413 protein-coding genes, 5 tRNA genes and 3 pseudogenes are annotated in these 458,405 nt (G+C 63.6%); 209 read left to right on the forward strand and 212 right to left on the reverse strand.

The features are described 5' to 3' along the window. Positions 1-293 precede the first annotated feature (293 nt). Together A0J57_RS00005 and A0J57_RS00010 are read left to right on the forward strand one after the other, a co-directional pair. Positions 294-752, forward strand: coding sequence for a response regulator (locus tag A0J57_RS00005; protein ID WP_061934609.1), 459 nt, complete (start codon positions 294-296; stop codon positions 750-752). A gap of 162 nt (positions 753-914) precedes the next feature. Beyond that, positions 915-2,249: an MFS transporter gene (locus A0J57_RS00010; protein WP_235600720.1), complete on the forward strand. Its 1,335-nt coding sequence runs from the start codon at positions 915-917 to the stop codon at positions 2,247-2,249. An 18-nt stretch (positions 2,250-2,267) separates the two neighbouring features. Here A0J57_RS00010 and A0J57_RS00015 read toward each other — a convergent pair whose 3' ends face one another. From A0J57_RS00015 to A0J57_RS00045, 7 genes are all read right to left on the reverse strand, one after another. Continuing rightward, the gene (locus tag A0J57_RS00015) at positions 2,268-2,708 is read right to left on the reverse strand and encodes a DUF6628 family protein (protein WP_061934605.1); all 441 of its coding nucleotides are present in this window, start codon (positions 2,706-2,708) and stop codon (positions 2,268-2,270) included. Between the two features lie 68 nt (positions 2,709-2,776). Further along, the gene (locus A0J57_RS00020; RefSeq protein WP_061934603.1) at positions 2,777-4,099 is read right to left on the reverse strand and encodes a folylpolyglutamate synthase/dihydrofolate synthase family protein; all 1,323 of its coding nucleotides are present in this window, start codon (positions 4,097-4,099) and stop codon (positions 2,777-2,779) included. 23 nt (positions 4,100-4,122) lie between these two features. Beyond that, positions 4,123-4,974, reverse strand: coding sequence for an acetyl-CoA carboxylase, carboxyltransferase subunit beta (accD, locus tag A0J57_RS00025; RefSeq protein WP_061934601.1), 852 nt, complete (start codon positions 4,972-4,974; stop codon positions 4,123-4,125). After that, positions 4,971-5,801 carry a tryptophan synthase subunit alpha gene (gene trpA, locus A0J57_RS00030; protein ID WP_044662103.1) on the reverse strand — a complete coding sequence of 277 codons (831 nt, stop codon included), beginning with the start codon at positions 5,799-5,801 and terminating at the stop codon, positions 4,971-4,973. The genes accD and trpA overlap by 4 nt, the downstream gene beginning before the upstream one ends. Positions 5,802-5,930: 129 nt before the next feature. Continuing rightward, positions 5,931-7,172, reverse strand: coding sequence for a tryptophan synthase subunit beta (gene trpB / locus A0J57_RS00035; protein WP_061934599.1), 1,242 nt, complete (start codon positions 7,170-7,172; stop codon positions 5,931-5,933). Between the two features lie 90 nt (positions 7,173-7,262). Then, a complete protein-coding gene (locus A0J57_RS00040; protein ID WP_061934597.1) occupies positions 7,263-7,907 on the reverse strand; it encodes a phosphoribosylanthranilate isomerase in 645 nt (214 codons plus the stop codon). Positions 7,908-7,948: 41 nt separating this feature from the next. After that, positions 7,949-8,842, reverse strand: coding sequence for a lysophospholipid acyltransferase family protein (locus tag A0J57_RS00045; protein ID WP_061934616.1), 894 nt, complete (start codon positions 8,840-8,842; stop codon positions 7,949-7,951). Positions 8,843-8,895: 53 nt separating this feature from the next. Here A0J57_RS00045 and A0J57_RS00050 point away from each other — a divergent pair, with 53 nt between their 5' ends. The 3 genes from A0J57_RS00050 to A0J57_RS00060 all read left to right on the forward strand — a co-directional run bounded on the left by A0J57_RS00050 (position 8,896) and on the right by A0J57_RS00060 (position 11,985). Further along, positions 8,896-10,014 carry a glycosyltransferase gene (locus tag A0J57_RS00050; RefSeq protein WP_061934595.1) on the forward strand — a complete coding sequence of 373 codons (1,119 nt, stop codon included), beginning with the start codon at positions 8,896-8,898 and terminating at the stop codon, positions 10,012-10,014. A 5-nt stretch (positions 10,015-10,019) separates the two neighbouring features. After that, positions 10,020-10,538 carry a YgcG family protein gene (locus A0J57_RS00055; protein ID WP_061934593.1) on the forward strand — a complete coding sequence of 173 codons (519 nt, stop codon included), beginning with the start codon at positions 10,020-10,022 and terminating at the stop codon, positions 10,536-10,538. A gap of 328 nt (positions 10,539-10,866) precedes the next feature. Continuing rightward, positions 10,867-11,985, forward strand: a complete 1,119-nt coding sequence (locus A0J57_RS00060; protein ID WP_061934591.1) for an acyltransferase family protein — start codon at positions 10,867-10,869, stop codon at positions 11,983-11,985. On the opposite strand, the gene A0J57_RS00065 is transcribed toward A0J57_RS00060, so the two are convergent. Further along, positions 11,986-12,333, reverse strand: a complete 348-nt coding sequence (locus tag A0J57_RS00065; protein ID WP_025552078.1) for a DUF952 domain-containing protein — start codon at positions 12,331-12,333, stop codon at positions 11,986-11,988. After that, positions 12,330-15,065 carry a DNA gyrase subunit A gene (gyrA, locus tag A0J57_RS00070; protein ID WP_025552080.1) on the reverse strand — a complete coding sequence of 912 codons (2,736 nt, stop codon included), beginning with the start codon at positions 15,063-15,065 and terminating at the stop codon, positions 12,330-12,332. The genes A0J57_RS00065 and gyrA overlap by 4 nt, the downstream gene beginning before the upstream one ends. Positions 15,066-15,339: 274 nt before the next feature. Here gyrA and A0J57_RS00075 point away from each other — a divergent pair, with 274 nt between their 5' ends. Together A0J57_RS00075 and A0J57_RS00080 are read left to right on the forward strand one after the other, a co-directional pair. Beyond that, positions 15,340-16,620: a hypothetical protein gene (locus A0J57_RS00075; protein WP_025552082.1), complete on the forward strand. Its 1,281-nt coding sequence runs from the start codon at positions 15,340-15,342 to the stop codon at positions 16,618-16,620. Between the two features lie 106 nt (positions 16,621-16,726). After that, positions 16,727-17,995 (forward strand): tetratricopeptide repeat protein, encoded by a 1,269-nt coding sequence (locus A0J57_RS00080; RefSeq protein WP_061934615.1) that lies wholly within the window; start codon positions 16,727-16,729, stop codon positions 17,993-17,995. Between the two features lie 208 nt (positions 17,996-18,203). On the opposite strand, the gene A0J57_RS00085 is transcribed toward A0J57_RS00080, so the two are convergent. Continuing rightward, positions 18,204-18,677 (reverse strand): Lrp/AsnC family transcriptional regulator, encoded by a 474-nt coding sequence (locus A0J57_RS00085; protein WP_025551551.1) that lies wholly within the window; start codon positions 18,675-18,677, stop codon positions 18,204-18,206. Between the two features lie 222 nt (positions 18,678-18,899). Here A0J57_RS00085 and A0J57_RS00090 point away from each other — a divergent pair, with 222 nt between their 5' ends. From A0J57_RS00090 to A0J57_RS00105, 4 genes are all read left to right on the forward strand, one after another. Continuing rightward, positions 18,900-20,591: a HAMP domain-containing sensor histidine kinase gene (locus A0J57_RS00090; RefSeq protein WP_082718621.1), complete on the forward strand. Its 1,692-nt coding sequence runs from the start codon at positions 18,900-18,902 to the stop codon at positions 20,589-20,591. 51 nt (positions 20,592-20,642) lie between these two features. Then, positions 20,643-21,680, forward strand: coding sequence for a polysaccharide deacetylase family protein (locus A0J57_RS00095; RefSeq protein WP_061934587.1), 1,038 nt, complete (start codon positions 20,643-20,645; stop codon positions 21,678-21,680). 25 nt (positions 21,681-21,705) lie between these two features. Further along, positions 21,706-21,781, forward strand: a tRNA-Ile gene (locus A0J57_RS00100). 155 nt (positions 21,782-21,936) lie between these two features. Continuing rightward, entirely contained in the window at positions 21,937-23,322 is a 1,386-nt protein-coding gene (locus A0J57_RS00105; protein WP_076605735.1) for an integrase arm-type DNA-binding domain-containing protein, read from the forward strand. A gap of 40 nt (positions 23,323-23,362) precedes the next feature. On the opposite strand, the gene A0J57_RS00110 is transcribed toward A0J57_RS00105, so the two are convergent. The 4 genes from A0J57_RS00110 to A0J57_RS00125 form a co-directional block, all read right to left on the reverse strand. Then, positions 23,363-24,067, reverse strand: a complete 705-nt coding sequence (locus tag A0J57_RS00110) for a nucleotidyl transferase AbiEii/AbiGii toxin family protein (RefSeq protein ID WP_044662110.1) — start codon at positions 24,065-24,067, stop codon at positions 23,363-23,365. Positions 24,068-24,071: 4 nt separating this feature from the next. After that, on the reverse strand, positions 24,072-24,377 hold the full coding sequence (locus A0J57_RS00115; protein ID WP_235600721.1) for a hypothetical protein: 306 nt from the start codon (positions 24,375-24,377) through the stop codon (positions 24,072-24,074). 177 nt (positions 24,378-24,554) lie between these two features. Then, entirely contained in the window at positions 24,555-24,863 is a 309-nt protein-coding gene (locus tag A0J57_RS00120) for a DUF1778 domain-containing protein (protein WP_044662111.1), read from the reverse strand. Positions 24,864-25,037: 174 nt separating this feature from the next. Further along, the gene (locus A0J57_RS00125) at positions 25,038-25,319 is read right to left on the reverse strand and encodes an AlpA family transcriptional regulator (protein WP_082718616.1); all 282 of its coding nucleotides are present in this window, start codon (positions 25,317-25,319) and stop codon (positions 25,038-25,040) included. Between the two features lie 11 nt (positions 25,320-25,330). Here A0J57_RS00125 and A0J57_RS26295 point away from each other — a divergent pair, with 11 nt between their 5' ends. Together A0J57_RS26295 and A0J57_RS25085 are read left to right on the forward strand one after the other, a co-directional pair. Next, a complete protein-coding gene (locus A0J57_RS26295; protein ID WP_157009830.1) occupies positions 25,331-25,507 on the forward strand; it encodes a hypothetical protein in 177 nt (58 codons plus the stop codon). A 106-nt stretch (positions 25,508-25,613) separates the two neighbouring features. After that, on the forward strand, positions 25,614-26,054 hold the full coding sequence (locus A0J57_RS25085; protein ID WP_235600722.1) for a hypothetical protein: 441 nt from the start codon (positions 25,614-25,616) through the stop codon (positions 26,052-26,054). Here the strand turns inward: A0J57_RS25085 and A0J57_RS00130 are convergent. Together A0J57_RS00130 and A0J57_RS00135 are read right to left on the reverse strand one after the other, a co-directional pair. Then, the gene (locus A0J57_RS00130; protein WP_044663125.1) at positions 26,038-29,766 is read right to left on the reverse strand and encodes a conjugal transfer protein TraG N-terminal domain-containing protein; all 3,729 of its coding nucleotides are present in this window, start codon (positions 29,764-29,766) and stop codon (positions 26,038-26,040) included. The two genes, A0J57_RS25085 and A0J57_RS00130, sit on opposite strands and share 17 nt — an antisense overlap. 13 nt (positions 29,767-29,779) lie before the next feature. Continuing rightward, the gene (locus A0J57_RS00135) at positions 29,780-31,201 is read right to left on the reverse strand and encodes a conjugal transfer protein TraH (RefSeq protein WP_044662112.1); all 1,422 of its coding nucleotides are present in this window, start codon (positions 31,199-31,201) and stop codon (positions 29,780-29,782) included. A gap of 127 nt (positions 31,202-31,328) precedes the next feature. Here A0J57_RS00135 and A0J57_RS00140 point away from each other — a divergent pair, with 127 nt between their 5' ends. Beyond that, positions 31,329-32,495 (forward strand): ATP-binding protein, encoded by a 1,167-nt coding sequence (locus A0J57_RS00140; RefSeq protein WP_044662113.1) that lies wholly within the window; start codon positions 31,329-31,331, stop codon positions 32,493-32,495. A 32-nt stretch (positions 32,496-32,527) separates the two neighbouring features. Here A0J57_RS00140 and A0J57_RS00145 read toward each other — a convergent pair whose 3' ends face one another. The 7 genes from A0J57_RS00145 to A0J57_RS00175 form a co-directional block, all read right to left on the reverse strand. Beyond that, positions 32,528-33,124: a hypothetical protein gene (locus tag A0J57_RS00145; RefSeq protein WP_044662114.1), complete on the reverse strand. Its 597-nt coding sequence runs from the start codon at positions 33,122-33,124 to the stop codon at positions 32,528-32,530. Beyond that, positions 33,121-33,969 (reverse strand): conjugal transfer protein TraF, encoded by an 849-nt coding sequence (locus A0J57_RS00150; RefSeq protein ID WP_044662115.1) that lies wholly within the window; start codon positions 33,967-33,969, stop codon positions 33,121-33,123. Before A0J57_RS00150 ends, A0J57_RS00145 begins: the two co-directional genes overlap by 4 nt. After that, a complete protein-coding gene (locus A0J57_RS00155) occupies positions 33,966-34,565 on the reverse strand; it encodes a S26 family signal peptidase (RefSeq protein WP_044662116.1) in 600 nt (199 codons plus the stop codon). The genes A0J57_RS00150 and A0J57_RS00155 overlap by 4 nt, the downstream gene beginning before the upstream one ends. Continuing rightward, positions 34,537-35,385, reverse strand: coding sequence for a type-F conjugative transfer system pilin assembly protein TrbC (locus A0J57_RS00160; RefSeq protein WP_235600723.1), 849 nt, complete (start codon positions 35,383-35,385; stop codon positions 34,537-34,539). The genes A0J57_RS00155 and A0J57_RS00160 overlap by 29 nt, the downstream gene beginning before the upstream one ends. Then, the gene (gene traN, locus A0J57_RS00165) at positions 35,357-36,391 is read right to left on the reverse strand and encodes a conjugal transfer protein TraN (RefSeq protein WP_044663127.1); all 1,035 of its coding nucleotides are present in this window, start codon (positions 36,389-36,391) and stop codon (positions 35,357-35,359) included. The genes A0J57_RS00160 and traN overlap by 29 nt, the downstream gene beginning before the upstream one ends. A 59-nt stretch (positions 36,392-36,450) precedes the next feature. After that, entirely contained in the window at positions 36,451-38,382 is a 1,932-nt protein-coding gene (locus tag A0J57_RS00170) for a hypothetical protein (protein ID WP_044662117.1), read from the reverse strand. 367 nt (positions 38,383-38,749) lie between these two features. Continuing rightward, positions 38,750-39,724, reverse strand: a complete 975-nt coding sequence (locus A0J57_RS00175) for a TraU family protein (protein WP_235600764.1) — start codon at positions 39,722-39,724, stop codon at positions 38,750-38,752. 129 nt (positions 39,725-39,853) lie between these two features. Here A0J57_RS00175 and A0J57_RS00180 point away from each other — a divergent pair, with 129 nt between their 5' ends. Then, positions 39,854-40,162 carry a DUF1778 domain-containing protein gene (locus A0J57_RS00180; protein ID WP_044663129.1) on the forward strand — a complete coding sequence of 103 codons (309 nt, stop codon included), beginning with the start codon at positions 39,854-39,856 and terminating at the stop codon, positions 40,160-40,162. 27 nt (positions 40,163-40,189) lie between these two features. Further along, complete coding sequence (locus tag A0J57_RS00185; protein ID WP_044662118.1) at positions 40,190-40,714, forward strand: GNAT family N-acetyltransferase; 525 nt, start codon at positions 40,190-40,192, stop codon at positions 40,712-40,714. Positions 40,715-40,743: 29 nt separating this feature from the next. Here A0J57_RS00185 and A0J57_RS00190 read toward each other — a convergent pair whose 3' ends face one another. The 11 genes from A0J57_RS00190 to A0J57_RS00240 all read right to left on the reverse strand — a co-directional run bounded on the left by A0J57_RS00190 (position 40,744) and on the right by A0J57_RS00240 (position 49,594). After that, positions 40,744-41,379, reverse strand: a complete 636-nt coding sequence (locus tag A0J57_RS00190; RefSeq protein WP_044662119.1) for a conjugal transfer protein TraW — start codon at positions 41,377-41,379, stop codon at positions 40,744-40,746. After that, complete coding sequence (locus tag A0J57_RS00195; protein WP_044662120.1) at positions 41,369-41,605, reverse strand: hypothetical protein; 237 nt, start codon at positions 41,603-41,605, stop codon at positions 41,369-41,371. The genes A0J57_RS00190 and A0J57_RS00195 overlap by 11 nt, the downstream gene beginning before the upstream one ends. Beyond that, positions 41,602-41,931, reverse strand: coding sequence for a hypothetical protein (locus tag A0J57_RS00200; protein WP_044662121.1), 330 nt, complete (start codon positions 41,929-41,931; stop codon positions 41,602-41,604). Before A0J57_RS00200 ends, A0J57_RS00195 begins: the two co-directional genes overlap by 4 nt. Beyond that, positions 41,931-44,450 (reverse strand): TraC family protein, encoded by a 2,520-nt coding sequence (locus A0J57_RS00205; RefSeq protein WP_061934585.1) that lies wholly within the window; start codon positions 44,448-44,450, stop codon positions 41,931-41,933. The genes A0J57_RS00200 and A0J57_RS00205 overlap by 1 nt, the downstream gene beginning before the upstream one ends. Beyond that, positions 44,447-45,082, reverse strand: coding sequence for a TraV family lipoprotein (locus tag A0J57_RS00210; protein WP_044662123.1), 636 nt, complete (start codon positions 45,080-45,082; stop codon positions 44,447-44,449). The genes A0J57_RS00205 and A0J57_RS00210 overlap by 4 nt, the downstream gene beginning before the upstream one ends. 32 nt (positions 45,083-45,114) lie before the next feature. Further along, positions 45,115-46,404, reverse strand: coding sequence for a TraB/VirB10 family protein (locus A0J57_RS00215; RefSeq protein WP_044662124.1), 1,290 nt, complete (start codon positions 46,402-46,404; stop codon positions 45,115-45,117). 89 nt (positions 46,405-46,493) lie between these two features. Then, positions 46,494-47,261: a type-F conjugative transfer system secretin TraK gene (locus A0J57_RS00220; protein ID WP_044662125.1), complete on the reverse strand. Its 768-nt coding sequence runs from the start codon at positions 47,259-47,261 to the stop codon at positions 46,494-46,496. After that, the gene (locus A0J57_RS00225) at positions 47,245-47,880 is read right to left on the reverse strand and encodes a TraE/TraK family type IV conjugative transfer system protein (protein WP_044662126.1); all 636 of its coding nucleotides are present in this window, start codon (positions 47,878-47,880) and stop codon (positions 47,245-47,247) included. Before A0J57_RS00225 ends, A0J57_RS00220 begins: the two co-directional genes overlap by 17 nt. A gap of 8 nt (positions 47,881-47,888) precedes the next feature. Further along, positions 47,889-48,155: a type IV conjugative transfer system protein TraL gene (locus A0J57_RS00230; RefSeq protein WP_044662127.1), complete on the reverse strand. Its 267-nt coding sequence runs from the start codon at positions 48,153-48,155 to the stop codon at positions 47,889-47,891. Positions 48,156-48,281: 126 nt separating this feature from the next. Then, positions 48,282-48,626, reverse strand: coding sequence for a hypothetical protein (locus A0J57_RS00235; protein ID WP_044662128.1), 345 nt, complete (start codon positions 48,624-48,626; stop codon positions 48,282-48,284). A 185-nt stretch (positions 48,627-48,811) separates the two neighbouring features. Next, on the reverse strand, positions 48,812-49,594 hold the full coding sequence (locus A0J57_RS00240; protein WP_044662129.1) for a DsbC family protein: 783 nt from the start codon (positions 49,592-49,594) through the stop codon (positions 48,812-48,814). Positions 49,595-50,182: 588 nt separating this feature from the next. Here A0J57_RS00240 and A0J57_RS00250 point away from each other — a divergent pair. The 6 genes from A0J57_RS00250 (at position 50,183) to A0J57_RS00270 (ending at position 54,638) form a co-directional block, all read left to right on the forward strand. Then, positions 50,183-50,602, forward strand: coding sequence for a hypothetical protein (locus A0J57_RS00250; RefSeq protein WP_044662131.1), 420 nt, complete (start codon positions 50,183-50,185; stop codon positions 50,600-50,602). Between the two features lie 237 nt (positions 50,603-50,839). Then, a complete protein-coding gene (locus A0J57_RS00255; RefSeq protein WP_044662132.1) occupies positions 50,840-51,259 on the forward strand; it encodes a helix-turn-helix domain-containing protein in 420 nt (139 codons plus the stop codon). 9 nt (positions 51,260-51,268) lie between these two features. Then, positions 51,269-51,901 carry a GntR family transcriptional regulator gene (locus A0J57_RS00260; RefSeq protein WP_044662133.1) on the forward strand — a complete coding sequence of 211 codons (633 nt, stop codon included), beginning with the start codon at positions 51,269-51,271 and terminating at the stop codon, positions 51,899-51,901. A gap of 123 nt (positions 51,902-52,024) precedes the next feature. Beyond that, positions 52,025-52,159 (forward strand): benenodin family lasso peptide, encoded by a 135-nt coding sequence (locus A0J57_RS25815; protein WP_137709742.1) that lies wholly within the window; start codon positions 52,025-52,027, stop codon positions 52,157-52,159. A gap of 65 nt (positions 52,160-52,224) precedes the next feature. Next, on the forward strand, positions 52,225-52,881 hold the full coding sequence (locus tag A0J57_RS00265; protein WP_082718614.1) for a lasso peptide biosynthesis B2 protein: 657 nt from the start codon (positions 52,225-52,227) through the stop codon (positions 52,879-52,881). Then, a complete protein-coding gene (locus tag A0J57_RS00270; RefSeq protein WP_044662135.1) occupies positions 52,881-54,638 on the forward strand; it encodes an asparagine synthase C-terminal domain-containing protein in 1,758 nt (585 codons plus the stop codon). Before A0J57_RS00265 ends, A0J57_RS00270 begins: the two co-directional genes overlap by 1 nt. Before the next feature lie 76 nt (positions 54,639-54,714). Here the strand turns inward: A0J57_RS00270 and parT are convergent, their stop codons facing one another. The 6 genes from parT to A0J57_RS00300 all read right to left on the reverse strand — a co-directional run bounded on the left by parT (position 54,715) and on the right by A0J57_RS00300 (position 62,058). Continuing rightward, entirely contained in the window at positions 54,715-55,200 is a 486-nt protein-coding gene (gene parT, locus A0J57_RS00275; RefSeq protein ID WP_044662136.1) for a type II toxin-antitoxin system Prs ADP-ribosylating toxin ParT, read from the reverse strand. Then, a complete protein-coding gene (gene parS, locus A0J57_RS00280; RefSeq protein WP_044662137.1) occupies positions 55,197-55,676 on the reverse strand; it encodes a type II toxin-antitoxin system Prs ADP-ribosylating antitoxin ParS in 480 nt (159 codons plus the stop codon). The genes parT and parS overlap by 4 nt, the downstream gene beginning before the upstream one ends. A gap of 87 nt (positions 55,677-55,763) precedes the next feature. Further along, on the reverse strand, positions 55,764-57,845 hold the full coding sequence (locus A0J57_RS00285; RefSeq protein ID WP_044662138.1) for an Atxe2 family lasso peptide isopeptidase: 2,082 nt from the start codon (positions 57,843-57,845) through the stop codon (positions 55,764-55,766). Next, positions 57,845-60,415: a TonB-dependent receptor gene (locus A0J57_RS00290; protein WP_044662139.1), complete on the reverse strand. Its 2,571-nt coding sequence runs from the start codon at positions 60,413-60,415 to the stop codon at positions 57,845-57,847. Before A0J57_RS00290 ends, A0J57_RS00285 begins: the two co-directional genes overlap by 1 nt. Positions 60,416-60,500: 85 nt before the next feature. Next, positions 60,501-61,499, reverse strand: coding sequence for a FecR family protein (locus tag A0J57_RS00295; protein WP_052628226.1), 999 nt, complete (start codon positions 61,497-61,499; stop codon positions 60,501-60,503). Continuing rightward, complete coding sequence (locus tag A0J57_RS00300) at positions 61,492-62,058, reverse strand: RNA polymerase sigma factor (protein WP_044662140.1); 567 nt, start codon at positions 62,056-62,058, stop codon at positions 61,492-61,494. Before A0J57_RS00300 ends, A0J57_RS00295 begins: the two co-directional genes overlap by 8 nt. 431 nt (positions 62,059-62,489) lie before the next feature. Between A0J57_RS00300 and A0J57_RS27120 the strand changes: the two genes are divergently transcribed. Then, positions 62,490-62,612, forward strand: a complete 123-nt coding sequence (locus tag A0J57_RS27120) for a hypothetical protein (RefSeq protein ID WP_262857254.1) — start codon at positions 62,490-62,492, stop codon at positions 62,610-62,612. On the opposite strand, the gene A0J57_RS00305 is transcribed toward A0J57_RS27120, so the two are convergent. From A0J57_RS00305 to A0J57_RS00315, 3 genes are read right to left on the reverse strand one after another with little or no spacing between them, the layout of a single operon-like run. Then, positions 62,602-64,821 (reverse strand): DEAD/DEAH box helicase, encoded by a 2,220-nt coding sequence (locus tag A0J57_RS00305; RefSeq protein ID WP_044662141.1) that lies wholly within the window; start codon positions 64,819-64,821, stop codon positions 62,602-62,604. The two genes, A0J57_RS27120 and A0J57_RS00305, sit on opposite strands and share 11 nt — an antisense overlap. Further along, entirely contained in the window at positions 64,802-66,085 is a 1,284-nt protein-coding gene (locus A0J57_RS00310) for an ATP-binding protein (RefSeq protein WP_044662142.1), read from the reverse strand. Before A0J57_RS00310 ends, A0J57_RS00305 begins: the two co-directional genes overlap by 20 nt. Then, on the reverse strand, positions 66,082-68,463 hold the full coding sequence (locus A0J57_RS00315; RefSeq protein WP_082718613.1) for a TerB N-terminal domain-containing protein: 2,382 nt from the start codon (positions 68,461-68,463) through the stop codon (positions 66,082-66,084). The genes A0J57_RS00310 and A0J57_RS00315 overlap by 4 nt, the downstream gene beginning before the upstream one ends. A gap of 201 nt (positions 68,464-68,664) precedes the next feature. Here A0J57_RS00315 and zorA point away from each other — a divergent pair, with 201 nt between their 5' ends. From zorA to A0J57_RS00345, 6 genes are all read left to right on the forward strand, one after another. Further along, positions 68,665-70,638, forward strand: coding sequence for an anti-phage ZorAB system protein ZorA (gene zorA, locus A0J57_RS00320; RefSeq protein ID WP_044662143.1), 1,974 nt, complete (start codon positions 68,665-68,667; stop codon positions 70,636-70,638). A 5-nt stretch (positions 70,639-70,643) separates the two neighbouring features. After that, positions 70,644-71,354, forward strand: a complete 711-nt coding sequence (locus A0J57_RS00325) for an OmpA family protein (RefSeq protein ID WP_044662144.1) — start codon at positions 70,644-70,646, stop codon at positions 71,352-71,354. A gap of 8 nt (positions 71,355-71,362) precedes the next feature. After that, positions 71,363-73,015: an EH signature domain-containing protein gene (locus tag A0J57_RS00330; protein WP_061934581.1), complete on the forward strand. Its 1,653-nt coding sequence runs from the start codon at positions 71,363-71,365 to the stop codon at positions 73,013-73,015. After that, a complete protein-coding gene (locus A0J57_RS00335) occupies positions 73,012-76,233 on the forward strand; it encodes a DEAD/DEAH box helicase (RefSeq protein ID WP_044662146.1) in 3,222 nt (1,073 codons plus the stop codon). Before A0J57_RS00330 ends, A0J57_RS00335 begins: the two co-directional genes overlap by 4 nt. A 64-nt stretch (positions 76,234-76,297) precedes the next feature. Beyond that, the gene (locus A0J57_RS00340) at positions 76,298-77,551 is read left to right on the forward strand and encodes a DNA repair exonuclease (protein ID WP_171010024.1); all 1,254 of its coding nucleotides are present in this window, start codon (positions 76,298-76,300) and stop codon (positions 77,549-77,551) included. Further along, a complete protein-coding gene (locus tag A0J57_RS00345; protein WP_044662148.1) occupies positions 77,551-80,994 on the forward strand; it encodes a YhaN family protein in 3,444 nt (1,147 codons plus the stop codon). Before A0J57_RS00340 ends, A0J57_RS00345 begins: the two co-directional genes overlap by 1 nt. On the opposite strand, the gene A0J57_RS00350 is transcribed toward A0J57_RS00345, so the two are convergent. After that, positions 80,991-83,651 carry an AAA family ATPase gene (locus tag A0J57_RS00350; RefSeq protein WP_044662149.1) on the reverse strand — a complete coding sequence of 887 codons (2,661 nt, stop codon included), beginning with the start codon at positions 83,649-83,651 and terminating at the stop codon, positions 80,991-80,993. The genes A0J57_RS00345 and A0J57_RS00350 overlap by 4 nt on opposite strands. A gap of 309 nt (positions 83,652-83,960) precedes the next feature. On the opposite strand from A0J57_RS00350, the pseudogene A0J57_RS00355 reads away from it, so the two are divergent. Continuing rightward, a pseudogene (locus A0J57_RS00355) lies at positions 83,961-84,590 on the forward strand (tyrosine-type recombinase/integrase). A 98-nt stretch (positions 84,591-84,688) separates the two neighbouring features. Here the strand turns inward: A0J57_RS00355 and A0J57_RS00360 are convergent. Next, positions 84,689-85,348, reverse strand: a complete 660-nt coding sequence (locus A0J57_RS00360; RefSeq protein WP_044662151.1) for a cation transporter — start codon at positions 85,346-85,348, stop codon at positions 84,689-84,691. 77 nt (positions 85,349-85,425) lie between these two features. On the opposite strand from A0J57_RS00360, the gene A0J57_RS00365 reads away from it, so the two are divergent. Further along, positions 85,426-85,824: a helix-turn-helix domain-containing protein gene (locus A0J57_RS00365; RefSeq protein WP_044662152.1), complete on the forward strand. Its 399-nt coding sequence runs from the start codon at positions 85,426-85,428 to the stop codon at positions 85,822-85,824. Between the two features lie 36 nt (positions 85,825-85,860). On the opposite strand, the gene A0J57_RS00370 is transcribed toward A0J57_RS00365, so the two are convergent. The 10 genes from A0J57_RS00370 to A0J57_RS00415 form a co-directional block, all read right to left on the reverse strand. Next, positions 85,861-86,250: a copper-binding protein gene (locus tag A0J57_RS00370; protein WP_171010023.1), complete on the reverse strand. Its 390-nt coding sequence runs from the start codon at positions 86,248-86,250 to the stop codon at positions 85,861-85,863. 11 nt (positions 86,251-86,261) lie between these two features. Next, positions 86,262-89,405 (reverse strand): efflux RND transporter permease subunit, encoded by a 3,144-nt coding sequence (locus A0J57_RS00375; protein ID WP_044662154.1) that lies wholly within the window; start codon positions 89,403-89,405, stop codon positions 86,262-86,264. Next, complete coding sequence (locus tag A0J57_RS00380; RefSeq protein WP_044662155.1) at positions 89,402-90,889, reverse strand: efflux RND transporter periplasmic adaptor subunit; 1,488 nt, start codon at positions 90,887-90,889, stop codon at positions 89,402-89,404. Before A0J57_RS00380 ends, A0J57_RS00375 begins: the two co-directional genes overlap by 4 nt. Beyond that, positions 90,886-92,118 carry a TolC family protein gene (locus A0J57_RS00385; RefSeq protein WP_044662156.1) on the reverse strand — a complete coding sequence of 411 codons (1,233 nt, stop codon included), beginning with the start codon at positions 92,116-92,118 and terminating at the stop codon, positions 90,886-90,888. Before A0J57_RS00385 ends, A0J57_RS00380 begins: the two co-directional genes overlap by 4 nt. Positions 92,119-92,250: 132 nt before the next feature. Beyond that, positions 92,251-92,523, reverse strand: a complete 273-nt coding sequence (locus A0J57_RS26775; RefSeq protein WP_052628228.1) for a hypothetical protein — start codon at positions 92,521-92,523, stop codon at positions 92,251-92,253. An 81-nt stretch (positions 92,524-92,604) separates the two neighbouring features. Beyond that, the gene (locus tag A0J57_RS00395) at positions 92,605-92,967 is read right to left on the reverse strand and encodes a hypothetical protein (RefSeq protein WP_044662157.1); all 363 of its coding nucleotides are present in this window, start codon (positions 92,965-92,967) and stop codon (positions 92,605-92,607) included. 265 nt (positions 92,968-93,232) lie between these two features. Beyond that, complete coding sequence (arsH, locus tag A0J57_RS00400; RefSeq protein WP_044662158.1) at positions 93,233-93,970, reverse strand: arsenical resistance protein ArsH; 738 nt, start codon at positions 93,968-93,970, stop codon at positions 93,233-93,235. Further along, positions 93,945-94,655, reverse strand: a complete 711-nt coding sequence (locus A0J57_RS00405; RefSeq protein ID WP_328587028.1) for an MIP/aquaporin family protein — start codon at positions 94,653-94,655, stop codon at positions 93,945-93,947. Before A0J57_RS00405 ends, arsH begins: the two co-directional genes overlap by 26 nt. A gap of 14 nt (positions 94,656-94,669) precedes the next feature. Continuing rightward, a complete protein-coding gene (arsC, locus tag A0J57_RS00410) occupies positions 94,670-95,101 on the reverse strand; it encodes an arsenate reductase (glutaredoxin) (protein ID WP_044662160.1) in 432 nt (143 codons plus the stop codon). Positions 95,102-95,175: 74 nt separating this feature from the next. Beyond that, entirely contained in the window at positions 95,176-95,505 is a 330-nt protein-coding gene (locus tag A0J57_RS00415) for a helix-turn-helix transcriptional regulator (protein WP_044662161.1), read from the reverse strand. 231 nt (positions 95,506-95,736) lie between these two features. Here A0J57_RS00415 and A0J57_RS00420 point away from each other — a divergent pair, with 231 nt between their 5' ends. Next, positions 95,737-95,997, forward strand: a complete 261-nt coding sequence (locus A0J57_RS00420; protein ID WP_044662162.1) for a hypothetical protein — start codon at positions 95,737-95,739, stop codon at positions 95,995-95,997. Between the two features lie 127 nt (positions 95,998-96,124). Here the strand turns inward: A0J57_RS00420 and A0J57_RS00425 are convergent, their stop codons facing one another. Beyond that, positions 96,125-96,835, reverse strand: coding sequence for a hypothetical protein (locus tag A0J57_RS00425; protein WP_044662163.1), 711 nt, complete (start codon positions 96,833-96,835; stop codon positions 96,125-96,127). A gap of 224 nt (positions 96,836-97,059) precedes the next feature. Between A0J57_RS00425 and A0J57_RS25090 the strand changes: the two genes are divergently transcribed. Continuing rightward, the gene (locus A0J57_RS25090; protein ID WP_076605733.1) at positions 97,060-97,260 is read left to right on the forward strand and encodes a hypothetical protein; all 201 of its coding nucleotides are present in this window, start codon (positions 97,060-97,062) and stop codon (positions 97,258-97,260) included. A 35-nt stretch (positions 97,261-97,295) separates the two neighbouring features. On the opposite strand, the gene A0J57_RS00430 is transcribed toward A0J57_RS25090, so the two are convergent. Continuing rightward, on the reverse strand, positions 97,296-97,964 hold the full coding sequence (locus A0J57_RS00430; protein ID WP_044662164.1) for an alpha/beta family hydrolase: 669 nt from the start codon (positions 97,962-97,964) through the stop codon (positions 97,296-97,298). A gap of 154 nt (positions 97,965-98,118) precedes the next feature. Then, positions 98,119-98,943: a MucR family transcriptional regulator gene (locus A0J57_RS00435; RefSeq protein ID WP_044662165.1), complete on the reverse strand. Its 825-nt coding sequence runs from the start codon at positions 98,941-98,943 to the stop codon at positions 98,119-98,121. A gap of 226 nt (positions 98,944-99,169) precedes the next feature. Here A0J57_RS00435 and A0J57_RS25820 point away from each other — a divergent pair, with 226 nt between their 5' ends. Next, positions 99,170-99,646, forward strand: a complete 477-nt coding sequence (locus tag A0J57_RS25820; protein ID WP_137709741.1) for a hypothetical protein — start codon at positions 99,170-99,172, stop codon at positions 99,644-99,646. A 652-nt stretch (positions 99,647-100,298) separates the two neighbouring features. Here the strand turns inward: A0J57_RS25820 and A0J57_RS00445 are convergent. The 3 genes from A0J57_RS00445 to A0J57_RS00455 form a co-directional block, all read right to left on the reverse strand. Continuing rightward, positions 100,299-100,733 carry a hypothetical protein gene (locus tag A0J57_RS00445; RefSeq protein ID WP_235600725.1) on the reverse strand — a complete coding sequence of 145 codons (435 nt, stop codon included), beginning with the start codon at positions 100,731-100,733 and terminating at the stop codon, positions 100,299-100,301. A gap of 65 nt (positions 100,734-100,798) precedes the next feature. Continuing rightward, complete coding sequence (locus A0J57_RS00450; RefSeq protein WP_044662167.1) at positions 100,799-101,143, reverse strand: hypothetical protein; 345 nt, start codon at positions 101,141-101,143, stop codon at positions 100,799-100,801. Positions 101,144-101,206: 63 nt separating this feature from the next. Then, entirely contained in the window at positions 101,207-101,785 is a 579-nt protein-coding gene (locus A0J57_RS00455) for a helix-turn-helix transcriptional regulator (RefSeq protein ID WP_137709740.1), read from the reverse strand. 409 nt (positions 101,786-102,194) lie between these two features. Between A0J57_RS00455 and A0J57_RS27340 the strand changes: the two genes are divergently transcribed. The 14 genes from A0J57_RS27340 to A0J57_RS00520 all read left to right on the forward strand — a co-directional run bounded on the left by A0J57_RS27340 (position 102,195) and on the right by A0J57_RS00520 (position 116,407). After that, entirely contained in the window at positions 102,195-102,512 is a 318-nt protein-coding gene (locus A0J57_RS27340) for a sigma factor-like helix-turn-helix DNA-binding protein (protein WP_369118707.1), read from the forward strand. Continuing rightward, the gene (locus A0J57_RS00460; protein ID WP_235600726.1) at positions 102,509-103,393 is read left to right on the forward strand and encodes a toprim domain-containing protein; all 885 of its coding nucleotides are present in this window, start codon (positions 102,509-102,511) and stop codon (positions 103,391-103,393) included. The genes A0J57_RS27340 and A0J57_RS00460 overlap by 4 nt, the downstream gene beginning before the upstream one ends. A 33-nt stretch (positions 103,394-103,426) precedes the next feature. Further along, positions 103,427-105,442, forward strand: coding sequence for a ParB/RepB/Spo0J family partition protein (locus tag A0J57_RS00465; protein WP_044662170.1), 2,016 nt, complete (start codon positions 103,427-103,429; stop codon positions 105,440-105,442). 133 nt (positions 105,443-105,575) lie between these two features. Beyond that, positions 105,576-109,913 carry a strawberry notch-like NTP hydrolase domain-containing protein gene (locus A0J57_RS00470; RefSeq protein ID WP_061934577.1) on the forward strand — a complete coding sequence of 1,446 codons (4,338 nt, stop codon included), beginning with the start codon at positions 105,576-105,578 and terminating at the stop codon, positions 109,911-109,913. A 73-nt stretch (positions 109,914-109,986) separates the two neighbouring features. Then, positions 109,987-110,301, forward strand: a complete 315-nt coding sequence (locus tag A0J57_RS26475; protein WP_197565229.1) for a hypothetical protein — start codon at positions 109,987-109,989, stop codon at positions 110,299-110,301. A 64-nt stretch (positions 110,302-110,365) separates the two neighbouring features. Beyond that, positions 110,366-110,830 carry a hypothetical protein gene (locus A0J57_RS00480; RefSeq protein ID WP_044662172.1) on the forward strand — a complete coding sequence of 155 codons (465 nt, stop codon included), beginning with the start codon at positions 110,366-110,368 and terminating at the stop codon, positions 110,828-110,830. Positions 110,831-110,953: 123 nt separating this feature from the next. Continuing rightward, complete coding sequence (locus A0J57_RS25100; RefSeq protein WP_052628230.1) at positions 110,954-111,670, forward strand: ATP-binding protein; 717 nt, start codon at positions 110,954-110,956, stop codon at positions 111,668-111,670. After that, a complete protein-coding gene (locus A0J57_RS25105; RefSeq protein ID WP_052628231.1) occupies positions 111,651-112,613 on the forward strand; it encodes a hypothetical protein in 963 nt (320 codons plus the stop codon). Before A0J57_RS25100 ends, A0J57_RS25105 begins: the two co-directional genes overlap by 20 nt. 108 nt (positions 112,614-112,721) lie before the next feature. Continuing rightward, positions 112,722-113,912: a hypothetical protein gene (locus A0J57_RS00495; protein WP_044662173.1), complete on the forward strand. Its 1,191-nt coding sequence runs from the start codon at positions 112,722-112,724 to the stop codon at positions 113,910-113,912. A gap of 58 nt (positions 113,913-113,970) precedes the next feature. Beyond that, positions 113,971-114,555 (forward strand): hypothetical protein, encoded by a 585-nt coding sequence (locus tag A0J57_RS00500; RefSeq protein ID WP_044662174.1) that lies wholly within the window; start codon positions 113,971-113,973, stop codon positions 114,553-114,555. A 62-nt stretch (positions 114,556-114,617) separates the two neighbouring features. After that, a complete protein-coding gene (locus A0J57_RS00505; RefSeq protein WP_235600727.1) occupies positions 114,618-114,920 on the forward strand; it encodes a hypothetical protein in 303 nt (100 codons plus the stop codon). 21 nt (positions 114,921-114,941) lie between these two features. Further along, a complete protein-coding gene (locus A0J57_RS00510) occupies positions 114,942-115,784 on the forward strand; it encodes a hypothetical protein (protein WP_044662175.1) in 843 nt (280 codons plus the stop codon). A gap of 60 nt (positions 115,785-115,844) precedes the next feature. Beyond that, complete coding sequence (locus tag A0J57_RS00515) at positions 115,845-116,099, forward strand: antitoxin (protein WP_044662176.1); 255 nt, start codon at positions 115,845-115,847, stop codon at positions 116,097-116,099. Next, positions 116,096-116,407 carry a type II toxin-antitoxin system RelE/ParE family toxin gene (locus A0J57_RS00520; RefSeq protein ID WP_044662177.1) on the forward strand — a complete coding sequence of 104 codons (312 nt, stop codon included), beginning with the start codon at positions 116,096-116,098 and terminating at the stop codon, positions 116,405-116,407. The genes A0J57_RS00515 and A0J57_RS00520 overlap by 4 nt, the downstream gene beginning before the upstream one ends. Positions 116,408-116,581: 174 nt before the next feature. Here the strand turns inward: A0J57_RS00520 and A0J57_RS00525 are convergent, their stop codons facing one another. From A0J57_RS00525 to A0J57_RS00535, 3 genes are all read right to left on the reverse strand, one after another. After that, positions 116,582-116,971 (reverse strand): DUF4186 domain-containing protein, encoded by a 390-nt coding sequence (locus A0J57_RS00525; protein WP_235600729.1) that lies wholly within the window; start codon positions 116,969-116,971, stop codon positions 116,582-116,584. Between the two features lie 120 nt (positions 116,972-117,091). Then, the gene (locus A0J57_RS00530) at positions 117,092-117,367 is read right to left on the reverse strand and encodes an HU family DNA-binding protein (protein WP_044662178.1); all 276 of its coding nucleotides are present in this window, start codon (positions 117,365-117,367) and stop codon (positions 117,092-117,094) included. Positions 117,368-117,458: 91 nt separating this feature from the next. Beyond that, entirely contained in the window at positions 117,459-117,851 is a 393-nt protein-coding gene (locus tag A0J57_RS00535; protein WP_101756454.1) for an HIRAN domain-containing protein, read from the reverse strand. 115 nt (positions 117,852-117,966) lie between these two features. Between A0J57_RS00535 and A0J57_RS00540 the strand changes: the two genes are divergently transcribed. From A0J57_RS00540 to A0J57_RS00565, 6 genes are all read left to right on the forward strand, one after another. Beyond that, positions 117,967-119,130, forward strand: coding sequence for a winged helix-turn-helix domain-containing protein (locus A0J57_RS00540; RefSeq protein WP_044662180.1), 1,164 nt, complete (start codon positions 117,967-117,969; stop codon positions 119,128-119,130). Positions 119,131-119,250: 120 nt separating this feature from the next. Then, positions 119,251-119,463 carry a hypothetical protein gene (locus A0J57_RS00545; RefSeq protein WP_044663138.1) on the forward strand — a complete coding sequence of 71 codons (213 nt, stop codon included), beginning with the start codon at positions 119,251-119,253 and terminating at the stop codon, positions 119,461-119,463. 321 nt (positions 119,464-119,784) lie between these two features. Next, complete coding sequence (locus tag A0J57_RS00550) at positions 119,785-120,246, forward strand: DUF736 domain-containing protein (RefSeq protein WP_037544061.1); 462 nt, start codon at positions 119,785-119,787, stop codon at positions 120,244-120,246. 95 nt (positions 120,247-120,341) lie between these two features. Continuing rightward, positions 120,342-121,394, forward strand: a complete 1,053-nt coding sequence (locus A0J57_RS00555; protein WP_044662181.1) for a DUF2493 domain-containing protein — start codon at positions 120,342-120,344, stop codon at positions 121,392-121,394. Further along, complete coding sequence (locus A0J57_RS00560) at positions 121,366-121,581, forward strand: DUF6117 family protein (RefSeq protein ID WP_037543859.1); 216 nt, start codon at positions 121,366-121,368, stop codon at positions 121,579-121,581. The genes A0J57_RS00555 and A0J57_RS00560 overlap by 29 nt, the downstream gene beginning before the upstream one ends. Before the next feature lie 425 nt (positions 121,582-122,006). Beyond that, positions 122,007-122,936: a DUF2493 domain-containing protein gene (locus A0J57_RS00565; protein ID WP_044663139.1), complete on the forward strand. Its 930-nt coding sequence runs from the start codon at positions 122,007-122,009 to the stop codon at positions 122,934-122,936. A gap of 149 nt (positions 122,937-123,085) precedes the next feature. Here the strand turns inward: A0J57_RS00565 and A0J57_RS00570 are convergent, their stop codons facing one another. Further along, positions 123,086-123,415 (reverse strand): hypothetical protein, encoded by a 330-nt coding sequence (locus A0J57_RS00570; RefSeq protein ID WP_061934575.1) that lies wholly within the window; start codon positions 123,413-123,415, stop codon positions 123,086-123,088. 382 nt (positions 123,416-123,797) lie between these two features. Here A0J57_RS00570 and A0J57_RS00575 point away from each other — a divergent pair, with 382 nt between their 5' ends. The 5 genes from A0J57_RS00575 to A0J57_RS00595 all read left to right on the forward strand — a co-directional run bounded on the left by A0J57_RS00575 (position 123,798) and on the right by A0J57_RS00595 (position 130,219). Beyond that, positions 123,798-124,028 (forward strand): hypothetical protein, encoded by a 231-nt coding sequence (locus A0J57_RS00575; RefSeq protein WP_044662182.1) that lies wholly within the window; start codon positions 123,798-123,800, stop codon positions 124,026-124,028. A 423-nt stretch (positions 124,029-124,451) separates the two neighbouring features. Further along, the gene (locus tag A0J57_RS00580) at positions 124,452-124,754 is read left to right on the forward strand and encodes a hypothetical protein (RefSeq protein ID WP_044662183.1); all 303 of its coding nucleotides are present in this window, start codon (positions 124,452-124,454) and stop codon (positions 124,752-124,754) included. After that, positions 124,751-126,757, forward strand: coding sequence for a type IV secretion system DNA-binding domain-containing protein (locus A0J57_RS00585; protein WP_044662184.1), 2,007 nt, complete (start codon positions 124,751-124,753; stop codon positions 126,755-126,757). The genes A0J57_RS00580 and A0J57_RS00585 overlap by 4 nt, the downstream gene beginning before the upstream one ends. Beyond that, positions 126,754-129,699 (forward strand): MobF family relaxase, encoded by a 2,946-nt coding sequence (gene mobF / locus A0J57_RS00590; protein WP_044662185.1) that lies wholly within the window; start codon positions 126,754-126,756, stop codon positions 129,697-129,699. Before A0J57_RS00585 ends, mobF begins: the two co-directional genes overlap by 4 nt. Continuing rightward, a complete protein-coding gene (locus tag A0J57_RS00595; RefSeq protein ID WP_082718609.1) occupies positions 129,677-130,219 on the forward strand; it encodes a lytic transglycosylase domain-containing protein in 543 nt (180 codons plus the stop codon). The genes mobF and A0J57_RS00595 overlap by 23 nt, the downstream gene beginning before the upstream one ends. 130 nt (positions 130,220-130,349) lie before the next feature. On the opposite strand, the gene A0J57_RS26480 is transcribed toward A0J57_RS00595, so the two are convergent. Then, positions 130,350-130,523 (reverse strand): hypothetical protein, encoded by a 174-nt coding sequence (locus tag A0J57_RS26480; RefSeq protein WP_171010022.1) that lies wholly within the window; start codon positions 130,521-130,523, stop codon positions 130,350-130,352. 708 nt (positions 130,524-131,231) lie between these two features. Between A0J57_RS26480 and A0J57_RS26780 the strand changes: the two genes are divergently transcribed. The 4 genes from A0J57_RS26780 (at position 131,232) to A0J57_RS00615 (ending at position 135,434) form a co-directional block, all read left to right on the forward strand. Further along, complete coding sequence (locus A0J57_RS26780) at positions 131,232-132,125, forward strand: AraC family transcriptional regulator (protein WP_235600730.1); 894 nt, start codon at positions 131,232-131,234, stop codon at positions 132,123-132,125. A gap of 136 nt (positions 132,126-132,261) precedes the next feature. After that, positions 132,262-133,407 carry a sulfotransferase gene (locus A0J57_RS00605; protein ID WP_235600731.1) on the forward strand — a complete coding sequence of 382 codons (1,146 nt, stop codon included), beginning with the start codon at positions 132,262-132,264 and terminating at the stop codon, positions 133,405-133,407. Beyond that, entirely contained in the window at positions 133,394-134,572 is a 1,179-nt protein-coding gene (locus A0J57_RS00610) for a hypothetical protein (RefSeq protein WP_235600732.1), read from the forward strand. Before A0J57_RS00605 ends, A0J57_RS00610 begins: the two co-directional genes overlap by 14 nt. A 112-nt stretch (positions 134,573-134,684) precedes the next feature. Then, complete coding sequence (locus tag A0J57_RS00615) at positions 134,685-135,434, forward strand: SDR family NAD(P)-dependent oxidoreductase (RefSeq protein WP_044662189.1); 750 nt, start codon at positions 134,685-134,687, stop codon at positions 135,432-135,434. A gap of 9 nt (positions 135,435-135,443) precedes the next feature. Here A0J57_RS00615 and A0J57_RS00620 read toward each other — a convergent pair whose 3' ends face one another. From A0J57_RS00620 to A0J57_RS00630, 3 genes are all read right to left on the reverse strand, one after another. Further along, on the reverse strand, positions 135,444-136,934 hold the full coding sequence (locus A0J57_RS00620) for an aldehyde dehydrogenase family protein (protein WP_044662190.1): 1,491 nt from the start codon (positions 136,932-136,934) through the stop codon (positions 135,444-135,446). Next, a complete protein-coding gene (locus A0J57_RS00625; protein WP_061934572.1) occupies positions 136,931-138,553 on the reverse strand; it encodes a GMC family oxidoreductase in 1,623 nt (540 codons plus the stop codon). The genes A0J57_RS00620 and A0J57_RS00625 overlap by 4 nt, the downstream gene beginning before the upstream one ends. Positions 138,554-138,647: 94 nt before the next feature. Continuing rightward, positions 138,648-139,559 (reverse strand): SMP-30/gluconolactonase/LRE family protein, encoded by a 912-nt coding sequence (locus A0J57_RS00630; protein WP_044662191.1) that lies wholly within the window; start codon positions 139,557-139,559, stop codon positions 138,648-138,650. Positions 139,560-139,907: 348 nt separating this feature from the next. Between A0J57_RS00630 and A0J57_RS00635 the strand changes: the two genes are divergently transcribed. From A0J57_RS00635 to A0J57_RS00675, 9 genes are all read left to right on the forward strand, one after another. Further along, positions 139,908-142,280, forward strand: a complete 2,373-nt coding sequence (locus tag A0J57_RS00635; protein ID WP_061934570.1) for a TonB-dependent receptor — start codon at positions 139,908-139,910, stop codon at positions 142,278-142,280. A gap of 117 nt (positions 142,281-142,397) precedes the next feature. After that, positions 142,398-143,792, forward strand: coding sequence for a phosphotransferase (locus A0J57_RS00640; protein WP_044662192.1), 1,395 nt, complete (start codon positions 142,398-142,400; stop codon positions 143,790-143,792). A 296-nt stretch (positions 143,793-144,088) separates the two neighbouring features. Beyond that, the gene (locus A0J57_RS00645) at positions 144,089-146,521 is read left to right on the forward strand and encodes a TonB-dependent receptor (RefSeq protein ID WP_044662193.1); all 2,433 of its coding nucleotides are present in this window, start codon (positions 144,089-144,091) and stop codon (positions 146,519-146,521) included. A 164-nt stretch (positions 146,522-146,685) separates the two neighbouring features. After that, the gene (locus A0J57_RS00650) at positions 146,686-146,934 is read left to right on the forward strand and encodes a hypothetical protein (protein ID WP_044662194.1); all 249 of its coding nucleotides are present in this window, start codon (positions 146,686-146,688) and stop codon (positions 146,932-146,934) included. A 281-nt stretch (positions 146,935-147,215) separates the two neighbouring features. Then, entirely contained in the window at positions 147,216-148,595 is a 1,380-nt protein-coding gene (locus tag A0J57_RS00655) for an MFS transporter (protein ID WP_235600733.1), read from the forward strand. Positions 148,596-148,679: 84 nt separating this feature from the next. Beyond that, positions 148,680-149,567 carry an AraC family transcriptional regulator gene (locus A0J57_RS00660; protein ID WP_044662195.1) on the forward strand — a complete coding sequence of 296 codons (888 nt, stop codon included), beginning with the start codon at positions 148,680-148,682 and terminating at the stop codon, positions 149,565-149,567. A 157-nt stretch (positions 149,568-149,724) separates the two neighbouring features. Next, on the forward strand, positions 149,725-151,140 hold the full coding sequence (locus tag A0J57_RS00665) for a hypothetical protein (protein ID WP_044662196.1): 1,416 nt from the start codon (positions 149,725-149,727) through the stop codon (positions 151,138-151,140). 8 nt (positions 151,141-151,148) lie between these two features. Further along, complete coding sequence (locus tag A0J57_RS00670; RefSeq protein ID WP_044662197.1) at positions 151,149-152,606, forward strand: acyl-CoA reductase; 1,458 nt, start codon at positions 151,149-151,151, stop codon at positions 152,604-152,606. A gap of 14 nt (positions 152,607-152,620) precedes the next feature. After that, positions 152,621-154,333 carry an amidohydrolase family protein gene (locus A0J57_RS00675; protein ID WP_044663144.1) on the forward strand — a complete coding sequence of 571 codons (1,713 nt, stop codon included), beginning with the start codon at positions 152,621-152,623 and terminating at the stop codon, positions 154,331-154,333. On the opposite strand, the gene A0J57_RS00680 is transcribed toward A0J57_RS00675, so the two are convergent. From A0J57_RS00680 to A0J57_RS00690, 3 genes are read right to left on the reverse strand one after another with little or no spacing between them, the layout of a single operon-like run. After that, positions 154,334-155,401, reverse strand: a complete 1,068-nt coding sequence (locus tag A0J57_RS00680) for an aldo/keto reductase (RefSeq protein WP_235600734.1) — start codon at positions 155,399-155,401, stop codon at positions 154,334-154,336. 8 nt (positions 155,402-155,409) lie between these two features. Further along, a complete protein-coding gene (locus A0J57_RS00685; protein ID WP_044662199.1) occupies positions 155,410-156,822 on the reverse strand; it encodes an acyl-CoA reductase in 1,413 nt (470 codons plus the stop codon). A gap of 16 nt (positions 156,823-156,838) precedes the next feature. Further along, positions 156,839-158,215, reverse strand: a complete 1,377-nt coding sequence (locus A0J57_RS00690; RefSeq protein WP_044662200.1) for a hypothetical protein — start codon at positions 158,213-158,215, stop codon at positions 156,839-156,841. A 219-nt stretch (positions 158,216-158,434) separates the two neighbouring features. Here A0J57_RS00690 and A0J57_RS00695 point away from each other — a divergent pair, with 219 nt between their 5' ends. The 5 genes from A0J57_RS00695 to A0J57_RS00715 are packed head-to-tail and all read left to right on the forward strand — an operon-like array spanning position 158,435 to position 162,235. Then, complete coding sequence (locus A0J57_RS00695) at positions 158,435-158,809, forward strand: limonene-1,2-epoxide hydrolase family protein (protein ID WP_044662201.1); 375 nt, start codon at positions 158,435-158,437, stop codon at positions 158,807-158,809. A gap of 12 nt (positions 158,810-158,821) precedes the next feature. After that, entirely contained in the window at positions 158,822-159,844 is a 1,023-nt protein-coding gene (locus A0J57_RS00700) for an LLM class flavin-dependent oxidoreductase (protein WP_044662202.1), read from the forward strand. Continuing rightward, complete coding sequence (locus A0J57_RS00705) at positions 159,837-160,895, forward strand: hypothetical protein (RefSeq protein WP_044662203.1); 1,059 nt, start codon at positions 159,837-159,839, stop codon at positions 160,893-160,895. The genes A0J57_RS00700 and A0J57_RS00705 overlap by 8 nt, the downstream gene beginning before the upstream one ends. Positions 160,896-160,947: 52 nt before the next feature. Then, the gene (locus A0J57_RS00710) at positions 160,948-161,754 is read left to right on the forward strand and encodes an SDR family NAD(P)-dependent oxidoreductase (RefSeq protein WP_044662204.1); all 807 of its coding nucleotides are present in this window, start codon (positions 160,948-160,950) and stop codon (positions 161,752-161,754) included. 43 nt (positions 161,755-161,797) lie between these two features. Beyond that, a complete protein-coding gene (locus A0J57_RS00715) occupies positions 161,798-162,235 on the forward strand; it encodes a nuclear transport factor 2 family protein (protein WP_044662205.1) in 438 nt (145 codons plus the stop codon). Between the two features lie 5 nt (positions 162,236-162,240). Here A0J57_RS00715 and A0J57_RS00720 read toward each other — a convergent pair whose 3' ends face one another. Genes A0J57_RS00720 through A0J57_RS00730 form a run of 3 tightly spaced genes read right to left on the reverse strand, consistent with a single transcriptional unit; the run spans position 162,241 to position 163,793 of the window. After that, positions 162,241-162,498, reverse strand: a complete 258-nt coding sequence (locus tag A0J57_RS00720; protein ID WP_017183047.1) for a cytochrome C oxidase subunit IV family protein — start codon at positions 162,496-162,498, stop codon at positions 162,241-162,243. 12 nt (positions 162,499-162,510) lie between these two features. Beyond that, complete coding sequence (locus A0J57_RS00725) at positions 162,511-163,092, reverse strand: cytochrome c oxidase subunit 3 (RefSeq protein ID WP_044662206.1); 582 nt, start codon at positions 163,090-163,092, stop codon at positions 162,511-162,513. Continuing rightward, the gene (locus tag A0J57_RS00730) at positions 163,092-163,793 is read right to left on the reverse strand and encodes a hypothetical protein (RefSeq protein WP_044662207.1); all 702 of its coding nucleotides are present in this window, start codon (positions 163,791-163,793) and stop codon (positions 163,092-163,094) included. The genes A0J57_RS00725 and A0J57_RS00730 overlap by 1 nt, the downstream gene beginning before the upstream one ends. Positions 163,794-163,958: 165 nt before the next feature. Here A0J57_RS00730 and A0J57_RS00735 point away from each other — a divergent pair, with 165 nt between their 5' ends. The 4 genes from A0J57_RS00735 to A0J57_RS00750 all read left to right on the forward strand — a co-directional run bounded on the left by A0J57_RS00735 (position 163,959) and on the right by A0J57_RS00750 (position 167,461). Beyond that, a complete protein-coding gene (locus tag A0J57_RS00735) occupies positions 163,959-164,351 on the forward strand; it encodes a nuclear transport factor 2 family protein (protein ID WP_044662208.1) in 393 nt (130 codons plus the stop codon). Continuing rightward, a complete protein-coding gene (locus A0J57_RS00740; RefSeq protein ID WP_044662209.1) occupies positions 164,348-165,721 on the forward strand; it encodes a phosphotransferase in 1,374 nt (457 codons plus the stop codon). The genes A0J57_RS00735 and A0J57_RS00740 overlap by 4 nt, the downstream gene beginning before the upstream one ends. A gap of 80 nt (positions 165,722-165,801) precedes the next feature. Next, positions 165,802-166,644 (forward strand): dehydrogenase/reductase SDR family member 1, encoded by an 843-nt coding sequence (locus tag A0J57_RS00745; protein WP_044662210.1) that lies wholly within the window; start codon positions 165,802-165,804, stop codon positions 166,642-166,644. 34 nt (positions 166,645-166,678) lie between these two features. Next, entirely contained in the window at positions 166,679-167,461 is a 783-nt protein-coding gene (locus A0J57_RS00750; RefSeq protein WP_044662211.1) for a hypothetical protein, read from the forward strand. A gap of 4 nt (positions 167,462-167,465) precedes the next feature. Here the strand turns inward: A0J57_RS00750 and A0J57_RS00755 are convergent, their stop codons facing one another. Continuing rightward, positions 167,466-168,098: a glutathione S-transferase family protein gene (locus A0J57_RS00755; RefSeq protein ID WP_044662212.1), complete on the reverse strand. Its 633-nt coding sequence runs from the start codon at positions 168,096-168,098 to the stop codon at positions 167,466-167,468. 159 nt (positions 168,099-168,257) lie between these two features. Between A0J57_RS00755 and A0J57_RS00760 the strand changes: the two genes are divergently transcribed. From A0J57_RS00760 to A0J57_RS00770, 3 genes are read left to right on the forward strand one after another with little or no spacing between them, the layout of a single operon-like run. Further along, a complete protein-coding gene (locus A0J57_RS00760) occupies positions 168,258-169,070 on the forward strand; it encodes an SDR family NAD(P)-dependent oxidoreductase (protein ID WP_235600735.1) in 813 nt (270 codons plus the stop codon). 16 nt (positions 169,071-169,086) lie between these two features. Continuing rightward, on the forward strand, positions 169,087-169,467 hold the full coding sequence (locus A0J57_RS00765; RefSeq protein ID WP_044662214.1) for a VOC family protein: 381 nt from the start codon (positions 169,087-169,089) through the stop codon (positions 169,465-169,467). 58 nt (positions 169,468-169,525) lie between these two features. Continuing rightward, on the forward strand, positions 169,526-170,353 hold the full coding sequence (locus A0J57_RS00770; RefSeq protein ID WP_044662215.1) for an SDR family NAD(P)-dependent oxidoreductase: 828 nt from the start codon (positions 169,526-169,528) through the stop codon (positions 170,351-170,353). A gap of 15 nt (positions 170,354-170,368) precedes the next feature. Here A0J57_RS00770 and A0J57_RS00775 read toward each other — a convergent pair whose 3' ends face one another. After that, positions 170,369-171,463: a phosphotransferase gene (locus tag A0J57_RS00775; RefSeq protein WP_044662216.1), complete on the reverse strand. Its 1,095-nt coding sequence runs from the start codon at positions 171,461-171,463 to the stop codon at positions 170,369-170,371. 139 nt (positions 171,464-171,602) lie between these two features. Here A0J57_RS00775 and A0J57_RS00780 point away from each other — a divergent pair, with 139 nt between their 5' ends. Next, a complete protein-coding gene (locus tag A0J57_RS00780) occupies positions 171,603-172,817 on the forward strand; it encodes an aromatic ring-hydroxylating dioxygenase subunit alpha (protein ID WP_044662217.1) in 1,215 nt (404 codons plus the stop codon). Positions 172,818-172,884: 67 nt separating this feature from the next. On the opposite strand, the gene A0J57_RS00785 is transcribed toward A0J57_RS00780, so the two are convergent. From A0J57_RS00785 to A0J57_RS00805, 5 genes are all read right to left on the reverse strand, one after another. Continuing rightward, positions 172,885-174,033, reverse strand: coding sequence for a phosphotransferase (locus A0J57_RS00785; protein WP_044662218.1), 1,149 nt, complete (start codon positions 174,031-174,033; stop codon positions 172,885-172,887). 139 nt (positions 174,034-174,172) lie between these two features. Further along, on the reverse strand, positions 174,173-175,315 hold the full coding sequence (locus A0J57_RS00790; protein ID WP_044662219.1) for an epoxide hydrolase family protein: 1,143 nt from the start codon (positions 175,313-175,315) through the stop codon (positions 174,173-174,175). 15 nt (positions 175,316-175,330) lie between these two features. After that, a complete protein-coding gene (locus tag A0J57_RS00795; RefSeq protein WP_044662220.1) occupies positions 175,331-176,425 on the reverse strand; it encodes a phosphotransferase in 1,095 nt (364 codons plus the stop codon). Between the two features lie 3 nt (positions 176,426-176,428). Then, the gene (locus tag A0J57_RS00800; RefSeq protein ID WP_044662221.1) at positions 176,429-178,006 is read right to left on the reverse strand and encodes an NAD(P)/FAD-dependent oxidoreductase; all 1,578 of its coding nucleotides are present in this window, start codon (positions 178,004-178,006) and stop codon (positions 176,429-176,431) included. Between the two features lie 26 nt (positions 178,007-178,032). Beyond that, the gene (locus A0J57_RS00805) at positions 178,033-178,869 is read right to left on the reverse strand and encodes an SDR family oxidoreductase (protein WP_044662222.1); all 837 of its coding nucleotides are present in this window, start codon (positions 178,867-178,869) and stop codon (positions 178,033-178,035) included. Positions 178,870-179,092: 223 nt separating this feature from the next. Between A0J57_RS00805 and A0J57_RS00810 the strand changes: the two genes are divergently transcribed. Genes A0J57_RS00810 through A0J57_RS00820 form a run of 3 tightly spaced genes read left to right on the forward strand, consistent with a single transcriptional unit; the run spans position 179,093 to position 181,441 of the window. Further along, a complete protein-coding gene (locus A0J57_RS00810) occupies positions 179,093-180,343 on the forward strand; it encodes an acyl-CoA dehydrogenase family protein (RefSeq protein ID WP_235600736.1) in 1,251 nt (416 codons plus the stop codon). Between the two features lie 17 nt (positions 180,344-180,360). Then, positions 180,361-180,726 (forward strand): hypothetical protein, encoded by a 366-nt coding sequence (locus A0J57_RS00815; protein WP_009823784.1) that lies wholly within the window; start codon positions 180,361-180,363, stop codon positions 180,724-180,726. 7 nt (positions 180,727-180,733) lie between these two features. Further along, complete coding sequence (locus A0J57_RS00820) at positions 180,734-181,441, forward strand: TetR/AcrR family transcriptional regulator (protein WP_044662224.1); 708 nt, start codon at positions 180,734-180,736, stop codon at positions 181,439-181,441. Between the two features lie 54 nt (positions 181,442-181,495). On the opposite strand, the gene A0J57_RS00825 is transcribed toward A0J57_RS00820, so the two are convergent. Next, entirely contained in the window at positions 181,496-181,942 is a 447-nt protein-coding gene (locus A0J57_RS00825) for a hypothetical protein (RefSeq protein ID WP_235600737.1), read from the reverse strand. Positions 181,943-182,048: 106 nt separating this feature from the next. Between A0J57_RS00825 and A0J57_RS00830 the strand changes: the two genes are divergently transcribed. The 3 genes from A0J57_RS00830 to A0J57_RS00840 all read left to right on the forward strand — a co-directional run bounded on the left by A0J57_RS00830 (position 182,049) and on the right by A0J57_RS00840 (position 185,238). After that, positions 182,049-182,768: a GntR family transcriptional regulator gene (locus tag A0J57_RS00830; protein WP_235600738.1), complete on the forward strand. Its 720-nt coding sequence runs from the start codon at positions 182,049-182,051 to the stop codon at positions 182,766-182,768. A 2-nt stretch (positions 182,769-182,770) separates the two neighbouring features. Then, positions 182,771-183,934 (forward strand): acyl-CoA dehydrogenase family protein, encoded by a 1,164-nt coding sequence (locus A0J57_RS00835; protein ID WP_044662226.1) that lies wholly within the window; start codon positions 182,771-182,773, stop codon positions 183,932-183,934. 80 nt (positions 183,935-184,014) lie between these two features. Then, positions 184,015-185,238 carry a cytochrome P450 gene (locus A0J57_RS00840; protein ID WP_044662227.1) on the forward strand — a complete coding sequence of 408 codons (1,224 nt, stop codon included), beginning with the start codon at positions 184,015-184,017 and terminating at the stop codon, positions 185,236-185,238. 43 nt (positions 185,239-185,281) lie between these two features. Here the strand turns inward: A0J57_RS00840 and A0J57_RS00845 are convergent, their stop codons facing one another. The 9 genes from A0J57_RS00845 to A0J57_RS00885 all read right to left on the reverse strand — a co-directional run bounded on the left by A0J57_RS00845 (position 185,282) and on the right by A0J57_RS00885 (position 193,329). After that, positions 185,282-185,881, reverse strand: a complete 600-nt coding sequence (locus A0J57_RS00845) for a malonic semialdehyde reductase (protein ID WP_044662228.1) — start codon at positions 185,879-185,881, stop codon at positions 185,282-185,284. A 10-nt stretch (positions 185,882-185,891) separates the two neighbouring features. Further along, complete coding sequence (locus A0J57_RS00850) at positions 185,892-186,473, reverse strand: gamma carbonic anhydrase family protein (protein ID WP_044662229.1); 582 nt, start codon at positions 186,471-186,473, stop codon at positions 185,892-185,894. 4 nt (positions 186,474-186,477) lie between these two features. Next, positions 186,478-187,398, reverse strand: coding sequence for a zinc-binding alcohol dehydrogenase family protein (locus tag A0J57_RS00855; RefSeq protein WP_044662230.1), 921 nt, complete (start codon positions 187,396-187,398; stop codon positions 186,478-186,480). 88 nt (positions 187,399-187,486) lie between these two features. Next, positions 187,487-188,713, reverse strand: coding sequence for an acyl-CoA dehydrogenase family protein (locus tag A0J57_RS00860; RefSeq protein ID WP_235600739.1), 1,227 nt, complete (start codon positions 188,711-188,713; stop codon positions 187,487-187,489). Between the two features lie 4 nt (positions 188,714-188,717). Then, the gene (locus A0J57_RS00865) at positions 188,718-189,350 is read right to left on the reverse strand and encodes a TetR/AcrR family transcriptional regulator (RefSeq protein ID WP_044662232.1); all 633 of its coding nucleotides are present in this window, start codon (positions 189,348-189,350) and stop codon (positions 188,718-188,720) included. Further along, positions 189,347-190,159 (reverse strand): SDR family NAD(P)-dependent oxidoreductase, encoded by an 813-nt coding sequence (locus tag A0J57_RS00870; RefSeq protein ID WP_044662233.1) that lies wholly within the window; start codon positions 190,157-190,159, stop codon positions 189,347-189,349. The genes A0J57_RS00865 and A0J57_RS00870 overlap by 4 nt, the downstream gene beginning before the upstream one ends. Continuing rightward, complete coding sequence (locus A0J57_RS00875) at positions 190,156-191,325, reverse strand: NAD(P)/FAD-dependent oxidoreductase (protein WP_044662234.1); 1,170 nt, start codon at positions 191,323-191,325, stop codon at positions 190,156-190,158. The genes A0J57_RS00870 and A0J57_RS00875 overlap by 4 nt, the downstream gene beginning before the upstream one ends. A 14-nt stretch (positions 191,326-191,339) precedes the next feature. After that, a complete protein-coding gene (locus A0J57_RS00880) occupies positions 191,340-191,915 on the reverse strand; it encodes a 3-phenylpropionate/cinnamic acid dioxygenase subunit beta (RefSeq protein ID WP_044662235.1) in 576 nt (191 codons plus the stop codon). 28 nt (positions 191,916-191,943) lie between these two features. Next, positions 191,944-193,329 (reverse strand): aromatic ring-hydroxylating dioxygenase subunit alpha, encoded by a 1,386-nt coding sequence (locus A0J57_RS00885; protein ID WP_044662236.1) that lies wholly within the window; start codon positions 193,327-193,329, stop codon positions 191,944-191,946. Positions 193,330-193,427: 98 nt separating this feature from the next. Between A0J57_RS00885 and A0J57_RS00890 the strand changes: the two genes are divergently transcribed. After that, the gene (locus A0J57_RS00890) at positions 193,428-193,634 is read left to right on the forward strand and encodes a ferredoxin (RefSeq protein ID WP_044662237.1); all 207 of its coding nucleotides are present in this window, start codon (positions 193,428-193,430) and stop codon (positions 193,632-193,634) included. Between the two features lie 113 nt (positions 193,635-193,747). Beyond that, a complete protein-coding gene (locus A0J57_RS00895) occupies positions 193,748-194,896 on the forward strand; it encodes an NADH:flavin oxidoreductase (protein WP_076605696.1) in 1,149 nt (382 codons plus the stop codon). Between the two features lie 30 nt (positions 194,897-194,926). Here the strand turns inward: A0J57_RS00895 and A0J57_RS00900 are convergent, their stop codons facing one another. The 5 genes from A0J57_RS00900 to A0J57_RS00920 form a co-directional block, all read right to left on the reverse strand. Beyond that, positions 194,927-195,652 carry an SDR family oxidoreductase gene (locus tag A0J57_RS00900; protein ID WP_044662239.1) on the reverse strand — a complete coding sequence of 242 codons (726 nt, stop codon included), beginning with the start codon at positions 195,650-195,652 and terminating at the stop codon, positions 194,927-194,929. A 22-nt stretch (positions 195,653-195,674) separates the two neighbouring features. Next, a complete protein-coding gene (locus tag A0J57_RS00905) occupies positions 195,675-196,676 on the reverse strand; it encodes an NADP-dependent oxidoreductase (RefSeq protein WP_044662240.1) in 1,002 nt (333 codons plus the stop codon). Beyond that, on the reverse strand, positions 196,669-197,112 hold the full coding sequence (locus A0J57_RS00910) for a nuclear transport factor 2 family protein (protein WP_044662241.1): 444 nt from the start codon (positions 197,110-197,112) through the stop codon (positions 196,669-196,671). The genes A0J57_RS00905 and A0J57_RS00910 overlap by 8 nt, the downstream gene beginning before the upstream one ends. Positions 197,113-197,253: 141 nt before the next feature. Next, positions 197,254-199,590: a membrane-bound PQQ-dependent dehydrogenase, glucose/quinate/shikimate family gene (locus A0J57_RS00915; RefSeq protein ID WP_044662242.1), complete on the reverse strand. Its 2,337-nt coding sequence runs from the start codon at positions 199,588-199,590 to the stop codon at positions 197,254-197,256. Between the two features lie 37 nt (positions 199,591-199,627). Then, positions 199,628-200,083, reverse strand: coding sequence for a nuclear transport factor 2 family protein (locus tag A0J57_RS00920; RefSeq protein WP_044662243.1), 456 nt, complete (start codon positions 200,081-200,083; stop codon positions 199,628-199,630). Between the two features lie 160 nt (positions 200,084-200,243). On the opposite strand from A0J57_RS00920, the gene A0J57_RS00925 reads away from it, so the two are divergent. Together A0J57_RS00925 and A0J57_RS00930 are read left to right on the forward strand one after the other, a co-directional pair. Beyond that, positions 200,244-200,768: an ester cyclase gene (locus A0J57_RS00925; RefSeq protein ID WP_017180908.1), complete on the forward strand. Its 525-nt coding sequence runs from the start codon at positions 200,244-200,246 to the stop codon at positions 200,766-200,768. A gap of 85 nt (positions 200,769-200,853) precedes the next feature. Further along, positions 200,854-201,912 (forward strand): hypothetical protein, encoded by a 1,059-nt coding sequence (locus A0J57_RS00930; RefSeq protein WP_235600740.1) that lies wholly within the window; start codon positions 200,854-200,856, stop codon positions 201,910-201,912. A gap of 15 nt (positions 201,913-201,927) precedes the next feature. Here A0J57_RS00930 and A0J57_RS00935 read toward each other — a convergent pair whose 3' ends face one another. The 11 genes from A0J57_RS00935 to A0J57_RS00985 form a co-directional block, all read right to left on the reverse strand. Beyond that, positions 201,928-202,683, reverse strand: coding sequence for an SDR family NAD(P)-dependent oxidoreductase (locus tag A0J57_RS00935; protein WP_044662245.1), 756 nt, complete (start codon positions 202,681-202,683; stop codon positions 201,928-201,930). Beyond that, positions 202,680-203,519: an alpha/beta fold hydrolase gene (locus A0J57_RS00940; RefSeq protein ID WP_235600741.1), complete on the reverse strand. Its 840-nt coding sequence runs from the start codon at positions 203,517-203,519 to the stop codon at positions 202,680-202,682. Before A0J57_RS00940 ends, A0J57_RS00935 begins: the two co-directional genes overlap by 4 nt. Positions 203,520-203,533: 14 nt before the next feature. Then, positions 203,534-204,088 carry a VOC family protein gene (locus A0J57_RS00945; protein ID WP_235600742.1) on the reverse strand — a complete coding sequence of 185 codons (555 nt, stop codon included), beginning with the start codon at positions 204,086-204,088 and terminating at the stop codon, positions 203,534-203,536. 20 nt (positions 204,089-204,108) lie between these two features. Continuing rightward, positions 204,109-204,498 (reverse strand): MaoC family dehydratase, encoded by a 390-nt coding sequence (locus tag A0J57_RS00950; RefSeq protein ID WP_044662248.1) that lies wholly within the window; start codon positions 204,496-204,498, stop codon positions 204,109-204,111. Then, the gene (locus tag A0J57_RS00955; protein ID WP_044662249.1) at positions 204,495-204,953 is read right to left on the reverse strand and encodes a hypothetical protein; all 459 of its coding nucleotides are present in this window, start codon (positions 204,951-204,953) and stop codon (positions 204,495-204,497) included. The genes A0J57_RS00950 and A0J57_RS00955 overlap by 4 nt, the downstream gene beginning before the upstream one ends. A gap of 9 nt (positions 204,954-204,962) precedes the next feature. Then, positions 204,963-206,126, reverse strand: coding sequence for an acyl-CoA dehydrogenase family protein (locus A0J57_RS00960; protein WP_044662250.1), 1,164 nt, complete (start codon positions 206,124-206,126; stop codon positions 204,963-204,965). Positions 206,127-206,188: 62 nt separating this feature from the next. Then, a complete protein-coding gene (locus A0J57_RS00965; RefSeq protein WP_044662251.1) occupies positions 206,189-206,743 on the reverse strand; it encodes an NADPH-dependent FMN reductase in 555 nt (184 codons plus the stop codon). Between the two features lies 1 nt (position 206,744). Then, positions 206,745-207,521: an SDR family oxidoreductase gene (locus tag A0J57_RS00970; protein WP_044662252.1), complete on the reverse strand. Its 777-nt coding sequence runs from the start codon at positions 207,519-207,521 to the stop codon at positions 206,745-206,747. Further along, positions 207,518-208,258, reverse strand: coding sequence for an alpha/beta fold hydrolase (locus A0J57_RS00975; protein WP_076605697.1), 741 nt, complete (start codon positions 208,256-208,258; stop codon positions 207,518-207,520). The genes A0J57_RS00970 and A0J57_RS00975 overlap by 4 nt, the downstream gene beginning before the upstream one ends. A 5-nt stretch (positions 208,259-208,263) precedes the next feature. Next, positions 208,264-209,220, reverse strand: coding sequence for a VOC family protein (locus A0J57_RS00980; RefSeq protein ID WP_044662254.1), 957 nt, complete (start codon positions 209,218-209,220; stop codon positions 208,264-208,266). A gap of 52 nt (positions 209,221-209,272) precedes the next feature. Beyond that, complete coding sequence (locus tag A0J57_RS00985) at positions 209,273-210,124, reverse strand: fumarylacetoacetate hydrolase family protein (RefSeq protein WP_044662255.1); 852 nt, start codon at positions 210,122-210,124, stop codon at positions 209,273-209,275. A gap of 128 nt (positions 210,125-210,252) precedes the next feature. On the opposite strand from A0J57_RS00985, the gene A0J57_RS00990 reads away from it, so the two are divergent. After that, a complete protein-coding gene (locus A0J57_RS00990; RefSeq protein WP_235600743.1) occupies positions 210,253-210,963 on the forward strand; it encodes a GntR family transcriptional regulator in 711 nt (236 codons plus the stop codon). A 7-nt stretch (positions 210,964-210,970) separates the two neighbouring features. On the opposite strand, the gene A0J57_RS00995 is transcribed toward A0J57_RS00990, so the two are convergent. Then, positions 210,971-211,753: an SDR family NAD(P)-dependent oxidoreductase gene (locus A0J57_RS00995; protein WP_044662257.1), complete on the reverse strand. Its 783-nt coding sequence runs from the start codon at positions 211,751-211,753 to the stop codon at positions 210,971-210,973. A 41-nt stretch (positions 211,754-211,794) separates the two neighbouring features. After that, the gene (locus A0J57_RS01000) at positions 211,795-213,465 is read right to left on the reverse strand and encodes a class I adenylate-forming enzyme family protein (protein WP_044662258.1); all 1,671 of its coding nucleotides are present in this window, start codon (positions 213,463-213,465) and stop codon (positions 211,795-211,797) included. Between the two features lie 152 nt (positions 213,466-213,617). Here A0J57_RS01000 and A0J57_RS01005 point away from each other — a divergent pair, with 152 nt between their 5' ends. Genes A0J57_RS01005 through A0J57_RS01025 form a run of 5 tightly spaced genes read left to right on the forward strand, consistent with a single transcriptional unit; the run spans position 213,618 to position 219,902 of the window. Then, on the forward strand, positions 213,618-214,820 hold the full coding sequence (locus A0J57_RS01005) for an acetyl-CoA C-acetyltransferase (protein WP_044662259.1): 1,203 nt from the start codon (positions 213,618-213,620) through the stop codon (positions 214,818-214,820). Positions 214,821-214,853: 33 nt separating this feature from the next. Continuing rightward, positions 214,854-217,022: a 3-hydroxyacyl-CoA dehydrogenase NAD-binding domain-containing protein gene (locus A0J57_RS01010; protein WP_044662260.1), complete on the forward strand. Its 2,169-nt coding sequence runs from the start codon at positions 214,854-214,856 to the stop codon at positions 217,020-217,022. Continuing rightward, entirely contained in the window at positions 217,019-218,176 is a 1,158-nt protein-coding gene (locus tag A0J57_RS01015; protein WP_044662261.1) for an acyl-CoA dehydrogenase family protein, read from the forward strand. Before A0J57_RS01010 ends, A0J57_RS01015 begins: the two co-directional genes overlap by 4 nt. A gap of 23 nt (positions 218,177-218,199) precedes the next feature. Then, positions 218,200-219,078 (forward strand): MaoC/PaaZ C-terminal domain-containing protein, encoded by an 879-nt coding sequence (locus A0J57_RS01020; RefSeq protein WP_044662262.1) that lies wholly within the window; start codon positions 218,200-218,202, stop codon positions 219,076-219,078. After that, entirely contained in the window at positions 219,075-219,902 is an 828-nt protein-coding gene (locus A0J57_RS01025) for an SDR family NAD(P)-dependent oxidoreductase (protein WP_044662263.1), read from the forward strand. The genes A0J57_RS01020 and A0J57_RS01025 overlap by 4 nt, the downstream gene beginning before the upstream one ends. Positions 219,903-219,937: 35 nt before the next feature. Here A0J57_RS01025 and A0J57_RS01030 read toward each other — a convergent pair whose 3' ends face one another. The 3 genes from A0J57_RS01030 to A0J57_RS01040 are packed head-to-tail and all read right to left on the reverse strand — an operon-like array spanning position 219,938 to position 222,262. Continuing rightward, a complete protein-coding gene (locus A0J57_RS01030; RefSeq protein WP_044662264.1) occupies positions 219,938-220,444 on the reverse strand; it encodes a nuclear transport factor 2 family protein in 507 nt (168 codons plus the stop codon). A gap of 43 nt (positions 220,445-220,487) precedes the next feature. Further along, entirely contained in the window at positions 220,488-221,264 is a 777-nt protein-coding gene (locus tag A0J57_RS01035) for an SDR family oxidoreductase (RefSeq protein WP_044662265.1), read from the reverse strand. Continuing rightward, positions 221,261-222,262 carry a zinc-binding dehydrogenase gene (locus A0J57_RS01040; protein WP_061934142.1) on the reverse strand — a complete coding sequence of 334 codons (1,002 nt, stop codon included), beginning with the start codon at positions 222,260-222,262 and terminating at the stop codon, positions 221,261-221,263. Before A0J57_RS01040 ends, A0J57_RS01035 begins: the two co-directional genes overlap by 4 nt. 215 nt (positions 222,263-222,477) lie before the next feature. Here A0J57_RS01040 and A0J57_RS01045 point away from each other — a divergent pair, with 215 nt between their 5' ends. The 11 genes from A0J57_RS01045 (at position 222,478) to A0J57_RS01090 (ending at position 237,960) form a co-directional block, all read left to right on the forward strand. Further along, the gene (locus A0J57_RS01045; RefSeq protein WP_235600745.1) at positions 222,478-225,159 is read left to right on the forward strand and encodes a LuxR C-terminal-related transcriptional regulator; all 2,682 of its coding nucleotides are present in this window, start codon (positions 222,478-222,480) and stop codon (positions 225,157-225,159) included. An 83-nt stretch (positions 225,160-225,242) separates the two neighbouring features. After that, positions 225,243-226,172, forward strand: coding sequence for a 3-keto-5-aminohexanoate cleavage protein (locus A0J57_RS01050; RefSeq protein ID WP_044662268.1), 930 nt, complete (start codon positions 225,243-225,245; stop codon positions 226,170-226,172). Then, positions 226,172-227,266 (forward strand): CaiB/BaiF CoA-transferase family protein, encoded by a 1,095-nt coding sequence (locus A0J57_RS01055; protein WP_044662269.1) that lies wholly within the window; start codon positions 226,172-226,174, stop codon positions 227,264-227,266. Before A0J57_RS01050 ends, A0J57_RS01055 begins: the two co-directional genes overlap by 1 nt. 288 nt (positions 227,267-227,554) lie before the next feature. Beyond that, positions 227,555-229,936: a TonB-dependent receptor gene (locus A0J57_RS01060; protein ID WP_061934144.1), complete on the forward strand. Its 2,382-nt coding sequence runs from the start codon at positions 227,555-227,557 to the stop codon at positions 229,934-229,936. A gap of 100 nt (positions 229,937-230,036) precedes the next feature. Next, complete coding sequence (locus A0J57_RS01065) at positions 230,037-231,044, forward strand: LLM class flavin-dependent oxidoreductase (protein ID WP_044662271.1); 1,008 nt, start codon at positions 230,037-230,039, stop codon at positions 231,042-231,044. Beyond that, complete coding sequence (gene cofH / locus A0J57_RS01070) at positions 231,041-233,380, forward strand: 5-amino-6-(D-ribitylamino)uracil--L-tyrosine 4-hydroxyphenyl transferase CofH (protein WP_044662272.1); 2,340 nt, start codon at positions 231,041-231,043, stop codon at positions 233,378-233,380. Before A0J57_RS01065 ends, cofH begins: the two co-directional genes overlap by 4 nt. A 43-nt stretch (positions 233,381-233,423) precedes the next feature. Further along, positions 233,424-234,080: an NADPH-dependent F420 reductase gene (npdG, locus tag A0J57_RS01075; RefSeq protein WP_044662273.1), complete on the forward strand. Its 657-nt coding sequence runs from the start codon at positions 233,424-233,426 to the stop codon at positions 234,078-234,080. 10 nt (positions 234,081-234,090) lie between these two features. Further along, positions 234,091-234,243 carry a coenzyme F420-0:L-glutamate ligase gene (locus tag A0J57_RS26785; protein ID WP_235600746.1) on the forward strand — a complete coding sequence of 51 codons (153 nt, stop codon included), beginning with the start codon at positions 234,091-234,093 and terminating at the stop codon, positions 234,241-234,243. Positions 234,244-234,529: 286 nt separating this feature from the next. Next, the gene (locus A0J57_RS26790) at positions 234,530-234,916 is read left to right on the forward strand and encodes a 2-phospho-L-lactate transferase CofD family protein (protein ID WP_235600747.1); all 387 of its coding nucleotides are present in this window, start codon (positions 234,530-234,532) and stop codon (positions 234,914-234,916) included. A 393-nt stretch (positions 234,917-235,309) separates the two neighbouring features. Then, positions 235,310-236,230, forward strand: coding sequence for a TIGR03619 family F420-dependent LLM class oxidoreductase (locus A0J57_RS01085; protein WP_044662274.1), 921 nt, complete (start codon positions 235,310-235,312; stop codon positions 236,228-236,230). Between the two features lie 74 nt (positions 236,231-236,304). After that, complete coding sequence (locus A0J57_RS01090) at positions 236,305-237,960, forward strand: FAD-dependent oxidoreductase (protein WP_044662275.1); 1,656 nt, start codon at positions 236,305-236,307, stop codon at positions 237,958-237,960. Positions 237,961-238,054: 94 nt separating this feature from the next. Here the strand turns inward: A0J57_RS01090 and A0J57_RS01095 are convergent, their stop codons facing one another. The 3 genes from A0J57_RS01095 to A0J57_RS01105 are packed head-to-tail and all read right to left on the reverse strand — an operon-like array spanning position 238,055 to position 241,217. Next, positions 238,055-239,131 carry an LLM class flavin-dependent oxidoreductase gene (locus A0J57_RS01095; protein ID WP_044663146.1) on the reverse strand — a complete coding sequence of 359 codons (1,077 nt, stop codon included), beginning with the start codon at positions 239,129-239,131 and terminating at the stop codon, positions 238,055-238,057. 59 nt (positions 239,132-239,190) lie between these two features. Continuing rightward, on the reverse strand, positions 239,191-240,264 hold the full coding sequence (locus A0J57_RS01100) for an aromatic ring-hydroxylating dioxygenase subunit alpha (RefSeq protein WP_044662276.1): 1,074 nt from the start codon (positions 240,262-240,264) through the stop codon (positions 239,191-239,193). Positions 240,265-240,278: 14 nt separating this feature from the next. Further along, on the reverse strand, positions 240,279-241,217 hold the full coding sequence (locus A0J57_RS01105) for a Rieske (2Fe-2S) protein (RefSeq protein ID WP_044662277.1): 939 nt from the start codon (positions 241,215-241,217) through the stop codon (positions 240,279-240,281). 78 nt (positions 241,218-241,295) lie between these two features. Between A0J57_RS01105 and A0J57_RS01110 the strand changes: the two genes are divergently transcribed. Further along, a complete protein-coding gene (locus tag A0J57_RS01110) occupies positions 241,296-241,949 on the forward strand; it encodes a TetR/AcrR family transcriptional regulator (RefSeq protein WP_235600748.1) in 654 nt (217 codons plus the stop codon). A gap of 32 nt (positions 241,950-241,981) precedes the next feature. On the opposite strand, the gene A0J57_RS01115 is transcribed toward A0J57_RS01110, so the two are convergent. From A0J57_RS01115 to A0J57_RS01125, 3 genes are all read right to left on the reverse strand, one after another. After that, positions 241,982-242,485, reverse strand: coding sequence for an ester cyclase (locus A0J57_RS01115; protein WP_009823722.1), 504 nt, complete (start codon positions 242,483-242,485; stop codon positions 241,982-241,984). A gap of 38 nt (positions 242,486-242,523) precedes the next feature. Next, the gene (locus A0J57_RS01120; RefSeq protein ID WP_044662279.1) at positions 242,524-242,841 is read right to left on the reverse strand and encodes a 2Fe-2S iron-sulfur cluster-binding protein; all 318 of its coding nucleotides are present in this window, start codon (positions 242,839-242,841) and stop codon (positions 242,524-242,526) included. Positions 242,842-242,930: 89 nt separating this feature from the next. Then, positions 242,931-244,247 (reverse strand): sulfotransferase, encoded by a 1,317-nt coding sequence (locus A0J57_RS01125; protein WP_235600749.1) that lies wholly within the window; start codon positions 244,245-244,247, stop codon positions 242,931-242,933. A 124-nt stretch (positions 244,248-244,371) separates the two neighbouring features. Between A0J57_RS01125 and A0J57_RS01130 the strand changes: the two genes are divergently transcribed. The 12 genes from A0J57_RS01130 to A0J57_RS01185 all read left to right on the forward strand — a co-directional run bounded on the left by A0J57_RS01130 (position 244,372) and on the right by A0J57_RS01185 (position 255,460). Next, positions 244,372-245,250: an AraC family transcriptional regulator gene (locus A0J57_RS01130; RefSeq protein WP_044662281.1), complete on the forward strand. Its 879-nt coding sequence runs from the start codon at positions 244,372-244,374 to the stop codon at positions 245,248-245,250. 121 nt (positions 245,251-245,371) lie between these two features. Next, the gene (locus A0J57_RS01135; protein ID WP_044662282.1) at positions 245,372-246,163 is read left to right on the forward strand and encodes an SDR family NAD(P)-dependent oxidoreductase; all 792 of its coding nucleotides are present in this window, start codon (positions 245,372-245,374) and stop codon (positions 246,161-246,163) included. Between the two features lie 63 nt (positions 246,164-246,226). Then, entirely contained in the window at positions 246,227-246,748 is a 522-nt protein-coding gene (locus A0J57_RS01140) for a VOC family protein (protein ID WP_044662283.1), read from the forward strand. Then, on the forward strand, positions 246,745-247,509 hold the full coding sequence (locus A0J57_RS01145; RefSeq protein ID WP_044662284.1) for a tyrosine-protein phosphatase: 765 nt from the start codon (positions 246,745-246,747) through the stop codon (positions 247,507-247,509). Before A0J57_RS01140 ends, A0J57_RS01145 begins: the two co-directional genes overlap by 4 nt. Further along, entirely contained in the window at positions 247,496-248,809 is a 1,314-nt protein-coding gene (locus A0J57_RS01150; RefSeq protein ID WP_235600750.1) for a DUF1214 domain-containing protein, read from the forward strand. The genes A0J57_RS01145 and A0J57_RS01150 overlap by 14 nt, the downstream gene beginning before the upstream one ends. A gap of 11 nt (positions 248,810-248,820) precedes the next feature. Continuing rightward, positions 248,821-249,276 carry a nuclear transport factor 2 family protein gene (locus tag A0J57_RS01155; RefSeq protein ID WP_044662285.1) on the forward strand — a complete coding sequence of 152 codons (456 nt, stop codon included), beginning with the start codon at positions 248,821-248,823 and terminating at the stop codon, positions 249,274-249,276. Positions 249,277-249,336: 60 nt separating this feature from the next. Then, a complete protein-coding gene (locus tag A0J57_RS01160) occupies positions 249,337-250,419 on the forward strand; it encodes a TIGR03857 family LLM class F420-dependent oxidoreductase (RefSeq protein ID WP_044662286.1) in 1,083 nt (360 codons plus the stop codon). A 2-nt stretch (positions 250,420-250,421) separates the two neighbouring features. Continuing rightward, positions 250,422-251,552 carry a phosphotransferase family protein gene (locus tag A0J57_RS01165; protein ID WP_044662287.1) on the forward strand — a complete coding sequence of 377 codons (1,131 nt, stop codon included), beginning with the start codon at positions 250,422-250,424 and terminating at the stop codon, positions 251,550-251,552. Between the two features lie 124 nt (positions 251,553-251,676). After that, positions 251,677-252,864: a sulfotransferase gene (locus A0J57_RS01170; RefSeq protein ID WP_044662288.1), complete on the forward strand. Its 1,188-nt coding sequence runs from the start codon at positions 251,677-251,679 to the stop codon at positions 252,862-252,864. A 24-nt stretch (positions 252,865-252,888) separates the two neighbouring features. After that, on the forward strand, positions 252,889-253,665 hold the full coding sequence (locus A0J57_RS01175; RefSeq protein WP_044662289.1) for an SDR family NAD(P)-dependent oxidoreductase: 777 nt from the start codon (positions 252,889-252,891) through the stop codon (positions 253,663-253,665). Continuing rightward, the gene (locus A0J57_RS01180) at positions 253,662-254,930 is read left to right on the forward strand and encodes a hypothetical protein (protein ID WP_044662290.1); all 1,269 of its coding nucleotides are present in this window, start codon (positions 253,662-253,664) and stop codon (positions 254,928-254,930) included. Before A0J57_RS01175 ends, A0J57_RS01180 begins: the two co-directional genes overlap by 4 nt. Next, on the forward strand, positions 254,927-255,460 hold the full coding sequence (locus A0J57_RS01185) for a VOC family protein (protein ID WP_044662291.1): 534 nt from the start codon (positions 254,927-254,929) through the stop codon (positions 255,458-255,460). The genes A0J57_RS01180 and A0J57_RS01185 overlap by 4 nt, the downstream gene beginning before the upstream one ends. Before the next feature lie 15 nt (positions 255,461-255,475). Here the strand turns inward: A0J57_RS01185 and A0J57_RS01190 are convergent, their stop codons facing one another. Next, a complete protein-coding gene (locus A0J57_RS01190) occupies positions 255,476-256,105 on the reverse strand; it encodes a TetR family transcriptional regulator (RefSeq protein ID WP_044662292.1) in 630 nt (209 codons plus the stop codon). Positions 256,106-256,175: 70 nt separating this feature from the next. Next, positions 256,176-256,448, reverse strand: a complete 273-nt coding sequence (locus tag A0J57_RS01195; protein ID WP_044662293.1) for a PRC-barrel domain-containing protein — start codon at positions 256,446-256,448, stop codon at positions 256,176-256,178. Between the two features lie 145 nt (positions 256,449-256,593). Between A0J57_RS01195 and A0J57_RS01200 the strand changes: the two genes are divergently transcribed. The 4 genes and pseudogenes from A0J57_RS01200 to A0J57_RS01210 all read left to right on the forward strand — a co-directional run bounded on the left by A0J57_RS01200 (position 256,594) and on the right by A0J57_RS01210 (position 259,287). Continuing rightward, the gene (locus A0J57_RS01200; protein ID WP_044663148.1) at positions 256,594-257,922 is read left to right on the forward strand and encodes an MFS transporter; all 1,329 of its coding nucleotides are present in this window, start codon (positions 256,594-256,596) and stop codon (positions 257,920-257,922) included. Positions 257,923-258,037: 115 nt separating this feature from the next. Beyond that, positions 258,038-258,517, forward strand: a pseudogene (locus A0J57_RS27245) (NAD(P)-binding domain-containing protein); the annotation flags it as partial. A 27-nt stretch (positions 258,518-258,544) separates the two neighbouring features. Continuing rightward, on the forward strand, positions 258,545-258,898 hold the full coding sequence (locus A0J57_RS27250; protein WP_306812574.1) for an NAD-binding protein: 354 nt from the start codon (positions 258,545-258,547) through the stop codon (positions 258,896-258,898). Then, the gene (locus tag A0J57_RS01210; RefSeq protein ID WP_009823703.1) at positions 258,895-259,287 is read left to right on the forward strand and encodes a carboxymuconolactone decarboxylase family protein; all 393 of its coding nucleotides are present in this window, start codon (positions 258,895-258,897) and stop codon (positions 259,285-259,287) included. The genes A0J57_RS27250 and A0J57_RS01210 overlap by 4 nt, the downstream gene beginning before the upstream one ends. 53 nt (positions 259,288-259,340) lie before the next feature. Here A0J57_RS01210 and A0J57_RS01215 read toward each other — a convergent pair whose 3' ends face one another. After that, positions 259,341-260,627 carry an MFS transporter gene (locus A0J57_RS01215; RefSeq protein WP_044663149.1) on the reverse strand — a complete coding sequence of 429 codons (1,287 nt, stop codon included), beginning with the start codon at positions 260,625-260,627 and terminating at the stop codon, positions 259,341-259,343. 234 nt (positions 260,628-260,861) lie between these two features. Here A0J57_RS01215 and A0J57_RS01220 point away from each other — a divergent pair, with 234 nt between their 5' ends. From A0J57_RS01220 to A0J57_RS01230, 3 genes are all read left to right on the forward strand, one after another. Continuing rightward, positions 260,862-261,740, forward strand: coding sequence for an AraC family transcriptional regulator (locus tag A0J57_RS01220; protein ID WP_044662295.1), 879 nt, complete (start codon positions 260,862-260,864; stop codon positions 261,738-261,740). A 147-nt stretch (positions 261,741-261,887) separates the two neighbouring features. Next, on the forward strand, positions 261,888-264,284 hold the full coding sequence (locus A0J57_RS01225) for a TonB-dependent receptor (RefSeq protein ID WP_044662296.1): 2,397 nt from the start codon (positions 261,888-261,890) through the stop codon (positions 264,282-264,284). Between the two features lie 73 nt (positions 264,285-264,357). Beyond that, on the forward strand, positions 264,358-265,161 hold the full coding sequence (locus A0J57_RS01230; RefSeq protein WP_082718591.1) for an SDR family NAD(P)-dependent oxidoreductase: 804 nt from the start codon (positions 264,358-264,360) through the stop codon (positions 265,159-265,161). A gap of 36 nt (positions 265,162-265,197) precedes the next feature. On the opposite strand, the gene A0J57_RS01235 is transcribed toward A0J57_RS01230, so the two are convergent. After that, positions 265,198-265,563, reverse strand: a complete 366-nt coding sequence (locus A0J57_RS01235; protein ID WP_044662297.1) for a nuclear transport factor 2 family protein — start codon at positions 265,561-265,563, stop codon at positions 265,198-265,200. Positions 265,564-265,679: 116 nt separating this feature from the next. Between A0J57_RS01235 and A0J57_RS01240 the strand changes: the two genes are divergently transcribed. Beyond that, a complete protein-coding gene (locus A0J57_RS01240; RefSeq protein ID WP_044662298.1) occupies positions 265,680-266,903 on the forward strand; it encodes a cytochrome P450 in 1,224 nt (407 codons plus the stop codon). 99 nt (positions 266,904-267,002) lie between these two features. Here A0J57_RS01240 and A0J57_RS01245 read toward each other — a convergent pair whose 3' ends face one another. Next, entirely contained in the window at positions 267,003-267,911 is a 909-nt protein-coding gene (locus A0J57_RS01245) for a helix-turn-helix domain-containing protein (protein ID WP_061934146.1), read from the reverse strand. Positions 267,912-268,221: 310 nt separating this feature from the next. Here A0J57_RS01245 and A0J57_RS01250 point away from each other — a divergent pair, with 310 nt between their 5' ends. The 7 genes from A0J57_RS01250 to A0J57_RS01280 all read left to right on the forward strand — a co-directional run bounded on the left by A0J57_RS01250 (position 268,222) and on the right by A0J57_RS01280 (position 277,508). After that, positions 268,222-270,684: a TonB-dependent receptor gene (locus A0J57_RS01250; RefSeq protein ID WP_158298495.1), complete on the forward strand. Its 2,463-nt coding sequence runs from the start codon at positions 268,222-268,224 to the stop codon at positions 270,682-270,684. 128 nt (positions 270,685-270,812) lie between these two features. Next, a complete protein-coding gene (locus A0J57_RS01255; protein WP_044662299.1) occupies positions 270,813-271,655 on the forward strand; it encodes an NAD(P)-dependent oxidoreductase in 843 nt (280 codons plus the stop codon). Between the two features lie 146 nt (positions 271,656-271,801). Continuing rightward, the gene (locus A0J57_RS25110; RefSeq protein ID WP_235600751.1) at positions 271,802-272,419 is read left to right on the forward strand and encodes a TetR/AcrR family transcriptional regulator; all 618 of its coding nucleotides are present in this window, start codon (positions 271,802-271,804) and stop codon (positions 272,417-272,419) included. 664 nt (positions 272,420-273,083) lie between these two features. After that, positions 273,084-274,364 carry a CmpA/NrtA family ABC transporter substrate-binding protein gene (locus A0J57_RS01265; protein WP_061934148.1) on the forward strand — a complete coding sequence of 427 codons (1,281 nt, stop codon included), beginning with the start codon at positions 273,084-273,086 and terminating at the stop codon, positions 274,362-274,364. Positions 274,365-274,378: 14 nt separating this feature from the next. After that, a complete protein-coding gene (ntrB, locus tag A0J57_RS01270) occupies positions 274,379-275,335 on the forward strand; it encodes a nitrate ABC transporter permease (protein ID WP_235600752.1) in 957 nt (318 codons plus the stop codon). Positions 275,336-275,352: 17 nt separating this feature from the next. Beyond that, entirely contained in the window at positions 275,353-276,156 is an 804-nt protein-coding gene (locus A0J57_RS01275; RefSeq protein WP_061934152.1) for an ABC transporter ATP-binding protein, read from the forward strand. A 68-nt stretch (positions 276,157-276,224) separates the two neighbouring features. Next, entirely contained in the window at positions 276,225-277,508 is a 1,284-nt protein-coding gene (locus A0J57_RS01280) for an alginate export family protein (protein ID WP_061934154.1), read from the forward strand. 341 nt (positions 277,509-277,849) lie between these two features. Here A0J57_RS01280 and A0J57_RS01285 read toward each other — a convergent pair. The 3 genes from A0J57_RS01285 to A0J57_RS01295 all read right to left on the reverse strand — a co-directional run bounded on the left by A0J57_RS01285 (position 277,850) and on the right by A0J57_RS01295 (position 279,802). Next, positions 277,850-277,926, reverse strand: a tRNA-Pro gene (locus A0J57_RS01285). A gap of 131 nt (positions 277,927-278,057) precedes the next feature. Further along, positions 278,058-278,270 carry a hypothetical protein gene (locus tag A0J57_RS01290; protein WP_007689093.1) on the reverse strand — a complete coding sequence of 71 codons (213 nt, stop codon included), beginning with the start codon at positions 278,268-278,270 and terminating at the stop codon, positions 278,058-278,060. A gap of 155 nt (positions 278,271-278,425) precedes the next feature. Next, positions 278,426-279,802, reverse strand: coding sequence for a M28 family peptidase (locus tag A0J57_RS01295; RefSeq protein WP_061934156.1), 1,377 nt, complete (start codon positions 279,800-279,802; stop codon positions 278,426-278,428). A 102-nt stretch (positions 279,803-279,904) separates the two neighbouring features. Between A0J57_RS01295 and ettA the strand changes: the two genes are divergently transcribed. The 8 genes from ettA to trxA all read left to right on the forward strand — a co-directional run bounded on the left by ettA (position 279,905) and on the right by trxA (position 293,193). Then, positions 279,905-281,590, forward strand: coding sequence for an energy-dependent translational throttle protein EttA (gene ettA / locus A0J57_RS01300; protein WP_025551543.1), 1,686 nt, complete (start codon positions 279,905-279,907; stop codon positions 281,588-281,590). Positions 281,591-281,964: 374 nt separating this feature from the next. Continuing rightward, the gene (locus A0J57_RS01305) at positions 281,965-284,310 is read left to right on the forward strand and encodes a PAS domain-containing sensor histidine kinase (protein WP_048578217.1); all 2,346 of its coding nucleotides are present in this window, start codon (positions 281,965-281,967) and stop codon (positions 284,308-284,310) included. Next, positions 284,303-284,761 carry a tRNA (adenosine(37)-N6)-threonylcarbamoyltransferase complex ATPase subunit type 1 TsaE gene (tsaE, locus tag A0J57_RS01310; protein WP_044662309.1) on the forward strand — a complete coding sequence of 153 codons (459 nt, stop codon included), beginning with the start codon at positions 284,303-284,305 and terminating at the stop codon, positions 284,759-284,761. Before A0J57_RS01305 ends, tsaE begins: the two co-directional genes overlap by 8 nt. Next, positions 284,758-285,744: an aminoglycoside phosphotransferase family protein gene (locus tag A0J57_RS01315; RefSeq protein WP_061934158.1), complete on the forward strand. Its 987-nt coding sequence runs from the start codon at positions 284,758-284,760 to the stop codon at positions 285,742-285,744. Before tsaE ends, A0J57_RS01315 begins: the two co-directional genes overlap by 4 nt. Then, a complete protein-coding gene (locus tag A0J57_RS01320; protein WP_061934160.1) occupies positions 285,741-286,451 on the forward strand; it encodes a nucleotidyltransferase family protein in 711 nt (236 codons plus the stop codon). The genes A0J57_RS01315 and A0J57_RS01320 overlap by 4 nt, the downstream gene beginning before the upstream one ends. Continuing rightward, a complete protein-coding gene (addB, locus tag A0J57_RS01325) occupies positions 286,444-289,419 on the forward strand; it encodes a double-strand break repair protein AddB (RefSeq protein ID WP_061934162.1) in 2,976 nt (991 codons plus the stop codon). Before A0J57_RS01320 ends, addB begins: the two co-directional genes overlap by 8 nt. After that, the gene (gene addA, locus A0J57_RS01330) at positions 289,400-292,843 is read left to right on the forward strand and encodes a double-strand break repair helicase AddA (protein ID WP_061934164.1); all 3,444 of its coding nucleotides are present in this window, start codon (positions 289,400-289,402) and stop codon (positions 292,841-292,843) included. The genes addB and addA overlap by 20 nt, the downstream gene beginning before the upstream one ends. Before the next feature lie 29 nt (positions 292,844-292,872). Beyond that, a complete protein-coding gene (gene trxA / locus A0J57_RS01335) occupies positions 292,873-293,193 on the forward strand; it encodes a thioredoxin TrxA (RefSeq protein ID WP_044662313.1) in 321 nt (106 codons plus the stop codon). A gap of 45 nt (positions 293,194-293,238) precedes the next feature. On the opposite strand, the gene A0J57_RS01340 is transcribed toward trxA, so the two are convergent. Genes A0J57_RS01340 through A0J57_RS01355 form a run of 4 tightly spaced genes read right to left on the reverse strand, consistent with a single transcriptional unit; the run spans position 293,239 to position 297,450 of the window. Further along, positions 293,239-293,850, reverse strand: coding sequence for a glutathione S-transferase family protein (locus tag A0J57_RS01340; RefSeq protein ID WP_061934235.1), 612 nt, complete (start codon positions 293,848-293,850; stop codon positions 293,239-293,241). A 17-nt stretch (positions 293,851-293,867) separates the two neighbouring features. Continuing rightward, complete coding sequence (locus A0J57_RS01345; RefSeq protein ID WP_061934166.1) at positions 293,868-294,665, reverse strand: inositol monophosphatase family protein; 798 nt, start codon at positions 294,663-294,665, stop codon at positions 293,868-293,870. A gap of 16 nt (positions 294,666-294,681) precedes the next feature. Beyond that, on the reverse strand, positions 294,682-295,908 hold the full coding sequence (argJ, locus tag A0J57_RS01350) for a bifunctional glutamate N-acetyltransferase/amino-acid acetyltransferase ArgJ (protein ID WP_061934168.1): 1,227 nt from the start codon (positions 295,906-295,908) through the stop codon (positions 294,682-294,684). 30 nt (positions 295,909-295,938) lie between these two features. Next, positions 295,939-297,450, reverse strand: coding sequence for a glycosyltransferase family 39 protein (locus A0J57_RS01355; RefSeq protein WP_061934170.1), 1,512 nt, complete (start codon positions 297,448-297,450; stop codon positions 295,939-295,941). Between the two features lie 238 nt (positions 297,451-297,688). On the opposite strand from A0J57_RS01355, the gene secA reads away from it, so the two are divergent. Further along, on the forward strand, positions 297,689-300,418 hold the full coding sequence (gene secA, locus A0J57_RS01360) for a preprotein translocase subunit SecA (protein WP_061934172.1): 2,730 nt from the start codon (positions 297,689-297,691) through the stop codon (positions 300,416-300,418). A gap of 219 nt (positions 300,419-300,637) precedes the next feature. Here the strand turns inward: secA and A0J57_RS01365 are convergent, their stop codons facing one another. The 3 genes from A0J57_RS01365 to A0J57_RS01375 form a co-directional block, all read right to left on the reverse strand. Beyond that, positions 300,638-301,063, reverse strand: coding sequence for a DUF983 domain-containing protein (locus A0J57_RS01365; RefSeq protein ID WP_061934238.1), 426 nt, complete (start codon positions 301,061-301,063; stop codon positions 300,638-300,640). Positions 301,064-301,401: 338 nt separating this feature from the next. Further along, positions 301,402-301,602 carry a hypothetical protein gene (locus A0J57_RS01370; RefSeq protein ID WP_048577854.1) on the reverse strand — a complete coding sequence of 67 codons (201 nt, stop codon included), beginning with the start codon at positions 301,600-301,602 and terminating at the stop codon, positions 301,402-301,404. Between the two features lie 73 nt (positions 301,603-301,675). After that, positions 301,676-301,765, reverse strand: a tRNA-Ser gene (locus tag A0J57_RS01375). Positions 301,766-302,004: 239 nt separating this feature from the next. Between A0J57_RS01375 and A0J57_RS01380 the strand changes: the two genes are divergently transcribed. The 10 genes from A0J57_RS01380 (at position 302,005) to mazG (ending at position 311,922) form a co-directional block, all read left to right on the forward strand. Then, positions 302,005-303,042 carry a lytic transglycosylase domain-containing protein gene (locus A0J57_RS01380; protein ID WP_061934173.1) on the forward strand — a complete coding sequence of 346 codons (1,038 nt, stop codon included), beginning with the start codon at positions 302,005-302,007 and terminating at the stop codon, positions 303,040-303,042. 80 nt (positions 303,043-303,122) lie between these two features. Further along, complete coding sequence (locus tag A0J57_RS01385; RefSeq protein ID WP_044662322.1) at positions 303,123-304,286, forward strand: D-alanyl-D-alanine carboxypeptidase family protein; 1,164 nt, start codon at positions 303,123-303,125, stop codon at positions 304,284-304,286. After that, positions 304,283-304,924 (forward strand): dTMP kinase, encoded by a 642-nt coding sequence (gene tmk, locus A0J57_RS01390; protein ID WP_061934175.1) that lies wholly within the window; start codon positions 304,283-304,285, stop codon positions 304,922-304,924. The genes A0J57_RS01385 and tmk overlap by 4 nt, the downstream gene beginning before the upstream one ends. Continuing rightward, positions 304,921-305,883, forward strand: a complete 963-nt coding sequence (locus tag A0J57_RS01395) for an AAA family ATPase (RefSeq protein WP_025548936.1) — start codon at positions 304,921-304,923, stop codon at positions 305,881-305,883. The genes tmk and A0J57_RS01395 overlap by 4 nt, the downstream gene beginning before the upstream one ends. Before the next feature lie 43 nt (positions 305,884-305,926). Further along, positions 305,927-307,489, forward strand: coding sequence for a methionine--tRNA ligase (gene metG, locus A0J57_RS01400; RefSeq protein ID WP_061934177.1), 1,563 nt, complete (start codon positions 305,927-305,929; stop codon positions 307,487-307,489). 4 nt (positions 307,490-307,493) lie between these two features. Further along, positions 307,494-308,267, forward strand: a complete 774-nt coding sequence (locus tag A0J57_RS01405) for a TatD family hydrolase (RefSeq protein ID WP_061934179.1) — start codon at positions 307,494-307,496, stop codon at positions 308,265-308,267. Continuing rightward, positions 308,264-309,043 (forward strand): MBL fold metallo-hydrolase, encoded by a 780-nt coding sequence (locus A0J57_RS01410; RefSeq protein WP_061934181.1) that lies wholly within the window; start codon positions 308,264-308,266, stop codon positions 309,041-309,043. Before A0J57_RS01405 ends, A0J57_RS01410 begins: the two co-directional genes overlap by 4 nt. A 15-nt stretch (positions 309,044-309,058) precedes the next feature. Beyond that, positions 309,059-309,709: a TIGR02281 family clan AA aspartic protease gene (locus A0J57_RS01415; protein ID WP_061934183.1), complete on the forward strand. Its 651-nt coding sequence runs from the start codon at positions 309,059-309,061 to the stop codon at positions 309,707-309,709. Next, positions 309,706-311,001 (forward strand): MFS transporter, encoded by a 1,296-nt coding sequence (locus A0J57_RS01420; protein ID WP_061934185.1) that lies wholly within the window; start codon positions 309,706-309,708, stop codon positions 310,999-311,001. The genes A0J57_RS01415 and A0J57_RS01420 overlap by 4 nt, the downstream gene beginning before the upstream one ends. Positions 311,002-311,133: 132 nt before the next feature. Beyond that, positions 311,134-311,922 (forward strand): nucleoside triphosphate pyrophosphohydrolase, encoded by a 789-nt coding sequence (gene mazG / locus A0J57_RS01425; protein WP_061934187.1) that lies wholly within the window; start codon positions 311,134-311,136, stop codon positions 311,920-311,922. 58 nt (positions 311,923-311,980) lie between these two features. Here the strand turns inward: mazG and hflX are convergent, their stop codons facing one another. From hflX to dusB, 7 genes are all read right to left on the reverse strand, one after another. Then, complete coding sequence (gene hflX / locus A0J57_RS01430; protein WP_061934189.1) at positions 311,981-313,312, reverse strand: GTPase HflX; 1,332 nt, start codon at positions 313,310-313,312, stop codon at positions 311,981-311,983. 65 nt (positions 313,313-313,377) lie between these two features. Further along, the gene (gene hfq / locus A0J57_RS01435; RefSeq protein WP_025548924.1) at positions 313,378-313,860 is read right to left on the reverse strand and encodes an RNA chaperone Hfq; all 483 of its coding nucleotides are present in this window, start codon (positions 313,858-313,860) and stop codon (positions 313,378-313,380) included. 155 nt (positions 313,861-314,015) lie between these two features. Continuing rightward, the gene (locus A0J57_RS01440; RefSeq protein WP_044662332.1) at positions 314,016-315,389 is read right to left on the reverse strand and encodes a sigma-54 dependent transcriptional regulator; all 1,374 of its coding nucleotides are present in this window, start codon (positions 315,387-315,389) and stop codon (positions 314,016-314,018) included. Then, positions 315,379-317,643, reverse strand: coding sequence for a HAMP domain-containing histidine kinase (locus A0J57_RS01445; protein WP_025548923.1), 2,265 nt, complete (start codon positions 317,641-317,643; stop codon positions 315,379-315,381). The genes A0J57_RS01440 and A0J57_RS01445 overlap by 11 nt, the downstream gene beginning before the upstream one ends. A gap of 151 nt (positions 317,644-317,794) precedes the next feature. Then, positions 317,795-319,240, reverse strand: a complete 1,446-nt coding sequence (gene ntrC, locus A0J57_RS01450) for a nitrogen regulation protein NR(I) (protein ID WP_044663153.1) — start codon at positions 319,238-319,240, stop codon at positions 317,795-317,797. A 13-nt stretch (positions 319,241-319,253) separates the two neighbouring features. Beyond that, on the reverse strand, positions 319,254-320,363 hold the full coding sequence (locus A0J57_RS01455; protein WP_061934191.1) for a nitrogen regulation protein NR(II): 1,110 nt from the start codon (positions 320,361-320,363) through the stop codon (positions 319,254-319,256). After that, a complete protein-coding gene (dusB, locus tag A0J57_RS01460; protein ID WP_061934239.1) occupies positions 320,360-321,379 on the reverse strand; it encodes a tRNA dihydrouridine synthase DusB in 1,020 nt (339 codons plus the stop codon). Before dusB ends, A0J57_RS01455 begins: the two co-directional genes overlap by 4 nt. A 106-nt stretch (positions 321,380-321,485) precedes the next feature. On the opposite strand from dusB, the gene A0J57_RS01465 reads away from it, so the two are divergent. Together A0J57_RS01465 and A0J57_RS01470 are read left to right on the forward strand one after the other, a co-directional pair. Next, the gene (locus tag A0J57_RS01465; protein ID WP_061934193.1) at positions 321,486-322,667 is read left to right on the forward strand and encodes a bifunctional 2-C-methyl-D-erythritol 4-phosphate cytidylyltransferase/2-C-methyl-D-erythritol 2,4-cyclodiphosphate synthase; all 1,182 of its coding nucleotides are present in this window, start codon (positions 321,486-321,488) and stop codon (positions 322,665-322,667) included. A gap of 5 nt (positions 322,668-322,672) precedes the next feature. Then, positions 322,673-323,191, forward strand: coding sequence for a CinA family protein (locus A0J57_RS01470; RefSeq protein WP_025548915.1), 519 nt, complete (start codon positions 322,673-322,675; stop codon positions 323,189-323,191). On the opposite strand, the gene A0J57_RS01475 is transcribed toward A0J57_RS01470, so the two are convergent. Together A0J57_RS01475 and lipA are read right to left on the reverse strand one after the other, a co-directional pair. Continuing rightward, positions 323,137-323,613 carry a type II toxin-antitoxin system RatA family toxin gene (locus tag A0J57_RS01475; RefSeq protein ID WP_025548914.1) on the reverse strand — a complete coding sequence of 159 codons (477 nt, stop codon included), beginning with the start codon at positions 323,611-323,613 and terminating at the stop codon, positions 323,137-323,139. The two genes, A0J57_RS01470 and A0J57_RS01475, sit on opposite strands and share 55 nt — an antisense overlap. 4 nt (positions 323,614-323,617) lie before the next feature. Continuing rightward, on the reverse strand, positions 323,618-324,601 hold the full coding sequence (lipA, locus tag A0J57_RS01480; protein ID WP_061934195.1) for a lipoyl synthase: 984 nt from the start codon (positions 324,599-324,601) through the stop codon (positions 323,618-323,620). Between the two features lie 20 nt (positions 324,602-324,621). On the opposite strand from lipA, the gene A0J57_RS01485 reads away from it, so the two are divergent. The 4 genes from A0J57_RS01485 to alaS all read left to right on the forward strand — a co-directional run bounded on the left by A0J57_RS01485 (position 324,622) and on the right by alaS (position 329,117). Next, a complete protein-coding gene (locus A0J57_RS01485) occupies positions 324,622-325,272 on the forward strand; it encodes a carbonic anhydrase (RefSeq protein ID WP_061934197.1) in 651 nt (216 codons plus the stop codon). Then, positions 325,272-326,006 carry an NYN domain-containing protein gene (locus tag A0J57_RS01490; protein ID WP_048577738.1) on the forward strand — a complete coding sequence of 245 codons (735 nt, stop codon included), beginning with the start codon at positions 325,272-325,274 and terminating at the stop codon, positions 326,004-326,006. The genes A0J57_RS01485 and A0J57_RS01490 overlap by 1 nt, the downstream gene beginning before the upstream one ends. Then, on the forward strand, positions 326,006-326,287 hold the full coding sequence (locus tag A0J57_RS01495) for an acylphosphatase (protein ID WP_025548909.1): 282 nt from the start codon (positions 326,006-326,008) through the stop codon (positions 326,285-326,287). Before A0J57_RS01490 ends, A0J57_RS01495 begins: the two co-directional genes overlap by 1 nt. Before the next feature lie 175 nt (positions 326,288-326,462). Next, entirely contained in the window at positions 326,463-329,117 is a 2,655-nt protein-coding gene (gene alaS, locus A0J57_RS01500; RefSeq protein WP_061934199.1) for an alanine--tRNA ligase, read from the forward strand. 339 nt (positions 329,118-329,456) lie between these two features. Here alaS and ahcY read toward each other — a convergent pair whose 3' ends face one another. The 3 genes from ahcY to A0J57_RS01515 all read right to left on the reverse strand — a co-directional run bounded on the left by ahcY (position 329,457) and on the right by A0J57_RS01515 (position 332,263). Next, positions 329,457-330,866 (reverse strand): adenosylhomocysteinase, encoded by a 1,410-nt coding sequence (gene ahcY, locus A0J57_RS01505; RefSeq protein ID WP_044662340.1) that lies wholly within the window; start codon positions 330,864-330,866, stop codon positions 329,457-329,459. A gap of 121 nt (positions 330,867-330,987) precedes the next feature. After that, positions 330,988-331,539, reverse strand: a complete 552-nt coding sequence (locus tag A0J57_RS01510; protein WP_173664327.1) for a hypothetical protein — start codon at positions 331,537-331,539, stop codon at positions 330,988-330,990. Positions 331,540-331,702: 163 nt separating this feature from the next. Further along, positions 331,703-332,263, reverse strand: coding sequence for a YqgE/AlgH family protein (locus A0J57_RS01515; RefSeq protein ID WP_025550882.1), 561 nt, complete (start codon positions 332,261-332,263; stop codon positions 331,703-331,705). Positions 332,264-332,409: 146 nt separating this feature from the next. Between A0J57_RS01515 and A0J57_RS01520 the strand changes: the two genes are divergently transcribed. Beyond that, positions 332,410-332,892, forward strand: coding sequence for a peroxiredoxin (locus tag A0J57_RS01520; RefSeq protein WP_025550880.1), 483 nt, complete (start codon positions 332,410-332,412; stop codon positions 332,890-332,892). Positions 332,893-332,965: 73 nt separating this feature from the next. Continuing rightward, the gene (locus tag A0J57_RS01525; RefSeq protein WP_025550878.1) at positions 332,966-334,420 is read left to right on the forward strand and encodes an AMP nucleosidase; all 1,455 of its coding nucleotides are present in this window, start codon (positions 332,966-332,968) and stop codon (positions 334,418-334,420) included. A 41-nt stretch (positions 334,421-334,461) separates the two neighbouring features. Here the strand turns inward: A0J57_RS01525 and A0J57_RS01530 are convergent, their stop codons facing one another. The 5 genes from A0J57_RS01530 to A0J57_RS01550 all read right to left on the reverse strand — a co-directional run bounded on the left by A0J57_RS01530 (position 334,462) and on the right by A0J57_RS01550 (position 339,607). Beyond that, a complete protein-coding gene (locus tag A0J57_RS01530; RefSeq protein ID WP_048577741.1) occupies positions 334,462-335,235 on the reverse strand; it encodes an alpha/beta fold hydrolase in 774 nt (257 codons plus the stop codon). A 7-nt stretch (positions 335,236-335,242) separates the two neighbouring features. After that, on the reverse strand, positions 335,243-335,923 hold the full coding sequence (locus A0J57_RS01535) for a DUF2238 domain-containing protein (RefSeq protein WP_061934203.1): 681 nt from the start codon (positions 335,921-335,923) through the stop codon (positions 335,243-335,245). Between the two features lie 10 nt (positions 335,924-335,933). Further along, entirely contained in the window at positions 335,934-336,959 is a 1,026-nt protein-coding gene (locus A0J57_RS01540; protein WP_025550873.1) for an aspartate-semialdehyde dehydrogenase, read from the reverse strand. Positions 336,960-337,194: 235 nt separating this feature from the next. Then, positions 337,195-339,414, reverse strand: a complete 2,220-nt coding sequence (locus A0J57_RS01545) for a S9 family peptidase (protein ID WP_061934205.1) — start codon at positions 339,412-339,414, stop codon at positions 337,195-337,197. A 118-nt stretch (positions 339,415-339,532) separates the two neighbouring features. Next, positions 339,533-339,607, reverse strand: a tRNA-Val gene (locus tag A0J57_RS01550). Positions 339,608-339,741: 134 nt separating this feature from the next. Between A0J57_RS01550 and A0J57_RS01555 the strand changes: the two genes are divergently transcribed. Further along, complete coding sequence (locus tag A0J57_RS01555) at positions 339,742-339,870, forward strand: entericidin A/B family lipoprotein (RefSeq protein WP_007685859.1); 129 nt, start codon at positions 339,742-339,744, stop codon at positions 339,868-339,870. A 17-nt stretch (positions 339,871-339,887) separates the two neighbouring features. Here A0J57_RS01555 and A0J57_RS01560 read toward each other — a convergent pair whose 3' ends face one another. After that, entirely contained in the window at positions 339,888-340,076 is a 189-nt protein-coding gene (locus tag A0J57_RS01560; RefSeq protein WP_025550870.1) for a hypothetical protein, read from the reverse strand. Between the two features lie 195 nt (positions 340,077-340,271). On the opposite strand from A0J57_RS01560, the gene hslV reads away from it, so the two are divergent. Then, on the forward strand, positions 340,272-340,814 hold the full coding sequence (hslV, locus tag A0J57_RS01565; RefSeq protein ID WP_099185983.1) for an ATP-dependent protease subunit HslV: 543 nt from the start codon (positions 340,272-340,274) through the stop codon (positions 340,812-340,814). A gap of 117 nt (positions 340,815-340,931) precedes the next feature. Next, the gene (gene hslU, locus A0J57_RS01570; protein WP_044662345.1) at positions 340,932-342,233 is read left to right on the forward strand and encodes an ATP-dependent protease ATPase subunit HslU; all 1,302 of its coding nucleotides are present in this window, start codon (positions 340,932-340,934) and stop codon (positions 342,231-342,233) included. A 337-nt stretch (positions 342,234-342,570) separates the two neighbouring features. Here the strand turns inward: hslU and A0J57_RS01575 are convergent, their stop codons facing one another. Continuing rightward, complete coding sequence (locus A0J57_RS01575) at positions 342,571-344,097, reverse strand: aminoacyl--tRNA ligase-related protein (protein WP_061934241.1); 1,527 nt, start codon at positions 344,095-344,097, stop codon at positions 342,571-342,573. Positions 344,098-344,306: 209 nt separating this feature from the next. Next, positions 344,307-344,903: a polyhydroxyalkanoate synthesis repressor PhaR gene (gene phaR, locus A0J57_RS01580; RefSeq protein WP_061934207.1), complete on the reverse strand. Its 597-nt coding sequence runs from the start codon at positions 344,901-344,903 to the stop codon at positions 344,307-344,309. Here phaR and A0J57_RS01585 point away from each other — a divergent pair. Both A0J57_RS01585 and A0J57_RS01590 read left to right on the forward strand, forming a co-directional pair. Further along, a complete protein-coding gene (locus A0J57_RS01585; RefSeq protein WP_082718593.1) occupies positions 344,902-345,990 on the forward strand; it encodes an alpha/beta hydrolase in 1,089 nt (362 codons plus the stop codon). The genes phaR and A0J57_RS01585 overlap by 2 nt on opposite strands. 50 nt (positions 345,991-346,040) lie before the next feature. Then, the gene (locus tag A0J57_RS01590; RefSeq protein ID WP_061934244.1) at positions 346,041-347,213 is read left to right on the forward strand and encodes an acetyl-CoA C-acetyltransferase; all 1,173 of its coding nucleotides are present in this window, start codon (positions 346,041-346,043) and stop codon (positions 347,211-347,213) included. Positions 347,214-347,273: 60 nt separating this feature from the next. On the opposite strand, the gene alr is transcribed toward A0J57_RS01590, so the two are convergent. The 8 genes from alr to A0J57_RS01630 form a co-directional block, all read right to left on the reverse strand. Then, on the reverse strand, positions 347,274-348,320 hold the full coding sequence (alr, locus tag A0J57_RS01595) for an alanine racemase (RefSeq protein WP_061934209.1): 1,047 nt from the start codon (positions 348,318-348,320) through the stop codon (positions 347,274-347,276). Positions 348,321-348,360: 40 nt separating this feature from the next. Further along, positions 348,361-349,953 carry an MFS transporter gene (locus A0J57_RS01600; RefSeq protein ID WP_061934211.1) on the reverse strand — a complete coding sequence of 531 codons (1,593 nt, stop codon included), beginning with the start codon at positions 349,951-349,953 and terminating at the stop codon, positions 348,361-348,363. Between the two features lie 247 nt (positions 349,954-350,200). Continuing rightward, on the reverse strand, positions 350,201-350,572 hold the full coding sequence (locus A0J57_RS01605; protein ID WP_048578024.1) for a tRNA-binding protein: 372 nt from the start codon (positions 350,570-350,572) through the stop codon (positions 350,201-350,203). Between the two features lie 276 nt (positions 350,573-350,848). Further along, on the reverse strand, positions 350,849-352,849 hold the full coding sequence (locus A0J57_RS01610; RefSeq protein ID WP_061934213.1) for an acetyl/propionyl/methylcrotonyl-CoA carboxylase subunit alpha: 2,001 nt from the start codon (positions 352,847-352,849) through the stop codon (positions 350,849-350,851). 228 nt (positions 352,850-353,077) lie between these two features. Continuing rightward, positions 353,078-354,076, reverse strand: a complete 999-nt coding sequence (gene bioB, locus A0J57_RS01615) for a biotin synthase BioB (protein WP_025547353.1) — start codon at positions 354,074-354,076, stop codon at positions 353,078-353,080. After that, the gene (gene scpA / locus A0J57_RS01620; RefSeq protein ID WP_061934215.1) at positions 354,076-356,241 is read right to left on the reverse strand and encodes a methylmalonyl-CoA mutase; all 2,166 of its coding nucleotides are present in this window, start codon (positions 356,239-356,241) and stop codon (positions 354,076-354,078) included. The genes bioB and scpA overlap by 1 nt, the downstream gene beginning before the upstream one ends. Before the next feature lies 1 nt (position 356,242). Next, positions 356,243-356,683, reverse strand: a complete 441-nt coding sequence (mce, locus tag A0J57_RS01625; protein WP_025547355.1) for a methylmalonyl-CoA epimerase — start codon at positions 356,681-356,683, stop codon at positions 356,243-356,245. Positions 356,684-356,797: 114 nt separating this feature from the next. After that, positions 356,798-358,330 (reverse strand): acyl-CoA carboxylase subunit beta, encoded by a 1,533-nt coding sequence (locus tag A0J57_RS01630; protein ID WP_025547356.1) that lies wholly within the window; start codon positions 358,328-358,330, stop codon positions 356,798-356,800. 121 nt (positions 358,331-358,451) lie between these two features. On the opposite strand from A0J57_RS01630, the gene A0J57_RS01635 reads away from it, so the two are divergent. Further along, positions 358,452-359,867, forward strand: coding sequence for a short-chain fatty acyl-CoA regulator family protein (locus tag A0J57_RS01635; RefSeq protein WP_025547357.1), 1,416 nt, complete (start codon positions 358,452-358,454; stop codon positions 359,865-359,867). Between the two features lie 36 nt (positions 359,868-359,903). On the opposite strand, the gene A0J57_RS01640 is transcribed toward A0J57_RS01635, so the two are convergent. Then, positions 359,904-360,800, reverse strand: coding sequence for a LysR family transcriptional regulator (locus tag A0J57_RS01640; protein ID WP_048578027.1), 897 nt, complete (start codon positions 360,798-360,800; stop codon positions 359,904-359,906). Positions 360,801-360,908: 108 nt separating this feature from the next. Between A0J57_RS01640 and A0J57_RS01645 the strand changes: the two genes are divergently transcribed. Then, on the forward strand, positions 360,909-361,694 hold the full coding sequence (locus A0J57_RS01645; protein ID WP_061934217.1) for an SDR family NAD(P)-dependent oxidoreductase: 786 nt from the start codon (positions 360,909-360,911) through the stop codon (positions 361,692-361,694). A gap of 89 nt (positions 361,695-361,783) precedes the next feature. Next, positions 361,784-362,491, forward strand: a complete 708-nt coding sequence (locus A0J57_RS01650; RefSeq protein ID WP_061934219.1) for a 2OG-Fe dioxygenase family protein — start codon at positions 361,784-361,786, stop codon at positions 362,489-362,491. 3 nt (positions 362,492-362,494) lie between these two features. On the opposite strand, the gene gor is transcribed toward A0J57_RS01650, so the two are convergent. Both gor and pgi read right to left on the reverse strand, forming a co-directional pair. After that, positions 362,495-363,841, reverse strand: coding sequence for a glutathione-disulfide reductase (gene gor, locus A0J57_RS01655; RefSeq protein ID WP_025547364.1), 1,347 nt, complete (start codon positions 363,839-363,841; stop codon positions 362,495-362,497). 163 nt (positions 363,842-364,004) lie between these two features. Continuing rightward, positions 364,005-365,510 carry a glucose-6-phosphate isomerase gene (gene pgi, locus A0J57_RS01660; RefSeq protein WP_061934221.1) on the reverse strand — a complete coding sequence of 502 codons (1,506 nt, stop codon included), beginning with the start codon at positions 365,508-365,510 and terminating at the stop codon, positions 364,005-364,007. 234 nt (positions 365,511-365,744) lie between these two features. On the opposite strand from pgi, the gene lepB reads away from it, so the two are divergent. The 4 genes from lepB (at position 365,745) to era (ending at position 368,551) form a co-directional block, all read left to right on the forward strand. Continuing rightward, positions 365,745-366,566, forward strand: a complete 822-nt coding sequence (lepB, locus tag A0J57_RS01665; RefSeq protein ID WP_025547367.1) for a signal peptidase I — start codon at positions 365,745-365,747, stop codon at positions 366,564-366,566. Further along, on the forward strand, positions 366,521-367,234 hold the full coding sequence (gene rnc, locus A0J57_RS01670; RefSeq protein WP_061934223.1) for a ribonuclease III: 714 nt from the start codon (positions 366,521-366,523) through the stop codon (positions 367,232-367,234). The genes lepB and rnc overlap by 46 nt, the downstream gene beginning before the upstream one ends. 84 nt (positions 367,235-367,318) lie before the next feature. Beyond that, on the forward strand, positions 367,319-367,606 hold the full coding sequence (locus tag A0J57_RS01675) for a GIY-YIG nuclease family protein (protein WP_061934225.1): 288 nt from the start codon (positions 367,319-367,321) through the stop codon (positions 367,604-367,606). Between the two features lie 36 nt (positions 367,607-367,642). Next, entirely contained in the window at positions 367,643-368,551 is a 909-nt protein-coding gene (era, locus tag A0J57_RS01680) for a GTPase Era (protein WP_061934228.1), read from the forward strand. A gap of 125 nt (positions 368,552-368,676) precedes the next feature. Here the strand turns inward: era and topA are convergent, their stop codons facing one another. From topA to plsY, 3 genes are all read right to left on the reverse strand, one after another. Next, a complete protein-coding gene (gene topA, locus A0J57_RS01685; protein ID WP_061934230.1) occupies positions 368,677-371,232 on the reverse strand; it encodes a type I DNA topoisomerase in 2,556 nt (851 codons plus the stop codon). 113 nt (positions 371,233-371,345) lie between these two features. Beyond that, entirely contained in the window at positions 371,346-372,428 is a 1,083-nt protein-coding gene (gene dprA / locus A0J57_RS01690) for a DNA-processing protein DprA (protein WP_062017004.1), read from the reverse strand. Continuing rightward, positions 372,425-373,039, reverse strand: a complete 615-nt coding sequence (gene plsY / locus A0J57_RS01695) for a glycerol-3-phosphate 1-O-acyltransferase PlsY (RefSeq protein ID WP_037481602.1) — start codon at positions 373,037-373,039, stop codon at positions 372,425-372,427. The genes dprA and plsY overlap by 4 nt, the downstream gene beginning before the upstream one ends. A gap of 183 nt (positions 373,040-373,222) precedes the next feature. Here plsY and murI point away from each other — a divergent pair, with 183 nt between their 5' ends. Together murI and hemA are read left to right on the forward strand one after the other, a co-directional pair. Next, positions 373,223-374,026 carry a glutamate racemase gene (gene murI / locus A0J57_RS01700; RefSeq protein WP_061938423.1) on the forward strand — a complete coding sequence of 268 codons (804 nt, stop codon included), beginning with the start codon at positions 373,223-373,225 and terminating at the stop codon, positions 374,024-374,026. Between the two features lie 152 nt (positions 374,027-374,178). Beyond that, positions 374,179-375,399, forward strand: a complete 1,221-nt coding sequence (gene hemA, locus A0J57_RS01705) for a 5-aminolevulinate synthase (protein ID WP_044662361.1) — start codon at positions 374,179-374,181, stop codon at positions 375,397-375,399. A gap of 146 nt (positions 375,400-375,545) precedes the next feature. Here hemA and A0J57_RS01710 read toward each other — a convergent pair whose 3' ends face one another. Both A0J57_RS01710 and A0J57_RS01715 read right to left on the reverse strand, forming a co-directional pair. Further along, complete coding sequence (locus A0J57_RS01710; protein ID WP_061938426.1) at positions 375,546-376,193, reverse strand: class I SAM-dependent methyltransferase; 648 nt, start codon at positions 376,191-376,193, stop codon at positions 375,546-375,548. Then, positions 376,193-377,410, reverse strand: coding sequence for a DUF3419 family protein (locus tag A0J57_RS01715; protein WP_061938525.1), 1,218 nt, complete (start codon positions 377,408-377,410; stop codon positions 376,193-376,195). Before A0J57_RS01715 ends, A0J57_RS01710 begins: the two co-directional genes overlap by 1 nt. A 133-nt stretch (positions 377,411-377,543) precedes the next feature. On the opposite strand from A0J57_RS01715, the gene A0J57_RS01720 reads away from it, so the two are divergent. From A0J57_RS01720 to A0J57_RS01745, 6 genes are all read left to right on the forward strand, one after another. Beyond that, positions 377,544-378,536, forward strand: coding sequence for a ligase-associated DNA damage response exonuclease (locus tag A0J57_RS01720; protein WP_061938429.1), 993 nt, complete (start codon positions 377,544-377,546; stop codon positions 378,534-378,536). Next, entirely contained in the window at positions 378,536-380,119 is a 1,584-nt protein-coding gene (locus tag A0J57_RS01725) for a cisplatin damage response ATP-dependent DNA ligase (protein ID WP_061938432.1), read from the forward strand. Before A0J57_RS01720 ends, A0J57_RS01725 begins: the two co-directional genes overlap by 1 nt. A gap of 112 nt (positions 380,120-380,231) precedes the next feature. Continuing rightward, the gene (locus A0J57_RS01730) at positions 380,232-380,582 is read left to right on the forward strand and encodes a GFA family protein (protein WP_025547387.1); all 351 of its coding nucleotides are present in this window, start codon (positions 380,232-380,234) and stop codon (positions 380,580-380,582) included. 142 nt (positions 380,583-380,724) lie between these two features. Continuing rightward, positions 380,725-381,930, forward strand: coding sequence for a saccharopine dehydrogenase family protein (locus tag A0J57_RS01735; RefSeq protein WP_025547389.1), 1,206 nt, complete (start codon positions 380,725-380,727; stop codon positions 381,928-381,930). Between the two features lie 118 nt (positions 381,931-382,048). Continuing rightward, positions 382,049-383,221 (forward strand): carboxynorspermidine decarboxylase, encoded by a 1,173-nt coding sequence (locus A0J57_RS01740; protein WP_061938435.1) that lies wholly within the window; start codon positions 382,049-382,051, stop codon positions 383,219-383,221. A gap of 148 nt (positions 383,222-383,369) precedes the next feature. Beyond that, positions 383,370-384,563 (forward strand): type III PLP-dependent enzyme, encoded by a 1,194-nt coding sequence (locus A0J57_RS01745; RefSeq protein WP_061938437.1) that lies wholly within the window; start codon positions 383,370-383,372, stop codon positions 384,561-384,563. 74 nt (positions 384,564-384,637) lie between these two features. On the opposite strand, the gene A0J57_RS01750 is transcribed toward A0J57_RS01745, so the two are convergent. From A0J57_RS01750 to A0J57_RS01780, 7 genes are read right to left on the reverse strand one after another with little or no spacing between them, the layout of a single operon-like run. Beyond that, positions 384,638-385,843, reverse strand: a complete 1,206-nt coding sequence (locus A0J57_RS01750; RefSeq protein ID WP_061938439.1) for a class I SAM-dependent RNA methyltransferase — start codon at positions 385,841-385,843, stop codon at positions 384,638-384,640. Then, on the reverse strand, positions 385,840-387,234 hold the full coding sequence (locus A0J57_RS01755; protein WP_082718737.1) for an NAD(P)H-hydrate dehydratase: 1,395 nt from the start codon (positions 387,232-387,234) through the stop codon (positions 385,840-385,842). Before A0J57_RS01755 ends, A0J57_RS01750 begins: the two co-directional genes overlap by 4 nt. Further along, entirely contained in the window at positions 387,234-387,575 is a 342-nt protein-coding gene (locus A0J57_RS01760) for a hypothetical protein (protein WP_235600754.1), read from the reverse strand. The genes A0J57_RS01755 and A0J57_RS01760 overlap by 1 nt, the downstream gene beginning before the upstream one ends. Before the next feature lie 37 nt (positions 387,576-387,612). Next, on the reverse strand, positions 387,613-388,329 hold the full coding sequence (locus tag A0J57_RS01765; RefSeq protein WP_048577100.1) for an N-formylglutamate amidohydrolase: 717 nt from the start codon (positions 388,327-388,329) through the stop codon (positions 387,613-387,615). After that, on the reverse strand, positions 388,326-389,225 hold the full coding sequence (locus A0J57_RS01770) for a 4-(cytidine 5'-diphospho)-2-C-methyl-D-erythritol kinase (RefSeq protein ID WP_048577099.1): 900 nt from the start codon (positions 389,223-389,225) through the stop codon (positions 388,326-388,328). The genes A0J57_RS01765 and A0J57_RS01770 overlap by 4 nt, the downstream gene beginning before the upstream one ends. After that, positions 389,212-390,834 (reverse strand): tetratricopeptide repeat protein, encoded by a 1,623-nt coding sequence (locus A0J57_RS01775; RefSeq protein WP_061938442.1) that lies wholly within the window; start codon positions 390,832-390,834, stop codon positions 389,212-389,214. The genes A0J57_RS01770 and A0J57_RS01775 overlap by 14 nt, the downstream gene beginning before the upstream one ends. A 31-nt stretch (positions 390,835-390,865) precedes the next feature. After that, the gene (locus A0J57_RS01780; RefSeq protein ID WP_061938445.1) at positions 390,866-392,518 is read right to left on the reverse strand and encodes an electron transfer flavoprotein-ubiquinone oxidoreductase; all 1,653 of its coding nucleotides are present in this window, start codon (positions 392,516-392,518) and stop codon (positions 390,866-390,868) included. Between the two features lie 128 nt (positions 392,519-392,646). Here A0J57_RS01780 and A0J57_RS01785 point away from each other — a divergent pair, with 128 nt between their 5' ends. The 3 genes from A0J57_RS01785 to moaB are packed head-to-tail and all read left to right on the forward strand — an operon-like array spanning position 392,647 to position 395,686. Continuing rightward, a complete protein-coding gene (locus A0J57_RS01785; protein ID WP_061938448.1) occupies positions 392,647-393,363 on the forward strand; it encodes a uracil-DNA glycosylase family protein in 717 nt (238 codons plus the stop codon). Beyond that, a complete protein-coding gene (locus A0J57_RS01790) occupies positions 393,360-395,159 on the forward strand; it encodes a lytic transglycosylase domain-containing protein (RefSeq protein ID WP_061938451.1) in 1,800 nt (599 codons plus the stop codon). The genes A0J57_RS01785 and A0J57_RS01790 overlap by 4 nt, the downstream gene beginning before the upstream one ends. Beyond that, positions 395,159-395,686, forward strand: coding sequence for a molybdenum cofactor biosynthesis protein B (gene moaB, locus A0J57_RS01795; RefSeq protein WP_061938454.1), 528 nt, complete (start codon positions 395,159-395,161; stop codon positions 395,684-395,686). The genes A0J57_RS01790 and moaB overlap by 1 nt, the downstream gene beginning before the upstream one ends. Positions 395,687-395,708: 22 nt before the next feature. Here moaB and A0J57_RS01800 read toward each other — a convergent pair whose 3' ends face one another. After that, positions 395,709-396,218, reverse strand: coding sequence for a YbjN domain-containing protein (locus A0J57_RS01800; RefSeq protein WP_235600755.1), 510 nt, complete (start codon positions 396,216-396,218; stop codon positions 395,709-395,711). Positions 396,219-396,298: 80 nt separating this feature from the next. On the opposite strand from A0J57_RS01800, the gene A0J57_RS01805 reads away from it, so the two are divergent. After that, positions 396,299-397,366, forward strand: a complete 1,068-nt coding sequence (locus A0J57_RS01805) for a PA0069 family radical SAM protein (protein ID WP_061938457.1) — start codon at positions 396,299-396,301, stop codon at positions 397,364-397,366. A gap of 85 nt (positions 397,367-397,451) precedes the next feature. On the opposite strand, the gene dnaE is transcribed toward A0J57_RS01805, so the two are convergent. After that, positions 397,452-400,988, reverse strand: coding sequence for a DNA polymerase III subunit alpha (dnaE, locus tag A0J57_RS01810; RefSeq protein WP_061938460.1), 3,537 nt, complete (start codon positions 400,986-400,988; stop codon positions 397,452-397,454). A gap of 128 nt (positions 400,989-401,116) precedes the next feature. On the opposite strand from dnaE, the gene A0J57_RS01815 reads away from it, so the two are divergent. Then, positions 401,117-402,925 carry a diguanylate cyclase gene (locus A0J57_RS01815; RefSeq protein ID WP_061938463.1) on the forward strand — a complete coding sequence of 603 codons (1,809 nt, stop codon included), beginning with the start codon at positions 401,117-401,119 and terminating at the stop codon, positions 402,923-402,925. On the opposite strand, the gene A0J57_RS01820 is transcribed toward A0J57_RS01815, so the two are convergent. Together A0J57_RS01820 and A0J57_RS01825 are read right to left on the reverse strand one after the other, a co-directional pair. Then, positions 402,911-403,600: an ABC transporter ATP-binding protein gene (locus A0J57_RS01820; protein WP_048577091.1), complete on the reverse strand. Its 690-nt coding sequence runs from the start codon at positions 403,598-403,600 to the stop codon at positions 402,911-402,913. The two genes, A0J57_RS01815 and A0J57_RS01820, sit on opposite strands and share 15 nt — an antisense overlap. Continuing rightward, positions 403,593-404,843: a lipoprotein-releasing ABC transporter permease subunit gene (locus tag A0J57_RS01825; RefSeq protein WP_061938466.1), complete on the reverse strand. Its 1,251-nt coding sequence runs from the start codon at positions 404,841-404,843 to the stop codon at positions 403,593-403,595. The genes A0J57_RS01820 and A0J57_RS01825 overlap by 8 nt, the downstream gene beginning before the upstream one ends. A gap of 538 nt (positions 404,844-405,381) precedes the next feature. Here A0J57_RS01825 and A0J57_RS01830 point away from each other — a divergent pair. After that, positions 405,382-405,846, forward strand: coding sequence for an Hsp20 family protein (locus A0J57_RS01830; RefSeq protein ID WP_007685769.1), 465 nt, complete (start codon positions 405,382-405,384; stop codon positions 405,844-405,846). 54 nt (positions 405,847-405,900) lie between these two features. Here the strand turns inward: A0J57_RS01830 and A0J57_RS01835 are convergent, their stop codons facing one another. From A0J57_RS01835 to ccmC, 8 genes are all read right to left on the reverse strand, one after another. Beyond that, positions 405,901-407,829, reverse strand: coding sequence for a potassium transporter Kup (locus A0J57_RS01835; protein ID WP_061938469.1), 1,929 nt, complete (start codon positions 407,827-407,829; stop codon positions 405,901-405,903). A 142-nt stretch (positions 407,830-407,971) separates the two neighbouring features. Further along, the gene (locus tag A0J57_RS01840; RefSeq protein ID WP_048577088.1) at positions 407,972-408,607 is read right to left on the reverse strand and encodes a cytochrome c biosynthesis protein; all 636 of its coding nucleotides are present in this window, start codon (positions 408,605-408,607) and stop codon (positions 407,972-407,974) included. Continuing rightward, complete coding sequence (locus A0J57_RS01845) at positions 408,604-409,014, reverse strand: cytochrome c-type biogenesis protein (protein WP_061938472.1); 411 nt, start codon at positions 409,012-409,014, stop codon at positions 408,604-408,606. Before A0J57_RS01845 ends, A0J57_RS01840 begins: the two co-directional genes overlap by 4 nt. Then, entirely contained in the window at positions 409,011-409,538 is a 528-nt protein-coding gene (locus A0J57_RS01850; protein ID WP_082166194.1) for a redoxin family protein, read from the reverse strand. Before A0J57_RS01850 ends, A0J57_RS01845 begins: the two co-directional genes overlap by 4 nt. Then, a complete protein-coding gene (locus A0J57_RS01855) occupies positions 409,535-411,475 on the reverse strand; it encodes a heme lyase CcmF/NrfE family subunit (protein ID WP_061938478.1) in 1,941 nt (646 codons plus the stop codon). The genes A0J57_RS01850 and A0J57_RS01855 overlap by 4 nt, the downstream gene beginning before the upstream one ends. A gap of 139 nt (positions 411,476-411,614) precedes the next feature. Continuing rightward, the gene (ccmE, locus tag A0J57_RS01860) at positions 411,615-412,061 is read right to left on the reverse strand and encodes a cytochrome c maturation protein CcmE (RefSeq protein ID WP_061938482.1); all 447 of its coding nucleotides are present in this window, start codon (positions 412,059-412,061) and stop codon (positions 411,615-411,617) included. Beyond that, complete coding sequence (locus A0J57_RS27125; RefSeq protein ID WP_268873862.1) at positions 412,058-412,183, reverse strand: hypothetical protein; 126 nt, start codon at positions 412,181-412,183, stop codon at positions 412,058-412,060. Before A0J57_RS27125 ends, ccmE begins: the two co-directional genes overlap by 4 nt. Before the next feature lie 4 nt (positions 412,184-412,187). Further along, positions 412,188-412,910, reverse strand: coding sequence for a heme ABC transporter permease CcmC (gene ccmC / locus A0J57_RS01865; protein WP_048577085.1), 723 nt, complete (start codon positions 412,908-412,910; stop codon positions 412,188-412,190). Positions 412,911-413,110: 200 nt separating this feature from the next. Between ccmC and purF the strand changes: the two genes are divergently transcribed. After that, the gene (purF, locus tag A0J57_RS01870) at positions 413,111-414,571 is read left to right on the forward strand and encodes an amidophosphoribosyltransferase (protein ID WP_044662385.1); all 1,461 of its coding nucleotides are present in this window, start codon (positions 413,111-413,113) and stop codon (positions 414,569-414,571) included. An 81-nt stretch (positions 414,572-414,652) separates the two neighbouring features. After that, entirely contained in the window at positions 414,653-415,378 is a 726-nt protein-coding gene (locus A0J57_RS01875) for an SDR family NAD(P)-dependent oxidoreductase (RefSeq protein WP_061938485.1), read from the forward strand. A gap of 141 nt (positions 415,379-415,519) precedes the next feature. Here the strand turns inward: A0J57_RS01875 and A0J57_RS01880 are convergent, their stop codons facing one another. Next, a complete protein-coding gene (locus tag A0J57_RS01880) occupies positions 415,520-416,650 on the reverse strand; it encodes a cyclopropane-fatty-acyl-phospholipid synthase family protein (protein WP_235600756.1) in 1,131 nt (376 codons plus the stop codon). Positions 416,651-416,685: 35 nt separating this feature from the next. Continuing rightward, positions 416,686-418,062: a deoxyribodipyrimidine photo-lyase gene (locus A0J57_RS01885; RefSeq protein WP_061938539.1), complete on the reverse strand. Its 1,377-nt coding sequence runs from the start codon at positions 418,060-418,062 to the stop codon at positions 416,686-416,688. Positions 418,063-418,257: 195 nt separating this feature from the next. On the opposite strand from A0J57_RS01885, the gene A0J57_RS01890 reads away from it, so the two are divergent. The 9 genes from A0J57_RS01890 to A0J57_RS01930 all read left to right on the forward strand — a co-directional run bounded on the left by A0J57_RS01890 (position 418,258) and on the right by A0J57_RS01930 (position 428,292). Next, the gene (locus tag A0J57_RS01890; protein WP_044663162.1) at positions 418,258-418,743 is read left to right on the forward strand and encodes an RNA pyrophosphohydrolase; all 486 of its coding nucleotides are present in this window, start codon (positions 418,258-418,260) and stop codon (positions 418,741-418,743) included. Between the two features lie 44 nt (positions 418,744-418,787). After that, positions 418,788-419,687 carry a YdiY family protein gene (locus tag A0J57_RS01895; RefSeq protein WP_048577082.1) on the forward strand — a complete coding sequence of 300 codons (900 nt, stop codon included), beginning with the start codon at positions 418,788-418,790 and terminating at the stop codon, positions 419,685-419,687. A gap of 63 nt (positions 419,688-419,750) precedes the next feature. Further along, positions 419,751-420,974, forward strand: coding sequence for a hydrolase (locus A0J57_RS01900; RefSeq protein ID WP_061938488.1), 1,224 nt, complete (start codon positions 419,751-419,753; stop codon positions 420,972-420,974). Next, positions 420,971-421,990 carry an arginine N-succinyltransferase gene (locus A0J57_RS01905; RefSeq protein WP_061938491.1) on the forward strand — a complete coding sequence of 340 codons (1,020 nt, stop codon included), beginning with the start codon at positions 420,971-420,973 and terminating at the stop codon, positions 421,988-421,990. The genes A0J57_RS01900 and A0J57_RS01905 overlap by 4 nt, the downstream gene beginning before the upstream one ends. Continuing rightward, positions 421,987-423,270 (forward strand): N-succinylarginine dihydrolase, encoded by a 1,284-nt coding sequence (locus A0J57_RS01910; RefSeq protein ID WP_061938494.1) that lies wholly within the window; start codon positions 421,987-421,989, stop codon positions 423,268-423,270. Before A0J57_RS01905 ends, A0J57_RS01910 begins: the two co-directional genes overlap by 4 nt. 25 nt (positions 423,271-423,295) lie before the next feature. Then, the gene (locus A0J57_RS01915) at positions 423,296-423,514 is read left to right on the forward strand and encodes a hypothetical protein (protein ID WP_025550071.1); all 219 of its coding nucleotides are present in this window, start codon (positions 423,296-423,298) and stop codon (positions 423,512-423,514) included. Positions 423,515-423,551: 37 nt separating this feature from the next. Then, positions 423,552-425,003 (forward strand): cobyric acid synthase, encoded by a 1,452-nt coding sequence (locus A0J57_RS01920; protein WP_061938497.1) that lies wholly within the window; start codon positions 423,552-423,554, stop codon positions 425,001-425,003. A gap of 187 nt (positions 425,004-425,190) precedes the next feature. Then, a complete protein-coding gene (locus A0J57_RS01925; RefSeq protein WP_076605700.1) occupies positions 425,191-426,903 on the forward strand; it encodes a type I secretion system permease/ATPase in 1,713 nt (570 codons plus the stop codon). Between the two features lie 6 nt (positions 426,904-426,909). Further along, positions 426,910-428,292 (forward strand): HlyD family type I secretion periplasmic adaptor subunit, encoded by a 1,383-nt coding sequence (locus A0J57_RS01930; protein WP_061938503.1) that lies wholly within the window; start codon positions 426,910-426,912, stop codon positions 428,290-428,292. A gap of 9 nt (positions 428,293-428,301) precedes the next feature. Here A0J57_RS01930 and pelF read toward each other — a convergent pair whose 3' ends face one another. The 8 genes from pelF to A0J57_RS01970 are packed head-to-tail and all read right to left on the reverse strand — an operon-like array spanning position 428,302 to position 441,439. Continuing rightward, positions 428,302-429,795 (reverse strand): GT4 family glycosyltransferase PelF, encoded by a 1,494-nt coding sequence (gene pelF / locus A0J57_RS01935; RefSeq protein ID WP_025550067.1) that lies wholly within the window; start codon positions 429,793-429,795, stop codon positions 428,302-428,304. Beyond that, entirely contained in the window at positions 429,792-430,661 is an 870-nt protein-coding gene (locus A0J57_RS01940; protein WP_061938506.1) for a hypothetical protein, read from the reverse strand. The genes pelF and A0J57_RS01940 overlap by 4 nt, the downstream gene beginning before the upstream one ends. Further along, on the reverse strand, positions 430,658-431,605 hold the full coding sequence (locus tag A0J57_RS01945) for a hypothetical protein (RefSeq protein WP_061938509.1): 948 nt from the start codon (positions 431,603-431,605) through the stop codon (positions 430,658-430,660). Before A0J57_RS01945 ends, A0J57_RS01940 begins: the two co-directional genes overlap by 4 nt. Continuing rightward, the gene (locus A0J57_RS01950; RefSeq protein WP_061938512.1) at positions 431,605-433,125 is read right to left on the reverse strand and encodes a hypothetical protein; all 1,521 of its coding nucleotides are present in this window, start codon (positions 433,123-433,125) and stop codon (positions 431,605-431,607) included. Before A0J57_RS01950 ends, A0J57_RS01945 begins: the two co-directional genes overlap by 1 nt. Beyond that, positions 433,122-434,861 (reverse strand): hypothetical protein, encoded by a 1,740-nt coding sequence (locus A0J57_RS01955; protein ID WP_061938515.1) that lies wholly within the window; start codon positions 434,859-434,861, stop codon positions 433,122-433,124. Before A0J57_RS01955 ends, A0J57_RS01950 begins: the two co-directional genes overlap by 4 nt. Then, positions 434,858-435,721 (reverse strand): endo alpha-1,4 polygalactosaminidase, encoded by an 864-nt coding sequence (locus A0J57_RS01960; RefSeq protein WP_173664328.1) that lies wholly within the window; start codon positions 435,719-435,721, stop codon positions 434,858-434,860. Before A0J57_RS01960 ends, A0J57_RS01955 begins: the two co-directional genes overlap by 4 nt. After that, the gene (gene pelG / locus A0J57_RS01965) at positions 435,718-437,127 is read right to left on the reverse strand and encodes an exopolysaccharide Pel transporter PelG (protein WP_025550062.1); all 1,410 of its coding nucleotides are present in this window, start codon (positions 437,125-437,127) and stop codon (positions 435,718-435,720) included. The genes A0J57_RS01960 and pelG overlap by 4 nt, the downstream gene beginning before the upstream one ends. Positions 437,128-437,143: 16 nt before the next feature. After that, positions 437,144-441,439: a cadherin domain-containing protein gene (locus A0J57_RS01970; protein ID WP_061938521.1), complete on the reverse strand. Its 4,296-nt coding sequence runs from the start codon at positions 441,437-441,439 to the stop codon at positions 437,144-437,146. 561 nt (positions 441,440-442,000) lie between these two features. On the opposite strand from A0J57_RS01970, the gene A0J57_RS01975 reads away from it, so the two are divergent. Continuing rightward, a complete protein-coding gene (locus A0J57_RS01975; protein WP_235600758.1) occupies positions 442,001-442,918 on the forward strand; it encodes an endo alpha-1,4 polygalactosaminidase in 918 nt (305 codons plus the stop codon). Between the two features lie 28 nt (positions 442,919-442,946). On the opposite strand, the gene A0J57_RS01980 is transcribed toward A0J57_RS01975, so the two are convergent. From A0J57_RS01980 to A0J57_RS02015, 8 genes and pseudogenes are all read right to left on the reverse strand, one after another. Further along, a tRNA-Arg gene (locus A0J57_RS01980) sits at positions 442,947-443,023 on the reverse strand. Between the two features lie 395 nt (positions 443,024-443,418). Next, positions 443,419-444,258 (reverse strand): prolipoprotein diacylglyceryl transferase, encoded by an 840-nt coding sequence (lgt, locus tag A0J57_RS01985; RefSeq protein WP_082395462.1) that lies wholly within the window; start codon positions 444,256-444,258, stop codon positions 443,419-443,421. A 47-nt stretch (positions 444,259-444,305) separates the two neighbouring features. Next, positions 444,306-444,692 (reverse strand): rhodanese-like domain-containing protein, encoded by a 387-nt coding sequence (locus A0J57_RS01990; protein WP_054725933.1) that lies wholly within the window; start codon positions 444,690-444,692, stop codon positions 444,306-444,308. A gap of 36 nt (positions 444,693-444,728) precedes the next feature. Beyond that, a complete protein-coding gene (locus A0J57_RS01995) occupies positions 444,729-445,478 on the reverse strand; it encodes an MBL fold metallo-hydrolase (RefSeq protein WP_054725930.1) in 750 nt (249 codons plus the stop codon). 19 nt (positions 445,479-445,497) lie between these two features. Continuing rightward, positions 445,498-446,276 (reverse strand): annotated as a pseudogene (locus A0J57_RS02000) (sulfite exporter TauE/SafE family protein). Next, positions 446,273-446,716, reverse strand: coding sequence for a DUF6691 family protein (locus tag A0J57_RS02005; protein WP_054725928.1), 444 nt, complete (start codon positions 446,714-446,716; stop codon positions 446,273-446,275). The pseudogene A0J57_RS02000 and the gene A0J57_RS02005 overlap by 4 nt, the downstream one beginning before the upstream one ends. Positions 446,717-446,720: 4 nt before the next feature. Beyond that, positions 446,721-447,146, reverse strand: coding sequence for a YeeE/YedE family protein (locus A0J57_RS02010; protein WP_054725925.1), 426 nt, complete (start codon positions 447,144-447,146; stop codon positions 446,721-446,723). 2 nt (positions 447,147-447,148) lie between these two features. Beyond that, a complete protein-coding gene (locus tag A0J57_RS02015; protein WP_235600759.1) occupies positions 447,149-447,490 on the reverse strand; it encodes a helix-turn-helix transcriptional regulator in 342 nt (113 codons plus the stop codon). A gap of 224 nt (positions 447,491-447,714) precedes the next feature. Between A0J57_RS02015 and A0J57_RS02020 the strand changes: the two genes are divergently transcribed. Further along, on the forward strand, positions 447,715-449,187 hold the full coding sequence (locus tag A0J57_RS02020; protein WP_054725922.1) for a multicopper oxidase family protein: 1,473 nt from the start codon (positions 447,715-447,717) through the stop codon (positions 449,185-449,187). Positions 449,188-449,379: 192 nt separating this feature from the next. On the opposite strand, the gene A0J57_RS02025 is transcribed toward A0J57_RS02020, so the two are convergent. After that, positions 449,380-449,577 (reverse strand): hypothetical protein, encoded by a 198-nt coding sequence (locus A0J57_RS02025; protein WP_061937980.1) that lies wholly within the window; start codon positions 449,575-449,577, stop codon positions 449,380-449,382. 207 nt (positions 449,578-449,784) lie between these two features. Between A0J57_RS02025 and A0J57_RS27345 the strand changes: the two genes are divergently transcribed. From A0J57_RS27345 to A0J57_RS02035, 3 genes are all read left to right on the forward strand, one after another. Continuing rightward, positions 449,785-450,033, forward strand: coding sequence for an integrase core domain-containing protein (locus A0J57_RS27345; RefSeq protein WP_369118708.1), 249 nt, complete (start codon positions 449,785-449,787; stop codon positions 450,031-450,033). Between the two features lie 108 nt (positions 450,034-450,141). Continuing rightward, entirely contained in the window at positions 450,142-451,455 is a 1,314-nt protein-coding gene (locus tag A0J57_RS02030; protein WP_058818196.1) for a hypothetical protein, read from the forward strand. A 69-nt stretch (positions 451,456-451,524) separates the two neighbouring features. Next, complete coding sequence (locus A0J57_RS02035; RefSeq protein ID WP_234716101.1) at positions 451,525-451,860, forward strand: four-helix bundle copper-binding protein; 336 nt, start codon at positions 451,525-451,527, stop codon at positions 451,858-451,860. Positions 451,861-451,976: 116 nt separating this feature from the next. On the opposite strand, the gene A0J57_RS02040 is transcribed toward A0J57_RS02035, so the two are convergent. The 4 genes from A0J57_RS02040 to copC all read right to left on the reverse strand — a co-directional run bounded on the left by A0J57_RS02040 (position 451,977) and on the right by copC (position 458,323). Continuing rightward, the gene (locus tag A0J57_RS02040; RefSeq protein ID WP_054725917.1) at positions 451,977-453,911 is read right to left on the reverse strand and encodes a cytochrome c/FTR1 family iron permease; all 1,935 of its coding nucleotides are present in this window, start codon (positions 453,909-453,911) and stop codon (positions 451,977-451,979) included. 189 nt (positions 453,912-454,100) lie between these two features. After that, positions 454,101-456,791 (reverse strand): vitamin K epoxide reductase family protein, encoded by a 2,691-nt coding sequence (locus A0J57_RS02045; protein WP_054733108.1) that lies wholly within the window; start codon positions 456,789-456,791, stop codon positions 454,101-454,103. Between the two features lie 232 nt (positions 456,792-457,023). Continuing rightward, on the reverse strand, positions 457,024-457,950 hold the full coding sequence (gene copD / locus A0J57_RS02050; protein WP_054725914.1) for a copper homeostasis membrane protein CopD: 927 nt from the start codon (positions 457,948-457,950) through the stop codon (positions 457,024-457,026). Positions 457,951-457,954: 4 nt separating this feature from the next. Next, a complete protein-coding gene (copC, locus tag A0J57_RS02055; RefSeq protein WP_054733105.1) occupies positions 457,955-458,323 on the reverse strand; it encodes a copper homeostasis periplasmic binding protein CopC in 369 nt (122 codons plus the stop codon). Between the last annotated feature and the right edge of the window lie 82 nt (positions 458,324-458,405).

The raw sequence follows: 458,405 nt of genomic DNA on the forward strand, positions 1-458,405 counted from the left end.
TGGGAAGGCCACCCTGTTTTGAAAAGGAACTCTTCCGTGGAACCGCCGAAAAAATCTGGGCCGCCCCGTCGGACGCCTGGGACCACCGGAGCCCGGCCGACGGGGCGGCCCAGATTTTTTCGGCGGTTCCACGGAAGAGTTCCTTTTCAAAACAGGGTGGCCTTCCCATATCCGGAAGGCCGGGAAATTGACGAATGGTGCTGTCCTTGCGCCCACGCGCCGGGACGACGGGAAACCCCTTCGGGGCCTTGCACGTTGGTCGGGTGAATGGCGCAAATGGGGCGGATCGGCAAATGTTTTTCGGGCTGGTAAAAGGGGAAGCCGAAGCGCGGGGGCGGCGCAAGGCCATACGCAGCGTGCTGGTGGTCGAGGATGAGCCGCTGGTCGCCTTCGACAATGAGCATGTGCTGGAAATGGCCGGCTATCGCGTGGCCGCTACCGTCGACGAATATGCCCATGCAGTCACCATCATGCAGGAGGAAAGCGTCGATCTGGTGATCGCGGATGTGACCCTGCATGGGGAGAAGACAGGCATCGATCTTGCGCGCTTTGCGGCGGGCAGAGGCGTGGCGGTATTGTTCGTGACGGGGGCCTGTCCGATGAATGCGCGGGAAGTCGCCTTGGGATGTTTGGCTAAGCCTTACTCGCCGCGTGATTTGCTGGCGGCGATCGATGTCGTGGATGCGTTGTTGCGTGGGAAGGCGTTGCCGCGCTTTCCGGAGGGGTTACATCTGTTTGGGGATTGTGAGTGAGGGTTGCGTGTAGCCGCAGCCACCTCTTCTAAATTCTTCTAACCGGCGGAGCCGGTAAAGCTGCGTATCCTTCTCACCCAAAGGAGAAGGTTTTTTGGGTGGTTGTTTGAGCGGGCTTTGGTCATATGGTGGTGTTGGATGAGCGCTGATCGGGGGCCATAAGTGACGGATATTGCCGAAGGAACGAAAAATTGGTGGGATGTTATGCGTCCTTATTTCCGGCCAATGCCCTTCGTTTCGTTGCTGATCGGTATATCAAGCGGCTTTCCGCTCATGCTGTTGCTTGGAACGATGGGCTATTGGTTGTCGAAGGTCGGCATTCAGAAATCGACCATCGGTTTTGCCATCGGTCTGACGACGCCCTATACGCTGAAATGGCTCTGGGCACCGATCGTCGACAAGCTGCCGCTGCCGCTGTTGACGAGCTTGTTCGGTCAGCGCCGCGCATGGTTATTCTTCATTCAGGCATTGCTATTTTGCGCGATATGGATGCTTGGCAGCAGTGATCCCGCCCATCACCTGGGATATTTCGCCTTTTGCGCGATCCTTGTCTCGTTTCTAGGCGCGACGCAGGACATCGTCATCGATGCGTATCGCATTGAGATATTGAGTGATGAGGAGATGCCCTATGGTACGGCGACCAATCAGTTTGGTTATCGTCTGGGTGCTTTCTTTTCAGGCGTGGGCACCATCTTTCTTTATTCGCCCGAAACTGGCCTGGGGATGGGCTGGGCATTGGCTTATGGACTGACAGGGTTGCTCGTCCTGCCAGGTACGATCGGGGCGCTGATTGCTGGCGCCGGTATTTATGTCGATCGCCATGCCGAAATGGCGGATAAGAGTATGTCGGTATGGCTCAAGGAAACGGTGCTTAACCCATTTATCGAATTTCTTAGACGGCGTGGATCGGTGCTGATTCTGCTGTTCGTGCTGCTTTACAAGATTGGCGACGCAATGGGACAGAGCATGCTCAATCCCATGATTGTTGATCTGGGTTTTACTGACGCCGAATTCATTGCGATTAATAAGGTGGTTGGCTTCTGGGGCTTGATCGTGGGAACGGCCCTGGCAGCGCCGTTCATTACATGGCTTGGCATGGGGCGCGCCTTGCTTTGGTCCGGTCTGATGATGATGCTGAGCAATCTTACTTTTGTCGGGGTCGCGATGCATGGCCATTCCACCTTGTGGCTCACCATCGCGGTGGCGACCGAACAGGTGACGAGCGGCATTGGATTGACGGTTTTTGTGACATATTTATCCGGGCTATCTAGCTTGGCCTACACAGCGACGCAATTCGCGCTGCTTTCGTCTTTTGCCGCAGTAGGACGAACTTGGCTGGCAGCACCGGCCGGTATTATTGCGGAACGGGCCGGATGGGTGGGATTCTGGCTGACCACCGTGGTCGCCGCCGTGCCTGGGATGCTCCTGTTATGGCTCATTTGGCGAAAGGGTTTCGTCGTCGATAGTGTCAGGCAGCCAAGTACAGACGACGATTGAGGACGCGGTCTAGCCGGTTCAACCTGCCGCGTAGAGATCGAGGGGACGTCCCAGGTCGCGATGTGCCTGGGCGACCGCTTGCAGGCAGGTGAGCGCGCCCAAGGCATGGTCATTGCCCAGTAGCGCGGCGACATCGTCATAAGCCGAGCGGGGCCTGCGCAGCGCGCTGCCGATCGCCTGAATCATCAGCGCCTCGTCGCTCGTCATGCGCGAACAACAGCAGGGTGCGATCAATATCCTGCGGCTGGATGTCCGCGCCAGTTCCAGCATCATCGCCCGCATCAGCACGAGCGGGCGGCGATAGCTGCGGCCGAAGGCGCCCAGCATCGCATTGGCGGCATGGGCATCGTTGACCCCCGCCGTCGCCATGCGGCGCATCACATAGAGGAACAGCCGGTTGCCATAGCCGCCGGGAAGCGGACGGGGCTGATCGAGGGAGGGGGACTCTCCATGAGCCATGCGTTCGTACCTTCTGCCTTGTCGTCGGAAGGCAAGAGTACGCTATTGCGAGTCAATCGCAAGTAAATTCAGTCGGGATATTGACCGTTCAGTCGCAAAATTTCTCCGGCCAAATAGAGCGAGCCGGAAATCAGCAGCTTGGGTTCACGGCCCGGCTGAGCGGCGACGGCGGCAATGGCGTCTTCGGGGCCCGCATGCGCGGTGCAGGCAATGCCCCACCGATCGGCAACGGCGGCGAAGCGTTCCGGCGGATGATGATCGTGACCTGGCACCGGCAGGGCGTGGATATGCGCGATCCGGCCGGCAAAGGGATGGAGATAGGCGTCCAGTTCCTTGTTCGACAGCATGCCGATCATCAGTTCGAGCTTATGCCCCTCAAGCCGCTCGCTGCTGAAAAAGGCGCTGATCGCCTCGCCCGCGCCGGCATTGTGGCCGCCGTCCAGCCAAGCCTCGGTCCCTTCGGGAAGAGGCGCGAGCAAGGGACCATGGTCCAGCCTTTGCAGGCGGGCCGGCCAATGCGCCCAGAGCGGAGCGGCCTTCAACGCGGCTTCGCTGACGGGCACGACATTCTGGTGCCGCAGCATGGCGAAGGCGAGGGCGGCATTATGGATCTGGTGTGCGCCGGGCAGGCGCGGCAAGGGCGTGTCGAGCCGTCCCTGATCGTCGCGATAGTGGAGGCGGTCCCGGTAGGCCGCCGCATCCCAGCTCTCGCCCATGGCGAACCAATGGGTCCGGTTGCGGGCGGCGGCCTCCAGCATCACGGGGAAAAGCGCGTCGGCATAGCGCTGCGTCACCAGCGGCGCCCCGGGTTTGGCGATGCCGGCCTTTTCGGCGGCGATTTCCCTGAGCGTGGTGCCGAGGAAGCTTTGATGGTCGAGGCCAAGCTGCGCGATACCGCAGATCACAGGTTTTTCGATGATGTTGGTGGCGTCAAGGCGGCCGCCAAGGCCCACTTCCACGACGCAGGCATCGGCTGGATGTTCGGAAAAGGCAAGGAAAGCGGCGGCTGTGGTGACTTCGAAGAAGCTGGCGCCGATCCCTTCCGCAACGTCGAGCACGCGCGAGAGGTAATGAGCCAGCGCCTCGTCGGAGATCAGCTTGCCGCTGATGCGGATGCGCTCGTTGAAGCGGACCAGATGGGGAGAGGTGAAGACATGAACCGTCTTCCCGTCCGCCTCCAGCGCGGCGCGCAGGAAGGCGCAGGTCGAGCCCTTGCCATTGGTGCCCGCAACGTGGAAGACGGGCGGCAGGGCGCGATGGGGGTTGCCGATGCGGTCAAGCAGGCGGGCGATGCGGTCCAAACCCAATATGTCGGCGCCCGGCGACAGCGTTGCGAGGCGGTCGAGCTGGGCCTGGACGGCCGGATCGTCGGAGACGGCGTGGTCGGCCATCGGCGCTGGTCTCCCCGATGACCTCAGGCCGCGGCGCGAGGGGCGAGGTAGCCGATCACCCGGGCCAGCGTGTCGCGCAGTTCGCTGCGATGGACGACCATGTCCAGCATGCCGTGCTCCAGCAGATATTCCGCGCGTTGGAAGCCGTCGGGCAGCTTTTCGCGGATCGTGCTTTCGATGACGCGCTGGCCCGCAAATCCGATGAGCGCATTGGGCTCCGCGATCTGGATGTCGCCCAGCATGGCGTAGCTGGCCGTGACGCCGCCGGTCGTCGGATCGGTCAGCACCACGATATAGGGCAGGCCCGCCGCGTGAAGCTTCTGGATGGCCACGGTGGAGCGCGGCATCTGCATGAGGGAAAGTATGCCTTCCTGCATGCGCGCGCCGCCCGCTGCGGTGAAGATCACATAGGGGCATTTATGGGCAATGGCTTCGTTGACGCCCTGGATGAAGGCGGCGCCGACGCCCATGCCCATGGAACCGCCCATATAGGCGAAATTCTGCACGCCCATGACAACCGGCACGTCATCGATGGCGCCCCGCGCGTTGATCAGCGCGTCCTGGTCGCCCGTCGCGGCGCGTGCGGCCCTGATGCGGTCCGGATAGCGCTTGGAATCACGGAATTTCAGCGGGTCTTCCTGCACCTGCGGGGTCGGCAGCAGGATGAAACCGGCATCGAGTATCTGTTCGAACCGCTCCGCAGGTCCGATGCGGCCATGATGGTCGCAGCGCGGGCAGACGGAAAGATTGTCCTCCCACTCCTTGATGAAGATCATCTCGGCGCAGGAGGGGCATTTGTGCCACAGCGTTTCGGCGGTGGTTTCCTTCTTCGTCATGAAGGGCAGGGCGTTGCGGACGCGGTTGATCCAGCTCATGCGGCGGTCTCCCGGAAATGAGGGCTGTTGGCGTTCAGCGCGCCGCGAAGGGCAGCGACGAACTCCTTGACGAAGGGGGCGGCGGCGTCGCCGTGCGAGCCGATGATGTCGACGATGGCGGACCCCACCACCACGCCGTCGGCCACGCGGCCAATGGCGGCAGCCTGTTCGGCGGAACGCACGCCGAATCCCACCGCGATGGGAAGGTCGGTGGCGGTCTTCAGCCGGGCCACCGCCTGTTCGACGGCAGCCTGGGCGGCCTGCTGCTTGCCGGTGATGCCTGCGACGGCGACATGATAGAGGAAGCCGCTGGCGCCGTTTAGCACGGCTGGCAGGCGGGCCGCGTCGGTCGTCGGCGTGGCGAGGCGGATCAGGTGGATGCCGGCCGCGCGCAGGGCGGGACCGATTTCGGCGTCTTCCTCCGGCGGCACGTCGACGCAGACCACGCCGTCGACGCCTGCGGCGCTGCACTGGTCGGCGAACCATTGGGGGCCGCGCACGAGCATCGGATTGGCATAGCCCATCAGGACCAGCGGGGTTTCAGGGTGCCTGGCGCGGAAGGCGCTGGCGAGGGCGAAAATATCCTTCGTCTTCGTTCCGGAGCCGAGGCTGCGCAGGTTCGCCAGTTCGATGGCGGGGCCGTCGGCCATCGGATCGGTGAAGGGCATTCCGAGTTCGATGATGTCGGCGCCGCCCTCTACCAGTGCATCGAGGATCGCGGGGGTGTCGGCCACGCTGGGGTCGCCCGCCGTCACAAAGGTGACGAGCGCGGCGCGGCCCTGCGATTTGCAGGCGGCAAAGCGGGCGGAGAGGCGGTCAACGGTCATATCGAATTCCCAAACCCGACACGCAACGCGCTCCCGCGAAGGTGGCGGCCCGGTCCACGGGTCGCGTGAACAGGTGACGGTTGAACGGGGTTGCTGCCTTCGCAGGAGCAAGACATATGGCGGGCGAGGTCATATCTCCACCCCCAGGGCGCTCGCCACGGTGAAGATGTCCTTGTCGCCGCGGCCGGACAGGTTGACGACGATGATCTGGTCGGCGTCGAGCGTAGGCGCGACCTTTTCCGCGCTGGCGATCGCATGGGCGGATTCGAGCGCGGGGATGATGCCTTCCAGCGCGGAGAGCTTCTGGAAGCTGGCGAGCGCTTCGTCGTCTGTGATGGGCATATATTCGACACGGCCGATTTCATGCAGCCAGCTATGTTCAGGCCCGATGCCGGGATAGTCGAGACCGGCGGAGATGCTGTGCGCTTCGGTGATCTGCCCGTCTTCGTCCTGGAGCAGATAGGTGCGGTTGCCGTGCAATATGCCCGACTTGCCGCCGGCCAGGCTCGCCGCATGCTTGCCGGCCAGGCCTTCGCCCGCCGCTTCGACGCCGATCATCTTGACCTCCGCATCGTCGAGGAAGGGATGGAACAGGCCGATGGCGTTGGAACCGCCGCCGACCGGCGCGATCAGCATGTCGGGCAGGCGGCCTTCCAGTTCCAGTATCTGTTCGCGCGCTTCCCGGCCGATGACGGACTGGAAGTCGCGCACCAGCTCCGGATAGGGGTGCGGGCCGGCCGCCGTGCCGATGATGTAGAAAGTGTCGTGCACGTTCGACACCCAATGGCGCAGCGCATCGTTCATCGCGTCCTTCAGCGTCTGCGATCCCGAAACCACGGGGATAACCTCCGCGCCCAGCAGCTTCATGCGGAAGACGTTGGGCTTCTGCCGCTCCACATCCTTCGCGCCCATGAAGATCTTGCATTCCATGCCGAACAGGGCGGCGACGGTTGCCGTGGCGACACCGTGCTGGCCCGCGCCGGTTTCGGCAATGACCTTCTTCTTGCCCATGCGCCGGGCGAGCAGCGCCTGGCCGATGCAATTGTTGATCTTGTGCGCGCCGGTGTGGTTCAGTTCCTCGCGCTTCAGATAGATTTTCGCGCCCTTGCCGGGTGCGGCTTCGGCGCGCAGCGCTTCGGTCAGACGCCCGGCATAGTAAAGCGGGTTCGGGCGGCCGACATAGCTGCGCAGCAATTCGGTGAATTCGGCATCGAACGCCGGGTCCTGCCTGGCGTCCCTGTAGACCTTCTCCAGCTCCAGAATGAGCGGCATGAGGGTTTCGGCCACATAACGGCCGCCAAAGGAACCGAAATGGCCGGAGGCGTCGGGCTGTGAACGCAGGCTGTTGGGCAGGGTAATGCTGTCGGTCATCGCTTCTATCTCTTCAGTCATGGGGTTGGATCACCTGGGCAAGTGATCAACGCCATCGAAGGCCGATGCGTTCTAAAAGGATGCTCTGCGTCAACATGCCGACGCCGCATTGCAGAAGGCCATGATCTTGTCCACACTCTTGATGCCGGGCGCGCTTTCGACGCCGGACGAAACATCGACCAGCGGCGCGCCTGTGATGCGGACGGCTTCGGCCACATTGTCGATGCCAAGGCCTCCGGAAAGACCCCAGGGCAACGACAGGGAAGCGCCGCGCAGCAGCGTCCAGTCGAAGCGCAGGCCCATTCCGCCGGGGAGAGCCGCGCCCTCGGGCGTCTTGGCGTCGAACAGGATGAAATCGGCAGCGCCCGCATAGGCGCCCGCGGCGTCGATGTCGGCGCGGGTCTTCACCGGAATGGCTTTCCAGACGGGAATGCCGAAGCGCTGACGGATGGCCGCCACGCGTTCGGGAATTTCCTTCCCATGTAGCTGAAGGGCGGTGAGGGCGTCCGTGGCGCTGAGATCGGCCAGTGTCTCGTCGGTTGGATCGACCAGCACGGCGACGCGCCCGACATGGGACGGGACGGGCGCTGCCAGGGCGCGCAACCGGTCCGCTTCTACATGACGGGGACTTTTAGGGAAATGGATGAATCCTAGATGCGTGGCGCCCGCGCGCATGGCGGCGCCGACCGTGTCAGGCGTCGAAAGGCCGCAGATCTTGATGGCGAGTCGGGACATGGGGGCGCTTTAGCGGGTGCGGCAGGGCGTGAGAACCGCTTTCATCCCGCCACCTGTTCGCTCCGGGAAGCCACAAGGGCGGGGGAAGCAGTCGCCAGGTCCATATCGTGCAACGCCAGCCATTGGTCCGCATGGTCGATGCATGCCTTGCCCAGATAGGCGTCGATGGCGTCGAGCAGTTCCGCCTCCTCCATGGCCTTGGGGTCGAGCGGCGGGTGCCAGTCGAGATGGAAGTGCGCGCCCTTCGTCCGGGCAAGGGTGAAGGGCAGGAAGCGGGCATTGCTGCGCCGGGCGAGGCGCAGGGCGATGGAAAGGTTGCCCGACGGTTCGAGGTCGCGGCCGAAACGGGGAAACCAGACCTGCCGGTCGCGCCGTTCGTCCACGAGGATATAGAGCATCGGGCGCTCCTTTTCCGAAAGGTGCCGCAGGATGGCGCGGGCCGCGCCGCTGCTGCCCGTAATCGCTTCCCCCATATAGCTTTCCCGCGCCCGCTTCAGCATCGCGGCCTGCGCCGCATTGTCCGGCGGATCGTAGACGCCCAGGCCGGGGCGGTCGGTCGACGCCTTCAGATGAGCGGCGAGCAGGTCCCAATTGCCGATATGGGTCGTCAGGAAAATCATCGGCCGTGGCGAAGCCAGCGCTTCCCGATAGGCTGCCTCGTCAGCGATGGTCACGTGCCGGTCGTTCACCAGCCGGTCCACATTGGCGAGTTCGGCCATGGTGCGGCCCAGATTGAACCAGCGGCGGGTGAGCATCCTCTCCCGGGTTGCCTGGTCCAGTTCGGGGCGCAGGACGGCAAGGTTCCTGCGGGCTCGTTCATCCCGCAATTTCATGGACCTGCGCGCGACATTGGCCGACAGCCAGCCTCCCAGCCAGGAGGCGAGGGATGCCGGAAGGATACGGAGGAGGGTGAAGAGAAAGGGGTTGGAGAGCATCGCGCCTGCCGTCATACAGCAGCGGTCGGGGCGGTAAAGGGCTTGGATTTGCGATGAGTTGGGCCTTGGGGCTTTGGGTGATCCTGCAGGGGCTGAGCGTGATCGGCGTGCTCAACTATTGGCGGCATCTGCCGACGGACCGGCAGGAGGAGGCGCCGGAGGGCGTCGTCATGCTGCTGTCGGTGCGGGACGATTGGGATGGGAGCCCCGGTCTCATCGCGCGGCTGAAGGCGCAGACGGCCCGGTTCCGGCTGGTGGTCGCCACCTCCGGCGCATGCGCGGCGGCGGAGGCGATGGCTGCGCGCGAGGGGGATTGGGTGCAGCTCGTTCGTGCCGGCATCGCCGGGGACGAGGGGCAGAAGGTTCACAAGCTGCGCGCGGCCCTGCGCTCCCTGCGGGAGGCCGATCGCTATCTGGTTTTCGTGGATGCGGACATCATGCCGCCGCCGCGGCTGGTGGGTCGGCTGCTCTTTCCCCTGGTGCGGGGAAAGGCCGACATCGTGACGGGATACCGGCTGTTGTTGCCCGAAGCGGGCGTGGCGGCTGCGCTGGTGGGCGCGGTTGAAATGCAACTGGCGACTCTGCCCAGAGCCGCGAGCGCGACCATGCCCTGGGGCGGGGCCATGGCGCTGACGCGGGAGACGGCGGAGCGGCTGGAACTGGATGCCGCGCTGGCGGGGCGGCTGTCCGACGACATGGCGATCGGGCTGGCCGGATGGCGGGCGAAGCTGCGGTTGCGGCCGGTGCGCGATCTGCTGGTCGCCAGTCCGCTGGCGCGGCAAGGGGCGCTGGCTTTTGCCGTGCGGCAGTATCGCCATGTCCTGACCAACAGTCCGGGCATGTGGGGGATCGCCTGCGCCGTAGCGGGCGTGCAGGCGCTGGGCTGGGTCTGGGCGGTGGGATGGGGCGGCTGGAGCGCCGTGGCGGTGGGTTATGCAGCGGCTCTCGGCCGGGCGCTGGCGCGGCGGCGGATCGTCGCGGGCGTGCTGGAACCCGGCCAGGCGCGGACGGCGCGGCGGTCGCTCCGGTGGGACGTGCTGGCGCCATTTGTCGTGTGCTGGGCGCATTGGGGAATTCAGTTGGCGGCGGCCTGCTCCAACCGGATCAGATGGGGCGGCTATGATTATTGGATGAGGAATGGAAAGGTCGCGCGGATGGAGAAGGTGGGATGAGGGCCATGCCGGTCCGCCTTCTGCTGCTCTGCGCCGCTGCGCTGGCGATCCCCGGCCTGAAAGCGCAAACGGCGCCTCAGGAAACGGCGTCTCAGGAAACAGCCGGGCGGGCCGAACCGGCCGTGGCGCTGGCCGGGCGGGTGACCGATGCAGCCGGTATTTTCAGTGTCGGGCAGGAGGAAGCGCTGTCCCTGAAGCTCGAAAAGCTGGAGCGATCGACCAGGCACCAGATGGTTGTCGCCACCGTGGCGTCCCTTGACGGGGCGGAGATCGGATCGTTCACCACCGATCTGGCGAACCAGTGGGGCATCGGGCGCAAGGGCCATGACGATGGCGTGGTCCTGCTGGTCGCCCCGAACGAGCAACTGGTCCGCATCGCCGTGGGCTTCGGGCTGGAAAGCGTGCTGACGGACGCCTATTGCCAGGGCGTCATCGACAAAAAGATGATCCCCCATTTCCGGAAGGGCGATCTTTACAGCGGCGTGAACGCCGGTGTCGACGCACTGATCGAGCGGCTGGATTGAGCGCCCTCCATTCCGCCAGGGACAGCCGCTCTGTTCCCGTATTTCTCCGCTCTTTCCGGGCCAGTGGCTATTCCGTCGCTTGCGAATTGTCCTAGAGCCGATCGACATTCAGCCCTGACGGCCTGCAAATGACGCTTTTCCGTGCTTCCGGTGCTCACGTACCTTGAGTAGGCTGCGCTCCGGGTCACGGAAAACCACCATTTTCGGCTCGTCATCTTCTGAATGTCGATTGGCTCTAGGCGATCGCCCTTAATGGCTTTCGACGCCGGAAACGCCTATCCAACAAAGAAAAATCGGGCGCACGATGAGCGAGCGAAAGGCGTCATCGATGCAATGCGCGACACAACGTTGGGAGTGGCTGGACTGTGCCAAGGGAATTGGCATCGTCACCGTCGTGGTGGGCCATGCGGTCACGGGGCGGCTGCATGACTGGATCTACCTGTTCCACATGCCGCTGTTCTTCATCCTGTCGGGCATAGCCTATCATTCCGAACCGTCCGCGCAGTTGATCTACAAGCGCGTCTTTTCCCTGCTGCTGCCTTATGGCTGCTTCCTCACATTGCTGACGGGCATGCAGGACGCCGGCATGATGCTGGATGGGAAAAGCTGGTCCGCGATCTTCCATTCCGACCTGCTGCTGGCCCGGCGCATGCTGTTCGGCGGGCGGCAGCTTACCGGCTGGTTCGGAACGGCCTGGTTCATCACCGTCCTTTTCGGGGCGCAGGTCGCCTTCAACGCCATGGCCCGGCGCATGGGGGAGGGGTGCGGGGTGCGGTTGATCCCGCTGCTCCTGCTGATGCTGGTCATCGCCTATCCGCTGGGCGGCTATTCGCTGGCGTGGAATATGGCGGTGCTGCCCATGGCGATATTCTTCCTCGGCATCGGCAGCCTTTGGGCATCGACCTTCCTGCTGGGAGGCGAGCCGGTGTTCGAAGGCCCGGTGCACCTGCTGATCGCCATCGTGACGCTGCTGCTGACGCCCTTCATCCTGCCGATGGACATGAAGTTCGGCCATTATGGCTCGGCCCTGACCAGCGTCGCAGGGGCGATCGGATGGTCGCACATGATCGTGTGGCTGAGCCGGTGGCTGGCATCGGGGCCGCTGACGCCGCTTGGCATCGGCCGCAAATTCGCCCTGCTGGGACGGGCGTCCCTCGTGATCCTCTTCATGCACAGGATGGTGCTGATCGAGACGCAGCCATGGTGGCCCGCCTCCGTGCGCATCGTGGTGGCGCTGGCGGGCCCGGTCCTGTTCTATCTGCTGCTCGAAAGAAGCTCGCCAATCATTCGGCTCGGCCTGCTGGGACTGCGCCGGCCGGTCCCGCCACCGGCATGGGTGCGCAGGATCGACGGACTATTGCATCATCCTGCCATGGCTGTCAGGGCGCAGGGGGTCATGACGGCGCCGCCACCTGCCGCGCGGGCGCGCCGCGCCAGAGGCCGGTGATCAGAAACCCGCCGGAAAGAGATGCCTGCCCTGCTCGTCCAGGCGCAGGACCACCTTGCCTGCAACGGCGCTGAGCGGCAGGTCGCCATAGAGGTGCGGGAAGAGGGCGCCGCCGCGCGACTCTTCCCATTTCAGTGCGTCCCCGAAAGGCGCCAGGTCGACCATCAGCATCACCAGATGGTCCTGCCCCGCAAAATGCCTGGCGGCGGTTTCGGCAGCCTGTTCGCGGGTGGACATGTGGATATAGCCATCCGCAAGATCGACCGGCGCGCCCTTGAACACGCCGTCCGCCTTCAACTGGTCATACTGATCCCCGGTCAGGATCTTGTAGGCGAAGAGGTCTGTCACTCTTCGGCCAGGTCCGGATCGGCTTCGGGGCTGACGTCCGGGCTGACTTCCAGGCCGGCGGGGGTGCTCACCTCCGTCTCCTCGTCGCTTTCCTCGATCTTCGCCGCGCTGACGACATGCTCGTCGTCGGACACGTTGAAGAGGCGCACGCCCGCCGAGCTGCGACCGATGACGCGGAGGGATTCAAGGCCCATGCGGATCAGCTTGGCCTGGTCGGTGACGAGCATCAGATGGTCGCCGTGCCGCGCCGGGAAGCTGGCGACGACAGGACCGTTGCGGCCGATATTGTCGATATTGGTGATGCCCTGCCCACCGCGTCCGGTGCGGCGATAGTCATAGGCCGAGGACAGCTTGCCATAGCCGTTCGCGCAGACGGTGAGGATGAACTGTTCCTTGGCCGCCAGTTCGGCAAAGCGTTCCGCGCTCATCTGCGGCGAGCCTTCCTTCTCCGCCTTCCAGGGGGCGAAGCGGAGATAGTCGTCGCGTTCTTCCTGATCCTTGATGCCGGCGCGATGAAGGATGGAGAGCGAGATGACCTCATCGTCCTTCTTCAGCGTCATGCCGCGCACGCCGGTGGAGGTGCGGCTCTGGAATTCGCGCACGTCCGTCGCCTGGAAACGGATCGCCTTGCCCTGGCGGGTGGCGAGCAGCACGTCATCCTCTTCGGTGAGCAGCGCCACGCCGATCAGGCGGTCGCTGCTTTCATCGTCGAAGCGCATCGCGATCTTGCCATTCGACGGGATGTTGGCGAAGGCGTCCATGCTGTTGCGGCGCACCGTGCCGTTCGCGGTGGCGAACATGACGTGCAGATCCTTCCAGCTCTCCTCATCCTCGGGCAGCGGCAGCACGGTCTGGATCGTCTCGCCGGGGCCGAGCGGCAGCAGGTTCACCATCGGCCGCCCGCGCGTCGCCGGCCCGCCTTCGGGCAGGCGCCAGACCTTGAGGCGATAGACCTTGCCCGCCGTCGAGAAGAACAGGACCGGCGTATGGGTGGAGGTCACGAACAATTCGGTGATCGCGTCCTCATCCTTCGTCGCCATGCCGGAGCGGCCCTTGCCGCCGCGCGCCTGGGCGCGGAAGCTCTCCAGCGGGGTGCGCTTGATATAGCCCTGCACGGTGACGGTGACGACCATCTCCTCCCGCTCGATCAGGTCTTCGTCGTCTATGCCGTCGGCGGCGGCGGTGATCTCCGACAGGCGCGGGGTGGCGAAGTCGCGCTCGATCGCCTCGAACTCCTCACGCATCACGGCGTAGAGCTTCACGCGGTCGCCGAGGATGGCGAGATATTCGGCAATGGCGGCGGCGAGTTCCGCCAGTTCATTGCCGATCTCATCCCGGCCGAGCGCGGTCAGGCGATGCAGGCGCAGGTCGAGGATCGCGCGGACCTGCGTGTCCGACAGGCGATAGCTGTCGCCGCTGACTTCCGTTTCGATCGCTTCCACCAGACGCAGATAGGGCGCGATCTCCGCCACCGGCCAGTCGCGGGCGAGCAGGGTTTCACGCGCTTCGGCAGGGCTGGCCGAGCCCCGGATGATGCGGACGACTTCGTCGAGGTTCGTGACCGCGATGACGAGGCCCAGCAAGATATGCGCGCGGTCGCGGGCCTTGTTGAGCTCATATTTGGTGCGGCGGGTGATGACCTCTTCGCGGAAGCGGACGAACGCCTCTATGATGTCGCGGATGTTGAGCAGTTCCGGGCGGCCGCCGCGAATGGCGAGCATGTTGGCCGGGAAGCTCGACTGGGCGGGGGTGTTGCGCCACAGCTGGTTCAGCACGACTTCGGGCGTGGCGTCGCGCTTCAGGTCCATGACGATCCGCACGCCTTCGCGGCTCGATTCGTCGCGAATGTCGCTGATCCCCTCGATCCGCTTGTCCTTGGCGGCTTCGGCGATCTTTTCGACCAGGCCGTTCTTGCCGACCTGATAGGGAATGGCGGTGAGGACGATGGAACGGCGGTCGCCGCGCCCTTCCTCGATTTCGTGCCGGGCGCGCATCATGATCGAGCCGCGGCCGGTATGATAGGCGCTGCGGGCGCCGGACTGGCCGAGGATGAGCGGCGCGGTCGGGAAGTCGGGGCCGGGGACGATCTGGATCAGTTCGTCCACGGTGATGCCGGTGTTGTCGATATAGGCCAGGCAGGCGCGGATCACTTCGCCAAGGTTATGCGGCGGGATGTTGGTCGCCATGCCGACCGCGATGCCGCCCGCGCCGTTGACCAGCAGGTTGGGGAAGCGCGCGGGCAGCACCTGCGGCTCGCTTTCCGAAGCGTCGTAGTTCGGCTGGAAATCGACGGTGTCCTTGTCGAGATCGTCCAGCAGGGCGTTCGTCACCTTGGCGAGCCGCGCTTCGGTATAGCGCATGGCCGCCGGCGGGTCCGGGTCCATGGAGCCGAAATTGCCCTGCCCGTCGATCAGCGGCACGCGCATCGACCAGTCCTGGGTCATGCGCGCCAATGCGTCGTAGATCGCCGTGTCGCCATGGGGGTGATATTTACCGATCACGTCGCCGACGATGCGGGCCGACTTGCGATAGGGCTTGTTGTAGGTGAAGCCCGATTCATGGGCGGAAAAGAGAATGCGGCGATGCACCGGCTTCAGACCGTCGCGCACGTCCGGCAGGGCGCGGGCGACGATCACCGACATGGCATAGTCGAGATAGCTCGCCTTCATCTCCTCCACGATGGAGATGGGGCTGATGTCCGAAGGGTCGGCGAGGGCAGTCTCGTCGGTCAATGCGATTCTCTTTTTGGATGGATATGGTTCGTTGCTGCTGCACTAGCGGAGCGAAACAATATTGTCACCCCTCGCGCGCACGCGCGCACGCGACGGGAATGAGCGGTATGGACCATGAGCCGCGCGATCGGCGCGCCAGATTGTTTCGCGCGATCCGTTCCTTGGGGCTGACAGGCGGTTAACTGGTGCATATAGGTCGTTCAAACGTTATTCACGCGCCGACCCCTAATCGGCGTAAACAAAGGCCGCCTGTCCCCCGGGCGCAGAGGAGAAGATGAACATGCGTTTTGTTACCCCCGTGGCGCTCGCGCTGACTCTCGCGCTGGCTGGCGGCGCCGTTTCGGTTCCGGCATTCGCGGCCAAGAAGGAAGAGAAGAAGGGCGGCGCGCCCAAGCTGAACGTCTCGCCCGACGTGGTGAAGGCGCTGCAGACCGCGCAGCAAGCCGCCGAGAAGCAGGATTTCGCAGCGGCAAAGGCCGCGCTGGCCGACGCCGACAGCAAGGCCAAGTCGAACGACGACAAATATCAGATCGGCGCCATCAAGCTGAATACCTCCATCGCCGGCAAGGATGCGGCGATGCAGAGCGAAGCGCTGACCCAGATGCTGGACAGCGGCCTCACCCCGCCGGAACAGGCCGGCCAGTTCAACGCCGTCGCCGCCGACCAGGCGCTGCAGGCGAAGAATTACGATCTTGCCATCACCCGCGCCCAGGCCGCGGCGCAGGCCGGTTACAAGCCCGAAGCGGTGAACGTGACGCTGGCGCAGGCCTATTTCGGCAAGGCCGGCACCGCCAACGCTTCGGTCGAGCCGCAGCGTGGCCTGAACCAGCAGGGTCTGGCCGCGCTCAAGGCCGCGGCGGACGCCACCAGGGCCTCGGGCGGCCAGGTGCCGGCGCAATGGTACCAGATCGGCGTCAGCCGCGCGGCGACGGCGAAGCTGCCTGAAGTCACCGAATGGGCCAAGATGGCCTATCAGGCAGCGCCCAGCGGCGAAAATCTGCGCACGCTGATCCGTCTGTTCCAGCAGGCCAATCCCAATATCTCGAACCGCGAGAATCTGGACGTGCTGCGCCTGATGGCGACCTCCGGCGGCCTGGTCGTGGCGCAGGATTATCTGGAATATGCCGAAATGGCGTCGAAGACCGGCATCTATGGCGAAGTGAAGTCCGCGATCGACGCGGGCCGCGGCAAGGGCGTGCTGAACGCCAGCCAGGGCGGTGACCTGTACCAGCCTGCCGTGTCCAAGATCGCGGGCGACAAGGGCTCGCTGGGCACGGCAGAGGCCGATGCGCGCAAGGCGGCCAATGGCAAGATCGCGGCGGCCACGGCCGATGCCTATCTGGGCTATGGCGACTATGCCAAGGCGGCGGCGATGTTCGAACTCGCCAAGCAGAAGGGCGGCGTCGACGCGGACGAGATCAACACCCGCATGGGCATCGCCAAGGCTCTGGGTGGCGACAATGCTTCGGCCAAGGCGGCTTTCCAGTCGGTGCAGGCCGGTTCGCGCAAGCAGATCGCCGATCTGTGGCTGGCCTATCTGGCCACCAAGGCCTGATCTTTGCCTGATGGAGGCGCGCTGCCCGGTCCGGGCGGTGCGCCTTTTTCATCTTCGAACATGATGACGGTCTGGCCGGAGCCAGGCGACAAGGGGGATGGCTGACATGGCCATGATGAGACATTCGAATCTGACCTGCGGGCTGCTGGCCGGCGCCGCCCTGATGGCGGCCGCGCCCGCCGTTGCGAAGAAGCCGGCCGTCGGCCCCGCGATCCAGATGTCGGACAGTTTCCGCGCCGCGACGCAGGCGGCGGACAGCGCGATCAAGGCCGGGGATGTCTCGACCGCGCAGGCCCAGATTTCGGGCCTGATGCCGGTCAGCGATTTCGAGGCCTATGTGGCGGCGGGCCTGCGGTTCCAGCTGGCGGTGCTGAAGGTCGACCGGCAGGCGCAGCGGGTGGCATTGAACGACATGTTCAAGACCTCCTCGGTGCCCAAGGGCGATATGCCGCGCCTGCGCTATATCGCGGGCTATCTGTCCTATATCGTCGGCAATTACGACGATGCGACGGCGCAGCTCGATTACGCCCGGACGCTCGGTTACGATCCGATCGACGCCACCATGCTGCGCGCGGACATCGCCATCCGGCGCAACAAGCCCAAGGATGCGCGAGGTTTCGTGCAGGAGGCGCTGGCGCGGCAGCGGACGGCCGGGCAGCCGATACCGGCCGCCTGGTACGACCGGGCGATCTCCATGGCCTATCAGGCAGGGGACTGGACGGAGTTGGGGGCGTTGTATCGGGAGCGCCTTGCCCATTATGATTCGGCAGGGGAATGGCGGTCCGCTCTCGCCAATTACCTGACGGCGCCCGGCATGGATGCGCAGGTGCAGCTCGACCTCTATCGCCTGCAGGCGGCCAATGGCGCCATGGCGAGCGAGCGCGACTACCAGGCTTATGCGCAACTGGCCGACAAGACGGGCTATAGCGCGGAGACCAAGGCGATCATCGAGGCCGGTCGCTCGGCCGGCAAGCTGACGCCGACACAGGCGGCGACGGCGCAATTGCTGAAGAGCGCCACGCCCAAGGCTGCGAAGGAAATCGCGGGCCTGCCCGCTGCGGCGAAGAAGGCGTCGGCGGCAAAGGACGGGTCGGCAGCCATGGCCGTGGGCGACACCTATTTCTCGCTCGGCCAGTTCCCGCAGGCGGTCGAGCAATATCGCCTTGCCCTGAGCAAGGGAGGCGTCGATGCCGGCAGGGCCAATGCACGGCTTGGCGTGGCGCTGGCGCGGTCGGGCGATCTGGCCGGGGCGAAGGCCTCACTGGGACAGGTGACGACGGGCAACTGGGCGAATGTCGCTGGCTTCTGGTCCGTCTGGGTGGATCAGCAGAGCAGGAAGACGGCCTCCATGCCGACGGTGGCGCCTGCGAGCTGAGGGAGAAGCCGGGCTGCTTGTTGCCCGGAATTGGCCAATACAGGACATTCCCCTCCCGTAAACGGCAGGGGTTAGGGGTGGGCGCGAGCGTAGCGAGCTTCTGACTTAGCCGTTGCAAATTCCCGCTGATGTCGCGCTAGCCCACCCCCTAGCCCCTTCCCGCCTGCGGGAGGGGGAATGGCAGGAAACCAAGCCTGACCGTCACCCTTCAAACGGGAAGCGGCACGCCCGGCAGGTTCTTGGATGTCCTTATGGTGAGCGAGGTCTTCACGCTGACCACATTGGGGGCGGGCGTCAGTTTCGACGTCAGGAATTGCTGGAAGCTTTGCAGGTCCTTCGCCACCACCTTCAGGATGAAGTCGATTTCGCCGTTCAGCATATAGCATTCGCGCACCTCGGGTAGGGTGGCGATGTGGTCCTCAAACGCCTTCAGGTCGGCTTCGGCCTGACTCTTCAGGCTGACCATCGCGAAGACCGTGATGGTGTAACCCAGCATCGATGGGTTGACCACGGCATGGTAGGAACTGATGGCCCCGCTTTCCTCCAGCGCGCGGACGCGGCGCAGGCACGGGGGAGCCGTTAGGCCCACCTTGCGGGCCAGCTCCACATTGGTCATCCTGCCGTCGCCCTGCAATTCGCCAAGGATCTGGAGGTCGATGTCGTCAATATTGGGGCCGGCCATTATTCCGCTTATTTCCTTGCCAGTTAATAAGGCGTTACCATAATAATATTTCAGGACAATGCAATTGTCCCACTATGCGACGTTCGCATAAGAACCCGTCCGCGGCCCTTCCCCTTTGCGGCGCGAAGCATTATTCCTGTGTAACGATCTCTCCGGCGGAAGGTTTTTCAGCGCTGCGCCGGGGCTGGAATTTGGGGAATTCGGGTGCGCTTCAACGATCTCATGCAGACGGTTCTCGCCGCGGAAGGACGCAGCGGCATCGGGGCCGTCACGCTTTGGCGGCAATGCGTGGATCTGCTGGCGCAAAACGACCGGCACGACCGATCGATCATGTCCGATGCGGAGCGGGCGGCGCTGCTGGAACGGTTGACCGGACTGCTGCCGAAACTGTCGGAAACGCAGCGGATCGCGACCGTCGTGGAATTGGGCGGTCGGTTGCGGTCGCCCACGCTGGTCGAATTCTTCGCCAATGACCGCCCGGCGATTGTCGCCGCCGCCATGTCCCGTGCGCGCCTTTCCGACGCGGCCTGGGTCGAGATGTTGCCGCGCCTGACGCCGACGGCGCGTGGCGTGCTGCGGTCGCGGCGCGACCTTGGCCCGGCGACGCTGCAGGGGCTGGAGGCGTTCGGTGCGACCGACCTGGTGCTGACCAGCGATGTCGCGGTCGAGCAGGAAGACATGCTGCTGACCGAGGCGATGATCGTTCCCGCCGATCCGAAAATCGACCGGCCGCAGGCCGAGCCGGTCGAGGAGGCGGAGGAGGATCGCAGCCAGATCCGCAATCTGGTTGACCGGATCGCACGCTTCACCAGCGCCCGGCGCGCAGGCGACGCGGACGAAGCGCCGCAGCGCCCCGCCATCACCGGGCCCCGCGCCTTCGCCTTCGAAACGGATGCGTCCGGAACGATCGTCTGGATCGACCAGGGACCGCGGGCGGCGCTGATCGGCCTTGCGCTCAACGAGACGGCGCTGGAAGGCGGCAGCGGCCCGGATGGCCATGTCGCGGGCGCCTTCATGCGGCGCAGCGGTTTTCAGAACGGCCGCTATACGATCGTCGGCGGCACGATGGCGGGCGAGTGGCGGCTGTCGGCCACACCCTTTTTCGATCCGCGCTCCGGCCGTTTCCAGGGCTATCGCGGGCAGGCCCGGCGACCCTATCTCCACGAAGTCGCCGTCGAACCCCGCGCCGAGCCTGTGTCCATCGCCGGTCTGTCCGCCGATTCGATCCGGCAACTGGTGCATGAACTCCGCACGCCGCTGAATGCGATATTGGGCTTTGCCGAGATCATCGAACAGGAACTGTTCGGTCCGGCAGGTCCCGAATATCGCGACATGGCGGGCAAGATCGCCGTGGATGCGCGGCATCTGCTGACGGCCTTCGACGATCTGGACCTTGCGGCGCGCGTGTCGCGGGGCGAGGGCGGGAACGAGGCGCCGCGCGCCGTCGACCCCGCGCTGCTGGTGACGCAGGTTTCGGCGCGCTTCCGCGAGCAGGGGGACAGCGCGCAGATCGACATCGCCATGGCGCGGGGCCTGCCGATGGTGCGGATCGATCCGGTGCAGGGCGAGCGCATGATCCAGCATCTGCTGCGTACGCTCATATCCGTTGCACCGGCCGGGGAAGCGCTGACCGGCGCCTGCTGGTATCAGCCGGACGGGGCGGAAGGGCGCGTCATACTGGCCATCGACCGGCCATCGACGCTGGCGGGGATGGAAGAGGACCGGCTGCTCGATCCGGGCTATATGCCGGACGGCAATTGGGCGGATGGCCCGCTGCTGGGCCTTGGCTTTTCCCTGCGCCTGATCCGCAGCCTGGCGACGGGGTGCGGCGGGGCGCTGGACGTCGAACCCGGCCGTTTCCTGCTCGCCGTGCCGGCCATGGCGGAGACGGAGGATGCCGTCGGCAGCGCCTGACCTGCGCCGAGGGAAACCCTATCGCAACCAAATCCGGGTAGCGGTGGCGGGATGACGACGCTTTTCCATGACGGCAACCTGCTCCGCGCGCCGGCGGCGGAGGACAGGGTCACGCTCGATCCGGACTTCGGCACGCGCTTCATGCTGTTCGTGGATACGGAGGAGGAGTTCGACTGGAACGCCCCCTTCCGCCGGACGGGGCATGGCGTGACGGCGCTCGACGGAATGGCGCGTGGCCAGGCCTATTTCTCGGCGGCCGGGGTGAAACCCGTCTATGTGACCGACTATCCCGTGGTCGACAGCGACGCAGCGGCGGAGTTGATGGGACGCTGGCTGGCCGATGGCGCGGCCGACATCGGCGCGCATCTGCATCCCTGGGTTAATCCGCCGCATGTCGAGGAGGTGACGGCCGCCAACAGCTATGTCGGCTTTCTGCCGGAGGCGGTGGAGCGGGCGAAGCTGGAAGCGCTATGCCAGCGGATTGCGGAACGGTTCGGCGCTCGCCCCATCGCTTACCGGGCCGGCCGCTACGGTGTCGGGCCAAATAGCGCCCGCTTGCTGGAGGAGGCGGGCTTCCGGCTGGACAGTTCGGTGCGCAGCCGATTCGATTATGGCTGGCAACATGGTCCGGACTTCCGGGGCTTGCCGCAATATCCATATTGGGCCGGACCCGGGCGGCGCCTGGTGGAGCTGCCGCTGTCCACGGCCTTTGCCGGTCTGCTGCGCGGCGGTGGCGAGCGTCTGTACCGCGCGGCGCAACTCATGGGACCGATGGCTGGCGCATTGGCGCGTACCGGGATGTTGAGCCGCATACCGCTGACGCCCGAAGGGATCGACGCGCGGGAGGCGATCGCCGCAATCGACGCCCTGTTGGGGGAGGGCGTGCCGGTGCTGAATTTCAGCTTCCACTCCCCGACGCTGGAGCCGGGGCATACGCCCTATGTTCGCGACGAGGCGGACAGGACCGCCTTCTATGGCTGGTGGGACGCAGTGCTTGATCATCTGGACAGGCGAAATGTTCGCCCCGCGACGCTGGATGCGTTCCTTAACGCAGTCCAGCCGCGAGGACAGGCTTGCCAAGCGGCCTGATGCTGCCTATCCGGGCAACAAGGTGGGGCCTGTAGCTCAATGGTTAGAGCTGGCCGCTCATAACGGCTAGGTTGCGGGTTCGAGTCCTGCCGGGCCCACCAACACTCGATTTCATGAGCATTATGTGATATCATAAATCCCTATAAATCAGGGGTTTGTGAGCCGTTGTTCATCCATAATGTCTCAGGATGTCTCGGGGTATCTCACGAATCGTGGGGTATCGGTGGGGGTATCGAAACCAATTTTTGGGGTATCGATGACTCTTACATACGCTGAAGCGAAAAACGCCGCCGCCACCGGGCGGAATTACAAGATGACCGATTCTGCCGGTCTCTATCTCTATGTCACAAAGGCCGGCGCGAAGTCGTGGCGGTTCAGATATCATTTTGCCGAGCGCGAGAAGCTTGTCACTTTCGGGCTGTTCCCCGAGGTCGGGCTTGCCGAAGCGCGGGAAAGGCAAAAAGAGGCGCGCGAACTGCTCCGGCAGGGCATCGACCCTGCGGTGGAGTTTGTCCGACGGAAGGCGCAGGCCGTAGTTCAGGCGGACGCCAGTTTTCGTACCAAAGCCGAAGAATGGCTTACGGAAAACGAGCCTTGGTGGTCTGCCGCCAACGCCTTCAGGGTTCGATCGAGGATCGAGAAGGACATCTATCCTGAGTTCGGGAAGCTCCCGGTCAGTCAGGTCACCAGCGAAATGGTCCTCATCGCCCTTCGCAAGATCGAACGGAGAGGCGCGATCGAGACTGCGAAGCGGGTCCGCGGCTACATCCTGGGTGTTCTCAAGCGCGCTCGCGGCGAAGGGCTGGTGACCACTGAAACGATCGTCAGCGTCGAGATCGTCGCGGATGCGCTGAAACGCTCGCCTCCGGGGATCAAGCAACCAGCGCTCACGCGCGTGTCCCAGCTTATCGAATTTCAGAGACGCGTCGATCTCTCTACCGGTGGCCCGTTGAGCAAGCTGGCCTCCCGGCTGCTCGCTCTGACCGCCGTCCGCGTTGGCGTCCTTCGAACCGCGTTGTGGGACGAGTTTGAGGGCATCGACTGGGAAGATCCCGACAAGCCTGCGCCGGGGGCGATCTGGCGGATACCCGCCGGGCGGATGAAGCTGGCCGTCGAGGACAAGAGCAATGCCGCTTTCGGCCACGACGTCCCGCTTTCCTGGCAGGCTGTCGAAACGCTGCGCGCCATACGGGTACTCACCGGAAAGTTCAGCCTCGTCTTCCCGAGTAGCCGGTCCTGGCGTTTGCCGATGAGCGACGCGGCTGTCAGCACCTTGTACAAGCGGATCGGGGATGGTGCCTATAAGGGGAAGATGGTGCCGCACGGCTGGCGTTCGGCATTCTCTACGGTGATGAACGAGCGGGCTGCGGAACTCGAGCGTGACGGCGATCGCATGATCATCGATCTTGTTCTGTCGCATGTGCCCAAAGGCATATCGGCGTCGGAATGGGCCTATAACCGCGCGCGCTACTTCAAGCCGCGGCGGGAGATGCTGCAGGCCTGGGCTGATCTGATCGGGGACGGGCTCGAAAGCCCGTTCGCTCTGGTGAATGTTCGGATGGCCAAGGGCAGGCTGCTTTCACGCTGGGAAAGCGCGCCGACGGGTCCGAACGTCATCCAGTTCAGGCCGGCCAGGCGTTAGGCCAGCCAGTTTGATCTTGCGAGATCGAAGGGCGCTGGGTTCAGGGATTGCGTGCCGCGCTAGCGGCACGCAGACTTGAAATCGTTTCGGTGAGATATTCGCGGCTCATAGCCTGCGCCGTATCAACGAGATAGGCCGTCCCTGGCCTGAACATCAATTGGCCAATGATCGACCGAACGAATTCTGGCTTGGCGTTCTTGATGATTTCCAGCGCCTTTTCGCAGTGGCCCAGGCCACATTGTCGCAGTGCCGAGACGACGTAATCGATACCGTGCTGATCGCCCACGGCTGCGAGATCAAACATGTCACGCGGCTGGAAATTCCATCCACGGTAATACACCTTCTTCGCGATGATCTCGGCAGGAGTTTCAAGATTAACATCGCGATTCCTGATGACAGCTCTCTGAGTAGGGTCATCGGTTATGCTTTCGCAGCAAATAAAATCGATCTCGCCTATATCCTTATAGGCAAGCTTCAAAACCCCATTTCCGTCCGCGACGTAGCTATCAGGCCGTCTGTTGAGAGAAATTCCCTGTGTTTCAGGATTGAGATAGGGTATGATTTGCGGATCATCCAAAAACAGATCGATGTCATGGCTTTCGCGATGATCGATTTGCAGCATGAGTGCCGTGCCGCCGCCGAAGGTCCAATCTGGAATGAAGCCGTTGGTCGACTGAAAATGATCGAAGATGTTGCCCGCCAGATCGAACAGGATTGGCCACTGGCTCGCTTGGTTGTTCGGCACCCGTTTAAGCCGCCAGAGGCAACGCGTAGCCGGAAAGCTCCGAAAACTGGCATGCTACCTTGCTGGCCGCTGCGGCACTCACGCCCATCTCCTTGAGAAAATCCTGTTGAATGTCAGCAGGAACCTCGGAGAAGAAAGAAAAGGCCATAGCGTTGAAGGTGACCGCACTTTCCAGATCGGTGAGAAGCTCGGCCAGTTGATGCGCAGAAAGGTCCGCCCCGTAGGGAGCGTTCACTGTCGTCAGAACCTGTACCGTTACGCTACTCATCGAACTACCTCGAACGATCTCCGTCGGATCGATCACTACCATATATCGATCTTATGTTATCAAAACAAGAATGGCAGAAATTACCATTAACTTTCAAACATCTATGCGAAAAATTGGCCTGATCGACCATTCCGTCATTCAGGAGCGACATGGCGGCTTCGATAGGTAGCAGCATAATCAGTTCGCCCAATTCGGCATCGGTCTGCAGTCGACCGGACTTCAGCATTCCCAAGCCGGTTTGCGCCGAAATAGCTCCTGCAACGGCTCTGAAGGTGCGGGCGGAGAATCGAGCATTGCCAGGAACCGCTCATGCTGCTCAGCGTCGAGCAAGAAGGTGCGTTGGTCGAGAATGGCATCCTCGGCTTCACGGCGCGCGCAATCGAGCATGAACTCGGAGAGTTTCTGGCCGCGCAAAGCGGCTGCACGGGTGAGGACGGCCTTCATGCTTGCCGATGCCCTAATCTGGATGACATCATCCTTGGGCGCTGATGAGCGCCGGTTCGAATTCGGTTGTACCGTCCGCGCCATTTTTGCGAGCCTTCCCTTAGATTCCCGGCATGCCTTTCTTCTAATGACGATGCCAATATATTTTTGGTGGCGGTCGATGCGCGGTGCTCAGAAGGGGCCGCTGGCGAAAACCGTCGGGGTGCCGCACTGGTTCGTCTGGCTTAAGACGGTAGATTGTTGGGCCCCCGCCTGACCTTATCGCCGCGCGGATCGCCTTTTCACCGTCTGAATGAAGGCCTTTGGATTTGCGATGAAATCCTCAATGTCGCTTCCGTACCATCCAACGCATCGTGGGCTGATCTGCTGTCGGTTGGGGAAGTGGCCCGCAGCCTCAAGCCTGTAGATGGTCGCGCGGGAGAGACCCGTCCGCTGAGCAACCATGGCAATGCGCCACAAGGAGTCGGTACGACGATCCTTCGCAGCAGGTATGACGAACTGCTTTGCCGCATCCGGCGGCGCCGAAACATTTTTAGGCATCAATCAACCTCATGAATGAGGTCTGCCCGGCCAAACAAAATGATGCCGCCGAATCGCAGGAAAATCAATGGATTTGCTCGATTTATCTGGTGGCGACGGCATTTTGTGAGAGCGAAAACTGGACCCGAAATGGGGGCATCGACGAAGGGAAGGGGGAGGGCGCGATGGGTAGCAGGGGGCTGGAGTGATCGGATCTTGGTAAACCAGGTGACAGGAGGACGAAACTTCCTGATTTCGGAGGGTTAGCTATTTTCCGCGCGGCTCCAAGATGGTAGGTTCGGCGAAGAGGAATTGATGATGGCTGCAACCATTGAACCCAATGACGCGGATCGGAACCCCGACGAACTTCGTCTCAGGGATTGGCTTTCGCGACCCTGGTACGCGAAGCTCTGGTGGAGTGGCGTGCCAGTCTATTGGCTGGGCATGCTTGCTGCCCTCAAGCTGGATGCTTTGACAGAAGTTTATCATTCGGCTGCCGGTGGATATCTGAATATCTTCTTCTTTCCGCCCATTGTGGCGCTAGTTCTCTCTTTCGGATTCATTCGACGCTGGTTGGGATCATTGCCAGCTGCGACAGACGGTGAGTTTGATGAGGACTATTTTAGGGATCGCAGGAAATACGGCCCATCGGGGATGCCGTGGCAGTTTGATCCTCTAGATCCGCGATCTGGCGCATTCTGGATTGGCAATCCTTTAAACCCGCTCAATCCCAGCAATATCAATCGCGTTTCTTGAAATGAGGATCGCCATCAAATGGTCCATTGGCAAGATCTGTGGAGAAGCGCCCCCCGCTTAGCAGGGATGACTGCTCCCAGGATGTCACCGGAGCATTTACATCGACTGTACCTCGGCCACTATCGGCATCTTCGAGATATCGATTTCGCAGTCCATCGCGTCCAAGAATTTCAGCCGAAAGGTGGTTGGCGAATGAAGATGCCGGATTGAGCGATTTGGACGCCGCACGCTCAGAGTTTGCGATTGCCTGGCGTACTTCGAAATTGACTATGTTGAGCTGGGCATTGGCCGCTTCGCTGGTTGTTCCGCTTTCCTGCGAGGACGCACCGAGTGACCCGGCAAACTGACCAAACCCAGCCGCCGCTCCTGCGCGGCTGCCTTTGCTTCCACGACTCGTTGATCCACCACTGATCTCCGCTTGGACAGAAGTGCTAAAGGCAGACTGGTCTTGCGCTGCTCTCGTAATCGACCGTTCCCAACCGGTCTGAGCCATGATCGCCTGCACATCCCGTTGGAGCGTGTCAGCGATCTGCGGCTTGAGACGCCAATTGCCCTTTCGGTCCATTTCGAATCCGCCCTTGAGCCAGTTGGCCATGGCGGCGCGACCTTCGGCACCGCCGCCCATGAAATGCTCGATCGTGTCGGGACCGGCCTGCTTGCCGGCCTCGAACCGCGTGCTGGTGTCATTGCGCGCCGATTTCTCGAACCCTGCGCTACTAGAGACGAGCAGGTCATTATGAGCGAGGCTGAAGCGGGCATGGCCGCCATTGGCGACCGCACCGAGCTGGCTCTCGTTAAGGAGGCCAGCCTGCCACATCTGGGCGGCCGTCGCCGGGGTGAGGTTCATCCTGAAATCGCCATTCTGGTCCATGGCGATCTGGCGCTTGCTCATCTCGATGCCGTTGGCCCGCAGCAGCCCCTGCATGCGGGACAGACGCTCGCGCTCTACGATACTGGTCATCCGCGCGTTTCGCGCCCGATCAGCGATGCGGTCGGCACCGCCTTCCGACATGTCGAGCTGGTTGCCACTCGCATCCGCCAGCGTCCGAATGAAGCTGTCGAGACGAGCTGCCTCGCGCGTGGACATGCTGGCGGCCTCGGCGCCTTGCGCAAAACCAAAATTATCCGACTGTCGGCGTTGCTCACCGATCCGGGCGGCGCTGCGTGTTCCATCGTGTCCGACCTCCTTCTGCGCGTCGAGTTTCCCCGACCGCTCGGCGAAGTCGTAACCGGCAGCTTCGCGGGTCCGGCCATAGACGCTGGTTCCTTCGCGCGCCGCTTCGGCTGTCGCCCCGTCCGCCGTCCCAAGATCGGTCGCCGCCCGATAGGTTTCGAGAGCCTTGGTTACCTGGGCCTCATTCCGGCCAGTGGCGCGGGAGAGTTGCGTGATGGCGGAGGAGCGCGCTTCACCGGAGAGGGCATTGATGAAGGCGATGCGGCGGCTCATCTCATCAACGGGGAGGCCGAGCATGGTGGCGGCGTTGCGGTGGCCCTGGTTCCCGCCGGTGCGATAGGCCTGCTCGGTCGCAACATTGCCTCGTTCCACCTGAGACACCCGGTCACCGGCGTAATCCCGGCGTCCCTCCATGGTGCCGACCTGCACCTGGGCGGAGGTCAGATCGTTGCGCAGCATTTCCTCCTGCGCGTAGCTGTTGGCGATGAGCTTGGCGAAGGTCGGATCGGCGCTCGCCTCGGCGATGACCCCGCTCGCCTTCAGCGCCGCGTCCTGCGGTGAATAACCCCCGCGCTCAAAATGCCGCGTCGCCGCCTGCATCATCATGCCATAAGCGCGAGTGTCGCCGAACGCCCGCCATTGGACCAAGCCTTGGGTGAAGGCCCCGAATGCCTTCTCGCCCGCTTCGCCCGACCCGAAATAGCTGGTGCCAAGGCTTCGCAGTGCGTCCTTTTCGGCAAAGTTGTGGATCGCGCCGGTTGCCGCCGCCGCGCGCACAGCGCTCGCCGTCGCCGGATCATTGAGGTCTCGGCCGTGGAGTGCAGGCGCAAGGCCGCCCAGTTCTCGTGCGGCGTCCGTGCTTCCGAGGGCCATGGCCGCGCTGCCGGGCGCCCCGCCGCCATGGGCCGCACCAACAGCGCCTGCTGCACCGAAACTCCGGTTGGTGCCGAAGGTTGAGCGCTCCCCGAAGTCACCGAAGCCGGAAGCGGCCGACCGGCGTGAGCCCGTGCCCATGGCCGAGGCCTGCGCTTCAAGGGCCGTAGCAAAGCCTTCGGAGGTCGAGACCCCGGCAGCCGCGGCCGATCCCTGGGCCTGGACGCCAAGCGAACCGCCGGTGAAGGATGAGAAGACGTTGCCCGAGAAGCGGAACACCGTGAACACGAACGCTCCAGCTAGGCCCGCCGCTGCTGTGCGGAAACTGCCGAAGATGGCGAGCGCCTTCATCGCCGAGGAGGGGGCAAGCATCCAGGTCGTGGCGGCCACATGATTGGAGCGCATCTCGGCCAGCACCGCCATCGCGCGGCCAAGGGTCAACTGATAGATGCCGGCGTCGATCACGCCCCACAGCGCCACGAAGACGAAGAGCCCCAGCGCGAAGCTCGCGACCCGCAGGTTGATCGGCGTGAGGATGAACAGCAGCGCAATCGGCATCATGAACAGCATGATCCCGAACACTGTCGCCCGGATCGTCGGCATCCATTCATTGGCGGTCGACATGGTGGCAAGGCCTCCCGCCACCACCGCGCGATTGGCCATGACGCGGGCGGCTGTCGCCGGGCTGTCTTCGAAGAGAACATCGCCCACGCTGTTTCCAAGCAGGATGTTGGTGAAGAAGGCCTGGGCGGTGAGCGGCGTTCCCAGCATCATGTCGCTCATTTCGGAGAGATTGCTGCGGCAGCGCGCGAGCTGGTCGGCCTTGGCGATGTCATAGCCGGTGCGCTGGCAGACCTGGGAGGAATAATCCTCGAAGATCGCCGGGTCGGAGAGCCGATCCGCGATATGGGTCCAGGCCTCGTTGCAGCTGACCGTCGTGCCGCCCTTGTCCGAGGCTGTGAAGATGGTGCTGAAGGTCGAAGGCCCCGCCATGGCGGCGAAGGACGCAGGAAGGTCGGTGCTGGTGCGAAAGAGCTGGTCGTCGTCGATCCCATAGGCCGGCGAGACGCGGGCGACCGGATAGCATTGGCGGACATAATCCTTGATCGTCGCGTCGAGAAAGGCATCGGTCATCGGCCCTCGCGGACTGACGGCATTGAGGAACAGGTCGAAGGCATGGCCGCCCGCACCGAATTCGAGCTTGGCATGCGGGTCGAGTGTATTGTCGTCGATCGTTTCGGCCAGCGCCCGCTCCATCATGTTGGTGACGCCCGCCACCAGAACGATGAGATTGGGGACGTCGCCGACCGGCTGATATGCGTTCCTGACCCGATCATAGACATGGACGGTGCCGGTCGTTGCGACAAGGCCGACGAACAGGCCGATGCCGACCAGCATCTGAAGACCGAAGGCGACAAGGCCCATGCCGGTGCCGCGGATCATGGCGAGCACGGCGCCGAGCGCCATCCCGACGACCGCGACGATCAGCACCAGCGTTTCGTAACGCGGATCGGCGAAGATCATCGAGACGAGCCGGAACGCATCCACCGTCTCGGCAAAGCCGTCATAGGTGTGAAAGCTCGTCTCCAGAGCGAGGGCAGGGGAGGCGATGAACAGGCTGGCGAGACCGCACAGCAGCGCGGGCAAGCGGGAGATGAGGCGCATGGTGTCCGATCCTTCAGCGGTTGCGGCTGGCGGCGGTGCCGGCGGCGTCGCGCGCGTCCCGATCGCGCTGGCGGATGAGGCCGGCATAGCCCGTCGAGAGGTTCGCCTGGGAGAGCGCCGCCATATAGGATTGCCGCATCTGCGCGCGCTGGCGCAGCACCTCTTCGCGCAGGTCGCGCAGCTGTTCGATGCCCTTGGTGAGGATGCGGGTCTGGCAGATATTGGCGCTGGTTCTATCGGCGGCGCCCGCCGCGCTGGTCCCGCGCTCGGCATTGGAGATGGCAAAATCGATGCTGCGGGTGAGGTCGTTCAACATCTGATAGGCGAGCGTCAGGGCGACCAGCTCGTCGGTATCGCCAATCACCGAGTCGACCACATCCTGTCGCACGCCCCATTCAAGCATCCGGTAGACCGGCAGGGTCCGCACATTGGCGACGAACTGACGCTCCTCGGCCGTCAGCGCTGCGCGCGTCCTGATCTTCTCGGCGATCGAGGTCATGCGCTCACGGGTGAGCGCCAGCGCGCCCTTGGTCCCGTCCTGCGTGCAATCGGCGGCGGTGGCGGGCATGTTGAGCGCGCGGCGCATGACCCGGCCGCTCAGGAAATCATCGGACGACTCGGTATCCTGCCCAGCGCAGGCGGGGATGGCCGAGAAGAGCGGCACCTTGTCGTTGGCGTCCCAGCGCATATAGACGTCGCCCACCCGGGCGCGCATGACGCCCGCCCAATCGGCGGCGCCGACGCGGGCCGCCGCATGAGCCAGCAGCGAGCCGGTGCGGAAGATGTCGGTGACCTCGGCCGGGCAATTGGCGAGCGCGTCCTTCAGATCCTCGGTGGGGCTATTCCCGTTTGCCTGGATTTTCTCTCGGCTTTGCTGATAGCTTTTGGCGTAACCTTCCTTCACCGACTTGTAGCCGGTCATCTCCTCAATGATCCCCGACATGTTATCATCGCCCTTGGCGATCTGGACCATCCGGTTAGCAAGGCGGCAGTCATTCACCTGGATGGAGTTGAGGAAATTGGTGGCCGCCTCCATCTTTGAAATGATGTTCCCCATCTTCTCGTCGAGGGTTTCGAGCAGATATTGGAAAGCGACGGCGGGCGCGGCCTGGAGGATGCTCTCGAGCTTCTGGACGAGATAGTCCGGGTCAAGGAAGGACATACCGCCCAGAAACATGTCGATGCCGCCGCAGCCCGCCTTCACCTTGGGCATGGTGAGCGACATGAGATAATCGCTATGGACATCGATCCGGCCCGACATGCCGCCCGCCGTTACATAGCCGCGAGTCTGGTCCTCGAAGCTGCCGGGGCTGGTATAGGTCACATTGTCGAACCAATGTTCGGCCCAGCTCTGGGCGTGCGCGGGCATAGCTGTTCCGCAGGTTGCAAGCAGAGCCAGAACAGCTAGGGTCGCGCTATATTTGAGATGGGGCATGGCGGCTTCCTTGTCTTGAGGAGTAAGGAAAGGGCCCACCCGCCATATGCGCGCCCTTTGGTATTGCTTGCAAAATCTCTAGACAATTAACCTTGCAAATTCGTAATATCGATCCAAATATGCAAGGATGATTGAACGCCGTATCAAAAGCGAACTTGTCGCCCGACTGGATGAAAGCCCCGCAGTCGCCTTGCTCGGGCCACGCCAGGTCGGCAAGACGACACTCGCGCATGAGATGGCCGATGAGCGGCCATCCATCTACCTCGATCTTGAATCGGATCGGGATCGAGCAAAGCTTACGGATCCCGAACTCTATCTCGAAAACCATGAAGACAAGCTGGTCATACTCGATGAGGTTCATCGGCTGCCGGACCTGTTCCAGCTTTTGCGGGGCCTGATCGATCGGGGTCGTCGGAAGGGATTGCGGACGGGCCGATTTTTGCTGCTGGGCTCGGCTTCGATCGACTTGCTGGCTCAATCGGGCGAAAGTCTTGCCGGGCGCATCGCCTATCTGGAAATGCGTCCGCTCGACGCCCTGGAGGTGGGCGACGGTGATGTTGATCGGCTTTGGATTCGCGGCGGCTTTCCCGACAGCTATCTCGCCACCAGCGATGCCGCGAGCCGGCGTTGGAGGCAGGACTTCATCCGAACCTATCTCGAACGTGACATTCCCATGCTGGGTCCGCGTATTCCTGCCGAAACGCTGAGGCGTTTCTGGACGATGCTCGCCCACCATCAATCGGGCCTGTTGAATGCCTCGGAACTGGGGCGCAGTCTTGGCGTCGATTCCAAGACCATCGCCTCCTATCTCGATCTTCTGGTCGACCTGCTTCTCGTCCGCCGTTTGGAACCCTGGCACAGCAATAGCGGCAAGCGGCTCGTCAAATCCCCGCGAGTCTATGTGCGCGATAGCGGCATCGTTCACACATTGCTGGGTCTGGGCTCCCGCGAAGATGTGCTGGGACATCCCGTCGCTGGTGCGAGCTGGGAGGGGTTTGCGATCGAAACGCTGATCTCGGCAGCGCCTGAGGGCACGCAGGCAAATTTCTACAGAACATCGGCTGGCGCCGAGATCGATCTTCTTCTCACCATCCCCGGCCACGGTCTGTGGGCGTTCGAGATCAAGCGCAGTCTTTCGCCCAAGGTCGAGCGGGGCTTCCACCACGCCTGCGCTGATCTCGATCCGGTGCGCCGGATCGTCATCTATCCTGGAGAAGAGACCTACAAGCTCGCCGAGAATATCGAGGTTTGCGCGATAGCCGAGGCGGGCCGATGGCTCCTGTCTCTGCATTGACGGAATGTCGATGATTGAGGCTCCCTGCATGATCAGTTCCGATTCCGCTCTTTTGAGGCGGTACCGGCTGCGACAATGCCGGTGAACTTCGCCATGGCGCGCACGCCGACCGCGGCCCGCACGCCGGTCTGCATCTTGAGTCCGAGATAGATGTTGCGGGCGAGATTGGCTGGATGATCCGTCCCGATCGCGATCGGCAGGATGCGCGCCTCGTCGGAGGCGGGGCGGAGCCAGGCAACGGGATGGCCGATCCAGGGGAGGCCAAGCCGTCCCGAGCGGAGCATCGCCTCCTCCCTGCCGATCGGGCGGACCGCCAGGCCATAACGTGTCTTGAGGGCGAGGAGCTTGGTCCAGAGATCGCCACAGGGGAGGCAACCGGGCGCCGTGCTCATCTCAATGACGAACGCGGGTCCCTGGCCCTTCAAAGCCGCCTCGAAATCCGGCGGATAATCGACCGTTCGAGGAACGCGGGCGAGCCAGCTCTGCATTTCGCTGGCGGTGGACACCGGATGGATCGCGGCGCGGGCCGCCTGGGTTCGGTCAGGCGCGCGTCGTTCCGCCTGCGCCTGAACCGGGAGCGGCAGCGCGCCCAGCAGCGCGATCGATGCTCGAAGGTGGAGGGCTCTCATGGGCGGACACCGCCTGGGTTTGCCATCGGATCGGCGGCCGCAACCGGACCATTGGCGAGCGCGTCGAAAAATCCATTCTCTTCGCCCGCGCCCGTCAGGAATTGTTCGGGCCTGATGTCGCCTGATAGCAATTTCACCGCCTGATAGGCGGTCTGGATGAGCGTCGGGAATGTCTCGACGCCATTGGCGATAACCATGCGCTGCGCGGAGTTGCGGCGAATGACCATGGTGGTGGGCGTCACCTCGACGCCGAAGCGGGCGCTAAGCTCGGGCCGCCGGTCAAGGTCCTCGCGGATGATCTGCCAGCCCGTTTCCTCCTGAAAGCGCTGGAGGATCGGCCATTGCACCCGGCAATAGCCGCAGGAGGTGCGCGAGAACATGACGAGCGCGAATTCTGGGCCGCGAGAGCGCAGATAGGCGCGGCGCACCGCATCCTTCTGCGCGCCCAGCGCGTCGCGCGCATCGCCGATCATCGGATTGGCCGACTTGGCGCTGAGTTCGGGATGGGTGAGCATCGCCAGCTGTGTGACGCCCGCAAAGGCGCGGGCCTTGCGCCGCGCAAAATCCTCCAGCCGCCAGAAATCGGATACGGCTTCGACGGTAAGAACGGTCGCCGCATAATCACGCTGGTCTGCGATCAGCTTGGCGATCCTGGGCGGGCTCCATCGCGCGAGTTCGGCCATGGGCGGGATGACCGGGGCTGGTGGCACATCATCGTGCGGCGTCTCGGTGGGATCGGGCTTGGCGCGATACCACCAGTAACCTTGGCGGATCGTGTCCTCTCCTTGGGCTGCCGCCGGGAGCAGCAGGCCAGCCACTGCCAGCAGGGCAAGCGCGCGCCTCACAGGATGCGCTCCATGCGGGTGAGGCGGTCGAGCCGGACCGGCCCGAAATAGCGGCTGTCAAAGCCCCCGGCATGATCGGAGCCGACATAGACAAAGCCCTGCGGGATCGGTCGATCACCCCAGCGCAGATGGGGAAGGGGCCGACCGTCACGGCCGAAGGGCCGGCTCGCGCCAAGGAAGGTGCGGTCGCAATAATACCAGCTGCGGGTGCCCTCGCGGCCATCGACCGAGAGCCGCTCGATTTCGCGGAGGCGCTCGCCCGGAAGGCAGAGCGCCCGCTTCGTGACGCTCACCGGCTTCGGGCCGGCGATGGGGTGGAAGAGCATGAACTCGACGAGATCGCCCTTTTGGATCAGACCCGGCGCGCGCCGTACGGCCCAGGCATCGATCGACGGGCTCATGACCAGGGTGATGCCCGGCAATCCAAGCCAGGTGAGGGTCGCGACGGGCAGGATGACGGCGAGGTTCAGGGCCAATCGCCTGTTGTCGGCAGGCTGGTCACCGACCGCACCGCCGAGCGCGCGGGCCGCCTGCGCGGGCAGGGCCTCGAGGGCGGGCCAGAGCCGTCTAGCGGCGAGACAGGCGAGACGCAGCATCGCGGACCTCCTGTTTGCCGCCAAGGCGGGCATATTCTTCGAGAAGCCCCGACAGCGCGGCGTCGCCATAGACGATATGGCTGGCGCTTGGGCCGACCTCGTCGTCGCGCTCGCAATAGGGAAGGGTGGGATCGCCCGGCACCATGGCGAAGGCAGGGACCTGATTGACGCCATGCTGGCGGAAGAGGATCGGGTCGACGATGAGCTGGACGTTGCGCATCGTGCAGGCCGGACCTCCGCAGCCAGGATCGACGCGCAGAATCTGCGCCGTCAGTTTCGCCAAAGGGCCGATTTTGCTCATGCCCCCGGGAACGCCACGAAAGGCGATAACCCCGCCCACGGACTCAAGCTGTGCGGCGTAATTGCGCAGGGTCTGGAGCGGCATGGAGGAGGAGGCGAACAGCATCGGCACCCAGCTCTTTGCTGAAGCCGCTCCGCGCACGTCCTTTGGCTTCGCAGAATCGATCGGCGCAGCCAGCCCCAGGGCCTCGTAAAGGCGCCTTTGCAGGGCGTCATGCTCGGCCGCCATGCGCTGCGCGGCGTCCTCTCGATCCTTGCGCGCCCGCGCTTCGATGTCGGGAAAGCGCCCCTTCTGTCGCATCGCCTCGAACGCCCGGCGGCGCATCGCCTGCGATGGTTCGGGAATGCCGGTCGGGCCAGATATAGCGGGCTTGCCTGGGGCGGGCTTGTCTGGTTCGGCCGGCTGGGGCTCTCCCACGGTCTGCCCGCCTTGCGCCAGCGCGGGGGCGGCGGCGCAGAGCGCGACCATGGCGCCGGCGCGCAGCAAAAGGTCAGGGATGGATGATGCTGAGCGTCGCATCGATCTTCTCCTTCATGTCGATCTGGATGTCGGATTGGGCGCGGGCCTCGATGTCCGAATAATATTCGCTGAGATCCATCCGGCTGAAATCGAGCGCCTGGAACTCTTCGGCGGAAAAGCCGCGGCAATAGGGATGCTCGGGCGTGCCCCAGCCAAGACTGTTGAAGGCGGCGAGTTGCGGCCGGCCCTGCTCCTGGATGATGCGACCCAACTTGGTGTTGAAGCAGCAATGGCCCCGCGCCTTCTGGATGCAGATTCCCAAGATACTGGACGAGCAATAGGTGCCGACCTCATGGCACATGCCCGAACCGCGCAGCATGCCGGTCTCCATATCCTGTTGGTCGCAGCTCTGGAGCAGCACCTCAATCATGTAATTGATGGCAAGGCTGATCGCGATCGAGGTGGGATCGATGCCGACGATGATCGCATGGGCGCCGGCCGAGGCCGCCTCGCTCGCGGTCGCGCCCGCCTTGAACGCGGTATAGGCCGCTTTCATGCCGGTAAAGACGCCCTTGGCGATCGCGATCTTGGTCGTGATGGAGCTCAGCGAGCCGCCCATCCCGTCTTTCACGATCTTGCCCTTGTCCTTGCAGCAATTCTGGAAGGTGACGCTGGCGCCAGGCGGCCGGCAGCGCAGCGCCCGTCCGCCAAATATCTCGATGGTGCCAAGGCAATTGCCGTCGGCATCGACCGGGCCGTCACCCGGCGCGCCCGGATCATCGACGACCGCTTCATTCTCGATCGGCGTGGCAGCGGTATCGATGCAGCTGTTGGGCGAGCAGGCCGGCACGCCCCCTGCCGTCGGAGTCTTGCAGGCATAGCTTGCCCCCAGCGGACAGGCATAGCCGCCCTGCACGTCGGCCACGCAGTCGACCTTGCCGATGGGGCAAAGCGATCCACCGTCCGCAGTCGTGAGGCACTGCGCCATCTCTCCCTCATCGGCGGCATCGCCATTGCCATTGAGGTCGGCGGCGCAAATCTGTGCTGCCTGGGCAGGCGGGCTCATGGCAGTGCCAAACGGCGCCAGCGCGCAAGCGAGCGCCAGGCTGAAGGCGAGCCGGCGGGTCATCGCGCCACCGCCGTGCAGGCAAGGTCCGAGCCTGCTAGCCGGACCGTCTGCATCATCACCACCGCCTCGGGAAAATCATCGAGGCAGCCGCAGGGTGAGACGATCTCTTCGCCGTCGCCCAGCGGGCAGACATTGTCGGCCGAACAGACATGATAAAGGCTGTCCCAGCCAACGGGCAGATTCTGCTTTTCCGCCACGAGCCCCGCCGGGGCGACGCCGCTATTGGCGCTGGCCGCGCGGGTCTTGCAGATGGACTCGCAGGCCGCGACCGCCGGACGGTCGGGGAGCGCGAACGCGCGGGTCGACTGGACGAGGGCGCCATCGCTGCTCCGGGTCTGGTCGGCGAGCATCGTCTCGGTCGAATGGTCGATGATATAGGTTGCCCGGCTGAGATCGGGCTGCGCTGTTCCCGTTGTGTCGACGACGCAGGCATAGCGGCGCGTGCGCAGGAAGAAGTCGCGGCCATATTGAAAGGTGCAGCTGCCGGTGCCGAATAACCGGGTGAGGGGCAGGGGTTTAAGGCCCGTGACGACGCCATTGCGGACCGTTTGCACGCCGTCGATATCTTCCTGGGTCAGGCGGCAGGCGGGATCGCTGGCATAGCCCGCGCAGAGATCCACCAGCCGCTCGCTCACCTCGCAGCTCGTGTCGACCTGGATCTCGACGGTGACGTAGCCCCAATTGCCGCCACCCCCGCCGCGCACCCGCGCGCTGACGGACGTCGCGCCGGACTTGAGCCTGTCGGTAAAATCGATGGGCGTGCGATTATACCAGGGATCATCGCTGATCCGGCAGTCGCCAGACGGCAGGCCATCGCCCGTCCAGAGGCGCTTGCCCGCCGAGCCCACGACCTGACCATTGATCCGGCCCTGAACCCAGTCGTCCGCGCCCATCTCGATGATCCGCGCCGAGACGATCCGGCTGGGCAGCAACGGACTAAAGGTGACGGTATAGACGGGCGGATTGCTGCCGCAGCTCCCCGCACCCCGGATCTGGAAGCGGAGGCATCCCGTGCCGCAACTGCTGGTCGAGGTGATCGAGCCACTGGCCGAGACGATGTCGGTGAAATCCCAGGCCTTGACGTTGATCTCGCGCTCGATCGTGCAGGACCGCGTTTCCTCCGCCTTGCCGTTCCCCGCCGGCGAGGCCGCCAGTGCGGTGAAGACCGAATTTGCCTGCGAGGCGGCATAGGCGTCGCCGCTGATCGCGGTTGGATTGGCGCGATAGCTCGTCGCGGACACCGCAGGCGAAGAGGTGCAGGCGGTCGTCTGCGCGCCGACATAGCGGATGGCCGGGCCGTCGATACTGGCCTGCGCCACCGCGATCCGGGGATCGGCGGTCGTCAGCGCCCCGATGACCCCGCCACCCAGATCCTTCAGGACCGAGGGGAGATTGCCTGCGACCAGGTTCGCGCCGCAGCTTGCATTGATGCAATAGCAACCCGACAGATCGGGCATGTCGACCTGGCTGAGCTTGAGGTCGCCGCTACCGCCGACATCCCATTTGAAACTCTGGCACTGGTTCCAGCTTCCGGGCGAACAGGAGATGACGCCGTTGGCGCAGATTCCCGACACTGGGACCGGGAGGGTCAGGACCTGGTCGAACGCGCCGTCGAGATCCTTGTCGCGGGAAATGGAGAGATGGGTGATGTCGCCGGTGGTGCCGGGCTGAACCAGCATTTCAAGCATGGTGGCGCTCTGCTGACAGGCGAGATTGGGTGTGAAACTGCGGCTATTGTCGACCGTGCTGACAGGTTGATTGGCGAGACCTGGCGTCAGATAATTGTTGCTGATCGCATCGCTGTCGCCGGATTTGGCCCGCGAGGCCGCCGCCGCTGCCCGCGCTCTCGCGTCCATGTCCTGCGCGAAGGCCGATTGGACGCTCAGCGCTGCCAGTATCGCGAGCGAGGGGGAGAAGGGCCACCTCATGCTTCTTCCTCACGTGGGCGAGAGCGATTCACGGCGCGGAGCCGGAAAAGGGGGCAAAGCCCGACCATGTCGGGTGGTGCCGACAGGCATTGGAAGGCGGCCTTTCCGTCGTTGATGGTCAGCACGGCCAAAGCGGGCGAGGATTCAGGCAGAGGGGGGTATCCTCGCTCGCCGGGGGTACATCTGGCCGTGCTGACCTTCTCCCCGTGCGTTTCCAAAGCCGCACGGGAAGAATCGGATGATGGAGCGGCGCCGGATGGCGACGGTGCCGCTCCGCCCACGTAGCGGCCGACCGGGCCAACATGGCCTTGGCGGGCAGACCGGGCAGGAAGGCGGGCCGCTGTGGGACAGGGGGGAAGGGTCTGGCTCATGGGGTGGACACCCCCGCGCAGCAGATCACCTTTTCAAAGGACATGAACTGGGCATTGTCCTTACCTGGCGCATGTTTGGCCGAGGACCAGAGCGCGCCGGGACGTCCGATATTGACGCACTTGCCGCCCTTGACCGGTTCCATGATCTGGAGCTTGTAGCGGCTCTTGGTCCAGATCGGCTGGGCCTTGAAGGAGCAGCCGTCGGCAGAACTGATGGTGAGCGCACCCAGGCGCCCCATCATGAACGTGCCTCTGGCAGCAAGACCCGCCCAGGCCTCGACGCTGTCGCCAAAATGGATGTCGCCCGCGACCGGATAGGTGGCGCCCCAGCTCCCCATGCACCAGAAGAGCGGGTCGATGACCTTTCCCGCGGCGGCCGCGGCGCTGTCGGCCATGCAGGCAAGACCCGCGGCGGGATTGCCGAAGAGAATGCCTTCGGGCTGGATGATCGCGCCCAGCGTTCCCGATTGCCAGGTCGGCAGCACTTCGGTGATCATGGCGACGTCGAACCCGTCATCCTCGATACAGGGGAGGTCGGTGAACATGTCGAGCATCTTCCAGACCGGCGAGATGTAATAGTGCATCTGCGCGAACATCTTCTGGCTGTTGGTGCCGTCGGCGATCGAGGACTGGCTGCCCTGAAGCCTGCCGCCGGTGGGGAGGAGATCGGCGCCGATCGCCATCATGCATCCCGGCTCGGTCACGACGTCGATCATCCGGTTGGGCGACCAGAAGCTCACCTTCACGCCGAACCAGAAGGTCGCGCCCTTGCGGCAGGCGCAAAGCGGCTTGGACGCGGACTGGGCATCTAGCTCCTTGTCGAGCTTGTCGAAACTGCCCACCCGCACGCCGCCGATGGTGATCGGGAAGATACAGTTCCACCGTACCTTGGTGATCGGATTGAAGATGGTGCCGGCTTCGCATTTGGAGGCGTGGGCGGGCGCGGAGGTGCCGCCGGCGGCCAGCGCCAGTGCGAGCGGAGCGATGCGCGTGAAGAGGATCAGCCTCGCCCGGCGTCGAGAAAGTCCTTTGATCAAACTTGAAATGTGCGCCTTAAAGGCGTACATATTGCGATAGACAGGAATGACGAGGTTTTGGCGATGCAAGCGTTTGAGGACGTGGCGGCTGCGGTCAACGAACGCAGCACGGTCCGCATGAATTTTCGGACCAAGCCTCATATCAAGCAGGCGATCCAGCAGGCCGCCGCCTGGTGCGGCGTGGATGACTCCGCCTTCGTGATGAACGCGGCCTATAAGGCGGCGCTGGAAACCATCCAGACCCATGAGCGGACGATCGTGAGCCGAAAGGATTATGATGCGATCCTCAACGCGCTTGAAAATCCTGTCCCGCCCTCGGAGGCTTTGCGGGATGCCTTCGCGCGTCACGACCAGATGATCGAAAGCCGGTAAGAGCGCACTTTCGTGATTGAAAAGGGAATGGTGATCGAGCCGCTCGATCCTGCGCGGCATGATCGCGCTATTTTTGCGTCCGGCATCGAACAGGTCGACAATTATCTGCGCAAGACGGCTGGCAAACTGGCCCGGGCGGATAATGTCCGGGCCTTTGTGCTGTTGTCGCCGGACGGGGAACTGATCGGCTTCTACACCCTCAATGCACACAGCGTCGATTATGGGCATCTGCCCGCATCCTTCACGCGCAGCAGGCCGGGCCATGGTCAGATACCGGCAGCTTTCATATCGATGATCGCTATCGACGCCCGGCATCAGGGAAAGGGCCTTGGAAGCCTTCTCCTCGCCGATGCACTCAAAAGAATTGGCCGTGCCTCCAGGGACGTCGGCATCGCGGTCGTGCTGCTTGATATTCTTGACTGTGGTGACCCGGCGAAGGTCGAGAAGCGCAAGCAACTCTACATGCGGTACGGGTTCCAGCCCTTGCCCGACATTCCGCTGCGGCTTCACCTTCCTGTCGCGAGAATTCACGCCTTGTTGGACATCCCGTAGCCTATCGCTGAGCGCTTCGTTCATGGGGGTCATCTCGCCGCTCCTTCAGGCGCGAGGCGGCTGTTGAGAGCATATTCGGAAAGCACGAGCTTTTTGCCCTGCTGGGCGACGATCACCGGCGCGACAGTAAGGCCGAGCCGTTCCTTGACCCGTTCCTCCAAAATGAAGAGCGGCCGCCCGCTGCGCTCGGACAGGTCGAGCGCATCGCCCGCGGTAAGCAGGATGAAATCGGTAAAGCGCGCCTGCTTCAGCGCCCAGCCGAGATCACGGGGATGGACGATGACGAGGCGCTGGGGCAACGACACATAGTCGAGCGGGTTGAAGGTGAAGCCCTTGGGGTAAAGCAATCGGCCATCGGGCAGGCGGATATCCTCCTCCACAGTATAGAAAGGGACGAGGCTGCGGACGCGGTCGACCCTGGCCTGCCTCAATGGCGCCGCCTGGAGCGCCGACCAGTTCGAGCGTGGGCCGAGCCGGGAAGCAAGGCTAGGCGCCCTGGCAGCGCGGGCCTCGATCTCCGCCATGGCGTCGGGCTCGGCGATCGGCCAGGTTCGGCCGATCGTGGAGGTCGCGGCCATCGCCGGCTCATGGCAGGCAAGGGCGAGCATCAGCGCGCCGATCAGCGCATGGCGGGCGCGATGGGGATAGCGCGGCTCAATGTCCATGGCGCCGCCTCCACCAGGGTTCGCCTTGTCCGTTCTCGCCGCGGATGGCGCAGATGAGGGCGGTGGCGCCAAGGACGCCGCACGCGAGCAGATAGGCCTTGAGGCTGGCCGGAAGGCCGTCCGCCGCGTCGAACACCAGCATCGTCTGGACGAGCAGCATGAGCTGCGTTCCCACCAGCAGGCGGATCGGTCCGGGCGCAGGTGCGGGGTCAAGGATGCCTCTCATCTTGCCCGCCACCAGGCACGCAAGCGCATGATCCCCTTGTCGATCGCGCCGGTGAGGCCAATGAGAAGGATGCCGCTCGCAAAGCAGCCGGCGGCGACCATGACGGCGGCGCGAAAGACGAGGAGGGGCGGCTGATGGAGCGCGAGACCCGCGGCGCCGACGAGCAGCCCCAGCATCATCGTCTCGATCGTGATCAGGCGGAAGCGCCAGTAGAGCGCCTGCGCTTCGGCCTTGGCGGCGGCGCGCCGCTCGATGAAAGCTTCGAGCGCCGGATCGGGTTCAAACTCGAACCGGGGATGGCTCCTGTCGGTGGAGGGCTTGCTCATCACAGCGCCTCCCCGTTGAGGGTAGACCCAAGGATCTCGGTCGCTTCGACGCCTGCCAGGTCGCAAATCGCTTCGAGCGGCGATCTTCCGCTACGCAGCCGCGCCTCGAACGCCGCCACCTCCTGCGGCGCGCTGGTGTTGATCCAATAGGAGAAGGGATCGACCACGAGCCGGGCGATGCCCAGACCCAGCGGCGAGTCGATGAAGACTTCGGAGTAATTGGGCTTGTTGTTGCGGACCGATTTCAGGAGATCGAGGACGAAGCCCGAATAATCGAGGATCTTGTTCTCGACGGCCCGGTCATAGGTCGACCCCTGGAGGAGGAAGCGGGTGGCGGCATTTTCGAGGATCACCTGTCCCGTGCCGCCGAACAGCAGCAGGTCGTTCATCGACTGGAGGACGACGCCAAAACTCCCCTGATATTTGCGCGCGCGCCTGTAGCCCTGACCGAAGACCTCGGCGAGGCGGGAAAGATCCTGCCCGTCGGTGCGGGTCATGAACTGGGCAGCTTCATCGCACAGGACAAAGCGGGGCCGGTCGCGTGCGGAAAGATAAAGCTCCTGGGTGACCGCGTTCACCACCACCATCACGATCACGTTGAAGAGATCGGGCATGGCCTTGAGGCGCTCAAGCTCAAGCACGACGAACTCGTCGGCGGAAATGTCGAAGGTCGAGGGGCCGTTGAAATAATGGCCATAGGCGCCCGAACTGGCAAAATCGCGCAGGTTGAAGGCGAGTTCGCGGGCGGTAGGGATGAGGTGATCGACTTTGTCGAGATCGCTTGTTGCATAAGCGGGATAGGCGCCCAGCCAGTCACGGACCGCATCGATGCCAGCCTCGGCCCGTCCGCTGTCGATCGTCCACTGGACCGCGGACTTGAGCAGGTTCCATTCCGACGTGCTGACGCCCTTGCGAGTTGCGGCATTGGCCATTTCCGCGACGATCGCGACCGCCATGGAGATGGCCGACTGGCGATCGTCGCCGTCGAGCGCGAATCCCATGTCGAAGGGATTGAGGACGAGATGCTCCTCGCCAATGTCGATATATCGCCCGGAGCAAAGGGTGCAGAGCTTGGCGTAGCTTCCGCCGATATCGATGATGCGGATGAGCGCGCCTTGCGCATAATATTGCTGGCAGAGGTTATTGAGCAGGAAGCTCTTCCCTGCGCCGCTCTCGGCCGAGACGATGAAATTATAATTGTTGATGCGCGGGTCGAAGAGATCGAGCGTGATAAGCTGGCCCTTGCGCCCGGCATAGAGGAGGGCGGGGCGGCCCCCGCCGCGAAAGTCGGTCTGCACCGGAGCCAGCAGCGTCGCCGCCTTGGCGGGCATGGGCAGATCGCGCTCCAGCATCTTGACCGTGCGCCGGTCGGGATAGAAGCCGAAGGGCAGGGCCATCGGCAGCAGCACGGGATTGAGATAGCTCTCCTCCTGCATCATCCAGGGGAGCGGTTCGCTTTCCCAGAGGCGCTTGGCGCGCGCCGCCATCTCGCGGGCCTGCGCGCTGTCCCGACCGAAGACCCAGATGACCGGGATCACCGAGACGAAGCGGCTGTTGCCCGCCTCGTCGAGTACCCAGCCAATTTCCTCGATCTGCTTGCCCACCTCGACCGCGAAACTGCCGGCGGCCTTTTGCGCGGAGAGGATCTGCGCGCGCTTGTGGATCTCGAAGCTCGAATGATCGAAGAGGATGTTGAGTGTGTAGAGGAAGGGGCCGCCTATCTGGTCACTGTCCTCGGATGCGCCACGCATTCCGCCCAGGAGGCGGTTGCAGCGCTCGGCGGTGACGCGCCGGGCCGGCGACTTGGGTGTCAGGCAGCGCGCGACCTGGTCGCCGAGGAACAGTTCGGGGCCATCGAAGACGAGATCGGGGCCGGCATCGATCAGTTGTTTGCGCACCGGGCGCGCGGGCATATCCTCGCTGCCGCGGGCGAAAACACCCGGAGCCGCCGAGAACACGCCGTTGAAGATGCGGCGATAGAAGGTGACCAGCGCTTCGGGCGCGAGGCGGGCGATGCCGAGCTTGGAGAGCTGCTCTTCGATTTGACGGCGCAGGTCGGCCCCGAGCGGCTTCCTCGTCTTGATCGAGAGGAGCAGGCGGAAATTGCGCAGCGGAATGCCGTGGAGGGCATCAAGCCCCTGCGTCCCTTCGCGGAGATAATCGCGGGTCCGGCGCGCCGAGGCCTGGATCAACGGATCGGGCCGGGATTTGAGATCCAGGAAGGCGTCGAGCGCGTCGTCGATCAGCGGATCGGCAAAACAGTGAAGCTGGACGACGGTGCCCGGCGCGAAGTGGATATTGAGGAGGCCGAGCAGCGCCTGATGGACATGGGCGAAAAGATAGGCCGACGGGATGAGTTCCCAGGCCTGGCCCCAGCCATCGTCGATGCAGAGAAATGCCTCTTCTTCCTCGACCCAGGCGACCATCGGCAGAAAGTCGGAATAGGCATCGCGCGAGACGCTCTGGCGCAGCCGCTCGAAGGTCATGCCGCCGCCATGGCGGGTGCCGGGCGCCCTCATCGGCCCGACTCCTGTGGCTGTTCCTGTGGCGACGCGGGAAGGTCGCTCGTCTCCATGGGCGCGGGCTTGGCTTTCACCTGTTCGAGAACGGGTACGCGGGCCGCGGGATTGACGGGGGTCACCAGATAATCGCCGACCACCCATTGGGGCTTGTCGAGGATCGAATAGACATAGCGCGGCATATAGAGACGGTCGGGCCGCTCCCGGTCGGCATAGGGGAGGATGAGCGTGCGGATCGTGCGGCCGGGGCGCAGCATCGGCGTCACCGGCGCCTCGACCAGGCCCTGAAGCTCGCGATAGACGCTGTCGCGATAGCCAAGATAGGGCGTGGCGGCCTTGCCCCGGGCGCGTCCCGTCGATCCGTGGGACGCGGCAGCAGCGCTGCCTTTCAGGATCTTCTTGTCGTTCGTGACATTGGGATCGGACCGCGACACCGCGCCGGCGACCGCATCCTCATAGGCGCGCTCGGGGTGGATGCACTGGCCATGGTCGCTATTCTTGCAGCTGAATTTTTCCGGGTAGGGCGACATGACCGATCCGATGGCGGTGCAGGCCGGCAGGGATGCAAGGATCAGCAGCGGGGCGCCGGCGCGGCGCAGGGGTGAAGCTGACGAGAAAGAGAGTAGCGGCATGGGCGTGTCTCCTTGTGTGAGGCGCGGGCGCATCAGAATTTGCTCCCCGCTGTCGGTTTGATCTCGAGGGCGACGCCTTCCTGGATCACCACGACCACATCCTTGGCGGCGCCCACCTCGACGATGGGACCGGCCTGGCGCGCGAGATCGAGATAGAAGTCGGTGAGCTTGTCGGAGGACTTGGAAAGGCCGCCGGCGATGCCGGACTTGGCCGCATCGCTGGCGTCGAGCGACCGGACGGTGCCGAGCGCGGAGACCGAGGTATCGCCAAAGGTGTTTTCGACGCTCTGGCTCATGCCTGAGATCGTGCCGGCAATGAAGCTGCGGGCGAGCGCGGCCCCGGCGCGGGTGACGACCCGGCCCGACAGCCCCTTCTTCCCGTCGGTGTCGACGAAGAAGCCCTTGATCGGCTGATCGACCACCGAGCGTTCGTCGAAATCGACGCAGGAGAGGGAGACGAGCTGGACCTCGACCCGCTCCTTGGCGAGGCTGCCGGTCGCATTGCCGATGACGAAGCAGCCAGAAAGGTTCGCCTTGACATCATTGGGCAGCACGGCGGGCGCCTGGACACGGGCGATCAGCGGTTCCGGGTTCGAGGTCGCGTCCCGGCTCGCCAGCGCGTCGATCCCGGTCAGCAGCCGCGCCTTCATGAAACCAGGCGGCAAATAGATCGTCCGGGTCTTTTTTTTAACGCTTGTTGCCCCCTTGTCGCCCGCGTCGGCGGTGAGCGCGGCGGTTGCCGTTCCGATCGAGCCGACCTGGCGCTCGACCGGCGGGGCGGGCGGCGCGGGACGGGCAGACGGCACGGGTGGCGGTGGCAGGCTGCCGTCGGCGCTTTCCAGCTCATGCGCGCTGGGGCTTGGCGGGAAGGCCGGGATGTCGCCGGGCATGGCGCTCGGCAGGTCGCCTTCCGCCGCGTCCGTCGAGGAGCGCGCGCCCGGGGCGATCTTGCCCTCCTCGATCGCGGTGACCCGGTCGCCCAGCAGCGCCTGGCCATCGAGGATTTTCTTGAGATCGCCCCGCACCTTGGTCTCGAGGCTGTCACCGCGAAGGCCCGCGCCCATGTCGAGACGGGAGGCGGCTGGTGCTGTCGGCGCTTCGTCCTTCGATCCCGTCGAGGCCGTGTAGAGGCCGTAGCCGAACATCGCGATCACCACGCCGACGCCGGCCTGCCGGGCGCGCAGCTGCTGCTTGGCGCTCAGACTCGCCCAGCGGGCTTTCAGGTCGAGGAGCGCGGGGCCGCGACCTCCATTCTGCGCGCCGCCGTCCTTTGCGTTGTCACCAAGGCCTTCCTTCTTGGGCGGGCGGGAATAGCCCTGCATCCCGGCATGTCTCCGCTGGGGGGGCGCAGGCGAAGCGGGATCACCGCTACCGGCACCTGTGTTGCCGGGGGTTTTGTCGTCGGCGCCACTCACAGCGCTTCTCCCCGGCGCAGCAGGATGAGCCGTGCGCTCTCGCCGGCGCGGAGAGACAGGCGATCGAGGGTGACGCTGAAGATGCGTGCGCCCATCGCAGTGCCAAGGAACAGCCGCTCGTCAATCTCGGTATCGGCGCTCGCCTCGATCCAATATTCCGAAGCCGAAAGCCCCGTGCCCTCGATTGCGATGCGGCGGCGCTCGGTAATGCGGATCGCGGGCGCGGCGCTGAGCGCAAGCAGCCTTGGCGAAACGGCAACCTCGGTGAAGCTGGCCGGCACTTGGTCCTGGAGCATCGAGAGGGTGATGGAGACGGCGCGCTCTTCCTCGACCAGCGGCCCCAGCAATTCGCCATTGGCGCGGGCGCGCTGGCTGGCGCCGGGCGCAAGCGTCACGGTCTGGGCAGGAATGTCCGAGGGCTCGGCATAGAGCGGATAGCTCGCGCCGTTGCAGGTCACGAAGAATTCCGAAGGGGCCGTCACATAGCTGCGGGTCACCTGGCCCGCATCATCGCTTTCCTTGACGAGGAATTTGACCCAGGCGTCGGCCCCGGCCTTCTCGACCGCGATCGCTTTTTCGGCGGAGAATTTGACGTCCTCAATCTCGCCGCCCTGGCAGACGAGATGATTGATGTCCCGGTTGGAGAGGCGGATGCTGCTGGTCTGGTCGGGCAGAGCCATGATGGTTTGCGCGAATGTCGGGACAGGAAGACAGGCGGTGATGAGCGCCGCGGGCGCGCAAAGGCGCTTACCGAAGTTCGGCATCGAAATTTTCCTCGGCTAGAGACAGGAGCCAGAATCGGCCGGCATCGATTGTGTAACGGATGCGCAGATTGCCCCGGAACTTGCGGATGACGCCGCCGATGACGCGCACCTTTTCGACCGGCACCAGGATCTGGCGGTCGGTCCAGGTGACAGGCTGGTCGGGCCGGATATAGGTCGCGATCGAGAGCGTCGGATTGTTGGCGAGCTCGTCGAGGATCGCGTTCAGGCTGTCGCGGATGCCATTATAGGCGGTGGGGTGGACGATACTGAGCAGTTCCTGAAATTGCCGGTCGGCCGACAGCGCGGAATAGGTGCCCGAAAGCGCCACGATATTGCGCGTCATGGTGCGTAGATAGGCGGGCGAGGGCTTGCCACCCGTCACATAGAGATCGCCGCCGGCGCCGAAGGGGACCACGATCGTGCGCTGGTTCTGGCTCGTCGTATAGAGGGCGATCCCCAGGACCGCGGTGATGCCGAACAGGCCCGCGATCGAGAATTTGAGGAGGCGGTTCTCCTCGAAGAGGTTGGATGAGCCCTGGAGATAGCGATGGATGCCGAAGCTGGAGGGCTTATCCAGCAAGGGGTCGCTGGGCTCTCGGGCGGATGATCTGCCGAACATGGGATACCTCACTCGCAAAAGCGGGTCTGGGTCGGGCCGGGGTAGCGGGGGAGCTTGAGCAGCCCCCAGCGCCAGGCGAGATGGGGCATGAAGCCGCGCGGCTTGGTCCGCTTCCAGGGAATGAAGAGGAGAAGGACGCCGAGGAGCGACCAGCCCACATATCCGCCGACGATGACGGCGACGAAGATGGTGGACACCACGACGATGAACTCCTGCGCGTCGAACCAGAGTATCTGGACCGGCTTGTGCAGAAATTGGGGAAGTCTCTCGTCCACGTCCTTCTCCCTTGCTTCATCACGCCTCGACCAGGCGTGATTGTTACAAGGAGCGACCATCCGCTCCCCGTATCCGGCGTGGACCCGGAACATGAGATCCACGCCAGTCCCTGTTTCAGGCGGCTCTCAGACCATCATGCCGAAGGTCTGGAGGATGGAATCCGCCCGGATCAGGCAGACGGCGGCGACGATCGTCGGGATGCCGATCATGATGTTGGAAAAGAGACGGCTGACCCCGAACAGAAAGGCGGCCACCCCGCCCACGAAGCCGAGCGGCCCTTTCACCCCCTGGTTCACCACGATGTCGTAGATATCGTAGCCAAGGTCGCCGGCGGCCGGCGCCTGGAAGGCGTGGGCGGCCGATGCCAGGGTCATCGCGATAAGCAGGGTTCCCACGGCATCGGCCAACGCAAACGAGAGGCTGCGCATCCGGTTCCGGGATTGGGCAGGCAGTGAGGCAAGTTTGAGCATGGCTTTTCTCCAGGCAATAAGGAGCCTCCCCATGAAAATGCCTGCCGGCACCGACATGAGAATCGTTGACGGCCAGCGAAGGGATGGGTGGCTCCTTGGAAACGGGGCCCTGTCGCCGGCATCTGTTGCTCAGGGAACGGGCGCTTGTTCGTCCGTCGCCGTGAGCCCGCCAAATTTGGGGGAAATCAGCTGGGTGGCTTTTTTGGCGCCCGCTTCTCATCGAGCCAGGCCTCGATCTCGGCCTGCTGGAAGCCGGAGATGGCGCGGCCATCAAGGATGAGGGTCGGCGTCCCCGATATGCCCATGGCTTTGACGGCCTGCGCATTGGCGGCGACGCGTGCCGCGCCCTCCTTGCAGGTGGCGAGCGGTTTTGGCGCCTCTCCGGCATAAGTGGCGCGGAAGGCGCCAGCCTGATCCTTCGAGCAGAGGATATGCTCGGCCTTGGACGCGGCTTGCGGGTGGATGCCGCTCACGAAATAGATTTGCCGACGTACCGGCTTTCCTTCGGCGGCCTTCGCCGCCCAGAAGCGATCGAGCGCGCGGCAATAGGGGCAGTCGGGATCAGTGAACTCGATGACGGTCGGCGCGCCCGGCGGTCCGATGGTGAGCGCCTGGGAAGGCTCGAGCGCGCCCAACTTTTTTTGCGCGCTCGCATCCTGGGCGAGGGCGGTCAGATTGACGCCGTTCTTGTCGTAAATGGTGGCGAACAGCAGATGGTCGCTCTGCGGCGCATAATAGAGGATGCGGCCGCCGGCGCTCGCCTGGAACAGCGGGCCCTTGACCGGCGCCGGCCCGAAATCCTCGAACTGAAGATTGGCAAAGCTCTGATGAAGGCTCTGTTCGGCGGCGCGGGCTGCCGCGGCAAGGTCCGCCGGTTCGCCCGGTTGCGGCTGTGCCATCGCAGCACCGGGAAGGAGGAAGGTGGCGCAGGTGAGGACTGCGGAAAGATTGCGGGAAGGCCTCTTCATCGGGCTATCTCCTTCAGGGGCAAAGCGGGGGAGTTCAGCAGGTCCGCATCAATCCTGACCCTGGAGCCCAGCTGCAACGAACGACGCGGTTCGACTGGGGAAGTGGCGTCTGCGCGAATGAAGAAATCTCCGTTCGCCTGCGCTATGTCGAGATGCCCCAACGGGAGCGCTGCCGCAGTTCCGGCGCTTGGGTGCGCCGCTCCGCATGGGTTCGCGATCAGGCCGGACAGGAACAGTCCAGCCACGATCGCCGGTTGATTGGCCGACATCATCATCGTCTCCAATGCATGACGAAGCATTGCGCCTCGTGTGGGTCTCCATGGGTTGGCGGTGGACGCTCAAACTGGAAATCGGATCTGTGCCTCGTCGCCCCATGTCGGGATGAGCCGGTGGTGCGCCAACCTTGCGGGCATCCGCAATGGGCAGGGCACTGAGATGCCGAAACCGGCACTGAAGTACCGGAATCGGCATCTCAATGCCGATTTCGGCATTTCAGTGCCGATTTTTTGATCAGGAAACGCCTTCAAATTCGCGGATGCCCGTCAGTAGCATGGGGGTGGTCGCGCGAATCACAAAAGGGGTTGAGCCATGGTCGGCAACCGATCGAGGACCTACAGATTGTACCTGTCGAGCGAGGGCACCGACCTGTTCCTCGCGTGCCACTATCGATTGGCGCGGATCGCCAGGAGCTTCATTCCCTATGGCGCGACGCTATCGGTCGCGCTTCTGCTGATGGGGTCCGTGGATACGGACGAGCTCGTCGCGGAACTTACCATGCCCTCGCTCAAGAAGTTGGTGGGGAATGAAGAACATTATGTCGGGGCATCGGCGCAGCTGAAGCCCTTTGCCGGCGCCATTCTCGAACGCGTCGCCGCCTCGGACCATATCGATGCGCGCCCGACGGTCGCGAAACTCCATGTCGCCGCCATTGCGATCATGGCGGCGAGCGAGGATCGGGCTCTGGCGCGGGCCTTTCGACGGCTTCCCGACACTTTTCGGCAAGGCTGACCGGGCGTCGAACAGCGCGTCAGGCCGCTTTTGTAGGGCGGGCCTCCACCATGAGTTAGGGTGGCGACGCGGCATCTCTTCTTCAATTCGGGTAATTTGACCGTCTGTCTGCGGACCCAAGCGGCTCGCCAACTGTCAAAATGGTACCGATAAAATTTGACCGACGGCATATTTCACCCAAATCTTGGGTCATCGGAATGTGCATGGATGCTTTGAGACGCGATCAGGGAGGACCTGATGACCTCATCTCAAAGCGGCGCCTTTGAAGAAGGGGCGTCGATACTGGCCGAGGTCAAGTCGATCTCAGGTCGCCGCATTGAAGAACGGCGCAGGCGCCATCGCATTACGCAAGAGCAACTTGCCGCCGATGTCGGGATCGGTGTGCGGTGGCTCAGGGAAATCGAATCGGGCAACCCGAAGTCCCGTTTCGATGACCATATCGCCTGCGCCCATGCCCTCGGACTGTCGGCGGCGCATCTCCTCATCCCCATGATGTTTCTGGAGCATCACATGCACTTTCCCCGCCATTTCTTTCTCGATGACATGCGCGACCTCGAACAGCTCTGTATCGAATTCATCTCCGGTCTGAACCTGCGGACTTTCCTCAAGCCGGCCGACGGCGGGCGCGGTCCGACCGGCACCGGCTCATCGGCATAGGCAGTCCGCATGGCGCCGGAAACCGTCATCGCCGATCGCGTCTATCGCGAACTCAAGCTGCTGATTCTGCGCGGTGACCAGCCACCGGCAGCGCCGCTTGTGGTGCTGGCCCTCGCGGAGCGCTTCGGGACCAGCATCGCGCCGGTTCGCGACGCGCTCCATCGTCTCGTCGGTGAGCGACTGGTCGCGATGCAGGGCGGAGGCGGCTTCGCCATGCCGCCCCTGACCCGGCAGCGAGCCTATAATCTCTACAGTTGGCACCGAGACATTGTCGAAGCGGCGCTCAAGGTCATGGTGAAATTCGAACGAATCGAACAGCCGCCAGCCTTTCTTGACGATGAGATAGCCGATCCCGTACGCATTGCCGCTGCCAGCGCCGATCTTTTCACGCAGATATGCGCCTGTTCGCCCAATGACGAACATCTTGATGCGGTCAGCATCGTTGGCGAACGTCTTCACACATTGAGGCTGTGCGAAAGCGTGGTGAACAGGCAGGCTCAGGAATTGCGGGAATTATGGACCATCGTCTGCGAAGGAAACAGACGCGCGATCCGAAATGCAATCTCCCACTATCATAAACGTCGCCTGGCGCGTGTAGACCAAATCGTGAGCGCTGTGCTTCTGGCGTCAATTGCGGACTGAAATTCTCCATCCATTTGCAAGCTTATAAGCTGTCAAAATGGCACCTTATAAGATCGGATATATGGCTTTCCTTCAATAGCATCAGTCCTGCCGCAAGACTGCGGTGAACTGATGGAGATGAAGATGAACAACATCAACGAGCATGAAGACAGCGTCGTCGATCTCGGCGTCGCATCGGTCGAAACGAAGGGCGCAGCGCTCGACGATTCCGACAATATCGGCGGCCAGGTCCGCCAGCTCGGTATCGCCGACGACTGACCAAGGGGCGCGCGCCGGAGGGCGCGCGTCTTTTTCATGATGGCCGCAAGCGTCGGAGAGCCGAAATGGGATACAGGTTGAGAAATGGCCTGTCCTTCTGCGTGACAGGGCAGCGCGCGATCTTCCTCGATGTCGCGGCCGACCGCTATTTTGGCCTGCAGCCGCAATGGGATCTGGCGTTCCGGCGGCTTGTCATGGGCGAGGCGCCGGGGTCCGACCTCGGCCATCTGGTCGCTTCTGCCATTCTCGTTGAAGACGAGGAAATCGACTGGCCGCCGCAGCCGGTTTCCATTCCCTGCGCGTCGCGCGAAGTGCCGCTTGATCCCGCGACGGGATCGATGGGGCAGCGGCTCGCTTTCATCCGAGCGCAGATCAGCGCGATCATTCGCCTTCGCGTCCGGGAGTTCGGCGTCATCATCGCGCAGATCGAGCGGCGCGCGCGTTGCGTCGAGATCGACCATGCCGGTCGCGCGGACCTGGAATGGACAGGCTGGGCTTCAGCGTTTGCCGCCAGTAACTGGTTGCTGCCGCAAAGGGGCCAGTGCCTGCCCCGCTCGATCGCCTTTCTCGAGGTCCTGCTCGCCGCGGGCCTCAGCGCAAAGCTGGTCATTGGCGTCAGCGCATCGCCCTTTTCCGCCCATTGCTGGGTGCAGGCCGATGACATGGTCCTCAACGATCGGCTGGAGAATATCCGGCCCTTCGAGCCGATCCTGGCGATCTGATGCTGGGGCGCTACCTGATCCTGATCGACTGGAATGAAGAGGCTCTGCCGCGCAGGCAGGCGTTCGTTCAGGAGCGCACGGGTCTTCGATATTGCACGCGCATTGGGCAGGCCATCATCTGGACAAGCGCGCCCGACCTTGTTTTGCTGCTGCCTGACGGTTCGGGCGGGGTGATTGGAACGCTGTTCCCGCGCCATGGCCCGGCCTTCCCGATCACCATGGAGGACAAGCAGTGGCAGGAGGAGATGCGCACCGGCGCCGTCCTGCCGACACTGCGCGACCGATATTGGGGCGGCTACATCCTCTCTGCGGAAGGCGAGGGAATGATGGAACTCGCGCGAGATCCCGGCGGTGCGATGCCTAGCTATTTTCTCCAGATGCCGACGGGCTGGGCCGCGTCGTCGGATGTCGATCTTCTGGTCGAAGCCGGCCTTTTGAAGCGCGCCATCGCCTGGGATCAGATCCCGCGATATTTGATCGCGAAGGACTTGCCGAATAGCGCGACGGCGATCGAAGGCCTCCACGAATTGCTGCCCGGCACCTCCGTCCTGTTGAAGCCTGGAGAGCAGGAAGTGACGCGCTTCTGGTCACCCTGGGATCATGTCAGGGAAGCCGAACAATGGGACAGCGAGGCGGCGGCTGAACGCCTCCGCAGGACCATTGATCATTGCATCGCTTCCTGGGCCTCGACCTCCAGCGCGATCCTTTCGACCCTTTCGGGCGGGCTTGACTCCTCGATCGTCACGGCTGGCCTGTCGAGGGCCGGGACGCCGTTCCAGTGCGTCACCCTCGTCACCGAAAATCGCAACGGCGACGAGCGGGATTATGCGCGCGCCATGGCCGCGTCGGTCGGTGCGCCATTGCTCGAAGGCTTCTACGATCATGGCGATATCGACCTCTCCCGTTCGGTCGCGAGACATTTTCCCAAGCCCATCGGGCAGATCCATGAGGTGGCCTATCATGCCCTCGTCATGCGCCTGGCGCGCGGTTGCGGGGCGGATGCCGTCCATACCGGAAATGGCGGCGACAATATCTTCTACAACAGCAGTTCGGTCCGCCCATTTTTCGATTGCATCCATGCGCGGGGCATCGGTGGCGAGGCTTTCGCCACGCTGCGCAATATCGCGAAGGTGACCGAGACGTCGTTTTCGACAGCGGCCTGGGAAGTGCTGCGCGCAATCCCCCATATGCGTCGGCCCTACAAATGGGTCCGCAATGGCGAGGCCATCGCCGATGATGTGATGGCGGATTTGCAAGCCAAGCCGTTGCGGCACCCTTGGCTCGATGAGCAACTGCGCTCGCGTCCCGGTAAATCCGGGCAAATCGCCTTCCTCCTGCGGGTCCAGAACCATCTTGAAGGCTATCTGCGCGAACATGGGATGCCGATGGTCAACCCCCTCATGTCGCAACCGGTGGTCGAAGCGGCATTGGCCATTCCGACCTGGAAAATGCTTGAGGGCGGGCGGGATCGTGCCATCGCGCGAAGGGCCTATCATGATCGCCTCCCGCCGCTGGTTCGGGACCGGCGGCGTAAGGGAAGTCCGAGTGGCTTTGCGATGGAGGTGATCGAGCGCAACCACCATGAAGTGCATGAGCGGCTGCTGGACGGCGAACTCATGCGTCGGAAACTTCTGAACGGCGCTGCGATCGACGCAGCGCTGGCGCGGGGACCGGCCATGGGATTGAGTTATGTCCGGCTGCTGACCCTGCTCGATATGGAGGCCTGGATCGCGCGCTGGAACGGGGCTGGCGGTTGAACCGCCAATGACGAGGAGTCCGGGCATCGAGTGTCAAGTGCGCAAGCGGACTGATCGGTAACGCTGCCAGAGAAGATCACGCCTTGCGGATCATCCTTGGATCATAGAGCCATTTGCGCACCTTCCGGGCCTTGATCCCCTTGGCATCGGGGTGCGCGGGATTGATGAGGAGATTAGTCTCCTCTGGCACAATGACGGAAGGGACGAGCAGCAGCGCTGTCCTTTGGCTCTGCGCCCATTGCGATCCGAATGAGATGCTGACCCGTCCCGCCGGTTCGGCATCCCAGCCGACCGGGAGATTGCCGGGTGTCGCGACCTCCGCTGATGCCAGCACCTCGTCCGGCACCTCGATTTCGACGAGGTAGCGATTGAGCGGCAACCCACCCGAGTTCAGATGAACGACCGTCTCCAGGCAGGCGAGTGCCCGGCTGCTCGCCGCATAGACGATGGCGACGCCGACCTCATTCCACCGGCCCCCGGTGATCTTGGCGCCGGCGCCTGACAGGTCGTCCGCTTCATAGGTCCTGGCGTCGGTTGCGATTCTCCAAAAGCTTGTCGTCACGCAAAGGCGCCGCTCTGGATTTGCGCAAGGGCGCGGGACACGACGGCCTGTCCCTCCATCGTGTCGAGAAGATCGATCGGATTGACGCCTCCCAGCGCCGGGAGAGGCTGACGCAGCCAGGACGAGAGCCATTCGGGCGCATCGAACCCATCCGTCTCGCCCGATTCCTCGACCATGTCTTCGAGCTGGCCGACCAGTTTTGCAAGGCCCAGAACCCGTTCACTGTCTTCCGTCGAGAGCGGCTGGTTGTTCGCCGCCTTCTTGTTCACCGTGGCCGTCTTGAGATTGAGCGCGTCGAACATGACCTTCTGGTCCACATGCAAGGCGGCGATGAAGCGCTTCAGGTCGCTGGCCGCCACGCCCTTCTTGATGACGCCGATTCGATCGACCGGCGAGGCACGGTACAGCGCCTTATAGGCAAAGGGGGGCGTGCCTTTCCCCTGCGCCTTGCGCGCGCCAGTTTCGAGTTCGGACATGGCAATGCTCCTTTGAGCATTTATATAGCTCCTTTGAGCGTCATTCGCAAGGAAGGCGGTGGAGGCAGCCATGCCATCGGTCGCCCATCAGCTGCCGACCGGCCGGTTTTCGCCGACGGCGGCTTGATCCTGTGCCGCCCGCCGCATCTCGGCCCAGCGATCGACTTCGGGCGCATCGTCATCCGAAGGGTCGGGACGCTTACCCCTCAGCCAGAAATCGAACCATCGCAGGTTCCGCTTGTAGATGCCCGCCCGATGAGCGGGGTGACGCTTGATGTGGACCTCATCGGGGAAGACGTAGAGATCGATCGGGTGTTTCGCGGCCCGCAGAGCCCTGACTGTTTCCAAGGCCACGAGATATTCGCCGTCGGCGGCCTGCATGAGGATCGGAAAGGCGACCCGCGAGGCGTTGCGGGCGAGCGAAATGTCTCCCCACATTTGCGGCTTGTCCTCAGGGGAGGCAGGCCAACCGAGGCTTTCATAGTGACGCTGGAGGGAAGGCCCCAACACCCAGGTTTGAGAGGGCTCCCAGCAGCAGCCGCTCACCACCGCGGCCTTGAACAGACTGCTATGCAGCGCCGCATATTGGACGGTCGTCGATCCATCGCTGAGCCCGGTGATGCCGATCTGTTCCGGGTCGGCGACCCCGGCGTCAATGAGCTGCCTGACCTTCGTTTCGATGGCGGACAATATGCTTCGCCGCTCCATGAAGCCGTCATTCTGCCGCCGCTGTCGCTCTATCGATGGGAGGCCCAGCCCGTAAAGCGGGGAGCGCGGCCGCTGGACGTTTAGAACCAGATATCCGGCGCGGGCGAAGAGCTGGACGGGATATTCATCGCCCGTACCGCCTCGAAGGAACCCGCGGCTCTCATATTGCACGACGATGAGCGGGTAGCGGCGTCCGGGTTGATAGTCGGGCGGATAGACGAGATCTCCGAAGCATTCGATGCCCTGATCGTTCTTCCAGAGCAATCGTTCGACCTTGCCAAGCTTCAGCGTCCCAAAGGCCGGGTTCGGGTCAAACAGAGGGACGGATTTCCCGGTGCGCAGGTCGATACGACTGAGATAGCGTGGGTGGGTCGAGCCTTCCCGCCCACATAGGACATCATCGTCGATCGGCTTGCAGTCGATGAGCAGATCTGATGTCGCATAGAGCCTGTGGGGTTCGGCCGAACCGACCTTCCATTCATAAATCGCCATCTCATTCTTCGCCCAACCCTCGCGCCGGACGTAGCGCACGGCGCCTTTGGAAGAGAACCAGGGCGCACCTTCCACCTCGGTACAGGCGCTGCTTTCGCAGCGGCTTTCCTTCCCTGCCGGACCAGCGGCGATATGATCGAACCCTTTGTCATCCCGCACCGTTGTCGCGTGAACGCCCTTTGCGGCTTGCGATTCCGCGATCGGTGCCGTCAGCAACGCTTTCTCTTCATCACTGGCCGCGCGGATGTCACCGTCACTGATGCGTACCGCCTTGTAGACATAGGCGGGGCGGCCTCCTGGAAAGGGCCAGGCCGAGGCGAACGGAAAATAGCGATCATCATAGCGCAGCCCCGAACGGGATTCCCGGCGCAGAGCCGTTGCCTGCGCGGAACCGTCGCGGACCTTGTAGATGATCATGCTTCCATCGCGACTGAAGCGGAAATCGACGATATCCTGCGGATCGGCGCCGATGGTCCGGGCTTTCAGCTTCTCATCCCACAGGCGGAGCTGCAGCCGCCCGTCGATGAATTTGAGATAGGCGAGACGCTTTCCGTCGCCTGACCATCTCGGCGTGATCAGTTGGGTGATGCCCGATGGGAAGCCATTTGTTCCGTAGAAATCTTCGAAGCGAAAGAAGGCGACGCCCGGCCCGGAATCGATCAACGTCGAGTTTCCGTCGCGATCCACAAGGGTGATGCCGGTACAATAACTGTCCCCTGCCACGCTTGCGCGTCGGACACCGACCGCGACCCTTCGATTGTCCGGTGACAGCGTGAAGAAGGAACCGGCTTCCATCGCGGCATTGGGTCCAAGATCCAACGTCTCGATGAGGTCGCGATCCGCGATGGGACGAGGGCTGCCGGCTTGTGCGTCGGGCTGCAGGATGCGGGCGCAATCTTGTGATGCAGGTGCGGCCGGGACTGCGGCCGCACCTGCCCCGGATATGCTCAGAACAAGGGAAATGAGCATTACCAAGCCTTTGAGACGGTGAAGCTCAGGAGGCGCCCGATGCTGGAATAGTTGGTGGCGTCATAGGTCGGGTTGGTTGCCGTCGCGCGGATGGCCGAGGGCTTCTCATTGAGGATATTTTGCCCGGAAAGCAGGAAGGACCATCCGCCCAACAAGCCGCTCCCCTCGGGTCCCCAGCTGATCGTGGCGTCGATCGAGTGGAAGCCCGAGACCTTGTAGGTCGTCGTGGTTCGCGTGTCGTCCGTACCGCCGATATAATTATAAGCGAGGTTTGTCCCGATCGGCCCACGCTTCCAGCCGCCGCCGGCGCGACCGCGCCAGCGCGGCGGGTTGAAGATCCTGCCGGCCTTCACGATCGTCGGCTGACTCGCGCTCAATTTCTGATCGCTCTTGAGATAGCTGCCGCTCGCTTCGAGGTGGAACTGATTTTCTCCTGCCGAAAATTCATAGGAGGCGGAGGCATCGACGCCTCGGATATGCTGCCTGGCGGCGTTCTGAAGCTGGTTGAAGATGATAGCCGCCAGATTGGCAGGGTCGTAAGCGCCGCCTGTCTGGTTCTGGACGCCCAAAGGGAGATTGGCCGTCGCCGCCAGAACCTGTTCCAGGGTTGGGTTGAGGAGGATGAGGTCGGCATAATCAGCTTTGAAGGCCTGGGAGCTGTCGGCGATCGGGCGAACCACGCGGTTTTTGTAACGGACATCGAAGTAGCTGGCTTCAAGCCGCAGGCCGGGGATGCTTTGAGGCTTTGCCTCCGCCGTCAGGGTCAGGGTCGTCGCCTTTTCGGGTTCGAGATCCTTGCTGCCGCCGCTGATCTGGAGGACATTCCGGCTGGTTGGCGGGGAGGGGAGATAATAGGCCGGGAACAGGAGCACACCCTGCCGGACCGTGTTCTGTTGGCTCAGCGTCGGCGCCTTGAACGATTTTCCCCAGGCGCCCTTGAGCATCAGGTCGCTGATCGGCTGGTAGCTGATGCCGATCTTGGGGGTCGCAAGCCCACCAATATCGTCATAGCGCTCATAGCGAACGGCACCCGAGAACTGGAGCGATCGGATCAGGGGAACCGCGTTGCGATCGGCGACCAATGGCAGGAAAAGCTCGCCATAGGCGAAGGTTGCCGTCTGGCCATCATGATAGTTGAGGAGGGACGTGGTTGCCGTTGCGGTGACGCGCCTGATCGATGCGTCGAGGCCGTTGGAGCGAAGGCCCGCGCCGACCGCGAGCCGCGCATCGCCTCCCGGCAGAGCGAAAAGCGGGCCTTCGCCGCTGAATTCGGCCGACCATAGATCATTCTTGTACCGGACATGGTTCACGGCCGAGGCGGTGCCTCCCGAATAGATTTCCGCGATGATCTTGCTGTCGCTGATGGCGCGGGTGGCGCGAGCCGTGACTTCCCAACCCGCGGGTAGCCGAAACTTGACCGAAGGGCTGATGGAATAGCTCTCGATATCGGGGCGGCTGATAATGCCGCTTTGCTTCACATCGCCCGTGTTTGTGAAGGGAAGGGCGGCCACAGACTTGTGCCGGTTGTAATGAGCGTCGATCTCAAACTCGATAATGTCGGCCAGCGACTGGTGACCGGCCAGGACCGCGCTGACTTGCCGTTGCGAGGGGAGCAGGGTGTTGCTGGCCTGGCGTGACCGCATATAGGAGCGCTGCGATGCCGTGATGTCCGTCGCTTTGTTGAAGTCGCCCGCGATCATGAATCCGCCACTGTCCCAGCGGCGGCCGGTCACGGCGCTATATTGCTGCTGGACGTCGCCGCCGTCAGTGGCGGCGCCGAACCGAGCAGTCGTCAGCAAGCCGTCATAGTCCCGGCGGAGCAGGATGTTGGCGACGCCGCCCACCGCGTCGGACCCATAAAGAGCCGATGAACCGTCCGCGACGATCTCCACTCGCTCGATGGCTGCCAGGGGGATCGCGGAAATGTCAATCCCCTGGCTTACTGCATCATATGCGACACGATGGCCGTTCAATAGTGTGAGCGTGGCATCGGCGCCGAGGCCCCGCAGGTTGAGGGTGGAGGAGGATGTGGTGTTTTCCGAACCGGTCTGCACGCTGGAGATGACACCCGGGTTCTGCCCGCCGCTGAAATTCTGCGGAATGCTGCGGACAAAGGAGCCAAGGTCCGTATAGCCGAGTTCCCCGATCTTCTCTCGGGAAGCAGCGATGACCGGAGACATGGGCTTTGCGCCGCGAATGCGTGAGCCAGTAACGAAGAGCTGGTTGTCCGCCGCGCCTTCTACCTCCTCGCGCGACGGCGTTGCTCGCCCCCGGAGGTAAATGGTTCGCCCCCTGATGTCCGCATTGAGGCCGGATTGTGCAAGCAGGGCGGTGACGGCTTCCTCGACCGTGAATTCGCCGGTCAGCGCGGGCGAGCGGCGTCCCTGGAGCGACTTGGGATCAGCCACGAGCTGATAGTCATTTGCCCTGGCGATGGCGCGCAAACCCGCGCCGAGTTCCTGGGCCGGCAAATCATAGCTTTTCTTCGCTTCCTGCGCCGCAGCCTGCGGCGCAACCATGCTGACGCAGATCGCGGCGCTGCCCAGAAGCGCAAACTTTCCCATACCCATTTTCTGCCCCCTTGATTGGTCCGCCTCTTTGCGAGGCTCAAAACCAGAAGACGGGGCGAGACAGGTTTGAAGCTGGGCGCTTGAATTATTTTCTGGGGCTGAGGATCAATCTGCCCTTTTCGGTGCGATCGATGTCGAGGTCCAGAAACCCGCTGATCGCTTCCGCCACGCGCTCAATGTCGCGAATGTGGATGTCCGCGAATATCTCCCGGTCGCCCAGGCTCGCGGGCATCAACTCGATCCTGGTATCGCTGTAGCTGTTTGCTTCGGCGATGACTTCCCTGATCGGCACATTGTCGAAACTCTTCACGCCGTTCACCCATTGCTCGTCAGACCTGCGTGCAGGAATGACAAGGGTTTGCGGCTCATGTCCATGGCTGAAGGCCAAAATCTGGCCGGGCCGGAGCCGAATTTTTCTGGCAGGCTGTGTGTGCTGAGAGGTCAACTCCACCTCTACGCCGCCTTCGATCAGATGCACCGCCACATTGTTTCGGAATAGCACATCGAAGACAGTTCCGGTCGCACGCACCTCCATGCCGCCGGCCCTGACGAAGAACGGACGCTCGGCATCATGGGCAACGATGAACCGGGCGCGACCGCGCTTCAGCACGAGGTCACGGCGGTCCGCCGTCATCGTAACGGCGATCGCGGTGTCGGTATCAAGGACGACTTGGCTTCCATCGGCGAGCTTGACGGTCCGCACTTCCCCCACTTTCGTAACAAAGGGGGCTGGGGTCACTCCGCCCGCCATCTGCGGTGATTGAGTGCGGATGGTCTGGAACAGGATGCTCGCGGCTATGAGCAGGCCCAGGATAGACGCAGCCGCCAGGATCGGGACTGATTTGATCCCCAAGGGCTTTTGCACCGGAAGCCGGGGAGGGGGCAAATCGAGCACCCCGCCGGCATGGCCGGCGGCCTGCACATCGTTCATCAGGTCAAGATAGAGCTGCCGCCGAGCCGGCTTTTCCTCGATCCAATCGGCGAGCGACTGCGCGTGACGCTCCGGTTCATCGAGCATCTGCAACACCCATTTTTGAGCGGCCCGGCGATCCTGCGCCGTAGTCGCGCTGTGGTCCTCAGTCATTGTCCGCCTCCCGCTGACGGTCGATGAGCCGAATGGCCTTGAGCATATGCTTCTGTACGACCCAAAGTGGCTCTCCGAGATCCGATGCGATCTGCCGGTAGCTACAGCCTTCCACCCGATTGAGAAGGAAAATTTCGAGTGTGCGGGGGGCCAGTTGCTGGAGGATCGCCGTCCAGCGAGCCAATTCCTGGCGCGATTGAACGTCACGATGAGGGTCTAGGCTGGAGATCGCATTTACGCCGTCCTCGAGCAGGGTCAGTTGCCTTGAGAGGCGTGTGGAGCCGCGTTCCGCATGGTCGCGTAGCAGGTTGGTCGCAATCCGTGTCAGATAGGCACGGGGGCTTCCGAGTGAGGGATGCGGGGCGGCGCACACGAAGCGGGTCAGCGTTTCCTGGCTGAATTCGTCGGCATCGGCGGGGTTGCCGAGCTTGCGGGTGAAGAAACGCAATAGGCGAGGCTTCTCCCGTCGATAGAAATCGGAGAAGCTGAACCGCTCGCCGGTATCATTGCTCACAATCTGAAGGTCGATCCGGCGACCTTCACTTTCGCCCTGGCCCATTCGTCGCACCTATGTCCACTCGGGGCGACGGCCAAAGCCGGATGTTAGTAACCTGGCCATAAGATCAGGCGCGTGCGCCTTTACCGGCAAGCCGGCTGGACATGCGCGCACGCCACCCGGCCCAGAAGTCTGGTGCCGAGTTCTTATGGCTGGGGTTACTATGCCCCACTTCCGCTCTTTCTACGGAAGCAATGGCTACCTTGCCGGAACGACGAAGTTCTGCAACCTAAATAATGGGTTTGTGACGTTTTTGCTTCTCAGCGAGGATGACACCTCGGGCGATGAGGGGGGCGGTTCGCAGTGCGCCGCGTCGCCTTCGCCGGACAAAAATTTACCTATGAGATGGGTATCCGTCGGACGGCTTTTCCGCGGCCCTGGGGACATTCGCGACTGTCCGGTTCCGGGTAATGATCCGAGGAATGCGGACATTCATGGTGGAAGCGGTCATGACAGCTGCCGGCGATTATGCGCGCGCCGGACGTCTTTTCGGCATTCTGGTGACGTCCATCGGTTCCTTCCGAAAAGCAGGCTCAGTATTCGGCGTCAAAGCGTAGTTGTGGTTGATCTGAGACTTTCCAGAACATGGGATACGTCGTCACGATACCTTTCGTGTCGTGACGCCCACATCCGCCGGAGGAGCGCTTCATCGACGAAGTCGTCGAGCTTCGCCGTTCGTAGGCCCGCGACGAAGTTGGACAGATCCTCCATCGGCGGACAGTCGCTTGCCTGATGTACAACAGTCGCGAGCTGCTCGGGCGTCACATCGACTGCAGTAACGCCGATGTCGTGGACCGCCACCTCGAGTCCGGCGCTCATGAGGACGATCGACAGAACGGAGTTTACCGCCGTGCCACGCCAGGTGATGACGTGGGTGTCGCGCGCGGCTGGGATGAGAGCGCGCCGGTCAAGGCCGAGTTCGCGGAAGGCGTTCCTCCCCTGCAGGAGGAACTGCTTTCCGCCCGCGTCTAGATATGCCGGAACTTCGTGGTCGGACAGCACCTCCAGCATCGTCGCAGTGACCCGATCATGCAGCTGCTCGTTCGCAGGCCGGTCGAAACGAGGCAGTTTGCCGGAACGGTGCGGAATGACGTCGAGCACCTTGGCGCGATCGTCGACAGTCTCCACTCGCCACCTCCGGCCCGCGAAGCCGACGAGTGATCCAATGCCGAGAACGTTGGTGAGTGGGACGGTTCCAAGTGTCCGACCGCTCGAAACCAGCCGCCACTCCTCGTCGGTCTTGAAGACGGCATAGAAGTCACGCGCTTGGACCAATTCCTCCCCGGCCTTACCAAGCATGAGGATGCCGTCTGGCGATTGCTCAAGAAGGTCAGAGCCCTGGGGGCCGGCCCCGCGCAGGAGATCGGCGTAGTCTGTCGGCGCGAAGGCAAGGTAGCTGTCCTGCCCGAACAGGAGCTTGTGCGCCGCAGGCGCTCGGACTCCGCCCTGCGATGCGATGAGCGATAGGGTCTGATGCAGCGCCACGGTGGCTAGCGAGGAGTCCTCGGTTGAGGGTTCTACCCAGTTCGCCTGCAGCAGCCGGACGCAGGCGACAGCTCTCACCGTTTCGAGACGTAGCTTGTCCAGAGGATCGGAATCCGGATCGAGATGATCTTCGCGGACATAAATCCGAAGCACTGCCGGGGTCCCGCGGCGACCGCTTCGGCCAAGACGTTGCTTCAGACCTGACAGCGATCTGGGCGCCCCGACCTGTGCGACTGACTGGACGCTGCCAAGATCGATGCCGAGTTCGAGCGTCGTCGTTGCTACGGCAGTGGTTGGCTGGTCGCCGGCCTTCAAGCGCGTCTCCAGCGTTTCTCGCAGCTCCTTCGACAGGCTGCCGTGATGGGGGAAGAACTCCTCCGGCACGCTGTCGCGCTCCGACCGTTCGCGCAGACGGTCGGCAAGAGCTTCGACCGTGCGGCGCGATGCAGCGAACGCGAGGTTGTTCGATCCCCGCAGGTTCGAGAAGATATGGTCTGCGATCTGACTGAGCGCATCGCTCGCACCATTCTCAGCGATCTCGTCTATGCCTGCTCCCTCGGGCGGTTCCTCATAGCCACGGATCTGCAACCTGACCCCTGGTCCGCTCGGCGGCGCGCGAAGCACGTCGACGCTTTGTGGGTTCACTGCGTTCATCCAACGGCAGGCGGCGTCGGCGTCGCCCAGCGTAGCGGAAAGTCCAACCCGTCGCGGACGCCCGGCCGTTATCCTATCGACGCGACGGAGAAGGGACGCAAGGTGGAGCCCCCGCGGTCCCTGGAGGAAGGCATGGAGCTCGTCGACGACGATCCCATGCACGCCTCGAAACAGCTTGGCGGCGTCTGCGGGGCGACGCAGAAGCAGCGCCTCGATGGACTCAGGCGTGATCAGGGCAACACCGGCTGGCGTCTTGAGTAGCCGCGTCTTGGGGCCTTGCGGCGCGTCCCCGTGCCAGCGGGTGATCGGAAGGCCAAGACGTTCGCATAGCGGTTCCAAGCGCCTGAACTGGTCGTTGACGAGTGCCTTGAGGGGACTGATGTAGAGGATGCGAAGGCCGGCCCCCGTCATGTCTGCCGCTTCGGTGAGCAATGGCAGGAACGCGGCCTCGGTCTTGCCCGACGCCGTGCCCGCCATGATGATCACGTCGCTGTCCGACCCCAGGATCGAACGGATCGCGGTGTCCTGTATCTCACGCAGGCCGGTCCATCCCTCGTCGCGCACCCAGCGGCGGATTTCAGGATGAAGCCGGTCATAGGAAGGGATATCAGATGCGGAGGTCGACAAGCTCGTCGTCCGCCTCTGGTTCGTCGGGCTCTTCCTTGTCCGGCGATACAGCCCCGATCAGTTCATGCCACTGCGTGTCGGGGTTCTGCTCCAGAACGGAAAGGAACTGGACGAAGGCCTTGATCGTGTTGCGGGGGGTGCGGAAGTAGGCTTCTCCGATCCGCTTGTTACAATGCTCCATGAAGGCGGTCTTCGCCTCGTCGGGCACAAGGAAGGCCGACGCGTCGCCGAGCGCGAAGACCGACCTGATGTTCCCGAGAAGCACGAGGAGATCCTCGGGCGAGAGGCTTTGGAGCCGTATCACGGGTCCACTGAGGTCGATCCGCCCCTCAGTTGCGAAGCTGTTCTCTTCCAGCCGCGACTGGAGCGCCTTGTAGCTGTAGAGGCCGCGTCGGCTGTCGAGAAGAAATTCCGGCGTTCCGCCGAACACGAAGCCGAGCCCCTCGACGTTACCCTGAAGCACGTCGTTGAGCATCCTGAGAAGCTGTTCGTAGTTCTGGTTGCGCGCCTGTGAGCTCTGCAGCTTGTAGAGGTTGACCATCTCGTCAAAGACCACGAGGAGGCCGGCATAGCCCGCAATGCGGACGAACGCGGAGAGCAGTTTGAACGTGTCGTATACGTCGGCGTCGTCGATGATGCTGCGGACCGGAAGGGCCTGCCGCGCCTCCGTCTTGGTCGGATACTCCGCCCTGAGCCAGCGCAAGGCCGCCGCCTTGAGGCTGTCATCGCCATCCTCATGAGCGCGCCAGTAGGTCTTGAGCACGGTGGAGAAGTCGTGTCCGCCCAGCATTTCAAGCAGGGGTGTAAGGCGGCGGTCGATGACGCGCTCGACGGGCGAACCGCCGTCCTCGGCCTCGCGGACGCATTCCGTGACGAAGCGTTCGACGATGCTGGGAAGCGCGCCCCCCTCTGGCTTGGTGCGTGTGGCCATGTTCCGGACGGCTTCAGCATAGAGGCCGCGAGCTTGGCCTCCGGTCGCGTGCAGCCTGCGATCCGGAGCCAGGTCTGCATGGATCGTCACGCATTTCCGTTCGAGCGCGATGAGGCGAACCAGGTTCAGGAAGAAGGTCTTGCCCGCTCCATATTCTCCGATGACGAAGCGGACGGCCGATCCGGCGTCCGCGACGCGGTCGATGTCGCGCACCAGCGCACCGACCTCCTGCGAGCGCCCGACCTGGATATGCTGGAGACCCACCCGCGGAACGACGCCAGCCGATAGGGCCTGAATGATAAGATCCCGGTCCTTGCGTCGGATTGTGCTCAAGCGGTAACTCCCATCGGTTCAATTTGGTCAATGACTTCGGAGGACACGCGAACGTCGTCGTCGTCCTCGACTATGGGCTCGCCCAGGGTGTCGAAGCCCCATTCGTTGAGCGTCTCGATGGCTCCGTCCGGCATCAGGCGCAGCTCGGTCGCGAGCGCGTCGAATGCGATCCTTGACATAGGTCCGGTCAGCAGACGGACGAGAAGGTCGGAATGAGGAACGTCGAGGCCTGCAAAGGCCGATGCGGTGACGCTCGACTTGGGCGGCGGGGCGGGGGCGGGTTCAGGCTCGTCCTCGACGAAGATGGATGCGAGCATGGCGGACACCTGGGTCGTCTCGCCCCTGATCCTCTCAAGCCGCGCGGCGTCGATGGACACGCCAGATCGCTTCGGCTCATCCGGCAGTGGCACCGTGCGCTCGTCGATGGCTGATACCACTTCCACCGGTCCGACATCCTCGCCGCTACGATGCAGCGCCGAATAGAGCGCGCTCGCGGGAAGTCCGAGGGCGGCGTGGAGCGCCTCGAGAAATCTCACCTCGTCCGGCAGCACACGACCATCCGCCAGCACCGCCTCGACCGCTGAGGCTGCAAGCGCCGCCCGGCTCTCCGGCGCGACGTCCGTTAGCTTCTTCAGCGCTGCGCGGACCTTTGGTGGATCCGCCGCAAGCGCGCTTCCGCAAGCGAGGAGCCGGGTGATCTCCTCGTCCTTGAGTTCGGGTGTCGAGCGAAGCCGGCGCTCGATGGCGTCCATCTCCGATGAGGCGACTGTTCCGTCGGACACTGCGGCCAGCATGGCGACCTCGACCATTCCGCGGGCAGCGGCATATGCTCCTCGGTCGGGATCGACCGCCCCACCGAGACTTGCCGGGAACAGGGCAATGCGCCCGTCCATCCTCAGAGCGGCAGCTGGCCCATAGCGACGATCGGGCTCGAACCCGAGGTCGAGCGCATCGAGGGCGACGCCGATCTGTCGGACGCTTGCCGCCGGGAGCTTCTCGGAGCCGGCTTCCAGTTCCAGGCCGAGCGCGCGAGCCACATCGAGGACTGCCGCGAGACCGTCAACCGTCGAAAGGTCAAGAGCGCTTCGGCATTCGGCGAAGGACGCCCGTCCCCGGCGCAATTCGAGAGGTAGCAGAAGGTCGCCGCGGAGCTTTCCGCGAGCCTCCGGATCGCGACCGAGGAGCCGACTGTAGGTCGATAGATCCTCCATGCAGCCGTCGAGGATCGTGCGCAGGCCAGTGAGCGGAGCCTGCGTCCCAGAAATGTCAGGAAGATCCAACTCAATCGAGCGGAAGAACGTGTTGCTGGCAGCCTGATACTGGGAGCGGATCTTGGTCTTGGGACGTCGAACGCGCAGGCCCTCAGGGTTGCGGACGGCGAAGCGCACGCGCCAGAGGTCGAGCAACTCCTCAAAACACCGTTGCCCTGGGGTGCGGAGATAGACATCAGGCAGCGAAAGCACCCACAGCAGACAGTCATCTGCATCGAACGGCTCGTTTCGCCCGATGCGGTTGCCGAGCCGCACGCGCACATTGAGCGGCAGCTCCATTTCGTAATTGTGGGGCGGCGCTTGCCTCACTGGCTCGTCGCTGCTCTCGCCGTAGAGGCACGAGAGCGCCAGCAGCTTCGAGGCATAGGCGGCGAAGGAGTAGTTCTCTCCGTGAATGGAGAGGAGCCGACGGAGTTCCGCGAAGATTGCAGGTGCCTCTTCCTTGGCGTCATCTACCAGCAGGCACTGCTCGAGGCCGTAGAAGAATACGAATACGTAGCCGATCGGGATGGCGGGATCTTTCCGACCTCCCTCCAGCCAGTCGAGGTAGGTCCAGCGCGCCCGAGGGTCTAGTCGGTCGTAGCTCTGCCAGTATGTGAGTGTGTCGCCCGAGCGATCGCCTCGGGGATCGATCGGAAGAGTGGGGTCGATCCGGGTCTTGTCATGGGCGGGGTCATGCCGGGCAGGAGTGCCATAGTAGACCATGTCGACGGTTACGTTCCGCGTGCCCACCAGGACCGAAGTCGCCTCTTTGACCCAGCAAGAGGGAGCGCGTTGTCCCTTCGGTGTCGAGGCTGCTGGCTGCTGAGGCCGAGATGGAGGAACAGCCGGCGCTGCCGGCTTGGTCATCCGTCTCGCATAGCCCGACGCCTGCTCGAGGGTCGAGAACGAGTATCCGCCGAAGAGGTATCGGCCGTTTGTGCTGAGGCTTATGCCTTGGGGGACAGCATCGAAATTTGACGATTGAGAAGTGGACGATGTGGGGGATGCTCCCAGCGCGGGGCGCTGGGGGGCAACCTGCGGATCTATGTCTGGCGCAGGGGCGCCAGACATTATTTCGCCGAATCGGCGCGCGACTCTAGAGAGCCAACCTTCTGACTGGGCCATCACTCTTTCCCCCAACCCAGCGATACTGTCGCAAAGTCATGCGGATTGCCAGAGGCTTACGCTTCCCAAAAAGTGGCAGACTGATGTGAATCAGTCGATGTTAGCCGTAGAATAATAGATGCAGATATAGCAGCATGACGCGTCGAGCCGCCCGTGCGTGGGAATCACGGGAGGTCCTCGGCGGTTGGGGGAATGAGTGAAATGACGTTGTTCGGAATTCCGGTGATACCGGTGCTTGTGTTTGTGGTTCTCGTTGCTCTGGCGATCGCATTCTTCCGGTATTTCTTCATCCCTGCGAATCGGCTCGATGCGAACCTCAAGCAGATCATCGCGAACGTGGAGGCGGCGCGGGCAAAGGGCCTGAACGACCTCTCCAAGTGCTTTGAACCTGACCGCGCGATCGCGGCGATCTTCAACGAGTATCGAGAAACGCTCCATGTCCAGAAGGACTTGGACGTCCAGACGGGCGAGATGGTCGAGCGCGCCATTCGCTCGACGGTCCCCGCGGAGATGTTCCTCTCTCCCCACGCCGTGGTGGACAATCGCGTCCACGCCGAGTTCTTCAAGCATCTCCCCGGCATTTTCACCGGCATCGGCATCATCGGGACCTTCACCGGCCTTCTGACCGGCTTGAGCTCCTTCCAGATCTCGGACGACTCCGGCGTGGTCCGGAACAGCCTGACCGCCCTGCTGCATGGCGTCAGCGAGGCCTTCATCGTCTCGGCCTTCGCGATCATCCTCGCGATGTTCACCACCGGCCTCGAGAAGTTTCGTCTGAACAGCCTCTATCGGAAGGTCACCCAGCTCGCCCACGAGATCGACGCGACCTACGAGGCCGGCGCCGGCGAGGAGTATCTGGCTCGGCTGGTGACCTCCTCGGAGGACTCGGCCAGTCAGACCAAGATCCTGAAGGACGCGCTCGTCGCCGACCTGAGGGAAATCCTTACCGAACTCTCGGACCGGCAGATCAACGCGACCGTCCAGCGCTCCAACGAACTCGGGACGACCATCGCGGGTGCCCTGACCGATGCGCTCAAGGGGCCGCTCGACCAGATCGCCGGCGCGGTCGGCCAAGTCAGCCAGGATCAGTCGTCCGCGGTGACGAAGCTCCTCACGGACGTGCTCGCCAGCTTCAGCGATCGCCTCGAGAACATGTTCGGCACCCAGCTGTCGGGCATCGGTGACATGCAGCAGCGCACGATCGACGCCATGCAGACCGCGGTTTCGAAGCTGCAGGACCTCACCGACAACGTGGAGGCGGCCGGGACGCGCGCCTCCGATGCGATGTCCACCAAGCTGCTCGAGGTCGTGCAGGCGGTGGAGGCGAAGCAGGCCGCGATGTCGGAGGAGCTCCGCACCGTGATCGACGAGATCCGATCATCGACTGGCGAGATGCAGGAGGCTACCCAAACCCGCGTCCAGGGCATGCTGACCGCCCTCGGCGAAGGCATGGCGCAGGCAATCTCGGCGATCGAGAGGCAGGCTGCCGAACGCTCCAGGCTTCAGGCGGAGGAGGACGGCAAGCGGGCCGAGGCTGCGGCTGGCCATGTCGGACAGATGCGTGAATCCGTAGGCGCGATCTCCTCGAACGTCGATGGCCTCGTCGAGGCTATCCGGGAGATGACGGCTGGCGTCCAAACCGCGACCCGAGATGCATTCGTGCGGCTCAACGGCGGGGCCGACACACTCCTTGCGGCCGCCAACAAGCTGGAGAACTCGGGTCGAGAGGTTGTCGGGGGCTTCGACCGGATCGCCAACGTTACGACGGGTCTTTCGGAGGCAGCGGGCAGCGTCGCCGGAGCTGCGAGGGGTCTAGATTCCGTCATTTCGGACTACCGCTCGGCGCGGGACGCCGTCGCCACGATGGTCCAGGATCTCCGCGGTACGGTGGAGAATGCGTCCCGAGAGGCGAGCCTCACGGCGGATGTCCTCGGTCGGATAGAAGGCGCCACGCAGAAGCTGGTCGCGGCGCAGTCGGAAGCGGACGGCTTCCTCGACGAGGTCGCCGATGTCATCGGCCAGTCGCACGAGAAGTTCTCGGAAGGTATGCGCGGCGTCGTGGTCGAGGCGAACCGCGAGTTCCACACCCAGCTCTCGCGCGCCACCGGCATGCTCAAGGAGGCGATCCAGGAGCTGGAGGCCTCCCTCCCGTCCACCGGTCGGCAGGCGGCGTGATCTGAATGTTCCAGCGCGTTACTATGGGGCATCGAGGTCGCGAGGAGGGCGAGAAGCCCTTCTGGATCTCGTTCGCCGATCTCATGACCGCCCTGATGGTGCTGTTCCTGCTGGTGATGAGCGTGGCGCTCCTCGCGGTCACCCGCACGATCTCGGAGCGCGAGCAGCTCGAGGCCGAAAGGCAGGCGGAGATCGTCAAGCTCCTCGACCGCATCGACAGGGCTGCGAAGAAGCAGGGCATCCGCGTCGATAGGAACAGGGCCGTCATCGACTTTGGTGACCGGGCCCGCTTTGACTCGGCAAGCAACGCACTCAGCCTTGAGCAGGAACAGCTCCTGCGGTCCTTCGTCCCCGAGGTCCTCGCGATCGCCCGGGACAAGGGTGGGCAGCGTTGGCTGAAGAGGATCGTCGTCGAGGGCTTCACCGACCGGAGAGGTAGCTATCTCTACAACCTGAACCTCAGCCTTCAGCGCAGCCAGCGGGTCCTTTGCGCCCTTATGGCCCGGCCGCAGGCAGGCGAGCGGCCCATGGATCGTCGTGAGCTAGAGGAGATACGGCGGCTATTCCTCGTCGGCGGCTATTCATCAAACTCCGCGAAGGCGTCACTGGACGCAAGTCGACGCATCGAGCTTCGTTTGGAGTTCTTCGGGGTTGATGAGCCCGCAGCTACTCCGGTGGACGCGTTCGAAGGCGAGTTCGGCACATGCGCCCTCTGAGCCCTAGGATGGCGAGGCTGCAGCAGCGGCTGACCGATGTCGGCGCTGCGGCTTTCAGGGACATGCCAGAACCGGACCTCCGTGCTTTGAAGGGGCATGTTCAGTCGCTTCAGGCGATGCTCAGCGGAGCAGGGGCGGGCGCTGGCGCGTCGAACGACCGTATCCAGACGGAGCTCGTCAGATTTCGCGAGACGGGGAAGCTCCATGATGTTCGGTCTGCACGCCTGGTGAGCTGGGGCACCCGCCTCCGGTCGGTGGGTCAACCCGCCCTGATCGAGGACGGTGAGCGGTTCGATCCGCTCCTGAGCGAGATAGACTCATTCCGATCGATGCCCCGTCCATACAGGCGATGCTGGCGCGGGCTTCTGGACGGCTATGTGAACTACGACCCCGGCAGTGCGCGTGGGGCAGGCGATCGGAACTGGCGTGTCCTGCGGGAATATCTGAACGACAACCTTCCGCAGCTGGAGCGCTCCGGGCAGGCGCCTGACTGGCTCGCAGCGATAGACGACCATGCGAACCTTCTGACGGAAGACCCGTGCACCCGCTACGGCGCCGAGATCCTGACTGGTGAGGGGGATCCTCTCGAGATCCTTCGCCGCGATCTTTCAGCCGGCGACACGTCTTGGATCGGACAGCGGATATTCGAGGCGCAGATCGAGGCTGCGGTGAGGTTCGACGACCGTAGATTCCGTGATGTTCTCCCACGCGTCATCGGACTGATCGAGGAGCACGACGTGCTCGCCGACGAGGGCCTGTCCCGCGTGCTCGACCGCTACGCGGAATGCGCGTCGATCGAGGTCGATCCGGCGCTGTGTGAGACCTCCGTCACCCGGTGGGGCAATCCGTGGCTAGAGCGGAACGACACGCTCTGGACGCTGGTCCGTCCGGACACGCGAAGGATGGTGTCGTCCTGGCACAAGCTCCGTCTGATCGAGGACTTCTTCAACCTGCTTTCTGCCGACGGAATAAACGACCAGCGTCGCATCAAGTTCTGGAAGCGCCATGTCGATCAGATCAGCGACATGCACTTCGCGCTCGGCGACGCCGCGTATCGGGATCCGCGACCGAGCTTCAAGGCCCTTCGCCAGATGATGAAGGGACGTATGATGAGTCTGACGAGCGGAGGCGTCTCGAGCAACAACGCCTTCATTATGCGCATCGCGGGCCACGTCTATGTGGAGTTCGGGGAGGAGGGCAACGCCATGTTCGCGTTCGACGCCGCGAAGCTACCGTTCGACCTTACGAAAATGCAGGTTGCCGGCAACAAGACGGCTTTGAAACACCCGAGCCATGTCGCCCGCATCGTCCACAATAACGGTGCGGGAGAGCGATGGGAGCGTAGGGCCGACCGTCTCATCGCTTCCCTCTCAACCGCAAGAGGGGGCCCCCAGGTCAGTCATACGACGCCGTCTTACGGCGCACGTCCGTCCGCATCACCGCCGCCTAGTGCAAGGTCATCATCGACCGGTTCAAGCGTTGGCAAAGATGCTGAGCTCTTCGCGTTTCTCGCCAAGCATGGGATCAAGACCGCGGATTCGCGTGATAAGGGAGGTTCGCTCTGGGCTTACGCACCGCGTTCCGGTCCAGCGGCGAACGAACTCACCCGTAGGAACTTCGCCTGGGCGGAGCGCCGCGGCGCCTGGTATCTTCGCTCATGATCTGGGGTAGGAAGAAGGCCAAGCCGGAAGTCCGTCAAGCGACCACGCCATCGCTAGTCGTCGAGGAGGGAGGCATTCTCCTGCCTGCCGGCAGCGAGCCGACCCCCCGGTCAAAGGCCGCGGCGGCGCTTCTCGACCAGCTGGCCGACGAGGGGCTCGCGGAGCGGGTCGACGGTGGCCACCTTTTGCAGTGGACGCAGCTATTCGTTCTCCTTGAGGACGAGGAGGCAGCGGCGGAGCTTGAAATACTCCAACTCCCACCGTCCACAATGGCGGTTCCGAAGATCGTGAGCCGAAATTCGCTGACGGATCGCGACTTCTCGGTCGCGATCGACGGTTGGTTCAACGCTGACCGCGGCCCCGTATCCGGGGCGAGGCTTAGGGGCGGCGCGCTCGAAGCGGACGCCGGCCTCCAGCTTGTTTCTCCGCGCGTTTGGAGCTTGCTGGAACGCGTCCGGAGATTTGCACGTCGTCCAGAGGAAGAGCGCAACGAAGCCGACCAGCGTCGCGCCTGGGGAGAGATCCGTCAGTTGGCGGTTGCGGCTGGCGCCTCGCTTGATGACTTCCTCTACCGGACGGTGGTGCTCACGCCGGAGCGATTGCAGATGGCACTGCGTCGTTCGGAAGGATTGGGGCTGGTTGAGGTCGAGCCATGGTTTGAGGGCGCGCCAGCCGACTGGCTTGAAGCGTTCGACAGGTCGGGTCAGGTGCGTGACCGATACGATCTGCCGACGCCGGACGGAATCATTCAGGTGATGATCTCGCCCGAGGTGAGCACAGTGCTGCGCGAGGTCAAGCGCATGCCTGGTCGTCGTGTCGCCGGCGAGCGTGCCGAGGCTTTTCTCCTCAATCCGATCGCAGCGCTGGGACCGGACGCGGCTGCGGTCGTCGACGAAGAGCAGTTCGAGGAAGCGAAGCAGCAGGCGGGCATCGTGTTCGAACGGTTTGCCGCCGTGACGCCGGAAACTCATGGTGAAGGTGCCCTCGGCCTGCTCATCACCAGTGGGGCAGGCGAGGCCATCGAGACACGTGAGGTCATGCTCGAGGAGGCCGACGTCATCGAGTTCGTCGCCGGCGTCGAGCGCAATCTTGATCGCGGCCTTCAGCTGTTCGCCTGGGACGAATATGAGTTCGAACTAGATGGCGACAGCCGGCTGCACTGCGAAGCACTTCGTCGGGCGCTTGGCCATAGTGAGGACGGCGTCATCACGCACGGTCAGGTCTACGACCTCTCAGGCTACTCGGAACGCGTGGAGGGCATCGGCCAGGAGAAGTCCTTCTATTCCCCCCACATCGCCAAGCGCGACGACGGGGAGGGCTGGTTCCCTGAAAATCTCGTCCCGATGATCGGATGGACGGATCCGGAAACCGACCAACCCTGTATCCTGCCGCTAACAGACGAGTTGTCGGCCGAGCTGCGTGAGGGGCTGGAGACCGCGAAAGCGACCGGAGCAACGTCAGTCCCTCTGACAGGGTGCCCGACGCCCATCCCGGTCCGTGAGGCCGAGGCGATCGTATCCACCTTCGGACAGGTCAGGGATCAAGCCGCGAAGGGAACGTTCAAGCCCGAAACTCCTGCGCGTCGCGGGAAGAAGCCCACACTGATCCTCAAGAGCAACATAGGACAGGTGGACTACAGGGAGGAGCGGCTTGCGGCGCTCGCGGAGAAGCCGGCTCCTGCCAGGCTTCCCTCCAATCTCCGTCCTGGCGTCGCGCTGAAGCACCACCAGCTCGAAGGACTTGCCTGGATGCAGCATCTTCTAGCGCTGGCGCCCGACAAGTGCCGGGGCGCTCTGCTGGCCGACGACATGGGTCTTGGGAAGACGCTTCAGATACTCAGCCTCGTAGCGCGGGCGCGGGAGGAGAATCCCGAAACCCCGCCGGCGTTGGTTGTTGCCCCGCTCTCACTTCTGGAGAACTGGAAGGAGGAGTCGGAGAAGTTCCTCGAGCCCGGGACGCTGAAGATCCTGACGGCTTATGGCGAAGGCCTCACTGGTCTGCGCGTCGATCGGGCCTCGGTCGATGAGCAGCTCCGCAGGGAAGGGCTGGTGCGGTTTCTTCGCCCGGACTGGCGCGGCGATGCAGACCTCGTCCTCACGACCTATGAGACGCTCCGCGATCTTGAGTTCTCGTTCGCGCGCGAGAAGTGGTCTGTGATGGTCTGCGACGAAGCGCAGAAGATCAAGAACCCGAACGCCGCGATGACCCGGGCCGCCAAGAAGCAGCAGGCGCAGTTCCGTATTGCCTGCACGGGGACCCCGGTCGAGAACAGCCTGGTCGATCTTTGGTGTCTGTTTGACTTCGTGCAGCCTGGTCTGCTCGGTGCGCTCAACGAGTTCGGTGCGACATACCGTCGCCCGATTGAGGCAAAGAGCGACGACGACAGAGCGAAGGTCGAGGAGCTGCGGGGTGTCATCACGCCCCAGCTGCTCCGACGCATGAAGGCAGAAGTCGCTACCGACCTGAAGGCGAAGGTCGTGGACGAGTCCAGCCGCAGTCTTGATATGAGCCCGTTCCAGCGCGGCCTTTACGTCGGCGCGATCGACGCCTTCAGGCGGGCCGGGGCGGCGCCGGGAAGCCATCTGGCACTCCTCCACAAGCTCAGGCTGCTGTGTTCGGACCCGGATGAGAGCGCTGGCAGCGCCTATGATCCAGTGGATAGCTATCGGGCACGGTCTCCGAAGCTCGACTGGCTGATCGAGGTTCTCAAGGCGATCCGTGATCGAGGAGAGAAGGCGATCGTCTTCTGCGAGTTCAAGGCGATCCAGCGCCTGATCAAGCATTACGTGCAGGAGGAGTTCGGCGTTCCCGTCAAGATCATCAATGGCGACACGACCGCATTGGCGAGCGCCATCGATAGCCGGCAAAAGATGATACGATCCTTCCAGGAACAGCCGGGATTCGGTGTAATTGTGCTGTCGCCCGTAGCTGTTGGATTCGGCGTCAACATGCAGGCGGCGAACCATGTCATCCACTTCACAAGGACCTGGAATCCAGCGAAAGAGGATCAGGCGACCGACCGGGCATACCGCATCGGCCAGACGAAGGATGTGTTCGTTTACTATCCCTCCGTGTCTGCAGGAGACTTCAAGACGTTCGACGTGAAGCTGGACGAGCTTCTCGAACGGAAACGCTCGTTGGCGAGCGACATGCTCAACGGCAGCGGTGAGATCGGCCTCGGCGACTTCGACGTCGACGAGCTACGCCCAGTTGAATAATGTGAGCCAAGCATTGGGGATCGTGGCGTACGTTCGTCAGAGAAATGAAGGACTTGGGGGGTAAATGGGCAGCTTCCGATTTCTGCACGCGGCGGACGTGCATTTGGACAGTCCGCTTCACGGCCTCGCGCGCTACGAGGGCATTCCGCTTGAAGACGTCCGCGGCGCAACCCGTGCGGCCTTCGACAACCTGATCGACCTGGCGCTCCGGGAGCATGTCGACTTTCTGGTGATCGCCGGAGACCTATACGACGGCGACTGGAAGCACATGGGGACGGGGCTCTACTTCGCCCACGCCATGGGCCGACTGGACCGAGAAGGCATCCCGGTCTTTCTGCTCGCAGGCAATCACGACGCGGCCTCGGTGATGACCCGCCAGATACCGTGGCCCGCCAACGTGCGGCTTTTCAGCAGCCGCCAGCCTCAGACCCACCTGCTGGAAGATTTCGGCGTGGCGGTGCATGGCCAGAGTTTCGCCACGCCTGCGGTCACGGACAACCTCGTGCCGAAATACCCCGATGCCGTCCCGCACGCCTTCAACGTCGGCGTGCTCCACACCGCTCTTTCCGGAGCTCTTGGGCACGCGCCCTACGCCCCCTGCGACGTTCCCGACCTGAGAGCGAAGGGCTACGACTATTGGGCCCTGGGACACGTCCACGCCCAGCAGATCGTCTCCACCGAACCGCACGTCGTCTACCCCGGCAACCTTCAGGGGCGGAACATACGCGAGACTGGTCCGAAGGGCGCGGTGCTCGTGGAGGTGGCCGACAGGCAGGTGGCTTCCGTTGTACCCGTTGAGCTGGACGTGCTTCGCTGGAGCAAGATCGAGGTGGACTGCACAGAAGCCCGGATGAACTCCGTTACCGACCTGATCCGTTCCGCTCTGGGGTCCGCCTTGCCAACCGAAGGCGCAGGCCGACCGCTGATCGTCCGTGTGGCGCTTCACGGAACTTCGGAGATCGCGGGTACGCTGAAGGACCGCGGGGCAGAACTCCGCGATGAGGTTCGCGCGATCGCGACATCCATCTCGCCCGATCTCTGGATCGAGAAGGTGGTCAGCGAGGTGACCCCGCCGCATGCCGCCCAAGAGCCGGAAGCTGGTCTCGACTTCGCCGAGATCATCGATGAGGCGCATTCGGATCTCGAACTCATGGCGGAGCTGAGGACTGAACTCGAACCGTTCCTCGTGTCGGCCAGGTCTTCTCTCGGAGCACCCGACGAGGACGAACTGCGTGCGCTTGCCGAAGCCGGCAGCTGGGACCGCATCCTCGAAGCGAGCGCGACCGCACTGCGGGCTCGCCTGGTGGGAGACGCCTGATGCGGTTCGCCAAGCTCAGTCTGGAGAAGTATGGCCACTTCGAGGATCGCGTGCTCGAGTTTCGATCGGGCGCCTCCGACCTCCATCTCATCTACGGCGCAAACGAGGCCGGCAAGAGCACGTCGATGGCCGCGGTGACGGATCTTCTGTTCGGCATTCCCATGCGGTCGCCCTACAACTTCCGCTTCGACTACCCGCTGCTTCGAATTGGCGCCCTGTTGGAGGAGGATGACCGACAGACCGCCGTCCGCAGACGGAAGGGCGGCAGCGGGACGCTGGTCGACGCCGACGACAAGCCGATGGACGAGGCGCCACTCCTCGGCATGCTGCGCGGTCAGACGAGAGAGACCTTCGGCCGGTCTTTCAGCCTTGATCAGAGCGCACTGCGCGAAGGCGGCGAAGCGATGGTGAAGGCGAAGGACGACGCCGGGCAGGCGCTCTTCGCCGCGGGATCAAACCTGACGGCTGTCGCCTCGGTGCTGGCCACGCTCGAGGACGATGCTGACGCCATCTGGGGCAAGCGCGCCAAGGCCAGCCGCACCTACACCGCCGCCGAGCGCAACCTAGAAGCCAGCCTCCGCACGGTTCGAGACGCGAGCCTTAAGCCGAAGGCGTGGTCGGATGCGCGCGCAGTCTCAGAAGAGGCTAACGCGGCACTGAAGAAGCTCGAGGGTGAGCGGCTGGCACTGAAGCAGGAGCTGCGCTCTCTCGATCGCCTCCGAGGCGTCGCCAGTCTGGTCGAAGCCCGCGCCCGGACGCTGCTGGAGCTTGGTGAACTCGCGGACGTTGTCGTCGTCGGCGAGCAGATCGAGGCTCAAGCACGGGAGTGCCTTGACGCACTCGAACGGGCGGAACGCGACCGCACAACGGCGAAGCGGCTCCTGTCGGAGGCCGAAGAGCGAATAGGCGTCGTCGATCTCGACGACGCGGTCATCGACGCCTCGGAACAGATCGAACGGCTCCTCGAACGGCGCGGAGCCGAGACCAAGGCCGCCGAAGATCTGCCGAGACTTGCCGCGAGGCGTGAGCAGCTCGAACTTCAGGTGAGCAACCTTCACAAGGAATTCGGATCCGCGATTGCGGTCGTGCCAACACGCACTCAGGTGACCGAGCTCCGGCAGGTTCTCAATGGCATCGTATCCGCGCGCGCAGCTGCCGACCAAGCGGAATCGGATCTTGGGGACGTCCGCTCCAGGCTCGCGCGCCTGGAGCAAAGGCTCACCGAGCTACCCGCGGACGCGGCACTGACCACGCTCGTCTCCGCGGTCGATGCGGCCCGGCAGCTTGGCGCCGATTTTGACGAGCGCTGCGACGCGGCAGCCGAAACCTTGAACCGGACCGCTGCCCGACGGGATGCTCTGCTCGCCCAACTGAAGCCTTGGAGCGGTTCGGCCGGCGAGCTGTTCGGGCTACCGTCTCTGTCGGAAGCAGAACTGCAGCAGGCGCGGGATCGCCTCGCGGAACTGGAGGCCGAGCTTAAGAAGGCGTCCACCGCTGCCACACGGCTTCGGAACGAGGCCGAGACCCTATCGCATCAGATCGAGCGCGGAAGCGCCTCGGATGGAGCGGTGACGATGGAGGCGCTCGCAGCTGCCAGGCAGGTCCGGGACGCGGATTGGGATTTCATCCGAGAGGGACTGACGGCCGGAACTGTCATTGAGGACGGTCAACGGCGTGCAGCCGCATACGGCGATCTCGTCGAGAAAGCGGACACGCTCGCCGATAGGCGCTACTCGTCGGCCGAGGCATCCGGCCGCCTTGCGGAGATGGTCGACCTGCGCGATCGGCTCTCCTTAGAGTCAGAACAAGCCGGCCGCGCCGTGACACTTGCTGAGGCAGCTCTGAGCGACTTCAGACGCGGGTGGGACGACCGTCTCGCGCGCGTAGGACTTCCGCTTCTCGCGCCGCTCGCGATGGCAGCGTGGCAAGCGGCTCGCACCGAAGCGATCGAGGTATTCGAAGCCGTAGCCGGCGCCGAAGGCGAACTTGCACGTGCTCAATCCCGCCGGCGGGACGCGTTGGCGGCTCTGTGTCGGGCTCTGGACATCGAAGCTCCGACGAATTCGATAATCTTGCCGATCCTAACAGCAGCGGAAGCCGCGCGGACGACACGCGAGGAACAGGCGCTCGCGAGGAGGGAACTCGAACAGGAGATCGCGAGGCTCGTCAACGAGGCAGACGCCCTGACCAAGTCGATGACCTCCCGCAAGGGGGAGGAGCAGAGAGGCCGAGAGGCCTGGAAGGCCGTGTCGGAGCGCGCCGGGGTCGATCTGCCGGTTGAAGGCGCCGACCTGCGCTTCGAGATCATCGACGAGCTTCGCAGCGCCTCCGAGGAACTGGCCACCCTTCGAATCCGTGTCGCCGGGATCGAGCGCGACGCGAACGGCTTCAAGTCCGCCGTGGCGGAGCTCGCGGCCAAGCTCGACTGCGCCCCAGGGGGCAGCGACCCGCTCGACGTCCTAAAAAGTCGTCTTGCGAAGGCCCGCGCTTCCGAGGCTCAGGCCTGGGAGCTCAAGGGCGAGGTGTCGCGTCGATCGGCCGAGGAGGGCGAGGCCGACGCAAAGTCACAAGCGGCCAGAAGCGGCCTCGGGGAAGTCGTGAAACAACTCGCGATCGAGGACACCGACCTCCTCCCGGATCGCCTCGACGCATCATCGCAGGTGCGCGCTTTGCGCGCCAAGGTTCGTGAACTGGAGACGGAGATCGTCGCCAAGGGTGACGGATACGGGCTTGAACAGCTGATCGAAGCACTCGCCAAGACCACGCCCGACGAGATCGCGTCGCGCAGGGAGCAGGCCAGCAGCGAGGTCGACGCGCTCGACGACACGATCTCCAATGCAGCCAGAACCTACGGCGACACGCGCCGTAGGTTCGAGGACCTCGACGTCGACGGCCACTCAGCCGCAGACGCGCAGGCGGACGCCGAGGCGGCGCGTGCCGAGATGGCGGTGCAGGCGGAGGCCTATCTGATGAAGCGCACCCAGGCCGTCATGCTGCGGTGGGCGATCGAAAAGTATCGCAAGAGGCACCAGGACCCGCTGCTCGCCCGTGCGAGCACGATCTTCGAGACGCTAACGCTGGGCCGCTACAAAGGCTTGGATGCCGACATGCAGGACTCGACACCCAGACTGATCGGCCTTTGCGAAGATCGCAAGACGGTCGTGGAAGTGGGACAGATGAGCGAAGGAACGACTGATCAGCTGTTCCTGGCGCTGCGCATCGCGGCGCTTGAACAGTCTGTGGATGCCGGCGTGCGGCTCCCCTTCCTCGCCGACGACCTCTTCGTCAACTTCGACGACGATCGCTCTCGCGCCGGATTTCGCGTGCTAGCGGACTTGTCGCGATCAACGCAGGTCCTGTTCTTCACGCACCACGAGCACTTGGCGGCAATCGCCAAGGAGGTGCTTGGCAAGGAGCGATGTTCGGAAATCAGGCTCGCCTAGAGGAGCGTCGCGCCGACCGGATTCTCGAGGGCGGAACGCGCCACGGACGTCGCCTTCCGCCGCTTGCCGAGCTCTATCCTGAAGTCGTCGAGCACCTTCAGGTCGGCTTCCATCTCGTTAGGGGACGGCTGCGGGATGTCCCGGCCGGCCGACATGTCGTGGCCTGAGCGTTCCGAGGCTCGCTTCATTGCAAAGAAGATTGTCCGATAGTCATCGTCAGTGACGGTCACCTCCTTGAGCCTGCCTGTCATGACATCCGGCACGAACCTTACGACCGTCTTCGCGAAGACGACCTCCTCGACCGCCCGTTCCCAGGATTCGCGCAGGTCCGAGTAGAAGTCCTTCGTCTGCCGCCGATATTGGTCCGTGTCAAAGTCGGTTACGCCCTTAAGCTCCTTCGCGCGCGTCCGCAGCGTCTCGATCCGCGCGTTGAGGTCGGCGACCCAGGGCTCGCAATTCTCGCGGATCACGCCGAAGCCCTCAAATTGCGTCTTGGCGACGAGTGACTTGATCAGCGGCGCGGCGTCTCCTGCCCTGGCGGCCTCCGACACAACTTCGTTGAAGAATACAAGGTTGTGCGTGAAGATGATCACCTGCCGTCCCTTCTTCGCCTCGGCGACAAGACGGTGCGCGACCTTGCGGATGCGCAGGTGGTCAAGCGAGGAGACGGGGTCGTCGACGATGATTCCGTAGCGCGCGTCGTCGCCTCCGATCTCGGCGAGGAAGCATGCGAGCGCGAGCGCCCGCTGCTCGCCCTCCGAGAGCACCTGGTTGTTCTTCACAGCGCCAGCGCCGTGCAGGCCGACCGAGAACAGGCTCTTGCCGCCTGAGCTGGAGTCGCTGACCTTGAAAGGAAGATGGGTGAGGTCGAGCGCGCCGATCTCCTCTGCGATCCTCCGTTCAAGCTCCTCGGTGACGAGCTGCTTGCGCAGGGCGGTGATCTGCGTCGAGATCGAACGTGTCGCCACCTGGGCCTGGCACCCCGTCAGCGACCGTTGCTCCGTGACGTCCCGCAGGCGCTGCAAGACCGTCTCCAGGTCATTGGCGAGCTTCGCCCGGTCCTTGAGTTCGGCAAGCCGCGTCCGCTTGGCGTCCAGCGCCTCGGTATGCGAGGCGCTTCGCTGAAGCGAAGCGGCCTCGCCCTCGAGGCGCTTGAGTTCCGCCGCGACCGTCTCGGCGAGCGCGCTTACGTCCGGCGTCGGTGCAGACGTCGCTGTGTCGTCCAGCAGTGCGGCGCGCCTCGCCTCGAACCCGGCCAGCGCCTTGAGGATGTCGGCAACGGTCATGGCCCGGGTCTCATCGAGCTGTCCGTATCCGGCCAAGGTCTCCTCGACCAAGGATGCTTCCGGCACCTTCACCTGCTCGACCTGCGTCAGGAGCGCCTTGAGGGCGTCGCGCGCACCGTCGGCGCGCTTCGTGGCCTCGCCACTGACGAAGTCGTTGAACCGGGCCAGCCGGGCGGAGCCCGTCGGGGTGAGCGGCTCGAGGCAAAGGACGCACAGGTCGCCGGTTGCCTCAGGCAGACGCGCGGGCGGGGGTTCCACTCCGGCGGCGACGAAACGGCGCGCCGCCTCGAACAGGATCCGCCAGGCCTCGCCGCCGACCTCCGCGACGGGCTCGCCTGCGAAACTGGCGGCGGCCGCGATCCTCTCCGCCTCCACCGCCTGGGCCAGCTCGCGCCGAGCCGACGCGATCGTCTCACCGACCCTGTCCGAGAGTCCGTCTCGGAGGGTGGCCAGCACCTCGCCCACGCGCTTCAACACGGTGATGGCGCGGCGGCGGGTAGCCGCAAGCGCCACCGGATCGGCGGCGAGCTCGGCTTCGAGCCGGGCGAGTTCTGCGAGCTCCGTCTCGCTCAGGTCGGACAGCCTGCGGATTTCGTCCTCGGAAGGCAGCGAGGGCGCCTTGGGATCCAGTTTGGCAAGGGTCAGCGCGACCGTGCAACCTGGGGTGTATCCGGCCGGCAGCGCGACCCGCAGCCGCGGCGCGAGGGCCTTCTCGTCCGCCGAGAACCTCGTGGCCATCCGTTGACACAACTCGCCGTGGTGCTCGAGGATCGCGAGCTCGCGCGGCAGGTAGGCGATCCGGTTACCGCTATCGACGTAGAGCCGGGCGTTGTGGCTGTCGAACACCGATATCTGACGGAGCTGCGAGGGAGGTGGCGTTGCGGGATCCCAATCGATCTCGGTCACCGCGTCGTCGCCGACTTGGTAGCGCACCTGCACCCGCATCGGCCCGCCGCCGGCGTCGAACACGTTCCCCCGCAGCTGGTCCGAGGTCAGGCTTCGGCAAAGTCGCTTGGCGATGCGGGTGTATCCGCTCTTCCCGCTCCCGTTTTCGCCGTAAACCAACGTGATGCCCACACCGGCCATGCGCAGCTTCTGGCTACCGGCGAGGCGGTCAATGTTCTGCACGGGACCGAGCTGCGCGAGCACGGTTCGCCGCGCATCGCCTGAGCCGCCACCAAGATGCGAAGCGTCAATCGCGGTTATGGGGTGGGGTGAAGAGCCGGCGCCGGCCGCGGCACGCACGTTGTCGAGGATGCAGTCGGCGTCCTCCGGCTCCAGGGAGTGATCCGGTGCGACGGCGATCCGCCGCAGGCTGTCCTTCACCCAGTTAGGCTGCTCGGCAGCCCAATCCAATAGATTCTTGACCATTTCCCATCCCCCGTCGGTCCAGAATGATTAACTCTCGTGACGGACGCAAGCGGGGTTTCGCCCGTTGCGCCGGAAAGCGCTCTCGCGTCCAGCTAAGCGCGGCCCGTCTATTGAGCGGCAGCTCGCGGAAGCGCTCCGCGTCCTCTGGAACGGCCGCTTTGGGTCGAGGACAGAGGCGATTTATAGGGAGGCTAGATGAGTTTATCGAAATAAGCTAACTTTTGCCCCTGACAGAACGGCTCGCGATCTGCTGCCTCCAGCTTGTCTGAACGTTTCTGCCGTGGCCATGATGGCCACTGGAGAAGTGTCATGGGATTATCAGAATTTGATCCCGCTGCACGCGAACGAGTGTCGTGGAATTCGGGACGCAAAGTCGGCGCGAAGCGCGCATTGAAGCCCCGCCAGATTTGGGCAATCCGGTTCTTCCTTGATCAGCATGGACGGATCCGCGACCGGGCGCTGTTCGACCTCGCCATCGACAGCAAACTGCGCGGTTGTGATCTGGTAAAGATCAAGATTGGCGACATCGTGTGTGATCGGAAGATTCGAACGCGGGCGATCGTTGTTCAGCAAAAGACGGGGCGGCCTGTCCAGTTCGAGTTGGACGACGCTCGCGCCAGCCTGCTCCGATGGCTGGAACTGCGCGGCGGTTCCCTGGAGGATTATGCCTCCCCGAGCCGCACCGATCATTCGGCCCACATGAGCACCAGGCAATATGCCCGCCTTGTGGATGAATGAGTCACAGGGATCGGCCTGCCAAGCGAGGATTACGGCACGCACTCCCTACGGAGAACGAAGGCATCAATCATCTACAAGGCGACCGGAAACCTTCGCGCGGTGCAGATCCTGCTTGGCCATACGAAAATCGAAAGTACGGTCAGATATCTCGGCGTTGATGTGGAGGACGCTCTGACTTTGGCAGAAGGGACAGAAATCTGAAATCGGCTGGCTCCTCACACTGCGGGGAGCCAGCACCCAAATCACATCTGCAAGTCGCAACCGTCATTGGTGGCAATAGGAAAGCCGACGGAAAGCGGTCAGTCGCGGTCTCCGCTGAAACGAAAATGTTGCCGAACTTCTCCGTTGAGAGACCGCCATTCGCCGACCGCCTGCCGAATTATCTCCTCGCCGCCCCACAAGCTGAGCCCGGCCATGATGACCGCGACGATAATGTCTGGGAGGCCGGAGCCGGTGCCGAAAACCCCCAGTGCCGCGAAAAGGACTGCGAGGTTTCCGATGGCATCATTACGTGAGCAGATCCAGACCGAGCGCATGTTCGCATCGCCGGTCCGGGAGCGATAGAGCATGAGAGCCACCCCGCCGTTGGCGACGAGCGCTGCAAAGCCGACAATGCCCATTACCTCGGCTTGCGGATGCGTGCCGCGCGAGAGCGCCCAGAGCGCGCTCAGCAGCACATAGAGGCCGAAGCTGAAGATCGTGACGCCCTTCACCATCGCGGCGCGCGCGCGCCAGGCAAGCGCCAAGCCTGCAACACCGAGGCTGATCGCATAATTGGCGGCATCGCCCATAAAATCGAGCGCGTCCGCCTGCAGGGCCTTCGAGCCGCCGAGAAGGCCGGCGGTCAGCTCGACCGCGAACATCAGCAAGTTCACCGCCAGCGCGATCCACAAGGCGCGGCGCCACGCAGGGCTGTTGATATGGTCGGCTTTATCGGCCGCGCAGCTGGAACAGGCCATGAGGGCGGAGCTTTCTTTTCTGCGAGTCGATATCCTATATGCACCCTGTAGCAAGTACAGGGTCAAGAGGCAGGCAGATGATCACGCGAGGCAAGCTGGCCAAGGCGACAGGCACGAAGATCGAGACCATCCGCTTCTATGAAAAGATCGGACTTCTGGCGCCGCCCGAGCGCACGGCGGGCAACTATCGCGCCTATGGCCAGGACGATGTCGACCGGCTGAGCTTTGTGCGTCGCGCGCGCGATCTTGGTTTTTCGCTGGACCAGGTCCGCACGTTGCTCGATCTCGCCGATGATCGCAGCCGGTCATGCTGCGCGGTCGACGAGATTGCGCGCGCGCAGCTCAAGGCGGTCGAAGAGAAGATCGCTGACCTGCTGGCGCTGAAGCGGGAGCTCTCGAACCTGATCGAGCAGTGCGACCAGGGTACGATCGCGGACTGCCGGATCATCGGCGCCCTCGCGCCCGCCGAGGTTTGAGCGGGCACGGGCTCAAGAGGCCCGTGCCCGGGACACTCATTTCTTGCTGATCGCGGTGACTTCGCCGCCGCGGCCTTCCAGCTTCAGGTCGAAACTGACCTCGTCTCCAACCTTCACGCTGTCGATGAGCGCGGGCGCGGCCTTGAAGGCCATTGTCATGGCCGGCCAGTTTGCCTCTGCGATGGGGCCATGATCGAGCGTGATCGTGCCCGCGGCCTTGTCGAGAGCCGTTACCTTGCCTGTTCCCTTCGCCATCTTGGCGCCAGGCGCCATCGCCATGTTGCCCATGTCGCCATCCATCGTGTTCGTGGCCGCGGCGGGTGCTGCGCTATTGGTCTCGGCGGTGACGGGCGTCTCCGCCTTCTTACCACACGCGGCGGTGAGGGCGACGAGGCCGAGGGCTATGGTCAGTCTTGCATGCTTCATGGTTTTCTCCTTCAGGGTAAAACGGTGTGTGGGGTGGACGAGACTTGTCGCCGCCGCATGAGCAGATAGGCGGCAGGAATAACGAACATCGACAGGAGCGGCGCGGTCAGCATGCCGCCGACCATGGGCGCGGCGATCCGGCTCATCACTTCCGAGCCCGCGCCCGACCCAACCAGGATCGGGAGCAGGCCGGCGATGATCACCGCCACCGTCATCGCCTTGGGCCGGACGCGCAGTAGCGCGCCCTCGCGCACGGCCTTAGCGACGACATCGGGTGGCGGATCGGCTCCTCGTTGTTCGAGCGCGTCTTTCAGGTAGATCAGCATCACGACGCCGAACTCGGCGGCGACGCCGGCAAGCGCGATGAACCCGACCCCGGTCGCCACCGACTGGTGGTAGCCGAGCAGGTAGAGGATCCAGAATCCGCCGGTGAGCGCGAAGGGTAGCGTGCCCATGATCAGCAGCGCTTCGTCGAAGCGCCCGAAGATGAGGAACAACAGCACGAAGATGATGACCAGCGTCGCTGGGATGACGATCTTCAACCGGTCGACCGCGCGCTGGAGATATTCGAACTGCCCCGAATAGGCGATGCTGACGCCGGGCGAGAGCCTAACCTTGCTCGCCACGGCGTGGCGTAGGTCGCCGACCACCGAAGCAAGATCGCGCCCGCGCACATCGACATAGACCCAGGTCGAGGGGCGGCCATTCTCGGTCTTGAGCATCGGCGGGCCGTCCGCAACGGCGATGCGCGCGACCGTGCCGAGCGTGATCTGCTGGCCCGACGGTGTCAGCACCGGCAGCGCCCGCTGGGCGTCGATGCTGTCGCGGATTTCGCGCGGATAGCGCACATTGATCGGATAGCGGGCCAGCCCCTCGACGGTCTGCCCGACATTTTCGCCACCGACTGCCCCCGAGACGATCGCGTGCACGTCGGCGATGTTCAGTCCGTAGCGGGCAGCCGTAGCGCGATCGATGTCGACATCGACATAGCGCCCGCCGGTCAGGCGTTCGGCCAGCGCCGAGCTGACGCCGGGCACGGTCTTGGCCACGCCCTCAACCGCACGTGCGATGCGGTCGAGCTCGGCAAGAGCGCTGCCAGAAACCTTGACCCCGATCGGGCTCTTGATGCCGGTCGCCAGCATGTCGAACCGGTTGCGGATCGGCGGCACCCAGATATTGGCGAGGCCCGGCACCTTCACTGCCCGGTCCAAGTCATCGACCAGCTTGTCGGGTGTCATGCCGGGTCGCCACTGATCGCGGGGCTTGAAGCGGATCGTCGTCTCGAACATCTCAAGCGGCGCCGGATCGGTGGCGGTCTCGGCGCGCCCGGCCTTGCCGAACACGCTCTGCACCTCGGGCACGGTCTTGATCATCCGGTCGGTCTGTTGGAGCAGTTCCGACGCCTTGGCGGCCGAGAGGCCCGGCAGGGCCGAAGGCATGTAGAGCAGGTCGCCCTCGTTCATCGCCGGCAGGAACTCGCCGCCGAGGCGCGAGAGCGGCCAGGCGGTGGTCGCGAAGACCAGCGCGGCGATGACGAGCGTGGTCTTCGGCTGTTCGAGCACCCAGTCGATCGCGGGGCGATAGGCGCTGGTGAGCGCCCGGTTGATCGGATTGGCCTGTTCGGAAGGGATCCTGCCCCGGATCAGCCAGCCCATCAGTACCGGCACTAGCGTCACCGACAGGATCGCAGCGGCCGCCATCGTATAGGTCTTGGTGAAAGCGAGCGGCGCGAACAGGCGGCCTTCCTGCGCCTGGAGCGTGAACACCGGAACGAAGGAGAGGGTGATGATGAGGAGGCTGAAGAACAGCGCCGGGCCGACCTCCATCGCCGCCTCGGTCACGACGATCCAGTGCTGCGCCCCATGAAGATGTTCGCCGGGATGCTCGCGTTCCCAATGCTCGGTCTTCTTGTGCGCGTTCTCGATCATGACGATCGCGGCATCGACCATCGCACCGATGGCGATCGCGATACCGCCCAGTGACATGATATTCGCATTCACCCCCTGCGCGTGCATGACGATGAAGGCGGCGAGCACGCCCAGCGGCAGAGTGACGATTGCGACCAGCGCCGAGCGGACGTGCCAGAGGAACAGGGCGCAGACGATAGCAACGACGACGAACTCCTCGATCAGCTTGTGGGTGAGGTTCTCCACCGCCTGATCGATGAGCTGTGAGCGGTCATAGGTCGGCACCACAGCAACGCCGGGCGGCAGGCTCTTCTTCAGCTCCTCCAGCTTGGTCTCGACCGCCTCGATCGTGCTGCGCGCGTCCGCGCCCTGGCGCAGGATGACGACGCCGCCCGCCACCTCGCCGTCCCCGTCGAGTTCGGCAATGCCGCGCCGCATTTCGGGGCCAATCTGGACGGTGGCGACATCGCCCAGTGTCACCGGAACGCCGCCGGCCGCGGTCCGCAGCGGGATCGCGCGGAAATCATCGAGCGTCTTTAGATAGCCCGATGCGCGGACCATATATTCGGCCTCGCCCATCTCCAGCACCGAGCCGCCAGCCTCCTGATTGGCTTGGCTGATGGCCGACACCGCCTGTTGATGCGTGATGCCGAAGGCGGCGAGCTTCACCGGGTCGAGGACAACCTGATACTGCTTGACCATGCCGCCAATACTGGCGACCTCGGCGACGCCAGGCAGGCTTTTGAGCTCATAGCGGAGGAACCAGTCCTGAAGCCCGCGAAGCTGAGCGAGATCGTGTCCGCCGGTGCGGTCGACCAGCGCATATTCATAGACCCAGCCAACCCCTGTCGCGTCGGGACCGATGGCGCTTTTCGCCTGATCGGGAAGCCGGCCCTGGACCTGATTGAGATATTCGAGCACGCGGCTGCGCGCCCAATAGAGATCGGTGCCGTCCTCAAAGATCACGTAGACGAAGCTGTCGCCGAAGAAGCTGTAGGCGCGCACTGTCTTCGCGCCGGGCACCGACAGCATGGTGGTGGCGAGCGGATAGGTGACCTGGTTCTCGACGATCTGCGGCGCCTGGCCGGGGAGCGAGGTGCGGATAATGACCTGCGTGTCGGACAGATCGGGCAAGGCATCGATCGGTGTCGAACGAACCGCCCAGAGCCCAGCGAGCACCAGCGCAAGCGCGCCGAGAACGACGAAGAAGCGGTTCTGGACCGACCAGTGGATCAGCCGCCCGATCACTGGCCAGCCTCGCGCGCCATGGTCCTGACTGTCGGGCCGGATGGCAACTGGTCGAAGCTGAACCGGACCCGATCGCCGACCTCGTAACCACGGGCTAGGGTCGGAGTCGCCAGCCGGAAGGTCATGGTCATCGCCGGCCATTGCAGCGCCGGCACCGGCTGATGGCTGAAGGTGATGCTGGCCGCCTCGATCTTGTCGATCCGGCCGACCGTTGCATAAGCGCCGGCTTTTGCCGCCGCCGCTCGAGGAGGTGAGGCAGAGGATGTCGCGATCGGCCGCGCCTGAACGCCCGACAGGCTCGCTTCGGAATCGATCAGGAACTGGCCCGAGGCGACGACTTTTTCTCCTTGAGCGAGGCCCGCGAGGATCTCGGTCTGGCCGCCGCTCGTCTGGCCCGTCTGGACCTCGGCAGGCTGATAGCGGCCCTTGTTAAGTGCGAGCATGACCAGCGTCCGCTTGCCGGTCTGGATCACCGCCTCTGAGGGCACGAGCAGCGCCGACCGCGCACTACCGCCCAAATCGACAGTGGCAAACATGCCAGGCTTCAAGCGCCCCCCGCGATTAGGAAGCTCGATCCGCACGGTCAGCGTTCGGCTGTCGGCCTGGACGGCGGGCAGGATCGCGGCGACCCTACCGGCGAAGTGCTCACCCGGATAGGCGGCGAGCGTCGCGGTCGCGCTCTGGCCCGGGCGCAATTGCCCGGCGATCGCCTCGGGCACGGCCGCATTGAGCCAGACCGTCCCTAGCCCATTCACTTCAGCGAGCGTCTCGCCGGCGGAGACGGTCATGCCCTGGCGGACGCCGAGGTTCTTGATGGTGCCCCCAATTGGCGAGGAGATGGTGACGACATTATGCGGCCTGCCGCTGCGCTCGACGGCCGCAATTGTGCCCGCTGGCATGCCCAGCAGCGCCAGGCGCTGGCGCGCGGCGCGGGTCAGGCTGGCATCACCCGTCCGCCTGACCGCAAGATATTCGGCCTGGGCGCCGGCCCATTCGGGAACGAGCAGATCGGCGAGTAGCGCACCTGCGCCGATGACGTCACCTGGCGCGCGAGCATAGACGCGTTGGACAAAGCCTGCCGCACGGCTCTGGACCACGGCCACGTCACGCTGGTTGAAATCGATGCTGCCGGTCGCGGTCAGCGCCGAACCCATCGTGCCGGTTTGCGCCGCGACCACCCGCAGCCCCAGATTCTGGGTCCGTGCGGGATCGATGGCGATGCCTGCTTCCGCCGGTCCCTCGCCGGCATATTTGGGGACGAGCTGCATATCCATGAACGGCGACTTGCCGGGCTTGTCGAAATGCTGGCTCGGCACCATCGGATCGTACCAGTAGAGGACCTTGCGGCCGGAATCGGCTCCCTTGGGAGCGGCCCCTTCGCCGTGTCCGAGGGTGGCGATGCCATAGCCGGCCCCTCCCGCGACGACCGCTATAACCGTGGCGGCAAGACCGAGCCGCATTCGTGCTGAAATCCTGTCGCTCATTTGTCGTCATCCCCATAGGTCAGCACCAGGCGCGCCGCGTCGCGCGCCACTTCCGCCTCGCGATCCAGCGTCTGCAACTTGGTATCGGCCAGCATCGACCGGGACTGGATCACATCGACGAGGCCCGCGCGCCCAGCGCCATAGCTGGCCGTCTCGAGATCGGTCTTTCGCTGCGCGAGTGGCAGCAATGTGTCTCGCGCGCGCATCCACTGCTCATGGTGCATGACATGATCGGCAAGCCCGCTTTCGAGGTCGGCGGTAAGGCTGCGCCGCATGTCCTCCTGCTCGGCCATCGCCGCGCCAGCGGTCGCGACGCTGGCGGCGATCATCGGATCCTGGCGTTTCCTGGCAAAGAGCGGCAGGCTGACGGACACACCTGCCGACACCATATCGCCATAGCGGTCGGCGCGACGCTGATAGGCAACATCGAACCCCCAGTCGGGGCGCTTTTCCGCGCGGGCGACGGTGATGTCCGCTTCCGCCTGGCGTGTGCGGGTGATGGAAACGGCGAGATCGGGATGGCGGTCGATCGCAGCGCGCAGCGCGGCGGGATCGACCGTGAATTGGGGTATATCGCCCGCGAGCTCAACACTGCTGTCACCGGTCCAGCGCGTCAGCGTCGCTCTCGCCCGTCCCAGATCGGCGGCGACCTCGCTTCTCTTGTCTTCGAGCGCCGCCAGGGCCTGTTGGATGTCCAGCGCCTGCGCCAGACGCACCGTGCCCGAGGCGACCCCTGAGCGTGTTGCCCCTACCATTGGTTGCAAGTCGGCCTTGACCCCGTCGACCGCCGCAAGTCGGCGCTCGGCATAGGCGAGGCTGATCCAGGCGAGCGCGGTTGCCACCCTGACCCGTCGTGCCTCGGAGAGATTGCTCGCCTGCGCTGCCGCGACATCGGCCTCGGCACGGCCGGTACGGGCATGGCGCTTGGCGAGGTTGGGCACGTCCTGGCTGATGCCGACGCGCCCCATCGTCATGCTGTCTCCCGCGAAGGTGCCTGCGGGCGGACCGGAGACGGGGAAATTGTCGAGCCCGACGCCCAGCTTTGGATCGGGCAGCTGCCCGGCGGCCGTTGCCGCCGATCTGCGGGCCTCGGCCTCGAGCAGGCGCGCGCGAATGGATGGCGCCTGCCCTTGTGCGCGAGCGAGGGCATCTTCGAAGCTCAGAGGCTCGGCATGAGCCGCTGCCGCGCTGAGCGCCAGCAAGGGAAAAGCAAACAGAAATCGATACATGGGGGTCTCCCGATCGGGAGCCACCCGGCCTGAGAACCGTACCGCTCAGCGACGTGCGCCGACGCAACGGATAGGGTTGCGTCGGCGCAACGCGCCTGGCCATGGTTCTGCTTATCGGCCGGGAAGCTTGCTTCAGCCGGCCGAGGGATCCGAACGGCCCTCATGCATGGACTTCATGCAGTCGGCTGTGTTCATCGCCATCATGTCGCAATCGCAATGTGCCATCTGCGCCTGATCGGGAATCCAGACGCGCTTTTGTGAAGGCACGGTTGTGCGCGGCCCATATTGCGGCGCGGCTCGCCATTCCCAATGGCCTTGGGGTGCTGGGTGGCGTTCACCGGCCCAGGCGGGCGCGGCAAGGCTGAGGGCTGCCGCAAGGGCAGTAGCTGTCATCTTGAAAGTCATCACGAATATCCATCGACTGAAAATTGCAGGGGATCGCTGCTTCGACCTGCCGATGGGCGGGCGAAGGGAGCGATCGTTCAATCAGCCAAGGATCGTGGGTGGCTCAGGATCGGGCGCGAGATTTTGGCCGGCCAGCACGGGGGTCGTGGACCAGAAATCGGGCGCGTCATAAAGCAGAGGGGTCGCAACCGCGCTGCCCTGGTCTTCTGCGATCAGCGGCACAACGCATCCCATCGCCGCGATGCACTCCAGCGTGAGGCCCTTACACGGTTTCTCGGCGGGCGCAGGTTGCTGCGTGGCCATCATCGCCATGCAGTCGGCGTCCATCGTCATCGCTTCGGGCGCGGCCATTGTGGCCGGAATGGCATGCGCATAGGCCAGCTCTGCCCCAAAAAGGCCGAGCAAGGCTCCGAATAGGAGCAGGGCGGTGAGCAGACGTTTCACGACAGTACCGATCTACAGCAGCAAACCCGGTGCGACAATCATCAAACATGTGCCGTGCAGAAATGGGCGGCTTGGCGGCGGCGAAGTGGTTCCCCGCCGGTCATCCGCTTGGCCCCAATGAACGGCGAAGCATTCAACGGGCGATCAGCCCCATTCTTATCGCTGTTGCTCGGGCGCGCGGCAACCTAGCCACCGGCACCAGCAGCAGCCGGTGAACCAATGGCCATCCAAATTGGGGGCCTTTGTGGTTCCCCCCGTCATCATCTCAGCCCCTGACCGCCTTGATGGACGGATGTTCCGCCTCTTTGATGCCTGCGGCCTTTCGTTCGGAATAGCGGCTCACAAGCTGATCGGCGTGGGGGCGCATGAGAACCGTGAGCCGTACCAATTCCTCCATCACGTCGACAATCCGGTCGTAATAGCTGGACGGCTTCATCCGGCCCGCTTCATCGAACTCCTTATAAGCCATGGCGACCGACGACTGATTGGGGATGGTGAACATCCGCATCCAGCGGCCGAGCAGGCGCAGCGTATTGACCGCATTGAAGGATTGTGAACCGCCGGACACCTGCATGACCGCCAGCGTCCGCCCCTGGGTGGGCCGCATGCCCTTCACTTCCAGCGGCAGATGATCGATCTGCGCCTTCATGATGCCAGTGATGGCGCCGTGCCGCTCCGGGCTGCACCATACCTGGCCTTCGGACCATATGGACAGTTCGCGCAGTTCATGAACCGCCGGATGATCGTCGCCCTTCACCTGGTCGGGCAATGGAAGATCGGAGGGATCGAATATCCGCGTTTCCGCCCCGAAAAGCTGAAGCAGACGCGCAGCCTCTTCCACAGCGAAGCGCGAAAAGGAGCGCTCTCGCAGAGACCCATAGAGCAGGAGGATGCGGGGCGCCGGGATTAGTTCGCCCAGGCCGAGTGCCGGGGAACGCAGCAGATATTCCTTTTGCAGCGCGGGAAGGTGATCGACGTCAGACAGTTTGCGGAGCCGGGTCATTGCGGGCCTCATGCGAAGACGGGGAGAATAGCACCTGGCTCATGGCGTTCGCCGCCAGTGCGCCGACCAGTTGGGCGACAATGAAGGCAGGCACGCTGGAGGGGGCAATGCCCGCAAAGCTGTTGCTGAGCGACCGGGCGATGGTGATGGCCGGGTTGGCGAAGCTGGTCGAGGAGGTGAACCAATAGGCAGCAGTAATGTAGAGGGCGACGGTTGCCGGAACCCACTGCGGGCGCATACGCACCGTTCCCAATATCGTGAAGATGAGGCCAAAGGTGGCGACCGCCTCGCCCGCCCATTGTCCCGGGCCGGCCCGGAGTTTTCCGGATATCTGCCATATGGGCTGGTCGAACATGAAATGAGCGATCAAGACGCCGAGAATACCGCCTGCTAGCTGTGCAAAAACATGCGCCAATGCGGCACGGGTGTCGATCTCACGCCGCAGCCGGGCGACAAGCGTGACGACTGGATTGAAATGCGCGCCTGAAATGGCCCCTAGCACCGTGATCAGGACAAACAGGATTGCGCCGGTCGCCAGCGTATTGCCCAGAAGCGCGATGGCGACGTTCCCTCCGGCAAGTCTCTCGGCCATAATGCCGGAGCCGATCACCGTCGCGAACAGGAACAGGCTGCCGATAGCCTCGGCCAGCATCGTCCTTCGCAGGGGATGTTTGTTTGTCGTCACTGGTCGGCTCGCGGTCACGCGGTCACGCGGTTGCCATCCGCGTCGATCACCAATTCCCCATCTTCCTTCGCAAAAGGACCGCGCTGGGGCGCCGGCAGAAGGTCGAGCACTTCTTCGGACGGGCGGCACAGCTTCACGCCCAGAGATGAGATAACCAAAGGCCGGTTGATCAGGTCGGGATGCGCCATCATGGCATCGACCAGTTGATCGTCAGATAGCGTTTCGTCCTCGAGGCCCAGTTCTGCGTAAGGCGTGCCCTTTTCGCGCAGCAGTTCGCGCGGGGTCATGCCGGCGCGTTCCATCATCTCGACCAGCAGGGCGCGGGCAGGCGGGGTCTTGAGGTATTCGATGACATGCGGTTCGATTCCCGCATTGCGGATCATTGCCAGAGTGTTGCGTGATGTGCCGCAGGCGGGATTGTGATAGATGATGATGTCGTGGATCATATGGATACTCCTGTCGGCGTTGTGACGCCGTCACTTTGCGTATTCCCTGATGTATCGAGGTCATAAGACTTCGTTCAGCAGCAGGCGAGCTCTGCCAGCAATGGTTCACACAGTTCCGCGCGCCCCTCGCAGCAGTCTTTGGCGAGAAAGATCATAAGGCCGCGTAGAGCATCGATGTTCACACGCTGGATTTGCTGGCGGCCGCGCTTTTCGGCCGTCACCAGTCCCGCCTTCACCAAGATGGCGAGATGGGTGGAAAAGGTACTCTGAGTGAGGCCGCTTGCGTCGACCAATTGCCCGGTCGACAAGCCGTCGGGTTCATGTCGAACCAGCAAGCGGAAGGCGGCGAGCCGGGTGGGATGGGCCAGGGCCATCAGAATCACGAGGGCATTATCAGTGTTCATGCATCGGAAATAACCGATGAAACCGGCCTGTCAATATCCATCGGAAATTTCCGATAACACGGCTGCCTCCACGGGCTGCTGCTCGCTACCCCTGAGACTTGATCGCCGCGAAATAGCTGCCGTTCCGGAAACTGAAACGTGAATATTTGCGCTGAACGACCGGGATGGGCCGATTTTACTTCATTCGGAAGGTAATGGCTGACTACCGACGGCGAACAAAAAAGGTAAATAATGGCCGAGAAAAATTCAATCGACGAGCGACGCGAACACTTCGCTTATTGCGTTCAACTGTTTGGCGGAACCACTGCCTTCTCACGGCGCCTTGGCATAGACGAGCGCGCCATCCGCCGATTTATCAATGGCGAGCGGCCTCTTGGTGACGGACTTCTGGAAGACACCGCCAAGGCATTGCACCTGCTCATCGCTGAAGCTACCACTGCCGAAGGAAAGATCGCCGCCATATTGAGCTCTCTGCCGACCGATCCGTCCTAGAGCGCCCATCAGGCCCGTAGTGGTCAGCGTGCGACGGGTCGACGCTCAGGACGTGAGGATCGGAAATTTTGGCTGTGCAACCAATACGGTTCGCGAGCTGCCATGATCTCGCTTGCTCCGTGCATCGCTAGTGGCGGCTGGTAGGAATTAGGAATTGGTCTGTATCGGCGCGGATGACCGTCGACCACAGCCTCGTTTTCGTGAACAACTTATGGATCGGGTAAGGCTCGCCGTAACGTGTTTCATCCAGCAGGCCCAACCAACAGAGCGGGCGCAGGATATGGCTATACGCCACGGCGTGGACCCGATGGTTGTCGCTATCAGCATCGAACACCGCCTTCACGAACTGGTCATCGGTCACGCCCACATGAGCCTCAACGTTCAGGACGCCTAGGAAAAGTAGCCAGTCCTCATCCAGTTGGTCGCCATAGAGGGTGTATCGGGAGTGATCGAGGACGAACAGCAGATGGTGGGCGAGCGCAATCCAAAGATTGCCAGGATGCCCGAGCAAATCCTTCCCGGCTGCCGTGATATGCAGGAAGCCCTTCCGGTGACGTGCCAGCTTGGCGCTAATCAACAGGTCGTGCAGCAGCATCAAGGGCGGGAAGTCGGGTTCGTTGAGGACCTTGTTGACAGCGTATAAGTCTTCGGCGGTGTAGTAAGGCCATTCAAACGCTTCCGCCGCCCATGTGACGAACGTCCGCTTCAAAGCTCTATTCGGTGTCAGGCCAATGGGGCCGACGTCCAGCATATATTTGAGCATCAGGCGAGCGGCGCGCAGCATGTGCGCGTTCGGCAGTGCCGGGTCGTCGTGCTGAGGGGCAAAGAATTCGATCATGAGGTGCGCAGATTGCAACCTGTCAGGCTAGCAGGCAACCGTCGATGTTCTGCGGCGCTCAGGCTGGCCAAATGATGGCCGAGCGGGAACAAGCGGAATGTGAACTTTTAGGGAAGCGATCGTGAGCGTTGAGTGACGAAAATGGATCGTGCCTGGGTCGAAAGCTGTGGAAAAAACGCAGATGCGTGTAGACATCCAGCGCAATCACGCTCTACGCGGACGCGATGAGCATCGTTGCCACCATCATGAATTCGACCACCGGCCAACCCATACAAAAGATGACTTTTGGTCGGATGCCAAAGCCTTGGGCTACTTTTCATCTGGAGAACGGAGAGCGGGTCACCGCCGATCGCGTAAATGTCGGTAAACCTGCGCCAGGCAAGTTTGTTGCCCCTGTCGAAGTCTGGGTTACCCCCAAAACCTGAGGGTTCTATCGCGCATTGACCCTTTGCCTTTGCAGTTACAAAAGCGACGAAACCCAGTCATCCAGCGCATCAAGAGCTTCGGCTTCGGAATCGGCCGAACTTCTCCCACTTTTCCTAGCCACCTTGAAGCTGTGGTCGGCTTGATCGACCATATGTAGCCTGGCGCGGTCGCCGAGGTCGGAAATGACGGGCTGTAGCAGATCCATTTCCGCGAGCGCATCGCGCGAGCCGGAAATGAACAGCATGGGTATTTTGATGCAGGTGAGGTGATCGGCCCGTTCGATCCCCGGTTTCCCTGCCGGATGTAGCGGAAAGCCGAGGAAGGCCAGGCCTTTGACCGCTGGCAGGGGCTCCTCGGCCTGGGCTTGCGACGTCATGCGCCCGCCAAAGGATCGGCCGCCGGCGAAGAGGGGGAGTTCTGGCGCCAGTTCGACCGCTCGCGCTGCGGCCGCGCAGACGACAGCATGCGCGAGCTTGGGGCCATCGGGCCGCTTCGACCCTTTCTCCATGTAAAGAAATTGATAGCGCAGCGTTGCAATTCCTCGGGCAGCGAGCCCCTCGGCATTCGATGCCATCGCCTGATGGTTCATCCCCGCGCCGGCCCCATGGGCAAAGAGAAAAAGCGCCTTTGCAGTCGGGGGACGAAGCATCAGCCCCGACACTGCTTCCATTCCAACCTCGATGCGGACGGGCTTCGGCCCCATCTGACATGGCCTTTCGGTATCGGGAGAACTTCTGCCCGCGAGGACGCTAAGCATGAGAACCATTGGATCCGGCGCTAATGACGGCGGCGGCATTTCCGGCTGCACCCGTTGGCGAATGGAAAAGGGGACGCCATTGCGCCCCCATTCACGAAACTCAGGCAGGCGTTTCGGACTTGTTGCCTGAGCCCAGATGCGCGCCGGCGGCAGAAAGGGCTGCTTTCAATGATTTGGGTTTCGTCGCGGACTTGGCCTTGGTTGGCGCCTTCTTTTCCGTCGGCTTGGCGTCGCCGGCAGCGGGTGCAGGCTTGGCGGCGGGAGCTGCAGCCTTATCCTTGGGACCTGCAATGGAAAGGCGTTTCCGCTCGTCAGCCTTCGCCTTAGGTGCCTTGGCGCCGGCCGCCTTCGGCGCGCTCTTTGCTATCACAGCCGGTTCCGCCTTTGCCGCCGAGGCGGACTTCTTCGAGGGAGCCGACTTGGTCGTGCTCGCCGCCTTGGGCGCTGCGCTATCCACGGTCGGTGCGACATTTGACGGCGCTGCCTTCGCTGCATCCGTCTTTGGAGCAGCCGCGGAAACGGTGGGCTTTTTGCCAAGGCCCAGCTTTTGGGCAACGGCACGCCGCGCCTCGGAATAGCTGGCAGCTACAAGTGGGTAATCTTTGGGCAGTTTGTAGCGTTCACGATACTGCTCGGGCGTGAGACCATTGGTCGCCAGGTGGCGCTTCAGCGTCTTGTAGGGTCTACCGTCGATCAGGCTCAGAATGTGATCAGGAGAAGAGAGACTTTTGCGGATCGTGACCGCGGGCGTGAACGTCGGCTCGACTGCCAGATCGGCTTGCGCGGTCGGCGTTTCGACGAGCGCTGCGCGCGTCGTCTTGATCAGTTCTGCAAGGCCTTCGCTCGGCACCGTATTGCGAGACACATAGGCGCTCAAAAGCTGGACGGTAAGTGCGGTGATTTCAGTCTGATTGTCGTCGGCCATTATGCGATCCCATGCTTACTCAATAATTGAAGCTTTTTGCGTGCTACACGGTCAAATGTAAATATTGCCTGAGCGCTCATTCGAAAGGTCTATCTACCTTCATTTATCAATTAGCAACTTGGATATAACGCAAACCGCGAGGTCCAGCTGATCACTCAATTGCAGCGGCTTGACGCATCACGAACAGGACTGCATGGGCCCGGCCTATTCCATCCAAAGGAGCCCCATGTCCGACATCAATGCGCGTTCTGATCTCAGATCGCGCTTGGCCAGAATCTGGGAAACCCAGACGGAAAAGCCACGACCACTCATTTTTCTCGTATCGCCAGGGAAGGATCATGGTGACGACTTCCGACAAGCTGCCGATGCGCTCGGGGTTCATTATATTCGCCTGCACCTACAGCAAGTCGTGACCCCTGACCAACATGAGCTCTTCACGCAGGACAAACCCCGGCTGGTCGTGATTTCCGGCATCGATCAACTGACCCCCGGCGAGCGCGACGCGATGGTTCGGCTGCTTCAAAATGGCCCCCGGACACTCGCTGTAATCCTTTGTCAGGTTGAGGCTGACACCGCACGCAACATCATGTCCGCATGGCGAAAGCTGCGAGCAATCGAGGAAGCTCAGGCGCTGCGGGCGGCGGACACTGGAAAGGGCACTAACGCTGCAGCGAACAGGGTAGCCTCAGGAGCCGTCGCGTAGATGGGGATAAGCCGGTCCAGCGCCTTTTCGATCGTCTCCAGCCCATTGGAGGTAAGCCTCACCTCGATCCCTCTTTTATCGCGTGGAGCTGCCACCCTTGCTACGACCCCCTGCGCTTCCATCAGGTCGACCTTCCGCAGTGCTGTGGAAAGCGGAACATTGGCAAACATGCAAAGCGACCAGAGATATGACGGGCGTCCTTCTTGTGTCGCCAGGAAAAGTTGCAGCGCCATGTCCCATATCGGATTTGGGCAAAGGCCGTAGCCGAGACATTCCCCCACAACCTTGCGGGATGCGATCAGTTTCCGGCAAATATCCACGCGCATGTGCGGCATTTCGTGCATCGATGGACTCCCTTCATTTGAACGACAGAGGTTTCGTTTCGGCTTGAGTTCTCGTCACGGGGGCAGCGGCGAACCGCTTCAATCGGGCCGCTTCCAGGGTGTTCGGCTACCCGCGCATCCCGAATTCGAAAATGACCTTCCGTTGTCGGGCGCCGTACGTTGGTGCCCAACTGGACCTTGTCAGTCCCGTATCGCGATATTGGACCCGACCGGTAGCGCCCTGGACAAAGCTGGTTCGGGATCGACCGTTCAGTTTGGCCTTCGATCGCGCGCCGCCTTACGGGTTCTTGAGTTCCGGCGCCCCCGGATCAACAATCCGTTCGCCAGGGATCATCCGACCCGTTGCGGCGTAACCGGCCGCGATGGCGCCAGGTGGCGGCGATCAGCATCGTCTGCGCAACCCAGCTCCAGAAACCGGCGGCCTCCATATACGCTTCCGGCACGATGTCCGGGACGATGGCGCGGGTTAGATGAACAACCACTTCGGATCCCAGGATTCCCGCGATCCAGATCGGCCAGAACCTCGTGCTGCGGAACGAGAGCGCGAGGAACACGCCCAGCATCGCCAGGTCGACGCCCAATATGCCAGCCTCGACAAAGCGAAACCGGGCAGCGCTGGGCTGGACAAAGGCAATGCTCGCAAGAACACCGAGAACCAGGGTGGCCGCCGCGATCTGTTCGGGTCGACCACCCCTTGCAAAGGCATAGAGCGAGCTCATGATCAGAAGGCACACGAAGATCATTTGCCTGGTCATCACCTATTGAAGCGGGCAATATTACGGATAGTCAATGATTTACCGCGATTTAATCATGCTGCCCGCAGGTGCCGATCGGTGGCAGGCGGACCGTCCGCCGCGACCTTGAACACATCACCATAGGCTCGTTCGCCAAGCCCGATGTCATCGCTCGCCTGCTTCAGCCTGGCATGGGTTGCCACGATCTCCTCCCGCGTCCTGGCCACAAGAACTACCGCTGCCGCCGAGGATCGAAATGCGTCCTGTCCGATGGAAGCGGCAAGCCTGCATTCAAGCCGCGCCAGAGGAAGTGCGGCATTGAGTTCGGCTATCCTGGCAGCGGCGATGTCCAGGGCTTCTTCGGCCGCGAAGAGGCGCTGCGCAACCGAGTGCGCAATGATATGACGTTGTTTGGGCATAAGGTCTCCTTCGCGCAATCCATCCGGCTGCGCGTCGTGGGAATTGGTGCTGGGGAAATTCGCCTAGCGGCGAGCCATGCTGTCGAGGGCTGAGAGGAACGAGGCGGCTTGGCCAGCCGTGAATAGAGCGCCAGACCCAACCATCGCGACAGCGATCAAGATGTAATAGATGTTCAGGTCATTGCTCTGCCTCCGGTTGGAGCGGAGCGGCACATGTTCAAGCAGAGCGTGGATCGCATTCATCAGGATGTTATCACCCTGGGATGAAGCGATTGTCCGGTCCGGCATCAAGTGCGTATCCGCATCGTCTTCGACCGGGACAGAGGGGGCCATTTGCGGCGACGGCGACAGACCCATTGGTTGGGTACCTAAATTCTGGGGGGGTAGGGCGGACACCGTCGATGCGTCCTCAAAGGCGCGGACAATCCTTGCTGCGTCAAACCGATCCATGTCGCCCAACTGCGCGCGGGCCTTTTCGATGTGCTTGTCGACCGTCCAAGGCGATATTCTCAGCTCCTTGCCGATCTTTTTGGAATTGAGATTGTCGGCCACCAGATTCATGCACTGGCGCTGGCGGTCAGTGAGCAGCATGACTTTGGCGCGATAGGCCTCCAGTTCTGGAGGAATGGGCTGTTCTGGCACGAGAGATGCGACCTTCTGCCATGGCGGCCGCCGGGTGCAAAAGCCGGACGGCCAGTCCGTTGCGATAGGCAACGAGTGTCATCAATGCGTAATGTAAAATCAATCGCCCGGGACCGGTCCGGCCATAGTGGTTGCATTTTGGTCACAGCCCGCCGCTTCGCAGCTATTCGCGCTCGGGGTGCAGTTCGGGCTGCCAGCAAGCCGCTGGCGCGCAGGCTGAAGGGGAGGGGGGAGGGGCATGGTGTCACCAGAGGCAAGAGACCTCGCACCATGGGAACAAGCCGCCATGAATCTCTGGGTTTCCAATCCCTTCCGTATTGCGATTGCGGTCATTCAGGCCAGACGCGAGCAAAGGGCTTTTGCCGTCCTCGAGCGGATGCGGGAGTATCTGCGCTCGACTGACGAGAATATGAGCCCCTCATTCCCTGTTCTCCTGGCCGTTGATAACGGCAGAGCAGGTGTCGGGCAAAGCGGTCGGTGTAGCGCTCTGGCCGAATCGGTTCCTGAGCCACTGGCTTCAGGATCGCGCCCGCCAACATCGTTCCCGCTAGCAGCGCTTTCCAGCATGCCACCACTGACACGCTGCATATTGGTCTTGCGCGTTCGGCATCACATGCCTGCTGAGGAGATTTCTCGTCGCTTTACGATCAGCCGCAGGCAGGTGAGGCAGCATCTGCGAAGCGCGATTGCGCAGATTGCGATCTGCAGCGATCGGATCGGGCGGTGAGTGCCGACCTTGATCATGCAGGTGAGGCCATTGTGCGTCGGCTCGGGGGGCGATGGGTCAATGGCGGCGGCATGTGCCGATGTCCGGCTCATGCGGACAAAACGCCAAGCCTGTCGGTGAGGCGAGGAACCTCGACGCTCCTCTTCAAATGCTTCGCAGGTTGCACTTTCGGCGAGATTCTACAGGCGCTGCGTTCCGAGCGGTTTCAAGTCCCTCGTCAGGCGAGCGGCCTGCCCTATGTCGATCCATCACCCTGTCGACGGGAGCTGGCGTTGAAGCTCTGGCGCGAGGCTCAACCTCTCGCAGGCACACCCGCACAGCGTTATCTTGCGTCCCGCCATATCATGACCTGGTCCCCGGCACTTCGCTATCACCCCGCCACACCGCTTGGAGCCGGAAGAAACGTGCGGTTTCTGCCCGCGATGCTCGCTGCGATCACGCATGACCGCAAGCTACTTGGCATTCAGCGAAACTTCATTCAGCTGACCGGGCAGCCGGCTCCCTTGTCCAAGAACAAGCGGAGCCTGGGCACGTTGGGCCGCGGAGCGGTGGAACTCGCCGCGCCAATGGCCACTCTCGGGCTCGCAGAAGGCGTCGAGAATGCGCTTTCGGCCGCGATGCTGCTGGATATTCCGGTGTGGGCAACCCTCGGCGCAGAGCGATTCGCCCGCATTATCATTCCGCCAACCGTCACCCGTCTCGTTCTTCTCGCCGATAACGATCCAGCGGGAGAGCGTGCGGTCGCGCGCGCTCGGGAGGCCTATGCGACCGACAATCGCGACCTGGTGACCCTGTGGCCGCCGCGCTCCTTCAATGACTGGAACCAACTGCTGTTGGCAGGAGGGGAGGTGGAGCGGTGGAGGGCGCGGCTTGCGGCTTGATGGTCAGGGCGCGGCGCGCACCGGAGAATGTCCATGACACAGAAGCCACAGATCATCTTCGTTCCCGCCACCAAGCTGACGGTTGCACCGACCAACGTACGCAAGCGGAGCGATCCCGTTGCCGATGAAGAACTAAAGGCCCTTATCCTCGCCAAAGGCGTCATCCAGAATCTGGTTGGCCTGCCGGTCCCGCGCAAGAAGGGTGAATATCTGATCACGGCCGGCGGCCGTCGCCTCAAGCAGGTCCAGGCGCTCATCGCAGAGGGCAAGTTCGACGCGGAATATACAGTGCCCGTTCTGGTGCTGGCCGACAAGAATGACGCGGTCGAGATCAGCCTTATTGAGAATGTCGGGCGGCTGAATATGACGCCCGCCGAAGAATGCCGCGCTTTCCAGGCCATCATCGAAATCGAGAAGAAAACGCCCGCCGACGTCGCCAAGCGCTTTGGCGTCACCGAGCGATTCGTACTCGGCAGGCTCCGGCTCGCTGGGCTTGCCGATGTCATCTTCGAGGCGCTGGCCGATGGCGAGATCACGCTCGACGTCGCCAAGGCCTATGCCAGCATCAGCGACACGGGTCGGCAGGCCACCGTGTTCGAGGAACTGGGCGATGGCTGGGGTGCGAACAACTGCGGCGAGATTCGCCGCCGCCTCATTTCCGGCTTCTATCGAGGCAGTGATCCCAAGGCCCTGCTGGTCGGGCGGGACGCCTATATCGCGGCAGGTGGCCGTATCGACAGCGATCTCTTCTCGGATGCTGCGAATGAGAACTGGATCGACAGCGAACTCCTCGAACGCCTCGCCGATGAGAGGATGCGGGCAGCGGCCGATGAGATCCAGGCCCGCGAGGGCTTTGGCGAACTGCGGGTCGTCTGCCACCCACGCGTGCCCTATCTGGACGTCATGCGGCTCGACGAGATCGAGGGAGAGCCCGTCCCACTGACCCAGGAAGAGGAAGTTCGCCAGCGCGCCATCGAGCAGGAACTCGAGGCGATCGCCGAGAATGCCGATGAAGACGGCTATTCCGATGAGGAGCAGCAGGTCATCCAGACGCTCGAAGCGGAATATGACGCGCTCAATGAGCGGCCGCCCGTTCTTACGGAGGATCAGAAGGCAACCTCGCTTGCCTATCTGGTGATCGGCCAGGACGGTAAACCGCGCCTTTATGAGCAATATTACGCCATCCCGGAACCCGAACCTGAAGCGGACGAAAGCGAGGGTGATCTTTCGGAAGATGTGGAGCAGGATGAAGAGCCGGTCGAGGAAGCCAGTTCGCGATCGCCGATCAGCCAGCGCCTCGCTGACGAGATGGCGATCATGAAGACCGAACTGCTCCGCGTCCATGTCGCCAGCGATCCACATTTCGCGCTCGACCTCGGCACCTTTTTCATGGTCGATGCCACACTCGGCTACCGCCATGACCTGCCTAGCGATTTGCGCGCGACGGCGCCCTGTTCGCGCGTGCCCGGGTTCGAGAGCGACACGCCAGCAGCGGAACAATGGGAAGAGCTGAAAGCGGGCCTCGATCGAAGTTGGGCAGACTCGCCCGATATCACCGATCGCTACGAAGCTTTCTGTGCCCTGGATGAGGACGCCCGCGCATCCTGGCTCGGTTGGGCGATCGCACGAACCCTCCACGCGGTGCCGGCCGGCGGCGCGGGTAGCGCGATGCTCGATCATCTCGGCCGCAAGCTCGGCATCAAGGTAGAGGACTGGTGGCGTCCGACCGCGCGCCGCTATTTCGACCGGGTAAGCAAGAACACGATCCTCGACCATTTCCAGGAGGTTGGCGGCGTCGAGCTTCGCAGCCGCTATGGCGCGTCGAAGAAGCATGACCTCTCGCTCTCGGCGGAAAAGCTGTTCGGCGGGCAGATCATCGTCGAAGCCGCCGTGAAGGAGAGGGCGCTCGCCTGGGTGCCAGAGGCGATGCGGTTCCACCATGATGGTGAACCGGCACGGGCCATCGACGGCGATGACGATCCTTCGGCCAGCGGCATCACTGACCAGGGCGCAACGGACGAAACCGGCGGGCTCTCCGAAGCCGCCTGACCTCCGACCGGGCCGGGGCTGCCTTCGCGCGGTTCCGGCCCCTTGCCGCACGCCATTTCTCCGTCCTCGAGGAGGAAGATGGGGAAGGGTGTGCGTCGGCGCTGATCGCGGCGCCCTTTGCTGGAGTTTCCCTATGACCCGTTCCCTTCTCGCGGCCCTCGAGGCCGGTTCCAATCCGCTTGACCAGAAGGTCTGGACGCTGGCCGCCGTTGCCAAGGCACTTGTGGATCTGATTTCGTCAGGACAGCCCATCAGCCGCCAGCGTCTCTCCCGTCTCATGGAAGTGCATTTCGGGGCAAGTGACGCCTGCGGTGCGTGGTCGCTCCGCGAGGCCTATGACGCCCTCGAGACCGCGCAGGTTTTGGCTTTGCTAGACGGCGGCATCGAACTGGCGAACCCGCCTTCCAAGGCCTTTTCGATCTTGAACGATTTGCTCGGTCGCCTGCCGACCCAGACCTACAGGTCCGAGCCGCAAATCGACATGCAGCAATTCTCGACGCCCGTCCCGCTGGCCTTTCTGGCGAACCTCGCAGCCGCCATCACGCCAGCCGATATGGTGCTGGAGCCATCGGCTGGCACCGGGCTGCTTGCGGTGTTCGCAAAGATTGCCGGGGCGTCGCTCCTGCTCAACGAACGCGATCCGGTCCGGGCGGGGGTGCTCGCCCAGGCGCTGAACCGCAAGGTCGCCAGCCATGATGCAGAATTCATCGATGACCTGCTCGCGGTGGATGAACAGCCGAGCGTCGTCCTCATCAATCCCCCATTCGCGCGCAGCGAAGGTCGGGGCAGGGATCGCCATGCCGGGGCACGCCATCTCCGATCGGCCCTGGCACGCCTGGCGCCCGGCGGCCGCTGCGTCGCCATCATGTCGCCGGCCTTCGCCCATGACGGCAGCGCGCGTAGTGGATACGAGGCGGTCGCGGCCCTTGTGCGGCCCCGCGTCGAGATCACGGTTCAGGGGCGCCCCTTCGCGAAACATGGCACCAGCATCTCGGTTCGCCTGATCATATACGACAAGGGCTGGACCGGCTCGCCCGACCGGCTGACCGTGAACAGCCTCGACGATCTGCTCCCGCATATCCTCGCGCTTCCGCCCCGGCTGTTTGATGATGGGCCGCCCGAACCGTCCCCTGAGCAGGCGAGGCCGCGGGTCATTGCTCCTGCCGCTCGGCCGACCGTCCGCCCGCTCTTCGCATCGGGCACGCGCCCGCCGATGCCACGGCCGAAGCCCCGACCCGTCGTTGCCGTCGACGGGATGGTCGAACCACTCTCCTACAGCGTCCGGGAAACGCCGCTGCCCGCTGGCGAGCAGATCGGCATCTACGTGCCCTGGCGTCTGTCGCGGATGGACATCCCGCAGGCAAAGCCGCATCCCGATCAGCTTGTTGAATCCATTGCGATGTCGTCGATCATCCCGCCGCGTCCGACCTATGTCCCGATGCTGCCGCGCTGCGCGGTAACGGCCCTCTCGGACGCTCAGCTCGAAACGATCATCTATGCGGGCCAAGCGTTCGAACGCGACCTTCCGGGCCTTCATGCCCCAAATGGCTCGGGTACGTTGCTGACGCCCGATGCCCATGGCGTCGCGTATCGCATGGGCTATTTCATCGGCGATGGCACCGGCGTCGGCAAAGGGCAACAGGTTGCCGGCTGCATTCTCGACCAATGGTCGCGCGGGCGGCGCAAGGCGGTCTGGATCTCGAAGAGCGCCGCCCTGATCGAGGATGCCCGGCGCGACTGGGCTGCGCTGGGCGGCCTACCCATCGATATCCAGCCGCTTGATGCCTTTGCCTTCGGTGCCCCGATCGCCATGGAAAGCGGCATCATCTTCCTCACCTATGCGACGCTGCGCTCGCAGCGGTATGATGAGGCGTCACGCCTGCACCAGTTGCTCGCCTGGCTGGAGGCAGATTTCGAAGGGGTCATCTGCTTCGATGAAGCCCATGAGATGGCCAATGCCGCGGGCACGGAAACCCAGTTCGGCACCCAGAAAGGCTCGGAGCAGGGGCTTGCCGGGGTCCGACTCCAGAATCTTCGCCCGCGCGCCCGCATCCTCTATGTCTCGGCGACTGGCGCGACTGACCCGGCCAATCTCTGCTACGCTATTCGCCTCGGCCTATGGGGACCGGGCACCTCGTTTGACGATCGCGCCGCCTTCATGGGCGGCATCGAGAAGGGCGGGATCGCCGCGATGGAGATCGTCGCGCGCGATTTGAAGGCTCTGGGCCTTTACACGGCGCGCGCGCTCACCTTCAGCGGCGTCGAATATGATCCGCTCGAACATCCCCTGACCCCCGGGCAGATCGAGGTCTACAACGCTTACGCGGACGGTTGGCAGGTGATCCACGCCCATCTCGACGAGGTATTGGCCCTCACCAACATCGTCGATCGTATGGAGAACAAGGCGCTGAACGCCCGGGCCAAGGGCGCCGCCCTGTCTCGGTTCGAGAGCGCAAAACAGCGTTTCTTCGCGCAGCTCCTGATCGCCATGAAGGTGCCGAGCCTGATAGCGGCGATTACCCAGGAGGTGGAAGCCGGGCACCATGCGATCGTGCAACTGGTGACAACGGCCGAGGCGATGCTCGACCGGCGTCTCGCGAGCCTGTCGGCGGACGAGCGGGCGCATCTCGATATTGAGCTATCTCCATCGGCGGCGATGGTTGACTACCTCAAGACCGCGTTCCCCGTTCGCATGATGAAGATCGTCAAGGGGAGCGACGATGTCGAACGCTCCGAACTGATGATCGACGAGCATGGCAATCCCGTCTTTTGTCAGCAGGCCCTGGCGCTTCGCGACGAGATGATCGAGCAGCTTTGCTCGCTCCCGCCCATCGGCCTGGCGCTGGACGAACTCATCCGTCATTTCGGGACGGACAGGATAGCCGAGGTGACCGGGCGCTCCCGGCGGCTGGTCCATGATGCGACCGGGCGGCAGCGCGTCGAGCGCCGGGGCGGCCGGAGCAATCTGGTCGAGGCCGAATCGTTCATGTCGGGCGCCAAGCCGATCCTTGTCTTCTCAGACGCCGGCGGCACGGGTCGTAGCTACCATGCTGACCGCAACTCCAAATCGGCGGACCGCCGCCGCATTCATTTCCTGCTCGAACCGGGCTGGCGGGCATCCAACGCCATCCAGGGTCTGGGCCGGTCAAACCGCACGAACCAGATGAGCGCCCCCGTCTTCCGGCCGGTCACCACCGATTGTCGAGGGGAGCGGCGGTTCATCAGCACGATCGCACGCCGCCTCGACAGCCTCGGCGCGCTGACCCGTGGGCAGCGGCAGACCGGCGGACAAAATCTGTTCGATCCCTCCGACAATCTCGAGAGCGATTACGCGCGCGATGCGCTCAACCAATGGTATCATCTGCTCTACCGGGGCAAGCTCACCAGCACCTCCTTCAAGGCTTTCGTCGACATGACGGGCCTCAAGCTGATCGACAAGGACAGCGGCGGACTGGTCGATGATCTTCCCCCGATCCAGCGCTGGCTGAACAGGCTGCTCGCGCTGCGCATCGAAACGCAGAACGCGATCTTCGAGGAATATATGGCGCTCATCCAGGCGCGGATCGATGCCGCGCGGGACGCCGGTACGCTCGATGTGGGCGTGGAGACGATCCAGACCGAGCGGACCGTCCTCCTCGATGAGCAACTGCTGTGCCGCGATCCGGTGACCGGGGCGGAGACGCGGCTTAGCCGTCTGGAGCTTCATTATCGGCGGCGCGCCACCGGCTTTGCCCAGCTCATGCGTGAGCATGGCAATGCGCCTGTCTCCTGGCTCCGCAACGGACGCTCGGGCCGCGTCGCGCTGCAGCGGCCGAGCTGGAGTATCATGGATGGGGAGGGCAATGCGATTCCCATGTGGGAGCTGATCCGACCAACAAGTCGTGAACGCATCCGGGATGTTGCCCTCAAGGAAAGCCATTGGGCGCCAATCGACGGTCAGGAATTTGAAGCGCTCTGGAATGCCGAGGTCGAAGAGGCGCGCGCCAGGATCGACATCGAAACCATCAATATGGCGACCGGGCTGCTGCTCCCCGTCTGGAACCGGCTGCCCGACGATGATCTGCGGGTCTGGCGAGTCTCGGACGCCCAGGGCAACTCGATCCTCGGCCGCATCATCTCGCCGAGCGGTGTCGAGAAGGTCACCAAGTCCTTCGGCGTCGACATGGCGATCACCCTTTCGCCTGCCGAGATGATCGCCGGCGCGCGCAATAGCGAGGGAGTCTCTGTGCCCGGAATGGATGCGACTCGCCTGATCTGGGTGCATGTTAACGGCAGCCGCCGCCTGGAACTGCGCGATTTTCCGCCAGCCCGGCGAGACTGGCTGAAATCGATCGGCTGCTTCACCGAGGTCATCCAGTACAAGACGCGGATGTTCATCCCCGCGGATCGGGCATCGACCATCGTCGACCAGCTCGTGCGAACGGGCACCGAATGGAATGTGCTGATCGCGTCGGGGTCGAGGGCTGCCTGACCCAAGCGGGAGGGAGGGGGAGAGGGAAGGTGCCGGTGAAAAGGATCATCGGCGCCTTTTTGAAAGATGCCTCATGACCGACCCCCTGAACGATGAAACGACCATCGCCCAGTTCAACCGCGACCTCGCCGAACGGGGATGCACGGCGCATGTCGCCCTCTTTGCTCTTGAAGACGCCAAGGTCGCGAGCGAGGGGGGATGCCCGCAAATCCTGGCCCTGATCGCCGACGAGGGGCGTTTCATCACCGAGCTGCCTCTCGCGGTTTCGTCCGAGATGGTGGCCCTGGCCTATTGCCTCTACGGCCGGGGTGTGACCTCCGGCGTCCAAGCTGGCGCAGACGCTGCCTGGGCGAAGCTACGGTTCCTGATCGGGGCAGCCGCCGCCTGATGATCGTGCAGTGATCTCGCGTCAGTCGGGGCCTCTTCCATTCCTTTGCAACAGGAGCTTTGCCATGGCTGACCGAGCCAGCGTCACGATATCGATCGGTGGCGTCCTTCCATCCTTTCTCATCGGCGAATTGTTCGCCGCGATCAGGCACGACGGAGCGGGCCGCGACTGGGACAGCGGCCCGTTTCTCGATGAGGACATCGTCGGGGGCGAGGTGCTCTTCCTTTGCGGGCATGAAATCGCCTGGGGCATGTTCGATGCGCTCGAAACATTCTGCCGGGTTCATGGTCTGCCATTCGCCCGCTGGTCTGGCAGCTGCCGAAGCAGTTTTGGACCGGAGCGGGTCGTTTACGACGGCACGAGCGAACCGAGACATTTCCTCGCGACGGACGATAACGAGATCCTCTTCTCAATGGAGGAGATTCAGCGGCTGGGATCGCTCGACGCGATCGAAGCGCATTATGTCTTTGCCAACCGAATCGTGCCGCCGCTGACCATCGATCCCACGCCTCCCGCCGAGAAGGGGTGATGGAATGGATATCACGGCCGCCCGCCGGACCGCTCCTGCCGGGACCGTGATCGGGTGACAGGAAGAGGAGGGGGAAGGGGATGAGCGCAGCCATGGATCGCTGTGCTCTTTGGGAGACCCATCATGACCCTTTCAACCACCGTTTCCACTTCCGTTTCGCAGGGTGCGATCACCAGGATCACCAGGCTATTCAATGGGACGCTACTCGATGTTCTGAACGAGCTGTTCCAGAACGGACGACGCGGAGCGGCCACGCAGATTTCCATCAGCACCATGACGGAGGGCGGCCGGACGCTCCTGTGCGTTGCCGATGACGGCACCGGAATCGATGATCCGGCCCATTTGATCACGCTGGGCCAGTCCGGCTGGGACGACGATGTCGCCCGCCGGGAAGACCCCGCCGGCATGGGCATGTTCAGCCTGGCGGGCCGATATGTCGAGATCCGATCCTGGTCGCCGCGCCATGCCACCGGCTGGACGATGGTGATCGGCCCCGATGACTGGGAAGCCAGCGCGCCGATTGCCGTGGGCACCAGTGCCATCGCTTCGGGGACCGAGATACGCGTCGAGCTATGCCCCGCCTGGGAAAAGGCCTTGTCCTATTCGGTCGCCGCTGCCGCCCGCCATTACCGGCCAGGCCATCGATCGGACGGACTGGCTGGCGGAGGCCGAGCATATCGAAACTGCCCTTGGGTGCCGCATCGGCGTGTTCCGCGGAAGGACAGCTTCCGACCAAGTCCCTCGGATCAACTTCCATGGGGTCACTGTCCCCTGCCGGCTGCCCAGCCTGATCGAATGTCAGCGCGAGGACCAATGGTCGGTGGGGATCGACATCATTGATGCCCCGCAGCTCCAGCTGGTGCTCCCGGCCCGCAAGGAAATCATCGAGAATGCAGGGCTGGAGGCATTGCGCTCCGCCGCCATGACGGCGATCTTCAAGGCCATCTCGAAACGCGACGGCCATTGCCTTTCGCATAAGGACTGGTTGCAGGCGAAGGAGCGCGGCGTCCTATTGCCCGAAGCCCGGCCTCGGCTTCGGCAATGGTCTCCGATGACCGGCGAATGTACGCGGTCCGGGACCGCCCGACTGATTGACGCGAAGGGCGCGCTCGTCACGCCCTGCCATAGTCCCAACTTTGCCCAGTGTCTGTCGCGCGCGCTTGAAGCCAACCCCGAATTTTCCACGCCGCTCGTTGAACCGGAACCGGGGTTCGCAGGCTATGCCTGGTATGACGCCCTGCCAAAAATCGAAGATTGCGAATTCCTGATCGTTCAGGATGGCAAGGAGCATCTGTTCGACGAGACCGATGATCGGCCTGATCTCAAATCTGGACGCGCGGATAGCATTACGGCGCTGTTGCATATCACGACCGCTGATGACGCGAAAAAGACCGTCCGCTTGGCCGCCGATCTGTTCATCTCCTATGACAGCTGCCTCGACTTCGAGATCGAGGACGCCGCGATTTTTCTGATGCGGGCTTGCACGATCGATGTCGATGTCCTGACCGACCTGCTGGAAGCCATCTGCTTCGAGGCCCATCGGGATGGCGACGCCGACAGCTGGGACACCCAACACGATCAATTTCTGCTCGACGCGCGGCAACTGGCCATCGAGCAGCTCCTCGACGCGGATGAAGCGCTGATCACCCGCTGCGGCACGGTTGTCTCCAAACATCTGCGGTGGCTGGTGCCGCAGGGCAGGATGATCACCATATATCTGGGCGCTGACCCGACCAGGATCGAAATCAGCGACATTCCCGCCGTGGAAACGAACGAACGCTGATCCGCGCTTCGTACGGCGGTCAGGAGGGAAGGGGGAAGGGAGGAGTGGCGATAGGCGAGGGCAGAAGCTCGGCGCGTGTTGCCCATCCCCCCAGCCCTGGAGGTTCCCATGACTGCCATCACCGCAACCGATCGTGCGGGTGTGCGCCCGTATCGGGTGGATATCTCGCGCGGAACGAATGTCTCCCGCGTCTCATCCGAATGGTTCAGCCGCCCGCAGGACGAGCGCTATCTCTCGCTCGGCGATCTGTACCACAGCGTTCGGACCCGAGCCGACCGCGCCACCACCCGCATCGTGGAAAGCCGCAATGTCCGGGTCGAAGCGCGCAGCGATGAACCCGAGCGCCTGTCGCTGATGATGCCGGGCGATGACGCGCCCATCGCGCCAACCAACTGGTCCTTTGGCCAACTTTGCAGCCTCGTCGGCGCGCCGGCAGCCTATCTCCGCCAACTCCCGGCCGCGCTCGCCGGCATCAATTTGCAGCATGGCCTGATCTCGCATTCGGGCGAACATGTGAAGCTGCTCCAGACCAGCGATGGCCGCAGCGAACTGCGCGCGGTAACCGGCCCCGACTATGGTCGGATCTGGGATCACGAACTCGTCGCGGCGGTGATGAAGATCGCGGGCAACGGCACGGGCGACACGCGCTGGAAGGTACCCGGCGTCCTCGATTGGAGCGCGATGACCTATAACCCCATGGTCGACATCACCCATGACACGACGACCCTCTACGCATCGGATCGTGACGTCTTCCTCTTTCTCGTCGACGATCTCCACCCCATCGAAGCGGGTCGATTGCCCAATGGAGAGTCCGATCTCTACTTTCGCGGATTTTACACCTGGAACTCGGAAGTTGGCTCCAAGTCATTGGGAATAGCGACTTTCTATCTTCGCGCCGTGTGTCAGAATCGAAACCTCTGGGGCGTGGAAAATTTCCAGGAAATCAACATCCGCCACTCCAAATTCGCGGCCAATCGCTTCGCGCATGAAGCAGCCCCGGCGCTCGAACATTTCGCCCAGAGTTCGCCCCGCTCCTTCATCGACGGCATCGCGGCCGCTCGCACGAAGATCGTCGCCCGCAAGGATGAGGACCGTGAGACCTTCCTGCGCAAGGAGGGTTTCTCGAAGGCCGAAACCGGGAAGATCATCGCGACCGTCCTTGCCGAAGAGGGGCATCCTCCGGCTTCCGTCTATGATTTTGTGCAGGGCATCACGGCGGTCGCCCGCAGCCGTCCGCATCAGGATGGCCGCCTCGACCTCGAATCCAAGGCGCGCAAGCTGATGGAACGCGCCTGCTGACCTCGTCTGGCCGGACGTCCGTGCCGGACCCTTTCACATTTTTTTCCGGAGAATGATCATGGCGACCACGCCCGTTTCCGCGCGCCTTTTTGCGGTGCGCATCCAATATTTCAGCGCCGGTGAATGCTATGCCACCGAGACCATCGACGTCGAAGTGCCCGACGGCGCCGATGTCTCGGCTGTGGTCCATGCCGCCGCGCAGGCCAGCACCTATCATGATGTGCGGATTCCCGAGCTCAGCTTCACCGTCGAATATATCGCGCCCGACCCGGACGATCCCGACCCGGCGCCGCGCGCGGGCCGGCTGAAGCCGGTCTGCGCCCACTGCGGATCGGATTCGATCGTTCGGGACGCCGCGGTCCGCTGGGAAATCGAAAGCCAGCAATGGGAGGTGACGAGCATCTTTGATTGCACCACCTGCGATCTCTGTGGCGCCGAGAGCGACGACCTCGCGACCTGGGTTCCAGCCGAACAGGTCACGCCGCCCGAGCAGTTCGAAATCGACCTCGCCGCCAAACTCGATACGCCCGAATTGCGAAGCGATGGGACCTTCCAGCAATTTTGCTTCGGGCTGTTCCTGACCCATTCGGTCGAGGATGCAGCCGTCGCATGGCTGTCCTCCGACCACAGCGCTCCGCGATAATGTCGCCGGTCGACTGGCCATCTTGGACAATGCCCGTTCCCACTTTCATGAGGAGCGATCCCATGACCATCACCATTCCCGACGATCCGCTCGTCGAACGCTTCAATGCGCGGCTCGTGCAGCTCAATTCCTCCGCTCGCGTGGCCCTCACGCGCATCGCTGGACACACCGGCATGCTGGAGCTTCGGGATGACGCGGAGAATTTTCTCGAATTCATCCCGGCCGAGGCGTCGCCTGAAATGGCCGCCATCGCCTTCCGCCTCTATGCCCGCGGCCTCAACCGGGGCGTCCGGGCAGGCGAGGAGGCCGCATGGGCGAAGCTGCGCTATTTGATCGGCGCTGCGGCCGCTCCTTCCCATTTCTGACCCTCAAGAAAGGCAGATGCCATGGCTGAGACCTATTTTTCCGCCTGCTTCACCTTCTGCTGCACCAACGCCGAAATGGCGTTGCTGGAGGAGGCTTTCAACGCGGCCGAAGATCTGAACTGTGAACTGGAGCCGCCCGCGCCGAGCAAGGAATTTCTCGAAGCCTTCCCGTCGACGCAGAGCAGTGACCCATGGAGCGGCCTCCTCGGCATATTCGACGATCCGAAATTTCCGATCCTGGGGGCTGAGCTCACCGGAGGAAATAGTTTCGAGGAGCCGACCGTCTCGACCCCCATGATATCGGGAACGGTCGATTTCCAGCCCTGGCCCATCGCCGAGCTTGTCCGGCGATGCTGCCCGGTCTCGCTCGCGAAGGCGCCGATCTGCTTTGAATGGGCGGTCACCTGCTCGCAGGCGCGGCCGGGTGAATTCGGCGGCGGCCGCTGCGTCATCTTTGTCGACAGGATCGATATCCAGTCCACCGGCGAGGCCTTAAAGGTGGCGCTGGAGCGCCCGATCGGCAGGACAGGTTTGCCGGCAGCTCTGCCTGCGGCCGATCCAGCGGATCGGCCGCTGGTCGGCCGGAGCCTGCTTATCAATGCGCCGGAATATTTCCGCGACCCGGCGTTCAAGGACTGGCTCGGCAACTCCCAGCCCAAATTCACATGGTATCGCGGCGGCGAGCCGGATGAATGGTCGGATGTGATCGTCATGGTCGATCCGAGCCTCAGCGGGGAAGGGAGCGACTCGGACATGCCCGCGCCCATCTGGGAACGGATCGTCGATGCTTGCCGGTCGTACCTCGGTCCCGGCCAGGGACCCTCGCCGCATTATATGGTGCGCCTGACCAATCTCGGAGAGTGAGGTAACCACAAACCCACATTTGTGCTAATCTGGGTTTGTGGTGAAAATTGCGAGGTCCCCATGAGTCGCCTGACGATAGATATTACCGAGCAGCAGCATCAGAGCCTGAAGGCGCTGGCGGCGTTGCAGGGCAAAACGATCAAGCAATATGCGATCGAGCGCCTCTTCCCTGTCGATGCAGGTGATGAAGAACCCTGGCAAGCGCTCAAGGCGCTCCTGGGCGAGCGAATCGCGCAAGGGCTGGCGGGCGGCATATCCGACAAGGATTTCGGTTCGATTGTTGACGAGGAACTCGGCAAGGCCAGCCACGCTTGACCGCTCCCTATGTCCTGACCGCGGCCGCGGCGGACGATTTGCGCGCGATCGTCCGTTACACAAAAAAGCAATGGGGCGACGGACAGGTGCGCTCCTATATGACCAAGCTGGAACGCGGTATCGTGCGTCTTGCAACGGGCCAGGGCGCGTCCAGGGATATGAGCGATCTCCATCCGGGTCTTCGCATGTCCCATTGCGAACATCATTATGTCTTCTGCTTGCCCCGGGGAGATGAGCCGGCGCTCATCGTCGCCATTTTCCATGAGCGCATGGATTTGATGGTGCAGCTGGAAAACAGGCTGGTTTAGGCGGCTTGCGAGGCGGAGTTCCCGCGACGGTCTGCCAATGCGATCACCCCAACAGGGTATGACAGCGATTGCGCCTGAGCCTATCGTATGTCTGCGACCCGAAGGCTCGTGGCTCTGGCCACCGAGGCTTCTTTCTGGCCCGATCATCCCAGCGATGATCGGGCCATTTTTCTGTCACTGATAGCGATCGCTCAGCCAGTGCCTGATAACCGCCACGATATAGCGCTGGTCCTGGGCACTAAGCCTCTGGTCGGCAGCGATACCATGCCATTTGGAGAGGCAGGTTCGGCAGCAGGTCGCCGTTGCATGCTGGGCGACGAATACCGGATGCCCGCGCATCGGTGTCTGTTTGCCGTCATTGAGCGGTAGCTCGGGAGCCAGCCGCTGGGCGATGAACTCTTCCGCATGGGTGAGGATCGTATCGAGGCCCCGCTCGGCTAGATAGGCCTGTTCCTTCGCGTTCAACCGGAAACGCGATCGGAATGCCGATCGGCCAAGGCGAGCGAAGAGCGGAGTGAGGTCGTCCATGCCGATGGCATATAGGGCGCCGCCACGATCTTGCATCGCTCCTCGCTGCAGTGGGCTGCTATTTCTTGCTGGCACTGGACATGGTGCCGTTGGCGGTGGCGAAGGCGCTCTCGTCGAGGAGGCGCCCCGCGCTTCACGCGCGGAGCGCCGGATCGATCAGCCGTTCAACTGATCCTTGACCGCCTTGGCGGGCGTGAAGGCAAGCTTCTTCGACGCCGCAATCTGGATCGTTGCGCCGGTCGAGGGATTGCGGCCTTCGCGGGCGGGCTGATCCTTGACTTTGAACTTGCCGAAACCGTTCAGTGAAATCTCTTCGCCCTTCGCTGCTGCGCCGGCGATATTCGCGAAGACCGCGTCGACCAGCTTGCGGGCATCGGCCTTGGTGACGTCATGCTCGGCGGCCAGTGCTTCAGCCAGATCGCTATTGTTCATTGGATATCCCTCTCAGAAGTGAGGCGCCCGCAATAGCGGCGGAAAAAGCGCTGGAACAACCATTTTCATGGTTATTCCTGCAGCCAGCGCGCTAATCGTCAGGCGGGATATAGTCTGGGTAGAAGCCGGTCTCATCATCATGGGGACACGGCTCTGGTTCGCGCGGGCGCGCAGGGGGCAGGACCGGATCAATCCCTGAGAAGCTGATGCGGATGATGGCGCCGCCTTTGGTCGCTTCCTGGAAGATAGCGCGAATCTCCTCGCCCTGGGCCATGCGCGACCCAATCCAGCCGCAGCGCTCGGCCGACAGATAGCCAATCTGAACGCCGCGCATGCTCCAGACCGCGATGGCTGACGGATCGAACGGGTTCTTTGGCTCGGGTACGAGATCGACAGCTTCGCCCGGCACACAGAGCCTGATCTCGAACAGCCGGTTGCTGCGGTCCTTATTCTCATGGATGGCGCCGACGACGGCGAGGCTCATGTCGGGACGACTCATGCGAGCTTCGATAGGTCGATGATCTCCTCCCGCCAAGCACTGTCCAACCTTGCCGATCGCTGATGTCATTGTCTCCATCGTTGGTTTAGCAACGGACAACATGACGAACAGCATTTCGCTTCGCGAGGCCCGGCGCATTGCCCTTGCCGCCCAGGGTTTCGGCCGATCCCGGCCCACGAACGTCGGTAAGGCGCATTTGCGGCGGACGACCGAACGCCTTGGGCTCCACCAGATCGACAGCGTCAATGTTTTGGCGCGGGCCCACTATATGCCGGCCTATTCGCGCCTGGGCGGTTATGATCCAGGCTGGCTTGACCAGGCCGCCTGGGGGAAAGCCCGCGACCGTCGGCTGTTTGAATATTGGGCGCATGAAGCTTCGCTTCTCCCGATGGACTATCACCCCTTGCTTCGCTGGCGGATGACGCGCGCCGATCGGGGGGAGACGGGATGGAAGGGCCTGCGCCTGTTTGCCGGCGAACGTCGGATTGAAGCCGAAGCGCTGCTCGCCCGGTTCTGGAGCGACGGTCCACTGGCAGCTTCCGACTTTGAGGGTTCGCGCAATCGATCGGGATGGTGGGAATGGGGCGAAGCCAAGCAGATGCTCGAATGGCTCTTCTGGGCCGGACACATCACCACGGCGACCCGCCGCGGCAGCTTCGAGCGCGTCTATGATCTGACCGAGCGGGTCATTCCGCCAGACATCCTAGGCATCCCGACACCGGAGCCTCGCGACGCCCAGCGGGCGCTCATCGAGCGATCCGCCCGCGCGCTCGGTATCGCCACCGCCGGCGACCTGCGGGACTATTTCCGGCTGAAGCCCGATGAGGCCCGCGATGCCATCCAGGATCTGAAGGACGAAGGAACGCTCATTCCTGTGTTGGTGGACGGTATCTCGCAGGCGGTGTTCCTGCATCGCGATGCCCAGGCACCACGCCGGATAGCTGCGCGGGCGCTCCTCTCGCCCTTCGATCCCCTGATCTGGGAGCGATCCCGAACTGAGAAACTGTTCGATTTCCATTATCGGATCGGCATCTACACCCCCGCGCACAAGCGGTCCCATGGCTATTATGATCTCGCTTTTCTGCTCGGTGACCGGATCGTGGCGCGGACCGATCTCAAGGCGGACAGGAAGACGGGAAGGCTGCTCGTGCAGTCCGTCCATCTCGAACTGGGTGCCCCGGCAGAGACGCATGAGGAACTGGCCGCGGAACTTCGGTTTCTCGCGCAGTGGCTCAAACTGGAGCCCGTCTTGCCGGAAATCTGACCCCGCATTTCAGGCGTGTTTTCGGCTCCACACTGATGGTTCGCGGCTGCCTGAAAATCGTCGAAAGTTGGCGTGAAAAGCCTTATGAGGTGGGGTGCGGTTGAGGCAGAGGAGCGCTCGATGGCCGAATTTCAAGGACGCGACCTGCACCTGGTCAAGAAGGCCCTGTGCATCGGTATTCTCACGATCGAGAGCCAGGAGGACGGACCGTTCAAGGCCGAGTCGGATCTTTCCGACATGAAGGCTCTGGCGGACGACCTGATGCCCGGCGGCGTCGAACTCCATCACTATATGCGCTCTGCGCATATTGCCCTTACCGGTAGACCGGACTGACGGACGCATATCCTCTGCCGGGCTGATGTCGCCTGGCTCGGTCCATGACTGGCTTGCGCTTTGAAAAACGCGGCGCCGGTAATCGTTGGCCTTTGCGCCACATGGCGTCGCGCCTTCTGCTCCAGATCTTTCATAAATGTTTGCCCCTGGCGCGCGTCCCTCACGTACAGGCGCGGGGTGAGGGAGGGAGCGGCGTCGGTGAGGTCGTGCCCTCATGCGAGGGCAGGGCTTGGGGCGCAGGCAGGGACCAGAGGGGAGGAGGATTTTGGAGGGTGTCGCTTTCGAATGGTCGAGAGCGGCATTATCCAAGGAGTTGAAGTCATGAATATCGGTGAAATCAAGCCCGTGAACGGCCGCCTGGAAGGACATATCGCGACCCGTCTGCTGGACTTGCCGAAGTTGGGATTGCGTCCCGTCCAGAGCACCAATGAGCGTGCGCCCGTCTTCGAAGTCGTCGCGCGCAATGTGGGCGGGCGCTGGGTCCAGATCGGCGCCCTTTGGGAAGCGACCGCCAATGTGAGCGGGGAGAGCTTCCTCCAGGGTTCGCTGGACGATCCGAGCCTCCCCGAACCGCTGCCGATCGCCCTGTTCGGTTCGGATCAGGAAGGCTATCGGGTCGCCTGGCGCCGGCGGGAGAACCGCGACGACTTCGGTGGCAGCCAGCGCAGCCCGCGTCGCGAAATGAGTGGCGGCGGGATGTCCGGCGGCTTTGGCGACAGCACCGCCGGCGCCGATGGCTCGCTCATGGGTAGGAATGATCTCGACGACGAGGTTCCCTACTGAGAATCCAGCGAAGCCAATATGGGCCGGGAGAGCATCCGCTTTCCCGGCCTTTTTTGCGTCCAGTTTCCGTCTCTCAACCGTGAAAGGACAGCGCCATGGCCAGTGCCCCGCGCAGCAGCATCGATCGCTTTGCCGATCTGCCGACCCTCTATGCCCAGATGACCGCGACCCCTGAATTCCAGGCAGCCTTTGGCGACCCGCTTGGTCTCTCGATTGTCTCGCCGGGTGAAGAACCGGCCGAATATGAGATGCCCGAACCCATCGCCGTGCAGGCCGAATGCGGCGGGATTGTCGCCGCCATCTTCGACCTGTTCTGCGATACCCGGCTCGAGACGCTTGCCCCGGAAATTGCCTGGGGCATCGTCAACAGCTTCCACTTCGTCGCCGGGAAGCTCGAACGGCAGGAGGACCGGCTTGCCGAGGAGGTGGGTGACCTGGCCCGTCAGCCGGACGTCAGCGAGGTGTACACGACCTCTCTGGAGGAAAAGCAACTTCTCTGCCAGTCCGTCGCGGAACAGCGCCATGCGATCGAGTGCATGCGCGACTATGCCGCCGAAATGTATCGTGCCCTGTCGGGATGGCCATGGTCGCCCGCGCGCGGCACCAGGGCGTCGACCGCATCAAGCGCGAGCCAGATCGCGGCGCTCGATTTCCTGCGTGCACGGACCCTCGCCACGCGCGAGAAGCATATGCCGCAGGGACCGATCGTCGTCGTGACCGGCCCTGCCGACTGGCACGACTGGAAACTCATCTGGGACCGGCTCGACCTCATCAAGGCGCGCATCCCGCACATGACCCTCATCACCACCGGGCAAAGGCGGGGTGTCGACCAGATCGCGGCAGCCTGGGCAGCGCGAACGGAAATAGGCGTCCCGGTCGTGGTCTACGGCCTGTATGGCTCGGGGCGGAAAACGGCTTTCAAACGGAACCGGAAAATTCTCGAACTGAATCCCGTCGAGGCGCTGCTTTGCGAAGGATCGGGCGTGCAGGCGAACCTCTACCAGTTGCTGCGGGAGGCTGATGTTCCGATCCACGCCTTCCACCGCGCGGACCAAGCTGTCGACACCCCCGTGCTGGCGCGGCAACGCGGTCAGGCGAGCAATCGAGGGGAGGCGGCACATGGCTATTCCCGACTATCTGCGCACTAATTTCCAGACCCTCCTGCGCGCGGCGGGGGACGGCAATCTCGCCCTCATGGAATGTCAGGATGCGCAAACGGGTGAACCGCGTTTCGTTATCTGTGCCGTCGGCCGGGATGGTCCCGAGTATGTGATGACCCCCTTCGGTCATCTGGCCGAAGGCGATCCTTATGACGCCTATGTCCCGCCGATCTGACGCGGCCGGGTCGAAACGAATATCCTCCAGGGGATCGGCAGCACCCCAACTGTCGGTCCCTTTTTTTATCCAATGGGAGAGGGCATCCCGCCCGCTACGGGTCTGTTGGGCGAATGCTGCGCCTGGACCCAGCCTCCATGGGGGCATCGAGCCCCCATGGAGGCTGCCTCTCTTCTTCTCTCAACAAGCGGGATGAGTTTACACGGGAAACCCCGGCGGCCTCAAGGACGACGGGGCCCCACCATTTTTTCTCGCGGGCGGGCGTCGGTACGCCCGTGCCACCTTCTCGCGCGCAAGAAAAAATCGTGACCCCCATCGCCGCTTCGCGGTCGTGGCTGCGCCACGATCCTTGACCCCGCCGAGGCGAGCCCGTGTCGAAGAGGAAACCTCTTGAAGAGCGAATGAAGGAGGTTCCGATGACTGACATGACCGACCGCGACGCTGCGCTGGATCGCTTCGCCGACACCTTTATCGAAACGACCGACGGTTACCGCATCACGCCCGGGGACGATGTGACGAGCGCGCCGATGCCCGACGCCGAACTGGTCGCCCGCGCCACCGAGTTGCTGGTCACGACCCTGTTCGACGTCCTGCGCGATACCCGGCTGGAAGCCATGGCGGACCGGATCGCGTGGGGGATCGTGCACAGCTTTCACAAGGTCGCTGGCCAGATCGAGGGGGAAGCGGACAAGGCGGCGATGGTCGTCCGTCGGCTCATCGAACAGAATGACGGGAGCGAGATTGGCAGCGTCGAGCTGGAAGAGGCACAGATGCTCTGCCAGTCACTCGACGAGACCCAGGACGCGCTGGCGTGCATGCGGGATTATGCCGCCGCGACCTATCATGCCGAGACCGGACGGCCCTGGTCAGCCCCGCGCGCTTCGCTGGTCTCCTCCAAGCGGACGGCATCGGTGCTGGCGGCGACCGACTTCCTGGCGGCGCGACGCAAGCGGCACATTGATGCGCGCGCGCCCAAGGGGCCGGTCGTGATCTTCTCCGGCGGACAGGTCTGGGAGGATCACCGGCTTCTATATGCGGCGCTCGATAGCATCAAGGAGCGGGTGCCAACGATGGTTCTCGCGACAACAGGGCAGGATAAGGGGTGCGACGCGATCGCGGCGGCTTGGGCGGCGCGTAACGCGTGTCATCTCATCCCCTTCAGCCTCGACCGGAAACTCGGAAATCGGGCGGGGTTCGCGCGGAACGAACAGCTGCTCCGGCTCCGTCCGGTAGAGGCGGTAGTGTGCCAGGGGTCGGGGCTGCAGAGCCATCTTGCACGCGAGGTGCGCAGGCTCGGGGTTCCGGCGCATTTCTTCGCCCTCGCAGATCAGCACCAAAATCGCGCAACCCGATAGGAGAGGTCGCGCAAAGGAAAAAGAGGCGGTGGAGCGCGCGACTCCGCCGCCTCTTTTTTTGTCGAGTGGGGGAAAGGTCGTCGCGCTCAGGGACCCGGACGAAGGCCGCAAGCGACCTCCGTCCGCGCCCGTCGCGCAACGATGCAGGGTCAGCCAGGCTGACCCTGGCCAGCTGCGCGCGGCTCCGCCGTGCTCGCTGCCGGGACAACCCTTTGGGTTGGTTTTACGGTGGGTTTATTGCCGGGTTCGGTCGCATCGATCGCGCGCAAGGCTTCCATCGCACGGTCGCCGCCGATGCGAATCGCGTGACCTAAAATATCGCGAAAGGCGCGCTCGCTCAGCTGCTCGACGGGGACATCTTCGATCATCGAGGCATATCTGCCGCGCAGAGCGCGGCGGGCATCCAGAACTTCTTGCGCGAGTTTGCGTTCCCTTGCTTCGAGATCGGCAAGGCGTTCACGCTCATTCATTTTGGGCATGCGTCATCCTTCACTATTCGGAAGGTCTGCCCGCCAGGCAGGATGATCGACGAAAGACGCTGGGAAGGCAAGGGCCATGATCGCTTCTATCTCGTAGCGCAGCGCTTGGGGGCACGGTCATAGGAAGCCTCCTGGCGCCCATCGAGGGCGCCCGAAGGCTGCTGCCGCGATATGGAAACTCTCTCTTATGAGTCCCAGCATGGCGGACGAAGCAGAGAGCCTCAAGGATCGACGGTTCCCCCAATTTTGCCGATCCCGGCGCTGCGCTTGGGCGTCGACAAAATCGGCACCCCCGTCGCCCGCTGCGCGGTCGCTGCGCGATCCTTGACCCTCTCTGCTTCGCCCACCCGCGCGCGCCTTCATTGCAAGAAGGAGCCGCAAGATGAACATCGTCGATATGACCATCCAGGAAATGGAGCGCCGCTGCTCGCATCTCGAAATGATCCTCGCCAGACGCGACATGTATGCCGAGATGATCGACTGGAGCGCGATGACGCTGCAGGAACGGGAATGGGACCGATGGGAGTATAGCTTCGAGATACATACGGAACTGTGGGAACTCGAGAACCGCCTCGAGACCTTGGTCGAACGCGAGAGCTGGACACCGTTCTGAGGGGGCTTGCCCCCCTTTTTTTTCCTGGTCGCGGCTTTTGCGGCCGGGTAGAAAATCCCCTTGCGGGGAAGCCACGCCCGTACCCGGTCGAGGCTGGCGCAGCGGCAAGCCGCAGCGAAGGCAGGACGCACGGCACTAGGCCGTTTTGTAATGCACCGTACGCACGGGTGCTGCGGGCGCGAATCGCCAGCATTTGCGCGGTTTTCCGGGCGAATACGCGTCGTCGCCTGATGGCACTGATTGACGCCGCCCGGCGCGCTTTGGCTGCCGTTTGGCGTGGGCGCTCGGCTAAGTGCTTGATCTTCCATGGCACCGTGTGGCTGCCGCCCTGCTTACATGTAATCAATTGAGAACAGGCTGAAATTCGAATATAAGGGCCGTGCTTCATCACGATTGGCCAGGCGACGAACAGGAGTTTGGCGCTTGCCCAGGATTACCATAAGGTTCAAGGACGCGCTCTTCGGGCGCCTTGTCTTCGGCGCTCAGGCGGCCGGCTCGACCATCCCCGACTATGTCCGGGACATCCTCAACCGCTATGAAGGCATGGACGCGGCGGGCTATCATGGCCGCTTCGACGAGGTGCAGGCGACCCTCATCCAGGTCTTCGCGATCCTCGCCGCATCCGTCGGCGCGCGTCGGCCCGATATCCTCGAGAAGGGGATGGAAGATGCCCGCGCCCTGCTCCTGGAACGGGGCCTTCTCGATCCCGAGGAGATGCAATCATGAGCATCTTCCGGAACGACACGCTCGGTTCATGGACGAGGGGCGGGCAGGCCATCGTCCACAATGTCCGCATGACGACGCAGGTTTTCTTCCAGACCTTGCTGGCGGGCATCGCCATCTGGGTCGGCGGAACCATCTGGTATGTGCTGGAGAAGTCCACCGACTATCAGCGGTTTGTGGCGGTCAAGATCGTCGAGGCGACGCTCAAAAGCGACGTACCCGGCGGTGCGCCGGTCCTGTTTCGGACGCCGTCGGGTCGGCAATATTGGACGACGTCCGATGCTTTGCTTGGCTCCCGCATCGCCAAGAAGACCCTGCAGGCGATGGAGCATCATCTGGTTTACGGCGCCGCTCTGGCGGGCGCCTTCGCCCTGCTGATGCTCGCCTGGGCCTGGTTCTATTTCACCCGGACGGGGAAGGGCCTCGGTTCTAACCAGTTCCTCCGTGGCGCCCGTTTCGGCACGGCCCGGCAGTTACAGAGGCTGTTATGGCGGAGCCGGAAGGGAAGCTTTGCGATCGGCGGCGTGCCCGTTCCCGATGCCTTCGAGCCCGAACATATCCTGATCTGCGGTGCCCCCGGAACCGGCAAGACCAACATCATCGTCAAGATGCTGGATGGCATGCGCAAGCAGGGCAAGCGGGCGATCGTCTATGATACGGCCGGCACCTTTGTCGAGAAATTCTACCGGCCGGGTCACGACATTCTGCTCAATCCGCTGGACGAGCGCGCCGACTGCTGGTCGCCCTGGGTCGATGTCCCGCGCGACTATCATTATGACCAGATCGCGGAATCGACGATCCCCGAAAAGGGCGGCGATCCCTTCTGGGCGAAAGCCGCGCGTGGAACGCTGGTCGCGGTCCTGCGCAAGCTTGCCCGGTATGAAAGGACGCTCGTGTCGGCGTTGCTCGAAACGGTGTTGCGCAGCCCCTTGAAGACACTGGCGAGCTTTGCCGAGGGGACGGACGCCGCCGCCTTCATTTCGATGGAAGGCGACCGGACGTCGGCCGGGATTCGGGCTGAACTGGCCTCAGTCATGCGCAGCTTCTCCTATCTCGATGATACCGCTGACGGCTTTTCGATCCGGGACTGGGTCGCCAATGAGGAGGATGACAGCTGGCTCTTCATCACCGTGAAGGCGGACCAGCTTCCCTCCCTCCGGCCCCTTGTTACCGTCTGGCTCGACATTGCGATCAGCGCCATCATGAGCCTGCCGCCCGACCGCAAGCGGCGTCTCTATTGCGTCATCGACGAACTCCCGACCCTTCAGAAACTGCCGTCTTTGAGCGACTTCCTCGCCCGCGCGCGCAAATATGGCGGCTGTGGAATTTTGGGGTTCCAGTCCTACCCGCAACTCGAGGCAACCTATGGCATTCAGGATGCCGCTGCGATCACCGGCTATTGCTCGACATGGGTGGCGCTCAGGGCCAATGACACCCCCACGGCCAAGCATGTCTCGGAAAATCTCGGACAGGTCGAGCAGGTCGAAGCCAATGAGGGCATGTCCTATGGCGTCAACGACATGCGGGATGGGGTCAATCTCTCCCGAATGCAGGTGACCCGTCCGCTGGTGATGCATACCGAGGTCACCAATCTTCCCAATCTTGCGGGCTACCTACGGTTCGGACGGAACCTCCCCGTGGTGCGGTTCACCGATCGCTACAACGCTCTGCCCAGTCCGCAGGCTGCGTTCGTCGAGCGGCTTGCGCCGCCCGTTCGATTGGACCCGGAAACTGAAGGGGAGGCCGCGTCCAAGCCTTCTGAATCGCCATCCAAGCGACGCCGACCGAAGAAAATGGAAGCGCCCGAACTCCCTCTTGAAGTGGACGATAGTGGCTCGCCCGCGCAGGACGAGGTCGGCCCGCAAGGTCCATCTTCCGATCCTGTGGAGGGTGACGCTGGAAACGTGGACAGTGGACTTCCCAAGCTGCTGGGACGGGCGAGCGGCTTTCGCCTCCGGCAGCATGGCCGCGCATCGGGTGACCGCAACGATGCGAGGCCGGCATGATGCATCCGCGCCGCCTCAAGGGCTCGCCGGGCAATATCGCCCGCTATTATGCCATCGGGGACTATTATACGAAGGGCGAGGCCGAGCATTCCTCCTGGGGCGGCAACCTGGCGGGCGAACTCGACCTTTCGGGCGATGTCGATCCTGAAACCTTTCGGTCCCTGCTGGCCGGCAAGGTCGCGGGCCAGCAGCTTGGCCGCCATCGGGCCGAGGGGATCGAGCATCATCCCGGCTGGGATTTCGCGATCAGCGCGCCCAAATCCGTTTCGGTGATGGCGCTGGCCATGGGCGACGAGCGGATCGTCCAGCTCCATGAACGCGCGGTCGATGTGACGCTCGCCTATCTTGAGGAGCATGCCCAGCTGAGGAAACGGGAGGAGGGCAAGATCGTCCATGAGACGACCGGCCGGCTGCTCTGGGCGCGGTTTACAGAGCATGCGAGCCGCGAACTCGATCCCCATCTCCACACCCATGTCGTTGTCCTCAACATGACGAACGGGCAAGAGGGCGATCCGATGGCAAGCCTCGAGACCCGGGCCATGTATGCCGTGCAGATGACCAACGGGCAGATCTACCGCAATGAACTCGCCCATGGTCTGCGGGAGCTTGGCTATGAGATCGACTTCGATCCGCGCCGGGGTCTTTTCGAAATCAGGGGCGTCCCCAAGACCCTCATTGAGGAGATGTCGCAGCGATCCCAACAGATCAACGAACATGCCCAGCAGCATGGCCTTTCCGGGCAAGCGGCACGCCGCCAGTCTTTCTATGCCACTCGCGGCGCGAAGGTGAAGATCGGGATCGACGAACTGCTGATCCAATGGCGTGGACGTCTGGGCCCCCATGAGAAGCCGCTCGAAGCCGTGCGGCAAGGCGCCGAACAAGTGGGCGAACATGCTGTCCCGGTCGACCGGGTCGATGCCGCGCGTGCCGCCTTGTTCGGGATCAAGCAGTCTGAGGGAAAGGAGGCGGTCAACGCGCTTGGCCGACTTTTTACCACTGGGCTGGCGTCCCATGTCGGGGAGGTTCGGTTTCAGGATCTCCGACCTCTGATCGAGGCCCATGAGGAAAGGCGCAAGCTCCTCGCGACCCGCGGACAGACAGGGGACGAGATATTGACGCGGGGCCGGACGAGCCGCCGGACGGTGCGTCTGGAGCAGTCGCTTGCCATGCATCTTGCCCTTGCCGTTGGGGATGGTCGGCCTGTGGCGAGCGCCGATCGTCTGCTTCCCGTGCTGGAACAGGCGGGGCTTTCCCCGGAGCAGGAACGTGCGCTGGTGGACATGGCGACATCGAGGGACCGGGTCACGGGCCTTCACGGCGTCGCGGGAGCGGGCAAGTCGACGCTCATCCGCTCCCTGAAGGACGCCGCGCTGCCGGGCACCACCTTCATCGCCCTGGCGCCGACATCCTCCGCGGCGGCGGAATTGGGCGAGAAGGCGCAGGTTGAGTCCCGCACCGTGGCGAGCCTTCTGGCGGGCGGTGGATATGGGATCAGCGGCAACCATGTGCTCGTACTCGATGAAGCAGGGCAGCTCGGAAACCGCCAGGCCTTGCGAGTGCTGGAGATCAGCCGGGCCACCAGCGCGCGCCTCATTCTCCTGGGTGACAATAAGCAGACGGGCGCGATCGAACAGGGAAAGGCCTTCTGGCTCATGCAGAAATTAGGGATGCAGACTGCCGAGCTTACCGAGTCGCGGAGGCAGCAAACAGAGGCGATGCGGGAAGCTGTCGCGCATGCTCGGGCAGAAAATTATGCCGCCTCGATCGGTCGGCTCGACAAGGTGGTGAGCGGCGAGGATGCCGCCGACCTCGCCAAGGGCGTGGTCGCGGAGTGGACACGTCTCAGCCCCAGGAGCCGCGCCGCGACCAACATTCTCGTTCTCGACAATGCGTCCCGCCTCATCGTCAACAGCAAGATCCGGGAGGTTCTCCAGCGCGAAGGCGTCGTCGCGGCCGAGGAGACCCGTTTTTCGGTCCTGACGCCGGGCGGGCATAGCGACCAGGAGAAGCGGCTGGCGCGCTTCTATTCGGGCGGCCAGGTGGTGACCTTCAGCCGCGATCAGGCAGGGGCGGGCCTCGAGCGGGATGCCGAATATCGCGTTGTCGGGGTGGTGCGGGACACGCAGGGGCGGCAACGCGTCCGGCTGGTGGACGAGCGGGGACGCACCCATCTCTGGGATCCCCGCATGGCCAAATCCTCGCAGGTCAATGTGTTCGTGGACGAGCAAAGGGACCTGAGCGAAGGCGACCGCATCCAGTGGCGCCTCGCATCGAGAGAGCTCATGCTCAAAAATGCGGAGCGCGGGACAGTCGAGAAAATCGAGGGGAGTTTGGCAACGATCCGCTGGGATCGCGGCAAGCGGGTGCAGACGGTCGATCTGTCGAAGCACAAGACATGGGATCATGGCTACAGCGAAACCGTCTATTCGGCACAGTCCAAGACCTATGACCGGGTCTATGTCCTTGCGCCGATCGGATCGCCGCTTGTGAATGCGCAGAATTTTTACACGGCCATTACCCGCGCCCAATACGGCGTGAAGCTCTGGACCGAGAATCCCGAGAAACTGGTCGAGAAGCTTGAACAGCGATCGGGAGAGAAGACGTCGAGCCTCGAAGGGCTCGGGCGCCTGGAACGGGACCATCGTGATCGCCTAGCCGCTCGTCATATGCGCCATCTCCAGCAGCTCAAGGAAGACCAGGAACAGGAAAGGCGTTTGCGGGCTGACCGCCAGCTTGAACGGCAGCTTCGCGCCCAAGGCTTCAGGGAAAGGGGTGTGGCCGATCGCCTTGCCGATCGAGCGCAAAAGGCGTTCGAGGCGTTAGACCGCCATCTGCAATCCTTTTTGAAAGGCCGTGAGAGCGAAAGAGCCGACGCCGTCCACGCGGTCGAGCAGCGAGCAGGCGATCGGGGACAGGAGGGTGGCCGTGGCCTGGATCGCTGATCGGCGCTGCGCCTGTTTGATCCCGCTTCTCCTGATGCTGTTGTCATGGTGCGAAGCGGCGTCAGCGGCACGGCCACCAGAACCCGAGGTCGCGCGCTGCATCCGACAAGCGGCGCGTGGGCAGCTATGGCTTGAAAAGACGCTCTGGGGATTGCGCGATCAGGAAGCCGGTTGGATCGGCTCGGAAATTCTGAACAGGGATGGAAGCCATGACCTGGGGCCTCTCCAGATCAACAGTTGGTGGGTGCCGAGGATCGCCGCGCTCATAGCTCGACGCGAGGGGGAAGTCCGGCGCTGGCTGCGATTCGATCCCTGTTTCAACGCCGAGGTGGCGCGCTGGATCTTTCTCGACGCACTCAAGATGAGCGGCAATTATTGGAAGGCGGTGGGCATCTATCACAGCCCAAACGGCATTCGCCAACGCAGGTATGCAGCGTTGGTTGCGGTTCATCTGCAAAGGCGGTTTGGGACCAATGTGTTCGGGAGGCGGGCCGTCACGCTGGCGCGGCCAGTTCCCTGATTTGCCTCCTGGGGAGAGCCTCCTTGGGAACGGAGGCTGAATGTCGCAATGTGAAACCGTGCGTTGGCGGAGAGGCAGGCGCGGTAATCTCAACGGTCCGCGGCCCCCATGAGACAAGGAGGTGTCCCGCTTATTCCTCCTGATTCGCGGCGGTTCCGTTGGCAAGCGCGTCGCTGATCATCGCCGCCAATGTTTCCTCGGCGCGACCGCGAGCGGCTGCATCCCTGGATCCCAGATCGTGACGCAGCCATTGCGGCGTGCGCTCGATAACTCTTAAGATCGTAGCGTTCATTTTTTCGTCCATCCGCGAAACCTATGACGGTGGAGCGACGGCTGTGCAATGGAGCAAAGCTTGCTAGTTCTGAGGGGGCTGCTGGGGTGCTTTGGCGCTTTTGGAAAGGCGTGGGTCGTACAGGCACAGTCATTTCACCGATCTGCACACCTTTTCGTATGGATCGGCCGCTGGCAGCGGCCGAGCTTTTGACTCAGTGTGTGCCGCTGGACATCCATGAGCAGGAGGTCTCGTTTCACTGGGCCCCTTTTTGCTATTCACTCGGTATTCACTCAGTTTTTTTGCGCGTTAGGCAGCCGACTATCCCTGGAAACTAACATTTCAAGGCTTGCGCCAAGAATTGTTGACTTAGCTTTCGCTCAGTCCTCTTGCCGTGACCAGCATGACGCAGATGTCGATTTCGTTTCAGTGAGCCAATAGTCATGAAGCAGCTAATCGATCACTGACGCACCAACCCTACGATGTCGCACTCGTAGATCGCAAAAACGCAACCAAAATTATTCTTGACGCCGGTTTGGTTAAACGACTGGGAAAGGTCCGTCACCTCACCCACCGCTGGCCCTTCATCGCTTCAATCCGATGATCACGCGCCGAACCGCAAGATATTGCTCGAGTTGAAGAACTTCTGAATCGGACACTAATAAATTAGCTTCTCTCGATATGATCGATATATTATTCTCGCGATCGGCTGGGAGAAAGTGAGGGGGAGCAACAGCTGATATGCTTACAAGACCTTATGATTCTGACCGTCATCCTGAGGGTACAAGCCTGGACTTCATATTCCCGCAGGAATTCGAAACGTCTCTCGAAGCGGCGAGGGCTACAGTTGGTGCGCGCTTTGAAGTCCGGCGGTTTTTCTGGCGAGAACGAAACGAGATCGTCTTCACGCCGCCCTGCAGCTATTTCGAATTGACCCGCTTCCCGTCTATGGGCAGATATCTCGCATCTGCTCGCGACTTTTGCGAGCAGGGCGAGGTACGCTTTTATCCGGCCGCGTGTCCGTTCCAAATGCATTGGCAGGAACGCGAGCAAAGATCGCTATTTTGCAGAATAGATATTCCCGCGATCACTGGATTGCCCATGGAACTTTCCAATCAACAATTGCGCGACACCATAGACATGCGCAATCCCCATGTCAGGGCACTGCTTCTAAGGGCCCAGCAGGAACTGGTGGCGCCGGGGCTGTGTTCGCAACTCATTCTGGATTCGATCAGTGTCGGCCTCGCAGCTGAAATGGTGCAGCAATTCGGTCCAGAAACCCAACCGGAGTTCAACAGTCGCCGGACGTTCGACCAGCGCTATCTGGCTGGCCTTGTTGCACATATCCGGGAGCAGCCCGGCAGGGTCGAGATCGGGCAGTTGGCGGCGGAACGTGGCATCAGCGTCCGCCATTACGAACGCCTGTTCCGCACCGCGACGGGCGAAAGTCCCGCAGCCTTTTGTCGCCGTCATATGCTCGCTCTGGCGAAGGACCTGCTGATGGACCGATCGCTTCTGGTCAAGGAGATCGCCTATCGCTGTGGTTTTGCCAATACGGCAAGCTTCAGTGTGGCGTTCCGCCAGATAGAAGGGTGTTCGCCGCGGCAGTTCCGTGACCGGCTTTTGATCCACTGAACGCCCACTGATGTAGCCGCAATTTTCGACATCTGTTTCCGATAGGCGACATCGATGGCACCTGGGCTTTTCATCGGTATCCGGACCAGTCATCCTGCCCAAAATGGTCGTCAGACCGGTTTGAGAGAGGATGGCAATGACATTTGGATTTCCGGACGCGGACGCACTGTTGGCGCAGTATCCGCTGCCCCATTATTTACGCGATAATGTGCGGCCGGGGCTGGAACAACTGCTTGCCTCGATGGCGGAAGACCGGGCACTTAACGCCAATGGCCATGCGCGTGCGCTGCATATCATTGCCGATGACTTGTCCCGGCTGAAGGCTATCGCCGACGACCGAGCCCGCTATCCTGACATTGCCGATGTCGAAATCAGGCAGCCGCTTTTCATCCTCGGCCTCCCCCGGTGCGGCACCAGTTTCCTGCACGCCCTGATGGAAGGCGACCCGCAGATCCGCACGCCGCTGATGTGGGAAGTGGCCGAACCATCGCCCCCTCCCGAAGCGGCAACCGCCGACACGGACCCGCGCATCTCCCGGTTCGACGAACATTTGCGCGCGCAACTGGGCGGTGATGCCGACGAATTGCTCAAAGCCCATCCGCTCGGCGCCAAAATCCCGCAGGAATGCGGATCGTTCATGACGACCTCCTTTCAGAGCAGCAATCCGTGCATGTTCCAGCATCTCCCGCGCTTCTACGACTGGTTCAAGGGCATCGACGCGACCTTTCGCTACGAGGTCCACAAGATGTGGCTTCAGCATCTGGGTTGGCGGCATCCCGGCAGGCATTGGGTGCTCAAGATTCAGGAGCATATGTATAAGCTCCCCGCGCTGCGTAGCGTCTATCCCGATGCGATCTTCATTCAGCCCCATCGCGACCCGACCACCGTCATCGCCTCCATCTCCCAACTGATCAGCGTCATTCGTGGGCCGTCCTACGACCAGCTCGATCTGCATGCGCTGGGCGCCGAGTTCCTGCAACTCTGGTGGGATGGGGTGAAGTGCTGCATGGATTATCGCAAGGCGCATCCGGACCTGCCGATTTACGATATGCGTTACAAGGATCTGGTCGCGGACCCGGTCTCGACGATCCGGGCCGCCTATGATCATTTCGGCTGGGATTTCACGCCGGAGTCGGAAAAGGGCATTCTGGACTGGCTGCGGGAGAATCCGGCGGGCAAGCATGGGTCGCGCAGCTACACGCTGGCCGATTATGGCCTGACAGCCGAACAGGTGAGCGACAGGTTCGCCGAATATATCGAGACCTACCATGCCTATCTCTGAAACGTCCCAGTGGCGCGCCTGGCTGGAGCGGATGGCGGGGGCGGAAGGCATGCTGGACAGGCTGGCCGATCCCGATGATCCACAGGCCCGGGCCGAGGCGCACCGCCTGTTGTTCGCTATCCTCGCCACCGGTTATCAGACGGCCTTCGCCGACCCCGATCATCCCGATTTCGTGCCGTCGGTCAGCAGCGTCCTCAACACCGTCGGGGTCAATCCCGATTTCATCTATGGCGCGGCGCGGATCGACGGCAGCGGCATCTACAGGCTGTCGGGCACGCGGGGGGACGGGGTTTTCGTGTTCCTTGATCTGGTCGCGGGCGGTCTGGGACCGATGGAGGATCTCGGGCCTTCGGTGGGCGTGATCGATCTGGATGCCTGCACATTGGGACCGGACGGCGCGTTCGACATCCTGTTGGGCGGGGAGCGGCCGGAGGATCATGCGGGTGACTGGTTTCCGCTAGACCCGCGCGCGCTCACGATCGGCCTGCGCCATGCCTATTATGACTGGGGCGTGGGGCGCGATCTACGCATCGCGATCGAGCGGGTCGACCGGCGCGTGGGCGGCGGTCTGGTGCCCGCAGCCGAGATCGTCCATCGGCTCGATCGCCTGTCAGCGTTCGTCGAACGCTATGCCGCATTTGCCTTGGGTTATGGCCAGCGGCAGCGGGCGCAGGGCTTCGTCAACAGGCTGGAATATGATGACTGGGCCGGTCGCGGCGGCGTGGCCGGGCAGCATTATTATCAGGGCATCTTCCGGCTGAAGCCGGGGGAGGCGATGATCATCGACACGGCGGTGCCCGATCAGGTGCGTTACTGGAACGTCCAGCTCAACGATCCGCTGTGGAACACGATCGACTGGATGAACCATCAGAGCAGCCTCAACGCGGCGCAGGCGCGTCTGGACGGCGACGGCCGCTTCCGCGCCGTCATCGCACTGGACGATCCGGGCGTGCCCAACTGGCTTGATCCGGCCGGACGCAACGAAGGATCGCTGATGCTGCGCTGGACCGGCGCGAGTTCCGGGCCGGAGCCGACGCTCAGGATCGTGCCGGCTGCGGAACTCCGTTCGCATCTTCCCGCCGACACGCTGCTGGTCACGCCGGAGCAGCGGGATGAGATGATCCGTAACCGTCGGCGCGGCGCGCAATGGCGACGGCGCTGGTGAGGGGATCAACCCCATCCGGGGAAAGGTTGGCCACGCCGTAATCACCCTTATGGCAGGCATCAGCGTGGCATTCTAACCCCGCCGACGGCCCGTTTTGGAAGAGGATATGCGGATGGACTTTGCAGGCAAGGTCGTACTGGTCACCGGCGCCGGGTCGGGCCTGGGCCGCGCGGCGAGCCTCGCCTTCGCGCGGGAAGGCGCGGCACTGTGCCTTGTCGGGCGCAGCCGAGCCAAGCTGGAAGAGACCGGGCGGTTGATCCGCGACGCGGGTGGCCGGTGTGTCGAGCTGGCTTGCGATCTTGGCGAGCCGCGTGGCTGTAGGGAGGTTATCGAAGGGGCGATGACGGCATTCGGCCGGCTGGACGTGCTGTGCAATATCGCCGCCGATGTCATGTTTCACCGATTGGCGGACATCAAGGAGGAGGAATGGCACCGGACCATTGCCTCCAACCTGTCCGGCCCCTTCTTTCTCATGCAGGCGGCCATGCCGCACCTGATCGAGAGCAGCGGGAATATCATCTGCGTGGCCTCCACCGCCGGTTTCATGGGGCAGGCCTATCTGGCGCCATATACCGCCTCCAAATTCGGACTGGTCGGTTTGACGTTGTCGCTCGCGATGGAGATGATGGACAGTCCCGTGCGGATCAACATCCTCTCGCCCGGCCCGATGCGGACGGAAATGACACAGGGCATGTCCTTCCCCGATTTCGCCGATCCCCGGCTCCTCGCGCGCTACACCGGCATGCGGCCGCCCTGTCTGCCCGAGGATGTGGCCGAGCCGCTTCTGTTCCTGGCTTCCGATCGGGCGCGTCATGTGCATGGCGCCTGCTGGGCGGTCGACGGCGGCATTACCGCCGGTTAGGCAGCTTCTCTATCCGCCGATGGGATAGAAGACCGACTTCTGGTTTTGATATTCGTGCAGCCAGTCGGGACCATATTCCCGGCCCACGCCCGAGCGTTTGTAGCCGCCGATGGGCGCATAGGTCATGCGCCCGGTGCCGCCATTGAGCATGACGCTGCCCGCACGGATCTGCATCGCCATCTCATAGCCTTTGGCAGCGTCTGCGGTTTCGATGCCACCATTCAGGCCATAGCGGCTGTCGTTGGCGATGCGGATCGCCTCTTCGTCGGTATCGAAGCCGATGACGCAGCCGACCGGACCGAACACCTCTTCCTGGGCGATCGTCATCTTGTTGTCGACATCGTCGAAGATCGTGATGTCGGTGAAAAAGCCCTTGTCGAGACCGGCCGGACGCCCGCCGCCATGCACGATCCGCGCGCCCTCGTCGCGGCCGATGGCGATCAGTCTTTCGACCTTTTCCCGCTGGGATTCGCGGATCAGCGGCCCCATCGCCACGGTGGGATCGGCAGGATCGCCGATTTTGAACTGGCTGGCGATGGCGCAGGCGGTTTCGACGAACGCTTTCCTGATGCTGTTATGGACGACAAGGCGCGTGAGCAGGGCGCAGCCTTGGCCCGCATTGACCGAGAGCACGGCAACGGCCATGCCCGCGGCGCGGGCGACGTCGGCATCCTGGCGGACGATCAGCGCGGACTTTCCACCGAGTTCCAGATGCACGCGCTTCAATGTGGGGGTGGCCTGCGCCATGATAGCGGCGCCTACGCCTTCGGATCCGGTGAAGGTGACGAGGTCGACGCGCGGATCGCAGGTCAGGGTCGTGCCAACCTCCGGTCCGCCGGTAACGAGGTTCAGCACGCCTTTGGGCAGGCCGATCTCTTCGGCGATCTCCCCGAACAGCAGCGCGGAAAAAGGTGTGAAGGGCGACGGCTTCAGCACCATCGTATTGCCGGCCAGCAGCGCGGGAACGATCTTCGCCAGATTGATGAGAAAGGGGAAATTATAGCCGGTGATGGCCGCGACGACGCCCACCGGTTCGCGCACCACGGTCGTCCCGCCTATTTTCTTCGGCCCGTCGGGATTGAAGGGATCCGGGGTGATGTCGATGGGCAGGCGAACGCTGTCGTCGCGTGTCGAATGTTCGACTGCGGCCAGCAGATGGTCGAGCGGATTGGCGACCTGCATGCCTTGGGTGATGCCCTGTGAACAGCCGACTTCCGCGATGATCAGCGCCGCGATCTGCTGCCTGCGCGCATCCAGTGCGGCATGCATCCGGCGCAGACAGGTCGCGCGTTCGGACATGGCCATGCGTGGCCAGATGCCCGTGTCGAACGCATCGCGCGCGGCTGTGATCGCAGCGTCCACGGCGGCGGCGTTACCCACCGGCGCGTGGCCGATCACCGCTTCGGTGGCGGGATTGATGATGGCGTCGCGTTCGCTCCCGCCATCGACCCAGGCGCCATCGATATAAAGCTTGTCGAACGTCGTGAACGGCACGGTCATGGCATGGTTTCCTGTCTGGGCCGCAGGATCATGTCCGCGGCGTTGAGCGCGATGGCCATGGCCGGCGCATTGGTGTTGCCCGATACGATCGTCGGCATGATGGAGGTATCGACGACGCGCAGGCCGGTGACGCCGCGCACGCGAAGCTGGGGGTCGACGACGGAAGTTTCATCCGCGCCCATGCGGCATGTCCCGCAAATGTGAAAGGATGTGCCGCCAAGGGCCATGGCGTTGGCAAGAATGTCCTCGTCCGCTTCTATGCCGACGGTCTTGCCCGTTTCCTCGACGATCCAGTCCTTGAGCGCGGGCTGTTGCGCCAGGCGACGGAGCCAGCGAAACAGGGCGACGAAATGGCTCCTGTCGGCATCGGTCGCCAGATGATTGGCGTCGATGACCGGCGGGACATCCGGGTCGGCCGAACTTATCCTGACATGGCCCTGGCTGTCGGGCCGCATATAATAAGCGACGACGGTCATGCCGGGATAGGGGTCGAGCGCCACCGCGCCCTTGTCGTCCGTGTGGAAGGAGTAGAGGCCCATGCCGACCTGCGCGTCGGGCCGGTCGAGCGTGGCATCGGTCTTGACGAAGCCGCCCACTTCATGCGCTGCATGGGTCAGCGGCCCTTTCGACCCGAAGGCATAGCGCAAAGCCGACAGGATAAGGCCGACACCGGACAGTTTCTGGTTTAGGCTGTTCCCCCGGACCCTGTAGGTAAAGCCCAAATAGCGATGTTCGCGAAGGTTGCCGCCGACACCCGGCGCATCAACGACGATCGGGATGCCAAGCGATTCGAGCAAGGCGCGGGGACCGATGCCCGACAATTGCAGCAGCTTGGGGCTCTGCACCGCGCCTGCGGAAAGAATGATCTCCCGCCGGGCGGCGACCTCCTGCACGCCATCCTTGTTGCGCAGCAGGATACCGCCCGCTCGCTGTCCGTCGAACAGGATACGCAGGGCGTCAGTCTGCGGCAAAACATCCAGATTCGGGCGGCCGCGCACGGGCTTCAGAAAGGCGCGGGAGGCGGAGAAGCGCTTGCCGCGATAGGTGGATGTCGGCTGATAGCCCATGCCGCCCTGGGTCACGGCCGGCATGTCGTTCATGTCGTCCACCCGTTGCGTGCCGGCCTGCTCGGCGGCTGTCAGGAAGGCTTCGCACAGCGGGTCGCCGGAAGGGTGGACGCTGACCTTGAGGGGGCCGCCGGCACCGCGCCACGCCTTGGCGCCCAGCGCATGGTCCTCCAGAGAGACGAAATATCGGCCTATATTCTGCCAGCCCCAGCCTGTGCAGCCTGCCGCTTCCCAGCCATCATAATCGGCCGGAGCGCCCCGCACATAGACCATGCCGTTGACCGAACTGGACCCGCCAACCGCGCGGCCCTTCAGCCATATTTCCTGGGGTGCGTTGCCGCCGGGCGATACGGCGTAATCCCACACATGGGGATTGCCCGGCGCCAGCAGTTTGCCGATACCGCGCGGCATGGCGATCAACGGACTGCTGTCGTCCGGTCCCGCCTCCACCAGCAGTACCTTGACGGTCGGGTCTGCCGACAGTCGATTGGCCAGCACGCAGCCGGAAGACCCCGCCCCGACGATGATATAGTCATAACAATCAGCTGACATGGTCGCTCTTTTCCGGGGCATGGCGCGAGAGAACAACAATGGCTGCCTTGCTTGACCTGTCGGCGGGCAGGGCGGCGCTGTTGACGATGAGAGCTCAGCCGAATGCGAGGGGCAGGCCGGGGACGTCCCAGTCGATACATATGACCTTGCCGGAACTGCCCAGCGTGACGAAGGCCACCCGCCCGTCCTTGCCGCCAAAGCAGATATTGGTCGTGAGGAAATCGCCCGTTTCGATCTGCTGAGGCGTTCCGCCCTCGGGTGGAAAGATCAATATGGCGCCTTGGCCGGGCGAGGCGCAACAGATACGTCCGGCGCTATCGACGGCCAGGCTGTCGAGAAATTGACCAGGCCCGGCCCGACCGACGATGCTGTGCCCGTCCGGGGTCAGCGACGCCGTCGTGTCGATCATACCGGGCGCTGACAATCGATAGCGCAGCAGATGCGCTTCATAGGTGAGGGCGACGTAGAGGGTGCGTCCATCTGGCGATAGGCCGACGCCATTCGCCCCGTCCAATGGTCCGGCGGCGCGCCGAATTTCCGACCCGTCGGTCTTGGCATAATAAAGCCCACCCCGCATTCGCGCCGCGCCGCGATCCCTGCCGAAATCGGTGAACCAAAATCCGCCCGTTTCGTCAAAGATGAGGTCGTTCGGTCCCCAGAAGGGGGTCGCTTCGGTCGATGCATATAAGGTTTCGAAAGCGCCGCTGGCGGGATCGACGACCTGAATTGTGCCGGGCGGCGTGTCGAGAGGCGTCTCGGCCGGCAGGAGGTCGCCGTTCGGCAGGATCATCTTTTCGAAACCGCCATTGTTGCAGACATAAATCCGCCCGTCGGGACCGATCGCCGCGCCATTGGGACCGCCGCCCAGATCGGCGAGGGTGGTGCGCGCACCGTCCGGGCCAAGGCGGGACAGGCGACCGCCGAGCACCTCCACCAGCAGCAGGCCGCCATCCGGCCGCGCAATCGGTCCCTCAGGCATCAACAGCCCGTTTGCAAAGCAGGTCATCTCGTCCTCTCCCCATATGACCGACGGTATCTGCGGACCGTCCTTATCCTCATATCTGGTGGATATTGGCGTGATCGGACATCGGACCCACCTTTCGACAGGTAATTGAAAGCGCGGATTGGCGTCTAATCCGCCGCACACCCGATCCATCGGGGAAATGCGGAGGGGATGGCGGCATATTGTCCAGACAGATCGGCATATTCAACTGCCAGAAAAGCGCGATCGTCGAGCATTGGCGCGCGGGGCAGGGCGTCAGCTATCCATCGTTGATCTCATGAACAGGACAGGCCGGCGACAGACCGGCTTTCAAAGACAATGGTCATCCTTTGACCGCCAGGGAGAAGAAAAATGAAGATAACCGGTTTCATGCTGCCGATAGGGTTGCTGCTGACGACATCGCAAATGGCATTGGCGCAGTCGTCGAACGCCGCGCCGCAGGAGGGTGCTACCAGCGACATCGTGGTGACGGCGCGCCGCACCGCTGAGAATATTCAGGAGACGCCGGTTTCGGTCGTGGCTTTCGGCGCGGACTCGCTGCGGCAGGCCAATATCCGTGATACGCAGGATTTGCTGGTCAAGACGCCGGGCGTGTTCCTGGCGGGTTCAGGCGGGCGCGAAAACACCAATTTCTCCATCCGGGGTCAGTCCAAGGCGCTGGCCGGCAACAGCGCGCCCGGCGTCATCAGCTATTTCGCGGAAGTGCCGTCTCCTACGGTCGGGTCCAGCATTCCGACCTATGATCTTTCGTCCGTTCAAGTACTCAAGGGACCGCAAGGGACGTTGTTCGGCCGCAACACGACCGGTGGCGCGATCCTCTATTATCCGGCGGCGCCGGACTATAAGCTGGGAGGATATGCCAAGGCGTCCTACGGCAATTACGACGCCCGGTTGCTGGAAGCCGCAGTCAATATACCGCTGACGTCCGACACGTTGGCCATCCGCATCGCCGGTCAGATCCAGAAGCGCGACGGCTGGACGAAGAATATCGGCATCGGCGGCGACCCGGACGATCTTAATTCGCGCGCGATCCGCGGTTCGATCCTGTTCGAGCCGAGCGCCGCGTTCCGCAACACGCTTATTGTCGATTATTATCACAATGACGCGGTCGGCGGCGCATCGGTGCTGACCGATGTGCTGCCCGGTCCCAATGGACTGACGGCGACGGGCACGGCGGCGGCGGCTCTGGCGCAGTTGGCATTGCAGCGCGCGCGCGGGCCGCGCGTGATCAATTCGGACGTCGATGCGTTCGAAAAGGTCGAGCGTTTCGGTATTACCAACCGGACGGAGTTCGATCTGTCCGATGACATCACCTTCATCAATATCTTCGGTTATCGGCGCACCAAGATCGATTATTATTCCAGTGTCGATGGACTGCCCACCTTGATCGCTGATGGAAGCGGCGCGATCCCTGCCGGGCTTCCGGTGACGATCGTGGGTGGGCGCCAGACATCCGACGTCCGGCAGATCAGCGACGAAGTGCAATTGAAGGGATCGGCACTCGGCAATCGTCTCGACTGGCTGGTCGGGGCTTTCTACCTGGACAGCAAGCCGCTCGGGCCGTCGGGCACCTATATTCCGGTCTTCACCCTACCCGGTATTACCGATGCTCGCTTCAACTATAGTTTTTACAGCGAAAAGAGCCGGGCGCTGTTCGGCAATGTCAATTATGAAATCGCCGACGGCCTGCACGTCAATCTGGGCGTACGTCACACCTGGGACAAGATCGAGGCCTGCGTTGGCGGCGGCCTGAGCAATCAGCCTGTCGTTTCACCCGAAGAATGCGCGGACGGCGCGGCAACGATCCGCAATTCGAGCGTCAACAAGACCTCGTCCAAGGCGCTGACCTGGCAACTGGGCGTCGACTGGAAGGCGTCGGATGCGATCTTCCTCTATGCGATCACGCGCCGGGGCTATCGCGCTGGTGGCATTAACAGCCCGACGCTGGCCGGGCGGCTGGCGCCCTTCCAGTCCTTCGCCCCGGAAAAGGTGACGGATGTGGAGGTCGGTATCCGGTCCGACTTCACCGTGGGCGACGTCAAGCTGCAGTTCAACGCATCACCCTTTGTCGGCTGGTATAATAATGTGCAGGTGCCGATTTCGGGCCTCAACACCCAGGCGAGTTGCAGCACGATCACGCCGGGCGGGACCAATCCGCCAAAATCACCGGACGGCGATTGCGACGCCAGCAACGATCCAAGCGGCGGGACGCTGCTGGTCAACGCCGGCAAGACCCGGGTAGCGGGCATCGACCTTTCGACCCGCATCCAGCCGACATCGACCTTGTCCCTCGACGCCGGTGCGACCTTCCTGGACCTCAAGTCGCGGTCGCTGACGGTGCCTGCGAATCTCCAATCCTATCTTGCAGCGCTCAAGGTGCCGTTCAATCTGGTTGCAAAGACGACGGTCACGGCTGGCGTGCGCTGGACGTTGCCAGTGCCGCCATCCCTGGCGGAAACCGTGTTCAGCCTGGACTATTATCATTCCAGCAAGGTACGCTCTTCCGACCAGGTCCTGCCTGCCTATGACCTGGTCAACGGACGGCTGGACCTGAACGGCGTTGGCGGCAGCAATGCCGACATCAGTTTTTTCGTGCGTAATCTGTTCGATAAGAAATATCTGGCGTCGAGCAATGTCGGATCGGCGGCGCTCGGGATATTCAGTGGATTTTACGGCGCGCCGAGGACCTATGGCGTGGAGGTTCGCTATCGGTTTGGTGATTGAGGGCAGGCATTAAAAACGGTGCGTTAGCCCGATCTTTCCGCAACGGCCGCCCGGCCCATAAAGGCGGATGACGCACCGGCCATAATGGACAGAAAAAGACTATGGAGAGGACCGTCGATGGCGCAGACCGAAGCCGATCAGGATCAGGCCGAAAGCCGCGAACAGCTCAACCGATGGCTTGAGGATGTCCTGGGTTGTTCTGAAGTCGTGCTCGAAAAACAGCGGCGCTGGCGCCCGGTCTGGCGCGCCAGCGCGCAGCAAAATGGTGTGAAGCGCGACTTTCTGCTCAAGGGCGACCGCACCTGGCCGACCCATCCCTATCCGCTTGTGTATGAAATGCGCATGCAGCGCGCACTGTATGAAAATGGCATTCCCATCCCCGCCATATTGGGCATGTGCGACCAACCCAACACCATCGTGATGGAATGGATAGAAGGCGGCCGGGATCCCGGCCTGGTTCAGCAGGCGATCGAAAGCGCGTCGGTGATGACCGAGGATCGGTGGGCCGCATCGCTACGCTATATGGAGATATTGGCTGACATCCACAGCCTGCCAAGTCAGGCTTTCATTGAAGGGGGAGCCCATTTGCCGCAGGGTGCGCGCGAGATCGCCCTGCATAATTTCGAACGCTTTCATGCCATGACGGTCGAGCAGGGCATCACTGATCCGCTGCTGGAATTTTGCGCGCGATGGCTGCGCCGAAACTATCCCCGACATCGGGAATCCATCTCCTTCGTCACGGGCGATTGCGGCCAGTTCCTTTCGGACGGTGCCCAGGTTACCGGCATATTGGATGTGGAAATCGGTCATCTAGGCGATCCCATGCGCGACCTCGCGTGCTTCCGGGGGCGCCACCCGATCGAGAATATGGGCGACGTCGCCGCTCTGTTCCGTCACTATGAAACGGCGATCGGCGTACCGCTCGATTTTGACGCGATCGCCTATCACACCGTGTCCTTCCTCGCTGAAGCCATTTACGGCCCCCTGTTCGGGATGCACGAAAAGGGGCGCGGCGGCGATTGGGTCGAGGCAGCGGTACAGGTGTCGATGATCGGACGGCGATGTATGGAGGCGTTGGCCGAGATATTGGGCGTGGCGCTCGACGACATTGCGCTTCCGCCGCCCGCCGCCGTCGACCAGAATGATCTGGCACTTCATAAATTGCAGGCGGAGATCGAACGTCTGCCGGAAAGCGGATCGCTACAGGGCTGGCAACGTAATATCCTTGCCTCGATCCCTCACTATCTGCGGAACCAGCTGCGCTATCGCGATTGGCTGCGGGAAGAGGATGGCAAAGACATCGAGGCGCTGCTGGGTACGGCCTATGCCGATGCCGCCGCGGGTGAGGCCGCATTGATGCGCTTCATCGAAAAGAGCACGCCTGCCGACCATGCCGCCCTGACGCGCTTCTTTCACCGGCGGATGCTGCGACAATGCCTGGTGATCGCAGGTCCCGATGCGCCTGCCGATCATCTTGTTCTGGTGCCCATGGAGCCCTTGCTACGGGGGTAAGTGCGTGGGCCTCTGGGTCAGGATACCTATCCCACGGTATGTGTCTTAAGCGTATGAAGCGATAAAATTCGGAGGATGGAATAACCGCCGACGGCGAAACAGGAAAGTACTTAATATACTGCCCAATATCGCACTGATCTAGTTTTCAAGATCATATTCGCGGCCTTAGATCGTTGATATAATATAAGTATATAATATTTCTTCTCTTAGTACCATTAGTATAAATGCATAAAAATAATAATAAATATGGTAATTAAATTCCGTTATTTAATAATATTAATAGTGGAGGGGATGAAATGGTTAAAATATTCCGCGCAATCCTGATGGCCGGCACGGTATTGGGTGTCGGTGGTGCAGGCGTAAGCCACGCGGCAGAAGCGGTCGAGCAAAGTGCGAGCGGTGATGACAATAGCGGTGTGCGCGACATCATCGTGACGGCTCGCCGCACGTCGGAAAATCTTCAGACGGTTCCCGTTGCCGTCACGGCGCTCGATCCGACTGCGCTGCTTGAACGGCAGATTGTCGAAGTGGCGGATGTGGGCCGGGCGGCGCCGGGTTTGTCGGTGCAATCCGGTGGCACCGGCAACGCATCGCTCATATATCTCGCCATCCGTGGCAATGCGCAGAATAGCCCTAACTCATTTTCCGATCCTGCGGTCGGCATCTATGTCGATGGCGTCTATTATGGGCGACCTATCGCCGGGAATCTCGGGCTTCTCGATCTGGCTTCGGTCGAGGTCTTGCGCGGAACCCAGGGAACCTTGTTCGGACGCAACACGACGGGTGGCGCCCTCAACATGACAACTGTGCAGCCGGACGGAAATTTCGGCGGCTATGTCACCGGACGTATCGGTAACTATGAAAGCTGGTCCATCGAATCCGCGCTGACCTTGCCGATTTCGGGCGATGAATTGTCCTTGCGCCTGGCTGGCCGCTATGGCGAGAGGGGTAAGGGTTTTGGCGACAACCCGATAAGAGGGGTCGATGCGGCCCGTATCGATCACGACATCGCGGGTCGTGCCACGCTGAACTGGGAGCCGTCTGCGATCCCGATGACCGTATCCCTGTCGGCCGACTATGCCAATATCAAGGATACGTACAATAATGTCGCTCTACGCGGTATCAACCCGACCGGACCGGCGCTGGCACTATATTCCCGTCAATTCGACATTGCCAGCTTCCTCCAGAGCAAGAGCCAATTCTACAGAACATATAATGATCCAAACACGGGCAATGCCAACATCGATACGCCATATAATTATAACAAGACGTGGGGTGTCCGTGCGACCATCGAATATGATCTGGGCGACGTTAAGATCAAATCGATAACGGCCTATCGCGAGGCGGATACCGGGGATGGTACCGATCTTGACGGCACGCCCGCCAAGATCGCATCTTATGCGAGCGACTATTCGCAAAATCAGCGTAGCGAGGAACTGCAATTCTCCGGTAACCTGGGGAAACTGGAGTTCATTTTCGGCGGTTTCTATTTCAAGGAAACGGGCGATGAGCAGTCCCAGTCGCTCGTCTTCCAGGATACCGACTTCGGTTTCAACCTGGCCCCGGCCAATACCAACCTGGCCACATACAAGTCGGAATCGAAGGCCTTGTTCGTCCAAGTCAACTACAGCCTGACCGAACGGCTGCGCGTGACCGGCGGATTCCGCTATACCTGGGACAAGCGTTCGATCAACCGCATGGGCTATATCGGAGGGATTCCGGGCTTTTCCGGTTCGTTCGTCTCCAACGGCCGACTGATCACGTTGCCCGCTACGGGGCTATGCGCCGTGGGTGCTAATGCAAATCTGGTCGCCCCCGGTCCGGATTGCACGGATCCTGTGACGGCCAAATTTGATTATCCCGCCTGGCTTGCCAGCATCGACTACGAACTGGGAGACGGCAAGCTCATCTATGCAAAGACGGGTGGCGCGGCACTGGCCGGCGGTCTCAATTCGCGTCCGACCCCGCCCGATGCGAGTTCCTTTGCGCCGGAAAAGGTGAAGGATGCCGAGATCGGCTTCAAGGGCGACTTTTTCGATCGGCATCTGCGAACTAATTTTGCTGGATTCTACATTTGGCGCAACGGCGCCCAGAATGTCGTCAATGCCCTGGTTGGCGCTAATCTGACCCAGTTCGTTCAGAATGCAGGCGATGTGAAGGCCTATGGCCTTGAATTTGAAGGTACGCTCATTCCGTGGCAGGGCATGGAATTGAGCGGCGCCTTGTCCTGGCTTAAGGCGAAATATGCTGCGGGATCATTCACTGCGGCGGGCCTGGGCGGTCCGGTAGATCGTAGCGGTGAGGTCGTTCCGCGCGCGCCGCGCTGGACCTGGAACATCGGCGCGACGCAGCGTTTCCCGGTCAAAGGCGGCGAAATTGCGCTGCATGCCGACTATGCCTACACTTCTGCCGTTTATCAGGACTATGCCACTGCGGATTTGACGACACCGGCGCTCAACGATGGTGTGAACGATGCGGCGGAGCGTGCGGCGGCTATCAGCTTCATCGATACGCAGAACAGCTTCAGTCGGCTCAAGGCCTATGGCGTGCTGAACGGAAGCCTGAATTTCAAGCTCGACGGCGGAATGGAGTTCACCCTTTGGGGGCGCAACCTGACGCAGGCAAAATATTATAACGCCATATTCAACGGTTATGGCACCTTCGGCACCGCGATCGGCTTTACCGCAGCGCCGCGCACATGGGGCGCAACGGTTTCCTATCGCTTCTGACACAGGGGATGGGTGAGGTGGCGTCGTCCACTTCACCCATGGGCCTGACCCGGCCTGTTTGAACGATCCTATCTTTCGTCAGGGGTTGCGTCGCTGATTTGCTGCATAACTGCCTAGTCGAGAGACGGGCAGTTATGCCGTATTTCAAGGTCCAGGGTCGAAAAATGGATATCAGTCAATCGGTAGAGAGCGGCGACAAGGCTATGATCATATTGCAGAGCCTGGTCTGCTATTTGCGTGAAAAGAACATTCTTTCACGATGCGATATCGAGGAATTGTGCGAGCGCGTCGAGGCGCGCGAAAAGGAATTTCCCTGCGATCAACAGCAGGCTGCGGCAGCAGCGAAGGATATGCGCGACCTGGGCGAATATTGCGGGAAGCGATATGGCGGGAAACGGCGTCGCTGCCTGTAAGACACTGCTCGACAGGGTCATGATGGGGTGCTGCGTTACGCGATTTTACCAAACGGCGGCCCGCAGACTGAAATAGCGGGCTGGGGGCTGCGATCATCGTCAATCGCCCGCTTTGCCTGTGTTTGTTGTGCAATATTCGGGGAATAGACGGGGGAGGCATAGGGGAAGGAATATGTCTCCTGCGCGACATCTGTCGTCCCGGCGATAGTTGTGGCGGGGGCATGGGATGCGCTGTTGGCATAGCCTTCGTCACAGTCGATAAAAATGAAATAGGATGAGTGATGCACAATCCGTCAATAGTGGATGCAGGTCCGCAACCGATACCGGACGACGCATCGCTTTCCGCCGACGGGCGATCGTTGCTATCGTGGACAATTGTCGCGCTGTTTCTGCTCAATTGCCTCAATTATATAGATCGACTGCTCTTCTCGGTCGCCCAGGAAATGATCAAGGTCGATCTCCATCTCAGCGATTTTCAGCTCGGCCTGATTGGTGGACCCGCATTCGCCATACTCTACACGGTCTTCAGTTTCCCGATCGCGCGCGCGGCGGACCGCGGTCGCCGGGTGGGGATCATCGCCATTTCGCTGACATTGTGGAGCGCCATGACGGCCTTTTGCGGAATTGCAGCCAATTTCGTCCAGATGCTCGTCGGGCGAGCCGCCGTCAGCATTGGCGAGGCGGGATGCACGCCGGCCTCGCATTCGCTCATCTCCGACGCATTCCCCGCGCAACGTCGAACGACCGCCATCGCCATCTTCGCGGTCGCCGGCCCCTTCGGCGCCATCGTCGCAGCGGTGGGCGGGGGCGCTTTGATCGCCGCTTATGGTTGGCGCACGGCTTTCCTCATTTGCGGAATGGCCGGCATCGTCATGGCTCTGCTGTTCCGCGCCACCGTGCCGGAACCGCCGCGCAGCCAGCCCCGATCGCATCATGCCGCGTCTTTCATCGCCACCGTCCGCCAGTTGCTGGCCCGGCGCAGCTTTGCTCTGGTGGCCGTCGCGGGGGGCGTGGCCGGGATCGGCAGCTATGCCAATCAACAATATATGGTATCTTTTCTCATGCGCGGGCACGGCCTGTCCCTGGCCAATGCGTCAGCGCTGATGGGGCTTGTGATCGGTGGCGTCGGCATCGTCTTCACGCTGTTGGGCGGCCCGATGATGGACCTGGGTGCGCGTCGCTACCCGCGAATCAAGGCATGGCTGCCCTCCTTCGGCTTGCTCTGGTGCGGCGCGCTATATGCCGCCGCTTTTCAAATTCCGACGGTTGGTCTTGCGGTGGCGTTGATGGTGCTCGGATCCATGGGGCAGCATTTCTACATGCCCGCCATGTATGCGCACGGACAGGATGTGGCGCCGCCGCATATGCGCGCCATGGCCTCCGCCGTGATTATCGCTACCAGTTCCATATTGGGCTATGGATTGGGCCCGCCGCTGATCGGTCTTGCTAGCGATATATTGGGGGAAAGTGCGCGGGTGTCGGCAGGCCTCAGCCTGGCCGAATGCGCCAAGCAGGCCGTCGCGGCCTGCGAGGCGGCAAGCGCACAGGGGCTGCGCCTGTCGCTCAGCCTGGGATCCTGCTTCTTCATCCTGGCCGCCGGCCTGTTTGCATTGGCAAGCCGATGGGTGGTCGCCGATGTGCATGATCATGATCGGCACTGACTTGCCATTCGCGATCTACAGGGAAATAATGGTCCTGCGCTTTAGGATCGAGCCAAGATTCGATCGATGGCGAGGAGGTTGAGGATGCGACATGAAGCCGACCTTGGTCTGCCGCTCTGTGCCCCGCACACTGCGTCGCATTTCCATGTCGAACGGCGGTTCCATACGAACGGCATTTTCGCTGATATCCGTCACTTCGGCTGGACCCAGAGCAGCCGATCGGTTTTTCAACCTGATTCCTACTATCTGGATTTTTCCATCGGCCCGCGCTGCCCCACTGCTCGTTTCTTCAACAACGAACGCCAACTGGCAGATCCGCCAGGCGATGTCGTCTTCCTGCCCAAGGGTGGTGCATTTGCGACCCTGAGCGAACCGGGCGAACACAGCCTGCTGTGTCTGACATTTGAAAACGACCGGGCGATGCAACTGTTCGAGGATGACAGCGTCGCCGATCTGGCTGCATGTCAGGATGTTCAGATCGGTCGGGTGCGTCAGGGGCTTGCCCGTTTGGTGGAGGAATTGCGCAATCCAGGCTTTGGACAGGATATATTGCTCGAAAGCATGGCGTTGATGCTCGTCGTCGAACTGTGCCGGCATTTTCGCCAAGCCCAATATGATGACCGCAGCGCACATGGACAGATGCCCGGCTGGCGCTTGCGTCGCATCAAGGATAAAATAGAGGCCGATCTGGCCGAAATGCTTTCGGTGGCCGATCTGGCCGCCGAAATCCGCACCAGCCCGCGTCACTTGATCCGGACTTTCCGGGCCACCACTGGCATCACTTTGACCGACTATATCGCCAGCCGCCGGATCGCGCGTGCGCAAGACCTGCTTATCCGTGACGAGGCGATGATCAAGGTGATCGCCGGCAAATGCGGCTTCCAAAGCGCTGCCGCTTTCTCGGCGGCGTTCCGGAAGGCGACCGGCATGACCCCCCGCGAATTTCGCGAAGAGCGTGGCGCATTGCGCTGAACCAGTTCTGCGTTGGATCGCCGATCCGATATGATGTGAAGCATCGCGCTTCATGTCCGCCTGACGATGTTTGGGCGTTCCGGCTGTAGGCATCGGCATTGCGGCGAACGCCTCGCCCCCGCCACAATCCGTCCCATCAAGAAGGACGGATTTTCTTATGAGCAGCTATCTCGATCGACTGATCGCCGATCCCACCAGTTTTCACGATGCGCCCTATGCGCAAGCCTTCACGCTCAGTCGCGAGGAGATCGACCGGCTGCATCTGGACGGCGCTCGCAAGCGCTTTGCCGAATTGCGGCCCGGCCTGTCAGTGCTGGACAAGCTAGCGCGTGAGCAGGGCATCGACGCGATCGAAACGATCGACGATCTGGCGCCGCTTCTGTTTCCGCACACCGTCTACAAATCCTATCCGATCAGCTATCTGGAACGGAGCCGTTTCGACAAGCTGACCAAATGGCTCGCGGGCCTGACGACCAGCGACATTTCCCACGTCGATGCCAGCGGTATCGAGACGATCGACGACTGGATCGACCTGCTCGACGCGCAAACCGACTTGACCGTACAGCATACGTCCGGCACCACCGGCAAGCTGAGCTTCGTCCCTCGCACCAAGAAACAGTGGCGTGAAACCATCGTCCATTCGGGGGTCATCATCCGCGACTGGTGGCCGGACCGGGGTCCGGACATCGTGAAGGACGGGATGCCGATCATCATTCCGGGCTATCGCTACGGCGCTGCCGCGATGCAGCGCGGCAACGGCATCCAGGTCGATCTCTATGCCAAGGGTGAGGAAAATACCCTGTTCCTCTATCCCGACGCCCGGTTCAGTGCAGACATCGCCTCGCTGGGCGGCCGCCTGCGCGCGGCGGAGGCGCGGGGCGAGGCCGGCATGATCGACATTCCGCCGGTCCTGCTGGAACGGCGGGAGGCGCTGCTGGAACTGGAGCGCCGCCGGCCCGACGACCTCAAGCATTTCTTCAGCGAGGCGCAGCGGCGCTTCGGTGGACGCGACGTCTATGTGACGGCGATGTGGGCCATCCTCTACGACTGGGCGGAGGAGGGGCTGAAACGCGGTCTCAAGAACGTCTTCGGCAAGGGCAGCGTGTTGCTGACCGGCGGCGGCAAGAAGGGCAAGGAACTGCCCGACGACTGGCGCGAGCGCGTGATCGAATTTCTGGGTTTCGATACCATCTATGAAATGTACGCCACATCCGAACAGATGGGTCTGTCGATGATGTGCGAGCATGGCCATTATCACATCCCGCCGATCCAGATCCCGTTCCTGCTCGACCCAGCGACCGGCAAGCCCTTGCCGCGCAAGGACGGCCTGACCGGCCGCTTCGCCTCGTTCGACCTGATGCCAAACACCTATTGGGCCGGGCTGGTGACGGGGGATGAGATCACGCTGGCGGGCTGGGAAAAGCCCTGCGCCTGCGGCCGCACCGGGCCACACGTCATTCCGCCGGTACGCCGCTACAGCGAGAAGGAAGGCGGCGATGACCGCATCGTCTGCGCTGGTGCTCCCGAAGCGCACGACCGCGCTCTCGAATTTCTTGCCGAACTGTCGATGTGAGTAGAGCCATGACTGATCCATTCCGCGTGCCCCTGATCATCCGGGGCCAGATTATCGACGATGCCGACATCGACTATGGCGGCCGCCGGGGCGGTGTCAGCTTTTCGGCGCCCGACATCGCCAAGCATGTCGCGCGATTGCCGTTGCGCACGCCTTCAGCCATGGCCGATCTCTATGCACTGAGCTTCGAGGAGATACTCGATTTCCTCGTTGCTTTGGGACAGCGGCTCGATTTCGGTCAGAACCGGCATTTGCAGGAGGCGTTTCGCCTGTCCTGCCTGACCTCCGGTCTGTCGGAGAGCATATTGCGTGTCCATTTCCAACATATCGGCGCGGCTTTCGATCGGACCGAAATGCGGCGGATGATGGAACGCTCCTGCGGCGTCGACTATCTGGAAGGCTGGGTGGATCAGGGGGCTGGCAGATTTCCGGGTCTGACCGCCCGCACGCGCGCCTTCGGTGCGCGGACCGTGCACGTCATTGCCGGCAATGCGCCGATCGTGTCAATCCTGACGGTGATCCGCAATGCGCTGACCCGGTCCGACGCGATCATCAAGCTGCCGTCCAACGATCCGCTGACGGCCGCCGCGCTGGTGCGCACCATGGTCGAGATGGACCCCGACCATCCGCTGTCGAAACATGTCTCCGTCGCCTATTGGAAAGGCGGCGACGATCAGGTGGAGTCGGCAATCTACGATCCGCGCGGCGTCGAGAAGATCGTTGCCTGGGGCGGGTTCGATTCGGTCAAGCATATCACGCGCTATCTGCAACCGGGCATCGACCTCATCACCCAGGACCCCAAGCTGTCGGGGACGATCATCGGTCGCGAAGCCTTCGCCGACGAGGAGACGCTGGAGCAGGTGGCGCGCCGTCTGGCGCTCGATATCGGCGCGCAAAATCAGGAAGGCTGCGTGTCCGCACGCGTCATCTATGTCGAATGCGGCACGGACGAAGCCGGGCTGGAGCGTGCCAATCGGCTGGGGCAGATGACCTTCGACGCTCTCCAGCGCCTGCCCGATCATCTGAGCACGCCGCACAAGGCGTTTGACGGTGCGCTCAAGGCCGAGATCGACGGCATCCGCCTCAACGACGAGGATTATCGCATCTTCGGCGGCCGCACCAACGAAGGCGCGGTGATCGTGAGCCAGGAAGAATATCCGGTCGATTTTTCGCGCACGCTCGCCTGCCGGGTGGGCAATATCGTGCCCATCGACAGCCGGGAAACGGCCGTCAGCGCGGTCAACGCCTATACCCAGACGATCGGCATCTTTCCCGAAAGTCTCAAGGACGAGCTGCGCGACCGCCTCGCCTTTCAGGGCGCGCAGCGGATCGTATCGCTGGGCGGGGCTGCGACGATGCAGCATAATATGGAAAGGCAGGACGCGATCGAGCCGGTCCGCCGCATGGTGAAGTGGGTCACGGAAGAACAGGCATCGGGCGAGATGCTGGCTGCGCTGGCAGGCTGAGGAGAGCCATGGACATGATAGAAGCTGATCTGGTGATCCGGGGCGGTACGATCGTCGACGGGCAGGGCGGCGATCCGTTCGAGGCGGACATCGCCATCGTTGATGGAGGTATCGCGAAGATCGGCGCTGACGTCGGGCAGGGGCGAGAGGAGATCGACGCCCGCGACCTCCTCGTCACGCCCGGCTTCGTCGATGTTCATACCCATTATGACGGACAGGTCACATGGTCGGACAGTCTGGTGCCGTCCACCGACCATGGTGTCACCACCGTCGTTATCGGCAATTGCGGTGTCGGCTTCGCGCCGTGCCGGCCGGAGGATCGCGAGGCGCTGGTCAATGTCATGGAGGGGGTGGAGGACATTCCCGAAGCAGTGATGGCCAAGGGCCTGCCCTGGAACTGGGAGAGCTTCCCAGACTATCTGAAATCACTGGAAGCGCGCGCATGGGACGCCGATGTCGGCGCCTATATTCCCCATTCGCCCCTGCGGGTCTATGCGATGGGCCAGCGCGGACTGGACCGTGAGCCGGCGACCGCAGCGGATGTCGCGCGGATGGCGCAACTGGTGGCGGAGGGAATGGCGGCCGGCGCGCTTGGTTTCGCCACATCCCGTTCGCTGGTACACCGGCGCGGTGACGGCGCGTTCATCCCGTCCTTTCAAGCGGACAGCGACGAACTGGTGGCGATCGCCCGATCGGTGGGTGATGCGGGGCGCGGCGTGCTGCAGATGATCCCCAATCTCGATACCGCCGACTGGGCCAGCGATCTCGACCTCATGAAGCGCATGACCAGCGCGTCGGGGCGCCCGCTGACCTATTCGCTCGCCCAATGGTCGACCGATCCGCAGGGTTGGCGGCGCACCATGGATGCGCTCGCCGAACATAATCGCAGCGGTGCGGCGCCAGTGCTGGCGCAGGTGTTCCCCCGGCCGATGGGCGCAATGTGCGGCCTGTCGACATCGGCCAACGCGTTCAGCCATTGTGCGAGCTATCGCGCGATCGCGGACCGGCCGTTGGCGGAAAAGGTCGCCATCATGCGCGATCCCGCCTTTCGCGAGCGACTGATCGCGGAGGAGCCGGACGAGACGCCGACGCCGCTGCATCGCTTGTTGCGGACCTGGGACAATATCTATCGGCTCGGAGCCGAGCCCGATTATGAACCGTCACCAGACCAGAGCATCGCCGCGCTGGCCGGACAGCGGGGCGTCAGCCCGGTCGAACTAGTCTATGATCTGATGCTGGAGCAGGATGGGCAGGCGCTGATCCTGATGCCCTTTTCCAACTATGCGGAAAAGTCGCTAAACCCTGCCCTGGCCATGATGCGCGATCCCTACAGCATCGTGGGACTGGGCGACGGTGGCGCGCATTATGGCATCATCTGCGATGCCAGCTATCCGACGACGATGCTGGCCTACTGGACCCGCGATCGGGCTGGCGAGCAACTAACGATCCCGGCGGCGGTCAAGGCTCTGAGCGCGGACAATGCTGATTTTCTGGGGCTGCGGGACCGGGGGCGGCTGAAACCGGGGCTGAAGGCCGACATCAACCTGATCGATCATGGTGCGCTGCGCCTGCATGCCCCCCATGTCGTGCATGACCTGCCCGGCGGCGGGCGTCGCCTGGCGCAGCTCGCCACCGGCTATCGCGCCACGATGGTCAGCGGCGTGATAACCCGGAGGGACGGCGCCGACACCGGCGCGCGTCCCGGAAGGCTGATCCGCGCCGCCTGATCAGGCGCGCGGCCGGATATTCGTGCCGCCCGTCAGTCCATGGCGAATGAAGGGTGAGGCAAGGAAATCATGCGGAAAGCCGAGCGGCGTGCGGCTCACCGCATCCAGCCGTTCCAGTTGCGCTGGCTCCAGCGTGACGCCAAGCGCGGCGACATTATCTGTATATTGCCGCATCGTCCGTGCGCCCAGCAGCGGCGATATGACCGCCGGATTGGCCAGGGTCCAGGCGATCGCCACTTGCGCCGAAGTGACGCCCATCTCGTCGGCGACGGCCTTCACCGCATCCGCGATGGCCACCACGCGCGCATCGACGCGGCCCCCTGCTTCGAGCAGGAAGCCACGGCCGCCCGTTTCGCCCGCATGCGCGCTGCCGCCCGTCGCATATTTGCCCGACAACATGCCGCTCGCCAGCGGCGACCAGGGCATGACGCCGATACCCAGCGCCTTGGCGGCGGGGATAAGGTCACGCTCGGCCGTGCGCTCCACCAGATTATATTCGGATTGCAAAGCCACCAACTGGCTCCAGCCACGCAATTCTGCCATGGTCTGCAACCGGGCCATTTGCCAGGCAGGGGTGTCCGACAGGCCAAGATAGAGGATTTTGCCCTGCCTCACCAAGTCGTCGAACGCGCGCAAAATCTCGTCCGCAGGCGTCATATCGTCCCAGACATGGAGGAAGAACAGGTCGATCCGGTCCGTCTTCAGTCGCTTGAGGCTCGTTTCCACCGTCTGCACCATGTTGCGGCGGCTGTTGCCAGCGGCATTGGGATCGCCGACTGAGCGGGTCAGCGAATATTTGGTGGAAAGAACCAGCCGTTCGCGCTTCGCCTCCGCGAACTTGCCCGTCAATATCTCCGACGCGCCATCGGCATAATAGCCAGCCGTGTCGATGAAGTTGCCGCCCTGATCGACATAGCTGTCGAAGATCCGGCGGGATTCCTGCTCGCCCGCGCCCCATTCCTCGCCAAAGGTCATGGTTCCCAGCGCCAGCGGAGAAACGCGTAGGCCCGAGCGGCCGAGCAGGCGATAGCTGTCGAGCGACAGCGCCTGAATAGTCGTCTGTGTCATGATCTGGTTCAATCTTTCGCTGCTTCGGTGACGACCCAGTGCATCATCTTGTGCACTGGCCATCCCCCATCGTGCGGCAGGCCGCCGAATTTTCCGGTGTTGATGTTGCCGAGACCGACGATGCGCTGGGCGCCCGCCGAAGAAAGCCCATCGCGCACCTCGGCAATGCGGGAGGGGGGATAGACGCCGACCGACTGGGTCGCGACGGTGACATACTGGATCGCGTCCGCAAGCCGATCGACGGTGACGACATTGACGAGCTTGCCGCCCGGATTGAACGACACCGGTTCGCTGGAGCGGATGACCATGCCCCGGCCGTCGGGACGTCCGAACAGGCGGTAGATGGGTTCCAGATTGCCCAGCATGTCCAGTTCCTCAATCAGCATGGCGGGTGGCAGCGGGCCGTCGGGCCCCGCGCCGTAGCGGATGTCCCGGCCCATCGCCTCCACCAGCGCTTCGCAATAGCGGTCGACCTGATCGTCCGATCCCTCGATGAACTGGAAGCGTGCGCAGCTGCACGCATCCTGGTTGAAGGCGATGATGTCGGCCGCGCTTCTCTCGCCGATGGTCTCGAGGGGGACGCCCTCAAAGGCTTCGCGACCGATCAGCGAGATGGACACCTTTGGATCGAAGGACATGATCTCGAAGCCCGGCGCGGCATATTGCATGGCATGGCGCACCGCCGCCTCGCCGCCCCAGACGGCGAGCTTGTCGAAATATTGCGAGCGCAGGATGTGATTTTCGATGCTGGCATCGCCGCCGCGCCAGTAAGCGGCGGAAAAGGACCGCGTCACCGGATGGTTGGGGCCGACATCCGCCATCGTCCGCAGCAGGGCGGTCGCCGTAAACATGTCGTTGGACGGCATTTTCAGCAGGTGGACGCCCTTGCTGATCGCCCCTCGGACGATCGTGACCGGCGGCACGATCGGGGCGTTGCCGGCGAGAACATGCACCATGCGCGGCGGGAAGGCGCGGATGTCGAAGGCCGTGCCCTGAATGTCGCGTCGCGCCCATCCATCCAGCAGGTCAAGCGATCCCAGCGACTGTTCGGCCTCCGCCTCGACCGCGTCGCGGGTGAAGAACCAGGCGATGTCGCGGTAGCAATTCTCAAGGATGCGCGCCCCCAGGCTGTTACAGCGCAGATTATAGGCCGCGGCCTCCTGAAGATGGATATTCCGGTCAAAATCGAGCGCCTTGCCGACCTCGACGAGGAAATCCACGATCTCCGCAAGCGGCGTGTCGAAGGCAGGACCGGGCTGGCTGCGTGGCCAGATCAGCGAGTCCAGATCGATCGACGGGGTCATGACCGTCGAGCCGCTGGCCCGCGAACGATGCTCCACGGCGGCGTCGAGTTGAACCACGCCCTTTATCACATGGGGAACGAGCAGCCGATCATTATCAGCGATAATTTCATGCAGCATGTCTGCCTCCTGTCGTTCAGGCCGCGACCGGCTGGGGCGCGGTGATCGATCCGCGCACGTAGGAATCGATCGATCCGGCGCAGCTGAGCTTGTCCTCGCCCTCCTCCAGATCGGCGTAGCGTGCGATGGCATGGACGACCGGCGTCTTCACGCCTTCCAGGCCGGAGCCGAATTCCACCTGCACCTTGTCGCCGGAGATGATGCCGCCCCACCGGCCGTCCGCCAATATGTCGAAGAATGCCATGCGGCCTTCCACCCGGCCCGTATCCTTGGTCGTGCCCAGCAGCGTTTCGCCAGGCTTGTCGAGGATGAGGGGGATGATCCATGGCGGCACCGCATAGGATTCGGTCGGCTGGATCTTGGCGCAGAAGCCGCTCATTTCGACCATGGCATAGGAACTGGTGATGCGGTCCGGCGTGACGCCGAAAAAGCCCATAATCTGTTCCTTATAGTCGGCTGGGACCGCTGCCCCCTTGGTGCCTCCGCCAAAGCTCATCAGCGTGTCGGGATGGAAATCGCCATCCTTGATCCCGCGCGCGCGCAGGGCCTGCACGATCTGCCAGGCGACGCCATACATGACGCCGATATAAAGCGGGCGATCCCGGCGGCTGACAAGCAGGTCCATCCATGCGTCGAACTCGCCCGCCCGCGCCTGCTGGCGGGCCTCGACCTCCGCCTCGTAGGCGGCGATCTCACCGGGACCGACCTTGCCGGCCGCCAGCAGGCGGCGCAGCTGCGCGGGACGCATGGCGTCGAAGGCGCGCATCGGATAGTCGCTCAGGCGATGAAATTCGCCGGGCGCTGCCCAGCGCGGGAAATGGACGTTGCAGAAGTCGATCATCTTGTGGGTGCCGCGCGGCGGCATCATGGTGAAGACCGAGCGGCCATGATCGGGGACATAGGCCGGTGTCGACAGGTCGGCCGCTGCCAGACAAGCGGCGAGTGACAGGTCGCGGTCCTGCGTCGACTGGTTGAGGAAAGAGGATTTGCCCAACGTCCCGCTCGACGCGAAGACATGGTGGCCCGCCGCCCTGGCGCGATCCAGCCATTCGTCGATGTCGCGCACATCCGCAACGTCGATATTGTCGGTGGCATGGCTGCTCAGCGTACCGAGCCATATGTTCATATGCTTCCACTGGCCATTGTCGACGAACGCTTCAGGATAGCTCTTATAATTGGTGTGGGCGAACAGGAGCGGGACGAGATCGGCCAGGCTGTCGATGCTGTCGATACCGGCTTCCTTCGCCCGCTTGTCGAGCACCCTGATCTGCTGGCGGCGCTCCGCAAAGCGCTCCCGCGCCGCTTCCAGTTGCAGTTCGGCCAGATTGTCCGGGGCATTCCGGAACGGATCCGGTGATCGGGCAAGGGTGATCAGTTCGTCGACGGCGCTCATCAATGAAAACTCCTCTCAGCTTTGCCGCGGAGTATAGGCAACGCCCGATATTTGGCCGCTCGATTCGCTGTTATGGGGAGGACATACTATTCTCAGCATGACCTTTCCGCCCGATGGCGTGCCGATCCCTCCATCAAAATCCAATGGCTATCTTTCGGCAGGGTAGAAGGCGGCCGCCCCGCGCCATGATGCCGGCGCAACACAGGAGCAGGGGGTGACATGCCCGGTCCACTGGACGAAGCATTGGCGTTTTTTCGGGAAAGCAGCGGCTCGCGCGACGACATGCTGTCCGCCATGGAGCGCCGGTTTACGGCGGATACCCGTTGGGAAAATGTCGGCGTGGCGACGACTGTCGGGATCGATCAGGCGCGGCAGTTCGTCGAGGGCTTTCTGGGCCGGATTCCTTTCGAACGCTGCGCGGTCGTCGTCCATCATGCGGCGGCCGCCGGCAATGTGGTCCTGACCGAGCGCAGCGATATTTTCTACGGACCGGACGGGCAGGAAATGCTTTCGCTGCGGCTGATGGGCGCGCTGGAAATGGACGGCCCCCATATCGTCGCCTGGCGCGACTATTTCGACACAAGCGGCTTTTAGAGGGGGATGGGGATGACCGATCGCAAGGCTGTCTGGGCGCAGATCGTCCCGATGCCGGGCGCCGATCTGTCGGCGCTGGCGCAGAGCTACGAAGCGGCGGGCGTGGAAGGGGTGTGGGCGCCCCAGATTTTCGGCGCGCCCTTTACGACGCTGGCCGCCGTCGCGCCGGCCACGCAGCGCATCAAGCTGGGGACCGGCATCGCGCTGGCGTTCGTGCGCAGTCCGCTGGAAACCGCTTGCAGCGCCATCGACCTGGACCTCATTAGCAACGGCCGGGTGGTGCTGGGGCTGGGATCCAGCGCGCAGAGCCAGATCGAGGGATCGTTCGGCAGCGCCTATGGCAAGCCGCTCGCCCATATGCGCGAGATCGTGGGCATGATCCGCGCCATCGTCGCACGCGGGCATACGGGCGAACTCACCGAACTGGCGGGCGACTATCATCGTCTCGACCTTTCACACTTCCGCCTGCTGCACAAGCCGGTGCGCAGCGACATTCCCATCGTCCTGCCGGCGGTGTTTCAGAAGGCCTGCGCGCAGGCGGCGGAAATTGCCGACGGGCTGCTCGGGCACCCGCTGTGGAACGATGCCTGGATCGAGCGGGAAGTGGCAGCCCAGATCAAGGCCGGGCTGGATCGGGCCGGGCGGGCGCGCAAGGGCTTCTCGCTCAATATTTCGATATTCACGGCGATTTCCGACGACAGGCGCGAGGCGATTGAGGATTGCCGAGGGACCGTGGCCTATTACAGCCAGTCACCCCAATATCTGCGCTATTTCGAGGAAATCGGTTTCGGCCGCGAGGCATCGGCGATCCAGGCCGCCTTCGCGCAGGGCGACATGGCGGGTATGGCGGCGGCCTGCTCCGACGAAATGGTGGAAAGCATCGCCGTGGTTGGAACGGTTGATGAGGTGCGCAGCCGGGTCGCGCGGCGCGCCGCCCTGGCCGACGCGATTACGCCGGTGATCCCCCATTATGGCCTGTCGCCCGAAAAAAGCGCGATCTACACGCAGCGCATCGCGGAGGCATTTTATGGCTGATCCCGCCGCTGTCGCGGCCATGGCGGGGGACGGGCTCTACAACCGCCATTCGGGTCTGCAACAGGCCAATCTGCAATCCGCGCTTGCCCTGCTGGAGGCGGCGGCGCGGGCCATTGCGGACGGTTCTGTCGGTCCCGTCACCATTGTCGATTATGGCGCGTCGCAAGGACGCAATTCGATGGCGCCGATGGCGACAGCTATCGATCTGGTTCGCGCGCACGACGCGCGGAGGCCTGTGCAGGTCGTGCATACGGATCTGCCATCGAACGATTTCACCTCGCTGTTCGGCCTGTTGGACCGGGATCCGGCCAGCTATCTGAACGGCCGACAGGGCGTCTTTCCATCCGCGATCGGCCGATCCTATTTCGATGCGATATTGCCGCCCGGCAGCGTCGATCTGGGCTGGTCCTCCAACGCGCTGCACTGGATGAGCCGCAATCCGGTCGACGTCGCGGATCATGGCTGGGCGATTTTCAGTCGGTCCGCGCAGGCGCGTGCTGCCGTCGAGGCGGTGCTGGCGGAGGATTGGCTGGCCTTCCTGAAGGCGCGCGCTGTCGAATTGCGGCCGGGAGGACGCCTGATCTGTCAGTTCATGGGCAGGGGGCCCGACAGCCACGGCTTCGAATGGATGGCCGGAAATTTCTGGCAATCGATCGTCGACATGGAGGGTGAAGGACTGCTCAGCGCCGATGAGACGCTAAGGATGACGGCGCCCTCCGCGGGGCGTTCGCCCGATCAGATACAAGCGCCTTTCGATGCCGGCTTGGTGCCCGAACTGGAACTGGAGCATCTCGCCGCGATCCCGTCCCCTGATCCCTATTGGGATGCTTATCAGCGATCCGGCGATGCGGCCGAACTGGGGCGGCTGTGGGCAGCCATGATGGGTGCGGCCAACGGCCCCAACTTCCTGGCGCGGGTCGATGCGTCCCGTGATCGGGACGCACTGATGGCCAGTCTGGTGCAGCGGGTCGCGGCCCGTGTCGAGGCCGATCCCCAGCGCAGCCGTGCCTACCTACTGATCCTGTCCATCAGGAAGTATGATCTGCGCTGATACCAACGTGCAGCCGCCGCCGGTTATGAATTAAAAAGCGAGAGGAAGCAGAATGACCCGCCTTGCCAACAAGATTTGCATCATCACCGGCAGCGGGAGCGGCATCGGACGCGCCAGCGCGCTGATGTTCGCGCGGGAAGGCGCGACGGTGATCGTAGCGGATATTCGCGCCGAAGCTGCCGAGATGACCGCGCAGGCCGTCGTCGACGCCGGCGGGTCGGCGCGCGCGATGACCGTCGATGTTGGCGAGCAGGCCGATCTGGAACATATGATCGGCCAGACCGTCGCGGATTTCGGCCGCATCGACGTGCTGTTCAACAATGCGCTATACGTCAATCAGGACCACGCCATGCGCGACATGGATTTCCTGGCCTTCGATCCCGACATCTTCCTCGCCAATCTGAGAGTGAATGTATTGGGCGCCGTTCTGGCGAGCAAGCTCGCCATTCCGCACATGCTGGAGCGCGGCGCAGGGTCGATCATCTCCACCTCATCGGGCAGTTCCATGGGCGGGGATATCACAGCCTATAGCTATGGATCGTCCAAAGCTGCGCTCAACTGGTTCGTGCAGGCGATCGCCGCCACCTATGGCAAACGGGGCATCCGCAGCAATGCGATCCTACCCGGTCCGACGCAGACGCCGGCCAAGCTGCAATGGTCCACGCCCGAGATGGACCGGCTGTTTCTGGAGGTGCTCAACACGCCCTTCATCGGCGAACCCGAGGATATTGCCGCCATGGCGCTGTTCCTCGCGTCCGACGAATCCCGCTATGTCAACGGCATGTTGTATCCGGTCGATGGCGGTCAGAGCTGCACCGTGCCGTTCATCAGCGTCACGCGGGCCTTGTCCCCCGGATGAACGGCAAAATCAGGCAGGATGAAATCAGAAAAAGGAGAGGATGATGAGCGTGGAACTGGAACGGAAGGTGCGGGAATTTTGCGATGCCTGGGGCGACGGCCGCGATGCCAGCAGGCCCGATGTCGAAAAGATCCTGTCGATGATGGCGGAGGACGCCGAATGGCAGCTCTGGGTTCCCGGCGGTCCTGTCGTGAAGGGCAAGACGGCATTGCGCGCTGAGATCGAGCGGCAAATGGCCTTCGCCACGAACAACAAGTGCAATGAAGTGAACATCCTCTCCAACGACCGGATGGTGATGCAGGAGCGGTCGGATACCGCCATCATCATGGGACGGCCCTGTCCGCACCAAATGGTCGCCATCTATGAGTTTGACGACGCCGGGCTGATTTCGCGTTGGCGCGAATATCTCGATATGGCTGACCTCACGCGCAAGATGGGCATTGACGAGGCCGCGGCAGGCGGGACGGAAGTGCCGGTCTGATCGCGTCAGGTGCGGAACAGGGCGATAAGGACCAGGCAGGTCAGGATCGCCCAGCTCTGGAATCCCCAGAGCAGCCAGCGCGGCGCGTGCCGCAACTCCATGAACTCGCGGCCGACGAGCAGAACTTTCGTGAAGGCGATGACGAGGATCACGGAGCGAAGCAGAAAGGCATTGCCCAATGCCATCGTTTCGAATGACAGAAAGGTTGCGGCGATCAGCATCGCCCAGACCCATGTGATGCGGCTACGCCAGATCATGGCCATGAAACAGCTTTCCTAGAGCAGGTAGAGGAGGGCGAAGAGGATGATCCAGAGCAGGTCCACCAGATGCCAGAAGGCGCCGCTCCCCTCGATCAGGGCGACGCCCCCCTGCATCTGGCCGGCCCGGTCGAAGCGCGACAAGGTGAAGCACAGCACGCCCAGCCCGATCAGCACATGCACCAGATGGATGCCGGTAAACATATAATAATAGATCGAAAAACTGTTGCTGTTGAGCGTGAAGCCCTGCGCGATCTTGGCCGAATATTCGAACGCCTTGACGATGACGAAGCCGCTGCCGAGAAGGATCGCCCCCAGCAGCAACCGGCGCGCCCTGTCGTCGCCCCGGCGGACCGCCGCGACGGCCTGCGCGACGAACAGGCTGCTGGTCAGCAGCAGCAGCGTGTTGAGCAGGCCAAGGCGCCGGTCGAGCAGCGCCTGCGCGCTTTCGAACAGCGGCAGTTCCTGCTGCCGGGCGAGCGCATAGGTGACGAAGAAGACGGCAAAGACGATGAGGTCGCCGCCGATGAACACCCATACGCCTTCCTCGCCCGGCACATGGCCGCGCGGAGACGAGGCAACCGCTTGCGACGCCGCCATTATTCGCCACCCAGCGCGTCGCGCTTGATCGCGCCGAGCATGGCGACAATCATCAGGTTGAACCAGATGCCGAATACGACGGCGGGCAGCCAGAAAGCCAGGGCGCCGTTCCAGGCGAAAGGTCCGGTCTTGAACAGGCCGATCGCCAGTCCGGGCAGCAGCAGCACGCCGGTCCAGAGGTTCATATAGCCCAGCCAGCGCGGCAGGATGGGTTGCGCGCGGCGATCGCCCAGAATGACGAAGCCGGTCAGCAGATTCTGTACGAAGGCAGGTACGGCCGGCATGACGAACAGCAGAAAGGCGATATCGCTCAGCGTGCTGACGACGGCGTCCGGCCGGTCGAGCCGATAGGCGGCCGCCGTGAAGATCAACCCGGCGAAGAATAGGGTGACGAAGCCGAAGGCCACGACCATCACGAAAGCCCAGGTCAAGGGCGCAATCGGCCCTTCGATCTTCTTCATGAAGGTGGCGATCGCGGCGAGGAAGGGGAAAAACAGCACGGAAGAAGAGGCGATCAGGATGGCGCCCGCCAATATGCCGGTCTGGTGGCTGCGATAATAGGCTGCGACCTCTGCTGCGGGCATGGACGGGTCGAGCGGCGGGAACATGTGCGCGACCGGCCATATGCCAACGAACATCATCGTCCCGGCTATTGCGCCCATATAGGTGCATAGCTTCATCATCATGCTCTTGGTCGTCATGCGCTCTCCCCCTCCACTTTCTTGTACGAGCGAAGATTGTGGAGCGATCGCGCGAGGGCCACCCGCCCATGGATAGGGTTCCTGACGGCGGTTGCGCCTGCACAAGGGCAATAGTCCGCCACGACCGTCGGCGAATTCGGCGGCATAGAAGCATCGGAGAGGGTGATGAGCGATATCGAGGCGAACAAGGCAGTGGCCCGCCGCTATATGCGGGCCGTGGAAGAGGGCGATGTCGAGACGATCGAAGCGCTTCAGCATCCCGATTGCCAGTGGTGGATATTGGGTCATGGCGACATGAGCCGGGCCGACTTCATCGCCAGCGTGAAGGGCGGACTGCTGAGCGCGCAGAAGCGCACGGCCGAGGTGATCGCGATCACCGCCGAAGGGGATCGGGTGGCTGTGGAAGTCCGGGGCGAGATGGTCTTTCCGGACCGGGTCTATCGCAACGACTATCATAATCTGCTGATCATCCGGGACGGGCAGATCGTATCCGGCAAGGAATATATGGACACCCGCGCCGTGGCCGAAGCCTTTTCGGCGGGGGAGGGCGCGCAGTGACGAATGCCGCGCCGCTCAACAATTATGACGATGCCGGGGTCGGCCGAATCACCGCCTTTGTCGAGCAACTGACCGGCGGCAAGGTCGTCGGGCTTGAACGCCTCGTCCGCTGGCGCCCGTCCTGGTTCGTCGATATAGAAAGGGAAGGGACGGTCCGCCGCCTGCACCTGCGCGGCGACCGGGGCGGCGACGTATCGATCTTCCCCGACCTCAAGCGCGAGGCGGACGTTATCGCCGTGCTGCACGGCCAGGGGCTGCCGGTGCCGGAGATTTACGGCTATCTCTCCGATCCGCCCTGCATCGTGATGGAGGCGATCGAAGGGACGCGCGATTTCTCGGCGCTCAATGCCGCGACGAAAAGCGCCATCGGCCGCGTCTATATGGAGGCAGTCGCCGCGATGCATCGGTTGCCGGTCGAACCCTTCATGGCCGTCGGCGTGCACCGGCCCGAGGGCGCCGAGGCGATCGCGCTGGTCGGCCTCGACGCCTATATGCCGCATTATCGGCGGACGAAGAGCCGGCCCGAGCCGTTGCTGGAATTCGTCATCGGCTGGCTGCGCCGCAATGTACCGCGGCACCGCGATCGCGCCAGCTTCATCCAGTTCGATTCGGGCCAATATCTGGTCGATCAGGGGGCGATGACCAAGCTCTATGATTTCGAATTTTCGATGATCGGCGATCCACTGGTCGACATCGCCACCATGGGGATGCGCAACAGCTATGAGCCGCTGGGTGCGCCGCTACCGGAGCTGGTGCGCTATTATGAGGAAGCGACGGGCGAACCGGTCGATCATGACGCGGTGGTTTTCCATGTCCTGCAATTCTCACTGCTCGGCACGATGCAGTTCACAGGGACGGTCGGCAAGCCATGCCCCGGCGATCCGCATTCGGTCTATCTCATGTTCGATCTCGCGCTGCGCCGCTCCATCTTGCTGGCGCTGTCGCACCTGACCGGCGATGCGCTGCCCGAACTGTCGCCGCTGGAACAGCGCACGGGCGACAATGCGCCGCTTCTGGCCAAACTGGTCGATACGCTCGGGGCGTTGCCGGTGACGGGAGAGGCGGCGGAAACGCACAAGGCGCAGGTCGCCGAACTGATAGAATGGGTACGGCGCGCCGATGATCATGGGGCGGACATGGTGGCGCGCAACCTCGCCGATGTGTCCGCCCTGCTCGGCCGCCGCTTCGACCGCTGGGCCGACGCCGCCGAGGCGCTGGAAGCGTATATCCTCGAAGCGGGACCGGAGGAGGACGCCGCGCTCATCGCTCTGCTCGCGACCATCGAGGGTCGGCGGCTGCAACTGTTCGGACCGACCGCGCTGGGCGAGGCCGCCCGCCATGTCGTCCTACCGGCGACGCGCTTCGACTGAAGGGCATTCGCCCCTCTGCCGTTGGACAGGTCAGGCCCTGTCCCTCGTGGCGATGTCAATATTAAGGATAGGAGCAGGATATGAGCGAAAAGATAGTACTGGTGACAGGCGCGACGCGCGGGCTGGGGCGCGGCATGGCGCGGGGCCTGGCTTCACGCGGTCATGTGGTGGCGATCACGGGACGCGATCAGGCGCAGCTTGCCGCGGTCGTGGAAGAAATCGAACAGTCGGGCGGCAAGGGCATCCCGCTGTTATGCGATCACCGGGATGATGATGCGGTCGAAAGAGCGTTCGCGCAACTGGCCGAGCGGACGGATGGCAGGCTGGACCTGCTCGTCAACAATGCCGCCGCCGTTTACGGGCTCGACCTAGTCGCGCCGGGCGGCTTCTGGGAAAAGCCGCTCAGGTTGGCGGACATGATCACCATCGGCCTGCGCTCCAGCTATGTCGCGGCCTATCATGCGGCGCCGTTGATGGTGACGGCGGGCAGGGGTCTGATCGCCAGCATTTCCTTCTATGGCGCGGTATCCTATTTCCACGGGCCGGCTTATGGCGCGGCCAAGGCGGGGACGGACAAGATGACCGCCGACATGGCTGTCGATCTTGCGCCGCACGGTGTATCCGTCGTGTCTCTCTGGCCGGGCTTCATCCTGACCGACGCCGTGAAGGCCATGCCGTCCGACATGATCCCCGAAGACCTGCGCGCCGCCATGCCCCACTGGGAAACGCCGGAATTTTCAGGCCTTGTCCTCGATCGCTTGGCGCAGGACCCGGACCTTGCCGCCCTTTCGGGCCAGGCGCTGATCGGCGCGGAACTGGGGGAGCGGTACGGCATCAGGGATACGGACGGGAAGCAGCCCCTGTCCTATCGGGCGACGATGGGGGCGCCGACGCCTTTCGCGCCGCCCGTCCGGCAGGGCTGAGAGAACAGAAATCAGGAGAGGGAAGGCAAAAGCGATGATCGATGCCGTGCTGATCGTGCTGACCAAAGCCGTTCCGGGCCGGGAGGCCGATATGGAGGATTGGTACAGCAACATCCATATTCGCGATGCGCTGCGTTTCCGGGGATCGGTCACCGCGCAGCGTTTCCGGCTTGCCGGGGAGCAACCCTGTCCGCCCGAAGGCTTCGACTGGCAATATCTCGCCCTCTACGACGTATTCGATCCGGTGCGCTTCAGTCGCGAGCATCTGGACAATGCGCTGACGTCGCGGATGCAGGTATCGGACGCCATCGATGACAGCCTGCTCTATGACTTTCATTATTATCCGCTGCTCTTTCAGGACAATGATCCGGACGTCGGGCATTCCGGCGGCGTCATCCTGGAGGAACTGAACCCGCCTGCGGACGGCGGCGACCATTTCAGACGATTCTATGCGGAAAGCTATTTTCGTGAAGCGGCCGTTCGACCCGGCGTCAAATCGGCTGCTTTCCTGACCTTTCGCACCTTTGGCCAGATGATCCCGATGACGCCCGACCATCGCTATGTCGCGATCTACAGGATCAACGATCCGGCGGCGGCCCTGGAAGCGTGGCGAGGCGCCGACACCCTGCTGGCGACCAGCGGCCTGCTCCAGCCTGATGGGATACGCATCACTCAATGGGATCGCGCGACACCCCGCCTCACCAAGGACGATGTTCAGCATCCGACCGCCGTCGGCCTGGCGGAGGAGGAGCGCGCCCGCGCGCATATGGGAGATCGGGTACGCACGGGCGGCGCGGAAAAGCTGGCTATGCGCTGATCCGTCAGGCGATCGGGGGATGGTCGACAATGTCGCGCATCCGGCAATAGGCCGGACGCGCCGTCATCCGCCCGACATAGGCGGCGATGTTCTTATGTCCTTCCACGTCGACGGACATGAACAATCGCGTGGTGGTGAAGGGAAAGGTCATCATGATGTCGGCCGCCGTGAACCGGTCGCCCGCCATATAGGGGGCATGCGTCAGCCGGTCGTCGACAAGTTTCAGCAGGCGCGCTGAATGAGCCCGACCTGCGACGCGGGAGGGATGATCCTGCGCGATGCCTGCCCGTTCGGCCATGATCTCCGTCACCAGCGCGGGCATCAGGGAGGATTCGGCGAAATGGAACCAGAAAAGATAGTCAGCATAGTCCGGGTCGCCGGGATTGGCGCGGAGCGCACCGTTCCCCTGCGTCGTGGCGAGATAGTCCATGACCGCCCCGCTTTCGGCGATGCGTTGTCCGTCGGCCTCGATCACTGGCGAAGAACCCAGCGGATGCAAAGCCTTGTAGGCCGGCTCCGCCGCGAGCGTTTCCAGCCGCGCAAAGAAGCGAATGTCGTAGGGACACTCCACTTCCTCCATCAGCCAGACCGCCCGTTCAGAGCGGGACCGGTCGAGTTGAAAGATGGTGACGCTCATGAAGGGCTCTCCGCTTGAGGAGCGTCATAGATGCGCGGCTTATCAATTCCGCCAAACCTATCTTTGTCTAGGTATCGCCGGGCGCCTGCCGTGGCAGCGTCCCGCTGCGGCGGAAGCCCGATGGTGCGGCGCCCATGACGGACAGGAGAGAAGATGCCCATGACGGATTTATCGGGACGGGTCGCTATCGTCACCGGATCGGGGGCCAATATCGGGGAGGCCTGCGCACGGGCCCTGGCAAAGGCCGGTGCGACGGTAATCCTGGCGGATATTGCGGCTGAACGGGCAGAAGCCGTCGCCCGGTCTATTCAGGCGTCGGGCGGGCGGGCGCAGGGGATGGCGCTCGACCTCGCGCAGGAGGACAGCATCACGGCGCTGGTCGCAGATGTGATGCGGCAGCATCAGCGCATCGACATCCTCCACAACAATGCGGCCGACACGCGGCTGGAGCAGATGGCCGCCGATGGCTCGCTTCTCGATCTCGACGCCGCGACCTGGGATCGCGCCTTTCATGTCAATGCGCGGGGCACGATGCTGATGATCAAGGCGGTCGCGCCGCACATGATTGCGGGCGGCGGCGGCTCAATCATCAACACCTCGACCGGGGTGGCGCTGACTGGCGACATCAACAATCCGTCCTATTCCGCGTCCAAGGCGGCCGTGAACGCGCTGACCCGCAATGCGGCGGTGCAGTTCGGCCGGTTCAACATCCGGGTCAACGCGGTCGCGCCGGGCCTCGTGCTCTCCCCGCTGGCCCGGGAGATGATGACCCCTGATCAGATCGCCATGATCCAGCGGCATGTCCTGCTCCCGCGCGAGAGCGTGCCGGAGGATATTGCCGGTGCGGTGCTGTTTCTGGCGTCGGATGGCGCGGCCTTCATAACCGGGCAGGTGATCGGCGTGGATGGCGGGATCGTTCATCACACGCCCTATGTCGCCGATATGCTGGAAGGCATGAGCCGGGCACAGTGAGCGGATAGAGGGCGCGATGGGCATCTTCACGCATGTCTGCCTTGGCAGCAACGACCTGGAAAGATCCGCCCGTTTCTACGATGCGGTGCTTGCGCCGCTGGGGATCGTCAATCTCGGTCCGTTTCTGGATCAGGGCGTCGGCTATGGACGACGGGTGCCCGAATTGCTGATCCTGCGCCCGCTTCAGGGCCCGGCGACATGCGGCAATGGTGCGACCTTGGGATTGAAGGCGCCGGATCGCCGCGCGGTCGATGATTTTCATCGCGCTGGTCTGGCTGCGGGCGGCGAGGATGCCGGGCCGCCGGGGCCCCGCGGCGCCGTGCCCCACGCCTATGGCGCCTATCTGCTGGACCCCGACGGCAACAAGATCTGCGCCTATTGTTTCGATCCGCCCTAGGCGGTTAGGTATCGCTGGTTGGCGCTCAGCGTTTGTCACGTGGATAGAAGGAAGCGAAATGGTGGGATCATTGGATGGTCGCGTAGCGATCGTGACGGGCGCGGCGCAGGGCATCGGCCTGGAGGTGGCGACCGTGCTGGCCGAGAGGGGGGCGACCGTGATCCTTTCCGACATATTGGCGGATCGGGTGGAGGCGGCGGCGGATTCGCTGCGCGGCAAGAATCTCCGTGCCGAAGCGGAGACGTTCGACCTGACCGACGAGGACAGCGTTTCCGCTGCGGTTGCGCGGATCGCCGGCCGGCACGGGCGGATCGACATCCTCCACAATAATGCCGCCTATCAGACGACCGAGCAGCGCGGGCTCGATCGCGATGTCGTCCATCTCGACACCGGCGCTTGGGACAAGGCCTTTGCCGTCAATGCGCGAGGGCCGATGCTGCTGTGCAAACATGCGCTGCCGGTTATGATCGTCGGGGGCGGCGGGTCGCTCATCCATTCCGCGTCCGGTTTCGGCCTGCTGGGGGAAATGACGCTGACGGCCTATGGCGCGTCCAAGGCGGCGCTCATCAACCTCAGCCGCTTCCTCGCGACCCAATATGGCAAGCAGGGCATCCGCTCCAATGTGATCGCCATCGGCTTCGTCCTCAGCGAGACGGCCGTCGAAACGACGCCGCAAGCGGTCAAGGATGTGCTGCTCGACCATCATCTCAACCCGGAGTTGGGCAGCCCGCGCGACATCGCCCATGTCGTCGCCTTCCTGGCGTCGGACGAGTCTCGCTTCATCAACGGCGCGATGATCCCGGTGGACGGCGGCTTTACCGCCCACCAGCCCACGATGGTCGATTTCCAGCGGCTGTTCGCCGCATCGGGGAGCAATCAGTTGTAGTCCGTCAGCGCGCCGTCAAAACAGCGCGTCGACAAGTTTTGCGGTTTCGAGATCCTCATAGGCGGTGGTCAGCCGCAGATGGTTCATGACGTTGATCTCCCAGCCATAATTGACGACAGGGGTCGTCAGCCAGCCGATATAGACGCCCCATATCAGGGTTCGCCGATATTCGGCCCAGGCATCGTCGAAGGCAGGAGGGCGTGCGACGCCTTCCTGCCCCAGGCGATCCAGATAATAGCCCAGAAGATCGCGCTCATGCGCCCGCCGGTCCGCAATGGAAAGGCCGGTGGTCACGATATAGTTGATGTCGTGCATCGCGTAGCCGCGCACCATGAGCTGCCAGTCGAGCAGGCCTGCCGTTCCGTCGGGCAGGCGGTAGCTGTTGCCGAGATGCGTGTCGCCATGCAAGAGCGTCTGGGGCAGGGTTGACTGATGTCGCTGAACCGCTTGCACCCCCGCAAGCAGTTTGTCCGGCGTGGTGCGGAGCCGCTGCACCATTTCCCGTTTGAAATTTTCGGTCTCGACCTCATGCGCAATATAGGCGGGCGCGAGTTCGTTCATCATCGTTGCAACCGCGCCTTCGACATGGGTTTCGACCCAGGCAAGATCCGCGCCGAAGCGGGGCGATTCCCAGAAGCGCGCGTGCAGCCGGGCCAGCTGATCCAGCAAGGCCCGCACATCGTCCGGGCCGGTCCGCATGGTCGTATTGGGGAAGGTCGCGCCGCGCACGGCCAGATCTTCGAGCAACAGCCCGAAATGCGTGGTGGAGGCATTGAAGTCGCCACCGAAACAGCGCGGCGCTTCGATCGCGAGTTCCGGCCGAATGCCCCGGTAGAAGGCCACTTCATTGGCGTAGAAGGGGGCCATGATCTCATCGACCGCCCGGGTCAGCTTGAGCACCAGGCGGTTGGGCAGGTCAGGGGCCGTGTCATCGCTATAATCGACCTCGATCGCCACGCGCCCCGCCGTCGACACCATCTGCTCGCCATAGGTTTTGGCGTCGATGATGCGCATGTCGGTGACGGTTGCGCCCGTGCCCGCCGTGGCCAGTAGCTGGTTGATATAATCGACGGTGATTCCGTCCGTGGATGTGGGATGTTTCAAGGCCATAAGCATACTCATCGGAACAGAGGGCTATCAGCTTGCCTGGACTATGACAGTGATGACCCTATCCAATTGCAGGTTCCTTGAACCGTGATGTGGCCAGTCTGATTGAAACGGAGCCTGCGGGCTTTTACAGGAGAGAGCTATGCGTGAAGCTGCGTTGGAATTGCTCAACCGGACAATGGAGGAGCAGTTGAAGCGATCCGAGCATCCCAGCGATTTTCCGGCCCTTCCTCCGATTCCAGCCGGCCGCTACACCGACCCGCGTTTCGAAGCGCTGGAAAAGGACAGGCTTTGGAATCGCACCTGGCTGCTGGCCGGCATTGCGTCCGACCTCCCCGCGCCCGGTTCCTACCGCCTGTTCCAGCATCTGGACCGCTCGGTCATTCTCTCCCACGGCAAGGACGGTCGAATCCGGGCCTTTCACAATGCCTGCCGGCACCGCGGTTCCCCGCTTCTGCTTGAGCCACAGGGGCGCGCCATGCGCTTCATCTGCCCCTATCACGCCTGGGGCTACGACCTTGAAGGCACCCTCAAATCGGTTCCCAGCCAGCATGATTTCGCTTGTCTCGACAAGGCGGAAAACGGTCTGATCGAAGTGAAGTGCGATACCTATCGCGGCTTCATCTTCATCAATTTCGATGACGACGCTGAGCCGTTGCAGAATTTCCTGGGGGAATTCGTGGCGCTGACGGAAGGATATCCGCTGGAGCGCATGGTGGTGAAGGATCATTTCTTCGTCGAAATGGCGTGCAACTGGAAAATCGCCTATCATAATTTCCTTGAGATCTATCATGTCAACACGGTCCATCCCACGACGCTGGCGCCGCATCTGGATTCGCGCAGTTTCGTGATCGCGCTTTATGAAGGCGGTCATATGCGGTTCGGAACGCGGAAGAAGGGCGGGGAGTCGCTGTTCAAGACCCCGCCGGTCAAACCGGACGACATCGCGCCGGTATTTCTGGAAAATACGGTTGCGCTGCCGACCTTTCCCAACACATTTTTCTCGCTCGATCCGGTGGGATTCAACCTGCAATGCTTCTGGCCGATGGGGTCCGACCGGTCTGTCATGGAAGTGCGCCAGATGGGATGGTCGACCGACAGCGAAGAGGACAAGCTCTACTGGCAGGGGATGCGCGCGGCGACCGAACATATCCTGTCCGAGGATCTGTGCCTGTTCGAAAATATCCAGCAATCGCTGCGCAACGGGACGATCCCTTCGATCTGGGCCGGCTATCAGGAGCGCGCGCTTTACTGGTTCGAGGAGGAAATCGATCGGCGCATCGGGCCGGACCATGTGCCGGCGGACTTGCGCGTTCAGCCGCGCATTGCGTCCTTCATAGCGCCGCGCAGCGCCTGACCGCGCCTAAACGCCGCCGTTAAATCGATGCCCCTGCCGCGGTTCGAGCGCGGCAGGGGCATGATCGTCATTCGCCCAACAATTTCCAGCTGCCCAGATCTTCGCCCGCAGCGAAGAACCGCTCGTTCATCGGCAGGCCGTTCTGGCCCCAATAGTCCATGTTCGCCACCCAAGCCTGGATGCCGTACATCACCCAGCGCGGCACCTGTTCCTTCCAGATGGTGTCGAGGTCGATGACATTGGTCGCGCCTTCCCGGATCAGGCAGTCGCGGTAATGGGCGATCAGGTCGCGATGATTTTGGCGACGCTCCTCGATCGTCAGCGATCCGATGGTGAAATAGGTAAGGTCGCGCCATGGCCGCCCGCGCCGGCCCAGTTGCCAGTCGACCCACATGCGCTCGCCATTGGGCAGGATGTAAGTGTTGCCCTGATGGCAGTCGCCCAGGATGATGCAATAGGGCGCGTCGAAGGCGCGCTCGAAGGCGACCAGCCGGTCATAGGCGCGCTCGACCCTGCGCGCGTCGTCCAGATAATGTCTGGGTGCGATGGCGCGGAAATTGGGGTCTTTCAAATTTTCTTCGATCCAGTGCCACATGATGCGGACCTGGTCATAATCGACCGGCACCGCCATGGATGTCGGCAGCCAGGGTGCCGCTTCGGGCGTGATCAACGGGCTTTCCCACAGGCCCGCATGCAGCTTTGCCAAATCCGCCAGCGCGGTCGCGACCCCGTCGACACCGGCATGCTGGGTCGAGTGGCCGAACGTGCCGCCCCGGTCGATAAGGTCTTCCAGCACGATGACGCCGCGCGCCGAGCCGTCATCGTCCCAGTCGGCATAATAGCATGTGGCCGTATTGGCTGTGAGTTTGTCCGTCAGGAAATGATAGAAGCGCGCTTCGAGCGCATGGATGTCGACATCGTCGAACATGCCCGACCAGTTGGATTTGATGCACAGATTGCGCGGCAAGCCGGCGGCCCGCCCGGCCTCGTTCCAGTCCACCACGATGCGCAATTTGGTCGTGTGGCTGTCGAACAGCTGCACGACCTCCATCGATTGCGCGACGACGCCCGGATATTTGTTGGCCAGCAACGATCCCAGCCATGCGGCGTCGGGCGTGAAGCGACCGTGGGGCAGGGGCGCGGTGCGGGCGGGATAGGGGCGGGGGACAAGATGCCGATCGATGACGGCAAGGGGGGCGACGGCAGGCTCGCTCATGCATTATCCTCTCTCTTTTTTGGACTGCGCCGCCGCTCTGCATCGGTGCAGTCATCCGGCACGATCCTGATGCGGAGGCAATTTTGATCGACGGAGGACGAATCGAGCCTGCCGGGCGGTAGGGGGATTGCGGCAGGCGCTACCCTTGCATCGCGCCGAAGCAGGCCCGCAATTCCGCGACGAACAGCGCTGGCCGCTCGAAGGCCGCGAAATGGCCGCCGGCATCCAGCTCATTCCAGTGCATGAGGCGCGGGTAGCTGCGTTCGGCCCAGCGCCGTGATGGACGGAAAATCTCCTGCGCGAAGATGCTGACGCCGACCGGCAGGTCCAATTGACGCGCCTGAAACGCATTGGCGCTTTCCCAATAGAGCCGCGCGGATGACGCGCCGCTATTGGTGAGCCAGTAGAGGCTGATCACGTCCAGCATTTCGTCCCGTGTCAGCGCATTCTCCGGCACGCCCTGATTGTCGGTCCACGCCTGGAACTTCTCGTAGATCCAGGCGGCTTGCGCTACGGGCGAGTCCGCCAGCCCATAGCCGATCGTCTGCGGTCGGGTGCCCTGTAGCTTGGCGTAGCCGGAATCATGCTCCTGATAATATTGCATCCGCTCGACCGTTCTGGCCTCGGCCGGGGTCAGGTCGGCAAAGTCGCTTTCCTCCGGGAATACCAGCGGCATGTTGAAATGGACGCCGATACATTCGGGCGGCGCGGCCATGGCGATGGCGGTCGTGACCGCCGCCCCCCAGTCGCCGCCCTGCGCGGCGAAGCGGTCATAACCGAGGCGGCGCATGAGCTGGATCCAGCTTTGCGCGATCCTCTCGACGCCCCAGCCTGCGGCCGTCGGCTTGTCCGAAAAGCCGTAGCCTGGCAGCGAGGGGATGACGACATGGAAGGCTGGCGCGTCCGGCGCGCCATGGGCGGCGGGATCGGTTAGCGGTCCGAGCACCTTCAGAAACTCCAGCACCGATCCCGGCCAGCCATGGGTCAGGATCAGCGGCAGCGCGTCGGGCCGGGGACTGCGAACATGGATGAAATGGATCGACAGACCATCGATCGCGGTGGTGAACTGGGGCAGGGCATTGAGCGCCCCTTCGCACCGCCGCCAGTCATAGCCGTCCGCCCAATAGGCGCACAGATCGCGCAGCGCCGCCAGCGGGACGCCCTGACTCCAGTCGCTGACCGTCTCCGCCTCGGGCCAGCGCGTACGGCGCAACCTGAGGCGCAGATCGTCCAGTGCCGCCTGCGGAACATCGGCGCGGAAGGCCGTGACGGCGTCGGTCATCCGATCATCCTTACGTCAAAATTGCACGCCGAGCGCGGCGACCGTGCCCAAATCCTCGCCCGCCACGAAGATGCGCTCGACGATGTGCATGCCCTTCTGGCCCCACTCGTCCATGTTCGCGATCCACGCCTGCATCGCATAGGGCGGCCAGCGGCGATAATATTCCCACAGCGTGTCGTCATCCGGCACGCCCAGCGCCCCCGTTTCGACCAGGCAGTTCCGATAGTGGCGCAGCAGTTCCCGGTCATGGGAGCGCCGTTCCTCGATCGTGAGGGCGCCCAGAACGAAATAGGTGAAGTCCCGGATCGGCCGTCCCTTGCGGACGAGCTGCCAGTCGAGCCAGACGCGTTCGCCATCGGGGCGGACATAGCTGTTGCCCTGATGGCTGTCGCCATGGACCAGACACCATGGACCCCGTTCCTTGTTCTGCGCGAAATCGATCAGGGCGTTGTAGACGCCATGCAGGCGCGAGAGATCGCCCTTGATCCAGCCCGGCAGGAATGCCTGATAGTCCGGCTTGGCATGGTTCTGCTCGGCAAAGCCGTACATCATGGTCAGCTGCTGCGTGTCCACCGGCGTCGCCATGGAGACGGGCAGCCAGTCGGCCGCGTGAAGGACCGGACTGTCCCAGAAGGCGCCATGAATGCGCGCCAGGCTGGCGACGCCGCGCGCCGCTTCCTCCACGCCCATATGGTCGGTGCTGATCCCGAAATGACCGCCCTCGATGGATAGATCCTCCATCACGACCAGTCCCTGACCGCTGTCGGGGCGCGGATCCCATGCCTCGAAATAGGAGCGCGGGGCGGGGAATGCGACGTGGCGGCGGAAATCCTCATAGAAACGCGCTTCGAGGCGGCAGATGCCCTGGCTGTCGAATTGCGCCCAATTGGCCTTGAGGCAGACATTGTCGGGGATGCCGGCCGCCTTGCCGACATCGTTGAGGGTCAGCTTCACCTGATATTTGGTGGTATGGCTGTTGCGGAGGAACACCTCCTCCATCGCCTCGACCACGATGCCGGGATAGCGCGGTTGCATGATCTGCGTCAGCCATTGCGCCGTCACATCGTCCAGATGGGCGGGGATTGCGACAGGATTAGGTTTGCTCGACATCGCTTATTTGATCTTCTTGAGTTCGCGCAGCGCGCGGTTGGCGGCGATCCGCCCGGCAATGCCGGACACGCCCCCGCCCGGATGCGCGCCGGCGCCGCCGATCAGGAAGCCAGGGAAGGGCGGCTTGGGGCCGCCGAAACCGGTGGCCGGGCGATGGACGCCCGAACGCAGCGCGCCGAAATCGATATGGGTCACGCAGCCATTGGTGACATTGAGCCGCTTCTCGCGCTCCCGAGCGGTTTCGACGAAGCGGCCGACTTCCGTGTCCAGGCCGTCGTAAAATTCACCCAGATGACTGATGACAGATGTCATGGTCCGGTCCTTGAGCGCGGGCGACCAGCCCTCCCGCGCGTCCACGGCGACGCCCGGCAGATAGACATAGGCGAGCGAGCCGCCGGGAGGCGCCTGCGTCGGGTCGGAATTGGACAATGGGCTCAGCGACATGGCGTGCCGATCGGGGATGTCGCCGCGTCGCGCCATGGCGAAGGACTCGCGCACTTCCTCCGGCGTGCCGATCAGACCGACCGCCTTGTCGAGATCGGCGTCGTCATGCCGCAAATCCTGATGCTTCTTCAGGCGGAGCGGCCCCGACATGGCGATATTGGCAAGGAAGGGCGCCGCGTTCGAGCGGTTCGCCGGGGCATGTTCGATCCGCTGGGTCAGCGTCCGCGGAACGCCGCCGGGCGTCGTGAGGCGCATGGCCGTGCGGGGGTCGCAGGTCGCGATGACCATCTTCGCGCGGATGACGCGGCCGTCCTCCAGCCGTACGCCCTTTGCCGCACCATCATCGACGATGATCTCGGCGACCGGCGCATTGAGCTCGATCGTCGCGCCCGACGCCTCGATGCTGCGCGCGAGCGCGTCGGCGAAGGATTGCAGGCTGCCGATCGGCTTGCCGGTGCCATATTTGTGGGTGACGGCGAAGATCATATAGGCGGCGGCATTGCCGTCGTCATCGACCGGGCCGGCCCCCGCCGCGATGCCCAGCAGCAGGGCGATCGTCGCCGGATGCTCGAACCGTTCGCAGGCGATCTGGTCCGCCGTCGCCTTCGACATGGCGATCAGCTCGTCCTTCAGGCGGACATTGCGGACCGCGCTGCCGATCATCTTCGACAGGTTCTTCACGTCCGGCCGCCCCGGCTCCGCCATCATCAGCGGAAAGCCGATGTCCATCATGACGTTCAGCGTCTTCATGAACTCCAGATAGGCCTTGCCGTCATTGCGGTTGATGCGGGCAATATCCTCCGCCGTGCGGTGATAGTCGTAGAAGAGCGCGATCGAGCTGCCGTCGGGATGGAGATAGGCGTAGGTCGGATCGGGATCGACCGTGCGCAGGCCATATTTGGGCAGGTCGAAATCCTCGATAATGCCGGATTTACGGGCGAACAGCAGTTCGACAGCGCAGGGCGTCACCAGATGGTCGGGGGCTTCGGGGATCATATAGCCCGAACTGGTCATGCCGCCGACCTTGGCCAGACGCTCGACCACGACGACCTTCTTGCCGGCCTTTGCCAGATATCCGGCGGCGGCCATGCCATTATGTCCTGCGCCGATGACGACGACGTCGACCTGATCCGTCATTACCTCTTCCCCTTTTTTGTGCCCGGTCAGCCGTTCGCCGCGGCGGTATAGGCCTTGCCCCATTCGGCCAGCGCTACGAGGCGGGTCTTGCGGTCGGCCTGGATCTGCGGGATTTTCTCCTCGTCCGGACCATCGGGAACGATCACCAACGGTTCCTTGCCCAGGCTGGCAAGGGCGAGCGCGCAGACATCGGCCGGATCATAGGCCATGGAATAATCCATTCCCAGCCCCTCGGTCGCGCGGCGCAGGGTCGGGGTATCCATGATGGGGGCCGCGATACCGACGATATCGACATTCTGTCCTTCCAGCTCGGCCCAGAGCGATTCGACGAAGTTGAGTTCGAACGCCTTGGTCGCGGAATACATGACCAGCCAGGGCTGCCCGCCAAGGCCCGCGCCGGACGACATGACGACGACCCCACCCTTGCCGCGCTTCAGGAAGCGATTGCCAAAGCCATGCACCGCTTCCAGCACATTGGCCGCGTTCATGGTGAGCAGCCGAAGCGAACGATCGACCGGTTCGCCGAAGAAACTGTTGCCCGCGCCGTCCGCGCCGGCATTGGAAATATAGAGGCCGATGTCCAGATCGGCGGTCGCCTCTACCAGTCGGCTTCCCGCGCTCTGTTCGGTGAGGTCGGCGGTGATGGCACGATATTCGATGCCATGTTCGGTTGCCAACCGCTGACCCAGTGCATCGAGCGCTTCCTGCCGCCGGGAGACCAGCACCAGATGGATGCCCATGGCGGCCAGTTGTTCCGCATAGCAGGCGCCGGTGCCTTCGGAGGCGCCAGCGATGATGGCCCAGGGACCATATTTGTCGGCGAAAGCTGCGCGATCGAAGGGCGGAAGGTCGATTTTACGCATCGGTGCAAGTCCTCTCTTGGAGCCGGCCTTATCGGCGCTGTCGGCGATTGCGCGGACCCTAGAAGAGGAGCGTCCGCCTACAGCCTATCGGGAGGCAGGGCGCGTCGAAACGAAAATTCAACGGTTCGCAGGACGGTGGGACGGATAGGACCGCCCGGACGTGCTTGCCGTATAATGACAATAACGTCATTATATTCGGAAACGGCGAGGAGCGATGATTCGGATGCGATCTGAAACGGTAGAAGAACGTCCGGCGCACAAGCGGCCCGTGGCCTTCGTGGCCGACCCAGTAGGCATCGCCGCGTCGCTGCGGCCCTTGCTGGAGAACCATGCCGCCGCGTGCGAACGCGAGCGGCGGATCGTTCCGGCGGTGATGGGGGCGTTGCGCGCATCCGGCCTGTTCCATATCACGGCGCCCGAACGCGCCGGTGGGCCAGGCCACAGGCTGACCACCCATATCGAGACAGTTGCCGAACTGGCCAAGGGCTGCGTCGGCACTGCCTGGGCCTATGGTCTGCTGTCAGGAATTACCGGAACGGCGTTCGCGCTGCCGCCGGCCATGACGGAGCGGCTGTTCCAGACCGGCGAGGAACTGTTTTGCAGTGCCTCCGCGCCTTCGGGCAAAGCGGTTGCGGTGTCGGGCGGCTATCGCGTGTCGGGGCGCTGGGGTTATGGATCGGGGTGCCTGCACGCCGATTGGGCGCTGAACGGCGTCATGATCGAAACGGATGGGGGTGTTGAACCGGCTCTGGCATTTCTGGATCTGCGCGACCCTGCTTGTTCGATCGAGGACAATTGGCATGTCGCGGGCATGGCCGGTTCCGGCAGCAACATGATCGTCGCGCGGGATCTGTTCGTGCCGGACGACCTGATCCTCTGGTCGTCGCGTACGCCGCCGGCCGAGGCGATCCTGGCGATGGAGGGGTTGGAACCGCGCGACCGATGGCCGATGGAGCCGCTATTTCCGCTGGGCGTGCTCGCGCCGATGCTGGGCGCGGCGACGGCATTGCTCGAAGGCGTGGTGCAGGCGATGCCCAGGCGACAGATAGTGGGCTGGACCTATGCCGGGCAGAGCGGTTCGGAGGCTCTGGTCGGCATGACCGGCCGCGCGGCGATGGAGATCGATTCGGCCTGGTTGCATGTGCGCCGTGCCGCCGGGATGTTGGACGAAACCGCGCAATGCCGCGTGCTCACCGGCTTCGACAAGGCTCAGATACAGGCCGATTGCGGCTATGCGATGGAATTGTTGCGCGCGGCGGGCAACCGGTTGATGGATATCGCCGGGCCGGGCGCCTTCGCCCTTTCCAGCCCCTTGCAGCGGATCTGGCGCGACCTGAGCGTCGGCACCCGTCACAATGCGTTGAACGGACAGCTTTCCATCGAGCTATATGGCCGGGCGATTACCGGCCTGCGATCCAATATCGCCCTGCTGCCCGACATCACGCCGGCCCCGGTCTGGGGGGAACCGAAATGACAGGAGAAGGACATATCATGACACAACCGACCGCACAGGAAATCGCGACATTCCTGAAGACCCAGGCCGAGATGTTCAGCGAGGGCCGTATCGACGATTTCATGGCGGCCTTCCGCGCAATCGCGCCGGGCGGATTCAAGGTGCAGGACCCGGCCACCGGCCCGGTGCAGGAGGGCTGGGACAAGCTGGAGGCCCTGTGCGCGCAATATGTCGGATGGAAACTGTTCGTCGAGGATGTGAAGGTGAGCGGCAACGAAGCCGTCATCTATGTCCGCAACGAAGGTGAATATGACGGGCATCCTGTCTGCGTGCACAGCATCGAACATTATATATTCGGCGAGGATGGCAGCCTGCTTGCGCGCTATTTCCACCCGATGCAATAGGGAGGCGATGTCCGACGCCGCGCCTGCTCCCGCTGATGTCGATCCGCGCACGGCGGCGGCTGCGATCAGGCGCGCCCGGATGCGCGAGCGGCTGCTGGACGCCGTGCTCGACCTGTATCAGCCGGGGCAGGGCAGCGGCAGTCTGGTGATCGATGACGTGATTTGCGCGGCGGGCGTATCGCGCGGCAGCTTCTACAAATATTTCGAGTCCCTCGACGCTGCGGTGAATGAATTGGGCGAGCGGATGACCGCGGACCTGATCGCCGATTTTCGCAGGCTGTTCGACGATGTGGCGGACCCGCTGGTCCGGGCGGTCGGCGGCGCGGCGATGGCGATGGCGCGGGCCTGGCATGATCCGCGCTGGGGCGGCTTTACCTGCCGCGTCGACTATGTCGATTATTTCGCGCGGGCGAGCATGTTCGACCTGCTGGTGCGCGATGCGCTGAAGGCCGCGCTGGATGGCGGGCAGATGCAGTTCCGGTCGATCGAGGTGGCAGTGGATCTGATCGTCGGCATGACGATCGAGGCGCGGCGGCGCCTGATGCTCCGGTCGGTCGAGCCACGCGCCTATGTCGACGAGATGATCGAGCGCACGTTCGCCGGTCTGGGAGCAGACCCCGCCGCCATCGCAACGGCCAGCGCGCAGGCATGGGATATGATGATGCAGGCCGCGCGCGGCCTTGGCTGGTGGCGGAGCGGGGAGGGGTTCGGCTGACCGGCCTACCCGGACTGCAATCGGAGAGCGTCGACTCCAGAAAAGGCCGAGGCGCTAGAGCTGGGTCCAGCAGGGCGTCCCGGCCTTGTTCAGCGGACCACAGCTCGCGATGCGCGTCGCGCCGTTGGACGCGATCAGAACCAGCCAGTCGCCGCTATCCTCGCAGCGCAGCGCCCAGGCCGCGTTAGTGCCGATATCTCCCCTGAACAGGGATTTGGACGTGCGCGAGCATGTCTGCCCTGCATCATGCATGAGCTTGGCAAAGGCAGCGCTGCGGCCGCTCGCATTCTGGGTTTCGATGGCGTTACTGTAGCTGTTGCGGCTGCTGCCCTGCCGCGTGACTTCGGCATAGCCGATCCGGGCGAGCAACAGGACCGCGATCATCAATGTGGGTATCAACGTCCACAGCAGCGCCCGGCGAACATTGCCGCCAGCATGGCCGCAAGCGCGGCACCACCCGCCATAACCGTTCTGCGGCGTTTTGCATTTCGGGCATTTCATGCAGCGGCCCTATAGCGGTTCGCTGTCCCGACACCCTATCCTTGGAGAGGAACGGACCGTTTCACGGTGCTGCATTCTATAGAATATGGAATCGCAGGATACATCCATGGTCTATTGGACATCCGCCCTTGAACGGCTTGACTCGCCCGAGATTTTGCAATCCCCGGCGACGCGGCGCCAGGCCGTGGCGGCGGTGTTGCGATCGAGGATCGTGGCGGGTGTCATTCCGCCCGGCGCGCTGCTGCGGGAAACGGCGCTGGCGCAGGACCTGAATGTCAGCGCGACGCCGGTCAGGGAAGCGCTGGGCACACTGGCGTCCGAAGGGCTGGTCGAAGTCGAAACCCACCGGTTGAAGCGGGCGACGCCGATCGACCCTGACGTGACCCGTGACCTGATCCGCGTGCAGGCCGAACTGTGGCGGCTGGGTTATGCCTGGGGCATGCCCCGCATCGGCGCTGCGGAGATCCGGACGCTGAAACGAGCGATCGCGCGCTATAGCGCGGCATTGCCGAGCGGCGAATATATGGCCGCGATCATGGCCGGGCTCGATTTCCACACGATCTTCATCAAGGCCTCGGAGAGCCGTGAATTGTTGCGGTCGACGCTGGACCGGCGCGGGCTGATCGCTCGCTTCATTTTTCTGCATGGCATCACGACCCTCCGCGAAAGCGGCCTCCGCGAGCATGAGGCGATACTGCAGGCCTTTCTGGCGGGCGATCAGGACGGCGTGCTGGCCTGCCTCGACCGGATGGCGGCGCGCCTGATCGCCCTGTGCGATGCCGAGGCCATGGCGGGCGGCGGTCTGGACCAACACCAAAAGGACTGACAATGGATTTCGAACTGCCCGAAGAATATCGCTCTTTCCGCGACATGGTGCGCCGCTGGGTGAACAGCGAAGTGCCCAAGGACTGGGCGCGCGCGCTGGAAAAGGACGAGCATCATTATCCCTTCGCGCTGTGGGACAAGTTCACCGAAGCGGGTTTCCACGGCGTCGGCATAGCGGAGGATTATGACGGGCAGGGCGGCGACGTCGTCATGCAGATGCTGCTGGCGCGGGAACTGGCCCGGTCGCTGGGCGGCCTGGCATGGATATGGGGCATCACCAGCTTTGCAGGGTCCAAATCCATCGGGCTTTACGGGTCGGCCGAACAAAAAGCGAAATATCTCCCGCTGATCGCGACGGGCCAGCTGAAGGCTGCGATCGCCTTCACCGAGCCGGGCGGCGGCACGGACCTGCTCGGCGCGATGGCCACCACGGCCGACCGGGTCGATGGCGGGTGGAGGCTCAATGGCGAGAAGATCTGGTCCTCCTCTGCCCATGTCGCCAATTATCTGCTGGTGATCGCGCGAAGCGACAGGGGCGTCGAGAAGAAGCATCAGGGCCTGACCCTCTTCTGGGTGCCGACGAAGACGCCGGGCGTGACGATCACGCCACTGGCCAAGCTGGGTATGCGGTCGATGGGCAGCTGTTCCGTTCATTTCGAGAATGCGCTCGTCGCGGACGAGCATGTTCTGGGTGAACCCGACAAGGCCTGGTACATGCTGCTGCCCACGCTCAACAACGAGCGCATCATGGTCGGCGCCTTCTGCCTGGGCGTCATCGATGGCGTGCTGGAAGACGCGCTGGACTATATGAAACAACGCAGGGCCTTTGGCGGGATCATCGGCCGCTTCCAGAGCCTGCAACATTATGTCGCCGACATGGCGACCATGCAGAAGACGACCGAACTGATGCTGCATTATTGCGCGCACAAGCAGAGCCGGGGCGAGAATGTCGGCGTCGAGGCCAATATGCTCAAGCTCATGGCGTCCGAAAACGCCAATGCCGCGGCGGACATGGGCATCCAGATATTGGGGGGCATGGGCTATTCGGCGGAAACCGACATGCAGCGTTACTGGCGTGACAGCCGCCTGTGGCGCATCGGTCCCATCACCAACGAAATGGTGCGCAACGGCATCGCGGAAAGCCTGGGGCTGCCGCGATCCTTCTGAAGGACAGGTGCCTGGCGCCTGGGCGGCGGCCCAATGTCCGCCCGAAATTTCCGGCAAAGACGACAAGGAGAGCCAGTGCGATGATGTTTCCCGAGCAACCGATCCCCGATCATGTGCCGCCCGAACTGGTGAGCCGGGATTTCCCCTTCATCTTCGGCATGACGACGACAGAGGATCCGTTCGACGATCTGGCGATGCAGGTGCATGAGGGGCCTGACATCATCTACGCCACCCACGCCTATCCGGGGGGCACGCCCGCCTGGGTGCCGCGCCGCATGGCGCATCTGCGCGAGATATATCTCGACACCGATCATTTCTCCTCGACCGACTTTTCGCCTTTCTCCAAGCTGGTGGGGGGGAACTGGATCAACTCGCCAGCGGAACTCGATCCGCCTGCCCACGGGCCTTTTCGCCAGATGGTCAACCCGGCCTTCACACCCAAGGCGATGGCGGCGCTGGAAGACAAGATCCGGCTCTATGCGGTGGAATATATCGACGCCTTCGCCCCGCGCGGCCAGTGCGAGTTCATGGGCGATTTTGCCTTTGAATTCCCCATCAAGGTGTTCATGGAACTGATGGGCCTGCCGCACGATCGGATGAGCGAGTTCATGGAGTGGGAAATGAACCTGCTCCACAATCATGATCTGTCCAAGATCGCGGAGGCGACGCGTAGCGTGCTTGCCTATCTGGGCGGAGAGATCGAGGACAGGCGGGCCAATCCACGCGATGACCTCATCAGTTTCGGCGTAAAGGGACAGATCAATGGCCGGGCGCTGACCGACGACGAACTGTTGGGCTTCATGTTCAACCTGTTCATCGGCGGTCTGGACACGGTTTCGACCAATATGGGCCTGCATTTCCGGCATTTGGGCAGCCATCCGCAGGATCAGGCCTTTCTGCGCGCGAATCCGTCGGAAATCCCGCACGCCATAGATGAGCTGATGCGGGCTTATGGCGCGGTGACCACCTTCAGAACCTGCAAGAAGGAAACCGAAGTGGCCGGCATCCGCTTCATGCCCGGCGACAAGGTGGCGATGTCGACCACGCTCGCCGGCCGTGATCCGGCCGAGTTCGACGCGCCTGCCGAGGTTCGGCTCGACCGGCGGCCACGGCATGTCGGTTTCGGCTTCGGCATCCATACCTGCGTCGGCATGCATCTGGCGCGGCGCGAGCTGCGGATCGCGATGGAGGAGTTTCTCGCCCGCATTCCCGACTTCCGCATCGCGCCCGGCCATCAGGTGGAATGCCATCTGGGGATGATCCAGCCGGTCGCGCTGCCGCTGGTATGGACGCCCGCAAGCTGAACGGCGGGAGGCGATCGCTTTGTGGCGGCCGCCTCCCTCGGCATCAGAGGTCGAGACAGGCCTCTTCGAAATCGAGCCGAGGGTTGCGGGGAAAGAGCCCGGCCGGGTCACCATAGCCGATATTGCACAGGAAATTGCTCTTCCACCGGCCGTCCGGGAAAAATTCCGCATCGGTGCCGGCCTGATCGAAGCCCGACATGGGGCCGCAATCCAGGCCCAGCACCCGCGCCGCCATGATCAGATAGGCGCCTTGCAGTGTCGAAGAACGCGCCAGAGTGTCCGTGATCAGCGCGTTCTTGCCCTCGAACGTGCTGCGCATGTCGCGCGTTGGGAAAAGCTTGCCGTAAAATTCGTAGAACCGCGTGTCGCCCGCGATGATCACGGTGCAGGGCGCCTGCATCACCTTGTCCACATTGCCCGCGCTCAGATGGGGTTTGAGGCGCGCCTTCGCGGCCTCCGAGCGGACGAAGACGAAGCGGCCCGGATTGCTGTTTGCCGTCGTAGGCCCCCATTTGGCGAGATCGTACAGGCGTCGGACGGTCTCGTCCGAAAGCGGCCGGGCGCTCCATTGATTATGGGTGCGAGCGTCGCGGAACAGCAGGTCCAGCATGGCGTCTCTAGCAATATCGGTCGTGTCCGGCATGGTCGCTCTCTTATCCTGTGGCCTCGCCTATGCCGCTGTCATCCCAGCCTGCAGCTTCGCGTGCAAGAATAGCATCGGCTTCGTCACCCAGCTTCGCCATGTCGGCATGCTCCCAGATGCGATGGGCGCCTGTGGCATAAGCGCGTCCATTGTCCCGATAGAGCAGCGCGTCGACGATGTTCGCGCGCAGCTTGTCGATGCGGCGGACGACACGGCCGGGCGTGCCGATAACAAGCGAATGGGGTGGAATCACGCTGTCGGGCGGCAGGAAACTGTGTCCGGCGACGATCGAGCCGCGCCCTATGACGCAGCGCTCCATGATGGTCGCGCCGATACCGATCAGGCAGGCAGGCTCTATGGTGCAGCCATGGACCACCGCGCGATGGCCGATGGTGCAATAATCGCCGATGATCGTGGGATCGTCCCAGCCGATATGGACCATCGCATGATCCTGTATGCTGGCGCAGCGCCCGATCGAGACATGCGCCCGTTCGGACCGGACGACGGCATAGGGCCAGAGGCTGCAATCGTCGCTCAGCCGCACATCGCCGAAAATGCGGACGGTAGGGTCGATAAAGGCAGGTGCGTCCATGGGATCAGCGGGTGATGACGATCTTGCCATGGGGACTGCCGGCCTGCGCCGCCCAGGCGTCGGCGGCATCGGCAAAGGCATAGCGTGTTGTGTCGACCGTCAGGCCCCGCGTCATCGCCATGGCGATCAGCCGGTCATAGGCGGCGCGGCGCTCGCTGGCGGGGCGTTGCCCGGTGCCGACGCCGATATGGCTGCGGAAGACGAGATCGCGCAGGGACAGCGTGACCGTCGGTCCGGCTTGCACGCCGATGCTCATCATGCGCGCGCCGGGCCGCGTGGCGCGCATCGCCGCTTGCGCGGGTGGACCATAGATGATGTCGAGCACGACGTCATAGCCGCGTTCCGAGACCGCTTTCAGCGCCGCCTCGTCATCGCCCTCGCCCAACAGGGCGATCGCATCGGCATGACCGGCGGCCTGCATGGCCTCCAGCCGTTCGCGGCTGCGCGCCGCCGCCACGACGCGGCCCGCGCCCAGCAGCCGGGCGACCTGCGCGCCGATCTGCCCGACCGGGCCGGTCGCGCCGAGAATGAGGACGGACTCGCCCTTCGCGATCCGCGCCTCTTCCAGAGGGATCAGCGCGCCGGTGCCGGAGATGGCGAGGGCGATCAGCTGGTCGTCGGAAAGGCCGTCCGGAGCAGGCCAGATTTCCTCCTCGGCCACCAGCGTGCGTTCCGCGATCGCGCCGAAGGGCGGCCTGCTATGGCCGAAGTAGACGCGGCTTCCATCATCCAGATGCCCGATACCCTCGCCGCCAGGCACATAGGGCGCGTCGACGGGACCGAAAAAGCCCTTCGCGCGCATGAGGTCGGTGGGCCCAATTCCGGCGGCGGCAACGTCGATGACGCGATAGCCGGGCTGCGCGGTCGGTTCGGGATGATCGGCCAGCGCGAAGCCGCCATCGCTGTCGATCAGGGCGGCCCGCATGGCATTCCCCTATTGTCGTGATGAATGCGGCCGGGCGGCGGAAAAGAGAGGGTCGCCCGCTGGGAAAGGGGCGACCCTTCTTTCGACCTCAATAGGCGCCGGGCGGCGAGATCGGATCGGCGCCGGTCAGATTCCGGCCATAGATCTCATAGCCGATGGTCGGGATATTCTGGATGTGCCGCAGCGCCATCGAAATGTCCCGCCAGTAGCGGTTGATCGGCTTATCCAGTGCGAAGCCCGAAGAACCGGCCTGGAACATCAGCGACTCGCTGGCGCCATGAACCAGTTCGATCATCTGCGCGCCGCCTGCGCGCTGCTTCGCCTTTTCCGCAAGGGTGAATTCTTCGCCCAGACCGACGCGATCCAGTTTGGCGGTCAGGTCGAACAGGATCAGCTTGGCGGTATCGATCATCGCCGCCGCTTCGCCCAGATCGCGCATATAGGCGCCTGACTTGGTGCGGGGGCCGATTATCGTCGTCAGCACCGGCTTCTTGGGCGACTCTGCGGTGACGATCTCCAACATGGCTTCGACCGCGCCGATCAGTTGCGCGATGCCCGTGGTGCGGACGACCGGGACGGCGGGCAGCAGATCGGAGGGCGCGCCGAAATGGCGCTTGGTCCGGTCGATCTGGCCGGCGCGTTCATCCATCAGCACCATCTGGGCTTCGGGAATGAAGACATCCTTGGCGACCGCCGTGTCGGACCCGGTGCCCTGCATGCCGGAAACGAACCAGGTGTCCTGGATGGTCATGCTGTCCATTGGCAGATAGCACATGCTGATGCCAGGGACGACCGGGCCGTCATAGCCCTCAAGCACGACGCCCTGCTGCGCCCAGTTCGACTGCCGCGACCCTGACATATAGGGCCATGTGCCATTGATGATCCAGCCGCCGTCGACCTTGCGGGCCTTGCCGGGCGGGTTGTAGGCGCCACAGACCGCCTGGGGACCGTCGCCGAACACAGCCTCCTGCACGCCATCGGGCGCAAGGCTGGTGATCCAGCTTGTGCCGTTGATGATCTGGATCACCCAGCTGATCGCGGGATCGCCCTTGGCGACCTCCATCTGCACCCGGCAGAAATCCGTAGGGGAAAGGCCCATGCCGCCCAGCCGTTGCGGCAGCAGCATGCGCAGGAATCCCTCTTCCTTCAGCATCTTGTCGACGGCGGGCGTAGGGCTGCGCCGCTTTTCGCCCTCGGGCGCTTCGGCCTGCAGGAAGGCGCGAAAGCTGCGCGCCTTTTCCACCATCGCGTCGGCGACGGCCTTTTCGGCGAAGCCGCACTGGATTTCATTATCCACCTTGGGGGCAGTAGCCATCAGTTCATCCTTTCTTATGTTCGCTATGGTGTGCGGCGATCTGCAATGCCCAGTCGCACAATCGATCGGGGGCGCTGTTCCAGATGGCCAGCCAATCCGGGGTGGCGGGAATGATGAGCGTGCTCAGTTGCAGGCGGACCATGGTGTCGCAGAAGGCGTCCCGGTTGATCCGTTGGCCGATCAGGCTTTCGAAATGGTCGAAGACGGGCTCTAGCGCACGCTGGACGGCGGCCTTGTGCCGGCCGAAATGATTGCGCAGGAAATTGAGATGGAAGGCCGGTTCGACCTCGAAAATGCCTTCGGGCGAACGCTCGATCGTGAAGCGGCTGTAAAAGCGCATCACCGCGCGGAAGCGTTCGATTGGTTCGGCAATGCCTTCGCCCGATTCGACAATGCCTTTTTCGAAGCTGCTGCAAACATATTCGCTGAAGGCCGCCAGCACTTCTTCCTTGGACGCGAAATAACGGTAGAGCGTGCCGCGCGAAACGCCGCTGCTTTCGCTGATGTCGCTCATCGACAGGCGCCGCGCGCCGATGGAGTTGATCGCGCGCAACGTGCCGTCCATGATCTTCTGGACGCTGCCGGACTGATCCGTCGCGACGATTTCACTCCAGTCGGTGTGCGGCATCAATTTCATGTCTGGGCTTCCATCTCGGCGAGGTTGTGCGGAACGCTGACATAGCCTGGTAGATGCTGACCGCCATCCACATTGATCAGCTCGCCATTGACGAAGCGCGACATCTCGGACGCTAGGAACAGGACGACCGGGCCGATGTCCTTTTCGGGATCGCCCGCGCGTTTGAGCGGGTTGCTGGCTGTCGCCATCTCAAGGAAGCCGGGGACGTTTTCCGCGAGGTCTGCAAACACCTGCCCCATACCGGTCGGCGCGATGGCGTTGGTGCGGATGTTGAAGCGTCCCCATTCGACCGCGGCGGTCCGGGTAAGCCCCAGGATCGCACCCTTGTTCATATTATAGTCGGCGTGGAGCCAGGCGCCGGTCTGAGCGTCGATCGAATAGAAGTTGATGATTGAACCTCCACCGCGCGCCTTCATATGCGGGAAGGCGGCGCGCATGGCCCACCAGCTGCCCCAGGTGCCGATCTCCAGCGTCCGCTGGAGCATCTCATCCGTCTTCTGTTCGAGGAGGACGTTGGGCGAAAGCTGCGACGCGTTGTTGACCAATATGTCCAGCCCGCCAAATTCGCTGACGGCGCGCTCGATCATCGCCTCTACTTCGGTCTTGACGCCCATGTCGGCGGACATGCCGACGGCGCGGACGCCGAAGCTTTGCGTGATGTCCGCGGCGACCGTTTCAGCGGCGGCGCCATCCCGGCCGGTGATCAGGAGATGCGCGCCCGCCTGTGCAAGGCAGCGGGAAATCCCGTAACCCAGCCCCTTCGCGCCGCCGGTGACGATCGCGACCTTGTCCTTCACCAGTCCCGTCACGCTGCCACTCCTGTCATCTGCTCGCTCAGGGCACGGTCCATGTCCATGCGGTCCTGGCAATAGTCTTTCGTGAAAACATAGCCGCGGATCGCTCCGTCCGCGTCGTGATAATGATATTTCAGCCCGCGCTCGTCATTGGCGACTTCCTGCCATTGCCCGTCCACGCCGACAGGCGCGGGCAGCAGGACGACAGGATAGGCGGTCGTCTTGACCTGGACCGACAGCGGCGGGAAGCGGATGTCCGTCGGCGTGCCCAACGCACCGGGCGCGATGGCGCGGGCCGCCGCCATGATCGGGGTGACATAGGCCGCCAATCCCTGCGGATATTCGGCGCAATCGCCGATGGCATAAATGGCGGGATCGCTGGTGCGGCCGGTCTGATCGACCTTGATGCCGCGCGCGACCTCCAGCCCGGCCTCCTGCGCAAGCGCGATATGCGGGCGCAACCCGACGGCGGACAGAACAGCCGCCGCCTCGATCACCAGGCCGTCGTCCAGTTCGGCCCGGATGCCGCTGTCGCCCTTGTGGATGGCCAACACCTTGCGGCCCAGATGCCATTCCACGCCCTTTTCGGCCAGCGCGTCCCGGATCATCTGGCCGACGCCCGGCGGCACGAGTTGGGCGAGGGGGTGGCCAAGCATGTCGACGACCACCGGCCGATATCCGCTGGCCGACAGATCGTTGGCGAATTCGGTGCCGACAAGGCCTCCGCCCATGACCAGCACGCGGGCGCCGTCCGGCAATTTTTCCCGGAACTCGCGATAATTGTCGAGATTGTTGACCGCGAGCGCGCGGTGCGCGGCGTCCCCATCGATCGGCGGGCGAACCGGATCGGCGCCCAACGCCAGCACCAGCCGATCGTAGAAGATCGGCCCGCCGGTCGTCAGAACGGCCTTGTCCTGCCGGTCGATCGCTTCGACGATACGGCCGGCCCGAAGGTCGAGCTTCAACTGCGCGACCATCTTTTCCGCCGGCGTGGTGATCAGCGTATCGGCCACCTTGCCCTTGGCGAGTGCGGTCGACAAAGCGGGCTTGGAGTAGAAATGCCCGTCATCCTGCGTGACCAGCGTCAGCCGGGCGTCCGGCGCAAGCTTGCGAAGCTCACGCAGAACGCCATAGCCGGCAAGGCCGCTGCCGACGACCACGATATGCGGGGTTCCCGTCACCTAAGCCGCTCCGGTCAGAGGAAGATGGCGAAGTTGGACATGCCCAGCGTCGACTGGTCGACGATGATTTCACGGCTGGCCAGCTTGTACGCGCCGTCAACCAGCCGCCAGATGTCGCGGCGTTCGGCGCTGATCGTCTCGTTCTCCGGATTGTCCAGGCGGCTGCGCTCGACATAGAGGTAGCTCACCACCTCGTATTCGCCAGCCGTTTCGCTCTCGGCGATGCGGACATTGGTGACGAAGCGGCGCGTGCGGGATGGTGGATCTTCGGCCCAGGCGCTCTTCGCCAGGCGACCGGTCCGCATCAGGATCGAACCGTAATTCTCGTCGAAATGCTTCATCGTGCGCACCACGTCGCGGTCCTTGTTCGGGCCGTTGCGGGTGAGGCGAAGGGGAGCGGTGTAGCTCAGATCCTGTTCCAGATAGGCCACCCAGTCGTCGAACCGGCGTTCGTCGAGCGCGGCGGCTTCGTCATAGAGGGTTTCGAGCAGGCGGTTATAGACTTCCGACCCGAGCGGCACCCGCTTGGTGGAGACAAGACCGCGCAGCACGCTGGTCTTGTCGATGGCGGCGGTCGCGTAGTTCACCATGATATCTGTCCTCTCTCGTCGCGACGGCTCAGGCTTCGGCCATCAGATTGTAATAGGCCATCCACCAGGCCCATTGCGTGTCGTCCTTGGTGAAGCCGGGATAGAGATCGCCCCCGCCGACCCATCCTTCGGGACGCTCATGGCCGTGCAGCGCCTGATATTTGAGCGTGACGGTCTTGCTCATATGACCACGCGAGTTGCGCATGATCTGCGGCCAGGTGTCGGCGTCGTCCTGCTCGATCGTGCCCGACGTGCCGGTCGACCAGATGGCGTTCTGGAGCATGTCGCGCTTCACATCTTCCGGCGCATCCTTTTCCGCGAAGATGAAGTTCACGAACTCCACCTTGTCCGGCCCCTTGGGCACATAGGTGTGCAACGACAGAGCGCCCGACGCGCCGCCATCCGTGCGGGGGGCGAAGATGAAGGCTATCAGAATGTTCGGGAACATGCCGCCGACCTGGGGCGGGATGTTGGCCAACTGCTTGACCTGGTCCTCCGACAGATTCTTGAACAGCTGCGGGATCAATTCCTTGGTGATGCCCGGTGGCGGCAGCAGATGGAGCCGTTCCTCCGTCGTTTTTCCTTCGAAGCTGACGTCGGCGAACATCTTGAAGGTCTGCGCCGCCTCCAGGCAACGCAGCGTGTGACCCTGCGGCACCGAAAGGTCGACGCCATACATGCCCGGCGCGGTGTCGTAGATCGACTCGGCCGTGCCGCCCATGATGCCGCCTTCCATCAGCGAACGATGCAGGGTCAGGGTATGGAAGCCGTCCGATCCGGACTGTTCGCCGGGAATCTTCCAGTTGCACGGCAGCACGAAACGCTGCGGCGGGCCAAGCATCTCAAGACCATTGTCTGTCCGGCAGAAAAGCTGATCGAGGTAGAATTTGGCATCGCCCAGATAATCCTCGAACGACAGATCCTTGTTCCAGGTGGCGAAGATCAGGCCGCCATAGAGATGGACCCGGGCCTTTTTGAGTCCCAGTTCATCCTTGGAGCGCTTGTTGCCGTGCATCTGCTCCTTTTCGATTGGGGCGCCGATGAAGCTGCCGTCCGAGCGGAAGGCCCAGCCATGGTAGATGCAGCGATGAGCGTGGGCATTGCCCGCTTCGGCCGTGCAGACCTTCATGCCGCGATGGGGGCAGACGTTCAGCATGACGTGGATTTCGCCGCTGCGGTCGCGCGAGACGATCACATTGTCTTCGGCCATGTCGCGCATGACATAGTCGCCGGCCTTGGGAATTTCCGATTCATGGCCAAGGAGCAGCCAGGTGCGGGCGAACACCCGCTCCATCTCCAGCTCATACAGCTCCTTGTCATTCATCACGCGCAGCGACACCTCGTTCATGTCGCGGTTGATGAGATCGTCAAGCGTCGTTCCGTCGCTCAGCGTCAGCCCGGCATTGTGCAGCATCTTGCTCTCCTGGAGAATTTCCTTGATTGAGTCGTGTTATACATATTGAACTAAATCTGTTCAAGGTGTAATGTGAGCCAAGAAGAAGGAGAGGCTGGATGAGCCAGAAACTGAAAGTGGTGATCGATAAGGCGGCATGCTGCGGTTATGGCGTGTGCGCCGAAATTTGCCCCCAAGTGTACAAGCTTGACGCCAATGGCATCGTGTATGTCGACGACGAAATCGTTCCCGAAGGACTGGAGGAGCAGGCCCGGGAAGGCGCCGAGGCCTGTCCGCAGTCCGCCCTTGCCGTCGGAGCCGCCTGAGTCGACCCGAGCATGCGCGGGTCCTGGGTGCGGATGTCCTGTCACAGGATAGGTTTTCGGCGCCCGTCCCCTGATGCACGGTCTTTTGACAGGCAGAGGAGAGGATCGCTTTGATGGGGCAGGCCGAGATTTTATACACACCGTTCACAATGGGCTCGCTGCACCTGCGCAACCGGTTCGTGATGGCGCCGATGACGCGCAATTTCTCGCCGGGCGGCATCCCCTCGGACGGTGTGGCGGGCTATTATCGACGACGGGCCGAAGCCGATGTGGGCCTGATCATTACCGAAGGGGTGGGCGTGGACCATCCCGCCGCCGTGGGACGTGAAACCATGGGGGGTGGCGCTTCGCCCGTCCTGCATGGCGACGAAGCGCTCGCGCGCTGGCGCACCATCGTGGACGGCGTGCATGCGGCGGGCGGCCTCATCATCCCTCAGCTGTGGCATCAGGGCGTCATACGCGTGCCGGGCACGGGCTATCATCCCGATGCGCCCTCGGCGCGACCCTCGGGCATTTGGGGGCCGACCGACAAGGCGATGGTCTCTCCCGACTATCTGGAACAGGTGCGCACGCCCACCGCCCCGCTGACCGACAGCGAGATCGGCGACCTGATTGCCGCCTTCGCCCGCAGCGCGGCCAATGCGAAGGCGGTGGGCTTTGATGGCGTGGCCCTGCATGGCGCGCATGGCTATCTGATCGACAGTTTCCTGTGGCGCCATACCAATGTGCGGGACGACCGCTGGGGCGGCGGGATCGCTGAGCGCGCGCGCTTCGCGGTCGAACTGATGCGGGCGATCCGGGCCGTGACCGCCCCCGACTTTCCGGTCATCTTCCGCTTCTCCCAGTGGAAGCTGCAGGATTATGACGCGCGCAATGCGGAGACGCCGGCGGAACTGGAAGCGATGCTCGCTCCGCTCGTTGAGGCGGGGGTGGATATATTCGACGCCAGCACCCGCATTTTCACGGCGCCGGCCTTCGAAGGTTCCGACATGGGGCTGGCGGGCTGGATCAGGAAGCTGACTGGCAAGCCGACCATAGCGGTCGGCGGCGTGGGCCTCAGCAAGGATCTGCAATCCTCCTTCGCGCAGCCGACCGTCATGACCGACAATCTGGCGCTGGTGGCCGACAGGATGGCGCGGGGCGAATTCGACCTGATCGCGGTCGGCCGCGCCCTCCTGATGGACGCGCAATGGGTGGCGAAGATGCGCGATGGCGGCGCGGTCAATCCGTTCCGGCTGGACGCCTACGCCACGCTTGACTGATGACAGGACGCTCCGGCACAGGCCGGGGCGTCAATGACTGTCCGCTGCGGCATAGACCTGGATGCGCGCGATATTGGTGCGTTCGGACTGTTGCGCGATGACGGCGACGGCTTCCGCAATGTCGCGGGGTTGCATCGGCGGGATGAAGCTGTCCCAGGACGGTTGCCCCCTGGCCTTCATATCCTCGAAAATCTCGGTGCTGGTCGTGCCCGGCGCAACGATCCCTACCTTGACGCCCGATCCGGCAAGCTCGACGCGAAGACAGTCGGTAAAGGCCTCCAGCGCGCGCTTGAGGCCGCCATAGACGCCCACGCCGGGGGCGGTGATGTTCGCGCCGATGCTGGATATGTTGATGATCTGCCCTCTTCCGGCCGCCTTCATTGTCCGCGCGAAAAGGGTGCTGGCGCGCACCACTGCCTCATAGTTGATCGCGATCATAGGGCGGAGTTGGTCGAGGTCGAATGCGTCGATCGGCGCAGCATGCAGCATACCGGCATTGTTGACCAATATGTCGGCCCGGCTGAAGTGACCCAAGACGAAATCATGCAGCCTTTGCGGCGCGTCAGGATCCGCCATATCTGCTGCGTAGGCCGTGCTGCCACGGCCCAGTTCATCGGCCAGTGCGGTGAGGCGGTCGGCGCGGCGGGCGACCAGCACCAGGGTTGCGCCCGCTTCAGCAAGCGCACGGGCGCTGGCAGCGCCGATGCCCGACGATGCGCCGGTAACGATGGCGATTTGCCCTTCCAGAGACTCCATGACGTTATGTCCTCTTCCCAGATCAGACGAGACGGATGAGCCGCTTGCCGTCATTTTCGCCGCGATAAAGACCGGCGAGCGCGTCGGGGCAGGCCTCGATCCCCTCCAGTATGTCCTCGCGCCAGGTGAGGTGGCCCTGCGCGATCCATGTCCGCAATTGTGCCGTCGCTTCGGCATAGCGATCGAGATGGTCGAAGATGACGAAGCCCTCCATGCGGGCGCGCTTGACCAGCAGATGCCGTTCGACGCGCGGCCCCATAGGCCATGGATCCCAGCGGTCGATCGATGCCGTTCCGCACACTATGACGCGCCCGCGTTGGGCCAGATGCGGCAGAACCGAGTCGCTGATCGCCCCTGCGACATTGTCGAAATAAATGTCGATTCCCTCCGGGGCATGTTCGGCGATCGCCGCGCTTATGTTCCCGGCCCGATAATCGATGGCGCGGTCATAGCCATATTCCTCCACGCAGCGCCGCACCTTGGTCGGCCCGCCCGCGATGCCGATCGTGCGGCAACCAAGGATGTGGGCGATCTGGCCGACGGCCGAACCGACGGCACCGGCCGCCGTGGATACCGCGATGGTCTCGCCTGCGCGGGGCTGGCCGACCAGTGTGAGCGCGAGATAGGCCGTCATGCCGTTGATGCCCAGAATGCCTAGCGACGCCCGCATCTCGGCCGCGGTGGTGCGCTGCACGACCTCATCGGCTGGGACACAGGCGTAATCCTGCCAGCCGAACCAGCCGGACACATACTCGCCGACAGCATAGTCGGGATGTGCAGAGGCCACCACCTCGCCCGACGCCAGGCTGCGCATGACCGAGCCGATGGCGACGGGCACGGCATAATTGCCCGCATCGGCGATCCAGCCGCGCATGGCGGGTTCGATCGAGAGATAATGATTGCGCACCAGTATCTGGCCCGGCGCGGGCTGTTGGATCGGCGCATGCCCGATCGCGAAATTTTCCGCCTGCGCGATTCCCGCCGGACGCGACGTCAACAGGACCTGACGGTTGAGATCAGTCATCCAGCCCTGCCTTGACCATGGTGAACTTTCGACGGGAAATCTTCCAGCCGTCCGATGTGCGGACCAGGCAATCGTCATAATAGCCGGCCGCGCGATGGGTGACGCCGCCTTGGGCCGCCTCCGGCAGGATTGCGTCGACATAGCTGCGCGCGTGCACCTGGTCGTCGCGCTTCTCTATCACGATATTGGTGATGCGGTGCAGCGTCGGCCCCATGTGGCGGTGCGCATCGGCCATATATTCGGCGATTTCACGCGGCCCGCGCCAATGTCCGAAGCTGCCGTAATCGGTCTCGCAATCCTGGGCGAAGCAGGTCCGGAAAAGCGGCCAGTCCCGCGTGTCGATGCTGGTGGCGTAACGCAGCAGCACATGTTTGATCTCGCGTTCATCGTCGGCGCCGACGGGCAAGCGTCTCACCAGACCGCCATGTGCAGACATGTTTTCCTCCCCTTGTTTCCCGAAGAAACATAAAGCCCCTTAGGCCAATCTTGCCCGCCAAAGGATAGGATCGGGCGGCATCTTCCCGCGACTCGTCGCGTTTACTTGGCTAGTGCTGAGGCGCCCGTTTCTCGCTCCCCGCTATTGCTTGGGCAGGGCATAGGCGATCAACGCATCGCTCGCACCTGACAGCATGGCGCCGTGTCCGCCCGAGGCGATCACCACGAACTGGCGTCCGCTGGCATTCGACCAATAGGTGGTGGGGGAGGCGTTGCCACCCGCCGGCAAGCGCGCCTTCCACAGCAACCGGCCGGTCGTGGTTTCATAGGCGCGGAACATATGCTCCTGCGTCGCACCGATGAAGGTGAGGCCGCTCGCGGTCGCCACCGATCCGCCGATATTGGGCACACCCATGGGAATCGGCACGAAGGTCGGCAGGGCCAGCGGGCCGCTGTCGCGCGAGGTGCCGAACAGTCGGCTCCACACCAGCTTGCCGGTCTTCAGGTCTACCGCGTTGATTCGGCCATAGGGGGGCTGCTGGCACGGAATGGCGAGGGGGGAGAGGAAGGGCGCGATATGGGCGGCATAGGCCACGCCCATCTGGGCGACGGGGCCACCGACATCGCTCATATGGGCGGCGGTCATCGGCCTGATGCCCTGCCGGTCCGCAACGGCGCGGGGGATCAGGCGGTTATAGTTGCCGACCTGATTGTTGTTGACGATCATCAGGCCGCGCCCGGGATCGACCGATACGCCGCCCCAGTCGATGCCGCCCAGATAGCCGGGCCAGGTGAGGGTTGGATGCTCGGTGGACAGCGGGGTCATGTCCCCGTCGAAGCGGGCCTGGCGGAAGCGGATGCGGCACATCGCCTGGTCGATCGGTGTCAGGCCCCACATGCCCTTTTCCGTCGGACGCGGACCGCCGAAACTGGGCATGCCGACCGAATAGGGCTGGGTTTTCGAAAGGCGTTCGCCGGGAACGGCGCCCTGCGGGACGGGGCGTTCCTCCACCGGCAGAATGGGCTTGCCAGTCGCCCGGTCGAGGAAGAAAATCTCCCCACGCTTGGTCGGCTGGAGCAGGCCGCGCACGCCGCCCGGGAGGTCGACCAGCGTGGGCTGGGCGGGCACGTCATAGTCCCACAGGTCATGATGGGTCGTCTGGAAGGACCAGCGCACCGCCCCGCTTTCCGCGTCGAGCGCCAGCACGGCGCTGGAATAGCGATCGTCATTGGCGGTGCGATGTCCCCCGAAATAGTCGGGCGTAGCGTTCCCCGTGGGCACATAGACGAGGCCCAGCCTGTCGTCTGAACTCATCGGCGCCCAGCTATTGGGTGTGCCCGGCGTGAAGACGCCGCCGGGCGGCGGCGGGCCGTGATCGTCGGGGCGGCCGATGTCGAAGGCCCAGGAAAAATCGCCCGTGACGGCATCGAACGCCCGGATCACGCCCGAAGGCTCCCGGATTTTCTGACCATCCATCACCCAGCCGCCCAGGACGAGGCGGCCGCGCACGAGGGCGGGGGGCGAGGTGACGAAATAATAGCCCTTGTCGATCGTGCCCAGTCCCGTTTTCAGATCGACCTGTCCGCCCTGCCCGAAGCCGGGGCATAGCCTGCCGGTGGCGGCATCGAGTGCGATCAGCCGCGCGTCGAGTGTCGCGGTGTAGATGCGTTCGGCGCAGTCGCCCTGGGCTTGCGGGATGCGATAATAAGTGACGCCGCGGCAGACGAGGCCATAGACGCCGGCCAGATCGGTCTTGGGCTGGTGCCGCCATAATTGTCGGCCCGTTTCGGGGTCGAGCGCGATCACATCATTATTGCCCGCGCACAGGAAAAGGCGATTGCCCACTTTGAGCGGATTGGCCTGAAAGGCGGTGCCTTGCTTGCCGTCTGTCAGCTTGCCGGTGTGGTAGGTCCACGCCCTTTCCAGATTGCCGACATTCGCGGGCGTGATCTGCGCAAGTGGCGAGTAGCGCGACCCGCCCCGGTCGTTGCCATAGGCGACCCAGTCGCCATCGGCTGCTCGTGCAGGTGCGGCGCCCCAGAGCGTGCTGGGCGCTGACGGCGAACGATCCGCCCAGAAAGCGCTGCCGATGCCGCCTATGACGAGCAGGAGAAGAGCCGGCCACAGCGCGCGGGCGGCGGGCAGGGGACGGCCAAGCCCGACATGCTGCCGATAAAAGGGGGTGAGCATGTAGAAGCCCATGGCGACGGGCATGGCCAACCGAGGCGCCAGCGCCCAGCCGTCCAGTCCAACTTCCCAGAGCGACCAGCCCAGATTGGCGACGAGAAAGGTCCAAAAGAGGGTGATCGAGAGCGGCGAACGACGCCAGCCGAGAAACGCGGTGACCGTCATGACGAGGCCGGACACGCAATACCAGATCGACCCGCCGAGCAGCGCGAGCTGCCCGCCAAGCCAGAGCAGCGACAGGCCCGCGAGGAGCAGAACCAGAACGAACAGCATGTTCAGAAAGCGGCGCATCGGCTCCCCTCGAAATCCCAAAAGGCTTGGAAAGCAATCAGGCGGGCAATTGGGCCGCGAGCCAGTCCGGCACATTGATCCGGTAGCACTTCTGTTCATAGAGGCGGCTGATCTTCCAGCCCTGCGCGGTGCGGACGAATTCATGATGATACCAGAGACCGAAGACCAAAGTATCGGTCATTTCGCCATTGCTGACCGTCATCGGATTGTAGCAGGCGGTTTTGGTCTTCGCCCGGTCGCCCGTGATCTGATATTGGGTGGTGGACACGGCATGTTGAAAGGCCAGGATCGGCGTCAGGCTTGCAGAGAGAAATGCCTTGATTTCCGCAAGGCTTCCGACCACGCCCACCATTTCGGAATAGTCGATCACCGCATCGTCGGTAAAATAGCGGTCCAGCGCGTCCCAGTCGCGCGTATCCACTGCGTAGCAATAGCCTACGATCAGGTCCTGAATTTCGAACCGGTCCGACATCTCCTGCAGGGTCAGTGTCATGGCCTCTCCTCCGTCTCACTCATTCTATAGAATCTCCGCTGGCACAGAGGAGGAGGTTCGCCGCCTTCCATTAGGTAGGTGCCGAGCGCGGTGGCTATGGGGAAGAAACCACAGCCCTCGGGACCGATCCCGCGGACCGTTTTTGATCAAGGAGACTATTATGGGCCTCGCCCCGTTCACGGAAGCCGATTTCGTCCTGTCCAAGGAGAAGCGGGCAGACATCACAGCCGGGCTGACCGAGCGGCAGGCGTTCATGGTCAATCACTGGATGGACCTGCATGAAGTCATCAATCGCGGCGATTGGGACGGAATGGACGCATTCTTCAATACCGACACGATGACCTACGACAACCCGAACCGGCCCGACCTTGGCACCTATCATGTGTGGAAGACCTCGCCGCAGGGCCTCTACAAGACCTTCCCGCCCAGCATCTATCGCACGCTGAAGGCCTGGGGCCGCGGCGAGGACGAGATCTGCGTACTGTGCCATCATCATGGCAAACATACCGGCGGTCCCTATATGGGCGTTCAACCCACCGGCAACGACCTCAACGTCCTGTGGTTCTCGTGGCTGCGCTTCCGGGGCGACAAGATCGATCATATCTATTCGATCTCCGACGTGCTGACGATGCTGAAGGATCTGGAAGTCATCGACGTTCCCCAGCCCGTCGACCCCTATAAGTGACCGACAGGCCGGACCGGCGCGGCGAGGGCGCGCCGGTCCGGCGAAGGAGGGCGTCGGTGTTTGGAATGGAAGGATGAGCAAGGGCATGAAGCGCTCAGTCGAACTGAAGATCGATGTCAGCGAGGCGGCGGCCCTCGGCATTGCCGCCCATGTGGCGATCACGGTTCATCTTCCGGATATGACGGCATTGGCCAATCCCACGACCGTCTGCTTCGCTTTTCCCGGCGGGGGCTATTGCCGGCGCTATTACAGCTTCGACATGCCGGATGGGTCGGGCGGCGGGGAAGCGGGTTTCCATTGCAAGCGCGGATGGATTTTTGTCGCCTGCGATCATCTGGGATTTGGCGAGTCCACCATCCCGGAAGGCAATGCCCTCAATCTCGATAATGTGGCGGCGGCCAACGACGCGATGGTGCGCCAGGTCATGGCCCGGCTGGAAGCGGGCACGCTCGTCGATGGACTGGACCCGATCGTCGACGCCACATGCCTTGGCATAGGCCAGTCGATGGGCGGATGCTTCACGGTCGTCGCGCAGGGCAATCACCAGACATTCCACGGCATCGGCGTGCTGGGCTATAGCGGCGTCCATACTGTCGTGCCGACCCGGCCGCGCCAGCCGCCCGCCGCGTGGCCCTGGATTTCGCGCCGTTCATCGCTCGATGCCCCGCATGTCCTGAACGCGGCGGCGCTGGCTCAAGCTCCGGGCGTGAAGCTGGGCGACGCCGAAGCGCTCCAGGCGGCGGCAAGGGCAGGCGAGCATCCTTTCCAATGGTCCTTCCACCATGATGACGAGCCTGCGGATATCGTCACGCTCGACATGATGGCGTCCGCAGGACTGGTCGATCCGCTGCCCGAATGGCGTTCGGCGACCACGCCGCCTTGCGGCGTATATATGGTCGCGCCGGGCGCGGTGGCGCTCGAAGCAGCGGTCGTACGCGTCCCCGTGCTGATCGCGGTGGGCGAGCGCGACGTTGTCCCGGATCCATTGGGCGAGCCCCGGGCCTATAAAAGCGCGGAAGACATCCAGCTCTTCATTTGTCCCCGGATGGCGCACATGCATAATTTCGCGCCGACCCGCGTCCGCTTCTGGGAGCGCATTCACAATTGGGGCGATGGCGTCGCGGCGCAGCGGCGGCTGGGTTGAGCGCGGCCGTTGGCTTCAGAGACTGAAGCCGCCATCGACGATCAGGGTCTGGCCAGTCATATATTGCGCCTTGGCCGAAGCCAGGAAGGCTACGGCCTCGGCAATATCCTCGCCGCTGCCGAAGCGTTGCAGGGCAATGCGTTTGCGCTGCGTTTCCCAGATTTCCGGCGAATAGAGCGATGTGAGGAACTCTGCGCCAAGCCCGGCGTCGATGATTCCCGGAGCGACCATGTTCGCCCTGATGCCGTAACGGCCTTCCTCCTTGGCGATGGCGCGGCCCAGCGCTTCCATTCCCGCCTTGGGCACGGAGGAGAGGGCGTCGCCGGGGGGGAAGCAGTAATTCGCGACCGAAACGACGGTGACGAAATTGCCGAAGCCCTGAGCGCGGAAATATGGCAGGGTGGCGGACACGATACGGGTGAAGCCGACCAGTTCGATCTCTATGACTTCACGCCATTGCTCCTCGCTGATCTGGCTGACGAAGGGCTGGGCGATGTCGACCCCGCTGGCGAAGACCATCGTGCCGATGGCGCCGAATTGCTCGACCGTCTCGCGGATGCCGGTCTCTATCGAGGCGCGATCGGAAAGATCGCAGGCAACGGACAGCGTCTCGCATGAGCTGTTTGGCAGGGACGCCGCAACCGCCGACGCCTTTTCCCGGCTGGACCGATAGCCGATGGCGAGTTGATCCCATTCGGTCGAAAGGCGTCGGCAGATCGTGCTGCCAAGGCCGCCTGTCCCGCCGACGACGAAAGCCGCGCCCTTCGTCATAGCGGCAGATGAAGTGCGAGGTGGTGGAGCAGGCGATCGGCAAAGGCGTCATTGCGGTCGCCGGTGAACATATGGCCGACGCCGTGGGCGATCTCAACCTCAAGTTGCGGGGCGAGCGCCCGAAATTGCCGGACGCTTTCGTCCGAGACGATCTCGCTCAGCTCTGCTTTCACAAGCACGAGAGGCGATTGCGCGCGGCGCGCTGCGGCGATGAGCGCTTCCCCTTCCGACGGGGGATGCAGAAATTCCGGCGCCGTCGTGCGGGGATCCCAGTGCCAGAACAGCCGCCCATCCGCTTTGCGCATCGATTTGGCGAGACCGGAAACGTCAGGCAGGCGGGGCTGGCCCAGATGGGTGTGAAGGGCGTCGGCCGCTTCCTCCAGCGATGCGAAACCGGAGTCGCTGGCGCGGAAAAAGCCACGAATGTCATCAACGCCGTCATCCACCATATAGGGCGCGACGTCGGCGAGCATGATAAGGCGCACCAGATCGGCATGGCGCGACCCACCGACCAGCGCGGATTGGCCTCCGCGCGAGGCCCCCACCAGCGCGATCGGCCTGTCGAAGGCCTGGATGATGGACTCGACATCGCGACCATAGGCTTCCAGCAGATAGTCGCCGTCGGCGGCCCATCCGCTGTCGCCATGGCCGCGCAGATCGAAGGTCAGGCCGTAATAGCCGGCCCGCGCCACCCGCCTGGCAGACCCGGCCCAGGAACGGCGGCTCTGGCCGCCGCCATGGAAGAAGCAGACGGGCGGCGCGGCAGGGTCGCCATAGGCGTCCGCAACCATCTCCAGCCCGTCACCCGGCACGCTTATCCGCGTGGGAACAGTCATACCGGGCGCCTGCATTACTCGGCGGCGACCGGCGGGACGATTTCCGCGAATGACGGATGCTCACCGGGGCCCTTATAGGCGAATTTGCCGGGTGCATGGTGCCACTTGCCGTCGTTGCGGCTCTCATAGGGCGAGGCGACCTCGATCAGGCAGCCATGGGTGCTCTTATGGCCAACCCAGCTCCATTTCTGCCATGTCATGTCCGGATCGTTGAAGGTCTGACCGCCGCCGGGCAGGTGCAGCCCCTCCGCCTTCAGCTTTTCCATCGCGCCCGGCACATCGTCGGTCGCGTAGCAGAGGTGATGGACATGCTCGCCCACCTTTTCGAGGCGATCGCCCATGGGGGTGCCCGGGGCCGGCTGAATGAACTGGATTTCCGTGCCGCCATTGTTGACGAAGGTCGCCCACTTCATGCCGGCGTCGTCGCCGCTGGAAAATTCGTCATATTTGACGAGGCGTTCTTCCAGCGACGCAGGATCTAGCACGCGCAGGATTTTGGTCCAATCCTCGATCGCCTTGTCCAGATCGCGCACGACCATGCACACATGGGCAAAAGGTCCGCTAGGCATTGCTATTCTCCTCTGATCTTTTAGATTTCCACCGTCGCCGTGCCGGAATTGACCGTGCCGCGGCCATCGACATCCAGCGAGAATTCGCAGGTCACGGCATTGCCTTCGATCGCAGCGATCCTGCCCGTCACCACCGCCCGGTCGCCGCCATAGACATTGTCCAGAAAGCGCGAATCCATCGCTTTGATCCGTCCGCCCGGGAAGGCGCGCATCAGCATGTTCATCATATAGGCGACGTTGATTGGGCCCTGGTTGATGACCCGGTCGCCCAACCCCTTGGCCTTCACCACCTCGACATCGAGATGGATGGGATTGGGATCGGCGAGGAACCCCGCCCACTGCTTCATGGCTTGCGGGCTAACGCTCTCGATCGTGAAGGGCGGCAGCGTGTCTCCGACGGCATGGCTCATGCGGCGAACTCCTTGCGGGGCAATACCCACACATTATCGGTTTCCAGCACCCGCGTTCCATCGAGCAGGTGCAGGCGGAGGCGATAGGTCAGCACGTCCATGACGCCCAGCTTACGACTGCGCTTGCGGACCAGGCTGAGTATCTCCCCCGTTACCTTGTAGCTTTCGCCCACCTTCAGCGGCGCATCGAACCGTACGCCGCTGCTGCCCATCATCGGGCCATCCTCGACATCGAATTCACACGCTTCGCAGACGCCCGCCACCGTCTTGCCCATCGCGACCTGGGTGGCGATATAATAATAGATGGGATGAGCGCTACCGTCAGTGGCTGGTTCGACGCCGGTCGACCGGCACAGGGCGGCATTCTCTTCCGCCGTGATGGTGAAGACCTTGTCGCCATCGAGCGATGTGCCGGCGGCGTCGGGGGCAGGGGGAAGATCGTCAAGATCGCTCATGGTCGGTCCTTAGAAAGAACGCGGCAGGCCGAGGCTCTCGGCAATCGTGTTGCGCACCATTTCGTTGCTGATCGGCGTCATCCGCAGGATCCGATGGTCGCGCCAGTAACGCTGCATGTCGGTTTCCGCCGAATAGCCCATGCCGCCCAATATCTGGATGCCAAGGTCCGCGGCCTTCACGGCATTCTCCGTGGCGACCATCTTGAGCATATTGGCCTCGGTACCGCACGGCATGCCGTTGCTCTGCATCCAGGCGACGTTGTAAAGCAACAGCTCGGTCAGCTTCTGCCATGTCGCGATGTCTGCGACATAATGCTGCAAAATCTGGAAGCGGCCGATAATGCCGCCGAACGCCTTGCGCTGCAGCATATATTCCAGCGCGTCTTCCAGCACCCCGTCGATCGCGCCCAGACATTGCGCGCCGACCATGATCCGCTCATTATTGAGTGTGGGCAACATCGCATACCAGGCCTGTCCAGGCTCACCCAGTACGTCCTCGTCGGGAACGAAGACGTCCTCATAATGAACCTCGCACGATCCCATGGCGCGCATGCCGAGCTTGGGCAGGAGGGAAGCGGTGATGCCGGGCGATTTGGCGTCGACGAAGAACATGGTGAGGCCATGATGCTTCTTTTCCGCGTTCTTATCAGTTCGAGCGAGTACGAGCAGCCTGTCGGCGGCCTTTGCCCCGGTGGTCCACATCTTGGCGCCGTTCAGCTTCCAGCCGCCGTCGACCTTTTCGGCATGGGTCTTCATCGCGCCCAGGACGTCGGTGCCCCCGTCGGGTTCGGTCATCGACAGCGAGACGCGCAGCTTGCCCTGCGCCATGGGGCGCAGCCAGCGATTCTTCTGCTCCTCCGTGCCGACCGCACCGATCGTCTTCGCGCCGCCGAAGGAGGTGAGGCCCCAGACCCACAGCAGGCCGCCGGCCGTTCGCGCGAATTCACGGGCGAAGATCATCTGAATCATGACGTCGCCGCCCAGCCCGTCATATTCCTCGGGAATGCCTATCCCGAAAAATCCCTGCTCAGCGATCTTGTCCCACAGCGCATAGGGATAATTTTCTTCGTCGGCTTCCAGCGCGCGCATCCAGTCCTTGGGCGCTTCCGCATCGACCCAGCGGCGGACAATGTCCCTGAACGCCCGCTGTTCCTCGGTGAGTGAAAAATCCATCGTCATTCCCGTTAGTGGCACTGCGACTAAGCGCCCGGCAGATGCATTGCGAACCTATCCAACTATAGGGCAGGCCGTCGGCAGAAACTGAACAATTGGTCCACCATCATCCCCAACTGGTCGGGGATAGGCGCGTTGTCGATCGGATCGCCTTCGCCGCCTATGGTGTTGATGGCGATGCCCAGCGGTGTCGGCCAGCCCCGCAGCGCGTGGGTAATCACCCGCAGTTGCTGGAGCGTGGCGACCGCGGCCTGCCAGCCGGCCGCCGTCGCCACGCAGCCCACGGGAAGACCGTCGAAATAGCAACGCTCGTCGCGGCTCATATCCTCGACATAATCGAGCGCATTCTTCACAAAGCCGGAGATCGCGCCATGATAACCAGGTGATCCGATGATCACGGCATCCGCCGACCGCAGGATGTCGACATAGCGTCGTGCCGCATCCGGACGATCCGGATTGTCGGGCGCGTAAGACGGGAAGTCGATATCCGCCCCGGCAAGCAGCGTCGTGCGTGCGCCGCGTTCCTCTGCAATGGCAAGCGCCTTGCGAAGCGCCCGCTCGGTGGAGGAATAGGCGCGCATTGTGCCGCCAATGGCGACGAAATGAAGTTGGGTCATATCAGATCGACAATCCTCCCTCGACAGGGATGACCGATCCGGTGACATAGGCGCCCGCGCGCGAGGCGAGATAGATGGCTGCGCCTGCCAGATCCTCCGGCGTACCGACGCGGCCGCGGGGCACCATCGATTCCACCATCGTGCGCATCTCGTCGGAGGTGATGACGGTCATCTCGGATTCGAAGAAACCGGGCGCTATGACGTTGACGGTGATGTTGTCGCGGCCCAGCCGCTTGGCGAGGCCTTTCGCCATCCAGTGGATGGCGCTTTTCGAGGCTTGATAGGCATAATTTTCCTTGGGCCCGACCTTGAGCGCGCCGACCGAACCGATGTTGATGATCGACGCGGGGCGCTCCGCCGTGCCGCCCGCGCGGAGCAGGGGCAGAAATTTCCGAAGCGTGAAGAAAGGGGCCTTCAGGTTCAGGTCGATGACCGGATCCCATTCGTCCTCGCCATAATCGTCGATGGGCGCGTCGGCCATGGTTCCGGCATTGTTCACTAGGACATGCACGGCCTGTTCCCGGGTGGACACCGCCGCGACCAGAGTTTCGATCCCCGCGAGCGTCGACAGATCGGCGACCAGGCCGGTGCAGCGACCGCCGGTCGTGGCGGAAATCTCCGCCGCGGCCGCCGTCACCTTGGCCTGCGTGCGGGCACAGATATAGACGGTGGCGCCCGCCGCGGTCAGACCGGTCGCGATATGGCGGCCGATGCCGGTCGACCCGCCGGTGACGACGGCGACGCGGTCCTGTACCGAGAACAGCTCAGCCGCATTCATGCCGGAGTTCCCGCGCCGGAAATCTTCAGAATAAGGTCGGTCGTTCCCTCCGGATCGCCCACCAGCAGGGCGTGATCGCCCGGATGGTCATGGATGGTCCAGCCCAGTTCGCGCGCCCGGTCGTGCATCGCCGTCATCACCGTGACGGCCGCCGCGATATAGTCGACGGGCCGGTCGATCACTTCGGCGCCCACGGGGATGACGCAGGCGGTCGCCTTCATCGGCTGGTCCGACAAATTGTCGAGCAGCCATTTCTCCCGCGCCGGGTCCATGAGATGGGGGTGCTCCTTGGCCGCCGCGCGCTGCATTTCATGCACGCCCGACCCCACCGGGCCTTCGCCCGCTTCGAGCATCGCATCCAGCGCAGCGAGTTGGTCTTCGTGGACATAGCCCATGAGGGACGCGATCCGTTCCCCCGACCGGGGCACGATGGCGTCGAGATAGATGATGGATGCGATGCGGTCGCCCACCTCTGCGATCACGCCAGGCGCGACCGTGCCCGCATAGCTGTGCGCGACCAGCACAACGTCGCGCAGATCCTCATATTTGAAGACATTCACGATGTCGCGCACATGAGTCGCATTGCCCACGTCGCGGCCGATCAGATGTTCGCGCTCGCCAAAGCCTGTGAAGGTCGGAGTGTAGACCTTGTGGCCCCCGGCCTCCAGAATTTCGCGGACATATTTCCAGGTCCAGCCGCCCATGCCGCCGCCATGGAGAAGTAGGAATGTGGTCATGACGATCAGGCCTCCGCCGGTTCTGTGTTCTGGATGAATTCGGGGAACGGATCGGGTCCCCACAGGAACATGCTGTCCTCCGGTGCATGGTTGGCGGCCGGCCAGTCGACATCATGCGGAATGAAGTCGATATCGGCCGAATATTCGCTGAAACTGCCCCAGGGATCACGCACATAATAGAAATAATTGGCGCCCAGCACATGCTGGCCCACGCCCCAGTTGGGGCCATAGCCCGCCCGGGCCATGGTCGCGCCGCCCAGACCCACTTCCATTACCGATCCGACATCCCAGCTATTGTGATGCATGCCCCGTCGATCGGAAAGGACGAGGGCAAGCAGATGATGATCGCTGCCATGGGCGCCGTGCAGGAAGGCGACGGCCGGTTCGCTCTTGTCGGACAGGCGCAGGCCGAGCGTCTTTTCATAGAAGTCGATCGCGGCATTCACGTCGGTCGTGAAGATCGCGAAATGCGAAAGGCGGCGCGGATGAACCTTGGGCGCTTTGCTGTTAGGGATCGCGCCGGATTGGCCCGGCGCCGCGCTGACGAAGGTGAAATGGCTCTTTTCCGATGGCGTCGCCTTGTCTGCGACACGGACGTTGATCGGCAGGCCATCGAAGCCTGCGAACCAGATGCCGTCGGCTTCCGCGCCTTCGGGGGCTTCGATCCGGGTGACGCCGCAGCCGTCGAGATGGGCGGCAAAGGCATCCGCTTCGTCCGGATAGATGCCGAAGCTCAGATAGCGCAGCCGCTTGGCGTCGCCGCCCTGGCTCAGCACGGCCCAGCGATGCGGATTGCCGACCGCATATAATTCCAGCGTGTCATCCCGCTCGCGGACGTCGAGCCCGAAGAGCGTGTAGAATGTCCGCGCGGCTTCCAGATCGGGCACTTCGACCGCGAAATGATCGATGGAATGGACGCCCAAACTATTGGCGCGGCGTCCCGACGGGCTGTTCTGGTTCATCCTTCCCTCCTTGGCTGGCCGGGCGCCGACAGAACGGCGCCCGGCCTTTCGATCATGCTGCCTTGATGGGGTTCACCAACAGGCCGATCTTCTCGATTTCCACTTCGCACACATCGCCATCCTTCATGAACAGCGGAGGCTTGCGGGCAAGGCCGATGCCCGACGGGGTTCCCATGACCAGGACGTCGCCCGCTTCCAGCGTGAAGCAGGTGGAGAGGAGGGCGACCGTGTCGACGACATCGAACACCATGTCGGAGGTGTTCGCGCTCTGCACCACCTGGCCGTTGAGGCGGGTTTCGATCTTGAGGCCGGCACCGCCCGCAGGCAGTTCGTCGGCCGTTACCAGCCAGGGGCCGAAGGCGCCAGTATCGTCGAAATTCTTGCCGACCGTCCACTGCGGCGTCTTGAGCTGATAGTCGCGGATCGAACCGTCGTTGAACACCGAATAGGCGACGATATGCGACAGCGCGTCGTCCTCGCTGATATTCTTGCCGCCCTTGCCGACGACCGCGACCATTTCCGCCTCATAATCGAGTTGATCGGAACAGGTCGGTTTGATGATCGGTGCGCCATGGCCGATGAGGCTCGAATTGAAACGGCCGAATATCGTCGGGAATTCGGGCACGGTGAATCCGCCTTCAGCCGCGTGATCCTTGTAGTTGAGACCCAGGCAGAGGATCTTGGGCGCCTTGACGAGGGGCGGGAGGAAAGTGAGGTCTTCAACCTGCACTTCCTCGCCCTCTGCGCTGACTTTCGCGCCGGCATCCGTCAGGGCGCTGCCGCCGCTGGCGATCAGCGCATCCAGATCATAGAGGGCAGCATCGCCGAACAGCGCCTTGACGCCCGCGCCCGTGTCTACTGCCAGACCGACTGCGCCGTTCTTCGTTACCTTGGCCAACCGCATATGCAAACCTCCTGAGAATCTGTCCAACCCGCTGAACCGACGGCATGGAATTGAATGAAATATATTTCAAGCTATAAAATACATCTTGTTGAATTGCCATGGGTGGCGGAGCTGATATAGTTGTTCCGATGACCAAGAAGCTGAGCCTGACCGAACGCGCCTACCGGCAATTGCGCGACGATCTCCTGACCTGTCGGCTGGTGCCCGGCGCCAAAATCAACATCAAGGATATCACGGAAACGCAGGGCTTCAGTCTCGGGGCGGTGCGCGAAGCCCTGTCGCGGCTCACGTCCGAGGGCTTTGTGACGCAGGACGACGCGCGGGGATTTCGGGTGACGCCGATATCGATCGGCGATCTGACCGATCTGGTCAGGGTCCGCAGCGATATTGAAGGGCAATGCCTCCGGCGCGCCATCGAGAAGGGAGGCCTGGACTGGGAAGCCTCGATCGTTAGCGCAGCCCATAGGTTGAGCAAGACTCCGACCCGCGACCCGCGGGAGGCGGCCCGTCTGAACGAGGATTATGCGGACGCCCATGCGGCCTTCCACCACGCCCTGGTCGCAGCGTGCGACAGTCCATGGCTGCTCAAGATGCGCGACTGGCTCTATGCCCAGTCGGAACGCTATCGCTATCTCACCGTGCCCTTGGCCCATGGCGACCGGAATCTGGTTCACGAACATGCGCAGATCGTCGACGCCGCGTTGGCACGGGATGCCGACCGCGCCGAGGCGCTGCTGACGGACCATTTGATGGCGACGGCGCGGCTGCTGATCGACCCGCAAAATGCGGGGGGCGGAACCGACGCCGAATGGGCGGCTGGCGCGGATCGGACCTTTTGATCTCATGTCAGCTCTGCCGGTTCTGACCGGTGCCACCGCCGCTGGCGGGCATCAGCATGTTGCTCATGCCGCCATCGACCAGCAGGTCGACACCGCTGATGTGGCCGGCATGAGGGCTGATCAGAAACAGGATCGCCTGTGCGACATCCTCGGCCACGCCGAGTTTGCGCAGGGGAATATTGGCTTCCCGCTGGTCGCGTCGCGACTGGTCCTTATATCCTGCAGCGGTCATCGGCGTGTAGGTGGGGCCGGGCGACACCGTATTGCATCGGATACCGTCCGGACCCCATTCGATACTGAGCTGGCGTATCATCATCAGCAAGGCGGCCTTGCTGGAGGAATAAAAGCCAAGCCCGGGCGTAGGCTGGGTGGCCGACATGGACGCGGTCGCGACGAAGGCGCCCTTGCTCTCCCTGAGGTGAGGATGGGCCGCCTTGCCCAGCAGCCAGGACGAGCGGGTGTTGATGGCGAAGATGCGATCGAAATCGCTGATCGGCAGTTCGACCAGCGCGCCGCCCATGATGATGCCGGCATTACTGATGACGGCGTCGATGCCGTGCATGTGGGCGAGCGCCGCCGCGACAATCCGGTCGCCGCAATCGGGTTCGGCCAGATCGACCACGCAGGCCGCGGCGGCGGGGCCGACCGCATCGGCCACCACCTGCAGATTGGCGGCATCGCGATCCGCGAGCAGCATTTGATGTTCGCCCGGAATCATCGACCCGGCCGCCAGAAGTTCGGCGCAGGCCCTGCCGATGCCGCTTGCGGCACCCGTGATGATCACCCGCATGTCACTCTCCCTACACTTTCATGGCGTCGATGCGCCGTGTTTCAGTCCTTCAGGCCCAGTTCGTCCATCAACGCGCCGCGCAGCTTGAACTTCTGGATTTTCGATGCTGACATCGGCCATTCGTCGATGAAACGGATATGGCGCGGAACCTTGAAGGAAGCGAGGCGCTGCCTGGTATAGGCGATGAGTTCCTCCGCCTCGACCTCCACATCGCCTTCGCGTTCGATGTAGGCGGCGGGGATTTCCGCCAGCCGCTCGTCCGGAAGCCCGACCACCTGCGCCAGGCGGACCGCCGGATGGGTCGCCAATACGGCCTCGACCTCGGCCGCGGCGACGTTCTCTCCTCCCACCTTCAGCATGTCCTTGAACCGGCCATGGAACATGACATGGCCCTGTTCGTCGATCGAGCCGATGTCGGCGCTATGATACCAGCCGTCGGCATCCAGCGCCTGCGCCGTCTTCTCAGGATCCTTGTAATAGCCGTCGAACAGATTGTAGCCGCGAATGAGAATTTCGCCGCGTTCGTCCACGCCCTTTTCCGCACCGGTTTCGGGGTCGACGATCTTCATCTCTATGCCGGCCAGGGGGAAGCCGAGCTTCTTGAAGCCCATTTCCGGGTCCATCGCATAGCCGCCGGTCGTGACGATGCCGGTCGCCTCGGTCATGCCCATGGTGCCCACCTGGAGCATGTTCGGGGCCTTCTCCCGATAGGCCTGGCCTACGCGATCCGGCATGAAGGCGAAGCAGCTATTTTGCAGGCGCACCGACGACATGTCGGTCTTGGCCCAGTCGGGATGGGTGATCATGGCCTGATGGAAAGTGACGAAGGGCAGGAACATCATCGTTACCCGTTCATCCTCGATCTGCCGCAGACTCTCTCCGGCATCGAAATGCGGCTGGCCGATGAAGGTGCCGCCCACGTCGATCGCGCCCAGCATGCAGAGCATCGCGGCGATATGGAATAAAGGCAGCGGCGACCAAGCGCGCTCGTCGGGCTGGAACGACCAGCGATAGCGGGCGAGATTCGATGCCTCCCGGGTGACGGCCTCGTGGCTGAGCAGGCACCCTTTGGGATTGGCCGACGTCCCTGACGTATAGAGGATCATCGCGGTGTCGCGGACCCTGACGGTCAGACGGGATGCGTGAATCTCCGCTTCCTCCACCTGCTGCACCGCCGCGTCGAAGGTCGCCTGATCGACGAAACCGGGGACAGAACGGCCGCCCAGCATCACGATCCGCTTGAGCAGAGGCGCGCCCGCAAGCGTGAGTGAGGAGGAGTCGGCGGCATCGGGCAGGTCGGGGAAAGCCTCCTCCAGCCGTCGACCGAAATCGATATGCTCACTGACCATATCATTGGTGATGATCGCTGTCAGATCGGCATTTTGCGCGACGTAGGCCATTTCGGGCGCCTTGTACCGCGCGTTCATCAGCACTGACACGGCCCCGCACATCGCATTGGCGAACAGGGTTTCGACAAATTCGATGCTGGACGGCAACAGGATGCCGACATGGTCGCCGCGCCGGATGCCCAGCGCCTTCAGGCCGCGCGCGCGCTTCAGGACGCTCTGTACGACATCGTCATATGTCTTGCGTTCTCCCGGGAATACCAATGCTTCCTTGTCGGATGCCTTGTCCCACCCTTTGAGAAGCAGATCGCCCAGAGTGGTTGCAGAAATACGGAATGGGGCGCAATCTTCGCCTGGTGTGACCACGGATGTCCGCTCCTAAAATGCCGGTCAGCTATCGATGATGATCAGATTGCAGCCATCGCCTCTGTCTGCGCCTTTCGTTGGATAGGTGCAGCCTTGCCTTCCGGGTCCAAGAGCAAGGGCAGAGATTTTGTATCACTGGTCGGGAATTCACGATGGAAGCCTATGTCTACGATCATGTCCGGACGCCGCGCGGGAAGGGCCGCCCCGATGGCGCGCTGCACGAGATCACCTCTGTCGAAATGGCGACGCAGCTTTTGAAGGCGCTCCAGAGCCGCAATGATCTCGACACTGGACTGCTCGACGATGTGATCATCGGCATGGCCCAGCCCGTCGGTGAACAGGGCGGCGTGCTGGCGCGCGCGGCGGTGTTGCAGGCCGGCTATGCCCAGACGGTCGCGGGCCAGCAGATCCATCGCTTCTGCGCCACCGGGCTGGACGCTGTCAGCCTGATCGCGGCGCAGGTCCATTCGGGCATGATCCAGGCCGGCATCGGCGGTGGCGTCGAGTCGATGAGCCGCACGGTAATGGGTTATGACTCGGGCGCCTGGACGTCCGATCCGTCGGTCGCCTTCAGCAATTATTACGCGCCGCAGGGCATCGGCGCCGACCTCATCGCGACGCTGGACGGCTACACGCGCGAGGATGTCGACAATTTCGCCGTCGAGAGCCAGCGCAAGGCCGCCCATGCCTGGGAAAACGGCTATTTCAAAAAGGCGATCGTGCCGATCAAGGATGTGCTGGGCGACGTGGTGCTAGATCATGATGAGCATATGCGACCCGACACCACGCTGGAAAGCCTCGCCAAGCTCAAGCCCGCCTTCGAAGGGTTCGGCAAGGCCGGGTTCGAAGCGGTCGCGAAGGCCAAATATCCAGAAATCGAAGAGCTGAACTATGTCCATCATGGCGGCAATAGCTCCGGTATCGTCGACGGCGCCGGCCTGGTTCTTGTCGGGTCGAAGGAATTTGGGGAAAAGGCCGGCCTCAAGCCGCGCGGTCGTATCCGGTCCTATGCCAATATCGGGTCTGAGCCGACGATCATGCTGACGGCGCCGGCGGCGGTGTCGCGCAAGGCGCTCAAGGCGGCCGGCATGACCGAGAAGGACATTGATCTCTGGGAACTGAACGAAGCCTTCGCCAGCGTGGTGATGCGCTTCCAGCGGGAGCTGAACGTTCCCGACGACAAGATCAACGTCAATGGCGGGGCGATCGCGATGGGTCATCCGCTTGGCGCGACCGGCGCGATGATCCTGGGCACCGTGCTGGACGAACTGGAGCGGCGCAACGCGGAAACCGGCCTCATCACCTTGTGCGCGGCCAACGGCCTGGGCACGGCTGCCATCATCGAGCGCGTTTGAACGCGCATACCGAACTATAGAGCGGGACATCCCATGAAGACTATGCGACTGGAAAAGGCCGAGGACGGCTTTGCGATCCTGACCCTCGATGCCGAAGGCTCGATGAACGTCGTCAACGATGCTTTCATCGCTGACATGGAAGCGGCGGCGAAGCAGATTGCCGCGGACGAAAGCATCAAGGGCGTCATCCTGACGTCCGCCAAGAAGACGTTCATGGCCGGTGCGGACCTCAAGCAGCTCGTGAATGGGTTCGGCACGCTGACGCCGCAGGAAGCCTATGCCTTTTCGAAGCGCGCCACCGACATGCACCGCGCCATCGAACAATCGGGCAAGCCTTGGGTGGCGGCGATCAACGGCCTGGCGCTGGGCGGCGGTTTCGAGCTGGCGCTGGCCTGCCACCGGCGCATCCTGGTGGATGATGCCAAGGCGCAGGTGGGTTTGCCCGAAGTCAATGTCGGTCTGCTGCCCGGATCGGGCGGCACGGTGCGGTTGGGCATTATCGCGGGCATGAAGATCGCGCTCGACCTGCTGCTGTCGGGCCGCTCGGTGGGGCCGCAGGAAGCGCTCAAGCTCAAGATCGTGGACGAGGTCGTCCCGGCGGACAAGCTGATCGACGCGGCGAAGGCGTGGCTTGCGACCGGGCCTGATCCGGTCAAGCCCTGGGACGTCAAGGGTTGGACGCCGCCGCAGAAGAAGGGCCTGACCGTTCCTGAGGATTCGGCCGCCTACATGATGTATACGGGCGGTCTCGCCAAGGTGGGTTATAATCAACCCGCGCCGGCCGCGATCCTGAACTCGGTGTTCCACGGCTTGCAGTTGCCCTTCGACAAGGCGCTCGCGGTCGAGGGTAAATATTTCGCCAGGCTGCTGACCGATCCGGTTGCGCGCAACATCATCCGTACCACCTTCATTTCGAAGCAGGCGGCCGAAAAAGGCGCGCGTCGTCCCGAAGGCTTCCCGAAGTTCGAAGCGAAGAAAGTGGGCGTGCTGGGCGCGGGCATGATGGGCGCGGGCATCGCGTTCGTCTCCGCCAATGCAAATATCGACGTCGTGCTGATCGACCGCGACACAGCGACCGCGCAGAAGGGCAAGGACTATTCGGCCAAGGTGCTGGGCAAGCTGGTCGAAAAGGGCAAGCTGACGCAGGACAAGGCGGACGCCGTCCTCGCCCGCATCACCCCGACCGACGACTTCGCGCTGCTCGATGGCTGCGACATGGTGGTCGAAGCGGTGTTCGAGGATACGGCGATCAAGGCCGAAACCACGAAGAAGGCCGAAGCGGTGCTGCCGGCACAAGCCATTTTCGCGTCCAACACCTCGACCCTGCCGATCTCGCAGCTCGCGCAGGCATCGCGGAGCCCGGATCAGTTCATCGGCCTGCACTTCTTCTCGCCGGTCGACCGTATGGGCCTGGTCGAGGTGATCATGGGCAAGCAGACCAGCAAGGCAACGCTGGCCAAGAGCCTCGACTTCATCGCGCAGCTGCGCAAGACGCCGATCGTCGTCAACGACAGCCGTGGCTTCTACACCAGCCGCGTGTTCCAGATGCTGATCCACGAAGGCGCGGCGATGCTGGCGGAGGGCGTTCCCCCGGCGGTGATCGAAAACGCCGCCAAGGCTGTCGGCATGCCGGTCGGGCCGCTGGCGCTGCTGGACGAGCTGACGCTCGACCTGCCGCTCAAGATCGTCGACCAGGCGATCGCGGAGGAAGGCGACAAATATACGCCGCCTGCCGGCACTGCCGTCATGCGTCGGATGAAGGACGAGATCGGCCGATCCAGCCGCAAGGCGGGCGGCGCCTTCTACGACTATCCCGAAGGCGGCAAGAAGCATCTGTGGAAGGGCCTGACCGATCATTTCCCGGTCAAGCAGGGCTGGGATGTCGAAGAACTGAAGAAGCGCTATCTCTACGCGCAGGCGATGGAAACCGCCCGTTGTTTGGAGGAAAATGTGCTGGAAACCCCGCAGGACGCCGACCTGGGCGCGATCTACGGCTGGGGTTTCCCGGCATGGACCGGCGGGACGATCAGCTACATTGACACGATCGGCATTAAGAAGTTCGTTGAGGAATCCGATCGGCTCGCGCAGCTTTATGGCCCGCGCTTCCTGCCGTCCGCATGGCTGCGCGACAAGGCGGCAAAGGGTGAGGATTTCTACACGCCTGCGAGCGAAACCACGGTCAAGGAGCCCATGCCGGCATGAAGCGCCTGATCTTCGAGCCGGAACATGAGCAGTTCCGCGATTCCGTCGTCAAATTCATGACGACGGAAGTCGGTGCCCATTCCCAACGCTTTCGCGAACAGGGCATGGTCGACCGTGAACTGTTTCTTAAGGCGGGCGAACAGGGCCTGCTCTGCACCTGGGCGGACGAGAAATATGGCGGGGCGGGGATCGACGATTTCCGCTTCGAGCAGATCATCATCGAAGAGAATATGCGCCACGGTGACATAGGCTTCTACATCAATCTGCATAATGATCTGGTCGCGCCCTATATCGCCAAGCTGGGAACCGACGAGCAGAAGGATCGGTGGATGCCCGGCATCGTCAGCGGCGAAAAGATCCTGGCCGTTGCGATGACCGAACCCTCGACCGGCAGCGACCTGGCAGGCATGCGCACCAGCGCGGTGGACAAGGGCGACCATTGGCTGCTGAACGGCGCCAAGACCTATATTTCCAATGGCATTCTGGGCGATCTGGTGGTTGTTGCGGCGCGGACCGACCCCAATAGCCGCCACGGCCTGGGCCTTATGGTCATCGAACGCGGCATGGAAGGGTTCGAACGCGGGCGCAAGCTGGCGAAGATGGGGCTCAAGGCGCAGGACACGGCCGAGCTCTTCTTCAACGACGTCAAGGTGCCCAAAGAGAATGTGCTGGGGGACCCTGCCCAGGGCTTCAAATATCTCGCACGCTTCCTGGCGCAGGAGCGGCTGGTCGCGGCCATCGGCTTCATGGCGACGGCGCAGACCGCCTTCGACATCACGCTCGACTATGTGAAGGAACGCCGGGCCTTCGGAAAGCCGATCGGCGCGTTCCAGAATACGCGGTTCAAGATGGCTTCGATGCGGGCCGAACTTGACGCGCTTCAGACCTATGTCGACCAGTGCGTGATGCTGCTCAACGCGGGCGAGCTGACCGCCGAGGACGCGTCGGCGGCCAAGCTTCTGACCAGCGAGCTGGAAGGCAGGGTGATGGACGAATGCGTCCAGCTTCATGGCGGCGCGGGCTATATGGAAGAATATCGCATCAGCCGCATGTATACTGACGCCCGCATCAGCCGCATCTTCGCCGGAACGTCGGAAATCATGCGCGAAATCATCGGTCGCGGACTGGGCCTGGACGAGCGCAAGCTGTCCTGACCGCAAAACCGGGGATGAGTCGAATGCTTGACGTCGAACGATTGCGCGGCTTCCGGGTGCCGGAAGCACAGGATGCCTGCGATCCGCGATCCGCTATTCTCTACGCGCTGGGTGTCGGCGCCGGGCTGGGCGCGATCGATGAACGGCATCTGGTCTTCGAACGCGATCAGGCCGTGTTGCCGACCATGGCGCTGGTTCTGGGAACACCCGGCTTCTGGCCGATGGCGCCGGAACTGGGCTGGGACTGGCCGCGCATCCTGCATGGCGAGCAGACGCTGAAACTGTTCCGGCCGCTCGAACTGGGCCAACTGGTCAACGGCCGGATCGAGATTGTCGGTCTCGCCGACAAGGGGGTAGGCAAGCCTGCCCTCGTGCGGGCAAAACGCGTGATCACCACGCCGACGGACCGGCCGATCGCTGAGATGGAGGAAGTGTGGGTCTTGCGAGGAGCGGGCGGTTTTGGTGGGCCGCGTGATCTTGACGGGCCGGCGCCGGTCGTCATGCCGGATGCGCCCGCGGACGCCTGCCTTGACCTTCCGACGGCCTCCAATCAGGCGATGCTCTATCGTCTGACCGGCGATCGCAACCCCCTGCATATCGATCAGGGCACGGCGCAGGCGGCGGGTTTCGATCGGCCGATACTGCATGGCCTCGCCACCATGGGTCTGGTCGGTCGCGCGTTGATCCATCTGTGCTGCGGTGGCGATCCCGTTTTGTTGACCGACATGCGGCTACGTTTTACCGCGCCGGTCTGGCCGGGCGAAACAGTTCGGGCGGAAATCTGGCGCAGGGGCGACACCGTATCGTTTCGGGCTAGCGTGCCTGACAGGAATAGCATCGTCATCGATGGCGGCGAGGCCCGCGTCGGTGGTTTCAAGAAAGAACGGGACATATTGAAGTGAATATATTGGATGGCAAGGTCGCACTGGTGTCCGGCTCCGGACGGGGCATCGGGAAGGCTATCGCGCTGAAACTGGCAAGCGCCGGCGCCCATGTCGTGGTGAACGACCTGGACGAGGATGTGGCAAAGGCGACGGCGAGTGAAATCGAAAGCCTTGGCGTCCATGCCGTGGTGTGCGTGGGCGACGTGACGGATGCCGATTTCGGCGACAAATTCGTGGGAGCGGCGGTCGCGCATTTCGGCACGATCGACATCATCGTGAACAATGCGGGCTATGCTTGGGATTCGGTGCTTCAAAAGACGAGCGACGAGCAGTGGATGGCCATGCTCGACGTTCATCTCAATGCCCCTTTCCGCATTTTGCGCGCCGCGCAACCGGTGATCGCCGCCGCGGCGAAGAAGGAGACCGCCGAACATGGTCGGGCCACACGCCGGACAGTCATCAATATATCGTCCGTGGCGGGTCTCGGCGGCAATGCCGGTCAGTCGGGCTATGCGGCGGGCAAGGCGGGGATCGTCGGTCTCACCAAGACGGTGATGAAGGAATGGGGGCGATATAATGTCACCGTCAATGCCGTGGCTTTCGGGGCCATCATGACGCGCATGACCGCGGGCGAGGCGGGCAGCTCGACCATCAGCGTCAAGGGCCGGGACATCAAGGCCGGCGTTAGCGACGAAATATTGGAAGCCATGGAAAAGGGCATTCCGCTGGGCCGTGCCGGCACGCCGGAAGAAGCCGCCGGCGCCGTCTACCTGCTCTGCCTGCCCGAAGCCGATTATATCACCGGCGAGGTGATCGTCGCGGGCGGGGGCTGGAAACTCTGACGATATGATGGGCGGGCCTTGGCGCCCGCCCTCGATCAGGCGGGCCAGCCAGGCGTGCGGCCCTGCATGGCCTGAAAGATAGGACGCATGGGATCGGGTACGGATCCGGCGCCGATGCCAGTGCCGAAATTGATCCCCCGCCGTTCATATATCCGCCATCCCTCGGCCGTGCGCCGCAGCCTGTCCTCATAGCCGCCCACGGCCAGAAGGTCCGTCGGGCGCAGCGGATCGGCACCGGGGATATCGAACCACTGCCAGGCCATGACGCGGCTGGCTGCGCGGGCTTCGTCGCCGTTCACCTCTATCACCACATTGGTGATGTTGTGCGAACAGCCCATTAGAGCGCCCTGATAACCCATGCACTGGGCATGGATGGCCTCCCGCCCCACGGAACGCGCGCCGCCAAAGTCGATCGATCCATCTTCCGTGAACACTTCCTCCGCAATGCGGTGAAACTGCATCGAATCTACCAGATGGGCGTAACGATAGAGGCATTCCTCGATCGCGAGGCGGTCCGCCAGCATGGCGAGGTCGATCATCATGGCGAATACCTTTCTTTACCGGCCGCGAGGGTAGGGGCTTATCTCAGCCGCAGCCAACGACCCCGCCGTCAACCGGGATCTGTGCGCCGGTGACATAAGCGCCCGCGCGCGAACACAGGAAAATGACGATGCCTGCAATATCGTCCGACGAACCCAGACGTTGGAGCGGAATATGTGCCAGCAGGGCAGGATCGACCTGATCCTCATCCCGCATATGCGCCGTCATCTTGGTTGGGAAGAAGCCGGGAATGACCGCATTGACGGTGATGTTACGCGCCGCCAAATCGCCGGCCAGATCGCGTGTCATCATATGGACCGCGGCCTTGCTCGCGGCATAGCTGTACGCGCTGAGCCGCTCTGTCTTCATGCCTGCGACCGAACCGATGTTGATCACTCGCGCCGGATCGCCGGGCGTTCCGGACGCGCCGAGTTCGGGCAGCAGTTCCCGGACCATGGTGAACGGCGTCTGGACATTCACGGCCATCACGCCCGGCCAGGCCTTGTCGGGGAAGCTGTCGATCGGCCCGCCCCAGGTCTTACCCGCATTGTTGACCAATATATGGCATTCGCCGACCGCTTCGCGATAACGGGCGACGAGGTCGACCGCCGCCTCGGGCGTCGACAGGTCGGCGGGGAGGGGGATGCACGACCCCAGCGTGGCCATCTCCCGGGCGGCCTCTTCGCAGATGTCGGCCTTGCGGGATGTGATCGCGACTGTAGCGCCAGCCCGCAGCAGACCTTCGGCGATCATGCGGCCCAGACCTTGCGCGCCGCCGGTGACCAGCGCCTTCTTGCCGGCCAGGCTGAACAGATCGCTCACATCGTCACCACGACTTTGCCGAACTTGTGCTGGTCGCGCAGATGCAGAAGCGCCTCTTTGGCCCGGGCAAGCGGATAGGTCGCCTCGATGACCGGCTTGATTGCATGTTGCTCGGCAAAGGCGAGCATTTCCTTGAAGTCCTGCGGATCGCCGACCTGGCTGCCGACGATGCTGGCGCTCTTGAGGAAGATGTCGGTGGCGTTGAACTTGATCTCGTTGCCGGCGGTAGACCCGTAGATGACGATCCGCGCGCCCGGATTGACGGCGCGAACATAATTGGCGAAGCTGGGCGAGGGCGCCCCGTCCAGCACCACGTCGATGCCGCCGGTGAGTTTGCCGACCTGCTTGCGCCAGTCGGGGTCGGTGTAGAGCAGGCCGCCCTTGGCCCCCATTGCCACGGCACGATCGATCACGCCCTGGTTTTCGCCGGTGACATAGACATTGGCGCCCTTGGCCACGGCAAAGGCCAGGCCGAACGTGGCCACGCCGCCGCCTATGCCGCTGATGAGCAGCGTTTCTCCCGCTTCCAGCCGTCCCTTGAACATAAGCGCGCGCCAGGAGGTCAGCGCCGTCAGCGGCATGGCCCCGGCTTCCTCGAAACTCATGAAGGCCGGCTTGGGCGCCAGATTGTCGACCGGCACGCAGATATATTCGGCGATCGTGCCGGCGAAGGGCATGCCGAGCAGGCCGAAATCGGCGGCCGGCGCGTGGCGGTTCGGCCCCCAGTTGCGTGCAGGATACAGCACGACCTCATCGCCCTCGCGGACGCCGGTCACGCCCTCGCCGATCATGTCGACGACGCCCGCACCATCGCAGCCCAGCGTGATCGGCACGGTCATGCCGGGATATTGCCCGTGGGTGATGAACAGTTCGCGATGGTTTATGGATGCGGCCCGCAGCGCGACACGCACCTCTCCCGGACCGGGCACTGGCGTGTCGACTTCCGCCACCACGACGGATTCAGGGCCGTCGATCCGTTCGAGATAAAGGGCCTTCATGGTCAACCTTTCCTAAAATCCTGCTCGCGCCGCGGTCTGTATGGCAACGCTGGCTGCATAACGACCTTGGCTTCCTGGGTGGAAAGCTGGACATTTTTCCATCTCATTGGGAACCTATCTGCCGATAGGAAAAAGGGATTGCGTTATAGATTCATCGCGCAGAATATATTTCGCATAACAAACGAATCGCGCCACCCGCGCTAGGAGAGAAGAGCATGACCGTTGTGCCCACAGCTATCTTGCCGCCGCGTTCGACTCATATGCCGATCCGGCGTGCTGCATTGGTGGCGCTGACGGAAAGAGTGGCGCAGTCGCGCATGACCGTGGTGTCTGCGCCGGCTGGGAGCGGAAAAACGACCGCAATGCTGTTCTGGGCGGATGAACTCAGGGCGCAGGGGCGCCCCGTTTTGTGGCTCGCGGCAAGGGCCGGCATTGAAAGCAAGCGGTCATTCCTCCAGGCGCTCAAGGCCGCAGGTATTGCGGCCGGTATGCCCTGGGATGCACTGGACAGTAACGCGTCTGACGCAAGCTGGCTATCCGTGCTTGCGACGATGGGCAGTGTAAGGCCGGTTATCATCGTTGACGACGCGCAACTTCTGGCGAAACCGATTCTGGAATTCCTGGCGCAACTATCATCGAGCGCGCGCGACGCATTGACGATCATCATCGCCGCACGCGGGACGGTCGGCCTGTCGCTGGCGCGTATGCGTGCGCTCGGATTTCTGGTCGAAGTGGGCGTCGCCGATCTGTCCTTCACCTTGGCGGAAGCGACGGAACTGGTCACGCGGTCAATCGGGACGCCGGTGGATTCGCGAGACCTTCAGGACATTGTGGGCGATACCCAAGGCTGGGTTTCCGGTATCGTTATTGCCTGCGATCTCTATCGCCGCACCAGCGACAGCGCGGTCAAGCTCCGGCTGACTGGCCTGCGCCCCGAATTTGCCGAGTATTTTCATGATGAAGTGTTAAGTTTGCAACCGGACGACGTCCGCCGCTTCCTCGTCGACACTTCGATCCTCGATGAATTGACGCCTTCCGCCTGCGCCGCGGTAACCGGCGACGAAAATGCGCGCGCGATGCTGGACCATGTCTTTCGTGAAGGCTTGTTTCTGAACGCGATTGATCAGGAACATAGCCGCTATGCCTATCACCGGCTGTTCCGCGAAATGGTGTTGGGCCGGCTGATCGATCGGGCACCGGACCGCGCTGCCGTCATGCATCGACGGGCGAGCGAATATTTTGCCGAAGCCGGCCAGCTTGCCCTGGCGATCGAACATGCGCGGCTGAGCGGGGACAAGGCGTTTCTCGCCGACCAGTTGGATCGCTTGGCCGAGGGGCTGACCTATTCGGGCTATCTCTACCGCATCGACGAACTCGGCGCGGAACTGCCCTGGCCGATCCTGGCCGAACGGCCTAATCTGCTCCTGGCTCTGGCCTGGAGACGCATCCGCCAACTGGCCTTTTCATCGGCTGACAGGCTGATTTCCGCTGCGCGGCAGGCCTATGAAGCGAAGCGCGAGGCCCAGTCCCTGCCCGCGCACGAAATTGAGCAACTGGACCTGCTGATCCGCCATCGCTTCGTCATGCTTGCGGCGGCGCGAGACGACATGGTCAGGGTCGAGGCCGATTCGGAGCCGCTGCTCGCCGAACTGGCCGACAGCCATGCCTATCTCAGCTGCACCTTGCTGGCGCAGCTCATGTCGGCGCGGCGCGAACTTTATCATTTTCAGGACATGCTCAAGCTGGAGGCGGAAACCAGCCGCGCTCTGTCGCGTCCCGGCTCGGCCTTCGCATCCATCGCCCTGAAGGCCTCGGTCGCGCCGACCATGATGGCGCAGGGCAAGATTCCCTTGGCGCGACGCTTTCTGGAAGAGGCCTTCGCGTTAGCTGTTGAAATCCATGGCGCAGGTTCCGGTCTGGCCGCGCTGCCCGCGTTGCCGTTGGCCGAACTTCTTTATGATGCAGGCGACCTTGAACAGGCGGCGGAACTGGCGGACCAGTATCTGCCAGTCGTGCGGCAATGGGGATTTTCCGATCAGATGGCGTCCGGCTATTTGGTCAGCGCGCGCCTGCGGGCGGCAAGGGGCGATCTGCCCAGCGCGCTTTCGACGCTTAACGATGCCCATCTCGTGGCGATCGAATGCGGGCTTGATCGTCTGCGCTCCTTCATCGTGGCCGAAGAGGTGCGGCTTTTGATCAAGGCGGGGCAGATCGACGAGGCGGAGCAGCATTTCCTGGCGGGCGATCCGCAACTGGACGGCGAACCCATTCCCACCCTGCACCCGACGCGGCGCAATGAGAATATCGCGATCGCCTGGCTCAGGATCGAGATGCAGCGCCATCGGCTGGGCCGAGCGCGCAAGGTCGCCTATCGGTGGCTGGAATTCGTCAAACGCGCGGGAGCGGTCCGGTCCGCCGTGATCTTCGAATTGCTGCTGGCGGAAATCGCGGTGCTTCAGGGCAACCGGTCCGAGGCGCGCAGGGCCGTTCGCGCTGCCGTAGAGATGGCCGAACCGGCCGGCTGGGTGCGGGTCTTCGTCGATGAGGGGGAAGTCATCGCGTCTCTCATCATCGAAGCCTATTCGCAGGGGCCGGAACTGGAAACGCCCGCTGATCGCTTCGCCGTCCGCCTTGTGTCGATGCTGCGGCGGGGACCGCAGATCGAAGCGGATGAAGAAGAGGAGGATGATTTCGGCCTGACCGGGCGCCTCGCCAACCGGGAAGTCGACATTTTAACGATGGTGAGCGGAGGCCTGCGCAACCGGGAAATCGGCGACCGTCTCGGCCTGACCGAAGGCACCGTCAAATGGTATATGCAGCAAATCTACGACAAGCTGGGCGTGCGCCGTCGGCCGCAGGCGGTTCTGCGGGCGCGGCAGCTCGGCATCTTGCCCTGAAGCGCGCGCCGCTTCCTATCGAAGGATAGATTGCGCCGTTCGCGCAACCTGCGACCGGCGCAATCTGCGCGAAAGGAAATATCATGGCAAAACGCAAGGTCATCATCAGCTGCGCGATTACAGGCGCAATCCACACGCCCTCGATGTCGCCCTATCTGCCCGTGACGGCGGAGGAGATTGCGGCATCGGCGGTCGGCGCGGCGGAGGCGGGCGCCGCTATCATCCATCTCCATGCGCGCAATCCCGTCGATGGGCGCCCGGACCAGAATCCCGACCTGTTCGAACCTTTCCTTAAGGTCATCAGGCAGCGTACCGACGCCGTATTGAACCTGACTACGGGCGGGCACCCCTCCATGACGGTGCAGGAACGGATTCGTCCCGCCCAGACTTTCGCGCCGGAAGTGGCCAGCCTCAATATGGGGACTATGGGCTTTGGTCTGTTCCCGATGCTGGATCGCTACAAGTCGTTCAAGCATGACTGGGAACCCGCCGCGCTCGAAGCATCGCGCGACCTGGTGTTCAAGAACACCTATGCCGACATCGAACATCTACTGACCACCTTGTCGCCGCTGGGCACGCGCTTCGAATTCGAATGCTATGACACCAGCCATCTCTATAATCTGAAATATTTTCTCGATCGCGGCCTCGTCAAGGCGCCGTTGTTCATCCAGACCTGCTTCGGCATATTGGGCGGCATCGGCAGCCACCCCGACGATATCATGCATATGAAGCGGACGGCCGACCGGCTGTTCGGCGATCAATATGAATGGTCCGTGCTGGGGGCCGGCGCGCGCCAGATGAGCATTGTCGCGATGGCGGCATCCATGGGTGGTAATGTCCGTATCGGTCTGGAGGATTCGCTGTGGGGCGGCCCGGGTAGGCTCGCCGAGACCAATGCGGAGCAGGTGAAGACTGCGCGGCAGATCGTTGAAGGCATGGGTCTTGAAATCGCCACGCCCGATGAGGCGCGCGCCATGCTGGACCTCAAGGGCGCGGACCGGACGAATATCTGATGACGGAAAAAAGCGGGCCGCTGGCCGGTATTCGCCTGCTGGAGATCGACGCGATCGGCCCCGTACCGCTCGCGGCGATGCTGTTGGCCGATATGGGCGCCGAGATCGTCCGCATCGCCCGGCCGCCATCGGCCGCGGCGGGAGATTGGGATGATGTCGGTGGGGACATCCTGCACCGCAGCCGGGTCGTGACCTATCTGGATCTCAAGCAGAACGCGGATCGCGAACAGTTGCTCGCATTGATCGAGCGGGCGGACGGGCTGATCGAGGGATACAGGCCCGGCGTCATGGAACGCCTCGGCGTCGGTCCCGATGTCTGCCTGGCGCGCAATCCGCGGTTCGTGTTCGGACGAATGACAGGCTGGGGCCAGTCCGGGCCGCTTGCGCTGCGGGCGGGCCATGACATCAATTATCTGTCGATCACCGGCGCGCTCCACGCGATGGGAGAGCGACAGGGTACGCCGCCAGTGCCGCTCAATTTGGTGGGCGATTATGGCGGTGGCGCCATGTTCCTGATCTTCGGTCTGTTGAGCGCATTGCTGGCGGCGCAACGGACGGGCCGGGGGCAGGTCGTCGACGCCTGTATCACGGACGGCGTCGCGTCGTTGATGAGCCTGTTCTACGCATGGCAGCCCAAGGGTTTGTGGGAAGATGCGCCCGGCTCCAATCTGCTGGACGGTGCGGCACCCTTCTACCGCTGTTATGAATGCGCGGACGGACGGCATGTCGCGGTGGGATGTCTGGAACCGAAATTCTTTGCCCAGATGGTGGACGGATTGGGTCTCTCCGACAAATGTTATGACCAGAACGACCGTGAAGGCTGGTCCGCGATGCAGGTTGAATTTGCCGCGGCATTTCTGACCAGGAGCCGGGATGAGTGGGCCGCTCTGTTTGCTGCGAGCGACGCTTGCGTGACGCCGGTTCTGTCAATGGAGGAAGCGCCCCGGCACGCGCATAATGAAGCGCGGGGGACTTTCGTACGGCGTCATGGAGTGGTCCAGCCATCGCCGGCGCCCCGCTTGTCCCTCGACGCGGGTGTCATTGGCGAGCCGTCCGTCGCGCCCGCCGCGGACCTGATCGCGGCTTGGTCTTAAGGCGCGGATCGCGCCAGGACAGCGGCATTCACCTCCGTAGGAAACTTGCTTGGATCAGGGCGGGGCGTTCGCCGGGTCGCTTGCCGTGTCGAACGGCAAGACCGGTGCGCGGCGGCTTGTCGCGCCGCTGCGGCGCAAATGCCACATCGAGACCAATTATGTCTGATCCATATAAATCCTGTCCAGCGATAGGTGGTAAATCGCGACCAATGTCGATTTTGCCACACGCGATCAGGCCTGCGTTACGCGCAGGTCGCACCGAAAAATTGGTTAAATGGGAGGATTTTTATGCGATTGACCGCACTGAAGTTGGCATTGGTTGCGAGCGCCGCAGCGGTGGCATTTCCCTCATGGGCGCAGTCCGTCGCTTCGGCCGCGCCGCAGGCGGATGGTGCGAATGCCGGTGACATAGTTGTCACGGCTCGCCGCCGGGAAGAACGACTGCAGGACGTTTCGGTTTCCATTTCCGCTTTTTCATCAGAGGCGCTGGAACGCAGCACCGTCCAGACGGTAAGCGACGTCAAGACGATCGCGCCCGGCTTCACCTTCTCGTCCGAAGGGGGCAAGGACAATGTCGCGCTGACCCTGCGCGGCATCGGCCAGTTGCCCCTGGGCGAGGTGACGCCCGGCGTCGTCATCTATCTCAACGACACCCCTTTGCCGTCGGTCGGCTCGAACGTCCCGACCTATGACATTGGCAGCATTCAGGTGCTCAAGGGGCCGCAGGGCACGCTGTTCGGCCGCAACACTTTGGGCGGCGCGGTCGTGATCGGCAGCCAGAAGCCGAGCTACGCCTTCGAAGGCTATGTTGAGGGCACCTATGGACGCTTCGATTATCGCGAACTGGAAGGCGCGGTGAATATCCCGATCATCGAGGACAAGGTCGCTTTCCGCGCTGCAGGCCAGATCCGTCGTCAGGACCCCCGAACGATCGCCTTCGACGGCGGTCCGGGATTCGACAATATCCATCAGGACGCCTACCGTCTCTCGCTGCTGGTCGAGCCGTTCGAGGGCCTCAAGAGCACCACCATCTATGAATATTTCAAAGGCGACGAACTCGCTGGCGGTCTCTATTTGCTGCGCGAGAATTTCCCCTTTGCGGTGCTGGGTCTGGGCGTCGTCGAACCACAGGTGCAGGCGGCTTTGCAGGCACAGAAAGCCAATCGCCGCGGGTCGTTCGACGGCGGCATCAACGGCGGCGCGGCCTATCGCAAGACCACGTCGATCACCAATGATACCTCCTTCAGCTTCGGCGATCTGACGCTACGCAACATTTTCGGCTACCGGAAGAATTACAGCTATCAGTTGATCAACACCGGCGGGCTGCCGCAACTGCAAATTCCCACGGGTCTGCCATCTCCCGCGCCCTCGGCCGTGCCGTTTACCCTGTTCACGGCGTCTTCCGTGCTGGATCGGCAATATCTGACGAATGAAACCCAGTTGCTGGGCGATTTTGGCTCGTTCAACTTCATCGTCGGCGCCTTCTATAATAATGATAAGCCCGACGGCCCCAGTGGATCGCAGTTCACGGCATTTTCGGTGGGCGGAGTCCCGGCGCCTGCGGTGACAGCCCACGTCCGCAACAAGAACTGGGCGGTCTATGGTCAGATCGGGTATGAATTCACCGACAAGCTGAAGCTCAATCTCGGCGCGCGCTACAGCTGGGACAAGGTGTCGGCCTGCGGCGGCACCATCGGCACGACCTATGTCGACGAATCCACCTGCCTCAGCACGGCCGCCCTGGGTCTGGCCGACGGCGTCGGCACCGTATCCAACAAGGGCGAGGAGCCGAGCTGGACCATCGGCCTCGACTATAAGGCGACCCCGGACTGGCTACTCTATATCGTGTCGCGGCGGGGCTATCGGGGCGTCAATGTGAACACGCCGCTGTTCGAAACGCCCTTTACCACGGGCGGCACGAATCCGGCCTGCGTGGCGACCGGAGGCGTCTGCGCAGACCTTCGTCCCTTCCAGAAGACGGGGGAGGAAACAATCACCGACGTGGAGATCGGCTCCAAATATGACTATCATGTCGGGTCCGCACGTGGGCGCCTGAATCTGGCCGCCTATTACAGCAAATATAAGAATGCGCTTCAGTTCCTGAATACGCAGACGACTGTCCCGAACGGCACGCCGGATTCGCCGACCAACGGCTCCCTGGCCGCCAATGTCGCCGATCTGCGGATCTGGGGCGTCGAACTGGAGGCGTCCATCAGCCCCGTGCGCAGCCTCACCGTCGGTTTCAATGCCGCCTATACCAATGTGAAGGTGGAAAGCCTGACCGTTCCCGCAGGACTGCCTTCGACCATCGTGCTGGGCGAGGGCCAGATCAACAAATATTCGCCCAGTTTCTCCGGCACGGCCAGCGTGAGCTGGACCCTGCCGATTCGCCCGGCTGACGGCGATGTGGTGGTCAACGCCGACCTGTTCATGACCGACGATTTTGGCGGTCAGAATGGCGAAAAGCTGCCGGGTTACCAACTCGCCAACGCGCGTCTGGACTGGCGTGGAATAGGCGGCACGGGCCTTGATCTGGGCATTTATGTGAAGAACCTCTTCAACGAGAAATATTTCTCGGCTTCCAGCGTTCTTCTGCCGTCCTTCCCAACCAGTTCGGTCTATGCCGGCGATCCGCGGACGTGGGGCATCACGGCCAAATATACGTTCTGACGCGCCCGTGAGAGGGGAGGGGTGAGCGACCTGGCCGCCTCCCCCCTCTACAAGGACAGGTTTGCAGCGAGACGGCAGGGCGTAGGAAGTTCCGGAGAGGATGACCATGAAGCTGGGCATATGCAGCATGTGGGGGGACCGGCTGGACGGATTTCGCGAAGAGGTCCGTCTTGCCGCCGATCTCGGTTTTGAGCTGATCAGCGTGGGCGATTCGCCGGCGGGTTGGCACGAACTCTATGTGTCGCTGACGCTCGCTGCGCTTGACGCGCCGAAGGCGACTTTGGCGCCGCTGGTTACCTCGCCTTTCATGCGGCATCCGCTGGTGACGGCCTCCGCCCTCAGCACTATCGACGATCTCTCTGGCGGGCGCGTGGCGCTAGGCCTGGCGACTGGCGGTAGCACGGTCATGGCGATCGGCCGGTCGCCCGCGACGCAGCGAGAGATCCGCACGGAACTGGCTGTGTTGCGGGACCTGTTCGCCGGACGGCCGACGCAGATGAACGGCGCGCAGATCACGCCGCTTCGTTTCGCCCGCCCGATTCCGATCTATTATTCCGCTTTCGGTCCCAAGGCGCTGGCGCTGGCGGGCGAACAGGCCGACGGCGTCATATTGTTCGCGGGCGAACGCCATCTCGACGCGCTGAAGGACCGGATCGACACCGTCCGGGCCGCGGCGCAGGCGGCGGGCCGCGATCCCCTGTCGATCGATATCTGGGTCGTTTCCTTCGCCTCGATCCGCCCCACCCGGGCCGAGGCCATAGACGATCTCAAGGCGTTCATCGTCGTCAACGGCATGGCCTTCCGCACGCCCGAAACCCTGGCGCGTGTCCCGACGCAGTTTCGCGGCAAGATCGACGCCTTGCACGCGCGCTATGATCCGACCGAGCATGTGGTCGTGGGCGGCAGGAATGTGGCCCTGATGGAGGAATTGGGTTTGACCGAGTTTCTGGCGGACTTCGATACGCTGGCGGGACCGGTCGATGCGGCGGTGGACATGTTGCGGCGCATGGAGGCGATGGGCGTCTCGACCTTCATCGCGGCCTTGCCCGGGCACGCCGCGCCGCTAGAAACCATTCGCGGGCTTGCCCAAGCGCGGAGTATGATGTGACACTGGATCTACTGCATCTCAGCGAAGACGAAGCGGCGGGCATAGCGACGGTGCTGCGATCCCGGTCGCTTGACGACATGATGGCGACGGCGGAGGCGATGACGGTGGCGGCGCATGGCCATCGCGTGACCTATTCCCGCAAGGTTTTCATTCCCCTCACCAAATTGTGCCGCGACGTGTGCCACTATTGCACCTTCGCCACCACGCCGGCCCGCGCGGGTGATGCCTATCTTGGCAGAGACGAGGTTCTGGCCATCGCCCGCGCGGGCGCGGGCGCCGGTTGCCGGGAAGCCCTCTTCACGCTCGGCGATCGGCCGGAGGCCCGCTATGCCGCTGCGCGCGAAGCGCTCGCGGGGCTTGGGCATGACTCGACCCTGTCCTATCTGGCCGAAATGGCGGAACTGGTGTTCCGCGAGACGGGCTTGCTGCCGCATCTCAATCCCGGTCTGATGAACAGCGAGGACTATGCGCAGTTACGGCCTCATGCCGCCTCCATGGGAATCATGCTGGAAAGCAGCTCGAATCGTTTGTGCGTGCGCGGCGCCCCGCATTTCGGCTCGCCCGACAAGCAACCGGCCCTGCGATTGGCTGCCATCGAAGATGCGGGACGCGCGCGCGTGCCGTTCACGACCGGCCTGCTGATCGGTATCGGCGAAACCCGCGACGATCAGGTGGAGGCGCTGGTCGCCATTCGCGATCTGCATCGCCGCTACGGGCATATTCAGGAAGTCATCATCCAGAATTTCCGGGCAAAGCCGGGAACGCGCATGGCGGATCATGCCGAACCGTCGCTCGACGATCATCTCTGGGCCATCGCCGCCGCGCGGATCATCCTGGGGCCTGAGATGACGATCCAGGCGCCGCCCAATCTCCACGATCGCGTCGATCTGACGCCGCTGATCCGGGCCGGCGTCAATGACTGGGGCGGGGTGTCCCCCGTGACGCCCGATCATGTGAACCCGGAGGCGCCCTGGCCGCATCTGGAGATATTGGAGGACGCTACCAAAGCCGCAGGCCACATATTGATGCAGCGGCTCGCCATCGGCCCGCGTCATGCCCTTGCCGCGCGGAATTGGGCTGCGCCAGCCATCGCCACCCAGATCCTGCGCGCCATCGACGGGCGGGGCTTGCCCAAGGTGGACGAATGGTCCGCGGGACATGGCGATCCCGCGCCCGACATCATGGTGATGGAGCCGGTTCTCGCCTCCCGATCGATCCTGTCCATCCTTGACGCTGCGGAGGAGGGTGAACGGCTGAGCGAATCGGACATTGTGACCCTGTTCGATGCCGAACAGGATGATTTCGCCGCCATCGTCGACCGGGCCGACCGGTTGCGGCGGCAGGCCGTGGGCGACACGCTGACCTATGCGGTCAACCGCAACATCAACTATACCAATATCTGCCTCTATAAATGCGGCTTCTGCGCCTTTTCCAAGGGCAGCACCAAGGCCATGCGCGGTCCGGCCTACAGGCTCGATATGGAAGAGGTCGGACGCCGTGCGGCCGAAGCCTGGGATCGCGGTGCGACCGAAGTCTGCCTGCAGGGCGGGATTCATCCCGATTATGACGGGCATACCTATCTCAATGTCCTCAAGACGGTGCGCGAGGCCGCGCCGGATATCCATATCCATGCCTTTTCGCCGCTCGAAGTGACGCATGGCGCCCGCACGCTCGGCCTGCCGCTGGAGGATTATCTGGCGCGGCTTAAGGAAGCGGGGCTGTCCACGCTGCCCGGTACGGCGGCGGAGATACTGGACCCCGAAGTTCGCGATATCATCTGCCCGGACAAGGTGACAGCGGACGAATGGATCGAGGTGATGCGCGTGGCCCATGGGGTGGGCCTGCGCAGCACGGCCACGATCATGTTCGGCCATGTCGAGGAATATAAGCATTGGGCGCGCCATCTGCTGCGCATTCGCGGATTGCAGGAGGAGACGGGCGGCTTCACCGAATTCGTGCCGCTGCCCTTCGTCCATATGGAATCGCCGATATGGCGCAAAGGGCTGGCGCGATCGGGGCCGAGCTATCGCGAAGCGGTGCTGATGCACGCCGTGGCGCGCATCGTGCTGCATCCGGTGATCCCCAATATCCAGGTGTCCTGGGTGAAGATGGGGCCGGAGGGAGCCGCGGCGATTCTGAAGGCGGGCGCCAATGACATGGGCGGTACGCTGATGGATGAATCGATCACCAGGGCTGCCGGCGGCGTCAACGGGCAGGAATTCGGCCCCAGGGAAATGCAGGCCCTGGCGGCATCTGTCGGGCGACCTGTGCGCCAACGCACCACGCTTTACGAGCCGGTGCGACCTCGTCGCGCCGTCTTGGCTGAACCATCGTGAACGATCTGCCACATCGTTCGCCAGTTCCATTGAAGGACAATATATGACTCTTCCCGCCATTGCCGTCGTCGGCGGCACCGGTAATCTGGGCGCTGCGATCGCCTGGCGGCTGGCGCGTGCCGGCTATCCCGTGACGATCGGATCGCGCAACGCCGAAAGCGCGGAAAAGGCCGCCGCGGAATTGGGGCATGGCCTGCGGGCTGGCGCCAATGTGGATGTCGTCGCGAATGCGGACATCATCATCGTGACGGTGCCCTTTGGCGCGCAGGAGGCGACGCTTCGCGACATCGCACCGCATGTCGTTGGCAAGTTGGTCGTGGATACGACCGTTCCCCTCGTTCCGCCCAAGGTGATGCGGGTCCAGTTGCCCGATGAAGGCTCCGCCGCCCAAAAGGCGCAGGCGGTGCTGGGAGAGGGCGTGACACTCGTGTCCGCGTTCCACAATGTCGCCGCGCACAAGCTGGCCAAAGACATCGATGTCGGCTGCGACGTGCTGGTCTTCGGCGACGACAAGGATGCCCGGAGTCGCATCGTGGCGCTGGCCGATGCCATGGGATTGAGGGGACTCCACGGCGGCGCGCTTGTAAACTCGGCGGCCGCTGAAGCACTCACGTCGATCCTCATTTTCATGAACAAGACCTATAAGGTTGACGGCGCGGGCATCCGTATCACAGGAGATTTGATCCCGCCCGAGGCTTGAGGTGTATTCGATGATCGAAATCGTACCGTTGACCGGAATTGGGAAGGTCAAACCGGGCGATGATCTGGCGGACATCCTGCATGTGGCGTTGGACCGGTGCCGTGTCGAACCCCGCGCCGGCGACCTCCTGGTCGTGACGCAAAAGATCGTGTCCAAGGCATAGGGCGGTTTATGTCCCTGGCTGACGTAGAGCCCGTGAAGAGGCGCGGCGCCTGGCCAATATCACGCGCAAGGATGCGCGGTTGGCGCAACTGGTGCTGGATAAGGCGAAAGCTGGAGCTTCATGGCGGCCCTTCGCGAATTAGGCGGGGAGGACTGGTTTCAGCTCGGCGACGGCGACTTGGCGCTCCATGTGGCGCGGACCCATGCCGTGACGCGGAGGGCGATGTCTGTCGCAGATCACGGCGCGATTTGCCGACCAATGGGGCATCGCCACTCGGATACTGCCCATGAGCGACCAGGCGGTAGCCACGATATTGGATACGGCCCAGGGACGGCTGGAGTTTCAACGCTATTTCGTCGAACAGCGTTGCGCGCCGGCCGTGCGGCACATCATGTTCGAGGGCGCGACGCACGCCGTTCCAGCCCCCGGCGTCTTTGATGCTATCGAGTCGGCCGACGCGATATTGTTCGCTCCATCCAACCCATTTCTCAGTATCGATCCGTTGCTCGCGGTGCCCGGCATAGGCTCGGCGATCAAACAGACGAAGGCACCCCTCATCGCCGTGTCTCCGCTCGTTGGCGGCACGGCGGTCAAGGGCCCAACCGCCAAGCTGATGCAGGAATTGAGCATGGCGGTCGATAATGATAGCATCGCACGGCATTATGCGGGCTGATAACCGCCATCTTGATCGATGGCGGAGACCGTTGCGAGCCCCCGGACATCGTCGTTGGGCGTTGCACGACCCTGATGACGACCCAGGGTGACAAGATTCGCATGGCGGTGGCGTCGGCGATGGCCGCGCGAGGCATGACCTGTCTGTCCGATGTGAATGCGATCAATTCCTTATATCTTCTTGCGCCGACGGAAGTATCCGAATGGCCGTCGCATTGGTTGCCCGACAGCGGCAGAGGCCTTAATCCAGAGTTGGAGGGCGCGCGCTTCATAATATGTTTTGGGCAGGGCAAGACTGAAATCTTGACCTGCGCTATCCTTCCCAAGGGAAGGTGTGGTCGAAACGATCCCGGCCATTCTGCCAGCCAATCTGGAAATCAGGGAGGATCGGTCGATGAAACTGAACGTGGGCGTGCCCAACAGCATGCATGTCGCGGCTATGACGCAAGCTTGGGAATATAGCCTGACCGGGGACGACATCGGACAGGCGATGGCGACGGCCGATCGACTGGGCTTCAACAAGTGCATGTTGGGTGAACATTTCATCATTCCGCAGGAGCATATTGGCCTGTCGGGCGACCATTATGTCCATGGCACGGTTGCCCTCTCCTTTCTGGCCGGCCGCACCAAGACGATGAAATTAAGTTCTTCGGTGTCGATCCTGCCGCTGCAGAGTCCGATCGTCCAGGCCAAGGCCTGGTCGACCCTCGACTGGCTGAGCGGCGGACGGGCCACGGCCCTGTTCGGGGTCGGCTGGCTGAAGGAAGAGTTCGACATGCTGAATGTCGATTTCCACCAGCGCGGACGCATGGCCGATGAGTATATCGCCGCGATCATCGAATTGTGGACGTCGGAAAAGCCCGAATTCGAAGGCGAATTCGTTCAGTTCAGGAATGTCGGTTTCGCGCCCAAGCCGGTGCAGCAGCCGCGCTTGCCGATCTGGCTTGGGGGCGACGCCGAACCGGTGCTCAGGCGGGTTGCGAAATTCGGCGATGGCTGGTCGCCCTTCCGCACTCCACCGGAAAAATTCCCCGAATGCCTCGATTTCATCCGTTCGCAGCCGGAATATGACGGGCGGCCGATCGACCTGTTCTTTGCGCTGGAAATGCTCAATGTCGGCGCCCATCATGAGATCATGGACGACCCGCGCGCGCCCGGAACGCGGGATGCGCAAAAGGTCATCGATCAGGTGGGCTGGCTGAAGGAGTTGGGGGTCAATGAAACCATCGTTCCGCTGCCGCCGGGGATATCCGGGCTGACCGAATATCTCGATCGGCTCCAGTGGGTGGCCGAGGAAATCATGCCCAAAATCTGAAACCTGCCGGGGGAAAGTCGCGGACGGCTGCGCTTTTTCCCCCAGGATATCGAAAGAAGGATCGGGAGGACGTGATGGTCCAATATGATGTTGTGGTGGTCGGATCGGGCGCGGCCGGGATGACGGCGGCGATCAGGGCCGCGTCTGCCGGGCTGTCGGTTCTCGTGCTGGAAAAGGCCGAACATTTCGGCGGTACGACATCGGTTTCGGGCGGCGGCATCTGGATCCCCGACAGCCCGCAGGCCAGGGCGGCCGGTGTCCAAGACAGTCGCGCCGTGGCGCGCCAATATGTGCTGGACGTCATCGGACCGACGGCCGATCCCGCGCTGATCGACGCTTATCTCGATGCCGGTCCGGAGATGGTGGAATGGCTGGACCAGAACAGCCAGGTGCATTTCCTGCTCTCGCCGCCCAGCAGCGACTGGTATCCGGAAGTCCCCGGCGCGGCCGATCATGGCCGCCTGCTTTCGCCGCAGGAATATGACGGCAAGAAGCTGGGCGATCATTTCGCCGATCTTCGTCCAGCGCGCGAAGAGTTCAACGCGCCGGGCGGCTTCATGATCGATCTGTTCGATCTCCCCTATCTGGCCGAAATGCCCTCACCCAAGTCGCTGTTCCATTTCGGCAAGCTGGCCGCGAAATTCGGCCTGGATAAGGTTCGTCGCTATCCGCGCGGCACGCGGCTGACCATGGGCAATGCGCTGGCGGCGCGGCTGATCCGGTCGGCGATCGATGCCGGCGTCACGCTCCGCAAGGATGCGGCCGTCGACCGGCTGCTGGTGAAGGCCGGCCGGGTGACCGGCGTGCGCGTCAATGGTGAGGAAATTGACGCAAGGGTGGGTGTTCTTCTGGCGTCCGGCGGTTTTTCGGCCAGCGAGCAGTTGCGCAAGGCGTATATTCCATATGCCGAGGAGCATGTCTCGATCCTCCCCTATGAAAATACCGGCGACGGGATGAATATGGGGCTGGAGGCCGGGGCTTCGCTGGACGGCGACAATCTGGTCAATGCCGTCTGGGCCGTCGTGTCGAAGATGACGCGGCCAGACGGCTATGTCGCGCGCTACGCCCATCTGATCGACATGTCGAAGCCCGGCTGCATCGCGGTCGATGCCAAGGGCGAGCGGTTCGGGAACGAGGCTTCGGTCCATTTCGTGGAGGCCATGCACAAGAGCGGCACCGTGCCCGCCCACATCATCGGCGACGCCGCCTTCATCAAGAAATATGGCATGGGCATGGTCTATCCCGGCGGTGGCGGCCTGAAAAAGCTGATCGCGGCGGGCTATGTCACGGAAGCGCCCAGCCTGCGCGAACTGGCCGGCAAGATCGGGGTCGATGCCGATGGCCTGTTGGCGACGGTAGCGAAGATGAACCGCTATGCCGAGACCGGCAAGGATCCGGATTTCGGCAAGGGCGACACGCAGATCGACATCGAGATCGGCGATCCCAAGCACAAGCCCAACCCGTGCCTGGGCCGGGTGGAAACCGCGCCCTTCTATGCCATCAAAATCCATCCGGGCGACGGGTCGACGACCGTGGGCCTCAAGATCGACGCGCAGTGCCGCGTGATCGGCACCGATGGCGCGCCGGTGGAGGGATTGTTCGCCGCAGGACTCGACGCCAATTCCATTTGGCGCGGCAAGTCGCCGGCCCACGGCTGCAATGTCGGCCCGGCCATGGTGACCGGATTCATCGCGGGCAAAGCCATGGCCGAGTCACTGGTGCCGGCCTGACCCTTTTTGAATGAGGCGAAACGGCAGAAGCCGGGATCGGGTTATCCCTGATCCCGGCTTCTGCCGTTTCAATTTCTGAGATGGCTGTGGGCTGCTACGCCGGTTCGGCAACCATGCCCGCCCGCGTCCGGGCGGTCGCCACCAGCTTGAACAGGCCCGCATTATAGTCGGTCAACTGCTCCATGGTCAGGTCCCGATAGGGCGTCATCGGGCAAAGCGAATCCACAACATCCCAGAACGGCTCGATCTTTTCGAGCACTTCGTCCACCGGCCCGCAGGTCACGAAGGCTTCGACCATATCGTCGGAAACATTGCCGATGACCTTGCCGATATCGCCATGCTCGCCCAGGCTGAGCTGGCAGGCGCGGGCCTGATCGCCGAAGCCGATCGCCTCGAAGAAGGGCTCATATTCCTTGTAGCCCGAATAGGCCGCAACGGTGGCGCGGCTGTCGTCGATCGCCCTCTGCTTGTCGTCATTGACCGCGATCCACGGCCAGGCGTTGATTTCGATATCCCCGCGCTTGCGGCCATATTGGGCCAGCGTGTCGGTGATGAAAGGCAGGCGGCTCTTGGTATAGGCTGCCGACCAGAGGGCATGGACCATCAGGCCGTCGCCGACCTCCAGCGCCAGCGCGGTCATCTTGTCCTGCAGCGCTGCGATCCAGATCGGGATTTCCTCCCGCACCGGCGGGGCGGTCAGCATCATTTCCTCGAAATCGGCGGAGAAATATTCCCCTGCGACCGGATCGAGCCCCTTATGCGCGTTGGCGATGACGTAGCGGATGACCTTGACGCTTTCGCGCAGGTGCGACAGCAGCTTGCGTTCCGGCTCCCCATACATGCCCGTGACGCAGCTCTTGATGCTGGAGCCCAGCCCCAGCACGAAACGGCCATTGGAAATGCGATCGACGTCCATCGCCGCATAGGCGGTCTCCACCGGACTGCGCGTTCCCGCGATGGCGACGCCCGTGCCGACCTTCAGGCTGTTTGTCAGTGCGGCGGTGGCGGCCATCGGCACGAAGGGCGGCCCGTAAATCTGCAGCGAAAAGCAGCCCTCGAAACCCGCCTGTTCCATCTGCTGGCCGATACCCGCCATGGCGGGGGCTGGCAGGGTAGGCATGACGGCCCACCAGCGGCGTTCGCCGCCGACGGCATTGACGAGCGTGGACATGGCGTCTCCGAAAAGAAAAAAGAGCGGACGCTGCCGTCCGCCCATGGGGAGAGATCAGATCAGAACTGGAACAGTTCCTTGCGCAGGCCAATGATGTCGCTGCAATCGGCGCTGACATTGTCACGATAGGCGAAATCGCCATTCGCCTGCCGGTCCGCAAGCTCCATCATCGCCATGCGATAGCGCTGCCCAGCCTGGTCGAACTTGCTGTGCAGGTCCTTGCGGTCGGTATGGCGCATGTAGCGCGGGCTTTGCGGGGACGTCATGTAGCTGTCCTGCCGCGACACCTTGTAGCCTGCCTTGGGCATGACATGACGGAACATCAGTCCCGCGTTGGACGTGTTCATGACCATTTCCATCCGCGTGCGGTCCCGCGTTTCAGGCGTGCAGGGGTGGAACAGCGGCACATCGTCGCCGGGGCTGAACCGGCCATAGGCGATGGCGCAGTGCGAACGCAGATAGATGCGGATCACCTGCCGCACATTCTGGGTCGGCTGCTTGATGCCGCTGAAAAACTTCATCACCGGCGCGACCGACTTGTTGACGCAGGTGCGGACCATCGTGACGGTCTCGCTGTCGTAGAAGGTTTCCACTGTCTCGCTGTCCGACCGTTCGTCGCCGACGACATCGGCGTGCAGGAAGTCGGCATGGGTCAGGTCGATCAGATTTTCCAGGCTGATCGGCGCTGAGCTTTCGAAACGGACGGTCGCGGTCATGTGGCGCGGCAGCCCCCCCTTGGGCGGGAGGAAGGGCAGGCTGGGCAAATGGCGGGGATCGGCGGCCAGCGGATTGCCGAACCATACCCAGACGACGCCATAATGTTCCATAACCGGATAGCGGCCCTGGGCGTTGGTGAACTCGCTCTTGTCGCGGGCGATTCGCTCATTGGGATGGAACTCGCTCGCCACGGCGACGCCATTGTCGCGCCACAGGAAGATGGGGTGTGAATAGACGGCGCGACGGACGGGCTTGCCGGTCACGGAATAATCATGCGCTACCGGAAACCAGCTGTCGCGCATCACCAGATTATGCGGCACCCAGCGGTTGATGGCATTCAGCGCGATCGGGCTGCCACCCGATGGCGCGGCGGAAATATCGTCGTGCGAGACGGGACGATCGGCGGTTTCGAGCATCTTCAAATCCTCCTTCAGGCCGCTACGGTCTGATCGTGGGGCGCGGGCGTGGTTTCCAGCATCACCTTGCGCAAATCCTCGCCGTGCAGCGAGACGGTGGGCTTGGTGGCGCGCAATTTCGATCCGTCGACCGACGCGAGCACCGACAGCGGATTGATACCGCGCAGCACGGCGCCGCGCACGCCTGGACGGCGCACGCCCAGTTCGGCCCGCCAGCGGACGGCTGTCACCCCCCGCGCCGAGGGCACGGGCGATAGGACGGCGTGGAGCAGATCGTTGAATTGGTCGTCGCGCAGTGTCAGTTGCGTTTCGCCGGTCAGCGGATGGGTGCGCGTCAGCAGGGTGAGCGGGAATTCGGCCACGAAATGGGACGGCCAGTGCAGCGGATGCCATTGGCAGTTGCGCTCCATCACCAGCAGGCCGTTTTCCTCGTGCAATTCCGACATCAGATAGGGGCTGAAGCGGACGCCGCGGATCGACAGGATCAGGCTGGGGTCATCATAGAGAGCGTTCAGATATTCCTGATGGCTGCAACTGACGTTGACAGTGCCGACATAGGTATATTTCGGGTCGGCGCTGAGCGGTGCCTGCGCCTTGGGATTGAGGCAGACCCGCACGAAGCCGGCCTGTTCGGTCACCGCAAAGGCATTGGCCTTGTAGATCGGCGGGAATTTCTGCTGATCCTTCATGTTCGGGATTTCTTTGAGGCGCCCCGTCTCGCCGTCATAGCTCCAGCCATGATAGCCGCACTGGATCTGGCCATTGTCCCGGATGCAGCCGAGCGACAGAGGCGCGCGACGATGCGGGCAGCGATCCTCCAGCGCGCGGGCGATACCCTGATTGTCGCGCCACAGCACGACTGGCTGATCGCCGATGTCGACGGACAGGGGCTTTTGAGAGGTCACTTCCTCGGACCGTGCGACAGCCCACCAAAGATCAGAATCGAGACTCATAGCGCTATCCACTCTCCTTTCCATTAAATTGACGGATGACAATTTATATGTCAACGTCTTTTCGCTATGGATTTGCTGATGCTCGATCGCCCCCAGCGCACACGCGGTCGCCCCGCGCTCAATGCCGCCCAAGCCGTGGACGAGGACAAGTTACTGGGTCTGGCCTTCGCGACCTTCGCGGAACGCGGCTATGAGGGTACGACGCTGCGTGATCTGTCGAAGCGGCTGGGGGTCAGTCACAATCTCCTGAATGTCCGTTTTGGCCGGAAGGAAGATTTGTGGGTACGCGCGGTCGACTGGCGGATGGCGCAGGCCTCGCCCTTCGTCGAAGCCGCCTTTGACGAACCGGCCGATCCGGAAGTTCGGCTGCGCCATCTGATCCAGCGTTTCTGCCTCTGGGCGACGAACAATGGCGATATCGTGTCGCTGACCAATGTGGAAGGTTGCCGTTCGACCTGGCGGCTGGATCATATCGTCGAACATTTCGTGCTGCCGTTCCAGAAACGGCTCGACGGCCTGCTCGACGCGGTGCGGCTCCAGCGGCCGGTTCATGGCTTGTCGACGGCCGCATTGATGGCGCTGCTGGTGCAGGGGGTCGGCTATTATTTCTGCGCCGTGCCGATGCAGGAACGGCTGGGGGCTGGGCGGGAAGTGGATGATGTCCATGCCGCCGAACATGCGGACAGGCTGGCCGCCTTCCTGCTCGCTGCCCTCCTTCCGCCGGTCGCCTGACCGGAGCGGAAGAAGAACAGTAGCACATCCGTTTACTTGTAGGGATCGACCGGCTGGGGGACTTCCACCACGCCGATGTCTTTCAGCATGGTCAGCACGTCGGAAATGCTGAAGATGCTGACGATCTTGTCGTCCTTGAACTTGACGATCGAGAACCAGTTAACCTGAAACTCGTTGCCGGTCGGCTGCACGCCCATATAGGGACCGCCGACATGCTTGCAGTAGTGGGTGGCGTAGATCCAGATCTCGTCGTCGCCCTTGCCCACCGCGTCGATGGTCTTGTAGGCGGCGGGGAAGAAGGTCTTGTAGAGCGCGACCGGCGAGGTCTTCCACTCTTCATAGGTGCCCAGATCCGGCCGGTTGGGGTTGCCGTACCGGAAATCGGGATGGAAAAACCGATCCATGCCGTCAAAATCGCCGGCGTTCAGGGTTTCCTGCAGGTCGGTCCAATGCTTGACCATCTGCTTCTGCTTGTCGGTCAGTACGGTCGAATCCGACACGTCCAGCTGTTCACGAATATCTTCTTTCCAGGCCACGATAGTCCTCTCTCATACATTCAGGATTGGTGTTGTGCTCAGTCTTCAGGAGCGATGGTGATCGTAAGGCCCGACAGGGCTTCCGTCATCATGACCTGACAGGACAGGCGTGAATAGTCGTTGCGGTGCGGCGATCCATCCAGCAGATCGCTTTCGTCGTCCGATACCGGGGGCAGGGATTGAGCGAAGGCCGGGTCGACATAGACATGGCATGTCGCGCAGGAACAGCAGCCGCCACACAGCGCCAGCAACTCATCGAAACCGGAATCTCTTATGGCTTCCATTACCGAGGTATCGGCGGATGCATTGATCGTCTGCTGTGCGCCGTCACGGGTAATGACATTCAATTCGGGCATGGCATTCCTCTGGTGGAATCGAAAGTAATGCCCCTGCTAATCAGGGTGCGCGGATTTCCATCCTGTCGAAAGGCAGGTTGTGAGATGGGCTATTTCACCTCGACCTGCACCGGGAACCGATCGAAATAGAAAGCGAAAGGGCGGCGCAACTCCTCGCCGGTCACACGGAAATCGCGCTCCAAATCGTAAACGATCTTGCCCTTGGCCTGCTCGCCATGTTCGGCCAGATAGTCGTGCAGGTCGGCCAGAGCCTCATCGGTCAGCGGGATGCCGGCAATGCGATAAATCTCTTTCAGAATCGGATCGGGATTTTTGATCCAGTCATGAAAATAGACGTCGATCGTCTGGTCGGGGGGCAGGATGTCGCGATCCCGCACGCAGGCGCGGAGCAGCTTTTCATAGCGGTCGGGCCAGTAGCCGAGCGGCTCCTGAATATCGATCGTCTTGCGGAACATGCGCGCCGCATAGCTGTACATGGTGAGCTGGGACCGGATCGACCCGACCGGATCGCGATGGGTCAGGACGAAGGTGGCGTCGGGAAAGGTCTTATAGAGGGCGGGCAACTGCTCCATATGCTGGGGGCATTTGATGACCCAGCGGTTCGGTCCGTTCAGGAAGGTCAGGACCTGGAGGCCCTTCTTCAGATAGGCATAGGTGCCCGACTGGTCGTGGCTCAGATAATAGTCCCGCCAGCGCGGCACACGCGCCAGCCACTCGATCAGATAGGAGGAGAAATCGACCGCCTGAAGCTCGATATCCTCGCTGATATGATCGGGCGAAAATTCGTGCATGATCGCCATATAGGGCAGGATGGATTCCATCATCCGCCAGCCCTGTTCGGCCTTGGTCCAGCGCGGATTGCTATCCTCTTCCGTCGGGGTTTCGTCCGGGGCGGGAACCGGCGCGATCGCTTCCCACCAGGGCAACGAGCGGAAGCGGCGGTCTGCCGACAGCAGGCCGAGCAGATGCGTCGTGCCCGATCGGGGAAGGCCCGCGACGATGATCGGCCGGTCGATCTGAATGTCCAATATCTCCGGGTGGCGCTTCACTATGTCCTCGATTCGCAGGCGCGTCGCGGCAAAGCGGATCATCATCTGGAACAGATTGGCGCGCGTGACCGCAGAGGCGTTGGCATCCTCGTCCACCGCCTGGCACCAGACGGCCAGCCGTTCGCGAAAATCCTCCGCGCCGAAATCCGACAGCCCGGTCTGCGCCTGCGCTGCGGCCAGGATGACCTCCGGCTTCAGGACGATCTGGTCCGCCGCCGCCTCGGCCCCGGCGATCACCTGCTTCTGGACATCGGTCAGCACGGGGTGATGCAGGTCGGTAATGTCGATGATGTTCCGGCGCGCGGCCTCTTCCTGCCCGGCACTGCCCATGTCGCTCTCCTCTTTTCGATGCGCCATCTAAAAGCGCGGACCCTTTCTTCCGCAAGGTGCGCAGCCATCGCCGCCGCGCCAAATACTCCGCAAAAGCGCCATGCTAGGCAGCGATGGCGTCGCGGCAGGCGAAACTGTTCGGAGAGGTTGGATGCACGCTGTTTCCCACGTCTATGATCTGCCCGTCACGCCGGCCATGGAATGCACGGTCCGGGGTCGGATCGCGCTGCCCGGCGTGGTGATGGAATTGCATCATTATCGCTTCCGCGGCCAGCAGGGCGGGGTCTTTTCGTCGCCGCGCAGCTTTCTCGATCTTGCGCTATCCCCTCGCCCGGGTCGTCCTTGCGGCGGTTATGGCGGGATGGAACAGGGCAGGGCCAGCGCCCTGGGCGACGTGCTGTTCGTTCCGGCGCGAAGCGAACTGCATACCGAGTGGGGCGAGGGTGAGCAGACATCCATATGCTGCGGCTTCGACGGGATGGGCTTCGATCATGACGGGCCGGACCTGTCGAGCGACGCATTGCAGGCTTCGCTCGACGTGCGCAGTCCGACTGTGCGCGAGGCGCTGCGGCGTATCGCCGGCGAGATTGCGCAACCCGGCTTTTGCAGCGAGATGCTAACGCAGGCGATATGGCTTCAGGCTGCGATCGAATTGCAGCGCTATCTGCGTGGTTCGGCGCGCGATGGCGGAACGGGAGGAGGCGGCATGTCCCGAACCCAGCTTCAACGCATCGAGGATCGCGTCGAACAGCCGGGGAAACCCCCGTCCGTCGCCGAACTGGCGGCCGAATGCGGCCTTTCCACCCGCCATTTCTTCCGCCAGTTCAAGATCGCCACGGGACAGACGCTCACCCGCTACGTCGCCGACCGCAAGATCGGCCGGGCGAAGCAGTTGCTGCGTCAGGCCGGTCCGGCGATCAAGGTCATCGCCTGGGATTGCGGCTTCGACAGCGCGGCCGCCTTTTCGGCGGCCTTCCGCAAGGCGACCGGACTGACGCCGCGGCAATTCCGAGAGGGCGTGATGCATTGAAGCCAGGGCCGTTTCGCGATGGCATTGGCACGATCGCGAAACTGGGGCCGCTTGTTCATCGGCCCGGTCGCCAGCAATGTTGCGCCAAAGCGCCGCCGCCGTTCGAGCGGCCATCGGGAGAATGGACGTGCCGGAAAATCTGTTCGATCTGAGCGGCAAGGTGGCGCTGATCACGGGCGCCAATTCGGGGCTGGGTTTCGGCTTTGCCCGCGGTCTTGCCCGTGCCGGCAGCGACGTCGTCCTCTGGGGACGGCGCGCCGACAAGAATGAAGAGGCGGCGGCCGCATTGCGCGCGCATGGGGTGCGGGTCTTCGCCGATGTCGTCGATGTGTCCAGCGAGCCCGCGATCGTCGCCGGCTTCGCCCGCGCGCTCGATGCCATGGGCCGGGTCGACACGGTGGTCGCCAATGCCGGCGTCGCCAGCCGGGTGCCGTTCACCGACATGGACGTCGCCACCTATCGCAAGCTGATCGACGTCAATCTCGATGGCGCCGTCTTCACCCTGCGGGAGGGTGCGCGGCACATGAAGGCGCGCGCGGAAGCCGGCGACCCGGGCGGTTCGCTGATCATCTGCGGCAGCGGCTCGATCTTCCAGGGCGTGCCGACCATGGCGCATTACGGCATCGCCAAGGGCGCGCTCAACGCCCTTGGCAAGGCGCTGGCGGCCGAACTCGGTCCGATCGGCGTGCGCTGCAACGTCATCGCGCCGGGTTTCATCGAAACCGAAATGACATTTGCCGATCCGGAGGTCGGCAGGATGATCGCAGACGTGGTCGCAGCGAAGGCCCCGCTCGGGCGGGCGGGCAAGCCGTCCGATCTGGAAGGCGCGGTCGTCTATCTCGCGAGCGATATGGCGGCCTACCACACCGGCGACACGCTGGTCGTGGACGGCGGCAAGATGTCCGCCAACTGACCAAACGGCAGGTGCCGCGCCGGGCTTTTACGGCCTGACTGTCGATATTAGCAGGAGATATGCATGTTCGCCCGGCCCAACAGCCAGCATTGCCAGGTCGCCTATGTCACCAACGATCTCGACGCGGCGATGGCCGCGCTCAAGGACGCTTATGGCACGCCCGGCTTCTTCGAATTATCGAACATCCAGCCCGGCGAAGATCCGACCGGCAAGCCGGTGCTCAAGATCGCGCTGGCGGTGGTCGGCGGCGTCGAGGTCGAACTGATCGAGCCGGTGGGCGACACGGCCCCCTTGTTCAGCGATTTTCTGCCCGAGGGCGACGATCTGGCCATTCGCTTTCATCATGTCGCGACCCGGATCGACGGACCGCTTGCCCATTGGGACGCCCATGTCGCTTCGCTCGACCTCATGCGGCACCCGGTCGTGTTCGAAGGCGCGCTGGGCGACGCGCTGCGCTATATCTACACCGACGAGCGCGCGACGCTGGGCCATTATGTCGAGCATGTCTGGATGGCGCCCGACCTTTTGGCGCAGATGCGTGCCGTCATCCCTACCTATCCGCCCGTTGAAGGACTGACTGCATGACCATCGCCCTGTCCCGCCTCAATTTCCGCGACATAGGCGGCCTGCCGACCGCGGGTGGAGGGCAGGTCCGGTCCGGCATCCTGTTCCGCTCCGAAGGGCCGGCGAGTTTCTTCGAGGATCATCATGCGGAGCTGTCGGAGCTGGGCTTCCGCTCGGTGGCGGACCTCCGATCGACGATCGAAAGGGACGCGGCGCCGCATGGCTGGTGCGGCCCGGACTGCCGGATTCTCGACCTCGACATGAACACCGACCTGCGCGCGCAGGGGGAGGACATGTGGCTGTCGCTCGGTCGCGAGCCGACCGCCGCGCGCGCCATCGAGGTTATGTCGCATAATTACGGTCTCATGCCGCAGGCCTTTCTGCCGCATCTGTCGCGGATGGTCGATGCGCTGCTGGCGCAGGACACGCCGATGCTGGTCCATTGTACCGCCGGCAAGGATCGAACCGGCGTCGTCGTCGCCCTGTTCCTCGACCTGCTCGCCGTGCCGCGTCCCGTGATCATGGAGGATTATCGCAAATCCGATATATTCGGCCAGAATCTGCGCGTGTCGGGTCATCTCAAGCGCGATCTGCAAAAGACCTTCGGCTTCGTGCCGCCCGACGACATGGTGGCCATCCTGATCGGCGTACAGGATGATTTCCTTCTGAGCGCGCTCGATATGGTCGCGACGCGATGGGGCGGGATTGAAGGGTATTTCGAGGCGGCAGGCGTCGACGCGGAGCGGCGTACTGCGCTGAGGCAATTGCTTGCCACAGACTAGGCGGGAAATCTGCGCGGGCGTGCCGACCGTCCTCGCCGGGCTTCTGCTGCCGGGCGGGATCGCCGGTGCCTCCGTCGTCAACCGGAAGACTATGGTGGAGAATGAGATGAGCGACAACGGCATTTTCGAATGGGAAGATCTGCTCGACCAGCTTCGTCCACTGGGCCAGTTGATGCGCGATCGTATCCCGGAAAGGCTGCGCAGCGATCCCCGCGTCATGCAGGAATCGATGCGGCTGTTGCTGTCGGGCGTGCTGCGCACGACCAATGACGCGATCATGCATGATCGCAGTCACCCGATCTTCGTGCCCGAACTCAATATCTGCCAGAATATCTTTCAGCCCAATGCGGACACCATCTACAAGGCGGCGTTGATCGAAAAGGGCGGGACCTATCGCATCCGGGGGGATCGCGGCACGACGCGGATGATGATCCTGGCGCAGCTCGGCCCGGACACGCTGCGCACCGGGCAGCATCATCCCGCGCAGGATGCAAATGATTTCAACGACCTGCATATCGGTGCCGACGGAACCTTCGATGTCATCCTCTCGCCGACCCGGCCTACCGGCTATGAGGGCGACTGGTGGGAACTGAAACCCGCGACCGAGAAGCTGATGGTGCGGATCGTCGCCTGCGACTGGGGCGTCGAGCGCGAGCCGCGCTTCGGCATCGTGCGTTTGGACGCCGATCGCGCCGCCAAGGGGCGCCCCACGCTGGCGCAACTGGCGCACCGTTTCGCCGAGATTCCGGCCACGGCGACCGTCTGCGCTCTGGCCTTTCCCGACAAGGTGCAGAAGTTGCGCGACGAAGGGCTGATCAATATGCTGAAAGTCGTCGACTTCTCGCAGATGACCGGTCTTGCCCGGCAGTCCTATTATGAGGGCGCCTACGAGCTGGCTGATGACGAGGCGCTGATTACCGAGGTGCAGATCCCGAAGGAAGTCGACTACTGGTCGCTGATCCTGACCAACGAACTTTATGAGACGACCGACTGGTATCATAACCAGTCCAGTCTCAACGCGGCGCAGGCCGTGCTCGACGGCGACGGCTATTTCCGCGCCGTCATTTCCGCGCGCGACCCGGGCGTCCACAACTGGCTCGACACGTCGGGCTATGCCAGCGGCGCGGTGCAGGGGCGCTGGTTCAACACCGACGAGCGGCCCACGCCGACGACGAAGAAGGTCAAGCTGGCCGACGTGCGCAGCCATCTACCCGCTGACACCGTGCTGGTGACACCGGATGCGCGCGCGCAAGCGATCCGCGAACGTACGCTCCGCGCGCACACGCGTATCATCTGGTGATGGAGGATTAAATGAGCGACGATCTGGCCAGGCTGCTCGACTATGAGGCGATCCGCAACGTGAAGGCGCGCTATTGCCGCTTTCTCGACACGAAGGACTGGGACGGCTTTCTCTCCCTGTTCACGCCCGATGCGGTGCTGGATGTCGAGGAGGATACCGGCAACCCGCCGATGAGCGGACATGCCGCCATATTGGAGCAGGTGCGCTCTGCGGTCATCGATGCGCGGTCGGCGCATCAGATCCACTCGTCGGAGATCGACCTGCGCGGCGATGAGGCGGACATGATCACGGCGATGCAGGACCGGGTGGTCTGGGCGCCGGGCAAATGCCCTATCCCCGGCGGCCAGTCGATCACCGGTTTCGGCCATTATACCGAACGCTATGTGCGTCGGGACGGACAGTGGAAAATCGCGGCGCTCAAGCTCACCCGCCTCTATGTCGAGGTGCATCCCGGACCTGCCGTTTGACAGGTTGCCAATGCTCCTCCCAACGGCAATGCAGTGGCATATATTTGAGAGGACAAGGGAATGACGGAAGCGGTGGAACCGGGCGCACGGGCACTTTTCGATAAGTTCGGCACCTATATCCTGCCCGGCCGCGTGAACGATCCGCGTCGCGGCATCGACGAAGCGAAGGAAGCGGAGCGCATCGGCCTTGGTTGCGTGTGGATTTCCGAACGCTATGCGCTCAAGGAGCCGGCGGTGCTGGCGGGCGCGGTGGCCGAGGCCACGTCGAAGATTCGCATCACCGGCACCATGTATGCGACGATGCGCCATCCGCTCGTCACCGCCAGCGTTGCCGACATGATGCAGGCGATGAGCGGGGATCGGTTCCGCCTGATGTTCGCGCGGGCCGTGCCGGCCTATATGAAAATGCTCGGTTCGCCGCCGATCACCATGGAACGGCTGGCCGATCTGATCTCGATCTGTCGGCGTCTCTGGGCGGGCGAGAAGATCAATTATGAGGGCGTGCTGGGCAAATTCCCCGCCATCAGCCTCACCGATCGTCATGGCGGCACGCCGCCGCCGATCATCTTTACCGCGATCGGTCCCAAGAGCCTGGAATTTGCCGGCGAACATTGCGACGGCGTGCTGCTGCATCCCTTCGTGTCGGCGCAGGGGGTGAAGAACAGCGCGAAGATTGTCCGCGACGCGGCCGAAAAGGCCGGCCGTGATCCCATGTCCGTGCGCATCTATCACAATATCATCGTCGCCCCGGACCTGCCCAAGGAGGAGGAGGAGGCCGTCGTCGGCGGCCGCGCCATCACTTATTTCGAACTGCCCGGCTTTGGCGACCTGATCGTCGACATCAATGGATGGGACAAGAAGGTGCTGGAGGATATCCGCGCCCATCCCAAAATCGCCGGCCTCAACGGCAAGCCGGCGGATCAGGCCTATACACGGCAGGAACTGGTCGATGTGAGCCGCCTCATTCCGCAGCAATGGCTGGATGAAGGCGCCGCGGTGGGGACCGCAGCCCAGTGCGCCGACCAGTTAATGGCCTATCTGGACGCCGGCGCCGATGAAATTCTGCTCCATGGTTCGTCGCCCAAGGATATGGGGCCGCTCACCATCGAACTGAAGCGCGCCCTGGCAGCGAAGGGGCTGTAATCATGGAATTGCTGACCCCCGATCGAATCACCGTCCAGCTGCAGGACTGGCTGGCGGGCGAAAAGCCCGAATGGCGCGACATCCGCGTTCGCCCGCTCGATGTGACGCTGGGCGCTGGCTTTTCGGCCGACATCTTCTTCGTCGACGTCGACTATGTCGATCCAGCTGGTCCCCAGAGCCAGACGCTCGTGGTCCGCCGTCAGCCGATGGATCTGGAAGTGGTGTTCGGCAGCAGCCTGGCGCTGCAGGGCAAGATGATGGCGGCGCTCGATGCGCGCGGCGACCTGCCCGTGCCGCCCTGGATCGGCATGCATCTCGATCCGGATATTCTCGGCCTGCCTTTCCTCGTGATGGGTAAGGTCGATGGGGAATGCGCCAAGCAGAAGCCCAACTATAATCTGGAGGGCTGGCTGGTCGAGATGAGCCCCGCGCAGCGACGGCAAAGCTTCACGAACGCCATCAACGCCTTTGCCAGCCTGGCGAAGATCGACTGGCGCGATGGCTTTGAATTTCTCGCCCAGCCTGAAAATGGGCAGCCAGGGCTTGATCAATATGTCGGTGCCCTCGAAGCGTGGCACAAGGCGGCCGGCCGGGGCCGCGCCATGCCCATCGTGGATGCAGCCATGGCCTATGTGCGCGCCAACATGCCGGCCGATGCGGGGGTGAATGTGCTGTGGGGCGATCCCACACCATCGAACGTGATGTTTTCCGCCGATGGTCAGGTCAACGCGCTGATCGACTGGGAACTCGCGGCGCTGGGACCTGCCGAGCTTGACCTCGCCTGGTGGCTCTATTTCGACGATCTGTTCGGCCGTCGCTTCGGCATCACCCGGCTGGAAGGCCTGCCGACCAAGGACGAGACGATCGCCATCTGGGAAGCGGCAAGCGGCCAGAAGGCCGGGCATCTCGATTATTATGACATCGTTGCGGCGCTCCGTATGGCGCTGGTCGCCGTGGGCGCCTTCGACCGGCAGGTCGGCATCGGCAATATCCCCGGGACCAACAAATCGCTCAACGACAATTTCATGACCCTGTATCTGGCTGAAAAGCTGGGGCTGCCTATCCCCGAACTCGGACCGGATTTCGTAGCCTTCATGAAGAATCTGACGCCGGTGGAAGACAAGACGGCCTAAAACCGGGCCGCTGCGTGTAAAAGCGAATTGCCCGCTTGACCGATGCCTCAATCAATAAATATACAGTGTGGAATAATAAAATGGAGAGGTGAGTCATGCGGCAGCGGCCGGTCGAAGGGCATTCATGAAAAGCGCTGTCGCAGAGCGCGCGCCGCTTTCCGCCGATGCACTGATCGCGGAAGCGCGCGCCGTGACCGGACTGTCGGACTTCGGGCCGGATATGTCCTTCATGACCGGCTTTCGCCGTCTGGTCGATGCAGTCGAGGCGATGGACCCGCCCGCCCAGTTGCGCGAGACCGCGCATCACAAAATCGTCGGCCTGCTCGCGACCCGGCTGCGCTTCGCCGAAGACGAACGGCTGCATCCGGACATCGTCGCGCAGGATGTGGGCGACCCGCTGATCGTCTGCGGCCTGCCGCGCACCGGAACAACGATTACCTACGATCTGCTTTGCCTCGATCCGGCGGCCCGGGCGCCGCGCGAATGGGAATGGTATATCCCCTGGCCGGCCCCGGAAATATCCAGTTTCGACAGCGATCCGCGCATCGCGCAGGTGCAGGCCGTCTATGAAAACTGGTTGAAACATGCGCCGCAACTGGCTGACATCCAGCGGATGGACTGCACCCAGCCGGGCGAGTGCAATCATGGCATGATGCTGCATTTCGCCAGCACAAATTTCCCGGCCGAACTGGGGGTTCCTGCCTTCGCCCGATGGCTGCAGGACATTGTGCCGGAAGGGCAATATCGCACCCACAAGCGGATGCTCCAGCATTTCCAGTGGAAAGGCCCCAGGGGCCGCTGGACGCTGAAATCGCCGCAGCATCTCATGGACCTGCCGGGTCTGGTGGAGGCCTATCCGGGCGCGATGCTGGTGTGGACGCATCGCGATCCGGTGCTGACCCTCTCGTCGCTATCGAGCATGATCGCCGGCTTCCTGGCGGCTGTGGGCGGCGCCAATGATCTTCAGGCGATCGGCCGGTCGGTGGTCGACACCTGGTGCGCGGCGATGGCGCGGGCGACGCAAGCGCGCGCAAGCGATTCCGCGATCGAGGGCCGCATTATCGACCTCGCCCATCGGGATATCGTCGCCGATCCGATGGCGACAATCGGACGCATCTACGACCGCTTCGGCCTGCCCTTCACCGAGACGCATCGCGCGCGCATCGCCGCTTTTCTGGCCGATAACCCCGCCGCCAGCCGCCTCGGCAAGCACAGGCACAGCCCCGGCCAGTTCGGCATCGATCCGGACGAGGTGCACGAGCGGCTCGCCGGCTATTATACGCGCTACGGCCATCTGTTCGACCGCGCCTGACCCCGATCTTCTGGAGTATCCAGCATGAGTGTTCTCGACCGTTTCCGCCTCGATGGGCGCACCGCCATCCTGACCGGGGTAGGGCCGGGCGTGGGCGAACATATCGCCAAGGCCTATGCTGAATTGGGCGCCAATGTGGTCCTCTCCGCCCGCTCGCAGGATCGGCTCGACCGTATCGCGGCAGAGATTAACGCGGCCGACGGCGGCCGGGCGATCGCCATCGCCGCCGACGCGGGCGAGAAGGCCGATCTTGAACGGCTGGTGGCGGGCGCGCGCGCCGCCTTCGGTCCCATCCATATCGTGTTCAACAATGCGGCGGCGGGCGTGGTCTATGCCGCAGACGGCGGGCTCTGGGCGAACACGGACGACGTCTGGAAGACGGCGATGGACGTCAACGTCATGGCGACCTGGCGTCTGACCGAACTGACAGAGGCCGATATGAAGGCGCATGGCAAGGGCAGCATCATTTCGGTCCAGAGCTGCGGCGGCTTCACGCCGATTCCGCCCGCCGTCGCCTATGGCGTGTCGAAGGCGGCGCTGCTTTTCCTGGTGCGCGAGCTGGCCAAGACGCAGGCGCCACACACCAGGATCAACTGCCTGTGCGTCGGATCGATGAGCCCGGACGGGCAGGAGGCCGCCATCCACAAGGGGCTGGGTCTTGCCGAGCGCAACGCGATCAAGCGCTTCGGTGCAGCGGACGAAGCGGTCGGCGCGGCGGTATTGCTGGCGGGAGACGGCTCCAGCTATACGACCGGCAGCACCATCTTCACCGAAGGCGGCCGGGTGGGGACGATTTCATGACCGTCAACCCTCTCTGGACCGACGATCAGGCAGCGGCGGAAAAGCTGGCGCTGCGCCTCCTCGAACGGGCCGACATCCGTGCCGCACGCGAAGAAGCGCGCCTCATGCTGCTCGCCGACTCGCTCGCGGGCACGCTCGATGGACGGCTGGGGCTGGATCGGGCGCTGGATCAGTGGGTGCTGGGACTGGCCATGCGCGAAGCCAATGGCGATCCCGCCGATCCCAGGGTCGTCTGGAATATCAGCAACGCCCCGCGGCGCTGGTTCGGCCACATCTATCCGGGCGCGGCGGTGGCGATAGACAATCCCGACAATTTCAACCGCGAAATTCCGATCGATGGCGATGGGCACTATGCTGTCGACATCCGCTTTTCCGCCGATCCACCGCAGTTCAGCATCGTTGCCGAGGTGGAGCCGGCGCATCATGCGGGACTTGGCCGCAATCTGGGAGCGCTGACGCTTCAGCAACTTCTGCCGTTCTGCGATGCCGACGGGCAGGTGACTGTGACGGTCGGCCCGCAGGAGGGCGGCGCGACCCATTTACGGACCGAGCCGGGCGCGCGGATTCAGGTCTATATCCGCGACAGTCAGCGCGACTGGCGGCAGGTGCCGGCACAGGTCAGCGTCCGTCGCGTCGATCCGCCATCCGGCCACCGCCCGCGCGACGAGGAGGAGATCGCCCGGACCGTCGTCGCCGACCTGCCAGCCTGGGTCGCCTTCTGGTCGGGGTTCAAGAATGATTTTCTCGGTCATCCCGAACCCAACCGGCTCATCGGACCCAATGGCCGCGACGGGGGCTGGGGCTATCTGGCTGGCGGGCGTTTCGCCCTTGGAGAAGGGCAGGGGTTGCTGGTGACGATCGATCCGGCGGGCAGCTATTATACCGGCATCCAGATTGCCGATCCGTGGACCATCTCCCCCGATCCGATGCTGCGCCTGGTCAGCCTCAACAGCGCTCAGGTCACGCCAGCGGCCGATGGCATGATCAGCTATGTGGTGGCGGGCGTCGATCCGGGCATCGCCAACTGGATCGATACGGCAGGCCTCGAAGAAGGCTGGGTGCTGCTGCGCTGGCAGGGCGTACCCGACGGCGCCGATCCTGCCTGCTTCATCCGCGACGTGCGCGTCGTCGATCTGGCGGCCATCGACCGCGAGGTGGACGCGAGGGTTCCCCGCGTCGATCTAGCCGCGCGGGGGCAGCAGTTGCGCGACCGCGCGCGTCAGCATGACCTGCGGACCCACGCCGCGACCTGGGGAGATGCATGATGCAGCCCAAGGGCTCTATACTGGAATTGTGTCAGGTGGTCCGCGACATGGAGCGCGCCTTGGATCACTGGACACGGGTCATGGGCGCGGGGCCGTTTTTCGTCTTCGACGTGCCCGTGCTGCCGGGCCAGATCTATCGCGGCGCGCCGACGCAGGTGGCGCTGAAGGTCGCGTTCGGCTTTTCCGGCGGACTGCTGATCGAACTGCTCCAGCAGACCAATGACGGGCCTTCGGTCTTCACCGAAATGCTCGACCGTCATGGCGAGGGCTATCATCATGTCATGCTGCGCATCCCCTATGATGACGGCGTGGAGCGGCTGTCCAGCGAAGGCTATGCCATGGCCTTCAGCGGCCAGATGCCGTCGGGCGAACGTTTCGCGCTGTTCGATACCCGCGCAGGCAATGGCGGCTATGTCGAACTCATGGAGATTTCGCCCGCGATGGAGGCGTCGCTCCACCGGATGCACGCCGCCCATTGCACATGGGACGGGATCGACCGCCCCATCCGGTCCATCGCCGAGCTCGGCTGAATCCGAGGCTGGAGCTCAGGCCGCTTCCGCGATGGCACGGATCGCGGTCAGCAGCATGTCGGTCGCGCGGGTGAGGGCGGCTTCCACGACATTGCGCTGCATCGCCAGCCGGTCGTCATTGTCGTCCAGGCTTTCCGCCACGACGACATTGCCCAGCACGATGACCGAGAAGATCACGAGCACCTCTTCGCTTTGTCGGCGCGACAGCCCGGCCTCTTCCAACGCGGTGAAGATGGCGCGCCGGATCGCCAAGGCATTGGGCAACTCCAGCCGATTGGCGCTGCGCGACAGGATAAAGGCGGCGGACCCGGGAAAATCCCTGTAGGCCATATGGACCGCGCGGGCGATGCTGCGCAGGCGGCTTTCCCAGTCGGGCGCCGACAAATCGGGCATCCGGCCGCGCAATATCTCGTCGGTCAGCAGGGCGAGCATCGCCTCTTTGTCGCGGACATGGTGGTAGAGCAGGCGTGGCGACACGCCCAGACGCTGTGCGACCGGGCGGATATTGAGCGCGTCGATCCCGCCCGACCGGGCCATGTCCAGCAACGTTGCGACCAGCCTCGCGCGGTCAAGCGCAGGCCCTTCGCATTGCGGCGGTCGGCCGCGCCGCGAAATCCGTGCAAGCGGTTGCTGGTCTGCCCTCATGCGTCTGCTTTAAGCGCAGGAACGGCACTGGTCCATGCCCCACGGTGCCGCAAGACCGTGGAGCAAGAGATTACAGCTTCTTCAGTTCGGCATTCGACAGGCTGGTCGTCACGCCCTTCTCACCCGCGCTCAGCGTGGCGGCGGGGATGGCGATGAACTTGCCGCGATAGATAACGCGAATGGCAGATACGGCGCCGTCGGCAGCCGTCAGCACGCGATCGACCTTGCCGATCTTGGTGCCGTCTGCGGAGTAGATCGTCTCGTTGCGATCCACCGCAGGCGCCTGGGCAAAAGCAGGTGCGGTCAGGCCCAGAGCGGCGAGCGCGATGATGATCGTCTTCATATGCTGAGATTCCTTTGTCGAAGATGACGATCTGTTGGCGCAGTCCCAAGATGGTTTCAAGGGAAAATCGATACACATCGAAAAGAATCTGTTCTATCTGTCCCATATGGAAAATGAAAGCTGCCGGATGGTGGGGGGAGAGGCAATGAAGGGCGCAGGCGGGTTTCGGCTCCACGACAAATGGTTCCTGCTGCTGCTGGGCGCGATCTACATGTTCAATTTCATCGATCGCACGATCATCGCCGTAGTTGGCGAGGCGATTCGTCACGACCTGCGCCTGAGCGATCTCCAACTCGGTATGCTCGGTGGGCTCGCCTTCTCGATCTTCTATGCCGTGCTGGGTATCCCGCTGGCGCGACTCGCCGAACGCTACAGCCGGGTGCGGATCATTGCCATGGTGACGATGCTCTGGTCGCTGATGACGGCGTTGTCCGGTGCGGCGGCAAGCTATGTCCAGCTCCTGCTCTGCCGCATGGGCGTCGGCGTCGGCGAAGCCGGCTTCACACCGGCGCTCGTTTCGATGATTTCCGATCGGTTCGATGCCGGGCGCCGGGCGGTGGTCTTTTCGCTGATTGCGATGGGGGTGCCCCTGGGCGGCGCCATCGCTGCGATTGCGGGCGGCGCGGTGGCGCAGGCATTTGGTTGGCGGCTTGCGCTCGTGGCGGTTGGCGCGCCCGGCCTGTTGCTGGCGCTGCTACTGCTTGCGACCATTCCCGAACCTGAACGGAAGGATGCCGGGCAGAGTGCGGATACGCCCCCCTTCGCCATGGTGCTTCGGCGGCTCGCCCGTTCGCCTTCCTTCCTGCACCTGACCTTTGGCAGCGGCTTCGTCGGGCTGGTGGGGTTCGGCACCAACCTGTTCCTCATTCCCTTGTTGGTTCGCCGCTTCGATCTCCCGCTGGCGCAGGCGGGTCTGGTGTTCGCGCTGTCGTTCAGTCTCGCGACGATGGTGGGACAAGTCAGCGGCGGTTATCTGATCGGCCGGCTGATCCGGCGGGATATACGCTGGGGCGGCTGGGCGCCCGCGATCGCGGTGGGGCTGGCTCTGCCATTCTATCTGCTGGCGATCCATCAATCCGACTGGTGGTGGCTGGTCGCCTTTCTCTTCGTCGCGACGACCTTGCTCTATGCGTTCACGCCCGCGATCATGACCATCACGCAGTCACTGGTTGAACCCCGTATGCGGGCGTCCGCCGCCGCGCTTCACTCCTTCGGCCAGACCGTCGCCGGGCTGGGGTTGGGATCGGTTGTGCTGGGCTATCTCAGCGATCGCCTCGCTGTCTTTCTCTATAAGGGCAATTATGCCGCAGACTGCCTCGTCTCGGGCAAGGCATCGCTGCCAGCCGCTTGTCTCTCGGCATCGGCAAGCGGCCTGCAACTGAGTATGCAATTGTCGGCATCTGTGCTCCTGATCGCGGTTATCCATTATAGCCTGGCTGCGAAAAATCTGCCGCTGGAGGCAAATGCATCGTGAAGGACGGGAAAGCTGTCGACGTTCGGCCACGAAGCGCCGGATGGGATGACGCCGCGGCCCCGGCCATGCCATCCTTGCGGCCTGGCTATGACAGGACCGCGAGCAAGCGGCAGAAAGGAAGATGAGGATGGGAAGAGCAGGGGTTATCGGCCTGGGGCAGATCGGCGCGGGCGTCGCCATATGCCTCGCGCGGACACAGCAATTGGCTGCGGTCTATGACATTCGCGCCGATGCTGCTGACGCGCTGGAGGGCGTGCCGCCCGTCGTCGCTAGCCCGGCGGAGCTGGCCGCGCAGTCCGACGTCGTCATCATCGCCGTCGTCAACGCAAAACAGACGATCGATGTGCTGTCAGGCCCCGACGGCGTGCTTGCGCGCGCGCGGCCGGGCATGATCGTGGTGCTGGTCGCGACCGTCTCGATCGAGGATCTGGACGCCATTCGCGTCCTGACCGACGCGGCGGGCGTGGAACTGGTCGATTGCGGCGTGACGGGTGGCCCCAAATCCCGCGAGCATGGCCTCGTTTGCCTCGTCGGCGGTACGGATGAAACAATCGCAAAGGTGCGTCCGGTTCTGGACGGCTTTGCCAAGCTGGTGGCGCATATGGGTGGCCCAGGCGCGGGCATGGCCGCGAAGATCGCCCGCAACGTCATCGTCTTCGGCTGCCTGCGCGCCGGCTATGAAGCGTCGGTATTGTGCCGCAATGCCGGGGTGGATGTCCGCCAGCTTGCGCATGTGATCGACGCCAGTTCGGACAGCGTGGGCGGCCCGTTGATGCTGGCGGTGCGCGACGATCCGTCGTCCAGCGAGCAGGAAGCGGCGGTGCGCGAATATACCCGCAGCCTGATGGTCAAGGATCTGGACGCCGCCATCGATCTGGCGCGCAGCTACGGCATCGCGCTGCCCTTGGTCGAATTGACGCGCCGAACCGATCAGACGGTCGTGGGCTTGGAAAATGTAATGGGAGAAAAGGCATGAGCATCGACGAAGCGCAGTGGCAGAAGGGGCTGGAAGTCTTCGACAAGGTCTACGGACCGGGATCGTCGGAAATGACCCTCCCGTATCGGGAATCATCCTTCAACCAAGAAATCGTCGGTAATCAGTTCGCCAATCTGTGGGCGAGCGACATCTTCTCGATGCGGGAGAAGCGCCTGCTGGTGCTGGGCGCCACGGCTATGCTGGGCCGCGCAGATCTGGTCGAAATCCAGATGAACGGCGCCCTCATCAATGAGGAATTCACTGATGAGGAGCTGGATTTCCTGCCGCTGTTCGTGCTGTTCTATGCCGGGGCGGGCAATACGACTACCGTGTTTCGGGGGATCGAAGCAGCCAAGGCCCGACGCAAGGAACGCAACGCCGCGAAATGACAGGGTGCGCATAATGAAGGGCGGTCTGGTCGAAAGACCGGGCCGCCCTTTTCTTATGCTTCGCCGCTACCCCGACGCCGGATCGCGCGCGAGGCCAGCAGCAGCAATATGCCCCCAGCGAATGTGAACAGCATTGCAGTGCCGATCCCCCAAGCGACACCGGCCGTGCCTCCGACAAAGTCGCTGACCGCACCGATCAGATAAGTGCCCGCGCCTACGCCGATCAGGTTCGCGCCCAGCTGCACCAGCGATACCGCAAGGCCCCGCAGGCGCGGTCCGGCGATTGTCACGATGACGGCGTAAATTGGGCCATTATAGGACGCACTGAGGAAGCCGCAAGCCATCAGCAGCGCCAGCATCAGATCGACGTCGTGGAACAGGACCGTACCGACCCCGGTCACAGCCGTCAGCAAGGGTATCACCGCGCCGAACAGGGATGTCCTTGCCGGATCAAAGCCACCCCGCCGCCGATTGACGAGGTCGATCACCCAGCCCGCGAGGAATCCGCCCAGCGAACCGAGGCCGCCATAGGCGATGGCGATGAGGATGCCCGCCTTCGCAATGGGCATGCCGTGGACCCGGATCAGGAAAGTGGTGAGCCATGTGCTCATGCCGTAAATGCCCGCCGCGATCAGGACGATGGCGAAGATGCAATACAGCAGTCCGGGCTGCGCGGCGAGCAGGCGGATGCGTTGCCCCAGTCTCAGCGTTTCTTCCTGCTGCGGGGCCGGCCCGTCATGTGCGCCGCGCACGGGTTCCCTTACCGTGAGCAGCAGCAGCGGCGCCAGCACCAGTCCCGGCACGCCGGCGGCCACGAACGCCCAGCGCCATCCGGCGCTCTGCACGATCGCGCCGCCTACGATGAACGCGATGGCGAGGCCGATTCCCGAACTCAGATACCAGATACCGATGGCGGTCGCGCGCCGGTCTTCGCCGAAATAATCGCTCAGCAGCGACATGCCGGTCGGTGATCCGCCCGCTTCGGCGGTCCCTACGGCGGCGCGGCCTATGAGCAATGTCCAGAACCCTGTCGCCAGGCTACACAGGGCGGTCGCACCGCTCCACAGCGTCAACGCGGCCGCCATCAGGTTGCGTCGGTTCCAGCTATCTACGGCTATGCCGAAGGGGAGGGCTGCAAGGGCAAAGAATATGCCATAGGCAAATCCGGCCAATATTCCCAATTGCCCATCCGAGAGTGCAAATTCATGCCCGACCGGCGCCAGCACCAGCCCGATGATGGCGCGATCAATGCCATGGCAGGTCTGCGCCAGCGTCAATATACCTAGCACATACCAGGGATAATGGCCGATGGCCGCTGGTTTGTCCGACAGCGCTCTCATGACGTCCCCGGCTGCAAGAGCGGTGCGATGGACATTGAGCGCCTCCTGTTTTTGAATATCGAACCGGGTGCATGGCGAAACCTGTCGCCCCTGTTCCCATGCCGCGCCTCGATCGAGCACAGGCAGGGATGTGCCCGCGCATGGAGCCTTGACCACCTATCCGAAGATAGAAGTAAAAGCGCATTGGTGCGCCTATTCGGGGCATCGAGAGAATAGAACCTGGCAGAGGTAGAGATGTTTCGTCCGGAGAGCGATTGGACCGGTCAGGGTAGAGCTGGCGTCCAGAATTTCTACATCGAAGCGGCGGCGAGAGTTCGCGACGCGCATGTGGATGTGCGGCATTTCGATTGGGTCCAGCCTAGCAGCGGCGTCTTTAGTCCAGAGAAACATTATCTGGATTATTCGCTCGACGGTCAGCCGCGGCGCAGCATGGTCAGCATGGGCCGCCCGGACCGGCGCGCCGCGTCGGGGGACATCCTCTACATGCCGCCGCACCGCCAATATTTCGGCGAGCCGGCGCTTCAGGAGCGGCATCTCGTCTGCGTGGCGCTTGGGGAAGAATTTCTGGAGGAATTGTTCGACGGGGAGCAGCCGCTGAACAAGGTAGAGCCGTGCGCAGACATTCAAAATATCTCCATGCGCCGACTCTTTGCGGGACTGGCTGCGGAATTGCGGACGCCCGGATTTGCCAGCCAGACGCTCGTCGAATCGATGCTCATGGGGCTTGCGGTCGAACTGGCCCGGCACATGGGTTCGCGCGAACGGGGCAGCCAGCATTCGCGTAGCCCACGCCAGGTCCAAAACATTATCGACTATGTGTTGGAAAATCTCTCCGCGCCTCTTGGCGTCGCCGATATCGCGCGCGACTGCAACATGAGCGTGCGTCATGTCGCCCGCGTTTTCAAGGAAGGGACCGGCGTCAGCCTGGGTGAATTTGTCGCGCGCAGCCGGATCGCCCTGGCAAAGGAACTGCTGCGCAGCGATGGCGCCCGCATCAAGGAAATCAGCTGGCGATGCGGCTTCAACAGCACGTCGGCCTTTTCCGCCGCTTTCCGATCCGCGACGGGTCAAACGCCCAAGGCTTTCCGGTCAACATCAGCGCAGGTCCACTGATCGGGCAAGCAGGAAAATGTCGATGAGCGGCCAAATTCTATCGCCGCACAGTCAACCGTGGACCGGCCACTATGGAGCAGATCGGCTCCAAGCTAGACGGGCTCATATGTGCAAATCGAGGCAAGATACAATGATGGGGAGGAAGATATGAGCAAGAAGGCCGTCACTCAGGGTGCGATCGGCATGGGTGCGCTCGTCGCCGCCATGGCGCAGCCCGCTTATGCGCAGCAGCCGCAATCGGGTGCGAGCGAAGGTATTCAGGATATCGTCGTCACTGCGCGCCGCACTGAAGAAAGTCTTCAGACGACACCGATCGCTGTCACGGCGCTCACCCCCGAAGCTTTGACGACGGCCAAGGTGGAAAATGTCGTCGATCTTCAGCGCACCGCGCCGGGCTTGGTCATCGGCCGCGGTTCCGCGGGCGGCGACGGCATCGTCTTCGTCGCCATCCGCGGTCAGGGCAATCTCCAGCCCATTCTCGCCAACGATCCGGCGGTCGCCACTTATATTGACGGGATCTACATCCCACGGCCCTCGACGGGCATGACCGACATTCAGGACGTGCAGCGGCTGGAGGTTCTGCGCGGGCCGCAGGGTACGCTCTTCGGCCGCAATACGACCGGCGGCGCGATCAACATCGTCACCAACGATCCAAACGACCAGCTCAGCGGCACCTTCAAGGCGGAGTTTGGCAATTACAGTACGCTAGGTGCGCAGGCCAATATCAATGTGCCGCTCGCAGAGGGGCTCGCGATCCGCCTGAGCGGCGCGATCAACGAGCGGGACGGCTATGGCGACAATCTCGCCACCCACCGCGACTTTTCCGACAACAACAGCAAATTCTTACGCGGCAAGCTTAAATATGAAGGCAATGGCTGGGACCTGACGCTTTCGGGCGACTGGAACCGCCAGTCCAACCATGGTCAGCAGATCGCGCTCTGGGCCTTCAATCCGGCGATCGTCCCCGCCGCCTTTCAGCCGGGCCTCACGGCCGGTCTGCTGACCAAGGATCATTGGTGGGGCAACACCGCGACCGGGACATCGACCCCGGCCACGATCGGTGCGCTGACTCCGGAAGCGCAGGCTCTCTACGGTGTGAAGCCATTCAATACGCTGGAAGTATATGGGTTTTCCGGTACGCTCAACGTCGAACTGGGCGGGCTGAACTTCAAGTCGATCACGGGCTATCGCCATTCGATGAACTATGGCCAGAATGATACGGACGGTACGGCCGTCCCGTTGCTGGCGACCTTTGCAGGGTCTGGATCCTATTATATTTCTCAGGAATTCCAGCTTTCCGGGAATATCACCGACAGCCTCAGCTTCATCACGGGCGCTTATGCCGGCAAGGAAAGCGGCTATGAATTCAGTCGCTCGCAGATTTTTGGCGGACTCATCCGCGATTCCAACGCCGACGTCACCAACAAGACCTTCGGTTTGTTCGCGCAGGCCTACTATGAACTGACCCCAAAGCTGCGTGCGGTCGGCGGCTTCCGTTATACTTGGGACACCCGCAACAGCGTGCTGCACAATGCACAGGTATATGGTCTGCCCTATAACGTCGCCGTGGCGGGCACGCCGACCGGCATCAACTGCACCGTCACGCCAACGAGCCCCGTGACAGCCACCACCTGCAATCAGGAGCAGAATGCCAAGTTCAACTATCCGGCCTGGAACCTGGGTCTTGACTGGCAGGCGAGCGACAATCTCTTCCTTTATGCCGCGACCCGCGGCGCGGCCAAGGCTGGCGGCTGGAACCTGCGTGCAGGCGGCCTGCCTGCCTTCTCTCCTGAAAAGGTGAAGGATGTGGAGGCCGGTCTGAAGGTCGATCTCTTCGACCGACGCTTGCGCTTCAACTCGGCGGTCTTCCATACCTGGAAGGATGACAATCAGGCGATCGTCAACAGCTTCGTGACCGGTATCGGTGTTACCCAATATATCCAGAACAACGGCAAGGTCCGTATCTGGGGCATAGAAAATGAAATCACCGCCGTGCCCTGGGAAGGCATGACGCTCAGCGTCAACGGCTCGCTGCAGGATGGCAAATATGCGAAGGGCAGCTTCAGCGAAATCCAGGTGGTGGCCGGCAGCGGCTGCACCAACAGCGCCGGGGTCGCCAACGGCTGCGTCGTCGATCTGAGCGGCTTGCCGCTGCTGCAATTGCCCAAGAAGCAGCTTAACGTCAGCGCCACGCAGAAGATTCCTGTCGGCGGCGGCACGCTCGCCGTCACTGGCGCCTATTCCTATGTCGGGGGTCAGCATTTCGATGCGGTCCGGGCGGCGGATCAGGCGTCGGCGGCGACAAAGGCGGCCTACGAGACGGAAAACCGCCTCGGCTTCGTACCTGGCTATGGCATTTTCAACGGGCGTATCGCGTTCCAGCTTGAAAATCCCAATGTCGAAGTGGCGGTCTATGGCCGTAACATCACGAACAAGAAATATCTGCTGCGCCGCTTCCCCGATCTCTATCGGACATTGGGAATCACAGCCGCCTATGTTGGCCAGCCGGCTACCTATGGCGTTGAAACAACGTTTAAATTTTGATCGATAAGCGGCTGGCGGGACAATCTGCAATCCATGCAGCTCTCTCTCGCCAGCCATCACCGGGGACGGGCGCATGATGACGAGGTTGGTAGACAGGGTAGGGATCGTCACGGGCGGCGGCGGCGGTATCGGTACCGCGGTCGCCCGACGTCTGGTCGCGGAGGGCGCGCGCGTCGTGATCGCCGACCTGTTCGAAGCTGCCGCCGTTCGCGCGGCGGAACCGCTGGGCGACAAGGCACTGCCGGTACAGTTCGATGCTGCCGATCCGCAATCGGTAAAGGCGATGGTCGATCGCACCGTAGACCATTTCGGCAGGCTGGACATATTGCACAACAACGCGGCAATGACCGATCCGGACAAAAGCCCGCAGGATACCACAGCCGTCGATATCCCGATCGGCATCTGGCGCGAAATTCTCGACGTCAATCTCACCGGCTATCTGCTCGGATGCAAATATGCCATCCCGCATATGGTCGCGGGCGGCGGCGGTTCGATCATCAACACTGCCTCCAATTCGGGCAGTGCGGGAGATCTGGCGCGGATCGCCTATGGTTCGTCGAAGGCAGCGATCATCGGACTCACCAAATATGTGGCGACCCAGCATGGGCGGCAGAATATCCGCTGCAACAGCATCGCGCCGGGTGTCGTGCTGACCGAAGCCCTCGAAAAGACCGTGCCGGGGCTCAAGGAAATCATCCAGCGGCATATACTGACGCCGGAATTCGGAACGCCGGATGATATCGCGGCGTTGGTCGCCTTCCTGGCTTCTGACGAAGCGCGCTACATCACGGGCGAAAATATCTCGATTTCGGGCGGCGGCCTCGTCCACCAACCCCATTATGCCGACCTGCTGGCCTTCATGCAGGCGAAGGACTGAGCCGTGTCCAGCGCCTGCACGTCGGAACATGGAAGGTTAATGGGCGGTTCGATGAAAATAGCGGATCGTCAGCCGGCCGTCGGCGACCTTGTAGGTTTCGAGGCTTGGCAGCGTCACGATGCCCTCCTTGGTTTGCAGGCGGTTGGCGACATAGGCGGCGCCCTCGGATCCGTTGACGATCACTTCCAGCGGTTCTGTCGTGCATTTTCCGCCATACTCCGCCCACATGTCGGCCATCGCGGCGTCGCCGTCCACGGGGGGCGATCCGACATATTCGATCGTAAACCCCTCTGGCCCCAACGCCCGGAAAAGGCGATCGAGTTCGTCGCGCTTCCCTTCATTCCACAGCCGGTAATTGTCCCGGATCGCCTGTTCCAGATCCAGCACGTCTGCCTCACTCATGTGCATCGTCTCCTGTCATTGCGGATCGTCCGCATGCTCGTCAGTCTCAGACGGACGGCCACGATCGCACCTGTCTTTGGCAGGGGTGGAATTTATCTCTTTTTGCTTCGGAGACTATGATGACCCAAGTCGCACAACAATCCCTGCCGGATCACGTGCCGCCCGAACTGGCGATGGCGCTGCCGCTCTTTTCGCGGACGGTGATCTATGACAACCCGCAGGAAGTGCTGATCCCCGCGATGCATGCGGAGCTGCCGCCGATCACCTATGTCACCAACATCTTCCCGGGCGATCAACCTGGCTGGCTGCTCAAAAATGCCGAGGATGTACAGGCGATGCTGCGCGATGCCGACAATTTCACCAAGAATGGCATGGGCAAATGGGCGCAGAATATCGGCGAGAACTGGCTAGTCATTCCGACCGAGGCCGACCCGCCAATCCACACCGGCTATCGCAAGGCGCTGAACAGTCATTTCGCACCCCAGAAGATGTTCGCGATGAAGGAACAGGTGCGCGAGCGAGCGCAGGCCTTGATCGATGCCTTCAAGGATCGCGGCCAATGCGATTTCATCGATGAGTTTTCGGAAAAATTCCCGATCTTCATCGTCCTCGATCTGCTGGGCCTTCCGCAGGAAAGAATGACGCAATTCCTTAAATGGGAAAAGGAAATGCTCCATTCCAACGACTGGCAAGTGCGCGGTAACGCCGTACGCTGCGTGAAGGATTATCTGCTGGAAGAGATTGAGGCACGCCGCCAGCAGCCGCGCGACGACTATATCAGCAAGGTGCTGACCTTCGAGGTCGATGGCCGTTTGTGGAATGATGACGAGGTGTTCGGCCATTGCTTCAATCTGTACATTGGTGGCCTCGACACGGTTACGTCCCTGCTCGGCAACATCTTCAACTATCTGGCGTCGCACCCGGACAAACAGAACGAGCTGCGCGCTGATCCATCGCTGATCGTCCTGGCAGTCGAAGAATTCCTGCGCGCCTTCGCGCCGGTTACGGCCTTCCGTATCGCAACCAAGGTCATCGAGATTCATGGGCAGAAAATAATGCCCGGCGATTATGTGGCGTTTAGTTCCCCCGTGGTGGGACGCGACCCGGCTTTCTATGAAGATCCCCAGGCGATCCGCTTCGATCGCAAGGCGCCGCACATGTCGCTGGGCAGTGGCATCCACAAATGCCTGGGGATGCACCTGGCACGGCTGGAACTGCAGATCGCGGTCGAGGAATTCGTCAAGGCCATACCGGAATTCCGGATCAAGGACGGTTTCCGGGTGCCATATTATGTAGGCAATATCCTGCATGTGCCGGACCTCCACCTGCAATGGGGCTGAATATTCCCAACGCTCTCACGCTCACCGATATGGGGAGTGAGTGCCTGAAACGGGAATCTGGAGCGGGGTCGATAGCGTCGGCCCCTGCTCTGGTGCTGTCTAGCTGTATAATATATCCTTCCGGAATGCCCGCGGGCTGAGGCCTGTCGCCTTCCGGAAGGCGGCACTGAAGGCTGCAACGCTTTGGAAGCCGCAATTGCCCGCGATGACCTTGATGAGAGCGCCATCCTGCGCCAATTCCCGTTTGGCCCGCGCAATCCGCGCATCGGCAATGTAGCTGCCGAGCGTCTTTCCGACCGTGTTCTTGAAGATCCGCGCCAGATGCCGTGAGCTGACACCGCATTCTGTCGCAAGGTCGACGATCGACAATGGTCCCGCCAGTTCCGCCTCGATCCGTTCCTGAAGACGGCGCAGGTGCCAGTCCGCCATGCGTTGATCGGTTTCAACATCGGATTTGTGTGGAATTTGAAGGTGTCGACAGAGGTCGATGACCAGTGACAACGCAATGGTCTCGACCATGATGGCGGGAGCGAAGCCGGGATGGCGCACCTCGTGTGCAAGCCGAGACATACCGTTCAGTATCCACGGTGCCTTCACATCGAAACAGGGGGGCAATGAGGAAGGTAGCGTGTCATTCTCGAAGAGTTGATCTGCTGCGTGGCTTTCAAACGTCAAACAGAAAATGCGATATTCGCTGGGTTCGCAGCGCGCCGCAAATTGGCTCCCCTTGGGCAGATAGGACACTTCGCCAAAGGGCGGCGCATGACGACGCCCGTCGGGGAACAGGCGTGAGCCGCGCGCGCGCGGGCCAAGCGAATAGTCGAGATAGTGACTGTTCGGCTCGAATATTGCGTCACAACTGCGATCCCAGGCAAAATGTCGGATGTCGGCCCGAATGCCGTTGGCAATGATGCTGTCCTCGACATGGAAATAGGCGGTTGTTAGCGGTTGGCATGGGAGAATGGTGCCAGTCGGCTGAATCTTGGATCGTTCGCTCGCCATCGCCATTGTCCGCTCCCCCTTTTCAAAGCCTACTGTCGACCCTTTTTATAAGCGATGTTATGGGGCCTCATCCAAAACAGGTCGATGCTCATCATATTGCGCAAACCGGACATCCCATCGCGAAACCGTCATCATGTTCATGACCCGACGGTCGAAAAATTCCAAAGCATCGCGAAGCGGACATTGGTTTGATCGCAGACAGGACATGGCGCGGAAGCCGGTTTTCCGGGCTCCTTGCCAATGCTAGCGGTCGATGGGGATGGGTAGAGATAGAAAAACGTCCTGCCCGTATGCAATGGCTCTGGGAGGGGATAATATGGCTTCAGAGAAATGGTTTCGGACAAGCGCCTTGGCGAGCTTGTCGGTTTTTGTCACGGCCGCTGCGCCGGCGGTGGCGGCGGATCAGACCGGTTCTGTGGGAATAGAGGACATCGTGGTCACCGCCCGGCGGACCGAGGAAAATATCCAGACGACGCCGGTCGCCGTCACCGCTCTTTCGACTGAAATGATTAAACAGGCGCAGGTCGGCGATGTGGCTGGTCTGCAGCGCACCGCGCCCAGCCTGTCGATCGCGACCGGCGCCCCGGGCGGTTCGGGTTTCGTCTATATCTCCATTCGCGGCATGCCGGCATTGAACCCGGGCGTCGCCAACGACCCTTCGGTCGCGACCTATGTTGACGGGGTCTATATTCCGCGTCCTTCGCAGGGTTCGGCCGATCTCATCGACCTCCAGCGGGTCGAGGTCCTGCGCGGCCCCCAGGGCACGTTGTTCGGTCGCAACACCACCGGCGGCGCGCTCAACATCGTCACGGTCAATCCTACGGGCGATTTCGAAGGACAGTTCCGCATTCAAGGCGGCAACTATGATTATCGCAATATCGACGCGGTGCTCAACGTACCATTGGTGGGCGATGAATTGGCGGCGCGCTTCGTCTATGATTTCGTGGATCACGACGGCTACGCCCGCAATGTGACCTCGAACAGCGAATTGAAGGACCGTAACAGCCATTATGCCCGTGCTAAATTGCGTTGGGCGCCCGCCGGCAGCAGCTGGTCCGCGACGCTCAGCGGCGACTACAATATCATCAAGGATCATGGTCAGTTCGTCGGCCTCGCTGGGGTCAATCCGGGCGCCAGCGCGGCAATCGGCGCGATCAACGCCGCAACCCCTCTTGCGGCATATCTGCACAACAACGCCCATTGGTATAATGCCTATGGCGTTCCATTCAGCACCAATCCGCCGGTCGGGTCCAATTATGGGTTTCTGACCGCAGGCAGCCGGAGTGCCTATAACAGGCTGGAAGCTTATGGCGGCAATCTCACGATAGATGGCGAAATCGGTTCTGTTACGGTGAAATCCATCTCTGCCTATCGCTACAGCAACGCAATAGGTCTGAACGAACTCGATGGTACGCCTGCTCAGATTCTGGCGGCCGAAAGTGCCTACAAGTCCGATCAATATTCCCAGGAACTTCAGTTGTCCGGAGAGCTTGGCGATCGGTTCAGTTATATTCTCGGCGGCTATTATTCGACAGAAAGCGGCCGTGAATCGTCGGTGGCGCAGACGTTCGGCTCCTTTACCCCCGCAGCCCCGGCACCCAATTTCGGTTTCAGCCTGAATTACGGCACAGTGAAGAATATCTCGGTCGGCCTGTTCGGCCAGGGCTATTACCGTCTGACCGACACGATCCGTCTTACAGGAGGCGTCCGTTGGACATGGGATAAGCGAGAGGTTGTTCTGCTGAACAGAACGAATCTGGCCGCTAATAGCTGCGCGCCTGAACTGCTCTCAAATCCGGATTTCATTGCGCCTTGCAGCCTACCGCGTTCGGTCAAATATGATTATCCCGCCTGGACGGCAGGCATCGATGTGGAGATCACCGACGGCCTGTTTGCTTATGTGAAAACGAGCGCCGCATCGAAGGCCGGCGGCTTCAACATGCGTAATGGTTCGGCCGCGACGCCGCCGTTCAAGCCGGAGAAGGTCAGGGACGTTGAACTCGGCGTCAAGTTCAGTACATCGGATAACCGTTTGCGTATCAATGCCGCGGCTTTCCATTCCTGGCAGTCTGAGGTGCAGCGCAATGCTTCCGACTGCATCACTCCACCGGGTGCGCTCGCTTGTACAACCACGCAATTCCTCCGCAACTCGGGTGACGCGCGTGTCTATGGCGGCGAACTCGAAATAAGCGCTGTTCCTTGGGGAGGAATGCTGGTCTCCGGCAATCTTGCCTTGCTCGACGGCAAATATGTCGCCGGTACCTTCGTTGAGCAGCAGCAGTTCGTTCCCGTCGCCGGCGCCAATGTGTCCGATTGCGCCGCTGGCACCGCTGTGGGTTCAGTCCGCTGTTCGGTCGTCCGCAGCGGCGAGGCTCTGCCGCAGATGCCCAAAAAGCAGTTCGGCATCTCGGTGACCCAGAAACTCGTCACTTCGGTCGGGGAACTCTCGATCCACGCGAACTACGCCTATATCGGTCGACAGAATTTCGGTCTGTTCACCGCCGATCCGCGTCGTCCGCAGGCTTATCGTGATGCGGTCGCCATCGCCAACCGGATCAACACCATTTCGGGATACGGGCTCTTTAATGGGCGTATCGCCCTGCAGATCGAAGATCCCAATCTTGAGTTGTCGGTATTCGGCCGCAACATCGGCGGCAAGAAATATGTGACCCGCGCATTCGCCGATCAGTTGCCGACACTGGGCACGGCGATCGACTATATTGGCGATCCCTTCACATGGGGCATCGGCGCCACCTTTCGTTTCGGGCCGAAAAGCTAGGCGTGACCTGTCGGCCTTGGCGCTCCCGCAATAGTTTGGCGGTCAGGCGGACCCCGTCGGGGATTTACGAAAGACGTTCGGAGTGATTAGCTCATTCGCGAACTTGGACGAAGCCTGAGGGATATTTCATGACAGATAGTATCAGGAAAATTGGGTTCATCGGCCTCGGCAGCATGGGCGGCGATCAGGCGCGGGAGTTGGCCAAATTGCCGCTCGACCTGACTGTTTACGATGTGTTTCCCGATGCGCTGGCGAAATTCGAGGGCCGCGCGAAGCTCGCCGCCTCCATAGCGGAGGTAGGCGAGGACGCCGACGCCGTCGGGATTTGTGTCCGGGACGACACGCAGGTGCTGGAATGTGTTGATGCGCTGCTGCCTGTAATGAAGCGGGGGGCGAGCCTGCTCATCCACAGCACGATCAAGCCCAAAACTGCACAGCAGATAGCCGAACGAGCTGCCACCGTGGGTGTCGATGTCATCGATGCGCCAGTTACGCGCACTGAAATGACCAAGAACGGCCCGTTCGTCTTTTGCATGACGGGTGGCGATGAAGCCGTCGCCGCGCGCGTCCAGATTGTACTGGACGCCTTTTCGACGAACACGATGCATATCGGCCCGCTCGGATCGGCGATGGCCCTCAAGATCTGCAACAATCTCGTATCTTGGTGTGGTATCATGCTAGGTGTCGAAGTCGCCAATGTGGCGGAGGCGTCCGGCGTGCCGATGGACAAGCTGCTGACCGTGATGAAGCGCAACGGCAATCTCACCCCGCCCATGGCGGGTTTCATCGATTTTCGCAATAATCCGGGAGACGCCGCCCGTCGCGCCTTTTTCGCCAGCCAGGCCGGCATCGGCGAAAAGGACCTTGCGCTGGCCGAAGAGCTGGCGGCTGGTGCCGATGCCCCGTCGCCAATCACCAGCCATACCAAGACACTGATCAAGAAAACGCTGCTCGCAATCTGTGAGAGCTAGATTGTCAAAAATTCGCAGAAAATAAGGTTTCGAGGACAAAGCTTTACGGGCGCGATTTTGTATTGATTATCCCACTACCCGCGACCTATCCTTTCTGATCCCAGGGCGAACTTGTAGTTGTGGTTATGCCGTCCAAGATTAAGGGGGTGCCTTCTCGAAGGGAAGAGCGTCAGTCCGATCGACGGCAGTTCATCATTGCCGTGGCTCGCCGATCCTTTCTGCAGGATGGCTATGCCCGGACTACCATGTCAGGAATAGCTGCAACGCTCGGTGGCTCAAAGAGCACCTTGTGGCGTTATTTTCCTTCGAAAGAAGAGCTGTTTACCGCCGTCCTGGACCAAGCAACCTCCGAGTATCACAAACGGCTTTGCTTGATACTTGATCCCTCTGAGGATGTCGCCACGGCGGTCGAACGCTTTTGCTTTAATTTCCTGAAAACGGTAACGTCGGCAGATGCCTTATCCTTATACCGATTGGTCGTAGGCGAGGGAGCCCGATTTCCGGAGATTGGTCAAATTTATCATGCCCGAGTACAGTCAGTTACCAACAAGATACTCGCCCATTATTTCGCCAAAGCCATGAGCTGTGGTTCATTACGCGAAGGCAACCCGCTAAGATTAGCCCAGGCATTGAGAGGTCTTTGCATATCAAAAGTCGAGGATTTCTTGCTGTCTGGGGCAACCGAAATCTATCGCGCTGAAGTTATTGATTCCGATGTGAATGAGGTACGGGATATTTTCCTCCGTGCCTTTGCTCGTAACTAATCGGCCTTCATCACCCTCATGCTCAATTACTTCACTCCTGTATAAGGTCCATTTGTTGGCCATGCTGTACTTACTGAATGGAGAAGAGTGAAGCATAATGAAAAAAAGCATTAAAGCCAGTCACGTGGTGATAGGGGTATCCATTGGGGTACCGTCGGCAAGGAGATGAATAATATGTAATAGTTTTAAATGGTTATTTGTTATTTTAAGGAGATGCCGGGCCCACCAATTTCTTCACACCGTCGATCTGCTTGGCCGGACATATCTTGCGCGAACGTGCAGGGTTCATGACGCCTGCCGTCCGATCCGGCAAAGCGCTTGGCGGTTATAGTTTGTGCAATGCAAAAATTTTGCTTGCGACTCGGATAAATCGGTGACAGCTTTCCATCCGTCGAAGCAGGGGCGCTTCGGCACATAGGTTGGGCCTGCCGATGACGGTCAGGGTTCAGCTTCGGTTGATGAAAAGACCGACATGGCAATGACGCCGCCTGGACAAGGTCCGATGACCTTCGTTCCGGCGGCTTTTTTATTGGGTTTTCGCTGGCGGCATGGATGCTGCCGGGCGGCTTTCGGCATCGATTTTCGTGCGCTGGATCGCTTCCGGCGATGGCCGGTTGCGCGCTGCTTCCGGCGGTCACGGGCAACAAGGAAAGGACATCAGGGAATGGCAGAGGGGGATAATCAGCATGGCGTCAGCCGGCGCGGGCTGCTGAAGAGGAGCGGTACGGCGGCGCTGCTCGCTGCGGTGCAGCAGGCATTTCCATCGGGGGCGTTCGCGGCGGGTGCGGGGCCGGAAGTCACGGGCGCCAAGCTGGGCTTCATCGCGCTGACCGATGCGGCGCCGCTGATCATCGCCAGGGAACTGGGCTTCTTCGCCAAATATGGCATGCCCGACGTGCAGGTGGCGAAGCAGGCGAGCTGGGGCGCGACCCGCGACAATCTGGTGCTGGGAAGCGCGGGCGGCGGCATCGACGGAGCGCATATCCTGACGCCCATGCCCTATCTGCTGACGCTGGGCGCGATCGGCAAGGCGACGCCGATGAGCATCCTCGCCCGCCTCAATGTCAACGGCCAGGCGATCTCCGTATCCAAGGAATATCTGGGGGCCAGGGCGGACCTCAACGCCGGAAAGATGAAAGGCGTGATCGCCCAGCGCAAGGCGGCCGGCAAGAAGATCTCCATGGCGATGACTTTCCCCGGCGGCACGCATGACATGTGGTTGCGCTACTGGCTGGCGGCCGGCGGGATCGATCCGGATAAGGATGTCGAACTGATCACCGTGCCGCCGCCGCAGATGGTGGCGAACATGAAGGCCGACACGATGGACGCCTTCTGCGTGGGCGAGCCGTGGAACGACCAGCTCGTCGCGCAGCAACTGGGCTACACCGCCGTTTCGACCGGCCAGATGTGGATGAACCACCCCGAAAAGAGCTTCGCCATGCGGTCCGACTGGGTGGCGAAATATCCCAGGGCGGCGCTGGCGATCACGGCGGCGATCATCGAGGCGCAGCGATGGGCGGACAATCCGGGCAATATCGCGCGACTGGCCGGGACGATTGCGGGGCGCGATTATCTGAAGTGCCCGATCACCGACATTGCCGACCGCCTGCAGGGCAATTTCACCATGGGCGACGGACGGAAATTCCCGAACGCGGCGTTCAGGATGAAGTTTTTCGCGGGTTACGCCTCCTTCCCCTACAAGAGCCACGATCTCTGGTTCCTCACGGAGAACCAGCGCTGGGGCAAGCTGCCCATGTCGTTGGATAGCAAGGGCGTGATCGCGAAGGTCAACCGGTCCGACATCTGGCGCAAGGCCGCCGCGATGCTGGGCGGCAAGGGTCCGGCCAGCGACAGCCGCGGCGTCGAGAAATTCTTCGACGGCAAGACCTTCGATCCCGCCAACCCCAAGGCCTATCTCGCCAGCCTGGCGATCAAGCGCGTATGATGAAGGAGATCAGCATGGCATCGCCATCGCCCGGCAGGATGAGTGGGCCGTCGGCTTCCACCGGCGGGGCCAGCACCGAATTGGGGGTCATCCTGCCCTATCCCGAGCAAGCCATCGCCCGCCGCAGTTTCGAGCCGGTGGCAGCGCCCGTGCATCCGCTGATCCGCGTAGCGCGATCCGTGGCGGCCAGCATGCTGCCGACCATGGTGATGATCGCGGGGCTGCTGGCCTTCTGGCAGTTGCTCTGCGGATCGCCGAGCGCGACTTTCCCCAGTCCGCTCGCCGTCTGGCAGGAAAGCCATGACGTCATCATACATCCGTTCAAGGGCGTGGAGATCGGCCTCACCCATTTCAGCATCCAGGACGGCGGCGACGTCGGCATTGCCGGCCATGTGCTGACCAGCCTCAGCCGCGTGCTGATCGGCTACAGCATCGCGGCGGTGATCGGCGTGGCGCTGGGCATCCTGATCGGGCAGAGCGTCTTCGCCTTCCGCGCGCTCGACCCGCTGTTCCAGGTGCTGCGCACCGTGCCGCCGCTGGCATGGCTGCCGATCAGCCTCGCCATCTTCCAGCAGGCGCAGCCCTCCGCCATCTTCCTGATCTTCATCACGGCGATCTGGCCGATCATATTGAATACGGCGGCAGGGGTGCAGACCATTCCGGCCGCCTATCGCAACGTCGCCAAGGTGCTGGCGCTCAATCCGATCGAATATTTCGTGCGCATCATGCTGCCCGCCACCGTGCCGCACATGTTCACCGGTCTTCGCATCGGCGTCGGCATGAGCTGGCTGGCCATCGTCGCGGCCGAGATGGTGCAGGGCGGCACCGGCGTCGGCTTCTTCATCTGGGACAGCTACAACAGTTCGCTGCTGACCGACACCATCGTCGCGCTGATCTGGATCGGCATGGTGGGCTTCGCGCTGGACCGCATCGTCGCCTTTGCGGGCCGCATCATCGGCCGCGCAGGCTGACAGGGGAGAGCATTTTCATGAAACAGCGCAGCTATCTCGCGCTTGAGGGCGTCACCGTCGAATTTCCGACCAGGGCAGGGCGCTTCTGCGCGCTCGACGGGATCGATCTGGAGGTTGAAAAGGGCCAGTTCGTGGCGCTGATCGGCCATTCAGGCTGCGGCAAGTCGACGCTGCTCAATGCCGTCGCCGGGCTGGTCGAGCCGACGCGGGGCGCGATCTTCCTCGACGGCGAACTGGTCGACGCGCCGGGGCCGGACCGGGCGGTCGTCTTTCAGGACCATAGCCTGCTGCCCTGGCTGACGGTCGAGGAGAATGTGCGTCTGGCCGTCGACAAGACGGCGGGCGGCAGGAACAGGGCCGAACGCAGGGACTGGGTCATGCACAATCTGGAACTGGTCCAGATGGCCCATGCTGCGGGCAAGCGGCCGGGCGAACTGTCGGGCGGCATGAAGCAGCGCGTCGGCATCGCCCGCGCCATCGCCATGAACCCACGCGTCCTGCTGATGGACGAACCTTTCGGCGCGCTCGACGCGCTGACACGGGCGGCGCTTCAGGACGTGGTCATGGATTTGCAGGCGCGGCTGAACAACACCGTGCTGATGATCACCCATGATGTCGACGAAGCGGTGCTGCTGGCTGACCGGGTCGTCATGATGACCAACGGCCCGGCGGCGCGGATCGGGGAGGACCTTGCCGTGGCGCTGGCCCGTCCCCGGAACCGGCTGGAGGCTATCGACACGGCCCAATATGCCGAAGCGCGTTCCGCCGTCATCCACTTCCTGCACGAGCGCTACCGCAATCCGGCGACGCTTGCCGCCTGAAATCCGGTTTGGAGAGGATGCCCTGAACAGGCCCGGAAAGGCCATCGGGAGCAAATGAAGGGGGATTTATGAAGAAGGTTTCTTTCCTGTTTTCGGCGTCGGCCCCAATAATGGGACTGTCCGCGATCGCGGCGCCGGCGCTGGCGCAGGATGTCGTTTTCAAGCCGATCGTGGAGGCCCGCCTGCGGTACGAAACGGTCGATCAGGCGGGCCCGGCGCCGCTCAGCAGCAGCCGCGATGCCCATTCCGTGACGATGCGGCTGCGCGCGGGCGGGGAGGTTTCGAAGGGTCCCTGGGCCTTCCTGGCCGAAGCCGAAGGCACGCTGGCGATCGATGAGGACTATAATAGCGGCGTCAACGGAAAGACGCTCTATCCCATCGTGGCCGATCCGGAGACGGTCGAGGCCAACCGGGTGCAGATCCAGTACCGCACAAAGCCACTGGTCGTGACCATGGGCCGTCAGCGGATCAACCTGGACGATCAGCGTTTCGTCGGCTCCGTCGCCTGGCGGCAGAATGAGCAGACCTTCGATGCCGTGCGCATCGAATATATGGGGATCAAGAACCTGAAGGTCGACCTCAGCTACGCGATAGCGGCGCGGACGATCTGGGGCATGGACGGCGGCAAGTTCGGTTCGGCCAACCGGCCGACGGACATCAAGGGCGACGATGTCTTCGCCAACATCTCCTACAAGACCAAGCTCGGGACTCTGACCGGCTTCGCCTATCTGGTGGACGAGGATGAGGCGGTGGCCGCGCTGAGGCGCAACAGCAGCCAGACCTATGGCGTGCGCTTCACCGGTGCGCAGCCGCTGGCGAAGAAGGTGAAGCTCAGCTACCTCGCCAGCTATGCGCGGCAGAGCGACCATGCGACCAATCCTGTCGATTATTCGGCGGATTTCGTCACGGCGGAACTGGGGCTGGACATTGCCGCCTTCAAGCTGACGGCGGGCTATGAATTGCTGGGATCGGATGCGGGCGCGACCGGCATTGCGGGCGGTTTCGCCTTCCAGACGCCCTTTGCCACGCTGCACAAGTTCAACGGTTGGGCCGACAAGTTCCTGACCACGCCCGGTACCGGCATTCAGGATTATTATGCCGGCGTTGCCTATACCGTGCCTAAGGTGGGCAAGGCCGGACCGCTGGTCGCTTCCTTCATCTACCACCGGTTCAGCAGCGACCGGCTGTCGATCCATTATGGCGACGAATATGATGCGCAGGTGACGCTGAAGCTGAACAGGCATCTGAGCGCGCTCGTCAAATATGCGGATTATGATCGCAAGGGGATCGCCAGCTACACCGGCGACGCCGACACCAGGAAGTTCTGGGCACAGATCGACTACGCGCTCTGACATTTGCCTGCGGCTCCAGGGCCGCCGTGGCGGGCCATCGCTGCCGGATCAAAGGACCGGCGGCGGTGGCCTTCACCTGTTGCCAACGCCTGTCGCCACCGCCCGCTGCCGGGTTGCTCCCGGCCGCTTTGGCAAGGGCGCGGCATCGGCGGAACCTCCTGGCTTCCCTGCTCGTTGAGCCTGCGAAAGCAATAGCAGGCGATGGAGGATCGACAGGATGGGCAAGGGCATTTTGCTGTGGTTGCTGGGCGTGCCCATTCCCATCATCATTATCCTGTGGCTGCTGTTTCGCTGAACAGGCCGTCGCTCGGCCTGCCGGAAGAGCCCGGTATCCAGGGTAATGGTCGGGGAGACAGGATTCGAACCTGCGACATCCTGCTCCCAAAGCAGGCGCGCTACCAGACTGCGCTACTCCCCGGCGCTCGCGGGCCTTAGCGGCGAAGCAGGCCGCACGTCAATCGCGCTTTTGGCCCCAATCCCGCCCGCATAGAAAAAGGGCGGATCGTACCAAGACGATCCGCCCTTTCGAAAATCTCGCTGGAGCGAAGATTATTCGGCGTTCGCGGCGTTGCCGGCGACGTTCGCAGCGTTGGCGGCGTTGTCGGCAGCGTTCGCGGCGTTGTCGGCAGCGTTGGTGGCGTTTTCGACAACGTTCTCAACAACAGCGTTCGAAGCGTTCGCGGTCTCGTTGGCCGGCTTCTCACCGCAAGCGGCGAGGGCCATCAGGCCGGCCGAAGCGAAAACAACAGCGATCTTCTTCATTGTGTACGGCTCCCATAGCATTTTGCCGCGTCGTCACACCAAAATCGTGACTTACGCGAGCGACCCGCATTAACGTGTGCGCTGCACAAATCAATGCTTTTCTGCGTCGGTGAAGCGACAGAATCACGCGACAGGGTGTTGTCTACAATAAAAGTTCAGTTAACGCCTAGCGATTCCGGCGCATTTGCGATTTCGAAAAGTGCAACTGCCCAGGCGGCGACATTCTGGCGAAGCTGCGCGGAATCGATCTTGTCCAGCGTGTCGTCCGGCGTGTGATGAATGTCGAAATACCGGGTGCCGTCCTGCTGGAGATCGATCACCGGAACGCCGGCCTTCACCAGCGGTTCGATGTCGGAACCTCCGCCCGCTGGCAATCGGCTGGCCCCGATGCCGAGCGGCGCCAGCCCGGCCACGACCCGCCGGGCAAGCGCATCATGGCCCTGCGGCAGCTTGAAATCCACCCGCCAGACGCGATCTGCCCCGAAGTCCGATTCCATCGCCATGGCATGTGCTTCCCTGCCATGGGCGTCGTAATAGGCGCGGCCGCCATTGCCGCCCACTTCCTCCGCACCGGCCATCAGCACGCGGATGGTGCGGCGGAGCGGCCCGGCCTTGGCCGCCTGAAGCGCCGCAGCGGCCACGATGCCGCAGCCTGCGCCATCGTCTATCGCCCCCGTGCCCTGATCCCAGCTATCGAGATGGCATGCGGCGACGACCACGCCCGCCTTGGGATCGCTGCCGGGGATTTCGGCCAGGACATTGCCCGAGGGCTGGTCCTTCAGCATCTTCGAACTGAGTGTGAGGTGAAGCCGCACCGGCTGCCCGCGGGAAACAATCCGGACAAGCTGTTCGGCATCGGGCACGCTGAGCGCGGCGGCGGGAATGGGTTTCACGCCATCCGCCCACATCTGGACGCCTGTATGGGGCTGGCGATGATTGTCGGTGCCGATCGAGCGGATCAGGATGGCGATGGCGCCCTTTTTAGAGGCGATGCTGGGACCCTGGCGGCGGGTCGCGCCGAAATAGCCATAGGAACTGCCGTCCTGCGTCGCGTGCATGGCATGGCTGACAAAGGCGATCCTGCCCTTCAGGCTGCCTTCGGGCGCGGCCTCCAGATCGGCCAGCGTGGGGAAATAGACGACCTCTCCCTCGATCCCCTTGTCCGGGGTGGCGGCGCTGTTGCCGAGGGCGGCGAGAACCAGGGTCTGCGGGAAGGGGGCGATCACGCGGGCCTCGTCATGGCCGCGCAGCCATACGGGCATGGTGTAGGGTTCGGCCCGGACGTTGGAGAAGCCAAGGCTCCTGAGCTTCGCCACGGCCCAATCGCGGGCCCGCGCTTCCTGCGGGGTGCCGGCGGGGCGGGGGCCGACCTCGGTGGTCAGGCCTTCGGTGAAGTCCATCGCGACCTCGTCCGTCAGGGCCGACGCGCGAATCGCCTCCAGCCCGGCCGGCGCCGCGGCAAGAGGAAGGACGGGGGTGGATATGCTGCCGAGGAAAAGGGCGGCAAGCGTGCCCGATCGGATTTTCTGCATGGATCAGGGCTTAGCGGGACATCCCCCATTTGCCAACGCGTTCCGCCTCCGCTAACCCGGCGCCAATTTCCAACGATTGTCCTTTCGGAGCTGCTTCAAGCCATGTCCGCCTCCTCCCAATACGCCTTCGTCATGAAGAGCATGACCAAGAGCTTTCCCGGCGCCGCCAAGCCGGTGCTCAACCAGATCAACCTGCAATTCTATCGCGGCGCGAAGATCGGCATCGTCGGCCCCAACGGCGCGGGCAAGTCGACCCTGATGAAGATCATGGCCGGCATCGACACGGATTTCAGCGGCGAGGCGTGGCCGGGCGAGAATATCTCGGTCGGCTACCTGCCGCAGGAGCCTCAACTCGACCCGAACAAGACGGTCTTGGAAAACGTCAAGGACGGCGCGCGGGAGATCGCGGACAAGCTGGACCGCTTCAACGAGATCAGCATGATCATGGCCGATCCGCCGGAGGACGTCGATTTCGACGCGCTGATGGAGGAAATGGGCACGTTGCAGGAGCAGATCGACGCCGTGGACGGCTGGACGCTCGACAACCAGCTTGAGATCGCGATGGAAGCGCTGCGCTGCCCGCCTTCGGACTGGCCGGTCGACAGCCTGTCGGGCGGTGAGAAGCGCCGCATCGCGCTCACCCGCCTGCTGATCCAGAAGCCGGACATCCTGCTGCTCGACGAACCGACCAACCATCTGGATGCCGAGAGCGTCGAATGGCTGGAAAACCACCTGAAGGAATATGCGGGCGCGGTGCTGATGATCACTCACGACCGCTATTTCCTCGACAATGTGGTCGGTTGGATTCTCGAACTCGATCGCGGCAAATATTTCCCTTATGAGGGCAACTACTCCACCTATCTGGAGAAGAAGTCCAAGCGTCTGGAGCAGGAAGACCGGGAGGCGACCGGCCGACAAAAGGCGATCAACGATGAACTGGAATGGATCAGGGCCGGCACGAAGGGCCGCCAGACCAAGTCCAAGGCGCGCATCAAGAAGTTCGAGGAACTGGTCGCCAGCCAGGAGAACCGTACCCCCGGCAAGGCGCAGATCGTCATCCAGGTGCCCGAGCGTCTGGGTGGCAAGGTGATCGAGGCGAAGAATATCTCGAAGGCTTATGGCGACAAGCTGCTGTTCGAGAATCTCTCCTTCATGCTGCCGCCGGGCGGCATCGTTGGCGTGATCGGGCCGAACGGCGCGGGCAAGTCCACCCTTTTCAAGATCATCACCGGGCAGGAGCAGCCTGATTCGGGTGAGATCGACATCGGTTCGACGGTCCGCCTCGGCTATGTCGACCAGAGCCGCGATCATCTCGACCCGTCGAAGAATGTGTGGGAAGAGGTCTCCGACGGCCTCGATTATGTGAAGGTCAACGGCCACGACATGTCGACGCGCGCCTATGTGGGCGCCTTCAACTTCAAGGGGCAGGACCAGCAGAAGAATGTCGGCAAGCTGTCCGGCGGTGAGCGCAACCGCGTGCACATCGCCAAGATGCTGAAGAAGGGCGGCAACGTGCTGCTGCTCGACGAACCGACCAACGACCTTGACGTCGAAACGTTGGCGGCGCTGGAAGAGGCGATCGAGAATTTCGCGGGCTGCGCCGTGGTCATCAGCCACGACCGCTTCTTCCTCGACCGTCTGGCGACTCACATTCTGGCGTTCGAAGGCGACAGCCATGTCGAATGGTTCGAGGGCAATTTCGAAATGTATGAGGAGGACAAGCGGCGCCGTCTGGGCGATGCGGCGGATCGTCCGACACGGCTTGCCTACAAGAAGCTGACGCGCTGAGCCCGGCGATGCAGCGCGAATATGGCCAAGGAATTGCAATCATTGCAACGATGGGCATGTTTTTCGCACTTGCAAAATGACGTGCTGCACTGCACATAGGAGGGGCCTTTCAGGCATCCTCTCCTAAAACTTTCAGGCCGGTCCTTCGGGATCGGCCTTTTTTTTGGTGTAAAGCGCCTCGATAGAGGCTGCTCGCCCGTGTGGGCGATCTTCCGACACCGCCGCGATCCCTTCCGCGATGTTCCCCGACAATGATTTCACCGCAAAGCATGATTCTTTCCATCTCGGTGCTTCACCCTGCATCTGACTTGGGTTAGTCCCCTCAGAACCAAGGACGGGGGCAGACATTCGGCGATGAGGGCGAAGCAGGTTTAATGGCGTTGACCCCTCTTGCTGCCGTGATTCTGGGCGTCGTCCTGGCCCTCTGGCTCGGTGCGGCGGTCTGGGCGCTGTCGAGCGGCCAGCGCCGGCGCCGCGAAGGCATGCAGGCGCAGGGAAAGCTCGACCGGCTGTCGGTCCTGCTCGCCTCCGCGCCGGCGGCGCCCATCGTCATTCATCCCGACGGGCGGCTGGAGGCGGCAGACCGCCTCGCCAAATGGCTGGGCAAGGATCGGGTGCCGACTTTCGTGTCCGAACTGACCGCGCCCGACGGCGGCCTGGAACCCGATGATGCCGCCGCGCTGGCTCGGGAGATCGAGGCGGCCCAGCGCGCGGGGCGCAGCTTCGCGCTGCCGGTGCGGGGCGTCGATTCGTCTCGCCTGCTGCTGGTTCGGGGCGCGCCCGCCGGGCCGGTGCTGGCCGAAAGCGGCGGCGTTGTCCTCTGGATATTCGACGCGACCGACAGCCAGTCGGAAATCCAGACCCTGAAGGGCAGGGTGGAACAGCTTCGGGAAGCGCTGGAAGCGCTGGCAGGCCTGGTGGAAGCGGCGCCCTTTCCCATGTGGCACCGAACGGCGGACATGCGGCTCAGCCTGGTCAACACGGCCTATGTCCGTGCTGTGGACGGAGAGAACGCTCGAGAGGTCATCGCCAACGGCACCGAACTGGTCGAGACGGTCGGCGGATTGACGCCGCAGGCGGCTGCCGCGCAGACCCTTGCCGACGGCGCGCCGGTGGAGCGCATGGTTCCCGCGACCATCGACGGCGAGAGGCGGACCATGCGCGTGGTCGATGTTCCCCTCGGCGGGGCAGGCGTCGCCGGTTTCGCCATGGACCAGAATGAGCTGGAACAGGCGCGCGTCGAACATCGGCGGCTGGAGGCGGCGCAGCGTGACCTGCTGGATCGCCTGTCCGCGGGCGTGGCGCGTTTCGGGTCGGACCGGGCGCTGCGCTTCTGGAACCAGCCCTTCATGAGCCTGTTCGGGCTGGATCAGGAGCGGCTGGCCGACAATCCGCCGTTCGAGCGGGTTCTGGACCAGATGCGTGAAGCACGAAGATTGCCCGAGAACAGGGATTTTCCGGCGTGGCGCGCGGAACGGCGCGACTGGTTCCTCTCGCCCGACCCGCGGGAGGAAAATTGGCTGCTGGCGGACGGCACCCATTTGCGCGTCTATGCGCAGCCGCTGCCCGACGGCGGGCTGCTGCTGATCTTCGAGGACCGGACGGAGCAGGTCCAGTTGTCCAGCGCCCGCGACACCCTGCTCCGCGTCCGTACCGCGACCTTCGACAATCTGTTCGAATCGATCGGCGTCTTTTCCTCGGACGGACGCCTGCACCTTTGGAACAGCCGTTTCCGGTCGATCTGGGACGTGCCGGAGGATTTGCTGGCCAGGCATCCCCGGATCGACGAACTGATGCGCGCCGTCCAGTCGCGCCTCGCCAAGCCGCAGCAGGCGAACCTCGTCCGCGAACTGGTGCGCGCCGCCACGGTGGAGCGCAAGCAGCGCGTCGGCCATGTCGGCTTTGCGGACGGACGCATCTTCGAATTCGCGGCGATCCCGCTGCCCGACGGCAATGCGCTGTTCACCATGCTCGACGTCACGGACAGCCGCCGCGTGGAACAGGTGCTGCGCGACCGCAACGACGCGCTGGAGCAGGCCGACAAGGTGAAGACCGCCTTCGTCACCAATATGAGCTACGAACTGCGCACGCCGCTCACCACCATCGCCGGTTTCGCGGAGATGATGAGCGCGGGCTATGCGGGCGAACTGAGCACTTCCGCCCGGGAATATGTCGACGGCATCCTGCAAAGCACCAACCGCCTTTCCATGCTGATCGACAATGTGCTGGACCTGACGCAGGGCGAGGCGGGGATGCTACCCATCGAAAAGGCAGATGTCGATCTGGCGGCGGAAGCGCGGGACGCCGTGGCGCGGATCAAGGCGGACGCGACGGGCAAGGGGATCGACCTTGCCATGTCGCTCCAATCGAGCCTTGGCACGGTGCAGGGCGACAAGCGGCGGATCGGTCAGGCGCTGGATCATCTGCTGGAAAATGCCGTGCGCTATTGCAACCGGGGCGGCCGGGTGCTGCTGCACGGCGATGGGACGAGCGACTCCGCACGCCTCGTCGTATCGGACAATGGCCCGGGCATCAGCGCCAGGCGACAGGCGACGATCTTCGACGCGTCTTCCCGGACCGAGCAGGCGCGCAACGGCAGCAAGGCAGGCATCGGCCTGCCACTCGCCAGACAATTGGCGCAGGCGCATGGCGGGACGCTGGAACTGGTGTCGGAGCCGGGGCAGGGGACCATGGTCGTGATCGAGCTGCCCCGTGGCTGAGGATGAGATCGTGCTGGCCGGGGAGGCCGACATGCTGGCATTCGGGCATCGGCTGGCCGCGCTGGCCCGCATCGGCGACGTCATTGCGCTGGAAGGCGGGCTGGGCGCGGGCAAGACGACGCTTGCCCGTGGGATATTGGAAGGACTGGGGCTTGAGGAGGAAGCGCCAAGCCCCAGCTTCGCCATCGTCCAGCCCTATGACATTCCCGATGTGAAGCTGCCCGTCGCCCATGTCGATCTCTACCGGCTCGACGGGCCTGAAGAGGCTGGGGAACTGGCGCTCGACGACTATCTGACGGACAGTCTGCTGATCGTCGAATGGCCCGACCGGATGGGCGAGGGCGCATGGCCGGATGCCCTGCGCTTCCACATCGCGATGGAACCCGACGGCGCTCGGCGCTTGACAGCGGACGTGCCGGACGCTTGGACGGAGCGATGGTCACAGATATGATCCCGCCCGCCGCCGCACCCGCCTTTCTCGCGCAGGCGGGATGGGGGCAGGCCGCCATCGTGCCGCTCGCCGGCGATGCATCCTTCCGGCGTTATTTCCGGGTGATCGACGGGCCCCGCCGCGCCGTGCTGATGGACGCGCCCCCGCCGCATGAGGACCCGAGGCCCTTTATCGCCATTGCCGAGCATCTGACGGAGAATGGTTTTGCCGCGCCCCGGATATTGGCGCGCGATCTGGAGGAAGGGCTGGTCCTGATCGAGGATTTCGGCGATCTGCGCGTCAAGGAGCATGTCGACGACGTGCCGGACTCCGAAGGGGATGTGTATCGCCGCGCCGTGGACCTGCTGGCGGCGCTGCATCGCCTGCCGGCGGCCGACGTGCCGCCCTATGACCGCGCCGTCTATCAGCGGGAAGCGGGATTGCTGACCGAATGGTATTGTCCCGCCATTGGCCTGCCGGTGGATGAGGCGGGCTATGTCGCGGCATGGGACGCCGTGCTGCCGATGGTCGAGCGGTCGTCCAGCCCGGTCGTCACGGTGCTGCGCGATTATCATGCGGAAAATATCATGCTGATCGACCGGGCGGCGTCGCATGGCCTGGGCCTGCTCGACTTCCAGGATGCGCTGGCGGGGCATCCGGCCTATGACCTCGTCTCGCTGCTGCAGGATGCGCGCCGGGACGTGCCGCCCGCGCTGGAGGCGGCGATGCTCGACCATTATCGCGCCATCGCCCATCCCCCGGCTGACTTCGACGCCGCCTATGCCGTGCTGGGCGCGCAGCGCAACGCGAAGATCATCGGCATCTTCACCCGCCTGTGGAAGCGCGACGGAAAGCCGCGTTACCTCTCGTATCTGCCCCGCATGTGGGACTTGCTGGAACGCGACCTCGCCCACCCGGCGCTGGCGCCCGTGGGGGCATGGTTCGCGGCCAATATCCCTGCCGGGAAGCGGCACCACGCGCTAGAGGATTACGCCCCGGCATGATCGACACCGCGATGCTGATGGCGGCTGGACTGGGCAAGCGCATGCGGCCGTTGACGGCCACCCGCCCCAAGCCGCTGGTCAAGGTGGCCGGCAAGCCGCTGATGGACCATGCGCTGGACCGGCTGGCGGCTGGCGGCATCCGGAAGGTGGTCGTCAATGTCCACTATCTGGCGGACACAGTCGAGGCGCATCTGGCCGCGCATAATGAAGGCATGCAGATCGCGATTTCGGACGAACGCAGGAAGCTGCTGGAAACGGGCGGCGGGCTGATCCACGCCAGGGAGCAGTTGGGCGACGCGCCCTTCTTCTGCGCCAACAGCGATAATCTGTGGATCGATGGCCCGCAGGAAACGCTGGGCATGATGCGCAGGATCTGGAACCCGGACCGGATGGACGCGCTGCTGCTGCTGGTGCCGCTCGCACGCGCCCATTGCCATCGGGGGCCGGGCGATTTTCACATGGACGCGAACGGACGGCTGACACGGCGCAAGACCGCCCATGTCGCGCCGTTCGTCTTCACCGGCGTCCAGATCATGTCGCCCGCGCTGCTGGTCAATCCCCCGTCGGATGTCTTTTCCACCAATGTCTTCTGGAACCGGGCGATAGAAACGGGCCGTCTCTACGGCGTCTCGCATCAGGGGCTTTGGTTCGATGTCGGCACGCCGCAGGCCATTCCGGTCGTGGAGTCGATGTTGGCCCATGGGTGAACGCACCCGCCCGGCGCTGTTCAACATACCCGCGCACCGCGCCTTTTCCGACGCGCTGGTGACGGGCATCCTCGCCCGGCATGGCGATGATCCGATGCGGCTGGCGCAGGGCATGATCCTGCTGCCCAACAACCGCGCCATCCGGTCGGTCAGCGATGCCTTCGTCCGAAAATCGGGCGGCGGCCTGCTGTTGCCGCGCCTCGTCGCGCTGGGCGATCCCGATCTGGGCGAACAGGTGGGCGGCGCGCTCGATCCGTTGGGGGAGGATGACCCCATGGCGCCCGCCATCGCGCCGATGCGCCGCCAGATGATCCTGGCGCGCATGGTGCAACAGGCATCGGCGCACCCCGTCGATGCGGGCCAGGCGTTGAAGCTGGCCCAGGCGCTGGGCGCGGTCCTCGACCAGATGCAGGTGGAGCGCGTTCCCATGCGCGCGCTGGCGGAACTCAGCCTGTCGGACGATCTGTCGCAGCATTGGCAGACCTCGCTAAGGCTGTTCGGCCTGTTGCTGGCGCAATGGCCGCAGGAGCTGGCGCGGCTGGGGTGCATCGACCTCGCGGACCGCCGCAATCGCCTGCTGGACCGCATGACGGAGCGCTGGACCAAGGCGCCGCCGGAGGGCTTCGTCATCGCGGCGGGCATGTCCACCACGGCGCCGGCAGTGGCCATGCTGCTCCGGCGGATCGCGATGCTGCCGCAGGGGGCGGTGGTCTTTGCCGGTCTGGATCAGGAGATGGACGGCGATGCCTGGGACGCCATCGGCCCCTTCGATGCCGACCCTCTGACCGGCCGCGCACCTGCCGGGCATGAGACCCATCCCCAATATGCCCTGAAACGCCTGCTCGACCGGATGAGCGTCACGCGCGACGATGTGGCGCTCTGGCGCTGGGGCAGCGAGCATGACGCCCGCGCCGTCCGGGGGCGCAACATCTCCAACGCCATGCTGCCGCCGCGCCTGACGAGCCGCTGGCGCGACCTCAGGACCGCAGACCGTTCGCTCGCCGGGGTGGAGGCGCTGGAAGTCGCGACGCCGGGCGAAGAGGCGCAGGCGATCGCCATCGCCCTGCGCGAAGCGGTCGAGACGCCGGGCCGCACCGCCGCGCTGGTGACGCCTGACCGGCAATTGGCGACCCGCGTATCCGCGCATCTGCGCCGCTGGGGCATGGAGGCGGACGATTCGGCGGGGCAGCCGCTGTCGCGCCTGCCGCCCGGAACGCTGCTGATCGCCATGGCCGAGGCGCTGGCGGAGCGCTTTGCCCCCGTCGCGCTGCTGACCCTGCTCAAGCATCCGCTCGTCATGCGGGGGGAAGGGCGGCTTGCCTGGCTGGAGGGCGTGCGCGGGCTCGACCTGTTGCTGCGCGGACCAAGGCCGCGGGCGGGCATCCATGGGATCGACCTGTTGCTGGCCGAACGGGAGGGCGAAGACCGGCAAAGCGCCTTGCGCGCCCGCACGCGGCAGTGGTGGGGCGAAGCCCGCGCGCTGCTGGAACCGCTGGAGCAGGCCTTCATGGCCGCGCCGGACCTTGCCGGCCAGTTGGCGGCCATCCGGGAACATGCCGGCCGTCTCTCCCATGATGCGGTCTGGGCCGGGCATCAGGGTCATGCCGCCGCCGACCTTTTCGCGGAGATGGAGGAGGCGGCGAGCGAAGGGCCGCGTCAGGCCGACATACGCGCGCTGCCTGCCCTGTTCGACCATCTTCTGGGCGGCCTTTCGGTTCGCCCGCCGCAGGGCGGCCACCCCCGGATCAGCATCCTCGGCCTGATCGAAGCGCGGCTGGTGCAGACCGACCTCATGATATTGGGCGGCCTCAACGAGGGCACATGGCCGGGGCTGCCCGCCCCCGATCCATGGCTTGCCCCGCGCATCCGCCGGGAAATCGGGCTGCCCGGGCTGGAAAGCCGCATCGGCCTTGCCGCCCATGATTTCGCCAGCGCCCTTGGCGCGCCGCAGGTGCTGATCACGCGCGCCCGGCGCGGCGCGGGCGGTCCGGCGGTCGCCTCCCGCTTCTGGCTGCGGCTGAAGGCCATGGCGGGGCCGCAATGGAAGAGCGCCGACCGCTATGCCGCTCTGGCGCAGGCGATCGACCATGCGGAGGAGCACAGGCCCGCCCGACGTCCCGCGCCGGCGCCGCCTTCGTCAGTGCGTCCGAAGGTCATTCCGGTCACCGATGTCGACCGGCTGAAGGCCGATCCCTACGCCTTCTACGCCAAGCGCATCCTGCGACTGGCGCGGCTCGACCCGGTGGACGCCGATGCCGGACCCGCCTGGCGCGGCACGGCCGTGCATGAGATCCTCCAGCGATGGGCGGAGGAGGGCGACGGCGATCTGGCCGATCTGGAAGCGCGTGCGCGGGCGATGTTCGACCGGCCGGACGTCCATCCCTTGCTCAAGGCGCTCTGGCAACCGCGCCTTATCGAAGCGATACGATGGATCGCGGCGGAGGTGGCGAGCGATCTTGCCGCCGGGCGGAAGATCCTTTCGGTGGAAACGGAAGGCCGGGCGGAGATTGCCGGGGTGACGCTGACCGGAAAGGCCGACCGCATCGACCTGCTGCCGGACGGGAGGCTGGGCATAGTCGACTACAAGACCGGCAAGCCGCCCAGCGCGCGGCAGGTGAAGGCGGGCTATGCGCTGCAACTCGGCCTGCTGGGCCTGATCGCGGAGCATGGCGGCTTTCCCGGCACCGATTCCGCACCCGTGGCGGGCAGTTTCGAATATTGGTCGCTCGCGAAGAAGGGCGACGCATTCGGCTATCGCGAAAGCCCGGTCGACCCGCTGGGCAAGCGGGACAAGATCGTCACCGCCGACTTCACCTCCCAGGTTCATGCGCAGTTCGAGGAAATCGCCGCCGCCTGGCTCAACGGATCGGCGCCCTTCGATGCGCAGGTGAACCCGGAAGTCGCCAATTATGGCGATTATGACCAGCTCATGCGGCTGGAGGAATGGTATGGCCGGGACGATGGCTAGAAAGCACAACGCCCTGCAACCGCTGGCGGGCGCGCAGGCGCAGGCCGCCGCGCCCGATGCGCATGTGTGGCTGTCCGCATCGGCGGGCACGGGCAAGACCCATGTGCTGACCGCCCGCGTCTTCCGCCTGCTGCTTCAGGGGGTGCGGCCGGAAAATATCCTCTGCCTCACCTTCACCAAGGCGGGCGCGGCGGAAATGGCGGATCGCGTGCACGATCGACTCGCCGCCTGGGTGCTGATGGACGAGGCCGACCTTTTCCACGATCTGGATGCGCTGGGCGAGGAGTCCGGACCGGAGGCCCGCGACCGCGCCCGCCGCCTTTTTGCCGAGGTGCTGGAATCAACCGGCGGCGGGCTGCGCATCCAGACGATCCACGGCTTCTGCCAGCAGTTGCTGACGGCCTTCCCTTTGGAGGCCGGCCTGCCCCCCGGTTTCCGTCCGCTCGACCAGCGCGAGCAGGCGACGCTGGCGCGGCAGACGCTGGCCGACATGGTGGTGGTCGCGCAGGAGCAGGGGGACGAGGCCCTGATGGAGGCGTTGCAGGCGCTGAGCCTGCGCCTGGGGGAGGGCGGGGCCGAGAATTTTCTGCTGCGCTGCGCGGCCCGGCTGGACGCGCTGGACGCCTTGCCGGAGGACATCGCGCCCTGGCTGCTGTGGGAACTGGACCTGCCAGAAGGTGACATCGACGCGCATATTGCCGAACGATGCGCGGACGAGCTGTTCGATATGCGCACGCTCATCTGGATCGCGCAGGCCAATGCGGACTGGGGCACTGGACGGGCGCTGGAACGCTGCGACAGGATCGCGCGCTGGCGGGCTCTCGATCCAGCGGGGCGGGCCGCTGCGCTGGCCGATCTCCACGCGGTCTGGGCAAAGGCGGACGGCGAGCCGATCTCGACCGCCAGGGGCTGGGCGCCTTCGGTGGACGGCTATGGCGATGCGATTGCGCGGATGCACGAATGCTGTTCCGGGCTGCTGGGCCTTCGGACTCGCGCAGCCTATGCCGCCCTGCTCGCTAGGGCTTTGCATGCCGGCCGCGTCTATGCGCGGGCCTATGCGGAAGCCAAGCGCCTTGCAGGAGCCGTGGATTTCGACGACCTGATCGCCGATACGGCGCAACTTCTGTCCCAGCCGGGCATTGCCGACTGGATTCGCTACAAGCTCGACCAGCAAATCGACCATATATTGGTGGACGAGGCGCAGGATACCAATGTCAGCCAATGGCAGATCGTCGGCGCGCTGGCGGCGGAGTTCTTCGCGGGCGAGGGCGCCAAGGGCGACAGGGTGCGCACCATCTTCACGGTGGGCGACTTCAAGCAGGCGATCTTCGGATTTCAGGGGACGAGCCCCGAAGCCTTCCGCGCCGCGCAGATCGTCTTCCAACGCCATGCGGAGGACGCAAGCCATATATTCCACGACCTGTCGCTTCAGCACAGCTTCCGCTCGACGCCGGCCGTGCTGGATGTGGTCGACCGCACCATAGCGACCCTGCGCGCCGAACGCTTCGGCCTGGAGCCGGGCGAAGTCCGGCACATCAGCGCCAACCGCTTTCCGGGAGAAGTGCTGCTCTGGAAACCCGTCGTCGCCGGCCTGTCCGACGATGCGGAGGGGGAGGAGGATTGGGCCGCCGATCAGGAGCGGGTGCTGGCCCAGACCATCGCGCGCCAGATCAGGCAGTGGATCGATGACGGGCTGATGCTGGAGAGCCGGGGCCGCCCCGTGACGGCGGGCGACATCATGATCCTGGTCCGCCGCCGGTCCGAACTGGCGCGGCTGATCGTCGCGCGCCTCTATGAGGAGAAGGTGGCGGTGGCGGGCATCGACCGCCTGCGCCTGAACACGCCGCTCGCCGTGCGCGACCTGCTCGCGGCGCTGCGTTTCGCCGTGCAGCCGGAGGATGACCTGAACCTGGCCGCGCTGCTGGTGTCGCCGCTGATCGGCTGGACGCAGGATGAACTGATGACCCGTCTCATCGGCCGCCGCTTGGGGTTGTGGCAGCATCTGACAGCGACGTTGGACGATGCACTGCTGCACCCCTTGCGGCAGTTGCTGGCGCAGGCGGACTTCACCACCCCCTATCGTTATCTGGAGGCGATACTGTCCGGCCCGGTGGATGGCCGCCGCCGCCTGATCGAGCGTCTGGGGTCGGAAGCGGCCGATCCGATAGAGGAATTGCTGAACGCCGCGCTCGCCTTCGAGAATGACGATCATCCCTCGCTCCAGCGCTTCATCGACTGGTTCGACAGGGGCGAGGTGGAGATCGTGCGCGATGCCGCCGCGCAGGGCGACTCGCTCCGCCTGTTGACGGTGCACGGGGCGAAGGGACTGCAGGCGCCCATCGTCATCCTGGCCGACGCATGCCTCGATCCGGACGCAGGCAATCGCGCCGATTCGCTGGAGTGGAACGGCTTGCCGATCATCGCGCCGCGCAAGGGGGAGAGGCAGGGGGCGATCGGCCAGGTGGCCGAGGAGGCCAGCGCCGTTGAGCGCGCCGAACATTGGCGCCTGCTCTATGTCGCCCTGACCCGGGCGGAGGAAAGGCTGGTCGTCGCCGGCTCGCTCGGTCCCCGCGCCAGGGGCGAGGTCAAGCCCGAAAGCTGGTATGCCGCCGTTGAAGCGGCGCTCATTTCGCTGGACGCGGAATGGGAGGCCGATCCGCTCTGGGGCGCGCGGCGGAGCTGGCGCGGAAGCGAAATCCTGCCCGCCAGACCCCTGGAGACGGCTGTTGCGGAAAACCGGACGGCGCATGACGAACCGGATTGGCTCCGCCGCCGCGCCCCTGCCGAGGCGCGCCCTCCGCGTCCTCTGGCGCCCTCCGCTGCGGTGGAGGACGATGTGCCCTATCCGCCGCCGACCCCCGCGATGCGGGACGCGGCCGAACGCGGCCGCTGGCTGCACCGGCTGTTCGAAAGGCTGGCCGATGTGCCGCCGGATGCCCGCCGCTCCCGCGCCGACAACTGGCTGGCGCAACAGGGCCTTGGCGATCCGGCGCGGCGGCATGACGTCATGGAACAGGCATTGCGGGTGATCGAAGACCCGCGATTTGCCCCGCTGTTCGGCCCCGATGCGCTGGCGGAAGCGCCCATCGCCGCCGTGGTGGGCGAGGCGGTGATCGCCGGCACGGTCGACCGGCTGCGCATCGGTGACGATGCGGTGCAACTGGTCGATTTCAAGACCGGCCGCATATCGCCGCTGGTGGTGGAGGAGGTGCCATTGGCCCATGTGCGGCAGATGGCCGCCTATGCCGCCGCGCTCCAGGTGATTTTTCCGGGCCGCAGGATAGAGGCCGGCCTGCTCTACACATCCGCGCCGAGGCTGATCACCCTGCCGCCGGAACTGCTGGAGCGGCACAAGCCCGGCTTTCCGCCCGCGCAGGAGAATTTGCCGCTTCCGACCGTTGAGGCGGATGCGTCGCCATCCTAAATATCCGGCAACCGAAGGAGATACCCAAAATGGCTACCAAGGCAGTCACCGACCTCAGCTTCCAGCAGGACGTCATCAACGCGGACAAGCCCGTGCTCGTCGATTTCTGGGCGGAATGGTGCGGTCCGTGCAAGATGATCGGCCCCGCGCTGGAAGAGATTTCGGACGAGCTGGCTGACAAGGTCACCATCGCGAAGATCAATATCGACGAAAATCCCGATGCGCCCGGCCGCTATGGCGTGCGCGGCATTCCGACGATGATCCTCTTCAAAAATGGTGAAGCCGCCGCCACCAAGGTCGGCGCCGCGCCCAAGAGCGCACTCAAGGGCTGGATCGAAAGCGTTCTTTGATAGCCTTCCCGCAAAATGCCCCTGCAAAGGCAGGGGCATTTTGCCTCAAGTCAGCGGGATCATGACCGTCCCGGCATAGGCGGGTCTTTCGCGCAGCCTGTCATACCAGTCCCGCACATGGGGCACGTCCGGCCGTTCCATGTCCAGCGTGAAGAAGCTGTGCGCATAGACGCCCATCGGCACGTCCGCGACGCCGAAGCTTTCGCCCGACAGCCAGCGCTGCCCAGCCAGGGCACGGTCGAGGATCAGCATCGCCTCTCCCGATTGCCGCGCCGACTCAGCCACCGCCTCCATATCGCGATCTTCCACTTTCCTGCGGACGAGGTTCAGAAAGGCGCCTCGCTGCGCATCGGCAAAGCTGAACTGCCAGTCCATCCATTTGTCGCCCTGGGCCCGTATCGCCGGATCGGTGGGCCACATGCCTTCCGGGGCATGGCGTGCCGCCAGATAGCGCAGGATCGCATTGGATTCCCACAGCACCATGTCGCCGTCCCGGATCGTCGGGACCAGCCGGTTGGGGTTCATCGCGACATAGGCGTCGCTCATCCCGAACTGACCGCCGACATCGTGCTGGACATAGGGCAGGCCGATTTCACCGGCGAACCAGGCGACCTTCTTCACATTATGCGAGTTCAGGCGTCCCCAGATCGTCAGCATGTCCATCCTTCCCTTCTTCAGCGGAACAACCGGTCCGCCGCCAGATCCCAGAGGCGCGGGGATGAAGCCCCCAGCAGCCCGCGCCGCAAATCGCCCACGACATAAGGCGATCCGTCCAGCCGCTGGCACAGGCCGCCCGCTTCGTTCACGAACAGCGTTCCCGCCGCATGATCCCAGGGCAGGGTGCGGGCAAAGACCGACAGGTCATTCTGTCCCAGCACCAGGCGCGGATATTGCTCGGCGGCGCAGCGGGGAATATCCACCAGCCGGAAAATGGCCTCCGACCGGCGCCTGACGTCGGCGCGCTCCTCCTCCGTCATGAAATAGACGGCAAGCGCCGCGATCGGCAGCGGTTCGCCGCTCTCCCGCGCATAGACCTGCTCCCCGTCGATATGGCTGCCGGCGCCCAATATGGCGTGGCACAGGCGTCCGGTCAGTGGGTCCAATATCCACCCGGCCAGGATCGTTCCTGCGTCCGCCAGCGCGACGATGATGCCGAAGGGCGGCCTTCCGGCGGCGAAATTCCCGGTCCCGTCGATCGGGTCGATGATCCAGTTCAGCCCTTCGCCGGCGCGGTCCAATATGGCGGGGTCGGCGGCGCAGGCTTCCTCCCCGATGATGCCGGCTTCCGGCAGGATCGCCGCCAATCCTTCCGCCAGCCGGATTTCGCTTTCCCTGTCAGCGATGGTGACGAAATCGTCGGCCGCCTTCTCGCTGATCTCATGGCTGGCGAGGTTGCGGTAGCGCGGCATGACCACGTCCCGCCCCACCTCGCGCATCAGCGCCACGACCGGTTCATGCAATTCCGTCGGCATCAGGGCCGTCCTTTTCTCAACTGCGATAATCCGCGTTGATCGAAATATAGCCATGGGTCAGGTCGCAGGTCCAAACCGTCGCCCGGCCGTCGCCCAGCCCCAGATCGACGCCGATCGCTATGTCCTGCCCCTTGAGATGCGCGGCCACCGGCGCCTCGTCATAGCCCTCGACCGCCAGACCGCCCGACGCCACCTGGGTCGCGCCGAAACGGATGGAAAGCCTGTCGCGATCCGCAGGCTCTCCGGCCTTGCCGATCGCCATGACCACGCGGCCCCAATTGGCGTCCTCGCCCGCAATGGCGGTCTTCACCAGCGGCGAGTTGGCGATGGAAAGGGCGATGCGATGCGCGCTGGCGTCGCTTTCCGCGCCCTCGACGGCGATCTCGACGAATTTCGTCGCGCCTTCCCCGTCGCGCACCACCAGATGCGCAAGCTGGCGGCAGAGATCGTCCAAGGCCGCGGCGAAGGCGTCCGCCCCGGCATCCTCCATGGAGGCGAGAGGCGCATTGCCCGCCTTGCCGGTGGCGAAGGCCAGCACCGTATCGCTGGTGGAGGTGTCGCTGTCGACGGTGATGCAGGAAAAGCTCGTCCGGTTGGCGGCGGACAGCATCTGCTGCAACAGCTTGGGATCGATGGCCGCGTCGGTGAAGATATAGCCCAGCATCGTCGCCATGTCCGGCGCGATCATGCCGGACCCCTTGATGATCCCGACAAGCTCGACCCGCGTGCCGCCGATCATGGCGGAGGCGCGGGCGCCCTTGGCATAGGTGTCGGTCGTGCCGATGGTGGTCGCCGCATCCTCCCAGCCGCAGGGCGCGGCGGCAAATGCGGCTTCCAGCCCCGCCTCTGCCTTGTCCACCGGCAGCGGAACGCCGATCACCCCGGTGGAGGAGATGAAGATGTCCGACGGCTGGCAGTCCAGATGGTTCGCGACCTTGGCGGCAATCGCCTCCACCGCCGCGCGGCCCCGGTGCCCGGTGAAGGCATTGGCATTGCCGGCATTCACCACCAGAGCCCGTGCGGAACCGAGCGGAATGGCGTCCCGGCACCATTCGACTTCCGGGGAAGGGCATTTGCTCTGCGTCGTGACGCCCGCGACCGCCGTGCCTTCGCTCAGCTCGACATAGGTGAGGTCGCAGCGATCCCAATTCTTGTATCGCGCCCGCGCTACGCGAGCCGTGACGCCTGCCACGGGCGGAAGGTCGGGGAAAGCGGCGGGGGCGAGGGGGGAGCGTTCAGTCATGCCCGTCGCTTAGCGCAATATGCCCGCCCGTCAACGGCGAGATGGGCGGATATAGAGCTTTCCGACGCCGTCCGGCATGGCCAGCATCCGGTAGGCGCGCCGCTTCGCATAGGCGATCAGGCTGTCGTCGGGCCGCAGCGGCAGTTTGCGAGTCCCCATTTCATATCCGACCAGGATCGCCTCGGGCGGATCGCGGTCCAGATCGGCCAGGGTCGCCGGTATCATGGCATGGATGCGCCGGGCTTCCGCGCCCTCCATCGTCCATCCCGTCCGGTACACGAAGGGCCCCGGCGCGAACCGCCGGTCGATGTTGAGCCCGCTGTCGACCAGTTGCTGGGGCGAAAGGGTGACGATCTCGTCGTCGCCGGTCAGCCTGCGCACCTGCGCGCCGGCCCAGCGCGCATGGTCGCTCGCCGCCAATATCGGCGATCCATGACCCGCCATGGCGATGACATGGCGGGTCGCCGGCAGCAGCCCCGGCACGGCGGACAGGCAGAGCGATGCGATCAGGACCGGACGGGCGCGACGGGGCCAGGCCCGTGCGTCGTCCAGCATGAAGCCGAGCGCCAGGCCCAGCGGTGGCAGCAACGGCATCACATATTGAAGCTGGGACGGCGTCGGCAGCGCGGCCCCGATCAGTCCGCCGCCGATCATCCAACAGGCAAGGCGCCTTTCGGGCGGACCGGCCCGGCCGCGACTTGCCCATCCATGGGCGATGATGGCTGCCAGGCTGAGCAGCGCCGGCCCCCGCCAAAGATATTTGGCGAGATCCCCGAACTTCTCGCCCCATGACAGTTCGTCGCCCGCCCCATTGGCTGCATACCAGGCAAAGGGGCCGCTTGCCGCAAAGGTGACGACTCCATAGAAAAAGGCGGCCGGCGCAAGGGCGCAGGCGACGAGCATGGGCGCAAGCCCCGCCAGCGCGCCAAGGGCCAGCCAGGCGGCATGGCGCGGGCGGGCGAGCAATGCAAAGCCGCCGACCGCCGCCCCCAATGGGATGAAATTGAGCTTGGCGGCGACGGCCAGCCCGAAGAACAGCCCCGCTCCGAACCAATGGCGTCGCCCACCGGCTTGCAGCGCAATCACCGAAAGAAGCATCGCCAATGTGGCCAGCATGGTGGGCAGCATGTCGTTGCGGGTCACGCTCGCGGTGAACTGAAAGGCGGCGGTCGCGGCGATGAAGGCAGTCGCAAGGGCCGCGCTGGCGCGCGATATGCCCGCGCGCCGTTGCGCGAAATGGAGCAGCAGCAGGGTGATCAGGGCGCAGGCCGCCGTGGCGAGCCGCATGGCGACCAGCATCCTGCCCGGGAAACCGAGGGCCAGGGGCGCGAACAGCCAGGCATGAAGCGGCGGTTGCAGGTACAGGAAGTCGCGATAGATCAGCAGGCGCGAGCTGAACCATGCGCCTGCTATATATTGGCTCTCATCATGATCGAACGGCGTCGCAAGCGCCGTGATCCCGAACCACAGCAAAGCCGCGGCCGTCGCCGCCACAGGCAAGGTCGCGCCGCGCGGTTCCACGCGGGCAGGGCTGGAGATCATCGTCAAATCGCTCTCATTCCTCAGGCTTCGGCACCGGCGCCGTCACTGGACGCCGCGATCCGCCCATATCCTGCTTCCGCCCATGTCCGGCACGGAAAAATCCGCTTGATCGCTCATTATTACGCCCTCGCGACATACCCGCTCTGATTGACTAACGCCCGTGCGCGCCCTAAATCGCCGCGCATGTCCGCGTGCATCGCCCCAAAGGCGTGCGCGTCCCCTTTTGTCAGGAACTTGCATGTTCGGCGCACTCGCCAAGTCTATTTTCGGCTCCTCCAACGACCGCTACGTGAAGTCGCTGGGCAAGACCGTCGAACAGATCGCCTCTTTCGAACCCACCATCTCGGCCATGACGGACGAGGAACTGACGGCGCAGACCCTGCGGTTCCGGGAACGGCTGGCGCAGGGCGAGACGCTGGACGACCTGCTGCCCGAAGCTTTCGCCACGGTGCGCGAGGCCGCCAGGCGGACGCTGGGCCAGCGCCATTATGACGTGCAGATGGTGGGCGGCATCGTGCTTCATCGCGGCGAGATCGCGGAAATGCGTACTGGCGAGGGCAAGACGCTGGTCGCGACGCTCGCCACCTATCTGAACGCGCTGGAGGGGAAGGGCGTCCACGTCGTCACCGTGAACGACTATCTGGCCAGCCGTGACTGCGAATGGATGGGGCAGGTCTATCGCTTCCTGGGCCTTACCACCGGCGTTATCGTGCCGAACCTGTCGGAAGACCAGCGGCGCGAGGCCTATAACGCCGACATCACCTATGCGACGAACAACGAACTCGGCTTCGACTATCTGCGCGACAATATGAAATATGACCGCGCATCGATGGTGCAGCGGCCGTTCAACTTCGCCATCGTCGACGAGGTGGACTCGATCCTGATCGACGAAGCGCGCACACCGCTGATCATCTCCGGCCCCACCGACGACAAGTCGGAACTCTATGTCGCCGTCGACGCCATCGTGAAGCGGCTGGACGACAGCGACTATGAGAAGGACGAGAAGCAGCGCACCGTCACCCTGACGGAGGACGGCACCGAGAAGATCGAGCGCATGCTGGAGGAGGCCGGGCTGCTGCAAGGCGCCAACCTCTATGATTTCGAGAACACCGCCGTCGTCCATCACGTCAATCAGGCGTTGCGCGCGAACGTCATGTTCCGCCGCGACATCGATTACATCGTCAAGGACGGCAAGGTCATCATCATCGATGAATTCACCGGCCGCATGATGGACGGCCGCCGCTGGTCGGACGGCCTGCACCAGGCAGTGGAAGCCAAGGAAGGCGTGAATATCGAGCCGGAGAACCAGACGCTCGCCTCCATCACCTTCCAGAATTATTTCCGCATGTACCCCAAGCTGGGCGGCATGACGGGCACGGCCGCGACCGAAGCGACCGAATTCTACGAAATCTACAAGATGAACGTCGTCACCATCCCGACCAACCGGCCGGTGCAGCGTGTCGATGAGGAAGACAGCTTCTACAAGAATCTGGAGGACAAGTTCCGCGGCATCGCCAGGACCATCAAGGTCCATGCGGAGCAGGGCCAGCCGGTCCTCGTCGGCACCGTGTCGATCGAAAAGTCGGAAATGCTGTCCGAATTCCTGACGCAGGAGGGGGTGAAGCACGCCGTCCTCAACGCCCGCTTCCATGAAAGCGAAGCGCATATCGTGGCGCAGGCGGGCCGCAAGGGCGCCGTCACCATCGCCACCAACATGGCGGGGCGCGGCACCGACATCAAATTGGGCGGCAACCTGGAATTCCGCGTCGAGGACGAGCTGCGGGACATGCCGGAAGGCCCGGAGCGCGAAGCCGCCATCGCCCGCATCGATGCCGAGATCGAGGCGGAGAAGCAGGAAGTGCTCGCCGCCGGCGGCCTGTTCGTGCTGGGCACGGAACGCCATGAAAGCCGCCGCATCGATAATCAGCTTCGCGGCCGCTCGGGCCGTCAGGGCGACCCCGGCCTGTCGCGCTTTTATCTCAGCCTCGACGACGACCTGATGCGCATCTTCGGCCCGGACACGATGTTCGCGAAGATGATCCGCTCCAATCTGGAAGATGGCGAGGCGCTGCCGCCCTCGAAATGGCTCAGCAAGGCGATCGAGACCGCGCAGAAGAAGGTCGAGGCGCGCAACTACGACATCCGCAAGCAGGTCGTCGAATATGACGACGTCATGAACGACCAGCGCAAGGTCATTTACGAGCAGCGCAGCGACATCATGGATGCGGAGACGGTGGACGATGTCGTCACCGACATGCGGCATGAGACGGTCAATGATCTGGTCGGCGCGTCCTGCCCGCCGGGCACCTACCCCGAACAGTGGGACATGGAGCGGCTGAAGGCCCGCACGGCCGAAGTGCTGAACCTGGAACCCGATTTCGACGGCTGGCTGGCTGAGGACCATGTCGATCCGGAAATGATCGAGGAACGGCTGAGGGCCCTGGCCGACGAGGCGGTGGCCGACAAGGTCAAGGAACTCGATCCAGAAAACTGGCACATGATCGAGAAGTCGATCCTGCTCCAGAGCCTCGACCATCACTGGAAGGAGCATCTGTCGACTCTCGACGCGCTCCGTCAGGTCGTCCATCTGCGCGCCTATGCGCAAAAGACGCCGATCAACGAATATAAGCAGGAAGCCTTCGCCCTGTTCGAACGCATGCTGGGCAATATCCGCGAGGATGTGACCGGCTCCATCGCCCGCGTCCAGTTCCGCATGGAGGAGCCTCTGCCGGAATTCGACCTGCCGGTGCTGCCCGACTTCATCACCACCCATATCGACCCCTTTTCGGGCGAGGATAATAGCGGCGACATCGACGGCGGGCAGATCAGCGGGATCACGACCACCCTGCCGCGTCCGCCGGCGGGCGGACAGGGCGGGGAGTTCGCCAATCTGGACATCAGCCGCAATGCGCCATGCCCCTGCGGCTCGGGCCAGAAATACAAGCATTGCCACGGCGCGCTCAGCTAGGCTGTGTGGGGATTCAGCCCATGGCGGTCTGCAAATGGCGGCTTTCTGCTTGGAAGAATGCGACAGCAGGAAACCGGAGCGCGCGACCTGCGCCCGATTTGACGCAGCGCGCTCCGGAACAAGCCCGTCGTTTCAACAATGGGCATGCTGAACCGGCTTCAGCAGGACGAAGGGAATAATCCCGGGCAATCGCGCGATATGGCTGAATGCCGATACAGCCTAATCGCCGGCCCCGTTCCCATGCAGTTTCGCCCATAATTGGGCTGTACCCGCTTCCTGCGCCTTGTTCACATATTGGGCGGCGATCAGCCAACCCTTGATCGGTCGCAACGGAAGCACTGTCGTCAGGATCAGCACCGGGACACCGACAGCCAGATGCACCCAAAGGCCCGGCTGCGCCAAAATCTCCAGCATGATGATGAAGACCACGCCCGGAACGCAGGCGAATAGCTGCACGAATACGGCCGGCCCGTCCGCCGGATCGGCAAAATCATAATTCAGCCCGCAAATCTCGCAATGATCGCGCACCGTAAGGAAGCCGCGGAAGATATGTCCCTCGCCGCATCGGGGACAACGGCCGAAGGGGCCGGTCTCCATTGGAGAAAGCCGCTTCCAGTGACCTTCCATTTCCGCCGCCGGTTGCATCGTTGATATCCTGTCCGTGTCGCTCATCGTCATGCCATTCTGCCTGTCGCAGAAATGTCGTCATATCCTGCGGATTTTCAATTGGGCTTTTTGCCCCAGGGCAGTCTGCCCCCGCTCACAGAATTGACGCTACGGAAAGCAGCGGTCTACCTTTGGGTAGATTGCCAAGAACATCTGCACCTGCTAATCTGGGGAGGATTTGGATGCCCGACAGCAAACAAATCGCGCTCCCGGCTTTCCCTTGCCCGGGAGCGCTTTTTTATTTGCAATGCATTGCGACGACAAAAGTTCCCGCCAGCCTGATGGCTGATAGGCCATGATAATGGGCATGAAGCCGATCAGGGCTCCCGCTCCATCGCATCATGAAGGACCTGATCGGGACAGGACATGGCAAGGGCCCTGACCTTGTAGCGCAGCGCAAGTTCGCGATGGACCGCAACCTCCTGCGACGAAGCGCTGCGCCTTTCGGCAGCATCGGCTTTCGCGGCTTCTTCTCTTGCGCGCCGGAACATGTAGCGCGCATCGCTATCGGCAGACATCGTCACCTCCGATGATTGTCGACCGCTTCTAGCATGAAGAAAACCGCCGCGCTTTAACGGGGATCAAATTGGATGGCGGACAGGGTGGGATTCGAACCCACGGTGAGCGTGAACCCACGGCGGTTTTCAAGACCGCTGCCTTAAACCACTCGGCCACCTGTCCGTCGCCACGCTTCCGGAAGCGATTCCAGCCGATCGAACCGATCGCTGGTCGGGAAATCGCGGAAAACAGCGCAGCGATCCGATTCAGTCAGATCGAAACCCGCTCTAGCGAACCCGGCGGCCTTGCCAAGCGTAAAATGGCGGGAAGGCGGTTTCATCGCCCGAATGGCGCCGTGCGCCATTAAGGGGATTCACGCCACGCCATCCCTGTGCAACAAAAGGGCTTAAGGAGATTCTTCAATGCGTTCGTCGATCATGTCTCTGTTGCTGGGGCTCGCCGCCGTCATGGCGGGCGGTCTGACGGCGGACAGCGTCAGCGCGCAGGAGGATGTCGCCTTTCGCGCCTATCTGGAATCCCTCCGCCCGAAGGCGCGGACCATGGGCATCCGGGATACGACTCTGGACAGCGTTTTCCCGGGCCTGACCCCCAATCCCCGCGTGGTTCAGCTCGACCAGAACCAGCCTGGCGGCGGCGCCTACGCCCCCATTCCCAATTTCGAGCCATATCGCCGCCAGCATGTCGACGCGGCGCGCATCGGCCGGGGCCGCACGGCCTATCTCGCCAACCGCGCCCGGCTCGCCCGGATCGAGGCGGAGACCGGCGTGCCGGAGGAGGTCATGGTCGCCATTTACGGCCATGAGACAAATTACGGCGCCTATACCGGCGATTTCGACCTGATCCGCTCACTCGCGACCCTTTCCTATGAGGGGCGCCGCAGGACATTGTTCGAACCGGAACTGCTGGCGACGCTCAAGATGCTGGACAATGGCGTGCCGCGCAGCCGCCTGGTGGGCAGTTGGGCGGGCGCGACCGGTTATCCCCAGTTCCTGCCCAGCGTCTATTTGCGGTTGGGCAAGGACGGCGACGGCGACGGACGGGTCGACATCTGGAACAGCGAAGCCGATGCGCTCGCCTCCATCGCCAATTATTTCGTCCATGCCGGATGGCGTCGGGGCCAGCCGTGGGGCATTGCGGTGTCCGTGCCCGCCGGTCTCGACCGCTCCGGCCTTGCCGCCCGCACCAGCCCCGCCCGCTGCCCGCGCGTGTTCAACCGCCACAGCCGCTGGCTCAGCATGGCCGAATGGCGGCGCATGGGGATCGAGCCCAGCGGTGGCGGCTGGCCCGCCGACCGGGTGATGGCGACGCTGCTGGAACCCGATGGGCCGGGCAAGACGGCTTATCTGCTCACCAGCAACTACCGGGCGATCCTCGACTATAATTGTTCGAATTTCTACGCATTGTCGGTCGGCCTGCTCGCCGACGCGGTGAAGCAATAGAGCGCTTTGCTATTGGTCCTGCCATGGCTAATGAATGCGCTAGGCACTCGAAGAATCCACCAGTCCGAAGGCAATCCTGCATGAAGAAGTCCATCGCCGCCCTCCTGTTCGTCGGGTTGCTCTCCACGCCGCTGACCGCCGCCGCGCCGCCCTATAGCAGCGAAGCGCCGATCGCCTATATGAAGGACCTGTCGTCAGGCGCGGTGCTCTATAACAAGGGTGGCGACACGCGGATGCCACCTGCCTCCATGGCGAAGATGATGACGGCCCATGTCGCTTTCCGCCTGATCCAGAAGGGCGACCTGAAGCTCGACCAGAAATTCACCGTCCGCCCGGAAACCTGGCAGCAATGGCATGGCCCGCAGGCCGGTTCGACCATGTTCCTGTCGCCGGGCGAGCAGGTGTCGGTGGAAAATCTGCTGCACGGCATCGTCACCCTTTCCGGCAATGACGCCTGCGTAGTGCTGGCGGAGGGCATTGCCGGGACCGAGCAGGCCTTCGTCGCGCTGATGAATCAGGAGGCGAAGCGTCTGGGCCTCAAGAACAGCAATTTCGGCACCAGCAATGGCTGGCCGGACGAAGGCGTCACCTATGTCACCGCCGCCGACCTGGCGACGCTGGCCGAAGCGACGATCGAGGAAACGCCCAACCTCTACAAGAAATTCTACGCCACGCGCAGCTTCACCTGGGGCAAGACGATGGGCGGCGCGGATATCGAGCAGGGCAACCGCAATCCCATATTGGGCAAGGTGGCCGGGGCCGACGGGCTCAAGACCGGGCATACCCAGGAAGCGGGTTTCGGCTTCACCGGATCGGCCGAGCAGGAGGGGCGTCGTCTGGTCATGGTCGTCGCGGGCCTCACCAGCTTCAATCAGCGGATTGCTGAATCCGTGCGCTTCATGGACTGGGGCTTCCGCGCATGGAAGGCGCAGCCGCTGTTCAGGAAGGGCCAGACCGTCGAGACCGCCGAAGTGCAGCTGGGCAGCGCGACCAGCGTGCCGCTGGTGGCGCCGCAGGACATGGCCGTGACCCTGCCTCGCGCCGCATCGTCCAACATCTCGGTCAAGGTCGCCTATACCGGCCCGATCAAGGCGCCCATCGCCAAGGGGCAGAGGATCGCGCAACTGATCGTCTCGACCCCCGATACCCCGCCGCAGATCCTGCCGCTGGTCGCCGGCGAGGATGTCTCCGAAGCCGGCATTTTCGGCCGCCTGTGGAACGGGCTGAAGTCGTTCTTCGGGTGACCGACGCCCGGACGACAGGGGGGCGCTTCATCTCTCTGGAAGGCGGGGAGGGCGCGGGCAAGTCGACGCAGTTGAGCGCGCTTGCCGCGGCCCTGCGCGCGCGCGGCCTGGAAGTGGTGGAAACCCGCGAACCCGGCGGCAGCGAAGGGGCGGAGGCCATTCGCGCCCTCCTGCTGACCGGCGGCGCGGACCGCTGGAGCCCTCGCGCCGAAGCCCTGCTGTTCGCCGCGGCCCGTGCCGATCATGTCGAAAAGACGATCCGCCCGGCGCTGGAGCGCGGCGCATGGGTGCTTTCCGACCGCTTCCTGGACAGCAGCCGCGCCTATCAGGTCATGGGTTCACTGACCGACGCGGACATATTGGCGCTTCACCGGATCGGCAGCGACGGTTTCCTGCCCGACCGGACGCTCTTCCTCACCCTGGCGGAGGAGGAGGCGAGCGCTCGCGCCCAATCCCGCGATGGGGATGCTGCGGACAGGATCGGTGGGCGTGACAGGGACTTTCACCGGGCCGTCTCGACGGCCTTCCATCGGTTCGCGCAGCAGGAACCGGCGCGCTTCCTGACCGTCGATGCCTCTGGCGAAGCCGAAGCCGTGACGGCAAGGCTGCTGCATGCCTTGCAGGACCTGCTGCCATGACGCCGCTGCTCGGCCATGACGGACAGGCCCGCACCCTGATCGGCGCGGCGCGAAGCGGCCGCCTGCACCATGGCTGGATATTGGCCGGCCCACGCGGCATCGGCAAGGCAAGCTTCGCCCGCGCCATGGCGCTGCGCCTGCTGGCGGAGGCGGCGGGCCCGGCCATCGCGGCCGACGGGCTGGACGTGCCGCACGACCACCCGATCCGCCGTCTGTTCGAGGCCGACGCCCACCCCGACTATGCGGAGCTTTTCTGCCTGGAAAGGGAAAGCGGCACGGCGCGCAACATCACGGTCGATCAGGTCCGGGGTCTGCAGCGCCTGATCCAGTCGGCTCCCTCCATGTCCTCGCGGCGGATCGTCGTCATCGACAGCGCCGACGATCTGGAGCGCGGCGCGGCCAATGCGCTGCTCAAGAATCTGGAAGAGCCGCCAGCCGACATGCTGTTCCTGCTGGTCAGCCATGCGCCCGGCCGCCTGCTGCCCACCATCCGCTCCCGCTGCCGCACCCTGCGCTTCGACAGCTTGGGTGAGGATGCCATGCGGAGCATCCTCTACAAGGCGGACGCAGGCCTGTCTGCGGACGAACTGACGGCGCTGGTCCGCGCAGGCGAGGGGTCTCCGGGCAAGGCATTGCGCTATGCCGGCCTCAACATAGCGGACATCGAGCATTCGCTGGCGGCGATCGCCGCCGATGGCGACCCCGGCAATCGCCATCGGCTGATCCTGGCCAAGATGCTTTCATCAAAAAGCGCACGGCCCCGTTATGAGGCCTTTCTGGAGCGTGCCCCGGCCTTCATCGCGGCGGCGGCGCGCCAGCGGCAGGGGGATGATCTCGGCAAGGCGCTGGACCATTGGGAAGCCGCCCGTCAGCTTGCAGGCGGAGCCATCATCCTGTCGCTCGAACCGGGGGCGGTGGTTTTCGAACTGGCGGGGCATGTTGCGGCGCTTGCCCGCTGAAAAGCGGCTTTGCGCAAGGGCTAACACCCGCTAGGGAGGGCCCATGTCCAAGCCCTATACCATCACGACCGCCATCAGCTACCCCAATGGCCGGCCGCATATCGGCCACGCCTATGAAGTGATCGCCACCGATGCGATCGCCCGTTTCCAGCGGATGATGGGCCGAGACGTCTTCTTCCAGACCGGCACGGACGAACATGGCCTGAAAATGGCCCAGACCGCCCGCGGCCGGAACATGGAGCCACGCGCGCTTGCCGATGAAATGTCTGGATATTTCAGGGCTATGAACGACGGTCTGAATATCAGCTATGATCGTTTCATCCGCACCAGCGAGCCGGATCACCATCGCGCCAGCCAGGCGATCTGGCAGGCGATGGAGGCCAATGGCGACCTCTATCTCGGCCGGTATGAAGGCTGGTATTCGGTGCGCGACGAAGCCTTTTACGACGAAAAGGAACTGACCGAAGGGGAGGGCGGGCAGAAGCTCTCGCCCCAGGGCACGCCGGTGGAATGGACGGTGGAGGAAAGCTGGTTCTTCCGCCTGTCCGCCTATCAGCAGAAGCTGCTGGACCTCTACGCCAGCCAGCCTGACTTCATCCAGCCCGACAGCCGCCGCAATGAGATCATGCGCTTCGTCGAGGGGGGACTGTCCGACCTCAGCGTGTCGCGCACCAGCTTCGACTGGGGTGTGAAGGTGCCGGGGAGTGACGGTCATGTCATGTATGTGTGGGTGGACGCGCTCACCAATTACATCACCGGCTGCGGCTATCCCGACGATGCCGAACGCATGGCCCGTTACTGGTCCGAAGGGGGCGACATCACGCACATCATCGGCAAGGATATCGTGCGTTTTCATACCGTTTACTGGCCGGCTTTCCTGATGAGCGCGAATCTGCCTTTGCCCAAGCAGGTGTTCGGCCACGGCTTCCTCCTCAACCGGGGGGAGAAGATGTCGAAGTCGCTCGGCAATGTGGCCGATCCGATGGAACTGGCGGAGCGCTTCGGCGTGGACCAGCTTCGCTATTTCCTGCTGTCGGAAGTCACCTTCGGCAATGACGGCAGCTACAGCGCGGAGGCGATCGTCGCCCGTTCGAACAGCGACCTCGCCAATAGTTTCGGCAATCTCGCCCAGCGGACGCTGAGCTTCATCGCGAAAAATCTCGAAGGCCGTCTACCCGAACCGGCGGCGCAGGATGTCGACCGCGATCTTCTTGCAACCGTGGGAGAAGCGGCCCGGACTTTCCAGGGCGCCATGGCCGACCTCGCGCCATCGACCGCCATCGAAGCCTGGATGCGTGCGGTCTTTGCCTGCAACGCCTATATCGACGCGCAGGCGCCCTGGACGCTCCGCAAGACAGATCCCGCCCGGATGGAGGCCGTGCTCGCCACCCTCTACGAAGCCATCGCCGATCTCGCCATCATCGTCCAGCCGGTCATCCCGGCAAGCGCCTCCGCCCTGCTCCAGCAGATGGGGATAGCCGAGGATGGCCGCAGCTATGCCGCCATCGCCACTGACTGGTATGCGCAACTGCGCGCGTCGGGCTTTACCTTAAGCCCGCCCAAGCCGCTTTTCCCGCGGCTCGAACTGCCCGTCGAAGAGGCATAAGGACATGTTCATCGACAGCCATTGCCACTTGAATTACAAAGGGTTGATCGAGGATCAGCAGAATGTGCTCGAACGGGCGCGTGGCGCCGGGGTCGGCCTGATGCTCAACATCGCCACGCGGGAAAGCGAGTGGGACGATGTGCTGGACACCGCGTTGCGCGAACCCGATGTCTGGGCGACCGTCGGCATTCACCCCCATGAGGCTGACGAGCATCCGCATGTCGATACGGCGAAGCTCGTCGCACGCGCTTCCCACCCGCGTATCGTGGGCATAGGCGAGACCGGCCTCGATTATTATTACGACCATAGCGACCGCGAGCGGCAGCAACGCAGCTTCCGCGCCCACATCGCCGCCTCCCGCGAAACCGGCCTGCCGCTGGTCGTCCACACCCGCGATGCGGAGGAGGACACGCTCGCGATCATGCGCGATGAAATGGGGAAGGGCGCCTATGGCGGGGTCATCCACTGTTTCACCGCCAGCGGCGCCTTTGCCGATGCGGCGATGGAACTGGGTTTCCTTATCAGCATTTCGGGTATCGTGACCTTCAGGAACGCCAGGGATTTGCAGGAAACGGCCGCGCGCCTGCCGCTCGAAAGCCTGCTGATCGAGACCGACTCCCCGTTCCTCGCGCCGGTTCCCCATCGCGGCAAGCCCTGCGAACCGGCGTTCGTGGCGGACACTGCCCGTTTCCTGGCGAATTTGCGGGGCGAGAGCGTCGAGCAGCTGGCCGAGGCGACCTCAGCCAATTTCCGCAAGCTGTTCAGCAAGGCGGCATGAGCCTCAAGCTCACCATCCTGGGCAGCGGCACCTCTTCGGGCGTTCCCCGGATCGGCAATGACTGGGGCGCATGCGACCCGCAGGAGCCGAAGAACCGCCGCACCCGGGCATCGATCCTGATCGAAAGCCCCACGACCCGGCTGCTGATCGACACATCACCGGATATGCGCGCCCAGTTGCTGGCGGCCGATGTCGTGCAGATCGACGCCATATTGTGGACGCATGACCATGCCGACCACAGCCACGGGCTGGACGATGTCCGTCAGCTTTACCATCATCGCGGCACGCCGGTGCCCGGCTATGCGCGCCCCCAGACGCTCCGCCTGCTCCGGGAACGCTTCGGCTATGCCTTCGAAGGGCGTCACGGTTATCATCCGACGATCGAACCCCATGCGCTGCCGGACGGCCTGCGCATCGGGGACATCGGCATCGCCTGCACGGATCAGCCCCATGGCGAGATATTCTCCACTGGCTTCCGCTTCACACATGATGGTCATTCCATTGGATATGCTACTGATTTCCATGACATAACGGTTGACATGCTGGCGCTGTACGATGGGCTGGACATCTGGGTTGTCGATGCCCTGCGGGAAAAGCCGCATCCGACGCACACGCATCTGGCGCTTACCCTGGATGCCGTGCAGGCCGTAAGGCCCCGCCGTGCCATATTGATCCATATGGACCAGAGCATGGATTATGCGACGCTCCGCCGGACACTCCCCGAAGGCGTCGAACCGGGCTATGACGGACTGGTGGCCGAACTGGGCGCGACATAGGGGGCGGGGCAGGAGATGGATGGCGATCAGGCAATGTCCAGTCTCTGGTATGTGCTGGCGCTTGTCCTGGTCGGATCGGCCCTGATTGCCCGGCGCGCCCCGATGGGCGGGCTCATGCGCATGGCCATGCTCTGGATCGTCATCTTCGCCGTCCTCCTCGGGCTGTTCAAGGCTGGCGAGAAGTTCGGTCTGTTTTCCAGCCGCATATATGGGGCAGGGGACGAATCCCCTTCATTGTCGACCAATGCCGCGTCGACCAATGCCGCGCCGGCGGCTTTGCCGTCCGCGCATGTGGAGGGACAGGCCTTGCGAATCCCGGTCGCGCCCGACGGTCATTATTGGGTGGAGGGAATGGTCAACGGGAACCCGACGCGCTTTCTGATCGACAGCGGCGCCAGCGTCACCGCCCTGTCGGTGGAGGCGGCCCGCGGTTCCGGCCTGAACTTCGACCTGAACGCGCCCGGCGTCAGCATGATGACCGCCAACGGCAAGATCGACGCCAAGCGCTCGACCATCGCCACGCTGGTCGTCGGCCCGATCCGGGCCAGCGATCTCGACATCGTCGTTTCCCCGGCTTTCGGAGAGGTCAATGTGATCGGCATGAACATGCTGTCGCGCCTGAAAAGCTGGTCCGTGCAAAATGGAGAGATGGTGCTGACCCCATGACGTCATCGACCGCGGCACCCGATCAGCGTCAGCGCCTGAAGGCCATCATTGGCGGCTCCACCGGCAATCTGGTCGAATGGTATGACTGGTATGCCTATTCCGCCTTCACCCTCTATTTCGCCCAGCATTTCTTCCCGAGCGAGGACCGCACGGCGCAATTGCTGAGTGCTGCGGGGATTTTCGCCGTGGGCTTTCTGATGCGACCCATCGGCGCCTGGTTGATGGGCGTCTATGCCGATCGCCATGGCCGGAAAAGCGGCCTGACGCTGTCTGTGGCCCTGATGTGCGCCGGCTCCTTGCTGATCGCCGTCACGCCCTCTTATGATAGCGTCGGCGTCGCCGCGCCCTTGCTGCTGGTGCTTGCGCGCCTGATGCAGGGACTGTCGATCGGCGGCGAATATGGCGCCAGCGCGACCTATCTGTCCGAAATGGCGGGGCGCAACCGCCGCGGCTTTTTCTCCAGCTTCCAATATGTGACCCTGATCGCGGGGCAACTTGTCGCCATCTGCGTCCTGCTGGCGCTCCAGGCCATGCTGACCGAGGCCGAACTGGATGCCTGGGGCTGGCGCATTCCGTTCCTGATCGGCGGAGCGCTGGCGATCATCGTCTTCTGGCTGCGGCGCGGCCTGGCCGAAACCCAGAGCTTTGCCGTGGCCAGGGCGGAGGGCGCCCCCAAATCCGGATTCATGGAACTCGTGACCCGGCATCCGCGCGAGACGCTGACGGTGATGCTGCTGACGGCAGGCGGCACGATCGCCTTTTACGCCTATTCCATCTACATGCAGAAATTCCTGGTCAACACCAGCGGCCTCAGTCGGGAAATAGCGTCGCAAATCAATGGCATAACGCTTTTTCTTTTCATGCTGCTTCAGCCTGTCGCGGGGGCGCTTTCCGACCGCATCGGGCGCAAGCCGCTGATGATCGGCTTCGGCCTGCTCGGCGTCCTGTGCACCTATCCCATCTTCGCGACGCTGGCCGTCACCAAGGACCCGTGGGCGGCGGGGCTGCTCGTAATGGCCGGCCTGGTGATCGTGACCGGCTACACTTCGATCAACGCGGTGGTGAAGGCGGAATTGTTTCCCGCCCATATCCGCGCATTGGGAGTGGCTTTGCCTTATGCGCTGGCCAACACCTTGTTCGGCGGCACCGCGGAATTCGTCGCGCTCTGGTTCAAGCAGATCGGCGCAGAACAGGCATTCTACATCTATGTGACGGTGATGATCGGCATCTCCCTGATCGTCTATATCCGCATGCCCGATACGCGGCAGCATAGCCGGATAGTGGAAGATTGAGGATGCGAGGATCATCACATATTTAACATAATCCTTATTATCGAACTCAGATATTCATTGCCGGAAGCTGGCCTTGGCCCATCCGGCACCCTATCATCCTCCCAATCCCACCCATTTGATCCAGAGTCCTGCATGTCATCCAACAGCAAGGCGAGTCCCGCCGACATCATGCCGCTCGCCAAAGTCATGGCACGGCTGCGCGATCCCGACACCGGTTGCCCCTGGGATGTCGAACAGGACTTCGCCAGCATCGCGCCCTATACGATCGAGGAAGCCTATGAAGTCGCCGACGCCATAGAGCGCGACGATATGGCGGCCCTGCGGGACGAACTTGGCGATCTGCTGCTGCAGGTCGCCTTCCATAGCCGCATGGCGGAACAGGCCGGCCATTTCACATTGCAGGAGGTCATCGACGGCATCACGGAAAAGATGATCCGCCGTCATCCCCACGTCTTTGGCGAAGGAACCAGACGCACGGATGGCCATGCCCAATGGGAAGCCATCAAGGCCGCCGAGCGCGCCGAGAAGGAACCCGATCCAAGCGCGCTGGCAGGTGTCGCCATAGCGCTGCCCGCCCTGCTCCGCGCCGAAAAGCTTCAGAAACGCGCAGCCCGCACGGGGTTCGACTGGCCCGACATCGGCGGCGTCATCGACAAGATCGAAGAAGAATTGGGCGAGGTGCAGGCGGCGACTACCCAGGCCGAACGGGAGGAGGAAGTGGGCGACCTTCTCTTTGCCGTGGTCAACCTCGCCCGTCATCTGAAAGTCGATCCGGAAGTCGCCCTGCGCGCCGCCAATGGCAAGTTCGACAAGCGTTTCCGCATCATGGAAGGACTGGCCGGCGAGGACTTTCCCACGCTCCCGCTCGATGAGAAAGAAGGCCTGTGGCAACAGGCGAAGCGGCAGTTGCGACAGGCTTGATAAGGCGACATGGTCCTGGACAGGCCGGAACCCGGTTCCAGCATTTCGTCCAGTAAGGTTAATTTCCCCGGCGCTTGAGGAACCGCGCCAGCGCGGAATCGGACAGCCGGACATCCACCAGCATATCCTCGCCCTCCGCCCTGCTGCCGATCACCTCGCCATGTTCGTGCAGCCACGCCATCCCCGCACCGTCCGCCAGCGGCACATGCAGGTGATGGACCTGCGCCCCGGCGGTCAACCGGGTGCTGATGGCGCGCTGAAGGTCATCGACTCCCTCGCCGGTCAGGGCGGACAGGATCACCACATCGTTCCGCCGCGCCGCCGTCTCCCGCGCCAGCGTCGCCGCATCCTCGTCCAGCAGGTCCAGCTTGTTCCACGCTTCGATGATCGGCGGCGGTTCATCGCCCTCGCCCGCTTCCAGAGCCCCTTCCCCCGCGACGCCAAGCTCGCCCAGCACGTCCATGACGTCGTCGCGCTGGGCGTCGCTGTCTGGATGCGCTATGTCGCGGACGTGGACGATCAGATCGGCCGACAGCACTTCCTCCAACGTCGCGCGGAACGCCGCGATCAACTGCGTCGGCAGGTCCGAAACGAACCCGACGGTGTCGGAAAGAATGGCCTTGTCCAGTCCCGGCAAGGCGATCTGCCGCATCGTGGGATCGAGCGTCGCGAACAGCAAATCCTCCGCCATGACGTCAGCCCCGGTCAGCCGGTTGAACAGCGTGGACTTGCCCGCATTGGTATAGCCCACCAGCGCGATCACCGGCCAGGGTGCCCGCTGCCGCCGCGCCCGGTGCAGGCCGCGCGTCTTCGTCACCTGATCCAGCTCCCGCCTGATCTTCGCCATCCGGTCGCGGATCATCCGCCGGTCAGCCTCGATCTGCGTTTCGCCGGGACCGCCCAGGAAACCGAAGCCGCCGCGCTGCCGCTCAAGGTGGGTCCAGCTTCGCACCAGCCGCCCAGCCTGGTAATCCAGATGCGCCAATTCGACCTGCAGGCGCCCCTCATTGGTCGCGGCGCGCTCACCGAATATCTCCAGGATCAGGCCGGTCCGGTCGATGACCTTGGTTTCGGTCGCCTTTTCCAGATTGCTCTGCTGCACGGGGCTGAGCGCATTGTCGACGATGACCAGTTCCGCCTCTTCGGCCCGCGCCAGCGTCGCGATCTGGTCCACCTGACCGCTGCCGAACAGGGTTGCGGGCTTGCGGTCGCGCACGCGAAAGGCCTGCGCCGCGCGCACGTCGATGCCGATGGCAAGGGCAAGGCCCCTCGCCTCCTCCAGCCGCGCATCGCTGTCGCGACGTTCCGGACCATGGACATCGGCGCGCACGACAATGGCGCGCGCGCCGCGCGACACCTCGTCATCGGAATCTCGGTTGAAGACAGCCATGGTGGCTTAACGCTTCCGGCCCCCGCCGGCTTCATCGGAAACCGGGCGGGGACAAGAAAAAGCGTTCAATCCTCGCCCTCACCCTCGCCGGTGAGGTCCAGCGCGTGCAGCGGCTGCACGGTGGAAATCGCATGCTTGTAGACGAGCTGGACCATGCCGTCCCGCTCCAGCAGCATGCAGAAGAGGTCGAAGGCGGCGATTTCGCCCTGCAACATGACGCCGTTCACCAGGAACATCGTCACCGGGCTGCCGGACTTGCGCACCGCGCTCAGGAAGATTTCCTGGAGCAGCTTCGACTTGCCATTGCCGTCGCTGGCCTTCCGCAATTCGGTCAGATCCATGGATTGCGCGGGCATGACGGTCGAAATCGCATGCTTGTAGACCAGCTGCGACTGCCCGTCCCGCCGCAGCAGCACGGAAAAATTGTCGAACCAGGTGATAATGCCCTGCAGCTTCACACCCTTGACCAGGAACATGGTCACGGGCGTCTTGCTCTTGCGCAGGCTGTTCAGGAAGATGTCTTGAAGGTTGTTCACTTTGTCGGCCATGGTCTTCACCAGTCCTTTATTGGCGGGACGTTACCCGCTCTCGCACCCTTAAGCAGAGTGTCTTGCCCGCCCCCGCCTGTCGGAAGCGAGGCAAGCCTACCGCAATTGCGAAGGGCCGTCCATGCCCTGTTTGGCTGAAGATCGTTCAGTTTACCTCAACCATCCTTGCCATCCGTAATTCCCAGCAGCTTCAACTTCCGGTGCAGGGCCGAACGTTCCATGCCGATGAAGGTGGCGGTACGGGAAATATTGCCCGAAAAGCGGCGGATCTGGATGCGCAGATATTCCCGCTCAAAGCTTTCCCGCGCCTCGCGGAGCGGCGCGCCCATGATCGCTGACTGCCCCATCCCCTCCGAACCGCCGTTGCTCGTCAGTTCGGCCGGCAGCATGTCCAGTTCGATCCGCCCGATCCGCTCGCCCGGCGCCAGGATCATCGTCCGCTCGATGACGTTGCGAAGCTGACGGACATTGCCCGGCCATTCATTGGCCTGCAAGGCGGCCATGGCGTCGCTGGCGATCTCCGGCGGCGGCACCCGGCGCTCCGCCGCGAAACGAGCGAGATAATGCTCGACCAGCGGTGGAATGTCATCCCGGCGCTCGGCCAGCGGCGGGATGATGAGGGGCACGACGTTGAGCCGATAGAAGAGGTCCTCGCGGAAACGCCGCTCCTCGATCTCCGTCGCCAGGTTGAGCGCGGTCGAGGAAATGACGCGGACATCCACCTTTACCTGCCGCTGCCCGCCGACGCGAGTGAAGCTCTGGTCCGTCAGCACGCGCAGGATCTTCGCCTGCGTCGTAAGCGGCATGTCCGCGATTTCGTCGAGATAGAGCGTGCCGCCATGCGCCTGCTCCAGATAGCCCGGACGCACCAGCCCGCTCGGGTCCTCGACGCCGAACAGTTCTTCCTCGACACGATCCGGGTCCATCCGCGCGGCGGCGACGATGATGAAGGGCGCGTCAGCCCGCCCGCTCCAGCTATGCAGCATGCGCGCGGCGACTTCCTTGCCGACGCCCGCCGGCCCGGAAATCAGCACCCGGCTGCCCGTCCCCGCCACCTTCTTGATCGTGGCGCGAACGGCATTGATCGCCGCCGAAGTGCCGGTCAGTTCGTCATCCTGCCCGAAACGGGCGCGCAGCACCTGATTTTCGCGCCGCAGCCGCTCCGTCTCGGTCGCCCGCGACACCAGATGCAGCAGCCGGTCCGCCTCGAACGGCTTTTCGATGAAGTCCGCCGCTCCCTTCCGGATGGCGGCGACGGCGGTATCGATATTGCCATGGCCGGAGATCATGAGCACCGGAATGGTCGCATCCCGCCGCTTGATCTCGTCCAGCAGTTCCAGCCCGTCCAGCTTCGATCCCTGCAACCACACGTCCAGCAACACCAGCGAAGGCCGCCGGGCGTCCAGCGCCTCGATCGCGCTGTCGCTGTTGGCGGCGGTGCGGGTGGTGAAGCCCTCATCCTCCAGGACGCCCGCGACCAGATCGCGAATGTCCTCCTCATCGTCGACTATCAGAATATCAAGCGCCATTGGCTGTCACTTTTCCAGTCGTTTTTCCATGGGGCAAGGCGATGACCTGCCCCTCTTCCAATTTCTCGAGCGCCGCCACCGGGAAGCGCAACGTCACGCGCGCGCCCCCGCCATCGGCGTCGTCGAAGCGGATTTCGCCCATATGCTCCTCGACAATCTTCTTCACGATGGCGAGGCCCAGGCCCGTGCCCTTGGTCCGGGTGGTCATATAAGGCTCCAATATGCGTTCGCGTTCCGGCGGCAGGCCGATGCCATTGTCCTGCACCGCGATCAGCAGGTTGCCGCCGTCATGCTCCACCGTCATGGACACCTGCCCGCGCCAATGGTCGCCATCCGCGGCGGGCTTGGGCTCGATCGCCTCGACGGCGTTCTTGACGATGTTGGTGAGCGCCTGGCCCAATTGCCGGCGGTCGCAGACCATTTCCGCATCGCCATCCATGGAATGATATTCGAAGCGAATATCGGGATGGGCGACTTCGTGCAGGAACAGCGCGTGGCGGGCGATGTCGTCGATCCGCTCGCGCCGGAACACCGGCTTGGGCATGCGCGCGAAGGAGGAGAATTCGTCGACGATCCGCCGCAGGTCGCCCACCTGCCGCACGATGGTGCCCGTCAGGCGCGTAAAGGTGGCCTTGTCGCTCGTCACCTCCTCGGCATAGCGGCGTTGCAGCCGCTCGGCGGCAAGCTGGATCGGGGTCAGCGGGTTCTTGATCTCATGCGCGATCCGCCGCGCCACGTCGGACCATGCCGCCCGCCGCTGGTCGGAAAGCTGCTGCGTGATGTCGTCGAAGGTCAGGATGTGGCGCGACGCATCCTCCGAAACCTTGACCGCCAGCGTCCGCACGTCGCCATGGGCGCGGATCTGGACGATGCCCGCATCCTCCTCCGAAGCGATCAGCGCCGCCAGTTCGGGCGACACTTCAGTCAGCGGACAGCCCACCGGATCGTCCCCCTCCCGCACCAATATGGCGGCCGCCGAACTGTTGAGCAGCAGGATGATGCCGTCGCGGTCCACCGACAGCACGCCGGCCGACACGCCCGACAGGATCGCCTCGATGAAGGCGCGGCGTTCATCGAGCTGGCTGTTCGCCGCGACCAGCGCGCCGGTCTGCGCTTCCAGCCTCTGCGTCATCCGGTTGAACGCGGCGGCCAATGTGCCGATCTCATCCCGCGCCTGGGGGCTGGTCACGCGGGCGGACAGGTCGCCCGCCGTGATCCGCCGGGCAGCCATGACCAGTTCGTTCACGGGCCGCACCATCCAGTCGGCGACCTTCAGCGCGATATAGACCGCCACGCCCACCAGCAGCAGCGATCCCACGAACAGCAATATGTTGAAGCGCAACTGCAAGGCGCGGGACTGTGCGGCGAAAATGTCGTAATCCGACAACACCTTCTGCGCCCGCTCGACATTGCTGAACGCCGTCGAACCGGAATCGCGGGTGGCGTAGAGATAGATTTTCGCGTTGGGATAGAGCAGCGTCACCGCCTCGATCTGGTTGGGCTTGGCGGCGACCACCACATCCTCGCCGGCTTCCAGCCGCTTCACCACGTCGGGCGTCAGCATCTCCGACGCCGGCCGGCTTTCCGGATCGACCGTCGCCGCCGTGCGCGCCACGCCGTCCTTGCCGATCTCGATGATCGCGGAACGGTTCAGCTTCCGCGTGACGACCTGATAGATATAACCTTCGGCAAAGCGCGGGCTGGAGACTTTCGACTGGCTCAGATAATCGCGCAGGTCGCTCGCCATGGTGACGGTTTCGTCACGCACGTCGCGCAGGTTCTGCTCATAATAGCCACGCGCCAGGTCGCTCGCATTTTGCAGCATGCCCCGCGCACTGTCGGAAAACCAGAACTGCACGCCATATTGGAACAGCAGGGAGGCGAAGATCACCACCAGCAGCATGGGCACGCTGGCGACGATGGAGAATATCGCCACCAGACGGACGTGCAACTGCCCGTCGCTCCCTATGGCGGATTGGGCCGCGCGCCGCTTCGCCACCCGCCGTCCCAGCAGCACCAGCAGCGCAATCGCCGGCACCAGATTGGCGACCAGCAGCAACGCCACGATGGGCGGGGTCAGCAATGTGTAGGATTGCCCCTGTCCCGTCAGCAGGAAATAGGTGATGCCCGCCATGCCCAGGAACAGGACAAGCGTCACCGCCTCCACCACCGCGGCAAGGCGGCGGCGCAGGAAAAGGGGGAAATGCCTTTTCCATGCCCGGCCCCGCGCCGGCAGAGTCACTGCGCCTTCCATAGTGGCTTGGTTACAACATTAATGTGCCCGATCAAACACAGTAATTGATGGGCATGGCGCTTCCGGTCGAAAAGAGCGGTCGGTTCGTCGCCGCCGCCCGGAACGGTCGATCCGAACGCATCGGCTTGGCCGATCTTCCCCGCCGAATATTCTAATCGCCGATCCGAAGCTGCAAGGGATCGAGCCCATAGTCGGTCAGCTTCTTGCGCAGCGTGTTGCGGTTGATGCCCAACAGTCCCGCGGCGCGTATCTGGTTTCCGTCGACGCTGGCCAGCGTCTCCTGGAACAGGATCGGCTCCACCACCGCCAGCAGGTCGTCATGCAGGCTGCGGTTCGGCTGGGTCAGGCCGATGCCCAGTTGCCGCTTCGCCCATTCCCGCACCGCCTGGCCCAGCAGGTCGCCGGGGGCGGCATAATCGGCGGGCACGGCTTCCAGCGGCAGGCTGTTGCGCAGCATGTCGGCGGTGATCATGTTCTCACGGCTCAGAACCGCCAGCCGCTGCATCAGATTCTGCAGTTCGCGCACATTGCCGGGCCAGTGATAGGCCATCAGCAATTGCGCCGCATCGTCGGACAGCGACTTGCGCGGCAGCCCCTCCTGCGCCGCGCGGTCCAGGAAATGCCGGGCGAGCAGGATCACGTCCTCCCGCCGCTCGCGCAGCGCCGGAAGCGCAATGGGGACCACGTTCAACCGGTAATAGAGGTCCTGCCGGAAGCGGTTCTCCTCGATCAGCCTGGGCAGATCCTTGTTGGTGGCCGCGATGATGCGGACATTCACCTTCACCGATTTGGAGCCGCCGACGGTCGTGACCTCTCCAGACTGAAGGACGCGCAGCAGCCGCGTCTGCGCTTCCATCGGCATGTCCCCGATCTCGTCCAGGAACAGCGTGCCGCCCTGCGCCTGCTCGAACTTGCCTGCGGTGCGGGCATGGGCGCCGGTGAAGGCCCCTTTTTCATAACCGAACAGTTCCGCCTCGATCAGTTCGCGGGGGATGGCGGCCATGTTGATCGGCACGAACGGCTTGGTCCGCCTCTGCCCCAGGCTATGGATCGCCTCTGCCACCAGTTCCTTGCCGGTCCCGGATTCGCCCAGCACCAATATGCTGAGGTCGTTCGAAAGGACCCGGGCGATGGTCCGATACACCTCCTGCATCGCCGGGGAACGACCCACCAGCGGCAATCCGTCATGCGGCAGGCCGGCATCGGCCGCTTCCTCGTCCGCCCCCTTCCCCGATCCCAGCGCATCCGACACGGCCCGCGTCAGCTCATTGAGATCGAAGGGCTTGGGCAGATATTCGAACGCGCCTTTTTCGGTGGCGCGGATCGCCGTATTCAATGTGTTCTGCGCCGACAGGATGATGATGCTGAGCGCCGGGCGCCGTTCCAGAATCTCCGCGACCCCATCCAGCCCGTCGCCGTCCGGCAGCATGACGTCGGTGATCAGGACGTCCGGCGAAAAGCTTTCCAGCAGGGCGCTCCGCTCCCGGATCGATGCGGCCGTCTTGACCCTGTATCCCTGCCGCCGCAGCGCTTCCCCCACGACCACGCAGATCGCCGGATCGTCGTCCACCACCAAAATCGAGCCCGTCACCGCCATCATCTCGCCGCCATCAACCCGTTCCCATCGGCAGCAGGATGCGGAAGGTCGATTCCCCTGCCTCATGATCGCGCGAATATTGCACGAACCCGTTCATGTCGCGCACCAGCTTGTCCACCAGCGCCAGCCCCAGCCCCGTCCCGTCCCGCCTGCCGGTGATGAAGGGATTGAACAGGTGATCCAATATATGCTCCGGCACGCCCGGCCCATTGTCGACCACCAGGATTTCGATGGGCAGCACCGCGCTGCCCTTCCCCTTGCCGACCACTACGGAAACGCCATGGCGAAACGCCGTCTCCACCCTTATCCGGGGCTTCCTGCTGTGCTCCAGCGCCTCCGCGGCGTTTTTGAGCAGGTTGATCATCACCTGCACCAGCGCATCCTCGTTGATATTGGCGAATGGCAGGGATGGATCATAACTCTTTACGATCCTTATATCCTTTGCGAATCCGGCGGCGGCGATATTCGCCGCCCGGTCGATCAGCGGATAGATGTTGCCGCTGCGGCACTCCAGGGTCCGGTCCGTCGTGAAGTCCTGCATCCGGTCGATCAGCGCGGCGATCCTGTCCACCTCATTGCAGATGAGTTGCGTCAGCGCGGCGTCCCGTCCGTGATTGCCCGATTCCAGCAACTGGGCCGCGCCCCTGATGCCCGACAGCGGATTCTTGATCTCATGCGCCAGGATCGCCGCCGCGCCGATGGCCGATCGCGCGCCGCCCGCCGTACCGCGATGGCCGATCTTGCGCGCCTGGCTCTGGGTGTGGATCGATACCACGCGCCAGCCTTCATGATCGACGATGGGCGCGATCATCAGGTCGACCTCCATTTCCGCCGTGCGCCCCGCATGCACGCGGATGTCATAGGCGGCGATCGGCTTGTTGCTGTGCCAGATGTCGAAGCGCGCGCCCATTTCCGCCATGCGGATGGTCCGCGCTATGTCGCTGCCGACAATGGCCGATCGCGCCATGTTGAGCAGCGTTTCGGCGCGGACATTCGCATCGGCGATGCTGTTGTCCGGCCGCACCACCAGGGTCGCGACCGGCAACGCCGTCATCAGTTCGGAAAGCGAAGGCCCATCCTGTTGCGGTCGAAGCGACGGGATGGTCGTCATGGCCGCCGTCATGCCGCCTTGCGCGTCTCGACCGGCCCCTCGTCGGCGATCAGCGGTTCGTAGAAGCGCGCCAGCATGTCCAGCACGACATCGCCGTCCGGCTCCTGGTTCACCGCATTGCGGAACTCGGCCGAACCCGGCAGCCCCTTGGTGTACCAGCCGATATGCTTGCGGGCCATGTTGACGCCGGTATGATTGTCATAATGCTCCAGCATCGCGCGATAATGTTCCGTAACCACGCGATATTGTTCCTCCAGCGCAGGATCGGCCAGCCGTTCCCCGGTGCGGAACCAGTGCATCACCTGCCCGATCAGCCAGGGCCGCCCATAGGCGCCCCGCCCGATCATCACGCCGTCGGCGCCGCTCTGCTCCAGCGCCGTCTCGGCATCGTCGATGGAGCAGATGTCGCCATTGACGATGACGGGCAGCGACACCGCATCCTTCACGCTGCGCACGAAGGCCCAGTCGGCCGACCCCTTGTACATCTGGCAGCGCGTGCGGCCATGAACGGTGATCAGCTTCGCGCCCAGATCCTCCGCGATCCGGGCCAGTTCGGGCGCGTTCAGGCTGGCATGATCCCAACCCGTGCGCATCTTGACCGTGACCGGCACATCGACGGCCTTCACCGTCGCCTCGATCAGCGAAGCGGCCAGCGGCAGGTCGCGCATCAACGCGCTGCCCGCATCGCCATTCACGACCTTTTTAACCGGGCAGCCCATGTTGATGTCGATGATCGCCGCGCCGCGATCCGCGTTCAGCTTGGCCGCCTCCGCCATTTCCGTGGGCGAACAGCCGGCCAACTGCATCGATACGGGCTCCTCCAGCGGATGCCAGGCCGCCTTCTGCAGCGACTGGCGCGTCTCGCGAATCATCGCCGCCGTGGCGATCATCTCGGTCACGTTGAGGCCGGAGCCATAGCGGCGGACCAGTGTCCGGAACGGCATGTCCGTCACGCCCGTCATCGGCGCCAGCACGACCGGCATGTCAATCGTCACCGGACCTATGGAAATCGGGGAAAGCCTCTGCATCATTCCAACACTGCCTAAAAAACAGGCAGCCCTTAGCGGAAATCCGCATCATCGGCAAGCGAGGCGGGGCTGGCGGTTGGCCCGGCACTGCGATACAGGCGCGGCCATGACAGACAGAACCGTCGCTTTGCTGGTCGCAGCAGGTCAGGGCAGCCGCGCGGGCGGCGACATTCCCAAGCAATTCCGGCGCATCGGCGGCAAGCCGGTCCTCGCCCACGCCGTCGACGCGCTGGCCGGGCATCCCGCCATCGGTTCCCTTGTCCTGGTCGTCGGCGCGGGGCAGGAGGAGGATGCACGCGCCGCACTGGAAAGCCGCACCGTCTCCGCCATCGTTCAGGGCGCCGACAGCCGCCGGGGGTCCGTCCGCGCCGGTCTTGAGCATATAGCGTCCGCTGGCGGCGCGGCGCGCATATTGGTGCACGACGCTGCGCGTCCCTTTCTCCCCGCGACGGTGATCGACCGGCTGCTCGCCGCGCTGGAGGGTGCGCCCGGCGCCATTCCCGCCTTACCGGTCGCAGACACATTGGTCAGAAGCGAACATGACAAGAGCGACCATGACAAGGCGGGGGACGTCGTCGACCGCGATGGCCTGTTCCGGGTCCAGACGCCGCAGGCCTTCCGCTTCGATGCCCTGCTGGCCGCGCACAGAAGCTGGGACGGCAATCGGGAAGCAACCGACGATGCCCAGATATTGCGGCATTCGGGCCATGACGTCACGCTGGTCGCTGGCGATGAAAGGCTGGAAAAATTGACCTATGCCGAAGATTTCCTCCGCGCCGAAGCCCGGCTGGGCGCTGCCCGCAGCGTCCGGACCGGCATGGGTTATGACGTCCACCGGCTGGCCCCCGATGAGGAGCTCTGGCTCTGCGGCGTCCGCATTCCGCACGACCGGGGCCTCGCTGGGCACAGCGACGCGGACGTGGCGATCCACGCGCTGGTGGATGCGCTGCTGGGCGCACTGGCGGAGGGCGACATCGGCAGCCATTTCCCGCCCTCCGACCCGCAATGGCGGGGAGTCGCCTCCTCCCGTTTCCTGGAATATGCGGCGGAGCGCGTCGCAAAACGGGACGGCTTTATCGAGCATGTCGACCTGACGCTGATCTGCGAGGCGCCGAAAATCGGTCCGCACAGGGACGCCATGCGCGCCCGGATCGCGGAAATCCTGCACCTTCCTCCCGACCGGGTCAGCATAAAGGCGACCACGACCGAACGGCTGGGCTTTGCCGGTCGGCGGGAGGGTATTGCCGCACAGGCTGTTGCCACGCTCTCCCTCCCCGCGCTAATCTGATCGCCATGCCCGATAGCATCCTTCCCGCGTCGCTTGTCGAACTGGCCGAGCGCGTCGTCGCCGCCAACCGTCGCGCCGGCCGCACCATCGCCGTGGCGGAAAGCTGCACCGGCGGCCTTGTTTCCGCCGCACTGACCGAAATCGCCGGATCGTCCGAGGTGTTCGAAGCTGGTTTCGTGACCTATTCCAACGACATGAAGAGCGAGCTTCTCAAAGTATCGCAGGATGTCATCGAAACCTTCGGCGCGGTTTCCATCGCCACCGCCTGGGCCATGGCGCAGGGTGCGCTGAACAAGAGCCACGCCAATGTTGCCGTCGCCATCACCGGCATAGCCGGCCCCGGCGGCGGATCGGAGCAGAAACCTGTCGGCACCGTCGTCTTCGCCCGCGCCGAACGCGGCGCCAGCCCCGACAAGATCGTGGCCGACATGCATTATTTCGGGGATACGGGCCGGGGCGGCGTCCGCCTTCAGGCGGCGCTGTGCGCGCTCGAACTGCTGCTGCCCGACTCGCCCGCGCCATAAAGCTCCGCCGCGCGGGTTTCGAACGCGCCGATCATCTTGCGCAGCGCCTTGTCGAACACCTGGCCGGCCAGCATCTCGAACAGCTTGCTCTTGAATTCGAACTCAACCTCGAAATCCACCAGAACGCCGCCCTTGCCGTCGTCGCGAAAGCTCCATTCATTGTGGAGATGCTTCAAGGGCCCATCCAGATAATCGACCCGCACATGGTCCGGCCGATGCTTGTGCACGCGGGACGTGAAGCTCTCCTTGATCCCCTTGAACCCGACGATCATGTCCGCGACCATCTCCGAATCGCTGTCGGACCGCACCCGGATCGCGCTGACCCAGGGCAGGAATTCGGGATAGGCCTCCACATTCGCCACCAGGTCGAACATCTGTTCGGGCGTATAGGGAAGCGGCCTCGTTTCGTTATGCTTGGGCATCGGCTTATTGGCCGGCCTTCGCCAGTTGCGCCTCGCGGGCCGCGCGCATTTCCGCGAAATCCTTGCCCGCATGATAGCTCGAGCGGGTCAGCGGGCTCGACGCCACCTGCAGGAAGCCCTTGGCCCGCGCGATCGCCGCATAGGCGTTGAACGCCGCCGGAGTGACGAACTCCATCACCTTGGCGTGCTTGGGCGTCGGCTGGAGATATTGCCCCATGGTCAGGAAATCGATGTCGGCGGAGCGCATGTCGTCCATCACCTGATGGACCTCCAGCCGCTCCTCCCCCAGACCCAGCATGATGCCCGACTTGGTGAAGATCGACGGATCGAGCTTCTTCACCGTCTCCAGCAGCCGCAGCGACGCATAATAGCGCGCGCCCGGGCGAATGGTCGGATAGAGGCGCGGCACCGTCTCCAGATTATGGTTATAGACGTCCGGCCGCGCCGCGACGATCATCTCTACCGCCCGTTCATGCTTGTTGCGGAAGTCCGGCGTCAGGATTTCGATGGTCGTGTCCGGGGTCGTGCGGCGCAGCGCCTCGATCACCTTCACGAACTGCGACGCGCCGCCATCGGGCAGGTCGTCCCGGTCGACGGAGGTGATGACGATATGCTCCAGCCCCATTTCCGCGCAGGCATCGGCCAGATTCTGCGGCTCGTTGGGATCGACCTTGCGCGGCATGCCGGTCTTGACGTTGCAGAAGGCGCAGGCCCGCGTACAGACATCGCCCAGGATCATCACGGTCGCATGCTTCTTGGTCCAGCACTCCCCGATATTCGGGCAGGCCGCCTCCTCGCACACCGTCGCCAGCCCCTTGGTCCGCATCAGCTTGCGCGTCTCGTGATAGCCGGGGCTGGTCGGCGCCTTCACGCGAATCCAGTCGGGCTTGCGGGCGCGCTCGGGACGAGTGGCGGGCGCGGGGATCGGGACGATGTCGGTCATGCGCTCCAGATAGCGATGCGAGAGCGCTCTTGCCAGCCCCATCATTGTTCGGCACAGACCGGCGCATGACCGATTTCGCTGATATGCTCGCCGGCTATCGCCGCTTCCGCAACACCGGTTGGACCCAGCAGCGGGAGCGATGGGATGAACTGAGCGAGGGGCAGAGCCCCCGCGTCATGGTCATCGCCTGTTCCGACAGCCGAGTCGATCCCGCACAGATATTCGACACCAGCCCCGGCGAGATCTTCGTGGTCCGCAATGTCGCGGCGCTGGTGCCCCCCTTCGAAACCAATCCCGGCCGCCACGGCGTCTCCGCGGCGCTGGAATTCGCGGTCCAGGTGCTCAAGGTGGGCGAGATCGTCGTCATGGGCCATGGCAAATGCGGCGGCTGCAAGGCGGCGCTCAGCCATTCGCTGAAAGACGCGCCTCCCGGCGAGGGCGGCTTCATCCACAACTGGATCGAACTGCTGGACGAAGCGCGGGAAAAGGTGGTCGAACGCTTTGGCGCGGATGACGGCCGCGACGCCGAACGCGCCATGGAGCAGGAAGGCGTCAAGGTCAGCCTGGCCAATCTGCGCACCTTCCCCTGCGTCCGCACGAAGGAACGGAGCGGCGAGATCAGGCTGATCGGCGCCTTCTTCGCCATTGCCGACGGCCAGCTCCACCTGCTGGACGAGGCGAGCGGCCAGTTCAGCCCGGCGGCGCTGGAAGTCTGATGACCGCGCCGGTCCCCAGCGGCAATATCGCCCTGCTGATCGATGCCGACAATGTCTCCGCCGACCATTTCGACCCGGTGCTGACGGTCCTGGCGGAACTGGGCACCGTCAATATCCGGCGCGCCTATGGCAATTGGAGCAAGCCTGCGCTCAAGGGATGGGCGCGGCAGGCCGTGACGCAGGCCATCGAAACGCAGCAGCAGTTCGACCTCACCCGGGGCAAGAACGCCACCGACATGAAGATGACGATCGACGCCATGGACCTGATGGCGTCGGGCCGGGTCACCGGCTTCGGCCTGATGTCGAGCGACAGCGATTTCACGCCGCTCGTCACCCGCATCCGGCAGGAAGGCCTGCCGGTCTATGGCTTCGGAACGGACAAGACGCCGCAGGCCTTCCGCAGCGCCTGCACCCGCTTCATCGACGTCGGGGCGCTCGCCAGCGCAAGAACGGCGCCCGCCGAACTGGAGGAGTCGGCGGCGGAACCCGCCTCCCCCGACGCGCCCGAAGTCGCGCCCGATCTCGTCAAGCTGTTGATCGACGCCTATAATGCCGTCAAACGCGACGATCAGGGCTTCGCCCGCCTCAGCGAAGTGGGCCAGCTCGCCGGGAACCGCTCCAGTTTCGACACGCGCAACTATGGGTTCAAGCGGCTGTCCGACCTTGTCCGCTCGATCAATAATTTCAAGGTGGAGAGCCGCGACGGCCAGACCTGGATCAAGCGGGTGCACTGATGACCATCCTCGCCCGCCACCTGACGATCCTCGGCCGGGTGCAGGGCGTGTTCTACCGCAATTGGGCCGTCGAAACGGCCCGGGGTCTCAACCTGACAGGCTGGGTACGCAACCGCATGGACGGCAGCGTGGAGGCGCTGGTGGAAGGACCGCGGGATGCGGTGGAGCGGTTCGTCCTGCTGGCGCGACAAGGCCCGCCCGCCGCGCAGGTCGCGCGGATAGAGGCCGAGGATGTCGCGGTCGGGGGGCATGAATCATTTCAGAAGCGGCCGACCGCCTGACTTCGCCGGGCGGGCGGACGGGTGGAAAGAAAAATCGCGTCCTTGGGCCGAGGCGGGCGGCCCCGTCCGCTTTTCCGGCCCGCCTGTCTCAGCGGGAAACCCCATCGGCCGATATTCCCATGAACGACGAAAAGCCCCGCTTGTGCGTTGGAGCGCTTCCCACTAAATCGCCCGCATGACATCGACCAACGACATTCGCCGCTCCTTCCTCGACTATTTCGGGGCCAACGGCCACACCATCGTTCCGTCCGCGCCTCTCGTGCCGCACAACGACCCGACGCTGATGTTCGTCAATGCGGGCATGGTGCCGTTCAAGAATGTCTTCACCGGCCTTGAATCCCGCCCCTATACCAAGGCGACGAGCAGCCAGAAGTCGGTCCGCGCCGGCGGCAAGCATAACGACCTCGACAATGTCGGCTATACCGCGCGCCACCATACCTTCTTCGAAATGCTGGGCAATTTCAGCTTCGGGGATTATTTCAAGGAACAGGCGATCACCCATGCCTGGACCCTGCTGACGAAGGAATGGGGCCTTTCGCCCGAAAAGCTGACGGCGACGGTCTATCACACCGACGACGAAGCCTTCGACCTGTGGAAGAAGATCGCCGGCCTGCCGGAGGAGCGGATCATCCGCATCCCCACCAAGGATAATTTCTGGGCCATGGGCGACAGCGGCCCCTGCGGTCCCTGCTCGGAAATCTTCTACGACCATGGCGACCATATCTGGGGCGGTCCTCCCGGAAGCCCGGAGGAAGATGGCGACCGTTTCGTCGAGATCTGGAACCTCGTCTTCATGCAATATGAGCAGGAAGCGAACGAGATCGTCTCCGAACTTCCCAAGCCCAGCATCGACACCGGCATGGGTCTGGAACGCATCGCGGCGGTCCTGCAAGGCGTCCACGACAATTACGACACCGATACCTTCAAGGCGCTGATAGAGGAATCGGGCGCGCTGACGAAAACCGCCACCGATGGCGAGTATAAGGCCAGCCACCGCGTCATCGCGGATCACCTCCGCTCCACCAGCTTCCTGATCGCGGACGGCGTGCTGCCCGCCAATGAAGGCCGCGGCTATGTGCTGCGCCGCATCATGCGCCGCGCCATGCGCCACGCCCATATCATCGGCGCCAAGGAGCCGTTGATGCACCGTCTGGTCGGCAGCCTCGTCTCCGAAATGGGCGGCGCCTATCAGGAACTGGTCCGCGCCCAGCCGCTGATCGAGGAAACCCTCCTGCGCGAGGAAACCCGGTTCCGCCAGACGCTGGAAAAGGGGCTGAAGCTGCTCGACGAAGCGACCGGCGACCTGTCGGAAGGCGGCACGCTGCCTGGGGAGACCGCGTTCAAGCTCTACGACACCTATGGCTTCCCCTATGACCTGACCGAAGACGCGCTGCGCTCGCGCGGCCTCAGCGTCGACCGCGAAGGCTTCGACAAGGCGATGGCCGAACAGAAGGCCGCCGCCCGCGCCGCGTGGAAGGGCTCAGGCGAAAAGGCCTCGGACGAAATCTGGTTCGACATTGCCGAAAAGGCCGGCAATACGGAGTTCATCGGCTATAGCTCGACCGAGGGCGAGGGCGAGGTGCTGGCGATCGTCAAGGACGGTGTGAACTTCGACAGCGCGAGCGCTGGCGAGACGGTCACGATCATCACCAACCAGACGCCGTTCTACGGCGAAAGCGGCGGCCAGATGGGCGATGCGGGCACGATCAGCGCGCAGTCCGGCCTGGTCGCGGATGTCGAGGACACCGCGAAGCCGCTGGGCCGCCTCCATGCGCACCGGGCGAAGGTCGGCGCGGGCAGCGTCAAGCTGGGCGACACGGTTCACCTCCGCGTCGACGTCGGCCGCCGCGACCGCATCCGCGCCAATCACAGCGCCACCCATTTGCTGCATGCCGCGCTCCGCAACCAGCTCGGCGCCCACGTCACGCAGAAGGGCAGCCTCGTCGCACCGGATCGTCTGCGCTTCGACTTCTCCCATCCCGAGGCGCTGACCCACAGCCAGATCGCCGCCATCGAAGCCGATGTGAACGAACAGATCCGCCACAATGAAGCGGTGACGACGCGCCTGATGACGCCGGACGACGCCATCGCCGCCGGCGCCATGGCCCTGTTCGGTGAGAAATATGGGGATGAGGTCCGCGTCCTCTCCATGGGCAAGGGCGATGCGAACAGCTATTCGGTCGAATTGTGCGGCGGCACCCATGTCCGCGCAACCGGCGACATCGCGATCTTCAAGATCATTTCGGAAAGCGCCGTTTCGTCTGGCGTCCGCCGCATCGAAGCGCTGACCGGCGAAGCCGCGCGCCTCTGGCTCTCCGATCGCGAAGACCGGCTGCGCCAGTCCGCCGCCGCGCTCAAGACGACGCCGGAGGAAGTTCCTGCCCGCATCGCCGCTCTGGTCGAACAGAGCCGCAAGCTGGAACGCGAACTCGCCGAAGCGAAGAAGGCGCTGGCGCTGGGCGGCGGGGGTTCCGCACAGGCGGCCGGTCCGGAGAAGGTCGGCTCGGTCAACTTCATCGGTCAGGTGATCGAGGGGCTCGATCCCAAGGAACTGCGCGGATTGGTCGATCAGAACAAGGCAACGCTCGGCAGCGGCGTCTCCGCCGTCCTGGCGGTAGTCGATGGCCGCGCCAGCATTGCCGTCGGCGTCACCGACGACCTTGTGAACACGATCAGCGCCGTGGACCTGGTCCGCGCAGGCGTCGAAGCCTTGGGCGGCAAGGGCGGCGGAGGCCGTCCCGACATGGCCCAGGGCGGGGGTCCGGAAGGGGGCAAGGCGCAGGCGGCGATCGAAGCGGTCAGGGCAGCCCTCGCCAGCGGGCCTGCATAACCGCGCGGCCGGCCCGATATTCGACCGCAGGCCATGCACCGCGGGGTGAGCAGCGCCCTCCTTCCACCCGGAAGGACGGAGTCGCTCTCCCACCCGTTCAGCTTGCGCCTGTCGAAGCCCCGCTTCTTTCTCGAAGAGAAGCGCTCCACGGCAAGCCGAAAGAGACGGATATTGGGTGATCCGGTCCAGACCCGACAGCAACAGGGCTGAGTGCCTGGCTCTCTGCAAAAGGGAATGGAACTGCACGACCGGCTCGCGGGAACCTGACCCGGCACAAACGCACGTACCGCCCAAGCCCAAAAAAAAGGGGAGGCTCGATGCCTCCCCTTCCCATCCCGCTCAGTAGCGGTAATGATCCGGCTTGAATGGCCCTTCCTGGGTCACGCCGATATAGGCGGCCTGCTTGGGCGTCAGCTTCGACAGCTTCACGCCCAGCTTCTCCAGGTGGAGCGCCGCCACCTTCTCGTCCAGATGCTTGGGCAGCACATAGACGTCGTTCTTATACTCATCCGACTTGGTCCAAAGCTCGATCTGCGCCAGCACCTGGTTGGTGAAGGACGATGACATGACAAAGCTCGGATGGCCGGTGGCACAGCCCAGGTTCACCAGCCGGCCCTTCGCCAGCACGATGATCTTCTTGCCGTCGGGGAACTCGACCTCGTCGACCTGCGGCTTGATCTCGGTCCACTTCATGTTGTTGAGGCCCGCGATCTGGATCTCGCTGTCGAAATGGCCGATATTGCACACGATCGCCATGTTCTTCATGGCGCGCATATGGTCGACGGTGATGACGTCCTCATTGCCGGTCGCGGTGACGAAGATGTCGGCGCGGGTGGCCGCCTCTTCCATGGTGACGACTTCATAGCCCTCCATTGCCGCCTGCAACGCGCAGATCGGATCGATCTCGGTCACCAGCACGCGCGCACCGCCATTGCGGAGCGAAGCGGCCGAACCCTTGCCCACGTCACCGAAGCCGGCGACCACGGCGACCTTGCCGGCCAGCATGACGTCGGTGGCGCGACGGATGGCGTCGACCAGCGATTCCTTGCAGCCATAGAGATTGTCGAACTTCGACTTGGTGACGCTGTCGTTGACGTTGATCGCCGGGAAGGGCAGCTTGCCCTTCTTCGCCAGTTCATAGAGGCGGTGGACGCCGGTCGTGGTCTCTTCCGACACGCCCTTGATGGCCTTGACCGTCTCGGTCAGATAGCCCGGACGCTCGGCCAGGAAGCGCTTCAGCGTCGCGACGAAGATTTCCTCTTCCTCGTTGCCGGGGGTGAACAGTTCTTCCCCGGCCTCGACGCGGGCGCCCCACAGCGCGAACATGGTGGCGTCGCCACCATCGTCCAGGATCATGTTGCAGACCGTATCGCCCCAGTCGAAGATGCGGATGACATAGTCCCAATATTCCTCCAGCGTCTCGCCCTTGACGGCGAACACCGGGATGCCCCGCGCGGCGATGGCGGCGGCGGCATGATCCTGGGTCGAGAAGATGTTGCACGACGCCCAGCGGATTTCGGCGCCCAGTTCCGCCAGCGTCTCGATCAGCACGGCGGTCTGGATCGTCATGTGCAGCGATCCGGTGATGCGCGCGCCCTTCAGCGGCTTGGCGGCGCCGAATTCGGCGCGCAGGGCCATCAGGCCCGGCATTTCGGTTTCCGCGATTTCGATTTCCTTGCGGCCGAAAGCGGCAAGGCCGATGTCGCGGATCACATAATCCTGCGCCTGGGTGGCGGGTGCGGTGGCCACGAGCCTGTCTCCATATCGTTAAGATTGAGGCCGCCGCCCGAATGAACGAACGGCGACGATGGGCTGGGCTTTACCAATCGCCGCCATCCAAGGCAACTCAATATAAAGTTTTCTTTATGTCTTATTCGGCAGGACCGCGCACCGCGACCTTCACCGGCCCGCCGGATGAGGACTCGTCCGTTTTCCGCACCTTCTCGGCCACCGCCGTGACGATGTCGCACCGCGCGCCGGACAGATGCGGGCTGATCGCCGCCGCATCGGCGAGTTCCAACAAGGCCGACCGGCTGGGCGGCAGGGCGTTGGCGGCGTCCGTGATCGACTGGAGGTCGCGGCAGCCCAGCCCATCCGCGCCCGCGCCATAGACATTGGCGAGGCCCGTGACGTAATTGTCATAAGCCCCCAGCGCGCCGACCGGCCCGGCGGCCGAGCGGAAATGCTCGCGCAGCTCGTCATTCACCTGCGTCAGCGTCTCGCGCTTTTCCCGGATGAAGCGGTTATAGCTGGCAAGGAAGTCATGTCCCGTCGCCCGGCACCGCAGCGCAGATACCATCAGCATCATCTCGAAATCGCGGATTTGCGCTGCTTCCACGGCGGTCTGCTTCCAGCAGGTCGCCGCCGTGGCCGGCGCAAGCGGCATCGTCGCGGCAAGCGCCGCTGCGATCAATATCCTCATGAGTTGAACCCCCGTCCAATTGCCCGCGGATCAGGGTGCGCGCATCCGGTTGCCGGACTCTCAACGGCGAAGGTTAGCCGGAATTTACCGTAAACGGTTCAGTTACGCCAAGGCAACAAGCCCTCAATGCAGCCATGCTTACGGCAACGTTCCGAAAGGCCGGTCAGGCCGATCCCGCGCCGCTGACCAGATGGGAGGCATCGACTCCGGCCGCGGCATAGGCGGCCGACCATTTCCGCGCCGCCGGCACGTCGAACAGAAGCTCAGGGGTGCAGTCGGTCGGAAACCAGCTTTCCCCGTTCATTTCCTCATCCAGTTGCCCCGCGCCCCACCCGGCATAGCCAAGCGCGACCAGATAGCGACTCGGCCCCTTCCCTTCCGCAATCGCCTTCAGTATCTCCAGCGAGCCGGACAGGCCCCATCCTTCGCCCACGGCGACCATGTCATGACCGCTCCAGTCCAGGGAATGCAGGACGAAGCCGCGCCGGGGTTCGACCGGCCCGCCGCGCAGCACGGGAGAATCCGGAACATCGCCGGGTTCGATGTCGAAGCTCTCCAGCAGGTCGTGCAGGCTGACCCCGTCGATCTCATCACTGACCGCGATCCCCAGCGATCCATTCTCGTCATGCACGCACATGGCGATGACGGAATGATCGAACCGCATGTCTTCCATTCCCGGCAGGGCAAGCAGGAACTGTCCGGCATAGGAGCGTGCTGTGGTCATGGCGCGACTATACGCCCCTTGTCGCCTTTGCCAATGGCGGGCCGTCGCTTGGGCGGGGCAGCGCGCCATATTCCATGGCTCCCCCTTGACAGACAGGGCGGCAGGGCCAACGTGCCGCGAACCCCAACAAGGCCAGGAGGCAGACGATGACCATTTCGAAGGGCGAACGCATCCCCAGCACCACTTTCGTCAAGATGACCGAAAACGGTCCCGAGCAGGTTGCTTCGGACGATTTCTTCGCGGGCCGCACCGTCGCGCTCTTCTCCGTGCCGGGGGCCTTCACCCCCACCTGCTCCGCGCGCCATCTGCCCGGCTTCGTCGATAAGGCGGAGGAACTGAAGGGCAAGGGCGTGGATGAAATCGCCTGCACCGCGGTCAACGACGCCTTCGTCATGGGCGCCTGGGGCAAGTCCGCCAGCGCCGACGGCAAGGTGACGATGCTGGCCGACGGCAATGGCGACTTCGCGCAGGCCGTCGGCCTTACCATGGACGGCAGCAAGTTCGGCATGGGCACGCGCGGGCAGCGCTTCTCCATGATCGTCAAGGACGGCGTCGTTACGGAGCTGAATGTCGAGGCGCCGGGTGATTTCAAGGTGTCGTCAGCCGAATATCTGCTCGACCAGATCTGATTTCCGGGGGATGCGCGCCCGCTATCCGGGCGCGCATCTTCCTTCGGTCATATAAGTGCGTTACCAAGGCTCGATGACAAGAAGCATCGGAAGTGCGATCGTCGCTGAACTCGACGACATCTATCGGAACTCCATCGAAAATCTTCGCGAGGCGATGCGCGCCTACGCCCGCGACGGCAGCGTACCGCCACCGGAAGCCAGGACCGACCGGCGTTTCTGCTATCCGGAATTGCGGATCACCCATCATGGCGAGTCGGACGCGCCGCCCCCCGGCCGCTCCTTCGCGCGGCTGTCCAAGCCCGGACGCTATGTGACCACCGTCACCCGCCCCGCCATGTTCGGTGACTATCTGGCCGAACAGGTCGACCTTCTCGTCCGCGACTATGGCGTGATGGTGGAAACCGGCATCAGCGACCAGCCCATTCCCTTCCCCTATGTTCTGGACGGGCTGGACATGAGCGCGCTCGATGGCACCCCGCCGACCGAACTGGCCCGCCACTTCCCGGCCACCGAACTGGCGGAAATCGGGGACGAGATCGCGGACGGCCTGTTCATGCAGGATGCGGAGGGCGAAAGGCCGCTCGCGCTGTTCGACGGGCTTCGCACCGATTTTTCACTGGCCCGCCTGAAGCATTACACCGGCACCCCGGCAGAGCATGTGCAGCGCTACATCCTGTTCACCAATTATCACCGCTATGTCGACGAGTTCGTGGCATGGGCCTGCGCCGAATTGCAGCGGGAGGGCAGCCGCTACACCGCGCTGTCAGGGGCCGGTGGGGTCTATGTAACGCCGGAAACCGCCGACCCGGCGCAGATGATCGCGGACAGCGCCTGGCGCAGGCATCAGATGCCCGCCTATCACCTGATCGCTCCGGACCGCAGTGGGATCACGCTGGTCAACATCGGCGTCGGGCCCTCCAACGCCAAGACGATCTGCGATCATCTGGCCGTCGTGCGGCCGGAAGCCTGGCTGATGATCGGCCATTGCGGCGGCCTGCGCCCGAGCCAACGGATAGGCGACTATGTGCTGGCCCACGCCTATCTGCGCGACGATCATGTTCTGGATGAAATGCTGCCGCCCGAAATCCCGGTACCCGCCATCGCGGAAGTACAGGTGGCGCTGGCGAAGGCGGCGGAGGCCGTGCTGGGCGGCGACGATCGGGAGGATTTCAAGCGCCGCCTGCGCACGGGCACGGTCGTGACGACCGACGACCGCAACTGGGAACTGCGCTATTCCAGTTCGGCGCTGCGGTTCAGCCTGTCCCGCGCCGTCGGCATCGACATGGAGTCGGCCACCATCGCCGCGCAGGGCTATCGCTTCCGCGTGCCCTATGGAACGCTGCTCTGCGTTTCGGACAAGCCGATCCATGGCGAACTGAAATTGCCGGGACAGGCCAATCGCTTCTATGAGGAAGCCATTGCGGGGCACCTGCGCGTGGGCCTTATGACCTGCGAACTGCTGCGGCAGGAGGGGCCGAAGCTCCACAGCCGCAAACTGCGCGCCTTCAACGAGCCGCCGTTCCGCTGAAGCTTGCCATGCTCCTGCATGGGCAGGAGCATGTGCATGGCTCAATCCGTCAGGAAATCCACCATCGCCTGCCCCAGCTCCTTCCGCGTCACCGCATTCATGTGGTTCCCCGGAACTTCGACATAGCGGCCGTGGGGCAGCAGTTCCGCCAGTTCCTGCGCGACGCCATTGTCCCGGTCATCGGCTCCGCAAATCACCTCTATGGGCTGCTGGAACCCGGCGATGACCTCCCTGGGCGTATCGACGAAGGTGTTGAGGATGTGCAGCATCGCGACCGGATCGCCCTTGGTGGTCTTCAGAAAGGCTTCCGTCATCCATTCCGACGTCCCCCGCTCGAACGTGCCGAGGTTGGTGAGGACATTGCGATAATAGCCGCCATTGTCGAGCGTCTGGACCAGACCGCGCAGCCCCATGCCGGCCAGGATCACCCTGCGCGGCGTCGCGCCCCGCGCCAGCATCCGCACCGTCGTCCGCGCGCCCAGCGAATAGCCGCCCAGATCATAGTCGGTCAGGCCAAGCTGCTCGACCAGCGCCAGCCCGTCCTCGGTCAGCGCGTCGGGCGGATAAGCGGCGGCATCATGGGGCTTGCCGCTTTCGCCATGCCCCCGAAGGTCGGGCAGGATGAGGCGGAATCCCGCCTCCACCAGCTTCGCGGCATGGCCGTAACGTATCCAGTTGGTGTAGGCATTGGAGAAATAACCATGGATCAGAACCAGATCGCGGCCCTCCCCCACCACATGCACGGCAAGGGGAAGCCCGCCCAACCCCTTGATCTCCAGCTTCTCGATGGGCAGGTCGGACGTGGGGCCGGACATGAGCGGGCTACTCCTTGGATGAATGCGCGTGCGGCGATATGGCCTTGCCCTCTCCTTGTCGAGTAGAGAGAAGCCAGACAAGTGCGAGGACGCTCCCGATCTGCGCGGCCGCCATGTCCTTTTGCGGGTCCCACATGTCGCCCTGCTGGCCATTATACCAGTCCGCCGTCTGGCCGGCGGCCACCACGCTCAGCAGCCATTCGAAAATCTCGTAGACAGCGCCCACGAACCCAACGGAGACAAAGGCGAAAACAAGGCTCCAGCCCGTCCGCATGACGCCATGACGCCGCGCCGCTTCCGCGAAGGGTGCGGTCAGGAGGGGGCCGAAGGCGAAATGCACCAGCCGGTCATAGCCGTTGCGCGCCAAGCCGAAAGTGCCGGAAATATCATGGCCGCTGATCGCCCGCGCCCAGATGTCATAAGGTACATAGGAATAGATGTACCGCCCGCCCAGCGTATGCAGCAACAGGAACAGCAGGACGCACGCCACCGATCCGTTCGACAGCGGCCATCGGCGCAACAGCCAGGGCGAGACAAGGATGAGCAGCGCCGTCGGCCCATGCTGGAGCGGCGCCAGTTCGGGATAGGGCTGATCGACATTCGCGGCGACAATGGCCGCGACCAGCAGAACGATCATCCGGCGCTGCGCGGCTGGAACGGCTTTCCAGACAGCAGCGCCGGAGATCATGGGAAGGGCCTCAGCCCTTCTTCAGGTGACGGCGGCCCAGCAGTTCCGCGATCTGCACCGCGTTCAGAGCCGCGCCCTTGCGCAGATTGTCGCTGACGCACCAGAGGTTCAGGCCATTGTCGATGGTCGAATCCTCACGCACGCGGCTGATGAAGGTGGCATAGTCGCCCACGCACTCGACGGGGGTGACGTAACCGCCGTCCTCGCGCTTGTCGACCAGCATCACGCCGGGCGCTTCACGCAGGATATTCTGGGCCTGCTCCGCCGAAATCTCATTCTCGAACTCGAGATTGATCGCCTCGGAATGCCCGACGAACACCGGCACGCGCACGCAGGTCGCCGTGACCTTCACCTTGGGATCGAGGATCTTCTTGGTTTCCGCGACCATCTTCCACTCTTCCTTGGTCGAGCCGTCGTCCAGGAAGACGTCGATATGCGGGATCACGTTGAAGGCGATCTGCTTGGTGAACTTCTTCGGTTCGGCCGGATCGCCGACGAAGATGTTGCGCGACTGCTCGAACAGCTCGTCCATGCCCGCCTTGCCCGCGCCGGAAACCGACTGGTAGGTGGCGACGACGACGCGCTTGATCGTGGCGGCGTCATGCAGCGGCTTCAAGGCGACCACCATCTGCGCGGTCGAGCAGTTGGGGTTCGCGATGATGTTCTTCTTCTTGTATCCGTCGATCGCATCCGGATTCACTTCCGGCACGATCAGCGGCACGTCCGGGTCCATGCGGTAGAGCGACGAATTGTCGATCACGACGCAGCCCGCCGCCGCCGCCTTGGGCGCATATTCCGCCGTCGGGCCGGAGCCTGCGGCGAACAGGGCGATGTCCCAGCCGGTGAAGTCGAAATGCTCGATATTCTTGCATTTGAGCGTCTTGCCGGTGTCACCGAAATCGATTTCGGTGCCCTGCGACCGGGGCGAGGCGACCGCCGCGATCTCGTCAATAGGGAACTCGCGCTCGGCGAGAATGGTCAGCATCTCGCGGCCCACATTACCGGTGGCACCAACGACGACGACCTTGTAGCCCATGACTTAACACTCCACTCCATGCAAAATTGCGGAGTGGGCGCCATAGCGGCATTGCGCCGTTTGTCCAGTGACAAGCCGTTTATTGCGTCAAAGCTTGGCTTGCATGGCGGACCTTGCCCTGCCCCCTTTCCTTACGCCCTCCCTCCGTTCGGGCTGAGCCTGTCGAAGCCCTTCACTTTCTTCTCAGAGAAAGCCCTTCGACAGGCTTGGAGCGAACGAAGGACAGGGTTCAGGATTATCGAGATTGAGGCCCCGTCCCATGCCGCGCCAGGAAATCCTCGATGGTCCGCCACAGATGCACGCTGATCCCCGGCCCGCCGACGCGGTGCGTCTGGCCCGGATAGACCATCATCTCGAACGGCACGGCGGCGCCCTGCATCTTCGCCACCAGCGCGGTCGAATTGTCGAACACCACATTATCGTCCGACATGCCGTGGATCAGCAGCAGCGGGTCCCTGATCTTCACCGCCTCATCCACCGCGCCGGAACCGGGATAGGCGCTGGACTTCTCCTGCGGCCGGCCCAGATAGCGCTCGGTATAATGGGTGTCGTACAGTTCCCATTTCGTGACCGGCGCGCCCGCTACCGCTGCCGAGAACACCCCCGGCGCCTTCTCCAGCAGCTTGAGCGACATATAGCCGCCATAGGACCAGCCATAGGTCGCGATCCGCTTGGGATCGACATAGGGCTGGGTCTTGAGCCAGTTCACGCCCGCAAGCTGATCCTCCACCTCGACCGTACCCATGGCATGGTAGATCTGGTCCTCGAACGCCTTGCCGCGATCGGGCGTGCCCCGATTGTCGACGGCAAAGACGATCCAGCCCCTGTCCACCAGATATTGGTAGATGGGCGATCCCCATGAATTGGTGACCTGCCGTCCGGCGCCGGGCCCGCCATAATGGAGCATGAAGACCGGATAGCGCTTCCCCGCCTCCAGCGGCGGCGTCATGATCCGGGTGTAGAGCGTCGAACCGTCCGCCGCCTTGATCGTGCCGAACCGGGTCTTCACATGGCTGGCCCAATAGGGCGCATAGGGGTGGCTGCCCCGAACCGCATTCTCCGACAGCCAGTTCAACTGCTTGCCCCCGCTATCGGCCAGATAGACCTGCCTGGGCTGGTCGCTATTGCTGCGCGCGACCACGATGCGGCTCGCCGCGCCGTCCATCACGGCGTCGTTCCACCAGCCCGCCGAGGTCAGCTGCCGCAGCGGCCCCGCCTTGGCGAGCGGCGCGGCATAAAGCTGCTGCTCCAGCGGCGTTTCCCTGTTGCCGGTGAAATAGACGAGGCCCTTGCCCTCATCCACGCTCACCACATCGCGCACTTCCCATTCACCGCTGGTGAGCGGCGTCCACCGGCCGCCCCGCACATGGTAGAGATGTCCATGGCCGGTCTTTTCCGACCACCAGAGGAAGCTACCATCCTTGAGCGGCGTGAAATTGTTGCTGAGGTTGATCCAGCTCTTCGCCCTTTCGGTCAGGATCACCCGCGCCCTGCCGGTCGCCGGATCGACGGCGAGCAGGTCGAGCGTCTTCTGGTCCCGGCTCTCGCGCTGGACGTAAAGTGTTCTGCCATCCTTGGACCAGTCGACGCGGGCGAGATAAACATCCTTCTCCGTGCCGAGATCGACCTTGACGGGCTCCCCGCCCTCCGGCTTCATCACATACAGCTCGATCAGCGCATTGGGCGTTCCGGCCGCTGGATAGCGCTGCTCATAGACCTTGGTGCCCTCGCCGCCGATGGCCGTGCGCGTGACGATGCCGACCGGGCTTTCGTCCACGCGCGCAACCGCGATCAGCCTGTCGTCGGGCGACCACCAATAGCCGGTGCGCCGGTCCATTTCCTCCTGCGCGACGAACTCCGCCACGCCCCAGCTCACCGTGTCGCTGGCGCCCTGGGTCAACTGCTTCTCCGCGCCGCCCATCGGCTGAACGAAGAAATTGCCGCCGCGCACGAAGGACACATAGCCGCCCTTGGGGCTGACCACGCCGTTCAACTCGCCATCGGGCGTGTCGGTGAGACGCGTGACCTTCCCGTCCAGCGCGGCCAGATAAAGGTCGCCGTCGACCGGCACGAGGATGGACTTGCCGTCCGGCGCCCAGTCGTAGCTGACGATGCCGGTGCTGCCCGCGACGGAACGATCCCGCTCCCGCTGCATCTTCTCCGCCTCGGAAAGCGCCGCGCCGCTGCCTGTCTTCTTCGAATCGACCAGCATCCGCTCCGCGCCCGTGGACGTATCCACCGCCCAAAGGTCGAGCCGTTCCTTCTCGTCCGTCCGTGGCTTCAGCAGCGTCACCAGCTTGCCGTCGGGCGACAGCTTCAATGCCCTTGGTTGCGGGCCGGAAAGGTCCGGACTGGCGAACACCCGCTCCAGGGTCAGCTTTTCCTGCGCCTGGGCGGACATCACGGAAAGCAACAGCGCGCCGACAGCCGCGCCGCTTTTCAGATATGGCGACATTTTCATCCCTTGCCTCGCGGCGAAACCGCCGCATCACATGGCGCAGAGAATTAGCGCCAAGCAGATGAAAAGATCAATGTTGGGAAATAATATTTCTCCGCCATGATCGCCCGGATCATGGTGGGCGCGACAGGGATTGAACCTGTGACCCCACCCGTGTGAAGGGTGTGCTCTACCGCTGAGCTACGCGCCCCCTGTAAGGAGGAGGCGGCCATTGGCATCCACCGCGCGCCCTGTCAAGCATATCGAACAAGCTATTTTCCGAAAATGGACTTATCCGCTTCATCCGCGTTATAGTCGATACGCTTTCAGAAGGAGTGCATATTCATGCGTCAAACCGTCGCCCTGGTCATTGCTGGGCTGCTTCTCACCTCTTTGGCCGCCTGCAACACCGTGAAGGGTGCGGGCCGGGACATCGAATCCGTCGGCCGCGCCGGGGAAAAAGCCATCAACTGATCCGGCGGGACCGCCGGTTACTGGAGGATGCGGCCGGCAACGGCTGCATCCTTCTCCAGGCGGACGCCGTCGCATTCCGGCTCGCCACAATCGCAGGCGGCGATCGTATAGCGCACGCCGCACATCACCAGCACGTCCTGGTCGAAGGAATAGTTCGATATTCCCGCACGTTCGACCTTTTCCTGGGCTCTGGCCTTGAGGGTCATGATCCTGCCTCTCTGCAACATGCCCGAATGATTGTTGCTGCGTTGCACAATGTCAATTGCGCCAGATTGGTTCCTGAACGAATTGAAATAAATCTGTCCAGAAAATGACACGATCCGGCGCTTATGCAGCGGATGCTTGCGCGCCGTCACCATCGCTCCCATATGCCGGCCATGAACGACCAACGCTCCCATTCCATGCCGGTCTGGCATGGCACGACCATCATGTCGGTACGCAAGAACGGGAAGGTGATCGTGGCCGGCGACGGCCAGGTCTCCATGGGCCAGACGGTGATGAAGCCCAACGCCCGCAAGGTCCGCCGTCTCCACGACGGATCGGTCATCGGCGGCTTCGCCGGCGCCACGGCGGACGCCTTCACCCTGTTCGAACGGCTGGAGGCCAAGCTGGAGCGCCACAACGGCCAGTTGATGCGCGCCGCCGTGGAACTCGCCAAGGACTGGCGGACCGACAAATATCTCCGCAACCTGGAAGCGATGATGATCGTCGCGGACAGGGAAGTGACGCTGATCCTGACCGGCAATGGCGACGTGCTGGAGCCGGTAGGCGGCGTCGCGGCCATCGGTTCGGGCGGCAACTTCGCCCTCGCCGCGGCGCGGGCGCTGGTGGAATATGAGGAAGATGCCGAAACCCTGGCCCGCAAGGCGATGAAGGTGGCGGCGGACATCTGCGTCTACACCAATGACCAGCTCGTGGTCGAAGAGCTGGAATCTGTAGCTTGAACCCCGTTCGGGCTGAGCCTGCCGAAGCCCCCTCCTTTCTTCAGAAGCAACGCCCTTTGAGATTTGAATGAGCCAGGCGGCTCATGAAAACAGGACGAACGGATTTTTAGAGATCCCATGAACGACAATCTGACACCCAAAGCCATCGTCTCCGCCCTCGACGCCCACATCATCGGCCAGGCCGACGCCAAGCGCGCGGTCGCCGTCGCCCTGCGGAATCGTTGGCGCAGGCAGCGGCTTTCCGCCGACCTGCGCGACGAGGTGACGCCGAAGAACATCCTGATGATCGGCCCCACCGGCTGCGGCAAGACGGAGATCAGCCGCCGTCTCGCCAAGCTGGCCGACGCGCCCTTCGTCAAGGTGGAAGCGACCAAATTCACCGAAGTCGGCTATGTCGGCCGCGACGTGGAGCAGATCGTCCGCGATCTGGTCGAGGAAGCCGTCCGTCTGGAACGCGACCGCCGCCGCGAAGCCGTGCGCGAAGCCGCATCCGAAGCCGCCATGGCCCGCCTGCTCGACGCGCTCACCGGCAAGGAAGCGAGCGAGGCGACCCGCCTCTCCTTCCGTCAGCGGATCGAGAACAACCAGATGAACGATGTCGAGGTTGAGGTGGAAGTCACCGACAGCCCCTCCATGCCGATGGAAATCCCCGGCATGGGCGGCCAGATCGGCATGATCAACCTCAGCGACATGATGTCCAAGGCCTTCGGTCAACAGCAGAAGAAGCGCCGCAAGCTGCGCGTCGCGGAAGCCTGGGACAAGCTGGTCGAGGAGGAGCAGGACAAGAGGCTGGACCAGGACGATGTCGCCCGCGTCGCCATCTCCAGCGCGGAGCAGAACGGCATCGTCTTCCTCGACGAGATCGACAAGATCGCGGTGAGCGACGTGCGCGGCGGCTCCGTCAGCCGCGAAGGCGTGCAGCGCGACCTGCTGCCGCTGATCGAGGGCACGACGGTCTCGACCAAATATGGCCCGCTCAAGACGGACCATATATTGTTCATCGCATCGGGCGCCTTCCATGTGGCGAAGCCCAGCGACCTGCTGCCGGAATTGCAGGGCCGCCTGCCGATCCGCGTTGAACTGAAGGCGCTGACCGAGGATGATTTCGTCTCGATCCTCTCCGACACCAAGGCGAGCCTTGTTGCGCAATATCGCGCGCTGCTGGCGACCGAGGGCGTGACCATCGACCTGACGCCCGACGGCATCCGCGCCGTCGCGAAGATCGCGGCGGAGGTGAACAGCGAGGTCGAAAATATCGGCGCCCGCCGCCTCCAGACGGTTATGGAAAAGCTGCTGGAGGATGTGAGCTTCGACGCGGAAGACCGCCAGGGCGAAACGCTGGTGGTCGATGCGGCCTATGTGGAGAAGCAGTTGAGCGCAGTGGCGCGCAACACCGACCTCAGCAAATATGTGCTGTAATTGCCCTTATAGCTCCCCTTCCGCTTGCGGGAGGGGTCGGGGAAGAGATTGTGAGGAGAGCGCTGTGACATGCCCTCCCCTTCGCGGTATCGGCATTCAGCTATCTCGAACGATAGGCATTAGCCCTCATTCCAAATCGTCATGCTGAACTTGTTTCAGCATCCATTTCTCCCCACAGGAGAACGGCGCCTGGAGGCACGATGGATGCTGAAACAAGTTCAGCATGACGTCAATTATGTTGGAACCCTCCCATATCGAACTGAATGTCGATACAGCCCAACCCTTCAAACGAGTCATGTGCCTTGTTTGACCGTAAACGGGAGGGAATTTTAAAGGCTCAGTAAGAACGCCCCACCAACACTCGCTCCACCGCCTTCTCGCCGGTGAACACGCACAGCCCATCAGCCGCTTCCGCATCCGTCGGCACATTGCGTAGCGTCAGCTTCTCGCCCTTCAGCCACTCGATGACCTTGTCGAGCGCAGCCCCAGTCGGCTTGGCCCACTGCACCAGCGCCCAACCCGGCTTCTTGCTAGCCCCGAAATAAGCCTTCAGCCCATCCAGCGACGTCACCGACCTGTCGATATTCCCCAGCAGCCGCGCCTGCGCGTCCGCGAACAAAGCCTGCTGAATATCCTCCAGCATCCCCGTAGCCGCGCCAAGGAAGTCCGCCTTCGCCACAATCCGGCTATCGAGCTTCCCGTCCTCACGATAAAGCCGATCACGCCGGATTATGGACACATTGCCCCCGGCCACGTCGCGCCCGCCAACCTCGATCACGACCGGCGCCCCCTTCTTGACCCAGCCCCAGCGCTTGTTCGCCGCCTTGGCCGGCCGCCGGTCCAGCAAGGCGCGCACCGGCTCCCGGAACACATCCTGCCTGTTCAGCTCCGCCACCAGCTCGCCGCAATAATCCAGGATCGCCGCATCCTCATCCGTATCGCGCAGCATCGGCACGACGACCACCTGATAAGGCGCAACCCGAGGCGGCACGCGCAGCCCGTCATCATCGCCATGCACCATGATCAGCCCGCCGATCATCCGCGTCGACACGCCCCAACTGGTCGTCTGCGCCAGTTCCTGCTGCCCCTCGGCATTCTGGAACTTGATATTCTGCGCCTGCGAGAAGGTGGTCCCCAGGAAATGCGACGTGCCTGCCTGCAACGCCTTCCCATCCTGCATCATCGCCTCGATGGAATAGGTCGCGACGGCCCCCGGAAAGCGCTCATTCTCCGGCTTTTCGCCCGCGATCACCGGCAGCGCCACGCAATCCTCGGCAAAGCCGCGATAGACTTCCAGCATCTTGAGCGTCTCTTCCATCGCCTCATCGACGCTGGCGTGAGCGGTATGCCCCTCCTGCCACAGAAACTCCGCCGTGCGCAGGAACATCCGCGTGCGCATTTCCCAACGCACGACATTCGCCCACTGGTTGATCAGCACCGGCAGGTCGCGCCAGCTTTGCACCCAGCGGGAGAAGGCCGCGCCGATCACCGTCTCCGAAGTCGGACGAACCACCAACGGCTCCTCCAGCTTCGCTTCGGGATCGGGGATCATCTTCCCGTCCTTCTGGATCAGCCGATGATGCGTGACGACCGCCATTTCCTTGGCAAAGCCGTCGACATGCTCCGCCTCCTTCTCGAAATAGGAAAGCGGAATGAACAGCGGGAAATAGCAATTCTCATGGCCGGTCGCCTTGATGCGCTCGTCCAGCAGCTTCTGCATCCGTTCCCAGATGCCGTAACCCCATGGACGGATGACCATGCACCCGCGCACACCGCTTTCCTCGGCCATGTCGGCCTCGGAAATGACGGCCTGATACCAGGCGGCGAAATCCTGTTCGCGGGTAACGGAAAGGGCGTGCTTCACGGGATCGACCTTAAAATTCGAGTGGATGGCGCGCCATAGGCCAAGCGCGCCGCCCCTGTCGACCCCAAAGGGCCGTCGCCCCAATGAGCAACCAGCCCAAGTAAAGGGCGAACATCGACAATATCGTCATCCCAGCGAAAGCTGGGATCTCGTAAGGCCAGGCTGTGTCGTACCGCCTGAGATCCCAGCTTACGCTGGGATGACGGAAATCAGGAAAGCTTGTCGATCTTCGCGTTGAGCGCGGCAAGCTGGGCCTTGAGTTCCGCGATCTCATCGTCCTTCGCCTCTTCGGTAGCGGACGGCGTGGGCGAAGATGTCGGCGCCGCCATGCCAGCTATTCCGGGCATCCCCGGCATCCCCGTGCCAAAGGCGCTCGCCGCCGCCTCGAACATCTGCATGTTGCGCTTGGCGATCTCGGCCAGCGGGCCGCCCCCAAAGGCGCCCTTCATGGCTTCCTGGAACTGCTGCTGGTTCTTGCGAAAGGCGTCCATCGACGCTTCCAGATATTGCGGCACCATGGACTGCATGGAATCGCCGTACATGGCGATCAACTGACGCAGGAAGTTGACGGGCAGCATGTTCTTGCCCCGCTGCTCCTCCTCCATGATGATTTGGGTCAGGACATTATGCGTGATGTCCTCTCCGGTCTTCGCATCGACGACGACGAACTCGCGCCCCTCACGAGTCATCTGCGACAAAAGATCCAGCGTGATGTAGCTCGACGTTTCTGTGTTATAGAGCCGCCTGTTAGCGTACTTCTTGATGACGACCGGTTCGGATTCGTTCGCGGTCTTAGATTTGGCCATGGATACCTCTCCCACACCTGCATTTTCCGCATTAGCACAAGGGAATGCCGCGCCGCAACATGGGCCGCGGCCCCTGCCCCTTTTTCTCAATATTTTATGGCGCGAGACGGAGGATGATCCCGAACTGCGCAAACGGGCGTTCCGGGGTTTGCGGAAATATCAGGAGGCTATTCGCCCCGCCCCGCCCCCCGCCGTTCCCGTCGTGGCTCGCGAAGGCAGCGCCAGGCTGCTCCGATATGGGACGGAAAATGGCCGTCATCCCGTGGTTTTCGTGCCCTCGCTGATCAACCCGCCGCAAGTGCTGGACCTGTCCGGCAGCCGGTCCATGCTGCGCCACATGCGTGCAGCAGGACATGACGCCTATCTGGTCGACTGGGGCACGCCCGCGGCGGACGACGGCGCGCTGGGGCTCGACCGGCATGTGACGGACCGCCTGCTGCCGATGCTGGCAGCCCTGGCCCGGCCACCCATATTGGTGGGATATTGCCTCGGCGGAAATCTGGCCATCGGCGCTGCGGCGCTGCAACCCGCAAGGGCGTTGGCGACGATTGCCGCGCCCTGGAACTTCGACGGGTTCCCTGCGGCAGACCGGGAACAGATCGGCGCGCTCTGGCGCAGTTCCAGGCCCATGTGCCAACGGTTGGACTATGTCCCGATGGAGGTGCTGCAATCGGGCTTCTGGGCGATGGACCCCGCCCGGACGATTCGCAAATATGCGGCCTTTGCCGGCATGGAGCCGGGTTCCGACGAAGAGCATGCCTTTCTGGCGGTCGAGGATTGGGCCAATGGCGGCCCACCGCTCAGCTATGCTGCGGGGCGTGACCTTTTCGAACAATTCTATGCCGCAAATGCGAGCGGACGGGGGGAATGGCATATCGACGGACGAACGGTCGATCCCCGCCGGCTGACTTGTCCAACGCTTTCAATCCGTTCCGCAACGGACCGCATCGTTCCCGCCGCCGCCGCCCCGGAAATGGGCGAGAACACGACCTTGAGCCTTGGCCATGTCGGCATGATCGTGGGCGGCAACGGACGGGCGATGCTGTGGGAGCCTTTGTCCCAATGGCTTTCCAGTCATGGCGGATGATGATATGTGCGCCTGCGAAAACAATCACCCCGGAACTGAGGATCAAGGCTTTGTCAGACATCGTCATCACCGCTGCCAAGCGTACCGCCGTCGGCAGCTTCATGGGCGCCTTCGGGTCGACCCCCGCGCATGAGCTGGGCCGCACCGCCATCGTCGCCGCTCTCGCCCAGGCCGGCGTCGCGCCGGAGGAAGTGGACGAAGTCATATTGGGCCAGGTCCTGACCGCGGCGCAGGGCCAGAACCCCGCCCGTCAGGCCGCCGTCAACGCCGGCATTCCGGTGGAGCGCACCGCCATCGGCCTCAACCAGCTTTGCGGCTCTGGCCTGCGCGCGGTCGCTCTGGCGGCTCAGGCGATCCGCGCGGGCGACGCCCGCATCATGGTCGCGGGCGGTCAGGAAAGCATGTCGATGGCGCCCCATGCGCAATATCTGCGCGGCGGCGCGAAGATGGGGCCGATTTCCTTCATCGACACGATGACGCATGATGGCCTGACCGACGCCTTCAACAATTATCACATGGGCATCACGGCGGAAAATCTGGCCGAGAAGTACCAGATCAGCCGCGAGGCGCAGGATGAATTCGCCGTCGGCAGCCAGAACAAGGCCGAAGCCGCCCGCGCATCGGGCCGCTTCAAGGACGAGATCGTTCCCGTGACGATCAAGGGCCGAAAGGGCGACACCGTCGTCGACGCTGACGAATATATCCGCGCCGGCGCCACGCTGGAGGCGATGCAGGGCCTGCGCCCGGCCTTCAAGAAGGACGGCACCGTCACCGCCGCCAATGCCAGCGGCATCAACGACGGCGCCGCCGCCCTCGTCCTGATGAGCGCCGATGAGGCCGCCAGGCGCAACGCGACCGTGCTGGCGCGCATCGCCGGCTTCGCGACCTGCGGCGTCGATCCGTCGATCATGGGCATCGGCCCGGCTCCGGCGAGCCGTCAGGCGCTGGCCAAGGCGGGCTGGTCGCTGGCCGATCTCGACCTGATCGAAGCCAATGAAGCCTTCGCCGCGCAGGCGCTGGCGGTCGGTCAGGAACTGGGTTGGGACCCGTCAAAGGTCAATGTGAACGGCGGCGCGATCGCCATCGGCCACCCGATCGGCGCTTCGGGCGCCCGCGTCCTCACCACCCTGCTCTACGAGATGCAGAAGCGCGACGCCAGGAAGGGCCTCGCGACCCTCTGCATCGGCGGCGGCATGGGCGTCGCCATGTGCGTCGAGCGCTAAGCAGGCGGTAAAGCAACGAAAGGGCCGCCGATCCCAATCCGGATCGGCGGCCTTCTGCTGTCAGCGCCAGATGCGGTCGAAACGCGCGCCCAGCCCTGTCAGCAACTCATATTGCGACAGCCCGGAAACCGCCGCCGCCTCCGCCAGCGCATAGTCGACGCCCAGCCAATCCCCCTCCGCGACCTCGGGCAGACCCGACACGTCGACAGCGGTCAAATCCATTGAGACCCGTCCCACCACCGGCAGGTGCCGGTCCCCGACAGCCATGGACCCCCGCCCGGAAAAGCCGCGCAAATAACCGTCGGCATAGCCCAGATTCACCACGGCGATCTCCATGTCCGCCGCTGCGCGATGGGTCGCATTATAACCGATCGTGTCGCCAGCCCGGACGCGGCGGCGTTGCAGTATCTGAGCCTCCGGAAAGACGACCTGCCCGATCCGCCCCGCCGCTTCCGTGCGCGGCAAGCCGCCGTAAAGCGCAATGCCCGGCCGCGTCATGTCGAAGGCATAGGCAGCGCCCAGGCAAATCCCGGCACTGTTCGCCAGGCTGTAACGCGCCGCACTGACTCCGCCCCGCAGCGCCGAAAACCGTTCCAACTGCACTTGACTGAGCGGCACATCCTCATCGGCGGAAGCCAGATGGCTGAGCAATGTCGCCACCTCCAGCCCCGCGACCTGCGCCGAAACATCGCCCCGCCAATCCAGCCCCAGGCGGTTCATGCCGGTATCGACCATGACGTCGCAAAGCCCGCCGCCCGCCTCCTTCCAGCGCGCAATCTGCCCTTCCGTGCACAGCACCGGCCTTGCGCGGGAGGCGAGCGCCACCGCCATGTCCTCCTCCCGCACGCCATGCAGCACGGAAAGCGACACGCCCTCGCCGATCAAAGGCTCCAGCGCCATCGCCTCGGCCCAGTTGGACACGAAGAAGTCCCGGCATCCCGCAGCCAGCAAGCGCCGCATCACCTCCGCGCTGCCCAGCCCATAGCCATTGGCCTTGATCGCCGCCCCGCATGCCGCCGCGCCGCCCTGCCGCTTCAACCAGCGCCAGTTGGCGAGCAAAGCGCCTCCATCCAGACGCAGACGCAAAGGTGCGGAAAAATCAGCCATCGCCTGTCCGATAGCGCTCCGCGACGCAAGCGTCGAGGGATCAGGCATCCATCGCGGCCCCGCGCGTCTCCGGCAGGGCGACGATGCAGGTCAGCAGGGCGACCGCCACCACCGCGATGGTGTACCACAGCCCCGCATAGGGATCGCCCGTCCGCGCTACTATATATTGGCTGACCAGCGGCAGGAACCCGCCGAAATAGCCGGTCCCGATATGATAGGGGATCGACAGCGAGCTATAGCGTATCCGCGCCGGAAAATATTCCGACAGCAGCGCCGCGACGGGACCATAGGTCGCCCCCGACAGCGTCCAGAGCAGCAGCAGCGCCAGGAACAGCAACAAGGCGCGCGGCCAGTCCGGCGTGACGGGGGCCGATTCATATCCCGCCGCATCCAGCGCCGCATCCAGCCCTTCCGCGCTCAGATCCGCGACCGCCACGGAACCGACGCTGACCGAAGGCGTCGCCGCCTCCCGCTTTTCATAGGCGATGCCGCGCTTGGAAAAATGGTCGAGCAGCTTGCCGCAGACGGTCGGCTGCACCTTGGCGAAGGGATCGAAGCTGCAATCGGGGCCGCTGACGATCACCGGCGCGCGCTCCGCCGCCCGGTAGAGGGCCGGGTTCGCCACGCTCCCCATGAACTGATAGAGCGGCATGAGCAGCAGCAGCACCAGCGCATAGCCGATGACGATGGGCTTCTTCCGCCCCACCCGGTCGGACAGCCAGCCGAAGAAGATGAAGGCCGCCACGCCCGCAAAGGCGCTGCCGCCCACCAGCAACTGCGCGATGCCCGGCGCGACATGCAGGCCGTTCTGCAGGAAATAGAGCGCCTGGAACATCACCGTATAAGCGATGACGGTGAAGCCCGCCGCGATGCCGATCATCGCCACCAGCATCCGCCGCTTGTTGCCGGGATAGGTGAACGCCTCCTTCAGCGGATTGCGCGATTGCTCGCCCGCCGCCTTCATCGCCGCGAAGATCGGGCTTTCGCGCAGCATCAGCCGCATCCAGAGCGAAATCGCCAGCAACGCCAGCGAGAAGATGAAGGGCAGGCGCCAGCCCCAATCGTCCCACACCGCCTTGCCGACGATCCATTGCGTGCCGACCACGACGATCAGCGACAGGATGAAGCCGCCGATCACCCCCGCCTGGATGAAGCTGGTGAAGAAACCCCTCCGCCCCGGCGGCGCATGTTCCGCGACATAGATCGCCGCCCCGCCATATTCCCCGCCCAGCGCCAGTCCCTGCGCGATCCGCAACAGGATCAGGATGACCGGCGCGGCGATGCCGATGCTCGCGGCGGACGGGGTCAGCCCGACGCCCGCCGTCGCCGCTCCCATCAGCACGATGGTCGCCAGAAAGGTATATTTGCGCCCCAGCCTGTCGCCCAGATAGCCGAACAACGCCGCGCCGAGCGGCCTGAACCCGAAACCGATGGCGAAACCTGCCAGCGAATAGAGGAGTTCCACGGTCGGATTGTCCGTCGGGAAGAATGTACGCCCGATGATCGGGGCGAGGACGCCGTAGATGTAGAAGTCATACCATTCGAACAATGTGCCGAGCGCCGAAGCGGTGATGACCAGCCGGTCACGCTTCGCATCCATCACATAGTCGGTGCCGACCGCACTTCCACCCATTCCGCCCCCGCTTGCCTGACTGATTGTTCGCCTACGTTCTAATGAAGTGCCGAACTCCGGCAAGCGCGACGTGCGAATGGACGCGATATGCGTCGGAAGCGGACACCCGCTTTATCCCTCTCCCTCAAGGGAGAGGGCTGCGCAGACTTGGCAGCTTGCTGCCTTAGTCGTAGCTGGGTGAGGGGGTTGCGATCCAGGGGATCGCGCGGACCGCAGGCCCGCTCCCCTTCATCCAGACCCGCTCCCTTCAAAACAGCCGCGCCCCATTCGGCACTGCCCGATCCGGCGCAAACAGCACCACGGCCCCGGCCTCATCGGCAAAGCCAAGCGTCAGCACCTCGGACAGGAACTTCCCGATCTGCCGCGGCGGAAAATTGACGACGGCCGCAACCTGTCGGCCCGGCAGGTCCTCCACCGCATAATGTTCCGTGATCTGCGCGCTCGATCTCTTCTGGCCGATGCCCGGACCGAAATCGATCACCAGCTTATAGGCTGGCTTGCGCGCCTCCGGATATGGCTCCGCCGAAAGGATCGTGCCGACGCGGATGTCGACCTTCAGAAAATCGTCGAAACCGATGATGTCGGCGGCGGCCGAAGCGGAATCATGATTCAGATGCATGGCGGCATGCTAGAGAGTTTTCCAAGCAGATGGAATCATCTGCTGACTTGGAAAACACGACAAAACAAAAACTTGGAGCAGTCGAGCCGATGCAACCGGATCGGAATCTGCTCCAGAGCGATTTCCAGGCGATCGGAACCGACCGCCGGTCCAGAATCACGGAAAAACAAGGAATCTGGAACGGCGATCCGATTCAATTTCAAAGCAGCCCGCTCAAGAACCGGTCCCATGGCAAGGTCGGGAAGGCAGTTCCCCGACCTCGCCCCAGGCAAGCGCTTATTCCAGTTCCAGAATGATCGCGTCGACCGGCAGGCTTTCCCCTTGCACGGCGGACACGCTCTTCACCACGCCCGCCTTCTGCGCGCGCAGGATATTCTCCATCTTCATCGCCTCGATCACGGCCAACGGCTGGCCGATCTCGACCTTGTCGCCTTCCTTCACATTCAGCGCCACCAGCAGGCCCGGCATCGGGCAGATCAGGAAGCGCGACAGGTCTGGCGGAATTTTCTCGATCATATGCCTGGCATGCACCGCCGCATGGGCCGGCAGGATGCGCAGCTTGTGGCTGGCGCCATGGGCGGTCAGCACGAAGCCCGAACGCACCGGCGCGATCTTCACCGCCAGTTGCTCCTCACCGAACTCCGCCTCGATCAGCCGGTCGCCGGGCGTATATTCCAGCGCCAGTTCGATGGCTTCGCCATCCACCGTGACGTCATCGCCATTGATCACGACATCATGGACCGCATCGCCGACCTTCACCTGCCAGTCGGTCGGCGGAGCGAGGCGCTTGCCAAGCTGCCCGTCGATGCGGCGCGCCCGGTCCGCCTGCGCCATGGCTGCAAAGGCGCCGATGGCCGACAGACGCTTCAGCAGCGTCTCCGAAGCCGGCGCGCCGGTGAAGCCCTCCGGATATTCCTCCGCGATGAAGCCGGTGGTGATGTTGCCCGAACGGAATCGCGCATGCTGCATCAGCGCGGAGACGAAATCGATATTATGCCCCGGCCCCTCGATCTCGAACTGGTCGAGCGCCGCGATCTGCTTGTCTATGGCTTCCAGCCGGGTCGGCGCCCAGGTGATCAGCTTGGCGATCATCGGGTCGTAGAACATGCTGACCTCGCCGCCCTCGACCACGCCGTCGTCGACGCGCACCAGCGCCCCCGTTTCATCAGCGCCGGTTTCGGGCGGATTGTAACGGATCAGGCGGCCCGTGGAGGGCAGGAAGCCGCGATAGGGGTCCTCGGCATAGACGCGGTTCTCGATCGCCCAGCCGTTGATCTTCACATCTTCCTGGGCGAAGCCCAGTTCCTCGCCATTGGCGACGCGGATCATCTGCTCGACCAGATCGAGGCCAGTGATCTCTTCCGTAACCGGATGCTCCACCTGCAGACGGGTGTTCATCTCCAGGAAGTAGAAACCGTCGCCCGTCTTGTCCGCGCCCGACACGATCAACTCGACCGTGCCTGCGCTGAAATAGCCGACCGCCCGCGCCAGGGCGACGCACTGCTCGCCCATCTTCCTGCGCATTTCGGGAGACACGAAGGGCGACGGCGCTTCCTCCACCACCTTCTGGTGGCGGCGCTGGATCGAACATTCGCGCTCATTGAGATAGACGATGTTGCCGTGCTGATCGCCCAATATCTGGATTTCGATATGGCGCGGACTTTCGATGAACTTCTCGATGAACACGCGGTCATCGCCGAAGCTGTTCAGCCCCTCGCGCTTGGTCGCCTCGAAGCCTTCGCGAACGTCCTGCTCGGAATAGGCAAGGCGCATCCCCTTGCCGCCGCCGCCGGCCGATGCCTTCATCATCACCGGATAGCCGATCTCGTTCGAGATGCGGACGGCATGTTCGGTATCCTCGATCACGCCGACATAGCCGGGGACCACATTGACGCCGGCCGCCTTGGCGAGCTTCTTCGATTCGATCTTGTCGCCCATGGCGGCGATTGCGTTGGCGGGAGGACCGACGAAGACGATGCCCGCCTCGTCCAGCGCCTTGCGGAAGCTCTCCCGCTCGGAGAGGAAGCCGTAGCCGGGGTGAACCGCGTCGGCGCCGGTCGCCCTGCACGCCTCGATGATCTTGTCGGCCAGCAGATAGGACTGGGCGGCAGGCGGCGGGCCCAGATGCACGGCCTCGTCCGCCATCAGCACATGGGGGCTGCGCGCATCCGCATCGGAATAGACCGCAACGGTCTTGATGCCCATCTTCCGCGCGGTGCGGATGACGCGGCACGCAATTTCGCCACGGTTCGCGATCAGGATCTTGGTGATTGCCATTATCTGTCCTTGCCCCAGTCCTTATTCAGTTCCTCTCACCCCGTTCGGGCTGAGCTTGTCGAAGCCCCCTCCTTCCCTTTCGAAGAGAAGTGCAGCCCTTCGACAAGCTCAGGGCGAACGGAGGTGGTGGTTGATGCTAATCGCCGTGCATGAAGGCGCCCGACGAGAACAAACCCCAGAAGATCACGGCCAGCACAACGACGATCACCGCCATCATTCGGCCGAATTTCACTCAGCCGCCTCCAGATGCCCATGCGGCTGAGCCATCATCGGCGTCAGCCCGAGCTTCCCGAGCAACGCGCTATCCTTGTCGTCCCCGGCATTGGCCGCGGTCAGCAGCTTGTCGCCGGTGAAGATGCTGTTCGCCCCCGCCATGAAGCAGAGCGCCTGACAAGCCTCGCTCATGCTCTCGCGCCCGGCGGAAAGCCGCACCATCGACTGCGGCATGACGATCCGCGCCACGGCGACCGTGCGGACGAACTCCACCTCATCGATCTTCGCGAGCGGCGTGTCCTTCAGCATATCGCCCAGCACCGTGCCCTCGACCGGCACCAGCGCGTTGATCGGCACGCTTTCGGGATGCGGCATGGTGGCGAGCGCATGCAGGAAGCCGATGCGATCCGATCGCGTCTCCCCCATGCCGACGATTCCGCCGCAGCACACATTGATGCCCGCGTCCCGGACATTTTCCAGCGTCTCGATCCGGTCCGCGAAGGTCCGGGTGGTGATGACGTTGGCGTAATTTTCCGGCGAGGTGTCGATATTGTGGTTGTAATAATCCAGCCCCGCATCGGCCAACTGCTTGGCCTGACCAGCCGACAGCATGCCCAGCGTCATGCAGGTTTCCATGCCCATCTGGCGAACGCCCTTCACCATTTCGATGAGCTTGGGCATGTCCCGTTCCTTGGGATTGCGCCACGCCGCGCCCATGCAGAAACGGCCCGAACCATGGTCCTTCGCCTGCGCCGCCGCCTGAAGCACCGCCTGCACGTCCATCAGCTTGGTGGCCTTGAGGCCGCTTTCCGCCTCGGTCGACTGGCTGCAATAGCCGCAATCCTCCGGACAACCGCCCGTCTTGATCGACAGCAGGGTCGAAAGCTGCACCTCATTGCGCGGGAAGTTCGCACGATGGATCGACTGCGCCTCGAACATCAGGTCGTTGAAGGGCAGGTCGAACAGCGCGGCGATTTCGTCGCGGGTCCAGTCAGTGCGAGGCGTCTTAGTCATTATGCGGCTTCCTCCAGCCCCGCCGGGGGCATGTTGTGGCCGAGGAGGCGCAGCACATCGGCGGCGCATTCCACGACGTTGGAGCCCGGTCCATAAATCCCTTGGACGCCTGCGTCACGGAGGAAGTCGTAATCCTGCGGCGGAATGACCCCACCCGCCACCACCTTGACGTCGTTGCGGCCCTGTTCCCGAAGCTGCCTGATGAGTTCGGGAATAAGCGTCTTGTGCCCGGCGGCCAGCGACGAGGCGCCGACCACGTCCGCGCCGCTGTCGAGCGCCAGCACCACCGTTTCCTCCGGCGTCTGGAACAGCGGGCCCGACACGATGTCGAAACCCATGTCCCCGAACGCGGACGCGATCACGTTGGCGCCCCGGTCGTGGCCGTCCTGCCCCATCTTGGCGATAAGGATCTTCGGCTTGCGACCGAGGCGCCGCTCGACGGCCTGCACCCCGTCAAGAACCTGTTGCCAGCGGGCATCCCGTGCATAGGGCTTGGAATAGACGCCCTTCACCGGCGTCGGCACCGTGCCGTATCGGTTGAAGCTGTCCTCCATGGCGGAGGAGATTTCGCCCAGCGTAGCGCGGGCACGCGCCGCTTCGACCGCATGGGCGAGAAGGTTGTTCTCGATCGACTGCTCGCCCGCAGCCGCCCGGCGCAGCGCATCCAGCGCGGCCTGACAGGCGGCCTCGTCACGCTCCGCCTTCACCTTGTTGATGCGGGCGATCTGCGCTTCACGGACCTTGCTGTTGTCGACTTCCAGCGTCTCGAGCAGGTCCTCGTTCGCCAGACGATATTTGTTCACGCCGACGATCACGTCCTCGCCCCGATCGACCCGCGCCTGACGGGCGGCGGCGGCGGTCTCGATCATCGCCTTGGGCCAGCCGGCGGCCACCGCCTTGGCCATGCCGCCTTCGGCCTCGACGCGGTCGATGATCTCCTGCGCGGCGTCGACCAGTTGCTGGGTCAGCGCCTCGATATAATAGCTGCCGCCCAGCGGATCGACGACATTGCACATGCCCGTCTCTTCCTGGATGACGATCTGCGTGTTGCGCGCGATACGGGCGGAGAAATCGGTTGGGAGCGCGATTGCCTCGTCCAGCGCATTGGTGTGCAGCGACTGCGTGCCGCCCAGCATCGCCGCCATCGCCTCGATGGTGGTGCGCATGACATTGTTATAGGGGTCCTGCTCGGTCAGCGACACGCCCGACGTCTGGCAATGGGTGCGCAGCATCTTGGAGCGCTCATCCTTGGCGCCAAGCTTCGTCATCACCCGATGCCAGAGCACGCGGGCAGCGCGCAGCTTGGCGATCTCCATGAAGAAGTTCATGCCGATGGCGAAGAAGAAGCTCAAACGCCCGGCGAACTTGTCGATGTCCAGGCCCGACGCCACGCCATAGCGCACATATTCCGCGCCGTCCGCGATGGTGAAGGCCAGTTCCTGCACCTGCGTCGCCCCGGCCTCCTGCATATGATAGCCGGAGATGGAGATGCTGTTGAACTTGGGCATCTCCCGGCTGGTATAGCCGAAAATGTCGCTGATGATCCGCATCGAGGGTTCGGGCGGGTAGATATAGGTGTTGCGGACCATGAACTCCTTAAGGATGTCGTTCTGGATGGTCCCGTCGAGCAGCCTGCGCTCGACCCCCTGCTCCTCGCCCGCGACGATGAAGAAGGCGAGGATCGGGATCACCGCGCCGTTCATGGTCATGGAAACCGACATCTGGTCGAGCGGAATGCCGTCGAACAGGATCTTCATGTCCTCGATCGTGTCGATCGCCACGCCCGCCTTGCCGACGTCACCCACGACACGCGGATGGTCGCTGTCATAGCCGCGATGGGTGGCGAGGTCGAAAGCGACGCTCAGCCCCTTCTGTCCCGCCGCCAGATTGCGGCGATAGAAAGCGTTGGATTCCTCCGCGGTCGAAAAGCCCGCATATTGCCGGATGGTCCAGGGACGCCCCGCATACATGGATGCGCGCACGCCCCGCGTGAACGGCGCGAAGCCGGGCAGGCCCGGATCGCCAACTTTATCCGGGGTGACATCCTCCGCCGTGTAGAGCGGCTTGACCGTGATCCCTTCCGGGGTTTCCCAGTTCAGGTCCTTGCCCTTCACCTCCTTGGCGGCGGCGGCGGCCCACTGGTCCAGCGTCGGCTTCTCTGTCATATCAATGCGCGCCTTCCTTGGGCGTTTCCATGATTTCGGTCAGCACCCCATTCATGTCCCTGGGATGGACGAAGAAGATCAGCGTCCCATGCGCCCCGATGCGGGGCTCGCCCAGCACCTTCTTGCCCAGCCCCTCGAACCACGCCTTGGCTTCATGAATGTCGGGCACTTCATAGCACATATGATGCTGCCCGCCCGCCGGGTTCTTGGCGATGAAGCCATGGATCGGGCTGTTCTCGCCCAAGGGTTCGATCAGCTCGATCTGCGTGCCGGCGGTGCCGTTCTCGCCCGGCGTATCCACGAAGCAGACCTTCACCCCCTGCGCCGGCAGGTCGAACGGCTCATGCGCGATGGTCGCGCCCATGACGTCTCGATAATAGGCAATCGATGCTTCCAGCGAGGGCGTCGCCACGCCGATATGATTGAGACGGCCGAGTTTCATAACGTCATTCCCAACTTCGTCATTCCCGCGACGGCGGGAATCCATCTCCCGCCCTCTCCCCGGATATGATGTCCGGAGAGGGTTCCCCGCCCGCGCGGGGATGACGGATTCACCTTAGAGCGGAATATTGTCGTGCTTCTTCCAGGGGTTCTCCAACGCCTTGTTCCGCAGCTTGCGCAGCCCCAGGGCGATCCGCTTCCGGGTCGAATGCGGCTGGATCACCTCGTCGATGAAGCCCTTGCCCGCCGCCACGAAGGGGTTGGCGAAGCGGTCCTCATATTCCTTGGTCTTTTCCGCGATCTCTTCGGGCGTCTTGCCCCGGAAGATGATCTCCACCGCGCCCTTGGCCCCCATCACCGCGATTTCGGCGGTGGGCCAGGCATAGTTGAGGTCGCCCCGCAGATGCTTGGAGGACATGACGTCATAGGCCCCGCCATAGGCCTTGCGCGTGATCACGGTGATCTTCGGCACGGTCGCCTCGGCATAGGCGAACAGCAGCTTCGCACCATGCTTGATGATGCCTGAATGCTCCTGCGCCGTCCCGGGAAGGAAGCCGGGCACGTCGACGAAGGTCACGATCGGAATCTCGAACGCATCGCAGAAGCGCACGAAGCGCCCGGCCTTCTTGGACGAGTTGATGTCCAGCACCCCGGCAAGCACCATCGGCTGGTTCGCGATGACGCCCACCGTCTTGCCCTCGACCCGGCCGAAGCCGCAGATGATGTTGCCCGCATGGGCGGGCTGCACCTCGAAGAAGTCGCCCTCGTCCACCACCTTGCGGATCAGCTCATGCATGTCATAGGGCTGGTTCGCATTGGCGGGGACCAAAGTGTCCAGGCTGTCCTCGATCCGGTCCCACGGATCGGCGCTCGGCCGCTCCGGCACCGGCTCCTTGTTGGACGCCGGCAGGAAGTCCACGAAATCGCGCACCGCCAGCAGCGCCTCGATGTCGTTCTCGAACGCAAGGTCGGCCACGCCCGATTTGGTGGTATGCGTCACCGCCCCGCCCAGTTCCTCCTGCGTCACGACCTCGTTGGTGACGGTCTTCACCACGTCCGGGCCGGTCACGAACATGAAGCTCGAATCCTTCACCATGAAGATGAAGTCGGTCATCGCCGGCGAATAGACCGCGCCGCCCGCGCACGGCCCCATGATCACGCTGATCTGCGGCACCACGCCCGACGCCAGCACATTGCGCTGGAAAATCTCGGCATAGCCCGCCAGCGAAGCCACGCCTTCCTGGATGCGCGCGCCGCCCGAGTCATTGAGGCCGATCACGGGAGCGCCCACCTTCAGCGCCATGTCCATGATCTTGCAGATCTTCATCGCGTGCCGTTCCGACACCGCGCCGCCATAGACGGTGAAGTCCTGGCTGAAGACATAGACCAGCCGGCCGTTGATGGTGCCCGATCCGGTGACGACGCCGTCGCCGGGTATATGCTGCCCGTCCATGCCGAAGTCGATGCAGTTGTGCTCGACATACATGTCCAGCTCCTCGAAGCTGTCCTCGTCCAGCAACACGTCCAGCCGCTCCCGCGCGGTCAGCTTGCCCTTGGCATGCTGCGCGTCGATGCGGCGCTGTCCGCCGCCCAGACGCGCGGCCTCCCGCTTGGCTTCGAGCTGTTCGATGATGGCGAGCTTCGACATATCAGGCTTTTCTCCGGCTTGTCGCGGACGTCTATGTCCGCCCCTTCCCAATCTTTCCGCATTTTCGCAAATGCAATTTTGCCAATTTGCAAATCGCGATTTTGCAAATTATGGACGATCCATGGCTCGTGGCAATCGAATCTTCGCAGGACCGCGCCTGCGCCAACTCCGTCTCGACCATCGCATGGACCAGGCGACCATGGCCCAGGCCCTTGGCATATCGGTATCCTATCTCAGCCAGCTTGAGAATGACGACCGCCCCCTGACGGCCAAGGTCAAGGCGGCCGTCGCCAGCGCCTTTCCCACCGACTGGGCCAGCTTCGACAGCCGGGAGGAGGAACAGCTTCTGGGCGCCTTCACCTTCGCCCTCGCCCATCCCGAACTGCCCGGCGTGCCGATGGAGCCGGAACGGATCGAGAAGCTGCACCTGCATTTTCCCGAATTCGCGGCGCGCTATGTCGACCTCTACAATGCCCATATGCGCGCCAATGAACGCATCAACATGATCGAGGAGGCCATAGCCAACGATCATGCGGTGCAGGCCCGCCTGCCCTGGGAAGCGGCGCGCGACTGGTTCCACGAAGCGGGCAATTACGTCCATGTCCTTGACTGCCTGGCGGAGGACATGGCCGCCAGCTTCACCGCCGGCCAGACGCTGGACGAAGGCATGCTGGTGGAGGCGCTGGCCCGCCGCCACGGCATCGAAACGCTGATCGCGGAAACGCCGGATTCCGCGCTCCGCTCCTATACCAGCAGCGAAAAGCGCCTGTTCGTGAACGCCGCCCTGCCCACCGAAAGCCGCAAATTCATGCTCGCCCACCAGTTGATGATGCTGGAGGGGCAGGCCGTGATCGCGGACGTGGTCAACAGGGCGGCGCTGCCCGTGCCCGGCGCGGACCGGCTGCTCGCCATCGGCCTCGCCAATTATGCGGCGGGGGCGCTGCTGATGCCCTATGCCCCCTTCCGCGAAGCCGCCCGCGAAGTCCGCCATGACATAGACCGTCTCGCGCGCCGCTTCGGCGTCAGCTTCGAACAGGCCTGCCACCGCCTCTCGACGCTGCAAAGGCCCGGCCTGCGGGGCATCCCCTTCTTCTTCTGCCGCGTCGACATGGCGGGCAACATCACCAAGCGCCACAGCGCCACCCGCCTGCAATTCGCCCGCTTCGGCGGCGCCTGCCCCTTATGGAACGTCCATGAAGCGGTCGCCGTCCCCGACCGGATCAACGTGCAACTGGGCGAAACGCCCGACGGCGTCCGCTATGTGTCCATGGCGAAGGGTCTGGTTAAACCCTCCGGCAGCTACAGCCGCACGCCGCGCCGCTTCGCCGTCGTGCTGGGCTGCGAAATCGCGCATGCCGCCAATTTCGTCTATGCCGACGGCCTGCAACTGGAGGTGGAGGGCGCGGCAACCCCGATCGGCATCACCTGCCGCCTCTGCCCCCGCCAGAGCTGCGACCAACGCGCCTTCCCGCCCGCGGACCGCCCGATCCGCGTCGATCCCGACAATCGCCAGATCGTGCCCTATTGGATCGGCTAGGCACACCGCTTTCCTCGCTGCGCCCGGACCGCTGGGCTAATCCGGCAATTCCAGTTCCCCCTCCAGAAAATCGAGAAAAGCCCGCACCCGCGCCGCCAGCCGGTCCTGCGCGGAATAGAGCGCGTGAATATCCTCGCCCTCCCCCGTGCTGAAATCGCCCAGCACCTCGACCAGCCGCCCTTCCCGCACGTCGGCGGCGACGTGAAAGCGCCCGTGCCGCGCTATGCCGCCGCCCGCGATCGCCATCTGCCGCACGACCTCGCCCGAATTGCCGAAGAAACGCCCCTGCACCGGACGCTGCACCGTCCGCCCGCCGATCCGGAAGGCCCAGCTGTCCACCGATCGACGAAAGCTGAACTGCAGGCAGTCATGCCCGTCCAGATCGTCCGGCCTGAGCGGCATGCCCCGCGCAGCCAGATAGGCGGGACTGGCGACCAGCACCATGCGGCTGCGCCCCAGCTTCTTGGCGCGCAGCCGCGTATCGCGCAGCGGCCCGATCCGGATGGCGATGTCGGCCCTCTCCTCGACCAGGTCCACCACCGCATCGGATAACGCCAGATCGACCGTCACGGCCGGATGCCGGGCCAGAAAGCGGGGCAGGATCGGCAACAGGCAGTGGATGCCGAAGGATACGGAGGCATTCACCCGCAACAGCCCTCGCGGTCCCTGCTCCTCCTGCCCCAGCCTGCTTTCGACATCGGTCATTTCCGCCATCAGCGCCGACATCCGGTCGCGATAGGCGGCCCCTTCCATCGTCAGCGCCAGCGACCGCGTGGTCCGCCGCAGCAGGGTGACGCCCAGCCGCTGCTCCAGCCGGGCGATGCTGCGGCTGACGGCGGACGGCGTCAGCCGCAAGGCCCTGGCGGCGGAGGCAAGGCTGCCCTCCTGCGCCACCGCCAGAAACGTCTCTATATCCCCGAAGCGGTTGTCCATGCATCGCTCATGATCTGAAATCACTTCTATAGTGACGACGATCATTCTAATCATCAATGATCCCTTCTCCTATTTCTGCGTTCACTCACGCAGAACAGGAGTTGCCCCATGGATCTGAAACTCAACGGCAGGACCGCGCTCGTCACCGGATCGACCGCCGGGATCGGCTTTGCCATCGCCAGGCGCCTTGCCGAAGAAGGTGTGGAGGTCGTGATCGCCGGCCGCAATCAGGCCAAGCTCGACGATGCGGCCGCGCAGCTTGCCCAGTCCGGCAGGGTCCGCCCGATCCTGGCCGATCCCGCGACGGCGCAGGGCGCGGCCACGCTCATCGAAGCCGCTCCGGACGTCGACATCCTCGTCAACAATCTCGGCATCTACGAAGCCAAGCCCTTCACCGAAATCTCCGACGAGGACTGGCATCATTTCTTCGAGGTCAACGTCGTCAGCGGCGCCCGCCTCGCCCGTCATTATTTCCCACGCATGATCGCGAAGAACTGGGGCCGCATCATCTTCATCGCCAGCGAAAGCGCGCTGGTGATCCCCGGCGAGATGATCCACTACGGCATGACCAAGACCGCCCAGCTCGCCATCGCCCGCGGTCTGGCCGAACAGACGCGCGGCACCGGCGTGACGGTGAATTCGGTGTTGCCCGGCCCCACCCGTTCGGAAGGGATCGTCGACTTCATCCAGTCGGTGGTCGAAAACAAGGACGCGCCCGAGGCCGAACGCGAAGCGGAATTCTTCCGGACGCTGCGCCCGCTCTCCCTCGTCCGCCGGCTGATCGAGGCGGACGAGATCGGGTCGATGGTCGCCTATCTCGCCAGCCCGCTCGCCGCCGTCACCAACGGCGCGGCGATCCGGGCGGAGGGCGGGATCGTCCCCACCATAGCCTGATAGGGCCGCCCGATATGGGCGCCCGATCCATATCCTGCTTGCGGGAACTGGCCCTGTCGCTCGTCTGTCTCTCCGGATAGGAAGGACGGATGAGCGACACGGACATTCTCATGGACACGCCCCTCCGGCACGAACTGGCGGAAGCCGGCTATGCCCGCCTGTCCGGGGCAGACCTGTTCGAACGGCTCCCCTCCGCCGGCTGGAACGCGCTCGCGCGAAGCTGGGACGATCTCGGCCCCGATCTCTATATGGCGGACGGAGGGCGCTATCGCCGCCGCCGCCATGCGACCTTCGCCTGCGAACAGGGCGTCTTCACGCGCCAACGGCACCAGCCGCATTTCCAGAGCCGCGACTATAATCCCCTGAATGGCGATGTGCAGCGCTGGTTCGATCCCGTCGAGCAGGGCACCATCGACAATAGCGCGATGCAGGCGATCTTCGCCTTCTGCGCGCGCAGCTTCCCCCTGGCCGGACGGCAGCATGTCGAACTCCACCAGTTCCGCATAGAGGCCCGCACCGGGGAACTGGGCCGCCCCACGCCGGAGGGCATGCACCGCGACGGCGTCGACTGGGTCTTCGTCATGCTGGTCGAACGCCGCAACGTCCGCGAAGGCGTCACCCGAATCGGCACGCCGGAGGGCGGCGCATTGGGCGAATTCACCCTTGCCCGCCCCGGCGACGCGGTGCTGATCGACGACCACCGCATCATGCACGGCGTCACCGAAATCCATGCGGTCGACCCGGCGCAACCCGCCTGGCGCGACGCTCTCGTCCTCACCTTCGCGGCCGGCGCCTGAGCCTTATTTCAACAGCACCAGCTCCTCGGCCATGCTCGGATGCAGGGCGACGGTGTCGTCGAACTCCTGCTTGGTGAGGCCGGCCTTCACCGCAATCGCCGCCGCCTGAAGGATTTCCGGCGCATCCGGCCCGATCATGTGCAGCCCGACCACGCGATTGGTCGTCGCGTCCACCACCATCTTGTAGAGCGCCCGCTCGTCCCGCCCGGCCAGCACATTCTTCATCGGCCGGAAGTCGGAGGTATAGACCTTCACCGTCCCATATTTGTTCTTCGCCTGCGCCTCGGTCAGCCCCACGCCCGCCAGCGGCGGATGGCTGAACACGGCGGAGGGCACGCAATCATAATCGACCGTGCGCGGATTGTCCCCGAACACCGTATCCGCAAAGGCATGCCCTTCGCGGATCGCGACCGGGGTGAGCTGCATCCGGTCGGTGACGTCGCCCACCGCATAGATGCTCTCGCAGCTCGTGCGGCTATATTCATCGACCTTGATCGCGCCCTTGTCGCTCAGTTCGACCCCGGCATTCTCCAGCCCCAGTCCATCGACATGCGGCTTGCGCCCGGTCGCGAAGACCAGCAGGTCGCAGGCGATCGGATCGCCGCTCCTGAACCGGACGCACAGCGTGCCGTCCTCATTCTTCTCGATCTTCTCCATCTCGGCGTTGAAGCGGAAATTGATCCCCTTCATCGTCGAAATCTGGAGCAGCCGGTCGCGGATCTGCTCGTCATAGCCGCGCAGCAGGGTGTTGGACCGGTTGACGATCGTCACATGGCTGCCGAACTGGTGGAAGATGCCCGCAAATTCATTGGCGATATAGCCGCCGCCGACAATCACGATCCGCTTCGGGCATTCCTCCAGGTGGAACAGTTCATTGGACGTCACGCCATGCTCCGCCCCCTCGATATCGGGAACGATGGGCCAGGCGCCGGTCGAGACGAGGATATATCTGGCCGTGACCTCGCGCCCGCTGGCCAGCTTCACGCCATGCGGCCCGGTGATCGTCGCCCGCTCGGGGATCAGTTCGACCTCATGGCTGTCCAGCGTATTCTTGTAGAGGCCCTCCAGCCGGTCGACATCGGCCAGCACATTGTCGCGCAGCGTCGTCCATTCGAAGCCGCAATCGGGCACATTCCAGCCGAAGCGCCGCGCATCCTTCAGATCCTCGGCAAAATGCGCGCCATAGATGAGCAGCTTCTTGGGCACGCAGCCGCGAATGACGCAGGTGCCGCCGACCCGATATTCCTCGGCCACCGCCACCTTCGCGCCATGCGCCGCCGCCACGCGCGAAGCCCGCACGCCGCCGGATCCCGCCCCGATGACGAAAAGGTCGAAGTCGTAATTGCTCATCCATCCCTCCGCTAGATTGCGCCCGCATATGGAGCGTCCCCAGCAGAGTTACAAACCAGAATCTTCTTTCTCCCCTCCCGCAGGCGGGAGGGGCCGGGGGTGGGCGCGAGCAAAGCGCGCCTTCCAATGCCACCCCCTCCCACAATCGGGAGGGATTCATTCGTCAAACCCCGCCCAAAGCCAGATCGATCAAAGCCATGGTCGAAGGATCGAACCCCTTCGGCCCCTCCGCCTCGATGGACCTGGCGATTTCCTTGCCCAGTTCGACACCGAACTGATCGAACGGATTGATCCCCATCAGCACCGCATTGGCAAAGGTCCGATGCTCGTAGAAAGCGATCAGCGCCCCCAGAACCTCCGGCGTCACGTCGTCCAGCAATATGGTGGTCGAAGGCCGGTTCCCCGGATAGGCCCGCGCCGGATCGGCCTCATTTTCCTTGCCCCGCAGCAAAGCCGCGCCCTGCGCGAAGCAGTTCACCAGCAAGGCCCGATGATGCGCCGGATCGAGCGCATGGCCCGGCTCGATGGAGGCGATGAACTCCACCGGCGTCAGGATCGTCCCCTGATGCAGCAGCTGGAACACGGCATGCTGCGCGTCCGTGCCGACGCCGCCCCAGGTGATCGCCGCCGTCGGTCCATCGACGGACTTGCCGTCGCGCGTCACGCTCTTGCCGTTGCTCTCCATCTCCAGTTGCTGGAGATAGGAGGGCAGCAGCCGCAGCCTTTCGTCATAGGCGAACAGCGCCCGCGTCTGGCATCCCAGCACCCGCGCATAATATTGGTCGACAAAAGCGGCGATCAGCGGCGCGTTCTGCCTGGGGTCGCTCAGCCGGAAATGCCGGTCCATCGCCGCCGCGCCTTCCAGCAGGCTCTCGAACGCATCCCATCCCAGCGCCAGCGCCGCCGGAAATCCGATCGAGGACCAGAGCGAATAACGCCCGCCTACGCTCTCCGCGAAGGGCAGCACGCGCGTTTCATCCACGCCCCATTCGATCGCCTTGTCAGGCGATGCGGTCAGCGCGATCACCCGGCCATAGGGGTCTTCCACCCCCGCCTCGACCATCCAGTTGATCGCGCTCGCCGCGTTCAGCATGGTTTCCGTCGTGGTGAAGGTCTTGGATGCCACCGCGATCAGCGTCGCTTCGGGATCGAAGCGGGAAATCGCCCGCTCCAGCGCCGTGCCGTCGACATTGGACACGATGGCGACGTCATAGCGCGCTCCGTCGCCGCCCAATGCATCGACGATCAGGTCGGGCCCCAGCGCCGACCCGCCAATGCCGATATGCAATATATGCCGGATCGGCCCCAGCGCCTCGCCCTCTATGGCGTCGATCAACGCCCGCATCCGCGCATGGAACATCTTGGCCCGCGCCACGCTGTCGGCATTGCCCTCGCCCCGCTCGGCGGGATGCTCGGCGGCACGGCCCTCGGTGTTGTTCACCGCCTCGCCCGCGAACAGGGCATCCCGCTGCGCGGCAAAGCCCTTTTCCTCGGCCAGCGCCAGGAATCCCTCGAACAGCTCGTCGGTCAGATGCGTTTTCGACCAGTCGAAGCGCACGGGCCCCTGGCGCAGGGTGAACTTGCTCAGCCGGTCGGGATCGGTGGTGAAGATGGACTTGAGATCGGCCTGGGGAAGAGCCGCGAGCGCTGCCAGTGCAGGGCTGGACATTGGGATATATCCTCTTGTTTTGCCGTTGATCGATACCGACGCTGCACCTGTCGATTCTTGCCCATCCTAGCCAAGTCGTTCCGCTATTGCACCGTTCGAGGGGAAAAATCGGGCTGCGGGGCAGCATGAAGTGACAACCCGTTGGTCTCTAGCCCGCTTGACGGCGGCTTTACTAACCCGCAAAAGCCGCGACGGCCTGTTTTCAGGGCGAATTGAAGGAAAAGACGACCAAGCATGAGCGCAAAATCCGAAACGCGGGATTTCCTCTGGTTTCTCGCAAAGCTGGCGGTGTTCGTCTTCGTCCTTCGCAGCTTCATCGTGTCGCCCTTCAACATCCCGTCGGAATCGATGCAGCCGCGCCTGCTGATCGGGGATTATCTGCTGGTGGCGAAATGGCCCTATGGCTATTCGCGCTATTCGCTGCCCTTCGGCATACCGCTGATCCCCGGCCGCATCTTCGCCTCGACGCCGCAGCGCGGCGACGTGGTGGTGTTCAAGGCACCGCCAAACCAGAAGAACGACTATATCAAGCGCGTCATCGGCCTGCCCGGCGACATGATCTCCGTGCGCGGGGGCACCGTCTATCTGAACGGTCAGGCCATTCCGAAGCAGAAGGTGGCCGACCTCGTCATACCGGTGACGCCCAATATGGAGGATGCGGCGGCGAAGGAAGGCAGTCCGTCCCCCTGCTACCGCCCCAAATTCGAGGAGGCCGTACCCGGCGGCCGCCAGTGCCGCTACCCCCAATATCGGGAGACGCTGCCGGGCGGCAAAAGCTACAATGTCCTCGACCTGGTGCCGGACGGCGCGGCCGACGACCGCGACACGGTGGTGGTGCCCGAAGGCCATCTCTTCATGATGGGCGACAATCGCGACCGCAGCGCGGACAGCCGCTTCCCGGCGGTCGACGGCGGCGGCATCGGCCTTGTTCCTGAGGAAAATCTGGTCGGCAAGGCGATGATCTCCGTCTTCTCGACCGACGGCAGCGCCAACTGGCTGCTGCCCTGGACATGGGTGTCCGCCGCGCGCTGGAGCCGCATCGGGGAAGGCTTTTGACGAAACCCGACACCGAAGGCTGGCTGAGCGCCCTGATCGGCCGCGCGCCGAAGGACCCGGCCGCCTTCAACCAGGCGCTGACCCATGGCAGCGCCCATGCGGTGAATTATGAACGGCTGGAATTCCTGGGCGACCGCATCCTGGGCCTGCTGATCGCGGAATGGCTCTACGACCGCTTTTCGGGCGAACCCGAAGGCAAGCTTTCCCGCCGCTTCAACGCGCTGGTTTCCGGGGAGACCTGCGCCGAAGTCGCCCGCAGCGCCGGGGTTCCGGCTCATCTGGTGCTCGGCAAGCAGGCCCGCGACGACGGCGCCGCCGACAGCGACAATGTGCTGGGCGACGTCATGGAGGCGCTGATCGGCGCGCTCTATCTGGAGGGCGGCCTGAAGGAGGCCCGCGCCCTCGTCCGCCGTCTTTGGGCCGACCGCGTCGACACCCAGTCCAGCGCGCCCAAACACCCCAAGTCCGCGCTTCAGGAATGGGCCGCCGCCAACAAGCGCAAACCGCCGGAATATGCGATGACCGACCGCTCCGGCCCCCACCACGCCCTGAAATTCACCGTCACGGTCAGCATCAAGGGCGCAGGCGAAGCAAGCGCGACGGGCGGTTCCAAGCAGGAAGCGGAAACCGCAGCGGCGAAGGCATTGCTGGACCAACTCACCGCTTAACCGCCCCACGCCCGCAACTGGCACACAACCCCACCCCGTTCGCCCTGAGCCTGTCGAAGGGCTTTTCTTTCTTCTGGAACGACATTGCCCTTCTGGACCTACATGCTCCACTGCGCCGACCGCAGCTTCTACACAGGCCACACTGACAATCTCGAAACTCGCATCGCCCAACATGAGGCAGGCGCAATCCCCGGCCACACCCAAAACCGCCGCCCGATAAAACTGGTCTGGTCGCAAGAGTTCGGAACCCGTATGGAGGCGCTGGAAGCAGAGCGCCAAATCAAGGGCTGGAGCCGGGCCAAGAAACTTGCGCTCATCCGCGAGGATTGGAAACTCATCTCCACCTTGGCGCGCTCGAACCAGGAAAAGTAAAGCCCTTCGACAGGCTCAGGGCGAACGGAGTTAAATTTGGAAGGTTCAGAAGTTCAGCAACATTGCGGCGTCATCGCCATAGTCGGCGCCCCGAACGCCGGCAAATCCACTCTGGTCAACGCGCTGGTAGGCCAGAAGGTGGCGATCACCAGCCCCAAGGCGCAGACCACCCGCACCCGCGTCATGGGCGTGGCGATCGAGGGCGACGCGCAGATGGTGCTGGTCGACACCCCCGGCATCTTCGCCCCCAAGCGCCGCCTTGACCGCGCCATGGTGCAGGCCGCATGGGGCGGCGCGCAAGGGGCCGACCTGATCGCGCTGGTCGTCGACGGCAAGGCGGGCCTCGGCGCCAAGATGGAACCGATCGTCAGCGCCCTCGCCGCCCGGCCGGAGAGGAAATGGCTGATCCTCAACAAGGTCGACATCGCCATCAAGGAAAAGCTGCTGGTCCACACCCAGCGGCTCTACGAACAGCTCGACATAGCGGAGACCTTCTTCGTCAGCGCGGCGACCGGCGACGGCCTTCCCGAACTCAAGACCGCCTTCGCCAGGGCCATGCCCGAAGGCCCCTGGCACTTCCCGGAGGATCAGGTCTCCGACGCCACCGACCGCATGCTGGCGGCGGAGATCACGCGCGAACAGCTCTATCACCAGCTCCACGCCGAACTCCCCTATGCCGCCGCCGTCGACACGGAAAAATATAGCGAGCGCGAGGACGGATCGGTCGAAATCCACCAGCAGATCCTCGTCGGCCGCTCCAGCCAGCGCGCCATCGTGCTGGGCAAGGGCGGCCAGCGCCTCAAGGAAATCGGCTCAAAGGCCCGCGCCGAACTGGCCAGCCTGCTGGGGGTCAAGGTCCATCTCTACCTCCACGTCAAGGTGAAGGAAGATTGGGAGGACGACCGCTTCATCTACCGCGACATCGGCCTGGATTGGGTGGAGTAAATTCACCCTCTCTCCCGTTCGGGCTGAGCCTGTCGAAGCCCTCCACTTCTCTTCGAAGAAAGCGCAGCCCTTCGACATTTGAACGAGGCAAGTGACTCGTTTAAACAGGGCGAACGGGAGCAGTGTTATTCCGCTGCCGCCACCTTCTTCTTCGCAGGCGCCTTCTTGGCGGCAGGCTTCTTAGCTCCAGCTTTTTTCGCCGGCGCCTTCTTCCCCTTCTTCGCAGGCGCCGCCGCAGCCCGCGCATCGATCAGTTGCGCAGCCTCCTCCAGCGTCAGGGCATCCTGCTCGATGGTCTTGGGCAGCGTCGCATTGGTCGTGCCATCGGTCACATAGGGACCATAGCGCCCCGCCATCAGCTTGATCTCGGCCTCAGTGCGCGGATGCTTGCCCAGCACCTTCAGCGGCTCCCGCGACGAAGCGCCACGCCCGCCCTTGTTCGCCGCATCGGCCAGCTTGGCCACGGCGCTGTTCATCCCCACCTCGAAAATCTCCGCGGTGGAGGACAGCCGCCCATATTTGCCGTCATGCAGCAGATAGGGCCCGAACCGCCCGATATTCGCCACGATGGGCTTCCCCGTCTCCGGATGCAGCCCGATCTCGCGCGGCAGGCTCAGCAGCTTCACCGCCCAGTCCAGCGTCAACTCACCATCGGGCAGATCCTTGGGAATGGAGCCGCGCTTCGCCTCCTTGCCCTCGCCCATCTCGATATAGGGCCCGAACCGCCCGGATTTCCGGACAATATCCTGCCCGGTCTCGGGATGCTGGCCCAGCACCTCCGGTCCCTTGTCCTCGCCATCCTTGTCACCGCCCGGCTGCCCGAACTTGCGCGTATATTTGCACTCCGGATAGTTGGAGCAGGCGATGAACGCGCCGAACCGCCCGCCGCGCAGCGACAATTGCCCATCGCCGCACATCGGGCAGGCACGCGGATTGGACCCGTCCGCCTTGGGCGGGAACAGCATCGGCTCCAGGAATTTGTCCAGCTCGGCCGTGATGTCGGAAGGCTTCTGCTCCATCACCTCGGCGGTCTTGGGCTTGAAGTCGCGCCAGAAGGCTTCCAGCACCGCCTGCCACTGGGCCCGCCCGCCGGAAATATCGTCCAGCTCCTCCTCCAGCCCCGCCGTGAAGTCGTAGGACACGTACCGCTCGAAGAAACGCTCCAGAAAGGCCGTCACCAGCCGCCCGCTCTCCTCCGCGAAGAAGCGGTTCTTCTCGATCCGCACATAGTCGCGGTCCTTCAGCACCTGCAAAGTCGAGGCATAGGTGGAAGGCCGCCCGATCCCCAGTTCCTCCAGCTTCTTGACCAGCGATGCTTCCGAATAGCGCGGCGGCGGCTGGGTGAAATGCTGCTCCGCCGTCACCCTCTTCTTGGCGGGAGCGTCGCCCACGCCCAAGCGCGGCAACAGCCTCGAATCATCGTCTTCCGCATCGTCGCGCCCTTCCTCATAGAGCGCCAGGAACCCCGGAAAGATCACCACCTGTCCGGTGGCGCGCAACCCATGCTGCCCGGTCGCATCGACCAGATCGACGGTCGTCCGCTCCAGCCGCGCCGAAGCCATCTGGCTCGCCAGCGCCCGCTTGAAGATCAGGTCGTACAGCCGCGCATGGTCGCCCGACCCCACCTTGTCGCGCGAAAACTCGGTCGGACGAATGGCCTCATGCGCTTCCTGCGCATTCTTCGCCTTGGTCTGGTACTGGCGCGGCTTTTCGGGCAGATAGCCGCCGTCATAGCGCTCCGCGATCGCCTTGCGCGCGGCGGAAATGGCGCTGCCGTCCATCTGCACGCCGTCGGTCCGCATATAGGTGATCGCGCCATCCTCATAGAGCTGCTGCGCGATCCGCATCGTATGGCTGGCCGAAAAGCCCAGCTTGCGCGCCGCCTCCTGCTGCAAGGTCGAGGTCGTGAACGGCGGCGGAGGGTTGCGCGAAACCGGCTTGGTCTCGACCTTCTCGACGGTGAAGCGCCCGGCCTCCACGTCCGCCTTCGCGGCCATGGCGTCGCCTTCCCTGCCGATGGTCAGCCGCTCGATCTTCTCGCCGCGCCAGCGCACCAGCCGCGCGACGAAACCCTGTCCGCCCTGTTCCATCTCGGCCGCGACCGACCAATATTCCTGCGGCACGAAGCTTTCGATCTCGCGCTCCCGGTCCACGACCAGCCGCAAGGCCACGGACTGCACCCGCCCCGCCGACTTGGCGCCGGGCAGCTTGCGCCACAGCACCGGCGACAGGGTGAAGCCCACCAGATAATCCAGCGCCCGCCGCGCCCGATAGGCGTCGATCAGATCCTCGTCCAGCGCGCGCGGCTGGGCCATCGCGTCGGTCACCGCCTGCTTGGTGATCGCGTTGAAGGTCACGCGGTCCACCTTCTGCGGCAGCGCCTTCCTGGCGCGCAGCACCTCCTGCACATGCCAGCTTATCGCCTCCCCCTCGCGATCGGGGTCGGTCGCCAGAATCAGCCGGGTCGCCTTCTTGGCTTCGTCGGCTATGGCCTTGAGCTGCTTGCCCTTGTCGCCATAATTTTCCCAACTCATGGCAAAGCCGTTGTCGGGGTCCACCGACCCGTCCTTGGGCGGCAGGTCGCGGATATGCCCATAGCTGGCCAGCACATGGAAATCGCCGCCCAGATATTTTTCGATGGTCTTCGCCTTGGCCGGCGATTCAACGATGACAAGCTGCATTCATGCCCCGGTTCAAATTGTCTCTCACGTACACGCGCGAGTCTGAAAGCTGTTTCCGCCCCCCGTCAAGCCGCAGCGATGCAGGCGGCATTCCGCACGGTCGGGACGCCCCGTCACGACAGGCTGACCTTCCCACCCGCATGCCGCTCCAGCCGGGCGGCGAGTTCCAGTTCCAGCAGCACGGTCTGCACCACGGCGGGGCCAAGGCCCGACAGCCTTATCAGTTCATCCACCGGCACGGGCGCCGGTCCCAGCAGCGCGACGACCGACGCCCGCTCCCACTCGGCCACGTCGCCGGACGGCGGCTCGCCCGCGAAGTGGCCGCCGGGCTGCCGAACCATGCGCGGGTCGATGGCGCCGATCGCCTCGATCACGTCGGCGGCGCTCTGGACCAGCACCGCGCCCTCCCGGATCAACTGGTTGCACCCCTGGGCGCGGGGATCGAGCGGAGAGCCGGGCACCGCCATCACCTCCCGTCCCGCCTCCCCCGCCAGCCGCGCCGTGATCAGCGAACCGGACCTGGGCGCGGCTTCCACGACGACGGTCCCCCGCGCCAGCCCGGCGATGATCCTGTTGCGCGCCGGGAACTGCCGGGCCAGCGGCTGCGTGCCCGGCGGATGCTCCGTGACCAGCAGCCCTTCCTCGGCCAGCCGCTCCTGCAATTCCGCATTTTCGGGCGGGAAGGCGATGTCGATGCCGCAGGCGATGACGGCGATGGTGCCGCTCTCCAGCGCGCCCTGATGCGCGGCCGTATCGATCCCCCGCGCCAGCCCCGACACCACGACCGCCCCATGCTGTCCCAGATCCTGCGCCAGCATCCGGGCGAAGCGGCACGCCGCGGCGGAGGCGTTGCGCGCCCCCACCATCGCCACGCAATCCCGCGCCGCCAGCGATACGTCCCCGCGCACGATCAGGGCCGGCGGCGCGCCTTCCATCTGCTCCAGCAGGAAGGGGTAATCGGCATCGCCCATGATCAGGTAGCGGGCGCCAGCCGCCCGGCTGCGCGCGATCTCCTGCTCGACGATCTTCGCGTCCACGATGCTGGCCTTGCCGCCGCCGCGCGCCGCCAGATCGGGCACCGCGCGCAAGGCCTCGCCCGCCGTGCCGAAACGCGCCATCAACTGGCGGAAGGTGACAGGGCCGATGCGCGGCGAACGGATCAGGCGCAGGCGGTTGAACCGCTCCTGCTCGCTCATTCCCCGGCCGCCGCCTTTTTCGAAGCGCCCACCTTCGGCTCGGTTCCCCTGGCGAGCCGCGCGATATTCTCCCTGTGCCGCCACAGCACGATCAACGCGAGCGCCAGCGCAACGGGGACCAGCTCGATCCGGCCGAAGCACCACATGGCGACAGGCGCGCTTACCGCCGCGGACATGCCGCCGACCGACGACCATCTGGTCCCGAACAGCGCCCCCAGCCACACGGCCGCGAAGACGATCCCCGCCGGCCAGTACAGCGCCGTCACCACGCCCATCATGGTCGCCACGCCCTTGCCCCCGGCAAAGCGCAGCCAGACCGGATAGCAATGTCCGATAAAGGCCATGGCCCCGGCCATCGGCCCGCCACCATCGACCAGCGCCGCGCCGACCAGCACCGCCGCCGCGCCCTTCAGCAGATCGAGCAGCAGCGTCGCCGCCGCCAGCCCCTTTCGCCCCGTCCGCAGCACATTGGTCGCGCCGATATTCCCCGACCCGATCTTGCGCAGGTCGCCCGCCCCGGTGAGGCGCGTCAGCAGCAGCCCGAACGGGATGGAACCCAGCAGATAACCGATCAGCAGGACGAATGCGGGAAGTAGCCAGGGAGGAGTCATGATCTCGCCAAATTGGTTGCGGCGCGACCATAGCGTTCCCGGCGAACCGGGCAATGGCGAAGGTGACGAAATATGGGTCGGAATATCGGGGATGGGGGTTCCCGCCATCAAGCCCTTCCTCTCAAGGGGAGGGCTCTTGAGGGAAGTTGACAGGCCCGCCCCATGCCGCGACATGTCTGCCCGATGACAGTCGCACCCCATGCCCCCCTTCTTTTCTTCGACTCCGGCGTCGGCGGGCTTTCCATCCTTGGCCCGGCACGAAGCGCCCTGCCCAACGCGCCGGTCGTCTATGCCGCGGACAGCGCGGGCTTCCCCTATGGCACCAAGAGCGAGGCGGAGATCGCCGCCCGCGTGCCCGCCCTGCTCGGGCGGCTGGTGGAGCGCTACCGCCCGCGCCTCGCCGTCATCGCCTGCAACACCGCCTCCACCATCGCCCTGCCGGCGGTCCGCGCCGCGCTCGACATCCCCGTTGTCGGCACGGTACCGGCAATCAAGCCTGCCGCCCTGCTCTCGCAAAGCCGGGTATTCGGCGTGCTCGGCACCGACGCCACGGTGCGCCAGCCCTATGTCGACAGGCTCGCGGCCGAACATGGCGCCGACTGCACGGTCCTGCGCCATGGGTCGGCCGCGCTCGTCCAGCTTGCCGAGGCGAAACTGCGCGGCGAACCGCTCGATCCCGCCATTGCGCGGGACGCGCTGGCCGGCCTGTTCGACCAGCCGGGCGGCGATCGGATGGACATAGTGGTCCTCGCCTGCACGCATTTTCCGCTGGTGGAGGCCGAACTGGCCGCCGCTTCGCCCCGTCCGCTCAGATCCGTGCACGGCGGTGAAGGAATTGCGCGCCGCATCGCCTATCTCACCCAGGGGCAGCCATGGCCGTCCGAACCGCAGTCCGGAACCGCGGTCTTCACTCGCCTGGACGAGAGCGTGGAGCCACTCCGCCCAGCGCTGGAAGGCTATGGCTTGCAACGGATCGAAGGACTTTGAAGGGGTGGACCTTTGGTCCAATCGCAAGTCCTTCTATCAGTGTGATAGGTAATTCTCCCTAAGGCTGCGAGCGTTTATCACTGGTAATAGGCCAAAACAGCGGATAAATGCCCCTCAAAGAGGGGATGCGGGAATAGGGACAGGGCGTTCAAGTGAACTACAAGCACATCTTCACGCAGGCGATCGACCGGCTCCATAGCGAAGGCCGCTATCGCGTGTTCATCGACATCCTGCGCAACAAGGGCGCCTTCCCCAACGCCCGCTGCTTCCACGGTCATAACGGGCCCAAGCCCATCACCGTCTGGTGCTCCAACGACTATCTCGCCATGGGCCAGCATCCCAAGGTCGTCGCCGCGATGGAAGAGGCGCTGCACGATGTCGGCGCAGGCTCCGGCGGCACCCGCAATATCGGCGGCAACACCCATTATCATGTCGATCTGGAGGCCGAACTGGCCGATCTGCACGGCAAAGAAGGCGCGCTGCTCTTCACCTCGGGCTATGTCTCGAACGAAGCGACGCTCTCGACCCTCGCCAAGATCCTGCCCGGCTGCATCATCTTCTCCGACGAGCTGAACCATGCCTCGATGATCGCGGGCATCCGCAATTCGGGCTGCGAGAAGCGCGTCTTCCGCCACAATGACGTCGATCATCTGCGCGAACTGCTGGCCGCCGAAGACCCGGAAGCGCCCAAGCTGATCGCCTTCGAAAGCGTCTATTCGATGGACGGCGACATCGCCCCCATCGCCGCGATCTGCGACCTGGCCGACGAATATAACGCCCTCACCTATCTGGACGAGGTTCATGCAGTCGGCATGTACGGCGCGCGCGGCGGCGGCATTTCCGAACGGGACGAGGTCGCCGATCGCGTGACCATCATCGAAGGCACGCTGGGCAAGGCGTTCGGCGTGATGGGCGGCTACATCGCCGCCGACCAGATGATCGTCGACGTGATCCGCAGCTATGCGCCCGGCTTCATCTTCACCACCTCCCTCTCCCCTGTGCTGGTCGCCGGCGTGCTGGCCAGCGTCCGTCACCTCAAGCAGTCGAGCGAGGAACGCGAGGGCCAGCAGGCGTCCGCCGCGACCCTGAAGCGCCTGATGGCGGAAGCCGGCCTGCCGGTGATGCCGTCGGTGACGCACATCGTCCCCCTGATGGTGGGCGACCCGGTGAAGGCCAAGCGGATCAGCGACATATTGCTGGCGGAATATGGCGCCTATGTGCAGCCCATCAACTATCCCACCGTCCCGCGCGGCACGGAACGCCTGCGCTTCACGCCCGGACCGGCGCATACCGAAGAAATGATGCGCGAACTGGTCGATGCTCTGGTGGAAATCTGGGACCGGCTCGAACTGGAATTCAAGAAAGCGGCCTGACCGGCGCCTGCGCGAATTCCGCTGGAGGCGCTGCCCTCATTCCCCCTCCCAAAGGCGGGGGCTGGGATGGGTCGGCACAACATCAGCGGCAATTTCCAGCGGCCAGGCCGGAATTCGCAACCCCGATCCGGGAACCGGCCGAAAACTCACAGCCGGATCAACCCACCCCTGACCGCATAGCCCCGATACAGGCTCCGGCTATGCGCAAAGCCCCCCATGTCCGCCGCCACCCTGCCGATCGTCTGCCTGAATTCCGCCCGCGGCGACACATGAAAGCGCGCCAGCCACCCGAACAGCGCCCGCTTCCACAAGCCCGGCAGACCATCCTGCTGCCCGAAGTCGACAATCTCCAGCTTGCCGCCATGCGCGACGCAACCCGCCGCCTGCCCCAAAGCCGCTTCCCAGTCCGGGATCATGGACAGCGCATAGCTGATGAACACCCGCTCGAACCGTTCCCGCCCGAACAGCGGCCCTGCATCGAACGCACAGGCATCCCCCTGCGCCAGCACCACGCGATCCCCCAGGCCCGCCTTCGCCACGGCTTTGCGCGCCGTCCCCAGCATCGCCTCGGAAATATCGACGCCATAGAGCCGCGCCTCCGGCCAGGCCTTGCCCACGGCGATCAGATTGCGTCCCGTGCCGCAGCCGATCTCCAGCACCGCCCCACCGCGCGGCGGCGCCAGATCGGCAATAAGCCCATCCCGCCCCAGCAGGTAGAATTTCCGCGACAGATCGTAAATGTGCCGCTGATGCCGATAGACGCTGTCCATCAGCCCGCCATGCCCGCCCGTCATCACGCGCTCCCCAGCACATAGAGGTGGACGCCGCCATAAATGGCCGACCGGTCCCGCGCCGTATATTCCCGCGATTCCTCCGCCCGATAGTCCCAGCGCGACAGCAGCGTATCGTCGACCCGCCCCGGCAGGATGCTCGGTTCGCCCGCCGTCCGGAACAGCACCCGCGCACCCCGTTTCGCCGTTCGCGTGATCTGGGCCCAGAGCGCGTTCAACTGCGCATCGTCCATCCAGTCTTGCGCGTCGAGCAGGATGTAGCGATCGACGGACCCCGCCTCCTGCGACGCCAGGAAGTCGGTGAAGTTCACATGCCGGACATCCACCCGCCCGGCGCGTTCCACCACGGCCGCATGGTTCGCGGCCTGCAAATAGGGCGGCAATGGCCCCTCGCCCCCGGCATAACCGCGCCCGAAAGCCTGCACCGCGAAATAATTGTCCTTGAGGTCGAAGCCGCAGGCCAGCTTTTCCAGCCGCGCCTTCAGCACGCCGTCCATCCGCGCGTCCCCGGCCAGCGCCTCATATTGCGCGGGCGGGATGCCCAGGCCGAAGAGCGAAGCCGGCTGGCTCGTCAGCCACCGCATGAAGGCGCTGTCGAACACCGGCGCCAGCTCCGTTTCGAAGATCGCCCGCTGCTCCTCCCGCGATTTCGCATCCAGCATCCGCCGCGGATCGACGCCATGCAACCGCGCCAGCAGATGCGCCGCGCCGATGAAGCGCCCCAGCAGCCCATGCCTATAAATCCCCCGCGCAAAGCCGCCGATCCGCCGCCGCCCGATGAAGTCCCGCCCCTCCCAATAGCGCCGCGTGGCGTCGTCCAGCACCGGCGCCACGAAGGTGCGATAGGCCGCCACATTCTCCTTGCAATCCGCCCTGGCGAAGAAGCGATGGAAGGCCCGATGGTCCGGCAATGCCTGCGCCGCCGCCAGCTTCAGCCGGTTGAGCGCGACATGCGCGGTGTTGAGGTCGACCGCCGTGATCTTCGCCGGATCGGCCGTCAGATAGCTCAGCACATTGCACCCGCCCGAAGCGATGGTGACGACATGGCTGTCCGGCCCGATCGCCAGCGCTTCCATGTCGACCTCCGGATCTTCCCAGATCTGCGCATAGACAAGGCCCCGGAACGCAAAGGTAAAGGCCCGCTCCAGCAGGCCCTGTTTCGACAGATGCCGATGCCGGTGCACCGCGCGGGTAACATTCTGGTGAGCCGTAGATGCCATTTGCCGCGCCTCCTCGCTGCCGGTCGTCCGGCGGCGCATAGGGCAACGGCATGTCGTACCCATGACGATCGGGTTACGGCAATATGAAGGCCCTTGCGGAACCAAGCGGCGCATTCCACCTTCTTCCACAGCAATGCCTCACTGGATCGAACCCCACCCCACCGGCATCTATGTCCGCCCGGCCGATGCCTGGATCGATCCCTCCGTCCCGCGGGAACGCGCGCTCGTCACCCATGGCCATGCCGATCATGCGCGCGGCGGCCACGGCCATGTCTGGGCGACGGAGGAAACGCTGGCGATCATGGCCCTGCGCTACGGCACCGCGTCGGGCACGGCGGTGCCCTATGGCGAAGAAATCCGCATGAACGGCGTCACGATCAGCTATGTGCCCGCCGGCCATGTCCTCGGTTCCGCCCAGATCCTGCTGTCCCACGCTGGCGAGCGAGTGGTCGTCACCGGCGACTACAAGCGCCGCCCCGATCCCACCTGCAAAGCCTTCGAACCCGTCCCCTGCGACATTTTCGTCACCGAAGCCACATTCGGCCTGCCGGTCTTCCGCCATCCCGACACGGGCAGCGAGGTCGACCGCCTGCTCGCCGCCCTGCACGCCCATCCCAACCGCTGCGTCCTGGTCGGCGCCTACGCCCTGGGCAAGGCGCAGCGCCTGATCTGCGAACTGCGCGCCAGGGGCCATCACGACCCCATCCACATCCATGGCGCGCTGGAGAGGATGTGCGCGCTCTACGAACAATTCGGCGTCGCCCTGGGAGAGCTGCGCCCGGCGACCGGCCTCCCCGCCGGGGACATGCGCGGCCGCATCGTCGTCTCGCCCCCATCCGCCCTCAACGACCGCTGGAGCCGCCGCTTGCCCGACCCGATCACCGCCATGGCGTCGGGCTGGATGCGCGTCCGCCAGCGCGCCCGCCAGCGCAATGTCGAACTCCCCCTCATCATCTCCGACCATGCCGACTGGGACGAGCTGACCGACACCATCCGCGAGGTGGCCCCGTCGGAAACCTGGATCACCCACGGGCGGGAGGAAGCCCTGCTCCACTGGTGCATGACCCACCAGATGCGCGCCCGCGCCCTTGCCCTGGTGGGCCGCGAAGACGAGGATGAAGGCTGATGCGTGCCTTCTCCCGGCTTCTCGACGGCCTCGTCTACACCCGCTCCCGCAACGGCAAGCTGGACCTTATCGCCAGCTACATGCGCAGCGCCCCCGACCCGGACCGGGGCTGGGCGCTCGCCGCCCTCACCGGCAATCTCGACCTGAAAGCGGTCAAGGCTTCCACCATAGCGGAAATGACCCGCGCCCGCGTCGATCCGGTCCTTTTCGAAATGAGCCGGGACTATGTGGGCGACCTCGCCGAAACCGTGGCCCTCCTCTGGCCCAAGGCGGAGGACCAGCCGCCGGAGGTGGACGACGGCTCCCTCACCCTTTCCGCCATAGTCGACCGCCTCCACGCCACCAGCCGCGCCGCCGCCCCGACGACCCTGGCCAGGATGATGGACCATCTCGACGCCTCCGGCCGCTTCGCCCTGCTGAAGCTCGCAACCGGCGGCCTGCGCGTCGGCATCTCCGCCCGGCTCGCCAAGACCGGCTTCGCCCAGGCCTTCGGGCTCGACGTCGACGATGTCGAGGAATGCTGGCACGCTCTGGCCCCACCCTATGCCGACCTGTTCGCCTGGGCGGAGGGCAGGTCGGACCGCCCGGATCCCGCCGGCACGCCCTTCTTCCGCCCCTTCATGCTCGCCCATCCGCTGGAGGCCGAAAGCGTCGACCTTTCCGACTATGCCGCCGAATGGAAATGGGACGGCATCCGCATCCAGATCGTCGGCACGGGCGCGCAGACCCGCCTCTACAGCCGCGCCGGAGACGACATCACCGGCAGCTTCCCCGACATAGCCGAAGCCTTCCGCCATCATGCGGTGCTGGACGGAGAACTGCTCGTGAAAGGGGAGTTTCAGGGCGGAGAGGCTGCCAGCTTCAACGCCCTCCAGCAACGCCTCGGCCGCAAGGCGGTGACGGCGAAGATGATGGACGATTATCCCGCCTTCGTCCGCCTCTACGACATATTGCTCGACGCGGAGGAGGACCTTCGGCCGCTCTCCTGGGAACAGCGCCGCCTCCGCCTGGAAGCCACCGTGCCCCAGCTGGACCCGCACCGCTTCGACATCTCGGCCCTCATCGAAGCACCCGATTTCGACAGCCTGGCGGAAATACGCGCCGGCGCCCGCGACGCCGCGATCGAGGGCGTGATGCTCAAGCGCCGCGACAGCCCCTATGTCGCGGGGCGCAAGGCCGCGCTCTGGTATAAATGGAAACGCGATCCGCTGACCGCCGACTGCGTGATGATGTACGCGCAACGGGGCCATGGCAAACGCTCCTCCTTCTATTCCGACTATACCTTCGGCTGCTGGACGGCGGACGGCGAACTGCTGCCCGTCGGCAAAGCCTATAGCGGCTTCACCGACGAGGAGCTGAAATGGCTCGACCGCTTCGTGCGGACCAACACGGTCAACCGCTTCGGCCCGGTGCGGGAGGTGGAGAAGTCGCTGGTGCTGGAGGTCGCCTTCGACAGCATCCACGAAAGCAAGCGGCATAAATCGGGGCTGGCCATGCGCTTCCCCCGGATCGCGCGCATCCGGAAGGACAAGCCTGCGCATGAGGCGGATACGGTGGAGGGATTAAGACGGTTGGTGAACTGACGCGCGCCGCGCCTGAACCTGAAGGGGAAGGGCCTATGGCGGAAAATCGCCCGATTCCCCCAATTCCCTTCCAGTCCCAATGCCTCTAGGCTCTCCAAAAAAGGAGATTCCAATGCCCTACACCGGAAGCTGCCATTGCGGCGCCGTCACCTTCACCGTAGCCGCCGATGCGCCCGGCGAGGCGATGACCTGCAACTGCTCCCACTGCCGCCGCAAGGGCTTCATGCTGACCTTCGTCCCCGCGGACCAGTTCACCCTCGACAGCGGCGCGGACAAGCTGAGCGACTATCAATTCTACAGGCACAGGATCACGCACCAATTCTGCACCGACTGCGGCACGCAGGCCTTCGCACAGGGCCAGGGCCCCGATGGCTCGGCCATGCAGGCCATCAATCTGCGCTGCGTTCCCTCCGTCGATCTCGACGCGCTCAGGATCAGCAAGGTGGATGGGGCGAGTTTCTAGGACCGGTCGATATTCAGCCCATGGCGTGCGGGAGGGGGGCTGCCCGGGCTCCCTCTCGACAGACTGACTTTGCGCTGTAACGCCAACTCCCTATATGGGCGCTTTCGCGCGGATCGCGCGGCACAGCTATGGAGCAGTTGAATTGAGCAAGGTTCTGGTCATTGGTGCGGGTGGCGTCGGGTCTGTCGCGGTTCACAAAATGGCGATGAACTCTGACATTTTCAGCCATATCACACTCGCCAGCCGCCGCATCGTCTCCTGCGAGAAGGTGGCCGAATCGGTGAAGGCCCGCACCGGCGTCACCATCGACGTGGCGCAGGTCGACGCCGACAATGTCGCCGAAACCGTCGCCCTCATCGAAAGGGTGCAGCCGAAACTGGTCGTGAACCTTGCCCTGCCCTATCAGGACCTGGCGATCATGGACGCCTGCCTCGCGACCAAAACCGACTATCTGGACACCGCCAATTACGAACCGCGCGACACGGCGAAGTTCGAATATAGCTGGCAATGGGCCTATCAGGAGCGCTTCAAGGAAGCCGGCATCATGGCGCTGCTGGGTTCGGGCTTCGACCCCGGCGTCACCAGCGTCTTCGCCAGCTATATCAGGAAGCATCTGCTCGACCGGATCGACACGCTCGACATACTCGACTGCAATGGCGGCGACCATGGCCAGCATTTCGCCACCAACTTCAACCCGGAAATCAACATCCGCGAAGTCACCGCGCCCTCGCGTCACTGGGAAGGCGGCAAGTGGGTGGAGGGCCCGGCGCTGAAACACAAGCAGGTCTTCGATTTCGACCAGGTGGGGCAGAAGAACATGTATCTCATGTATCATGAGGAACTGGAATCGCTCGCCAAATTCTACCCCGAAATCAAGCGCATCCGTTTCTGGATGACCTTTGGCGACGCTTATCTCAAGCATCTGGAAGTGCTCCAGAATGTCGGCATGACGCGCATCGATCCCGTGATGTACAATGGGCAGGAAATCATCCCGCTCCAGTTCCTGAAGGCCGTGCTGCCCGAACCGTCCAGCCTGGGTTCGACAACCAGGGGCAAGACCAATATCGGCGACATCGCGACCGGCCTCAAGGATGGAAGCCAGAAGACGGTCTATGTCTATAATGTCTGCGACCATGAGGACGCCTATGCCGAAACCGGCAACCAGGCGGTCAGCTACACCACCGGCGTCCCCGCGATGATCGGCGCGGCGCTGATGCTGACCGGCGCATGGCGGGGTGAAGGGGTGTTCAACATCGAACAGTTCGATCCCGATCCCTTCATGGACATGCTGAACCGGCACGGCCTGCCCTGGCAGGTGAAGGAACTGCCCGCGCCGCTGGATTTCTAAACTGGATTTCTAAAAAAGCTTCGTTCCTGACGCCGTTCGGGCTGAGCCTGTCGAAGCCCCTTACTTTTCTTCAAAGTAAGCCGCACCTCAACAGGCTCAGGGCGGCGTGGATGAACCGATGGAAACCAAAGCCGGCGATCCGGCCGCCTTCGCCCATTTCGACCTGCGCCGCGTCCCTTCGCCAGCCTTCGTGGTGGACGAGGCCGCGGTGCGCCGCAACCTGTCGGTCCTGCGCGACATCCGCGACCGCGCGGGGATCAGGGTACTGGGCGCGCTCAAGGCCTTCTCCATGTGGTCGCTTGGGGGCGTGATCGGCGAATATCTCGACGGTGTCTGCGCCTCCGGCATATATGAAGCGCGCCTCGGCCGGGAAGAATATCGCGGCGAAGTCGCCACCTATTGCGCCGCCTACAAGCCTGAAGATCTGGCCGAAATCCTCAGGATTTCGGACCATGTCATCTTCAACAGCCCCGGCCAGATCGCCCGCCTGCGCCCGGTCATCGACGATGCCCGGATGAACGGTGTGAACTTCGACATCGGCCTGCGCCTCAACCCCCTCCATGCGGAGGGCGAGGTGCCCAAATATGACCCGTCCCAACCGCACAGCCGCCTCGGCTTTCCCATCGACCAGCTGCGCCCCGAACATCTGGAGGGCGTCGACGGCCTCCACATCCACAATCTGTGCGAACAGGATTTCCTGCCGCTTCAGCGTACCTGGGCCGCCATCGAATCCCGCGTCATGCCCCATGTCGGCCGCCTCAAATGGCTGAACTTCGGCGGCGGACATCATGTCACGCGCGCGGATTACCAGATCGACGACCTGATCGCCTTCCTCCGGGCGATAAAGGCGCAAACAGCCCTCGAACTCTATATCGAGCCGGGCGAGGCGATGGCGCTGGACGCGGGCATATTGGTCGGCGAAATCCTCGACGTGATCGACAACGGCATGCCCGTGGCGATCACCGACATCTCCGCCACCTGCCACATGCCAGACGTGATCGAGGCGCCCTACCGCCCGGCCATGCTGCATGAGGAAGCGGACGGCCCGGTCACCCGACTCGGCGGTCCATCCTGCCTCGCCGGGGACATCATAGGGGACTATCGAGTCCCCGGCGGCGCGACTCCGGGGCGGCGGATCGCCTTCCTCGATCAGGCCCATTATTCGATGGTAAAGACCAACACATTCAACGGCGTGCCGCTGCCGGCCATCTGGCTGTGGAACTCGGAAACCGACGAACTCAAGCAAATCCGCGAGTTTTCCTACCAGGATTTCAAGTCCCGTCTCTCCTGACGCACATTTCATAGCCGGCCGCGCAACAAAATTTACGCATGCGCTTTACAGGGGGACCCCTGCCGCATATATCGCCCTTCCGCTGCCCCATGGGACTTCCACCGCAAGGCAGCTTCTTTGCCAACGACTACCCTGGAGGTCCCTTGAGTTGCACAAGCATCATAGCGCGCTGGGGGTAGCGACCGCCCTCAAACCGGCAGCACCGGTAACGCTGATCCGTCCCCAGGCTGCGGCCCGGGCCGCCCGATTCTTCTCTGAGAAGTTTCCGGGGCGCTCGCTCTATGCAGTCAAGGCGAATCCGTCTCCCGATCTGATCCGCACCCTCTTCGCTTCCGGCATCACGCATTTCGACGTGGCGTCCATCGCGGAGGTGCGCCTGGTGGCGGAGACGCTGCAGGGCGAAGGCAAGCTTTGCTTCATGCACCCGGTCAAGGCCGAGGAAGCGATTGCAGAGGCCTATCACGTTCATGGCGTGCGCACCTTCTCGCTCGACACGCTGGACGAGCTGGCGAAGATCATGCGCGCCACGAATGATGCGACCGACCTTGAGCTATGCGTGCGCCTGCGCGTTTCCTCCGAACATTCGGAACTCAGCCTTGCGTCCAAATTCGGCGCCGAACTGGGCGAGACCCGCGAACTGCTGATGGCGACCCGCCAGGCGGCCGATGCTCTGGGCATCTGCTTCCATGTCGGCAGCCAGGCGATGAGCCCGCAGGCCTATAGCGACGCCATCGAACGCGTGCGCGCGGCCATCGTCGATGCGGCGGTCACGGTCGACATCATCGATGTCGGCGGCGGCTTCCCGTCCATTTATCCCGGCATGGAGCCGGTCGCGCTCGAAAATTATTTCGACGCGATCCATCGCGGTTTCGAGAGTCTGCCGATCAGCTATTCGGCCGAACTATGGTGCGAGCCCGGCCGCGCCCTTTCCGCCGAATACAGTTCGGTCGTCGTGCGCGTCGAACGCCGCCGCGGCATGGAACTCTATATCAACGACGGCGCCTATGGCGCGCTGTTCGACGCGGCGCATATCGGCTGGCGCTTCCCTGTGGCCCTGCTGCGCGAGGAAGAGAGCGAGGCGGAACTGACCGGCTTCTCCTTCTATGGCCCCACCTGCGACGACATGGACCATATGGTCGGCCCCTTCATGCTGCCGGACGACGTGCAGGCGGGCGACTATATCGAAATCGGGATGCTCGGCGCCTATGGCGCCGCGATGCGCACCGGCTTCAACGGCTTCACATCCGAAGCCGTGGTGGAGGTGGAGGATGAACCGATGGCCAGCCTCTATGTCGATGCGGTTCCGGTCCGCCGTCGCGCAACTGTCATCAAGCTGGGGTAGAGGCTTGGGCCTCCCCCTTGAGGAGAGGATGCAAGGCCCCTCGCCGCACTCCCCCGCGGCGAGGGGCTAATCTCTCAGCGCCGGAAGATACCGACCAGTTCCACATGGGTGGACCAGCGGAACTGCCCCACCGGCCGAACCCGCTCCAGCCGATAGCCGCCGGCGATCAGATGCGCGGCATCCCGCGCGAAACTGGCAGGGTTGCACGAAATATAGGCGATCACCGGCACCCGCGATGCGGCGAGCTGCATCACCTGCTCGCGCGCCCCTGCGCGCGGCGGATCGATGACAATCCCCGCGAACCGGTCAATCTCCGCAGGCGTCAGCGGTCGCCTGAACAGATCGCGATGATCCGCCACCATGCGCCGCCGCGCCTTATTCGCCGCCGATTTGAGGGAGAGGACAAGATCACGCGCCGCCTCTGCCGCATAGACGGGCCGCCCATCCCCCAAAGCCAGGGCGAATGTACCAAGCCCGCAAAAGAGATCCGCAACGGCGCCCTCCGCCGGCATGGCGGCCCGCGCTTCCCGCACCAGCGCGGCTTCGCCATCGGGTGTCGCCTGAAGAAAAGCGAAGGGCGGAAAGGCAACCGGCACGCCGCCGAAGCGGACCGTGACCGGCTCCGGTTCCCACCGCGTCTGCGGACCGTCCCCTTCATCGATGGTCAGTCGAGCCAGCCCATGGTCCCGCGCAAAAGTTAGAAGCGCCTCATCTGCGGCAAGCCCCTCGATCCGCACGCCCTCCAGCAAAAGATCGACGCCCTGATCGGTCAGCGACATGCGGACATGCGCGGCGCGCTTCTCGGGCAGGATGACCGCGCACAGGCTCCTCAGCGGCGCCCCCAGCGCGAACAACCGGGGATCGAGGATCTCGCACATCGCGAGGTCGACCAGCATATGGCTGCCCGATTCGGCAAAGCCGATGACGACCTTCCGCCCCTGTCTGCCCGCGCGCAGCGATGCACGGCGACGGACCTTCGGCGGCGAGATATGCGGCGGCAGGAGCATGCCGGGTTCCACGCCCTGCCCTGCCAGGGCTCCTGCAACGCGCCCCGTCACGAACTCCGCGTAGCTCGCATCGTCGATATGCTGCAACTCGCATCCGCCGCAGGTCGGAAAGTGAATGCATGGCGCGTCGACATGATGCGGCCCCCGCAATATGCCGCCATCCGCCGCGATCCTGTCACCAGGCGCGGTCAACGGAACATGGCGGCCAAGGGCGGTCACGCCATCGCCCTTCGCGGCGATGCGGACGATGATGTCGGTATCAGGGTCGGTCACAGGCGGGAGGCGATAGCCGCTGGCAGCTCCGCAAGCAAATCGTCCGCGATGAACGCCGCGCCCGCCCGCCTCGCCGCCTCTCCATGCAGCCACAGCGCTTCACATGCCGCCTGGAATCCGTCCCCCGTGACAGCGAGCCGAGCAGCGACCAGCCCCGCCAGAACATCGCCCGTCCCCGCCGTCGACAGCCAGGATGAACCCGGCGGCGAAAGGACAGCGCGCCCATCCGGCGAGGCGACAATGCTGTCGCTTCCCTTGTAGATCAGCGTCGCGCGCGTCCGCTTCGCCGCCTCCAGCCCCCGCTCCACCTTGCTGCCCGGCAGATTTCCGAACAGGCGGACAAATTCGCCTTCATGGGGCGTCAGGACCGAGCCCTGCGGAATGGCGTCCACCCCGTCTTCCCCCAGCAAGACCAGCGCATCGGCGTCCAGAACGAGCGGATGCCCGGCGGCAAGCGCGGCTTTCAACCGATCCGAAGCCTCGCTCCCACGTCCCAGGCCCGGCCCTACCAATATGGCCCTGAACCGATCGTCGTTCAGCGAACGCGCTACATCACCCGCCTTGTCGGCCTGCTGCGTGACGATGGCGCCCGGCCCCATGTGCGCCGAACCCTGCACCAGATGCCGAACCATACCCGATCCCGCACGTGCCGCGGCCTGGCTGGCGAGCAGTCCGGCGCCCGCCATTTCGCCGCCCACCACGGCGACCAACCCCCGGCTATATTTATGCGCGTCGGGCGCCGGCGGATGCAATTGCGGCGGCGCCAGCCGGTGAATCTTCGCGCCGGATGCATCAATGCCGATGTCGGCGCAAACCAGCCGCCGCCAGCATCCTGCGGCCGGTTGCAACATATGCGCCGGCTTTAGCGCACCCAGGGCAATGCAGACGCCCATGTCAGGCACATCGGAAAGCAGTTCGCCCCTGTCCGTCTGCACGCCGCTCGGCAGGTCCACGGCATAGCTGAAGCTCGCCTGTTCGATAAGGGCGCGCAGCTTCGCTGCGATCACCCCGTCCAGCCCACGAGAGAGGCCGGTCCCGAACAGCGCGTCCACGATCTGCGTCGCCGGCGCCGCGTCCAGGAAAGCTTCGACGGGGCCACCCCATGCCTCCCGCGCCTTCATGCTGGAGTCCGTTCGGCTTTCGCCAAGGGCGGCGACGCGCACCGGCACGCTTCGCGCCCGAAGGAGCCGCGCGATCACGAAGCCGTCGCCGCCATTATTGCCGGGACCGCAGAGGACCAGCAAGTCACGCTTTCCACCTGCCCGCCAGATGATCTCCGCAGCGGCTGCCCCCGCGCGCTCCATCAGCATATATTCGGGGATGCCGGCTGCGATCACGGCCTGCTCCGCCCGCCGCATCTCGGCCGCCGTCAGGATCGCATGCATCCGCATCATTTCTTCCCTTCGGAGAAGCGGGCCGGAAGGCGATAGCGGTCCTGCCCGACGCTCAACGCGATTGCCCCCTTGCCGGCGACCTGAATACCGGCCTGTTCCGCCCCGTCCGCCGGCGCGATTCCGCGTCCGTCATGGACTATCCGGAAGCGCCGGAAGCCGCCGTCCGCATGGCGCACCGTCAGCATTTTCCCATCCTGCTCGACCGCACAATCCTCGCTCCACTCCGCGCCCGGTCCGATTGCGCAGAAAATCTTTTCCCGCCCTTTCCCCGCAAGTTCGCCGGACTCCGGGCGAGGGCTGCATCCCGCCAGCGCCAGACACAGAAGCGCATCTTGCATCAACGAGCGGGATTTCATCATTCCTGCCCGCTGCCCGTCATGCGAGCCGGCTGCGGCATTCGAGAACCACCGGAGCCAATATTGCGGCAAATCGTCTTTGCCCTTCCGCATCGCCGACCAGATCCTGCCGCATCTCTATGCCCAGATAGGGAATGCCGTTCCTCTCCGCATGGCGGTTCATCGTGGCGTTCAGCACCTTGCCCGAATAGGGCAGTTGGTCACCCACCTTGAGCCCCGCCGCCTCCAACATGGGAATGGCGATCCGCGCGGCCCTGTCATCCTGGTTGTAGAGCACGCCGATGTCCCAGGGCCGCTTCTGATCGGGATCGCTGGCGAGGCGCGGCGTGAAGCTGTGGACGGACAGGATGAACGGCGAAGCCATGCCGTCCAGCAGCCGCGCGACATGATGATGATAGGGGTGGTGGAACCGCATCATCCGGTCGGCGAGGTCGGCATGGCGGTTTCCCGCAATGGCATGGCCATCGCTCATGACGGGCAGCAGGCCGGGTGCATCCTCTTCCCGGTTGAGGTCGATGACGAGGCGCGAAACGCCGCCGAGCACCGCCGTGCAGCCCAGTTGCCGCGCCAGCAGCGCGCTGACCTCCGCCACGCCGATGTCTATGGCGATATGATCGCTCAGCAAGGCGGCATCGATCCCCAGGTCGATGTCCGCCGGAACATGCGCCGACGCATGATCGGCAATGATCAGGATGTTGAGGTCGCCTCCATCGATCTGTGTGAAAGCCTCGCTCATGCCGCCCTGATCCTCGTTTCCGCGACCCACCATCCGTTCCGACCAGCGCGTAAGGCAGCCGCCGCCTCCGCCATCTGCCGATCCGTATCGAAGAGGGCGAAGCAGGTCGCGCCCGACCCGGACATGCGGACAAGGCGCGATCCGGCGCAGGCTCCCAGCGCCGCCAGTACATCCGCGACGACCGGCGCTGCCGCCATGGCGGCCTGCTCCAGGTCGTTGCGCCCCTCGCTGATCAACCGTTCCAGCCCCTCTGCCGCAAGCGGCCCCCGGTCCAGTCGATCCCAAAGTCCGAAGACTTCCGCGGTCGACAGGGCGACGCCGGGATTGACGAGCAGGATCGGCATGGCGGTCAGGCCTTCGACAGCCTGGGGCTGCAATAGCTCGCCGCGTCCACGCACCATTTGCGGGATGCTGCCGATGCAGGCGGGAACGTCCGATCCCAATGACAGGGCGATGCGCTCCAGAGCCTGCGGAGCCATCGGCGCATTCCAGAGCCTGGTCAGCAAACGCAGCGCAGCCGCGGCATCGGCGGAACCGCCGCCAATGCCCGAGGCGACAGGCAATATCTTGGTCAGCCTCAGATCGGCGCCGGGACTTCCCCCCAGATGGGCCTGCAACGCGCGGGCGGCCTTCACCACCAGATTGTCCGGGCCGCCAACCAGCAAGGGACCGAACGGGCCATCCATCTCCAGCCTGATTTCTCCGTCCGCGCGGATGCGGCCCGTCAGCCTGTCACCCAACTCGGTGAAGACGAACAGGCTCTCCAGCGCATGATAGCCGTCTGCCCGCTTGCCCCGGACATGGAGCGCCAGATTGATCTTGGCAAAGGCGGTTTCGACCAGTTCGCCCGCGTCCACGGGGCGGGCGGCGACATCCTCCGCTTCAACGTGCGGCATATTCCGGCTTCATCCCCTCTCTGGTCTTGGCGGCCAGTCGCTGCGCCGTCTCTCCCTCAGCAAAGACAGCCGCGGCGCGCCAGGCATAGCGCGCCTCATATCGTCGTCCGGCTGCCCAGAGCGCATCGCCCAGATGTTCGTTGATGGTCGCGTCTGAGGGCGCGCCCGCTGCTGCCCGCTCCAATATCGGCACGGCGGCATCGATGTCGCCGGTCACGAACTGCGCCCAGCCCAGGGAGTCGGTGATCGATGCATCCTGCGGCTTCAGCGCGCTCGCCTTCTTCAGCAACTCCAGCGCCGCATCCATGTTCTGCCGCCGCTCGATCTGCGCATAGCCCAGATAATTGAGTATGGCGGGTTCGTTCGGCGCCAGCTTGGCCGCCCGCTCCAGCACGGCCCGCGCTTGGTCCCATTGCGCACCCTGTTCCAACGCGCTGCCTTCGAACAGCAGCAGCGCCCAGGGAACGGCATCGCCCGAATAGCCGGCCTGCGCCGCGCGGAAGGCCGATGCGGCCGCCCGGTAATCCTTTTCCTGCATCAGCAACTGACCCAACCGGACATGGCGTTCGGGCTCCGCATTGGGGACGGCTGCGAGCGCATGGGCAAGGGTGATCGCCTCCGGCCGCTGGCCCGCCGCCGCCAATGCCTCGACCAGTTCGGCCTGCCCCAGCGCGCCGTACCAGCCGGCGCCGGGGACCTTGCGGGCTTCCTCGACCGCATAGGCCGCATAGCCGCCCCGGCTCAGCAAATCGGCGGCGACGATGCGGGGCGCGGCCCCGGCAGGATCGGCAAAGGCGGCGATGCGCGCAAGCCTGATCCCCAGCGACCCCGTGCTGCCGTCCGAGGATATGTCGGCGGCCAGCCGGGTAAGCAGCCGGGCGAACCCCTGCCCCGCCGTCAGGGCCTTGCCATGGAACGAAAGCGCCTTGCCCCTGGCAATATCCTCGCGGGCCTGCGCGAAATTGGCGTGGGTTTCGGGCAGAAGCGCCAGCGCATCCGCCCTGGCGCCCCGCGCCGCCAATTGTCCGGCGAAGAGCAGCCGCAGTTCGTCCGCCTCTGCGGTCCGCAATGCAAGCGCCTGGTTGATCGATGGCCGGGCAGTCTGAAGGTCGCCGTTACGCAGCGCCTGCAGCGCCAGATGTTCGTCCAGATAACGTTTCGCGAGGGAGGCGAAACGATCCGTGGGATCGATGACAGGCGCCGCATAGCGCCCCTCCCCCACCGAAATCCAGCTGCGCATGATCGGCGCCAGAAAGGCGAAATTGCCTTCCGCCACCATGCGGTCGACGATCAGCCTTGCACCTGCCCAATCCTTCCGGTTCAGCGCGTCCGCGATCTGGAGCAGGGTGCCGTCGCGCGGCAGGATGCCGTCGCTTTCCAGCACGGCGGCGGAGCGCAGCGCCAGCGCCATATCGCCGCTGATCACCGCCTGGAAATAGGATCGGCGTGCAACCTCCAGACTGGCGGGATCGCCCGCCAGCGCTTGCCGGTAGCTGGTCAGCGCAAGGCCGGGAGCGCCGTCGTCATCGGCCAGGCGCCCCCGCATATAGGCATGCAATGCGCTGCCGGGGTCCACCGATGCGCCCGCCGCGGCGGGCAGCACCAGCATGATTGCAGCAAATGCCTGTTGAGGTAGGCGCCTACATGTTCGGATAGTTCGGTCCTCCACCGCCCTCGGGCACCACCCAGTTGATGTTCTGGGTCGGGTCCTTGATGTCGCACGTCTTGCAGTGGACGCAGTTCTGCGCATTGATCTGGAAGCGGGGTTCGCCTTCTTCCAGCCCGACCACTTCATAGACGCCCGCCGGACAATAGCGTTGCGCCGGCTCGTCATAAAGGGGCAGGTTGTAGGAAATCGGGATGGACGGGTCCTTGAGCTGGAGATGGACCGGCTGATCTTCCTCATGATTGGTGTTGCTGAGGAACACCGACGACAGCCGGTCGAAGCTGATCACGCCATCGGGCTTGGGATAGTCGATCTTCCTCGACACGTCCTTGCGCCACAGCTTCTCCGCATCGGGCTTGTGCTTCATCGTGAAGGGCAGGCCGATCTTCAGCGTGCGCATCCACATGTCGATGCCCGCCAGCACCGTGCCGATGGTGTTGCCGAACTTCGACAGCAGCGGCTCGGCATTCTTGACCAGTTGCAGTTCGGTCGCGATCCAGCTCGACCGCAGATTGGCCTCATAATCGTCCAGCACATCGCTCGACCGTTCGGCCCGGATCGCAGCGAAGGCCGCCTCCGCCGCCAGCATGCCCGATTTCATCGCGGTATGCGTGCCCTTGATGCGGGGCACGTTGACGAAGCCCGCCGAGCAACCGATCAACGCGCCGCCCGGGAAGGCGAGCTTGGGGATCGACTGCCAGCCGCCCTCGTTGATCGCCCGCGCGCCATAGGAGACGCGACGCCCGCCCTCCAGATATTTGCGGATTTCCGGATGCTGCTTCCAGCGCTGGAATTCCTCGAACGGGTAGAGATAGGGGTTGCGATAGCCCAGCCCCACGACGAAGCCCAGCGCCACCTGCCCATTGGCCTGATGGTAGAGGAAGCCGCCGCCATAGGCGTCGGTCAGCGGCCAGCCCTGGGTATGGATGACGAGGCCGGGCTTGTGCTTGGCGGGATCGATGTCCCACAATTCCTTCATGCCCAGGCCATAGACCTGCGGCTCGCTGTCGGCATCGAGCGCGAACTGGCGCTTCAATATCTTGGTGAGATGGCCCCGCGCGCCCTCCGCAAAGAAGGTGTAGCGCGCATGCAGTTCCAGCCCAGGCTGATAGTCAGGCTTGCGATTGCCCTCCCGGTCGATACCCATGTCGCCGGTCGCGACGCCCTTCACCGACCCGTCCTCATTGTAGAGGATTTCCGCCGCCGCGAAGCCGGGGAAGATTTCCACGCCCAGCCCCTCGGCCTGTTCGGCCAGCCAGCGGCAGAGATTGCCCAGCGATCCGGTATAGGTGCCCTTGTTGTGCATCCATGCCGGCGTCATGATGTGCGGCATGCTCATCTTGCCGCACTTGCTGAGGAACCAGTGCTGATTGTCCGTCACCGGCACTTCGGCCATCGGGCAGCCCATGTCGCGCCATTCGGGGAACAACTCATCCAGCGCCTTGGGATCGATCACCGCGCCCGACAGGATATGGGCGCCGATTTCCGAGCCCTTTTCCAGCACGCAAACCGACAATTCCTGCCCAGCCTCGTTCGCGAGTTGCTTCAGCCTGATGGCCGAAGACAGCCCCGCCGGTCCCCCACCGACGATGACGATGTCATAGGGCATCGAATCCCGTTCGCTCATATTCCCTCCATTTCGTCGACGCCGCCGGTTTTCCTTCCTGATCCGGTCGCCGCGCTACCCAAACGTTTTGCCATTGAGCGCGATGAAGAAACTTGACCACGGCGTCAACCTCTGGCCCAAGACAATCGATGCGGGGATTATTGCAGGAAAATCTGGCGGAGACCGCCAATGCCTATATGGCGTGGTGGAGGCTGGCCGGCGTGGATTGCGCCATCGGGGAGGAACCGACCAACTGGTTGCGCCCCGTTCAGGAGCCGCCGCGAACGCGGATCGCCGCGCCCGACGATACTCTCGCCCAGACTAAGCCCCAGTCTTTCGACTCCTTCCTGACCTGGCTTGCGGAGGACGCCGCCCAGCCGGAGCGGCGCTGGCCGGGCGCCGCGCTGATGCCCGCAGGGCCTGTCAACGCACCTCTCATGGTCATCACCGACATGCCCGATCCCGCAGACATCGGGGCAGGAGCCCTGCTCAGCGAGCGTGCGGGTCAATTGTTCGATGCCATGTTGCGGACGATCGGCCTCAAGCGGCAGGACATCCATCTGGGGTCGCTCTTCCTGTCCCGTCCGCCGGGCGCGATGGTGGAGGCGTCGGACCTGGCGGCGGCCGCAGCGCGCATGCGCACACATGTGATGCTTGCCTCCCCCCGAAGATTATTGTTGTTGGGCGACCGAACGATCCGCACCCTTCTGCCAACGCCGGAGACAGGTTTACGGAATTTTAACCATGATGGCGGCACCTTACCCGCCTTCGCCACATTTCACCCGCGTTTGCTGCTTGGCCAACCCGCAGCAAAGGCAGAATGTTGGCGTGTGCTGCAAGGTCTGATCGAGGAAATGACTGAGTGATTCGCGCAACCACCCTTTCATCATGCCTGGCAGCGCTGGCTTTCGCCGCGACGGCCATGCCGGCAAACGCCGACACGGCGGTTACTGTTCCCGCGATTGCCAGGGAATTGCCCTCATCGCCTCTCCAGCTGAGCGAGGCCGACAAGGGCCGGTACAGCGCCATTTACGCCGCCTTGCGGGACCAGAAATGGATGGATGCGAAGGCGATGATCGGCGCGCTGGACGCACAGGACGCTTTCCGCCCGGTCGCCCTGGCCGAACTCTACCTCGCAAGGAATTCCCCCAGGGTCGAGCTGTTCGAACTGCTCGACCTCATCAACAAGGCGCCATGGCTGGACAAGGCCGATCAGCTTTCCCGGCTGGCGCAGAAGCGTGGCGCCACGATCCTGCCCACCCTGCCCCAGGTGCAGAAGATGGTCTGGCTGGGTGGCGCGCCCCGCCGCGAATATGTGTCGGCGGTGAAGACCGATGCGCTGGCTCAGGCACTGGTCGGTCAAATCCAGCCCTTCATCAAGAATGACGATCCGGCCGGCGCCGAAGCCCTGCTTTCCACCGGTGAGGCGGGGCTGACGCCGGAGGGCCTGACCGAAGTGCGGCAGCGCATCGCCTGGGCCTATTATATCGAAAGCGACGACGCCAACGCCCGGCGCATGGCGGCGAAGGCCCTTGAAGGCCGCAGCGGCGGCGATTGGGCTGTGCAGGCCTATTGGACCACCGGCCTTGCGGCCTGGCGCCAGAATGACTGCCGGGCTGCAGCGCCCGCTTTCGGCAATGTCGCGGCGCTGGCCGGCAATAGCGACATGCGCGCAGCGGGCGCCTATTGGGCGGCGCGCGCCTATATGGTGTGCGGAGAACCGGAGCGGGTCGAAGCCCTGCTGAAGACCGCTGCGCGCTCGGAAGAGAGCTTCTACGGCCTGCTGGCCCGCGAAACGCTGGCCGTGCCCCTGGGCGGCGCACCTGCCGCACCTCGCTTCGGCGCTACGGAATGGCAGCAGCTCAAGGACAGCCCTAATGTGCGGGCAGCCGTCACCCTGTCAGCCATTGGTGAAACGGCACGAGCGGACCAGATCCTGCGCTATCAGGCGAAGATCGGCGGGACCGGCCAATATGATGCGCTGATCCGGCTGGCGGGCGCGCTGAGCCTGCCGGAAACCCAGCTCTGGCTCGCTCATAACGGTCCTGCGGGCAAGCAGCCGGGCAGTTTCGCGCGCTTCCCCGCGCCCGATTGGCGGCCGGATGGTGGATGGCGGGTCGACCCGGCGCTGATCTATGCCCATGCGCTCCAGGAATCCGGTTTCCGCCGGGATGTCGTGAGCAGCGCAGGCGCGCGCGGACTGATGCAGGTGCTGCCCAGCACGGGCAGCCTGATGGGGCTTTCCGCGTCCGATCAACTGTTCGTGCCGTCGACCAATATGGAATATGGCCAGCGCTACCTCGAAAATCTGCGCGACATGGGCGCGACCGGCGGGCTGCTGCCCAAGGTGATGGCCGCCTATAATGCCGGGCCGATGCCCGTCGAGCGTTGGAACAGCGAAGTGAAGGACAATGGCGACCCGCTGCTGTTCATCGAATCCCTGCCCTATTACGAAACGCGCGCCTATGTGAACATCGTGATGCGCAACTATTGGATGTATCAGATCCAGGCGAAGGGCAGTGCGGAATCGCTGGCCGGCATGGCGCAGGGACTTTGGCCGACCTTTCCGGGAACGAAGGGCACGCGCCTGGTCCGCCTGGCTCCCAGGAAGCCGATGGCCAGCGCAAGCATCGCCGCCAGCATTGCCGGCGGTTCCGACTGATGCCGATCGACGAAGGCCGGCCCTTCCTGCCGGTTCGGATTGCATTGCTGACAGTGTCGGACAGCCGCACGGCCGCCAACGACAGGTCGGGCGACATTCTGGCGGATCGCATTGCCGCCGCCGGCCATGTCCTGGCCGACCGTCATATCGAGCGGGACGAACGCTCGGCCATCGTCGCGCGCCTGCATGGCTGGATCGACGATCCGCAGATCGACTGCATCATCACGACAGGCGGAACGGGAGTCACGGGCCGCGACGTCACCCCGGAGGCTCTGGCGCAGGTGCAGGACAAGGAAATTCCGGGCTTTGGAGAGTTGTTCCGCTGGCTCAGCTATCAAAGCATCGGCACGTCCACCATCCAGTCGCGGGCGACCGCCTGCGTCGCACGGGGCACCTATATCTTCGCGCTGCCTGGATCGACGGGCGCGGTGAAGGATGCCTGGGACGGCATCCTCGTCAGCCAACTCGACAGTCGTTTCCGGCCCTGCAATTTCGTGGAACTCATGCCGCGCCTGACCGAACGCTGAGACATCGCCACAATTTGCGGCCTCATTTGGTCGGCGCAGGGTTTTCCTTGAAGAATTTGCTGGCCTCGCCCAGCATGACCGTCCACCAGTCGATCACATCGGCGAAATTCTTCTGGTTAAGCCCGCCGACGGTCGTCACGTCAAAGGCGACCGCCAGCGATCCGTCGTCCCAGACGGACATCTGCGCGAACCTCTTGTCCTTGTTCCATTTATTGGCAAGCTCCGGCGTATTGCCGCCGTCATCCTCAAAGCTCACCTGAAATTGCAGCGATCCGCAATGCCGCGTCTGCTCGCATTCATAGAAGAAGATCGAGTAATCATAGCCGCTCGCCGCGCTTTCGATCTTCGGATTGCCGGTCTGCTTGCTCTTGCCCAACAGCGCCTTGTATCCGGCGGCCTGAAGCGCCTGCACCACGGTTTGCGGATCGCTCGCGCATATCAGGCCCGCACCGCAGGCCCCAGTGTCAGCCGCCAGGCCGGGCGTTGCCAGAGCCATCCACAAGCCTGCCACGGCGATGATCTTTCGCATCATGTCCCCCTTTTCGAATGGGCTTCAGATGAACCGGCGGATACGGCCTTGTCAACATGTTCCCTTTATGTTCTAATTCCGAGATGGCGGTTGAGAAAGGCAGAGGTGCGACGGTAAACGGCGAAAGCCGGCGTTTCAACATGCCCGAACGAACGTCCGACGGCGATTGGCTGGATGCCCTGGCCGACATTGACGGCGTCCCGCCGCGGCGACGTACGGAGGTGACGGTAGAACGCCCTCGAACCATCATCAGCCGCAACAACTCTCCCGACATTGCCTTCAGCCAGTCGATCAACGCCTATCGGGGCTGCGAACATGGCTGCATCTATTGCTTCGCCCGTCCGACCCATGCCTATCACGACCTGTCGCCGGGCCTGGATTTCGAAACCCGGCTGTTTGCGAAGCCCGACGCGGCAACGTTGCTTCGCAAGGAGCTTTCCAAGAAATCCCATCAGGTCAACCCGATCGCGATGGGCACCAATACCGATCCCTATCAGCCGATCGAACGGGATTGGAGGATCACCAGACAATGCCTTGAAATATTGTGGGAATGCCGTCATCCGGTCTATATCACGACCAAATCCGACCGGATATTGCGCGACATCGACCTGCTGACCTGCATGGCGCGGGAAAGGCTGGTCGCGGTGATGATTTCGGTGACCTCGCTGAATCCCGCCACGGCCAGAACGCTGGAACCGCGCGCGCCGCATCCGCTTCGCCGGGTGGAGGCGATCCGGCGGTTGGCGGATGCGGGCATACCGGTCGTCGCCAGCATATCGCCCATAGTTCCCGCTATCACCGATCATGAGATAGAGGATATTGTCGCTCGCGTCGCATCGGCTGGCGCACGGGACGCCAGCTATATTCCCGTCCGCCTGCCCCATGAAGTCGCCCCGCTGTTCCGCGCCTGGCTGGAAGAACATTATCCCGACCGCGCGGCCAAGGTGATGGCAATCATCCATGACATAAGGGGCGGTCGCGACAATGACGCGAATTTCGGCAGCCGGATGCGCGGGCAGGGAGTATGGGCCGACCTGATCCGCACGCGCTTTCAAAAGGCACGTAAACGGGCGGGCTTCACTGGAGAACGGGTGACTCTACGCACCGATCTGTTCCGAAGGCCGGAGGGTGACCAGATGAGCCTATTCTAGGGGTTCAGGCTCCAGATCGAGCTTCGGAACTGGGGTTCCTGCACATGGCGACGGTGAGAGCAAGCTGTCCTCGACCGGAGGAAGCTCAACCAGCCACCAAGCGCAAGCCCGAACGCCGATTGCGTGCGCGATAGCCGTCCGCTTTGGCTTCCATCCGTTCGAACGACCCAATGCGCAGGCCGGCAATCGTCGCGATGCTGTCGACCTGGTCCGCACCGATCAGATAATCGTCGCCCAGGAACAGCCGCGCCGCCTTGCCTCCCCCCACGGGCGCACGCAGGAAGACTTCGCTCCGTCCTCCCTTCGCGCGCGCCAGAAGCTGCGCCAACGTTCCGATTGCGGCTGCATCGCTCACATCGACCACCAGTTCCATGCGGGAACTATTGGCCAATTGGCGGAAAGGCTCCACCCCGCGGACCGTCACCCGCGGCGTTTCTTCGCCCGGCAAGCGGTCCAGTTCAACCATCAGCAGCGCGCAATCGCCTTCGCGCGCCATATCCTCGATAGCCTTGCAGGCATCCTCATCGAAGCAGCTTGCCTGGAACTGACCGCTGCTGTCGGAGAATGTGGCGGCGGCATAACGCGCACCCCGCTTGGTTTCACGCCAGCGCACATCCTCGACCATGGCCGCCATCACGCCGGTGGCACGTCCGCCCTCCGCCACCGGTTCGGCGCAAATCGCGCCATAGCTTTTCGCGCCGCGCGCCTCTGCCAGATGGCGGTAGCGGTCCACCGGATGCGCGGAGAAATAGAAGCCGAAGGCATCCTTTTCCTGCGCCATGCGGTCCGCCGTCGACCAGGTCTGGTGCGGCGGGATGCGGACATCCGCATGCGGCGTTTCGACATCTCCGAACAGACCGCCCTGACCGCTTTCCCTTGCCTCCGCAGCGCTGGAGGCGACGCTGAGGATCGTTTCCGCCGCTGCATGGACACCGGCCCGGTCGGCATGCACGCCGTCGAAGGCGCCAGCCGCCGCCAGGCTTTCCAATTGCCGCCGGTTGAGCAGACGCGGCTCGATCCGGTCGGCAAAATCATCCAGCGACTTGAACGGGCCGCCAACCTCCCGCTCGGCCACAAGCTGTTCCATCGCCTTCTCGCCCACGCCTTTCAGCCCGCCCAGCGCATAGCGTACGGCAAAGCCCAGGCGCGGGTCGTCGCCTTCATATTGGACCGGCTCGACCGAAAAATCCGCCAGGCTGCGGTTGATGTCCGGCGCCAGGCAGCTCAGCCCCATGCGCCGCATGTCGTCCACGAACACGGTCAGCTTGTCCGTCAGGTGGATGTCGAAGGCCATGGACGCGGCATAGAATTCCGCCGGATAATGCGCCTTCAGCCAGGCGGTCTGATAGGCGAGCAGAGCATAGGCGGCGGCGTGCGACTTGTTGAAGCCATAGCCCGCGAACTTGTCGATCAAGTCGAACAGTTCGTTCGCCTTGCCCGCCGCGATGCCGCTGTTCGCGCACCCCTCGACGAAGCGGGCGCGTTGCGCATCCATCTCCGCCTTGATCTTCTTGCCCATGGCGCGGCGCAGAAGGTCGGCATCGCCCAGCGAATAGCCCGCCAATATCTGCGCGGCCTGCATCACCTGTTCCTGATAGACGAAGATGCCATAGGTCTCTTCCAGGATCGGTTTCAGCAATATATGTGGATATTCAATCTCTTCCTGACCGTTCTTGCGACGGCCGAACATCGGAATGTTATCCATCGGCCCGGGGCGGTAGAGCGACACCAGCGCGATGATGTCCCCGAAGTTGGTTGGACGCACGGCGGCCAGCGTCTTGCGCATGCCCTCCGATTCCAACTGGAACACGCCGACCGTATCGCCCCGCTGGAGCAGTTCATAGACCGCCGGATCGTCCCAGCCGAGCGAATTGAGGTCGACCTCCACCCCCCGGCCCGCAAGCAGTTGCACCGCCTTCTGCAAGACGGACAGCGTCTTGAGGCCAAGGAAGTCGAACTTCACCAGCCCCGCGCCTTCGACATATTTCATGTCGAACTGCGTCACCGGCATGTCGGAGCGCGGATCGCGATAGAGCGGCACCAGTTGCGACAGCGGCCTGTCGCCGATCACCACGCCCGCCGCATGGGTGGAGCTATGGCGCGGAAAGCCCTCCAGCTTCATCGCATAGTCGATCAACCGCCTGACCTGCGCGTCATTGTCATATTCCGCCCTGAACTCCGCCACGCCGTTCAGCGAGCGTTCCAGCGTCCAGGGATCGGTCGGATGGTTGGGCACCAGCTTGGCCAGGCGGTCGACCTGCCCATAGCTCATCTGCAGGACGCGGCCCGTGTCCTTCAGAACGGCGCGCGCCTTCAGCTTTCCGAAGGTGATGATCTGCGCGACATGGTCCGTGCCATATTTCTGCTGGACGTAGCGGATCACCTCGCCTCGTCGCGTTTCGCAGAAGTCGATGTCGAAGTCCGGCATGGAGACGCGTTCCGGATTCAGGAAGCGCTCGAACAGCAATCCCAGTTGCAGCGGGTCCAGATCGGTGATCGTCAGCGCCCAGGCGACGACCGATCCAGCGCCCGAACCACGTCCCGGCCCCACCGGAATGTCATGATCCTTCGTCCATTTGATGAAGTCGGCCACGATCAGGAAGTAGCCCGGAAATCCCATCTGGATGATGATGTCGGTTTCGAACTGCAGCCGGTCGAAATAGGGCTTTCGCGCTTCCTCGTCGGTGATGCCGGCCTTGGCCAGCCGGGCTTCCAGCCCTGCCGTCGCCTGCTCGCGCAGCATCTTCGCCTCGCCCTCTATGTCCCCGGCCAGGCTGGGAAGGATGGGCTTGCGCTTGGGGGCGGCAATGGCGCAGCGCTGGGCGACCACCAGCGTATTGGCGAGCGCTTCGGGCAAATCCTCGAACAGCCGCCTCATCTCCGCCGCCGGTTTCATCCAGGCGTCCGGCGAACTGGTGCGACGGTCGGGCGTCTCGACATAGGCGCTGTCGGCAATGCAGAGCATCACGTCATGCGCTTCGTGAAAATGCGGCTCGGCAAAGCAGGTCGGGTTGGTCGCCACCAGAGGCAGGTCGCGGGCATAGGCAAGGTCGAGCAGTTCCGGTTCCGCCTTCCCTTCGATGGGGTCGAAACGGCGGCAGATTTCGATATAGAGCCTTCCGGGAAACAGCGCTTCCAGCCGCCTGGCATAAGCCAGCGCCGCAGCAGGCTGATCCTCGGCGAAGAGCCGCGCCAGCGCGCCTTCCCCTCCGGCGGTCAAGGCGATCAGGCCATCGGTCCGCCCCTCCAGCATGCTTAGGCTGATATGCGGCACCTCTTCGACGGGCCGGTCGAGATGCGCCATGGATACCAGCGCACAGAGATTGTCATAGCCGACCGCATCCTGCGCATAGAGGGCGATCCAGTCGTGCACGGGCGCCGCATTGGCCGGCCGGTCGGGGCGCGAAATGCCGATCATCGCGCCGATGATCGGCTGCACCCCCTCCCCCTTGCAGGCGTCGGAAAAGGCCATGGAGCCATACAGGCCGTTACGGTCGGTGATGGCCGCGGCGGGAAAGCCCAGAGCCCTGGCCTGCTTCGCGATCTTCTTGGGGTCGATCGCCCCCTCCAGCATGGTGAAGGATGAAAAGACGCGAAGGGGGACGAAACCGGCATGGGGCATGAGCTCATCTAGGCATTCCCACCGATTCGGCGCCAGCCCCCGGACGCAGAAAGTCGTGGGTAAAATTGCGCCGTCACTGGCCGATGGTTAACACATCTCCAACTATTGAGTTCTAGCCTGAGCGGATCATGCGTCTATCCACCATCACCAACTATGCCTATGGCGCCACCGTGGCCCTTACCCTAGCTTCGGGGGCGGTCATGCTGATGGCCTCCAGCGCGGAAGAAAAGGAGCGGGCCGCCGTCGAGCAGCGGGCCGTGTTCGACCAGATGACCGCCACGCTGGAGGAAGACACCTATCGGCTGACCGAGCAGGCGCGCGCCTATGTGATTACGGGCGATCCGTCGCATATCATCGCCTATCGGCGGGAGAAGGCGGCGCTCCGCTCTGTCGAGCAGCGTATTCTGCATCTGCGCGACCGGGGAGCAAGCATCAGCGAACTGGCGGCGTTGCGGCAGGGGTTGCACTGGGCCGACGCGCTGACCGATGAGCAGGAAGCCGCCATCAACGCCGCCAAAAAGGGTGACCGGGAGACTGCGCGCACCATAGTCTTCGGGGACGAATATGGCCGGGAACTCGATCGCGTCGCCGCCCAGATCGGCAAGTTCCAGTATATGCTGGACCAGCGGGCGGAAAACACCGTCCAGCAGGCGACCGAAGCGGCCCGGCAGTGGCGCATCATGTCGGAAATCATGCTGGGTGCTACCGCCCTGCTGTTCCTGTGCGTGCTCTACTTCATCCTGAAGCAGCGCATATTGCGTCCGGTTGTGAGGCTGAGCGATGTCGTGACGCGCCTCGCCGCGCAGGATTACGCCGCTGTGCCGCCCGACTTTCCCCAGGTGGACGAGATTGGCGACATGGCGCAGGCCATCCGCATTTTCCGGGAAAACGGCCTGGAAAGGCAAAGGCTGGAGCAGGAACGCGATGCGGACCGGATCACGCGCGACCAGCTTTCCCGCATGACGCAACGCCTGCAGGGATGCGACAGCACCAGCGACCTGGTCGAGGTCGTCCGGCGTTTCGCGCCTGAGATCGCGCCGGGTTTTGCCGGGCGGCTCTACATTCACGACACGCGCCGCAACATGATGGTGCAGGCCTGCGACTGGCTGTCGCCCCGGCAGTCGGGCGGCGATTTTACACCCGCCGCCTGTTGGGCGCTGCGGCGGGGGCAGATTCACAAGCCGGCCGGCGATCTGGTCGACATTCCCTGCGAGCATCTGACGGGAAATGCGCAGGTCCGCACCATCTGCATACCGCTGACGGCGCAGGGGGAGAGCATCGGCCTGCTCTATGTCGAGCAGCCCGAGGATCGTACCGCCGATCAGATCGGCCGCACCGAGAAATATCTGGAGATGCTGGCGGAAAATATCGGCCTGGCTCTTGCCAATCTGCGGCTGCGCGATGCGTTGCGGCAGATGGCCATGGCCGATCCGCTGACCGGGCTGGCCAATCGTCGCCGCTTCGATGCGGTGTTCAACGAACAGGTGGCCCATGCCGAAAGCGCCCTGACGCCGCTGGCCTGCCTGATGGTCGACATCGATCATTTCAAGCGGTTCAACGACGCCCATGGCCATGATGCGGGCGATGCCGTGCTGCGCGCCGTGGGCGGCGTGCTGGACGAAGCGTTGCGGGAAAAGGATTGCGCTTTCCGTCTGGGCGGGGAGGAGTTCGTGCTGTTGATGCCCGGCTTCGCGCAGGATCAGGCCATCGACCGCGCCATTCAGGTGCAGCAGAAATTGCAGGAACTGCGAGTCGAGCATCGGGGCGAAGAACTGGGGCCGATCACAGCCTCCTTCGGCCTTGCCGTCTTCCCCGACCATGGCAGGGCGGAAACACTGGTCCGGACGGCGGACGCCGCGCTGCTTCGGGCGAAGAATCAGGGACGGAACCAGATCGTCATCGCGACGGTCCGGGATGCGGCGTCACATTCCGCCTGAACTTTCCTCCAGCAGCCCTTCGTGAAGGCGGACAACCCGGTCCATCTTCTCCGCCAGTCTTTCATTATGCGTCGCCACCAGCGCGGCGGAACCTTCCTCGCGCACCAGCCGCAGGAATTCGGCCAGCACGACGTCGGCGGTCCGCTCGTCCAGATTGCCGGTGGGCTCGTCCGCAAGGACCAGCGCAGGCTGGTTGGCGAGCGCCCGCGCCACGGCCACGCGCTGCTGCTCGCCGCCGGAAAGCTGGCTGGGCCGATGTTCCAGCCGATGGCCAAGCCCCAATGACCCGAGCAGGGATTCGGCGCGAGCGCGGGCCGTTGCCATCTCCGCATCGCGGATCACCTGCGGCAGGATGACATTCTCCACCGCATTGAAGTCGGGAAGCAGATGGTGGAACTGATAGACGAAGCCCAGCGCATCCCTGCGAAGCCGCGTCCGTCCGTCATTGTCGAGCTTCGCCGCTTCCTCGCCCGCGATGCGGATCGATCCGTCGAAGCCGCCCTCCAACAATCCTACCGCCTGGAGCAGCGTCGATTTCCCCGATCCCGACGGACCGAGCAACGCCACGATCTCTCCCGGCGCCACCGACAACTCGACACCGCGCAACACCTCTATGGTGACGCCGCCCTGAGTGAAGCTGCGCTTGAGGCCTGCGACCTTCAATATCTCATTCATAACGCAGCACCTGCACAGGATCGGTATTGGCGGCCTTGAACGCGGGATAGAGCGTCGCCAGGAAGCTGAAGATCAACGCCATCAGGCAGATGATGGCGATCTCCACCGGATCGGGCTTGGCCGGCAATTCGGTGAGGAAGCGGATCGACGGGTCCCAGAGATTCTGCCCGGTCATGAACTGGATCGCGTTCACCACGCTCTGACGGAAGAACAGGAAGGTGAAGCCCAGCACCATGCCCGCCGCCATGCCCAACGCGCCGATCGTCACGCCCACGGTCATGAATATCTTCACCAGCCCGGCCCTGCTCGCACCCATGGTCCGCAGGATGGCGATGTCGCGCGTCTTCGCGCGCACCAGCATGATGAGCGAGGAGAGGATGTTGAAAACCGCCACCAGCACGATGATCGACAGCACGACGAACATGGCGACGCGCTCGACCGCCAGCGCCTCGAACAGCGAGGCATTCATCTGCCGCCAGTCGGTGACGATAGCGCGGCCCGCGACCTTGCCGGCCAAGGGTTCCAATATGGCGGCCACCTGGTCGGCGTTGACGGTCTCCACCTCGATCATGCTGACGACGTCGCCCAACAGCAGCAATGTCTGGGCGTCTTCCACCGGCATGACGACGAAGGCCTTGTCATAATCGTAGATGCCGACCTCGAAAATGGCGGCCACTTGATAGGATACCTGCCGCGGCACCGTGCCGAAGGGCGTCGAACGGCCCGCGGGATTGATGATGGTAAGGCTGTCGCCCAACTGGATGCCCAGATTTTCCGCCAGCCGCGACCCTATCGCCACCTTGCCGCCATTGGGGGTCAGCGCGCTCAGGCTGCCGGCCACGACCTTCGCCTTCAGCGTTGCATTGTTGCGGATGTCGTTCACGGTCATGCCGCGCACCAGCACCGCTTCCACCCGCCCCTGAAAGCTGCCCAGCAGGGGCTGCTCGATCAATGGCGTGGCGCTGGTCACGCCGGGCGTCGCCTTCGCCTCCCTCAACACCGACTTCCAGTCCGGCAGGCGTCCGCCATAGCCCTGGACGACGGCATGACCGTTAAGGCCCACGATCTTGTCGAACAGTTCGGCGCGAAAGCCGTTCATCACGCTCATCACGATGATCAGCGCCGCCACCCCCAGCATCACGGCGGCCAGGCTGATGCCGGCAACCAGGAATATGAACCCCTCCCCCTTGCCGGGCAGCAGGTAACGCTTGGCAATCATGCGTTCGTATCGGGATAGAATCATGACGGCGCGAATGGCCTCTCGATTGGACAGGCAGCCCGTCTAGCATGCTATCGACCGACGGCAAGCATTGCCGGATTGTTGCACCGGAGCCACAGCCTCGCGGGGAAAATCACAAGGCTGGGAAATAGCCCGTGACAGCGGCCTGCTCTATACATAGCACAGGCGACGAAGCACAGGTAAATGGCCGTGGTTCAGGGATACTGCATCCCGCTTCGAGCTTAGGGGGCTGAGAAGCGGTTGAGGCAGGCCAAGGGGGAGACGAGCAATCGTCCATTAGTACCCGGGTCGTGGAAACACGGCCCGGGTACTTTTCTTTTCGGGCTTGAACGACCAGCCATTGGGCCGCCTCCGGGCATGTGAACAAGGCTGCGCATGGCGCCCGCCACACATCCAAAATCCCGTCGCCAGACCACTTGAAACGCTTTTCCATCGAACCATATCAAAGCCGTCCAGCCGCCATATGGGGTTGGACATGATACCGCCGGATGCCTTGTTCTGGGTCCGGCATGTTCATTTTGCTCTTTGGGAGATTATGACAATGCGTGGTTTTGACCTTACCCCCTATCGCCGCTCGACCGTGGGCTTCGATCGTCTCTTCGACCTGATCGAGAACAACGCCCGGTTGCAGCAAGGCGACAATTATCCCCCGTTCAACATCGAACGGATTTCCGAAGATCGCTATCGCGTCACGCTGGCCGTCGCGGGCTTCCGGACGGACGAGATCGACATCACTGCCCAGCAGAACCTGCTCCAGGTCACCGGGCGCAAGGAAGAATCGCAGGGCGGCGACCGCTCTCGCTTCCTGCATGTCGGCATCGCCAACCGCAGCTTCGAACGCCGCTTCGAACTCGCCGATTTCGTGCGGGTCGAAAAGGCCGACCTGGCCGATGGTCTGCTGACGATCGAACTGGTGCGTGAGGTTCCGGAGGCGATGAAGCCGAAGAAGATCGCGATCAACGGCGGTCAGCTCGTCGAGATCAATGCCGATCGCGACGCGGCCTGATCCGCTTGGATGGAAGATGGGGCGCGGCGGTCCTGCCGCGCCCTTTTATATGGATCAGATCTCGACCTGGCTGCCCAGTTCGACCACGCGATTGGTCGGCAGCCGGAAGAATTCCATTGCGCTTTCCGCATTGCGCAGCATCCAGGCGAAAATCTTCTCCCGCCACAGCGGCATCCCCGGCTTGGCCGACGGCAGCAGCGTCTGCCGGGCAAGGAAGAAGCTGGTGTCCATCATCCTGAACGCCTGACCGCAGCCAGTCACATTCTTGAGCGCGGCGGGGACGTCCGGTTCCTGCATGAAGCCATATTGCAGCACCAGCCGGAAGAATCCGCGGCCCAGATCCTCCAGCTTGAAGCGCCCGTCATCTTCTACAACCGGCACATCCTTGATCTTGACGGTCAAGAGGATGACGCGCTCATGCAACACCTTGTTGTGCTTGAGATTATGCAGCAGCGCATGCGGAACGCCATCGGGCGTGGAGGTCATGAAAACCGCCGTACCGGGCACCCGAACCGCGCTGTTCGCGGCGGACGCGACGAAGACGGGAATCGGCATGGCCGCTTCGCGCAGCCGGTCCTGAACCAGACGGCGCCCGCGCGACCAGGTGGTGAGCAGGGTGAAGATCACGAAGCCGATCAGCAGCGGGAACCAGCCGCCATCGGGCACCTTGGTGAAATTGGCGGCCAGATAGGCGCCGTCCACCAGGAACAGCACCGAAAGCAGAGGCGCCGAATAATACCAGCGCCATTTCCATAGCCGGTAGAGCAGCACCGTCAGCAACACATTGTCGATGAACATCGCGCCCGTGACGGCGATGCCATAGGCGGCCGTGAGGTTCGAGGAGGTCTGGAACACCAGCACCAGCAGGATCACCATGACCATCAGCCCCCAGTTGATGAGGGGGATGTAGATCTGGCCGGCCGTCGACGCGCTGGTATGCGCAATCCGCAGGCGGGGCATGAAGCCGAGCTGGATTGCCTGCTGCGTGACGGAAAAAGCGCCGGAGATCACCGCCTGGCTGGCGATGATCGCGGCCAGCGTGGCCAGCCCGACCAGCGGCAATTGCGCCCATTGCGGCGCCAGATAATAAAAGGGGCTGTGAAGGGCGGCCGCGCCCTCCCGGAACAGCAGCGCGCCCTGCCCCATATAGTTCATCATCAAGGCGGGCAGGACGAAGGTCAGCCAGGACACGCGGATCGGGCTGCGTCCGAAATGCCCCATATCGGCGTAGAGCGCTTCCGCGCCCGTCACGGCCAGCACGACCGCGCCCAGGGCGAGGAATGCCGGCAGCGGATCGGTGACGAAGAACATGACCGCCCAATAGGGATTGAAGGCGTGAAGGATGCCCGGCGTCTTGACGATGCTGATGATGCCCAGAACCGCGATGGTCAGGAAATAGAACAGCATGATCGGGCCGAACAGCGATGCGACCCGGTTGGTCCCCAGTCCCTGTATCCAGAACAGGCCGAGCAGGATGACGACCGCGGCCGGCAGGATCAGCGGCGCAAGGCTGCTGTTGTAGACCGCCAGTCCCTCGACCGCCGACAGCACCGACACGGCGGGCGTGATCATCGAGTCGCCGTAGAAAAGGGACGTCGCGAACACGCCGAGCAGGACGATGCCGCGCGACCATCGCTGCGTCCTGGTCTGACCGTTGATCAGGGCGAGCAGGGCGAGACTGCCCCCCTCCCCCTTGTTGTCCGCACGCATGATGACGGTGACATATTTCAGCGTCACGACCAGCATCATCGACCAGAACATCAGGCTGATGACGCCCAATATATGATCCGGATCGAGGTCCAGATGATGATGTCCGGCGAATGTTTCGCGGAAGGCATAAAGCGGGCTGGTGCCGATGTCCCCGAAGACGATGCCGATCGCACCGACGACCAGCTTCAGCGTGGCCTTCTGTCCGGCATGACCGTGATCATGGGCGCTCTCGTCATCGACGCGCACGGCGCCGTTGGTGATCTCGTCAGCCATGAAGAAAATGCCGAATTGTCATGATCTTTGGACACCCGAACGGGGAAGCGGCCCGTCTTGTCATTCCATAAGCCCCCGCAAACCGCCGCGCCCTATCACGGCTCCCGGGCGGTGGCAATGATGCCGCTGCGGCTTCGACCGTCTATCGGCCTTCGGACCCGAGCATGGCATCGATACGCGCGATATTGCCTTCGAGTTCCTTCTTGACCTCGCTGCCTTCGGGGGCGCTGGCGGCCAGCGGGGCCCAAAGGGCGCGGGCTTCCTTGAGTTGCCCCGCCCGGGCGAGGGCCAGTCCGTAGAAATAGCGGGGCGCCGGACCTTCGGGATCGATCGCCATCGACCGGCGATAGGCGAAATCGGCGGCGGGAGACAGCACTCCGCCTGCATGCGCGACCAGCGCATTGCCGAAGCCCAGCCACAAATTGGGATCGTCCGGAGTCTCGCGAAGTCCGGACAAAAGGACGTTCGCCGCTTCCTTCGTCTTCCCCTGTCGGCCAAGGCCGTCCGAAAGCATCAGCCATTGGCCCGCCTTGCCATAGCGCTCGGCAAGGCCCCGGCGTTGCTCGGCCAGCTTCTCGTCGAACGCGGCGCCGCCCCTGTCGGCCGCCTGCCGGGGCGAGCCGGCCAGTCCGGGGCGGCCCTGCCACGCATAGCCGGCCAAACCCAGCAACAGCGCAGCGGCCGTGATTTCCCAGGCCGACCGCGGCACCCGCCCGACAAGGACAAGCGCCACGCTCACCAGGACCAGCAGGGCGCCGGCAATGATCCAGCCGGTCATGCCCGCCTCCGCCGCCTGATCCGACCGCGCAGCAGCAGCAGCCCCAATCCCAGCAGGATCAGGGGCGCGGCCCAGAGCGGCCAGAGGATCGGATCGGCTGTCGGCTCATAGCTGACCCAGTCGCCATAGCGCTCGATCAGCCAGGCGCGGATATGCTCGGGCTCTTCGCCCGCCATGATGCGCTCGCGAATCTGGGAGCGCATGTCCCCGGCCATGCTGGCATTGCTGTCGGCAATCGACTGACTCTGGCAGGTGAGGCAGCGGATCGTCTCCATCAGCGTCCGCGCCTTCTTCTCCAGGGCCGGGTCTTCGATCTGACGGTCGGCATAGGGCGCCGGCGGCAGCGCGGACTGGGCGAAGACCGGCACGCTCAGCATCAGCGCCAGCAGGGCGACCAGCATCCTCATTGCGCGTTCCTCAGCCGGTCCAGGATCATCGGCACATCATCCTCGCGGATGTCGCCGACATGCTGATAGGCGATGCGGCCCCTTCCATCGATGATGAAGCTTTCGGGCACGCCCGACGAACCCATGGCGATCTGCACCTCGCTCCGCGCATCCAGGCCGATGCGGGAATAGGGATTGCCATAGCGCTTGAGGAAGGCGTCGACATCGGGCCGGGCATCGCGGATGGCGATGGCGTCGATCTCCACGCCCGCCTGCCTGAGCGCCAGCAACTGCGGCGCCTCGGCCGCGCAGGGCACGCACCAGCTCGCGAAGATATTGAGCAGGCGCGGCTTGCCGGTCGCGAGTTCCGAACTTGCCAGCGGCGGCCGGTCGCTCGCGGCGGCAGGCAGGACAAAGGCAGGCAACGCCTTGCCCACCAGTTTCGAATTGATGATCCGGTCGTCCGGACGCAGCAGCCCGCTGGCAAACAGCCCGAAAAAACCAAGGAACAGCGCCAGCGGCAACCAGATCAGCAGCTTCCTCATGCGCCGGCCTCCACAGCCCTGCGTGCCCGCCATTTGAGCAGCCATCCGCGCCGTTCCCGCCCGACCAGCGCCAGCGCGCCGCCCACAGCGATCAGGAAACCACCCAGCCAGATCAGCGTCACGAAAGGCTTCCACCAGATGCGGAGCTGCCAGCGGCCTTCATCCGCCTCCTGCCCCAGCACGACATAGAGCTGGCCATTCCAGCGGGTCAGCAGAGCGGCCTCCGTCGTCGTCGTGGGCGGCGAGGCGAAGAAGCGGGACTGCGGGTGGATCAGGACCGGCTCCCCACCGTCCCGGCCGGCTTCCATATCCGCCTGGAGCGCGGTCCAGTTATCGCCCGCTATCGGCAGGATCTGCTTGAAACGGATCGTCCAGCCCGCCGTCTCCACAGTATCGCCGGGGCGGGCGGCCACCAGCTTTTCCACCGTGAAGGCCGAATCGCAGGCCATGCCCGCCAGGCTGACCGCGCAGCCCAGATGCGCGATCACCATGCCCCAGGTGAAAAGCGGCGTGCGACGCAGATTGCGCTTCCAGAGCGGCGCGACACTCCCCACAGCGACGGCCAGGGCGATCACCAGGCCGAGGAAAGGCAATATGCCGATCCGTCCCCAGGCGAATGCCGACAAGGCGAGGAAAACCAATCCCGCCATTATCAGCGGGACGGCTATGCGCCGGCTCACCTCCCGCATCCGGTCGCGCCGCCAGCGGGTCAGTGGCCCAAGGACCATGACGATCATCAAGGCAAGCGCGACAGGCCCGGCGATGCGGTCGAAATAGGGCGCGCCGACCGACACCTTATGGCCGAAGGCTTCGGTCAGCAGCGGATAAAGCGTGCCGATCAGCACCAGCCCCAATATGACCGACAGCAGCAGATTGTTGACGACCAGCATGGTTTCCCGGCTGACCAGCTCGAACGGCGCGCCCTCGCGGACCGCGCCCACGCGCCAGCCGAACAGCGCCAGCGCGCCGCCGATATAGATGCCGAGCAACGCCAGGATGAAGGTTCCGCGCTCCGGATCGACGGCAAAGGCGTGGACGCTGGTCAGGATGCCCGACCGGACGAGGAAAGTGCCGACCATCGACATGGAGAAGGCGACGACCGCCAGCATCACCGTCCAGGCGCGCAGGGCGTCGCGGGTGGCCAGCACGGTCACGCTATGCAGCAGCGCCGTCGCCGCCAGCCACGGCATGAGCGAGGCGTTCTCCACCGGGTCCCAGAACCACCAGCCGCCCCAGCCCAGCTCATAATAGGCCCAATAGCTGCCCGCCGTGATGCCGAGCGTCAGCAATATCCACGCCCCCAATACCCAGGGCCGCATGGCGCGCGCAAAGGCCGCGTCGACCTGCCGGGTCAAAAGCGCCCCCACGGCAAAGGAAAAGGCGACGGACAGGCCGACATAGCCGAGATAGAGGGTCGGCGGATGGAAGGCGAGCCCAGGGTCCTGCAGCAGCGGATTGAGCCCCTGCCCGTCCGGGGCCGGCGGGTCGATCCGCGCGAAGGGATTGGAGGCGAAAAGCAGGAAGGCGTAGAAACCAAGGCTGATCGCCGCCTGTCCGCCCAGCGTCGCCATATGGGTTTCACGCCGCAAGGCCCGCTCGAACAAGGCGACGGCCGATCCGGCGACACCCATCACCGTCACCCAAAGCAGCATCGACCCTTCATGATTGCCCCAGGTTCCAGCGAATTTGTAGAGCCATGGCTTCATCGAATGGCTGTTGGTGGCGACGAGCAGGACCGACATGTCGGATCGCAGGAACAGCATGATCAGCAAGGCGAAGGCCGTCGCGGTCAGCACCCCCTGCGCGACCGCCACCGGACGGACGGCGCCCAGCAACTCGCTCTTGCCGCCCGCCAGGCCGACAGCGGCCAGCGCCAATTGAAGCAGCGCCAAGGACGCGGCGAGCCATAATGCGGCAAGGCCGGCTTCAGCGATCATGCTGCCGCTTCCTCCCCGGACGCTTCGTGACCATGAACCAGATGCCGGGCCTGCTCCGCCTCTTCGAGTTGCGGGGCGCGGGGCCTGATGGATGCTGAACCGACCCCAGCATGACCTTGCCGATGACGCTGGCTCTCGCTCACCGTTCGGCCTTCATCTTGTGGGTTTTCTCATCATAGCTCATGCCTTCCAACTCGCGCGGCATGTAGCGTTCGTCATGCTTGGCCAACAGGTTGGTGGCCTGGAAGGTGCCGCCCGCATCGAAAGCACCTTCCGCCACCACACCTGAACCTTCGCGGAAAAGGTCGGGCGTGATGCCCTTGAAGCTCGCCGGAACGGTCGCCTTGCCGTCGGTGACGTCGAAATGGATGGTTACGCCGTCGCTGGCGCGCTTCAGGCTGCCCTTGACCACCATGCCGCCCAGCCGGATCGCCTTGCCCGGCTCGACGCCCTTGGTCTTCACGTCATTGGGCGCGTAGAAATAAGCCGCCTCGTCCTTCAGCGCGGAAGCGGCCAGCAATCCCGCGCCGATCAGCGCGAACAGGGCCACCACGGCCAGGATCAGCCTTTGATGCTTTGCCTTCATGCCCTGTCCGCCGATGCCCTGCGTTCAGCGTTGCGCATCGCGCGCCAACTGAACAGGCTGATGAGGCCGGTGCCCGACAAGGTCAGCGCATAGGCGCCGATGACGAAAGCCCACTGGTTCATATCCTCACCCCCGCGCCAGCCTTTGCATGCGCGCTTCGATCTTGTTCTGCGCCAATATGGCGCGCATGCGCATCAGCACGATCGCGGCGAAAAGCAAGGTAAATCCGGCGAGGGTGAAGCCGAGCGGCCAAAGCAGCGCGGTATCGATGCTGGACCCGCGCAGCGTGATGCTGGGCCCCTGATGCAGGCTGTTCCACCAGACGACGGAGCGGTTGATGATCGGGATGTTGATCGCGCCCACCAGCCCGAAAATGGCTGTCACCGGGCTCACCCCGCCGCTGCCCTGCCGCGCGCTGGCATTGGCGAGCGCGATATAGCCGAGATAGAGGAAGAACAGCACCAGCATGGAGGTCATGCGTCCATCCCATTCCCACCATGTACCCCAGGTCGGTCGGCCCCAGATCGATCCGGTGATAAGGCAGATCGCCGTGAAGAAAGCGCCCGGCATGGCGATGGCTCGTCCCGCGACGGCCGCCAGCGGATGGCGCCAGACGAGCTGCATGAGGGCAGCGACGGCGATCCCGGTCCATCCGCCCATGCCCAGCCACGCGGCCGGCACATGAATGTAAAGGATGCGCACCGTATCCCCCTGAAGATAGTCCGCCGGGGTCACGAACAGGCCGCAGCCGGCGCCGGCCAGCAGCAGGATCAGCCCCGGCCAGAACAGCCAGGCGGTCAACGGCCGGGCAATTTTGAGGAAGCGTGCAGGATTGGCGAAACGATGCATGAGAAGAGGCTATTAGCCTCCCCAATGGCTCAAGGCCAGTAGGCCTTTTTCCCAATTTCATCGCTGGAAAATAGCGGCCGGTGGGTATTGCTTCCCTTTTTTGTGACAGGCAGGCGACAAATCGTCCCCAACGCACTATATGCGCGCGAAAGCCGTCCCGATGAGGGCGCACAGGATCGGCAGTGGACCATCAAAAACCCATGTTTACGACCAACCCGTTCGACGACGACAAATTGCGTGAGGAATGCGGCATTTTCGGCGTCTTCAACGCTGAAACCGCCTCCGCCATGGTGGCCCTTGGCCTTCACGCGCTCCAGCATCGCGGCCAGGAAGCCGCGGGCATCACCAGTTGGGACGGCCATGATTTCCACACCCATCGGGCGATGGGGCATGTGGCCGGGAATTTCGACCGCGACGAAGTGATTCGGGGCCTTCCCGGCACCGCCGCCTGCGGCCATGTCCGCTATTCCACCACCGGCGAGACATCGCTCCGCAATGTCCAGCCGCTTTATGCGGAACTGAGTTCGGGCGGTTTCGCCGTCGCGCATAACGGCAACATCTCCAACGCCATGAAGCTGCGGCGGGAACTGATCCGCCGCGGTTCCATCTTCCAGTCGACGTCGGACACGGAAGTCATCATCCATCTGGTCGCCACGTCCACCTATCGCACGCTGCTCGACAAGTTCATCGATGCGCTGAAGCAGGTCGAGGGCGCCTATTCGCTGATCGTCATGACGCCCGAAGGCATGGTCGCCTGCCGCGACCCGCTGGGTATCCGGCCGCTGGTCATGGGCAAGCTGGGCGATTCGATCATCTTCGCTTCGGAAACCGTCGCCTTCGACGTGGTGGGCGCGGAGCATGTCCGCTCCATCGAACCGGGCGAACTGGTCATCGTCACCCATGACGGCGAGGTGCGCAGCCACCGTCCCTTCGGCGACACCCATGCCCGGCCCTGCATCTTCGAACATGTCTATTTCAGCCGTCCCGATTCGGTCGTGGATGGCTCCAGCGTCTATTCGGTGCGCAAGGCGATCGGCGCGCAACTGGCCATCGAAAACCCGGTCGAGGCAGACTTCGTCATCCCCGTACCCGACAGCGGCGTTCCGGCAGCAATCGGCTATGCCCAGCAATCGGGCATTCCCTTCGAGCTGGGTATCATCCGCTCGCACTATATCGGGCGCACCTTCATCCAGCCGGGCGACAAGGTCCGCCATCTGGGCGTGAAGCTGAAGCATAACGCCAATCGCGCCCTGATCGAGGGCAAGCGGATCGTCCTGATCGACGATTCGATCGTGCGCGGCACCACTTCGCTCAAGATCGTGCAGATGATGCGCGAGGCAGGCGCCAAGGAAGTGCACATGCGCATCGCCAGTCCGCCGACCAAGCATAGCTGCTTCTATGGCGTCGACACGCCGGAACGGACCAAGCTGCTGGCGCACCGTCTGGACATTGGCGGGATGCAGGACTTCATTCATGCCGACAGCCTGTCCTTCATCTCGATCGACGGCCTGTACAAGGCCTTGGGCGAGGCGAAGCGCGCCGACATACGGCCGCAATATTGCGACGCCTGCTTCACCGGCGACTATCCCACCACTCTGACCGACCAGGACGAAGCCGTGGTTCAGAACCAGCTCGAACTGCTGGCCGAACGAGTGGTCTGAACGCCTTTCCTACCGCCGGACGGACAGCCCGACGCTTTGCGGCCTCGGGCTTGCTCCTTCCTGACCCCATGAGGGACATTCATGTCGACCCAACCCCTTTCCGGCCAACCCCTTTCCGGTAAGCTCGCCCTCGTCACCGGAGCGAGCCGCGGCATCGGCGCCGCCACGGCGGAAGCGCTCGCCGCCGCCGGCGCCCATGTCATCCTGACCGCCCGCACCACGGGCGGGCTGGAAGAGGTGGAGGATCGCATTCACGAGGGCGGCGGCAATGCGACCATCGCGCCGCTGGACCTCATCGACGGCGAAAGCATCGGACGATTGGCGCATGCCGTTTCGGGTCGCTGGCAGGCGCTGGACATATTGGTCCTGAACGCGGCGACGCTGGGCAGCCTGGCTTCGGTTCCAGCCATCGACGCCAAGGAATTCGCCCGGTTGCTGACGCTCAATGTCGCCGCGCCCCAGGCGCTGATCGCGGCGTTCGACGGCATGCTGCGGGCGAGCGGCGATGCGCGCGTGGTGGCGATCACCTCTTCGGTCGGCGCGGCGCCGCGCGCTTATTGGGGCGCCTATGGCGCTTCGAAGGCGGCGCTCGAAACCCTGGTCGGCGCCTATGGCGAGGAAGTGAAGAACATCTCCGCCATCCGCACTCATATCGTCGATCCGGGCGCCACCCGTACAGCGATGCGGGCGCGGGCCTTTCCGGGTGAAGACCCGGCGACGCTCAAGGAACCGGCTGCCGTGGGTCAGGCGATTCTCGATCTGGTGATTGCGGACACGCCCGACGGATACCGGACGCGTATCGATTAGAGGCTGAGCCTTGGGGATGACTGGACTGGCCGGTTGCAGGCATGGCACTTCCCCCATCCACCCGCCAAGGCCGCTAGCAGATTCCGATCCGATTGCATCGGCTCGACTGCTCTAAGTTTTTGTTTTGTCGCGTTTTCCGAGTCAGCAGATGATTCCATCTGCTTGGAAAACGCGCAGCGTTTCGGCATAGTGCAGACCGAAGCGGCGTACATCACGCCACTCCAAACCGTTCGCTTCGGCCAAGGCCCGGAAACGGCTTTCCGAAATCAGCATGCCGCCTGGGAAGATATAGGTCTGGATGAAATCCGCGCCCCGGGCGTAGCCTTCGAAGATCGCGTCATCGATCAATATATATTGTATGGCCGCCCGCCCACCGGGCTTGAGCAGACGCTCGATCGCCCCGACATAGGCCGGCCAGTAACGTTGTCCGACTGCCTCCACCATTTCCACGCTGGCAATGGCGTCATATTGCCCCTGCGCGTCGCGATAGTCGCGCAATATGATGTTCGCTCCCGACCCCAGGCGGTCACGTGCGAAATGCGCCTGTTCGACCGACAGGGTCAGCCCGTCATAACGGATCGGGCAACGCGCCATCGCCTGTTCGGCCAAGCCGCCCCAGCCGCAGCCGATTTCCAGCAGCGAATCGCCATCGCCGATGTCGAGCCGGTCGAGAATGGCGTCGACCTTCCGCTGCTGCGCCCGCTCCAGGCTTTCGATCCGATCGTCCGGGTCGCGGAACAGGCCGCTGGAATAATGCATGCCCTTGTCGAGCCATGGCTGGTAGAAATCATTCCCCAGATCATAATGATAGGCGATGTTGCGCCGCGAACCCTTGCGGCTGTTGCGGCGCGCCCAATGGAACGCGCGCCCGATCCAGCGTGCCGGCCCATGCGGCCGGGCGACATTGCCCAGGCTGGCTGCATTGGCCATGAACAGGGCGAAGAGCGGAACCGGATCGGGACTGGTCCACTCTCCCCGGGCCCAGGCCCTGTACCAGCCGGCCGATCCCCCGGCGATCAGGCGAATCAGCGCCCGCCAGCGCAGCAGATGAACCTCGCATTCCGGTCCCGCTGCGCGGCCGCCGAGCAGGCGCTGGCTGCCGTCCGGCAGAATGGCGAGCAAAGAACCCTGTTCGAGCCCAAGGTCGATGCGGTCGAGCAATTTGTGGAACTGCCGGGCGGCGAGACGATCCGGCCAGCCATGGCTGCGGCGCTCCAGCGGTCGCCTGACCGGCACTGCGGCCCGGCCACGACGGGGTTCAATGGCGTTCATGCTTCCACTCTGCCCGATGGTTTAACGCGTCGCAATCATGGCCTGATCCCGCGCCATGCGGCGAGAGCCCGTTCACGCCCCTCCCGATGACCGATGCACTTGGCCGGATAATCGGACGGACGCGCATCATGCGCTTCGGGGTCGTGAATGATGTCATCGTTCAGATGCGCCAGTTCCGGCACCCAGGCCCTGATATAGTCTGCGGCGTCGAACTTTCCCGACTGGGTCAGGGGCGCCATGATCCGCGAGAAGATATTGGCATCGACGCCGCTGCCTGCAACCCATTGCCAGTTGACGCTGTTATTGGCGTAGCTCGCATCGACCAGCGTATCCCAGAACCAGCGCGCCCCATGCCGCCAGTCGATCAGCAGATGCTTGATCAGGAAGCTGGCCGCGATCATGCGCACCCGATTATGCATCCAGCCCGTCGTCCAGAGCTGCCGCATGCCGGCATCGACAATGGGATAGCCCGTGCGCCCTGTCTTCCACGCCTTGAAATCGGCACCAGCCTCGCGAAGATCGCGCCAGGGCATCGCGTCGAAGGCTGGCCGCGCATTTTCCGATCCATAGGCGGGCATGGCCCATATCTGCGTATGGGCATAGTCGCGCCAGATCAGTTCCTTGAGGAAGGTCGTCGCATCGCCGGGCGCTCCGGCAACCCGACGCCAGACATAGGCGGGGGAGACCTCCCCGAAATGGAGGTGCGGCGACAGGCGAGAGCTCCCCTCCTGCGAGGGCAGGTTCCTGGCCCTGTCATAATCCGCCACCTGGTCGAGAAAGGCGGCGACATTGGCCCGCGCCCCCGCTTCCCCAGGAGTCCAGTCGCGTGAAAAGGCCCTGGCCCAATCCGGCTTGGTCGGCAAAAGGTCCCATCGGTCCAGCGAATCGCTTTTCGGCCAACGTTCTGGCGCATCGATGCGCGAAGGCGCGCGAACCGGTTCAGCCGGCGGCATATGCTCCATCACGGCGCTGGCGAAGGGGGTATAGATCCGATAGCTGTTTCCTTCGCCCGTCCGCACCGCGCCGGGCGGCAGCAGCAATGCGCCGTCATGCAGGCACAGTTCCAGCCTTTTGGCGAGCGCCTTCTCGGCATTGCGCCACCAGGGTTCGTAATGATGCAGGGCATGCACGCGCCGGGCGCCCGTTTCCTCAGCGATCTGGACGATCTGATCGATGCAGTTTCCCTGCCTCAGGATCAGGCGCGATCCCTTCTCCCGAAGATTTTCGTCCAGGCTCTTCAGGCTATGGTGCAGCCACCAGCGCGACGCTCCGCCCATCTTCCATTGGCGCGGCGCCTGATCGTCCAGCACATATACGGGAATCACCGGCCCTTCCTGCACGGCGGCTGCCAGTGCGGCCTGATCGGCAAGACGCAGGTCCTGACGAAACCAGAGAATTACGGGGTCTGACATGCGATCGGGCATGCCATGGGCCGCCCGATGTTCCAAGCCCCCGCCCATTTGAAGCGATGCACAGCACAAATCGCCGCGTCAGGATTTTTCCGGCATGGACGCGCCGCCCCGCCCCGCTTATTCTTGCACTGCACAAAGCGACGGGCGGGCTGGAGCCTCCGGACGGCTTGTCGGGATTAACGACCAGGGACTATGATGGCTTCGATGCCGAATGATTCAGAACTCGCCTACCGGCCATGCGTCGGTGTCATGCTCGTCAACATGGATGGCAAGGTTTTCGTCGGTCAGCGGATCGATAATGCGGTGGAAGCCTGGCAGATGCCACAGGGCGGCATCGACGACGGCGAAGATATGAAGGCGGCCGCCCTTCGGGAACTGAACGAGGAGACCGGCATCGTTCGCGAGCATGTGGAGATCATCGCCAAGGCGCGCGAGGAGCATTTCTACGATCTGCCGCCGGAACTGATCGGCAAGCTGTGGGGCGGCAAATATCGCGGCCAGCGGCAATATTGGTTCCTTGCGCGTTTCCTGGGGTCGGATGAGGACATCGACATCCAGACGGCGCATCCTGAATTCCGCGAATGGAAATGGACGGAGCCGGAGAGCCTGCCTGACCTGATCGTGCCGTTCAAGCGCAAGCTGTATCGGGATATTCTCCAGGAATTCAGGGATTTGATCTGAAAACAAGGGTTAAAATCCGCTGCCATGCCGGTATGAGAAGGCGCATGCGTTACTGGCTGGCCGTTCTGCCCCTCTTCCTCTCCACCCCGGCGCTCGCCGATTACCCCGTGCTCCTGCCGCCATCGGTGCGGGAAATGCTGGAGGCGGCCATCGCCAACGGCAATGAGACCGAGATCGCGACCGTCGCAAAGATCGCCAAGCAGACCAATCCCGGTTCCGCCGACGAGATTCAGCGCATGGTCAACAGTTGGAAGGAACGGACCAAGGCGACGCAGGAAACCGTGATCCGCGAGGCGCGCTTCACGGAATTGTGGACGGGCAAGATCGAAGCGGGCGGCTTCCGCTCCACCGGCTCCACCAGCGAAATCGGCATCAGCGCCAGCGCAGCGGTCAAGCGCACCGGCATCCAATGGTCGCACAAGCTGGCCGCCAGCGTCGATTACCGGCGCGCCAACGGCGTGACCTCGCGCGAACGCTATACCGCCAGCTATGAGCCGCGCTATGAATTCGATCCACGGGGCTTCGCCTATGGATTGACGCAGTTCGAGCGGGATACGTCGATCGGCTATGACGCGCGCTACACCGCCTCGGCCGGCATCGGCTACAAGCTGATCGTCAGCGATCCGGTTGACCTCTCGCTGGATGCCGGTCCTTCGATCCGCCATGCCAAATATGTGACCGGAGAGCGGGAGACCAAATTGGGCGCCCGTGCGTCCATGGACTTCGCCTGGCGCCTGACCCCTGCGCTGACCTTCAGGCAGACAGCCTCCGGCTATGCCGAAAGCGATGTTTATACGCTGAATTCGCTGACCTCGCTGGTGACGAAGGTGGGAACACGCTGGTCGGCAGCCTTTTCCTACAATGTGCAATATGAATCGGAGACGCTGCTGTCGGCGCGGGATTCGGACACGATGAGTCGCCTGACCCTCACCTATGATTTCTAGGCGGTCGCCGACTTTCAGGACCAGGGGTGGAGGCGCGCCCTCCGCTCTGATAGGGTCGTCAGGATGAGAGGCATTTCGTCGTTCGAACGGAGCGTCATGGAAAGCGCCGCTGACGCGCCCATGCTCGCCCAGACTGAAAAATGGGCGGCGGTGAACAGCGGGTCGCGCAATCTTCCCGGTCTTGCGGCCATGGCGGCCATGCTTGCCGATGCCTTCGCCGGCCTGCCGGGCGCGATGTCCCTTGTCGATCCAGAGCCGGTGGAAACCGTCCGGCCCGACGGCCGTCTGGCGATGGTCGCGCATGGCAGCCACCTGCGCCTCTCGGTCAGGCCGGAGGCTCCGGTGCAAATCCTGCTCACCGGGCACATGGATACGGTCTTCCCCGCCGACCATGGCTTTCAGGCCCTGCGGTGGATCGATCCGGCGACGCTGAACGGACCGGGCGTCGCGGACATGAAGGGCGGGATCGCCGTCATGCTGGCCGCCCTGCGCGCGGTGGAAGCCGCACCGCATGCAAGGCGGCTGGGCTATGACGTCATCATCAACAGCGATGAGGAGGTCGGCAGCCCTTCCTCCGCGGCGCTGTTGCGGCAGGTCGCGACGGGCAAGATCGCGGCGTTCACCTATGAACCGGCCCTGCCCGACGGCACGCTGGCCGGGGCGCGCGCCGGCAGCGGCAACTTCGCCATCGTCGTCACCGGACGAAGCGCGCATGCCGGGCGCAATCCGCAGGATGGCCGCAACGCATTGCTGGCGGCCGCCGACCTGGCGTTGCGGCTGAAGGCGGCGAGCGGCAGCGGCTTTTCCTGCAATCCCGCGCGGATCGAGGGCGGCAGTCCCAATAATGTCGTGCCGGACCACGCGGTTCTGCACGTCAATTTCCGGCCGAAGACGCCTGCCGACGAGCAGGCCGCGGACGAACTGCTGAAGGACGCCATGGCGCGGATCGCCCTGGAGCATGAGGTGACGCTTCATCGGCATGGGGGCTTCGGCCGGCCGCCCAAGCCGATGGATGGGCGGGCGGAAGCCTTGTTCGGGCTCGTCCGGCAATGCGGCGCGGACCTGGGCCTTTCCATCGCCTGGCGGGATACCGGCGGGGTGTGCGACGGCAATAATATCGCGGCCTGCGGCGTGCCCGTGGTCGACACCATGGGCGTGCGGGGCGGCAATATCCACAGCGATTCGGAATATCTGATCGTCGACAGCCTGGCCGAACGGGCGCAACTATCGGCCCTGGCGCTGCTCCGCATCGCCCAGGGGCATTTCACCGGGGGAATGAAGGCGTGAGTTTTTTCATGCGCACGGCGCGCGCCGACGATTTGCAGACCCTTTATGAAATGGCGAAGCTGACCGGGGGCGGGTTCACCAACCTGCCGCCGGACCGGAAGTCGCTTGCCGCCAAGGTGGAGCGGACGGAACAGGCGCTGGCCCGGCAAGGCGAAGGGGTCGAGGACGAACTGATCGTCATGGTGCTGGAAAACAGCCAGACGGGTCAGGTCCGCGGCACCTGCCAGATATTCAGCAAGGTCGGGCAAAGCTGGCCCTTCTATTCCTATCGGCTGGGCGTTCTCACCCAACATAGCCGGGAGCTTTCGCGCACCTTCAGGGCGGAGATGCTTTCGCTCGTCACCGATCTGGAAGGGTCGACGGAAGTAGGCGGCCTGTTCCTTCACCCCCGCGAGCGGGCCGAAGGTCTAGGGCTGCTGCTGGCGCGCAGCCGCTATCTCTATATCCGCAACCATCGCGCCCGCTTCGGAGAGCGGATCATCGCGGAACTGCGGGGCGTGATCGACGAGGCGGGCGGCTCCCCCTTCTGGGACGGCCTCGCGGGGCGCTTCTTCGGCATGAGCTTTCAGGAGGCGGACGAGTTCAACGCGGTGAACGGCAACCAGTTCATTGCCGACCTGATGCCGAAGACGCCGATCTACACCGCCATGCTGACCGACACCGCGCGCGGCGTCATCGGCATGCCCCACCCCAATGGCCGCGCGGCCATGCGCATGCTGGAGACGGAGGGCTTCACCAATCCCGGCTATGTCGACATATTCGACGGCGGACCGACGATGGTGGGGCAAATCAATTCGCTGCGCACCATCGCCCATGCCTCCGACGCGGTGCTGGGCGCGGTGCACGAAAAGGGCGGAGACAAGATGCTGGTGACCACCGGACGGCTCGCGGATTTCCGCTGCACCTATGGCTTCGTGACGGAACGGGAGGATGGCGGCATATCGCTCGACCGGGCTTCCGCCGAACTGCTGGGGGTGGAACCGGGACAGACATTCACCATGGCGGAACGGGCATGACGGCAAGGGAAATCAATTTCGACGGCCTGGTGGGTCCCAGCCACAATTATGCGGGCCTCAGCCTGGGCAACCTTGCCTCCGCGCGCAACGCGGGCGCCATCTCCTATCCCCGCGCAGCGGCGCTCCAGGGGATAGAGAAGATGCGGTCCAACCTTCGCCTCGGTCTGCCGCAGGGGCTGTTCCTGCCCCAGTGGCGGCCGGATGGCGCCTGGCTGTCAGCTCTCGGGACCGATGTCGGCAATGCGGAGCCGCATATCCGCGCCGCCGCCATGTCGGCCTCCTCCATGTGGGCCGCCAATGCCGCGACCGTTTCGCCGGCCGCCGATACGGCCGATGGGCGCACGCACCTGACCGTCGCCAATCTCGTCACCATGCCGCATCGCAGCCATGAATGGCCGCAGACGCTGGCCCAGTTGCGCCTTGCCTTTTCCGACCGGAACGCCTTCGCCGTGCATGGCCCTGTCCCCGCCCCCTTCGGCGACGAGGGCGCGGCCAATCACATGCGCCTGTGCGACAGCCATGGCGAGGCAGGCGTCGAGGTGTTCGTCTATGGCCAGTCCGGCGGCCCCTTTCCCGCCCGCCAGCATGTCGAGGCGAGCAAGGCCGTCGCCCGGCTGCACCGGCTCGATCCGGATCGCACGCTGTTCGTCATGCAGTCGGAGGAAGCGATCGCGGCGGGCGCCTTCCACAATGACGTGGTCGCCGTCGCCAACGAACGCGTGCTCTTCACGCATGAACATGCCTTTGCGGACAAGGAGCGCTTCTACGCCGATCTCCGCGCCAGGCTGCCGTCGGTGGAGATCGTGGAGGTTCCCGCCAGCGCCATCAGCCTGTCGGACGCGATCCGCAGCTATATCTTCAATGCGCAGCTCGTCACCTTGCCCACGGGCGACCCTTCGAATTCGCCCGGGACAGGCATGGCGCTGATCCTGCCGACGGAGGCGCGGGATATGCCCGCCATCTGGAACTGGCTGGAGGAGATGGTTGCGGGCAACGGCCCCATTCGCAAGCTCGTGCCTGTCGACGTGCGCCAGTCCATGGCCAATGGCGGCGGTCCGGCCTGCCTGCGCCTGCGCGTGGTGGCCGATCCTGCCAATATCGATCCCCGCTTCCTGGTGGACGAGGCGAAGCTGGACGGCATTGCCGACATCGTCCGCAACTATTGGCCCGAAGCCATAGCGCCAGACGATCTGGCCGATACCCGGCTGATCGCCCGCATCGAACAATCATGGTTAACGGTTGTTGACCATTTGCAACTTTCAGGCGATCTAATCCCCTGACGGCGGGCAAGCCGAGTGGGACCGGATGGAACGGATCAAGCGCCTCTTCACGATCAAGACCAAGTTCGAGGCGTTTCTGGTGATTTACGCCCTGGCCCTTGGCGCGACCGAGCGCGGCTTCGTCTACATGCAGCAATATCCCGGCACCGGGGGGCATTTGCTGGCGCTGGCCTGCACCGGCAGCGTCTTCATGGCCGGCGGCATGATCCTGGACGCCGTGGAGATGCGGCACAGCGCCATTTAACTTGTATCTGCCGCCCGCTCCATGCAGGAGCGGCGTCATGGCTGCGATCATGCTTCAGGGAACGGGTTCGGACGTCGGCAAATCCTTGCTGGTGGCGGGCCTTTGCCGCGCGCTGGTGCGGCGCGGATACAGCGTCCGGCCCTTCAAGCCGCAGAACATGTCCAACAATGCCGCCGTCACCGCCGATGGCGGAGAAATCGGGCGGGCGCAGGCTCTTCAGGCCATAGCGGCAGGAATCGAGCCGCATACGGACATGAACCCGGTGCTGCTGAAGCCGCAGGCCGACCGCACGTCCCAGCTTGTCGTCCATGGCCAGGTGCGCGGCAAGCTGGGCAGCGAAAATTTCCGGTCCGCGCGCGGCGAATTGCTGGAGGCCGTACTGACCAGCTACCGCCGCTTGCAGGCGCAATGCGACATTGTCGTGGTGGAGGGCGCCGGATCGCCCGCAGAGGTGAACCTGCGCGCCGGCGACATCGCCAATATGGGCTTTGCGCGGGCCGCGAATGTGCCGGTGATCCTGGTGGGCGACATCGATCGCGGCGGCGTGATTGCGGCCGTCGCCGGAACAAGGGCAGTCATCGATCCCGCCGATGCGGCGATGATCCGTGGATTCCTGATCAACAAGTTCCGGGGCGACCCCGCGCTGTTCGAGGATGGTTATCGCCATATCGAGCAGTTGACCGGCTGGAAGGGCTTTGGCGTCATCCCATGGTTCGGCCAGGCCAGCCGCTTACCCAGCGAGGATGCCGTGGTGCTCGAACGCCGGCAGGGCGGCGGCCACGAAAAGCTGCTGATCGCCTGCCCCATCCTGCCCCGGATCGCCAATTTCGACGATCTGGACCCGCTGAAACTGGAGCCGGGCGTCGAAGTCATGATGGTGCCGCCGGGCCAGCCCATTCCGGCGGAGGCCGCGCTCATCATCCTGCCGGGTTCCAAGGCGACGATCGCCGACCTGCAGGCGGTCCGCGATCAGGGATGGGACATCGACATTCTTGCCCATCGCCGGCGCGGGCGGCCGATATTGGGGATATGCGGCGGTTACCAGATGCTGGGCCGCAGGATAGACGATCCGGACGGGATCGAGGGGCCGCCCGGCGGCATCGAGGGGCTTGGCCTGCTGGACGTGAAAACCCGGCTGACGCAGGTCAAGACATTGGAAAGGACCGCCGGAACCGCAATGGGCCAGGCCTTTTCGGGCTATGAGATGCATGTCGGACGGACGGACGGCGCCGATTGCGCGCGCCCGTTCGCCATGCTGGAGGGCGGTCGTCCCGATGGCGCATCGAGCGGAGACGGCACGGTGATGGGCACCTATGTCCACGGCCTGTTCGCCAGCACCGCGCTGCGCGCCGCTTTTCTGTCCCGCCTGGGGCATGAAGCCGCATCGGAGGATTATCAGGCTTCGGTGCATGAAGCGCTGGACCAGATCGCAATGCAGTTGGAAGAGCATGTCGATGTGCAGGCGCTGATCCGGATCGCCACCGCCTGACCCGGTCGGAGCCTTGCCGGCGGGCCGGGCCATTACGGTACGCATGCGCACCTATGCTATTGGTTATATTTACCGAAAATCAGCAGGATAGTATAAGCAAAGCATAGGACATAGCGCCGACAGCATGGCGCGACATGGGGGCGAGGCGGAACTTATGTTGCGTGACCTTCATAAACCATCCGCTCCGATGAAGGCTGCCCAGTCATCATGCAGGCGCCACTTTCTTTCTTCCTTGATATTCAGCGCATTGATGAACGTCCTTTATATCGGACCCGTTCTCTACATGCTGCAAATCTATGACCGGGTCGTGACGGGACAGGGCAGACTTACCCTGTTCTTCCTGACAATCATCATCATCTTCGTGATCGGCACGCTCGCGCTGCTGGAGCAGGTGCGCTCCCGCCTGCTGGTGCGGGCCAGCATCCGCTTCGACCGGCAGCTTTCGGGGCTGCTGCTCGACACGACGCTCAGTGGACGCGGCTCGACGGGCGAGGCGATGAACCGACAGGCCCTCCGAGAATTCGACACGCTCCGCCAGACGCTGACAGGGCCGACAATCCTGTCGATCTTCGATTTTCCCTGGAGCCCCATCTATGTCGTCGTCTGCTTCCTGATCCATCCGGCCATTGCGGCCATGGCGGTGGCCGGCGGCGGCGCGCTCCTCTTCATCGCGCTTTGCAATGAAAGGCGGACAAATGCGCCGCTGAAGCAGGCCAATGACGCCGCCAACAAGGCCTATGTCAGCCAGGAACAGACGATCGCGGGCGCGGAGGTGATCCGCGCGCTCGGCATGCGGAACGCGCTGGTCCGGCGGCACCTGCTCGAACGCCGGGCGATGCTGAACCTTCAGGCCCATGCCAGCTTCGCGGGCGGGCATTATGTCGCCATCAGCAAGTTCATCCGCCTCGCCCTGCAATCGCTGGCGCTGGGCCTGGGCGCGTGGCTGGCGATCAACGACCAGATTTCGGCGGGCGCGATCTTCGCTTCCTCCTTTCTGGTCGGCCGGGCGCTGGCGCCGATCGACCAATTGCTGGGTGCGTGGCGCAACGTCGTCCATGCGCGGGCAAGCTATGCGACACTCAACGATCTGCTGGCCGCGAGGGATGCCGACATCGCCCTCACCCGGTTGCCTGCGCCGAACGGCCATATCGCGGTCGAACATCTGACCTGTTTCAACCCGGGCCAGGAAAGACCTGTGCTGGCCGACATCAGCTTCACGGTGGAGCCGGGGGAGGTCATCGCCATTGTCGGACCCAGCGGCGCGGGCAAATCGACCCTGCTGCGCATGCTGTCCGGCGCGGCGCGGCCGCTGCGCGGATCGATCCGCTATGACGGCGCGGACATCCAGGACTGGGAATCGGAGCGACTGGCGAGCTTCGTCGGCTATCTGCCGCAGGACACGTCCCTGTTCGCCGGGACCATTAAGGAGAATATCGCCCGCTTCGGCAATTTCCTGTCGGACGATGAGGAAGCGATAGACAATGCCGCCATCGAAGCCGCCCGGCTGAGCGGCGCGCATGACATGATCCAGCATCTGCCGGGCGGCTATAATCTGACGCTCGGTTGGGGCGGACGCGGCCTTTCCGCGGGGCAGGCGCAGCGCGTCGGTCTTGCGCGGGCGCTCTACGGTGCGCCGCCGCTGGTCTTTCTGGACGAACCCAATGCGCATCTCGACGCGGAGGGAGAGGTGCGGCTGGTCGCGACGCTGGCCGACCTCAAGAAAAGGAATGCGTCCGTCATCATCGTCGCCCATCGCATGGGGATATTGGGCGTGGTCGACAAGATCATGGTGATGCGCGACGGAAGGGTCGAGGCCTTTGGCGCACGCGACGACGTGCTGGGCCGTTTGAAGGCGATCCGGTCGGAAGAACGTCCCGCTCCCCAGACGGCGGAAGGGTAAGGCGCCATGGGAACTATTCAGATCAGGGATGCGGCCGGCGCCGTCGAGCTTTACTATCCCGCCGGAAGCGGCGCGGAGATCATCGATGATCGGCCTGAGCGCGACATGCGCGCCGGCATGATCATCGCGGCGCTGTTCTTCGTCCTGTTCCTCGGCTGGGCGGCCTTTGCGCGGCTGGATGCGGCCGCCTATGCGCCAGGGCGGCTCACCGTGTCGGGCCAGCGGCAATCGGTGCAGCATCGCGACGGCGGCGTGGTGGGCGCTATCTTCGTGAAGGAAGGCCAGCATGTCAGCCAAGGCCAGCCGCTGATGGAACTGGCCTCCGCCGAGGTGCGGGCGCAGGCGCGCATATTCGGCGCGCAATATATCGAGTTGAAGGCGCAGCGGGCCAGGCTGATTGCCGAGCAGCTTGGCGCAAGCCATGTCCTGTGGCCTGCCGAATTTGCGATGCTGAAGGGACAGGAGAAGGCGGATGCGGAGGAGGCGATCCGCCTTCAGCTGACCCAGTTCAACGCGCGCAGCTCCGTACTGGCGGCGCAGACCGGCGTGCTGCGCCAGCAGGCCAGTCAGGTGCAGCAGACGGCGCGCGGCTATCGTTCGCAACTGGCGGCCTCGTCAGAGCAGGCCCGTCTGATCGGAGAGGAACTGGAGAGCCTGCGCGGCGTGGCGGAAAAGGGGTTTGTGTCCCAATCCCGGATCAGGGCCCTGGAACGCGCAAGGGCCGATCTTCAGGGACAGGAGGGGCAATTTTCCGCCAGCATCGCCCGGTCCGGGGCGGAAGCGGGGGAAAACCGGCTGAAGGCGCTCGAAGCGGAAAAGGCCTATAAGGAACGCGCCTCATCGGAATTGCGCGACGTCGAATTCTCGCTCAACGAAGTGCTGCCCAAATATCGCGCCGCCAGGGATCAGCTTGCCCGGCTGCAAATCCGCGCACCCGCCACCGGCACCATCGTCGGCCTCAACGTCTTCACTGTCGGCGGCGTCATTTCCGCCGGCCAGAAGCTGATGGACATCGTTCCCGACCGGGCGGGCCTCGTCATAGAGGCGCGGATTTCGCCGGAAGACATTGACGACCTGAAAGTGGGGCAGCAGGCGCAGATCAAGTTCAGCAGCCTGCATGAACGCGACCTGCCGATCATGGACGGCCGGATCACGCGGCTTTCGGCCGACAGCTTCCAGGATGAAAAGGCGGGGGTCTCCTTCTACACCGCAGAGGTGATGGTGCCGCCGAAGGAACTGGACAGGATCAGGAGCGTGCGGGGGAAGGATTTCAGCCTGAAGGCGGGGATGCCGGTGCAGGTTCTGGTGCCGCTGCGGCGGCGGACTGCGCTCCAATATGCGCTGGAACCGCTGACCCAGTCGCTCTGGCTGTCCTTCCGGGAGCATTGAGCCAGACGGTCATTGCAGTTCGGAAAAGCGGACCCGCGCGCCCAGCGCCTCGTAGATGTGCCGATATTCCGCGATGATGGCGCTGCGGTCATAATCCCGCACGACCCGCTCGCGCAGCGCTTCGCCCATTGCCCGGCGCAAGGAAGGCGAGCGCAGCAGATGCAGGATCGCCGCCGCCGTGCCCTCCGGGTTGACCAGTTCGGTGACGATGCCGCCCGGCCGGTCGATCCCAGGCGCCCGCCCCTCGATCATTTCCCGGCAACTGCCGACATCGGGCGCGACCACCGGCACCCCGCACGCGCCCCCTTCCAATATGACGAGCGGCTGGGCTTCCGACAGGCTGGTGAGGACGATCAGGTCGATCCGGGGCAGCCATTCCGCGACATTGACCCGCCCGGCAAATTGCACCGCATTGCCGATGCCCAGTTCAGCGACCAGCGCTTCGCAATCCGCGGCATAGTCCGCATCCTCATCGAGCGGCCCCAATATGGCGAAGCGGACTTCGGGCATGTCCGTCAGGACCAGCGCCGCCGCCCTGATGAAGGTCTTGACGTCCTTGATCGGCACCACCCGGCCGATCAGCGTCACCAGCGGCCGGGCGGGATCGCAGGCGCGCTCCATCGAAGCGAAACGCTCCGCATCGATGCCGTTGGGAATGACGCGCAGCCGCTCCTGCCGGGCGCCCAGGCGGCGCTGCGTCTGGTTGTTGGCCCCGTACAGCGCAATGATCGGGTCGCAGGCGTCGTAGCAGGCGCGGGTATAGGTCTGGAAGACCGCCAGCCACAGGTCGCGCAGATCATGCCCTTCCCGGTCGAGCGTCAGCCCGGTTTCGATCTGGTCCCCGATCCAGTCAGCCATCATGATCTCTATCTGCCGTTCCAGCATGTAGATTCCATGTTCGGTGATGAAGGCGGGATGGCCGGTCTCATAGGCGGCCCGTGCAGCCAGCAGGCCCGCAAAGCCGGTGGATATGGTGTGATAGACCCGCGCTTTCGGCAAGGGCGCGAGCAGCATCTTGAGCAGCCCGCCCAGCAGCACCCGCATCGCCCAGAAGAAATGATGGAAGGAGGCCGAGCGGAAAGCCGTGTCGTAATAATGGGTGAAGAGGTCGAATATCTCCGGATTGGAGAGGAGATCGCCCGCGCCGGGGCACGGCTTCAATCCTTCCAGCGCCTGCCGCAGACGGATCAGTTCATCCTTGCCGCCCGTCGACAGGAAGGCGAGCAGCAGGCGGCCGATCCGCTTCATCTGCGACGCCGGATAGCGGCGCGGCAGGCAGGGTTCGATCAGCAGCGGGATTTCCACCACCTCCACGACATTGGGCGGCGGCGCCATGCGCCAGGGCTGCGCGCCATTGCCCGCCTTGATGGCGACGAGCGAAAATCGCAGGTCGGGCATGCTGAGGATCAGGTCCTGCAACCAGCTGGAAACGCCCCCGACCACAAACGGATAAGCGCCTTCGACGATCAGGCATATGTCGCTGTCCTGCCCCTCGGACATCATGACGCCGGCTCCACGTCCCCCCTGCGCGTGGGCCGGGCCTTGCCTGCCGGATGCCGTTCCAGCGCGCGCCTTATCCGGGCGCGCGCCGCCTGCAATGACCGGCGCCTTATGTCACCGCTCTTCAGCAAGCCGGCAATCTCATCCAGCTTCCTGTTCGCGTCCTGACAGAGCCGAAGCCTCTGCCCCTGCGGCAGCAACTGGTTGAAGCAGCCATGATCGGCCAGCAGCATGGCAAGGGCATAGCGATCGTCCAGATGCTGGGCGGGGGCGATCCTCGCCTGCAATTCGCTGCGTTGCTGCGCCAGATTATAGCTGACCTGCGCGGCCGCAGCGGCGGCGAGCGCCCGGATGGTCTGGTCCTCGTCCGACAGGGCCATGACGATGAGGGGGGACAATCGCGGCTCGAAAGAGATCACGGCGGTTTCCAGGGCCCGGTAGCGGGCCTGCAGATTTCCGTAGCGGAGCATGGTGGCCAGTGAACCGATCTCGTCGCTTTCGGGATAACGCACACGATCGTCGAGTATCCGGCCCAGCCGCTCTACCGGCGACAGGTCGTTGACGTCCCGCCGCTTGCCCGTTCGGACGTCCCGATAGGCGATCTGCCTTTTCCGCCTCGATGGCCGGACCAGCGGGGCCAGAATCAGGCAGACCAGCATCCCGGCAGGCCCAATGGCGGCACCGATCGGCAGGGCGAAACGCTGGCGCACGCCCAGCCCATCCAGCCCTTTCATCATGATCAGCAGCGCGGCGCAGGAGAGCGCCAGATGGATGGGCGCGAACCAGAGGATGCTCCCCTCTCCCACCGCCAAACCGGTGAACAGCAGGAACAGATCGGCAGCCGAAAACAGGATGAGCAGGGCGATCAAGCCACTTTTCCTTCCGGGACCAGCCATTTCGGCGCAAAGGCCTGTTCGCGGCCGAACAGCGCCGGGCATTTGCCGAGCAGGTCCGCAACCTGTAGCAGTTGCGCCACATAGGCCTCCGTGATCCTGATCCCGGCGGCGCTGTGGACGAGAATGATGGCCGCCAATCCTTCCTCCGCCCCCGCGACCGGCACGGCCAGAAGACCCCATTCCGACAGCAGCGGCCGGTCGGCGGCACGATCGGCTCGCAACGGCCTGGGCGTCGCCAGCATCGCCTGCGCCATCGGCGAGCGCGAAAGGTCCGGGGCCTGCCCCTGGGCCGTCTTGCCGCCGAAACGCGCCGTCACCTGGGCGCCGCGCACATCGTAGAAGGTGAAATCCTCCGTCTGCGCGGCGAGCGCGATCAGGCGGGCGACCGCGTCGGCCTGGCTTTCCGGATCGGGTTTGGAAAGGTCGAGGCCGGCAGCCATGGCCTGTACGATCGTGCGCTGGCCGGTGGCGATCCGGACCTGCAGCTTGCGGTTGGTGTCGGTGAGACGGGCGATGATTTCCGCCAGCTTCTTCCAGTTGCGGTCCATCGCCTGATGCTGCCGTTCCTGATCGGCAATGCGGTTCCTGCGGCTGGCGGTCACCTCGCCCGTCACCAGGGCCGTGACCATCCACAGCATGGGCTGGATGGAGAGGCGCAGCTGCTGTTCGATATGATCCGTCGCGCCCGACAATGGGTTCGACCAGCGGAACCAGATGGCGGAGGCGATTGCGGCGGCGGCCAGCCCCGATCCGGTGCCATAGGTCGTCGCCATGACCAGCACCGGCAGCCAATAGGGATTGGGGTTGATGTCGGAAAAGGCATTGCCGCTCATCAATCCCTGGTCGATCGCCATCAGCGTGGCGAACAGGATCAGCATTTCCGCGCATTGCAGCAGGATGGGCCGCTTCTTCAGCATCAATGCCTCCCAAGAAAGCGAGTGAGCGCCACGCGCAGATAGAGTTGGCGTCCCGAAATGCCCGGCCGGCTGATCGAACTGATCCCGCCGCTCGCCTGAAGGCGCCAGCCCTCGCTCAGCCGTCCGGTCGCGCTGACGTTCGCGGTGGGGCCGTCGGTCTTGCCCTTGCGGTCGAAGGTCCAGCCTGCCGCGCCGCTGAGCTGCCAACCTGTCCAGGACATGCCGGACAGCAGTTGGAAGCTGTGATTTTCCCTGTCGCTGAGAGGGATATAGGCAAGGCCATTGGGCCGCAGCGCCCTGCGGCCGACATATTCCGCATCCAGCCGGTAGCTGACCGCCAGCGATGGCGATCCGCGGCGGAGCAGATAATCGAGGCCGCCCGCCACGGTGATGCTGCGCGTCCGAACGCCGGTGCCGGTCAATCCATAGCCATTCCAGCCGCCATCCGCCTGCACCGCCAGTTCCGGCGTCAGGCGGATCGTCCCCCCGATCCCCGCGCGGCTGATATGACCGCCGAAGGTCGATTGTTCAGGCGTGGCGAGATCCGGCAGGCGGTAGGCGAGGACCAGCCTTCCCTGCCTTTCGGGAGGACCGGCGAACAGCCGAAGGCCGGCGCCCGCCACCTTTTCGTCCAACTGGGCACTGCCCTGAAACTCGATGCGGGAAACCGCGCCGAGATTGACGGTCGCGAACAGGTCCCCGATGGCGGAGCGGGACGTGCGGTTGGCAAGAATGCCGTTGGCGCCATGAACGGTGTCCGCTTCGGAGCGGAACCAGCGGACGCCAGCGCCGAGCGAGAGGCGATTGTTGAACGGCATCAGCGCATTGAGGCCTGCCTCCGCCTGCCAGAAGACCTTGCCGCCGCGCGCCGTCACGGCCCCGGCGACATTGCCGCCCGATTCGGCCAATGTCTGCCGGGCGAAGGGATCGTCCGCGGCGAGATTGCGATAACGGGCCGCGCCAAGGGCCAGCGCGCCCTCCGCAATCTCCATGTCGCCCAGCAGGCGCTGGATTCGCTTGTCGCCGGGATATGCCGCCGCCAGCGGAGCAAGCCGCCGCCGCGCCAGATCGGGATAACCGGCGGCGGCATCGGCTTGCGCCCGGGCGATGGCGAGTTCGACGTCCAGATCCGACGTTTGCGGTTCGCCTGCGATGGGGTGGGCAGACGCCGGCTCTCCATCGGGCAGGAAACGGACGTGCAGCCCATGCTTGTCCGCCACCGCCTTCAGCTTCCGCCCCGCGGCGGCGCGCAGAACCAGACTCTCGTCATTCCAGCGCAAATCCGCCAGGTCCGCCCCGGCGGCGGCGGCGAAGTCCTTGAGGACGGCATCGGCAATCGGCCGGTCGAACCGGACGACCAGCTCATAGCCGCTGTCTTCCAGTTCGAGATGCACGTCCCCGCTCCATTGCAGGTCCACCGTCCTGACTTCCGATGCCGTCACATCCGTGTCGGGCGGCAATGCCGCGACCATGAGCGGCGGCGGCCCCATCAGCAGCAAGGCGGCGGCCAGTGGCGTCATGGCCGCAACACCTTGCGCGCACGTCCCGGATCACCCGCAGCGATAAGCAAGCGGGCCAGCATGATGTCGAGCTTGCGGTCTGCCGGAGCGGCCCGGCGCAGTGCTTCGACCATGGCCGTCGCCTCCGACGTCCGGCCCAGCCGGGTCAGCAGTTCCGCCCGCTCCACCGAAAGCGGCGGGGTGAGCGCCAGCGATCTTTCGATCCAGGGGCGGGCCCCGGCTTCGCCCTTCAGCTTCGTCTGCGCATCGGCCATCAGGCTCAGCGCTGCCCGGTCGTCGGGACGTTCGCGAAGATAGAAATTCAACTGGTCGGCGGTAGCCCGCGCATCCCCCCTGTTCCAGCCGTCCCAGGCAAGGCGAAGGCGATCCGACGGCTCGGCGGCGCTATTGGCGACGCGGGCGTTCGCAAGCGCCAGATCATAATAGGCCGCTCTATCGGGCGGAACCTGCGCGCCGGCTGCCGCCTTCAACTGCAGGGCGGAAAGGGTGCGGCCGTCGAGCAGCCGGTCGAGCGCCCGCGCCGCCGCCGCCCTGTCGCGCGCCGCATTGGCCAGTGCGATGCGCTGGACGAGCATGTCGCTGCTGTCGGCGGCGTCAGTCGCTTCCAGAAACGCCAGCGCGTCCGCAGGCCTTGCGCGCTCGACATAGGCCTGCGCCCATCTCGGATCGGCCAATGCCCGCGCCTTTAACCAGGCAAGGTCCTGCGCGACAGGGCGCGGCCCCATGAGGTACAGCATGCGCGCGTCGGACGGGTCATCGCTTTTGGCCGTCGATTGCTGCCGAAGCAGCGCGATGGCGTCCGACCGGAAACCCTTCTCCAGCAGGCGTTGCGCGATGGCGGGGCGGTCAGCGCCTGTCTCGGCCGCCCGACCCAGCAGCCATTGCCGTATTGCATCCCTGTTTCCGGACCCCATGATGATGCTTTCCCGCGCAGCATCGCGCCCCGTCGGCAGCATGGCGGCATAGCGAAGCGCCGAACGGATGTCGCCGGACCGCTGCGCCAGCGTCATGGCAAGCCAGGGGTTCCGGTCGCGCCAGCTTGGCGTCCCGGACCGGTCGATCCGGGCGATGAGGTCATAGCGCCCCGCCCCACTCGCCCAGGACGCCAGATCGAGCGACTGCGCCGGGTCGAGCGGCGCTATGGCGCCATGCTCCGCCGCCAGGATCAGCAGATCGGGCTGGCCGAGCGCATAGCTGGCCTCGACCAGATCCTTGGCCGGAGCCGTTCCGGGATTCATGGCCGCCGCCCGAACCATGTCGGCGGCACCCTGCGCGTCGCCGGCCTTGCGACGCAGGTCGAGGCGGAGGCGCCAATGGGCGGGGGCGGCGTGGTCCGGACGGCGCTCCAGAAAGGCAAGCGCGACCTCCGGACGGCCGCCCGCCATGATGTCATAGGTCAGCCTTGCGCTCGGAACCGGCGCGCCCTTCCCCGCCAGCGCATCCGCAAGCTGCCCCAGAACCTTCGCGTCGGCCGTCGTCACGGAAGCGTTCAACAACCGTTGAAGGTCCGGAGGAGAAAGCCTTTTCCCTTGCGCGAAGCGCTGCATCAGCATGGCCGCATCGGGTGGAGGCAAGGGGATGGCGACCGGCGGCGGCGCGAATGTCGCTCGCCGGATCGCATCGGCAATCTGCCAGTGGCTGGGCATCAGCAGCACCGCAGCGGCGAGCAGCAGCCCACCTCCCGCGATCGGTCCGATGACCGCCATGTTCGGGTGGCGCAGCGCTTCGATCTTCATGACAGGGGCTCCGGTATGAGCCGGTCGAGGGCCAGGGTGGACACATAGGGCTGGAATCCGGCGGCGCGCTCCCGCGCATAGAGGCTGGCGATGGTGGCCTTGTCGCGCGGGTCCCAATAGTCGAGCGTGGCAAGCCCCAGACGGGGATTGATCCGCCGGGCCGCGAAAAGATGGTCCGCCTGCCATTGCCAGTCGTCGGCGGAGGTCATCTCATAGCGCCCCTCCGCGAAGTTCCAGCGCGACGCCATGGCTTCCGCCAGCACGAGGTCGATCTGACCCGCGACCTGCGGCAGCAGGGCATAGCCCCGGTTCATCATGATCGCCATGTCCGGAAAGCGCGTGCGAATGGCCTGCACCAGCCGCGCGGCGCCGGCCACCATGCCCTTGTTGCGGTCGGCATCCTGCCGCTCCAATGCCTCAGCATTGTCGAGCGTGTCCATGAAGATGCCGTCATAGCCCTTGCGCAATATGGCGGGGATCAGGCGATCGACCACAAGGGCGGTCCAGGCCGGATCGCGCAGGTCGACAAGCCGCGCCTGCGGCCAGTTCGGATTGGCCTGCAGCAGCGCGCCCGCCTTTTCCAGTTCTGCGGCGAAGGGACGACCGTCATGGACCTCCCCCAGGCTGATATAGCCCAGCAGGCGGCTGCCGGGGCCACGCAGCGGGGCAAGCGGGCGGGCGAAGTCGGGCTCCAGCACCAGAAGGCCGAAGCGGCGGGCGGTGGCGGGATCGGTCGCTTCGCCATAATCCACCCCCCAGGCGTTGGCCCCGCCGATTTCGGGCAGGGCGCGGGCCGAAAGGCCGAACACCATGAGGGACAGCGCCAGCAGATCGCGGCGGCGGAAGGGAAGAACGCTCATGGCCAGAATCTCGCCCACAGGCCGCTATTGCCCGCCACCGCCGGATTATTGCCGACGAAGAGCAGATAGGTGAGCTTGCCCGTCGCCTCCGCCACCAGCGCGACGGCGAGCGAGGCTGCCGTCACCGCACCCGCCAGATAGCCGAAGCCGAAGCCCGCGAAGCCGCTGTCGCGAAACAGCAGCGTGCCCGCCGCGCTCGCCAGCAGGAAGCTGCCCCAGACCGCCACGATCCGGCCGGCAAGGTCATAATAGGACAGGATGATGCTCATCTGGATCGCGACGAGGTGGAAGACGACGCCCACCGCCGTCAGCCGAAAGCCGAATATGCCGCGCGCGTTCATGTCGAGCAGGCGGATGATCTCCGGCGCGAGAACCCAGCAGAAGCCGGCCAGGATCGCCTGCTCGACCATCAGCAGGCGCAGGTCCAGCCGGATCGTCATGCCGACCTTCTGCCGCGCCTTTTCGATCCGGCGCCGGTTGGCCGTGCCCATGCAATGGCTCATCAGCGCCGCAAAGGCCCGGTCGAACCGCGTCTCCGTCGTGACGAGGATCAGCGTCAGGCCAGGAATCATCGTGAGCAGGCCGAGGAAGCTGGCCTGATCGTTGACCGGATTGACCCGCAGGGCGCCAACGGCCTGAACGCTGCCCGGCGCCCACCAGAGCAGCCATTTGTCGATCCAGATCGCCAGCGCGTTGGTCAATCCCGCCGCGCCCAGCGCCAGGACGCCGGGCGTCCTGCCGATCCAGCCCGGCCGCCATTCGGGACTGTTGGGAAAATCATCCCGAATCGCGGCGATCAGCAGCGCCAGCGTCACGATCAGACCCGCCGCGATCGCCGCAAGGACAGCGGCGGGCGCGGTCGGCCGGACCAGCGCCAGGCACAGGGCCACCATCGCGATCCCGCAAAGATAGGCCAGGAATATCGGCCGGTGCCGCCATGTCGCGTGCAGGAAGGGACTGGCGATCCAGATTTGCGAGAACAGCGTCAGGATCGCGGTGGCCAGCAGGAACAGGTCCGGCCGCATCCCGCCGGCAAGGCCGAACAGCAGGCCCCCCGCGATCAGCGACGCCAGCGTCGCCCAGACCAGCGCCGCCAGCAGGATGGCGGGGATCGCGTCGCGTTCCCCCAGGTAGAAGCGATCGGACGCCATGCGGGTCGCGATCATCGCCAATGGCGCGGTGATCACCGTCGAAACGCCGAAGGCATAGACCAGGCTGGTCTGGATGATCGCATGGTCGGCCGCAACCATGGTGGACCGCGTCCAGCCCTGTAGCAGGAAGACCGCGAGCGCGGTCATCAGCCACGGGCCGGAACTGACAACGGCCCCGTGGAAGGCGGCATTGGCGATCCCGCCCAAGCCGTCCTCCCGGGCTATCCGGTCCAGTCTGAAGCCGATGCCAGCCATTCCCCCGGCCCCGTCGCTAAAGCAGGAAGTCACTCGCGGTCAGGTTGTGCACCCCGATCAGCCTGATCGCGAAATCCACCGTCGCCGGATTATTGTCGACATTCGCCTCGACAAAGCTGTCCGTACCGTTGGAATAGACATGAAGCTGGCCCGGCCCGGAAAAGGCCGCATTGCCGATGAAGCTGAAGGCCTGGTTTCCGGACAGCGCCGGCATGGCGTCGATTGCGGACAGGTCGATCCGGTCGATCCCCTGCTGGAAATCCATGAGCCGGTCCATGATCGCGGGCGTGCTGTTGCCTGTGGCGTTATAGATGAACAGGTCGGCATCGGCGCCGCCGGTCAATATGTCCGCGCCCGCCCCTCCCGTGATGCGGTCGGCGCCTGCCCCGCCATCGATAATGTCGTTGCCGCCCGCGCCGTTCAGCGTGTCGGCCCCGCCATTGCCGATCAGCGTGTCGTTGCCGCCGGCGCCCCTCAGCGTGTCTTCCTCCCCCTGACCGATGAGCGTCGATCCACCGCTTGCCGCCGTCAGCGACAGGCCGGAGACATTGTTGACGACGACCGTCAGGTTCTGGAAATCCTGAGCGCCCAGGCTGTCCGTGGCCAGCACCTGCACCTGATAGCGGTTGTCCAGGTTGGAATCTGCGGGCGCTTCGAAATCCGGAGCGCTCTTGAAGGTCAGGACGCCGGTCTGGGGATCGATGGAAAAGAGTGCGCCGTCAACGGCTGACCCCAGCGAATAGGTGATTGTCTGGCCCAGATTGACGTCCGTCGCCACGACCTTCGTCACGGCCGTGCCATTTTCGGCCATTCGGATGGTTGCGGACGCGCCTCCGCCATTCGAGATGATGATCGGCGCGGCGTTGAGGATGGTGACGGTGACGGCGATGGCCTGGTCGTCATAGAATGTTCCGTCGGACGCGCGGACGATGACGTCATAGACATTGTCCTTGCCGGTGTCTGTCGGCAGCAGATAATTGGGCGTGTTGACGAAGTTGAGCTGCCCTGTCGAAGCGTTGATCGTGAATTTGCTCGCATCCACGCCGCCCGCAATGGAATAGGCCAGCGTCGTGTTGGCATCCGGATCGACCGCCGTCACCTTCATCACCGGCCGCGTGCCGGTGGAGACGGAAACGGCAGCCGTATCGCCGCCGCCGCCGGAAGTGATCACCGGCGCATGCTCGTTCACATTGGTGACGGTGACATTGATGGCCTGATCGTCGAACAGCGCGCCGTCGGACACCCTTACCGTCAGGCTATAGACATTGTTCGCGTTTGCATCGCCGGGCAGGTCGTAATTGGGCGGGCTGAGGAAGGCGAGCGCGCCGGTCGATGCATCGATCGAGAAAAGCGCGCGATCGGGTCCGCCGACGATCGAATAGGCGAGGACCGTAGCCGCATCGGGATCGGTCGCGGTCACGCTGGTCACGGCGGTTGTGTTTTCGGCGACGGAAATAGCCGCGGACGCGCCACCGCCATTGGAGGTTATGACCGGCGCCTCGTTCACATTGGTGATCGTGACCGCGATCGCCTGATCATCGTACAGCGTGCCGTCGGACGCACGCACCACGACGTCATAGACATTGTTCGTCCCGGCATCGGTAGCCGCCTCGAAATTCGGCGCGGTGAGGAAAGCCAAGGCGCCCGTCGCGCTGTCGATCTTGAATTTCGCGGCGTCCGCTCCGCCGGAGATGGAATAGCCGATCACCGTTCCGACATCCGCGTCGGTCGCGACAACGGTCGTCACCGCGGTGCCGTTCTCCGCCATGGAAAGCGCCGCTGTCGGACCGCCGCCACCGGAGACGATCACCGGCGGATTCTTATATTCCAGCGTGACATTGTGCAGGCCATAGCCGCCCAGATCGACCGTCACGATCTCCCCGACCCGGCTATAGCCCAAGGCTCCGGTGACGACGATCCCGTCCGTGCCCGGATTGGCGATGTCGATGACGACCTTCCCCTCCCCCTGAACGGAAAAGGCAAGATTGTGGCCGTCGCCGGCGACGCTCAGCAGCACGGCCCGCATCGGCAGGTCGGTGATGTGCGTCACATCGTCCGCCGCTGCTCCCAGATTGATCCTGAAGGTTCCGCCGCTCTGGGGAAGGAAGACGCTGTCGCTGTCATAGGCGTACCAGCCGGTCACATTCTGGATGACCAGAGCGCCTTGGCGGTCGACGTCCAGCGACAGATTGCCGACATTGGCGCCGCCGACGCTGGCGGTGATGCTGTTGCCCGCCACCGTGGTCGTGATCGTCGCATTCCTGACCGCCGTCATGCGCGCGGCCAGATCATCCAGGGTGACGAACTCCATGTTCGCCGCCACCGCATGCTGCAACCAGCTCGTGAACATCGAAATATCATAGGGACTGTCCACCGTCGGGCTGCCCGACAGGAAATCCGCAGCGCCATAATCATGCCAGGGCCAGACGATCACCGGCGTCTGCGCATTGGCGACCAGCTTGTCGAACTCCCCGATCCAGGCGGCTGTCGCCTCCGCCACGGTCTTCTTCTGAAATTCGATGAGTGTGTAGTCGAAGGAGGTGTTGGGCGCGAAATAGATCTGGTTCTGATTGTCCGGCGTCAGATAGCCGAAGGCATTGGGATAGCCCGCCCCCTGCGCCGCATAGCCGCCGGTCAGATAGTCCGACACATATTTCATGATCTCCTGCGAGGTCGGCAGCAGTTCCGGCGCGCCGGGCACGGCCGCGCCCGTGATCTGGAACGGCTGGTTCAGATAGGCGCCGATCTGCTGGTTGAGGATCGTGATGCTGTTCTGGAATTCGGTCTGGATCTGCTGCGCGCTGAGCAGGTTGGTGTTTTCCGGATGCGTCAGGCTGTGCGTGCCGATCTCATTGCCAAGGTCCAGCAGCGCCTTGTAATAAGGCAGGGACACCGCCCAGTCGGTACCGGTGCCGTTCGTGCCGTCGCCGACGTTCAGATAAAAGCTGCCGACGAAATTATAATCCGCCTTCCACTGCGTCAGGATGGGCAACAGCTTGTCGTAGATGCCGGGCGTGCTGCCCGCGGGATTGACGTCTTCCAGTTCCTGGCTCTGGTCCATGTCGACGCGGGCCGCGACGATGCCGGAATCTCGCGACAGGTGCAGGCCGACCGACAGGCCGGTGCCGTTCGCCGCATAGGAGATCGCCTGCTGCAGCATATTGGCGTCGGCCATGATGCCTTCGCTGGAGAACAGAATGTTGCGCGCCGCCCCGGTCTGCGTCGCGAGCGCGGCCGAATAGACGGAGCCGCCATCGATGGTCTCGGTCGCGATCTGATGGCCCGTGCCGCTGACGCTGGTAAAGGCGTTCCAGCCGACGCCGGTGTAGCTGTTCACCTGCTGGCCATTGGCATAATGGTCGAGGACGAGGCCCGTCGCGTCGGTCGCGTTCACCACCACATTGCCGGTGCCCCCGGTGACGCGGGTTGCGTCGAACAGCAGCTTCATCTGCGCATAGGGATCGCCGGGCAGCGGATCGCCGCCGATCGTGCCGCCCTGCACATGGGGCTGGTTCGTCATGAACTCGCCCGCCGTGACCAGGCCGATGCCCAGTTGTTTGCTCGCCATTTCCAGCGTGTGGGAAATCGCCTCCACCTTGTCGACGGGCACGTTGCGGAAGGACGGGAACACCAGCGCATCGTAATGGGACAGCTTGGCAAGGTCGGTCAGGTCCGCTTCCGTCAATATGTCGAAGGGGATGCCGGCCTGGATCGCCTGCGCCTGAACCGACATGAAAAGCTGCGAATAGGCTGTGGGGCTGAAATAGGCGTCGGCCGTCGTCTGGGAGAAGACGATGCCGATCCGCATGTCAGGCGCCTGGGTTGCGGTCGTCTGGTTGAAGACCGTGAACGGCGCCGACAGATAATTGGACGGCATGAAGCTGTTCGACAGGTTGTTGATGTCGTAATAGGTGTACATCGCCGCCGGATTGCCCACCGCCGAAGTGGGGAGGCGGAATTCGACCGTGGTCCGGTCAGCCGACCAGGCCGCCTGCAGCCCGGACAGCACCAGCGTCTCCCCCGCTGCGCCGGTGTAGAGGTTCACAGTGCCGTCCGCCGCGAAGTTCACATTATATTCGGCGCCGCCGGCAAAGCCGAAAATCTGATAACCCGTGGCGGTCCTGCCGTCCGTGTTCAGCCAGACGGTGGTGTCCGCGCCTATGGCGACCGGGGCCGTCAGGGCGAAGACGAAGGCGTCATTGTCCAGGGTCGCATAAACCTGATAGCCGGGGGCGCTGTTGTCGTCGATCCGGTCGGTTGCGAGCCAGTCATTCAGAGAGCCGTCGATGGTGACGCTGTGGCCATAGGTCATGGCAAACCCCCAAACTTATGGATGCCGAAATCATTTCATAAGTTTGCGACCGAATATCTTTTGATTTTTCCAAGTAAAAACCAGTCACGCCTCCATATCGGGCCATGAAGCACAACGCTTTTGCCCGATACCCAAGACAAAGGATGCCGTTCCGGGACATGCCCAGCCATTATCCATGTCGATGAGGCTGTATCAGGGTATAGAAGTCATCTTCTCATGCCCGTAGCAGTTCCCATGACCGGGATTCCGCCCAAGGCTACAGTCACACCGCGCATCTATCTGGGGCGACTCGGTTTTGAAGTTTTTACCCATGGTTAATTTGCGGTTAGGCATGTTCCAATGTCAACTTCAATGAACAGAATCCCCGGAAAAATCCAAAATAACGGCAAATACGCCGACAATTTATGACCTTACTTCGTTAAGTATAGCTGACGGTTTATATCCATAGCCATATCCCTACCTTCTTTATTTTACTTTATACCGCTTCCGCTTCGACCACCCGTCCCGCCGGAGGCCGTTCACCAGATCGGGATCGATGTTCCGCGAGAAGGGACTGGGATTGTGCTTGGGGCGTGCGAAAAACTATCGTCGATCGGCCTTCTTGCCGTCGCAACGCTGATGCTGGCTGCATGCGGCGGCGGAGATGAAGGTTCGCCAACCCCCGCACCCACGCCGACCCCGGTTCCGACGCCATCACCCTCCCCCAGCCCTTCCCCCACGCCCACGCCCACTCCGGCGCCCGCGACGCTTTCCAGTTGGGACTGGATATTGCAGAGCCAGGGCCTGCCCCCGGCGCCGCCTGCCGTTGCCTATCTCGACGTCGACGGGTTCGACACGGCCGCATCCTATGTGGCGCTGGCCAAATCCCATGGAACCAGGACGATCTGCTATCTCGATGTCGGATCGGCGGAGAGCAACCGGCCCGACTATGCCAGCCTCTCGGCCATATCCGGACTATTGGGCAACAGCTATCCCGGCTTTGCGGGCGAACGTTATATCGACATTCGCCGCTACCCCGAATTCATCCAGATCATGGACGACCGGCTGCGCATGTGCCGGGACAAGGGTTTCGACTATGTCGAATTCGACGTGATGGATGCGTTCGAGGATGGAGCCGCGACGACGGGGTTCAACCTGACCGAACAGGACATGATCGCCTATGTGACCGCCCTGTCCGCCCGGGCGCGCGGCTATGGACTGAAACCGGTGCAGAAGAACGCCAGCGGTTCGTCCGCGGCGCTGGTGCCGCTGTTCGATGCCATATTGTTCGAAGGATGCGTGCTGGGCGATTTCTGTGCCGACAGCGCGCCCTATGTTGCGGCGGGCAAGCCGGCGTTCAATGCCGAATATCCGGAGGAATGGCCCTCCGGAACCTTCGACCGCGCCAGAACATGCAGCGTGTCCGCCAGCGCCACCGTCTCCACGATCATCACCGTCGTGGACCTGGACAGGCCCGCACCGGACCGCTGCGTTCCTTGAAACGGGTTTCGCGGGAATGTGAAGGGAATGGCGCACCCGGAACGATTCGAACGTCCGACCCTCAGATTCGTAGTCTGATGCTCTATCCAGCTGAGCTACGGGTGCGTTGTGGAGGGGCAGATAGAAGGGGGCGGGCAGTCTGGCAACCCCTAAACTGGACAATCTTGAATTTAAAAGATGCCGTGCGACCGAGCCTGAAGACAAGCGGCTTCACGCCCGTGCGAGCAAGGGAAAACGGAATTTGGGGAAATGGCGCCCCGTGCAGGATAAACATAACGAATATGTGTCGCCGTTTGCACTACCTTAGAGCGGGCGGACGCCGCCGACGCCAGCCTGGCGCCGTCTCCCACAGCCATTGGCGCTACTGCTTAGGCGAGATATCTGGCCGCTAGGGACCTAATGTTCGGGGGGCGAAGCTACGGTTGAATCGATCGATGTTCAATCGCGTAGGTTGATCGCTGCCATTCCAGCGGAGCGCAGATCTGCCCGATGCGAGCACGTCACTGGCTTCGGGTAACTTGAGCCGGGTGATCGACTGACCGCTGCCATGCTGCGGCAACGAGGTAGATCCCTGCCGCAATCATAGGCACCGTGAGCCACTGACCCATGTGAAGCCCTGTTCTGGCTGCGAAGCCGACAAGCTGGGCATCGGGTTCTCGGAAGAACTCGACCGTAAATCGGGCCAGACCATAGCCGATGAGAAACACCCCGACGAGCATCCCCGGCTTGCGCCGCGCGTCGGTGAACCAGAACAGGAAGGCGAGCACGGCGAACAGGACCAACCCTTCCAGCCCGGCTTCGTAAAGCTGGCTGGGATGGCGGGCGAGACCATCATGGCTTCCGGGGAACACAATCGCCCAGGGCACATCGGTGGGCTTTCCCCAAAGCTCGCCATTCACGAAATTGGCGAGACGACCGAAGAACAGGCCGATCGGCACGGTGCAGGCGACATAATCATGGACCCGCAGCCATTCGAGGCCGTGTCGTCGCGCGAACAGGATCAGCGCGAGCGAGACGCCGGCGGCACCCCCGTGGAACGACATGCCGCCATCCCACAGCTTGAGGATTTGCAGGGGGTGGAGGATCATCTCGGGACCGTAGAAGATTACATAGCCAAGGCGGCCACCCAGGATGACGCCGAGCGTCGCATAGAATACGAGATCATCAGCCTGCTGGCGGTTCATCGGGGCCGCGGGTTGGGCCAGCAGCCGCAACAGATACCACCATCCGGCAATAATGCCGGCGATATAGGCGAGCGAGTACCAGCGGATGTCTAGCGGGCCTATGGAGATGGCAATCGGGCTCAATCCGAGGCTGGCAAATGCGATATGGCTATCCAAGGATTGTATCCTGCCAGCGAGGACGGGTGCTCGAGCGCGCCATGGGATTACTCCGGTGCGATTGAAGCGCCGGCATCCTTGAGCGCCGCGAACCCGCCGGGGACGTGGGCGACATTCTCCACGCCCATATCCTTGAGTGATTTTGCGGCAAGCGCTGAGCGGGCGCCGGACCCACAATAGAGCACCAACCGCGATCCGGCGGCGAGTTTGGGATTGTGGGTGGGGCTTTGAGGATCGACCTGGAATTCCAGAAGGCCGCGCGGGACATGTACCGCACCAGACACCAGCCCTGACTTCGCGACTTCACCTGGCTCGCGGATGTCAACGAACCGTACCTCGGGATTGCCGACAAGTTTGGCTGCATCCTCAGGCGCGATAGTTTCGACAAGGGCATTCGCTTCAGAAACGAGCTGCTTCGAGGTGCGTGTTGGCATCGACTTTCTCCTGTAAATGAACCTGAAGCGGATCGCTCAGCCCTGCTCGGACTTGCCGCCTATTTGGCGTAGCCGCTCCGGCAAATCTGTTGGGCAATCACCGCAAAGCTTGTTTGCCGGAACGGCAACGTCGATCTTCTTCGGGTAGGGAAGATCGAGAGCCGCCATGATCGCGACAAATTCCTGAACGGTCTTGCCGGCAAGGCGCGGGTTTCGCTCACGCTCCTGCGCCACTGTCGTGATGTGGCGATGATTGTAGTCGTGAGCGGGGAAGATCAGACCGTCGCCCGGCAGCGTGAAAATCTTCTGCGTGACCGAGTGATAGAGCGTGGCGGCGTCACCGTTCTGGAAATCGGTCCGCCCACAGCCGTCGATCAGCAGGGCGTCGCCGGTGAAGGCGCGAAGACCATCGGGCTGATCGACCAGGTAGGTATGGTGGGCATCGGTGTGCCCCGGCGTAAACAGCGGCTGAAGCTTGAGCGCGCCGACGGTCAGGGGCTGGTCCTCGGCGACGCCGACGTCAGCACACGGAAGGCTGTCCATGGCGGGGTACGCGATCTTGGAGCCGGTAAGGCTGCGAAGATAGCAGGCCGAGGTGACATGGTCCGCATGCACATGCGTCTCCAACGTATAGGCCAGTTCGAGATCCAGTTCCTGAAGTGCGGCAAGGTCGCGTTCGATCGTTTCGAGGACAGGATCGATGAGGACGGCTTTGCGCGTTTCCGGGCAGCCGAGGAGGTAGGTGTATGTCGAGGACTCGGGTTCGAACAACTGACGAAAGATCATGATCGGCCTCCAATGGTGCTTAGCTGCCGATCCCGCCCAGGCTGCGGAACAGCATGTAGGCGGCCACGGCCAGCAGGACGAAAGCGAAGATGCGGGTGAGCAGGCCCTTATGATCGGCGAGCCGGATGGCCGTTTGCATGCCGGCCATGCCGCCAGCGACCCCGCCAGCGATGAAGAAGCCGGCCACGCGCCAGTCCACGAGGCCTGACAGGGCATAGTTGAAGGCTGTCGCCGAGCCGAACGCTCCCACCGAAAACAGCGACGATCCGACCGCGTTGAGGATGGGCATGCCGCTGCCGAGCATGATGCCGGGCACAATCAGGAAGCCGCCGCCGATGCCGAAGAACCCTGACAGCAGGCCGGCGAGAAGGCCGATCACCACGAGCCGGACAGCGATTGGCCGCGTGATCCGCACGTCCGGATCGCCGCCGCCCGACTTGCCCCGCAGCATCGAAACCCCGACCACGATCATCACGCCCGCAACAGCACCAGGAGGTGCTGACCCGCCACCATCTTGCCCAGGGTGGAGCCGACCAGAGCGCCGACGACACCCGATGCCCCGAAGACGAGGGCACAGGGCCACTTCACGGTTCCGGCCCGGGCGTGTTGGATCAGGTTGGCGAAGGCGTTGGCAGCGACCGCCAGCGCGCTCGTACCGATCGCGACGTGCGGGTCCTTCATGCCCACGACATACAGCAGCAATGGTAGGGCCAGGATCGAGCCGCCGCCGCCGATCACCCCGAGGGTGAAGCCAACGAGGACACCGGATATGAGCGTGAGGATGTCGACCAGTGTCATAGTGCAGCTCCGGCCCTAGCCGCACGATAGTGTTCCTGAATGGCGAAGAGGCCCATGCCCACCAGCATCGCCACGATGAACACCAGCGCCGCCGGCGCCCCGAGGCTCAAAGCAACGAGGGCTGGGCCAGGGCAATAGCCGACGAGGCCCCATCCAACGCCGAACAAAGCCGCGCCGGAGAGAAGCTTCTTGTCCAGGGACCGGGACGATGGCCCATTAAACGTGGCTGCGAAAAGCGGAGCCTCGCGCCTTCGGCCGAGTGCAAATCCCAAGGCGGAAACGATGACGGCTGAGGCCAGTACCAGGGCCAGGCTCGGGTCCCACGACGGCGCGGCGACATCAAGAAACGCCAGCACCTTGCCTGGGCTAATCATGGCGGAAACGATCAGGCCGAAGCCGAAAATGAGCCCCGAGGCCAGCGCAATGAGCAGCTTCCTCATTGCCTCAAAGCTCCACGACGTGCCGGGCAACGTACACAGTCGCAGCCGCCGTGATGAGGAAGACGCCGGTCGCGGCAAGCGAGCGGGGCGAAAGCCTCGCTATCCCGCAGACACCATGCCCGCTGGTGCAACCACTCCCAAGCCGAGTCCCAAATCCCACCAGAAGGCCGGCTGCGATCACGCCGGCGACTGGGGCCGGCGACGTGAGGTCCGGCAGCACGCCGCCCGCCGCCCGGTAAAGCAAGGGCGCAGCGAGCAGGCCGACCAGGAACATTCCGCGCCACGCCACATCGCCGCGGACGGGCGCAAGCACGCCCCCGACGATGCCACTGACTCCAGCAATGCGCCCGTTGGCGATCCACAGGAGGGATGCCGAGAGGCCGATGAGCGCGCCGCCCACGATGGCCGAAAATGGGGTGAACCCCTCCATCGTCAGGATTCTCCTTGTTCAGGATCGGCGCCAGCACAAAAGAGTGCGTAGAGTTCCGTCAGGATCGGCAGCACGCGTTCGGACGTGATGCGGTAGAAGATCGTTGTTTTCTCCCGCCGCGTGCCGACCAGGCCCTCGTCGCGCAGCGTGGCAAGGTGGCGGGACAAATTGGATTGTGTCAGCCCGAGGCGTTCGCCCAGTTCGGTTACCGACAGCTCCCCGCCGAGCAAGCTGCACAGGATCATCAGACGGTGCCGGCTCGCCAGCGAACGGAGGAATGCTTCCGCTTCGCCGGCCTTTTCCTCCAGAAGTTCTGGGGACATCTTAACGAGAGAAGGTCGCACGGTTGCTCCAGACATCTTATATGCAACATATATGATGGATGAGCGTTCGATCAAGCCAGCTTAGGAGATTTCCCGTGCGCTACTATTTCGCCAGACTATCGCGGCATCCTTCGAGGAAAGTGGTCCTGCGCGCTATTGAAGCGCTAGAGCGTGGGCGACCAATGCCGATCGACAAGGCTGCCGGTGGCGCTTCCAAGCTGCGCTGCGCGCAGGGCCAGATTTAGATGCTCGATCGACGTTCACTGTTGGCCGGCGGAGCGGCACTGTTCGCCACCGCCGCTTGCTCGCGCTCCACGTCTTCCCTCGGCGGGGGCGGTGCAAACCCCCTCCCGATACCACCGCTCTTGGATGCGCAGCCTGGACGATCATTCGCGCTACAGGTCCAGTCCGGAACGACTTCATTCTATCCGGGCCGTCCGAGCGACACGCTAGGGTATAACGGCAGCTATCTCGGACCGACGATCAGAGTGCGTCGCGGCGACGATGTGGCGGTTGCCGTGACCAACCGGCTCAAGGCGGACACGACTGTGCACTGGCACGGGCTTCTGATCCCTGGAGAGCTGGATGGCGGCCCCCATCAGATCATCGCGCCGGGCGCGACCTGGCGACCGACGCTTCCGATCCGGCAGCCGGCAGCGACCCTCCTTTATCACTCACACGTCCATGGGTTGACGGCCGAGCAAGTCTATTCAGGTCTGGCAGGGGCGTTGCTGGTAACCGATGACGAAGAGCAGGGCTTGGGCCTCCCGTCAGAATATGGCGTGGACGACCTGCCCCTGCTCATCCAGGATCGCCAATTCGAAAATGGTCGCCTCGTCATGCCAGGCGGCATGATGGTCGCCATGCAGGGCCGGCGCGGCGACACGACCCTTGTGAACGGAGCGGTAAACCCGCTGGCGGCAGTGCCAAACCGGTTGGTTCGCCTGCGGCTCGTCAACGCATCGAATGCCCGGATCTATGAGCTGTCGTTTTCCGATCAACGAAGCTTTTACTGGATCGGAACCGAAGGGGGGCTGCTCGAACGAGCAGTGGCATTGGAATCCATAACCTTGGCGCCGGGCCAGCGCGGCGAGCTTCTCGTGGACTTCACGGACGGCAGGCCCGCCTCGCTGGTAACGGCGGCTGATACCAACAGCGCGATGATGGGCGGCATGGGCATGATGGGGCGTGGCGCCGGGAGGACCGATGCCGCGGCGCCAGCGACCGTGCTGCGGTTTGAGCCGCGGCCGTCGGGACAGGCTCGTGCCAGCGGCGCCGTGCCGACCCTTCTGGCATCACGAACTCGGCCCGATGCCAGCAAGGCGGTGCGCCGTCGCCGACTGATCCTCAACATGGGCATGGGCGGCATGATGGGCTCAGGAAACGGCGGTGGCGGCCTGACGATCAACGGCAAGCCATTCGACATTAATCGCATCGATGAGACGGTGAAGCTAGGCTCCACCGAAATATGGGAGGTGTCTGGCGAAATGATGCGCCACCCGATCCATATTCACGGCGTCCACTTTGATGTTCTCACCCGTGGGGGCGGTCAGCCTGACGTTCTCGACCAGGGGCCGCGCGACACGGTCGTCGTCAAGGAGCCGGTGGAGCTTCTCATCCGATTTGATCAGCCGGCCAAGAGCGCTCCTTTCATGTATCACTGCCATATCCTTGAACATGAGGATAATGGAATGATGGGCCAGTTCAGTGTTGCGTAGGCGGAGGCTCCCACTTCTGAAGAGTTTATGCAGCGTCTACCGTTCAACAGGAGAGCAACGTTGCCAAAAGAGCTTTTGCCGTATTTCTAATCGCGGTAACGATGCTGATGGGCGGCACCTCGCTAGCGGCAGGCCGATGACTGCCGCACATACAGGATCGCCTTGCGCTCGAGATGCTGAGCCCCGATCTTCTCAAAGATCATCGCGCATCTCCTGCAGCTCCGCGACGGGGCCGCCGTCGGCATGGGCGAGAAGCAGGCGCACGATCAATGGCGTCAGCGTCTGCCGCGTCGGCGCGGGCAGAGTCTGCCAACGCGGTCTCTGCGCGATCCCGGAACCGTGGGGCCTGGAGATCAGATCGAACTGAAACGTCATGGACTTGCGCGGCATGGAGACCTCCCCGATGTGAGTCGTGAGAGCCCGATGCTGCGCCTGAAACCAATGAAGCCGAAACCGGCCGCGTCGCCTGCAGCAGCTTCACCAAGGCAACCAGCGCGCCAATATTGACGCGGGGAGCGTGGTCGACACGCATCATGCTGCAAACCGCGCGGTCGAACATCCAGGCTGGGATCTCGAGCCAGCGATCGGCCGCCGATCCTGCGATGCTGCAACGGAAAACGCCGCACCCCGCGCGCTCGACTACTTCATGAATGTAAACCTGAAGCCCGGTCCAGGGATGCCACTGATAAAGAACTTCGCGAACGTCGGTCCCATGGGCGTTCCGTCGTCTCGTTGTACAACACCGTGCGTCCCCACAGCAGCCTCGGCGGCATGGCACCCGCCGAGTTCACCAACCGCCCCCGTCAGGGGAATGAGGACACCGAAGCTAACTTATCAGCGGCCTGAAAACGGGGAGCACGTCATTCGCGGTCCGATATGCTGAATCAAGAAGCTCGACGGTCACCGACCAGGGGCTTAGGTCTTGGTTCAGCGAATGGGGATCACACCGACAATATGGCCACGCAACCCGACCAAATTACTACCGGAGAGGATCACGGTGGCCTCGTTCGTCGTCTTATTGCCCGTTGGCGTGACGATCCTGGCGCAACCTACCGAAGCTGGTTTCTGTGGGACGAACGGTTGAAAAACTTCCGCTCGATCCGGCGTGGTATTGGCCAGGTCGTTGGTGAGATCGAGCGCGGCACGTTCGGCGTCGCCTACCGGGGATCGTCGCTCGAAACGGTCGTTCATTCCGTCGCAGAGCAGCGTCAAATTTTCAAAGGCGCCGACCACGCCTTTCTCTGGAAACCGAAGCTCCGCATACCCGATATCTACGAAAACCCGGAGAACCAGCGGGCGTTCGGTCACTTGCTCGACGCCTGTTCGTGTTGCGACACGGCCGAGGAAATTATTGGCCATATCCACACGATCGATCGCTTGAAGATCAAGGGGCTCGGGCCAGCGGTCGCCAACCTGCTCTATTTTCTTCACCCGACGCTGGTGCCGCCCTTCAACACCGCGATCGTCAAAGGCTACAACGCGCTGACCGGCGCGAAGGTGAAGCTCGGGAGCTGGGAGCATTTTCTGGCGATGCGGTCGGGTGTACTCGACTTGAACGATCGCCACCGCGACCTGCTATCGAACGACCTGGGTGCGATTGGCGGCTTGCTGTTCGACATCGGCTTCGATCGCTACCCGGCCCCTCCTCTCGATGTTAGCGGCGAGGCGCTGGCAAGTTGGGGACAACGGCTTGAGACGGCGCGCGAGGAGGCGCGCACGCTCAGCAAGGCGGCGCTACGCGAAGGCGAGAACGAGCGCACCCATACTGAAATCCAAGCATGGCTTCGCGATCTAGGACTCGCGCTCGGCTATGACGTGTGGATCGCATCGAACGACCGCAGCCGTGCCTTCAATGGATCGCCGTTGGGACATGGGTGCCTTGAGCGCCTGCCCGCCTCCATCGCAACCTCCAAGGGGGCGGATTCCATCCGTCTAATCGACGTGCTGTGGCTTGAGCGCGGCGGCGATCACGTCGCGGCAGCGTTCGAGGTCGAGCATTCGACGTCGATCTACTCGGGCATTGTGCGCATGCTCGACTTGGCGCTGAGCGGCAGCGACCTCCACGCGACCGCAGGGCTGTTTCTGGTCGCACCCGACGCCCGCGAGGCGGATGTCCGCGCGCAGTTACAGCGTCCCGCGTTCAGCCGCGTCGCCGATCTCGACATATCGTATCTTCCCTACGGCGAGCTGGAGAGAAACCGCGAGGCCATCGCCCGGTTCGGCTCGGGGCTGAAAGCGATCAAAGCCATCTCCAGCAAGCTGGCTTGATCGATTGAGGTAAGGGGTACGCGCGCGCGCCGCGTATTTTCAAATGGGCGGGGGCTCAGCCGGAGATGAATGATGCACCAGATCAACCTCGACATGAAGGCGTGCATGGACGCCTGCCACGAATGTTATGTGACCTGCCTTCACATGGCGATGAACCATTGTCTGGAAATGGGCGGGAAGCACGCCGCGCCCGAGCACATGAAGATCATGGCCGATTGTGCGCAGATTTGCGCGGTCGCGATCGACTTCATGGCGCGGAAATCTGAGCATCACCGGCATATCTGCCGCGAGTGCGCTGAGATTTGCCTGGCGTGCGCGTCGAGCTGCGAAGGGCTGGACGGCATGGAGGATTGCGTCGCCGCGTGCCGCAAGTGCGCCGAGGCTTGCGACAAGATGGCCGCGTAAATGGCCCAAGGGCGGCGCTTTCTCCGCCGCCCTCCCGTTACATCGCGCGTGAGACGGTGCATTGCACGGTCAGGGTTGCGGCAACGCTTTAGAGAGGGGCGTTGTCTGCCCTGCCGCTAGTAGGCTAGCGGCCCGACCGCCCGCGGCTTGGCGCGGCGGTTCCAGGCAAACCCGATCACGATCGCGGCAAGCATCAGGAGTTGTGCCAGCACCGACTGAAATGTCGGGAACAGGCCCAACATCGAGATACGTGGCACGCTGGCGAGCGGCGCTATGTCGATGATCCCCGCCTCTTGGAGGGCAGCGACTCCCTTACCGGCCAGCACGACCGTCAGAGCGGCCATCAGCCACGAGCTGTAGCGGAAGAACTGCGTAATCGGGAGCGTCCGGCTGTAGCGGAGCATTGCCCAGGCGATGACGGCGAGAAGGCTGATCGCTGCGCCGGCCCCGGCCAGCAGCATCGCGGTGTTCCCCTGTGTCGAGAGCGCGGCGTAGAAAAGGATCGTCTCGAATACTTCCCGATAAACTACCAGGAACGCGAGCCCGAACAGGAACCATCCCGACCCGCCCGAGAGCGCGCGAGACATTTTCTCGCGGATATAGCGTTGCCATTGATCAGCTTGTGCCTTGCCATGCATCCAGATTCCGACCGAGAGCAGGACCACGGCCGCGAACAGCGACCCAAATCCTTCCGTCAGTTCCCGGCTCGCGCCGCTGATCCCGATTGCATAGGTGGCAACCGCCCAGGTAAGCCCGCCCGCAACGAGCGCTCCGATCCAGCCACCATGCACATAACGCATGGCTTCCGGCCGCTCCGCTTTGCGGAGGAACGCGATCATGGCGACCACGATCAGGAGAGCTTCCAGCCCTTCGCGCAGCAGGATTGTGAAGGCTCCTAAGAAGGTGGACGCCTGCGTCGCGGCGTCGGGCGCGAGCGCCGCCTCGGCATCATCGAACAGGCCGCCCAGCACTGCCACTCGTTCGGCCACATCATCGGGCGAGGTGTTGCTTTCAACAGCAGCGCGGTATTCACCCATCGCCCCTTCGATCCGGGACATGAGCGTCGGGTCGCGCGCCGAGAGCGTCGGTTCGATCGGCTCGAACCCGTCGAGATAGGCGGACAGCGCCAGTTCCTTTGCGCCGCGCCGGTCGCCGCGCTGAAATGCGGCGAGGCTTTGCGCAAGCTTGGTGCGAGCGACCGCGAGCGAGCCCGGGGCTTGTTGCATCACCCGATCGGGGTAGCGTCGCAGATAGGCGAGCACCGCGTCGGCTTTCGCCTGCCCGATGCTGCCCGCGAGCGTGGCAGGGGTCAGCGCGACGAGGGTTTTCAGATCGGGAATTCGTGCCCGCAAGCTCGCGTCCGACTTCCACAGGCGTTCGCCTTCGACCGCTTGCGCATCGGTTGCGGCAAAGCTGCCGGCGCGGAACGCCAGCGCCCAGCGTTGATCGTTCGGCAAATCGGCAAAGCTCTGCATCGCGGTTCCATCGATACCTTGGCTTATCACCTGATAGAGCGCGAACACGCTGCGCTGGCGCGCCCGCTCGGCATCGGTGAACGCGATCGGCGGCGTTGCGAGCTTGGCAGCGTCAGGCCCATGTCCGTCGCCGGTGAGGCCGTGGCAGGACGAGCAGCTTTGGACGTATAGCCTTGTTCCCATGGCGGGGTCGGGTGCCTTGGCTGGGGCGAGCGGCACCGGATAGGCCTTGAGCAGATCGGCGGCGAGACCATGCGCGAGGGTCGCGACCTCTTGGGACGAGCCCCTGCGGCCGATCACGGCTTCGAGCTGCGAAGCCCGCTGGACCAGTGCTCGCCGTTCAGGACCGACCGGGAGCGCGCGCAGGCGCGTCGACACCCCAGCGGCGAACTCCGTCATCTCCGCATATTCGGACGCGCTTGTGACCGAGCCGTTGGCGACCGCACCGCCATAATCGACCGCCATATAGTCAAGCAGACGCCAAGCAGTTTCAACATCGCGGGTATCGGCCATCGCCGTAGCGGGTATCAACAGCAGCATGAGCGACGCGACCAGCGCGACCAAAGGTGACGGCATACGGGTCAGTCGATTCCAAGCTTCACTCGTCGCGGACTATGCGAACAACTCTCATTAGCAGCATTGGTCGGCGTGCGCGACCACCAAGGGCATGATGATGAACATCGCCGCGCCGGAGAGCTGGCGGGCGATCGTCGCCTGCGACCAGATCGTGATCGCGAACCGGGACAGCAGTGATTGAAGATGCTTTCAGATCACGTACTTGTCCCAGCTTGCATAATGCTCGGCGCTGCGCTTCCCCCTCGGAAAGCTGAGACCGACAAGCGCAATGCCGGCTACGACCGAGGCCACGGCACCAAGGTGACCAACGCCGTTCAGCAGGAAAGGCGCGGCCACGAGCCAGGCCCCGAACGCGACGTTGATCAGCCGTAGCGCGCGGGCAACCTCCGCGGTGGCGATGATCGCGACCGTGATGACCAGCGCACCCACAACGTGATCGCTGTTCGCCATACCGCCTTCCGTGCCGAACAGGACCCGGGTAAGCATCAGCAGGACGCCGATGACGATGCTCGCAGTCAGCGTCCATGGCAGGGTCATACCCTTCTTCGCGTCCGCCCAAAAGCTGCTTGGCGAGACCATCGCGTCGGACGTGTCCTCTCCACCGGCTTCGATCGCGTCGCCCTGGAAGAAGGTGCGGATCAGCGGCTTGCCTTGCCGGCGTGCCCAGAGAAGGAACTGACCCATCGCAATCACCTCGTCGAGCGCGAACGGGATCATGATCAGCATGGCGAGTGCGGCGATCAGCGCGAGCGTGCTCCACGTGCCGATGACGATGGGCTGGCTGATGATGAAGTAGATGCTGACGACGCCGAGCGGGATGACCAGAATGCCGAAGAAGGCCACCATCCACGGCATGGTGCGCCAGCGATCGCGGGTGCCCATCACCGCCATCAGGATTTCGAGCACGTAGCTGATCGTGCCGAGCCCGCCGTCAGGGATCGGCCACGCCTTCGACATGTTGGAGGTAATGATCTCCTCCGTCCCGTTGCGAGGATCGGTCAGCGATCCGACGAAGAACGGCTCCCAGGCTGTATCGATGTGACCCAACTGATACGCGGTCAGAATACGCGAGGTCAGAAGCCCGATCAGCGCCATGGCGACGATCGGCAGCCGCTGGGCGTCGGTCGAGGGCGAATAGGTCCAGCCGGGGGGGGTGTTCTTGGGGTCCATCATGCCCGCCATGCTCATGCCCGGCATCATCGGCACGAGCACCGACAGGGCGATCACGGCCGAGCCGATGAGCAGGTTGTTGTTGTACTGAGCGGCGCTCGGGCTCCAGAAGATCAGCGGGGCGAAGAACAGCCAGATGCCTACGAATGCGACCGCCCACTGCGCCCATGTCTTCGTGCGGGCTGACAGGGAAAGTGCACCGAACAGCGCGATGGCGAACCCGCTGACGACGTCGCTGATCGCCAGCGCGTTCGCCCGCCACTCGATCGACGGCAGCCCGCGATCAATAGTTACGAAGCGCGCGGCTTCGCCGACACTCTGCGTGGTCACGGAATCGTATATGAGCGGGCTGGAGGCGAGCCACAGACCGAGACCGATGTTGGCGTAAAGCGCCCAGCGGGCACGGCGCTCATCGCGGTCCATCAAGGCCATGTGATCGCCGTGCCCGCCATGGCCCGACATCGCCGCGCCCGCGCCGCCGGTCTCGTGCCCCATCGCCGCGTGGTCCATCTTGCTGTGGTCCATCCCGCCGTGATCCATACCGGCCATTCCGGCGACTGCCGCTTCAGCTTGGCGGTGGTCCGGCTCCGCAGGTTTGGAAGCTTGATTGTCGTTCCAGGCGACCAGGTTCTCGTTGAGCTTGTTGTTCCGATACCAGGCGCCGGGATGACGCTTCAACGCGGCAACGATCGTCGGCAGCGTGTCGCGAAGATTGTGCTTCGGCTCCCATCCGAGCAGCGAACGCGCGCGGGAGACATCGAGGATATAGTGGTCGTTGCTGCTGTCGATCATCCAGGGCTGGATGAAGTCGTCGCTGCCGAGCGCTTCGTTCTGCAGGATGATCCCGGCTTTCGCGAGCGGCTGCGGAATCCGGATCGTCTTCCAGCCCTCACCGTGGAGCGCCTCGCCGACGATGTCCTGGATCTCGGCATAGCCGGGTGCGTCGGGCTCGCCGATGAGCAGCGGCAGTTCTGACGGCAGTTCGTGCCGCCGATCGACCAGACGCAGCACGGCGTCAGCCAAGTCGTCGCGGTGCACGGACGACTGCGCCGCACACAGCATGCCCGGATAGAAATGCGAAATCAGGCGGTGCTCGTAAATCTGCGATATCTGCTGCGCGAGAAAAGCCGAGCGTCCGTCGTCGTCGTAAACTCCGGCGGCGCGCATATAAACGACGGGGATGTTTCCGTGGCGCTCATGCAGCAATGTCTCGGCGTCGACCTTGGACTGCGGATAGGCCCAGGACGCGCCGATCGGCGAGTCCTCGTTGATGCGCTCGTCTGGTGTGGGGGTCGGCTTATGAACGAGCATCGTGCTGGCGAAGACGAATTGTCCGACTTCGAACGATTGCAGCCCGTCAATCAGCCGGCGGGTGCCCTGCACGGTGACCTTGTCGTAGAGCGGATTGGGATCGCCCGTAATATCGTAGTAGGCGGCGAGGTGGATCACCGAGGCGATGCGGTTGCCGTACCGTGCGCGCACCTCGTCAAGCGCAACCCGGACCGCTTCGTCCGCCCCGAGGTCTATGTCGATCGCCGCCGCGGGCGGCGGTGGGTCTGGAGGGCCGGCGCGATCGAGGCCGACGACCGTGTAGCGCTCGCCGAGCTGGGCAATCAGCGCTGCGGCGATGAAGCCGCTCGCGCCCGTGATCAGAACAACGTCGCCGCCACCTTGGCCGCTGCCGGCTTCACTGCGTTTGTCATCGGTCATGACTTTGCCACCCTTGTTCATTCATCTCTGAAAACGCTGAGAGGCCCATCCGGACCAATCCTCTCGCACGCCCAGCTTTGCAGCGCGAGGCGGCATTCCCGCAAGCGTCTGTGGGCGACTTAGGGCATTGGACACGTAAGCTCAGTCCAAGCGGGGGTGTCTTGGGAGGCGAGGGTTAAGCCGCGCAAGGAAGGCCTGAGCGGCGCTTGCGTGGACGGTTGGTCCATAGCGCCTACATGCCCGACGCGGGTGGCGCGAGGGTGCCTAGCCATGCCACGAGCGCCAGGATGCCGATCACGCAGGCTGTCTCGATCGCGAGGCTGGCCCGTAGCGCCGTAAGCGCCCCGCCATGGTCGTTCATGGCAATCGAGCGCTCAAAGGCCGGCGTGAGGCGAAACCGATTAAGCGAAGCGAGCCCCAGCATCCCGGCGAACAAGACCAGCTTTGCGAGCAGCAGCAGGCCGTAGAGCGTCGTCCCCAAGGCCATGAAATTGGCTGGGCCGACGAGCAGCCAGCTGTTGATCAAGCCGGTGACCACCAAGGTAACAACCACGACCGTGCCGACGGCGCCGAACCCATGCAGGGCGCGATGGGTCAGCCGAAGGTGCGCGGCATCGATCTCCTCGGCGCGACGCGTCAACAGGAGAAGCAATCCGAACAGCGCGCCGACCCATATACCGCCTCCCAAGAGGTGGAGGATGTCCGCACCGAGGTGAAGCCATCCGGTGCTTCCCTCGTCCATGGCGCCGTGCCCGTTCCACGCGAGTGTCGCCAATGCCGCGGCGGCGGCAATCATGGCGATAGCCAGCCACGCTGCTCTGCCTCGCGCCAGCAGGGCCGCACCGCCGGCGATGACCAGTGCCACCATGCGCACCTTCCAGGCGGTGCCAACCGGTGGGCCCCCCAGCAGCGCGGCCACCGCTGCCTGGTCGATCGGCCAGAAGGGAGAACCGGCCATCGCCGAGGCCATGAGGATCAGGCCAGCGGCCGAGAGCAGCAACCCGAACGCCGCGCTTGTCGTGAGCCAAGGCCGCAGCGCGATTGCATCATCGCGCTCGCCAAGACGAAGACCATAGAGGCTGAAGGCCGACAGGCCGAACAGCGCCGCCAGGACCAGGTATAACGCCAAGCGGATGGCGACGGTCGGCCAGTCGAGCATTCGCTCACTTCACCGTGAAGTTGTAGCTGCCGGTGATTTTGTGTGTATCGCTAGAGACGACCTGCCAGCCGACGCTGTAGCGCCCACGCGGGAGGCGCTGCTTCGGGGTGATGGTGAGCGTCCGGCCATCGGCGCCGACTGCGGCGCTGCTGGGCATCTTCATGGCCGCCATGCCCGGCATCGCTGCCATGGTAAGTTCGGCCTTGGAGAAAGCCGGCACGAGTTTCTCGCTGAACTGAAGGCTGATCTTCTCGGGGGTCGCGACGGCCGCGTTGGCGGCGGGGCTGGAGGACACCAGCTTCGGGTGCGCGTTCGCCACGCCCCCTGCGAAGAACAGGGCGGCGGCGGCAGTCGTGATGAACAAGCGGCGCATTTTGGCAATCTCCATTTCAATTGGGCTCACCTGTATTACGCAGCCGGACGGGTAACCCCTCACGATCTTTTTCGCGCCGCCC

The sequence above is a fragment of the Sphingobium sp. 22B genome (assembly GCF_001580035.1).
GTDB lineage: Bacteria > Pseudomonadota > Alphaproteobacteria > Sphingomonadales > Sphingomonadaceae > Sphingobium > Sphingobium fuliginis.

Coding starts and splice junctions, on each gene's coding strand:
- A0J57_RS00770 (WP_044662215.1), top strand. CDS start 169,526: ATGGTGGGATCATTGGATGGTCGCGTAGCGATCGTGACGGGCGCGGCG.
- A0J57_RS01225 (WP_044662296.1), top strand. CDS start 261,888: ATGAGCAAGAAGGCCGTCACTCAGGGTGCGATCGGCATGGGTGCGCTC.
- A0J57_RS00840 (WP_044662227.1), top strand. CDS start 184,015: ATGATGTTTCCCGAGCAACCGATCCCCGATCATGTGCCGCCCGAACTG.
- A0J57_RS01245 (WP_061934146.1), bottom strand. CDS start 267,911: ATGGCGATGGCGAGCGAACGATCCAAGATTCAGCCGACTGGCACCATT.
- A0J57_RS01030 (WP_044662264.1), bottom strand. CDS start 220,444: ATGATGATCGACCTCGCCATGCTGGCGGACCGCCTCGCGATCGAGGAA.
- A0J57_RS01760 (WP_235600754.1), bottom strand. CDS start 387,575: ATGCAAGATGCGCTTCTGTGTCTGGCGCTGGCGGGATGCAGCCCTCGC.
- dprA (WP_062017004.1), bottom strand. CDS start 372,428: ATGAGCGAGCAGGAGCGGTTCAACCGCCTGCGCCTGATCCGTTCGCCG.
- trpB (WP_061934599.1), bottom strand. CDS start 7,172: ATGACCGACAGCATTACCCTGCCCAACAGCCTGCGTTCACAGCCCGAC.
- A0J57_RS00020 (WP_061934603.1), bottom strand. CDS start 4,099: ATGGCCGACCACGCCGTCTCCGACGATCCGGCCGTCCAGGCCCAGCTC.
- A0J57_RS00180 (WP_044663129.1), top strand. CDS start 39,854: ATGCAAGCGTTTGAGGACGTGGCGGCTGCGGTCAACGAACGCAGCACG.
- A0J57_RS00660 (WP_044662195.1), top strand. CDS start 148,680: ATGCGACATGAAGCCGACCTTGGTCTGCCGCTCTGTGCCCCGCACACT.
- A0J57_RS00575 (WP_044662182.1), top strand. CDS start 123,798: ATGAACATCGTCGATATGACCATCCAGGAAATGGAGCGCCGCTGCTCG.
- A0J57_RS00500 (WP_044662174.1), top strand. CDS start 113,971: ATGGCGACCACGCCCGTTTCCGCGCGCCTTTTTGCGGTGCGCATCCAA.
- A0J57_RS00045 (WP_061934616.1), bottom strand. CDS start 8,842: ATGCTCTCCAACCCCTTTCTCTTCACCCTCCTCCGTATCCTTCCGGCA.
- A0J57_RS01290 (WP_007689093.1), bottom strand. CDS start 278,270: ATGAAGAAGATCGCTGTTGTTTTCGCTTCGGCCGGCCTGATGGCCCTC.
- A0J57_RS01555 (WP_007685859.1), top strand. CDS start 339,742: ATGCGTCAAACCGTCGCCCTGGTCATTGCTGGGCTGCTTCTCACCTCT.
- A0J57_RS01545 (WP_061934205.1), bottom strand. CDS start 339,414: ATGTCGCCATATCTGAAAAGCGGCGCGGCTGTCGGCGCGCTGTTGCTT.
- A0J57_RS00625 (WP_061934572.1), bottom strand. CDS start 138,553: ATGTCAGCTGATTGTTATGACTATATCATCGTCGGGGCGGGGTCTTCC.
- A0J57_RS01415 (WP_061934183.1), top strand. CDS start 309,059: ATGGATGGCGATCAGGCAATGTCCAGTCTCTGGTATGTGCTGGCGCTT.
- A0J57_RS00135 (WP_044662112.1), bottom strand. CDS start 31,201: ATGCCCCATCTCAAATATAGCGCGACCCTAGCTGTTCTGGCTCTGCTT.
- A0J57_RS01950 (WP_061938512.1), bottom strand. CDS start 433,125: ATGACGCCACTGGCCGCCGCCTTGCTGCTGATGGGGCCGCCGCCGCTC.
- A0J57_RS00470 (WP_061934577.1), top strand. CDS start 105,576: ATGACCCGTTCCCTTCTCGCGGCCCTCGAGGCCGGTTCCAATCCGCTT.
- A0J57_RS01900 (WP_061938488.1), top strand. CDS start 419,751: ATGAGAGGCATTTCGTCGTTCGAACGGAGCGTCATGGAAAGCGCCGCT.
- A0J57_RS01970 (WP_061938521.1), bottom strand. CDS start 441,439: ATGACCTATGGCCACAGCGTCACCATCGACGGCTCTCTGAATGACTGG.
- A0J57_RS01195 (WP_044662293.1), bottom strand. CDS start 256,448: ATGAAGACGATCATCATCGCGCTCGCCGCTCTGGGCCTGACCGCACCT.
- A0J57_RS00095 (WP_061934587.1), top strand. CDS start 20,643: ATGACGACGCTTTTCCATGACGGCAACCTGCTCCGCGCGCCGGCGGCG.
- A0J57_RS00205 (WP_061934585.1), bottom strand. CDS start 44,450: ATGAGGGCGCCCGGCACCCGCCATGGCGGCGGCATGACCTTCGAGCGG.
- A0J57_RS00865 (WP_044662232.1), bottom strand. CDS start 189,350: ATGAAATTGATGCCGCACACCGACTGGAGTGAAATCGTCGCGACGGAT.
- A0J57_RS01995 (WP_054725930.1), bottom strand. CDS start 445,478: ATGATCTTTCGTCAGTTGTTCGAACCCGAGTCCTCGACATACACCTAC.
- A0J57_RS01265 (WP_061934148.1), top strand. CDS start 273,084: ATGGCAGAGGGGGATAATCAGCATGGCGTCAGCCGGCGCGGGCTGCTG.
- A0J57_RS00585 (WP_044662184.1), top strand. CDS start 124,751: ATGAGCATCTTCCGGAACGACACGCTCGGTTCATGGACGAGGGGCGGG.
- addB (WP_061934162.1), top strand. CDS start 286,444: ATGGGTGAACGCACCCGCCCGGCGCTGTTCAACATACCCGCGCACCGC.
- A0J57_RS01210 (WP_009823703.1), top strand. CDS start 258,895: ATGAGCATCGACGAAGCGCAGTGGCAGAAGGGGCTGGAAGTCTTCGAC.
- A0J57_RS00120 (WP_044662111.1), bottom strand. CDS start 24,863: ATGGCGCGGACGGTACAACCGAATTCGAACCGGCGCTCATCAGCGCCC.
- A0J57_RS02005 (WP_054725928.1), bottom strand. CDS start 446,716: ATGAGGAAGCTGCTCATTGCGCTGGCCTCGGGGCTCATTTTCGGCTTC.
- A0J57_RS00360 (WP_044662151.1), bottom strand. CDS start 85,348: ATGGCCTGTTCCAGCTGCGCGGCCGATAAAGCCGACCATATCAACAGC.
- A0J57_RS01945 (WP_061938509.1), bottom strand. CDS start 431,605: ATGCTGAAGAAGCGGCCCATCCTGCTGCAATGCGCGGAAATGCTGATC.
- A0J57_RS00370 (WP_171010023.1), bottom strand. CDS start 86,250: ATGAAGCATGCAAGACTGACCATAGCCCTCGGCCTCGTCGCCCTCACC.
- A0J57_RS01240 (WP_044662298.1), top strand. CDS start 265,680: ATGATGACCCAAGTCGCACAACAATCCCTGCCGGATCACGTGCCGCCC.
- A0J57_RS01955 (WP_061938515.1), bottom strand. CDS start 434,861: ATGAAGATCGAAGCGCTGCGCCACCCGAACATGGCGGTCATCGGACCG.
- A0J57_RS01875 (WP_061938485.1), top strand. CDS start 414,653: ATGTCGACCCAACCCCTTTCCGGCCAACCCCTTTCCGGTAAGCTCGCC.
- A0J57_RS00820 (WP_044662224.1), top strand. CDS start 180,734: ATGTCCGACGCCGCGCCTGCTCCCGCTGATGTCGATCCGCGCACGGCG.
- A0J57_RS01780 (WP_061938445.1), bottom strand. CDS start 392,518: ATGAGCGAACGGGATTCGATGCCCTATGACATCGTCATCGTCGGTGGG.
- A0J57_RS01015 (WP_044662261.1), top strand. CDS start 217,019: ATGAAGCGCCTGATCTTCGAGCCGGAACATGAGCAGTTCCGCGATTCC.
- A0J57_RS01600 (WP_061934211.1), bottom strand. CDS start 349,953: ATGGGTGGAAGTGCGGTCGGCACCGACTATGTGATGGATGCGAAGCGT.
- A0J57_RS00050 (WP_061934595.1), top strand. CDS start 8,896: ATGAGTTGGGCCTTGGGGCTTTGGGTGATCCTGCAGGGGCTGAGCGTG.
- ettA (WP_025551543.1), top strand. CDS start 279,905: ATGTCCGCCTCCTCCCAATACGCCTTCGTCATGAAGAGCATGACCAAG.
- A0J57_RS01090 (WP_044662275.1), top strand. CDS start 236,305: ATGGTCCAATATGATGTTGTGGTGGTCGGATCGGGCGCGGCCGGGATG.
- A0J57_RS01465 (WP_061934193.1), top strand. CDS start 321,486: ATGACAGACAGAACCGTCGCTTTGCTGGTCGCAGCAGGTCAGGGCAGC.
- A0J57_RS01925 (WP_076605700.1), top strand. CDS start 425,191: ATGAAGGCTGCCCAGTCATCATGCAGGCGCCACTTTCTTTCTTCCTTG.
- A0J57_RS01755 (WP_082718737.1), bottom strand. CDS start 387,234: ATGCGGATGCATGCGATCCTGACGGCGGCCGAGATGCGGCGGGCGGAG.
- A0J57_RS01845 (WP_061938472.1), bottom strand. CDS start 409,014: ATGAGGATGCTGGTCGCCCTGCTGGCGCTGATGCTGAGCGTGCCGGTC.
- A0J57_RS01180 (WP_044662290.1), top strand. CDS start 253,662: ATGACCGTCAACCCTCTCTGGACCGACGATCAGGCAGCGGCGGAAAAG.
- A0J57_RS00975 (WP_076605697.1), bottom strand. CDS start 208,258: ATGACCACATTCCTACTTCTCCATGGCGGCGGCATGGGCGGCTGGACC.
- A0J57_RS01990 (WP_054725933.1), bottom strand. CDS start 444,692: ATGCCAACACGCACCTCGAAGCAGCTCGTTTCTGAAGCGAATGCCCTT.
- A0J57_RS01095 (WP_044663146.1), bottom strand. CDS start 239,131: ATGTCCACGCTCGTCAATGCCGTCGGCGGCGAACGCCGCTGGTGGGCC.
- A0J57_RS01635 (WP_025547357.1), top strand. CDS start 358,452: ATGGCTCGTGGCAATCGAATCTTCGCAGGACCGCGCCTGCGCCAACTC.
- gor (WP_025547364.1), bottom strand. CDS start 363,841: ATGAGCAATTACGACTTCGACCTTTTCGTCATCGGGGCGGGATCCGGC.
- A0J57_RS00930 (WP_235600740.1), top strand. CDS start 200,854: ATGAAGCGCTCAGTCGAACTGAAGATCGATGTCAGCGAGGCGGCGGCC.
- phaR (WP_061934207.1), bottom strand. CDS start 344,903: ATGGCCAAATCTAAGACCGCGAACGAATCCGAACCGGTCGTCATCAAG.
- bioB (WP_025547353.1), bottom strand. CDS start 354,076: ATGACTAAGACGCCTCGCACTGACTGGACCCGCGACGAAATCGCCGCG.
- A0J57_RS01530 (WP_048577741.1), bottom strand. CDS start 335,235: ATGTCCGGCCCCACGTCCGACCTGCCCATCGAGAAGCTGGAGATCAAG.
- A0J57_RS00525 (WP_235600729.1), bottom strand. CDS start 116,971: ATGCAAGATCGTGGCGGCGCCCTATATGCCATCGGCATGGACGACCTC.
- A0J57_RS00675 (WP_044663144.1), top strand. CDS start 152,621: ATGATAGAAGCTGATCTGGTGATCCGGGGCGGTACGATCGTCGACGGG.
- A0J57_RS25085 (WP_235600722.1), top strand. CDS start 25,614: ATGATGGCTGCAACCATTGAACCCAATGACGCGGATCGGAACCCCGAC.
- A0J57_RS00665 (WP_044662196.1), top strand. CDS start 149,725: ATGAGCAGCTATCTCGATCGACTGATCGCCGATCCCACCAGTTTTCAC.
- A0J57_RS00060 (WP_061934591.1), top strand. CDS start 10,867: ATGCAATGCGCGACACAACGTTGGGAGTGGCTGGACTGTGCCAAGGGA.
- A0J57_RS01485 (WP_061934197.1), top strand. CDS start 324,622: ATGACCGATTTCGCTGATATGCTCGCCGGCTATCGCCGCTTCCGCAAC.
- addA (WP_061934164.1), top strand. CDS start 289,400: ATGGCCGGGACGATGGCTAGAAAGCACAACGCCCTGCAACCGCTGGCG.
- A0J57_RS01175 (WP_044662289.1), top strand. CDS start 252,889: ATGAGTGTTCTCGACCGTTTCCGCCTCGATGGGCGCACCGCCATCCTG.
- A0J57_RS00185 (WP_044662118.1), top strand. CDS start 40,190: ATGGTGATCGAGCCGCTCGATCCTGCGCGGCATGATCGCGCTATTTTT.
- A0J57_RS00555 (WP_044662181.1), top strand. CDS start 120,342: ATGGCCAGTGCCCCGCGCAGCAGCATCGATCGCTTTGCCGATCTGCCG.
- A0J57_RS01085 (WP_044662274.1), top strand. CDS start 235,310: ATGAAACTGAACGTGGGCGTGCCCAACAGCATGCATGTCGCGGCTATG.
- A0J57_RS01805 (WP_061938457.1), top strand. CDS start 396,299: ATGGCGGTTGAGAAAGGCAGAGGTGCGACGGTAAACGGCGAAAGCCGG.
- A0J57_RS00385 (WP_044662156.1), bottom strand. CDS start 92,118: ATGTATCGATTTCTGTTTGCTTTTCCCTTGCTGGCGCTCAGCGCGGCA.
- A0J57_RS00700 (WP_044662202.1), top strand. CDS start 158,822: ATGACCGATCGCAAGGCTGTCTGGGCGCAGATCGTCCCGATGCCGGGC.
- A0J57_RS00825 (WP_235600737.1), bottom strand. CDS start 181,942: ATGAAATGCCCGAAATGCAAAACGCCGCAGAACGGTTATGGCGGGTGG.
- A0J57_RS00190 (WP_044662119.1), bottom strand. CDS start 41,379: ATGGACATTGAGCCGCGCTATCCCCATCGCGCCCGCCATGCGCTGATC.
- A0J57_RS26480 (WP_171010022.1), bottom strand. CDS start 130,523: ATGGACGAAAAAATGAACGCTACGATCTTAAGAGTTATCGAGCGCACG.
- A0J57_RS00650 (WP_044662194.1), top strand. CDS start 146,686: ATGGATATCAGTCAATCGGTAGAGAGCGGCGACAAGGCTATGATCATA.
- A0J57_RS01065 (WP_044662271.1), top strand. CDS start 230,037: ATGACCATGAAGCTGGGCATATGCAGCATGTGGGGGGACCGGCTGGAC.
- A0J57_RS00560 (WP_037543859.1), top strand. CDS start 121,366: ATGGCTATTCCCGACTATCTGCGCACTAATTTCCAGACCCTCCTGCGC.
- A0J57_RS00970 (WP_044662252.1), bottom strand. CDS start 207,521: ATGAATGCGGCTGAGCTGTTCTCGGTACAGGACCGCGTCGCCGTCGTC.
- A0J57_RS01100 (WP_044662276.1), bottom strand. CDS start 240,264: ATGCTCGAAACCGCCGATCGTCCCGTCTCGCACGACGATATTTCCGCC.
- A0J57_RS00765 (WP_044662214.1), top strand. CDS start 169,087: ATGGGCATCTTCACGCATGTCTGCCTTGGCAGCAACGACCTGGAAAGA.
- A0J57_RS02030 (WP_058818196.1), top strand. CDS start 450,142: ATGGCCACGCAACCCGACCAAATTACTACCGGAGAGGATCACGGTGGC.
- A0J57_RS00805 (WP_044662222.1), bottom strand. CDS start 178,869: ATGCGTAAAATCGACCTTCCGCCCTTCGATCGCGCAGCTTTCGCCGAC.
- A0J57_RS00940 (WP_235600741.1), bottom strand. CDS start 203,519: ATGACTGTTCCCACGCGGATAAGCGTGCCGGGTGACGGGCTGGAGATG.
- A0J57_RS01315 (WP_061934158.1), top strand. CDS start 284,758: ATGATCCCGCCCGCCGCCGCACCCGCCTTTCTCGCGCAGGCGGGATGG.
- A0J57_RS00985 (WP_044662255.1), bottom strand. CDS start 210,124: ATGCGGTTGGCCAAGGTAACGAAGAACGGCGCAGTCGGTCTGGCAGTA.
- A0J57_RS00755 (WP_044662212.1), bottom strand. CDS start 168,098: ATGAGCGTCACCATCTTTCAACTCGACCGGTCCCGCTCTGAACGGGCG.
- A0J57_RS27250 (WP_306812574.1), top strand. CDS start 258,545: ATGGCCGCGAAGATCGCCCGCAACGTCATCGTCTTCGGCTGCCTGCGC.
- lipA (WP_061934195.1), bottom strand. CDS start 324,601: ATGATGGGGCTGGCAAGAGCGCTCTCGCATCGCTATCTGGAGCGCATG.
- copC (WP_054733105.1), bottom strand. CDS start 458,323: ATGCGCCGCTTGTTCATCACGACTGCCGCCGCCGCCCTGTTCTTCGCA.
- A0J57_RS00220 (WP_044662125.1), bottom strand. CDS start 47,261: ATGCCGAACTTCGGTAAGCGCCTTTGCGCGCCCGCGGCGCTCATCACC.
- A0J57_RS26475 (WP_197565229.1), top strand. CDS start 109,987: ATGACCGACCCCCTGAACGATGAAACGACCATCGCCCAGTTCAACCGC.
- A0J57_RS01930 (WP_061938503.1), top strand. CDS start 426,910: ATGGGAACTATTCAGATCAGGGATGCGGCCGGCGCCGTCGAGCTTTAC.
- ntrC (WP_044663153.1), bottom strand. CDS start 319,240: ATGGCGGTGACGGGCTCGATTTTGGTGGTGGACGACGATCCGGCGATC.
- A0J57_RS00860 (WP_235600739.1), bottom strand. CDS start 188,713: ATGGCTACTGCCCCCAAGGTGGATAATGAAATCCAGTGCGGCTTCGCC.
- arsH (WP_044662158.1), bottom strand. CDS start 93,970: ATGACCCGGCTCCGCAAACTGTCTGACGTCGATCACCTTCCCGCGCTG.
- A0J57_RS01370 (WP_048577854.1), bottom strand. CDS start 301,602: ATGTCTGCCGATAGCGATGCGCGCTACATGTTCCGGCGCGCAAGAGAA.
- scpA (WP_061934215.1), bottom strand. CDS start 356,241: ATGACAGAGAAGCCGACGCTGGACCAGTGGGCCGCCGCCGCCGCCAAG.
- A0J57_RS00530 (WP_044662178.1), bottom strand. CDS start 117,367: ATGAACAATAGCGATCTGGCTGAAGCACTGGCCGCCGAGCATGACGTC.
- A0J57_RS02045 (WP_054733108.1), bottom strand. CDS start 456,791: ATGACCGATGACAAACGCAGTGAAGCCGGCAGCGGCCAAGGTGGCGGC.
- A0J57_RS00615 (WP_044662189.1), top strand. CDS start 134,685: ATGGACTTTGCAGGCAAGGTCGTACTGGTCACCGGCGCCGGGTCGGGC.
- zorA (WP_044662143.1), top strand. CDS start 68,665: ATGACGTTGTTCGGAATTCCGGTGATACCGGTGCTTGTGTTTGTGGTT.
- dusB (WP_061934239.1), bottom strand. CDS start 321,379: ATGCAGAGGCTTTCCCCGATTTCCATAGGTCCGGTGACGATTGACATG.
- A0J57_RS00155 (WP_044662116.1), bottom strand. CDS start 34,565: ATGCTGCGTCTCGCCTGTCTCGCCGCTAGACGGCTCTGGCCCGCCCTC.
- A0J57_RS00005 (WP_061934609.1), top strand. CDS start 294: ATGTTTTTCGGGCTGGTAAAAGGGGAAGCCGAAGCGCGGGGGCGGCGC.
- A0J57_RS01055 (WP_044662269.1), top strand. CDS start 226,172: ATGACGGAAAAAAGCGGGCCGCTGGCCGGTATTCGCCTGCTGGAGATC.
- A0J57_RS01725 (WP_061938432.1), top strand. CDS start 378,536: ATGCGTGCCTTCTCCCGGCTTCTCGACGGCCTCGTCTACACCCGCTCC.
- A0J57_RS00620 (WP_044662190.1), bottom strand. CDS start 136,934: ATGACCGTGCCGTTCACGACGTTCGACAAGCTTTATATCGATGGCGCC.
- A0J57_RS01140 (WP_044662283.1), top strand. CDS start 246,227: ATGTTCGCCCGGCCCAACAGCCAGCATTGCCAGGTCGCCTATGTCACC.
- alr (WP_061934209.1), bottom strand. CDS start 348,320: ATGGCTGATTTTTCCGCACCTTTGCGTCTGCGTCTGGATGGAGGCGCT.
- mazG (WP_061934187.1), top strand. CDS start 311,134: ATGTCATCCAACAGCAAGGCGAGTCCCGCCGACATCATGCCGCTCGCC.
- A0J57_RS01040 (WP_061934142.1), bottom strand. CDS start 222,262: ATGAAGGCCCTTTATCTCGAACGGATCGACGGCCCTGAATCCGTCGTG.
- A0J57_RS00335 (WP_044662146.1), top strand. CDS start 73,012: ATGATCTGGGGTAGGAAGAAGGCCAAGCCGGAAGTCCGTCAAGCGACC.
- A0J57_RS00780 (WP_044662217.1), top strand. CDS start 171,603: ATGCGTGAAGCTGCGTTGGAATTGCTCAACCGGACAATGGAGGAGCAG.
- A0J57_RS01960 (WP_173664328.1), bottom strand. CDS start 435,721: ATGAGCGTTCTTCCCTTCCGCCGCCGCGATCTGCTGGCGCTGTCCCTC.
- A0J57_RS01775 (WP_061938442.1), bottom strand. CDS start 390,834: ATGCTGGTGCTGCCCGCCGCGGCGGGCGCATCGGTGGACCCCGGCAGC.
- A0J57_RS01510 (WP_173664327.1), bottom strand. CDS start 331,539: ATGAGGATATTGATCGCAGCGGCGCTTGCCGCGACGATGCCGCTTGCG.
- dnaE (WP_061938460.1), bottom strand. CDS start 400,988: ATGCCCCATGCCGGTTTCGTCCCCCTTCGCGTCTTTTCATCCTTCACC.
- A0J57_RS00200 (WP_044662121.1), bottom strand. CDS start 41,931: ATGAGCAAGCCCTCCACCGACAGGAGCCATCCCCGGTTCGAGTTTGAA.
- A0J57_RS00890 (WP_044662237.1), top strand. CDS start 193,428: ATGAGCCAGAAACTGAAAGTGGTGATCGATAAGGCGGCATGCTGCGGT.
- A0J57_RS00800 (WP_044662221.1), bottom strand. CDS start 178,006: ATGACGGATCAGGTCGACGTCGTCGTCATCGGCGCAGGACATAATGGC.
- A0J57_RS02040 (WP_054725917.1), bottom strand. CDS start 453,911: ATGCCGTCACCTTTGGTCGCGCTGGTCGCGTCGCTCATGCTGCTGTTG.
- A0J57_RS01045 (WP_235600745.1), top strand. CDS start 222,478: ATGACCGTTGTGCCCACAGCTATCTTGCCGCCGCGTTCGACTCATATG.
- A0J57_RS00380 (WP_044662155.1), bottom strand. CDS start 90,889: ATGAGCGACAGGATTTCAGCACGAATGCGGCTCGGTCTTGCCGCCACG.
- A0J57_RS25100 (WP_052628230.1), top strand. CDS start 110,954: ATGACCCTTTCAACCACCGTTTCCACTTCCGTTTCGCAGGGTGCGATC.
- A0J57_RS00115 (WP_235600721.1), bottom strand. CDS start 24,377: ATGGTAGTGATCGATCCGACGGAGATCGTTCGAGGTAGTTCGATGAGT.
- mce (WP_025547355.1), bottom strand. CDS start 356,683: ATGAAACTCGGCCGTCTCAATCATATCGGCGTGGCGACGCCCTCGCTG.
- A0J57_RS01405 (WP_061934179.1), top strand. CDS start 307,494: ATGTTCATCGACAGCCATTGCCACTTGAATTACAAAGGGTTGATCGAG.
- A0J57_RS00900 (WP_044662239.1), bottom strand. CDS start 195,652: ATGGAGTCTCTGGAAGGGCAAATCGCCATCGTTACCGGCGCATCGTCG.
- A0J57_RS00815 (WP_009823784.1), top strand. CDS start 180,361: ATGACACAACCGACCGCACAGGAAATCGCGACATTCCTGAAGACCCAG.
- A0J57_RS00170 (WP_044662117.1), bottom strand. CDS start 38,382: ATGAGGTGGCCCTTCTCCCCCTCGCTCGCGATACTGGCAGCGCTGAGC.
- A0J57_RS01440 (WP_044662332.1), bottom strand. CDS start 315,389: ATGGCGCTTGATATTCTGATAGTCGACGATGAGGAGGACATTCGCGAT.
- A0J57_RS00510 (WP_044662175.1), top strand. CDS start 114,942: ATGGCTGAGACCTATTTTTCCGCCTGCTTCACCTTCTGCTGCACCAAC.
- purF (WP_044662385.1), top strand. CDS start 413,111: ATGTTTACGACCAACCCGTTCGACGACGACAAATTGCGTGAGGAATGC.
- A0J57_RS00290 (WP_044662139.1), bottom strand. CDS start 60,415: ATGGGTATGGGAAAGTTTGCGCTTCTGGGCAGCGCCGCGATCTGCGTC.
- A0J57_RS01190 (WP_044662292.1), bottom strand. CDS start 256,105: ATGAGGGCAGACCAGCAACCGCTTGCACGGATTTCGCGGCGCGGCCGA.
- A0J57_RS00925 (WP_017180908.1), top strand. CDS start 200,244: ATGGGCCTCGCCCCGTTCACGGAAGCCGATTTCGTCCTGTCCAAGGAG.
- A0J57_RS01495 (WP_025548909.1), top strand. CDS start 326,006: ATGACCATCCTCGCCCGCCACCTGACGATCCTCGGCCGGGTGCAGGGC.
- A0J57_RS00140 (WP_044662113.1), top strand. CDS start 31,329: ATGATTGAACGCCGTATCAAAAGCGAACTTGTCGCCCGACTGGATGAA.
- A0J57_RS01385 (WP_044662322.1), top strand. CDS start 303,123: ATGAAGAAGTCCATCGCCGCCCTCCTGTTCGTCGGGTTGCTCTCCACG.
- A0J57_RS00830 (WP_235600738.1), top strand. CDS start 182,049: ATGGTCTATTGGACATCCGCCCTTGAACGGCTTGACTCGCCCGAGATT.
- A0J57_RS00720 (WP_017183047.1), bottom strand. CDS start 162,498: ATGGCCATGATCTGGCGTAGCCGCATCACATGGGTCTGGGCGATGCTG.
- A0J57_RS00515 (WP_044662176.1), top strand. CDS start 115,845: ATGAGTCGCCTGACGATAGATATTACCGAGCAGCAGCATCAGAGCCTG.
- A0J57_RS01365 (WP_061934238.1), bottom strand. CDS start 301,063: ATGCAACCGGCGGCGGAAATGGAAGGTCACTGGAAGCGGCTTTCTCCA.
- A0J57_RS00425 (WP_044662163.1), bottom strand. CDS start 96,835: ATGATCGAATTCTTTGCCCCTCAGCACGACGACCCGGCACTGCCGAAC.
- A0J57_RS01105 (WP_044662277.1), bottom strand. CDS start 241,217: ATGAGTCTCGATTCTGATCTTTGGTGGGCTGTCGCACGGTCCGAGGAA.
- A0J57_RS00270 (WP_044662135.1), top strand. CDS start 52,881: ATGCTGGGGCGCTACCTGATCCTGATCGACTGGAATGAAGAGGCTCTG.
- A0J57_RS00965 (WP_044662251.1), bottom strand. CDS start 206,743: ATGACCCAACTTCATTTCGTCGCCATTGGCGGCACAATGCGCGCCTAT.
- A0J57_RS00495 (WP_044662173.1), top strand. CDS start 112,722: ATGACTGCCATCACCGCAACCGATCGTGCGGGTGTGCGCCCGTATCGG.
- A0J57_RS25090 (WP_076605733.1), top strand. CDS start 97,060: ATGAGCATCGTTGCCACCATCATGAATTCGACCACCGGCCAACCCATA.
- A0J57_RS00545 (WP_044663138.1), top strand. CDS start 119,251: ATGGCCGAATTTCAAGGACGCGACCTGCACCTGGTCAAGAAGGCCCTG.
- A0J57_RS00730 (WP_044662207.1), bottom strand. CDS start 163,793: ATGACGACCAAGAGCATGATGATGAAGCTATGCACCTATATGGGCGCA.
- A0J57_RS01320 (WP_061934160.1), top strand. CDS start 285,741: ATGATCGACACCGCGATGCTGATGGCGGCTGGACTGGGCAAGCGCATG.
- A0J57_RS01010 (WP_044662260.1), top strand. CDS start 214,854: ATGAAGACTATGCGACTGGAAAAGGCCGAGGACGGCTTTGCGATCCTG.
- A0J57_RS00345 (WP_044662148.1), top strand. CDS start 77,551: ATGCGGTTCGCCAAGCTCAGTCTGGAGAAGTATGGCCACTTCGAGGAT.
- A0J57_RS01890 (WP_044663162.1), top strand. CDS start 418,258: ATGGCTTCGATGCCGAATGATTCAGAACTCGCCTACCGGCCATGCGTC.
- A0J57_RS00790 (WP_044662219.1), bottom strand. CDS start 175,315: ATGACCGACGCCGTCACGGCCTTCCGCGCCGATGTTCCGCAGGCGGCA.
- trpA (WP_044662103.1), bottom strand. CDS start 5,801: ATGACCGTTGACCGCCTCTCCGCCCGCTTTGCCGCCTGCAAATCGCAG.
- A0J57_RS01130 (WP_044662281.1), top strand. CDS start 244,372: ATGCACGCTGTTTCCCACGTCTATGATCTGCCCGTCACGCCGGCCATG.
- A0J57_RS00055 (WP_061934593.1), top strand. CDS start 10,020: ATGCCGGTCCGCCTTCTGCTGCTCTGCGCCGCTGCGCTGGCGATCCCC.
- pelG (WP_025550062.1), bottom strand. CDS start 437,127: ATGGCTGGCATCGGCTTCAGACTGGACCGGATAGCCCGGGAGGACGGC.
- A0J57_RS01640 (WP_048578027.1), bottom strand. CDS start 360,800: ATGGACAACCGCTTCGGGGATATAGAGACGTTTCTGGCGGTGGCGCAG.
- traN (WP_044663127.1), bottom strand. CDS start 36,391: ATGAGCCCGCCTGCCCAGGCAGCACAGATTTGCGCCGCCGACCTCAAT.
- A0J57_RS00980 (WP_044662254.1), bottom strand. CDS start 209,220: ATGAACCAGAACAGCCCGTCGGGACGCCGCGCCAATAGTTTGGGCGTC.
- A0J57_RS01235 (WP_044662297.1), bottom strand. CDS start 265,563: ATGAGTGAGGCAGACGTGCTGGATCTGGAACAGGCGATCCGGGACAAT.
- A0J57_RS01275 (WP_061934152.1), top strand. CDS start 275,353: ATGAAACAGCGCAGCTATCTCGCGCTTGAGGGCGTCACCGTCGAATTT.
- A0J57_RS00705 (WP_044662203.1), top strand. CDS start 159,837: ATGGCTGATCCCGCCGCTGTCGCGGCCATGGCGGGGGACGGGCTCTAC.
- A0J57_RS01540 (WP_025550873.1), bottom strand. CDS start 336,959: ATGGGCTACAAGGTCGTCGTCGTTGGTGCCACCGGTAATGTGGGCCGC.
- A0J57_RS26775 (WP_052628228.1), bottom strand. CDS start 92,523: ATGACTTTCAAGATGACAGCTACTGCCCTTGCGGCAGCCCTCAGCCTT.
- A0J57_RS01250 (WP_158298495.1), top strand. CDS start 268,222: ATGGCTTCAGAGAAATGGTTTCGGACAAGCGCCTTGGCGAGCTTGTCG.
- A0J57_RS01170 (WP_044662288.1), top strand. CDS start 251,677: ATGAAAAGCGCTGTCGCAGAGCGCGCGCCGCTTTCCGCCGATGCACTG.
- A0J57_RS00535 (WP_101756454.1), bottom strand. CDS start 117,851: ATGAGCCTCGCCGTCGTCGGCGCCATCCATGAGAATAAGGACCGCAGC.
- A0J57_RS00085 (WP_025551551.1), bottom strand. CDS start 18,677: ATGGCCGGCCCCAATATTGACGACATCGACCTCCAGATCCTTGGCGAA.
- A0J57_RS25815 (WP_137709742.1), top strand. CDS start 52,025: ATGAACAACATCAACGAGCATGAAGACAGCGTCGTCGATCTCGGCGTC.
- A0J57_RS00255 (WP_044662132.1), top strand. CDS start 50,840: ATGACCTCATCTCAAAGCGGCGCCTTTGAAGAAGGGGCGTCGATACTG.
- A0J57_RS02025 (WP_061937980.1), bottom strand. CDS start 449,577: ATGCCGCGCAAGTCCATGACGTTTCAGTTCGATCTGATCTCCAGGCCC.
- A0J57_RS00240 (WP_044662129.1), bottom strand. CDS start 49,594: ATGAAGAGGCCTTCCCGCAATCTTTCCGCAGTCCTCACCTGCGCCACC.
- A0J57_RS00605 (WP_235600731.1), top strand. CDS start 132,262: ATGACATTTGGATTTCCGGACGCGGACGCACTGTTGGCGCAGTATCCG.
- A0J57_RS00845 (WP_044662228.1), bottom strand. CDS start 185,881: ATGCCGGACACGACCGATATTGCTAGAGACGCCATGCTGGACCTGCTG.
- A0J57_RS01800 (WP_235600755.1), bottom strand. CDS start 396,218: ATGATGCGAAAGATCATCGCCGTGGCAGGCTTGTGGATGGCTCTGGCA.
- A0J57_RS00040 (WP_061934597.1), bottom strand. CDS start 7,907: ATGTCCCGACTCGCCATCAAGATCTGCGGCCTTTCGACGCCTGACACG.
- A0J57_RS01185 (WP_044662291.1), top strand. CDS start 254,927: ATGATGCAGCCCAAGGGCTCTATACTGGAATTGTGTCAGGTGGTCCGC.
- A0J57_RS01395 (WP_025548936.1), top strand. CDS start 304,921: ATGACGCCGCTGCTCGGCCATGACGGACAGGCCCGCACCCTGATCGGC.
- A0J57_RS01885 (WP_061938539.1), bottom strand. CDS start 418,062: ATGTCAGACCCCGTAATTCTCTGGTTTCGTCAGGACCTGCGTCTTGCC.
- A0J57_RS00235 (WP_044662128.1), bottom strand. CDS start 48,626: ATGCTCAAACTTGCCTCACTGCCTGCCCAATCCCGGAACCGGATGCGC.
- A0J57_RS27120 (WP_262857254.1), top strand. CDS start 62,490: ATGGTGGAAGCGGTCATGACAGCTGCCGGCGATTATGCGCGCGCCGGA.
- A0J57_RS00195 (WP_044662120.1), bottom strand. CDS start 41,605: ATGAGAGGCATCCTTGACCCCGCACCTGCGCCCGGACCGATCCGCCTG.
- A0J57_RS00760 (WP_235600735.1), top strand. CDS start 168,258: ATGACGGATTTATCGGGACGGGTCGCTATCGTCACCGGATCGGGGGCC.
- A0J57_RS01605 (WP_048578024.1), bottom strand. CDS start 350,572: ATGCATCTGAATCATGATTCCGCTTCGGCCGCCGCCGACATCATCGGT.
- A0J57_RS00715 (WP_044662205.1), top strand. CDS start 161,798: ATGAGCGTGGAACTGGAACGGAAGGTGCGGGAATTTTGCGATGCCTGG.
- A0J57_RS01220 (WP_044662295.1), top strand. CDS start 260,862: ATGTTTCGTCCGGAGAGCGATTGGACCGGTCAGGGTAGAGCTGGCGTC.
- A0J57_RS00945 (WP_235600742.1), bottom strand. CDS start 204,088: ATGCCTAGCGGACCTTTTGCCCATGTGTGCATGGTCGTGCGCGATCTG.
- A0J57_RS00655 (WP_235600733.1), top strand. CDS start 147,216: ATGCACAATCCGTCAATAGTGGATGCAGGTCCGCAACCGATACCGGAC.
- A0J57_RS00550 (WP_037544061.1), top strand. CDS start 119,785: ATGAATATCGGTGAAATCAAGCCCGTGAACGGCCGCCTGGAAGGACAT.
- A0J57_RS01445 (WP_025548923.1), bottom strand. CDS start 317,643: ATGGAAGGCGCAGTGACTCTGCCGGCGCGGGGCCGGGCATGGAAAAGG.
- A0J57_RS00420 (WP_044662162.1), top strand. CDS start 95,737: ATGGCCGAGAAAAATTCAATCGACGAGCGACGCGAACACTTCGCTTAT.
- A0J57_RS00215 (WP_044662124.1), bottom strand. CDS start 46,404: ATGCAGGGCTATTCCCGCCCGCCCAAGAAGGAAGGCCTTGGTGACAAC.
- A0J57_RS01160 (WP_044662286.1), top strand. CDS start 249,337: ATGACGGAAGCGGTGGAACCGGGCGCACGGGCACTTTTCGATAAGTTC.
- A0J57_RS01120 (WP_044662279.1), bottom strand. CDS start 242,841: ATGCCCGAATTGAATGTCATTACCCGTGACGGCGCACAGCAGACGATC.
- A0J57_RS01110 (WP_235600748.1), top strand. CDS start 241,296: ATGCTCGATCGCCCCCAGCGCACACGCGGTCGCCCCGCGCTCAATGCC.
- A0J57_RS26785 (WP_235600746.1), top strand. CDS start 234,091: ATGATCGAAATCGTACCGTTGACCGGAATTGGGAAGGTCAAACCGGGC.
- A0J57_RS02035 (WP_234716101.1), top strand. CDS start 451,525: ATGATGCACCAGATCAACCTCGACATGAAGGCGTGCATGGACGCCTGC.
- A0J57_RS00465 (WP_044662170.1), top strand. CDS start 103,427: ATGACACAGAAGCCACAGATCATCTTCGTTCCCGCCACCAAGCTGACG.
- A0J57_RS01715 (WP_061938525.1), bottom strand. CDS start 377,410: ATGGCATCTACGGCTCACCAGAATGTTACCCGCGCGGTGCACCGGCAT.
- A0J57_RS01475 (WP_025548914.1), bottom strand. CDS start 323,613: ATGCCCAAGCATAACGAAACGAGGCCGCTTCCCTATACGCCCGAACAG.
- A0J57_RS00745 (WP_044662210.1), top strand. CDS start 165,802: ATGAGCGAAAAGATAGTACTGGTGACAGGCGCGACGCGCGGGCTGGGG.
- A0J57_RS00445 (WP_235600725.1), bottom strand. CDS start 100,733: ATGATCTTCGTGTGCCTTCTGATCATGAGCTCGCTCTATGCCTTTGCA.
- A0J57_RS00260 (WP_044662133.1), top strand. CDS start 51,269: ATGGCGCCGGAAACCGTCATCGCCGATCGCGTCTATCGCGAACTCAAG.
- A0J57_RS01785 (WP_061938448.1), top strand. CDS start 392,647: ATGCGGGGATTATTGCAGGAAAATCTGGCGGAGACCGCCAATGCCTAT.
- A0J57_RS00910 (WP_044662241.1), bottom strand. CDS start 197,112: ATGTCTGCACATGGCGGTCTGGTGAGACGCTTGCCCGTCGGCGCCGAC.
- A0J57_RS01020 (WP_044662262.1), top strand. CDS start 218,200: ATGCTTGACGTCGAACGATTGCGCGGCTTCCGGGTGCCGGAAGCACAG.
- A0J57_RS00125 (WP_082718616.1), bottom strand. CDS start 25,319: ATGCCTAAAAATGTTTCGGCGCCGCCGGATGCGGCAAAGCAGTTCGTC.
- A0J57_RS01880 (WP_235600756.1), bottom strand. CDS start 416,650: ATGAACGCCATTGAACCCCGTCGTGGCCGGGCCGCAGTGCCGGTCAGG.
- trxA (WP_044662313.1), top strand. CDS start 292,873: ATGGCTACCAAGGCAGTCACCGACCTCAGCTTCCAGCAGGACGTCATC.
- A0J57_RS01280 (WP_061934154.1), top strand. CDS start 276,225: ATGAAGAAGGTTTCTTTCCTGTTTTCGGCGTCGGCCCCAATAATGGGA.
- A0J57_RS01255 (WP_044662299.1), top strand. CDS start 270,813: ATGACAGATAGTATCAGGAAAATTGGGTTCATCGGCCTCGGCAGCATG.
- A0J57_RS01825 (WP_061938466.1), bottom strand. CDS start 404,843: ATGATTCTATCCCGATACGAACGCATGATTGCCAAGCGTTACCTGCTG.
- A0J57_RS01355 (WP_061934170.1), bottom strand. CDS start 297,450: ATGATCTCCAGCCCTGCCCGCGTGGAACCGCGCGGCGCGACCTTGCCT.
- A0J57_RS01060 (WP_061934144.1), top strand. CDS start 227,555: ATGCGATTGACCGCACTGAAGTTGGCATTGGTTGCGAGCGCCGCAGCG.
- A0J57_RS01125 (WP_235600749.1), bottom strand. CDS start 244,247: ATGGCGCATCGAAAAGAGGAGAGCGACATGGGCAGTGCCGGGCAGGAA.
- A0J57_RS00690 (WP_044662200.1), bottom strand. CDS start 158,215: ATGAGCGCCGTCGACGAACTGATCACCCTTGCCCGATCACCGGATCCG.
- metG (WP_061934177.1), top strand. CDS start 305,927: ATGTCCAAGCCCTATACCATCACGACCGCCATCAGCTACCCCAATGGC.
- A0J57_RS01005 (WP_044662259.1), top strand. CDS start 213,618: ATGGAAGCCTATGTCTACGATCATGTCCGGACGCCGCGCGGGAAGGGC.
- A0J57_RS00725 (WP_044662206.1), bottom strand. CDS start 163,092: ATGGCGGCGTCGCAAGCGGTTGCCTCGTCTCCGCGCGGCCATGTGCCG.
- A0J57_RS00295 (WP_052628226.1), bottom strand. CDS start 61,499: ATGACTGAGGACCACAGCGCGACTACGGCGCAGGATCGCCGGGCCGCT.
- A0J57_RS01340 (WP_061934235.1), bottom strand. CDS start 293,850: ATGCTGACGATCTGGGGACGCCTGAACTCGCATAATGTGAAGAAGGTC.
- A0J57_RS00090 (WP_082718621.1), top strand. CDS start 18,900: ATGCAGACGGTTCTCGCCGCGGAAGGACGCAGCGGCATCGGGGCCGTC.
- lepB (WP_025547367.1), top strand. CDS start 365,745: ATGAGCGCAAAATCCGAAACGCGGGATTTCCTCTGGTTTCTCGCAAAG.
- moaB (WP_061938454.1), top strand. CDS start 395,159: ATGCCGATCGACGAAGGCCGGCCCTTCCTGCCGGTTCGGATTGCATTG.
- hslV (WP_099185983.1), top strand. CDS start 340,272: ATGCCGGTCTGGCATGGCACGACCATCATGTCGGTACGCAAGAACGGG.
- A0J57_RS01610 (WP_061934213.1), bottom strand. CDS start 352,849: ATGGCAATCACCAAGATCCTGATCGCGAACCGTGGCGAAATTGCGTGC.
- A0J57_RS26780 (WP_235600730.1), top strand. CDS start 131,232: ATGCTTACAAGACCTTATGATTCTGACCGTCATCCTGAGGGTACAAGC.
- A0J57_RS00680 (WP_235600734.1), bottom strand. CDS start 155,401: ATGACACAGACGACTATTCAGGCGCTGTCGCTCGACAGCTATCGCCTG.
- A0J57_RS00955 (WP_044662249.1), bottom strand. CDS start 204,953: ATGAGCGATCTTGACGATCTTCCCCCTGCCCCCGACGCCGCCGGCACA.
- A0J57_RS01770 (WP_048577099.1), bottom strand. CDS start 389,225: ATGCCGCACGTTGAAGCGGAGGATGTCGCCGCCCGCCCCGTGGACGCG.
- A0J57_RS25820 (WP_137709741.1), top strand. CDS start 99,170: ATGTCCGACATCAATGCGCGTTCTGATCTCAGATCGCGCTTGGCCAGA.
- parS (WP_044662137.1), bottom strand. CDS start 55,676: ATGTCCGAACTCGAAACTGGCGCGCGCAAGGCGCAGGGGAAAGGCACG.
- A0J57_RS01145 (WP_044662284.1), top strand. CDS start 246,745: ATGACCATCGCCCTGTCCCGCCTCAATTTCCGCGACATAGGCGGCCTG.
- A0J57_RS27340 (WP_369118707.1), top strand. CDS start 102,195: ATGAGCCCCTCATTCCCTGTTCTCCTGGCCGTTGATAACGGCAGAGCA.
- A0J57_RS00950 (WP_044662248.1), bottom strand. CDS start 204,498: ATGAGCCATGCCGTCGGAGACACGCTGCCGCCCTTCACGATCGAGAGC.
- A0J57_RS01765 (WP_048577100.1), bottom strand. CDS start 388,329: ATGAGCGAGGCTTTCACACAGATCGATGGAGGCGACCTCAACATCCTG.
- A0J57_RS00795 (WP_044662220.1), bottom strand. CDS start 176,425: ATGTCGAGCAAACCTAATCCTGTCGCAATCCCCGCCCATCTGGACGAT.
- A0J57_RS00080 (WP_061934615.1), top strand. CDS start 16,727: ATGGCCATGATGAGACATTCGAATCTGACCTGCGGGCTGCTGGCCGGC.
- hfq (WP_025548924.1), bottom strand. CDS start 313,860: ATGGCCGACAAAGTGAACAACCTTCAAGACATCTTCCTGAACAGCCTG.
- A0J57_RS00850 (WP_044662229.1), bottom strand. CDS start 186,473: ATGGACGCACCTGCCTTTATCGACCCTACCGTCCGCATTTTCGGCGAT.
- A0J57_RS00990 (WP_235600743.1), top strand. CDS start 210,253: ATGACCAAGAAGCTGAGCCTGACCGAACGCGCCTACCGGCAATTGCGC.
- A0J57_RS00785 (WP_044662218.1), bottom strand. CDS start 174,033: ATGAGCGAGCCTGCCGTCGCCCCCCTTGCCGTCATCGATCGGCATCTT.
- A0J57_RS01585 (WP_082718593.1), top strand. CDS start 344,902: ATGGATACCTCTCCCACACCTGCATTTTCCGCATTAGCACAAGGGAAT.
- A0J57_RS00915 (WP_044662242.1), bottom strand. CDS start 199,590: ATGCGCCGCTTTCTGAACATGCTGTTCGTTCTGGTTCTGCTCCTCGCG.
- A0J57_RS01200 (WP_044663148.1), top strand. CDS start 256,594: ATGAAGGGCGCAGGCGGGTTTCGGCTCCACGACAAATGGTTCCTGCTG.
- A0J57_RS00750 (WP_044662211.1), top strand. CDS start 166,679: ATGATCGATGCCGTGCTGATCGTGCTGACCAAAGCCGTTCCGGGCCGG.
- A0J57_RS00430 (WP_044662164.1), bottom strand. CDS start 97,964: ATGGGGCCGAAGCCCGTCCGCATCGAGGTTGGAATGGAAGCAGTGTCG.
- secA (WP_061934172.1), top strand. CDS start 297,689: ATGTTCGGCGCACTCGCCAAGTCTATTTTCGGCTCCTCCAACGACCGC.
- A0J57_RS00285 (WP_044662138.1), bottom strand. CDS start 57,845: ATGCTCATTTCCCTTGTTCTGAGCATATCCGGGGCAGGTGCGGCCGCA.
- argJ (WP_061934168.1), bottom strand. CDS start 295,908: ATGACTGAACGCTCCCCCCTCGCCCCCGCCGCTTTCCCCGACCTTCCG.
- A0J57_RS01155 (WP_044662285.1), top strand. CDS start 248,821: ATGAGCGACGATCTGGCCAGGCTGCTCGACTATGAGGCGATCCGCAAC.
- A0J57_RS00685 (WP_044662199.1), bottom strand. CDS start 156,822: ATGCTGCATGAAATTATCGCTGATAATGATCGGCTGCTCGTTCCCCAT.
- A0J57_RS00905 (WP_044662240.1), bottom strand. CDS start 196,676: ATGACTGATCTCAACCGTCAGGTCCTGTTGACGTCGCGTCCGGCGGGA.
- A0J57_RS00635 (WP_061934570.1), top strand. CDS start 139,908: ATGAAGATAACCGGTTTCATGCTGCCGATAGGGTTGCTGCTGACGACA.
- A0J57_RS00250 (WP_044662131.1), top strand. CDS start 50,183: ATGGTCGGCAACCGATCGAGGACCTACAGATTGTACCTGTCGAGCGAG.
- A0J57_RS01345 (WP_061934166.1), bottom strand. CDS start 294,665: ATGCCGACGGAATTGCATGAACCGGTCGTGGCGCTGATGCGCGAGGTG.
- A0J57_RS01645 (WP_061934217.1), top strand. CDS start 360,909: ATGGATCTGAAACTCAACGGCAGGACCGCGCTCGTCACCGGATCGACC.
- A0J57_RS00670 (WP_044662197.1), top strand. CDS start 151,149: ATGACTGATCCATTCCGCGTGCCCCTGATCATCCGGGGCCAGATTATC.
- A0J57_RS01835 (WP_061938469.1), bottom strand. CDS start 407,829: ATGGCTGACGAGATCACCAACGGCGCCGTGCGCGTCGATGACGAGAGC.
- A0J57_RS00325 (WP_044662144.1), top strand. CDS start 70,644: ATGTTCCAGCGCGTTACTATGGGGCATCGAGGTCGCGAGGAGGGCGAG.
- A0J57_RS01920 (WP_061938497.1), top strand. CDS start 423,552: ATGGCTGCGATCATGCTTCAGGGAACGGGTTCGGACGTCGGCAAATCC.
- A0J57_RS00695 (WP_044662201.1), top strand. CDS start 158,435: ATGCCCGGTCCACTGGACGAAGCATTGGCGTTTTTTCGGGAAAGCAGC.
- A0J57_RS01730 (WP_025547387.1), top strand. CDS start 380,232: ATGCCCTACACCGGAAGCTGCCATTGCGGCGCCGTCACCTTCACCGTA.
- arsC (WP_044662160.1), bottom strand. CDS start 95,101: ATGATCCACGACATCATCATCTATCACAATCCCGCCTGCGGCACATCA.
- ccmE (WP_061938482.1), bottom strand. CDS start 412,061: ATGAAGGCAAAGCATCAAAGGCTGATCCTGGCCGTGGTGGCCCTGTTC.
- A0J57_RS01740 (WP_061938435.1), top strand. CDS start 382,049: ATGGAAACCAAAGCCGGCGATCCGGCCGCCTTCGCCCATTTCGACCTG.
- A0J57_RS00300 (WP_044662140.1), bottom strand. CDS start 62,058: ATGGGCCAGGGCGAAAGTGAAGGTCGCCGGATCGACCTTCAGATTGTG.
- A0J57_RS00835 (WP_044662226.1), top strand. CDS start 182,771: ATGGATTTCGAACTGCCCGAAGAATATCGCTCTTTCCGCGACATGGTG.
- A0J57_RS01215 (WP_044663149.1), bottom strand. CDS start 260,627: ATGAGAGCGCTGTCGGACAAACCAGCGGCCATCGGCCATTATCCCTGG.
- A0J57_RS01520 (WP_025550880.1), top strand. CDS start 332,410: ATGACCATTTCGAAGGGCGAACGCATCCCCAGCACCACTTTCGTCAAG.
- A0J57_RS01305 (WP_048578217.1), top strand. CDS start 281,965: ATGGCGTTGACCCCTCTTGCTGCCGTGATTCTGGGCGTCGTCCTGGCC.
- A0J57_RS00710 (WP_044662204.1), top strand. CDS start 160,948: ATGACCCGCCTTGCCAACAAGATTTGCATCATCACCGGCAGCGGGAGC.
- A0J57_RS01830 (WP_007685769.1), top strand. CDS start 405,382: ATGCGTGGTTTTGACCTTACCCCCTATCGCCGCTCGACCGTGGGCTTC.
- A0J57_RS00855 (WP_044662230.1), bottom strand. CDS start 187,398: ATGCGGGCCGCCCTGATCGACAGCGATGGCGGCTTCGCGCTGGCCGAT.
- A0J57_RS01840 (WP_048577088.1), bottom strand. CDS start 408,607: ATGACCGGCTGGATCATTGCCGGCGCCCTGCTGGTCCTGGTGAGCGTG.
- A0J57_RS01850 (WP_082166194.1), bottom strand. CDS start 409,538: ATGAGGAAGCTGCTGATCTGGTTGCCGCTGGCGCTGTTCCTTGGTTTT.
- A0J57_RS01820 (WP_048577091.1), bottom strand. CDS start 403,600: ATGAATGAGATATTGAAGGTCGCAGGCCTCAAGCGCAGCTTCACTCAG.
- A0J57_RS01535 (WP_061934203.1), bottom strand. CDS start 335,923: ATGATCTCCGGCGCTGCTGTCTGGAAAGCCGTTCCAGCCGCGCAGCGC.
- A0J57_RS00880 (WP_044662235.1), bottom strand. CDS start 191,915: ATGGTGAACTACGCGACCGCCGCCATCGACAAGACCAGCGTGCTGCGC.
- accD (WP_061934601.1), bottom strand. CDS start 4,974: ATGAGCTGGATCAACCGCGTCCGCAACGCCCTGCCCTTCATGACGAAG.
- A0J57_RS26295 (WP_157009830.1), top strand. CDS start 25,331: ATGAATGAGGTCTGCCCGGCCAAACAAAATGATGCCGCCGAATCGCAG.
- alaS (WP_061934199.1), top strand. CDS start 326,463: ATGACATCGACCAACGACATTCGCCGCTCCTTCCTCGACTATTTCGGG.
- A0J57_RS00145 (WP_044662114.1), bottom strand. CDS start 33,124: ATGAGAGCCCTCCACCTTCGAGCATCGATCGCGCTGCTGGGCGCGCTG.
- pelF (WP_025550067.1), bottom strand. CDS start 429,795: ATGATGTCCGAGGGGCAGGACAGCGACATATGCCTGATCGTCGAAGGC.
- hslU (WP_044662345.1), top strand. CDS start 340,932: ATGAACGACAATCTGACACCCAAAGCCATCGTCTCCGCCCTCGACGCC.
- A0J57_RS01295 (WP_061934156.1), bottom strand. CDS start 279,802: ATGCAGAAAATCCGATCGGGCACGCTTGCCGCCCTTTTCCTCGGCAGC.
- A0J57_RS00775 (WP_044662216.1), bottom strand. CDS start 171,463: ATGGCCTTGAAACATCCCACATCCACGGACGGAATCACCGTCGATTAT.
- A0J57_RS00610 (WP_235600732.1), top strand. CDS start 133,394: ATGCCTATCTCTGAAACGTCCCAGTGGCGCGCCTGGCTGGAGCGGATG.
- A0J57_RS01630 (WP_025547356.1), bottom strand. CDS start 358,330: ATGTCGAAGCTCGCCATCATCGAACAGCTCGAAGCCAAGCGGGAGGCC.
- rnc (WP_061934223.1), top strand. CDS start 366,521: ATGGGTGTCCGCCGCGCGCTGGAGCCGCATCGGGGAAGGCTTTTGACG.
- ntrB (WP_235600752.1), top strand. CDS start 274,379: ATGGCATCGCCATCGCCCGGCAGGATGAGTGGGCCGTCGGCTTCCACC.
- A0J57_RS00225 (WP_044662126.1), bottom strand. CDS start 47,880: ATGTTCGGCAGATCATCCGCCCGAGAGCCCAGCGACCCCTTGCTGGAT.
- A0J57_RS00365 (WP_044662152.1), top strand. CDS start 85,426: ATGATCACGCGAGGCAAGCTGGCCAAGGCGACAGGCACGAAGATCGAG.
- A0J57_RS00895 (WP_076605696.1), top strand. CDS start 193,748: ATGGGGCAGGCCGAGATTTTATACACACCGTTCACAATGGGCTCGCTG.
- A0J57_RS01525 (WP_025550878.1), top strand. CDS start 332,966: ATGACAAGAAGCATCGGAAGTGCGATCGTCGCTGAACTCGACGACATC.
- A0J57_RS00645 (WP_044662193.1), top strand. CDS start 144,089: ATGGTTAAAATATTCCGCGCAATCCTGATGGCCGGCACGGTATTGGGT.
- A0J57_RS01895 (WP_048577082.1), top strand. CDS start 418,788: ATGCGTTACTGGCTGGCCGTTCTGCCCCTCTTCCTCTCCACCCCGGCG.
- pgi (WP_061934221.1), bottom strand. CDS start 365,510: ATGTCCAGCCCTGCACTGGCAGCGCTCGCGGCTCTTCCCCAGGCCGAT.
- A0J57_RS00265 (WP_082718614.1), top strand. CDS start 52,225: ATGGGATACAGGTTGAGAAATGGCCTGTCCTTCTGCGTGACAGGGCAG.
- A0J57_RS00105 (WP_076605735.1), top strand. CDS start 21,937: ATGACTCTTACATACGCTGAAGCGAAAAACGCCGCCGCCACCGGGCGG.
- plsY (WP_037481602.1), bottom strand. CDS start 373,039: ATGACTCCTCCCTGGCTACTTCCCGCATTCGTCCTGCTGATCGGTTAT.
- A0J57_RS01470 (WP_025548915.1), top strand. CDS start 322,673: ATGCCCGATAGCATCCTTCCCGCGTCGCTTGTCGAACTGGCCGAGCGC.
- A0J57_RS00960 (WP_044662250.1), bottom strand. CDS start 206,126: ATGGATTTTTCACTCACCGAGGAACAGCGGGCGTTCAGGGACATTGTC.
- topA (WP_061934230.1), bottom strand. CDS start 371,232: ATGCAGCTTGTCATCGTTGAATCGCCGGCCAAGGCGAAGACCATCGAA.
- ccmC (WP_048577085.1), bottom strand. CDS start 412,910: ATGCATCGTTTCGCCAATCCTGCACGCTTCCTCAAAATTGCCCGGCCG.
- A0J57_RS01515 (WP_025550882.1), bottom strand. CDS start 332,263: ATGACCACAGCACGCTCCTATGCCGGACAGTTCCTGCTTGCCCTGCCG.
- A0J57_RS00340 (WP_171010024.1), top strand. CDS start 76,298: ATGGGCAGCTTCCGATTTCTGCACGCGGCGGACGTGCATTTGGACAGT.
- A0J57_RS01915 (WP_025550071.1), top strand. CDS start 423,296: ATGGAACGGATCAAGCGCCTCTTCACGATCAAGACCAAGTTCGAGGCG.
- A0J57_RS00435 (WP_044662165.1), bottom strand. CDS start 98,943: ATGGCCGACGACAATCAGACTGAAATCACCGCACTTACCGTCCAGCTT.
- A0J57_RS00735 (WP_044662208.1), top strand. CDS start 163,959: ATGAGCGATATCGAGGCGAACAAGGCAGTGGCCCGCCGCTATATGCGG.
- murI (WP_061938423.1), top strand. CDS start 373,223: ATGACAGTCGCACCCCATGCCCCCCTTCTTTTCTTCGACTCCGGCGTC.
- A0J57_RS00885 (WP_044662236.1), bottom strand. CDS start 193,329: ATGCTGCACAATGCCGGGCTGACGCTGAGCGACGGAACGACGCTTGAC.
- A0J57_RS00480 (WP_044662172.1), top strand. CDS start 110,366: ATGGCTGACCGAGCCAGCGTCACGATATCGATCGGTGGCGTCCTTCCA.
- A0J57_RS01710 (WP_061938426.1), bottom strand. CDS start 376,193: ATGACGGGCGGGCATGGCGGGCTGATGGACAGCGTCTATCGGCATCAG.
- A0J57_RS00540 (WP_044662180.1), top strand. CDS start 117,967: ATGACGAACAGCATTTCGCTTCGCGAGGCCCGGCGCATTGCCCTTGCC.
- A0J57_RS27125 (WP_268873862.1), bottom strand. CDS start 412,183: ATGAACCAGTGGGCTTTCGTCATCGGCGCCTATGCGCTGACCTTGTCG.
- A0J57_RS00210 (WP_044662123.1), bottom strand. CDS start 45,082: ATGCCGCTACTCTCTTTCTCGTCAGCTTCACCCCTGCGCCGCGCCGGC.
- A0J57_RS00415 (WP_044662161.1), bottom strand. CDS start 95,505: ATGAACACTGATAATGCCCTCGTGATTCTGATGGCCCTGGCCCATCCC.
- A0J57_RS01135 (WP_044662282.1), top strand. CDS start 245,372: ATGGACGTGCCGGAAAATCTGTTCGATCTGAGCGGCAAGGTGGCGCTG.
- A0J57_RS00920 (WP_044662243.1), bottom strand. CDS start 200,083: ATGACACTGACCCTGCAGGAGATGTCGGACCGGTTCGAAATTCAGGAC.
- A0J57_RS01410 (WP_061934181.1), top strand. CDS start 308,264: ATGAGCCTCAAGCTCACCATCCTGGGCAGCGGCACCTCTTCGGGCGTT.
- A0J57_RS00935 (WP_044662245.1), bottom strand. CDS start 202,683: ATGACGAAGGGCGCGGCTTTCGTCGTCGGCGGGACAGGCGGCCTTGGC.
- A0J57_RS00640 (WP_044662192.1), top strand. CDS start 142,398: ATGGCGCAGACCGAAGCCGATCAGGATCAGGCCGAAAGCCGCGAACAG.
- npdG (WP_044662273.1), top strand. CDS start 233,424: ATGACTCTTCCCGCCATTGCCGTCGTCGGCGGCACCGGTAATCTGGGC.
- A0J57_RS02010 (WP_054725925.1), bottom strand. CDS start 447,146: ATGGAGGGGTTCACCCCATTTTCGGCCATCGTGGGCGGCGCGCTCATC.
- A0J57_RS01490 (WP_048577738.1), top strand. CDS start 325,272: ATGACCGCGCCGGTCCCCAGCGGCAATATCGCCCTGCTGATCGATGCC.
- A0J57_RS01380 (WP_061934173.1), top strand. CDS start 302,005: ATGCGTTCGTCGATCATGTCTCTGTTGCTGGGGCTCGCCGCCGTCATG.
- A0J57_RS01720 (WP_061938429.1), top strand. CDS start 377,544: ATGCCTCACTGGATCGAACCCCACCCCACCGGCATCTATGTCCGCCCG.
- A0J57_RS00350 (WP_044662149.1), bottom strand. CDS start 83,651: ATGGTCAAGAATCTATTGGATTGGGCTGCCGAGCAGCCTAACTGGGTG.
- hflX (WP_061934189.1), bottom strand. CDS start 313,312: ATGGCTGTCTTCAACCGAGATTCCGATGACGAGGTGTCGCGCGGCGCG.
- A0J57_RS01165 (WP_044662287.1), top strand. CDS start 250,422: ATGGAATTGCTGACCCCCGATCGAATCACCGTCCAGCTGCAGGACTGG.
- A0J57_RS00630 (WP_044662191.1), bottom strand. CDS start 139,559: ATGACCTGCTTTGCAAACGGGCTGTTGATGCCTGAGGGACCGATTGCG.
- copD (WP_054725914.1), bottom strand. CDS start 457,950: ATGCTCGACTGGCCGACCGTCGCCATCCGCTTGGCGTTATACCTGGTC.
- A0J57_RS01650 (WP_061934219.1), top strand. CDS start 361,784: ATGAGCGACACGGACATTCTCATGGACACGCCCCTCCGGCACGAACTG.
- A0J57_RS01420 (WP_061934185.1), top strand. CDS start 309,706: ATGACGTCATCGACCGCGGCACCCGATCAGCGTCAGCGCCTGAAGGCC.
- A0J57_RS01455 (WP_061934191.1), bottom strand. CDS start 320,363: ATGACGGCGGCCATGACGACCATCCCGTCGCTTCGACCGCAACAGGAT.
- A0J57_RS00330 (WP_061934581.1), top strand. CDS start 71,363: ATGGCGAGGCTGCAGCAGCGGCTGACCGATGTCGGCGCTGCGGCTTTC.
- A0J57_RS01910 (WP_061938494.1), top strand. CDS start 421,987: ATGACGGCAAGGGAAATCAATTTCGACGGCCTGGTGGGTCCCAGCCAC.
- A0J57_RS00450 (WP_044662167.1), bottom strand. CDS start 101,143: ATGCCCAAACAACGTCATATCATTGCGCACTCGGTTGCGCAGCGCCTC.
- A0J57_RS01855 (WP_061938478.1), bottom strand. CDS start 411,475: ATGATCGCTGAAGCCGGCCTTGCCGCATTATGGCTCGCCGCGTCCTTG.
- A0J57_RS02020 (WP_054725922.1), top strand. CDS start 447,715: ATGCTCGATCGACGTTCACTGTTGGCCGGCGGAGCGGCACTGTTCGCC.
- A0J57_RS00505 (WP_235600727.1), top strand. CDS start 114,618: ATGACCATCACCATTCCCGACGATCCGCTCGTCGAACGCTTCAATGCG.
- mobF (WP_044662185.1), top strand. CDS start 126,754: ATGATGCATCCGCGCCGCCTCAAGGGCTCGCCGGGCAATATCGCCCGC.
- A0J57_RS00015 (WP_061934605.1), bottom strand. CDS start 2,708: ATGGCTCATGGAGAGTCCCCCTCCCTCGATCAGCCCCGTCCGCTTCCC.
- A0J57_RS00995 (WP_044662257.1), bottom strand. CDS start 211,753: ATGCGGGTGATCATCACGGGTGCCGCAAGCGGCATCGGCAGGGCCTGC.
- A0J57_RS01560 (WP_025550870.1), bottom strand. CDS start 340,076: ATGACCCTCAAGGCCAGAGCCCAGGAAAAGGTCGAACGTGCGGGAATA.
- A0J57_RS00565 (WP_044663139.1), top strand. CDS start 122,007: ATGACCGACCGCGACGCTGCGCTGGATCGCTTCGCCGACACCTTTATC.
- A0J57_RS00570 (WP_061934575.1), bottom strand. CDS start 123,415: ATGCCCAAAATGAATGAGCGTGAACGCCTTGCCGATCTCGAAGCAAGG.
- A0J57_RS00075 (WP_025552082.1), top strand. CDS start 15,340: ATGAACATGCGTTTTGTTACCCCCGTGGCGCTCGCGCTGACTCTCGCG.
- A0J57_RS01230 (WP_082718591.1), top strand. CDS start 264,358: ATGATGACGAGGTTGGTAGACAGGGTAGGGATCGTCACGGGCGGCGGC.
- A0J57_RS01815 (WP_061938463.1), top strand. CDS start 401,117: ATGCGTCTATCCACCATCACCAACTATGCCTATGGCGCCACCGTGGCC.
- A0J57_RS01050 (WP_044662268.1), top strand. CDS start 225,243: ATGGCAAAACGCAAGGTCATCATCAGCTGCGCGATTACAGGCGCAATC.
- A0J57_RS00130 (WP_044663125.1), bottom strand. CDS start 29,766: ATGCGCCTCATCTCCCGCTTGCCCGCGCTGCTGTGCGGTCTCGCCAGC.
- A0J57_RS26790 (WP_235600747.1), top strand. CDS start 234,530: ATGAGCGACCAGGCGGTAGCCACGATATTGGATACGGCCCAGGGACGG.
- A0J57_RS00160 (WP_235600723.1), bottom strand. CDS start 35,385: ATGCGACGCTCAGCATCATCCATCCCTGACCTTTTGCTGCGCGCCGGC.
- A0J57_RS00315 (WP_082718613.1), bottom strand. CDS start 68,463: ATGGCCCAGTCAGAAGGTTGGCTCTCTAGAGTCGCGCGCCGATTCGGC.
- A0J57_RS00810 (WP_235600736.1), top strand. CDS start 179,093: ATGCGATCTGAAACGGTAGAAGAACGTCCGGCGCACAAGCGGCCCGTG.